Annotated in this window: 263 protein-coding genes, 13 tRNA genes and 2 pseudogenes; 113 read left to right on the top strand and 165 right to left on the bottom strand. The window is 64.6% G+C overall.

Features of this window, described 5'->3' with window-relative positions; genetic code table 11:
* The 3 genes and pseudogenes from BM125_RS19620 to BM125_RS20080 form a co-directional block, all read right to left on the bottom strand.
* A pseudogene (locus BM125_RS19620) lies at positions 1 to 225 on the bottom strand (IS110 family transposase); the annotation flags it as partial.
* A gap of 355 nt (positions 226 to 580) precedes the next feature.
* A complete protein-coding gene (locus BM125_RS00005; RefSeq protein WP_175497766.1) occupies positions 581 to 1,216 on the bottom strand; it encodes an outer membrane protein in 636 nt (211 codons plus the stop codon).
* A 344-nt stretch (positions 1,217 to 1,560) separates the two neighbouring features.
* Positions 1,561 to 2,043 carry a TerB family tellurite resistance protein gene (locus BM125_RS20080; protein ID WP_175497767.1) on the bottom strand — a complete coding sequence of 161 codons (483 nt, stop codon included), beginning with the start codon at positions 2,041 to 2,043 and terminating at the stop codon, positions 1,561 to 1,563.
* A 265-nt stretch (positions 2,044 to 2,308) separates the two neighbouring features.
* Here BM125_RS20080 and BM125_RS00015 point away from each other — a divergent pair, with 265 nt between their 5' ends.
* On the top strand, positions 2,309 to 3,148 hold the full coding sequence (locus tag BM125_RS00015; protein ID WP_092403846.1) for a hypothetical protein: 840 nt from the start codon (positions 2,309 to 2,311) through the stop codon (positions 3,146 to 3,148).
* A 227-nt stretch (positions 3,149 to 3,375) separates the two neighbouring features.
* Here the strand turns inward: BM125_RS00015 and BM125_RS00020 are convergent, their stop codons facing one another.
* The 4 genes from BM125_RS00020 to BM125_RS20390 all read right to left on the bottom strand — a co-directional run bounded on the left by BM125_RS00020 (position 3,376) and on the right by BM125_RS20390 (position 9,308).
* On the bottom strand, positions 3,376 to 4,149 hold the full coding sequence (locus tag BM125_RS00020; RefSeq protein ID WP_092403847.1) for a hypothetical protein: 774 nt from the start codon (positions 4,147 to 4,149) through the stop codon (positions 3,376 to 3,378).
* Positions 4,150 to 4,446: 297 nt separating this feature from the next.
* Entirely contained in the window at positions 4,447 to 5,022 is a 576-nt protein-coding gene (locus tag BM125_RS20930) for an META domain-containing protein (protein WP_092403848.1), read from the bottom strand.
* 578 nt (positions 5,023 to 5,600) lie between these two features.
* On the bottom strand, positions 5,601 to 8,564 hold the full coding sequence (locus BM125_RS00030) for a carboxypeptidase-like regulatory domain-containing protein (protein WP_175497769.1): 2,964 nt from the start codon (positions 8,562 to 8,564) through the stop codon (positions 5,601 to 5,603).
* Positions 8,565 to 9,065: 501 nt separating this feature from the next.
* Positions 9,066 to 9,308, bottom strand: coding sequence for a hypothetical protein (locus tag BM125_RS20390; RefSeq protein WP_217647775.1), 243 nt, complete (start codon positions 9,306 to 9,308; stop codon positions 9,066 to 9,068).
* Between the two features lie 1,371 nt (positions 9,309 to 10,679).
* Between BM125_RS20390 and BM125_RS00040 the strand changes: the two genes are divergently transcribed.
* Positions 10,680 to 12,593, top strand: coding sequence for a M61 family metallopeptidase (locus BM125_RS00040; protein WP_092403851.1), 1,914 nt, complete (start codon positions 10,680 to 10,682; stop codon positions 12,591 to 12,593).
* Between the two features lie 502 nt (positions 12,594 to 13,095).
* Here the strand turns inward: BM125_RS00040 and BM125_RS00045 are convergent.
* Positions 13,096 to 13,812 (bottom strand): transposase, encoded by a 717-nt coding sequence (locus BM125_RS00045; RefSeq protein WP_139224784.1) that lies wholly within the window; start codon positions 13,810 to 13,812, stop codon positions 13,096 to 13,098.
* A 166-nt stretch (positions 13,813 to 13,978) separates the two neighbouring features.
* On the opposite strand from BM125_RS00045, the gene BM125_RS19625 reads away from it, so the two are divergent.
* Positions 13,979 to 14,629, top strand: coding sequence for a hypothetical protein (locus tag BM125_RS19625; RefSeq protein WP_139224785.1), 651 nt, complete (start codon positions 13,979 to 13,981; stop codon positions 14,627 to 14,629).
* Between the two features lie 95 nt (positions 14,630 to 14,724).
* Here the strand turns inward: BM125_RS19625 and BM125_RS00050 are convergent, their stop codons facing one another.
* A complete protein-coding gene (locus BM125_RS00050) occupies positions 14,725 to 16,218 on the bottom strand; it encodes a choice-of-anchor Q domain-containing protein (protein WP_175497771.1) in 1,494 nt (497 codons plus the stop codon).
* A gap of 362 nt (positions 16,219 to 16,580) precedes the next feature.
* Between BM125_RS00050 and BM125_RS00055 the strand changes: the two genes are divergently transcribed.
* Genes BM125_RS00055 through BM125_RS00065 form a run of 3 tightly spaced genes read left to right on the top strand, consistent with a single transcriptional unit; the run spans position 16,581 to position 19,701 of the window.
* The gene (locus BM125_RS00055) at positions 16,581 to 17,429 is read left to right on the top strand and encodes an N-formylglutamate amidohydrolase (RefSeq protein WP_175497773.1); all 849 of its coding nucleotides are present in this window, start codon (positions 16,581 to 16,583) and stop codon (positions 17,427 to 17,429) included.
* On the top strand, positions 17,426 to 18,610 hold the full coding sequence (locus tag BM125_RS00060) for a peptidase MATCAP family protein (protein ID WP_281243913.1): 1,185 nt from the start codon (positions 17,426 to 17,428) through the stop codon (positions 18,608 to 18,610). The genes BM125_RS00055 and BM125_RS00060 overlap by 4 nt, the downstream gene beginning before the upstream one ends.
* The gene (locus tag BM125_RS00065; protein WP_217647776.1) at positions 18,607 to 19,701 is read left to right on the top strand and encodes an ATP-grasp domain-containing protein; all 1,095 of its coding nucleotides are present in this window, start codon (positions 18,607 to 18,609) and stop codon (positions 19,699 to 19,701) included. The genes BM125_RS00060 and BM125_RS00065 overlap by 4 nt, the downstream gene beginning before the upstream one ends.
* Positions 19,702 to 20,021: 320 nt before the next feature.
* Here BM125_RS00065 and BM125_RS00070 read toward each other — a convergent pair whose 3' ends face one another.
* Both BM125_RS00070 and BM125_RS00075 read right to left on the bottom strand, forming a co-directional pair.
* On the bottom strand, positions 20,022 to 21,863 hold the full coding sequence (locus tag BM125_RS00070) for a chloride channel protein (RefSeq protein WP_092403856.1): 1,842 nt from the start codon (positions 21,861 to 21,863) through the stop codon (positions 20,022 to 20,024).
* 305 nt (positions 21,864 to 22,168) lie between these two features.
* Positions 22,169 to 22,570, bottom strand: a complete 402-nt coding sequence (locus BM125_RS00075) for a hypothetical protein (protein WP_092403857.1) — start codon at positions 22,568 to 22,570, stop codon at positions 22,169 to 22,171.
* 381 nt (positions 22,571 to 22,951) lie between these two features.
* On the opposite strand from BM125_RS00075, the gene BM125_RS00080 reads away from it, so the two are divergent.
* The 3 genes from BM125_RS00080 (at position 22,952) to imuA (ending at position 26,695) form a co-directional block, all read left to right on the top strand.
* Positions 22,952 to 25,285, top strand: coding sequence for a CSLREA domain-containing protein (locus BM125_RS00080; RefSeq protein ID WP_092403858.1), 2,334 nt, complete (start codon positions 22,952 to 22,954; stop codon positions 25,283 to 25,285).
* 126 nt (positions 25,286 to 25,411) lie between these two features.
* Positions 25,412 to 26,023: a transcriptional repressor LexA gene (lexA, locus tag BM125_RS00085; RefSeq protein ID WP_092403859.1), complete on the top strand. Its 612-nt coding sequence runs from the start codon at positions 25,412 to 25,414 to the stop codon at positions 26,021 to 26,023.
* Positions 26,024 to 26,026: 3 nt separating this feature from the next.
* The gene (gene imuA / locus BM125_RS00090; protein WP_139224787.1) at positions 26,027 to 26,695 is read left to right on the top strand and encodes a translesion DNA synthesis-associated protein ImuA; all 669 of its coding nucleotides are present in this window, start codon (positions 26,027 to 26,029) and stop codon (positions 26,693 to 26,695) included.
* 64 nt (positions 26,696 to 26,759) lie between these two features.
* Here imuA and BM125_RS00095 read toward each other — a convergent pair whose 3' ends face one another.
* From BM125_RS00095 to BM125_RS00110, 4 genes are all read right to left on the bottom strand, one after another.
* Complete coding sequence (locus tag BM125_RS00095) at positions 26,760 to 27,500, bottom strand: class I SAM-dependent methyltransferase (RefSeq protein ID WP_092403861.1); 741 nt, start codon at positions 27,498 to 27,500, stop codon at positions 26,760 to 26,762.
* Positions 27,501 to 27,509: 9 nt separating this feature from the next.
* On the bottom strand, positions 27,510 to 28,754 hold the full coding sequence (gene ispG, locus BM125_RS00100) for a flavodoxin-dependent (E)-4-hydroxy-3-methylbut-2-enyl-diphosphate synthase (RefSeq protein WP_092403862.1): 1,245 nt from the start codon (positions 28,752 to 28,754) through the stop codon (positions 27,510 to 27,512).
* Positions 28,755 to 28,812: 58 nt separating this feature from the next.
* On the bottom strand, positions 28,813 to 30,558 hold the full coding sequence (locus tag BM125_RS00105) for a hypothetical protein (RefSeq protein ID WP_092403863.1): 1,746 nt from the start codon (positions 30,556 to 30,558) through the stop codon (positions 28,813 to 28,815).
* A 118-nt stretch (positions 30,559 to 30,676) separates the two neighbouring features.
* A complete protein-coding gene (locus BM125_RS00110) occupies positions 30,677 to 32,851 on the bottom strand; it encodes an acetyl-CoA hydrolase/transferase C-terminal domain-containing protein (RefSeq protein WP_092404116.1) in 2,175 nt (724 codons plus the stop codon).
* Between the two features lie 115 nt (positions 32,852 to 32,966).
* On the opposite strand from BM125_RS00110, the gene BM125_RS00115 reads away from it, so the two are divergent.
* From BM125_RS00115 to BM125_RS00150, 8 genes are all read left to right on the top strand, one after another.
* Positions 32,967 to 35,375 (top strand): cyclic nucleotide-binding domain-containing protein, encoded by a 2,409-nt coding sequence (locus BM125_RS00115; RefSeq protein WP_092403864.1) that lies wholly within the window; start codon positions 32,967 to 32,969, stop codon positions 35,373 to 35,375.
* Between the two features lie 118 nt (positions 35,376 to 35,493).
* Positions 35,494 to 36,399, top strand: coding sequence for a hypothetical protein (locus tag BM125_RS00120; RefSeq protein ID WP_092403865.1), 906 nt, complete (start codon positions 35,494 to 35,496; stop codon positions 36,397 to 36,399).
* Between the two features lie 58 nt (positions 36,400 to 36,457).
* Entirely contained in the window at positions 36,458 to 38,137 is a 1,680-nt protein-coding gene (locus tag BM125_RS00125) for a hypothetical protein (protein WP_092403866.1), read from the top strand.
* Between the two features lie 81 nt (positions 38,138 to 38,218).
* A complete protein-coding gene (locus BM125_RS00130) occupies positions 38,219 to 40,246 on the top strand; it encodes a GlcG/HbpS family heme-binding protein (RefSeq protein ID WP_092403867.1) in 2,028 nt (675 codons plus the stop codon).
* A gap of 61 nt (positions 40,247 to 40,307) precedes the next feature.
* Complete coding sequence (locus BM125_RS00135) at positions 40,308 to 42,071, top strand: hypothetical protein (RefSeq protein WP_139224788.1); 1,764 nt, start codon at positions 40,308 to 40,310, stop codon at positions 42,069 to 42,071.
* A 16-nt stretch (positions 42,072 to 42,087) separates the two neighbouring features.
* Positions 42,088 to 45,879, top strand: a complete 3,792-nt coding sequence (locus BM125_RS00140; protein WP_092403869.1) for a multiheme c-type cytochrome — start codon at positions 42,088 to 42,090, stop codon at positions 45,877 to 45,879.
* 42 nt (positions 45,880 to 45,921) lie between these two features.
* A complete protein-coding gene (locus tag BM125_RS00145) occupies positions 45,922 to 46,407 on the top strand; it encodes a nuclear transport factor 2 family protein (RefSeq protein WP_092404118.1) in 486 nt (161 codons plus the stop codon).
* A 136-nt stretch (positions 46,408 to 46,543) separates the two neighbouring features.
* Complete coding sequence (locus tag BM125_RS00150) at positions 46,544 to 48,034, top strand: phospholipase D-like domain-containing protein (RefSeq protein WP_092403870.1); 1,491 nt, start codon at positions 46,544 to 46,546, stop codon at positions 48,032 to 48,034.
* A gap of 139 nt (positions 48,035 to 48,173) precedes the next feature.
* Here BM125_RS00150 and BM125_RS00155 read toward each other — a convergent pair whose 3' ends face one another.
* From BM125_RS00155 to BM125_RS00165, 3 genes are read right to left on the bottom strand one after another with little or no spacing between them, the layout of a single operon-like run.
* A complete protein-coding gene (locus BM125_RS00155; protein WP_092403871.1) occupies positions 48,174 to 48,629 on the bottom strand; it encodes a response regulator in 456 nt (151 codons plus the stop codon).
* Positions 48,626 to 51,352 (bottom strand): ATP-binding protein, encoded by a 2,727-nt coding sequence (locus BM125_RS00160; RefSeq protein ID WP_092403872.1) that lies wholly within the window; start codon positions 51,350 to 51,352, stop codon positions 48,626 to 48,628. Before BM125_RS00160 ends, BM125_RS00155 begins: the two co-directional genes overlap by 4 nt.
* Complete coding sequence (locus BM125_RS00165) at positions 51,353 to 53,518, bottom strand: putative bifunctional diguanylate cyclase/phosphodiesterase (protein ID WP_092403873.1); 2,166 nt, start codon at positions 53,516 to 53,518, stop codon at positions 51,353 to 51,355. It lies immediately after the preceding gene.
* 241 nt (positions 53,519 to 53,759) lie between these two features.
* Here BM125_RS00165 and xseA point away from each other — a divergent pair, with 241 nt between their 5' ends.
* The 3 genes from xseA (at position 53,760) to BM125_RS00180 (ending at position 58,448) form a co-directional block, all read left to right on the top strand.
* A complete protein-coding gene (gene xseA, locus BM125_RS00170) occupies positions 53,760 to 55,109 on the top strand; it encodes an exodeoxyribonuclease VII large subunit (RefSeq protein ID WP_092403874.1) in 1,350 nt (449 codons plus the stop codon).
* A gap of 196 nt (positions 55,110 to 55,305) precedes the next feature.
* Positions 55,306 to 56,946, top strand: coding sequence for an acetolactate synthase large subunit (locus tag BM125_RS00175; RefSeq protein ID WP_092404120.1), 1,641 nt, complete (start codon positions 55,306 to 55,308; stop codon positions 56,944 to 56,946).
* A gap of 65 nt (positions 56,947 to 57,011) precedes the next feature.
* Entirely contained in the window at positions 57,012 to 58,448 is a 1,437-nt protein-coding gene (locus tag BM125_RS00180; protein WP_092403875.1) for an aldehyde dehydrogenase family protein, read from the top strand.
* Positions 58,449 to 58,484: 36 nt separating this feature from the next.
* Here the strand turns inward: BM125_RS00180 and BM125_RS00185 are convergent, their stop codons facing one another.
* Positions 58,485 to 59,738, bottom strand: a complete 1,254-nt coding sequence (locus BM125_RS00185; RefSeq protein WP_092403876.1) for an NAD(P)/FAD-dependent oxidoreductase — start codon at positions 59,736 to 59,738, stop codon at positions 58,485 to 58,487.
* Between the two features lie 336 nt (positions 59,739 to 60,074).
* On the opposite strand from BM125_RS00185, the gene BM125_RS00190 reads away from it, so the two are divergent.
* Entirely contained in the window at positions 60,075 to 60,386 is a 312-nt protein-coding gene (locus BM125_RS00190; RefSeq protein WP_092403877.1) for a hypothetical protein, read from the top strand.
* Positions 60,387 to 60,478: 92 nt separating this feature from the next.
* On the top strand, positions 60,479 to 60,976 hold the full coding sequence (locus tag BM125_RS00195; RefSeq protein ID WP_092403878.1) for a C40 family peptidase: 498 nt from the start codon (positions 60,479 to 60,481) through the stop codon (positions 60,974 to 60,976).
* A 43-nt stretch (positions 60,977 to 61,019) separates the two neighbouring features.
* Here BM125_RS00195 and BM125_RS00200 read toward each other — a convergent pair whose 3' ends face one another.
* Positions 61,020 to 61,520: an FKBP-type peptidyl-prolyl cis-trans isomerase gene (locus BM125_RS00200; protein ID WP_092403879.1), complete on the bottom strand. Its 501-nt coding sequence runs from the start codon at positions 61,518 to 61,520 to the stop codon at positions 61,020 to 61,022.
* Between the two features lie 94 nt (positions 61,521 to 61,614).
* Positions 61,615 to 62,151 (bottom strand): YkvA family protein, encoded by a 537-nt coding sequence (locus tag BM125_RS00205; RefSeq protein ID WP_092403880.1) that lies wholly within the window; start codon positions 62,149 to 62,151, stop codon positions 61,615 to 61,617.
* Between the two features lie 311 nt (positions 62,152 to 62,462).
* On the opposite strand from BM125_RS00205, the gene BM125_RS00210 reads away from it, so the two are divergent.
* Positions 62,463 to 63,773 (top strand): DEAD/DEAH box helicase, encoded by a 1,311-nt coding sequence (locus BM125_RS00210; protein ID WP_092403881.1) that lies wholly within the window; start codon positions 62,463 to 62,465, stop codon positions 63,771 to 63,773.
* Between the two features lie 231 nt (positions 63,774 to 64,004).
* On the opposite strand, the gene BM125_RS20885 is transcribed toward BM125_RS00210, so the two are convergent.
* From BM125_RS20885 to ndk, 11 genes are all read right to left on the bottom strand, one after another.
* On the bottom strand, positions 64,005 to 66,137 hold the full coding sequence (locus tag BM125_RS20885) for a M4 family metallopeptidase (RefSeq protein WP_342741282.1): 2,133 nt from the start codon (positions 66,135 to 66,137) through the stop codon (positions 64,005 to 64,007).
* A gap of 611 nt (positions 66,138 to 66,748) precedes the next feature.
* Positions 66,749 to 67,897: a molybdopterin-synthase adenylyltransferase MoeB gene (gene moeB / locus BM125_RS00220; protein WP_092404122.1), complete on the bottom strand. Its 1,149-nt coding sequence runs from the start codon at positions 67,895 to 67,897 to the stop codon at positions 66,749 to 66,751.
* A 6-nt stretch (positions 67,898 to 67,903) separates the two neighbouring features.
* Positions 67,904 to 69,169 carry a molybdopterin molybdotransferase MoeA gene (locus BM125_RS00225; protein WP_092403883.1) on the bottom strand — a complete coding sequence of 422 codons (1,266 nt, stop codon included), beginning with the start codon at positions 69,167 to 69,169 and terminating at the stop codon, positions 67,904 to 67,906.
* Positions 69,166 to 69,771: an NTP transferase domain-containing protein gene (locus tag BM125_RS00230; RefSeq protein WP_092403884.1), complete on the bottom strand. Its 606-nt coding sequence runs from the start codon at positions 69,769 to 69,771 to the stop codon at positions 69,166 to 69,168. The genes BM125_RS00225 and BM125_RS00230 overlap by 4 nt, the downstream gene beginning before the upstream one ends.
* A 27-nt stretch (positions 69,772 to 69,798) precedes the next feature.
* Positions 69,799 to 71,199, bottom strand: coding sequence for a ribosome biogenesis GTPase Der (der, locus tag BM125_RS00235; RefSeq protein WP_092403885.1), 1,401 nt, complete (start codon positions 71,197 to 71,199; stop codon positions 69,799 to 69,801).
* A 115-nt stretch (positions 71,200 to 71,314) separates the two neighbouring features.
* Positions 71,315 to 72,472: an outer membrane protein assembly factor BamB gene (bamB, locus tag BM125_RS00240; RefSeq protein WP_092403886.1), complete on the bottom strand. Its 1,158-nt coding sequence runs from the start codon at positions 72,470 to 72,472 to the stop codon at positions 71,315 to 71,317.
* Entirely contained in the window at positions 72,469 to 73,128 is a 660-nt protein-coding gene (locus BM125_RS00245) for a YfgM family protein (protein ID WP_175497776.1), read from the bottom strand. Before BM125_RS00245 ends, bamB begins: the two co-directional genes overlap by 4 nt.
* Positions 73,129 to 73,255: 127 nt before the next feature.
* A complete protein-coding gene (locus BM125_RS00250; protein WP_175497778.1) occupies positions 73,256 to 74,293 on the bottom strand; it encodes a helix-turn-helix domain-containing protein in 1,038 nt (345 codons plus the stop codon).
* A gap of 118 nt (positions 74,294 to 74,411) precedes the next feature.
* Positions 74,412 to 75,194, bottom strand: a complete 783-nt coding sequence (gene pilW, locus BM125_RS00255; RefSeq protein WP_092403889.1) for a type IV pilus biogenesis/stability protein PilW — start codon at positions 75,192 to 75,194, stop codon at positions 74,412 to 74,414.
* On the bottom strand, positions 75,184 to 76,296 hold the full coding sequence (gene rlmN, locus BM125_RS00260; RefSeq protein WP_092404124.1) for a dual-specificity RNA methyltransferase RlmN: 1,113 nt from the start codon (positions 76,294 to 76,296) through the stop codon (positions 75,184 to 75,186). Before rlmN ends, pilW begins: the two co-directional genes overlap by 11 nt.
* A 12-nt stretch (positions 76,297 to 76,308) precedes the next feature.
* Positions 76,309 to 76,734 carry a nucleoside-diphosphate kinase gene (gene ndk / locus BM125_RS00265; protein ID WP_092403890.1) on the bottom strand — a complete coding sequence of 142 codons (426 nt, stop codon included), beginning with the start codon at positions 76,732 to 76,734 and terminating at the stop codon, positions 76,309 to 76,311.
* Positions 76,735 to 76,975: 241 nt separating this feature from the next.
* Here ndk and BM125_RS00270 point away from each other — a divergent pair, with 241 nt between their 5' ends.
* The 3 genes from BM125_RS00270 to BM125_RS00280 all read left to right on the top strand — a co-directional run bounded on the left by BM125_RS00270 (position 76,976) and on the right by BM125_RS00280 (position 81,355).
* Positions 76,976 to 77,596 carry a TetR/AcrR family transcriptional regulator gene (locus BM125_RS00270; protein WP_092403891.1) on the top strand — a complete coding sequence of 207 codons (621 nt, stop codon included), beginning with the start codon at positions 76,976 to 76,978 and terminating at the stop codon, positions 77,594 to 77,596.
* 78 nt (positions 77,597 to 77,674) lie between these two features.
* Entirely contained in the window at positions 77,675 to 80,047 is a 2,373-nt protein-coding gene (locus BM125_RS00275; RefSeq protein ID WP_092403892.1) for a 3-hydroxyacyl-CoA dehydrogenase/enoyl-CoA hydratase family protein, read from the top strand.
* Positions 80,048 to 80,158: 111 nt separating this feature from the next.
* Positions 80,159 to 81,355: an acetyl-CoA C-acyltransferase gene (locus BM125_RS00280; protein WP_092403893.1), complete on the top strand. Its 1,197-nt coding sequence runs from the start codon at positions 80,159 to 80,161 to the stop codon at positions 81,353 to 81,355.
* A 291-nt stretch (positions 81,356 to 81,646) separates the two neighbouring features.
* Here the strand turns inward: BM125_RS00280 and BM125_RS00285 are convergent, their stop codons facing one another.
* Both BM125_RS00285 and BM125_RS00290 read right to left on the bottom strand, forming a co-directional pair.
* Positions 81,647 to 81,985, bottom strand: a complete 339-nt coding sequence (locus BM125_RS00285; RefSeq protein WP_092404127.1) for a tRNA-binding protein — start codon at positions 81,983 to 81,985, stop codon at positions 81,647 to 81,649.
* A 20-nt stretch (positions 81,986 to 82,005) separates the two neighbouring features.
* Entirely contained in the window at positions 82,006 to 82,941 is a 936-nt protein-coding gene (locus BM125_RS00290; protein WP_092403894.1) for a hypothetical protein, read from the bottom strand.
* A 99-nt stretch (positions 82,942 to 83,040) separates the two neighbouring features.
* On the opposite strand from BM125_RS00290, the gene BM125_RS00295 reads away from it, so the two are divergent.
* A complete protein-coding gene (locus tag BM125_RS00295) occupies positions 83,041 to 83,463 on the top strand; it encodes a hypothetical protein (RefSeq protein ID WP_092403895.1) in 423 nt (140 codons plus the stop codon).
* Positions 83,464 to 83,475: 12 nt separating this feature from the next.
* Here the strand turns inward: BM125_RS00295 and dbpA are convergent, their stop codons facing one another.
* Complete coding sequence (gene dbpA / locus BM125_RS00300) at positions 83,476 to 84,849, bottom strand: ATP-dependent RNA helicase DbpA (protein WP_092403896.1); 1,374 nt, start codon at positions 84,847 to 84,849, stop codon at positions 83,476 to 83,478.
* A 144-nt stretch (positions 84,850 to 84,993) separates the two neighbouring features.
* On the opposite strand from dbpA, the gene BM125_RS00305 reads away from it, so the two are divergent.
* A complete protein-coding gene (locus BM125_RS00305; protein ID WP_092403897.1) occupies positions 84,994 to 85,506 on the top strand; it encodes a DUF1993 domain-containing protein in 513 nt (170 codons plus the stop codon).
* 67 nt (positions 85,507 to 85,573) lie between these two features.
* Here the strand turns inward: BM125_RS00305 and BM125_RS00310 are convergent, their stop codons facing one another.
* Positions 85,574 to 85,939, bottom strand: a complete 366-nt coding sequence (locus BM125_RS00310; protein WP_092403898.1) for a DUF6164 family protein — start codon at positions 85,937 to 85,939, stop codon at positions 85,574 to 85,576.
* Positions 85,940 to 85,959: 20 nt separating this feature from the next.
* Positions 85,960 to 86,436 (bottom strand): MgtC/SapB family protein, encoded by a 477-nt coding sequence (locus BM125_RS00315; RefSeq protein WP_092403899.1) that lies wholly within the window; start codon positions 86,434 to 86,436, stop codon positions 85,960 to 85,962.
* Positions 86,437 to 86,481: 45 nt separating this feature from the next.
* Between BM125_RS00315 and BM125_RS00320 the strand changes: the two genes are divergently transcribed.
* From BM125_RS00320 to efpL, 3 genes are all read left to right on the top strand, one after another.
* Positions 86,482 to 87,372, top strand: coding sequence for a pseudouridine synthase (locus tag BM125_RS00320; RefSeq protein ID WP_092403900.1), 891 nt, complete (start codon positions 86,482 to 86,484; stop codon positions 87,370 to 87,372).
* Between the two features lie 46 nt (positions 87,373 to 87,418).
* Positions 87,419 to 88,189, top strand: a complete 771-nt coding sequence (locus BM125_RS00325; protein WP_092403901.1) for an SDR family NAD(P)-dependent oxidoreductase — start codon at positions 87,419 to 87,421, stop codon at positions 88,187 to 88,189.
* Positions 88,190 to 88,496: 307 nt separating this feature from the next.
* Positions 88,497 to 89,060: an elongation factor P-like protein EfpL gene (gene efpL, locus BM125_RS00330; RefSeq protein ID WP_092403902.1), complete on the top strand. Its 564-nt coding sequence runs from the start codon at positions 88,497 to 88,499 to the stop codon at positions 89,058 to 89,060.
* Positions 89,061 to 89,143: 83 nt separating this feature from the next.
* Here efpL and BM125_RS00335 read toward each other — a convergent pair whose 3' ends face one another.
* Entirely contained in the window at positions 89,144 to 89,695 is a 552-nt protein-coding gene (locus BM125_RS00335; protein ID WP_092403903.1) for an NUDIX hydrolase, read from the bottom strand.
* Between the two features lie 215 nt (positions 89,696 to 89,910).
* Here BM125_RS00335 and BM125_RS00340 point away from each other — a divergent pair, with 215 nt between their 5' ends.
* The 3 genes from BM125_RS00340 to BM125_RS00350 all read left to right on the top strand — a co-directional run bounded on the left by BM125_RS00340 (position 89,911) and on the right by BM125_RS00350 (position 93,396).
* The gene (locus BM125_RS00340) at positions 89,911 to 91,380 is read left to right on the top strand and encodes an amino acid permease (RefSeq protein WP_092404128.1); all 1,470 of its coding nucleotides are present in this window, start codon (positions 89,911 to 89,913) and stop codon (positions 91,378 to 91,380) included.
* A gap of 103 nt (positions 91,381 to 91,483) precedes the next feature.
* Positions 91,484 to 92,932, top strand: coding sequence for an amino acid permease (locus BM125_RS00345; protein ID WP_092403904.1), 1,449 nt, complete (start codon positions 91,484 to 91,486; stop codon positions 92,930 to 92,932).
* 26 nt (positions 92,933 to 92,958) lie between these two features.
* Positions 92,959 to 93,396, top strand: a complete 438-nt coding sequence (locus BM125_RS00350; RefSeq protein ID WP_092403905.1) for a PH domain-containing protein — start codon at positions 92,959 to 92,961, stop codon at positions 93,394 to 93,396.
* A gap of 78 nt (positions 93,397 to 93,474) precedes the next feature.
* Here the strand turns inward: BM125_RS00350 and BM125_RS00355 are convergent, their stop codons facing one another.
* Together BM125_RS00355 and BM125_RS00360 are read right to left on the bottom strand one after the other, a co-directional pair.
* Positions 93,475 to 94,914, bottom strand: a complete 1,440-nt coding sequence (locus BM125_RS00355; protein WP_092403906.1) for a DNA recombination protein RmuC — start codon at positions 94,912 to 94,914, stop codon at positions 93,475 to 93,477.
* Positions 94,915 to 94,991: 77 nt separating this feature from the next.
* Complete coding sequence (locus tag BM125_RS00360; RefSeq protein ID WP_175497780.1) at positions 94,992 to 97,112, bottom strand: sensor domain-containing diguanylate cyclase; 2,121 nt, start codon at positions 97,110 to 97,112, stop codon at positions 94,992 to 94,994.
* A gap of 198 nt (positions 97,113 to 97,310) precedes the next feature.
* Between BM125_RS00360 and ccmA the strand changes: the two genes are divergently transcribed.
* The 13 genes from ccmA to BM125_RS00425 all read left to right on the top strand — a co-directional run bounded on the left by ccmA (position 97,311) and on the right by BM125_RS00425 (position 107,159).
* A complete protein-coding gene (gene ccmA / locus BM125_RS00365; protein ID WP_092403908.1) occupies positions 97,311 to 97,958 on the top strand; it encodes a heme ABC exporter ATP-binding protein CcmA in 648 nt (215 codons plus the stop codon).
* Positions 97,955 to 98,638, top strand: a complete 684-nt coding sequence (ccmB, locus tag BM125_RS00370; RefSeq protein WP_092403909.1) for a heme exporter protein CcmB — start codon at positions 97,955 to 97,957, stop codon at positions 98,636 to 98,638. Before ccmA ends, ccmB begins: the two co-directional genes overlap by 4 nt.
* Positions 98,638 to 99,396, top strand: coding sequence for a heme ABC transporter permease (locus BM125_RS00375; protein WP_425429585.1), 759 nt, complete (start codon positions 98,638 to 98,640; stop codon positions 99,394 to 99,396). The genes ccmB and BM125_RS00375 overlap by 1 nt, the downstream gene beginning before the upstream one ends.
* Entirely contained in the window at positions 99,393 to 99,569 is a 177-nt protein-coding gene (gene ccmD, locus BM125_RS00380) for a heme exporter protein CcmD (RefSeq protein WP_092403910.1), read from the top strand. Before BM125_RS00375 ends, ccmD begins: the two co-directional genes overlap by 4 nt.
* A complete protein-coding gene (gene ccmE / locus BM125_RS00385) occupies positions 99,566 to 100,027 on the top strand; it encodes a cytochrome c maturation protein CcmE (RefSeq protein WP_092403911.1) in 462 nt (153 codons plus the stop codon). The genes ccmD and ccmE overlap by 4 nt, the downstream gene beginning before the upstream one ends.
* Before the next feature lie 63 nt (positions 100,028 to 100,090).
* The gene (locus BM125_RS00390; RefSeq protein WP_092403912.1) at positions 100,091 to 102,079 is read left to right on the top strand and encodes a heme lyase CcmF/NrfE family subunit; all 1,989 of its coding nucleotides are present in this window, start codon (positions 100,091 to 100,093) and stop codon (positions 102,077 to 102,079) included.
* A complete protein-coding gene (locus BM125_RS00395) occupies positions 102,076 to 102,621 on the top strand; it encodes a DsbE family thiol:disulfide interchange protein (protein WP_092403913.1) in 546 nt (181 codons plus the stop codon). The genes BM125_RS00390 and BM125_RS00395 overlap by 4 nt, the downstream gene beginning before the upstream one ends.
* The gene (locus BM125_RS00400; RefSeq protein ID WP_092403914.1) at positions 102,618 to 103,079 is read left to right on the top strand and encodes a cytochrome c-type biogenesis protein; all 462 of its coding nucleotides are present in this window, start codon (positions 102,618 to 102,620) and stop codon (positions 103,077 to 103,079) included. Before BM125_RS00395 ends, BM125_RS00400 begins: the two co-directional genes overlap by 4 nt.
* Complete coding sequence (locus tag BM125_RS00405; RefSeq protein ID WP_092403915.1) at positions 103,079 to 104,335, top strand: c-type cytochrome biogenesis protein CcmI/CycH; 1,257 nt, start codon at positions 103,079 to 103,081, stop codon at positions 104,333 to 104,335. The genes BM125_RS00400 and BM125_RS00405 overlap by 1 nt, the downstream gene beginning before the upstream one ends.
* 48 nt (positions 104,336 to 104,383) lie before the next feature.
* The gene (gene metX / locus BM125_RS00410) at positions 104,384 to 105,508 is read left to right on the top strand and encodes a homoserine O-acetyltransferase MetX (RefSeq protein WP_092403916.1); all 1,125 of its coding nucleotides are present in this window, start codon (positions 104,384 to 104,386) and stop codon (positions 105,506 to 105,508) included.
* A 72-nt stretch (positions 105,509 to 105,580) separates the two neighbouring features.
* Positions 105,581 to 106,159: a cysteine dioxygenase family protein gene (locus BM125_RS00415; RefSeq protein ID WP_092403917.1), complete on the top strand. Its 579-nt coding sequence runs from the start codon at positions 105,581 to 105,583 to the stop codon at positions 106,157 to 106,159.
* 68 nt (positions 106,160 to 106,227) lie between these two features.
* A tRNA-Leu gene (locus BM125_RS00420) sits at positions 106,228 to 106,314 on the top strand.
* A gap of 140 nt (positions 106,315 to 106,454) precedes the next feature.
* Entirely contained in the window at positions 106,455 to 107,159 is a 705-nt protein-coding gene (locus tag BM125_RS00425) for a PP2C family protein-serine/threonine phosphatase (RefSeq protein WP_092403918.1), read from the top strand.
* Positions 107,160 to 107,246: 87 nt separating this feature from the next.
* Here BM125_RS00425 and BM125_RS00430 read toward each other — a convergent pair whose 3' ends face one another.
* From BM125_RS00430 to BM125_RS00445, 4 genes are all read right to left on the bottom strand, one after another.
* A complete protein-coding gene (locus BM125_RS00430) occupies positions 107,247 to 108,572 on the bottom strand; it encodes a cytochrome c family protein (RefSeq protein ID WP_092403919.1) in 1,326 nt (441 codons plus the stop codon).
* A 255-nt stretch (positions 108,573 to 108,827) separates the two neighbouring features.
* On the bottom strand, positions 108,828 to 109,538 hold the full coding sequence (dnaQ, locus tag BM125_RS00435; protein WP_092403920.1) for a DNA polymerase III subunit epsilon: 711 nt from the start codon (positions 109,536 to 109,538) through the stop codon (positions 108,828 to 108,830).
* On the bottom strand, positions 109,535 to 109,990 hold the full coding sequence (gene rnhA, locus BM125_RS00440) for a ribonuclease HI (protein WP_092403921.1): 456 nt from the start codon (positions 109,988 to 109,990) through the stop codon (positions 109,535 to 109,537). Before rnhA ends, dnaQ begins: the two co-directional genes overlap by 4 nt.
* Complete coding sequence (locus BM125_RS00445) at positions 109,987 to 110,871, bottom strand: class I SAM-dependent methyltransferase (protein ID WP_139224790.1); 885 nt, start codon at positions 110,869 to 110,871, stop codon at positions 109,987 to 109,989. The genes rnhA and BM125_RS00445 overlap by 4 nt, the downstream gene beginning before the upstream one ends.
* A 51-nt stretch (positions 110,872 to 110,922) precedes the next feature.
* Here BM125_RS00445 and gloB point away from each other — a divergent pair, with 51 nt between their 5' ends.
* The 3 genes from gloB (at position 110,923) to BM125_RS00460 (ending at position 114,067) form a co-directional block, all read left to right on the top strand.
* The gene (gloB, locus tag BM125_RS00450) at positions 110,923 to 111,690 is read left to right on the top strand and encodes a hydroxyacylglutathione hydrolase (protein ID WP_092404130.1); all 768 of its coding nucleotides are present in this window, start codon (positions 110,923 to 110,925) and stop codon (positions 111,688 to 111,690) included.
* Positions 111,687 to 113,036 carry a LysM peptidoglycan-binding domain-containing protein gene (locus BM125_RS00455; protein ID WP_092403923.1) on the top strand — a complete coding sequence of 450 codons (1,350 nt, stop codon included), beginning with the start codon at positions 111,687 to 111,689 and terminating at the stop codon, positions 113,034 to 113,036. Before gloB ends, BM125_RS00455 begins: the two co-directional genes overlap by 4 nt.
* A gap of 248 nt (positions 113,037 to 113,284) precedes the next feature.
* A complete protein-coding gene (locus BM125_RS00460) occupies positions 113,285 to 114,067 on the top strand; it encodes an enoyl-ACP reductase FabI (RefSeq protein WP_092403924.1) in 783 nt (260 codons plus the stop codon).
* A gap of 61 nt (positions 114,068 to 114,128) precedes the next feature.
* On the opposite strand, the gene BM125_RS00465 is transcribed toward BM125_RS00460, so the two are convergent.
* The 16 genes from BM125_RS00465 to BM125_RS00540 all read right to left on the bottom strand — a co-directional run bounded on the left by BM125_RS00465 (position 114,129) and on the right by BM125_RS00540 (position 135,021).
* Positions 114,129 to 116,036: a SurA N-terminal domain-containing protein gene (locus tag BM125_RS00465; RefSeq protein WP_092403925.1), complete on the bottom strand. Its 1,908-nt coding sequence runs from the start codon at positions 116,034 to 116,036 to the stop codon at positions 114,129 to 114,131.
* A gap of 213 nt (positions 116,037 to 116,249) precedes the next feature.
* A tRNA-Val gene (locus tag BM125_RS00470) sits at positions 116,250 to 116,324 on the bottom strand.
* An 8-nt stretch (positions 116,325 to 116,332) separates the two neighbouring features.
* Positions 116,333 to 116,605 carry an HU family DNA-binding protein gene (locus tag BM125_RS00475; protein ID WP_092403926.1) on the bottom strand — a complete coding sequence of 91 codons (273 nt, stop codon included), beginning with the start codon at positions 116,603 to 116,605 and terminating at the stop codon, positions 116,333 to 116,335.
* A gap of 306 nt (positions 116,606 to 116,911) precedes the next feature.
* Positions 116,912 to 119,422, bottom strand: a complete 2,511-nt coding sequence (gene lon, locus BM125_RS00480; RefSeq protein WP_092403927.1) for an endopeptidase La — start codon at positions 119,420 to 119,422, stop codon at positions 116,912 to 116,914.
* Between the two features lie 128 nt (positions 119,423 to 119,550).
* A complete protein-coding gene (gene clpX, locus BM125_RS00485) occupies positions 119,551 to 120,831 on the bottom strand; it encodes an ATP-dependent Clp protease ATP-binding subunit ClpX (protein WP_092403928.1) in 1,281 nt (426 codons plus the stop codon).
* 115 nt (positions 120,832 to 120,946) lie between these two features.
* Entirely contained in the window at positions 120,947 to 121,579 is a 633-nt protein-coding gene (gene clpP, locus BM125_RS00490) for an ATP-dependent Clp endopeptidase proteolytic subunit ClpP (protein WP_092403929.1), read from the bottom strand.
* Between the two features lie 25 nt (positions 121,580 to 121,604).
* A complete protein-coding gene (gene tig / locus BM125_RS00495; protein WP_092403930.1) occupies positions 121,605 to 122,888 on the bottom strand; it encodes a trigger factor in 1,284 nt (427 codons plus the stop codon).
* A 456-nt stretch (positions 122,889 to 123,344) separates the two neighbouring features.
* Positions 123,345 to 123,429 (bottom strand) — tRNA-Leu (locus BM125_RS00500).
* Positions 123,430 to 123,513: 84 nt separating this feature from the next.
* Positions 123,514 to 123,589 (bottom strand) — tRNA-Lys (locus BM125_RS00505).
* Between the two features lie 59 nt (positions 123,590 to 123,648).
* Positions 123,649 to 123,725: transfer RNA gene (locus BM125_RS00510), tRNA-His, on the bottom strand.
* Between the two features lie 132 nt (positions 123,726 to 123,857).
* Positions 123,858 to 123,934: transfer RNA gene (locus tag BM125_RS00515), tRNA-Arg, on the bottom strand.
* A 90-nt stretch (positions 123,935 to 124,024) separates the two neighbouring features.
* Positions 124,025 to 124,101, bottom strand: a tRNA-Pro gene (locus BM125_RS00520).
* A gap of 127 nt (positions 124,102 to 124,228) precedes the next feature.
* Entirely contained in the window at positions 124,229 to 125,920 is a 1,692-nt protein-coding gene (locus BM125_RS00525) for a protein kinase domain-containing protein (RefSeq protein WP_092403931.1), read from the bottom strand.
* A gap of 28 nt (positions 125,921 to 125,948) precedes the next feature.
* Positions 125,949 to 127,928, bottom strand: a complete 1,980-nt coding sequence (locus BM125_RS00530) for an autotransporter outer membrane beta-barrel domain-containing protein (protein WP_092403932.1) — start codon at positions 127,926 to 127,928, stop codon at positions 125,949 to 125,951.
* Positions 127,925 to 132,823: a DUF11 domain-containing protein gene (locus BM125_RS00535; protein WP_175497784.1), complete on the bottom strand. Its 4,899-nt coding sequence runs from the start codon at positions 132,821 to 132,823 to the stop codon at positions 127,925 to 127,927. The genes BM125_RS00530 and BM125_RS00535 overlap by 4 nt, the downstream gene beginning before the upstream one ends.
* A gap of 545 nt (positions 132,824 to 133,368) precedes the next feature.
* Complete coding sequence (locus BM125_RS00540) at positions 133,369 to 135,021, bottom strand: caspase family protein (protein WP_175497785.1); 1,653 nt, start codon at positions 135,019 to 135,021, stop codon at positions 133,369 to 133,371.
* 336 nt (positions 135,022 to 135,357) lie between these two features.
* On the opposite strand from BM125_RS00540, the gene BM125_RS00545 reads away from it, so the two are divergent.
* The gene (locus BM125_RS00545; protein WP_092403935.1) at positions 135,358 to 137,031 is read left to right on the top strand and encodes a pectin acetylesterase-family hydrolase; all 1,674 of its coding nucleotides are present in this window, start codon (positions 135,358 to 135,360) and stop codon (positions 137,029 to 137,031) included.
* 68 nt (positions 137,032 to 137,099) lie between these two features.
* Here BM125_RS00545 and folP read toward each other — a convergent pair whose 3' ends face one another.
* The 3 genes from folP to rlmE form a co-directional block, all read right to left on the bottom strand.
* Complete coding sequence (gene folP / locus BM125_RS00550; protein WP_092403936.1) at positions 137,100 to 137,990, bottom strand: dihydropteroate synthase; 891 nt, start codon at positions 137,988 to 137,990, stop codon at positions 137,100 to 137,102.
* A 67-nt stretch (positions 137,991 to 138,057) separates the two neighbouring features.
* Complete coding sequence (ftsH, locus tag BM125_RS00555; RefSeq protein ID WP_175497787.1) at positions 138,058 to 139,995, bottom strand: ATP-dependent zinc metalloprotease FtsH; 1,938 nt, start codon at positions 139,993 to 139,995, stop codon at positions 138,058 to 138,060.
* Between the two features lie 33 nt (positions 139,996 to 140,028).
* Complete coding sequence (gene rlmE / locus BM125_RS00560; protein WP_092403937.1) at positions 140,029 to 140,649, bottom strand: 23S rRNA (uridine(2552)-2'-O)-methyltransferase RlmE; 621 nt, start codon at positions 140,647 to 140,649, stop codon at positions 140,029 to 140,031.
* A 109-nt stretch (positions 140,650 to 140,758) separates the two neighbouring features.
* Here rlmE and yhbY point away from each other — a divergent pair, with 109 nt between their 5' ends.
* The gene (gene yhbY, locus BM125_RS00565; RefSeq protein ID WP_092403938.1) at positions 140,759 to 141,055 is read left to right on the top strand and encodes a ribosome assembly RNA-binding protein YhbY; all 297 of its coding nucleotides are present in this window, start codon (positions 140,759 to 140,761) and stop codon (positions 141,053 to 141,055) included.
* Between the two features lie 13 nt (positions 141,056 to 141,068).
* Entirely contained in the window at positions 141,069 to 141,461 is a 393-nt protein-coding gene (locus BM125_RS00570; RefSeq protein ID WP_092403939.1) for an Mth938-like domain-containing protein, read from the top strand.
* On the opposite strand, the gene BM125_RS00575 is transcribed toward BM125_RS00570, so the two are convergent.
* From BM125_RS00575 to surE, 5 genes are all read right to left on the bottom strand, one after another.
* A complete protein-coding gene (locus tag BM125_RS00575) occupies positions 141,446 to 142,351 on the bottom strand; it encodes a sigma-70 family RNA polymerase sigma factor (RefSeq protein WP_092403940.1) in 906 nt (301 codons plus the stop codon). The genes BM125_RS00570 and BM125_RS00575 overlap by 16 nt on opposite strands.
* Before the next feature lie 88 nt (positions 142,352 to 142,439).
* Positions 142,440 to 143,297: a peptidoglycan DD-metalloendopeptidase family protein gene (locus tag BM125_RS00580; protein ID WP_175497789.1), complete on the bottom strand. Its 858-nt coding sequence runs from the start codon at positions 143,295 to 143,297 to the stop codon at positions 142,440 to 142,442.
* Between the two features lie 54 nt (positions 143,298 to 143,351).
* The gene (locus BM125_RS00585; RefSeq protein ID WP_092403942.1) at positions 143,352 to 143,957 is read right to left on the bottom strand and encodes a YqaA family protein; all 606 of its coding nucleotides are present in this window, start codon (positions 143,955 to 143,957) and stop codon (positions 143,352 to 143,354) included.
* Between the two features lie 25 nt (positions 143,958 to 143,982).
* The gene (locus BM125_RS00590; RefSeq protein ID WP_092404132.1) at positions 143,983 to 144,615 is read right to left on the bottom strand and encodes a protein-L-isoaspartate(D-aspartate) O-methyltransferase; all 633 of its coding nucleotides are present in this window, start codon (positions 144,613 to 144,615) and stop codon (positions 143,983 to 143,985) included.
* An 82-nt stretch (positions 144,616 to 144,697) separates the two neighbouring features.
* Positions 144,698 to 145,471: a 5'/3'-nucleotidase SurE gene (gene surE / locus BM125_RS00595; RefSeq protein ID WP_092403943.1), complete on the bottom strand. Its 774-nt coding sequence runs from the start codon at positions 145,469 to 145,471 to the stop codon at positions 144,698 to 144,700.
* A 238-nt stretch (positions 145,472 to 145,709) separates the two neighbouring features.
* Between surE and BM125_RS00600 the strand changes: the two genes are divergently transcribed.
* On the top strand, positions 145,710 to 146,297 hold the full coding sequence (locus BM125_RS00600) for a Smr/MutS family protein (protein WP_245778734.1): 588 nt from the start codon (positions 145,710 to 145,712) through the stop codon (positions 146,295 to 146,297).
* Here BM125_RS00600 and BM125_RS00605 read toward each other — a convergent pair whose 3' ends face one another.
* The 8 genes and pseudogenes from BM125_RS00605 to BM125_RS00640 all read right to left on the bottom strand — a co-directional run bounded on the left by BM125_RS00605 (position 146,298) and on the right by BM125_RS00640 (position 153,213).
* A complete protein-coding gene (locus BM125_RS00605; RefSeq protein ID WP_139224791.1) occupies positions 146,298 to 146,516 on the bottom strand; it encodes a hypothetical protein in 219 nt (72 codons plus the stop codon).
* Between the two features lie 136 nt (positions 146,517 to 146,652).
* Entirely contained in the window at positions 146,653 to 147,687 is a 1,035-nt protein-coding gene (gene truD, locus BM125_RS00610) for a tRNA pseudouridine(13) synthase TruD (protein ID WP_092403946.1), read from the bottom strand.
* 80 nt (positions 147,688 to 147,767) lie between these two features.
* Positions 147,768 to 148,235: pseudogene (gene ispF, locus BM125_RS00615) on the bottom strand (2-C-methyl-D-erythritol 2,4-cyclodiphosphate synthase); the annotation flags it as partial.
* Positions 148,236 to 148,318: 83 nt separating this feature from the next.
* Entirely contained in the window at positions 148,319 to 149,023 is a 705-nt protein-coding gene (ispD, locus tag BM125_RS00620; RefSeq protein ID WP_092403948.1) for a 2-C-methyl-D-erythritol 4-phosphate cytidylyltransferase, read from the bottom strand.
* Positions 149,010 to 149,318 (bottom strand): cell division protein FtsB, encoded by a 309-nt coding sequence (gene ftsB / locus BM125_RS00625; RefSeq protein WP_092403949.1) that lies wholly within the window; start codon positions 149,316 to 149,318, stop codon positions 149,010 to 149,012. The genes ispD and ftsB overlap by 14 nt, the downstream gene beginning before the upstream one ends.
* Positions 149,319 to 149,345: 27 nt before the next feature.
* Positions 149,346 to 150,641 (bottom strand): phosphopyruvate hydratase, encoded by a 1,296-nt coding sequence (gene eno / locus BM125_RS00630; RefSeq protein ID WP_092403950.1) that lies wholly within the window; start codon positions 150,639 to 150,641, stop codon positions 149,346 to 149,348.
* 65 nt (positions 150,642 to 150,706) lie between these two features.
* Positions 150,707 to 151,537 carry a 3-deoxy-8-phosphooctulonate synthase gene (kdsA, locus tag BM125_RS00635; RefSeq protein WP_092403951.1) on the bottom strand — a complete coding sequence of 277 codons (831 nt, stop codon included), beginning with the start codon at positions 151,535 to 151,537 and terminating at the stop codon, positions 150,707 to 150,709.
* Positions 151,534 to 153,213, bottom strand: coding sequence for a CTP synthase (locus tag BM125_RS00640; protein ID WP_092403952.1), 1,680 nt, complete (start codon positions 153,211 to 153,213; stop codon positions 151,534 to 151,536). Before BM125_RS00640 ends, kdsA begins: the two co-directional genes overlap by 4 nt.
* 258 nt (positions 153,214 to 153,471) lie before the next feature.
* Here BM125_RS00640 and BM125_RS00645 point away from each other — a divergent pair, with 258 nt between their 5' ends.
* The 7 genes from BM125_RS00645 to BM125_RS00675 all read left to right on the top strand — a co-directional run bounded on the left by BM125_RS00645 (position 153,472) and on the right by BM125_RS00675 (position 162,417).
* Positions 153,472 to 154,152, top strand: coding sequence for a methylamine utilization protein (locus tag BM125_RS00645; protein ID WP_139224792.1), 681 nt, complete (start codon positions 153,472 to 153,474; stop codon positions 154,150 to 154,152).
* Positions 154,145 to 156,508: a putative bifunctional diguanylate cyclase/phosphodiesterase gene (locus tag BM125_RS00650; protein WP_092403954.1), complete on the top strand. Its 2,364-nt coding sequence runs from the start codon at positions 154,145 to 154,147 to the stop codon at positions 156,506 to 156,508. Before BM125_RS00645 ends, BM125_RS00650 begins: the two co-directional genes overlap by 8 nt.
* A gap of 83 nt (positions 156,509 to 156,591) precedes the next feature.
* Positions 156,592 to 157,392 (top strand): DUF3034 family protein, encoded by an 801-nt coding sequence (locus BM125_RS00655; RefSeq protein ID WP_092404133.1) that lies wholly within the window; start codon positions 156,592 to 156,594, stop codon positions 157,390 to 157,392.
* Positions 157,389 to 157,829: a group I truncated hemoglobin gene (locus BM125_RS00660; RefSeq protein WP_217647777.1), complete on the top strand. Its 441-nt coding sequence runs from the start codon at positions 157,389 to 157,391 to the stop codon at positions 157,827 to 157,829. The genes BM125_RS00655 and BM125_RS00660 overlap by 4 nt, the downstream gene beginning before the upstream one ends.
* Before the next feature lie 168 nt (positions 157,830 to 157,997).
* Positions 157,998 to 159,899 (top strand): DNA topoisomerase IV subunit B, encoded by a 1,902-nt coding sequence (gene parE / locus BM125_RS00665; RefSeq protein ID WP_092403955.1) that lies wholly within the window; start codon positions 157,998 to 158,000, stop codon positions 159,897 to 159,899.
* A gap of 416 nt (positions 159,900 to 160,315) precedes the next feature.
* On the top strand, positions 160,316 to 161,173 hold the full coding sequence (locus BM125_RS00670) for a hypothetical protein (RefSeq protein ID WP_092403956.1): 858 nt from the start codon (positions 160,316 to 160,318) through the stop codon (positions 161,171 to 161,173).
* An 11-nt stretch (positions 161,174 to 161,184) separates the two neighbouring features.
* Positions 161,185 to 162,417 (top strand): DUF4785 domain-containing protein, encoded by a 1,233-nt coding sequence (locus BM125_RS00675; protein WP_092403957.1) that lies wholly within the window; start codon positions 161,185 to 161,187, stop codon positions 162,415 to 162,417.
* An 82-nt stretch (positions 162,418 to 162,499) separates the two neighbouring features.
* Here BM125_RS00675 and BM125_RS00680 read toward each other — a convergent pair whose 3' ends face one another.
* From BM125_RS00680 to BM125_RS00695, 4 genes are all read right to left on the bottom strand, one after another.
* Complete coding sequence (locus BM125_RS00680; protein ID WP_092403958.1) at positions 162,500 to 163,738, bottom strand: cation:proton antiporter; 1,239 nt, start codon at positions 163,736 to 163,738, stop codon at positions 162,500 to 162,502.
* 107 nt (positions 163,739 to 163,845) lie between these two features.
* Entirely contained in the window at positions 163,846 to 164,646 is an 801-nt protein-coding gene (locus BM125_RS00685) for a hypothetical protein (protein ID WP_092403959.1), read from the bottom strand.
* A 146-nt stretch (positions 164,647 to 164,792) separates the two neighbouring features.
* On the bottom strand, positions 164,793 to 166,415 hold the full coding sequence (locus tag BM125_RS00690; protein WP_139224793.1) for a tetratricopeptide repeat-containing sulfotransferase family protein: 1,623 nt from the start codon (positions 166,413 to 166,415) through the stop codon (positions 164,793 to 164,795).
* Between the two features lie 220 nt (positions 166,416 to 166,635).
* Entirely contained in the window at positions 166,636 to 167,082 is a 447-nt protein-coding gene (locus BM125_RS00695) for a cupredoxin domain-containing protein (RefSeq protein WP_092403961.1), read from the bottom strand.
* A gap of 85 nt (positions 167,083 to 167,167) precedes the next feature.
* Here BM125_RS00695 and BM125_RS00700 point away from each other — a divergent pair, with 85 nt between their 5' ends.
* Positions 167,168 to 168,892 carry a DUF1800 domain-containing protein gene (locus BM125_RS00700; RefSeq protein WP_175497791.1) on the top strand — a complete coding sequence of 575 codons (1,725 nt, stop codon included), beginning with the start codon at positions 167,168 to 167,170 and terminating at the stop codon, positions 168,890 to 168,892.
* A gap of 4 nt (positions 168,893 to 168,896) precedes the next feature.
* Positions 168,897 to 170,273, top strand: a complete 1,377-nt coding sequence (locus tag BM125_RS00705) for a DUF1501 domain-containing protein (protein ID WP_092403963.1) — start codon at positions 168,897 to 168,899, stop codon at positions 170,271 to 170,273.
* Positions 170,274 to 170,326: 53 nt separating this feature from the next.
* Here BM125_RS00705 and BM125_RS00710 read toward each other — a convergent pair whose 3' ends face one another.
* The 6 genes from BM125_RS00710 to BM125_RS00735 form a co-directional block, all read right to left on the bottom strand.
* Entirely contained in the window at positions 170,327 to 171,136 is an 810-nt protein-coding gene (locus BM125_RS00710) for a metal ABC transporter permease (protein ID WP_092403964.1), read from the bottom strand.
* Positions 171,133 to 172,032, bottom strand: coding sequence for a metal ABC transporter substrate-binding protein (locus BM125_RS00715; protein ID WP_092403965.1), 900 nt, complete (start codon positions 172,030 to 172,032; stop codon positions 171,133 to 171,135). The genes BM125_RS00710 and BM125_RS00715 overlap by 4 nt, the downstream gene beginning before the upstream one ends.
* Before the next feature lie 11 nt (positions 172,033 to 172,043).
* The gene (locus BM125_RS00720; protein ID WP_092403966.1) at positions 172,044 to 173,387 is read right to left on the bottom strand and encodes a hypothetical protein; all 1,344 of its coding nucleotides are present in this window, start codon (positions 173,385 to 173,387) and stop codon (positions 172,044 to 172,046) included.
* Between the two features lie 254 nt (positions 173,388 to 173,641).
* The gene (locus BM125_RS00725) at positions 173,642 to 176,866 is read right to left on the bottom strand and encodes a WD40/YVTN/BNR-like repeat-containing protein (protein WP_139224794.1); all 3,225 of its coding nucleotides are present in this window, start codon (positions 176,864 to 176,866) and stop codon (positions 173,642 to 173,644) included.
* On the bottom strand, positions 176,863 to 177,615 hold the full coding sequence (locus BM125_RS00730) for a LolA-like protein (protein WP_139224795.1): 753 nt from the start codon (positions 177,613 to 177,615) through the stop codon (positions 176,863 to 176,865). Before BM125_RS00730 ends, BM125_RS00725 begins: the two co-directional genes overlap by 4 nt.
* Before the next feature lie 201 nt (positions 177,616 to 177,816).
* On the bottom strand, positions 177,817 to 178,926 hold the full coding sequence (locus tag BM125_RS00735) for an alkane 1-monooxygenase (RefSeq protein ID WP_217647778.1): 1,110 nt from the start codon (positions 178,924 to 178,926) through the stop codon (positions 177,817 to 177,819).
* A 119-nt stretch (positions 178,927 to 179,045) separates the two neighbouring features.
* On the opposite strand from BM125_RS00735, the gene BM125_RS00740 reads away from it, so the two are divergent.
* Complete coding sequence (locus BM125_RS00740) at positions 179,046 to 180,116, top strand: AraC family transcriptional regulator (RefSeq protein WP_175497793.1); 1,071 nt, start codon at positions 179,046 to 179,048, stop codon at positions 180,114 to 180,116.
* A gap of 68 nt (positions 180,117 to 180,184) precedes the next feature.
* Here BM125_RS00740 and mgtE read toward each other — a convergent pair whose 3' ends face one another.
* From mgtE to BM125_RS00755, 3 genes are all read right to left on the bottom strand, one after another.
* The gene (gene mgtE / locus BM125_RS00745; protein WP_245778736.1) at positions 180,185 to 181,633 is read right to left on the bottom strand and encodes a magnesium transporter; all 1,449 of its coding nucleotides are present in this window, start codon (positions 181,631 to 181,633) and stop codon (positions 180,185 to 180,187) included.
* 274 nt (positions 181,634 to 181,907) lie between these two features.
* On the bottom strand, positions 181,908 to 182,357 hold the full coding sequence (locus BM125_RS00750) for a hypothetical protein (protein WP_092403971.1): 450 nt from the start codon (positions 182,355 to 182,357) through the stop codon (positions 181,908 to 181,910).
* On the bottom strand, positions 182,354 to 182,941 hold the full coding sequence (locus BM125_RS00755) for an RNA polymerase sigma factor (RefSeq protein ID WP_092403972.1): 588 nt from the start codon (positions 182,939 to 182,941) through the stop codon (positions 182,354 to 182,356). Before BM125_RS00755 ends, BM125_RS00750 begins: the two co-directional genes overlap by 4 nt.
* A gap of 111 nt (positions 182,942 to 183,052) precedes the next feature.
* Between BM125_RS00755 and BM125_RS00760 the strand changes: the two genes are divergently transcribed.
* The 7 genes from BM125_RS00760 (at position 183,053) to BM125_RS19635 (ending at position 189,718) form a co-directional block, all read left to right on the top strand.
* Positions 183,053 to 183,385, top strand: coding sequence for a DUF6249 domain-containing protein (locus BM125_RS00760; RefSeq protein ID WP_245778737.1), 333 nt, complete (start codon positions 183,053 to 183,055; stop codon positions 183,383 to 183,385).
* A 426-nt stretch (positions 183,386 to 183,811) separates the two neighbouring features.
* Entirely contained in the window at positions 183,812 to 184,525 is a 714-nt protein-coding gene (locus BM125_RS00765; RefSeq protein ID WP_092403973.1) for a gamma-glutamyl-gamma-aminobutyrate hydrolase family protein, read from the top strand.
* A complete protein-coding gene (locus BM125_RS00770; protein WP_175497795.1) occupies positions 184,522 to 186,756 on the top strand; it encodes a PEP-utilizing enzyme in 2,235 nt (744 codons plus the stop codon). Before BM125_RS00765 ends, BM125_RS00770 begins: the two co-directional genes overlap by 4 nt.
* Entirely contained in the window at positions 186,757 to 187,536 is a 780-nt protein-coding gene (locus tag BM125_RS00775) for a class I SAM-dependent methyltransferase (protein WP_092403975.1), read from the top strand. It begins immediately after the preceding gene.
* 20 nt (positions 187,537 to 187,556) lie between these two features.
* Positions 187,557 to 188,273 carry an NTP transferase domain-containing protein gene (locus BM125_RS00780; protein WP_281243914.1) on the top strand — a complete coding sequence of 239 codons (717 nt, stop codon included), beginning with the start codon at positions 187,557 to 187,559 and terminating at the stop codon, positions 188,271 to 188,273.
* On the top strand, positions 188,254 to 188,787 hold the full coding sequence (locus BM125_RS00785; RefSeq protein WP_175497798.1) for an adenylyl-sulfate kinase: 534 nt from the start codon (positions 188,254 to 188,256) through the stop codon (positions 188,785 to 188,787). The genes BM125_RS00780 and BM125_RS00785 overlap by 20 nt, the downstream gene beginning before the upstream one ends.
* Positions 188,768 to 189,718 (top strand): sulfotransferase domain-containing protein, encoded by a 951-nt coding sequence (locus BM125_RS19635; protein WP_175497800.1) that lies wholly within the window; start codon positions 188,768 to 188,770, stop codon positions 189,716 to 189,718. The genes BM125_RS00785 and BM125_RS19635 overlap by 20 nt, the downstream gene beginning before the upstream one ends.
* A gap of 132 nt (positions 189,719 to 189,850) precedes the next feature.
* On the opposite strand, the gene ssb is transcribed toward BM125_RS19635, so the two are convergent.
* Complete coding sequence (ssb, locus tag BM125_RS00795; RefSeq protein ID WP_092403979.1) at positions 189,851 to 190,342, bottom strand: single-stranded DNA-binding protein; 492 nt, start codon at positions 190,340 to 190,342, stop codon at positions 189,851 to 189,853.
* Between the two features lie 428 nt (positions 190,343 to 190,770).
* Between ssb and BM125_RS00800 the strand changes: the two genes are divergently transcribed.
* The 8 genes from BM125_RS00800 to BM125_RS00840 all read left to right on the top strand — a co-directional run bounded on the left by BM125_RS00800 (position 190,771) and on the right by BM125_RS00840 (position 199,551).
* Positions 190,771 to 192,912 (top strand): FAD-dependent oxidoreductase, encoded by a 2,142-nt coding sequence (locus BM125_RS00800; protein WP_092403980.1) that lies wholly within the window; start codon positions 190,771 to 190,773, stop codon positions 192,910 to 192,912.
* 316 nt (positions 192,913 to 193,228) lie between these two features.
* Entirely contained in the window at positions 193,229 to 194,272 is a 1,044-nt protein-coding gene (locus BM125_RS00810; protein WP_092403982.1) for a methyltransferase domain-containing protein, read from the top strand.
* Between the two features lie 6 nt (positions 194,273 to 194,278).
* Positions 194,279 to 194,959 (top strand): glycosyltransferase, encoded by a 681-nt coding sequence (locus BM125_RS19640; RefSeq protein ID WP_139224798.1) that lies wholly within the window; start codon positions 194,279 to 194,281, stop codon positions 194,957 to 194,959.
* On the top strand, positions 194,956 to 195,645 hold the full coding sequence (locus BM125_RS00820; protein ID WP_175497802.1) for a TIGR04282 family arsenosugar biosynthesis glycosyltransferase: 690 nt from the start codon (positions 194,956 to 194,958) through the stop codon (positions 195,643 to 195,645). Before BM125_RS19640 ends, BM125_RS00820 begins: the two co-directional genes overlap by 4 nt.
* Positions 195,642 to 196,460, top strand: coding sequence for a sterol desaturase family protein (locus tag BM125_RS00825; RefSeq protein ID WP_217647779.1), 819 nt, complete (start codon positions 195,642 to 195,644; stop codon positions 196,458 to 196,460). The genes BM125_RS00820 and BM125_RS00825 overlap by 4 nt, the downstream gene beginning before the upstream one ends.
* A 12-nt stretch (positions 196,461 to 196,472) precedes the next feature.
* Positions 196,473 to 197,429, top strand: coding sequence for an arsenosugar biosynthesis radical SAM (seleno)protein ArsS (arsS, locus tag BM125_RS00830; protein ID WP_092403986.1), 957 nt, complete (start codon positions 196,473 to 196,475; stop codon positions 197,427 to 197,429).
* Positions 197,430 to 197,477: 48 nt separating this feature from the next.
* On the top strand, positions 197,478 to 198,506 hold the full coding sequence (locus BM125_RS00835) for an XdhC family protein (protein WP_245778738.1): 1,029 nt from the start codon (positions 197,478 to 197,480) through the stop codon (positions 198,504 to 198,506).
* A gap of 73 nt (positions 198,507 to 198,579) precedes the next feature.
* Complete coding sequence (locus tag BM125_RS00840) at positions 198,580 to 199,551, top strand: polyprenyl synthetase family protein (RefSeq protein ID WP_175497822.1); 972 nt, start codon at positions 198,580 to 198,582, stop codon at positions 199,549 to 199,551.
* 1,749 nt (positions 199,552 to 201,300) lie between these two features.
* Here the strand turns inward: BM125_RS00840 and rfbB are convergent.
* The 7 genes from rfbB to BM125_RS00880 all read right to left on the bottom strand — a co-directional run bounded on the left by rfbB (position 201,301) and on the right by BM125_RS00880 (position 208,639).
* The gene (gene rfbB, locus BM125_RS00850; RefSeq protein WP_092403989.1) at positions 201,301 to 202,356 is read right to left on the bottom strand and encodes a dTDP-glucose 4,6-dehydratase; all 1,056 of its coding nucleotides are present in this window, start codon (positions 202,354 to 202,356) and stop codon (positions 201,301 to 201,303) included.
* Positions 202,357 to 202,444: 88 nt separating this feature from the next.
* Positions 202,445 to 203,560 (bottom strand): tRNA guanosine(34) transglycosylase Tgt, encoded by a 1,116-nt coding sequence (gene tgt / locus BM125_RS00855; RefSeq protein WP_092403990.1) that lies wholly within the window; start codon positions 203,558 to 203,560, stop codon positions 202,445 to 202,447.
* A gap of 62 nt (positions 203,561 to 203,622) precedes the next feature.
* Positions 203,623 to 204,717 (bottom strand): tRNA preQ1(34) S-adenosylmethionine ribosyltransferase-isomerase QueA, encoded by a 1,095-nt coding sequence (queA, locus tag BM125_RS00860; protein ID WP_092404141.1) that lies wholly within the window; start codon positions 204,715 to 204,717, stop codon positions 203,623 to 203,625.
* A gap of 300 nt (positions 204,718 to 205,017) precedes the next feature.
* Positions 205,018 to 205,620 carry a response regulator transcription factor gene (locus tag BM125_RS00865; RefSeq protein WP_092403991.1) on the bottom strand — a complete coding sequence of 201 codons (603 nt, stop codon included), beginning with the start codon at positions 205,618 to 205,620 and terminating at the stop codon, positions 205,018 to 205,020.
* A gap of 68 nt (positions 205,621 to 205,688) precedes the next feature.
* A complete protein-coding gene (locus BM125_RS00870; protein WP_245778739.1) occupies positions 205,689 to 206,879 on the bottom strand; it encodes a sensor histidine kinase in 1,191 nt (396 codons plus the stop codon).
* Positions 206,880 to 206,957: 78 nt separating this feature from the next.
* Entirely contained in the window at positions 206,958 to 207,740 is a 783-nt protein-coding gene (locus tag BM125_RS00875) for an ABC transporter permease (RefSeq protein WP_245778740.1), read from the bottom strand.
* Positions 207,740 to 208,639 (bottom strand): ABC transporter ATP-binding protein, encoded by a 900-nt coding sequence (locus tag BM125_RS00880; RefSeq protein WP_092403993.1) that lies wholly within the window; start codon positions 208,637 to 208,639, stop codon positions 207,740 to 207,742. The genes BM125_RS00875 and BM125_RS00880 overlap by 1 nt, the downstream gene beginning before the upstream one ends.
* A gap of 293 nt (positions 208,640 to 208,932) precedes the next feature.
* On the opposite strand from BM125_RS00880, the gene BM125_RS00885 reads away from it, so the two are divergent.
* Positions 208,933 to 210,438, top strand: a complete 1,506-nt coding sequence (locus tag BM125_RS00885) for an aminotransferase class III-fold pyridoxal phosphate-dependent enzyme (protein ID WP_092404143.1) — start codon at positions 208,933 to 208,935, stop codon at positions 210,436 to 210,438.
* 118 nt (positions 210,439 to 210,556) lie between these two features.
* On the top strand, positions 210,557 to 210,865 hold the full coding sequence (locus tag BM125_RS00890; RefSeq protein WP_092403994.1) for a PsiF family protein: 309 nt from the start codon (positions 210,557 to 210,559) through the stop codon (positions 210,863 to 210,865).
* Positions 210,866 to 210,940: 75 nt separating this feature from the next.
* Here the strand turns inward: BM125_RS00890 and pip are convergent, their stop codons facing one another.
* From pip to uvrB, 12 genes are all read right to left on the bottom strand, one after another.
* A complete protein-coding gene (gene pip / locus BM125_RS00895) occupies positions 210,941 to 211,903 on the bottom strand; it encodes a prolyl aminopeptidase (protein WP_092403995.1) in 963 nt (320 codons plus the stop codon).
* Positions 211,904 to 211,990: 87 nt separating this feature from the next.
* Positions 211,991 to 212,067, bottom strand: a tRNA-Pro gene (locus tag BM125_RS00900).
* Between the two features lie 80 nt (positions 212,068 to 212,147).
* Positions 212,148 to 212,504, bottom strand: coding sequence for a MerR family transcriptional regulator (locus tag BM125_RS00905; RefSeq protein ID WP_092403996.1), 357 nt, complete (start codon positions 212,502 to 212,504; stop codon positions 212,148 to 212,150).
* Positions 212,482 to 212,784: an integration host factor subunit alpha gene (gene ihfA / locus BM125_RS00910; protein WP_092403997.1), complete on the bottom strand. Its 303-nt coding sequence runs from the start codon at positions 212,782 to 212,784 to the stop codon at positions 212,482 to 212,484. Before ihfA ends, BM125_RS00905 begins: the two co-directional genes overlap by 23 nt.
* A 1-nt stretch (position 212,785) precedes the next feature.
* Positions 212,786 to 215,164: a phenylalanine--tRNA ligase subunit beta gene (gene pheT / locus BM125_RS00915; RefSeq protein WP_092403998.1), complete on the bottom strand. Its 2,379-nt coding sequence runs from the start codon at positions 215,162 to 215,164 to the stop codon at positions 212,786 to 212,788.
* A gap of 146 nt (positions 215,165 to 215,310) precedes the next feature.
* Positions 215,311 to 216,306 (bottom strand): phenylalanine--tRNA ligase subunit alpha, encoded by a 996-nt coding sequence (gene pheS, locus BM125_RS00920; RefSeq protein WP_092403999.1) that lies wholly within the window; start codon positions 216,304 to 216,306, stop codon positions 215,311 to 215,313.
* Between the two features lie 112 nt (positions 216,307 to 216,418).
* Positions 216,419 to 216,778 (bottom strand): 50S ribosomal protein L20, encoded by a 360-nt coding sequence (rplT, locus tag BM125_RS00925; protein ID WP_092404000.1) that lies wholly within the window; start codon positions 216,776 to 216,778, stop codon positions 216,419 to 216,421.
* Between the two features lie 13 nt (positions 216,779 to 216,791).
* Positions 216,792 to 216,989, bottom strand: coding sequence for a 50S ribosomal protein L35 (rpmI, locus tag BM125_RS00930; RefSeq protein WP_092404001.1), 198 nt, complete (start codon positions 216,987 to 216,989; stop codon positions 216,792 to 216,794).
* Between the two features lie 143 nt (positions 216,990 to 217,132).
* Positions 217,133 to 217,654 (bottom strand): translation initiation factor IF-3, encoded by a 522-nt coding sequence (gene infC / locus BM125_RS00935; protein ID WP_092404002.1) that lies wholly within the window; start codon positions 217,652 to 217,654, stop codon positions 217,133 to 217,135.
* A 42-nt stretch (positions 217,655 to 217,696) separates the two neighbouring features.
* Positions 217,697 to 219,601 carry a threonine--tRNA ligase gene (gene thrS / locus BM125_RS00940; protein WP_092404003.1) on the bottom strand — a complete coding sequence of 635 codons (1,905 nt, stop codon included), beginning with the start codon at positions 219,599 to 219,601 and terminating at the stop codon, positions 217,697 to 217,699.
* Between the two features lie 418 nt (positions 219,602 to 220,019).
* A tRNA-Val gene (locus tag BM125_RS00945) sits at positions 220,020 to 220,094 on the bottom strand.
* Between the two features lie 227 nt (positions 220,095 to 220,321).
* A complete protein-coding gene (gene uvrB / locus BM125_RS00950) occupies positions 220,322 to 222,358 on the bottom strand; it encodes an excinuclease ABC subunit UvrB (protein ID WP_092404004.1) in 2,037 nt (678 codons plus the stop codon).
* A 231-nt stretch (positions 222,359 to 222,589) separates the two neighbouring features.
* Between uvrB and BM125_RS00955 the strand changes: the two genes are divergently transcribed.
* The 4 genes from BM125_RS00955 (at position 222,590) to BM125_RS00970 (ending at position 227,737) form a co-directional block, all read left to right on the top strand.
* The gene (locus BM125_RS00955) at positions 222,590 to 223,147 is read left to right on the top strand and encodes a GspH/FimT family pseudopilin (protein ID WP_092404144.1); all 558 of its coding nucleotides are present in this window, start codon (positions 222,590 to 222,592) and stop codon (positions 223,145 to 223,147) included.
* A gap of 53 nt (positions 223,148 to 223,200) precedes the next feature.
* A tRNA-Asn gene (locus tag BM125_RS00960) sits at positions 223,201 to 223,277 on the top strand.
* A 248-nt stretch (positions 223,278 to 223,525) separates the two neighbouring features.
* Entirely contained in the window at positions 223,526 to 226,630 is a 3,105-nt protein-coding gene (locus BM125_RS00965; protein WP_092404005.1) for an efflux RND transporter permease subunit, read from the top strand.
* A gap of 21 nt (positions 226,631 to 226,651) precedes the next feature.
* On the top strand, positions 226,652 to 227,737 hold the full coding sequence (locus tag BM125_RS00970) for an efflux RND transporter periplasmic adaptor subunit (RefSeq protein ID WP_092404006.1): 1,086 nt from the start codon (positions 226,652 to 226,654) through the stop codon (positions 227,735 to 227,737).
* Positions 227,738 to 227,772: 35 nt separating this feature from the next.
* Here BM125_RS00970 and ppnN read toward each other — a convergent pair whose 3' ends face one another.
* The 5 genes from ppnN to grxD form a co-directional block, all read right to left on the bottom strand.
* Positions 227,773 to 229,170, bottom strand: a complete 1,398-nt coding sequence (gene ppnN / locus BM125_RS00975) for a nucleotide 5'-monophosphate nucleosidase PpnN (RefSeq protein WP_092404007.1) — start codon at positions 229,168 to 229,170, stop codon at positions 227,773 to 227,775.
* Positions 229,171 to 229,364: 194 nt separating this feature from the next.
* Positions 229,365 to 232,556, bottom strand: coding sequence for a TonB-dependent receptor (locus BM125_RS00980; protein WP_245778741.1), 3,192 nt, complete (start codon positions 232,554 to 232,556; stop codon positions 229,365 to 229,367).
* Between the two features lie 372 nt (positions 232,557 to 232,928).
* The gene (locus tag BM125_RS00985; protein WP_092404146.1) at positions 232,929 to 233,522 is read right to left on the bottom strand and encodes a YhgN family NAAT transporter; all 594 of its coding nucleotides are present in this window, start codon (positions 233,520 to 233,522) and stop codon (positions 232,929 to 232,931) included.
* Between the two features lie 13 nt (positions 233,523 to 233,535).
* Complete coding sequence (locus BM125_RS00990) at positions 233,536 to 234,309, bottom strand: SDR family NAD(P)-dependent oxidoreductase (RefSeq protein ID WP_092404008.1); 774 nt, start codon at positions 234,307 to 234,309, stop codon at positions 233,536 to 233,538.
* Positions 234,306 to 234,623 carry a Grx4 family monothiol glutaredoxin gene (gene grxD, locus BM125_RS00995; protein ID WP_092404147.1) on the bottom strand — a complete coding sequence of 106 codons (318 nt, stop codon included), beginning with the start codon at positions 234,621 to 234,623 and terminating at the stop codon, positions 234,306 to 234,308. The genes BM125_RS00990 and grxD overlap by 4 nt, the downstream gene beginning before the upstream one ends.
* Positions 234,624 to 234,841: 218 nt before the next feature.
* On the opposite strand from grxD, the gene sodB reads away from it, so the two are divergent.
* Positions 234,842 to 235,420, top strand: coding sequence for a superoxide dismutase [Fe] (gene sodB / locus BM125_RS01000; protein WP_092404009.1), 579 nt, complete (start codon positions 234,842 to 234,844; stop codon positions 235,418 to 235,420).
* Positions 235,421 to 235,552: 132 nt separating this feature from the next.
* Here sodB and BM125_RS01005 read toward each other — a convergent pair whose 3' ends face one another.
* Both BM125_RS01005 and purE read right to left on the bottom strand, forming a co-directional pair.
* A complete protein-coding gene (locus tag BM125_RS01005) occupies positions 235,553 to 236,698 on the bottom strand; it encodes a 5-(carboxyamino)imidazole ribonucleotide synthase (protein ID WP_092404010.1) in 1,146 nt (381 codons plus the stop codon).
* Entirely contained in the window at positions 236,699 to 237,205 is a 507-nt protein-coding gene (gene purE, locus BM125_RS01010) for a 5-(carboxyamino)imidazole ribonucleotide mutase (RefSeq protein WP_092404011.1), read from the bottom strand.
* Between the two features lie 92 nt (positions 237,206 to 237,297).
* On the opposite strand from purE, the gene BM125_RS01015 reads away from it, so the two are divergent.
* The 3 genes from BM125_RS01015 (at position 237,298) to nadC (ending at position 241,158) form a co-directional block, all read left to right on the top strand.
* Positions 237,298 to 237,564: a Trm112 family protein gene (locus tag BM125_RS01015; protein WP_092404012.1), complete on the top strand. Its 267-nt coding sequence runs from the start codon at positions 237,298 to 237,300 to the stop codon at positions 237,562 to 237,564.
* Positions 237,565 to 237,677: 113 nt separating this feature from the next.
* Entirely contained in the window at positions 237,678 to 240,098 is a 2,421-nt protein-coding gene (locus tag BM125_RS01020) for a DUF1631 domain-containing protein (protein ID WP_092404013.1), read from the top strand.
* A gap of 208 nt (positions 240,099 to 240,306) precedes the next feature.
* On the top strand, positions 240,307 to 241,158 hold the full coding sequence (nadC, locus tag BM125_RS01025; protein ID WP_092404014.1) for a carboxylating nicotinate-nucleotide diphosphorylase: 852 nt from the start codon (positions 240,307 to 240,309) through the stop codon (positions 241,156 to 241,158).
* Between the two features lie 12 nt (positions 241,159 to 241,170).
* Here the strand turns inward: nadC and BM125_RS01030 are convergent, their stop codons facing one another.
* Both BM125_RS01030 and BM125_RS01035 read right to left on the bottom strand, forming a co-directional pair.
* Positions 241,171 to 241,971, bottom strand: coding sequence for an FHA domain-containing protein (locus BM125_RS01030; protein WP_092404015.1), 801 nt, complete (start codon positions 241,969 to 241,971; stop codon positions 241,171 to 241,173).
* 31 nt (positions 241,972 to 242,002) lie between these two features.
* Positions 242,003 to 244,438 (bottom strand): bifunctional serine/threonine-protein kinase/formylglycine-generating enzyme family protein, encoded by a 2,436-nt coding sequence (locus BM125_RS01035; protein ID WP_139224799.1) that lies wholly within the window; start codon positions 244,436 to 244,438, stop codon positions 242,003 to 242,005.
* A gap of 284 nt (positions 244,439 to 244,722) precedes the next feature.
* Here BM125_RS01035 and BM125_RS01040 point away from each other — a divergent pair, with 284 nt between their 5' ends.
* The gene (locus BM125_RS01040; protein ID WP_092404017.1) at positions 244,723 to 245,067 is read left to right on the top strand and encodes a DUF3301 domain-containing protein; all 345 of its coding nucleotides are present in this window, start codon (positions 244,723 to 244,725) and stop codon (positions 245,065 to 245,067) included.
* Here the strand turns inward: BM125_RS01040 and BM125_RS01045 are convergent.
* The 5 genes from BM125_RS01045 to petA form a co-directional block, all read right to left on the bottom strand.
* Positions 245,060 to 245,440 carry a ClpXP protease specificity-enhancing factor gene (locus BM125_RS01045; protein ID WP_092404018.1) on the bottom strand — a complete coding sequence of 127 codons (381 nt, stop codon included), beginning with the start codon at positions 245,438 to 245,440 and terminating at the stop codon, positions 245,060 to 245,062. The two genes, BM125_RS01040 and BM125_RS01045, sit on opposite strands and share 8 nt — an antisense overlap.
* Positions 245,441 to 245,464: 24 nt before the next feature.
* Complete coding sequence (locus tag BM125_RS01050; RefSeq protein ID WP_092404019.1) at positions 245,465 to 246,088, bottom strand: glutathione S-transferase N-terminal domain-containing protein; 624 nt, start codon at positions 246,086 to 246,088, stop codon at positions 245,465 to 245,467.
* A gap of 208 nt (positions 246,089 to 246,296) precedes the next feature.
* Positions 246,297 to 247,058: a cytochrome c1 gene (locus BM125_RS01055; RefSeq protein ID WP_245778743.1), complete on the bottom strand. Its 762-nt coding sequence runs from the start codon at positions 247,056 to 247,058 to the stop codon at positions 246,297 to 246,299.
* Complete coding sequence (locus BM125_RS01060) at positions 247,051 to 248,316, bottom strand: cytochrome b (RefSeq protein WP_092404020.1); 1,266 nt, start codon at positions 248,314 to 248,316, stop codon at positions 247,051 to 247,053. Before BM125_RS01060 ends, BM125_RS01055 begins: the two co-directional genes overlap by 8 nt.
* A complete protein-coding gene (petA, locus tag BM125_RS01065) occupies positions 248,316 to 248,912 on the bottom strand; it encodes a ubiquinol-cytochrome c reductase iron-sulfur subunit (protein ID WP_092404021.1) in 597 nt (198 codons plus the stop codon). Before petA ends, BM125_RS01060 begins: the two co-directional genes overlap by 1 nt.
* A gap of 149 nt (positions 248,913 to 249,061) precedes the next feature.
* Between petA and BM125_RS01070 the strand changes: the two genes are divergently transcribed.
* A complete protein-coding gene (locus BM125_RS01070; protein WP_342741283.1) occupies positions 249,062 to 250,279 on the top strand; it encodes a S1C family serine protease in 1,218 nt (405 codons plus the stop codon).
* 30 nt (positions 250,280 to 250,309) lie between these two features.
* Here BM125_RS01070 and BM125_RS01075 read toward each other — a convergent pair whose 3' ends face one another.
* Positions 250,310 to 251,233 carry a lytic transglycosylase domain-containing protein gene (locus BM125_RS01075; RefSeq protein WP_245778744.1) on the bottom strand — a complete coding sequence of 308 codons (924 nt, stop codon included), beginning with the start codon at positions 251,231 to 251,233 and terminating at the stop codon, positions 250,310 to 250,312.
* A gap of 169 nt (positions 251,234 to 251,402) precedes the next feature.
* Here BM125_RS01075 and miaB point away from each other — a divergent pair, with 169 nt between their 5' ends.
* Entirely contained in the window at positions 251,403 to 252,749 is a 1,347-nt protein-coding gene (gene miaB, locus BM125_RS01080) for a tRNA (N6-isopentenyl adenosine(37)-C2)-methylthiotransferase MiaB (RefSeq protein ID WP_092404024.1), read from the top strand.
* Between the two features lie 140 nt (positions 252,750 to 252,889).
* Here the strand turns inward: miaB and BM125_RS01085 are convergent, their stop codons facing one another.
* Positions 252,890 to 254,710, bottom strand: a complete 1,821-nt coding sequence (locus tag BM125_RS01085; protein WP_092404025.1) for a DUF885 domain-containing protein — start codon at positions 254,708 to 254,710, stop codon at positions 252,890 to 252,892.
* A gap of 240 nt (positions 254,711 to 254,950) precedes the next feature.
* On the opposite strand from BM125_RS01085, the gene BM125_RS01090 reads away from it, so the two are divergent.
* Entirely contained in the window at positions 254,951 to 255,796 is an 846-nt protein-coding gene (locus tag BM125_RS01090; protein ID WP_092404149.1) for a 23S rRNA (adenine(2030)-N(6))-methyltransferase RlmJ, read from the top strand.
* 58 nt (positions 255,797 to 255,854) lie between these two features.
* Positions 255,855 to 256,358, top strand: coding sequence for a Slp family lipoprotein (locus BM125_RS01095; RefSeq protein WP_092404026.1), 504 nt, complete (start codon positions 255,855 to 255,857; stop codon positions 256,356 to 256,358).
* On the opposite strand, the gene BM125_RS01100 is transcribed toward BM125_RS01095, so the two are convergent.
* The 4 genes from BM125_RS01100 to BM125_RS01115 form a co-directional block, all read right to left on the bottom strand.
* Positions 256,352 to 257,287, bottom strand: coding sequence for a cation diffusion facilitator family transporter (locus BM125_RS01100; RefSeq protein ID WP_092404027.1), 936 nt, complete (start codon positions 257,285 to 257,287; stop codon positions 256,352 to 256,354). The two genes, BM125_RS01095 and BM125_RS01100, sit on opposite strands and share 7 nt — an antisense overlap.
* A gap of 91 nt (positions 257,288 to 257,378) precedes the next feature.
* Entirely contained in the window at positions 257,379 to 257,756 is a 378-nt protein-coding gene (locus BM125_RS01105; RefSeq protein ID WP_245778745.1) for an MmcQ/YjbR family DNA-binding protein, read from the bottom strand.
* A 323-nt stretch (positions 257,757 to 258,079) separates the two neighbouring features.
* Positions 258,080 to 258,733, bottom strand: a complete 654-nt coding sequence (locus tag BM125_RS01110; RefSeq protein ID WP_245778746.1) for a L,D-transpeptidase family protein — start codon at positions 258,731 to 258,733, stop codon at positions 258,080 to 258,082.
* A gap of 103 nt (positions 258,734 to 258,836) precedes the next feature.
* Positions 258,837 to 259,229, bottom strand: coding sequence for a DUF6165 family protein (locus BM125_RS01115; protein ID WP_092404030.1), 393 nt, complete (start codon positions 259,227 to 259,229; stop codon positions 258,837 to 258,839).
* 156 nt (positions 259,230 to 259,385) lie between these two features.
* Between BM125_RS01115 and tsaA the strand changes: the two genes are divergently transcribed.
* The 3 genes from tsaA to BM125_RS01130 all read left to right on the top strand — a co-directional run bounded on the left by tsaA (position 259,386) and on the right by BM125_RS01130 (position 260,674).
* A complete protein-coding gene (gene tsaA, locus BM125_RS01120; RefSeq protein ID WP_245778747.1) occupies positions 259,386 to 259,883 on the top strand; it encodes a tRNA (N6-threonylcarbamoyladenosine(37)-N6)-methyltransferase TrmO in 498 nt (165 codons plus the stop codon).
* Positions 259,884 to 259,999: 116 nt separating this feature from the next.
* A complete protein-coding gene (locus tag BM125_RS01125) occupies positions 260,000 to 260,356 on the top strand; it encodes a high-potential iron-sulfur protein (RefSeq protein WP_175497806.1) in 357 nt (118 codons plus the stop codon).
* A gap of 227 nt (positions 260,357 to 260,583) precedes the next feature.
* Positions 260,584 to 260,674: transfer RNA gene (locus BM125_RS01130), tRNA-Ser, on the top strand.
* 397 nt (positions 260,675 to 261,071) lie between these two features.
* Here the strand turns inward: BM125_RS01130 and BM125_RS01135 are convergent.
* Both BM125_RS01135 and BM125_RS01140 read right to left on the bottom strand, forming a co-directional pair.
* A complete protein-coding gene (locus BM125_RS01135; RefSeq protein ID WP_092404046.1) occupies positions 261,072 to 261,971 on the bottom strand; it encodes a M48 family metallopeptidase in 900 nt (299 codons plus the stop codon).
* A gap of 84 nt (positions 261,972 to 262,055) precedes the next feature.
* Positions 262,056 to 263,969 (bottom strand): formylglycine-generating enzyme family protein, encoded by a 1,914-nt coding sequence (locus BM125_RS01140; RefSeq protein ID WP_092404047.1) that lies wholly within the window; start codon positions 263,967 to 263,969, stop codon positions 262,056 to 262,058.
* A gap of 118 nt (positions 263,970 to 264,087) precedes the next feature.
* Between BM125_RS01140 and BM125_RS01145 the strand changes: the two genes are divergently transcribed.
* A complete protein-coding gene (locus BM125_RS01145; protein ID WP_245778748.1) occupies positions 264,088 to 265,176 on the top strand; it encodes a ribonuclease D in 1,089 nt (362 codons plus the stop codon).
* Positions 265,177 to 265,279: 103 nt separating this feature from the next.
* Positions 265,280 to 265,355: transfer RNA gene (locus BM125_RS01150), tRNA-Ala, on the top strand.
* A 58-nt stretch (positions 265,356 to 265,413) separates the two neighbouring features.
* Here the strand turns inward: BM125_RS01150 and BM125_RS01155 are convergent.
* A complete protein-coding gene (locus tag BM125_RS01155; RefSeq protein ID WP_092404049.1) occupies positions 265,414 to 265,617 on the bottom strand; it encodes a PspC domain-containing protein in 204 nt (67 codons plus the stop codon).
* Between the two features lie 265 nt (positions 265,618 to 265,882).
* A complete protein-coding gene (locus BM125_RS01160) occupies positions 265,883 to 266,506 on the bottom strand; it encodes a hypothetical protein (RefSeq protein ID WP_092404051.1) in 624 nt (207 codons plus the stop codon).
* 196 nt (positions 266,507 to 266,702) lie between these two features.
* On the opposite strand from BM125_RS01160, the gene BM125_RS01165 reads away from it, so the two are divergent.
* A complete protein-coding gene (locus tag BM125_RS01165) occupies positions 266,703 to 267,767 on the top strand; it encodes a hypothetical protein (protein ID WP_092404053.1) in 1,065 nt (354 codons plus the stop codon).
* A 168-nt stretch (positions 267,768 to 267,935) separates the two neighbouring features.
* The gene (locus tag BM125_RS01170; protein WP_139224800.1) at positions 267,936 to 269,255 is read left to right on the top strand and encodes a right-handed parallel beta-helix repeat-containing protein; all 1,320 of its coding nucleotides are present in this window, start codon (positions 267,936 to 267,938) and stop codon (positions 269,253 to 269,255) included.
* Positions 269,256 to 269,348: 93 nt separating this feature from the next.
* Here BM125_RS01170 and katG read toward each other — a convergent pair whose 3' ends face one another.
* The gene (katG, locus tag BM125_RS01175) at positions 269,349 to 271,544 is read right to left on the bottom strand and encodes a catalase/peroxidase HPI (RefSeq protein WP_092404057.1); all 2,196 of its coding nucleotides are present in this window, start codon (positions 271,542 to 271,544) and stop codon (positions 269,349 to 269,351) included.
* Between the two features lie 225 nt (positions 271,545 to 271,769).
* Between katG and BM125_RS01180 the strand changes: the two genes are divergently transcribed.
* Positions 271,770 to 271,952: a hypothetical protein gene (locus tag BM125_RS01180; protein WP_139224801.1), complete on the top strand. Its 183-nt coding sequence runs from the start codon at positions 271,770 to 271,772 to the stop codon at positions 271,950 to 271,952.
* Positions 271,953 to 272,068: 116 nt separating this feature from the next.
* Here the strand turns inward: BM125_RS01180 and BM125_RS01185 are convergent, their stop codons facing one another.
* The 3 genes from BM125_RS01185 to BM125_RS01195 form a co-directional block, all read right to left on the bottom strand.
* A complete protein-coding gene (locus BM125_RS01185) occupies positions 272,069 to 272,776 on the bottom strand; it encodes a hypothetical protein (RefSeq protein WP_139224802.1) in 708 nt (235 codons plus the stop codon).
* A 50-nt stretch (positions 272,777 to 272,826) separates the two neighbouring features.
* Positions 272,827 to 273,534: a DUF3828 domain-containing protein gene (locus BM125_RS01190; protein ID WP_139224803.1), complete on the bottom strand. Its 708-nt coding sequence runs from the start codon at positions 273,532 to 273,534 to the stop codon at positions 272,827 to 272,829.
* 350 nt (positions 273,535 to 273,884) lie between these two features.
* Positions 273,885 to 275,633 (bottom strand): O-linked N-acetylglucosamine transferase, SPINDLY family protein, encoded by a 1,749-nt coding sequence (locus tag BM125_RS01195; RefSeq protein WP_092404065.1) that lies wholly within the window; start codon positions 275,631 to 275,633, stop codon positions 273,885 to 273,887.
* A 369-nt stretch (positions 275,634 to 276,002) separates the two neighbouring features.
* On the opposite strand from BM125_RS01195, the gene BM125_RS01200 reads away from it, so the two are divergent.
* Positions 276,003 to 279,899 (top strand): YCF48-related protein, encoded by a 3,897-nt coding sequence (locus BM125_RS01200; RefSeq protein WP_175497808.1) that lies wholly within the window; start codon positions 276,003 to 276,005, stop codon positions 279,897 to 279,899.
* Positions 279,900 to 280,206: 307 nt separating this feature from the next.
* Here the strand turns inward: BM125_RS01200 and BM125_RS01205 are convergent, their stop codons facing one another.
* From BM125_RS01205 to BM125_RS01225, 5 genes are all read right to left on the bottom strand, one after another.
* Positions 280,207 to 281,040: a universal stress protein gene (locus BM125_RS01205; protein ID WP_175497810.1), complete on the bottom strand. Its 834-nt coding sequence runs from the start codon at positions 281,038 to 281,040 to the stop codon at positions 280,207 to 280,209.
* Between the two features lie 191 nt (positions 281,041 to 281,231).
* A complete protein-coding gene (locus tag BM125_RS01210; RefSeq protein ID WP_092404153.1) occupies positions 281,232 to 282,365 on the bottom strand; it encodes a DUF1615 domain-containing protein in 1,134 nt (377 codons plus the stop codon).
* 492 nt (positions 282,366 to 282,857) lie between these two features.
* Complete coding sequence (locus tag BM125_RS01215) at positions 282,858 to 283,883, bottom strand: sensor histidine kinase (RefSeq protein WP_217647781.1); 1,026 nt, start codon at positions 283,881 to 283,883, stop codon at positions 282,858 to 282,860.
* Positions 283,884 to 283,890: 7 nt separating this feature from the next.
* Entirely contained in the window at positions 283,891 to 284,595 is a 705-nt protein-coding gene (locus BM125_RS01220) for a response regulator (protein WP_092404073.1), read from the bottom strand.
* Between the two features lie 41 nt (positions 284,596 to 284,636).
* Positions 284,637 to 285,116, bottom strand: coding sequence for a hypothetical protein (locus BM125_RS01225; protein ID WP_092404075.1), 480 nt, complete (start codon positions 285,114 to 285,116; stop codon positions 284,637 to 284,639).
* Positions 285,117 to 285,662: 546 nt separating this feature from the next.
* On the opposite strand from BM125_RS01225, the gene BM125_RS01230 reads away from it, so the two are divergent.
* Positions 285,663 to 286,478 carry a sel1 repeat family protein gene (locus BM125_RS01230; RefSeq protein WP_092404077.1) on the top strand — a complete coding sequence of 272 codons (816 nt, stop codon included), beginning with the start codon at positions 285,663 to 285,665 and terminating at the stop codon, positions 286,476 to 286,478.
* A 264-nt stretch (positions 286,479 to 286,742) separates the two neighbouring features.
* Here BM125_RS01230 and BM125_RS01235 read toward each other — a convergent pair whose 3' ends face one another.
* Positions 286,743 to 289,811: a choice-of-anchor Q domain-containing protein gene (locus BM125_RS01235; RefSeq protein WP_092404079.1), complete on the bottom strand. Its 3,069-nt coding sequence runs from the start codon at positions 289,809 to 289,811 to the stop codon at positions 286,743 to 286,745.
* Positions 289,812 to 290,318: 507 nt separating this feature from the next.
* On the opposite strand from BM125_RS01235, the gene BM125_RS01240 reads away from it, so the two are divergent.
* Positions 290,319 to 291,818, top strand: coding sequence for a CBM96 family carbohydrate-binding protein (locus BM125_RS01240; protein WP_175497812.1), 1,500 nt, complete (start codon positions 290,319 to 290,321; stop codon positions 291,816 to 291,818).
* On the opposite strand, the gene BM125_RS01245 is transcribed toward BM125_RS01240, so the two are convergent.
* The 6 genes from BM125_RS01245 to msrB all read right to left on the bottom strand — a co-directional run bounded on the left by BM125_RS01245 (position 291,815) and on the right by msrB (position 296,843).
* A complete protein-coding gene (locus BM125_RS01245; RefSeq protein ID WP_092404083.1) occupies positions 291,815 to 292,816 on the bottom strand; it encodes an NADP-dependent oxidoreductase in 1,002 nt (333 codons plus the stop codon). The two genes, BM125_RS01240 and BM125_RS01245, sit on opposite strands and share 4 nt — an antisense overlap.
* Positions 292,813 to 293,646, bottom strand: coding sequence for an oxidoreductase (locus tag BM125_RS01250; RefSeq protein WP_092404085.1), 834 nt, complete (start codon positions 293,644 to 293,646; stop codon positions 292,813 to 292,815). Before BM125_RS01250 ends, BM125_RS01245 begins: the two co-directional genes overlap by 4 nt.
* A 72-nt stretch (positions 293,647 to 293,718) precedes the next feature.
* Entirely contained in the window at positions 293,719 to 294,300 is a 582-nt protein-coding gene (locus BM125_RS01255; protein WP_092404086.1) for a TetR/AcrR family transcriptional regulator, read from the bottom strand.
* A 303-nt stretch (positions 294,301 to 294,603) separates the two neighbouring features.
* Complete coding sequence (locus BM125_RS01260) at positions 294,604 to 295,329, bottom strand: DUF1499 domain-containing protein (protein WP_092404087.1); 726 nt, start codon at positions 295,327 to 295,329, stop codon at positions 294,604 to 294,606.
* 330 nt (positions 295,330 to 295,659) lie between these two features.
* Positions 295,660 to 296,316, bottom strand: coding sequence for a peptide-methionine (S)-S-oxide reductase MsrA (msrA, locus tag BM125_RS01265; RefSeq protein WP_092404088.1), 657 nt, complete (start codon positions 296,314 to 296,316; stop codon positions 295,660 to 295,662).
* 2 nt (positions 296,317 to 296,318) lie between these two features.
* A complete protein-coding gene (msrB, locus tag BM125_RS01270) occupies positions 296,319 to 296,843 on the bottom strand; it encodes a peptide-methionine (R)-S-oxide reductase MsrB (RefSeq protein WP_092404089.1) in 525 nt (174 codons plus the stop codon).
* A 274-nt stretch (positions 296,844 to 297,117) separates the two neighbouring features.
* Here msrB and BM125_RS01275 point away from each other — a divergent pair, with 274 nt between their 5' ends.
* Positions 297,118 to 298,461: a M28 family metallopeptidase gene (locus BM125_RS01275; protein WP_175497814.1), complete on the top strand. Its 1,344-nt coding sequence runs from the start codon at positions 297,118 to 297,120 to the stop codon at positions 298,459 to 298,461.
* 178 nt (positions 298,462 to 298,639) lie between these two features.
* Here BM125_RS01275 and BM125_RS01280 read toward each other — a convergent pair whose 3' ends face one another.
* A complete protein-coding gene (locus BM125_RS01280) occupies positions 298,640 to 300,103 on the bottom strand; it encodes a WS/DGAT/MGAT family O-acyltransferase (RefSeq protein ID WP_092404091.1) in 1,464 nt (487 codons plus the stop codon).
* An 83-nt stretch (positions 300,104 to 300,186) separates the two neighbouring features.
* Positions 300,187 to 301,614, bottom strand: a complete 1,428-nt coding sequence (locus tag BM125_RS01285) for a cryptochrome/photolyase family protein (RefSeq protein WP_092404092.1) — start codon at positions 301,612 to 301,614, stop codon at positions 300,187 to 300,189.
* Between the two features lie 191 nt (positions 301,615 to 301,805).
* Here BM125_RS01285 and BM125_RS01290 point away from each other — a divergent pair, with 191 nt between their 5' ends.
* A complete protein-coding gene (locus BM125_RS01290; protein ID WP_175497816.1) occupies positions 301,806 to 302,669 on the top strand; it encodes a transglutaminase domain-containing protein in 864 nt (287 codons plus the stop codon).
* Here BM125_RS01290 and BM125_RS01295 read toward each other — a convergent pair.
* Positions 302,608 to 303,126: a hypothetical protein gene (locus BM125_RS01295; protein WP_092404096.1), complete on the bottom strand. Its 519-nt coding sequence runs from the start codon at positions 303,124 to 303,126 to the stop codon at positions 302,608 to 302,610. The genes BM125_RS01290 and BM125_RS01295 overlap by 62 nt on opposite strands.
* Before the next feature lie 148 nt (positions 303,127 to 303,274).
* Between BM125_RS01295 and BM125_RS01300 the strand changes: the two genes are divergently transcribed.
* The 3 genes from BM125_RS01300 (at position 303,275) to BM125_RS01310 (ending at position 311,269) form a co-directional block, all read left to right on the top strand.
* On the top strand, positions 303,275 to 308,263 hold the full coding sequence (locus BM125_RS01300) for an alpha-2-macroglobulin family protein (RefSeq protein ID WP_092404097.1): 4,989 nt from the start codon (positions 303,275 to 303,277) through the stop codon (positions 308,261 to 308,263).
* A 51-nt stretch (positions 308,264 to 308,314) separates the two neighbouring features.
* Complete coding sequence (gene pbpC, locus BM125_RS01305; RefSeq protein ID WP_092404098.1) at positions 308,315 to 310,693, top strand: penicillin-binding protein 1C; 2,379 nt, start codon at positions 308,315 to 308,317, stop codon at positions 310,691 to 310,693.
* Positions 310,694 to 310,786: 93 nt separating this feature from the next.
* Complete coding sequence (locus BM125_RS01310; protein WP_092404099.1) at positions 310,787 to 311,269, top strand: YajQ family cyclic di-GMP-binding protein; 483 nt, start codon at positions 310,787 to 310,789, stop codon at positions 311,267 to 311,269.
* Between the two features lie 259 nt (positions 311,270 to 311,528).
* On the opposite strand, the gene BM125_RS01315 is transcribed toward BM125_RS01310, so the two are convergent.
* The 3 genes from BM125_RS01315 to BM125_RS01325 form a co-directional block, all read right to left on the bottom strand.
* Positions 311,529 to 314,882, bottom strand: a complete 3,354-nt coding sequence (locus BM125_RS01315; RefSeq protein WP_092404100.1) for a hybrid sensor histidine kinase/response regulator — start codon at positions 314,880 to 314,882, stop codon at positions 311,529 to 311,531.
* Positions 314,883 to 315,171: 289 nt separating this feature from the next.
* Positions 315,172 to 316,176, bottom strand: a complete 1,005-nt coding sequence (locus BM125_RS01320) for an extracellular catalytic domain type 2 short-chain-length polyhydroxyalkanoate depolymerase (protein WP_245778749.1) — start codon at positions 316,174 to 316,176, stop codon at positions 315,172 to 315,174.
* A gap of 50 nt (positions 316,177 to 316,226) precedes the next feature.
* The gene (locus BM125_RS01325) at positions 316,227 to 318,446 is read right to left on the bottom strand and encodes a TonB-dependent receptor (RefSeq protein ID WP_092404102.1); all 2,220 of its coding nucleotides are present in this window, start codon (positions 318,444 to 318,446) and stop codon (positions 316,227 to 316,229) included.
* Between the two features lie 205 nt (positions 318,447 to 318,651).
* On the opposite strand from BM125_RS01325, the gene BM125_RS01330 reads away from it, so the two are divergent.
* A complete protein-coding gene (locus BM125_RS01330) occupies positions 318,652 to 320,049 on the top strand; it encodes a GntP family permease (protein WP_092404103.1) in 1,398 nt (465 codons plus the stop codon).
* Positions 320,050 to 320,334: 285 nt separating this feature from the next.
* Positions 320,335 to 321,774, top strand: a complete 1,440-nt coding sequence (locus tag BM125_RS01335) for a hypothetical protein (protein WP_139224807.1) — start codon at positions 320,335 to 320,337, stop codon at positions 321,772 to 321,774.
* Between the two features lie 23 nt (positions 321,775 to 321,797).
* On the opposite strand, the gene BM125_RS01340 is transcribed toward BM125_RS01335, so the two are convergent.
* Positions 321,798 to 323,198, bottom strand: coding sequence for a diguanylate cyclase domain-containing protein (locus tag BM125_RS01340; RefSeq protein WP_092404105.1), 1,401 nt, complete (start codon positions 323,196 to 323,198; stop codon positions 321,798 to 321,800).
* A complete protein-coding gene (locus BM125_RS01345; RefSeq protein ID WP_092404154.1) occupies positions 323,195 to 324,076 on the bottom strand; it encodes a phosphate/phosphite/phosphonate ABC transporter substrate-binding protein in 882 nt (293 codons plus the stop codon). Before BM125_RS01345 ends, BM125_RS01340 begins: the two co-directional genes overlap by 4 nt.
* 335 nt (positions 324,077 to 324,411) lie before the next feature.
* Between BM125_RS01345 and BM125_RS01350 the strand changes: the two genes are divergently transcribed.
* The gene (locus BM125_RS01350) at positions 324,412 to 325,335 is read left to right on the top strand and encodes a YqhG/Tai3 family protein (RefSeq protein ID WP_092404107.1); all 924 of its coding nucleotides are present in this window, start codon (positions 324,412 to 324,414) and stop codon (positions 325,333 to 325,335) included.
* Between the two features lie 84 nt (positions 325,336 to 325,419).
* On the opposite strand, the gene pnp is transcribed toward BM125_RS01350, so the two are convergent.
* The 8 genes from pnp to BM125_RS01390 form a co-directional block, all read right to left on the bottom strand.
* Positions 325,420 to 327,525 (bottom strand): polyribonucleotide nucleotidyltransferase, encoded by a 2,106-nt coding sequence (gene pnp, locus BM125_RS01355; RefSeq protein WP_092404108.1) that lies wholly within the window; start codon positions 327,523 to 327,525, stop codon positions 325,420 to 325,422.
* 178 nt (positions 327,526 to 327,703) lie between these two features.
* Positions 327,704 to 327,973, bottom strand: a complete 270-nt coding sequence (gene rpsO, locus BM125_RS01360) for a 30S ribosomal protein S15 (RefSeq protein ID WP_092404109.1) — start codon at positions 327,971 to 327,973, stop codon at positions 327,704 to 327,706.
* A gap of 167 nt (positions 327,974 to 328,140) precedes the next feature.
* A complete protein-coding gene (gene truB / locus BM125_RS01365; protein ID WP_092404155.1) occupies positions 328,141 to 329,055 on the bottom strand; it encodes a tRNA pseudouridine(55) synthase TruB in 915 nt (304 codons plus the stop codon).
* Positions 329,056 to 329,063: 8 nt separating this feature from the next.
* A complete protein-coding gene (rbfA, locus tag BM125_RS01370; RefSeq protein ID WP_092404110.1) occupies positions 329,064 to 329,414 on the bottom strand; it encodes a 30S ribosome-binding factor RbfA in 351 nt (116 codons plus the stop codon).
* Between the two features lie 107 nt (positions 329,415 to 329,521).
* Complete coding sequence (gene infB, locus BM125_RS01375; RefSeq protein ID WP_092404111.1) at positions 329,522 to 332,146, bottom strand: translation initiation factor IF-2; 2,625 nt, start codon at positions 332,144 to 332,146, stop codon at positions 329,522 to 329,524.
* 88 nt (positions 332,147 to 332,234) lie between these two features.
* Positions 332,235 to 333,719: a transcription termination factor NusA gene (gene nusA, locus BM125_RS01380; RefSeq protein WP_092404112.1), complete on the bottom strand. Its 1,485-nt coding sequence runs from the start codon at positions 333,717 to 333,719 to the stop codon at positions 332,235 to 332,237.
* 33 nt (positions 333,720 to 333,752) lie between these two features.
* On the bottom strand, positions 333,753 to 334,280 hold the full coding sequence (gene rimP / locus BM125_RS01385) for a ribosome maturation factor RimP (protein WP_245778751.1): 528 nt from the start codon (positions 334,278 to 334,280) through the stop codon (positions 333,753 to 333,755).
* A 156-nt stretch (positions 334,281 to 334,436) separates the two neighbouring features.
* Positions 334,437 to 334,513, bottom strand: a tRNA-Met gene (locus BM125_RS01390).
* Positions 334,514 to 335,533: the final 1,020 nt, after the last annotated feature.

Raw genomic sequence — 335,533 nt, forward strand, 5'->3', positions numbered from 1 at the left:
CGGAATCAGCAGTACGCGGTGCCCCAACGCCTGCAAACGGCGGCCCCAATAATTCGAACTGCCACAAGCCTCCATGGCAATCGAGGTGATCGGGAGCTGGTGGATGAACTGGGTGAATTTGCCTGCCGAAAACCGGCGGTTCGATTTCACTTGGCCTTCGGCATCCAAGACGCAGACCTGATAGCAATTCTTTGCAAGATCGATGGCAACGAGACTAGGATTCATGACGGACGCCTCCTCATCTGTGACTGGTCGGTAGTACTTCCAGTCTGGCGCAACGTGACGCCGTAGGTGAAGGAGGCGTCCATCTCAACACCCACTTTCTGCGTGGCCTGAACCTCTCAGACCACGCCGGGTCCTCCCCAAGGGGGTGACTTAGCCCGATTCGAGACATCCACTTTCTTCCTTGATCTGGGGGGCTGGAGTCCGCGCCTCCCGATCACATCTTCGCCGAAGGTTTCGGCCCCGTGATGCGGTGACCCGCGTCGTCTCGGCGCACAGTGAAGACGCCTTCGTCTGCACCCATACTGATTGCCTGAAATACGTCTGGCGCCGATTTCGGCGCCAGACGGGAACGCGTTCAGAAGCGGAATTCACCGCTCATCGAAACGACGTCGGGATCGACGCTGGCTCCGTGGTCCCGAATCCGATGGTAGTCGTAGTGGAGGCCGATGCTGACGGCATCGCTGACGTCGAACCCCACGCCTGCGCCGGCGTACCAGCCATCGGCATTCGAATTGAAGCGCTCCCGAATGACCGAGCCATCGAGGGCGGTGTAGCGGAGGCGCGTATCGATGCCTGCGTGAAGATATCCGGCACGGCCATCGACATACCAACGGGGAGCAAAGTTGAACCGCCCGGTCGCGCCCAGCGTCCACCCATCAACCTGGGTGTGCCCGCGTCCGGTTACGGTCACGGAGTCGCCCGGCGGCGTCCCCAAAGGGTCCAGGGTGACGAACGTCGCCGGAAACGAGTAGTTACCAAAGTCCACGTAGCCTGCTTCGACACCGAGCAGTCCGCCTGGCGAGATGGCCCAGCGATACCCGCCGTGAAGGCCATAGCTGGTTTCATGCTTGTCGCCCAGGCCACCATCGAGTGAAGCGCTGCCGACGTTGGCATTGACGAAGGTGCCGTCGACGGTTTGCGCGTGTACCCCTAGGGGCAAACCGAGCATCCCGCAGGCGGCCAGCGCTACCCGAACAAGTGAATGTTTCATCGTTTTGAACTCCGTATGGTGTGGGCGAACTGCAGGCACCTCATCTTCGATGAGTGCCGATCCAGTTCGACTCGCCCGGGCCGGATTCGTTCCCAACGCGATCCGGGACACCCACTTTGTGCGTGGCCTGATCGCCATTCGGGACGCCATTCGGGACAGCCACTAACCGATTGCGATTCGAGACACCCACTATTTGACCAGGGATCGCCTGATCGCAATACCTGGCGGCAATCTCGATGGATGACTGACCGACTGCGGCGCAGATCGGTCGAAATTCGGACTCACTAGCGCTTCAATAGACCTTATTCGACAAATGAATGGGCAATTTACTTGGGCCGCCCACTTCAACCGGCGGCTTCACCACGAATCATCGTGAGCCGAGCATCGATCACGCTGCGCGGCAAGCCGAACGCATCCGTCAGTGTCTCGAGCGCGACGCGCTCGTGCTTGAAGACGCGACCGTCGGCGGCGACGAGACGCAGCAGCGTATCGTAGAGGCGGCGGATCTCGGGGCTGCCTTTGGGATGCAACGCGAGAAAGCGTGTGACCTCGACCGCGACATCGATCTTGCGATGCTGGCCACGCAGGAAGGCAGCCTGTGCGATGGCCTTGCCTTTGGTTGGCAGGTTGAGCTCTTCGACGAGGCGGTTGGCAAACTCGGCCTCGTGGCTGGTGACAACGCCATCGGCCTTGGCGAGCCAGCCGATCAGGCCAAATGTCACCTCGAGCGTAACGATCCGCGTCTCATCCAATGTTCCGCCCGAGAACAGCCCGCCCATTGCCGAGCGCAGGTCGCGCAGCACACCTCCGAAACCGTCGTCGCCCATGATTCTTCTCCGTGCCCTTGCCCGCGCCCATGATGCGACGAACGGCCTTGCGGCGGAAGGGGGAATAGCGCGCACGCGCGGCCCAGGACGCGCGGTTCGGAACACCCACCATCCCTTAGAATTGCAGGTGTCCTGCGACATATGCAACCTCCCTGAAACTTCTCTGCCCTGCTGGTGTTCTGAAGCGTCTCCGCCCCATTTCGACTCACATTTCAAAAGCACCTTGAGGGTCCGCCGCTTGACGCTTCTACCTATCGCCGTCGGCATGAGCAAGACGCCGCGCGGAGTCGTCGACCCGGCTTTGGATCGGTTCGAGCGCGTGCGACGCTGGGCGGCCGCACTGCTGACGGCGCTGATTCATGGGCTGTTCGCACTCTTTTTGATGTCGCCGCCTGCACCCACCAGCATGACGACGCCGCAGGGCCAGGCGGACGGCCGCTCCATGGAAGTGACGCTGATCGACGAGTCGATCAGTCTGCCCCCGCCCGAGCCGGAACCCATGCACCGCAAGCCAGTGCGCCCCAAGAAGCCGAAGAGATCGCGCGCAATCGCACCCATCCCACCCACTCCGGTCGTGCAGTCCACCCTTCCGATGCCTGCCCCGATGGCAGACATTTCCGACACCCCGCCCGAACCGCCCACTCCCGAGCCCGAGCCGACCGACACGGCACGCGAGACCGAGGAGCGGCCTGTGATTCCGTTTGGCCGGCAACCGAGCGTGCGCCAGGATGACAACGCCCGGGCCAACGCGGCCTTGGCTGCCAAGCTCGGTAGCCGCCGCGGGCGCAGCAACAAAGCGGCCCCGGCCGGAACCAACATGGGCGTCGATGGCTTCCACGTCTACTACGACCTGGCCGACGAAGACCGTTTGCGTGCCTGGCGCAAGCAAGGCATGACCGAACTCTTTCTTCCGATGCCCGGCACCTTGCGGCTCATGGTCTGCCCGCTGGAAGTGGCGTTGCGGCGAGGCTCCAGTGAGTGCCGCATGGTCGAGATGGATTCACCGGAACTCAGGTTTATCGGCGACGCCCGCGAGGTCATCGATGTACAGCGGGTCTACCATCGGGGCGATGAAGTCTGGAGCGGACCGGGCGACTACCGCTAGTGTGGTGTCTCGCAAATAACGCGAAGAAATTCCGGATGGATTTCATGGCGAGACAAGGCGCGAGGAGGAGTCATAGTGGGCACTATGGCGACGACGAGCAACGCAGTATCGCCGTGAAAGACGCCGGAATTATTTGATGGTATTTGTGAGACACCACACTAGTGAGGGTCTCTCACAATCCCGGATTGCGATTCGAATGGATAAGTGCCCAGACCGACTCACGTGCCTCAATTAGTCCGGCCATAGACTTCATTGAGCAGAGTATCCAAGGCCTGGCGAACACCGGGGGCGCTGGAGGGCTCATTTCGCAGCGCCATCAGTTGCTGCTGTGGCAGCTGCGCGCTGCATTGCGCGTACCATTCTCCGGATCGCGCGCAACGCCGGCGTACCAGCATCAGATACTCCACACTGCCGCCACAATCGGCCACGGTGTCCGGGTACTCACTCAGAACCTGATGCACGTCGGCAGGCCCTGTCTGCCTGACATACAGATGAGCGAAATAGACGCTGCACGAACGCACTCCTGCTGGACGTGGAAACAACTGCCTGAGCAGGGTCTCGATGGTTTGCAGATCCGACGCGCCGACACGTTCCTTTCGATAGTCGGCGCCTCTGAACACGTCCAGCATCGTTTCACCGAGGCGCCGACGAATCGTGTCGCTGGTGCCGCTATGCACGATTTTCATTGCCGTGGCGAAGCGACCGTCCAGATCCGCCTGGCTCAGAATATTCTCGATCTCCTTGGTCTTGACCATGATCTCCCGCGTCGGCGATAGCTCAGCGTGAATCATCATGTACATACTGATGATCAGGGTCGCCGAACCAGCCAGCAACACACCGCCGGCAAGCATCCATGGCCTGGCCGCCTTGCCCTTTGATCGCCTGCGCCAATGAATGAGCAGGGCGACCATCGCGGCAATCAACATGACATACGCCACCGGCTGGAGCGACATCACGAAGGCTACTAGCAGCATCGCCAACAGAGCGGCGAAAACGAACATGAATTGGCTCCAGGGTGCGGGCATCGGTCCCGGAACGGGAACCCAATGTCGGGGCAGTTTCGAAGGTTGACTTTACGCGACGCGAGCAAGCGACCCTGCCACCACGCGATCCGGGACATCCATGATTTTGGCATTTGTGGGTATACCGGATCGCGCGTCAATGCGGCCCCGGCTGTACATGAGGCGTTTCCGTACCAATTTTTCTGGTTTCTCGGCTCGGGCACTCCTCTCCGTCGCCTGAATACTCCTGATGGGTGCCCGAGACTGCTTCATTCGTTTTCGCAATCTCCGGAACCTCTACGGATGTGCTCCGTTCGTTTCGACAGCCGTTGTTCCGAAAAAATCCAGAATATCACCCGCATCCGTCATCAGTCGCAATCGAGGCTGCGCGTTTCGCTGCAACTGAACGCAGGGCTGATCACTAAGTCGGTCGCGAATTTCCTCATCCAGGTTCGCAATTTTCGGCTCGTGACATGCGCTGAGCGTACTCGTCATGATTCCTATTGCGAGTCGGCCATTGAGGATCCTGTAGCTGCCGCCAATTCCGTTGCATGAGTTCAAGACTCCAAACCACCCCTTCTTGAAGGTCAACTCTAGGGGTCGTTTCGGGAAGACGAATAGTGCATCGATTCGCCGACCGGAGCGACTGACCGCACCCTGCAATTCCCATCGATAAGACGACAACAGCTCGTCGTCTGCCGACCACATTCCGGGAGGCCGCTCCAACTGCGAGTCATCAGATTGTGCGTAGTTGACGACTTGTCGCTCGCCGCACGCAGTCCCGGCAAATGCGTTTCCATCCGACCGAGCCGATCTCGCGCACCCCGCAAGTCCAAAGACCAGCATGAGAACCAAGAGCTCAAATTTGGACATGGCCGCTCACCCAATCCTGTAAGAACATCTGGTTGCGGATACCTAGAATCTCGACATCGGACCATCGCGATTCGGGACACCCATAATCTCATCTTTATAACCGACCGAGAAAGGATTCGTGGATGTCCCCGACTACTTTCACGAAATCCGGCACACTAACTGAGGTGGCCGAATCAGCCGTCTATCGGTACGCTGGCTGGATGTCCCCTGAGAGTAGTTCGATGACGACGCGGTTTGTTCATGCTGTTCGGGACACCCACATCGTATTTGGCGCAGACCTGTCAGCCCATATCGGGTCCTTGCCCATCGTTGAGCCTCTGATCGGCGTGGAGAAACAACGAGTCCGCCACTATCGCTACCCACCGATAAATGGCGACTCGGGACACCCACCTTCTACGCATCCAGGTCCTCTCAGGCATACGGGCGCTCTCACACGGGATGCCTGGAGACCCGCGGACCAACAATCGATGTCCTGGGTGTCCGGGTTCCGAGTTCGGCCTGCCTACCGGTCGGCCCTGATTCCCAAAGCCCTGGTTCGATCGTCCAGAAATGGGCACGAATCGGCGAACGGCCCTTCTTCAATGCGGACTGCCGGCTGGCCATGGCTGCATCGGCCCAGGCTTCCGCGTATCGGTGCCGCAGGCCATCGGTGCATTCGATTGTGGGCCCAGGGGGCGTCCGAATGGCAGTGCGGACTCCGGATCGAAGCCATTGGCAAAGATCGGCCTGCTCAGTCCAGCCAGCGCGGCCAGTTTTTCGAACGTGTTCTGGGTGGGAGCGGAACCGCAGTAGCAGCTCCCGGGAGAACCGGTACCGCATTGCGAATCGACATCGGCAAACGATTTCATCCCGCAGCCTTCCAGATAAGTCATGTGGTCGGGACAATAGAATTCGTGGTCGAGCCCCATGAGATGTCCGATTTCATGCGCGGATACGATACAGAGTTCCGCAATGTCCTCACCATACGTGCTGGCGAAGCCGAATGCGATCGCGTTTTCCAGGGGAACGCCACACGCCCACGGGGCCACGCCGCCAACGCTCGAGTCCTGGCCAATCACCGAGGGGAACGTGGTGAACATGTATTCGCGATGGATCACGTTGCCCGGATCCGCTGTCGTTACATTTATGGAGAACGGCGCAAAACTGTTCCGCACGCACTGCACGACCTGATCGAAAACGGCATCCGAAAACGGGAACGGCGGCAACACATGCGTCGAGTTGATGATCGATGAGCGGTTGGTGATGGCATTGTCGAGACCTGGGCTCACCACGCAGCCGTTCGGCTTGCAATTGTTGATATAGACGAGCCTGGGAGTTTGCGTCCCGGCATTTCCGCCATCCAGGTCGGCGTTGATACCCGTAGCGTTAATGGGGGGCACCAGGGCGATCGGCGTGGCAATGACTGGATCGCAGCTGGATGCCGTGCAGGGCAGGCTGTCGAACAGCTGCGAATCGAATCCAATGGCATCGAAACGCACCCGGTAGCTGCCACCCGCCAATGCACCGGTCGCGTACGTACCGTCGCTTGCGGTTCCCGCCAGCGCGACTTGCAGCCCGGATGCGTCGTAGACAGTCACCGTCGCATTGGCGATCGGCTGCAGGGTATTTGCCGACCTCACTTTTCCCGTGATTGCCGAACCAGGCGCAAGCAGAAAGTCGATCCCCGAGGTGGTCTCGCCGGGAATGGTTGCGAGCGGTTCGCCGATGATCGGTGAACATGCACCACCGGGGCACGGGATGTTGTCGTACAGCTCGTCGCGGAATCCGGCGGTCCGTGTGCGCGCAAAGTAAGGGCCGCTGCCCAGGCCTGTCGCCACATAGTTGCCGTTGCTGTCTGAACCTGCTCCGCCAACGACGACACTGTTCGCGTCGACGATCTCGACTCCACCGCCCGCGATGGCTGCGAGATTGCCCTCCTCGCGCAGTTGGCCGGCGATTTCGGCTCCCTTGCCGAGCGTCAGTTCGATGCCCGAAACCGACTCGCCCTTGGCCACATTCACCGCGCCGCCGATGGCCAGGTCGCACTGCAGATTGGGACATGGAACATCGGGGTACAGCTCGCCAAGGCAGTCCATCAGCGGAACCGGCCCGCAACCGCTGCCGTTGTTGCGGCCGGAGAAACGTACTTCACCGCCCGAGAGCACCGGAATCGCGAGTGTTGCTCCCGCATCGATGAAGAACTGCGAGCCTTGTGCAAATCCCGGCAGGAGCACGCGCAGTTCGGCGGGCAGCAGAGCGTTGCTGTCGGCGTCGCGCACGCCGATCGTGATCGATCCGGGTGGCGCAAGCGCGAAGTCGATGCCGGTTTGATCGACATCCCCACCCAGAGGAAGCAGTGTCGGCGACCCGGCACAAGCGAGCTTGAGGCATTGCGCGTTCGGAAAGAGCTCTTCGGCCAATGGTGGTGTCGGTACCGCGCGCATCGTGTAGACGCCAAACGGGACCTGCAGCGTGTACGACCCATCCGACAGGGTTGTCGTTTCGACCGTATCGCCACTGGATTCGCGTCGCGCCCGCACCGTTACTCCCTCGAGCGGGCCACCGCCTGCCAGTTCGGTAACGTGCCCCGATGCGGTTCCGGCCGAGCGCTGCAATGCGAAGTCGATGTTGGCGGTGGTCGCGCCGGCGATCACATCGACCGAGTCGCCGTTTTCCGGCGTGCACGCGTTGCCGTCAGGGCCTCCGCAAGGCCGGTTGTTCCAGAGCCTGGGCAGATAGGTCGCCTCGGGGCGCGCGACGATACGATAGCTGGCAGCGGGCAATGGTTCGACGGTCTCGTATTCGGGCGTGAATGTCTGGAAGGCAAAGAGGAAGCTTCCGTCCGGCTTGTAGAACTCGATTTCGGCGGCCGCGTCGAGCGGAGCGCCATCGCTCTGCCTGCGCAGCGTGCCGCTGACGATACCGCCGCGTTCAACGATGAAGTCGATTCCCGTCACATCGGCAGCGGCCATCGTCACAGGTGTTGCACCGCCAGAATCGCAGGTGAGGATGTTGCAAGGTACGCCGGCAAAGTACTGTCCCAGCACCCCGCTGCCGCTGCCAACGCGAACGCGATAACTGCCGTCGGCAACTCCGACGGCGTAGTGCCCCGTGCTGTCGGTCACTCCGATGGCCACATCCGAACCATCGGTCGCTTCCATTCGAATCGAAAGATCCGCGACAGGTTCGAGCGTGCCTGCGAGTTGTACGATGCCGCCGATCGTGTGCAACGAGACAAGTGCGAAGTCGATGCCGGTGCGATCCTCGTTGCCCGTGACCGTGATCAGTGTGGCCTGGCCGACATCGCACGGCGGACACGAAACATCGTCGTAGAGTTCGGTCCCGAACCCTGTGGCAGTCGCGGCGATGACGTAGGTCCCGGCTGGCACGGTCAGTACGAAGTGACCGTCCGACGCGGTGAATTGCTGGTTCTCGATACCGAGATCCGCGACGCGGAAGGCGAACACCTGCGCGCCCGCTATGGCCGTCGCGTCGCCGTCTCGCGTGACCTGTCCGCCGATGGTTGCGGCCGTTGCCGCGCCAGATGCGAGCAAAAGGGCCAAGAATCCAGTGTGCAATGTGCGCATCACACCCCCCGCACAACATTCCCCCGGAGCGTCCGGCGCATCGAAACAGCCATTCCGTACGCGAATTCGCGAAGTATATGCCTGCAGATGATGCGTCAGCCATCACTGGCTACATCGCATCAGGCGGATCCGGGAAGGCAGATCCCGGACACCCGCCCGGATCCCGGGAGACCCCGGAAACCCACATTTTGGGGGATCCCGGGCACCCACATGTTGCCTGGCCTGTACCCGACCCCGACCTTCGATACCGCGACTCGATATCGACAAGGAGACTTCGAGCCGTTGTCATGCCCACAGAGCGGCCAAAAGCCGCGGCACTGTCGGTAGGAAATGGCTGTCAATCGCCAGGGGACCGGAACGGTTTTGTGGATTTCCCGGGTTGTTCGTTGTCCGCGCTGCTCGCCGGCCCGGCACTGCCGGAAGCCGAGCGCGCACGCATCGAGGCAAATGCATGCTTCGGTCTTGCCGCGTCGGCGCTCAGTTGAGCGCCATGAAGCAGAACGCGTTCGGATAGCTGTTGTTGAGCAGCGGTGCACTCGGGCTTCCCATCTGGGCGGTGAAATTGCCGACCGCGCGCGAGATCACGACCGGCACGTTCGGGTAGCGGCCGCCGTCGGGAATGTAGATTTCCGGATTGAGGCTCGTGAGCGAGATCGTCGGGGTCGTCGCGAACGCGGTGCCGAAGTTCACCGTGTACGTCGTGTTGCTGCCCGTGACCACCGAACTGCAATTGCCCGCGCACGACGACGTCCAGCCTCCAGACCCTGCCGATAGCGTCGAACCATCGGAGGCAACGCAGCCGTGAACGATGCGCGAAACTCCATTGGCGACACCCGTGGCGCCGGTCGCACCGGTGGCGCCGGTCGCGCCAGTCGCACCCGTGGCGCCGGTCGCACCCGCCGGTCCGGCGGTGCCGACGGGGCCTTGCGCACCGGTCGGACCGATCGCACCCGTGGGTCCAATGGCTCCTGCTGGACCTTGTGCGCCCGTCGGTCCGATGGCGCCTGCCGGACCTTGCGCGCCAGTCGGCCCGGCGACACCCGCGGGCCCGGTCGCGCCTTGCGCGCCCGTTGCACCTGCCGGCCCGGCCGCACCCTGGGGCCCCGTCGGGCCGATCGCACCTGCGGGTCCCGTGGCACCAGCGACGCCCGCTGCTCCAGTGGCTCCAGTGGCACCCGTCGCACCCGTGGTTCCGGCCGCGCCCGCGGCGCCTGTGGCACCCGCGGGACCCGTTGCACCGATCGGACCCGCCACCCCGGTCGCACCTGTCGCCCCCGCCGGGCCGATTGGTCCCGTCGGCCCTGCGGGACCCGTCGCACCGGTTGGGCCGGTCGGTCCCGCGATCGAAGCACAGCGGATCAGCTGACCGTCGGCTGCATGGCACACGCCTTCGGTGCCGGTCGCGGTCGCCGGAAGGCCGGGCACGTAAACGCGCCCATCACTCTCGACGCGGAAGCGCTCGGTACCCGTGCCGTCCTCGCGAATCGAAACCGCGCCGCCCGCCGCGGGCGACAGTTCGATGTCCTGCGCGATTGCGCTCGCACCCGGAAGCAAAAGGAGCAGCGCGAACGGCAACGGTTTGCGACGCTGGAGAAAATTCGTCATTGGGGACCTCGCATGTGTTGGCGGTTACAGGCGGGACCGACTGACGTCCGACCACGTGACACCTTCGCATTGCTGTCGATGCCGTGCGTATCGGCGGCGAATGGCCGCTCCCCTTCGGGGAAGGGTAGTTCACAATGGGGAAGGTTGGCAATTGGGCGCTGCGCACTGCTAAGCGAAGCGTTCGATCCACCCGCATCGCCAATTCGATTCGAGTGTTCAGGACATCCATGCATCGCTCGACCCCAGGCTTCGATCCACTCCCACCGGTGCCCACAGGACCCCCTGCCATGAGTGTCCTCGCCAAAAAGCACGGCGCGCCGAACGTACCCGACCAGGGGCTCCAAATTTTCCTCCCGGCGTGTCGCCTGCCGGCGGATGCTCGGATCCAGAAGGCGCAGCAGAGATGTGAGATCTCGCGCACTCGTGAAGGTGGCCGAGTCAGGCGTCTATCGGTACGCTGACTGGAAGCCCCCGGAGAGCCGTTGGATGACGACGCGTTTTGACCGCCTTATCGTGATTGTGCTGGCTCATTTTCTTCAGGGTGGCGCAATAGGCGCGCAGACTGCGCCCGGGCCGGTCTATGTCAATCCGGTCGTCGCGATTCCAGCACCGGTCGATCGCCCTTTCGACGGAAAAATCGAACTCCATGTCGACGCCACGGACATTCAGCACCGCATATTCACCATCCGTCAGCGTATTCCGGTCGCCAAGATCGGTGCCGTCACCCTGCTCTATCCGCGATGGGAACCCGCCAGCCATGGGCCGAGTCTGACCGTCACCGACCTGGCGGGTCTGGTCGTGGAAGCCGGGGGCCGCTCGATTGCATGGCGACGAGATCGCTATGAGCCGCACGCCTTTCACCTCGACGTGCCGCCGGATACCCGCGTTATCGACGTGCGTTTCCAGATGGTCGCCGGGGGTGACGCCCTGACGCCCGATGTTGTGGCTGTGCCGTGGCAAAGACTCATCCTCTACCCCGCCGGTTGGTACGCCCGCGACATTCCTGTGGCCGCGGCGCTGACGCTGCCGGATGGATTGCACCCTTTCACCACGCTGGACGTCGAGCACACGGAAGGTTCGACCATCCGCTTCGGAACGACGACCCTGGAAACACTCCTTGACGCGCCGGTGCTGGCGGGCCGCCATGCGAAGCGGGTGCCACTGACCATAGCCGGCCGCGGAGCGGTCTCGCTCGACTTGATTGCGTTGCGGCCGGAAGATCTTGCCATCCCCGAAGCACGTCTCGCCGAGCTTCGGAAACTGATCGCGCAGATTCGGGCGGTCTTCGGCGCCACGCCTTTCGAACGTTACGAGATACTGGCGCGGCTGAGCGACGAGGGCTCCGCCGGCGGCACGGAGCATCGGGCGTCGAGCGAAAACGAATTGGCGTCGACGCACTTCCGCGACTGGCCCGGTCAAATCCTCTCCCGTGACCTGATCGCCCTCGAGATCATCCACGCCTGGAACGGTTTCTACCGCACTCCCGCCGATATGTGGGCGCCGACGCCGAACGTTCCCGTCTCGGGCAGTCTGCTGTGGATGTACGAGGGACAGACCGAGTTCTGGGGGCGCGTACTGGCAACGCGCGCGGGTCAGTTCACTCCGGAAGAGCTGCGCGACAGACTGGCCATCGAAGCGGCCGAAGTCGCCGCGCGGCCGGGCCGGGCCTGGCGCCCGCTCTCGGACGACGTCAACTATCCTTCCTTCATGCTGCGCCAACCGGTGCCATGGCGCGACTGGCAGCGGCGGCGCGACTACTACTCGGAAGGCGTCATGCTGTGGCTGGCGGTAGATGCCGAGCTGCGCGAGCGCAGCGGGGGGCATCGCAGCATCGACGATTTCGCACACCGTTTCTTCGGCGGTGCCGTGCCGGGCGCTGCGACCCGGACTTACACCTTCGACGACCTATGCGAGACGCTGAATGCTGTCGCGCCCGGTGACTGGAATGGGTTCCTCCAGAGCTGGCTTGATGGACATGACGAAATCGACACGTCCATGGGTTTGACCCGGCATGGCTGGAGACTGATCTTCACCGATATACCCACGGAGGCTTTCCGCGCCGGCGAGGACGAGTCCGGCGTTACCGACCTGACGTACTCGATCGGACTGACCGCGCGCGAGGATGGAACGGTGCGCTCAGTAGCGTGGAACGGTCCTTCCTTTCGCACCGGCATGCGGACGGGCGTGCGGATCCTGCGTGTCAATGGCGCAGCTTTCGGAAAAGATGCATTGCTGGCTGCCGTCCGCGATTCCGTGAACCATTCCATCGTCCTGACCATCGAACAGGATGGACGCAAATCGGACGTTCGCATCAACTACGCCGGGCCCTTGCGCTATCCGCGTCTGGAGCGGATTCCGGACAGAACCGATACCCTTGCCCGGTTGCTTGCTCCACGGTAAGGCGGGTTGGGGAGGTAGCGCGGTCGCAGGTGCATCCGCAATGCTTCGGCGCGATCCGCGTCGATCCGGGACATCCATTTTCCGCTCGGGCACGATTCGAGACACCCACATTCGTGGCGGCCGCACGAGCGAACGACCCGGCACAACCATTTTCTGCTTGCCTGTGCCGACTCAGTCCATTGCGGGCCATTCGCCAACATGGGCACCTGATGGACGTGGGACAACAGCGCATCCGCCGCTGTCGACACTCACTGACCCCATTTGCGACTTCGAATGCCTGTTCACGGACGGCGCGAAAACCGGCCACTGCCGATCCAGGTGACCTCTCGACAAATTCCGATTCAGGGATGCCGAAGCCTCATCAGCAAGCGGGCACCACTGACGCCCTTCATCCAGCGCTGTCCCATGGACAGCGCCTTCTCAACCAGGGACGGGGCACTGCCAATGGCGCGGAAGTACCGAGTCTCCGTGCCAAACGTCTGCGTGCTCCATTGCTGCTCGGTCAGTGCTTTCGCAGGACGGACGGTGCAGTCGCGGAGATTGGACTTCCCTTGCCGCCACGCGTCACTCGAGCGGTCCAGTCGATGACCTCGAGGCAATCGGCAACGCTGAGTGGAAGGCCCGTGCTTGATGGAATTGATTGAATGCCCGATAGCGGTCTCGATGCGGCGCATGCATCGTTCTCGATCGCCGCTATCCTTTGAAGAGCGCTCGTGTGGACTGAAGTTTGGAGATTCTCGGCGACTCCGGCCTGAATCGGATTCAGATCGACGTAGCTCATGCACGTGAGTACTGCGGCGTCATCGAGCAGCGCCTGGCACATGTAGCGACCTTCCCAGAAGCGTCCAGTGCAGGCATCTTCACGATTGGCCCGCCGCGCAATCGGTTCGTTGAGGCTGCGCATGAACCAGGCCAGGCTGCCGAGGCGCTGCCGGCAAATCTTGATACGATCGGCATTGCAAGGCAGGTTGTGCTTCTTGACCTCGCAGGCGGCGGTATCAATGTCCCCGTCGACCGTCGCCGGGAACAACCGGACCCAGCGTTGACCGACCTCCTCATCCGTCCACGGGTTCGCTGCATCCGGATCGATCCGCAGTACGACATGGCTTCTGCGTCGTCCGGACCTCAGCGACCATCCTTGACCTCCCCCTTCTGTCGGAATTGTGGGTGTCCCGGACTGGCCCAGACTGGCCTCCCGTCGGCGCGCCGCGATCTGCACGCAAGTAGGTGTCGTGAGGGGTTGCCACTTGCTCGGCCCCCTGGATCAAAGGTTACGTCCGAGCGGGAATCACCGGAATAATTTCGCCTGTATCGTGCGACGAATCTTGCCACACTGACGTCCTTCTCTTCGGAACACCGAATTGGACCCGGCTTGGAGAGTGTGAATGAAGATGCATCTGGTACGTGTTTCGATGACTCTGTTGTTCCTTTCACTCAGTTTTCCGGCTTCGGCGCATCTTGAAAACAACAATCCGCGAGCGTCGATTGCGTTCTTGGGACCGCATGTCATCACGGGTCCGGCCGGAGCCACGATGCCGGGGCTGTTCAAGGTGCGCGTGATCGACGCCCAGGGAATCCCTATGGCCGGGTTGAAGGTTTGGTTCTACAACAACCTGACAGTAGGGACTCCAGAAAACCCACCTCCACCGGCCAGTCCCGGCAGCTTTCAGGGTCTGGAGGATCCCCTCGGCGTAATTACGGATGCCGACGGAATCGCCACATCGCCGCCGTACCGAATTGGCGCCAGCAGCCACGATGTAGTGGCTGGCATCTACGGGATAGCAGGGCCCGAGAATTCAGTGGTCGGCTTTCCTCCACTGGTGGCGTACTTCCATCTCAACTACGCGCCACCGGAGCCACCTGCCTCACCACCACCCCCGCCGCCAGAAATCCCTCCTTTGCCCCAAGGTTCTGCAGCGGCGGTATCGCTAACGGCGGCATCCGCACCCACACTAGCAAGCTTCGTGCTCGCTCTGGCAATACTTGCTCTGTTCCATTTGCGCAAATACAGACTGACTGGAGATCACAGGCGCTGACGGCATTGCAGCACGGTTGAAAGTGCATTTGCGCGATCAGCGCGCGTGATCCGGACGCGATTCCCGAAAGGGCAGATGGGCGCGAGGCGATGGACTCATCCTTGCTCGAACCCATCGGCGAAGATCACATCGACGGCCACTTCGACCGCGCCAATATCGCACTGCGGACCCTGCGGTCGCTCGATGCCGCGCTGATCGGTCGCAGGGCAACCCGTATTGGTTCCGGCATCGACGGCCGCGCTGCCCGCCGCGGGCAGCATCGTCGGCGTCGCCCCTCCGTTGTCGGTGAGCGGGCCGAGCAGCGGATCGACGTCGAGGTTGCCGGTGCCCGAGCTGAAAGCGGTGTCGGTACCGCCGCCAAAACGAGCACTGCCCGCATCGCCACCTTCGACGACGCTGTAGAGCATCGTCGATTCGGAGCTGCCGCCGCCTGCTTCGCGGTAATAGATCTCTGGGCCGTTGCCTGAAGACGCGCTGTCGCCCCAGAGAATCACGTTCCGGTATGTCGGATGGACCACTCCGGCGTCGGCCGTGTTGTAGATCGCTCCTCCATAGCCAGCCTGGTTGCCGTGGAAGGTCACGTTGACCAGCACCGGGCTGCTATTACCGCCCTGGGACGTTCCATTGCAGATCGCACCACCCAGACCCGTCGAGCTGTTGTTGCTGAAAGTGACATTGGTCAGCAAGGGGTGACTTACGCCGCTGGCACCCGTGCTTGAGTTGAGCATGGCGCCGCCGAGGTTCTGCGTGCTGTTTCCGCTGAACGTGACGCCGCTGAGGATGGGACTGCTATTGCCATTGGCGTTGCCCTGGTTATACATCGCGCCGGCGCGTTGGTTCGACCGGTTGTCGCTGAACACGACGTCCGTCAGCACCGGGCTGGCAACGCCACCGTCCCCATAATTGTAGATGGCACCACCGAAGCTGCTCGCGAAGTTGCCGGCGAAAGTCACGTGGTCGATCAGCGGACTGCTGGTTCCTTCGACGCCATCATTGAACAACGCAGCGCCCAGGGCCGCGCGATTGGCCATGAACGCGAGCTGGCGCAAAGTCGGGCTGCATTCATTTCCGTTGCCGGAGCCGTTGCAGTAGAGGCCCGCCCCTCTTCCCAACTGGACATCCAGGTAGTCTCCTGCAGTAATGGTGAAGCCGTCGAGCACCGTGCTTGCGGTGATCGACCCGGCCGACGTGGTTCCGTCCATCAGGACAAGGCGGCGACTGTTCGTCCCCTGGATGTCGGCCACGCTTTCGGCGATCTGATTGTTGTCGACGTCGATGTCGTTCCCGTCGATGTCGCCGGAAAGTACCGTCACGTTTGCCGCGGGATCGCGCGCATCGCGCGTGATCTCCGTGCCATTGAAGCCCCCATAGACGGCCACGCCCGGAGCCACGTGGAAACTGATGGTCGGATCCATGTCGGCCGTTGGCACGTAGACACCGGCCCTGACCCAGACTTCCGTGCAGGCCGACCGTGCCAACGCGGTTTGCAAGGTAAGCGCCTGCACACCCCAATCGCTGCCGTCACCGACCGTGGAGCCGAGGTCGGTGACGCGACAGATGTCCGCCTGGGCGTACGTAGTCCACGCCAAGGTGGCGAGTGCTACCGCGCCGATCAAGCGCTTCGAGTGGACAGGGATCACATGGATTCGGCCTGTGGATATCGCCACGGCATTCGAAGTATCGGAACGGCAAGTCATCGCGACGGCTCCCTGGCATTGAGTAGAGACACGCACCGAACAGGCCATGCCGCAACGAAGTTCGATTGCGGCGCGCGCATGAGGGTGCAGTCAACGATACGAACGCTTTTGTGAACCGCCACAATCTACGGGGTCAGGGTCTGACAGACCTTGAGATGATCCCCGGCGTTTCGATGCGCGAAACGCACGACCGTTCAGCTTCTGCTGCCTTCCGCTCACCGGGCGGTCATGTCCGGAGTGGAAGAATTCGACGAATGATTTATCGAGCCGACTACTCATCATTCTCAGCGCCGGAAGATTCCTTCGATTCCGTTTCGGGAACAGTGGGGGACTGGGAGTTGATCGCGGGAGATGGGCCCGTCATCGCTACCGCCATCCATGACGGCCACCACATCCGAGATTCGCTACTCCCGTTCCTTGCCATCGGCGACGCGGATCGGCGTCGTGAGGAAGACCCGCTAACCGCAATGTTGTTGAGTGCTGGCGACACCAAGCTGCGCATGCTCAGTTCGCGCTTCGAATTCGATGTGAACCGGGCTCGCGAGCATGCCATTTCCGACGATCCCGCCGACACCTGGGACCTCAGGATATGGAACACGTTGCCGGCGCCGGAGGTCGGGCGCTCCCTTTCTCGGTACGATGAGTTTTACCGGATGATCGAGAGCGTGTTGCGCGCGCATCTGGACCAATGGGGTTGTGCGCTGCTCCTGGATATCCACAGCTATAACCATCGTCGCGAGGGGCCGGCAGCGGCTCCTGCCGCGCAGCAGTCCAACCCCGACATCGACCTCGGCGTGACAACCCTCGACATGACGCGATGGGGCGATTCGGTCAGGAGGTTCGAAGCTGTCCTTTCCGGCACTGCCGTAGGGGGACGCTTGCCGGACGTACGTCGCAACGTGCGGTATGCCGGTGGCGGCCACTTTCCGGAATGGGTGTACGCACGATTTGGCACGGATGTCTGCACGATATCGCTCGAGTACAAGAAGATCTTCATGGACGAATGGAGCGGCACGGCCGATATCGCCGCCATCGAGGATCTGCGTGCAGGGCTGGAACGCGCGGTTTCCGCGGTGCGTGGCGACTTCGTCGCTTGTCGATGAATCGCACGACCCGCCCATTGCCTCCGATCGCTGCGCACGTCGATGCGGAGCTGGCTCGGCTGGATAGGGAAATCAACTGGCTGCTTGCGCTCTCCCCGATCCACAACGACAGCCTATGGTCGGACTTCAAGGATAGCGGCTATCGAACCATTGGCGAATTCGTGTATGCGCCCGTGCATCTGGACCTCGACGCGGCGCGCGAATCCCTGTTCGCGCTTCCCATGGAAGAGATCGAGTCGCCTCTGCTTGCGCCGCTCCTCGTGGAAAAGCAACGCGAGCTGGACCGGCAAATCGAGCTCATTCGATTTCGCGAGACAGACCGGTTTCTGCAGACCAGTCTCGACCTGTTCGGAGGTGTGGAACCGGGATTGCTGGAACTGGCACAGAGGATACTTGCCAGGGTTCGCCCAAGTTCCCCGCTCGAAGCAGATGCAGGAATCGATGCTGTGCTCGAGGCGGTGGAGGACGATGTGGCGTGGTACCGAAGCAGGGTTGCCGACTTCTCCATGCAGGTCGAGATCGACAGCGATCTCAACTCGATGATGATGGTCTCGCACGGCACGTTCTACGTCGACGACGGAATCTGCATTCCGTACGCGCGTGTCCAGCCTCTGGTCCAGCACGAAATAGGCACGCATGTATTGACGCGGCACAACGGTCGCAATCAGCCCTTGACCCAGCTGGAGGTCGGATTGGCGCACTACGACCCCCTGCAGGAAGGCCTCGGCGTGCTCGCCGAATACCTTGCCGGGTACCTTCCCGGCGAACGCCTGCGCATGCTCGCCGCACGGGTCGTTGCCGTCGACATGGTGATCCAGGGGGAGGACGTCCCTGCGATCTTCGAGCTCCTGCATGGCACCCACGATTTTCCAAGCGACGAGGCCTTCGATGTCGCAGTCCGCGCTCGGCGCGGCGGAGGCCTGACCAAGGATGCCGTTTATCTTGGCGGTCTCCGCGACCTCGTCGATTACCTCAACGACGGCGGAGCGTTCGAGCCTCTGTTCGTCGGCAAGTTCGCACTACCGCATCGGCCGGTACTCGACCAATTGATCGAAGAAGGCTGGGTAGCCCCGCCCGAGTTGCTGCCGCGCTATCTGTCCCACCCACGCGCAAGCGAGCGCCTACAGGCGTGTCGTGAGCTTTGCGTCGAAGACCTATTCCACGAGGAGCCGTGCCGATGAGCCGCGCTGTCCGCAAGAAACCGAACGCCAAACCCCGTGCCTCGATCAAACTCGGGTTCGTCATCAATGACATGGCTACCGAGAAAGACAACTACACGACCATCCGACTTGCCCGCAAGGCCATCAACCGCGGACACGAGGTCGTCCTGATTGGCCTCGGCGATTTTCTTTACGCCGCGGATGGGACTGTCCAGGCACGAGCCCATCGTCCCTCCTTGAAGAGGTACAAGGACGACAAGGCCTTGCTCGATGACCTCCAGGGTCCCAAGGCCCGGATCGAGAAGGTAATGGTGGAAGAACTCGATGTGTTGATGCTGCGCAGCGATCCGGCAGAAGAAATCGAAAAGCGCCCCTGGGCGCCGAACAGTGGCCTGTTGTTTGCACAATTGGCGGTGTTGAAGCATGTGATCGTGTTGAACGATCCGGTCCACCTTACCGACGCGTCGAACAAGACCTATTTCCAGCATTTCCCCGAAGTCGTGAGGCCAGTCACATGCATCACGATGGATGCGGCAGAGATACGCACCTTCATCAAGGATCGCGGCGGCAACGGCGTGATCAAGCCCTTGCAGGGTTCCGGGGGTCAAAGCGTCTTCGTGGTCACTCCCGAGAGCAAGGGCAACCTCAATCAGATGATCGAGGCCGTGACCCGCGATGGTTATGCCATCGTGCAGGAGTACCTGCCGAAAGCCGCCAAGGGCGATCTTCGACTGCTCATGTTGAATGGTCGCCCGCTGCGCGTGGACGGCACCTACGCCTGCGTGCGCCGGTTCAACGACAGCGGCGATGCACGAAACAACATCAGCGCGGGCGGAAAATACGAAATCGCCGTGCCCGACGAGGCGGTGTTGCGCCTGGCCGAGATCGTCGGGCCCAAGCTCATGCGCGACGGCATGTACCTGGCAGGTCTCGATATCGCCGGCGACAAGATGATGGAGATCAATGTCGATACGCCCGGTGGCATCACCATGGCCGACGATCTGACCGGGATCGATTTCAGCGGCGTAATCATCGACGATCTGGAGCGCAAGGTGCGCCTGCGCGACCAGTACAGCGGCACTTTGCCGAATACCGAACTGGCGATGATGTGACCTGGGGTCGATCGCGGCGCGCGGATACCTTTCGATTGTCGCGATTCGTCGCAGCGCGGCCGTGTGAACGGGGTATCCGGGTTCTCGGCGTCCCGGACCCGAACCGGATCGAGATCAACATGGCTCATGCGGGTTGGCACGGCGGCGGGCTGCAGTAGCGCCCCGTACCCGTCACGGCCTTCGATGCCCGCTCGATGCCCGCTCGATGCCTTCCCCAGCTTGCATCCAAGGTGGACGCCTGCCCCAGGGCAGCCGTCGGGATGGAATCCACACACGAAGGCTGCCCGGCCGATGGGCGCAGCCGGATGATGGACCTGGCTCTATCGGGACGGCGACATATGACGCTTGCGCTCGTGCGCTTCACGCAGTCGCTGGCCGTGCGCCTTGAGCAGATCGCCGCGGGTCAGAATGCCGACCATGCGCGTCGACTGGCCTGCGCCAAAGACGATGAGCCGTCCGACATCCGCAGCGACCATGTGATCAGCAGCCTCGCGGAGACTGTGATCCTCACGGACCGCCAATGGAGGTCGCGTGATCAGACTGCCAATGGAGGCGCCGTCAGGCACCGACGCGTCAAACAGGTTGCGCCGAGTCAGCACGCCGATCGCGCGGCCGTCATCATCGAGCACCGGAAAGCCCTGGTGACGTGAAGCATCCTCGCCCTCGGCCAGCCAAGCACGCAGCTTGCTCATGGAATCGTTGGCGCGCAGCGAGATGACATCCCGCGTGCAGGCCTCACTGACTGCAATACGGTCCAATGGATCGGCACTGTAGTCCGAGGGCACGCGGACACCGCGACGCGCGATCTTTTCCGTCATGATGGTATTGCGCATCATCAGGCCGGAAACCAGGTAGGCGGCTGCACAACCTCCGAGCAAGGGCAGCAGCCCATGGGGTTGCAGCGTGGTCTCGAACGCAAAGACTACCGACGTGAGGAACGCACGGGAAGCACCGGAAAAGATCGCGGCCATGCATACCAATGCAGCCATGCGGGGATCGACGTGCAGCGTCGGCAGAGCGTTCGCGATGAGTAGGCCAAGGGCGCCGCCAAGGGTGCTGCCGATGGTGAACAGAGGAGCGAGCGTGCCGCCGGACGTGCCGCTTCCGAGCGCGATCGACCACGAGGCGAGCTTGGCCAGGCACAACATCAGCAAGGCTGAAAGCCCCAGGGTTCCGCTGATCGCGGCGGTAATGTTGGTGTAGCCGACACCGAGCGTCAGGGGTTGCAGATAGCCGATCAGGCCGACAGCGATACCGCCGATCGCCGGCCACCACATCCAGTGCACCGGAATCTTCTCGAAGGCGTCCTCGATCGCATAGCAGAGTTTGGTGATTCCCACGCTGAACGCCCCAATGAGCGCGCCCAGCAGCACGTATATCACCAGTGCACCTGGTGCCGCGGCAGCGACCTCGGGCATCGGAAACATCGGCTCGCTGCCTTCAAGGAGGAATCGAACGCCGGTGCCGACGAACGCCGCCATGGCGACCGGAATCAGCGATCGGGCCTTGCGCTCGAACAGCAACAATTCGATGGAAAGCAGTACCGCCGAAACCGGTGCGGCAAACACGGCCGCCATTCCAGCCGCCGCGCCGGCCGCCAGCAGCGTCTTGCGCTCATCGGCCGTGACGTGGGCGAGCTGGCCCACCAACGAGCCAAGCGCCCCTCCGGTCGCGATGATGGGACCCTCGGCCCCAAAAGGTCCTCCCGTGCCGATGGCCACGGCGGATGAAACCGGCTTGAGCCAGGTCATGCGCGGCGGAATTCGACTCTCGTTGACGAGGATCTGTTCCATGGCCTCGGGGATGCCATGACCTCGAATGGCACGGGATCCCCACCGCGCCATGCCTCCCACGATCAATCCGCCCAGTACCGGCACTACGATCACCCAGGCGCCAAGGTGATGGCCAGCCGGACTTGCGAGCGACGTGTCCCATCGGCCATGGAATGCCAGGTTGGTGACCAGGCCGATCAGTGCCGTAAGCCATGCGGCCACCCCAGCTACGACGGCGCCAAGCACCATCGCCGCGGCCGAGACTCCGACGACCCGTGCGTCGAGAGGCCGAAAGCGTCGAGGCAGGTGCTCTTCGGCGAGCGTTGGGTCCAACGATGGCGCAAGCGGAATGGCCGCACGTGAGTGCGGTTGCGGAGGCGGGTTGGCCATGAGGACTCTGCAACAGCGAAAGGCGGGTGAAAGGCTACACGGATATCGGCGCTGCAGCTGGCTGGAAGATGAACGGGCGTCGCGGTCCGCGGGAATCGAACTTCAGATACCGAATCCGCTGTGATGGTTTGTGTGGAAGCGGTTCCTGCAGGAACTGCGGAGCGGGTCTGTGATTCGGGAGCGCCTGTCGCGCGATCCGGAGAACACGCGCCCCTCCTTCGGGAGCGACACCTACGACTGGGCCGGCGCCCGCTGCGTGAGGCGCGGCATCCTCGACAAAGTGTCACGACATGCACGGCGAAGGATCACGGCTGAAGTCCCAGCTCCTTCAGCGTCTCGATGTTCTTCAGGAACATGTCCCGGGATTCCGGCGTGAGAGCCGCATGCGAGAGCAACGCGTCGTAGCAGCGGATGCTTTCGTCATACAGGCCCAGTTTGGAGTAGTACGCAGCCCGGCTCTGCGCGATGAAATAGGAATCGGTCTCCCGTTCCATGTCGACGGCCCGCGCGTAGTTCTCCAGCGCCTTCGCCGAATCGCCCATCTGGTCGTTCACGACGGCGATGTTCATGCACATGATCGCCCGATCGAACACCGGCAGATCGCTGTGCACGAGTTCCTCGAGGATGCGGATCGCCTCGTCGCGCTTGCCGGCGACCACCAGATCGGAGGCGCGGCTGGCCAGGTTTTCATAGAGTTGCTTGTCCACTTGATCGTTGACTCCTGCAGGTCCCCTAATTGAATCATGCCGTCGCCGGGCGCTGCCTGCGTTAACGGAAGATGCCGGATCGAGGGGCCAGCCGCGAACCCTTTTTTCAATCCTGCGAAGGCAGGAACGCAGTGACCTTTACGCTTCCGGATTCGCCACAGTCGCCGGACCCCCACCCTTGCGGAGGCTCGGGTCCGTGCCCTCCGGGGCAGACGGCCCCGTATGCCACGCGCGAGCCAGATAAATTCCGGTAGCACGAAGTTCCGCTGCTTGTCCTGGCCCCGCGCAGCTCACTCCAGTCGGCGGCTTCAGATGTGCTGGCCCTTGCCGGCGCCCCTTTGCGTGGATGCGCTCAGGAACCACGGAATGCGGAGAGTGACCATGAACCTGCGAAGCCTCGGCCCTGGCCTGGCCATGCTGGTCGCGAGCGCGCAAATCGGCGCCACGACGATTGAAGTTTCCACGCCATTCGACCAGTTCGGCGAGGACGCGACCAAGTGCTCGCTGCGCGAGGCCGTGCAGGCCGCCAACACGAACGCGACATTCGGCGGATGCCCGGCCGGCAGCAGCGCCGACATCATCACCTTCCAGGGTTTCTCCAACCACTTCACGCTGAGCCGGCCCGGTCGCGACGAGGATGCCAATGCCACAGGCGACCTCGACGTCGACGGCAGCGGCGCGATCGTGTTCGTCGGCAACGGCAGCGGCAAGACCATCATCGACGGTGATGGCGTCGATCGCGTTTTCGACCTCGATTGCCGCTCGGACATGAACGTGCAGTTCAATTCGCTGACGATCGTCAGCGGCGATGCCGGCAACAGCAACGGCGGCGGCATCTACGATTGCGCCGGGGCGCTGAGCCTCTATCAGGTGCACATGAGCGAAAACAGCGCCAACCAGGGCGGTGCCCTCACGATCGCCTCTTCCCCCATTGCCGGCAACGTTACCGTTACGCGCAGCGCATTCACGCGCAATCACGCCCTGACCGGTCCCGGATCGGCGATTCGCCATGGCGGCAATGACCTGCTCAAGCTGACGAATACGACACTCAGCGAGAATGACGCGACCGGCAGCGGCGCGCTCTACGCCGAAGGCGACGTCGCCCTCAAGAACGTGACCGTCGCCTACAACACCGGCGCCAGCACCGGCGGCGTCTACATTGCCGGCGGAACGGCCCGCTTCGACAATTCGATCTTCAGCGATAACGTCAACCGCAACACCTCCTCGTCGACGGCGGTCGACCTGCGCTGTGTCCCGACCGCGCTGAGTGACGGCTACAACCTCTGGAAGAATGGCGTGTGCACCTTCGCGGTCAATCGTGCGACCGATCTTGCCGGCACCGATCCCCTGCTCGGCACGCTCGCCGACGCCGGCCGTTCGCGCCCCGTACATGTGCTGCTGCCGGGTAGCCCGGCGCTCAACTCGGGCGCGCCGACCCCGAACGACGGCAGCACCGGCCACTGCGATGCCTACGACCAGCGCGGCATCCAGCGCCAGCAATGCGATCGTGGCGCCTTCGAGGGGCGTGTCGACTACGCGGTCAATTCGACGGCCGATTCACCGGACAGCAATCCCGGCAATGGCGTCTGCCAGAGCGCGATCGGCGGCTGTACGCTGCGCGCCGCGTTGATGGAAGCCGGCGCCCAGGATGTGCCGATCGTCATCACGATTCCGGAGGGCATCTACAACGTCAACATCCCGGGCGAGGACGAGGACCTCGGCGTCACCGGCGACCTTGACATCATCGCGCTCGAGGGCGAGGGCCGGATCCTTATCGGCCAGGGCCCGGACCGCACCGTGATCCGCGGCAGCGGCGTCGAGCGCGTGTTCGACCTCGACGGCAGCAGCCTTTATCGATCCGCGGTCGGGCTGTTCGGTATGCGCATCGAGGGCGGCGACACGGTTCACACCGGCGATGACGGCAGTGCCTGGAACGGCGGCGGCGCCCGCTTTTCGTTCCCGCGCATGCTGACGATCGACCAGGTCTGGTTCGACCGCAACGCAAGCGGGTCGTCGGGCGGTGGCTTGCACGTGCTGCAGGGATCGGGCCCCGTGCGCATCACGCGAAGCGCATTCACGCGCAACTACGCCGTGCGCGACGGGGGTGGCATGAGCCTGGGACAGGGCAAGGACATGGCCGTCAGCAACAGCCTGTTCGCCGACAACCTGGCCGATTACTACGGTGGAGGCCTCGATGTCTACAACACTGGAACCGGAAGGGTCGATCTGTCCTGGATAACCGTGACCGGCAACTACGCGGGTCGACAGGGTGGTGGCGTATCGTTCGGCGGCGGCGAAACCCTGGGCGCTGCCCTGATCACCGGCAACAACGACGGATTGTCCTTCCATGCCCCGGACTGCCTGACGCGCTCGGAGGGCGTGGCCTCGTCGGGCTATATCCTGATTGGCGCCGTCAGTGATGCCGATTGCGTGCTGACCGGCGATCCGACCGGAAACCAGATCGGCGTAGCCATCAATCTCTCGCAGGTCAGCATGGCCGGTTCCGACATCCCGTACGCCGCACCGAAGCCGGGCAGCATCGCGGTCGGTGCTGTTTCCGCCACTCGATGCAGGGACGGATCGGGACGCTACCTCAACGCCGACCAGCTTGACCTGGCGCGTCCGGTCAACAATGCCTGCACGATCGGTGCGATCGAGGGCACGAGCGACCTGATCTTCGCCAACGGTATCGACGACAGCTATGCCGGCGAGTGAGGCGCGCAAGATCGGACCTCGGCGGGACCGGGTTTTCGCGCTGACGGCGCGTCCGGTCTGCCGAACCGCAAACAAAGTTTCGGAAGGGGCTTGCGCGATACGCGCGATATACGTACATTAGTACGTATGGACGAATTCGAGCTGACCGACAACCAACGCCGCGTGCTGGACTATATCCGTCAGCACACGGCCGAGCGCGGCCGGGCACCGACCTTGCGTGAAATCGCCGATGCACTGGGCTTTGCCCGGCACAGCTCGGCCCAGGACTACGTCAAGGCACTCGAACGCAAGGGCGCGCTCGAACGCATTCCGCATCGCGGCCTGCGCCTGAACCATCGCTCACGGACGCCGGCGGCGATGCTGCTGCCCCTCGTCGGTCGCGTCGCCGCCGGCAGTCCGATCCTCGCCACCGAAAACATCGAAGGGGAATTCGGCATCGACGCCAGCCTGTTTCGCCCGCGACCGGATTACTTCCTGCGCGTGGTCGGACTGAGCATGCGCGATGCCGGCATCCTCGACGGCGACCTGGCCGCGATCCACCGCACCGATACGGCCGACAACGGCCGCATCGTGGTGGCCCGGGTCGACGATGAAGTCACCCTCAAGACCCTCGAATGCAAGCGCGGACGGATTCGCCTGCTCCCGTCCAATCCCGACTTCGCCCCGATCGAGATCGACCCGGAACGCGAATCCTTCGCCATCGAAGGACTCTATGTCGGCATGATCCGGAGAACCTGATCGATGTCTGCCGTGCTGGCCTCCCCTCTTCCCGCTCAATTCCCTCCGGCCCGAACCTCTGCGCTCGGCGAGGTGCTGCGGCATCCGGGCATCTGGCGCGGCGGTGCCGAACCGGCGTCCTCGATCCGCACCCTGGCCAGCGGCAATGCCTCACTTGATGCGTTGTTGCCGGGCGGCGGCTGGCCGGTCGGTGCGTTGACCGAAATCCTCGTCGAGAACGATGGCCTTGGCGAGCTCGAACTGGTCATGCCGGCCCTCGCGGCGTTGACCCGGGCGAGCCGTCGGGTCGCGATCATCGCGCCGCCCTACCTGCCCTACCCGCCGGCCCTGGCGGCGGCGGGGGTCGACCTCGCCCATCTCGTGCAGATCGATGCCGGTGTCGCCGATTCGCACTGGAGTGCCGAGCAATGCCTGCGCGCCGGCTGCTGTGCGGCGGTCCTGCACTGGCTCCCGGATGCCGACTACCGGCAGTTGCGCCGCCTGCAACTGGCCGCCGAGACCGGCAATGCACTGGCCTTCCTGTTTCGCCCCCTGCGGGCCTCGGCCGTGACCAGCCCTGCCGCCCTTCGCCTCAAGATTTCCCATTCTGAAACAGGGTCTTGTATCGAAGTCTTGAAGTGCAAAGGCATCATGGACACCCGTCGCGACCCACGCATCCCGCTGCGCGCCTGAGCAGATCGGGGAAATCGCACGGAACGGACACGACGCCGGCCAAGGCGGCGTCGCTGCGGCAATCCTACTTGCGCAGGACCACCATGCCGCCCCGACGGTACTTGGCGAACAGCATCAGCCAACCCATGCCGAACCAGCGCACGAGATCGGAGAGCCACGCCGGCAAGCGTGCCAGCGCGGGCATCTCGTACTGGATCATCGCGAGCATTTTCGGGGTCGGGTAGACCCGCGCACCGCGAAAGCCGGCGGCACGCGCAAGCTTGAGGATCCTGCGCGGCGGCATGTCCTGTTCGGTAACCCCGAACGAATCGACGGCGGCACGGGAGTGTTCGGCCTCGGCATGGCCGTCACCCGGTTCGATCGTGATCAGCATTCCACCGGGTTTGAGTGCGCGACACACGTTGGCCAGGGCCCCGCCGGGGTCGTCGGCATGATGCAGGGCGTCATAGAACAGGGCCGCATCGAACTCGGCTTCGAAACCCAGCGATTCGTAGTCGCAGACGCGAAAATCAAGGCCCTCCAGCCCGGCCTCGCGACGATTGGCCTCGGCCAGGGCGATCATGTCCGGCGCGATGTCCTGACCGGTGACCTGATAGCCGCGCCGGGCCAGGAATACACTCGTCCAGCCGCTGCCGCAGCCGAGATCGAGCAGGCGCGCCGGAGCCGGCGGCAGGACCATGAACACGCCGGCCATGTCGGCCAGCATGCGTCCGCAATCGGGATCCGAAAACGGCTTGCCGCGCGCGTGCGCTGCGCCCGCGTCGCCTATGCGGGCGAGATATTCGATTTCATCCTGCTTGGCCACCGCAGCCGGTCAGGCCGGTCCACGCGAACGATAGGTGCGTGCCACGTAGTCTTCGACCACGGCGATGAAGTCGACGGCAATCGTCTCGCCGCGCAGGGTCATCGCCTTCTGGCCGTCGATGAAAACCGGGGCCGCGGGCGATTCACCGGTACCCGGCAGGGAAATGCCGATATCCGCGTGCTTGGATTCGCCCGGGCCATTGACGATGCACCCCATCACGGCCAACGTCATGTTTTCGACGCCGTCGTACTTGATCCGCCACTCCGGCATCTTTTCGCGGACATGCGCCTGGACCGACTGGGCGAGTTCCTGGAACAGCGTGCTCGTGGTCCGGCCGCAGCCCGGACAGGCGGTCACCATCGGCGTGAACGCGCGCAGACCCATGGTCTGCAGCAGTTCCTGGGCAACGATGACTTCGCGCGTGCGCGACTCGCCCGGCTCGGGTGTCAGCGAAATACGGATGGTGTCGCCGATGCCTTCCTGCAGCAGCACGCCGAGCGCCGCGGCCGAGGCGACGATGCCCTTGGAACCCATGCCGGCCTCGGTCAGGCCGAGGTGCAGCGCGTAGTCGCAGCGTGCGGCGAGATCGCGATAGACGGCGATCAGTTCCTGCACGCCGGATACCTTGCATGAAAGAATGATCTGGTCGCGCGACATGCCGAGTTCCTCGGCGCGCGCGGCCGAGTCGAGTGCGGAGCGGATCAGCGCTTCGCGCGCAACGCGCGCGGCATCCCATGGATTTTCGCGCGCATGGTTCTCGTCCATCAGGGTCGCCACCATGTTCTGGTCGAGCGAGCCCCAGTTCGCACCGATGCGCACCGGCTTGCGGTTGCGCAGCGCCGTCTCGATGATCGACGAAAATTGCGTGTCCTTCTTGCGCCCGAAGCCGACATTGCCGGGGTTGATCCGGTACTTGGCCAGCGCCTCTGCCGCCGCGGGCTCGTCGGCCAGCAACTGATGGCCGTTGTAGTGGAAGTCGCCGATCAGCGGCACCTGCACGCCCATCATGGCCAGGCGGTCGACGATGCGCGGCACGGCCGCGGCGGATTCGGCGTTATTGACGGTCAGGCGCACGAACTCCGAGCCGCTGCGCGCCAGTTCGGCGACCTGGCGGGCGGTAGCCACGATGTCGGCGGTGTCGGTATTGGTCATCGACTGCACGACCACCGGGGCACCATTGCCGACCACGGTCTGGCCAACACGAACGCCAATGCTGGCGCGGCGCTGATGGGCGCTGTCAGGGAGATTTGTCATTGCGTGGGGTACGGCGGCGACGCGCCTGGAAGCATCGGGGTCAGAGTATGCAGGATACTCAACCGGAGTGGATCGCCGCCAGCGCTTCCGCCCCGGCTTCCTCGACCCCTTCGTCCGGAAGGTCCAGCGGTGGCAGTGCGAAGCGCAGATAGGCGCCGGCCGACTCCATGATCCCGGCGCCATTGACCTTCAGGGCGCAGGCCGAAGAAGGCCAGCGATGCGGATCCACCGGCAGGGTCAACTGGATCGACGCCGGCTCGCGCTCGAACAGGCCCGGCGTCAGCAGCGAGCTGTAGATCGCCGCCTCCTGCGAGCGCATCGGCGAGAGCAGGATTCCGCGTCGGTCGTTCATCGGATTTCCGGCGTCGTCGAGCGCGCTGACGCCGATCGCGAGGGACCGCCGTGCCAGCAATCCGATGCCGGCGTCGATACGGCCCTCGTCGTCGATCCGCATCCAGCGGATGACGCCGACCATCCAGTCCGGCGTCGCGCTACCGCTGTCGGCTACCGACAAACCGACCAGTTCACCGACCTTGGCGCGCACCACCTCGCCATGGGCACCCTTTTCCCACAGCACCCGATAGCCGCCGAAACTCTGGTCGACGATACGGACCATGAGCGGCTGGGTGCGCATCTGCTCGCTCGAGGTGATGGCCCAGGAAGCCGCCGGGTCCTGTTCGGAGAGCTGGATCGAGGTACCCCTGACCCGGCGCAGGAAGCTCTCGAAATCCTCGTTGCCGGCGAGCACGAAATGCAAGTCATGCAGCCCGATGACGCTTTGCAGGGTGTAGCCGGCGGGCAGGCGCAACTGGTCGCGCGCACCATCGGAGGTCCAGCTGTCGACCAGGCGCTGCACGAGGTCGATGTCGACCTGGACCGCAGGCCCACCACGCAGGCGGAACGTGGCCAGCCGAATTCCTGATGGCAGTCGGGAAACCTGCGATTCGATGTATTCGAGCAGGGCCGAGAGCCGGAGCGAGAGCACGCCGTCGCCGGCGGATATGCGCTCTTCGGGCAGGTAGCCGGGTCCGTGATCGCTTTCGACGTCGACCGCATGCGCGCCATCGCGGGCCTCGGAGGCCTTTCCCAGTTCGCAATACGGCGCCAGGGTGCTGGTCAGCGCGATGACTTCGAGCAGTTCGCGCTGCGTGTACCGATAGGGATTGGCCAGGGCCAGCAACAGGGCATGTGCATAGGCCGTGCGCGCGCTGATCGCGGCGCCGCTGGCGACATCCTCGACCGCCTTCGCATCGAGGCCGAGTGCGGCGGCAAAGCGGAAGACATCGTGCATGCCCTGCCAGGCGCCCTTCGGCGGCGTTCGATAGAGCAGATACGCCTTGTGCAGGCGCGCGCCACCGTGAGTCAGGGCACGCACGGCCGCCAGCGCCACCTGCTTGCCCCTCAGCATCGGAACGCTGCCGCTGGGTGCGCAGAAGTCGTACAGGGCGGTTCGATAGCCGAGCGCCATCTCGCTCTGGAACTCCTGCGCGAGGATGCCGAGTTCTGTCCGCTGCGGCGGCAATGGAAAACTGGCTCCGATGATCTGCCGATCGACCAGGCCGGCGAGCTGATTGACCGGGCCGCGAAGGAGCTCCAATGCCTCGAGCCTCTCGGCCGCCGCGATGCGCAGCCGGTTCATCGAGCGCAGGGCCTCCACGAGCAGGCGCGCCGTGGCCGAGAAATTGGCCAGGGGCAAGGCGGCGACCCAGGCCCTTACCGCCCGCGCTTCGCTGTTGAAGTCCCCGGCCTTGGGCGGGTGCCGATCGGGGAGATTTCGGAGTAGTCGGCGATGCAGCTCGGTCATGATTCTGGTCCGGCCTGCGACGATGACGCGGCCCGGCCTAAGTTAACAAATATCGGCGCGCTCGGTTCGATTCGTGGCGACGCATGTGCCGCAGCGTGCGGTTGGCGTGGTCGCCGGATCAACCGTGGCGCTCGCGCGTGCGGGTCAGGGCACCGGCGACGAGTCGCGCCATCAGGCGCTCGCGCAGTGAGCGTGGATCCGCCAGTTGCATGCGCTGCATGGCGGCCGGGTCGCGCTGACCGGGCCGGAACAGCGCAGCGATCATGGCAGTCCATCCGCGCGGGCGTTCCAGGCCGGACTTGAGCCACGACAGGGCCGCGAGCAGGCGGATCTCCACGGCGTCGAAATCGCTGCCGAATGGATAGTCGGGCAGCAGCCCTGAAGTGCGCGCGGCGCGCATGCGCCTGGCCAGATTCTCCGCGGTATTACCCGACCACGCTTCGGGAAGAGTGAAATCGGGCGACAACTTGCGGGCCGCAATGGCGTCGCGCACCAGTCCCGCCTGGAAGTGGGCATCGCAGATCGCCAGCATTGCCTTGACACAGTCCTCGTCGGTCTTGCCGCGTAGATCCGCGATGCCGTATTCGGTCACGTAGACGTCGCGCAGATGCCGGGGGATCGTCGTATGCCCGTAGGTCCAGTGGATGTTCGAAGTCAGACGTCCCTTCACGCGCCGGGTGGCCCGCAACATCAGGACCGATCGTGCGTCGTCCAGTCCATGCGCCAATGCGACGAAGTTGTACTGGCCACCGACCCCGCTGACCACGCGTCCGTCCTCGAGTGCGTCGGAGGCCGCGGCACCGAGCGCGGTGGCGACCATGCAGGTGTTGAAGAAGCGGGCGTCGCGGCGCTCCTCGGCCGCCAGCGTCTCGATTCCCCGTTGCAGCAGGTTGACTTCGGAAATGCGGCACATCTCGAGACCGGCATGGTCATGGCCTTGCAGGTTCGCCAGCCAGCGGTAGAGTTCAGCCGAGCCGAGACAGAACCCCCCTTGCAGGTAGCGTCCCCCGATGATCGAGCGTCCGGCGATGTGGCGGTCGATCACCTCCAATGCGTCGCCGGCGTCGAGATCGTTGGCCACGATGGCGCCATCGGGCAGTTGCAGCCCTCCGTCCACCAGGCGGCATCCGGCAGGAACGATGCCGAAGCGGACCAGGCGCGCCAGTCCCGCGCTGTCGAGATGCCGGGGCAGCACCCCCTTGCTGCGCAGTACGGCAGCATCGCCCGACTTCAAGCGCAGGCCGATGGCGCCGGAATCGAGTGCGCGCTGCAGGGCGAGGTCGTCGTGCACCTGGCGCACGAGTATCCCGGCCCGACGCAGGTGCATGAAGCCATCCATGACCATTTCGCTGGACCCATAGATGCCCGTGACGAACGGATCGTGCCCGCCCCAGCGTTCCACCAGCGGGCCGCCAAACCGCTTGCCCTGAAGCGCGGTGAGAGCTCCTCGATATTCGCCGTTGCGCTGTTGCCGAAGCATCAGGGCATGCACGAGCGCATCCGACAACGCTCCGATTCCAATCTGCAGGGTTCCACCATCGCGCACGAGCGTGCTCGCATGCAGGCCGATCGCGTATTCGACGTCGTCGACCGCATTGCGCGGCAGGGCAAACAGCTTCTGCGTTTCGGCGGGCGCGTCCAGAACGATGTCGAACAGGCCTTCGGCACTGCCGACATCGGCATCTCCGGAAAGGAAGGGCATCGCCTCGTGCACGACCGCGACCACCAGCGGTTTCGGCGCACCCGCCTCGCGCATGCGGTCGAGCAGGTCCAGCGTCACGTCCGGATTGCAGCCGAGGCTGTAGCACCATCCGTCTTCCCGGGCGCGGCGAGCGACCAGCTGCACGAGGACATTGACGCCCTGGGTCGCGAGGTCGCCGGCGACCTCGGTGTAATTGAGGCTGACGTAATCGCGCTGGGCGACCGGGGATGACAGCATCGCGCCCGACTGGAAGTAGAACTCGTGGACGCGGACGTTGGCCGGAAGCTGTCCGGCGCGCATCGCGGCGGCGTATTCGAGTCGTGGATAGTCGCTGCCGAAGTGACGATCGAGAAACGGCTGCGCGAATCGTCGCTCGAGGTCGCTGCCGGGCCTCGGCACTTCCAGCGAGAGCGCGGTGTGAATGGTCAGGCGGCAACTCGGTTCGGCCACCACCCGGCGATAGATCGCGTTGATCAAACGGTTGGGTTTGCCGAGGCCGAGCGGCGCCGCCAGCACGATGTTGCCGGCGCAGTGCTGAAGGATCCGCTCGGCGCAGTCCTCGAGGTCAACCAACTGCCTAATACCCTGCATGCCTGTCTCGACGGAATCCCATTGAGGCATCCTACTGCGCGGGCGGGGAAATTGCGCATCGATGCCCACGACGGCGCCCAGCTTGGGTATGATCGGGTCCGGGCGGAGGAACATCATGGGTGAGCGCTTCAAGATCGCGATCGTCGGATCCGGGCCGGGGGGGCTGTCGGCGGCGGCACGCGCTGCCGAACGCAACGAGTCCCACGTCCTGCTCGAAGCCGAACCGCATCTGTCGAACACCATTTATCTTTACCAGAAGGGCAAGTACGTCATGGACGAGCCCGGCATCCTGCCGCTGCGCTCTCCCATCCCGTTTGCCGCCGGCCTGCGTGAAACCATCCTCGAAGGCTGGGACGAGGCGGCGGCCCGCCTCAAGATCAACGTGCGGCATCAGCACGAAGTCTCCGCGATCAAGCGCCGGGACGACGGCATCTTCGAGATCAAGTGCAAGAACGGAAACTCCTTCGAAGCCGAGGCCGTGGTCCTCGGGATCGGCTTGCAGGGCAACCTGCGCAAGCTCGGCGTTCCGGGTGAGGACCTACCGTTCGTGCAGTACCAGCTCGACGATCCCGATGCCTACGAAGGCGAGACCATCGTCGTGGTCGGCGCCGGCGACGCGGCCATTGAGAATGCGGTGGCCCTGGCCAGGCAGAACAATGTCGTCATCATCAATCGCAAGGATGAATTCGGGCGCGCCAAGAAGGGCAACGAGCAGGCCATCCTGAAAGCCATCGACGACGGCCTCATCGAGTGCTACTACAACTCGGCGCCGGAGAAGGTCGAGGCGCTCAGCGCTGGGCGCAAGCCCGGCCGCATGATCCTCAACACGGCCAATGGCCGTGCCCAGATCCTGCTCGACCGTGTCATCGCCCGACTCGGCGCGACCGCCCCGCGCGGTTTCGTCGAAGCCTGTGGCGTGGTCTTCCCGAACAAGGACCCGGCCTCGGTCCCGGCCATCAGCGCCCAGTACGAATCCAACGTCAAACGTCTCTACATCGTCGGCGCACTGGGTGGCTACCCGCTGATCAAGCAGGCCATGAACCAGGGCTACGAGGTCATCGAATACATCACCGGCAATGCGGTCGAGCCGGCCGACGCACCGCTGCTGAAAGCCAAGTTCGCCAACCTCAAGGGAATCGGCAGCGTCGACCAGGCCCTCGCCCAGATCCAGAAGAACGTGCCGGTGCTCTCGCACATCACGCCGTTGCAGATGCGCGAGTTCATGCTCGACTCCGATATCCGCACCCCGGCCGCCGGCGAAGTGATCTTTACGCGTAACGACTATACGAACAGCTTCTATTCGATCGTCGAGGGCGAGGTCCGCATCGAGGTCGAGGGCAAACCCCAGCCCGTGGTCCTGAGGCGCGGAGAATTCTTCGGAGAGATGAGCCTGATCTCGGGGCGCCGGCGCTCGGCCACGGTCACCGCAGGCCCGAACTGCATCCTCGTCGAGACGCCGCGTCGTTCGATGAACCGGTTGATCAACTCGGTCGAGGCGGTCAAGGCCGACATCGATCGCGTCTTCATCATGCGCGCGATCCAGTCGCGTTTCGCCTCCGAGGCCAGCACCGAGCAGCTCGCGGAAATGGCCGCAAACGCCACGTTGCAGCGCTTCAAGGCCGGCGACTACGTGTTCCAGGAAGGCGACGAGGGCGACTGCCTGCACCTGGTACGCATCGGTTCCCTGACCATCTCCCGCAACATCGGCGGCAAGGACATCGTGCTGACCTATGTCGCTGCCGGCAACTATGTCGGCGAGATGGCCCTGATGGGCGAGTCGAAGCGCTCGGCCAGCGCCCGCGCGGCGATCGCGACCGAAACGATCCGCCTCGATGGCGCGGTCTTCAAGAAACTGATCAGCCGCATTCCCGCCCTGAGGTTGCGCCTGCAGAAGGAATTCAAGGAGCGCACCGCCGCCAATCTCGCCATGCAGTCCCTGCCCGGCGGCGGCGACATCATCTCCTTCCTGATGGCGCAGGGTGCCGGCGAAGCCACCGACATCCTGCTCATCGACGAGTCGCTGTGCGTGCGCTGCGACAATTGCGAGAAGGCCTGCGCGGAAACCCACAGCGGCACCTCGCGGCTCGACCGCGAAGCCGGGCCGACCTTCGCCAACGTGCATGTTCCGACCTCGTGCCGGCATTGCGAACACCCGCATTGCATGAAGGACTGCCCGCCCGATGCCTTGCGGCGCGCGCCGAACGGCGAGGTCTTCATCGCCGACAACTGCATCGGATGCGGCAACTGCGAGCGCAACTGCCCGTATGGGGTGATCCACATGGCCAGCAAGCCGCCGAAGAAGCCCGGACTGCTGCAATGGCTGCTGCTCGGGCGTGGCCCCGGTCCCGGCGAGGCGCCCTACGATCCCAACGTCAAGAAGGATCCGACGGCAAAGAAGGCGGTCAAGTGCGACATGTGCAAGGACCAGGCTGGCGGTGCTGCCTGCGTGCGCGCCTGCCCGACCGGCGCGGCCATCCGCATCAGCCCCGAGGAGTTTCCTGCCTATGCCCAGTCGAGGCGTTGACGCGGTGTTCGCGAGCACCGCGTCCAGACCTGCCCTGACCCGCGAAGCCTCGACCGGTCGGGGCTGGCGCCTGCCCGGCGCCGCTACCCGCCGCGCCGGGCAGGCCTAGGAGCGCCACGTGCACGACTCCATCCTTACCCACGCCAAATCGCGCTATCTCTGGGTCTCGATCGGCCTGAGCGTGGTTTCGATTGCACTGTACGTCTGGCACGATCCGGGGGTCGCGCCGAACGGAGGCACCTGGCTCGGCTACACACTTGGCACCATCGCCGCCCTGATCATCGTCCTGCTGCTGCTGTTCGGCATCCGCAAGCGCAGCTACTCGACGAACCTGGGCAGCACGCGCGGCTGGTTGTCCGCGCACATCTACCTGGGCACCACACTGATCCTGCTGGTCCTGCTGCATTGCGGATTCCAGTTTGGCTGGAACCTGCATACCTTTGCCCTGGTCCTGATGCTGATCGTCATCTTCAGCGGATTCTTCGGCGTCTACGCCTACCTGCGCTATCCGACCCTGATGACGCGCAACCGGGAAAGCGCGACACGTGACGCGATGCTCGAGGAGATCCAGGAGATCGACCAGAACGCCCTCGCCCTGGCCGACGGCATCGCCCCCGAGATCCACGCGGTCGTCCTGCGCTCGATCGAGAACACCAGGCTCGGCGGCGGGGTGTGGACGCAATTGCGCGCCCGCGACGGCTCCGACATCGCGATCGCACGCATCCGCGACGCGATCGAGAAACGCGAAACCCAGCTTGGCGTGGCACCGTCACCGATGCAGGCCGGACAAACCATCATCGCCATGGTCGACTTTCTCGCCGGTCGCGCCGACGACAAGCAGTCCGAGGCCCTGCGCAAGTTGATCGACATACTCTCGCGCAAGCGCAGCCTGGCGACCCGCGTGGCGCGCGACATCCAGTACCAGGCGATCATGGAAATCTGGCTTTACTTTCACGTGCCGCTTTCGATCGCGCTGCTGGCGGCGCTGATCGGCCACATCATTTCCGTTTTCTTCTACTGGTAGGTATCGGCTCGACCATGCCCTCTTGCGTACCTGACATGCGATCCGGGAGGCCTATCCGATGCGCTGGCTGATCCGTCGTGTCCTGAAGAAGGGCAAATCCTCGATTTCCTACGAGGACGATACCCACTACGGCGAAATCCTGACCATCGGGCGCGCCTCGGACCAGGCGATCTTCCTGCCCGACCTGCGCGCCGCGTTGAACCATGCCAGCGTCACCGCGATCGGCAACGGTCAGTACCGGGTCGAATCGCTGATCATCGCAGGCATTCGCGTCAACGGTGAGATCACCTATTCGATCACGGTCGGCGCGGGCGCCGTCATCGAACTCGGCTCGACCCGGCTGACCCTGCTCGACGCCCGCGGCGACTACGACGCCGCGGTCGAAGTGTCCTCGATCGACAAGAGCGAGCAGGCTGCGATTCTCTCGAAACGCAAGAAGCCGACGAGTCTTTCGGAAACCTGGATCAGCAAGCGCTGGCCCTCGTGGCTCGGATTCATCGTCGTCCTTGTCCTCGGTCTGTTGCTGCCGGCAGCCACCCACGTGGTGCCGGGCCTCAATACCGTGCTGCGCTACTCGCCGTTGCCGAGCACGCAGTTCTGGAATCCGGGCGAGATCGATGCCGCGCACCAGTTTTTTGCAACCGATTGCACGCGATGCCACCAGCACGCATTCCTCATGGTGCGCGATACCGCGTGCACGTCGTGTCATGTCAAGACCAAGGCCCATGCGGATCCGGCGAAGTTCAACATACCGGCGCTGGGCGACGCGCGCTGCGGAACCTGCCACCAGGACCACAACGGCCAGCGCGGCATGATCAGCAAGGACCAGCGCCTGTGTGCGGACTGCCATGCCGACCTGAAGGACCGCACCAGGGGCGCGAGCCAGATCGCCGACATCGCCGATTTCGGCGATGCCCATCCGCAGTTCCATGTCAACCTCCCGGGCTGGACCGCAGCCGGCGAGTTCATGCCGAAATCGATGCCATGGGCCAGCGGGCTGAAGGAAAATTCGGGGCTCAAGTTCAACCATGAGAAGCACCTGAAGACCGATGGCCTCAACACGCCAAACGGTCGCAAGGTGCTGACCTGTGAAAACTGCCATCAGACCGACGCCGCCGGCGCCGCGATGAAGCCGATCGCGTTCGAAACCATGTGCCATGAATGCCACCAGTTGGGATTCGACACCCTGGCACCCGACCGCGAAGTGCCGCACGCCAATGTCGAGGCGGTTACCTACACCCTGGATGAGTTCTACGCCCGTCGCGGTCTCGAGGGCGGCTACGCCGATGCGCGTGCGCCGACCATCGTGCAGGAGCGGCGGCGCCCCGGATCGCCCCCGCTGTCACGACAGGAACAGGTCGAAGCGCTGGCCTGGGCCCGCGATCGTGCCCGCGAAGCGGCGCGCACGCTGTTCACCGGCAAGGCCTGCGTCACCTGTCATTCGATCAGTCCGCCGACGGCCGGCGAAAGCACCTGGCGGGTCGCACCGGTTCGCGTGTCGGGCATCTGGTATGTCGACGCCAATTTCGTGCATTCCAAGCACGAGACCAAGGCATGCGTGGATTGCCATGCGGGCGCATCGACCTCACAGGCGTCCAACGACCTGCTGATACCAGGCATCGAGAACTGTCGCGAGTGCCACGGCGGCGCGCATGCAAGCGGAAAGGTCGCCAGCACCTGCATCGCCTGCCATGCCTATCACCGTTCGCCCCTGTTGACGCTGGACAAGCAGCCATAGCCATAGGCGCAATTCACTCGTCTGAGCTATGATCCGCCCAGGGTTCCGCATGCAGGCTCGCAGCAGGCAACGGGAGGAGGAATGGGGATCATCAGATTCAGCGCGCTGCTCATCGGCGTATCGATGCTGTTTGCCTGTGGCGGCGGCAGCAATACCGGCAGCAGCGAGGGTTCAAACCCGGGTACACCGGCCGGCAACGGCGATTCCGGTTGCGCCGGCTCGTGCGCCAATGCCAGTTCGTTCCTCACGGTCGAAGACATCCAGAAGATCATCGCCCAGGCGGTCAACGAGGCGCAGGCCCAGGGTACGCCGGCGACGATCACGGTCATCGATCGCGTAGGCAACGTGCTGGCCGCCTATCGCATGACCGGTGCTCCGCGCACCCAGCGGGTCGACTCCGGACGCGGCGTCGTCGGCGGGCTCGAGGGGCTCTCGATTCCCAGCGAATTGACCGCGATCGCCAAGGCCATCACCTCGGTCTACTTCTCCTCGGAAGGCAACGCCTTCGCCTCGCGCACGGCCGGCCAGCTGGCTCAGGAACACTTCGCGCCGGGCGATATCACCGCCCCTTCCGGTCCGCTGTTCGGCGTGCAGTTCTCGCAGTTGCCCTGCTCCGATATCAGCCGTCGCTTCAATGGCATCGGCCCCGATGCGGGGCCGCATCGTTCGCCGATCGGGATTGCCGCCGATCCCGGCGGTCTGCCGTTGTACAAGGCCGGCGTGCCGGTCGGCGCGATCGGTGTATCCGCCGATGGCATCTACGGAGTCGATACCAACTCCGGTGATATCGACCGCAATTTCGACGAAATCGTCGCCGTTGCAGGCACCTTTGGATTTGCCGCTCCGCAGGATCGCCGCGCCGATCGCATTTCGGCCGGCGGCCTGACCCTGCGTTATGCAGACATCGAATTCAACCAGCTGGCCCGCGATCCGGCCGCCGCACCGGCATTCAGCACGCTCGATGCCGGTGCCGGCGAAGTCTTCGCGATCCCGGGGTTCTTCAGCGGCACGATCGCGCGGGGGCTTGCCTTCGGCCAGGTCGAATCGGGCATCCGTCCCGACCCGGTCAACTTCCCGGGGCTCGACGCGTTCGTTGTCGATGACGGCACAGGCACCAACCGCTTTCCGCCCATCGACGGAACCGATGGTCAAAATGCGCTGACTTCTGGCGAGGTCCTGACCCTGCTGCAGGAAGGACTCAAGGTCGCCAATCGCACGCGCGCACAGGTGCGCCGTCCGTTCGGATCGCCGGCCGGCGAGACCGTCGTGGTCGTCGATACCAATGGCGTCGTATTGGGTATCGTGCGGTCGCGCGACGCCCTGCTCGATGCGGTGGACGTGACCACGCAGAAGGCCCGCACGGCCGCGTTCTTTTCCGGTGCCTACGCCGCCGCGGATATCGCCTCGGTTGCGCAACAGCCTCTTGGCTTCCTCTCGAACACGGTCGACCTCGCCAACGGCCGTGTCGAGTTCGCGACCACCGGCGCGATCGATCCGACTCGCTACGTGCCTGCCCTGCAAGCCTTCCTGCCGCAGCCCAGCGCGCTGACCGACGGCTCGATCGCGTTCTCGAATCGCGCCATCTCGAATCTATCCCGTCCGTACTACCCGGATGGCGTCCCGGGTCGTCCGCCCGGCCCTCTGAGCCTGCCGATCAACGATTGGAGCGTCTTCAACACGGGTCTCGAGCTCGATCTGGACTACTCGCAGACGGCCCTGTTCGTCGCCTCCTACCTGCAGGCCATCGGCCTTACAGTCAGCCTCGACGGCACCGATCTTCCGCCGATCGGCGAAGCGCCGACCAATTGCACCGGCATTTCGCGCATTCCGAACGGGATCACCCTGTTCGGCGGCAGCGTTCCGATCTACCGCGGCTCCACCCTGGTCGGGGCGATCGGCTCGTCGGGAGACGGCACCGACCAGAGCGACCTGGTCGCCTTCCTCGCCCTGCACAATGCGGGCGTCGCCCTGGGCGGAGCGATCGGCAATGCCCCACCATCGATGCGCGCCGACAATTTCGTGCCGCAAGGCGCGCGTCTGTTGTACGTGCAGTGCCCGCAGGCGCCATTCCTGGACTCCACCGAACAATACGTATGCGAGGGCAAGTGACATGCGTATCGGAAATCTCCGCCGTACTGTCCTGACTGTCGCCTTGACCGCGGCGTCGACGATGGGCACGACCGCCGCGCAGGCCCAGGGCACCAGCCTGCCGACCAGTTGGCTGCAACTGATCGGCCTGCTGCCGGCGCCGACCTACGATCCCTATGCTTCGCAGATTCCGCGCCGCCGCCCAGGCCACCCGCCGGAACCGCTGCCGATGTTCGTCGAGCAGAACCCGGACGCGCTCAGTCCCGCGCCGGTCGACCAGGCCGGCAGCTTCGTTCCGGTCCCGGATCGCTGGCGCATCATGGAGTCACTGGGACTCAACACGCCGTGGTACGACCCGTACAACCAGAACGTCCTCAAGGGCGACAAGCCGATCATCGGCGAGGAATGGTTCTTCTCGTTCACCGGTATCTCCGACACCCTGCTCGAGCCACGCGGCATCCCGACCCCGGTCGGCCCGCAGTCCGGTCCCGAACCGGGTTCCAACGACGTGCTCGGCGACACCAACCAGATCATCCTTGCGCAGACCGCGATCACGAGCTTCCTGCTCTACAAGGGCGACACGGCATTCAAGCCACCCGATTACGAGTTCCGCGCCACCCTGGCATTCAACTACAACCGTGTGCGCACGCAGGAAGTGCGCGCCCTGAATGTCGATCCGACCTTCGGCACCTCGCGTGACGACGGCTTCATCGGCGTGCAGGAACTCTTCGTCACCAAGGACTACCGCACGGCGTCGGCCCGCTATGACGTGGATGAGGTGCGCGTCGGCATCCAGCCGTTCTCTTCGGATTTCCGTGGCTTCCTGTTCCAGGACAACCAGCCCGGCGTGCGCTTCTTCGGCAACCGCGACAACAACCGCTGGCAATACAACATTGCCTGGTTCCGGCGCCTCGAGAAGGACATCAACTCCGGTCTCAACGACCTCACCAAGGGGCCGCGCAAGGACGACATCTTCCTGGCCAGCCTGTATCGGCAGGACTTCCCGTTCACCGGTTTCGTGTCGCAGGCGATCTTTGCCTACAACCGCAATCGCGAGGATTCCAGCTTCTACGATTCGAACGGCTTCATCCAGCGCCCGGCCGCGATCGGGCGCGAGTTTCCTCGCACCTACGATGTGGGTTATCTGGGCTACAACGGCGATGGCCATATCGGCCGCCTGAATCTCACGGTCGCCGCCTATGCCGCGGTCGGCAAGCAGAAGCCCGGCGTTTTCGTCGCACAAGACACCGACATCCGGGCCGGCTTCCTCGCCGCGGAAGCGTCGATGGATTTCGATTGGCTTCGCGTACGCGGCTCCCTGGCCTATGCCAGCGGCGACAAGGATCCTTACGATGACCGCTCGACCGGCTACGACGCGATTTTCGAGAATCCGATTTTCGCCGGCGCCGACACCAGTTACTGGATCCGCCAGAACCTGCCGCTGATCGGTGGCGGTGGCGTCGCCCTGGCCGGACGCAACGGCCTGCTCGCCAACCTGCAGTCCTCGAAGGAGCAGGGCCAGTCGAATTTCGACAACCCGGGCATCCAGCTGATCGGTATCGGCGCGGATATGGACCTGACCCCGCAATCGCGGGTCTCGGCCAACATCAACCACCTCTGGTTTTCCGAGACCGAGGTACTCAAGGTCGCGCGAGCCACCGCGGATGTCGGCCGCAATATCGGCACGGACGTCTCGGTGTCGTGGATCTGGCGTCCCTACTTCACGCAGAACGTCATTTTGCGCCTGTCCGCGGCCACGCTGCTGCCGGGCCAGGGCCTGAAAGACCTTTACGGCGAAGATACCAAGTACTACTCGGTACTTGGCAATTTCATTCTCACATTCTGAGGGGGCGCGCAGGACAATGAAGCGATCCATCGCTGCCATCTGTATTGCCATCGTCCTGCCTTTCGCAGGATCCGTTCTGGCCTCCGGCGGAGGCGCCGAACGCGTCGAACGCGAATACGTCACCGCGCCGAACGCCCCGGCTTTCCAGACCTGGGAGCAGGCCGACGAAAAATCGCGTGGTTGCGTCAGCTGCCATACCGCCAGCGATCGCAAGACCATGCACGCCAGCCCGGCCGTCGTGCTCGGCTGCACCGATTGCCATGGAGGTGACGCCAGCGTCAGCGTGGCGTCCGACCAGCATGAAGGCGTCGAGTACCATGATGCCGCGGAGAGGGCGCACGTCCTGCCACGTTACCCGTCGCGCTGGGAGCACAGCGCCAATCCGGAACGCAGCTATACCTGGCTGCTGCAGGAGTCTCCGGAGTTCGTACGCTTCATCAATCCGGGCGACCTGCGCGTGGCCCGCGAAGCCTGCGGTGCCTGCCACCTGCCGCTGATCCAGGCCAACGAAAAGAGCCTGATGGCGAACGCCGCCATGTTCTGGGGCGCAGCCGCCTACAACAACGGCATCCTGCCCTTCAAGCACTCGATCCTCGGCGAGTCCTACGGCCGCGACGGCGAAGCGGTGTCGGTCGACAACGGCATCCCGAACGACGAAACCATGGACCAGCATGGCGTCCTGCCGAAGATCAACCCGATGCCGGCCTGGGAAACGGTGCCGCCGGGCGACGTGTTCCGCATCTTCGAGCGCGGTGGTCGCAACATCAACAATATCTTCGCCGAGCTCGGCCTGCCGAACGAGTTCGGCCAGATCCAGAAGCTCGAGGAACCCGGGAGACCGGATATCCGGCAGTCGTTCCGCGGTCCCGGCACCGGCCTGCGCGTGTCGATCCCGGTCCTCAACATCCACAAGACCCGACTCAACGATCCGTTCATCTGGATGCTCGGCACCAATGACAATCCTGGCGATTTCCGTTCCTCGGGATGCAGCGCCTGCCACGTGATCTATGCCAACGACCGTGATCCGCGGCATTCGGCGATCTACGCTAAGTTCGGCAACATGGGCACGAGCCAGCAGGCCGACCCGACCATTCCGAAGGACGTGCCGGGACACCCGCTCAAGCACGAGTTCACCCGCCAGATCCCGACCAGCCAGTGCATGATCTGCCACATGCACCAGCCGAACATGTTCATCAACACGATGCTCGGCTACACGATGTGGGACTACGAATCGGACGCGCCTTTCATGTGGCCGGAGAAGCAGCAATACCCGGACGCGGAGAAGATGCGCAAGATCCTCGACCGCAATCCCGAGGAAGCGTCGATCCGCGGCAAATGGGGCGATCTCGACTTCCTCAAGGACGTGTCCCTGCTCAACCCGCAACTCAAGGACACCCAGTTCGCCGACTACCACGGCCATGGCTGGAATTTCCGCGCGATCTACAAGCGCGACCGCAAGGGCAACCTGCTCGACAAGGTCGGCACGAAGATCGCCGACGACGATCCGGACAAGTGGAAGAAGGGCGTCCATCTTTCCTCGATCCATGTCGACGTGGGCATGCAGTGCGTCGATTGCCATTTCGCACAGGACGCCCACGGCAACGGCTATCTGAAGGCCGAGGTCATGGGCGCGGTCGAGATCCAGTGCCAGGACTGCCACGGCACGGCCGATGCCCTGCCCACCCTGAAGACCTCGGGTCCGGCCGCGTCCAAGTACGGCAAGGACCTGCTGCTGATCCGCAATCCGGATGGCAAGAAGCGCTTCGAATGGGTCGGTGACGAACTGATCCAGCGCTCGGCGGTGACGCCGGACCTCGAGTGGAAGATGACCCTGGTCAAGAACACCGCGGATCCGCTCTCGGGCGCGTACAACCCGAAGGCGACGCGAGCGCACACCATGGCCATGGGCACCGACGAGCTCAAGTGGGGCACCGACGTGCCGGCCGACCAGCGTGCCCACAGCGAAGACAAGATGCTCTGCTACGCCTGCCACACCTCGTGGACGACCAGCTGCGGCGGCTGCCACCTGCCGATCCAGGCCAACTGGAAGACAGAAAAGCACAAGTACGAGGGCGGCTTCACGCGCAATTTCGCCACCTACAATCCACAGGTCGCTCGCGACCAGATGTTCTTCCTCGGCAAGCACGGCAGCATCAAGGGTGGCAAGATCGCGCCGGTGCGCTCGTCCTCGGCCCTGGTCCTTTCATCGACCAACATCAACCGAGAAAAGATCTACGTGCAGCAGCCGCCGGTGTCGGCGTCGGGCTACAGTTCGCAGGCCTTCGCGCCGCATTACCCGCACACCGAGCGCAAGACCGAAACCAAGGATTGCGAGGATTGCCATCTCTCGAGCAAGAACGACAACAACGCAATCATGGCGCAGCTGCTGCTGCTCGGCACCAAGTTCGTCGATTTCATCGGTTACCACGCCTGGGTCGGTGGCGACGGCGAGGTCGCGGCGGTCCAGGTCACCGAGTGGGACGAGCCCCAGGCCGTGATCGGCAGCTACCTGCATCGTTACGCCTATCCCGACTGGTACGCCGACCACCAGAAGAACAAGCAGGAGTTGCAGAAGGGCTACGAGCATTCCGCCGGCGTCGCCAACTGCCTGCAGTTGCGCGGCGAGTACCTGTACGTGGCCGAAGGCCCGAAGGGTACCCAGGTCTATGACGTCGCCAGCATCGGCAACAAGGGCTTCTCGCAGAAGTTCGTGACCGCTCCGGCCTCGCCGCTCGGCCAGGACACGGCGATCAAGTCCAAGGATGCCACCTGCATCGCCCTCGCCACGACCCAGCCGGTCGCGCCGGAACGCAATACCGGCGACCTGATGCGCAAGGACAACCAGGAACAGCCGATGCATCCGGTCTACAAGTACGCCTTCATCACGGATGCCGAGGAAGGCCTGATCGCGACCGACATCGAGACCCTGGCCGACCGCGAGCCGCGCAACAACTTCCTGACCCGGGCCATGACCTGGAACGAGAACGGCGTGCTCAACGGGGCGCATCACCTGTACATTGCAGGAACCACGTTCTACGTGGCCACCGATGCCGGTATCGTCGTGCTCGACATGGACGATCCGTTGCAGCCGCGCTACCTGACCACCGTGCCGATCGCCGGCGCGCGCGCCAGCCAGGTGCAGTTCCGCTACCTCTTCGTCACCGCGGCGGACGGCCTGCATGTGGTCGATGTGACCCTGCCCGAGAAAGCGCACGAGGTCGCCGGCGCGATGCTGCCGCTGAACGACGCGCACAAGCTGCATATCGCGCGCACCTATGCCTATATCGCCAACGGCGCCGAAGGCCTGGCCATCGTCGACGTGACCAATCCCGAGCGTCCGAGTCTCTATCGCATGTTCAACGCGGATGGGGCGATCAACGATGCCCGTGACGTCGTCGTCGCCACGACGAACGCGTCCCTTTTCGCCTACGTCGCGGATGGCCGGAACGGACTCAAGGTGGTGCAGCTGACCTCGCCCGAACTTCAGCCGAAGTTCTACGGGTTCACGCCGGACCCGAATCCGCAGCTGATTTCGTGGTATCCGACCAGGAAGCCGGCGCTCTCGCTCTCGCGCGGCCTCGAGCGCGACCGCGCGGTCGACGAAACCGGACATCAGATTGCCGTGTTCGGCCGCATCGGCTCGCGTCCATTCAACCTCGAGGAGATGCGCCGCCTGTTCCTGCGCGCCGATGGCACGCCGTGGTATGTCAGCAATGATCCGGACGACCACAGCACCAAGGCGGCCGATACGACGAGCGCAGCAAACACCAACTCCGGCGCGACGACGTCCCCGGCGTCGCTGCACTGATCGATGCGCGGCGCCGTCGGGCGACGGTCGCCGCGCAACTTCATGGACGCAGACGCAAACCAGGCCCTTCTCGATCGCTACTACGCGGCTTTCGCGGCGCGCGACGGCGCGGCCATGGGTCGTTGTTATTCCGCGGACGCGACATTTCGTGATCCTGTCTTCGATCTGCAGGGATCCGACGTTGCCGCCATGTGGCGCATGCTCTGTTCGCGCGGCACCGACCTGCGAATCTCCTCCTCCAACCGGGTCGCCGACGCGCAGGGCGGAAGCGCAGACTGGGAAGCCCGGTATGCTTTTTCCGTCACCGGCCGCCCCGTGCACAACATCGTGCATTCGCAATTCCGCTTCCGCGATGGGCGGATAGTCGCGCAGGTCGATCGTTTCGATATCTGGCGCTGGGCGCGCCAGGCACTGGGTCTGCCGGGTCTGCTGCTGGGCTGGACGCCGATGCTGCGCCGGAAGGTGCGCGCCAATGCCGAAAAGGCGTTGCGACAGTTCCTCGAAGCGGAGCGCCGGCATTCGGCGTAGGGTTGCTCAAGTCCGCATTGCGGGAGGCCGTCACGATCCGGACGGTCCGTAGCCGCCAGTATCACCCCCGCCTGGCTCTGATCCGCGTATCGGAGGCATCCCCCTCGTTCACGTTGCGCGGTCTAGAATTGCGGGCATGTCCGCGACACCCTACGCCCAGTCGACTTCCCCAGGCATGGCCCCGCTTCGCCTCCTGGCCGCACAGGCGCTCAGTCGAACGGCCGGGGCTCCCCTCATCGCCGGCAACAGCGTCGAACTGCTGATCGATGCCGAGAGGAACTTTGCGGAATGGCGCAAGGCCATTCTCGAGGCACGATCGAGCATCCTGTTCGAGAACTACATCTTCCGCGACGACGAGGTGGCGCGGGGGTTGCGCGATGCCCTGGTGGAGCGGGCTGCGGATGGCGTGGCCGTCTACGTCGTACGCGACTGGCTGGGTTGCCTGGGCCAATCTTCACCGTCCTTCTGGAAGCCGCTGCTCGACGCAGGTGGCGAAGTGCGCACCTATAACGTGCCGCGCTTCGGAAGCCCCCTGGGCTGGCTATCCCGCGACCACAGGAAGCTGCTTGTCGTCGATGCCGCCGTCGCCTTCCTTGGCGGCATCTGCGTCAGCTCCAAGTGGCTGGGCGATCCGCAGCGCAATGTTCCGCCCTGGCGTGATACCGGAGTCGCTGTGCGTGGTCCCGCCCTGCGCGACCTGTGCGCTTCGTTTGCGGCGACCTGGTCCAGCCTCGGGTCGCCGTTGCCAGAGACGCAATTGGCCGGCACCGAGGACATCGGGCCCGCCGGAAACATCGATCTCCGGGTTGTGGCCACCGTGCCCAATGCCGCCGGACTCTATCGGCTGGACCAGATGATCGCGGCCATGGCGGAGTGCCGCCTGTGGCTGACGGACGCCTATTTCGTCGGCGTAACCACCTACCTGCAGGCGCTCTCCTCGGCCGCCCGTGACGGCGTCGATGTCCGCTTGCTGGTGCCGGGAACCAGCGACATCCCGGCAATAGGAGGTCTGTCACGGGCCGGTTATCGCCCTTTGCTCGAGGCCGGCGTGCGCGTGTTTGAATGGAACGGGTCGATGCTGCACGCAAAGACCGCCGTTGCCGATGGGCGCTGGGCCCGGGTTGGATCGAGCAATCTCAACCTCGCCAGCTGGATTGGCAACCGGGAGCTCGATATCGCAGTCGAGAACGAGGAATTCGCCGGCACCCTGGAGCGCCAGTATGAGCTGGACCTCGAGAATGCCACCGAAATCGTTCTTGCCCCGCGTTCCCGGGTTTGCCGCGAGAAACCGCATGCGGACGGCAGGCGTCGTCGCAATGGCGGCAGTACCGGTCGTGCGGCAGCCGGCGCGCTCCGGTTCGCCAACACCATGGGTGCGGCGATCACAAATCGTCGCACGCTCGGCCCGGCCGAGACGGCGACACTTGGCACGGGCGCCCTGGTCCTCGCGACCTGCGGGCTGCTGGTCCTGGTATGGCCTCGACTGATTGCCTGGCCCCTGGGCGCCCTCGCCCTCTGGTTCGCCGTGGTGATGTTCCGGCGCTATTGGACAACCCGGTCAAGGAACGCCTCGGGCCGATCGGAAGACCCGTCTACGGAAGGCCACGAAAGCGACGGTCGGCCCTGAGATGGGTCAGATCACGCCTGGAGCAAAGCCGTTACCACGCCTGACCGATTGCTCGGATGGTGGAAAGGTGCCGTCCAGAATGTTCCCGATTGAATCCGTCTGCCTGGCAACGCCTGCGCCACCGGACCCCGGGGTCTGCCTATTCCCTTGGCGGCAGGATGACAATGGTCAGCCAGAAGCTCTCGATGCTGCGGACCACTTCCATGAAGTCCTCGAATCCGACCGGCTTGGTGATGAAGCAGTTCGCATGCTGGTCGTAGGCGCTGAGCAGGTCTTTTTCGGCCCGGGAACTGGTCAATACGACGACCGGGATCTGCTTCAGCGAAGGGTCGTTCTTGATTTCCGCAAGTACCTCACGCCCGTCGAGGCGCGGTAGATTGAGGTCCAGCAGTATCAGGTCGGGGCGCGGAACATCCGCATGCTCGGCCTGCTTGCGCAGGAATCGCAAGGCCCCCTCGCCGTCGTTGACCACATGCAGGCGGTTCCTGATCCGCCCTTCCTTGAGCGCCTCGCGAGTCAGGCGCACATCACCTGCATTGTCCTCGACCAGCAGTATTTCCACGAGTTGACCACCCTGCCCCATCGCTATGCTCATGCCTGGCTCCCGGATTGCGGAAGAACGAAATGAAAGATGCTGCCCTTGCCGGGGGTCGACTCCACCCAGATGCGACCGCCGAAACTGTCGATGATGCGACGACAGATCGCCAGGCCGATACCGGTACCCGAATATTCGCTGCGGGTGTGCAGGCGCTGGAAGATGGCGAAAACGCGCTCGCAGTGCCTGGATTCGATTCCGATGCCGTTGTCGGCGACCCGGACATGCCAGTCAGGCCCTTCGCGCCGCGCGTCGATGGTCACATGCGGAGCGTCCGCACCCCGGAATTTCAAGGCGTTCGCGATCAGGTTCTGGAAAACCTGGGTCAATTGCCCCGGCACGGCCATCACTCCGCCATCGAGGTCGATCCGGATCACCGCAGCGGTTTCCGAGATCGATTCCTGCAACTGCGCCACAGCCGCTTCCGCGCTTGCCCTGAGTGGTGTCGCCACCGGCTTCATGCCCGAGCGCCCGACCCGGGCATAGGCTAGCAGGTCCTCGATCAGGTTCTGCATGCGCGTGGCCCCATCGACGGCAAAACCGATGAACTCGTCGGCATCGGAGTCGAGTTTGCCGCGATAGCGCCTGGCCAGCAGCTGGACGTAGCTGGCGACCATTCGCAGCGGTTCCTGCAGGTCGTGCGAGGCCACGTAGGCGAACTGCTCGAGGTCGGCATTGGAGCGCTCCAGCTCCTGGGCACGCCGGGTCAGTTCGAGCTGTGCCGCGTGCCGGTCCGTAATGTCGGTCAGGAACGCGGTGAAATAGATCTGGTTCTCGCTGGTCCATGCCGAGAGTAGTATTTCGAGCGGAAATTCGCTGCCATCGGCACGCAGTCCCGCCATCTCGAGGGCCGTACCGAGTGCTCGGGCTTCGCCTCCCGAGGCAACACGCTCGATCCCGTCCTTGTGCGCTTGCCGAAAGCGCTCGGGCATCAGGCATTCCAGCGACTGGCCCGCCATTTCCTGCGCGTCCACGCCGAACTGGCCTGCCGCCGATGGATTCATGTAGAGAATGTTCCCGGCCATATCCGCGGTGATGATGCCGGCCTTGGCCGTATCGGTCACCGCTTGCTGGGCCCGCTGGGCGCGCACCAGCTCGCGGTTGCTGCGACGGGCAAGATGCAGCGCCCTGGCGCGGTGTCCGGTCAGCACCCAGGTCACCGCGAACAGGACCAGGGCGGCAAAAAACCCCCCGACCAGGACGACGGAGGGGTTCCTCGAGCCGATAACGTGGTGCTTGTCGGGCATGAACTGGGCAGAGATCGTCCACGTCCGTCCGCCGAACGTCCGGGTCATTGACTGAAAGGGCGTCGCGTAATCGAACTCCGTCGACTCGAACAAGGCGCTTCCGGCCGGACCGGGCGAGTCGTCGACGATGCGCAGGGCAAGGCCGGCTGCCGATTCGCGCTGCGCCTCCGCGACCATCTGCCGGATATCGAGCGCGCAATAGGCAAAACCGCTGACGCCGATCTGGTCGGCGGATGTGCGAGCGGTCGGTTCGCCATGACCGCCCAGGGCGAGCGCGACGATGACGCCGGTACGCGACTCCGGATCCCGGTAGCGGGCAAATTCCGCCCGTCCGGAGACGACCGGACCCATCGTCGTTTCGGCCCTGGAAATCGCTTCGGCAAAGACCGGGATCGATTGCAGGTTCAGGCCGATCGCCCATCGACCCGCACTGCCGTCCGGCACGGCATACACGGTCGGAAGCATGCGCCCGCTCGCGTCGAGCGGCCAGGCATCGATCGAACGCGCTGCGAGCGGCGCCTGCCCATGGCTGCCCGTGGCCGAGGGCGGGTTTTCGAGCGGGGCCGCATAACCCACCAGAAAGATGCCCTGGTCGCCCCTGAACAGCGAAAGTTGCCTGAAATATTGCAGCCACTCGTCCGGATCCACGTGCTGCGACGCGGCAAACAGTCCACGGACTCCATCCAGCAAGGTGGCGGCATTCGCCAGATCGACCGCCAGCGCGCTGGCGAGGCGCCGCATCGAATCGTCCAGCGCCAGGGTGAGTTGCCGGGTGTTCTGCTCCTGCACCTGACGCCAGACCAGCAGGGTGGCGCCCATCGTGACCAGGAGCACGGCCAGCGCCGCTGCCAGACCGGAGCGGTCCCGCAGTTCTTCGCTGGCGAAGAAGGGTTCGTTGCCGTCCGGAAACGGATCGCTGCGCAGTCGTGCTCCGATCAGCAGTCCGAGGCCGGCGACCAGCAGGATCGCCGAGCCGGGCAGACGCATGCCTCCGAGCAGGGATTCGTCGAGATCGAGCGAGAGGCCGCCGATGACCGCGAAGATCCCGGCGGCACCAATCATTGCAGCCACGGATCCGAGCAATCCGAACAACAGGTGTCGACCCCACTGCGCCGGAAACAGTGCGTCCAGGACCAGGGCCCCGCCAACGCAGAACATTCCGGAGGCGAAACTCTGGGTAACGGCAAACGATAGCTGCTGGGCCGATTCCGCTCCGCGCACGACGGTCCAGGCCAGCTGCAACCCGCAGGCCAGAACGATCGCGATTCCGGATGCCATCGATACCCAGCGTCCCACGGGCCGGGCTCGCAGGAACAGGCCCAGCGCAGCGACGAGCGACAAAACGAGCGCACCGCGACGATAGTCGAGCCAATCCACATCGACGAACCAGCCCAGCGCGAAGGCACCGAGCGAAACCGCCGTGAGCAGCCCGACCATGGCCAGATAGAGCGGGTCGGTTTTCGGCGCCGGCGACACTCAGCAGCGCTCGCCGCTTTCGTTGGCAGGCGACCCGAGGCAGAAAGCGGTCGCGAACTCATCGGCGTCAACCGGGCGCGCCAGCAGATAGCCCTGCGCCTCGTCGCAACCCAGATCGCTCAGGAATTCGAGCTGGGCCATGGTTTCCACACCTTCGGCGACGACGATCAATCCGAGGTTTCGCGCCATCGCGATGATCGTTCGCACAATCGCGCCGTCACGATCATCCTGTGGAACTCCCGAAAGGAAGCTGCGATCGATCTTCAGGATGTCGACGGGAAACTTGCGCAGGTAGGCCAGCGAGGAAAATCCGGTACCGAAATCGTCGATCGCGACCTTGATGCCGCGCGAACGCAGGGCGATGAGATTGTCCCGGGCCTGGGCACTTTGCATCATGCTCTCGGTCATTTCGATGACGAGTTCCGCCGGATCGATGCCACTGGCGGCAAGGGCCCGATCGACGACCTCGACAATGCCGTCGCCAGCGAGTTGCTGCGCCGACACGTTGACCGCAATCTGCAGCGACCGCCCGCTTGCCCGCGTCCAACGACGCCCCATGCGACAGGCTTCATTGATGGCCCAGGCGCCGATGGCCGACATCAGGCCGCGTTGCTCGGCAACCTCGAGGAACTGGTCGGGCAACAGCAGGCCCCGGGTCGGATGCTGCCATCGCAGCAACGCTTCGCTGCCGCACAGGGCATGGCTGGCGACATCGAATATGGGCTGGTAGGCAAGCCTGAATTCGCCATGTTCGAGTGCGGTCCGCAAGTCGTGCTCGATGGCCAGGCGCTCCATTACGGTCGCATTGAGCTGGGCGGAATAGAACCGAAAAGTATTCGGGCCAACTGCCTTCGACTGGTAAAGCGCGGTTTCCGCGCATTTGAGCAGGGCCGATGCGTCCTCGGAATCGATCGAGAACAGACTCATGCCGACGTTTGCTCCCAGATAATAGGTCTGCTCGCCGATCTTCCCCGGAACGCTGGCCGTAGCGATGATCTGTTCGGCCAATTGCGGGGTATCCATGATGGATTGCGTGTCGCTGAGAAGAATCGACAGTTCGGCACTGCCTGTGCACGCCAGCTTGGCATCCGCAGGCAGGATCTGCCTGAGGCGGGTGACCAGCGCATCGATGGCCAGATCCCCGAAGTCGTGTCCGTGCAGGTGGTTGACCTGACCGAGGCCGTTGATCGACACCATCAGCAGCGCCGCATCGCTGGCCCGTCGATGGCACTGCTCGATGGCGGCGACGAGATCCTCGAAGAACACTTGCCGATTCGGCAAGCCGGTCACGCCATCGTGGGTAGCCAGATAGTCCAGCCGCTCCTGCACGAGCTTGCGCTCCACGGCGTAGCGCAGGCTGCGAATCAGCGAGCCGGCATCCAGGGTGCCCTTGGTCACGTAATCCTGCGCGCCGAGCTTGATCGCGTTGAGGGCCAGGGACTGGTCGTCGCGGCCACTGAAAACGATGAGCGGCATCAGCGGTGCCGCGCGCAGGATCGCACTGACCGTGTCGATCCCTTGCGAATCGGGCAGACCAGGGTCGACCAGGGCAATGGTGAATGGCTGCCGGGCTATTTCTCCGAGCGCGTCCTCGAGCCGGGAGACGCTGACGATTTCGGTTTCGAATTCCTCGAGCATCTCCTCGACCAGGCGTGCATCGCCCGGATTGTCTTCGACCAGCAGCAGGCGCCAGGTATCGTCCTTGCCCTTCTCGGCATGCTCCGGCAGGCTGACGACAGACAACCAGAAGTGGCCGATTCCATTGACAATCGCCAGCAGGCGGTCGATGTCCACGGGCTTGCGCACGTAGCAGTTGGCATGTGCGGCATAGGCCCTGGCCACGTCTTCCTGGGCATCCGAACCGGTCATGATGACGACCGGAATTCGCGAAAGCCGCGGATCCGATTTCAGAACGGCCAGCAGTTCCTGTCCGGAAAGTCCGGGCAGATTCAGATCGAGAAGGATCAGATCGGGACTGCCGCGATGCGCGTGTGTGCCTTCGCGGCGCAGCATCGCCAGCGCCTTGGCGCCGTTGTCTGCCACGCTGAGTCGGTGCAGCAATTTTCCATGGCGCAGGGCTTCCACGACGAGCCGCACATCGCCCGGATTGTCCTCGACCAGGAGAATCTCCAGGGGCCTGGCACTGGCGCCTGCGCCGAGCTTCAAACGGGGACCTCGATCAGCATATGTGCTCCGGACACTCGCGTCGGGGGTTGGTCACCTGATACAAGGTACACGATGCTGCCAATGTTCTGTCACCCCCTCGCGGGTATTGGTCGAACCCGAGCAGGATCGAAGCCGAAATCTGCAGTTTTTCCGGTTGCGGGCTGGCGCGGGACGGCGGTTGCGGGCAAACTTCCGGTTTGAATGCGGCCGCCTGGTGTACCGGTCGGCATTGGGCACATCCATGACCGCAGAATCCACTCCCGACCGGACCATACTGACCCCCTCCTCGCTGAACCGCATGGTTCGCGACCTGCTCGAAGACGCCCTGCCTTCGATATGGATCGAAGGCGAACTCTCCAATGTGTCACGGCCGGCGTCCGGGCACCTCTATTTTACCCTCAAGGACGCGAACGCCCAGGTCCGTTGCGCAATGTTCAAGCCGCGCAGTGGCTGGCTGCCGTTCAAGCCCGCCGACGGTGTGCAGGTGCTGGCCAGGGCGCGGGTCGGCCTGTATGAGGCGCGCGGCGAGTTCCAGCTTGTGGTCGAGCACCTGGAAATCGCCGGCGAAGGAGCCTTGCGCAGGCAATTCGAGGAACTGAAGAATCGCCTCTCTGCCGAGGGTCTTTTCGACCTCACCCGCAAGCTTCCGTTGCCATCGATGCCGCGCCGGATCGGCATCGTGACTTCGCCGACCGGAGCCGCCGTTCGCGATGTGCTCAATGTGCTCGGCCGCCGGTTTCCCCTCGTCGATGTCGAGATCCTGCCGGTACCGGTCCAGGGCAAGGAAGCAGCGCCGGCCATGGTGGCGATGATCGACGCGGCCTCACGCGCCGGTCGCCATGATGTGCTGCTGCTGACCCGCGGCGGCGGCCCTCTCGAGGATCTCTGGGCCTTCAACGACGAGTCGCTGGCCCGGGCGATTTCGCGCTGTTCCATTCCTCTGGTCTCCGCGGTCGGGCATGAGATCGACTTTTCGATTTCCGACTTCGTGGCCGACCTGCGGGCGCCGACACCCTCCGCCGCTGCCGAGCTGCTGGTGCCCGACAGCGGCGAGTTGCTCCGCGAGCTCAGGCAAAGGCAAGAGCGCATGCGCCTGCGCATGCGCAGACGCATCGAGAGTTCCAGCCAACGCAGCGATCATCTGCTGGCTCGACTCAACCTGCAGCGACCTGGCGCACGATTGCTCCGAGGCAACGAACGACTGCAACAGCTTTCGGCGCGCATGAACCGGATAGCGGAGCGCACGCTGGAACGGCGCAGGTCCCGGCTCGCGCATGCCCGGACCGGTCTCGCGGTCCACGATCCGGGCAGGAAGCTTCAGGCTGCCGGCGAGCGCGCAACGGCATACCAGGCGCGCCTGCTCGGCACCACCAGGCACCTGCTGGAGCGCCGCACCTCGCGCGTCGAAGAACTGGGGCGCGCGCTGCACGCGTTCAGTCCCCTGGCGACGCTCGCCCGAGGCTATGCGATCCTGGTTGAATCGCGATCGGGGCAGGTTGTCCGCAGAACCGGCCAGGTCGGACCCGGCGCCAGACTGCGCGCGATTCTCGCGGACGGCGAATTGCCGTTGCGCGTCGAAACCGAAGATTGACCCGCAGCGACAGCGGCGGCCACAATCGGCGCGTTGCCATGCAACTCGGGGAGCTTCCTTGCCGCGCCGGCAGGGAATTTCGCAATGAAGCCCGTGGGCCCGTGCATAGTCCCCGACCGGCATGAGTCGCGATCGGCGGAATCAGGGATCGCGAGGCCCGCTTTCCAGACCCAATCCATAGAATGGAGTGCTGCGCATGAAAGCTTCGGACCTGTTCATCAAGGCACTCGAGAACGAGGGTGTCGAGTACGTCTTCGGTATCCCGGGTGAGGAGAACCTCGATCTGCTGGAATCACTGCGCACCTCGAGCATCAAGCTGATCCTGACCCGGCATGAGCAGGCCGCGGGCTTCATGGCCGCAACCTATGGTCGGCTGACCGGCAAGGCCGGAGTCTGCCTGGCCACGCTGGGGCCAGGCGCGACCAATTTCGTGACCTCGGCCGCCTATGCGCAACTGGGTGGCATGCCGATGTTCATGATCACGGGCCAGAAGCCGGTCAAGGTCTCCAAGCAAGGGCATTTCCAGATCGTCGACGTGGTCGACATGATGAAGCCACTGACCAAGTTCACCCGGCAGATCGTCTCGGCCGACAACATCCCGGCGCGCGTGCGCGAATCGTTCCGCCGTGCCGAGGAGGAGCGCCCCGGCGCCACCCATCTCGAGCTGCCCGAGGACATCGCCAAGGACGAGACCGATGCGATCGTGCTGGCCGAGAGCCACCACCGCCGCCCGATCGCCGACGACAAGGCGATCGCGTGGGCGGTCGATGCGATTCGCGAATCGGAACGACCGATCCTGATGGTCGGTGCCGGCGCCAATCGCAAGACCAGCAGCAAGATGCTGCGCGCCTTCGTCGAGAAGCTCGGCATTCCGTTCTTCACCACGCAGATGGGCAAGGGCGTGCTCGACGAGACCCACCCGCTCTGGCTCGGCAACGCGGCCCTGTCCGACGGCGACTTCGTGCACCGCGCCATCGAGCACGCCGATTGCATCATCAATGTCGGCCACGACGTCATCGAGAAGCCGCCGTTCTTCATGCGCCGCGGCAAGCGCACCGTCATCCACATCAACTACCTGACCGCCGAGGTCGACACGGTCTACTTTCCGCAGATCGAAGTCGTCGGCGACATCGCCAATGCGATCTGGCGCATCAGCCAGCAACTCGAGAAGCAGGCCCACTGGGATTTCTCCTACGACGACAGCGTGCGCGAACACCTCGTCTCCCACCTGGCCAAGGGGGCCGACGATGCGCGCTTCCCGATCTATCCGGTGCGCATGGTCGCCGACGTGCGCAAGGCGATGCCCGACGATGGCATCCTCTGCCTCGACAACGGCATGTACAAGCTCTGGTTCGCACGCTACTACCGCTGTACCCGACCGAACACGATCCTGCTCGACAACGCACTGGCGACCATGGGTGCCGGCCTGCCCTCGGCGATCGCGGCCAAGATCGTGCATGCCGACCGCAAGGTCGTCGCCGTCGCCGGCGATGGCGGCTTCATGATGAACTCCCAGGAAATCGAAACCGCAGTGCGGCTCAAACTCGACCTGGTCGTGCTGCTGCTGCGCGACGACGCCTACGGCATGATCAAGTGGAAACAGGCCAACATGCATTTCGCGAATTTCGGCATGGACATGGGCAATCCCGATTTCGTCCGTTATGCCGAAAGCTATGGTGCGCACGGCCATCGGCCGAAGTCCGCGGACGAATTCGGTCCCCTGCTCTCGAAGTGCCTCGATACGCCCGGCGTGCACCTGATCGACCTGCCGATCGACTACTCGGACAACGACCGCGTGCTCAATCGCGAAATCCGCGAGCTCAGTGCCGAACTGTAGAAATCGACTCGAACCAGAAGCGATCTCGCCGATTCGACCCGCAGTCCGCTACAAGGAGCGAACCCATGCTCAAGTCCAGCTACCCCTATTACCTCGCAAACGTCGCAAAGCAACCGAACACCGACCTGGAAGTCACCGACAAATATTCCGGCAAGGTCGCGACACGCGTTGCGCTGGCGGATTCGAAGGCCATTGACGCGGGCATCGCGGCCGCCGTCGCCGCGGCCGAGCCGATGCGCGAATTCGCGCCCTACCAGCGGCAGGCGGTGCTCGAACACTGTGTCAGGCGTTTTCGCGAGCGCTACGACGAACTGGCCATGGCCTTGTGCATCGAAGCCGGCAAGCCGATCAAGGATGCGCGGGGCGAAGTCACCCGCCTGATCGACACCTTCAAGGTCGCTGCGGAAGAAGCGGTCCGTATCAACGGCGAAGTGCTCAATCTCGAGATCTCGGCCCGGGCCAAAGGCTATCGCGGGTTCACGCGGCGCGTTCCGATCGGCCCGTGTTCCTTCATTTCGCCGTTCAACTTCCCGCTCAACCTGGCCGCGCACAAGGTCGCGCCGGGCATCGCCGCCGGCTGCCCGTTCGTCCTCAAGCCGGCCAGCCGTACTCCGATCGGAGCCTTGATCATCGGCGAGATCCTGGCCGAGACCGACCTGCCCAAGGGCGCCTTTTCGATCCTGCCCGCGCATCGCGACGGCGCCGACCTGTTCACCACCGACGAGCGCCTGAAACTGCTGTCGTTCACGGGCTCTCCGGCCGTGGGCTGGGATCTCAAGGCCAAGGCCGGCAAGAAGAAGGTCGTCCTCGAACTCGGCGGGAATGCCGCCTGCGTGGTTGAAGCCGACCAGCGCGATCGCCTCGACGCGGTCATCGAGCGCATCATCTTCGGCGCCTTCTACCAGTCCGGACAGAGCTGCATCGGAGTACAGCGCATCCTCGTGCATGCCGATATCTACGACGAGTTCCGCAAGCGCTTCGTCGCCGCCACCGGAAAGCTGGTCGCCGGCGATCCCAAGGACGAAAAGACCTTCATCGGACCGATGATCGACGAGAAGGAAGCGAAGCGTCTCGACGACTGGATCCAGGAGGCCGTCAAGGCCGGTGCGAAGCTCCTTTGCGGCGGCAAGCGCGATGGCGCGATGCTCGATGCAACCGTGCTCGAGCAGGTCGGTCCGGACCAGAAGGTCAATTGCATGGAAGCCTTCGGCCCGGTCGCGACCCTGCAACCGTACACGGAGTTCGACCAGGCCCTGAAGATCGTCGACGACAGCGAATTCGGCCTGCAGGCCGGCATCTTCTGCGATGACATCAACAAGGCCATGCGCGCCTGGGACCGGCTCGACGTCGGTGGCGTGGTCATCGGCGATGTACCGAGTTTCCGCGTCGACAACATGCCCTACGGCGGGGTCAAGGATTCGGGTCTCGGTCGCGAGGGCATCCGTTACGCCATCGAGGACATGACCGAACTGCGCCTGCTGGTCGTGCGCGACCACGCCTAGCGGAAAGGCGCGCCGACGGAGACGTTCGAGCCTCGATCAGCCGAATCGTCGGATGCTGAACGGTGTCGTATCGATCGATGTCGCTCCGTCTCCAAGGAGTTCGCTGACCAGCACGCCGGTCAACGCCGACATCGTGACGCCGAGCATGCCATGGCCGCTGGCGAGGCACAGGTTGTCGATGCCCGGCACGCTTCCGATGATCGGAAGATCGTCGGGTGTCATCGGTCGCCAGCCATACCACTCCTCCCTGACCTCAGCACCCTCCGGGTCATGCAGGTATTCCGTGGCGGCCCGTCGCAACGCATCGAGGCGCTTGCGGTTGAGGCTGCTGTCGTATCCGGCGAACTCCATCGTGCTGCCAAGGCGATAGCCGGAATTCCAGGCCGTCACGCACACACTGGCCTCCTTGAGTACCAGCGGCACCTGTGGGCATGTCCGCGGCCGCGAATAGGTGATCGAATAGCCCTTGCCGGGCTGGATCGGCAGACGCAGGCCGAGTTGCCGGGCGACGCGCGGAGCCCACGCGCCGAGTGCAAAAACGACATCCCGTGCCGAGTAGTTGCCGTTCGTCGTGCGAACGCGCGAGATGCGGCTGCCCTGCTGCTCGATCGACTCGATCCGGGTTTGCTCGCGAAGGTCGCCACCGCGCGCCCTGACCGCGCGCGCCAACTCGGCCACAAAGCGATCGGGGCGCAACTGTGCGTCACCGGGATTGAAATAGCCGCCGGCGATGCCTGGCCTCAAGGCCGGCTCGCGTTGCTCGACCTGGGTACCGTCGAGGATCTCGATGTCGATGCCGACCTCTTCCAGGGCGCGGGGAAGCCAACCCGAGTTGCCGAATGCCTCCGCATCCCGATAGGCGTACAGCGTTCCACGACGCTCGAACTCGCAATCCATTCTTTCGCGCTCGACGAGTTCGGCGATGAGCTCGCAGGAGCGAACCAGGAAGGGCGCCTTGATCGCGCTGGTCGAGGAAAAGTCGGACCAGTTGCAGCGTCTTGCGAAGGCCATCAGCCAGCGCAACAGATCCGGATCGAGACTCGGTTTGATGCGCAGTGGCGCGTCGGCACGCAAGAGCCATTTCAGGGCGGTTCCGATCACGCCCGGCATCGCCAGGGGCATGGCGTGGCTCGGCGTCAGGGTTCCGCAATTGCCATGCGAACTGCCACCTCCAAGCTGGCCCTGGTCGATCAGCGTAACGCTGCGACCGGATCCGAGAAGGTAGTAGGCGCAGGCCAGGCCGATCACCCCGCCGCCGAGGACAAGCACATCCGTCTCTTGAGGATTCATGGGCCGTGATTCTACGGGAGTCCGTACCGGCTGCCGCCCCCGGGTTGTCCCGATCGCGCGATCCGGGCGCGCCACGAAGTGGAATTTGTCCGAGGGCAGACTGCAGCGCGGATTGTCAGCAAGTGACGAAACCTGAACGGGCCATCCTTGCCGCCCCGCCCGGTGTCATCCCCGCACAATCAGGCGCGGCCTCGTGCAATTGGCCACGGAGCAGGCCTGGCCGGCTCCGGCGCGCCCCGCATCGCGAAGGCAGGACAGTGGCCGCCGGGCCGCTCCCCGATACTGGCATAGTCCATGCATTCACTTCATCGAGATCCAAACATGCCGGGGAATCTGATGAACGTATCGACCAACGAACTGCTGCTGGCCCTGCGGGCTCCGACTTCGGGTTGGCTGGCTGCCGTGATCTGCGCGCTCGATGAAGCCTTGCTGGATCCCGACTTCAGCGCCCAGCATCGCGAAATGCTGCGCAGCCTGCTCGACGCCGGACAGGTTCCGGGCAACGTCGCCAGCGCCGCACAGGAGCGTCTGGTTCGCTTCGAAGAAGCCGTGCAGACCCTGCATGAAGCACTCGTCGGCGATGACGAAGCCCCGGCCGAGGTTGCAGTAGCACGCCCACGCCTGAGCCTTTGCGCCTCCGCCGCCTGATTTTCCAGAGGCGCCGACCGTTTCCGAATCCGCGGCCGGCCCTCCTTTTCTTTTCGATTGACACATCGCCCGGCCTGTCACAAGGTCGGGCGATGTGCTTTTCGCGTCTCGCCATTCTGCTGACCGTGTTGCTGTGCGCCTGCGGCCGGAACGAGGTGCGCCAACCGTTCCCGCTGCAGGGCGCCTCGCCGGATCAGGCATCAGACATCACCAGTGTCGCCAATGCAGTGCTGTTCCGGGCCTTGGCCCTGGTCGGCACGCGCTATCGGTACGGCGGCAACACGCCCGAGTCGGGGTTCGATTGCAGCGGCCTGGTCGGCTACGTATTCCGCGATGCCGCCGGGATCGGCTTGCCGCGCACCTCGGCCGAACTGGGCACTCTGGACCAGCCGGAAGTATCCAGGGAAAGGCTGCGCGGCGGAGACCTGGTCCTGTTTGCTTCGGGTCGACGGGTCAGCCATGTCGGCATCTACGTCGGCAACGGCCGCTTCGTCCACGCACCAAACAGCGGCGGAACGGTCAGGCTGGACAGTCTGGATGCACCGGGCTGGCGGGAACTGTTCCGATCCGGCAAACGCGTCATCCGCTGAGCCGCTGGCCCGACGCAACCGTAGCCAACGGCCGGGGCCAGGCTCAGTGCGCCTCGCCGTGGTCGACGCCTTCTGGCCCGTGCACGTGGCCATGGGCGATTTCGTCCTTGCTGGCCTCGCGAACCGCAACGATCTCGATGTCGAAATGCAGATGCTTGCCGGCCAGGGGGTGATTGAGGTCGACATCGATGACGCTCGAACCGACCTTGCCAACGGTCACCACGCGCTGGCCGCCCTCCTTGAGCGCCAGCATGGTGGTCATGCCCGGCCGCAGACGTGCGGCATCCCGAAAGTACTTCTTCGGCACCCGCTGGATATTGCCTTCCATCCGCGGACCATAGGCGTCGGCTGGTTCGACATCGACCTCCAGGGTATCGCCAACGGAGTGGCCGAGCAGCGCCTTTTCCAGGCCCGGGATGATTCCGCCATGGCCGATCAGGGCCACCACCGGCTGGCCGGATCCGCGCGAGCTCTCGATTTCACCGCCGTCATCGCCCCGCAGCGAGTAGTGGAACGAAACGACGACGTTGTTGGTTACCTGCATGCCTGGCTCCGGTGCGGTTGCGTGTGATCTGGACAGCTGCCCAGTTTAACCCCGATCGCGCGAGATTCGAGTGTTCGGCGCCGCCATCACGCAGCTACGGATCGACATGCGCGTCGACGCGCTCGCGCCTCGATGCCAGTTCCTCCATCAGGGTCGTACGATGCACGGCAAGCAGTCGCGCCCGCGCCGTTCTGGCGTCCATGGCGTCGGCCGTCGCGGGCATGGCACTGCGCACCGAGCAGAACTTGCGGTAGGCGCCAAGGACGTGGCGCATGCGGCGGGCCAGCAGTTCAAGCATGATGGCATCGTCGATCAGGCCGATGACCTCGATGTGGTCTGGAATCAGGTCATCCGGATCGCCGAAATAGGCGAGCGCAGCGAGCGCATCGATGCGCTCCGGCCCGCGCAGGTTCCAATCGTCGTCCTCGAGCATCAGGATCAGTCGCTGCACATGGACGAGCCGCTTGCGCACGTAACCGGGAATCGTAGCGATGCAGAGACTGTCGAGCGCCTGCTTGGCGGCGTCGACGATATCGACTTCATCGGCGTCGCAGGCCAGCCGCCGGGCACGATCGAAGGCACCCTGGAAGTGTTCGATGTCGGCCGATTCAAGTTCGAAGGTGATTCGCATGGGCGTCGAATAGTACCGTTCAGGTAGCCGGCGTCAAAAGGAATCGACCATCGTACGGCGTGTGCAGACTCAAGTTTCGCTGGATGCGCCCCCCAGCTTGCTGTAAGCTTCACGCGTTTCGTCGCGTTGACCCCCGATTTCCCTTCCGGTCATTCGGCTGCATTCCTGTTGATCGGCATGCATCGAACCTCACCGCTCGCGGTCCCGACGCCCAGAACCGGAATGCCCGCCACGTAGGCCGGCGTCCGCAAAATCAAGACCTGCAGCGCGGTTCATCAGGGACGCTCCGGGTTATCTACCAGGAGTTTTCCATGAGTTTCGACACCCTCGGGCTGTCGCCAGCACTGCTGCGCGCGCTCGAAGAACAAGGCTATACCCAACCCACACCGGTCCAGTCCGAGGCGATTCCGGTCGTCCTGGCCGGCCATGACCTGATGGCTGGCGCCCAGACCGGCACCGGCAAGACGGCCGCGTTCGCCCTGCCCGTGCTCGAGCGCCTCTACCCGGATGGCAAGCGCATGCCCCTGGCACGCAGGCCGCGTGCCCTGATCCTGACGCCGACACGCGAACTGGCGGCCCAGGTGCAGGAGAGTGTCCGCACCTACAGCAAGCACATCGGCGTCAAGTCGGCGACGGTTTTCGGTGGCGTTGGCATGGGTCCGCAGATCGACGCCCTGCGTCGCGGCGTCGACATCGTCGTGGCTACGCCGGGGCGCCTGCTCGATCACATGCAACGGCGAACGGTCGACCTGGCCGGGATTGAAATCCTCATTCTCGACGAAGCGGACCGCATGCTCGACATGGGCTTCCTGCCAGCCATGAAGCGCGTGCTCGGGGCCCTGCCGACGGCACGCCAGACCTTGCTCTTCTCGGCCACGTTCTCGACCGAAATCAAGGGTCTGGCCGCCCAGTTCATGCGCTCGCCGCAGGAGATCCAGATTGCCAAGCCGAACAGCGTGGCATCGACGGTCACCCACCGCGTGCACCCGGTCAACATGGAAGCCAAGCGCGACCTGCTGCTGCACCTGCTCAGTCTCGACGGCAGCCAGACCCTGGTCTTCTGCCGGACCAAGCATGGCTCGGACAAGCTGACCCGCCAACTGGAGAAGTCGGGCCTGCGTGCCGCGGCCATCCACGGCAACAAGAGCCAGAACCAGCGCACCCGCGCCCTGGCCGACTTCAAGAGCGGCCGGATCAATGTCCTCGTCGCCACCGACATCGCCGCGCGCGGTCTCGACATCGACCAGTTGCCGATGGTCATCAACTTCGATCTGCCCATGGTCGCCGAAGACTATGTGCACCGGATCGGCCGGACCGGCCGCGCCGGTTCGGAAGGCCTGGCGATCTCGCTGGTCAGCCGCGCCGAAGAAGGCCTGCTGCGGGATATCCGCAAGCTGCTCAAGCAGGACATCGCCATCGTCGATGTGCCCGGCTTCGAGCCCTCACAGCCGCTTCGACTGGACGGCCCAGGCGCAAGCGGCCGCCCGCAGCCATCGCGCTCACAACACGCGCGACGGCCGCACGCCCAGCAGCCACGCGGCAAAGGCGACAACGAGCATGCGGCGGCCAACAAGCAGCGTCGCCAGTGGCGGGGCAAGCCCAAGGCCACGCTGCAGTCCTGAGTGGCAGGGGTCGGTCGCCTGGCGAGCGGCCCCGTTTCCCGCCCTGCACCGACAGCCCCGCGCACGTCAGCGTCCGCCTGACCGGCGCGCGCCAACCTGGACTGCTGGCAGAACCGGCCCGGCTGTCGTTGGGCGAACGGGCACGGCGGAAGAAACTCCGTTGCGGTGGCCAAAAAAGAGACCCCGGCCGAAGCCGGGGTCTGCGAAGCAATCAGACCTGTCGGCCAGATCCTAGAACGTTACGCTCCAGCTGTTGATGTAGCCGGTGTCGCCATTGGCGTTGTCATTGACCCGCAGTTTCCAGGTGCCGTTGAGGGCCTCGCTGGAGAGGTTGAAGGTCACGGTCTTGTTGATGTCGTCGGTACCAGCGCCGGTCCTGTTGTGGATGTTGTAGAGCGAACCATCGGGCGCCACCAGGTCGACCTTGAGGTCGCCCTGGTAGGTATGCACGATGGCCACGGTGACCGAAGCACTGCTCGGCGCATTGCCCGAGCGGCCTGAAACCGTGATCGGGCTGTCGACCGTGGAATTGTCCAGAATCGAATAGTCGGTGGTGTTGCTGTAGGTCTGTGCGCCGCCACCGCCGCCGCCACCGGTCGTGTAGCTGCCCGTCAGCGAAACACCGGAAAACGTGGAGTAAGCCTTCAGGCGCACGTAGTAGGTTCCGGCCTGGGCGGTTGCGATCGTGCAGGTTTCAGCATTGCCGGACTTGTACGGACGACAGTCGTAGGACGTGTCGGTCGGTGCGCTGCCGAACTTGACATACATGTCGGCATCGCCGCTGCCTCCCGACATGACGAAGCTCAACCCGGAAGCCCCGGACGGAACGACCAGGGTGTAGTTCACCGAGTTGCCCGTGGACGCGCCGATACCGGTGACGGCGACGCCATTTGTCAGCGCCCCGCCGGTACCGCCACCGCCGCCACCGCCGCCGCCCGGGCAAGCCACGCCAACCGAAGTGAAGGCCGCCGTCACCGCAGCCGCACTCAGACCGAGGTCAGTCGCTGCGGTCCCGACGCCGCAGGCGCCACTGTTGAACGTGCTGCTCGGCGTCCAGTACAGCGCATTCGCGCGGGCGAACACCTTGAACGCGCTCGGCGTGTTCCAGCCCGAGGTCGTGGCCAGCTTGTAGAACGCCTTGTTGTAGACGCCCGAGGAGTAGTGCACGTCCAGCGAGCTGGTGTAGTCCGCGGCATTGTCGATCGAGCCGCCGTCCTGCGGCGGATTGGCCATGTAGCGCAGCGCGCCCGAGCCCTTGAAGATCTCCGGACCGACCAGGAAGTCGTTGCTGCCCTTCCAGTAGTATTCGGTGGCTTCGCCGCCCATGTCGGAGTAGGCCTCGTTCATGCCGCCGGACTGGCCCGAATAGGTCAGGTTCGAGTGCTGCTCGGTGTAGCCGTGCGAGACCTCGTGGCCGGCCACGTCGACGCTGACCAGCGGATAGAAGGTCGTCTTGCCGTCGCCGAAACTCATCGTCGATCCGTCCCAGAACGCATTCTCGTACTGGCTGCCATAGTGCACGCGCATGATCAGCTGGAAGGTCAGCGCCTTGCCGCCGGTATACGCGCTGTACATGTCCTGGATCACGCCACCGAAATAATGCGCGTCATTGATCGGCGAGTAGGCGCCGTTGATGGCCTTGTAGGTGTTGTTAGGGCAGGTATAGGAATAGGCCGTCGTGCTGCCGCCGGTGCTGCCGTTGAGGTTGACCGACTTCACGTCGGTGTTGTTCATCGTGCAGGTGCTGCCGCTCTGGCTGACATCGAGGTAGCCGTAGCGCCCACCCGAACCCCACTGGTACTGACCGGTCTTGGCGTTGCCGCCGGGGCCGGTGCCGATCTCGGCCGTGGTCAGGCCTTCCCACTGCTTGAGCACGAGGCCGGTCTGCGCATCGACGATGACGAACGGACGCGTCGGCTCACTGATGCCGAGCTTGCTGCCTGACGTCCGGTAATCGGCGAAGAAGGAGACGACATACGCCAGGTGCGCCCTGTCGTTGTCGTCCACATAGATCATTTGCCGGGCTGACTGGTTCTCGATCTGCATCGCAGATGCGCGGCTGCCAAGCGCGGCCTGCCTTGCAGCGGCCAGCGCATTGTTGGCGCCCACGACCGGCGCGCGCATGGGAATCTCCATGGCCAGACCGCCGACCGAGCGACCGAACAGCGACTTCAGGTTGCCACGGCCATCCTCGGCGACCACGACATGCTCGCCCCAGACCGGAATGCCGCGGAAGTACTGCTGATAGCGATAATGGCGGGTGCCATCGGCGTCGACCGAAGCTCTGATCTCGCGCAATGTCGACTCGCTGTCGAGGCCGAGCATTTCCGCGTGGCGTTCGTTGCTGACGGACGAGGCACCCATGCCTGCCGTCGCGCTCGCATAATTCGCGCTCAGGCTTGCGGCATCCTGCTGGTGGAGGTCCACCCGGGTCGCGGCCTGGGCCGACCCAGCGATGATGCCTATCGCCAAAGGCAATAATGCAATTTTAAGATTCCCACTGATATTGGTTTTGATCACGGATTGATTCCCAAGATAGGTAATTGGTTGCCGCCGAAGCGACCGTGAGTAACACACCAATTCCGGGTGGACGACACGCACCATCCTCTGGAGCCGTTCAGCGGCTCCACCTTCCACGCATACCGTTGCGATATTCCCCGGAGCGCGCCATTGACCCCCACGGTCGATGGCACGCCGGCGACGCTAACAAGTTGCACGTGAAATGTAATGACGCAATGCAATGAAACCGGAAAATTCCTGGCTTCGGGCGCCACATGACGAACTAGAGTATTCAGGCGAAAGTGGACGATCGAAACGATCGCGACGGCCCTTTACCCGTGCATCGCCACTACCAGGAACCCTGCCCTGCGCCCTCGCGGACAGTCCGTGAATCATCGCGATCCAGCGCGAATCCAGCACTTGCACAATTCATGCAAAGGATAACTTGACCCCAGGTATATTGATGGAGCCAGATCTCACCCGGCGCACACTCGCGCGATCTCCTCGTACCCGGTGAACGACGCGGATGACGAACAGCCGGGACAGGCCGGATCGCGCGCCAGCGCGAGTTCCTGGAAACGGGTTGCCAGTGCATCGAAGCACAGCAAACGGCCGACCAGCGGCGCGCCCTGCTGCAGGATGAGCTTGATGACTTCGGTAGCCTGCAACAGACCGATGATGCCGGGGAGCACGCCGAGGACACCCGCCTCGCTGCAATTCGGCGCCTCCGCAGCCGAAGGAGGTTCCGCGAACAGGCAGCGATAGCAGGGCGAATCACCACGGCGCGGATCGAAAACGCTGATCTGGCCGCTGAAGCGATGCACGGCACCGTACACCCAAGGGATTCGCAAGCGTCGGCAGGCTGCATCGAGCAGGTATCGGGTGGGGAAATTGTCCGCGCCGTCGACGACCATGTCATGGCCGGAAAGCAGGGCTTCGACATTGCCTGCGCCGATGCGCTGTTCACGGGTTTCGATGCGGATGGCGGGATTCAGCGCGCAAAGCGCGATTCGCGCGGACTCGGTCTTTGCCATGCCGACGCGCGCGTCGACATGGACGACCTGGCGTTGCAGATTCGAACGTTCGACCCGGTCGTCATCGATCAGGGTCAGCGTGCCGACGCCGGCCGCAGCGAGATAGAGGGCCGCCGGGGAACCGAGGCCTCCGGCGCCTACCAGGGCCACCCGCGCCGCTGCCAGGCGCCCCTGCCCGGCAATCCCGACTTCGGGCAGCACCAGATGCCTGGCGTAGCGCTCCGCGGAATCCGCGTCCAGCGCGCCGTACTCGACCGCAAGGCCCTCGCTGCGCCAGCGCTGGAATCCGCCACGAACCGACGCGACGTTGCGGTATCCGAGGTCGCGCAGTAAATCGAGGGCCTGCAGGGATCGACGGCCGCTGGCGCAAATAGTGATCAGCGCACGGCTCGGTGCGGCGCCAATCGCTACCAGATCCTCGGCAAAGCGCTCGGGCGCCATACCGATCGAGAAACGCGCAGCACCCGCGGCGCGCTCATTCGCATCGCGGACATCCAGAAGCAGCGCGCCCGTTTCCATGAATTCGAGCGCCTGTGCGGGATCAATCTCGCCATGGGCGGGTAGCGCGCGGGCTGGATGGCGGGCTTGCATCGACACTCAGGAGCATTCCGGCAGGGGCATGACCGTGACCATTTCACCGGATTCAAGGTCGTGTGTCGATTCGGGGATGACGATAAGGCCATTGGCCTGGACCACGCCGCGGAGCATGGCCGAGCCCTGCCCTGCGAGCGGCCATGCCCGGCAAGTGCCCTCGTCGTCGACTTCAATCCGTGCGCGAAGAAACTCGGTCCGATCGTGCGACTTGCGGATCGCCGTTGCAAGTTTCGCCGCATGCATGCGCGGCAGGACATCCCGGCACCCTTGCATTGCGGCCAGGCCCGGACCGACCAGGGCAAGAAAGGTCGCCATGGTCGAAACCGGATTGCCCGGCAGGCAGAAAACCAGGGCGTTGCCGATCTCGCCGAACAGGAATGGCATGCCGGGGCGCATGCGCACCTTCCAGAAGTGTATGCGCCCGAGCTCTCCGACCAGGCGTGGCAGGTAGTCGGCTTCGCCAGCCGAGACGCCACCCGAAGTGATGACGACATCGCCGTGGGCAGCCGCGGCAGACAAGGCTACGCGAATCCGCTCGACATCGTCGCCGAGGTGGCCGAATCCTGCCCCGGTGTCGGCGCCGCCCGCAGCGATTTGCTGGACTCCTGATATCGCGAGCATGGCCGACAGGCTGTAGCCGTTGCTGTTGTAGATCTGGGCCGGCGAACAGGCGTGGCCCGGCATCACGAGCTCGTCGCCGGTGGTCAGTATGGTGACCCGCGGTCGGCGCGAAACCTCGATCGTGGCCAGCCCGAGCGAGGCGATCGCCGCGATGCGCGCGAACGTGATCCGCTCGCCAGCATGGACAACCACCTCGCCGGCGCGAAAGTCTTCGCCGGCCGGACGCACATGGGCACCGGAAATTTCACAGGCCTGGACGATTGCGGTTTCGCCATCGACCCGCACGCGCTCCTTGATCACGACCGTATCGGCGCCGGCTGGCAGCAGCGCACCGGTCGTGATGCGCAGGCACTCACCGGGCCCTATGGACAACTCGCTGGCGCTTCCGGCCAGTCGAGTGCCAACGATGCGCAGTCGACGCGTTCCGTCGCTCGGCAGGTCCGTGCCGCGCAGCGCAAAGCCGTCCATCGCCGAATTCGCGAACGGAGGCAGGTCGCGCGGCGCCACGATGTCCCTGCCGGCAACGCGAAGGCGGGCCTCCTCCAGGGCGACCTGTTCCATTGGCGTGCGGCGATCGAGGCAGATCTCGAGGATGCGTCGACGCGCTTCGTCGACCGGCAGTGCCGTGACCGCCTGCTTCATGCTCATGCCCGCTTGTCCGCGAATGCCTCGAAGTCTGAGGCCGTGTTGAGGTTGACCCAGGATTCCGGGCCTGCGGAGACGACGATTTCGCGTGCCCCGATCGCATCCTGCCAGGCACTTGCGCCGAGACCCGATCGTAGCGCCAGCGCAGCGGAGTCCGACAGCGAACTGCGATAGAGGGCAAACAGCGGCTGACGCCGGACTCCGTCATGCGCGACCAGCGACGGGTAGCCATGCAGGCAGGCCTGACGCCAGAAGCCATCGAGCAATCCTTGCGGTGGCGTCGGACAATCGACCGGCAGGGTGAACAACCAGGGCGAACGGGTCGCCGCGAGCGCTGCGGCGATTCCGGCGAGGGGTCCGGGATAGTCGGGCTCAGTATCGGCAATGACCTTTCCATAGCGCGCATAGATCGCCGCGTTTCGATTGGCCACGATCAAGCGTTCCCCTCCCTTCGGCCGGCCCAGGCTGTCGACGACCCATTCGATCAGCGGCCGACCCAGCAGCGGTTGCAGCCCCTTGTCGACGCCGCCGAGCCGGCGCGAGGCGCCGCCGGCCAGAATGGCCGTTGCAATCTCTTGCCGGGCCAGTCCGATGCTGCTCGTCATCACGTTCTCTTTTGGCTTATCGCGATTCTATTTCTTGCCGCGCGGGGCTTTGCCAGGTGCGCGCGGGCGGCGCCTCTGCTGGCCATCGGCCTGCACGTTCTTCCGGGTCGCATACGGATTCTCGCCCTCGCGAAAGTCGATGCGGATCGGTGTTCCCTCGAGCTTGTAGCGCTTGCGAAAGAAGTTCTCGAGATAGCGCCGGTAGGATTCGGCCAGGTGCTTGGTGCGCGAGCCGTGTATGACGATGGTCGGCGGGTTGGTCCCACCCGGATGCGCATAGCGCAGCTTCGGCGCATGTCCGCGGACCAGGGGCGGTTGGAAGGCGGCGTAGGCCGTTTCCAGCGCGCGGGTCAGGTCGGACGCCGTCAGTTTGGCGTTCGCCGCGGCATGCACGCGATTGACACGCTTCATCAGCTCGCCGATACCGGTGCCGTGCAGGGCCGAGATCGTCAATCGCGGAGCCCACTCGACGAATGTCAGCTTGCGCTCGAGCGAGCGCTTGCACTGGTCGCGATCGTAGGTCTTGAGACCGTCCCACTTGTTGATTGCGATGACCAGGGCGCGTCCGGCCTCGAGGGCGTGCCCGATCAGGCCGGCGTCCTGGTCGGTAACGCCTTCGTTGGCATCGAGCAGCATGACCACGACATTTGCTGCATCGATCGATTGCAGGGTCTTGATCACGCTGAATTTCTCGACCGCATCGTCGATGCGGGCCCGACGTCGTACGCCGGCCGTGTCGATCAGCGTGTATTTTCGTCCGTCGCGTTCGAGCGGGATCCTTATCGAATCCCGGGTCGTGCCGGCGACATTGGAGACGATGACGCGGTCCTCACCGAGCAGGCGGTTGACCAGGGTCGACTTGCCGACGTTGGGACGCCCGACGATGGCCACACGGACTCCGCCCTCGTCCGCTCCCGACGGCGTTTCGGGCTCGCCGGCAGGCAGCAAGGTCTCGATCGCCTTGACCAGTTGCAGGGTGCCGTGACCGTGCGACGCGGCAAGTGGCATCGGATTGGCCACGCCGAGGCGGGCGAAATCGGCCAGTGCCACCGATTCGTCGAGACCGTCGAGTTTGTTGACGGCAAGCAGCATCGGCTTGGACGTACGCCGCAGGCGTTCGAGGATGGCCTGGTCGGTCGGCAGCAATCCGTCTCGCGCATCGACGACGAATACGACGACATCGGCTTCGGCAATCGCCAGTTCGACCTGGCGCGCTGTCAGTCCGGCCAGACCTTCATCGCTATCGGCCAGGCCACCGGTGTCGACGAGCACGAAATGGCGTTCGCCGAGACGGCAGAACCCGTAGTGGCGATCCCGGGTCACCCCGGGCATGTCCGCGACCAGCGCATCCCGTGTGCGGGTCAGGACGTTGAAAAGGGTGGACTTGCCGACGTTCGGGCGTCCGACCAGGGCGACGACGGGTAGCATCGCGGGCGCTCCGTTGATGTGGCATCGGACGCATCGTCGATGCAGATCCGATGGATCCATCCGGCGGCGACGCCTGGCTCCCGGGGAGGAAGACAGGCGGCGTCGCTCGAATCAGTTATTGAGTGCGAAATGCGGCGATCCGGCCGCCGGCATCTTCGATATAGAGGGTATCGCCACTGACCACCGGCGCACTCTCGATCGGCTTCTTGCCGATTCGCTCGCGCGCGGAGAAGGAGCCGTCCTCGAGGCTGAGCCAGTGGACATAGCCTTCGAGGTCGCCAACCACGGCGTAGTTGCCGACGATCGCGGGCGGACTGAGCCAGCGATGCAACAGGCCCTCCTGCTTCCACAGATTGGCGCCGCTTTGGCGATCGAACGCCCATACGTTGCCGTCGGCATCGCTGACGACAACCGCAGTTGCACCGACTGCGAGGCCGGCGAAGCTCGACAGTTCGCGGGCCCAGGCGGGACGACCGCTGTCGGCATAGAACGAGGCGATCTGGCCATGGTAGCTGGTGGCGAAGAGCTGGCCGTTGTCGAGCACAAGCTGGCCGTCGGCATCTGCCAGGCGCTCGACCTCGGTGCGTCCCTCCCCGGCCGACAGAACCTGGCTCCAGGCCGGCGCACCGTCGGTCTGACGCACCGCGACGATGCGTCCGCTGTCGTAGCCGTCGAAGACGAATCCGCCACCGATCAGTGGCGAGGCGCTACCACGCAGGCTTAGGACCGGAACTGTCTGCTCGTAGACCCAGCGTTGGGTGCCATCGGCCGGATCCAGCCCGAACAGGCGACCGTCCTGGGAGCGCACCGCGACCACGCCGTCGGCGATCGCCGGCGCGCAGATGATCTCGGAGCTGAGCTGGGTCTGCCAGCGCTCGCTTCCGTCCGCGGCAGAGAAACCGCGCACCTGGCCATTCAGGGAACCCACCACGACGAGATCGTCGCTGGCCGCCGGGCCGCCGGCCCAGCGCAACTTCTTGTCGCGGCTGGACCATAGCGTGCGTCCGTTCGCTGCATCCAGGGCCTGCACGGCGCCGTCGACGCTGGCCACATAGAGGCGATCGCCAACCACGGCCGGATGCATGCGCGCACCCGACTTGCCCGCACCCTTGCCGATCGAGGCCGACCACAGCGTCTCGACACTGACGCTGGGTGCGAATTCGACCAGCGCGGTCGGTGGCTCGACGTTGTCCTTCTTGCCGAGCCCCTTGATCCAGTTGCAGCCACCCAGGGCCGCTGAAACGATGACAACCGCCAGCAGCGCTCGCTTCATGATTTCTGCTTCTCCGGCGTCGCGGCCGACTTCAGGTCACCCAGCTTCATTTCGACGAAACTGCGGCTGGGAGACTGCAGGTCCATGTGCGCCAGGGCTTCCGTATAGGCTGCCCGCGCATCCTCGGTGCGCCCCAGTTTGGCCAGGACATCGCCGCGCAACTCGCCGGCAAGATCCGGGAAATCGGTCTTGGCGATTCGATCGAGGTGGCCGAGCGCGGCCTCGGCCTCACCGAGGGCAAGGCTGACCCGAGCCTGACGCAAGGCAATGAGGGACTTCATCGAGGCGTCGCTGGCCAGTTGGCCCGCGCTGTCCAGACTCGCTGCCGCCGCCTTGAGATCGCCCTTGCCCGCTTCGGTCTCGGCCTGGCTCAGGGTCGCAAACACGGCGTAGGGGCTGTCCGGGAAGTCCTTGCGCAGTGCTTCGGCGATACGCGTGGCGTCATCGATGCGCTTGGCGTCGACCGCTTCGGAAAACGCCGCGTACTGCATGGCCGCCTCGGCTCGCGTGTGTGCGACGCGCGCCTTCCATTGCTGATATCCAAAAATGAGCAAAAGGCCGATGACAATGCCAATGAGAATGGACATTGCGTTGGCGCGCAACCACTTGCGCACCAGTTCACCTTGTTCGTGCTCGTCGAGAACTTCAAAAGCCATACGCATCACCGAGTGAGGCGCCGCAAATCAGGAAGTGCCGGGAACCGGCGGGGGCGGCGCGGGGGGCGCTAGGGTAACAGGATTTCGCCGCACACCTGTAAAAAAGGCGTGGCCCTGCCGGCCTGATTCAGGAGTCGATCCGGCTGGCCAGCTTGCCCTCGGCAAAGACCCGCAGGTGGGCGACATTGGCTCGCTGGTAAGGGGCCAGCTCGACACGTTCGCCATCGGCCGTGATTTCGGCGCCACCGGCATTGCCGATACGCACCGAGACGGGCTGATCGGTCGAATAGGTCCGCTCGATGCCCGCCTCGAGGAGTCCGTATTCCAGCTTCTCGCCGTCCGCCGAAGTGATTTCGATCCAGCTCGGCTGGGCTAGCTTCAGGGTCAGCGAGTGCGCTGCGGCAGAAACGGGAGCGTCTTCGGTAGCGGCGCTGGCGGGAGCGGGAACTGCCGAGGTGGCGAACGGCGCCATCGAGGCGACGATAGGAGACGCCTCGTCGTCAGCGGACGTCGAGGGAGCCTGCAGGGCGGCATCCCGATCGGGCCCGTTCACGGCACCGACCCCGCTGGCATCCGCCCCGACGCCCTTCGGCTGCGCGCCGGTCACGCCAGGCGAAGCCACTTCGAGGGTGGCCACCGGCCCATCCAGCATGACGGTACGCGCCAGATTCTGTTCGAGTCCGCCATGCGTGGCCAGCCACACCGCGGGGCCGATAACAAGTCCGGTCAGGATCAGATAGGTGGCACTCACCGAGTAACGATCAAGAAGATAGCGGGAACGCGAAACCCTTCCGGTCGAAACCAACGGTGCAGGCTGCTGACTGACCTCGGCGACCGCGCGCTCGGCAAGTACGAGCGGCAAGCCGAGCAGACGCGCATAGCTGGTCAGGTAGCCGCGCAGGTAAACGGCATGGGAAATATCCGAGTAGTCATCCTGTTCGATGAGGCGAATCAGGCGAGCCTGCAGCTTGAGACGAGAACCGACTTCCTCGCAACTCCAGCCCCGCTTTTCGCGCTCGGCGCGCAGGCGCGAACCGATGCGGGACTCGGAACTGTCGACAGCGTCCAGCGCAGGCAGCCTGATGTCGTTCGACGCGGACGCCTCGATCGGCTGCTCCGCGGACACGCCCTGCGATTCCTGCTGTTCGACGCCTTCTGTGCTCACTGGTTGGTTCTCCGCGATTGCCAGTAGTTCCAGTTGATGGTAGCGGTCCGGTGTCATCGCACCGCACCTGCATTCGAGGCACGCCATTTGCGTTCCAGCTGGGGCCCCATCCGGCACCTCATGGCGAACCCGGCGTATCGAGAGAACGCGCCTGCTCGGAGTCGGGAAACCTTTCACGCAGGCGCCGCGTGTAATCCTGCGCAGTCTTGCCATTGCCCAGACGCAATTCGATGTTACGACCCAGCATCAGCGCATCGGCGCCTTGCTGCCCCACCGCTTCGTAACGCTGGATGAACGCACGGGCCCTGAAAAAATCTTCCTTGCGATACAACGTCGTCGCCATCTGGAACAGGGCTTCGGAATTGTCCGGATCACGCTCCAGTGCCGCGCGCAGGTCCCGTTCTGCAACGTCCAGCTTGCCTGCCTTGATCGCACAAGTGCCGGAGTTGGTCAAGGCCACAACGGGTGTTTGATAAAACGGATCTGCGACGGCGCGCACAAAATAGGTCAGCGATTCATCGTAGCGGCCCAGTTTGCACAGAAACGCACCGTAATTGTTGTTCTCGTTGCCCGACTTCGGCATCAACTGCGCGGCACGCCGATAGTGTTCCTCGGCCTTCGCATTGTCGCCGATGCGCTCATAGAGCAGCGCGATCACGGTATGCGCATCGGCGTGGTTGACGTCCGCGGCCAGCGCCTTGTTGAGGTTCTCGAGGGCCACTTCGAGTTTGCCCTGGGCGAGATACTTCTGGCCCAGATCCGTGTACAGCGCGGCGGCCTTGGCCTTCGGACTCTCCGGATCTGCCTGGGCGACCGGTCGGCCACCCGAGCCGGCGCCGGTCGCGCAGGCGGCCAGCATCAGGGCCAGGAAAACGGCGATAAATCTGCCTTCATGCCGCATCGGCTACACCCTTTTCGATCTTCTTGCGGAACTCGGCCTGGCGTCGCGTGCGATCGGCGACCTGACCCTTGAGCTGACCACAGGCCGCGTCGATGTCGTCGCCTCGCGTGCGTCTCACCATGGTCAGGGCGCCGGCATCGAGCAGAATCTTCTGGAATTCGCGGATTGCCGATTCGTCGGACCGTTCGAATCGCGTACCGGCGAATGGATTGAACGGGATCAGGTTGATCTTGCTCGGCACCTTGCGTACGAGCCTGGCCAACTGCCGGGCGAGCTCGGGGCTGTCATTCACGCCCTTCATCATCGTGTATTCGAAGGTGACCGTGGTGCGCGGACGCTTCTGCGTGTAGCGCAGGCAGGCGTCCATCAATTCGGCTATCGGGTACTTCCTGTTCAGCGGCACCAGCTCGGTGCGCAATGCATCGTTCGGTGCGTGCAGGGAAACCGCGAGCGAGACGTCGCTCTCCTCGGAAAGCCGGTCGATCATCGGCACGAGTCCGGCGGTCGACAGGGTGACCCGCTTGTTGGCCAGGCCAAAGCCGAGATCGTCGCGCATGATGTTCATGGCACGCACGACGTTCTCGAAATTGAGCAACGGTTCGCCCATGCCCATCATGACCACATTGGTCAGCTTGCGCTGATGATGCGGCACGTTGCCGAGGTGGCGGGCCGCGACCCAGACCTGGCCGATGATCTCGGCAGTCGACAGGTTGCGATTGAAGCCCTGGGTTGCGGTCGAGCAGAACTGGCAGTTGAGGCCGCAGCCGACCTGCGAGGACACGCAAAGCGTGCCACGCGAGCTTTCCGGGATGAAGACGGCCTCGATGGCATTGCGGGCATCCATGCCGAGCAGCCATTTGTGCGTCCCGTCGGTCGACTGCTTTTCGAACAGGATGTTCGGCGGCACGATTTCGGCGACCGCCTCGAGCTTGCTGCGCAAGGCCTTGCCGACATCGGTCATCTGCGCGAAATCGGTGACATGGCGGTGGTACATCCACTTCATGACCTGATCCGCCCGATACGGCTTTTCGCCGGCCTGCGCAAACCAGTCGCGCAGGCCCTGGCGATCGAGGCCGAAGAGGTTGGTCCGGGTCTGCGCCATGTCCATCGACGATCAGCGCGCCGTGATTTCGGAGCTGGCGAAGAAGTAGGCGATTTCGACTTGCGCGGTTTCCGGGGCGTCGGACCCATGCACGGCGTTGGCGTCGATCGAGTCGGCGAAATCCGCACGGATCGTTCCGGGCGCGGCCTTCTTCGGATCGGTGGCGCCCATCAGGTCGCGGTGCACGGCGATCGCATTCTCGCCCTGCAGGGCCTGGATCATGACGGGTCCCGAGATCATGAAATCGACCAGGGCCTTGAAGAACGGGCGCTCACGATGGACCGCATAGAAACCTTCGGCCTCGGCACGCGAAAGCTGCTTCATGCGCGCGGCGATGATCTTGAGGCCGGCCTTCTCGAAACGGGAATAGATTTCGCCGATCACGTTCTTGGCAACCGCATCGGGCTTGATGATGGAAAGGGTGCGCTCCAGCGCCATTGTTGTTCGACCTTTGGATGGGGGGAGGTATTCGGATGAGCCTGACGTCGACCGCAGGGGCAAACCCACGGCAATCCGGATAGTTAGCGCACTATCCGACCTCGCATTCTAGCTAGTTCCGCCATGGAATTGCACCCCGGCATGGTGACCGCATGCGCATTTCGGACATTGCTCCCGCAGTCCGGCCGGCTTACAATTCAAACGCCCGTTTGGTTCCTTCGCCCCAACTGGACTCGCCTGCTTGAATTCGCCCCACTTTTCGACCAAGGAACGCATCCTCGGCGCCGCCGAGGAACTGTTTGCGCGCAACGGTTTCGCTGGCGCCTCGCTGCGCGAGCTGACCTCCACGGCCAAGGTCAACCTGGCGGCGGTCAATTACCATTTCGGCTCCAAGGACAACCTCGTCAACGAAGTCTTCCGGCGCCGCCTCGACGAACTCAGCGCGCAGCGCCTGGAGGCCTTGCAGCAGGTCCTGTCGCGGCCAGCGCACACGCTGGAGGACATCCTTGCCGCCTTCATCCACCCTGCCTTGCTGTTGTCTCTCGACAAGTCCGGTGGATCGACCTTCGTGCGCGTCCTGGCCCGCGCCTATGCCGAGCACAATGAGCGCCTGCGCAAGTTCCTCTCGGAGAACTATGGTCACGTGCTCAAGGAATTCGCCAATGCCTTCGGCGCCCGCTTGCCCCACCTCGACAAGGAGGAGTTGTACTGGCGCATCGACATCATTGCCGGCGCGCTGACTTACGCCATGGCCGATTTCGGCGTCATCAAGCGACGCGCTTCAATGTCCGAAAAGATCCACCGCGAGCGTGCCGCGGAACACCTGATCCGCTTCGCCGCGGCCGGCCTGCGCGCCGAATAGACCGCGACCCTCATTTCCACGATCCCGTTGCAGCCGCACGCGGCTGGATCCTTCACCGCCTGTCCCGCGAGGTAATGCATGAACACATCGTCCCTCCGCATCCGCAAGGTTGCCGTGCTCGGCGCCGGCGTCATGGGAGCGCAGATTGCCGCGCACCTGACCAATGCCGATGTCGAAACCGTCCTTTTCGACCTGCCCGCAAAAGAGGGGCCGAAAAGCGGCATCGCGATCAAGGCGATCGCCAATCTCGGCAAGCTCTCGCCGGCGCCGCTGGCCGAAGCCACGCGCGCAGGATCGATTACACCAGCCAATTACGACGAGCACCTGGACTGGCTGAAGGACTGCGATCTGATCATCGAGGCGATCGCGGAGCGGCTGGACTGGAAGCTCGATCTTTACAAGAAGATTGCTCCGTATGTCTCTGATTCTGCATTCATTGCGAGCAATACCTCGGGTCTTTCGATCAATGCCCTCGCGGAGGCCTTGCCGGCTGCCATGCGGCCGCGCTTCTCCGGCATCCATTTCTTCAACCCGCCGCGCTACATGCACCTGGTCGAGCTGATCCCGGACCGGCAGACCGACCCGGCCCTGCTCGCCGGGCTCGAAGCCTTCCTGACCACGACCCTCGGCAAGGGCGTGGTCATGGCCAAGGACACACCGAACTTCATCGGCAACCGCATCGGCGTATTCTCGATCCTCGCCACGATGCACCACACCGAACAATTCAAGCTCGGTTTCGATGCCGTCGATGCGATCACCGGGCCCGCCATCGGTCGGCCGAAGAGCGCGACCTACCGGACCTCGGACGTGGTCGGCCTCGACACCATGGCGCACGTCATCAAGACCATGGATGACACCCTGCCCGACGACCCCTGGCACAGGTACTACAAGGCTCCGGCCTGGCTGACCGCATTGATCGACAAGGGTGCGCTCGGACAGAAGTCCGGCGCCGGCTTCTTCCGCAAGGTCGGCAAGGACATCCAGGTGCTCGACCTCGGCAAGCAGGACTATCGGCCGGCCAGCGAAGGCGCCAGCGACGAAGTCGGCAAGATTCTCGCGATCAGGAACCCGGCCGAAAAATTCGCCGCGCTGCGCGCCTCGACCGACCCCCAGGCCCAGTTCCTCTGGGCCATGTTCCGCGACCTGTTCCATTACACCGCGTTCCATCTGGCCGATATTGCCGACAGTGCGCGCCATGTCGACCTCGCGATCCGCTGGGGCTACGGCTGGAAGCTCGGCCCGTTCGAGACCTGGCAGGCGGCCGGCTGGAAGCAGGTTGCCGGCTGGATCGCCGAGGACATCGCCGCCGGCAAGGCCATGAGCGACGCCCCCCTGCCGGCCTGGGTCAGCGATGGCCGCGATGGCGTGCACGGCAACGACGGCTCCTGGTCGCCGGCCCAGGGCAAGAACATTCCGCGTCCGGATGCCCCGGTCTATCGGCGCCAGCTTTTCCCCGATCCGCTGCTCGGCGAGACCTTCGATACCGGCACGACGGTCTGGGAAAACGATGGCGTCCGCCTCTGGCACCAGGGCGACGACATCGGCATCGTCTCGTTCAAGACCAAGATGCACACGGTCAACGACGCCGTCCTCGACGGATTGCAGCGCTGCGTCGAGGAGAGCGAAAAGCGATTCCGCGCCATGGTCATCTGGCAGACGGGCGAGCCGTTCTCGGCTGGCGCCGACCTCAAGGGCGCGCTCGGTTTGATCAAGGACGGCAAGATCGAGGCCTTCGAAGCGATGGTCGCCAACTTCCAGGCGACCAGCCAGCGCATCAAGTATTCGCTGGTGCCGGTCGTAGCGGCCGTGCGTGGCATGGCCTTCGGCGGCGGCTGCGAGTTCCAGATGCATTCGGCGCGCACCGTGGCCGCGCTGGAAAGCTACATCGGCCTGGTCGAGACCGGGGTTGGCCTGCTGCCGGCCGGGGGCGGCCTCAAGGAATTCGCCCTGCGCGCGTCGCGCAACAGCGTCGACGGCGATCCGTTCAACGCGATCAAGAAGGCGTTCGAGGCCGCGGCCATGGCCAAGGTCTCGACCAGCGCGCTCGAGGCGAAGCAGCTCGGCCTGCTGCGGCCCGACGACGTCATCGTCTTCAACAGCTTCGAACTCCTGTACGTGGCGAAGAACGTCGCCGCATCGCTGGCCGAGACCGGCTGGCGTCCGCCCCTGCCCGCGCGCGACATCGTTGCCGCCGGCGACGTCGGCACCGCCTCGCTGAAGATGATGCTGGTCAACATGCTCGAAGGCCGCTTCATCTCCCCGCACGACTACGAGATCGGCAGCCGCATCGCCGACACCCTCTGCGGCGGTGCCATCGAACGCGGTTCCCTGGTCGACGAAACCTGGCTGCTCGATCTCGAGCGCAAGCATTTCGTCGAACTCGCGCAGATGGCCAAGACCCAGGAGCGCATTGCGCACACGCTGACGACGGGCAAGCCGCTCAGGAACTGAGATTCGGGATTGGGGATTCGGGATTCGAAAAAGCCCGGTCCCCCACCTCGCCGAATCCGCCGTTCCGAATCCCGAATCCCCAATCCCGAATCCCGCTTTCGGAGAAAGCCAATGACCAGACAGATCCAGGACGCCTACATCGTCTCCGCCGTGCGCACACCGGTCGGCAAGGCGCCGCGCGGTGTGTTCCGCAACACCCGACCCGACGACCTGCTTGCCCACGTGGTCCGGGCGGCGGTGGCCGGCGCGCCGGGCATCGATCCTGCGCGCATCGACGACGCGGTGATTGGCTGCGCGATGCCCGAGGCCGAGCAAGGCATGAACGTCGCACGCATCGGCGTGCTGCTCGCCGGCCTGCCGAACTCGGTGCCGGCGCAGACCATCAACCGCTTCTGCTCGTCCGGCGTGCAGGCCATCGCACTCGCGGCCGACCGCATCCGCACCGGCGATGCCGACCTGATGCTGGCCGGAGGCACCGAGAGCATGAGCATGGTGCCGATGATGGGCCACAAGATCGCCATGAATCCGGCCGCGTTCCAGGATGAGAACGTCGCCATCGCCTACGGCATGGGCATCACTGCCGAGAACGTCGCCAGCGAATGGAAGGTCAGCCGCGAAGACCAGGACGCCTTCGCCCTCGCCTCGCACCAGAAGGCGCTGGCCGCGATCGCCGCGGGAGAATTCAGGGACGAGATCGTGCCGTTCCGGCTCGACGACCACTATCCCGACCTCGTTGGCCGCTCGATCCAGACCGACAGCCGCCTGATCGATACCGATGAAGGTCCGCGCCCCGATACCAGCGCCGCCGGCCTGGCCAAGCTGCGTACGGTGTTCAAGGCCGGCGGCAGCGTCACCGCGGGCAACTCCTCGCAGATGTCCGACGGCGCCGGCGCGCTGATGCTGGCCAGCGAAAAGGCGATCAAGGAATACAACCTGACCCCGATCGCCCGATTCGTCTCGTTCGCGGTCGCCGGCGTGCGCCCCGAGGTCATGGGCATCGGCCCGATCGCGGCGATCCCGAAGGCGCTCAAACTGGCCGGCCTGGGCAAGGAGCAGATGGACTGGATCGAGCTCAACGAAGCCTTCGCCGCGCAGGCCCTGGCCGTGATCCGCGACCTCGGCCTCGATGCGACCAGGGTCAACCCGCTGGGCGGCGCGATCGCGCTCGGCCATCCGCTCGGTGCGACCGGCGCGGTGCGGGCGGCGACCCTGATCCATGGTCTGCGCCGTCGCCAGCAGAAGTACGGCATGGTGACGATGTGCATTGGCACCGGCATGGGCGCCGCCGGCATCTTCGAGGCGCTTTGATCGGTTCGATCGAAGCCTATGAATGGCTGCGAGGCATGGAAGCGGAGTGCCGCGAACCTGCGCCAACCCGACGCGCCTGGCCGGGTCGGGCCCGGCATCTCCGCTGCCGTTGATCGGCCGCCAGGCGCCTGGCCCGGATTATTCGTGAATTCGCGCGATGATCGCGCAGGACCTTGGATTCAGGCGGTTTTTCGCGATTGAGGGGATGGCGGGTCCTATCGCCGAATGAGCGAAAAGCCGCGTGGATTCAAGGGACAAGCGAGGGCGCGTGAAACTCATGAATAATCCGGGCTAGGCCAGGCGGGTACCATTCGGCACGGCGCGTTCGATCGCCGTGACGACAACGCCCGCTTCGGTCGGAAATCCGGTCAGCAGGAACTGTGAACGGAACGGACCTATCTGTTTCTCGGGAAAGTTGATCACGCCGACGATCTGGCGCCCGATCAGGTCCTGCGGCGAATACAGCGCGGCAATCTGCGCGCTGGTCTTGCGTTCGCCATACGGTCCGAAATCGACCCAGACCTTGTAGGCCGGCTTGCGCGCCTCGGGGAACGCCTCGACGCGGAGGACCGTGCCGGCGACCATGAGGACGCGCTCGAAATCGCTCCAGCTGATCGTCGGTTCGTCCATGCGGCTATCCGGCTCCGAAATCATCGCGCCGTTGCGCTCGACTCGGCTTCCAGGCCGACCTGGACCCAGCCGAGGTTGATGCCGATCCGGGTCGCCTCGGGGTTCGCCCAGGCATAGACAACGCTGCGCCCGCTCGCATCCTCGATGACCGACAGCTTGAGCACCGGCACGCTGCCATCGCGATAGGTCATGCGCTCGAGCAGGAGCGTGTATCCGGACGCCTTTCCATCGCGCCAGGTCAACGGCGCGCGGCCGCCTTCGTTGTCGATGCGGATGCCGCGGTTCATGTGCCAGTCGTTGCTCTCGATCCTCGCGTTCGCGCCCGCTCCATTGACCGCAGCCCAGCCCGTGAACCAGCGCAGGCGTCGTGCCTCGATGCGGGCATCGGGACCCCGCGCCTGGTCGGCGTAGAAGCGCACGCGCAGCCACTCGCCGTCGTGTTCGATTTCCAGTGGAAGCAGGGCGGCGTTGGCGCCGATACCCGGAATCAGGATCATGCAGGTCGCGAGATCCGCCTTGACCTTCAATCCAGCCGCCGTAGCCGCACCGTTCAAGGCGCAGGCATCCAGCGCGACCCACTGGGCGGGGTCGAAGTCCGCGCCGAGCTTCGGCGTTTCGACCAGGGCGCGATAAGGCGTCAACTGGATGTTGCCGTTGACCGACTTGACCGAGCGCATGGCCCAGGTCGCCGAGAACTCGGCATCGGCGGACATGGCCACCGTCCACGAATACCAGCCCGGCCTCGACAGCGGGGTAATGGCGATACGCGTGTGCGGCAGCACCGCCGGTGCGGCGAGGACGACCTGCTCGTGATTGTCGTATTCGCCGTCGAACCACGCTCGCGGGCCGCCATTGTCGGCGGACGGAGGAACCGGCCGTGACGGCGAGTTCTGGCAGGCGCAGGCCAGGAAGGCAAGGAAGATCGGGAGCAGGCAACGCAGGATGGGCTGGGTCATGGCCCCAAGGATAGACCGACGCAGCGATTCGGCGATATACGGCAGCACGTTTCGACGACAAGCCCGCTATTCTCGCGCTCGGTTCAGCGGAGAGCATGTGTGAGTGAAGACATCCTGCGTGCCGACAAGCGACTGCGCGCGCTGACCCTGATTGTCCTGGTGGTTGCCGCGGTTCTGGCCCTGCTTGGCATGGCCTGGTTCCGGCACTGGCTTCAGGTCATCGGCAACCTGCCCGGCACCGACCTGTTGATCGTCCGCCTGCGCCGCATGATCGCGCTGGCACTGACCGGCAGCGGCGTCTGCCTGGCCTTGCTGGCCTGGTACTCGGCCCACATCGGTTCGCGTGCGATCCGCTCGCAGCAATGGCCGCTGCCGGGGGCGCGGGTGATCCGCGATACGCCCTATCGCCGTGGCCCCGCCGCGATCCGCCTGGGCCGCCAGTTGCAGATCGGGTCGATCGTCCTGCTGGTGCTGGCCGTGGCCATAGGAGTAGTCAGCTGGCACATGCTGGCCCAGACCTGAGCCTGCGCGTGCTCAGTCGACGGCGCGGACGCGAAAGCTGCGGCCCTTGATCTTGCCCGAGCGCAGCCGCTTCAAGGCCGTCGCCGCCTGGTCGCGACGGATGGCCACATAGGCGCGCGTGGCGAAGATGCCGATCTTGCCGACCGCGTCGGCGGCGATTCCGGCATCGCCGGTCAGCGCACCGAGCACGTCGCCGGGACGCAGCTTGTCCTGCCGACCCGCATCGATGCACAGGGTACTCATGCTCGCCGTCAGCGGCGCCGTCGACGTGCCGGCAGGCGGCAGCGACGACCAGCGCAGTGGACCCCCGACGCGCGCCTCGATGGCCGCCATGCGCGGCATTTCGGCGGCAGCGACCAGGGTCCAGGCGAGACCCTTGCGCCCGGCCCGGCCGGTGCGACCGATCCGGTGCAGATGCACATCGGGATCGGTCGAGGCTTCCCAGTTCACCACCGCCGGCAGATCGTCGATATCGAGCCCGCGGGCGGCGACATCGGTGGCCACGAGGATCGCGCAACTGCGGTTGGCGAAGCGCATCAGCACTTCATCGCGATCGCGCTGCTCGAGATCCCCGTGCAGGGCCTGCGCCGAGAAACCGCGCTGGACCAGGCCGTCGGCCAGGTCGCGCGCGTCGCGGCGGGTGTTGCAGAACACCAGGGTGGATTCCGGTCGAAAACAGGTCAGCAGGCGAACCAGGGCGTCGAATCTGCGGGCCGCCTCGACCTCGAAGAACTGCTGCTCGATCTCCGGCGACCCGACGTCGGCATCGGTCGCCAGTTCGACCGGATCGCGCTGCAGGCTGCGGCTGATCGCGCGGATCGCGTCCGGAATCGTCGCCGAGAACAACAGGGTCTGGCGTGACTTCGGCGACTGCCTGAGCAGGCTCGTGATCGCATCCTGGAAGCCCATGTCGAGCATGCGATCGACCTCGTCGAGGACCAGGACACGCACGTCGGCCAGCGACAGGGCGCCCTGGTCGATCAGTTCCTGGATGCGCCCGGGCGTGCCGACCACGACATGCGGTGGATGTCCCAGTGAAGCCAGTTGCGGGCGCAACGGGATGCCGCCGCACAGGGTCAGCAATTTCACGTTGGGCACGAAGCGCGCGAGCCTGCGAATCTCCTTGCTGACCTGGTCGGCCAGTTCGCGGGTCGGACACAGGACCAGGGCCTGCACGGCGATTCTTGCCGGATCGAGGCGGGCCAGCAGACCGAGACCGAAAGCGGCGGTCTTACCGCTGCCGGTCGGCGCCTGGGCCATCACATCGCGATTTTCGAGGATCGGCGGCAGGCTGAGCGCCTGCACCGGTGTCATTTCCACGTAGTCGAGCGCGTCGAGTGCGCTGAGCAGTTCAGCCGCCAAGGGCAGTGTCGAGAAGGCATTCATGCGCCATGATCGCATGGCCCCGGGCTGTTTCGACCCGCCCTTGCGAGTTGCCGGTTCGTCTCCACTGTCTGTGCCGGTGCGGCAGCACCGCCGGGGCCGCTATCGCCGCGCCCGGTCCTTTCCTTTTGCAACAGGGAGTTGTGCATGACGATTTCGATGTATCAGGCTTCGGTTCCGGTTTTCGTCCGGTCCCTCGGCAACCTCTCCGCCATCCTTGCCAAGGCGGCCGCACATGCCGAGGCCAACAAGATCGACCCGGCCGTACTGCTGGCAACCCGGCTCTACCCGGACATGTTTCCGCTGTCGCGCCAGATCCAGATCGCGACCGACATGGCCAAGGGCGCGGCCGCGCGCCTGGCCGGCGTCGAACGCCCGGTCCACGAGGACAACGAGGCGACCTTCGCGGACATGCAGGCGCGCATCGAAAAGACCCTCGATTTCATTCGCTCGATCAAGCCGGAACAGATCGACGGCAGCGAGGAAAAGGCGATCACGCTGACCCTGCGTGGCAACGACGTGCAGTTCGCCGGCCAGCCCTATCTGCTGCATTTCGTCCTGCCGAACCTGTTTTTCCACACGGCCACGGCCTACGCCATCCTTCGCCACTGCGGCGTCGCGCTCGGCAAACCCGACTTCATCGGCGGCATCCCGGGCTGATCCACCGCACCGCGCTGCAGCCTCGGGGACACCGCTGTCCCCGAGGCTGCGGCGCTGGTCGCTGCGTTCACCAGGCGGCGAGCAACAGAGGCCAGAGGCTCAGTGCCGCGCAAAGGATGATGCCGATCAGGATCAGCAATACCCGCAGGGGCGAGTGGCGCAACTGCGCCCAGAAGGTCCTGGCAGTTCCTTCCCGACGCGCGGCTGCCCAGGCCTGGCGCGCAGCCGCGCCGCGTTGCGCCTGGTATTCATCCATCAGCGCGCGGGCGCGCTCGAATTGGCCATCTTCGCGAATCCAGATGGCGCCGGCGGAAATGCCCCAGCGATTCGGCTCGGTTTCGTACCAGGCGATTGCGTTGCCCTCGAGCAGCGCGCGAACCTCGTCGGCCTCGTCTTCGGGCACGTGGCGCAGGTTCAGCAGCAATTGGCTCATCGGGTGTCTCCTTTCGCGGCTCAGTGGTTGCCGGCCAGTCGCATGAGCCTTGGGATCAGGGCAAGGACGAGCAAGGCGAACACGGCGCACAGGATGGCCGATCCCGCCCGCCCCAGCCCGGCGGTCATGCCGATCGCCGAGGTCATCCAGATTCCGGCCGCCGTGGTCAGTCCCTTTACATTGTCCTCGTTCCTGCCTTTCAGGATCGTGCCGGCGCCGAGAAAGCCGACACCGGTCACCATGCCCTGGATGACGCGGGTCAAGGCATCCGCGCCGACACCGATCTGCAGCGGAACGATCATGAAGATCGCCGATCCGAGCGCGACCAGCATGTGGGTCTTGATACCGGCCGCCTTGCCCTTGGTTTCGCGTTCGAAGCCGAGCATGGCGCCGAGGATCGCCGCGAGAACGAGGCGCGTGCACAGTCGGGTCAGCTCGGCGATATCGGGGATATCTGAGAACTCGGCGGCAAGTGTCGATCCGATCTGCTGCCACATGACTCATCAACTCCGCTTGCATCGGGGTGGCGGCATAATAGCGTGATGTCCCTGCCTGCCTCGCCGACAGCACCGCCAGACTCGCGGCCCAGCGTGCTGCAGCTTCCGTGCGGCCCATGGCGTACGGTCCTCGACTGCCTTTGCGCGCACTTTGCGACGATATCGAGGGACGAATGGATCGGACGCTTCGAACGCGCCCGCGTGCTCGATGCCGATCGCGGCCCGCTCGATCTTCAAAGCCGCTACCGACCGGGAATGACGGTCCTCTATTACCGCGAAGTGGCCGGCGAGATGCCGATTCCCGGCATCGAACGGATCCTCCACGTCGACGAACATCTCGTCGTCGTCGACAAGCCGCATTTCCTGCCGGTGGTTCCAGCTGGCCGGTTTGTGCGCGAAACCCTGCTCCATCGACTGACCCAGAGCCTGGGTCGCGACGACCTCGTCCCGCTGCACCGTCTCGATCGCGGCACGGCCGGGTTGGTCATGTTCTCGGCCAATCGGGCTTCGCGCGCCGCCTACCACCGACTGTTCAGCGAACGCCGGATCGCCAAGCGCTATGAAGCGCTGGCCCCGGCACTGCCCGAACAGGCGTTTCCGCTGACCCGACGCTCGCGCATCGGCGCCGGCGATCCGTTCTTCAGGATGTGCGAACTGGACGGACCGGCCAACAGCGAGACCCGCATCGAGGTCATCGAGTGCGGCAACTCGTTCTGGCGCTACGGCCTCGATCCGACGACCGGCCGCAAGCACCAGCTGCGCGTGCACATGGCGGCGCTCGGCGCCGCCATCGTCAACGACGGTTTCTACCCGACCCTCGCCGACAGGTCCGACGACGATTTCAGCCGACCGCTGAAGCTGCTGGCCCGGTCATTGCGCTTCGTCGATCCGCTGAGCGGTTGCGAACGTCATTTCGAAAGTCAGCGCACGTTGTAGAATGCGCGCCTTTGCGCGACGCCCGGCTGGTCGCCCTGGAGGATCCATGCAACTCGAACACGTGAAAGCCATCATCACCGGCGGCGTCTCCGGACTCGGCCTCGGCGTTGCCGAACATTTCGTCGCCCAAGGCGGCAAGGTTGCCCTGTTCGACGTCAACGACGAAAAGGGCGCGGAAGCAGTGCGCCGGCTCGGTGTCGACAAGGCGTGCTTCCTGCGCACCGACGTCACCGATGAAGACGGCGTACGTGCCAATGTCGCCAGCGCCAGCGAATTCCTCGGCGGGCTCAATGTCGCGGTCAATTGCGCCGGCATCCTCGGCGCCGGGCGCATGCTCGGGCGCGAGGGTGCGATGCCGCTGAAGACCTTTGCCGGCACGATCATGGTCAACCTGGTCGGCTCGTTCAACGTCGCCAAGGCCGCCGCCGAACGGATGCAGAACAATGCGCCGGGCGCGGACGGCGAGCGCGGCGTGATCGTCAACACCGCCTCGGTCGCCGCGTTTGACGGACAGATCGGCCAGGCCGCCTACTCCGCGTCCAAGGGCGGCGTGGTCGGCATGACCCTGCCGATGGCGCGCGAACTGGCCCGCTTCGGCATCCGCGTCATGACCATCGCCCCGGGCATCTTCTGGACGCCGATGGTCGATGGCATGCCGGCGGCAATCCAGGAATCGCTGAGCGCCTCGATTCCATTCCCGTCGCGACTCGGCACCTCGCCCGAGTTCGCCGCCCTGGTCGCCCACATCCTCGGCAACCGCTACCTCAACGGCGAGACGATCCGTCTCGACGGCGCGGTGCGGTTGGCACCGAAGTAGCCGGGAATGGAGAATGGGGAATAGGGAATGGGTGGTGCAGCACTCAGCGAGCGCGCGCGCTGAGTCTCGTATGTGGCGCTGCCTCGATCCTGTTTCCTGAATTCCCGTTTTAGACTATCCCGCTACCCTCGAGCTCTCCAATTCGCGTCCGCGACCGCTTCTGCTTCGATCCATTCCCCATTCCCCATTCCCCATTCCCCATTCCCCATTCCCCATTCCCCATTCCCCATTCCCCATTCCCCATTCCCCATTCCCCATTCCCCATTCCCCATTCCCGAATCCCGAATCCCCAATCCCGGCCCCCACCATGAAAGCATCCGAAGTCAAGCGCGGCAACGTCGTCGAACACGAAGGCAAGGTCTACCAGGTCCGCGATATCGAGCGCAGCTCGGCGCAGGGCCGCAGCGGCAATGTCACCTTCCGTTTCATCATGTACAGCGTGCCGGGCGGGGTGAAGGCCGATCTTTCACTGCGCTCCGAAGACGAGATCAAGGAGACCGAGGTGACCCGGCGTGCGGTCAGCTTCTCGTACAAGGACGGCGATGCCTTCGTCTTCATGGACAGTGAGGACTACACCCAGTACACGCTCGATGCGGACGTGGTCGGCGATGCCGCCGGCTACATCGTCGACGGCATCGAGGGCTGCTACGTGCAGATCATCGACGAGCAGCCGGTAGCGGTGCAGTTGCCCCCCTCGGTCATCCTCGAAGTCATCGACACGGCACCCGAAATGAAGGGCGCGACCGCGACCAAGCGACCGAAGCCCGCAAGGCTCTCGACCGGCATCGAGATCCAGGTGCCCGAGTACGTACGCACCGGCGAGAAGATCCACGTCAGCACGGTGACTGGCGAATTCGGGGGGCGGGCCTGAAGGCCCGCCGGGAATAGAGAATGGGGAATCGGGAATAGGACGAGCCAAGCCCAGGACGTCGTCCCTTCGCTGTCAACGATTCCCTACTCCCCATTCCCCATTCCCGAACGCTGGCTCATGAGCCAGCGTTTTGCCATCCGCCGCAGCGATTCGTCGGCCTGCGGATCCTGCGCGATGGTGGTGATGTCGCGCCAGGCGAGTTCGTGCGATTCCTCATTCGCGAGATGGCGTTCCGTGCTCGTCGCGCGAACCACGAAGCGGACATCGTAGTGCCAGTGCCCGGGGGCGTCGTTGCGGGCCGGGATCCAGTGCCGATCGAGGTCGAAGATGTCTGGCTCGACGACCAGTCCGTCGAGACCGGATTCCTCGCCGGCCTCGCGCAGGGCTACCCGGCGCAGGTCGGCATCGCCATCGGCATGACCGCCGAGCTGCAACCAGCGATCGAGCTTTCGATGATGGGTCAGCAACACCCGCTGGCCATCGATACTGACCAGCCAGGCCGATCCGGTGAAGTGCGCATCGAGATTGCTGCGCACGAAGCAGCCAGGCGTGTCGAGAAACGACCGAAACAGGGCAAGGACCGCATCCTGGTCGCCAACCACAGCCGCATGGCGACCGAGTAATTCGAGCAACATGGGGCAAGGATCCTGATCGGCGCGACAGGATACCGGAATGCCCGGCCATGCAAATCAAGCTGCACTGCACAAGTTTTTCCGGGTTCCATGCCGTGCGCGCGTCGCGCTTGTGCTCACCTTCCACGTTTGGCATCGTACGGGGCCGCTGTCGCCGGCAGTTGGCGCACAAGAACACGGCCACCAAGCCGTTCCGTTATCGATTCGGGGAGAACACGATGTCCATGGGTCTTTTTGCCACGAAGCCGGTCGAGCCGGCGCCGCATGTCGACGCCGGCGAACCGGTCGAGGGTTCGCTGGGCGGCGAGGCCACGCTGAAGCGCACGCTGACTGCCACCCAGCTCGTCCTGCTCGGTGTCGGCGCGGTGATCGGCGCGGGTATCTTCGTCCTGACCGGCCACGCCGCAGCTGCGCATGCCGGCCCGGCCATCATCCTGAGCTTCGTCTTCGCCGGCATTGCCTGTGCCTTCGCCGGCCTGTGCTACGCCGAGTTTGCTGCGTTGCTGCCGGTTTCAGGCAGCGCCTACTCCTACTCCTACGCGACCCTCGGTGAGGCAGTGGCCTGGTTCATCGGCTGGAACCTCGTCCTCGAATATCTGTTCGCCGCATCGACTGTCGCGGTCGGCTGGTCGAGTTATTTCAACAGTTTCCTCGCCACCTTCGGGGTCGCCTTGCCGGCAGCGCTCTCGACCGCGCCGCTGAACGTAGTCGACGGCAAGCTCATCTACACGGGCGGCCTGTTCAACCTGCCGGCGGTCGCCATCGTCGCGGCGGTCGCAACGATCGGCTATTACGGCATCCGCCAGTCGGCCTTCGCCAACGCGATCATCGTCACGATCAAGGTCGTCGTGATCCTGCTGTTCGTCGCCTTCAGCCTGCAGTACGTCAATGCCGACAACTGGGTCCCGTTCATTCCCGAGAACCAGGGCCAGGGCAAGTTCGGATGGGACGGCATCTTCCGCGGCGCTTCGGTGGTGTTCTTCGCCTATATCGGTTTCGATGCTGTTTCCACCGCGGCCGGCGAAGCAAAGAACCCGCAGCGCGACATGCCGATCGGCATCCTCGGCTCGCTCGTCATCTGCACGGTCATCTACATCATCGTTTCGGCCGTGCTGACCGGCATGATGCCGTACAACCTGCTCGGCACGCCGAAGCCGGTGGCGACCGCGCTCGAGGCCTACCCGGCCCTGTCCTGGCTCAAGGTGCTGGTCGAGATCGGCGCGATCGCGGGCCTCAGCTCGGTCATCCTGGTCATGCTGATGGGCCAGCCGCGCATCTTCTTCTCGATGGCGCAGGATGGCCTGATTCCGAAGATATTCGGCAAGGTCCATCCGAAGCACCAGACCCCGCACGTGGGGACGATCTTCGTCGGCGTGGTCGCGGCAGCGCTGGCCGGTTTCCTGCCGATCTCGTTCCTCGGCGACCTCGTTTCGATGGGAACCCTGCTCGCGTTCGCGACGGTTTCGGCCGGTGTCCTGGTCCTGCGCTATACCCAGCCGAATCTCAATCGCCCGTTCCGCGTACCGGCCGCGATCATTATCTGTCCGCTCGGCGCACTGACCTGCCTCTACCTGTTCTGGCAGGCCTTCCAGGAAAACTGGGAGGTCATGCTGGGATGGACCTTGATCGGCGTGGTCATCTACGCCGTCTACGGTTACGGCCACAGCAAGTTGCGTCGCGCATCCTGAGCAAGCCCTGGGCCGGCGCCACGACGCCGGCCCATTTCGTTTTGCCGCGCCCGCCATCTTCTTCCGGACCCCACGTCCGCTCCAGGCACCTGGAAACCCGATCATGTCCAAGCAGCTATTCGCGACCAAACACCCGCACGCGGCCCACGCCGATGCCGAGGGGCTCAGCCTCGAGCGTACGCTCGGCCCCTGGGGCCTGACCGCGCTCGGCATCGGTGCAGTCATCGGCGGCGGCATCTTCGTCATCACCGGCGTAGCGGCTGCCGAGCACGCTGGTCCGGCCATCGTGCTGTCCTTCATCTTCGCAGCCATCTGCTGCACGTTCTGCGCGCTCTGCTACGCCGAGTTCGCGGCCATGGTGCCCGTTTCGGGCAGCGCCTATTCCTATACCTACGCCACCCTCGGCGAGCTTGCCGCCTGGTTCATCGGCTGGATGCTCGTGCTCGAGTACGGCGTGTCGGCATCGGCGGTCGCGGTCAGCTGGACCGGTTATTTCCTCAGCCTGCTCGACCAGTTCAACATCCATCTGCCCCAGGCCCTGGTCAGTGCACCACTGGACGACAAGCTCAACCCTACCGGTTCGATCGCGAACATCCCGGCCGCCGTTCTCGTCCTGCTCCTGACCTGGCTCTGTTATGTCGGCATCCGCAAGTCGGCCGGGGTCAACATGGCCATGGTCATCCTCAAGGTAGCCCTGATCGTGCTGGTCATCGGTGCCGGCATCAGCTATGTCGATACCGCCAACTGGCACCCCTTCATTCCGGAAAACGTCGCCCCCGGCAAGTACGGCTGGGAGGGCGTGCTGCGTGGCGCATCGATGGTGTTTTTCGCCTATATCGGATTCGAAGCGGTTTCGGTCGCGGCCCAGGAATCGCACAACCCGGCGCGCAACATGCCGATCGGCATGCTCGCCTCGCTGGCGATCTGCACCGTGCTCTACATCGGCATGGCCCTGGTCATGACGGGCCTGACCCCGTTCAGCATGCTCGGCACGGCCGAGCCTGTCGTGACGGCTGTCGCCAGCCATCCGGAATTGAGCTGGTTGCGCTGGATCGTCGAGATCGGCGCCATGATCGGACTGGCCTCGGTCGTCCTGGTCATGGTCATCGGCCAGCCGCGCATCTTCATGATCATGGGACGCGATGGCCTGCTGCCGCCGGTGTTCACGCGCATCCATCCGAAATACCGCACGCCGCATGTCAATACAGTCATTACCGGCATCGGCATCGCGATCCTGGCCGCGGTGTTCCCGCTCGACATTCTCGGCGACCTGACCTCGATGGGCACCTTGATCGCTTTCGGCGCGGTCTGCGCCGGCGTGCTGATCCTGCGCCGCACCCAGCCCGATCTGCCGCGCCCGTTCCGCATCCCGTTTGCGCCGCTGATCTGCCTCGCCGGTGTCGGCAGCTGCCTGGTCCTGCTGTCGACGATGACCTTGCACAACTGGTTGCTGATGCTGGGCTGGACCCTGTTCGGCTTCGCCATCTATTTCTTCTACGGGTATCGCCACAGCAAGCTGGCCGGCGCTGCGCGTGGCGCGGGCGGCGGCTGAGCCGACTCCGCGCGGAGTCCGGATCATTGGCCAGCGTCCATCGGTCGAAGATCGACGCGTGGCTGGTCGCCATGCTGGCCGGGGCCATGGCCCTGGCGCTGCTGGTCGTTGCCGTGACCCTTGGTGAAGCCCGAGCTCCGCTGGTGTGGTGGTCCCTGGTCCCGGGCGCCAGCGTCGGACTCGGCCTGCCGGCCTGGATCCTGCTTTCGACCCGCTACACGATCGATCCTCCGGAACTGCGGATCCGCTGCGGTCCATTTCGATGGCAAATTCAAATCGCTGAGATCACTGCCTTGGCGCCGACCCGAAATCCGCTGTCGAGTCCGGCCCTGTCCCTCGACCGCATCCGCATCAGCTATTCAAAGGGTCGTGCGTTGATGGTTTCGCCGCAGCACGCCGATCGTTTCGTGCATGAACTCGAATCGGCAAGACGCGCTCTGAGGCACGGCGCCGATACGCACTGAGCGGCCCGGGATCGCCACCGTGCGTCGTCCCGCGCGGCATTTCCCCAAGTCTCGCCAGGCTACCGCGACCGCCCCACGTCAGTCCTGCGGCGCTTCGTCTGCTTGCGCCGGGTCAGCGGGATCGCCGTCCTCGTCGACCTCGGCGCCGGCCGTTTCGACCAGGTCCCGCGGCAACACCTTCTTTGCCGGCGCACCCATGTCGGCGAGACTCTTGACCTGCAGGATCACGCTGCCCTTGCCGCCCTCGGTCAGGCGGCGCACGACGTTGGCGTGGGCTCCCTGGGCCTTGTGCAATTGCGAACCGAGAACCTCCAGTTCGTTCACCAGCAGGACGAAGTTGTCGTGCAGGTTGGCTGCGCGGCGCGCGATTTCGAGTGCATTGTTGTTGCGGCTGTCGATGCGCCAGAGATAGGCCACGGTGCGCAACGTGGCCAGCAGGGTGCTTGGGCTGACCAACGAGATCTTGCGTTCCAGGGCGTAGGCGTAAAGCCCGCCATCGGCGCGCACGGCCTCGATGAAGGCGGCCTCTACCGGCACGAACATGAGCACGAAGTCGAGCGAGCGCACGCCCGGTATGTCGCTGTAGTTGCGCCCGGCCAGGCCGTCGATATGCCGACGCAGCGAAACCAGATGGTCGCGCAGGGCGGCCTGGCGCTCGCCTTCGTCGTGCAGCGACACCGAGCGCTCCCAGGCCAGCAGGGAGACCTTGGCGTCGATGATGACGTCCTTGCTTTCGGGCAGGCGCACGATCACGTCGGGGCGCTGACGCGTGCCGTCGGCACCCTCGAAACTACCCTGGGTATCGTACTCGCGTCCGACCTGCAGACCGGATGCCTCGAGCACGCGCTCGAGGACCATCTCGCCCCAGGCGCCCTGGGCCCGCGAATCGCCCTTCAGCGCCCTGGTCAGGTTGACCGCATCCTCGCTGATGCGCTGGTTGAGGTCCTTGAGCGAGCGGATTTCCTGCACCAGCATGCCGCGTTCGCGCTGCTCGTTGGCATGGGTCTGGGTCACCGCTTCGCGGAATTCCTTGAGTTGCAGCTTGAGTGGATCGAGCAGGCCGCCGAGATGTTCGGCGCTTTGTTCCTTGAACCGCTCGGCTCGGGCTTCGAGGATCTGGTTGGCCAGGTTCTGGAACGATTCGCGCAGGCGTTGCTCGGCGTGTTCGAGGAGCCGGAGCTTTTCCGCTGCCGATTCGGCCTGCTCGCGCGCCCCGGCTTTCAGTGCGGCATGGTCAGCCGTCAATGCCAACAAGGAGCGTTGGTCCGTGTCCTGGCGCGCCTGCAACGCGTCGACCTGTCGACGCAACTGCATGGCCTCGGTCTGGTGCATGGCTGCGGCGCGCTGCGCCTCCTGCAAGGCGTTCTCGAGCGCCGCATGCTGGCGCCCCTGCTCGGCCAGCTGTCGCGCGATTTCGGTCGCCTCGCGGCGGCGCGCCAGCCAGGCCAGCGCGAGTCCGCCGACCAGCAGGCCGGTGATGACGGCGATCAACAGATAGAACAGGGAAGTCTCGGTCACGTCTGAGTGGTCGAATGGGTGCTGTCGGCCATGATCGCAGACCGGCCACCGTAGATGCGAGCGGGCAAAGCCCGCGCCTATCCGCGATCGCGGCTGCGCTGTGCGTAGAGCGCGTCGTCGGCGACGGCGATGGTCGCCTCCAGGGTCGCGCCGCGACGCCGCACCGCGGTGCCGAGGGTGAACGCTATCGGCGCCTGCGCGCGGTCGTCGCGCAATGCCTCGACGACGCGCTGCACACCGGTTTCGTCGACATCGCGGAGCAGGACGAGGAATTCATCGCCGCCGGCGCGTACGACATGATCGCGCGGACGCACGTGACGGGACAGGAACTGCCCCATGCCGATCAGCACCTCGTCGCCGCGCTGGTGACCGTGGGTATCGTTGACGAGCTTGAACCGGTCCAGATCGACGGCGATGCAGGCCCAGCGATCGCCCGGGCGCAGTTCCTTTTCGATCTCATGGAGCAGGCGCCGGTTGAAGCATCCGGTGAGCGGGTCGCGGATCGTCAGCTCCCTGAGCGTCTTTTCGTGCTGCTCGCGTTCGGTGATGTCCTGAGCATGGCCGAGCACATAGGGATGCTCGTCCTCGTCATCGAGAACGTTGTGGTATTGCCAGGTATGCAGGCTGCCATCTCGGGCTTTGAGCCGGATCACCCCGGAGTCGGTCTTGGCAATGACGATACGCTGCATGTACTTCTCGAACTCCTGTCGCAACTCATCCGGCATGAGCTCGCTGAAATTCCTGCCGACCAGCTCGGACACCGAATAGCCGAGCTGATTTGCTGCAGCGGGGTTGACCGAGATCAGGTTGCCCTCGAGGTCATGCGTGCAGATCAGGCCGAGGCTGTGCTGGAACAGCTTGCGGAAGCGCCGCTCGCTGACTTCGAGCGCCCGAATCGCACGCCGCCGCAGGGTGATTTCCTGCAAGGCTCCGATCAGCCAGCGCGGCTGGCCCTCGGCGTACTCGACCTCGCCGACCACGCGGACCCAGACGTGGTTTCCGCGCGCCGTTACGAAAGGCAATTCGAGATCCCAGCCGCGGCCGTCGCCGACGGCCTTGCGCACCGCGGCCTCGAGCGTCGCGCGCGCTTCGACCGGATAGAACCCGAGTGCCTCATCGAGATCCGGTCGAAAGCCTGCAGGAACCTCGTGGATCCGGCAGACCTGGTCCGAGAACGTGAATTCCATGGTCTGCAGGTCAAGTTCCCAGCCGCCGACCCTGGCCAGGCGCCCGGTCCGGTCGAGGAAGGCTTCGCTGGCCTGCAGGCGAGCCTCGGTCTCCTTGGCCCTGGAGATGTCGGCCAGCGCCCCGCACATGCGCAGGGGCGCACCGACCTCATTGCGCTGCATGACACGACCACGGCAACGGACCCAGACATACGACCCGTCCCTGTGCAGCATGCGCAACTCGCAATCGATTTCCTCGGTGCTGCCTTGCAGATGGCTTTCGATCGCACGCTGAAGCTGGGTCCAGTCGTTTTCCTGGCAGCATCGTTGCCAGGTTTCGATCGAAGCCGGCTCGAGCTCGTCGGGTGTGCGCCCGATGATGGCCGCCCAGCGCGAATTGAGCCGCAACGCACCGCTGCCGATACTCCATTCCCAGGTTCCCACGCGCATGGATTCGATGATGTTGGACAGGCGGAGCCTGTCCTCGGCAAGCAAGGCTTCGGCCTGGCGTTGCCGGGCCAGCGCACGTGAACGATCCATCGCATGCCGGCGCTGCTCGAGAGCCATCGCCGCGGCCCGTCCCAGCTCGGCGAGGATCGCGCGCTGCTGCCCGGACAATGAGCGCGGTTGGCGGTCGATCACGCACACGCTGCCGATGCGCGAACCATCGCACAGGATGATCGGCGCGCCCGCATAGAAGCGGATCCTGGGCCCGTCCGTCACCAGGGGATTGTCGGCAAAGCGGGCATCGGCTTGAGCGTCGGCCACTTCGAGCACGCCCTCGCCAAGAATCGTGTGCGCACAGAACGCCGCATCACGCGAGGTCTGCGTGGTTTCGCCCATTCCATGGTTGGACTTGAACCACTGGCGATCGGCATCGACGAGACTGACCAGGGCAATGGGCGTCCCGGCCGCCAGTGCCGCGGCCCGGGTCATGGCATCGAAAAGCGGCTCGCTCTCGCTGTCGAGCACCTCGAGGGCCCGCAGGCTGCGCAGACGTGTGCTCTCGTCGGTGGGTAGCGGTGCGCGCATGGAACTCGGCATCCGTTCGACGTCATCAGCCGCAGTCTACTGCAAGGAATCCGTGCAAATAGTGAACACATCGTGATCAGGCATCCCGGGCATCGAATGTCGCATGATCCGCAGGGCTCAGCGATGTCCATTACACTTGTCCGGTTGTCGCGCCCTGGCCGCGGCGCATCCCCGCATGCTCGAGATATCCGCAAGCTGATGATTGCCGGCGAATCCAACGATCCGATGCCCTTGCTCGAGGCAAGGGACCTCTCCTATTCGCGCAACGACGAGCCCGTATTCGGGCCCCTCGATTTCCGCCTGCATGCCGGCGAAGTCGTGCTTATCGAGGGCGACAACGGCTCCGGCAAGACGACCCTGCTGCGGGTGCTGTCCGGCCTGCTTGCGCCTGGTGGCGGATCGGTCCGTCTGAACGGGGAAAACCTGACCGTGGCGAGGCTCTCGCACCAGGTCGCCCTGCTCGGCCATCAACCGGGCTTAAAGGCCGATCTGACGCCGCTGGAGAACCTCAATTTCGCAATCGGCGTGTTCGGCCTGCGTGCCGGTATCACGCCGCATCTGGCTCTCTCCAGCGTCGGCCTGGAAGGCTATGAGGATGTCCCCACCCGACAACTTTCCGCCGGACAGAAAAAGCGCGTTTCACTGGCCCGCCTGTTGCTGGTGCCGGCGGCCCTGTGGCTGCTCGACGAGCCCTATGCCAACCTCGACCGGGAAGGCATCGACCTGGTCAATCGCCTGCTCGATGCGCAAGCGCGACGCGGCGGCGCCGCCCTCGTCACCTCGCACGGTGCCTACGCGTTCACCTCCGGTAGTCCGCGCCGGCTGCCGTTGAGGGCGACGGCATGAGATACGGCACCAATGCCAGTGCCTGCGCGGCCCTGGTCCGTCGCGACCTGCTGCTGACCTGGCGCCGTCGTGGCGATGCGCTGAATCCCGTCCTTTTCGCCGTCATTGTGGTCGTCCTTTTCCCGCTGGCGCTGGGCCCCGAACCGAACCAGCTGGCACGCATCTCGGCCGGCATCGTCTTCGTCGCCATCCTGCTGGCCGGACTGCTGGCGCTCGATACCCTGTTCCGCGGCGATCACGAGGATGGCAGTCTCGAGCAGCTGGTCCTTTCGCCGCATCCGCTGCCGTTGCTGCTCGGCAGCAAGATTGCCGTGCACTGGCTGACCACGGGTTTGCCTCTGATCGTAGTGGCCCCGGTACTGGCCGAGATGCTGCATCTTCCGCGCAGCGTCCTGCCGGTTCTGCTCGCGGCGCTGGCCCTGGCGACGCCGCTGCTGAGCCTGTTCGGTGCGGTTTGCGTGGCCCTGACCGTCGGCATGCGGCGCTCTGGTATGCTCTTGGCCTTGCTGGTCTTGCCCCTGTATGTACCGGTCCTGATCTTTGCCGCCGGAGCGTGCAATGCGGCGCAGTCGGGTCTGGCGTACCTGGCTCCCCTGCTCTGGCTCGGAGCAGCCCTGGCGCTGGCCCTGGTGCTGGCTCCGTTGGCCTGTGCGGCTGCCCTGCGGATCTCGATATCCTGATGAACACGCTGACACTCTGGTTCCACAAATTCGGGTCGCCCCCGGTTTTTCACCGGATCGCCGTGCGACTGGCGCCGTGGCTGTTCGGCTTCGCCGTGATCTGCGGGCTGGCGGCCCTGTACGGCGGTCTCGTGGTGGCCCCGGCCGACTACCAGCAGAGCGACGCCTATCGCATCATCTTCATCCACGTGCCGTGCGCCTGGATGAGCCTGTTCGCCTATTTCTTCATGGCCGCGAACGCCTTCATCGCACTGGTCTGGCGGATCAAGATTTCCGAGATCCTGGCCATGGCCAGCGCCCCGGTCGGCGCGGTCTTCACGGCGATAACGCTGATCACGGGCTCGATCTGGGGCAAGCCGATGTGGGGCACCTGGTGGACCTGGGATGCCCGCCTGACTTCCGAACTGGTCCTGCTGTTCCTCTATCTTGGCGTGATCGGGCTCTACAACGCCATCGAAGACCGCAGGCAGGCCGCACGTGCGGCTGCGTTTCTCGCCCTGGTCGGCATCGTCAACGTGCCGATCGTGCATTTCTCGGTGAACTGGTGGAACACCCTGCACCAGGGCTCGACAGTACGCCTGCTGGGTCCGTCGCGAATCGACGAGAGCATGCTCTGGCCGCTGTTGCTGATGGCCCTGGCGACGCATGTCTGGTTTTTCGCCAGCGTGCTCGTGCGGGCGCGGGTCAGCCTGGTGGAACTCGAGGGTGGCAAGGAATGGGCTCGTGAAATCGCCCTCGGCAAGGGAGAGCCGGCATGAGCGAATTCCTCGCCATGGGGGGCTACGGAGCCTATGTCTGGTCGTCCTACGCCATCTTCATGCTCTTTCTGTTGTTCGACTTCATTGCCCCCAGACTCCGCAACAGGCGCGTCATCGCCGAACTGCGCGGTCGCCTCAAGCGCGATCGCAAGCGCCAGGAGAAAAGCCCATGACACCCACCCGCAAGCGAAGACTGATGCTGGTCGGACTGATCCTGCTCGCAGTCGGTACGGCCACGGCACTGACCGTGCTCGCGCTGCAGCAGAACATGACCTACCTGTACACCCCGAGCGAGATCATCGCCGGCAAGGTGCCGGCCGGCGCGCGGTTCCGCATCGGCGGCATGGTCAAGGAACATTCGGTGGAGCGCGGTCAGTCGCTGACGGTCGGCTTCGTCGTGACCGACGGAGATGGCGACATGCGTGTTGAATATGAAGGCATATTGCCGGACTTGTTCCGCGAGAAGCAGTCGGTCATCGCCACCGGCGAAATGCACGATGGACACTTCGTCGCCACCGAAGTGCTCGCCAAGCATGATGAGAACTATGTCCCCCGCGACGTCGCCGAGGCGATGCAGAAAGCCCACCGCAAGCACAGTGTCCCCGAGACCGCAGACCAGCAGGCGCAATGAATCCGCCCTATCCGGACCGGACCGGTTTCGGCTCCAACTCCATCTGACCAGGCAGGCCACCCCATGCTCCCAGAACTCGGTCAATTCGCGCTGATACTCGCCCTGATGCTGAGCGCAGTGCAGTTCGTCGTGCCGCTGATCGGTGCGCAGACCGGCAACCGCGCCCTGATCGCCGTCGCCCGGCCGGCCGCAGCCGGCCAGTTCGTATTCGTCGTCTGCGCGTTCACGATCCTGACCTGGGCATTCCTGAGCCAGGATTTCTCGGTCGCCTACGTGGCCCAGAACTCGAACCGGCTGCTGCCGTGGTACTACCGCTTTTCGGCAGTATGGGGCGCACACGAAGGGTCGCTGCTGCTCTGGATCCTGATCCTCAACATCTGGACGATCGCAGTGGCCGCGACGAGCCGCCGTCTCCCCGACGACTTCATCGCGCGCGTGCTCGGCGTGCTCGGCTTCGTCAGCCTCGGCTTCCTGCTGTTCACCGTGCTGACCTCGAACCCCTTCGCGCGCCATGTGCCGGCCTTGGCCGACGGCAACGACCTCAACCCGGTCCTGCAGGACTTCGGCCTGATCGTGCACCCACCAATGCTGTACATGGGCTATGTCGGCTTCTCGGTCGCCTTCGCGTTCGCGATCGCGGCCCTGCTCGGCGGCCGTCTCGACCAGCAATGGGTGCGCTGGTCGCGACCCTGGACGAACGCGGCCTGGGGCGTGCTGACGCTCGGCATCGCGCTCGGCAGTTGGTGGGCCTACTACGAACTCGGCTGGGGCGGCTGGTGGTTCTGGGATCCGGTCGAGAACGCTTCGTTCATGCCCTGGCTGGTCGGCACCGCACTGATCCACTCGCAAGCCGTCACCGAGAAGCGCGGCAGCTTCCGCGCCTGGACCCTGCTGCTCGCGATCTTCGCGTTCTCGCTGTCCCTGCTCGGCACCTTCCTCGTGCGCTCGGGGGTGCTGACCTCGGTGCATTCGTTCGCGAGCGATCCCGAGCGCGGCCTGTTCATCCTTGCTTTTCTCTCGATCACGGTGGGCGGCTCGCTGCTCGTGTACGCGTTGCGCGCGCCGAAGGTCGCCGGCGGTGAACCGTTCGCCGGTGCTTCGCGCGAGACCTTGCTGCTGATCAACAACCTGCTGTTCACGTGCGCGGCGGCGATGGTGTTCCTCGGCACGCTGTATCCGCTTTTCGCCGAAGCGTTCAATCTAGGTCGCATTTCGGTCGGTCCGCCGTATTTCGGTTTCCTGTTCGTGTTGCTGATGGCACCGGTGGTCATGCTGATCCCGTTTGGACCCATGTTGCGCTGGCGCGAGGGCAGCTTCGCCTCGGCCCTGCGCGCGTTGCGGATCCCCCTCGTACTCGCAGTCCTTGCCAGCGGCCTCGCCTGGCTCGTCACGAGCGGCATGGGCTGGAAGGCATTCGCCGGCATCGCCGCCTCGATATGGGTCGGGCTCGGCATCCTCGCCTATGCGCTCATGCGCTGGCGCACCGCCCCGGCCGGGCGCCGCTTCACGCCGGAGATGCTCGGCATGATCCTCGCCCATCTCGGCTTCGCCGTATTCCTCGCGGGCGTGCTCGGGACCGAAGGGACGAGCGTCGAAAAGGACGTCCGTCTCGGCAATGGCGAGACGGTTGCGCTTGGAGCCTACACATTCCGCTTCGACGGTGTCCGCCATATGACCGGCCCGAACTACCAGGCCGATGAAGGCACGATCACGGTCCTGCGCGGCGATTCCGCAGTAGCCGTCCTGCACCCGCAGAAGCGCCAGTACACGCGAAGTGCGCAGATCCAGACCGAGTCGGATATCGACCCGGGCCTGACGCGCGATCTGTATGTCGCTCTGGGCGAGCCGCTCGGTGATGGCGGGGCATGGTCGGTACGCGTCTACCTCAAGCCGTTGATACGCTGGATCTGGCTCGGCGCCTTGCTCATGATGATCGGTGGCTTTGTCGCCGCGAGCGATCGCCGCTTCCGCAGGATCACGGCTACCGCGCCGCAGCCGGGGCCGGCTGCGGCCCCGAACCCGGCTACGATCGGCGGCGAGGCCACGGCATGAATGCGCGCCTGATTCCCCTGCTCGGCTTCGCGCTGGTCGCGGCCCTGCTAGGCTTCGGCATCCACTACATGCGCAACAATTCGCTCAACGAAGTGCCCTCGCCCCTGATCGGCAAGCCGGCACCGGTCTTCGACCTGCCCGTGCTCGGCAACGACGAAAAGCGTATCAGCAATGCCGACCTGCGCGGCCAGCCGTACCTGCTGAACGTCTTCGCAAGCTGGTGCTTTGCCTGTCGCGACGAGCACCCGATCCTGATGGCCGAGGGCAAGTCGCTCGGCATCCCGATCATCGGTTTCAACTACAAAGACGATCCGGCCGACGCCACGCGCTGGCTGGCCCAGTTCGGCGATCCTTACTCGGTCGTGATCGCCGACCGCGAGGGTCGCGTCGCGATCGATTTCGGCGTCTACGGTGCACCCGAGAGTTTCCTCGTCGACGGCGACGGCATCATCCGCTACAAGCGAATCGGTGCGATCACACCCGAGATCGTCGCATTCGAACTCAAGCCGCGCCTGAAAGCCATGCAAGGAGCCGGCAAATGAAGCCACGATCGCTGAACCGGCTGGGCGGACCGCGCGCGTTGCTGCTCTGCGTTGCGCTGATGTTGCCGCTGGCGGCAGCTGCCATCGACGCACTGCCTTTCAAGGATCGCGCCGAGGAACAGCGCTTCCAGAACCTGACCCGCCAGCTGCGTTGCCTGGTCTGCCAGAACGAGAGCCTCGCCGATTCGAGCGCCGATCTCGCCAAGGACCTGCGCGAGGAAGTCTTCGAGCAAATGCGCCAGGGCAAGTCCGATGACGAAATCAAGCACTACCTGACCGCCCGCTACAGCGATTTCGTGCTCTACAACCCGCCCCTGCGCGGCGGCACGTTCCTGCTCTGGTTCGGTCCGCTGCTGGTCCTGCTGATCGGCAGCATGGTCGTGGCCAGGATCGTGCGCCGTCGTGGCGCGACGAAATCCTCCGCGCCCCCCGCATCCACCACCGAGGAAGACTGGTAATGACGATGTTCGTGGTACTGGTCTGCGCCATGCTGGCCCTGGCCCTGGCCTTCCCTCTGGTTCCGTTGCTCAGGCAGCGCCGGATGTCCGCCACTACCCGCGATGCGGATCCACGGAAACTCAAGGCATTGAACGATGCGCTGTCCGCAGGCGTCATCGACGACAGCGAATACCGGGCCAAGCTGGCCACGCTGGCGCCGGCCGCCGCGGTTTCGGCCGGCTCCGGCAGCGCACGCGGTACCTTGCTCGTGTCGGTGTTGGTCGCCTTGCTGGTACCGGCTGGCGCCATCGTCCTGTACAGCCTCAATGGCGATCCGCGCGCACTCGACCCGACCCGGCTCGTCGCATCGGCCGATCAGGACCCGACCGCCGGCGAGGCCGCCGGCCAAACGGTCGACATGGACCAGGCCATCGCGGGCCTGGTGGCCAAGCTCGAGGCCAACCCGGACAATGCGAACGGCTGGGCCCTGCTCGGCCGGGCCTACCAGGCCACCGGCAAGTTTGCCGAATCGCGCGATGCGCTCAAACGCGCCTACGACCTCGAACCCGACAACCATGACCTGACCGTCGAATACGCGCAGGCCCTGGCCTTGTCCGGGGAGGGCCGCCGTATTTCCGGCAAATCCCGAGAGCTGATCGAGGGCGTGCTGAAGGCCGACCCTGGACACCAACGCGCACTTTGGCTGATCGGCATCAGCGACTACCAGGCCGGCGACTATAACGCGGCGATCACGGCCTGGAACCAGTTGTTGCCCGGTTTGCCGCCCGACAGCGATATCGCAAAAAGCGTGCGCGAACAGATCGCCGATGCGCAGCGCCTGGGCGGCACCGTGGCCATCGCCGAGGTGGCCGCGGCGCCGACCGCACCGGCTCAGGCAACCGGCAAGGAATCGGCCAGCCCGGTGGCGGGCGCCGCACTGACCGTGAATGTCAGCCTCGACCCGAGCCTGCGCGATCGCCTCGATCCCACGGCCACGCTGTTCGTGTTCGCCCGCGCCGAAAATGGTCCGCCGATGCCGCTGGCGATTCAGCGCCTGTCGGCCGCGACACTGCCCGTGACGGTGACGCTCGACGATTCGATGGGTATGCTGCCATCGATGAAGCTGTCGATGTTTCCGAAGGTGGTCGTCGGCGCGCGTGTTTCGCGAAGTGGCAATGCCCTGGCCCAGTCTGGCGATCTTCAAGTGCTGGCCAACGGCATCGACATCGCCCGCAAGCAGCCACTCGACCTGGTCATCGACAGTGTCGTGCCCTGACGCCTGGCGAGCGGGCGAAGCGCCGCCAGTACAAAGGGAGCGCTGTTGATGGCGAGCCCTGGCCAGCGCACTCCTGGCGACGCACGACGCTACTTCGAGCTCTCGCCGCAATTCCCCATGAAGCGCGGCGGCGTCCTGCATGGCGCACGCGTCGCCTACGAAACCTGGGGTGAACTCTCGGCCAGCCGCGACAATGCGATCCTGATCCTGACCGGACTCTCGCCGAATGCGCATGCGGCGGCGAACGAGGACGATCCCACGCCGGGCTGGTGGCAGGACATGCTGGGACCGGGCAAGCCGATCGACACCAGCCGTTGGTTCGTTATCTGCGTGAACACCCTGGGCAGTTGCAAGGGCTCGACCGGCCCGGCATCGATCAACCCGGATACCGGACGACTGTACCGACTGGACTTTCCCGAGCTCAGCCTCGAGGACGCCGCGAACGCCGCGCATGAGCTGGTGAGCGGGCTCGGCGTCGCCAGGTTGGCCTGTCTGATCGGCAATTCGATGGGCGGCATGACGGCCCTGGCCTATCTCTCCATGCACCCCGGCAGCGCGAGGGCGCATATCAGCATCTCCACGGCGCCACAGGCCCAACCTTTTTCGATCGCGATCCGCTCACTGCAGCGCGAAGCAATCCGGCTCGATCCTGACTGGCAGCTTGGCCAGTATGACGATGAACACTATCCGGATGCCGGCATGAGCATCGCGCGCAAACTCGGCGTCATCACCTATCGTTCGGCGATGGAGTGGGTCGGCCGCTTCGCGCGCATCCGGCTCGATTCCGAAAAACGCGACGACGAACCCTTCGCCGCCGAGTTCCAGGTCGAGTCGTATCTGGCCGGACATGCGAAACGCTTCGTGCGCAACTTCGATCCGAACTGCTATCTCTACCTTTCGCGTGCCAGCGACTGGTTCGACATCGCCGAGCATGGCGGCGGCGATGCCTCGGCGGGGCTCGCCCGTATCCACCTCGAACGCGCCCTGGTCATCGGCGTCAGCACGGACATCCTGTTTCCCCTCTCGCAGCAGGAGGAGATCGCGGCCGGTCTGCGCCAGGGCGGTGCCGATGTGGATTTCGTGGCGCTGGACAGTCCACAGGGACACGATGCCTTCCTCGTCGATATCGACGGCTTTGGCGGGGCAATCGCGCCGTTTCTGGGCTCGCTGTAGAATTGGTCCGCCAGCCCCGGGGCGCAGCCATGCGCAATCCCCGGCTTTCCGATCCACACAGGCCAGTACGACATGCTTGCACTCGATTTTCCCGGTTCGCGCAGACTCGTCGAATCCCTCGACGACGCAGTGCGCAAGGACTGCACCACGGCCATCACCGATGCCCTGCGCCAGACCCTGTGCCGTCTCATGCACGACCAGGATGTGAGCCTGCCGAAGTGTGTCTACGAGCCTGCCAGCGACCACTACGCGCGTCGCGAAATCTATCGCAGCGACGATCTCGGTTATTGCGTGATCGCGATGACCTGGGGGCCCGGCCAGGGTACCGCCATCCATGACCATGCCGGAATGTGGTGCGTCGAAGGCGTCTGGCATGGACAGATCGAGGTCACCCCCTACGAACTGGTCGAGCAGGACCAGGGGCTCTACCGTTTCGAATCACGCGGCACGATGCTGGCCGGCCCGGGCTCGGCCGGAAGCCTTATTCCGCCGCACGAATACCACACCATCCGCAATCCGAGCGACGATGCCATTGCCGTTTCCCTGCACATCTATCGCGGCTCGATGACCTCGTGCGCGGTATTCCGCAAGATCAGGGACAACTGGTACGGCCGCGACCAGTGCCAACTTTCGCTGGACCGCACGCATTGAACGCGAGGATGTCGCGGAATCGGGGCTTGAATCGGGCACCACGTTCTGGCGTATACTCCGCGCCCCGCGCCGAAGTGGCGGAACTGGTAGACGCGCCGGACTCAAAATCCGGTTCTGGCGACAGAGTGCGAGTTCGATTCTCGCCTTCGGCACCAATTCGATCGACCCCCGGCCGCACGCTTGCGCCCGGCCGTGCAGGCGCGGCATCATGCCGTATCGCCGGACAGCCTCCACAGGGGCAGGCTGCCGGAGCGGTATCCCATCGGGATTTCCCCTTCAGGCTAGTCGACTGCGCATGATCGAATTCGGCCACAGCTCGCACGTCGGTTTGCGCCGCGAGCACAACGAAGACACCTATTATGCCGACGCCGACATGGGCGTCTGGCTGGTCGCCGATGGCATGGGCGGCCACGAACACGGCGAAGTCGCCAGCGCCATCGCCCGCGACACCCTGATTGCCGAGATCGACAAGGGCACTCCGCTGGTGCGGGCGGTGCAATTGGCCGACGAGGAAATCATCCGACATTCGAACCGGCGCAGCGAAGCCCTGCCGATGGGCACGACAATCGCCGCGATGCGCCTGGTCGGCGCCAACGAGTTCGAGATCGCCTGGGTCGGCGACAGCCGCATCTACCTCTGGAACGGGGCGCTCAAGCAGATCTCGCAGGACCACTCCTACGTCCAGGAACTGATCGACCAGGGCGCCATCACCAGTGAACAGGCCCGCCATCACCCGCATCGCAACGTGGTGACCCAGGCACTGGGCGTCACCGATCCGCAGTCGCTGCGGGTCGAACTGGTGCGCGGCGAATTCGGCGCCGGGATGCAGATCCTGCTATGCAGCGACGGCCTGACCGAGGAGGTCAGCGACGCCGAGATTGCGGCCCTGCTGGCCCGCCCGGAGCTGTCGGCACAGGAATGCGTTGACCAGCTGATTCTCGCCGCGCTCGATGGCGGTGGTTCGGACAACGTCACGGTCATCCTCGTCCGCAATCGCTGAGCGATCGCGGCCAACCACCCGAACCAATCCGATCCTCGCCGCTCTGGATCCCGTGACGCCCCCTCGCGGAGGCGTCAACGGAAGGCCTCAGGGTGCGGCAGCGCGCAATGCAGCCAGTGCATTGTTGAAATTCTGTACGGACCAGGAATTCTCGTCCTTGATCGTGGCGTACAGCGCATCGAGCCGGCTGCGCAGCATGGTCGCCTTGTCGCCATCGACCTTGCCGTCGTTTTCGAATGCGACGACGACCGATTGCGCGGCCATGGCCACCTGCTCGGCAGACGCGTAGTCACGATATTCGCCACGTTTGGCATCGGCTTCGATGCTGGCAAGGATGGCGTCGAGACTGTCCGGCCCATAGTTGAAGGCGGCCACGGTGGGCAGCAATTCCTCGATTGTCGCCCGCAGGCGTCGCGCCGCGGCGAAGGTTGCATCCCGGCTCTGGGTCGTCGCCTTGTGCAGGGCGCGTGTCTGCTCAAGCAGGCGTGCCGCCGCAGCCTTGTCGACCGGCGCCAGTACATGACGGAACATGACCAGGTTGGCATCGTTCAGGCGCACGACGCCCGGCCCGAGGCCGGTACCCTGGCGCGGGCCCCACTTCCGGCCCGACATCAGGCGATGGCAGGCGTGGCAGTCGAACAGGACCAGTTCGGGGAATATTCCTTTCCAGCCGGCCTTCTCGTCGACAACCAGGTCAAGCAGGTTCTCGGCGGCGACGCCCTGGCCGACGGCCCAGTCGCGAACGCCGTTCCACTCGCCCTTGCGCTTGGTCCAGGCTTCACCGATCTTGTAGTGCGGGTGCAGCCAGGTGAATGTATCCAGTTCGAAGGACAGTCGCGGATGGCCGGCACCCATGATGCGATGCGTGATCATCCGATCGGACGTTCCCATGTGGCAGGAAAGGCACAAACGCGCCCGTGCCACGGGCTGGTCAGTCGGATAAAGGCCGTTCTTGACGTTTTCGTCGTGACTGACCGAACGATCGGCATGCGCATTGAGCCAGAGCTCGGAACCGCCGTGGCAGGATTCGCAACCGACGCCATCGGAAACCTGGAAACGATCACCGCGCTTGTCGGCGGCAATCGAATCGGCATGGCAATCGAGGCAGACCTTGGCCGCAGTCGGGTCACCGATGCCGAGATTGCGGGCAATCGACTTCGAGGCGTCGCTTTGCAGGCTCTGCCAGGCCTTGGCATGCGGATCGAATTCCTGCCAGATGGCGAATTCGTTCTGCTGCACATTCGAGTCACGAAATGGTTGCGAAGCGCCATGGCAGACGCTGTTGCTGCAACTGGCCACGCCAAGATGCTTGTGGGATTCAATGGTGCTGACCGCCGAAGGCGCGGCCGTCGCGACGATTGGACTTGATGCCAGCAGCAGCATGACGAGCAATGCAGAACCGCAACGCTTCATAGATCTTCTCCCCGTGGCTATCCGCCTGGACTCACGTTCGGGCCATCTTCCCCGGGCCGATTATGCACCACATCGACCACATTTCTCACGCCCTGGCCGAGCGAAACGGTCCGATGCCTGCAATTCCGGGCTGGTCCGCGCAGGGGGCAACGCGGCAATCGACGCCCCCGTCCGCATCGACGTGGAAACGGGCCGCACCTGGATGGTCGATTCCGCCACACGCTGGTTCTCCACCCTGGTGGCGCCAGGCAAATGTCAGCTGGCCGCGGGCGCTTTCCATACGCAGGCGCCCCCACTGGATCGTTCGATCGATTCGAGGCGACGCAGGTGCGCGGCCAGTTCCTCGGCGGTCGCGCGAACGATTCGCAAGGCCGCACCCGAAACCGGACCCGTCGCGATCGCCGCCCGTGGCTGATCGGATGCCTCCACGGCCAGTCCCAGATCGCCCTGGCCGGCTGTCATCGCCAGATAGACATCGGCCAGCAGGTAGGCATCGACGAGCGCGCCATGCAGTTCGCGGTGGCGATTGTCGATGCCGAGCCGCTTGCACAACGCATTGAGGTTGTTCTGCTGGCCCGGGAATTTTTCCCTGGCCATCTGCAGGGTATCGAGAATCTGACTGCGATCGCCGAGTCGCCCCAGCTCCGGTTGGACACGGGCAAGCTCGGCGTCGAGAAAGCCGACGTCAAAGCTGGCGTTGTGTGCGATCAGCTCGGCGCCTTCGACGAAGGCGAGGAAATCCGCGGCCACCTCGGCGAAACGCGGCTTGTCGAGCAGAAAGTCGTCACCGATGCCGTGCACGGCGCGGGCGCCCTCGTCCACGCTGCGCTCGGGGTTCAGATAGACATGAAAGGTCCGCCCGCTCGGACGCCGTTCGAGCAGTTCGATGCAACCGATCTCGATGATCCGATGGCCCTTGCCTACTTCGAGACCGGTCGTCTCCGTATCCAGCACGACTTGCCTCACGTCGCCGCCTCCTGGCTGTCGCGCATGGCTTCGGCAGCCCGCCGCGCAAGGACATCCGCGCGCTCGTTTTCGGGATGACCGTCATGGCCACGGACCCAGTGCCATTCAACCGCATGCGGGCCAAGGGCCAGCGCAAGGCGCTCCCACAGGTCCCTGTTCTTGACCGGATCGCCACCCGCCGTTCGCCAGCCCTTGGCGATCCAGCGCGGCATCCATTCGGTGACCCCGCGCATGACATATTGCGAATCGGTGGTCAGTGCGATCGAGCACGGCTTGCGCAAGGCTTCGAGTCCACTGATCACTGCGAGCAGTTCCATGCGGTTGTTGGTGGTGTGCGCCTCGCCTCCCGACAGTTCGCGCTCATGCGAACCGCGACGCAGCAAGGCTCCCCAGCCGCCGGGTCCCGGATTGCCAAGACAGGCTCCGTCAGTGAACATTTCGACGGAACTCATGGGCTCACGCGCCGGCTCGGCGACTGCGCAAGGGCGCTGTTGACGGGCACCCGCCTGCGACCCGCTCGCAGCGGTATCGGACGCATGCCGACACGTTGCTTGCGCGCCGCGAGCAGCCATGCGCCTTCCCAGATCGCGCCAGCAGGACCAGAATCCGTCAGCGATGCGTCGCGCGAGTTCCCCGGCCAGGCGCCGCCGAGAAACTCCCGGCGCACGATTGAGAGCTTGCAACCGACCAGCGCGCTGCGCACGCGTCCTGACGAGGAGTAGTCCGGAAGAAGCAAGCCATGCCGGACCTGACGCGACAGCCAGAACCGCCAGGGACTCAGTGGATTCAGACCGAACAGGAACAGCATCCCGCCCGGCGCCAGGATGCGGGCGAGTTCCGCCTCGATCCCGCTGCCGGGGCCCAGCACGTCGACGATATGGCGGGCCACGATCAACTGCATGCTGTCATTCTCGAACGGCAGGCTGTCCGGAAGGCAGCGCAGGTCCCCGGCCAGGCCGTTGCCATGCCGGTGCAGGCGGGTCCATTCCGGATGGCTCGATATCGCGCGGGCCTGGCCTACCGCCAACGGGTCGATCGACAACCCCGGCCCAGACGCCACGAGCGCCGCACGCGCGCGCGCCAGGTTCCACTCGCCGGCCAGCAGATGCTGCAATTCGACAAGCTCGAAGATACTGCGAGGCACAAGATGCACGGCCCGTAATTTCCCTGTTGGCTGGACTGGTGAGATCCATCGACCTGCGAGTTTAACCCGCTCGATTCGCGAGGTCTTCGCCCACCCGGGAAAAGTTGTGCGGCCGCGGGAGATGCCGGAAGCGGCAGCGGCAGCGGCAGCGGCAGCCAGATCATCAGGCTCGGCGACCTTGCGCGCCATGCTCCGGCCCGACATTCCGCCGCTGGCGCTATAGTGTCCTCCATGGAATCCATGCGACTTTGGCCGATTCCGGCCCTGAACGACAACTACATCTGGCTGCTCGCCGACGGCGAAGGCAACGCCTTGGCGGTGGATCCCGGCGAGGCCGCACCCCTGCAGGCAGTGCTGGACGATCGGAACCTTCGCCTGCGCTCGATCCTGCTGACCCACCACCATCCCGATCACATCGGCGGCGTTGCCGGACTCTGTGCGCGCGAACCGATCGAGGTCTACGCGCCGCGCGACGAACGCATCGGAATCGCCACGCACCGCGTCGACGACGGTGACCGGATCGAGATTGCATTTCCGGCCTGCCGGTTCGAGGTCATCGCCGTGCCCGGCCACACCCGCAGTCACGTTGCCTACCACGGTCAAGACCTGCTTTTCTGCGGAGATACGCTGTTCAGCATCGGCTGTGGCCGCCTGTTCGAGGGAACCCCGGCGCAAATGCTCGAATCCCTGGAACGGCTGGCCGCGCTGCCTGGTCATACCCGCATCTGCTGCGGCCATGAGTACACGATGGCCAATTGCGCTTTCGCATTGACGGTCGAGCCGCACAATAGGGCATTGGAGGCACGCTTCGAACACGTCCGTAAGGCACGTTCGGCGAACCAGCCCACCGTACCCTCCCTGCTGTCGGAGGAATTGGCCTGCAATCCGTTCCTGCGCGCCGACGCGCCAGGCATCATCGAGTCCCTCAATGCCCTGCAGATCGAAGCTTGTAGCCGGGTTGACCGATTCGCCGCATTGCGTCGCCTGAAGGACTCATTCCGCGCATGATCGACAGCAGGCCTCGCTCGTGGGCCTGGCCCGTGGCGCTCACCCTGTCACTTGCCCTGGCAGCCTGTTCCGTACCGGTCTCACAGACCCGACCGCCCGTCGACCGCGCTGCCGAGCCGCATGGCCAGCCTTACTCCGCTGCAACCGAACCTGCGCCGCTATCCCCGGATGCCGGCGTGCCGAGGGTTCCAGCGAGCCCCTGGCAACGATTGCGCGAAGGCTTCGTCATGCCCGGATGCGACTACGAGCCGGCGATTCTGCGGGAGGCTAGTCGCTTCACGCGATCTGCCGACCGGTTTGCCTCGAACTGGCGCGATGCGATGCCATTCCTGTTGCTCGTCCTCGATGACATCGAACGCCGCAAGCTGCCGACCGAATTCGCCCTGCTGCCCTACGTTGAGAGCCGCTATCGTCCGCTCGTCCCCGCCACCAGCCGGAGCCCGGCCGGCGTCTGGCAACTGATGCCGGGCACGGCGACTTCCCGTGGGCTCGTGGTGGATCGGACGCTCGACGAGCGCCTCGATATCGTGGCATCGACCCGCGTCGCCCTGGACCTGCTCGAACGCTACGATCGTGAGTTTGGCGATTGGCGCCTGGCGACCATGGCCTACAACGCCGGTGAATACCGGATCAAGGCGCAGCTCGCCGCCACGCCAGGCCGATTGCTCTCCGCGGACGCGCTCGCCAGGCTGAAACTGAGTCCGATCACGCACCAGCACCTGGCGCGCTTGCTCGCGCTTGCCTGCATCATCAGGGAGCCGGATCGTTTCCGGGTGAGCTTGCCGACGGTAGAGGCGGATGATGTTCTCGACGAATTGGCGTTGTCGGCACCAATCGACCTCAGACTCGCGGCGGCACTTTCCGGACTGTCGCCCGAGCGGTTGCGCCGACTCAACGCCGCTCGCGATCCGGCATCGCCCAGCGCCGTATTGAGGGATCGGATCCTGCTGCCGAAGACACGCCTGGCCGGATTCGAGACAGGTCTGCAGGAAATCCCCGTAACACAGCGCGCCTACTGGAAATCCCTGCGCGTGGAGCATCCGATCGCGCTCATGGACCTCGCCAGCCGCATGCACGTCCCGACTACCGCCCTGGTCGCTGCCAACCGACTGTCCGACGCCGCCGATCTGCGTCCAGGTCAGGTTGTTCTGGTGCCCGCGGAGCGGTCCGAGACTGCGGCCGGGGGTGTCCCGGAGTTTCATCTGATACGGTCTGGCGACACCCTGTCCACAATCGCCCTCCGCTACGGCCTTCGCCTCGGTCAATTGCTGCGCTGGAATGCGATCGGCCGCGATTCGACCTTGCGCATCGGCACGCGGCTGCGCATCCGTGCGCCCGGGTATTGAAACCCGCCGTCAATCGTTCGGGCGACTCGGTTACACTGCGCGCGCTGCTGTCGGGCTGGACGATCCGGAATCGAATATCCGGCAGCGACCACGGGCTCTCGTTCCAGCCGGGTCGTTACCTGGCATGGGCTACGCGCTGGTGACTTGAACCCGGCCTCGCGGCTCGCAGGGAACCAATGCACCATCGGCAGGCTGCCCTGCACCAACGGATACGCGAACGAAGCCCATCGACAGGCAACGGAGGACACATGGGATTTCTACAAGGCAAACGCGCCCTGATCGTCGGCATCGCAAGTACGCGCTCGATCGCCTGGGGCATTGCCAGCGCGATGCATCGGGAGGGCGCCGAGCTCGCATTTACCTACCAGAGCGACAAGCTCAAGAGCCGCGTTGAAGATGCCGCTGCGGAATTCGGGTCCAACATCGTCCTGCCGCTGGATGTAGCCGACGATGCGCAGATCGACGCGGTATTCGATGAACTGGGACGGCAATGGGACGGCCTGGATATCCTTGTCCATTCGGTTGGCTTCGCCCCGCGCGAGGCGCTGCAGGGTGGCTTCCTGGACAACCTGACACGCGAGAGTTTCGCCATCGCCCACGACATCTCGAGCTACAGTCTGGCCGCGTTGGCCAAGGCGGCCAGGCCCATGATGCGGGGCCGCAACGGCTCCATTCTCACCCTCAGCTATCTCGGTGCCGAGCGCGCGCTGTCGAACTACAACGTGATGGGTCTCGCCAAGGCCAGCCTCGAGGCGAACGTCCGCTATCTGGCCTTCAACCTGGGTCCGGAAGGCACGCGGGTCAACGCGATCTCGGCCGGCCCGATCAAGACCCTGGCCGCCTCCGGCGTCGGCAACCTGCGCAAGATGCTCGACCATGTCGAGGCCAATGCACCATTGCGGCGCAACGTAACACCCGAGGAAGTCGGCAATGTCGGCGCCTTCCTGTGTTCGGATCTCGCCTCGGGTGTCACCGGCGAAATCACCTATGTCGACTGCGGGTACAGCACCGTCGGCATGACCGGCATCTGATCCAGCCGAACTCCGGCCCATCAACCCTGACAAAAAGGGCCGCGACGCGGCCCTTTTTTCGTTACATGCGATCTTCCGCGATCTTGATGTCCATGCCGGCCCGCAGTGAAGCGATGAAGTCGCGCGCGGCCGAACTGGCAATCGCCTGTTGCAGGGTATTCTTTGCCGACTCGCGGGTAGTTGCATCGACCGCCGTTGGATCGGCATCGGCCACGTTGTCGAGTCGCAGCAGGGCGAACTCGTCGTTGGCCAGCTCGACCATCTTGTAGGCCGGCGTTCCCTCCTGCGGACGCGGCAGCTCAAATGCCGCATTGACCAGGGCTCCATCCACGTTCACCGCGTTTCGACCGATACCGCGCTCTTCCTTGACCGCAAGCTCGAGCTCGGCGGCGATCTTGTCGAGCCCCTCGCCGCCCTCGAGTCGTGCGAACAACGCATCGGCACGCGTCCTGGCCTGCTTGCTGACGCGTTCTTCAATGATGCGCTTCTGGATATCGGCGCGAACCTCCTCAAGCGGTTTCGGCGTCGCCGGCTTGTGCTCGGTGACGCGCACGATCGCGATATGGTTGGGACCCAGTTCGATCTTGTCGGAATTGTTTCCCTGGACCAGGACCGGATCGGAGAATGCAGCCTCGATGACCGCAGGGTTGGAAGCAATCCCGGCACCACCCTGGCGCGAGAACAAGCCGGTCTTCTGAACCGTCAGGCCAAGCTCGGTGGCAGCAGGATCCAGGGAGGTCGAGTCCGCGTAGGTCAGGTCGATGAGCCGGCCGGACTTGTCGTTATAGACGCGCTCGCGCTCGGACTCCTGGTATTCCTTGGCCAACTCGTCGCGAACCTCCTCGAAGCTGCGGGTCTTGCCCGGCCTGAGATCGCGAAGCTCGATTACATGGTAGCCCTCCGAGGAAAGAACCGGATCCGAGATCTGGCCCTTGTCGAGCTTGTAGAGGGCATCCTCGAATGCGGGATCGGTCATGCCCTTGTCCAGCCAGCCGAGATCGCCGCCGAGTGCCCGGGATCCGAGGTCATCGGACGATGTCTTGGCCAATTCGGCGAAGTCCTTGCCGCTTCTGGCGGCTTCGGCAACCTTTTCCGCTTTCTCCAGCGCCTTCTTCTGTTCGTCCGGACCGCCGTCGCCAGCCACCTTGATCAACACATGCGAGGCCAGGCGCTGTTCCGAAGTCACATACCGCGCCTTGTCCTTTTCGTAGCGCTCCTTGAGCGTGGCGTCATCCGGGTTGAGCTGTACGTCGAGCGCTTTGGCATCCATCTCGAGGTAGTCCAGCGCAACCTCTTCCGGATTCATGTAGTCCTGTTGATGTGCCTTGTAGTAGGCCTCGAGTTCCTCGTCGCCGATCTTGGTGTCAGCAGGCTGTGGCTTCGCCAGGGTGACAAAGCGGAAATCGCGGAGCTGGCCGCGCAGGCGCAGCAAATCATCGACCTCTCGATCGGTCACGAATGCGGTCGTGGCAACGGCCACCGGGATCTCGCGCGTGGACATTTCGCGAGCTACTTCATCGGCAAAACCCACTGGGGTCTTGCGCACCGCGGCCAATCTCGCCCGGTACAGATCCTGGTCGAACTGGCCGTCCTTCTGGAACGCCGGAATCCGCGAAATCTCCTTGCGCAGGCGATCGGCCGGAATCACGGCGCCGAGCTTTTCGTTTGCGGCAAGCAGGACCTGCTCGTCGACAAGCTGATCGAGAAACTGGCGCTTGATCGCCGGCTGTTCGAACAGGCGCGCGTCGATCTGGCCGCCGGTTTCCTGCAGCTTCTGCTGCCGGTACTCGTCGAATCGCGAACGGAATTCCTGCTGCGAGATTTCCCTGTCGCCGACCTTCGCCACGAACGAATCGGTCCTGCTGATGAAATAGGATTCGATTCCGAAGAACGAGAAAGCAATGATGATCGCGCCGAGCACGATCTTCGCGATCAATCCGGAAGTTTTTGCGCGTAGTGCCTGAAGCATGCAACCGCCTAATGGTTTGAGTGTTCAGCCTTCGGCGGGCAGCCCGGGCCGTCGACCGTGGATCGCGGAACCTGACGCCCGGCCTCCGCATGAAAAAGCAAGGGCGCCACTCGGGCGCCCTGCTTGGGAAGTAGCGACTTGGAGACGATCCTATCCGCTACCCCCGGCGTGACAGTCCGACATTGTAACCGACTGGACGCCCGTAGCGCGGGGTGGTGGGTGCTGAGGGTTTCGAACCCCCGACCCTCGCCTTGTAAGGGCGACGCTCTACCGCTGAGCTAAGCACCCCTGACCGCTCAGTTGATCGCGTCCTTGAGGCCCTTGCCGGCCTTGAAAGCAGGAACCTTGGACGCCTTGATCTTGATCGTGTCGCCGGTGCGGGGATTGCGACCGGTCCGTGCAGCGCGCTTGCGCACGCTGAAAGTGCCGAAGCCGACCAGCGAAATGCTGTCTCCGGACTTGAGGGCTTTCTTGACGACCTTGAATACCGCTTCTACCGCGCGCTCGGCGTCTGCTTTCGTCATATCGGCAGCGTCGGACACGGCGCCAACAAATTCAGCTTTGTTCATTATCAACTCCCTTTCGAGCAGCAACCCAGATTTGATTGGAATGAACATGCCACGCGTTGCAAGCGAGGTGGGCTGACCTCCGGCGTGGGCATCGTTCCTCCGCGATCCTGCCGCATTCGATTGCGCCGGCGGATCGTGGCGTGACCTTTATACCAGTGCCCCAGATACCGCGCAACACAAGGATTGGCGCGACTTTCAGCGATCCGGAACCGAATCTCCGCCGATCAAGAAACGGTGCTTTCGTCAATGACCGAGGGCGCACTTCCGGCAATTCCACGCGCCTCCCGGATGAGCCGGTCCACCCGCTCAGTGCGGCCTCACCGGAGCATCCTCGACCGCACCCTTGTGCTTTGTCTCCACCGTCGCGGTCACTGCTTGATCCGGGCGACTGCCCGGTGTCAGCGGGTGCTCGAGCGCGATATCGAGGACTTCGTCGATCCACTTCACCGGGCGAATCTGCAGCGATTCGGTAACGTTGGCGGGTATGTCCGCGAGATCCTTGCGGTTTTCCTCCGGGATGATGACGGTACCGACGCCACCCCTATGCGCCGCAAGCAGCTTTTCCTTGAGTCCGCCGATCGGCAGGACACGACCACGCAGGGTGATCTCGCCGGTCATGGCCACATCGGAGCGGACCGGGATGCGCGTCAGCGCCGAGACCAGGGCCGTGCACATGGCGACACCGGCACTGGGGCCATCCTTCGGCGTGGCGCCTTCGGGAACGTGAATATGGACATCGAGCTTCTGGTAGAACTCCGGATCGACACCAAGCCTGTCGACGCGCGCCCTGACCACGCTGAGCGCGGCCTGGATCGACTCCTGCATGACGTCGCCGAGTTGTCCGGTGTGCTGCAACTTGCCCTTGCCGGGAACGGTGGTCGCCTCGATGCTGAGCAGGTCGCCACCGACCTCGGTCCAGGCCAGGCCAGTCACGAGCCCGACCTCGTTCTGCAATTCGGCACGTCCGAAACTGAACTTCTGCACGCCCAGGTAATCGTCGAGATTTTCCTCGCTCACGCTGATCGCACTGCGCTTCCTCGCCGGCGACGGCTTGGCGGTTGCCTTCTTCGATACCGCCTTGGCCGCTTTGCCGGCTTTCGGCGCCGTCGCAAGACTCAGTTCCTTGACCACCTTGCGGCAGATCTTGGAAATCTCGCGCTCCAGATTGCGTACGCCTGATTCGCGCGTGTAGTAGCGGATCACACCGCGGATGGCGCTCTCGGCAATGCTCAGCTCGGCTGCCTTCAACCCGTTCGCCTTGAGCTGCTTGGGCACCAGGTAACGTTGCGCGATATTGACCTTTTCATCCTCCGTGTAGCCCGGGATCCGGATCACTTCCATGCGATCGAGCAGCGGGCCGGGAATGTTCAGGGAGTTGGCGGTCGCGATCCACATGACTTCGCTGAGATCGAAATCGACCTCGAGATAGTGATCGCTGAAGGCGTTGTTCTGCTCGGGATCGAGCACTTCGAGCAGGGCCGAGGCCGGATCGCCACGAAAATCCATCGACATCTTGTCGATCTCGTCGAGCACGAACAACGGATTGCGCGTACCGGCCTTGGACATGTTCTGGATGATCCGCCCCGGCATCGATCCGATGTAGGTGCGCCGGTGACCGCGAATTTCCGCTTCGTCGCGCACGCCACCGAGCGACATGCGCACGAACTTGCGGTTGGTCGCCTTGGCGATCGACTGACCGAGCGAGGTCTTGCCGACCCCGGGGGGGCCGACCAGGCAAAGGATCGGTCCTTTCATCTTGTGCACGCGTTGCTGCACGGCGAGGTATTCGAGGATACGATCCTTGACCTTTTCCAGTCCGAAGTGGTCGGCATCGAGCACTTCCTGGGCCATACGCAGGTCCCTGCGAACCTTGGTCTTCTTCTTCCACGGCGCGCCGACCAGCCAGTCGATGTAATTGCGCACGACCGTCGCTTCGGCCGACATCGGCGACATCTGCTTGAGCTTGCCGAGTTCGGCGCGGGCCTTGGCCAGGGTCGCCTTCGGCATGCCCGCAGCCTCGATCTTGCGCGCCAGTTCCTCGAGTTCGCTCGGCGCGTCCTCGGAATCACCGAGCTCCTTCTGGATCGCCTTCATCTGCTCGTTGAGGTAGTACTCGCGCTGGCTTTTCTCCATCTGCGACTTGACCCGGCCGCGAATGCGCTTCTCGATCTGCTGCACGTCGATTTCGCCATCGACGAGGGCAATCAGCCGTTCGAGACGATCGGCGACGTCGGGAGTCTCGAGTACCTGCTGCTTGTCCTGCAGCCGGACCGAAAGATGCGCGGCGATGGTGTCGGCCAGGCGCGAGGGATCCTCGAGTCCGGCCAGCGTGGCCATCAGCTCGGGGGGAATCTTGCGCGACAACTTGACCAGTTGCTCGAACAGGGAGACCAGCGAACGCGATATGACCTCGATTTCGCGGTCGTTGCGCGTATTGACCGGATCGAGCGCGCGCACGCGCGCGGTCAGCAGCGAGTTGCGTTCGGAGAATCCGGTGATTTCGGCGCGCGAAGTGCCTTCGACCAGCACCTTGATCGTGCCATCCGGCAACTTGAGCAGCTGCAGCACCGAGGCGATCGTGCCGATCGAGTAGAGGTCTCCCGCCTCGGGTTCGTCGACATCCGGACTGCGCTGGGCGACAAGCAGGATCTGTTTGTCGGCTTCCATGGCGGCGTCAAGGGCACTGACCGACTTTTCGCGACCGACGAAAAGCGGAATGACCATGTGCGGATAGACCACGACATCACGCAACGGCAGGATCGGCAATTCGATCACGTCATCCGTTTCGCTCGGCGGCGTCTTGCTGGTTTTGTCCATCTCTTGAATCCTGGTGCTTTCGGCGGCGATCAAGGTCAAACGGCAGCGTGAATGCACGCTGCCGTCTGGTCAAGTGCGGGCATCGCGCCCGCATTGCAAGGGAATGGTCGCAGCCGGCAAGCCGGGATCTACTCGGCCGCAGCAGCGCGCGCCTGCATGTTGCCTTGGTAGATCAGGTACGGCTCCGCCTGGCCGTTGATCACGGCCTCATCGATGACCACCTTGCTGACATGCTCCAGCGAAGGCAGGTCGAACATCGTATCGAGCAGGACCTGTTCAAGAATGGTGCGCAAGCCACGGGCGCCGGTCTTGCGCTCGAGCGCCTTGCGCGCGACAGCGAGCAGCGCATCGGGACGGAACTCCAGTTCGACGCCTTCCATGTCGAACAGACGCCTGAACTGCTTGGTGATCGCATTCTTCGGCTCGGTCAATATCTTGACCAGCGCCTCCTCATCGAGTTCCTCGAGGGTTGCGACGACCGGCAGGCGACCAACGAATTCCGGAATGAGGCCGAACTTGATCAGGTCGCCCGGCTGGACCTGGCCCAGCAGCTTGCCGGTATCAGCCTTGCTGCCGGTGCTGCGGATTTCGGCACTGAAGCCGATGCCGGTGGTCTCCGAGCGCTGCTGGATGATCTTCTCCAGCCCCGAGAACGCCCCACCGACGATGAACAGGACATTCTTGGTGTCGACCTGCAGGAATTCCTGCTGGGGATGCTTGCGGCCGCCCTGCGGCGGTACCGAGGCAACCGTGCCCTCGATCAGCTTGAGCAGGGCCTGCTGCACGCCCTCACCGGAGACATCCCGGGTGATCGACGGGTTTTCGCTCTTGCGCGAGATCTTGTCGATCTCGTCGATATAGACGATGCCGCTCTGGGCCTTTTCGACGTCGTAATCGCACTTCTGCAGGAGTTTCTGGATGATGTTTTCGACATCCTCGCCGACATAACCGGCCTCGGTCAGGGTCGTCGCATCGGCAATTGTGAACGGCACGTTGAGCAACCGCGCCAGCGTCTCCGCCAGCAGGGTCTTGCCCGATCCGGTCGGACCGACCAGCAGGATGTTCGATTTGGCCAGCTCGACCTCGTCGTTTCGGCTACGCGATTCGAGCCGCTTGTAATGGTTGTAGACCGCGACCGCAAGCACCTTCTTGGCCCGAGACTGCCCGATCACATACTGATCGAGCACGTCGAGGATTTCCCTGGGCTTGGGCAGGTGGCTTCGCGCCGAGGCGGCCTTTTCCTCCAGTTCCTCGCGGATGATGTCGTTGCAAAGTTCAACGCATTCATCGCAGATGAACACGGAAGGACCCGCGATAAGCTTGCGGACCTCGTGCTGGCTCTTGCCGCAGAAAGAGCAATAGAGGATTTTTCCGCCGTCGCCCGATCGGCTTTGTCGATCTTCTGTCATGCCACGCCTCGGGTGGTTACTCTGGCCGCGGGCCGAGCATAGCACAGCATTTCGCCGTTCCTGGCCGGTTTGGCCCGGATCGGGAGCTCTGGCCCATGCGCCCGCGAATGGGGGATCAAACCGGGTGCACGCTCTCGACCGGACGTCGGTCGAGGACCGAGTCGATCAGGCCGTAGGCCTGGGCATCGGCTGCGTTGAAGAACAGGTCGCGCTCGACGTCACGCTCGATCCGCTCGATCGGCTGCCCCGTATTCGCGGCCAGTTCCTCGTTCAGGCGCCGACGCAGGTACAGGATTTCCTTGGCCTGGATCTCGATGTCGGTGGCCTGCCCCTGGGCGCCGCCCGAAGGCTGGTGGATCATGACCCGGGAATTCGGCAAGGCATAGCGCTTGCCCTTGGTCCCGGCCGCGAGCAGGAACGAGCCCATGCTGGCCGCCTGCCCGATCACCATCGTGCTGACGTCCGGCTTGAGGAAGCGCATCGTGTCGTAGATGGCCAGGCCGGCCGTGACGACGCCACCCGGGCTGTTGATGTACAGATTGATGTCCTTGTCCGGGTTCTCCGATTCGAGGAACAGCAACTGGGCAACCACGACATTGGCCACGTAATCGTCGATCGGCCCGACCAGGAAGATCACGCGCTCCTTGAGCAGCCTCGAATAGATGTCGTAGGCCCGCTCGCCGCGCGAGGTCTGCTCGACGACCATGGGCACGAGGTTGAGGGCCTGACTCGGGATATGACTGGACATTGCGGATCTCCGTGACTGCGGTGCCTCAGGCGCCGGGGCGCATGACCTCGGCGAAGCTGAGCTTGCGCTCGCTGACCTTGGCGTTCTGGGCGATCCAGTCGATGACCTGATCCTCGAGGACACGGCTCTGAAGCCCGCTCATCAATTGGGGATCCTTCGAATAGAGTTCAATGACCTGCTGCGGCTCTTCGTAGGTCGAGGCAATCGCGTTGAGCGCCTCGGAGACCCGGCGTGTATCGATCCGGATCTGGTTCTGGCGGGCAATCTCGGCCAGCAGCATGCCACCAGCCACGCGGCGGCGCGCGGAAGCGAGGAATGGCTCGTGCGAGCCGACCTCCTTGTTTTCTCCCGCCGACTGGCGGGCCAGCTGACGGGCCTCGTTTTCGACCAGACCCTGCGGCAGCTCGAGGTCGGCATGCGCATCGATCAACTTTTCGACCGCCGACGCCTTCAGTCGCGAGGCCAATGCGGCCGCCAATTCGCGCTCGAGGTTGGCGCGCACATCCTCGCGGAATCGCTCGAGCCCGCCCTCGTCGACGCCGAACATAGCCAGGAACGCGTCATCGAGATCCGGCATCTTCGGCTCCTGCACGCGCACGATCCTGAAGCTCGCGCGGGCCGATTTTCCGGCCAGTCCTGCAATGCGGAAGTCGGCCGGGAAATCAAGATCAGCCTCGAATGCGTCATCGACGACATGACCGAGCAACTGGTCTTCCAAATCCTTGAACAGGGCATCGGAACCCACGATCGTGCCAACCCGGTCGGTGTCGGTTTCCGGATAGCGGAAATCGGCAGCCTGGGCCGAGAACTCGAACAGGACCATGTCGCCGTTCTGCGCGACGCGATCGACCGGGTTCCAGGTGCGACGCTGCTGGCGCAGGGTTTCGATCATCGCATCGACATCGGCGTTTTCGACACTGGAGGTCTGCCTTACGATCTCCAGTCCGCTGACATCGAGGGGACCGATTTCCGGCATCACCTCGAAGGTCGCCGTGTATTCGATCTCGCCGTTGTCCGGCTTGCCGCTGGTCGAAATCGACGGCTGCATGGCCGGGCGCAACTTTTCCGTGTTGACCGCTTCCTGGAATGTCGATCCGATCAGCTCCGACAGGGCTTCACCCCGGATCTGCGCACCGAAGCGCTGCTCGATCACCTTGGTTGGGACCTTGCCTGGGCGAAAGCCCTTGAGGCGGGCGCTACGGCCCATTTCCTGGACACGATTGCGGACCGTGTCCTCGAGACGCGCGGCAGGAATGCGCACAGTCAGCTTGCGTCCAAGATTGCCGACGTTCTCAACCGAAACTTGCATGGATGCTCCTTGAAACTACGAAGCCCGACCTTGGGCCGGGCGTGGCTAGCCGGTAATCATAAAGCATTGTGCAGCGGTTTCGCACTGGCTGGCGCGCGATTCGCCCTGCCCGGCGGCGACCTCGCCGCAGCCGCCTCTGCGAGGTCCGAGGCCTGCCCCTGGCCGGGGAGAGCCATGGTGCAAGCGGACTTGCGGCGGAAACGGCGGGCTACCGGGCCGCGCCAGGGGCTGTCGACGATCACCAAGTGCGCGAGGCTTGCCCCGACCCAATCCGAGCCGAGCGGCGCCAGAGGGTTGCCTGCCGTGACCGCGCCGGCGCCAGAGACACCAGCCGCCCTGTTTTCCGGCGTTGCGGCCAAGGGACGAGGCCCGGGGTTCCCGACGACCAGAACAGGGCAAGTGCGGATCCGCTTTTCTGCGTTGCCGCTGAAGAATGAGCGTTAAGCTCTTTCGATTTGGTGCGAAAGGAGAGACTCGAACTCTCACGGGTTGCCCCACTGGAACCTAAATCCAGCGCGTCTACCAATTCCGCCACATTCGCAACGTCGGGTGCCCGGGAAACCGTCCGGCGCAGTCGCCGGAAGCGCAAGAGTTGCGGCTCGCTGCCGCAGCGAAGAGGTCTGTTTGGTGGGTCGTGAAGGATTCGAACCTTCGACCTATTGATTAAGAGTCAACTGCTCTACCAACTGAGCTAACGACCCGAACAGACATTCAATTCTAGCAAACCGCGATCCGTCCGAAAACAGGGGACCGCTGAAAATGGGGTGAGCGAGGGGACTCGAACCCCCGACATCCGGAATCACAATCCGGGACTCTAACCAACTGAGCTACGCCCACCATTGTCTCGATCGACACACACGCATCGTACCGCCTGTCCGATCCCAGTGCAGGCAACCCGGTGCGCCTTGAAACCTGAATCCCTTTCCGGACGCCCGAAGGCAACTCCCGGCCATACAATTCCGATCCGCGTGGCGCGCCCGACAGGAATCGAACCTGCAACCGTCGGCTTAGAAGGCCGATGCTCTATCCAATTGAGCTACGGGCGCATCGTCAGTCGAATTGTCGCAGCAAATCAACCAGGCCGTACGGTGCAATCGCGAAACCGTGCCATTCGACCGCGTGGCCGGGAACCGGATTGGTCGGGGTAGAGGGATTCGAACCCCCGACATCCTGCTCCCAAAGCAGGCGCGCTACCAGACTGCGCTATACCCCGCCGACATCGATCCTTCAGTCCAGCCCGAAACGGTAGCGACTACCGGAAAGGCGCGGAATGGTAATGTCGCCGTCGGTTCGCGTCAATGCGAACCTGCGCGCGCCCTGGCCCGCAAGGGGCCCGGCAGCTACTTGAGGCGGGCCAGTTCGGAACCGACGAGGTCCTTCAGCCATTGCGGATTGCGCTCTTCGCCGAGTTGCGACTCGAGATACTTCCGATAGTCCGCTGACGACATCTTCTGCCGCATCGTCGACAGGGCCGACTTCGCCCCGCTGCGCCCGGCCGCATTGTGCGAATCGAGCGAAAGCGCTTCGGCGAACGCATAGACCGCATCCTCGGCATAACCCCCGGCCAGATACTCCGAACCATCCTTGAGGCTGCGCTCGAGCGAGGCTGCCTGATCGGCGTCGAGTCCTGAAACCGTCCTCCAGCTCTGGATGGGGTCAGCGGCAAACCAGGCCACGACCAGCAGCAAGGACAGCACAGCCGCGGCAATCCCGCCGATCTTCCGCCAATCCGGCGCCTCGAAGGCGCGCTGGAATTCGGCAGCGTCGGCGAATCGCTGCTCGCGCGTGAACGCCAGTGCCTTTTTCAGAGCCTGCCATTGCACACGCGTGAGCGAGGTCGGGCGTTCCGGACGCATGTTGTCGCTGCGCGCGATGTCGGCTCGCACATGATTGAACGGGTGTGCGCCGGCATGCATGGAGTAGATGATGCAGCCCAGCGCGTAGACGTCGTCGGCAGGCGTCGGACGCTGCCGATTGAGCATCTCGGGACTCGCGTAATCGATGGTCAGCGCGAACAGGTCGTCGGCGTCGAACACCGTGTCGTATTCGCGACGCCGGGCGATACCGAAGTCGAGAATCTTCAGATCGCCGTTGCGGTCGATCATCATGTTCGACGGCTTGAGGTCGGCATGCGAGAGATCGCGCAAGTGCGCGTAACTCATGCCGGCCAGCATGCCGTGGGTCAGGTGCTTGCGTTCCTCCGCAGTCATCGGATTGGTCGCTGCCGCGCGCATGCGCGTATGCAGCGGCACGCCCTCGACGACCTCCATGGTCAGATAGACCAGCGCACCATCGCGGTCGAAGTCGAACACCTTGACGATGTTCGGGTGGTTCAGCGATTGCGCGTTCTTGGCCTCGCGCTGGAGCGCAACGAAAGCCCGTTCGAAGCCGATCAGGCTGCCCGATATGAACTTGATCGCGACGAACGGATCCGGGTCCAGCGCCTCCATCTTGCGGATGTCGCGGGCCCGGAACACGGCACCCATGCCACCTCGGCCGAGTTCCTCGACCAGTTCGAATCGCTCCTTGATGAAATCACCCGTCTTGGGCAGCTCGTCGCGATTAGCGGCGCTGCCCGCCGTTCGCGCCGACGACGGTGTCGCCGACTGGCCCGTGCGGGGACCCGGAACCTGCATGATCGGTGCCGCCGGCACCGACACGGAAGTCGCCGGCGGCGCCGCAGGCAGGCTGCCATGAGGAACCGAGACGTTGGTCGCCGGTGACTTCGATTCGCCACCAGCGGCATCGCTGCCCGGTCCGGGTTTGAGCATGCGCGTGGCGGCCGCTGCACTTTCGTCGGCCTTGCCGCGATGGAGCACGACCGTCTCCGGCTCCTTGCGCTCGAGGATTCGCGTGGCGTCCTCGGCAGGGCTGGTCGAGCCCTCCCCGGACTTGGCATCTCGACCCGGCATCAGTAGTGTCGGCGCGTCGCTGCTGTCGCCCTTGCCTTCGGCCGCAGCGGAGGACGCCGGAGATCCTCCGCTGATGACGGTTTTCTCACCGTCGTCCAGGCCCGGCTTTTCGCCGCTCATGGATGCCTGCCCGCGACGTAATGGGCTTTCACAACGGGAACCTCACGTCGAACCGGAGCGCCCAGCGGTCCAGGTCCTGGAAACTGAAGGTCTGCATGTAACCGAAATTGAAATCGACCGTGCGCGTTCCGATCGGGCGGCTGAAGCCGAGCCCGAGTTCGGCCGTCCCGTAGCGTCGATCGGGCTCCTGCATGTCGATCGACAAGGGCACCTGGCTGCCATCCGACCCGGCCAGCACGAATTGCGTGATCTGGTCCGGGGAAGATCCTCCGTCGGCAAAGTAGAACGCACGCAGATAGGGCCTGAAGGCCCCCACCGAGGTGGCGAAGCTGCGATCGAAGTAACCACCGACCGAGAACGAGCGGCTGTTGTTGCGACGCTCGTCGTAGCGAAGATTGAATTCCGACGGGCCGCGTTCCTGGAACGCCTCATACGTGGTCCGCAGCAGGGATATCTGCGCCTGCGGGGCAATCGTCCAGGTATTGCGCATGATCGTGTAGGTGATGCCGAAATTCGCCCCGACCTGATTGACCGTGGGGTCGCCCCTGGCGATATCGCGGCCCATCGACTGGTAACCGGTCCCCGAGGCATCGAGCTCGAGCAGTTCGACGACACGCTTCTGGCTGTAGTCGCTGCGCATGTAGCTCACCGAGCCGTCGAAGCTGAGGCCGTTCGGGGTCGAATACCCCGAATACACGAACAGCGATTTCGCGTTCGCGTCCAGGGAGCCCTGGTCGCCGGCAAAATCCGCACTCATGCTCGAGTAGCCCAGCGCCGCGCCGGCGAAGAAGCGGTCGGTGAAGCGGTAGTCGAGGCCGCTGGTCAGGCTCCAGGTATCGGACTTGAATCCGGAGTTGGAACGGCGCCGATCGCTGTCGCTCGAGCCGAGCGTCCCGTTGATCCAGAGTCCGAGCCGGGTGCCGCCGAGCAAGGTCCGCTTTTCCTCGTTGCGCGCCGACTCGTCGTCGTCCACGTTCAACAACGAGGCCAGGCTGCCGAACGAAACCGGAATGCCGTGGCTGAGGAAGGTCAAGCCGCCGGCGCTGACGGTACCGCCCTGGTTGCCACTGCGCAGCTCGGCCAGGCGTCCACCGAGATTGTTCGTCTGCGCGGTCGCCATGGCCGGCGCCATGAACGCGATGGCCGTGGTCTCATCCGGCGCCACCGCAAGCAGGTTGTTCTCGAGGACGATGCTCGCCGCCTCACGCACATCGCTGGGCGTGGCGGGATCGGCGACGAGATCGGCAGCCGCCTGCGTGACGGAACAGCCGATCGTGCCGAAGCCGCCGCCGCCGACGGCGCAAAACTGGGTGGTCGCCGTGCTGATCTGATCCGCCGCCGGATCGATACCGGGAACGACACCGGCACCCTGCTCAATCGTGGCCTGACCCAGGATCGCGACGGCCACGATCGGCGTGCTGCTGCCGGGAATGCTGCCGACGACCGGATTGCCGTCGGCGAACGTGCCCTGGAATGAGCCTTCGGTCCGCACGATCGACAGCGTCTGGGTCCCGGTCTGGCCATTCTCGACCAGTTGCAGGCCCACCGTGGCCGAAACCGGCGGCGACGATCCGCCGCCTGCCTGACCACCGTCGAGGTTCAGCAAGGCGACCCCGGGAGTCGACAGGAAGTCGGCTCCACTCGTGGCCGACCCACCCAATGCATTGAACGGCACGAGCGCCGTGCCCTGGAGGCTCGAACAGGTCAGCGTGACATCGATGACAATGTCGCGCGACACGTCCGTGCCCCGTTGCAGCTGGATGCTTGCAATGCCGTCGTGCGGCTCGACCGTGAAGGCGAAGGCAACGCTTTCGTCGAGGCAGGCGGCGCTGGCGCCGGCCACCTTGGACTGGCTGGCATAGCTCGACGTCTGCCCGGTCTTGCGCACGACAACGAGTTCCTGAGCGGCCCAGGCCGGGACCGGCAAGGCGAGCACGAGCGGCAGCAGGACCGAGAGCGTTCGGGATACCCGCTGCGCCGGTGTCCTGCCAATGCAACGGATGTTCATGGCGTACCCCCGATCGGCAGGACAATGGTGTTGTCGGTCGGATCGGCATCACCCGGGACGACCGCCGTGATGGTCGCGGTGGCTCCCGTGTTCAGCGCGACGAACAGAGTGGCCGCGGAGTTCGAGGGCAGGCTGGCCAGTGTGCATGCGCTTCCGGAGCAGGCAATTCCTTGCGCACTCGGTGGATTCGGGCAACTGACCGAGATGCTGCCGCCGGCGCCGGCAGTCGCCGTGCAGCCCCCCGCATAGGCCGCGAACAGCCGCAGCGCGGATCCCGGCGAAACGGTCACTGTGGTGGCAGCGGCTCCGACCGAGGACATGTTGGCAATATCGATCAGGGCGCCGGGAATGCCCGCAGCCGAGAACGGTCGCGCATTGGCGATCGCGACGTCGACAGCCTGGGCCACCGGATTGCTCACCGTGCACGAGGTGCAGGCCGGATTGTCGGAGCCGCTGGCGTCGACCGTATTGACTACAGCTCCACTCGCGTTGGCGGCAACCGTTGCGGAAATCTGCACACCCCGCTGGCCGACGAAGCCTGCCGCTACCGTGCAGGTCAAGGTGCTTCCCGGCATCGGCGCCAGCGTATTGCAGGCCACCCCGTTGTCGGGCTGCACCGAAATCGCGGCGACAGACGAAGGCAGGGTGTCGGTCAGGACTAGCGCAGCTCGGGTCGGACCACCGCTGTTGCTGGCCAGCACGGTCCACGCGATCGGCTGCCCCGCCCCGACCGGCGTTCCCGAAGCCGGGTTTGCGGTCTTGCTGACGGCGAGAACGGGCGCCTGCCCGACCGGAAGCGCGGAAACGGCCTGGCAGCTGCTCGGCGCACAGGTGATGTTGCTGCCCACCAGCTGAGCCCGGTTGTTTACCGTTCCCGAAGCTGTTGCCGAAACCGTCGCGTCGACCGTGTAGGTCAGCGAGGAATCGATCGGCAGGAAGCTGATGGTCTGGTTGATCGAACCCGTGCCTGAGTTCTGCGGGCAAGAAATGTCCCCGGTCGAACTGCAGGTCCAGGCGAACGACGACAACCCGTTCGGGATGGCGTCGGAGAACTGCACCGCCGTGGCCTCTTCAGTACCCGAATTGGCGATGTTGATCGTGTAGCGGACATTTCCGCCAGGATCCAGGGTGCTGCGGTCGGCCGTCTTGCTGATGTTCAGCCTTGCAGGCGGAGGCGCGACGCTGGGCAGCGAGAGGGTGACCAGACAACTGGCCGGTACACAGCCAAGCACGCCATCGGGCGCGGAGGGCTGCCTGGGCTGCCCGCCGAACTCGGCACCGCCCTGGAAATCGACCGAAGGCGGCAGCGTGGAAGCGGCTACCGCGTCTATCGTGTAGGTGATGGTCGAGCCTCTCGGGATGAAGCTGATCAGATCGAGAATCGGCCCACTCCCGGACGGCGAGCAGAAAGCCTTTCCTGTAGCTACGCAGGTCCAGCTCGAAAAGATGAATTCGGGAGGTTCGACCGTGAACAGATTGATGCCAAACTGGTCGCCACCGCCCGTGTTCTCGACGCGATACGTGTACTGGACCGAACCGCCAGGGACGATCTGGCTCACGTCCGCATCGAGGGTCAGGGTCAGTTGGTCTTCGCCCGGAATCGACAGCGGGACAGTGCAACTGACGGGGACGCACAGGATCGGCGAAGTGACGTTGACACCGACCAGGTAATCCACCGACGGCTGAACGTTGCTGCCGGTCTGCGCTGCGACCGAAAACGTCACCGTCGACCCATCGGGCATCCCGGTGAGCAATTCGTTGATGGGTCCGGAGCCGCTTGGCGAATTGCATGTCGCGCCGCCGGAGGCGACGCAGGTCCAGGTCGACGAGGCGATTTCCGGCGGCTCCACGCTGAAGGCGGGCACGTCAATCACGCCGAGACCGCTGCTGGCGGAGATCGTGAAGGTGTAGTTGATCGTGCTGTTCGGTACCGCCGTGAACGTATCCGCCTGCAGATCGAGGGTTACTTCGGCGCCGCCGAGCAACTCGGTCGGCAGTGCCGAGACGGCCTCGCAACTGACCGGCGCACACGTATCACCGGGGGCTGGCGTGAGATCGGCGGTCAGCCTTGCCTCGGCACCGGGATGGCTGTCGACGTGACCGACCACCGTGAAGACCAGGCGGCCCGCCGCGACCGGACGATCCCCGCTGTCCGGATCGTAGACGGCCAGGGACTTGACGCTCTGGCTGATCGGGCCGACGCCCTCGGCCGCCGGGCATTCGATGCCTGCGCAGGTCCAGCTCACGATCGAAAGACCATCGCCCGGAAGCGGATTGGCGATCTGGAAATCGTTGGCAACCTCCGCGCCGAGATTGCGCACGTCGATGGTCCAGACGGGGTCCGAATTCGCCGGCGCCCAGGCCCGGGCCGACTTCAACTGCACGTCCAGGTGAGCAGCCGGCACGGTAGCCACGGGCAGTTCGGTCGTGGCCGCACAGTCGTCGGCGCAATGACCGCCGGCCGGTGGCGTGGCGGTCGCCACCGCGCTGATGCTGGCTGGCGCATTCTCACCGAGCACCGCTCTTATCGAATAACTCACGGAGCTGTCCGAAGGCATGGCTGCGATCGCCTCATCGATCGCACCGCTGGCCGAGGTCCTCGGGCAGACAGCCCCGGCAAATCCCGTGCAGGTCCAGTCGAATCGCTCGACACCGTCGGGCAGTGGCACGTTGAGCAGTGCGCCATTGGCGGGGCTGCCAAGATTCTTCAGCTCGAGCAGGTAGTGGGCGACCCCACCGGCCAGCAACTGATGCTCGGCGGCGGATTGGCTCAGAGCGAGAAAGGGCTGCAGGCCCGTCTCGACACGGTCGACACACGGGGTTGCACTGAGTGGGTCGCTGGCGCTGCGATGGCAGCGACCGCCTGCCGAAGGCAATGCCATCAGCACCGTGGAGATGCTTGGTGGCGGATCCTCGGCAACGCGCCCAGTGATGCGGTACTGAAGGCCCGAGCCCGCGGGCATCGACCCAAGCACGCTCGTGACCTTGCCATGGCCACTGGATGCGGGACATCCGATACCGAGACCGGTACATACCCAGCTGGCCGAGGAGAATCCGGTCGGAACACCGTTGTCGATGCGGACATCGGACGCATCCGCGCCGAAGTTGAACACTTCAAGCGTGTAATCGGCACTCCCACCCGAACTGAGGTTGCCCTCCAGTCGCGACTGTTCGAGTGCAAGCACGGGCACACTGGAAAGCTCCACCGTCGCCACGCATGGACCCGTCGAACCCGACTGGCTCCGGCAGCCGAGGCTGGATTCGGCCGGGGTTTCAAGCCGGGCCTGGCTAATGATGATGGACGGCGGGGACGGACCGACCGTGGCCGCCAGCGAATAGACCAGTCGTGCCGAAGGGGCCAGTTCCGGTATCAGTTGATGCAAAGGTCCGCTGCCCGATGCGGTTGGGCAGTGGCCGGGGCTGTCACCCGCATCACAGGACCAGGACGCAAACGATTCGATTCCTGCAGGCAACGGCATGTCGAGCACGACATCGCGGGCCGACGCACCGGCCGAATCGTTGCCGACGACGATCGTGAAGTTCACTTCGTCCCCGGCGCGGGCGCCGAGCCGATCCACGACCTGGGAAATGCTCAGGAACCCGTTTTCGATGATCGGGGCCGCGAGATCATCGCACGGCGGCTGGAGCTCGGAGATGCCGCAGACACCCCCGGAAGGCGGCGTCACCGCCATGCGCAGGCCACTGCTGCCGGGCAGCGGCATGGACCGACGGGCGAGCACATCGAACTGGAGCCGACCCGAAGCAGGCCAGTTCGCTATCGTCTGGTGGATCGGACCATTGCCACTGTCTTGCGCGCAGGTCGCGCCATGGCCCGTGCAAGTCCAGCTCAGGCTGGCCACGCCATCGGGCAGTTCCAGGGCAACGTGGCTGCCGCCAGCGCTGCTGCCGCGATTTTCCAGTACGAAGCGATTGGCAACGGCGAAGCCGTCGGCACTGTAATCAGGTGTCCTGCTGACAAGGATCCACGGTCGCGTGGCGAGAGCGAGCCTGGCCGTGCATGGCGAAGACGCCACGGCCGCACCCTGCCGGCCCATCGAACAGCTGCCCCCGTAGGGCGGAACAGCGACGACGGACTGCACGACCTTGCCAGGCGGACTGGCGGCCACTTTCGAAGTGACCACGAACGTGACTTCCCCGCCCGAAAAATCGCCCAGCACCTGGTTGATGTCACCGGTTCCCGAAGCGGCCGCACAGGCTCCTCTGCCGGACTGGCAGGTCCACGTGCTCTCGACCAGCCCCCTGGGAACCGGGCTGCGCAGGACGGTACCGCTGGTACTCGTGCGCGAATCGGCGGCATCGACCCGAATCGTGTAGGCGACCCTCTGGCCGGGCGCGAGCGCCGTTGCCGAAGACTGCACGTCCAGGTCCAGGTTCGCCCCGGTCGGCAGCAACAACGTGGAACGACAGGGCGGGGTTTCTGCCGCGGCGCAGGCGGACCCCGCCGGCAGACTTGCCAGGGCCAGAAGACGAACGAATGCCGGCGGTGCCGCGCCGACATCGGCGTCGATGGAGAATTCGAGCCTGCCCCCGGCGACAAGGCCTTGCAGCGCCTCGTCCAGGTCACCGTTGCCGGTTGCATGGGCGCAGGATGCGCCACGACTCGCAACGCACCGCCAGGACCGATTGCTGAGGCCCTGCGGGCTGGAAACCAGCAACCTCGCCCCCTGCGGACTACCACCCGAATTCTCGACGACAACGGTGTACCGGCCCAAGGAAGCCGGCTCGAGACGGCCCGCCGGTGCGCTGATCGCCAGCGCGATTCTTGGAGCCGCTGGCGGCGCTGGCATCTCGGCGCCGGCGCCCGTGGCGAACAGGACTGCGCTCCACCCGAACATCTGGACCAGCATCGATCTGGCACTTCGGCTCTTCGCCATGCATCTGGATTCGTCAGCCATGAATGTCTCTCCCCCGGCTTTTCATGATTCGATTGCAGCAGGCTTGATCGAACTGCCCCTGCCCGTCGCCCGAGCGACGGATAACCTTGTCCCGCCCCATCGCCGGCTGCCGCAGATTGGCGGGCATCAGGCGGGATTTTCGGACACGCTGGAAACCGCCCTGGCAATGGACGCAATTGCGCCGGCTGCAGCCGGCGCAATCGCCCTACTCCCCTCCGCAGCCAGAGGATATACCCCTAGGCCGGCTCTGAATAAGTGGCGCAAACGTCATGGCGTTCAGAACGCTCGCCACAGGTGCTGCGTGGCGACGTGAAGGCTGGTTGCCTTGACGCGCTGCGCGGTGCCTGTGACGGGCCTTCTGGACGCCACCCTTGTTGCATTGAATCAATCGCTTGGGCGACGCCTGCCTGCGCACAGCTCCTTGTTGCGCCGCCCTGAACGACGGCCGGTCTGTCTGCGTCGTCGCGCCGCGATCTGCACGCAGGCAGGCGTCGTGACGGTTGTGCCACTTGTTCAGAGCCTCCCTAACCCTTTTCCGGCATGCTTCGCGGAACCAGGAAGAATGCCCCACCCGCATCGCCGGCTTCACGGACCTTTTTCAGGTCCGGAGACTGGACGATTCCGATCTTCTGTGAACTGACGCGGACGGGCTCTACCAGCGCACGCTCGAGTCCGGTCTGGGTCAGGATCCGGTCGTTTTCGCGCAACACCTTGAGCAGCGCCGAGGCGAACACGGAATGACCGTCGCCGGCCTGGTCCAGGACCGGGCTCAGGCCTCCCGATGACAGGACGTAGCGGGCCCGGCGGCTGAGATAGCCGCTCGGGATGCCATCCACGTATTCCGCGGGCCCGCCGGTATAGCTGCTGACCGACCCCGACAGGGCGCTGCCGAAGCAGGAGTCGGCGATGACCAGCACGCTGCGCGCCTTGAACATGGCGAGGAATTCGGCCAGCGTTTCGGTCGGCAGGGCCGGACTGCGCTCGCTCTGACGGGCGTCCAGGGGCAACCAGAAACCGCGCTGGGCCGCATTCAGGACGCCGTGCCCGGCAAAGTAGATCAGCACGTTGTCGTCGGGGCCGATCTTGGTCGACAACTGCACGATGCCGCCGACGATCGAGGAAAAATCCGCATCCAGCAACGTGGTCGTCTCGAAGCCGTAACGCTTCTCGAGTACGTCGGCGATCGCCCTGGCATCGCTGATCGGCGTCTTCAGCGGATCGTAGCTGATGTAGTTCTGCACGCCGATGATCAAGGCGTGGTACTTGCCGAACTTTACGCCTTTGGCCGCAACCGGTGCGGCCGTGCCCGCGGAAACGAGCGGGGCCGGAACGCTGCGCGTCTGGGCCAGGCCGCCGCTCTGGTCTCCTGGCGGTTTGTCGGAAGCCTCGGCGAGCTTCCTGTCGGCCTCGGCACGCTGGGTCATGGCGTCCTTGAGCGATCGCTCGAGCGCGGCCATCTTCTTCTGGTCGCGCTGCTGGCTGGCGTTGGCCGACTGCAATGCCGCCACCTCGCCCTGCAGGCGCTTGACCTGGGAATCCGCTTCGGCGCGTTGCATGGCCAGCTCGCTGCGCAGCTGGGCATTGCGACGTTCGACCTCGGCCACTCGCGAGTTGGCCTCGTCAGCGCTGATCAGATCGTCGCCGGTAATGCCCATCGCTTCGCGATAGAGGTTGACCGCCGCCGTGGTATCGACCGGCATGCCGCGTCCGCTCTCCATCATCGCGGCCAGCGAGAGCTTGGCCTCGTTGGAACCGGACCCGGCAGCCTTGCGGTACCACTTGGCCGCCTCTTCGTAGTCGGGCGCCGTATCCATGCCCTTTTCATAGATCTGGCCGACATAGAACTGGGCCGTCGCATCACCGCCCTTGGCCTTGTCCATCCACACGGCCAGGCTCGACGTCATGCTGGCGCGATCGTATTCGGTGTATTCGCCGCCGCGCATCGCGCACAGCTGCGCGGTGGTCTTCACCGGCAGGCGCGGTCCCATGTAGGACATTGCGCCGGACCGGCGCATCTGTCCGGGCAAGAGGCAGTCGACCACCATCATGGCATCGATCGGTTGCACGCCGGCCATGGCGCCGTTGCTGGTCACGTAGGGCTTCCAGCTTTCGGCGGCCTTGGAAGGGGATCCGGCCACCACCAGCGCGGCTGCCAGGCAGGAATGGATGATTTTCATGGGCCGGTCCTCTTGATGCATGGGACGTTGCGCCTGTCCGGTCGACAGGTTCAGGACACATTAAAACGCAAACTGGCTTCGAGTGCTCGTCATTCCGACCTTGGTCGCGACAATCGCCTGAATTCACGGAAGCCTCATCGTCATGATGGCGGCAGCGGAATCGTTTGCATCGCGCGCAAGCCGTTGGCATGCAGGCCGGCGACCTCCCCGCAGGCCGACCGGAACAGCACGGGCGCCGGGTTTCCTGCTCGCACGAGTTCGCGCAAATGCTTGCCTCGACCCCTCATGACCTACTAATTTCTGGACCCGGTGGGAATCCAGGGGACGGGAGGCGAGATGTTATTGCGATGGATCGTGAATGCGCTCGCGATGGCGCCGCTGATCGCGTTCGGCCAGGTGAACAACTGCAGCGACCCCTACTGGTCCGACTCGCTGCGTTGCCGGCTGTTGAATCCGGCCGAACCGCAACCGGATCCCGCGCCACCGGCGACCGTCGCCCAACTCCGCGACTACACGCGAGTCGCCCTGCCCCTGGACCCCGAAGTCCGCTGCCTCGATGGCACCCGGCCGGTGATCTACGTCGACCCGGCCGTCGGACCGCCGTCGAACAAGTGGCTGATCAGTTTTACCGGCGGCCCCTGGTGCTCGGCGAAGGACCTCGACCACGACGGCACGTTCGAGAATGGACAGGAATGCCTGGACTACTATGTCGACAACCTCGGCGCGTTGATGGGTACGGCGACGACCGACGCGATGAGCAATCTCCAGTCGGACGACGGTTCGGGCATCCTCGATCCGGATCCGCTCGTCAATCCGGTCCTCGCCGGCTACAACCGTGTGCGCATCTACAAGTGCGGCTTCGACCGCCACAGCGGCCGCTCCACGCATGCCGTGAGCGCCATCGCGCCGGTGCTCGGCAACATCGGCTTCACCCTCTTCAACCACGGACAGAAGATCGCGCTGGCGACGCTCGACCTGCTCGAGGGCGGCGGAGCCGGGCAGCCTGGCCTGACCTATTCGACCTGGGTCGATCAGGGCGGCAACGTCGCGACGGGCCAGGAGACCCTGCCGTCGATCGCCGACGCCGAACAGGTCGTCTTCATCGGCCATTCCGCCTCCGGTCACGGGCTCTACCAGAACGCCGACCGCTACGCGGCCCACCTGCGCGCCATGCCGGGCTTCAGTGGCGACGTGCGCGCGATCCATGACGCGCATTTCATCCACGCGCCGGAAAACGAAGCCGCGTTCGACCCGGCCCAGAATCCGAATCCCGCCCTGGACAATACATTGTTCGACGCCCGCTACACCGGCACCACATCGGCGGTCGGAACCTACGACGCCCAGCCCTACTTCGACGGTGGGGTGGAAATCTTCGCCAGCGACTATGCCGCCTGGCTCGAGACTTCGATGAGTCCGATGTCGACGCTGGTCGACGAATCCTGCTTCGCCGCGCACCAGGCTTCGTCCGACGCTTGGAAGTGCCTCGACCGCTTCCATGTCCGTTTCCATCACGAAACGACGCCCGCGCTGATACGCGAGGACTTCCTCGACCCGAACACCGAGCACGGCAATCCACCGATCGGATTCGTCGTGCAATGGGGACCGCTCGCGGCGCGTCCGGAGTGCGCGGATCTGGGCTTCAGTCCGTGCCCGCCCGTGCTGAGTCCGACCCAGTATGCTGCGCGCCTGCTCGTGCAGGCCGGACACTTCCTCGATGGCATCTTCACGCAATCGGAACTCGCGCTCGGCACCGACACCAGTGGTCCGATCGGCAGCGTCTACCTGTGGATGCCGGCCTGCGGATCCCATGAAGGCGCCTACAGCGACAGCCAGTACCTTGTCACGACGATGCGCAAGAACGGCGTCGACGTGACCTACCGCGGATTCATCGAGGATTTCCTGTCGGCGCCGGCGACCGGCGCGCTCGAGTCGTATGTGACCGGCCTCGAAGGGGCGCGCAGCCTGTGCGAGGGCGTGCTGTTCGCGAACGGGTTCGATCCGGTTCCCTGAGGCGCGGCATCCGCAAGGTCGGCGGCGCGACGTCGACGCCTGATTCGCGCGCGAACGTCCGGGATACCTCAGTCATCGTCCCAATTGATGCCGGCAGGCATGGATCGCGCCGGCTTCGACGCATCGCCGCGCACGCAGGCCCGCGATACGGCGAGCACGTCGCGCGTCGCCGCGACGTCGTGGACCCGGATCAGCAGGGCACCGCGCTGGGCAGCGATCATCGCTGCAGCCAGTGAACCGTACAGCCGTTCGCCGACCTCGTCGCGACCGGTCAACCTGCCGATCATCGACTTGCGCGACAGGCCGGCCATGACCGGTGCGATCTCGGTGAAGCGCTCGAGTGCATTTAACAGGGCCACGTTGTTCTCGAGCGACTTGCCAAAACCGAAACCTGGATCGACGACGATGCGCTTCTTGTCGATGCCGGCAAGCTGGCAGGCAAAGACGCGATCCGACAGGAAGCGATGCACGTCACCGACGACGTCGTCGTAGTGCGGATCGTCCTGCATCGTGCGCGGCTCGCCCTGCATGTGCATCAGGCAGACCACCGCACCGAGATCGGCCGCGGCCTCGAGTGCACCGTCGGCGCGCAACGCCCGCACATCGTTGATGAAACCGGCGCCGGCGGCGACCGCGGCACGCATGACCTCGGGCTCCGACGTGTCGATGGAAAGCGGCACGTCGGTCGAGGCGGACACGGCCTCGATGACCGGAATGACCCGGGCGATCTGCTCGGCGGCGGAAACCGCGCTGGCGCCGGGGCGGGTCGATTCGGCGCCGAAATCCAGCATGTCCGCGCCCTCCTCGACAAGCCGCAGCGCATGGCTGACGGCCGCGGCCGGATCCAGGAACCTGCCGCCATCCGAAAAGGAATCGGGCGTCACGTTGACGATGCCGCAGATGCGCGCCTGATCGAGCACGAGTTCACGGCCCTTGCAATCCAGCACAGGAGAAAACATGACTTGCGCTCCAAAAAAAGGCCGCCTTGCGGCGGCCCGTTTTAACAGATTTACGCGCCGGCATTCACTACCCGGCAGTACTGCGAGATTGTACGGCAGGGCCGCCGATCGGGCTTTCGCCGCGCGGTTTGGCGCCACCCGTACCCGACCCCGGGCCCTTGCCCGAATCATCGGTCCAGCCCTTCGGCGGGCTGACGTCCTGCCCATTCATGATTTCCTCGATCTGCCTGGCGTCGATCGTTTCGTACTGCAGCAGGGCTTCCGCCATGACATGCAGCTTGGACATATTCTCGGTCAGCAGTTCGGTGCTGCGCGCATAGGCGCGATCGAGGATCTCGCGCACTTCCTCATCGATGCGGCGTGCCGTCTCGTCGGACACGTTCTTGTGCTGGGTCACCGAGCGACCGAGGAAGACTTCGTCCTCTTCCTCGCCGTAGGCAATCGGCCCGAGCTTGTCGGACAGGCCCCACTTGGTGACCATGTTGCGCGCCATCTTGGTCGCGCGCTCGATGTCGTTCGAAGCGCCCGTGGTGACCTTGTCCGGACCGAAGATCAGTTCTTCGGCGACCCGGCCGCCATACAGCGAGCACAGGCGGCTGATGATGTTTTCCTTGTTGTAGCTGTAGCGGTCGTTCTCGGGCAGGTACATGGTGACGCCGAGGGCGCGGCCGCGCGGAATGATCGTGACCTTGTAGACCGGATCATGATCCGGCACGAGCCGGCCGATGATCGCGTGCCCCGCCTCGTGATAGGCGGTCAGCTTCTTCTCGTCGTCGCTCATGATCATCGAGCGGCGCTCGGCGCCCATCATGATCTTGTCCTTGGCGCGCTCGAAATCGTTCATGCTGACATCGCGCGAATTGCCGCGCGCGGCGAACAGGGCCGCCTCGTTGACCAGGTTGGCCAGGTCGGCGCCCGAGAACCCGGGCGTGCCGCGGGCGATGGTCAGCGGCTCGACGTCGGAGCCCAGCGGCACCTTGCGCATGTGTACCTTGAGTATCTGCTCGCGGCCCTTCAGGTCGGGCAGCGGCACGACGACCTGGCGATCGAAGCGTCCCGGGCGCAGCAGGGCCGGATCGAGCACGTCAGGACGGTTGGTCGCGGCGATCACGATGACGCCTTCACTGCCTTCGAACCCGTCCATCTCGACCAGCAACTGGTTCAGGGTCTGCTCGCGCTCGTCATGCCCGCCACCGAGACCGGCGCCACGATGGCGGCCGACCGCGTCGATTTCGTCGATGAAGATGATGCAGGGAGCCTGCTTCTTGGCCTGCTCGAACATGTCGCGCACGCGCGCCGCACCGACGCCGACGAACATCTCGACGAAGTCCGAGCCGGAAATCGAGAAGAACGGCACCTTGGCCTCGCCGGCAATGGCCTTGGCCAGCAGGGTCTTGCCGGTGCCGGGCGAGCCGACCATCAGCACGCCACGCGGGATCTTGCCGCCCAGCTTGGTGAACTTGGAAGGGTCGCGCAGGAATTCGACCAGTTCGGAGACTTCTTCCTTGGCCTCGTCGCAGCCGGCGACGTCGGCGAAGGTGACCTTGACCTGGTCTTCGCCCTGCAGCTTGGCCCGCGAGCGGCCGAACGACATCGCTCCGCGCCCGCCGGCGCCGGCCTGCATCTGGCGCATGAAGTAGAACAGGATGCCGATGAAGATGATGATCGGCAGCCAGTCGAACAGCAGGCGCAGGATCAGCGGCATGCCGGGATCGGTCGGTTCGACCTTGACCTTTGCCACGTCCTTCTCGATTTCCGAAAGCGACTGCTCGGTCGGCAGGACGGTGGTGCGGATGCTGGTGCCATCCTGCAGCTTCGCCTCGACCGTGCGGTTGTCATTGTGGACCAGCACTTCGTCGACCCGCTTGTCGCGCACGGCCTGCATGAATTCCGAATACGGAATGTCCTTGGTCGCCGCCCCGCGAGGATTGAAGCTCTGAAACACGGTCAGCAGCACGACTGCGATAACCACCCAGAGCAGCAGAGTCTTTGCCATATCGTTCATCTTTTTCCAGATTCCTCCAGCATTGGCCAGGGCTCAGAGATGCTTGCCGGTCGCCAATGCGTAGACTTCGTTGCTGCGCGCCCTGGATGCCTTGGGCTTGCGGATGCTGACGTGCGCAAACTGGCTGCGCAAGCGCCGGATGTATTCGTCGAATCCCTGGCCCTGGAACAGCTTGACCAGGAACGCCCCGCCCTTGGCGAGGTGGGCCTCGGCAAATTCGGCGGCCAGTTCGGCCAGGGCCATCGAACGATCCTGGTCGACGGCCCCGACACCGCTCATGTTGGGGGCCATGTCGGAAAGCACAAGATCGGGCCTGTTTCCGCCAAGCAGCTCCTCGAGACGCCTGAGCACGGCATCCTCGCGAAAATCACCCAGGATGAAGTCGACCCCGCCGATACCCTGCATCGGCAGGATGTCGAGTGCGACAATGCGTCCGCTGTCGCCGAGCCGCTCCCGCACCATCTGCGACCAGCCACCGGGTGCCGCGCCGAGATCGACCACGAACATGCCCGGCCTGAGCAGATGGTCGCGCTCGATCAACTCATCGAGCTTGAACACCGCGCGGGAACGCCAGCCTTCCACCTGGGCACGCTTCACGAACGGGTCGCTGAAGTGCTCCTGGAGCCAGCGGGAACTGGATTTGCTTCGCGCCACGTCGTGTCCAAGCCGCGCCAGGCGCGTTTCCCAGCCATGATAATGCCCGCATAATACCCCGAAAGTCGCGCATTCCTGCCGGCCACCCATCCGCATTCGGACACCGTTCATGTCACTTACCTCGTTCCAGAAGCGCTACCTGCGCGGGCTTGCACATTCCCTCAACCCGGTCGTGATGCTCGGCCAGAAGGGCGTGACGCCCAGCCTGGTCAATGAATTGAGCCTGGCCCTGAACCATCACGAGCTGATAAAGGTGCGCCTGTCGGGGGGCGATCGCGAAGAGCGCGCCGCGCAAATCGACGCGCTGACCACCGATACGGGAGCCGAAGTCGTGCAGGTCGTCGGGCATACCGCGACGCTATGGAAGCGCAACGACAAGGAACCCCGACTGCCGTTGCCCAAGTAGGCGCGTCGGGCCCATGCAACTGTCCCATGATCGAGCGGAAGGCTACTTCTTCGTTCGCGCGACGCGCGAGCGCTCCATCGTCGTTGTAGACCGCGAGCTGCACCGCAGTTTCCTGATGGCTCCGGACCAGGTCGTCGAGGACTGGCCGGTTGCAGCCGTCGCCGATCTCGATCCGGCGAGCATGCGCAGAATTCTCGATCTCGAGCCGGAAGTGGTGGTGCTCGGTACCGGTCTGCGCCAGCGGTTTCCCGCACAGGCTGCGCTCATTCCCCTGCTGACTCTCGGCATCGGCGTCGAAGCCATGGACAATGCCGCAGCCGCCCGCACCTACAACCTGCTGGCCGGCGAAGGTCGACGCGTCGTCGCCGCCTTCATCCTGCCTGGCCGGCCTCAGCCGCCGACCTGATCCTGCTGGGACAGGCAACGCAAGCGTTTGAGTGCCTCTTCCTGTATCTGGCGCACACGCTCGCGCGATACGCCGAGGTCGGTCGCGATCTCGGCCAGGGAATGGACCGGCTCACCGTTGAGGCCGAACCGGCGCTCGAGAACCAGGCGCTGGCGTGGCTTGAGCGCCGACAGCCAGTCCTCGAGTTGGCCGCCGCCGGCGTGCTCGGGGCGCCCCTGGGTTCCGGTTTCCTCTTCGCCGATCAGATGTTCGATCATGGCTCGGTCGTCGCTGTCCGACATCGGCGCATCGAGCGAGCTGATGTGTTCGTTGACCCGGAACAACTCGGCTACATCCTGGGTGCTCTTGTCGACGGCCCTGGCGAGTTCCTCGAGGGTCGGGGCGCGGCCGAGCTGAGCCGTGATCTCGCGATTGGCGCGAAGCACCTGGGCCAGCTCGCGCAGGACGTGCACGGGAATGCGCACGGTCCGCCCCTGATTTGAAAGGGCCTGCTGGACGCCGTGCCGGATCCACCACATCGCGTAGGTCGAAAAGCGCAGACGTCGCTGTGGCTCGAATTTCTCGACCGCGCGAATAAGGCCGATGTTGCCTTCCTCGATCAGGTCCATCAGCGGCACGCCGCGGCCCACGTAGCCCCTGGCCACGGTCACCACGAGACGCAGATTGGCCTCGATCATGCCGCGTCGTGCCTCACTGTCGCCGGCCTGCACGCGCTCGGCGAGCGCCCACTCCTGTTCCGCGGCAAGCAGGGGAATCAGGCCGATTTCGTTGAGATAGGCGCCGGTGGAACTGCGGACTTCCTCGTCCGCAGGCTCGATGGCGTCGAGCAGTTCGAGCACTTCCTCGACCTCGGGCTCGGAGACGGGCCCCGACGACGGAGCGGCGCTCATCGGCAAAGCCTGGACCGCGCGGGATTGCAATGAAACAGCAAGCACCGTTCGCCCGAAGATGAAGACAACCGCCGGCTGCTTCGGGCAGTCATCGCGATGGCAGGTAGGCCAGCGGATCGACGGGCTTGCCGTTCCTGCGGATTTCGAAATGCAACATGTCCCTGCTCGCGCTCGACGAACCCATTTCGGCGATCTGCTGGCCAACCTTGATGCGATCGCCCTCCTGGACCAGGCGGCGCCGGTTGTGGCCGTATGCGGACAGCATCGTGCTGTTGTGCTTGATGATGATGAGTTCGCCGTAGCCGATCAGGCCGTTGCCGCTGTACACGACCACGCCGTCGGCGGCCGCCCGTACCGGATCCCCCGACTTGCCGGTGATGTTGATGCCCTGTCGGGTCGGGTCGCCGGGAACGAAGCCGCCATCGCGTGGACCGTCGGCAGGCCAGCGCCAGACCATGCCGGCGCTCGGCACCGCATTGACGGCCTCGCTTGCCGGTGGCGGCACCGATGGCGCGGGCCGCGAGGAAACACTGGCAGACTCGGTCGCAACCGCTGTCGCCGGCACGGTCGCTGACCCGCCGCCCGATCGCAGCGGCGGCGTGGACGACCTGGTTGCGGATTGCGCCCGGGATTCCCGCGCTGGCTTGCTGACTGACGCTACGGCAGGTTTGCGGCCAGCTCGCGCTCGCCGGTCCAGCCGGATGACCTGATCGACATAGATCGTATAGGGCGGGTCGATGCCGTTGGCGCTGGCCAAGTCGCGATAGTCGAGCCCGTTGCGGAAGGCGATGCTGTAGAGCGTGTCACCACGCCGCACCCGGTAGCTACCGGCCGCCAGCCGCGACGCGCTGGGGCCCGTGACGTGGCCGCGGCGCGAGTGGCCGCCGATGCTGCGATCCTCGACCGGAGCGGGCGGCGTCGAGGCGCAGCCTGCAAGGATCAGCACGGAGCCCGCAAAACACACCCGGACAATTGTCTTTATTCTTATGATATCAATCACTTAGCGTACAAATTTGAAATACAGTATGGCTATGGCCAACACCGCGAGCAGGCCCCAGCCGATCCATTCGATCCAGCGATGCAGCGCAGCCTCCGCGCGCGGCCCGGCCAGGCGAATGACCCCGGCCAGCAAGTAGACGCGCTTGCCGCGACCGACAATCATGCTCGCCACGAAGGGTAGCAGCGGCACGCCGACGATGCCTGAGGCCCAGGTGAATATCTTCAGTGGAATCGGCAGGAAACCGGCGGCGACGAGAATCCAGAATGCGGCCCACGGACTGTGCGCGGCGATCTCGCTCAACTCGGCGACCTGACGGTCGATGCGTTCCATCCAGCCGAGCGACTCGAACAGGGGCCTCGCCCAGGCAAATGCGTAGTGCCCGAGCGCATAGCCGACGAGGGCGCCGATCACCGAAAAGACGAGGCTGATCGAGGCCAGCCGGGCCCATCGTCGCGGACGCGCCAGCACCATCGGACCGAGCATCACTTCCGGCATGACCGGAAAGATGATCGCCTCGACGAAACTCAGGCCTGCCAGCAGGGGCTCGGCGCGCGGATGCACCGACCATTGCAGGGCCTTTTCGTAGAGTGGCTTGAACAGCTTCATTCGCGGGCCACCGCGATTTCGGGGTTCAAGCGACACCGCCGAGCAAGGGAACGAAGCTCACCGGCGCCAGCGTCTCGCGTTGCCACCCTTCGGCTCCAGCCCGTACCCGCAAAAGCTCCTGGCGACCCGGCGGACCGACCGGCGCGACCAGGACGCCCGCGGGCGCGAGTTGGCCGAGCAGCGCGTCTTCGAGCTCGGCACCCGCGGCGGTGACCATGATCGCATCGAACGGCGCCTCGTCCGGCCAGCCGAGCCGACCATCGTCGTGTCGCGAGCGGATGTTGCCCAGGCCGAGCTTGCGGAATCGCCGGCGCGCATTGCGCAGAAGCTCATCGATGCGTTCGACCGTATAGACCTGCTCGACCAGCGAGGCCAGCACGGCGCACTGGTAACCGGACCCGGTACCGACTTCGAGGACGCGTCGCGGCAGTGCATGTTCGATCAGCACTTCGGTCATGCGCGCAACGACGTAGGGCTGCGAAATGGTCTGCCCCTGTCCGATCGGCAGCGCAGTGTCTTCGTAGGCGCGCGTGGCCAGCGCCTCGTCGATGAACAGGTGCCGCGGCAACTGGCGAAGAACGTCGAGCACGCGACGGTCGCGAATGCCCTCGGCGACGAGTCGCTCGATCAGTCGGTCGCGCGCGCGTTGCGAAGTCATGCCGAGACCGCGTGCCTCGGGCAATTGGCGGGCAAAGCGGCTCAAGCGAAGCTCTCCGGGAAGGGGGGGATGGACAGTCGATTCATGCGGCGTGGCTTTCCATGCTCAACGAACCCACCCAGCCGCCGACTTTTTCGAGGGCCTGGTAACGGGTCAGGTCGACGTGGATCGGGGTGATCGATACATAGCCTTCGCGGACGGCGAGAAAGTCCGTGCCGGGGCCATCGTCCTCGGCCTCGCCCGGTGGACCGATCCAGTACATCGGCCGCCCGCGCGGGTCATCCTGCTTGATGCAGCCGGCCGCGCGATGGCGGCGGCCGAGCCGTGCCACCGAGAATCCGCGGATCTCGGACCAGGGCAGGTCCGGCACATTGACGTTGAGGATCGTGTCCGCGGGTAACGGGTCGACCAGCAGCTTGCGCATGAGCTGCATGACGGCCATGGCCGCCGAATCGTAGTGCACGCCCTTGTGGTCGACCGTCACCAGCGAGACCGCAATCGCGGGCAATCCGAGGAAACGCCCCTCCATGGCTGCCGACACGGTGCCCGAATAGATCACGTCGTCGCCGAGGTTGGCCGCCGAGTTGATGCCGGAAACAACGATATGGGGTTCATGTTCTAGCAGGCCGGATAGCGCCAGGTGCACGCAATCCGTCGGCGTTCCGGCCACCTGGTAACGATTCTCCCCGAGCCGCTTGACGCGAATCGGCTGATCGAGGGTCAACGAGTTGCTGGCCCCGGACCGGTCGCGGTCGGGAGCCACCACGACGACCTCGCCGACGGCGGCCAGATGCCTGGCCAGTACCAGTATGCCCGGTGCGTCGACGCCATCGTCGTTGCTGACCAGAACGCGCATGAGCTGCTTCCTGCGAAAGGACTGTGCAGGCGCCCCGGAACGCGTAGCACGCAGAGAGGGGAGCCCGGGGCGAATGAGAATGCCAGAGCATACCGGATTCGCCCCCGAGGCTGAACGAGCGAAGGCCTGCATTCGGGGTACGACGCTGCGCCACCAGGCGCCAAAAACCCGGCCCCCCGGCCGCGTGGTTGCCTCGAACTTGCACTCATGCAATCGTTCGCGCATGAGGATTCGCCAGTTGCGAGACGCCACCAGGCAGCGGCAGAAATCGGCAAAGCGAGCCACGCCGGATTCGGCCGGCGCAGACGAGGCCGGCACACTTTTTCGTCAGGCCATCGGCGAGGTGCGCCCGCTGGCGCGCAACGAGGAAACGGCGACGGAAGCGCGCAAGCCGGTCCCGCAGGCACGCCAGTTCGAGATCGACGAAGCGGCCGTGCGCGAGGAATTGCTGAGCGGCCCGTTCGATCCCGGCTCAATCGAAATGGGCGACGAAATCCTCTACCTCAAGCCCGGCCATCCGGCACGCCTGCTCAAGCAGCTCAGGCGCGGACACTTCAGCATCCAGGCCGAGATTGATCTGCACCAGATGTCGGTCGCGGTGGCCCGAGCGGCGGTCGCCGGATTCATCGACGAAGCGATTCGCCATCGCGAATATTGCGTGAGGATCGTGCACGGAAAAGGCCTGCGCTCGGCCGCACGAGGCCCCGTGGTCAAGCGTATGACCGAACAGCTCCTGCGCCGACGCAACGACGTCGTCGCCTTTGCCTCGGCGCTTCCCGCGCAGGGCGGGACCGGTGCGGTCCTCGTCCTGCTCCAGCGTGACTGATCAGTCGTCGATGCCGCTGTCGGCCGGGACCCGCTTGGTCGGCGGATTGACCCAGGTCACCCTCACACCGGTCTGCCGGCTGACGTGATTGACCGCGTCGACATATTCCGTGTCGACGACGAACTTTTCCTCTTTGACGAACCGGCTGCCGCCATTGCTGGCGCATCCGGCGAGGACGAGAATGAAAACTGCTGTGGCGGGAACCATCAATCGTTTCATGCCTCTCTCCAGTGGCTGACCGGAACCGGCCACGCGGCCGATCCCCAGACTGGCCCCTTGCTCCGGATGCTGACGGCACCCGCGCTTCAAGGCCCTTACCGTAGACGCGACAGGGCGACGATCCGTCGCAACCCCCTCATCCGGACGAACCGGAAGCAACGCTGGCGTAGGCGCAGAGTTCGCGTACCACCGAGGTCGCGAAGGCCCCTGACGGCAAGGTGAACTCGAGCAACAGGGAACGGTCCTCCGCCCAGGAATGGCGCAGACCCTCCGCGCGAAGGCGCAATGAGCGCCGCTCCTGGCGCAGGCCCTCGCCCGCAAGGCCTTGCGCCAGCGTCGGATCCGAGGCGGCGACGGCCTCTTCCAGTTCGGCGACTTGCGCTGCGCTGCGCAGTTCGCCGCGTCCCCACAGCGGCCCGGTCGGATCGATGTCGAATTCCAGAAGGCGCTGCAGCAGTATGTCATCGAGGGGCTGCGGTCCGAATATCGAATGGCTGCCGGCGAGCATCCAGACCTCACCGTCGAGGGCGCGGTTCCACGAGCCTGCGCTGACGCGCTGGTCGAGCGCCCGGTTGAACAGATGGGATCGAGCCGCCGAGAGGGCGAATGCACGCTGGCTGCGATGCATCCGCGCACCCGAGAACAGGGCCCGCGCCGCGCGCAGATTTTCACCGCCGCGACCGAAACGCTGTTCGCCGAAATAGTTCGGCACGCCGTGCGCCGCGATCGCGCCGAGGCGACGGTCGGTTTCCGCGCGCGAGCCCTGCACCTCGTGCAGCCGAATCCGGAAACGGTTGCCGGCATGTACGCCGCGTTTGAGCTTGCGCGAATGCCGGCGTGCTTCGAGCACGCGAACATCTTGGACCTGCAGCGCGCTCCAATCCGGATCGGCACGGCCCGGCAACTGCACGGAAAACGCCTGGCGGGTCAACGCATGCCGGTCCTTGAGACCGGAAAAGCCGACCGCGAGCGGGGCCACGCCAGCGAAGGCGGCCAGCTGACGAGCCACCCATTCGGTGTTCGCCTCGCGCTTCTCGATCCAGAGCAGTGCATGCTCGCCATGGCCGTCCGCCTCGAATCCGAGGATCTCCTCGACTTCGAAATCCTCGGGGCTGACGCGCAGCCGGCCGCTCAGCGGCGGCCCGCCGTGGGCGAAGGCCAGTTCCGTCATTTCAGCGGGTCCAGATCCAGCTCGGCCATCAGGGTGCGCAGTTCGGGATTCTCCGGAATCACCGCAGCAGACTTGCCGCGCCGCTGCAGGAGCACCACGGCCTGGGCCGCGATACCCTCGCCGCGGCCGGTGAAGCCGAGCTTTTCGGTGGTGGTCGCCTTGATGTTGACCTCCTGCCGGCCGCAGCCGAGGTCGGCACAGAGATTGGTGCGCATCGCTTCGGCATGCGGACCGATGCGCGGCGTCTCGCAGATCACCGTCAGGTCGGCATTGGCCAGTTGGTAGCCGTTCTCGATCATCAGGCCTGCGCAGTGCAGCAGGAAGTGGCGGCTGCTGACATTTCGCCAGCGTTCGTCGCTCGGCGGGAAATGCCGGCCGATGTCGCCGAGCGCAAGGGCGCCGAGGATCGCGTCGCAAAGCGCGTGGATGACCACATCTCCATCGGAGTGGGCAAGCAGTCCCTGCGTATGCGGAATGCTGACGCCGCCGAGCACGACATGGGTGCCGGGCCCGAAGGCGTGGACGTCGAATCCCTGGCCGATGCGCATGCTGTCCTGTCCGGATCGATGAAGCCGGCAGAATACGACGACTGGGCCGCACAGGCACGCACGGTCGCCGCTTCCAGGCGGCCTCAGTCGACCCCGCGCAACAGCAGGAACTCGATCTGCGCCCGATCCGCCTGCGTGGTCAGCTTGAGGTTGTCGTCACGGCCCTCGACCAGCAAGGGCCTGAACCCGGCCCGCTCCATGGCCATGGCCTCGTCGCTGACCACGATACCCGCGATCGCAGCCGATTCCAGCGCCGAATCGAGCTCAGCGCGGCGGAACATCTGCGGCGTGAACGCGCGCCAGCGCGACTCGCGCGACTCGGTGGCGGCGACCCGGCCCGATGCGTCGGCGCGCTTGAGCGTGTCGCGCACCGGCGCAGCCAGCAGTCCGCCACCGGCCGGCGAGGCCCGTTCGATCAGCGCATCGATGTCGGCGTGCCGGACGCAGGGCCTCGCGGCATCGTGGACGAGCACGAAATCTTCCGCGGCGACGCTGTCCGGCAGGGCCCGCAATCCGGCCAGGACTGAATCGGAGCGCTGCCCCCCGCCCATCGCGGTCAGAACGGTCTTGCTGGCAAAGGGGCCCAGGCCGGGCCAAAAGTCGTCATCGCCGGCAAGCACGACCAGGACACCCGCGATGCGCGGGTGCGCGAGCAGCCGTTCGATAGTCCATTGCAGGACCGGTTTGCCGGCGATCAGCGTGTACTGCTTGGGTCGGTCTGCGCCGAACCGACTACCGCTTCCGGCGGCCGGAACCACGCACCACAAGCCATGCTCAACGGTCGCCATCTGGCTTCCGGACCGGGTCTGGCGGCTCCACGACCTGGTAGAACTGCTCGCCGGGCTTGACCAGGCCGAGTTCGGAACGGGCGCGCTCCTCGATCGCCTCGTCGCCATCCTTGAGATTGGCCACTTCGGCGGCCAGGGCGTCGTTGCGTGCCTTGAGCGCCTCGTTTTCGTGCTTCTGGTCGGCGACGCTCTTTTCCAGTCGCCAGACCTCGGCCATGCCGCCCTGCCCGACCCAGAGCTTCACCTCCAGAGCGATCAGCAGGATCAGGAGCAACAAGGCCACATAGCGCAGCATGGCGGGGTTTCTAGCCTGCCGTCACGATCAGGACCCGAAACCCGGAAGATTCGGGAATGCCTTGCGACCGGCATAGCAGGCGCCGGCGCCAAGCGCTTCCTCGATACGCAGCAACTGGTTGTACTTGGCAACCCGGTCGGAGCGGCACAGCGAACCGGTCTTGATCTGGGTTGCCGCCGTGGCCACCGAAAGATCGGCGATCGTGGTGTCCTCGGTCTCGCCCGAACGATGCGAGATGATCGACGCGTAGTTCGCCGCCTCGGCCATGCCGATCGCATCGAGCGTCTCGGTCAGGGTGCCGATCTGATTGACCTTGATCAGGATCGCATTGGCGATGTGCTTGTCGATGCCCTCGCGGAAGATTGCCGTATTGGTCACGAACAGGTCGTCGCCGACCAGCTGCACGGACTTGCCGAGCTTCTCGGTCAGCTTCTTCCAGCCATCCCAGTCACCTTCGGCCATGCCGTCCTCGATCGTGAGGATCGGGTACTTCGCGCACCAGCCGGCATAGAACTCGATCAGTTGTTCCGGGCTCAGTACCTTGCCTTCGCCATCGAGATGGTAGGCGCCGTCGCGGAAGAACTCGGAACTGGCCACGTCGAGACCGAGCCAGATCTCCTTGCCGATCGCATAGCCGGCCTTGTGCACGGCTTCGAGGATGGTCTCGATCGCTTCCTCGTTGGATTTCAGGTTCGGCGCGAAACCGCCCTCATCGCCCACCGCCGTCGACAGGCCGCGCCCCTTCAGCACCGACTTCAGTGCATGGAAGATCTCGGTACCGGCGCGCAAGGATTCGGCGAAGTTCGGCAGGCCGACCGGCAGGACCATGAACTCCTGCATGTCGACGTTGTTGTCGGCGTGCGCGCCGCCATTGACGATGTTCATCATTGGCACCGGCAGCTGCGGTGTACGATCACCTGCGAGGTGCTTCCACAACGGAAGCTTGCGCGAGGCGGCCACCGCATGCGCATTGGCCATCGACACGCCGAGCAGCGCGTTGGCGCCGAGCCGGCCCTTGTTCGGCGAGCCATCGAGCGCGATCAACTTCTCGTCGAGGCCGCGCTGGTCGAGCGCGTCGAAACCCTTCAGGGCATCGGCGATCGTCGTATTGACGTTGGCGACGGCCTTGCGCACACCCTTGCCGAGATAACGCGCCTTGTCGCCATCGCGCAATTCGACCGCCTCGCGTGAACCGGTCGAGGCGCCGGACGGGACCATGGCGCGTCCGAACGATCCATCCGCCAGGGTAACCTCGGCTTCGAGGGTCGGGTTGCCGCGGGAATCGAGGATCTCGCGGGCATGGATACTGGAAATCGTGCTCATGTCAGTCGAACAACTCCGTCAATCTTGAAAATGGCGAACCTCGGTTGCGCCTGATCCCGCGGGACTCAGGTCGCTGCCGGACCCGGAAATTGCTTGGCGACGCGATCGAGCTGCAGCAGCGTCTCGAGAAGTTCAGCCATCCTGCCGAGCGGCCACGCATTCGGCCCGTCGCTGAGCGCCTTGTCGGGATCGGGATGGGTTTCCATGAAGATGCCGGCGATGCCGACCGCGACCGCCGCGCGCGCGAGCACCGGCACGAATTCACGCTGGCCGCCGGACTTGCCGCCGGCGCCGCCCGGAAGCTGGACCGAATGGGTGGCATCGAAGACGACCGGACAGCCGGTATCGCGCATGACGGCGAGCGAGCGCATGTCGGAGACGAGGTTGTTGTAGCCGAAGCTGGCGCCGCGTTCGCAGACCATGAGCTGCGTATTGCCCGTCGTCTTCGCCTTGTCGGTGACGTGCTTCATCTCCCACGGCGAGAGGAACTGGCCCTTCTTGATGTTGACCGGGCGGCCGACGCTGCAGGCCTTGAGGATGAAATCGGTCTGCCGGCACAAAAAGGCCGGCGTCTGCAATACATCGACGACCTCGGCGACTTCCTCCATCGGCGTGTATTCGTGCACGTCGGTCAGCACCGGCACGCCGATCTGGCGCTTGACCTCGGCGAGGATGCGCAGGCCTTCCTCGATGCCCGGACCGCGATGGCCGCTGATCGAGGTGCGGTTGGCCTTGTCGAAGCTCGACTTGTAGATGAACGGGATGCCGAGCCGCGCGGTCATTTCCTTGAGCTGGCCAGCCGTATCGAGGGCGAGCTGTTCGGATTCGATGACGCAGGGACCGGCAATCAGGAAAAGGGGTTGGTCGAGACCGACTTCAAAATCGCAAAGATTCACGCGGTAGCTCCGATCCTGGCCGCGACGGGGGTGTCGGCGGCTGGCGCCTCGCGCACGGCCCTGAATTCACGCGCGGCACGAATGAAGCCGACGAACAACGGGTGGCCGTCGCGCGGCGTCGAGGTGAACTCGGGATGGGCCTGGCAAGCCAGGAACCACGGATGGTTGGCCAGCTCGACCATTTCCACGAGCAGGTCGTCCATCGACTTGCCGGAAATGACGAGGCCGAGATCCTCGAGCTTCTGCCGGTAGCGATTGTTGAACTCGTAACGATGGCGGTGGCGTTCGCGGACCACGTCCTGCCCGTACAGCTCGCGGGCCAGGGTTCCCGCCTTGAGTCGGCATTCCTGCGCACCGAGGCGCATGGTGCCGCCGAGGTCGGAGCTCTCGTCGCGCTTTTCGACGTCACCGCTGCTGGTCGTCCACTCGGTGATCAGGGCGATCACCGGATCCTTGCAGGCGCGATCGTTCTCGCTCGAATTGGCGCTTTCCAGGCCGGCCACGTTGCGCGCGAACTCGACCACCGCCGCATGCATGCCGTAACAAATGCCGAAGTACGGCACGCGGTTCTCGCGGGCGTAGCGCGCCGCGGCGATCTTGCCTTCGAAGCCGCGCTTGCCGAAGCCGCCCGGCACGAGGATGCCATCGACATCCTTCAGCGCATCGCCGCCGCGGCGCTCGACTTCCTCGGACTCGACCCAGCGCAGGTTGACCCGCGTGTGCTGCTTGAGGCCGCCATGGCGCAGCGCCTCGCCGAGCGACTTGTAGGCGTCCTTGTGCTCGACGTATTTGCCGACGATGGCGATGCTGACCTCGTCCTTGGGATGCTCGATCGCTTCGACAGCCGCCTTCCACTCGGAAAGATCGGCCGGCTTGGCCTTGAAGTTGAGGCGATCGAGGACGATGTCGTCGAGGCCCTGCTGGTGCAGCCACAGTGGCAGGCGGTAAATGATGTCGACATCGATCGCGCTGATCACGGCGCGTTCCGGTACGTTGGTGAACAGGGCGATCTTGCGCCGGTCCGACTGCGGCAGCGGCTGTTCGCAGCGGCATAGCAGGACGTCGGCCTGGATGCCGATCGAGCGCAGCTCCTTGACCGAATGCTGGGTCGGCTTGGTCTTGATTTCGCCGGCGGCCTTGATGAACGGGACCAGGGTCAGGTGCATGAACATCGACATTTCCGGCCCGTGCTCGATGCGGATCTGGCGGATCGCCTCGAGGAAGGGCAGCGACTCGATGTCGCCGACCGTGCCGCCGATCTCGACCAGGGCTACATCGAAACCACTGGTCGCCTCATAGATGCGGTGTTTCATCTCGTCGGTGATGTGCGGGATCACCTGCACCGTAGCGCCGAGGTAGTCGCCGCGGCGCTCCTTGGCGATCACGCTCTCGTATATCTTGCCGGTGGTGATCGAGTTCTTGCCGGTCAGGCGGGTGCGCATGAAGCGCTCGTAGTGGCCGAGATCGAGGTCGGTCTCGGCGCCGTCGTCGGTCACATAGACTTCGCCGTGTTGGAACGGGCTCATCGTGCCCGGATCGACGTTGATGTACGGATCGAGCTTCATCATCGTCACGCGCAGGCCGCGCGCTTCGAGGATGGCCGCCAGCGACGCGGCGGCGATGCCCTTGCCAAGCGAGGACACCACGCCTCCGGTCACGAAAATCAGGGGGGTCATGGAGAGCAATCCGCAGGAAAACCGTATTCTACCGGCTTACGCCGACTGCCGCGAGGGTCCGTTGGGTCGACCCTGGCGGCAGCGCGTGGATGTCCAGGTCGGCTCCGCGACGGCAGGAAACCCCGCATCGGCCGGCCTGGCCGGAATCCTGCATCCCATGATCGGTCTGCACCGTATACGCCAAGGCAGAGCTCGCCACGGCCCGTGGTGTGCCCATCGCTTGCCGCACTTGCAAACGCAACGGGAGATTCCGGCTGCATGAACACAATCCGTCTGATGCTGGTCCTGCCGCTTGTTCTCGTGGCCATCGCGGCCCGGGCCGGATCCTTCGAGGCTGCGGTCGTCGACGGCGACGGCGCCGCCCTGGCGGATGCCGTGGTCTGGCTGGTCCCGACCCGGGCCATGCCGGCAGCGACGGGCAAGGCGACCAGCGCCAGCATGGACCAGCGCGGTCTGCAGTTCGTGCCGCATGTGCTGGTCGTCCAGCGCGGCAGCGCGGTCTCGTTTCCCAACAGCGACCAGGTGCGGCATCATGTCTATTCGTTTTCCCCGGCGAGGAAATTCGAACTGCGCCTGTACAAGTCCATCCCGGCCGAACCGGTGGTATTCGACAAGACCGGGATCGCCACCCTGGGCTGCAATATCCATGACTGGATGCTTGGCTATGTCGTGGTCGTCGACACGCCCCTGTTTGCAAAGACGGACGAAACCGGACACCTCAAGATCAGCGACGTACCGGCCGGCGAGTACCGGCTCGAACTGTGGCACCCTCGCGATCTGGATGCCGGCACCGACCGCAGCGAAATGATCCGGATCGACGGACCCGCGCCAACGCGGACGTTCATGATCAGGACCCGCCCGCCATCGCCGACCACGGCGCCGACCGAGCTCGAGCAGAAGTTCCGCGCCTACCGCAAGACGCCGCCCGGCGATGCGTAGCTTCCGCACCCGCCTGATCCTGCTCCTGCTGGCCCTGGTCGGCGTCATCCAGTTTCCGACATTCGTCGCGGTCTATTTCGCGACCCGCGGCAATGCGCTCGACCAGGCCGACCAGCGCCTCGACGTCGGCGCGCGCGTTTTCCAGCGCCTGCTGGCCAGTCGCGAGGCCCAGTTGCGCGATGCCGTTCGCGTCATCGCCGCCGATTTCGGCTTTCGCGAAGCGGTCGCCACCGGGGACGAGGCGACCGTGCAGTCGGTCCTGTTCAACCATGGCGCCCGCATCAATGCCGGATTCGCGGTGACCCTGGACCTGAAGGGGCAGATCAACACCAGCACGATCGATCTGCACGCGATGCCCGGGCAATCCCCGTTTTCCAGCCTGTTTGCCCGAGCCGACCGCGAGGGCGTGGTCAGCACGGTCGACCGCAGCGGCGCCGAGCCCTACCAGATCGTGCTCGCTCCGGTGCGGGCGCCGCAGCGCATCGGCTGGGTAGGCATGGGCTTCGGAATGGACCAGGCCCTGGCCGCGGAATTCAAGGCATTGACCGGGCTCGAGGTTACCTTTGCCACCACCGATGCGACCGATCGCGTGCATCTTTATTCAACCCTGGCCAGCCCGTTGCAGGAGGCCCTCGCCTCGACGCTCGGGCCGGTCGGGTCCGCCAGCGCGCGCTCCACGACCCTGCACCTGCTCGGCGACGACTACCTGACCCATGTCGTTCCGCTCGGCGACTCGACCGGCGTCGAGGCCATCCTGCAGACGCCAGAGGCCGAGGTGCTCAAGCCCTATGCCATCCTCAACCGGCAGTTGCTGGTCATTTCGACCCTCTCCTTCCTGGCCTCCCTGGTCGGTGCCTGGCTGCTGGCCCGCGGCGTGACGCGCCCTGTCCAGGAACTCGCCGATGCCGCCAACCGGGTCGAGCGCGGCGATTACCTCGGAACCTTGGCGAACACCCGCAGGGATGAATTCGGCCAGCTTGCGAGGGCCTTCGACGGCATGCAGCGCGGCATTGCCGAGCGCGAGCAACGCATCTCGCATCTTGCCTATCACGATGCCCTGACCGGCCTGCCGAACCGAATCAGCATCGATCGGCTGCTGGCGCAATTGCTGGCCGACCCGTCGGCGCGGAATGTTCCCTTCGCGGTCCTGATGATCGACATCAACCGCTTCAAGGAAATCAACGACACCCTCGGACATCCGATCGGCGACCGCCTGCTGGTCAATATCGGCCAGCGCATGCGCGCCATGGTTCGCGACCAGGATGTCGTCGCCCGCCTTGGCGGCGACGAGTTTCTCGTCCTCCTGCCGGATGCCGACAAGTCACTGGCGGGCGAACTGGCGGGCGCCATCGTTGCCGCGGTCACCGAGCCGGTCCAGCTCGATTCGATGAAGCTGTATCCGGAAATAAGCCTGGGCATCGCGCTCTATCCGACCCACGCCGACACGGCGGAAGACCTGCTGCGACGCGCCGACATCGCCATGTACGATTCCAAGCAGGCCCAGGTCGCCATCTCGTTCTACAGCAGCGGCCGCGATGCCCTGCATCTGCGTCGGCTCTCGCTGATCAATGATCTACGCCGGGCCACCGAGAACAACCAGTTGTCGGTCTGTTACCAACCGAAGATGACCCTGGACGACGAACGCATCGCGCACGTCGAGGCGCTCGTGCGCTGGCAGCATCCGGTCGAAGGGCCGATTTCCCCGGACGAATTCATACCGCTCGCCGAGCATGCTGGCAGCATCCGCCAGATCACGCGCTGGATGTTGCGCACGGTCATTCGCCAATGCCGGGCCTGGCGGGACCTGGGGCACGACATCGGCGTGTCGATCAACATCTCGGCCATGGATCTTGCCTCCGGCGACCTGCCTGCGAACGTGCGCGCCCTGCTCGACGAGTTCGCCATCGCGGCCGATCGCGTGGTCCTCGAAGTCACCGAAAGCGCCGTCATGCGCGACTCGGCGATTGCCCTCGACATGCTCGGGCGCCTCAAGGAGTGCGGGGTGAGGCTGGCGATCGATGACTTCGGAACAGGATATTCGTCGCTGTCCCATCTCAAGCGCATGCCGGTCGACGAACTGAAGATCGACAAGTCGTTCGTCATCGGCATGGCCGACGACAGCAACGATGCGACGATCGTCCGCGCCACGATCGAACTCGGCCACAGCATGGGACTCTTGGTGGTTGCCGAGGGCGTCGAGAACTCGCGATCCTTGCGCATGCTCGCGGACTATCGCTGCGACATGGCCCAGGGATATCTGATCAGTCGACCGTTGCCGGCGGCGGAATTGACCGCGATGCTTGTTTCTCACAATGCCATGCTGGCGTTCCGACCACGTACCCCGGTGGCGCCTTGAATCGCCACAGCAGGCGTCGACGGCGCAGGATCCTGCCAATCGCGTTGCTGGCGCTGGCCGCTGCCTTGCCCGGCCCCGACGGCATGGCGGCGGATGGCCGACTCCTTGCCAGCGGCGGCGCCACCCAACTCGAGGGCAGCGCGGGCGGCGGCATCGTGCCCTGGGCCGTTCTTGCCGGTTATGCGACCCGCGACGAGATCGGCGCAACGAGCTACCTGACCCGGGTTGAGGTCAGCGACTACGCGCTCGACAGCTGGGGCGCTGCACTGAACATCCGCAATCGGCTCGAGCTTTCACTGTCCCGACAGCGCTTTCATCTCGGCACACTCGGTGACCTGCTCGGCATGCCGGGCGCCTCGATCCGCCAGAATGCGCTGGGCATCAAGCTGCGCGTCAGCGGCGATGTCATCTATTCGACGTGGCCACAGATTGCCGTCGGCGCGCAGCTCAAGAAGAACCTCGATTTTTCCATTCCTTCAGCAGCTGGCGCGCGCAGGGACAGCGGCACCGATCTCTATGTGGCCGCCACCAAGGTCTTTCTCGGGGCCGCAGGCGGATACCATCTGCTGGTCAACACGACCCTGCGCTCGAGTTCGGCCAACCAGCTCGGCATTCTCGGCTTTGGCGGCGACCGCGGCGGCCGCCGACTGCTGGGCGAATTCTCCGCCGCCGTGCTGCCTGATCCGACCCTGGCCATCGGCTTCGAGTATCGCCAGAAGCCCGACAACCTCGGGTTTGCCCGCGAGGACGCCTTCAGCGACCTGTTCGTCGCCTGGTTCCCGAACAAGCGCTTCTCGGCGGTGGCGGCCTATGCCGATCTCGGCTCGGTGGCGAGCTTCGGCAACCAGCGCGGCTGGTACCTGTCCGTGCAGGCAAACCTGTGACCGCCCACCTGCGCGCGCCGGCCTGGATCGGGCTGGGCATGGCCCTGCTGCTCGGCGCCTGCGCGTCCACGCCACGTGCCACCGGATCGCTTTACGCCCAGTTTGGCGAAACCGCCGGCCTCAGCGCGCTGGTCGACAGCCTGCTCGAGCGCTTCGCCGATGATCCCCGGATCGCGCCGAAATTCGCCAACACCAACATCCCGCGCTTTCGCAGGCTGTTCGTCGAACACCTTTGCGTGATCCTCGACGGGCCATGTACCTATACGGGCGACGACATGCGCGAGGTGCATACCGGGCTCGACATCAGCGAGGCGCAGTTCAATGCGGTCGTCGAGCACCTGATCGATGCCATGCAGGCCCAGGACATCCCGCAGACCGCGCAGAACCGACTCATTGCAAGACTTGCTCCGATGCGCAAGGACATCATCTATCACTGAGTACTGCGCGCGCCGACCGCGCCGCGAGTGCAATGTCCATGTCTTTCGGGGAAGGATCGACCTGTTCCCGGGTTACCGGTATTCCGTTCCGCGCCCCGACAGGCCGCTTGCCAGTTTTGACCGATCCGGCCACCATGCGCGGTCTTTGGCTCCTTTCCGCAGCACGCAATGAGCAGTCGCTACAACGCAGCAGACATCGAGGTCCTATCGGGTCTCGATCCGGTCAAGCGCCGTCCCGGCATGTACACCGACACGACGCGGCCGAACCATCTGGTCCAGGAGGTCGTCGACAATTCGGTCGACGAGGCCCTTGCCGGCCATGCCCGGTCGATCGAGGTCATCGTCCATGCCGATGGCTCGGTTTCGGTCAGCGACGATGGCCGCGGCATGCCGGTCGACATCCATCCCGAGGAGGGCATCCCCGGGGTCGAGCTGATCCTGACCCGGTTGCACGCCGGCGGCAAGTTCTCGAACAAGAACTACCAGTTTTCCGGCGGCCTGCACGGCGTCGGCGTCTCGGTCGTCAACGCGCTCTCAACCCGGGTCGAGGTGTCGATTCGCCGTGATGGCCAGATCCACCGCATGGAATTCAGGGACGGCGACCGCACCAGCCCCCTGAGCGTGGTCGGCAGCGTTCCCAAAAAACAGACCGGTACGACGGTACGCTTCTGGCCCGACCCGAAATACTTCGACTCGCCGAAGATCCTGCTCGGCAAGCTCAAGCACGTTCTGCGCGCCAAGGCCGTACTCTGCGCCGGACTCAATGTCAGGCTGACCGACGAAGCCAGCGCCGAGGACATCGCCTGGCACTACGAAGACGGTCTGCGCGACTACCTGCGCTCGATGCTCGGCGACAATGAACGCCTGCCGGTCGATCCCTACATCGGTTCGCAGCAGCGCGAAAAGAGTGCCGTCGATTTCGCCATCACCTGGTTGCCGGAAGGCGAGCTGACCCAGGAAAGCTACGTCAACCTGATCCCGACCGCGCAGGGCGGCACCCACGTCAACGGCCTGCGCACGGGCCTGACCGAAGCGCTGCGCGAATTCTGCGATTTCCGCAACCTGCTGCCGCGCGGGGTCAAGCTCGCGCCCGAGGATGTCTGGGACCGGCTCTGCTTCGTGCTCTCGCTGCGCATGCAGGAACCCCAGTTCTCCGGCCAGACCAAGGAGCGTCTGTCCTCGCGCGATGCGGCCGGCCTCGTCCAGGGTGCGGCGCACGACGGCTTCTCGTTGTACCTCAACCAGCATGTCGAGATCGGCGAGAAGATCGCCCAGCTCGCGATCGAACGCGCGGCCCTGCGCCTGAAGGCCGAAAAGCAGATCGTGCGCAAGAAGATCACCCAGGGCCCCGCCCTGCCCGGCAAGCTCGCCGACTGCGCATCGAGCGACCTTTCGCGCACCGAACTGTTCCTCGTCGAAGGCGATTCCGCCGGTGGCTCGGCACGCCAGGCACGCGACAAGGATTTCCAGGCGATCCTGCCGCTGCGCGGCAAGATCCTGAATACCTGGGAAGTCGAATCGGGCAGCGTGCTGGCCTCGCAGGAAGTCCACGACCTCGCTGTAGCCATCGGCTGCGACCCGGGCAAGAACGACATCGGCGGGTTGCGCTACGGCAAGATCTGCATCCTCGCCGACGCGGATTCCGACGGCCTGCATATCGCCACCCTGCTGTCGGCATTGTTCATCAAGCACTTCCCGGCCCTGGTTCGGGAAGGACACGTCTTCGTCGCCATGCCGCCGTTGTTTCGCGTCGATGTCGGCAAGCAGATGTTCTATTGCCTCGACGAGTCCGAGCGCGACGCCGTGCTCGAGCGCATCGAGCGGGAAAAGATCCGCGGCAGCGTCAGCGTGACCCGCTTCAAGGGCCTCGGCGAGATGAACCCGAGCCAGTTGCGTGAGTCGACGATCAACCCCGATACGCGACGCCTCGTCCAGCTCACGGTCGGCGCCCCCGAAGACGGTGACGATGGCACAAGCCGGATCATGGACATGCTGCTGTCGAAGAAGCGCGCCGCCGACCGCAAGAGCTGGCTCGAGGAAAAGGGCGACCTCGCCTCGCTCGAGGTCTGACCCCACCAAGCGCGCACGTCGCCCGGCACTGCTGTAGCACTGGCGCAGTCCCCGCATTGAGCTGCATTTGCTGCGCGGCACCAGCGTGCCGCGCCAGGCCTGCGGCCCGGCCACTCTTCTCCACTGGCAATTTCCCACCCGAACCGTTGTCCGACGACACGATCAGTTTGTGCGTGCGCAGCAAATCCTCACTTGGTATCGAACATCGTTTTGAATCAAACGCATGTTTGACGCCCGCCCATTTGTGGACTATGTTCGCAGCGCGTCGGGTCGCTCCGGGAGGGGATGCGTTCAGGACGCAAGCTGACGTATCCGCTCCGCCGTGCCCAGTGCCGGCAAGGACGCCGTACCCGCTGGTGCATGCCGGGGTCCAACCGCAGTCCGCCACCTGAGCGGCCTGCCTCGGGAGGATTCACATGATCCGTTCTGTACTTGTGTTCATGCTCGCACTGTGCGGCGCATCCGCGTTCGCCGCCGGTGCCGGAACCGGCGTGGCCTTCGTCCACGGCACCGGAAGCCAGTCCGACGCCTACAACGACTACTGGCAGGCGCCGATGGTCAACAGCGTTCGCCAGGGGCTCGTCGACCCGGCCAACTACACCGTCATCAATTGCGACTTCGAGCAATACATGTGGGACAGCCGCGCGGCGGGCTGCCTGGCCACGCAGCTGACCAGCTTCATCAACAGCAGGAACATCACCGACCTCGTCGTCATCACCCATTCCAATGGCGGCAACGTGATGCGCTGGATCCTGTCGAACCCGACCTGGGACAGCCGCTACCCCAACATCATCAGCAAGATCCGCTGGGTCAATGCACTGGCGCCTTCCAGCGCAGGCACGCCACTCGCCGACGCGGTCATCAGCGGCAATGTATTCGAGTCGGTACTCGGCTGGCTGCTAGGCTACAAGAGTGACGCCGTGCGCATGCAGCAGGTCAGCTGGATGGCCTACTACAACCAGAACTACCTGCTCGGCACGAGTGGCCGACCGTCCCTGCCGAAGGGCTTCTGGAACGTGGTCGGCACCGACGTCAGCTCCGGCATCTTCAGCTCGAACGCCTACTGCGGCGGCTACGCCCAGCAGGTCGGTCTCGAGATCACGCAGAACTGGCTCGCCAGCTGCTCCGATGGATTCCTCGACTGCACGAGCCAGCAGGCGGCGGGCACCTTGTGGTTCAAGGACATCAGCGCTCTCGGCGGCAAGGTGCTTTCGCACAACCAGAGCCGGCGCGCCTGCTTCGGACTCGAGACCATCCTTCGCAACGATCTCTGAGGAGCACTTCGATGAAACTTCACCTGACTTCACTGATCGTTGCGATGCTGCTGGCCACGTCGGCGGCGCAGGCAGCCTCCGCTCCCATGGCCCTGTTGCCGGCCCTCGCCACTGACCAGGTTCCGACTCGCCTGCAGACGACCGCGCCGGCCCGGATGTCGACGACCACGCTCGAGCACGCGCCGGCGACGATGTCCTGGGCGGTCGACCCGGCGACCCCGCTGGATGCCCGGCCGACACCGTTCGTACAGTCGAGCCGCGAATACTGGATCGACGCCAGCGCCGAACAACTGCAACGCGGACTCGAGCTCACGACCAGCGCCAATGGCGCCGTGCTCCGGCTCAGCCCGCATGCCGGCAATCGCGGCACGATCGATCCGTCGACGCTGAGCTTCCGCATCGACGGCAAGCTCGTGACCAGCACCGAAGCGATTCGCTCGGCGGCGGACGAGGACGCCTTGCGCGCCGCCGGCATGGACGTTCCCCAAGGCAGCGTCGTGTTCAAGATGGCCGACGGCGTCGGGCATGGGACGATAGAACTGATCGCACCGCGTGCCAGCGGCGCCTACCTCGTCCATGTGTTCGAACCAGCGAGCTCGATCGTGCTGACCTTGCACGCCGATCGAGACACGGTCATTGCCGGCGAAGCCTTCGTGGTCCGCGCCATGATCGCGGGTGGAGCCCGACTCGACCGGCTCAGCGGCCTGCTCAGCGCACCGGATGGCCACGTCCAGGACGTTCGCTTCGAACGCCAGGCCGACGGCGCTTTCGAGGCGCGCGTGCGGCCGGACCCGGCCCATGCGGGAGGATTCGGCCTGTGGGAGATCCATGCCTTCGGCAACGCGAAATCGGGCCAGCTCGGCATCGCGCGTGACGCCCGCGACGCATTCGCGGTCAGCGTCGCGACTGCGCGCCTCGACGGCGCGATCGAGCGCGTTCCGGGTTCAGGCAAGGATGCCGACGTGCAATTGCGAATCGGCATTGAAAGCGCCGTGGCCAGTCGCTACCAGCTTGCCGGCGTGCTCTACGGCACGCGAGCCGATGGCCGTCTGGCGCCCGTCGCCATTGCCCATGCGGCAAGCTGGATCGCCGCCGGCAACGGCACGATCGACCTGCACTTCGACGCCGGCGCCGTGCAGCAGGCCGGGGTCGGCGCACCGTTCGAGCTGCGTGATCTGCGCCTGATCAACCAGGCCGACATGAGCCTGGTGGAGCGACGCGAGCGGGCGGCCGTGTTGCGCTGAGGCCAAGCCACCCTGATGCTGAAACGACGGGCCCGGCATTACGCCGGGCCCGTCGCTGCCGGCGCGGGTATTCGACGCCGGGTCAGTCGGCTGCGCGCACCGCCCGGCGCGCCACCTTGCCGATGCTCAGGCCCTGACCGAGGATAGAGAACACGACCACGGCATAGGTCAACGCGAGCACGATATTGCGTTCCTCGCCCAGCGGCAGCGACAGGGCCAGCGCGACCGAAATGCCGCCACGCAAGCCGCCCCAGGTCAGCACCTGCCAAGAACCCCTGGGCAATCTGAAGCGGCTATTGAACAGCGCGACCGGCGTACCGACCGCGAGCAGGCGAGCGAGCAGCGTGATCAGGACGGTGCCGATCGCGGCAACGGCGATGTTCGGGGAATACGGAATGACCAGGGCTTCCATGCCGATCAATACGAACAGCACCGAGTTGAGAATCTCGTCCAGCAATTCCCAGAACATGTCCAGGTGGGCACGGGTCTTGTCGGACATCGCCAGCGCGCGGCCATGGTTGCCGATAACCAGACCAGCGACGACCATCGCCAGTGGCCCCGAAACGTGCAGATGAGTGGCCAGCAGGTAACCGCCGAGCACGGCAGCCAGGGTCAGCAGGACTTCTTCCTTGTAGCTGTCGATGCTCTTGAGCAGGCGATAGGTGACGTAGCCAAGGACGAGGCCGTAGGCGATGCCTCCGCCGGCCTCCTGCAACAGCAGCAGCCCTGTCTGCCCGGCCGTGGGCGCCTCACCCAGGGCGATTGTGCCGAGCAGCAGCGAGAACAGGACCACACCGACGCCATCGTTGAACAGCGATTCGCCGGAGATGACCAGTTCAAGATTCTTCGGCGCCTTCGCCGATTTCAGGATTCCCATGACCGCGATCGGATCGGTCGGCGATATCAGCGCACCGAACACCAGGCAATGGAGAAATCCCAATTCAACGCCGACCAGGGGCAGGAAAATCCACAGCGAGCATGCGACGATCACGGTCGAAGCGACCGTACCGAGAACGGCGAGCAGTCCGACCTGCCAGCGGTAGGCGCGCAGTTCGCTCAGGTCGACGTGCATGGCCCCGGCGAACAGCAGCACCGAAAGCATGCCCTGCATCAGCACATCGGAAAAATCGATCGATTCGAGCAGGGATACTTCGTAGTCATGCAGGCTGCTGAATCCGATCCGGTCCAGGCCAATCAGGGACAACGAAAGCACCAGGGCAATCGCCATCACGCCGATCGTGGTCGGCAAGCGGACGAAACGATGGTTGAGGTAGGCCAGCAGGGCCGTGACGACGAGAAAGATGACGGCAATATTGAACATGCTATGACCTCGGCGCGCTGGATTCGGCACGCTTCAGCGCAAGAATCAGGCATAAAAAAACCGGGAGCCAAGGCTCCCGGTTTCAATCTTACGCTTTCAGGTTCGAATCAGCGGCGTGCGCGGCGACGCAGGCCGAACATGCCGAGCAGCGCCAGACCGCCTGCGGCGAGCAGGGCACTCCACTGGCTCAGGGTCGGCAGCTCTCGTGCCGGCTCGGCCGGGACGCCGCCACCGCCAGCGGTTCCGACGATCTGGAACAGGAAGTCCGGATTGGTACCGCCACCGACACCGCAGGTGGTCATGGCGGTGAACGTCGTGCAACCGGAGGCGAAACCGTCACCCGGATTGCGCCAGACGGCCGGGCTGTTGCTCTGGATCGTGCGGTTCGACCAGAACAACTGGCCGTTGCTGGCGAAATCAACGTCGACGGTCGCTGCGACCCAGTAGGTGCCGGCGCCGAGGGCACAGGACGTCGGCAGAGTAATGGTCGTTCCGCCGGCCGTGACATCGGCTGCGGCGCTCGGGTACGAACAGGTCGCGGTGCCGCCCGGCACGCCGCCGGCATCCGGATAGATGTTGACCGCCGCGGTGGTAGTCAGCGGCGTTGTGATTGTGGTCACGAGATTGACCTGGGTGACCGTCCAGCCGCTGGCCGGAACGACGAAGTCATCGGCGCCCTCGGAGTCGTAGGCGTCATAGGAGGCTTCGAAATTCTGTGCCGGCGCGCCGTTTCCGGAAGCCGAATCCGTCTGATCGTAAAGCACGATCGCGGCGCCGTTCGGAGCGGGAAAATTCGGCTGCACCGCGACACCGGCATGGCTGGCCTGCGGCACTGCCGCGCCGGCGGTGGACATGGCGAAAACGGCCGCAGCGATGCTGCCGGCGAGCAAACTCTTGCTATATGACATGAATTACCCCAATCAGAAAGGAATGGACCGCGGTACCGGTTTGCGGCGCGCACTCGATGGATGCTCGCACAGCAGCGCTGGAAGTTAGCAAAGTGTGACGCATGAGGCAATACGGCCTTGATCCGGGTCCGGGTCCGGGCCGGGTGTCAGCGCACACCCAGCGCCACTTTCAGCGTATCCAGCGCCGGTCCGTAATGCGCCGCGCGGGCCGTGTCGCGGCGCAGCGGCTCGCGAACCTGCGCGGCGCTCGCGGTGCGAACCGCCCGGGTCGCCTCGTGGAAGCGCAGGCAGGACGATTCGAATTCCAGACCGCAGAATTCGAGCAGACGCGAGGTGGTTGCCTCGGGCCGTTCGAGCAACGCCTCGTAGACCATGTCGGCCACCCGACCCGGATCGATCCGGGTCCAGTGCGTGCAAAGGCGGTCGAAATCGCGCCAGTAGGCAGCCAGCTCGGCGAGCGTGTAGCTGTATTCCTGGCCCTGGGCGAAAAGCTGGTGAAAGCACGACAGGCAGGTTTCGACCGGATCGCGCCGGCACACCACGACCCTGGCCGCTGGCAGCATGGCGAGCGCCGCACCGACGTACTGCCAATTCGACAGACCCTTGTCGGTAAAACGCGGACGATCCGCCGTCCAGCGGCCTGTGCGCTCGAGGTATTCCTCACCCAGGCGCGCCCAGTCCCCATCCGTGGCCGTTCCGACCCAACCGGGAAAGGCGACCCCGCGGCGCCTCGATTCGCCCTCGATCACGGCGGGAAGGTCGGGCAGTTCGCTGGCGCCCTCCACCTGCGAATGCGCGGCGAGGATCTGCTCGGTCAGCGTGGAACCCGAACGCGGCAGGCTGACGACGAAGATGACCTCCCGGCCCCGCGTCGATCCGGCCGGCACGCACGATGCCTGCGGGAAGGCCGCGAGGATCGCGTCGACCTGCCGCGAGAATGTGGGCGCATCCCAGTGCACGAGCCGGCGCTTGCGCGCGTTCGCATCGACCAGCGCTGCAAAGGCCTGTTCGTACTTGCCGATGTCGTCCAGCGCCTTGACCCGGGCGAAGCCGATGGAAATGCGATCTTCCTCGGCGAGGTCCGGTGATGCGGCCAGATTCGCCAGTCGCGCCGCATCGGTCGCGTCGAATCGAAGGGTCTTCAGATTGGCGAGCGAGAACCAGGCCTGACCGGCGCGCGGATTCAGGCGCAGCGCTTCGCGATAGGACTCCGCCGCGGCCTGCGTTTCGCCCAGCGCCTTGAGGGTATCGCCGAGCACGATGCGGGCGCGCACATGGCCAGGCGAGCAACGAATGGCCTGCTCGAGCGCACGGCGTGCCTCTTCCGTGCGGGCACGAACCTTCAATGTCTTGCCGAGGTTGAACCACGCTCCCGCCAGTTGCGGGGCGAGGCGCGTGGCCTCCTCGAACGCCGCGAGGGCGCCATCGAAGTCGCCACTGGCTCGCAGCGAGCTGCCCAGATTGTTGAGGATCAGCGCATCCCCTGGCCGCAGATCGAGGGCGTCGCGCAGGGTCGCCACCGATTCGTCGAACCGGCCCTCCAGGTGGCACAGCACGCCGAGGAGGCGGAGCACCTCCGGGTGCCTTGGCGCCAGCGCGAGCGCACCGGCCAGGCTTCGCCGCGCTTCCACGGTGCGGCGGCGCTCGATCGCCGTCGATGCGGCCTCGACCATGCCGATCGCGGCCGGGGTGAGTCCCGCGAATCGGCGCTGCCATTCGGCCTGGTCGAGGCCCGAGTGTTCCGCATGGCGCTTCTTGTTTGCTTTCAATGGATCCTCGATCCCATGGTTTCCGCCGCGCCGGTCGAGCCGTCTGATGAGCGACCGCGAGAATCGGGCGCATTCGCCGGACCGGGATGCGATGATCTTCGCACGCACTCCGGTCCCGAATATCCGACCCGCTCGGGGATGCAACGATAGCACCGACGACCGCGGTCCCGGTGCAGGTCGCGGTCCGAAAAGCCCGCGAACGACGGGACGCGAACAGCCTTCAGTCGAAGCCGTCGGCGAACAGCTGCGGGACGACCCGGATCGAGCCGATCATGCCCGAACCGAAGTGCACATCGCAGAAGTACGGAAATTCACCGGAATCGAAAATCTGCCGCTCTGCCGTCGTGCCGCTCGACGCGGATCCGATCGGGCTTTCCGGATCGATGGTGGCCTGGCCCGCGACGACCACGCCGCCGAACAGCGGGTGCATGCCGAAATTCGGCACCGCCCGGAACATGATGCGCGTGCCTTCGCTGACCGTGACGCAGCGAGGCCGGTAGCGGAACGGATTGGTCGGGTCGTCATTGGCGATCTGGATGTCGGCCAGACCACGCTGGTCGACGAAGTCGCCCTCGAGACAGTTGTTCAGTGCCGCCGCGAGGGTGGGCACGAGCAATGCAAGAAGCGCAAACAACCCGCGCGGCAGGGGCCGGCGCACCGCGTTCATGCTGTGACCGTCCTCACATCGGCGTTCATGCGTTGCCGATATCGTCTGGCGCTGGTCAGCCGATGGTCGAATGGAAGGGGCTCGCATGAAGACTCCACGATGGTGCGGTGTGCTGATGGTGACCCTACTGGGAGCCGTGTCCCAAGTGTGGGCTGGCGATCACGTCTTCGACGCGGGGTTCGATCATCGCGCCGAAGGACCCTATTCCGACGCCGAGGCGGCTCGATTCCTGACCCAGGCGACGTTTGGTCCAAGTCTGGCCGAGATCGCACGTTTGCGCAGCATCGGCTACAACGCGTGGCTGGCCGACCAGGCGACCTTGCCGGCCTCGCACCATCGGCCCTACCTGGAGGCGCAGGCGGCGGCCGGCCTCGAGGTCTACCAGAATGCGCGCCAGGAGGCTTGGTGGACCAACGCCATCACCGGCCCCGACCAGTTGCGTCAGCGCGTCGCCTTCGCCTTGAGCGAACTGCTGGTGGTCTCCGACCAGAGTGGCGCGATCGAGGGTTATCCGATCGCGATGGCCAACTACTACGACCTGCTCGTGGATGGCGCCTTCGGAAATTACCGCAACCTGCTCGAAAACGTGACCCTGAGCCCGGTCATGGGTCACTACCTGTCGATGTTCAAGAACCGCAAGCCCGACCTGGACGCCAACATCCGGCCGGACGAGAACTACGCCCGCGAAATCATGCAGTTGTTTTCGGTCGGACTGGTCAGGCTCAATGCGAACGGTACCGTGCAGACTTCCGGCGGCCAGCCGATTCCGACATATGACCAGGACACGATCCGCGGCTTCGCCCACGTGTTCACAGGCTGGAACTGGGCCAATTGTCCACGCGACCAGGGCGGCCAGTGGTGGGAGTGGGAATACTGTCCGTCCGGCCCGGTCGACTGGCCCGATCCGGGCTGGGATGCCTGGTGGCTGGTGCCGATGCAGGCATGGGAGAGCTACCATGCCAGCGCAGAGGACAAGCAGCTTCTGGTGTACCCGGGAGTCGCCCTGCCGAACGGCATCCTGGTCGGTGGCGGCACCGCAGCGAGCGACCTGCAGGCGGCCCTCGACAACATCTTCAATCACCCGAATGTCGCCCCGTTCATCGCCCGCCACCTGATCAAGCGCCTGGTCACGAGCAACCCGTCGCCGGCTTATGTGGGCCGTGTGGCGGCAACCTTCGTCAACAACGGCCTCGGCGTTCGCGGCGATCTCGCGGCCACCGTACGCGCGGTGTTGATGGACAGCGAAGCGCGCACCGTGCCGAGCCTGGCCAGCAACGCCGGAAAGATGCGCGAGCCCCTGCTCAAGCTGAGCCACCTGTGGCGGGCGCTCGACGGGCGCGCCGATGACGGGCGCTACCGCGAGTGGTACACAGACTATTACCTGTCGCAGGCGCCGCTGCGCTCACCGACGGTGTTCAATTTTTTCCTGCCCGACTATCGCCCGCCGGGCGAGATGGCCACGCTCGGCCTCGACGGTCCCGAATTCCAGATCACTACCGACACCTCGGTCGCCAGCGTCGCCAACGGACTCGGCGCCAAGGTGTTCTACGACTGGCGCGGAAACGGCAACCAGCAACCCGAGGATATCGTCGTCGATCTCGGCCCGGAGGTCGCGGTCGCGTCGGATCCGGTCAGACTGGTCGACCGCTACGACCTGCTGTTCATGAACCGGACCATGTCCGACTTCATGTTCACCACCCTGGTCACTTATCTGCAGAGCCTGCCGAACACCAATTCGGGCAGGCGCCAGCGCGTGCAGAATGCGGTCTGGCTGATCCAGAGTTCTCCCGAATACGCTATCGAACGGTGACGCCATGAAACGACGCGACTTCATCCGGCGCGCCCTCTGCGCGACCGCTTCCTCGGCACTCTTCACGAGTTTCGCGGGCAAACTCTCCCTCGCCCACGCCTCGGCCCTGTCCGGTCGTCGCCTGCTCGGCAATGACTACCGCGCCCTGGTCTGCGTCTATCTGTACGGCGGCAACGACGGTTTCAACATGATGGTGCCGACCAGCAGCGCGCAGTACGCCCAGTACCAGGCGTCGCGCGGCGACCTTGCCCTTCCGCTGGCCGACTTGCTGTCGCTGAATCCGAGCGTCGCACCGACCGGCGGCGGGAGCTTTGGCATGAACCCCGCGATGCCACTGTTGCGCAACCTGTTCAACCAGGCCCAGTCGCCCCTGGCGATCACGGCCAATGTCGGACCACTGCTCTACCCGATCACCAAGGCCGAATACCAGGCCGGCTCGGCACCGGTGCCTGCGCAGCTCTTTTCGCACAGCGACCAGACCCTGACCTGGCAACAGCCGAATGCCGATGCGATCGACCGGCGTGGCTGGGGCGGACGCCTGGCCGACATGTTCTACCAGACCAACGTCAACCAGCAGCTGTCGATGAACATTTCAATCGACGGCGAAAACGTGTTCCAGGCCGGCAATGAAGTCATCCCTTATTTCGTCGGCCAGGATGGCGCCCAGAGCGTCGACTTCGTGCAGACCTGGAACCCCGAACGACGCGCCGTCTTCCTCGCCCTTCGCGACGCGGCCCACGGCAATGCCCTGCAGCGCCAGTACGCTTCGGTCATGCGTCGATCGATGGACAACGAGGTCATGATCAACGAGGCGCTCGATGGCGAGACCGCGCTGAGCACCGCGTTTCCGGATACCCACCTCGGTCGCCAGCTGCGCATGGTCGCGCGCCTGATCAACGTACGCTCACCATTGCAGATGCAGCGCCAGGTCTTCTTCGTCGGACTCGGCGGCTTCGATACCCACGACAACCAGCTCAGTGACCAGGCGGAGCAGCTTGCCGAGCTCGATGGCGCGCTGGCCGCGTTCCACGCGGCCACCGTGGAAATGGGCGTGGACGACGGCGTCACGACGTTCACCGCATCGGAATTCGGACGTACGACCAGCGTCAATGGCGATGGCACCGACCATGGCTGGGGCAGCCACCACTTCGTCATGGGTGGTTCGGTGAACGGCCGGCGCATCTACGGCACGCCTCCCGACCTCAGTGCCGGCGGCCCGGACGATGCCGACTGGGGACAGATCATCCCGACCACGTCGGTCGATCAGTACGCCGCCACGATCGCCCGCTGGTATGGCGTCCCGGCGGGCGACCTCGATACCGTGTTCCCGAATATCGGGCGCTTCGCGACTTCGGACCTCGGGTTCATGGCGCCGGCCTGAGTGCACTCGCGGGCCGACGCTCCACCGGTCCGCCGGTCGCGACTTGAGCGCAGCTACTTGCGATGGGTCGGATCGACGCCGGCGTCGGTTGCGTGCGCGGGATGCGAGCGACGCACCGCAGGCACGACTTGCGCAAGCAGACCGCAGGCGGCCAGGGTCCAGACGATCATCGCGCCGCTCGGCAGATCGAGCACCGCCGAGACGATCAGTCCGCAGACATAGCCGGCCACGCCAATGGCGTAGGCCGCGACCAGACGCGAGCGTCCCTGCATGCCGGCCGTGGCCAGGGCCGGCACGATCAGGCTGGTGAATACGAGATAGACGCCGATCAGTTGCACGGAAACGGTGATGGCCAGCGCGAACACGGCGTAGAAGGACAGGCCACCGAGACGACCGCGGCGCCAGGCAATGACCGCCAGCAAGGCCGCCGATGCAATCGCCGCGGTCCAGAGCTGGTCCGGCGTGACCCACAGGATCTGCCCGACCAGAAGATCCTTGAGGTGCTCACCACCGTGCGGGTTGTTGGCCAGCAGCAGGATGCCGCCGGTTGCGGCTAGCACGAACAGAGTGCCGATCAATGGCTCCTGGAACTCGGGCCAGCGCTTGTCCGTGTAGCTCAGGAGCGCCGCACCGAGCAGGGCCGCGACGGCCGCCGCGACCTGCACGCCGAAGCCGTGTTCGTCCATGCCGAAGTACTGGGCGAGGATGACACCGAGCGCCGCCACCTGGGCGATGGCGAGGTCGATGAAGATGATGCCGCGGGCCAGCACCCGAGTACCGAGTGGCACGTGCGTGGAGAGTACGACAAGGCCGGCCAGGCAGGCCGGCCCGAGGATGCTCAGGTCCAGTCCGTCCCAGTTCACTTGAGCACTCCGAGCAGCTTGTCGAGGGTCGAGTCGTACAGGCTGAACAGATCTTTCGACCGCTCGTCGCCGCCGACCGTGAACGGTAGTACCAGGGCCGGCACGCCGGTGCGTTCGGACAGCCACGCGCCGGGCTTGGTGTCCTGGTAGGCGGCGCTGATGATCGCAATCGCCCCACCGCTCCGGGTCACATCGATGAGACTTGAAAGGTGCGCGCTGGTCGGGGGCACACCGGGTTTGGGCTCGAGCGAGCCGATCTCATGCATGCCGAGCCACTGCAACAGGTAGACCCAACTGGAGTGATGGACGACGACGGCCCTGCCCTTGAGCGGCGCCGCCCTGGTTTCCCAGCCCTTGATCGCTGCCTGCCAGCGCGTTTCGAAATCGGTCAGTCGCTGCTGGTAGAGCGTCGCATTGGCCGGATCGATTTCGGCAAGCCGCGTACTCAGGGCCTTGGCCACGGCCAGCACCCGATACGGATCGAGCTGGATATGCGGATTGCCATCGGGATGGACATCGCCCGCGGAACGGTCGACGCTGGCCGGCTTCTCGAGGGTCGTCACCTGGCTGGCCGCCATGAAGTTGCCGGGGCCCGAGCTGACCTTGGGATTGCCGGCCTGCTTGAGCAGTTGCGGCAGCCAGCCGATCTCCAGCTGCGCACCCGAGCAGACCAGCAGGTCAGCCTGGCGCATCTTTGCAATCAGGCTCGGCCGGGCTTCGACGACATGGACGTCCTGCAGGGCGCTGGTCGCCACGTCAACGCCGACCGCGTCACCGGCCAGTTCGGCGAGCAGCGAGCCCCATTCCGGCTCGCAGGCGAAGACGCGCAACTTCGCCTGCGCCGGGGCACTCAGCACGACACTGGCAACGATCAACCAGAACATCAACTTGCGCATTTCACGATTCCTCAGAATTTGTGGGCGCCGTGGGCGCCGAGACTGACCTGGTATTGCAGGGTGAGCACGTTGTCGATGAAGTGCGGCTGCGGCTCGTCATGCGCCAGTTGCAGGCGCATGAGGCTGAACTCGCTGTTGTGCCAGGTCAGCATGGCGCTGTGCCGCTGCGGATCGAAATCGCTCGCGTAGGGCCCGCTCGATGCCGCCCAGAGCCTGTCATAGCGATAACCCGCGTCCCAGGTCCGGCTGAAGCGGTACAGTCCTTCGATATAGGCACCACGGCGCTTGCCATTCCATGCCTCGGCGAGCGCATCGGGATCTTCGGCATCGCGGACCAGGCCGTCGCGATCGTCGACGAAGTATTCGCTGCGCACAACGATGCCGGCGTCCTTGAATGCACCGCGCGGCGCCCATTTCCAGGTGAAATCGAGAAGGAACAGGTTGCTTCGGCCGCTGAAGTCATCCTCGCCATCAACGCTGTCGGCATGCAGCAGCGAGGCGCCGGCTAACCACGAGTTTTCGATGCCGACATCGCCGCCGGCATGCATGAAGAAGCTCTTCGCGCCTACGCCGCCATGGGCCGAACCGTCGGCCGGATAGCCGCTGCCTCGAAACGCTTCACTACCGAATTCGAGGTAGGTTTCGGTGGGCGCGACCCAGCGCAACTGCACGCCGTCGTCACCGTACTGGTTGCCGAGGAAAGCCTGGTAGGCCAGCGGCCGGTCGCTGAAATAGTCGGTATGCGTGTGGTGGCTGTTGAGATATCCGATGTTCGAATAGAAGCGTCCGGCACGGGCAGTGAATCCTTCCGGCAATGCGGTCGTCTCGATATAGGCCTCCTCGATGCCGGTGTGGGTTTCACCGTCTTCGTTCTCCATGGTCACGGTCAGCTGACCGTAGAACTTGTCATCGATGTTGGCCGCGAACGAGAGTTCGCTTTCGCCGAGCCGCAAGCCTTTTTCGCCCGGCCGTCCTTCGCCGACCAGCGGAAAGCCCGCTCGCCGGTAGTCAACAGGATCCTGCGTATGGTTCTCATAGAGGCCGTTGAGAATCACCGCGATGGCCGGGTTGAAGGCATTCGCCGAAGCCCCGGTCGCGCCGGTCGGGCTGTCCGCGGCGACGGCCGCAACGGCGGCTTCCTGCTGGGCGGATTTCATCTGCTGCAGCTCGGCCTGGGCTGCCTGGGCCGCGGCCAGCGCGTCGGCTGCCTGCTTCTGCAGGGTCTGGGCATTGGCTTCAAGGGCGCGGATCCGTTCGGCCAGGGCGGCGATTTGTGGATCTGCGGAGGTTTCGGCGGCGTCGACCGAAGCGGTCAACGCCAAGGAAAGGGCAATCGCAATCGGGAGGGAGCGCATTGGGGTTCCGTAGCCGGGGAGAGGTGAGGTCGGCGCCGGCGCAGGTAACACCCGCACGCACACCGTAACGTTATACCATCACATTGCTCGTCGCGGTTCAAGCCCCGTTCGATCTGCCAGCAGGAGAAATATCGTCGTCGGCGTGGCCATGGCCGCAGCAGCGGCCATGGCGATTCCCGAAACCTCTGTTGCACCGCTGCGGCACCGGATCCGCGACCACCGAGGTGGCCCGCAGCCGGTGCCGCCCGTGTCAGTCAGCCGCGCAGCTGGATTGCACGCAATTGTTCGGTCGTGGCCGGACCGCCGCTGCCACCCGAGACCGCAGCATTGGAGAGATCGATCTCGCCCATGCCGGCCTTCTTCAATGCCGCATTCGCCCTCGCCAGGTCAGCAGCCTGCAACTCGGCAAACTCCTCTTCGATGTCGCCGAGCTCGCGCTTCAGCGCCTCGATCCGGGCCAACTGGTAGTCGGTGGGCTTGCCGTCATAGGACATGATTGCGCCATACAGCGTATCGGCATGCTCGCGCAGGCGCTCCTCGCCGGTGATCGCCCCGCCTTCCTTGGTCGCGACGATCTTCTTGCGAATCGCATCGGCCTTGTTGTCCAGCGCTGCGATCTGTCCGCGCAGGGCGCTGCCATGGTCGAGCTTGGCCGAAGTGGCCGCTGCCTGGGCACGCAGCGTGTTGATCCGGTCCACCAGCGAACTCATGTCGGTAAAGATCGCGCGCACGCGCAGTGCGGCATCGTACTGGGCCTGGCGATCGGCCGCGCTGAAGCTGACGCGCCGGTCGAGGCCGACCTTGATCGTCGTTTCGAAGACGTCCTTGTCCTTGGTCATGCGCACGGTGTAGTCGCCGGGCGGCACGCGCGGACCCTGGGTCGAGTTGAATGCGATCTGCGCCGCCTTCGGCACCCGCGGAGGTGCCGCACGCATCGACCAGTAGACGTGGTTGATGCCGCGCCTGACGCTGGCCGGCAAGGTATCGAGGACTTTGCCCTCGGCATCGAGCACCTCGATCCTGAGCTTGCCGAACAAGTGACGGGACTTCTGGAAATAGGAAATGTCGGCGCCGCCGGGGGCGTTCGGACCGGTGAAGCTGGCATCGCCTTCGGGCCAGCCGCCCTGGGCGCTGATGCGCTGCTGGATCATGCGCGTCGGCAGGAACGCAACATTGCTGTCGAGCAGCTTCGCATCGAGTGCCCGCAGCGGCGTAATGTCGTCGATGATCCAGATACCCCGGCCATGCGTGGCCAGCACCAGCGAAGCATCGCGGTTCTGCAGGGCGATGTCGCGCACTGCCACGGCAGGAAATTCGTTGCCCTTGAACTGGGCCCAGTGGGCGCCGCCATCGATCGACATCCAGAGGCCGAACTCGGTACCGGCATAGAGCAGGTCGGGCTTCAGCGAGTCTTCGCGGACGACGTGAACGTAGCCACGCAGGCTCTTGCTGTCGGCCGGCGACACGAGCGCTTTCCAGGTCTTGCCGAAATCGCTGGTCTTGTAGATGTAGGGCCGCATGTCGCCGAACGTGTGGCGATCGATCGCCACGTAGGCGGTGGCCGCATCGAAGGCGCTGGCCTGGACCCAGTTGATCCACGAATTCGCCGGCACGCCCTTGATGTTGCCGACCACGTTGGTCCAGCTCTTGCCATCATCGCGGGTGACCTGCACGTTGCCGTCGTCGGTGCCGACCCAGATCACGCCCTTCTGCCTCGGTGACTCGCTGATCGAGAAGATCGTGGTGTAGGCCTCGGCCGCGGAATTGTCGACGGTGATGCCGCCGGATTCCTCCTGTTTCTGGTGCTGCGGGTTGTTCGTGGTCAGATCCGGGGAGATGCGGTCCCAGGTCTGCCCATGATCGCTCGTGCGGAACAGGAACTGCGCCCCGATGTAGATCGTGCCCTTCTCATTCGGACTCAGCGCGATCGGCGTGTTCCAGTTCCAGCGCAGCTTTTCGCCGTAGTTCGGCATCGGCTGGATGTTGCGGATTTCATGGGTATGCCGGTTGACCCGACCAATCGTTCCGCCTTGGGCCTCGGCATAGAGGTAGTCCGGATCGGCCGGATCCGAGAACATCCAGAAGCCATCGCCGCCGTACATGTTTTCCCATTGGGAATTGGCGATACCGCCCGGGTAATCGCTCTGCCCGACCCAGGAACTATTGTCCTGCAGGCCGCCATAGACCTGGAACGGATCCTTGTCGTCGACACTGACGTGATAGAACTGCGAAACCGGCAGATTGTTCTGCTTCCACCACTTGTTGCCGCCGTCGTAGGATTGCCAGAGACCACCATCGTCACCGGAGATGACGTGCTGGGTGTTGCTCGGGTCGATCCAGACCACGTGCACATCGCCATGCGTGCCGCCGCCGACATTGGCGAAGCTCTTGCCGCCATCGAGGCTCATGATCAGATTCAGGTTCGGCTTGAACACGCGCTCGGGGTTGAGCGGGTCAACGATCAGGTTGGCGAAATAGAACGGACGCCAGACCATCATCTGGCTCTTGTCGCGCTGGTCCCATGTCTTGCCACCGTCGTCGGAGCGATAAAGCGCTGAATCGGTCGACTCGACGAAGCTGTAGACGATCTGCGGATTCGACGGCGCCACGGTCACCGCGATGCGGCCGAACGGCTTGGTCGGGAACCCCTTGTTGGCGGCTGCATTGATCTCGGTCCAGGTCTTGCCGCCATCGGCCGAACGGTAGAGCCCGCTGCCGGACTTGGCGCTTGCCGACTCGCCGCCCGAGCGGAACGTCCAGCCCTTGCGCCGATAGTCCCAGAGACTGGCGAACAGCACCTTGCTGTCCTGCGGATCCATGCTGATCGATGCGCAGCCGGTCGACAGGTTGCCGCCTTTCAGGACCAGCGCCCAATTCTTGCCGCCGTCGGTGGTCTTGTACAGGCCGCGATCGGCCGAATCGCTCCACATCTTGCCGGGAGCGCATGCATAGACCGTGTCGCTGGCGCTCGGATCGACGATGATCTTGACGATGCGTTCGCTTTCCGGGAGGCCGAGATAGGTCCAGGAATCACCCCCGTCGATGGACTTGTAGATGCCGTTGCCGATCGAAATGGTGTTGCGCGTCCACGATTCGCCGGTTCCGACCCAGACTGTCTTCGGATTGCCCGGATCGATCGTGATCGCGCCGATCGACTGCACAGGCTGCTTGTCGAAGACCGGCTTGAAGGTCGTGCCGCCGTCGGTCGACTTCCAGACGCCGCCGGAGGCCGCGCCCACGTAGATCAGAGTCTTGCCGTCCTTGCCGGCACGCGCGTCAAGGGCCGCGATGCGACCGCTCATCGTCGCCGAGCCGATGTTGCGGATGCCGAGGCCGGATATGGCGCCGGCATCGAAACGGCCCATGCCTGCCCCATCAGCGGCCGAGGCGATCTGCACGGACCCGGCGAGGCCGGCCAGGGTCACGCCGAAAACAAGGTTGCAGAGCGAAATGTTCATCGGGTTCGTCCTCGTCTTCATGGCGCGCCTCCGGTGCTGGTCGGGAAGGCGAACAGGGCATCGTCGACGTCGACGTTGGCCTCGGCCTTTTCGATGGTGATCTGCTGCTGACCACCACCGCCCTTGCTGTAGGAGAGGATCGAGAACGGGAAATACACACCGGCGACCTTTTCGTAGTCGCCGAAGTCGGTCACGTCCTCGGTTTCGGTGCCGCGCACCTTGCGCTGACCGACGATGCGGATCTCGATGAAGTGGTCGGGATCGAGATAGACCGTCTCGATGTCGCCGTTCTTGAGGGTGACCTTGAGCTTGTGCGCCTCGGTGCCGTCGACATCCTCGGTGCCGAGGTATTCGACCTGGCTGCCCTTGGCCTTGTAGTTGATCAGTGCGCCGCTGATGCTCGCATCGTCGGCCAGGCCGCGCGCGTCGTCCTCGGTCATGCGCTCGGGATCCTTGCGCCCCTGGAACGGAGATATCTGCCAGCCCTCCGTGCCGTCCCAGGCCTGGATCTGGGTGAGCCCCTGCACGGAAACCTCGGAGCGCACCATTTCGGGCGCCTTCTTGACCTGCATCATGGTCAGGTCGATCGAGCCGAAACCGCCGGTGAAGCGCAGCGATCCCTCGAAGCGGATCGACTTGATCGCCTCGATCCGATCAAGGCCGCCACGGGCCTCCGCGTTGCGGGCGACCAGTTCGTCGACCGTCAGGGCGTGGGCGCTCACGGAAGCAAGCGCAAACAACAGCAAACTGCATTTCAAGGGAATGGACATGCGAGGCTCCCATCTGGAATGGGCCCTGCCGCAGGTGCTTGCCTGCACAGCCGGGCAAACGTGATGCAGCGGCAAGACTAGCCGAATTGCGTCGTTCCGGCGATGGGTTGGAAGTCATGCTGGAGACCGAGCCTGACGCGCCGTGCGACGGAAGGCTGCGGCCAGCCGCCGATACCCGGCCACGCCCAATAGCCCGCGCTCTCAGTGCGTCGTCGGCTGCAGGTTGGCGCGCCCCAGGTCGCCCCGGTAATGGGCGCGGACGCGCGGGTTCATCAAGGCAAACCACAACGGCGGAAAATACACGAGTGGAATAAGCGCGCCGTACCCGGCCGGCAGCTGCGGGCTGTCGCCGAAGTGCCGCAGCGTCTGGTAGGAGCGTCGCGGATTCGCATGATGGTCGGAATGGCGCTGCAACTGGTAGAGCATCAGGTTGCTGACGATCTGATTGGCGTTCCAGGAATGCTCGGGCCCGCAACGTTCAAGCCGTCCGCCGCAGTCGCGATGCCGCAGCAGGCCGTAGTGCTCGATGTAGTTGACCGCCTCGAGCAGGCTCGCACCATAGGCTGCCTGTGCGATCAGGAATGGCAGCGCCATCCAGCCAAAGGCCGCAACGAGCGCGGCATACAGCACGAGGGTCATGGCCCAGCCTTGCAGGTTGTCGTTGTGCAGGCTCCAGACGGACCGGCCCTGAGCGGCCAGACGCTCGCTCTCGATCCTCCATGCCGAGCCGATCCCGCCGAGGATGGTGCGCGGCAGGAAGGCCCAGAACGATTCGCCCAGTCGCGCACTGGCCGGATCACCCGGTGTCGCCACATTCCTGTGATGACCGCGATTGTGCTCGACGTAGAAGTGGCCGTAGGCGGCCGGAGCGAGGCTCAATTTCGCCAACCAGTGGGCGTGGCCGGCGCGCTTGTGCCCCCATTCGTGCGCGGTGTTGATACCGGCGCCGCTGACGATGCCGACGGTGATCGCGAGACCGATCCACTGCAACGGGTTGAGATCGGTCGAAGTCGCTGCCCAGACGCCGACCACGGTACCGGCCAGTTGCAGCGGCAGGGTCGCCAGCAGGATCCAGCGATAGTAGGGGTCGGTTTCCAGCGCCTCGATCGCCGACTCGGGCGGATTGTGCGTATCGACGCCGACCCATGAATCGAGCAGAGGCACCAGTCCGTAGATGACGACGGCGCCAGTCCACCAGAACCAGGCCGAGCCGGTCGCCACGACCAGACCAAAGGCAATCAGGGCGAGCGAGGGCACGACCAGACTGGCCGGCCACCAGTGGCGCCTTCGATCGATCCATGAGGCTGGCAAGGCGTTTCCCGACATGATCCGACCACTGGCTGGTTGCGATGACCGGCATGCTGACCGAACGGGACTCGCCTTACTTGTCATTTTGGGCCATTCTATTGTCATTTGAAGACAGGCTGGCCATGCCCGTGTCGTCCCGCCTTGCGCGCTCCGAGTCAGCGAGATTGCCGGCTCGCTACTACGCCTTGCTGCTCGAGATGATCGGCAACGCGGGAAACTCGTTGCCGCGGCCGCTGTCGACGATCGGATTCGATGCGCTCTCGTTGCAGCGCCCGGGCGCGACCCTGGCCCTGGAGCAGGTTGACACCCTGATCGCTGCGGCTGTCGAAGCGACCGCGCGCGAGGATCTGGGTTTCCACCTGGGCCGGCTGATCAAGCCGAGCAGCCACGAATTCCTCGGCTATGCGTTGATGACTTCGGCCACCCTCGACGATGCCTTGCGCCTCGCCGCACGCTACTGGCGCCTGATCACGCCGACCTTCAGCCTGCGCCATCATCGCGACGACCAGGACGTCTGCATCGACCTCGAACCCGCGCTGCCGATGCGGCCGTTGACCCTGCGCTTTCACCTCGAGGCCCTGGCCGCGGCGTTCCATGAAGAAATCGGGTTCCTGCTGGCCGGAAGGATTCCGGCCTACGACCTCTTCCTCCCCGAATCCCTCGCCGGTGCGGCGAGCCGCTATCGGCAGCTGGCGCCAGCACGGGTCCATTTTGCTGCCCATGGCCACGCCGGCATCCGCATCGTGCTTTCCGGTGAGGCGATCGCCCGCCCCCTCGCCCTGGCCGACCGCCATGCGCTCAAGTTGGCCCGGCTGCGCTGCGACGAAGCGCTCTCACGCCTGACCGTCGAAGGCTCGATGGCCGCCTGGATCACCCTGATGCTGGAAGAATCCAACGATCATCAGCCGCGCCAGCAGGAACTCGCTCGAATGCTCAACCTGTCGACGCGCACGATGAATCGCCGCCTCGCCGCCGAAGGACAAGGTTTTCGCAATCTTGGAAACCTCGCGCGCCAGCAGCGCGCCTGCCGGCTGCTGGCCGGGACCCGCCTGGCGATCACGCGCATCGCCTACCAGCTCGGTTATCGGGATGCGGCGAATTTCTCGCGCGCGTTCCGCCGTCATCACGGCATGTCCCCGCTCGACTACCGCACGCGGATGTCCGGCCCGGTCGATCCTGGGCAGCGCGATTGAGGCGATTGCCGGTCAACGGCGAAGCGATGCGGCCTCGATTGCATTCCGGCCGGAGATCCCGGCGCCAATCAAATGAGGAACAGGGTCGCCAGCCCGAGAAAGATGAAGAACCCGCCGCTGTCGGTCAGGGCCGTGATCATGACGCTGGCGCCCATGGCCGGATCGCGATCGAAGCGGATCAGGGTCATCGGAATCAGCACGCCCATCAGCGCCGCCAGCAACAGGTTGAGGGTCATCGCGGCCGTCATGACCGCACCGAGCGCGGCACTGCCGTAGAGCAGCCAGGCGACCAGGCCGATCACGCCACCCCAGATCAGCCCGTTAAGTACGGCGACGCCGACCTCCTTGCGCAGCAGGCGCTTGGCGCTGGACGGGCTGACCTGCCCTAGCGCGAGGGCACGCACGATCATGGTGATGGTCTGGTTGCCGGAATTGCCGCCGATGCCGGCGACGATCGGCATCAGTGCGGCCAGCGCGACCAGCTTCTCGATCGAGCCTTCGAAAAGCCCGATCACGCGCGAGGCGATGAACGCCGTAACCAGGTTGATGGCCAGCCAGGTCCAGCGGTTGCGCAATGATTTCCAGACCGAGGCGAAGATGTCTTCGTCCTCGCGCAGACCGCCGCGACTCAGCGTCTCGGCATCGCTTTCCTCGCGGATGACGTCGACCATCGCCTCGATGGTCAGGCGGCCGATCAGCCGTCCGTCGACATCGACGACCGGCGCCGAAATCAGGTCGTAGCGTTCGAAGGCCTGGGCGGTCTCGACGACATCCTCGTCGGGGTGGAAGGTGTTCGCATCGACCGCCATCACCTCGCTGACCATGCGCGCCGGATCGTTGACCAGCAGCCACTTCAACGGCAGCACGCCGGTCAGGACGTTTTCGCTGTTGACCACGAACAGCTTGTCGGTCTGCTCGGGTATCTCCTTCATGAAACGCAGGTAGCGCAGCACGACTTCGAGGGTCACGTCCTCGCGGATCGTGATCATCTCGAAATCCATGATCGCGCCGACCTGGTCTTCCTCGTAGGACATCGCCGAGCGCAGTTGTTCGCGCTCCGGCGCATCGAGGCGCTGCATCAGCTCGTGGACGACGTCGTCCGGCAGGTCCTCGGCCAGATCGGCCAGTTCGTCGGCATCGAGTTGCTCGGCCGCAGCCAGGATTTCCGGCGCGTCCATGTCGGCAAGCAGGCTCTCGCGGACCGAATCGGAGACTTCGAGCAGGATCTCGCCGTCGCGATCGGCCTTGACCAGGTGCCAGACGCTCAGTCGGTCCTCGGGCGGCAGCGCATCGAGGATGTGGGCGACGTCGGCCGGATGCAGCTTGTCGATCTCGCGCTGCAGTTCGGCCAGGTTCTGCCGGTGCACGAGACTGTCGACGACATCCTGGTGCTGGTGCGCCTCGTCGTGGGCGAGCTTCTCGACCAGTCGATGCCTGGCCAGCATCTCGCTGACGCGGGCCAGATGGCCCTGCAGTGGCGTCGTCGAACGGCTGCTGGTCTCGATTTCAGTCATCATGCGCTCGCATTCCGCCATGCGTGCACATGGCAGGGATCAGGTCGGAATGTCGGTGGGCCGTATTCGCGGCATTGCGGTCGACAGGGTCGGTTGGCAGAACATGCCCCGGCATGCGGACCGTGCCCGTCGGGCAATGTCGTCCGCGGCCAGGACGCGTGCGCGGATGATACGCCGCATGATGGATTCTGTCGCCTGGAGGGCGCGGTGCCCGGGCAACAGGACAGCCGTAGGATTGCGCCAGGACGCGATCCGACCTGGGCGAGCGGCGGCCGACTCAGGCCAGGTGGCGGTTTTCGCTCTCGCCGCGGTTGCGCAGACGCTGGGCGAACCACGACAGTGACAGGCACGCGGCAATGGCCAGCGGCCAGGTCAGCGGAGGCCGGCCGACACGGCGCAGCGAATCGGTCAATGGCGCCACCCAATCGCCGCTGCCATAGACCAGCAGGGCAACCAGTGCCGCAATACCCATGACGACGGCCAGTGCGACCAGCATGGCTTGCTCGAAGCGCGATTCGACCTCGACCGGCTGCGCGCGGCTGGCCACCAGGGCGGCCATGCGTTCGGCGAAATCGGGGGGAAGTGCGTCATCCAGCGGTTGACGCAGGGCCCGCGCGATAACCAGATAGCGGGCGCTCAAGGCATCGGCCCCGGTCATGTCGAGTCCGTCGCGTTCGATCTGCATGGCCCGTTCCTGGGCTTGCCATTCGCGGTCTTCGGGATTCATGCGGCGACTCCTATGCGGTCGTTCAGCGCATCGCGCAATTGCTTGCGGCTGCGGAACAGGTGACTCTTGATGGTGCCTTCGGCGAGTCCGGTAATGACCGCGATCTCGGCGATAGGCATATCGTCCAGATGGTAGAGCGTGAGGATGGTGCGCTGCAGCGGCGGCAGGCATTCGATGGCCTCGTGGAGATGTCCGGCAGACTGCTGCTCGATGCAGGCGTGCTCGAGGTCGAAATCGTCCCTGACCCGGTCCAGTGGCGATTCGCCATCCGGATCTGCAGCGGGATCGGCAATCGGGATGCGTTTGCGCTCCAGATGCCGCTTGGCCACCGAATAAGCGACCTGGGCAATCCACGACTTCAGCGCGCTCTCGCTGCGATATTGATGCAGATACTGGTGTACGCGCAGGAACGCTTCCTGGCACAGATCCTGGGCATCCTCGGCTTGCCGGACCATGCGATAGACCACATGCCAGACCAGGTTCTGGTATTGGCGCACGAGGCGCTCGAACGCCCCCGCCTCGCCGTCGAGGACGGCGGCGACCAGGGCCTGGTCTTCCGGATGTTGGATCGGGGAATCGCTCACGGGACATGGGATACGCCAGGGCGCCCCACGGTTGCAAGCCTTCGATATGCAACCGTCCCGATTCGGGCCGTATCTCCTGTTGCGCCCCCCAACGAGACCCAGGCGCCGCCAATGAACCACTTTGAATTCATGATCCCGATCACCCTCTTCATCTGCATCACGTATGCCATCAAGGCCGTGGTCGATGCCCGCGTGCGCAAGCAGCTGGTGGCTTCCAATGTGTCCCAGGAACTGATCCAGTCGATCGTCGAAGCCGACGAACTGCGTCGCCGCCACGCGACCCTGCGCTGGGGCGCGATCTATATCGCCCTGGCCTTCGGCTTCGGCCTGATGGAGGCACTCAACCTGCGCGACTTCACCCCCGGCGTACTGGCCATCCTGCTCGGCGCCACCGGCATCGGCAACCTCGTCGCCTATGCGCTGTCGCGCAAGCTGCCGGGCTGATTGGCACCTGCCCCGTGGAACGGGCCGGCCTCGAACGTGGCTGGCTCGACTCCTGCTTCCCCCGCAATGAATGCCGCCGCAATAACGCGGGACGGTGCAATTGAATTCCTGACGCTTTTTTTTGAACGCGCAACGTCGCGAAAATGTCCTCTTTGTCCCGGAATGGAACGTCCGCATACATCCGGCAAATGGCGGGTTCCGGCCTCGTGGCCGCCCTGCCGATGCCGGAGATACACACACAAGGCCTGATCCTGGCGGATACTTCTGCGCAATCGATTCAAGCTGCTAGTATCCGACCAGGCCCTGATGAGGCTGGCGTTCCGAAGTCGATGAACGCAAGCGCCGAACAGACGGCCGCACAATCAGGGACTCAATCTCACGGCAGTAGCAGCCAGCGGGCAGAGTTCGGACTGCAGGAAGCGCGATATGCAGATTATTGGAGTTTCGACCCGCCTCGTTCGCGGAGATCCCCAGGCGCGCGGTGCACGCCGCAAGGACCAATGGGCCATCGAACAGGCGCTGGCTGACTGGCTGATCGCCCATGGTGCCCTGGTCGCTGCAATCCCTCCGGCGCCGCGTCACTCCGCGATGCAGATCGCCAGTTCCTGGATTGGACGGATCAATGCGCTCGTGCTTCAGGGAGGCGAAGACATCACGGTGACAGGCGCTGGCGCCGACAATCGTCGTGACGACTTCGAACTCAAGTTGCTCGGTCTGGCATTGGAACGCGGAATACCTGTTCTCGGAATTTGCCGCGGGATGCAGCTGATCAATGTTGCACTGGGTGGCACGTTGCGGCGAGTCGACTGTGCACCTGATGGAGCGAAACCTGTTCACAGCGACGCCGAACGCTACGAGCGGCACACGCACCCGGTGCAATTGTCACGAGGATGTTGTCTGGCGCAAATTCTCCATAGCACCGAGGGAGATGTCTGCTCGATGCATGGCCACGCAATCGACACCATAGGGTCGGGGCTCGAGGTGGAAGCCTGGTGCCCTCAGGACGACACCATTGAGGCGATTCGGGTAAAGGACGCGCCCTGGATACGCGGTGTTCAATGGCATCCAGAGCATCATCACGGAGGCTGCCTGCCTTCAGAACCGCTGTTGAGTGCGCTGATGGAAGCTGCCGACCGATGACTCCGGCAATCAGTCCTCACACAGGGAAATCCTCTGTTCTTGACACGCTGGGCCCACTTTTGCGCAATGCCCGAATCCCGCAGGGAGCAACGGTTTCCCACAAGGAGTGGATATCCTCGCCGGAGAACTTCCTGGAACGGATATTCGCGCTCGGCATTGAAGGTTCGCTTGCGGTTCGAAGCGACCGCAGCGACGAAGACGAACATCCGACCAATGCCGGCCGCTATTTGACCTTGCTCGATGTGTTCCCTGCCGCTACTCCTCTTCTCGCCGCCATTGAGCGCGTATTTGCTTCCTACGATTCGGTCAGGCCCGAAGATCGGGTATTTGTCCAGGCTCAGGTCTCGGCAATCCGGCACGCAATGGTCGCAAGCACGACGGGCGCGTTCGGAAGCGAATACGACAGCGTCAGCATTGCCGCCGGCGCCGCCCCAGATTCCATCACGCGAGGCGATGCGCCAGCCGATACCTGGCACTTCAGTGCTGAGGCCGAATCAGTCCGCCTTCCCCGTCCGATCGCTCGCGTCGCCAGCCTGTTGCGAGAGCTGAGGACACTGGTCGTTGACGGCCCGTTCGAAATCGAGATTGTCGACGACGGCAGCGAGTTGTGGCTTTTACAACTGCGTCCACTTCCCGGCAGGGTATGCGTGCCAGTACGCAAGGTTGCATTCGACAGGGCCGTCGCCCAGGTCGAGCAAGCAAGAAACCAAGGCGCGGTCCTTTTTGGCATGATGCCCGACTGGAACACCGCTGAACTCCTCGGCGCCCATCCGCGGCCGATGGCCTTGTCCTTGTTCGAGAGTCTCATTGGCGACTCTGTCTGGTGGCGAGGTCGGGCCGATTTGGGCTATGCGCCTCCCTATTGCAACCAGCTGGTCAGGCCAGTGGCTGGTCGACCCTATGTCGATGTGCGAGCGAGCTTCGAATCACTTTGTCCAGCCGACGCTACGAAGCGGCAACGCGCCTTCCTCGTTCAGGCATGGCTCGAACACCTGCAATCGCATCCCCACCTGCACGATCGCGTGGAGTTCGATGTCGTGCAGGCCGGTTTTGAGTTCGACATGGATGCGCGGATGAAGGCGGTGGGATGTAGCAAGATCTCGAATTCGCTGATTTCATCTCTCGGCAAGATCACGATCCGCTCCCTGGCCAGGGAGCAAATGGAGTCCGAGGTCAAAGCCCTATGCACGCAGATTTCGATGCCAAGGTGCAAAAGCCTGCCGCTCCTCGACCGATGGAACCTGTTGCGTGAATGCGTGGCGATTCCATTTTCGCGAATGGCACGCCGCGACTTCCTCGCCCGCAGCCTGTGGGAATCGCTGGTCCGGATCGGAGTGATTGAACCAGGACGCTATCTGCACATGCTTTCCGATGCTCCGGAACGCCCGGGTTTGCTCGAATCAAATGCATCGCGCGCTGCTCGGCCTGGCCAATTTGATATTCGATCCAGCGGACTCGAGCGCTTTTCGGCGCTGCCTGCTGACACTCCCTGCCGAAACCCGTTCGTGCTTAGTCCAGGCGAGTCCTCGGATCTCAGTCGACTCCTGAGGGAACATCGGCTCCCTTGGAGTCCGCAACAATTGGTGGCTCTCAGCCGAATGGCTGCGCGCGGGCGCGAGTTTGGAAAGTGGGTACTCGCATCGATACTGGGTGACTTGCTGGCCGAGATTCGTGCTCTGGGCGCTGCCCGGCATCTGGATGCCGAACTTCTCTCGTGGCTCCGGTGGCCAGCCGTAGTCGATGGTCTCGAGGGGGACCCCAATCGTCTTCGCGAAGCGAGCGTGCTTGCACGGCAAGAATACCAGCGAGACTCGAAACTCAAGATGCCGTTGCTGTTTGCTCACCCGGCAGAGTTGGAATTCGTGCGCATTCCGTCCACCAACGGCCACTATCTCGGCCGCGGAAAAGCAGCAGGCCCACTGGTCTGTCTAACGGCGGAAAGCCACAAAGGCGCACTGCCATCGAACGCCATTGTTGCCATTCGCAGCGCCGATCCCGGATACGAGTGGATCTTCGAACACCAACCTGCGGCCCTCATCACCGCGTTCGGTGGGCCCCATTCCCATATGGCGCTTCGCTGCGCCGACGCCGGCTGTGGGGCAATTCTTGGCATTGGACCCGAACGGTTCGAGCGCCTCGTCCATGGAATTTGGGTTTCCATTGATTTTGAAGAAGCGCGGCTGGACTCACGATCTGCGGGAGTCAGGCGCGGTGACAGAAGGGTGGCCTGATTGCAGAACGAATACAGTTCCGGGCCCTTGCCCGAGTGGGATTATTCAAGGCTCGCCGTTCACTATGAGCGCAGGGCGCCATACCATCCCTCATTCGTGGCATTGGCTGCGGAGGGTCTCGGTTTGCAGCCCGGCCAGCGCGTGGCGGATATCGGATCGGGCACCGGAAGGGTTGCGCTTGCGTTCGCCAGCGCCGGATACGTTGTCGATGCCGTGGAACCCTGCGTTGAGATGGCGAGAATAGGGTTGCGGGCAACGCAGGGTGCCAACGTGAGCTGGCACGGGGGATGCGCCGAGGAAACGGGCCTATCCGAAAGCGTTTTCGATGTCGTCAGCTTCGGCTCGAGTCTCAACGTCGTCGATGCGGCGCGCGCAGTTCCAGAAGCGGCGCGCGTGCTCAAGAGCCATGGTGCTCTGGTCATCGTCTACAACTACCGCGACAAGACTGAGGCGCTTCAGCGCGAGATCGAGCGGGCAATCCGGACGCTTCTGCCAGACTTCGATCCCGGCGCCCGTAGCCAGGATCCGACGGCCATCATCGAATCCGGAAAACTCTTCCGAGTGCGGCAAAAGTTGCAGTTGCCCCTCGTGCATTCGATTTCTCCCGGCGAATTCGTCGATGGATTCCGGGCCCATGCAACGCTTGTCCGCCAGGCAGGCAACCGGCTGCAAAAGATCCTCGATGAGCTGGGCCGTCTGAGCGATGCCTGGCGCGGGGCCGACGGAAAGATCAGGATTCCATTTTCCACGCACATGTGGCTCGCCGAGGCCCGGCATTGAGCGCTCTTCCCAGAGTTGTCGTGCTCGCGGCGGGCTCGGGATCGAGAATGGGCATGCGTTCAACGAGCACGCCGAAGTGCCTGACGCTTCTAGCAGGACACGCGCTGATCACCTGGCAACGGCGAGCGTTCGTGGAATCTGGAATGTCCGACCGGCTGCTCGTCGTCCTGGAGGACTCGCCCCTGACTGCGGCCGCTGATGAGGAGATCCAGCGAGTTTCCGGGACCCGTGGACCCATGGATTCCCTGTTTTCGATTGATGCCGAACGAATTTCGCACGGTGCCGTGGTTTGCTACGCGGATATCGTGTTTCACGCCTCTGTTCTGCAAACCTTGCTCGCATCCGCTGGAGACATATGCATTGTTGCTGACCGGGCCTGGCTCAAGCTATGGGAATGCCGGTTCGATTCAATTCTCGACGACGCGGAGACGTTTCGTGCGCGCGGCACTTCGATCCTGGAGATTGGGGATCGTGCCCAGGAAGTCAACGAAATCGAGGCGCAGTTCATCGGCATGATGAAGCTTTCGCCGCAAGGGTTTGCGACCTTGCGCGCACTGCACGAACCCGGTGACGACAGCACTCGCCTGCTTTCCCGCGCCGTCCGGGCCGGTGTTCCGGTGCAGGCCTGTTTCATCGAAGGTCGATGGTGCGAAGTCGATTCGCCGAGCGATGTCGCCGCCTACGAGCAGGCACTGGGCGGTCCGGAAATATGGTCACATGACTGGCGCACGTGCTGATATGCGTGTCGGCGGCGTCATCTGGATCACTGGCCTCGCCGGCTCAGGAAAGACCCGTCTTGCGACGCGTGTCATTGACCTTCTGAGATCGAGATCCGCGGCGGCCGTCCATCTCGATGGCGATGTCCTTCGCCGCGCCATGGACGATCATCGCTACGATCGCGACTCCCGCGAACGGCTTGCATTTTGCTATTCACGGCTGGCCTGGTCGTTTGCCAGCCAAGGTCATGCGTGCGTCGTATCGACGGTTTCGCTCTTTCATTCCGTCCACGCCTTCAACCGCGAGCAAGGGGGGTGCTATCTGGAGGTCTTGCTTGACATCCAGCAAGGCATCCGGTCGCCCAAGGAAACGAATCATTTCGATGGGCCGCGCGTGGGCATGGAAATACCGGCTGAATTTCCTTGCGCTCCGCACCTGGTCTTCAAGAACGACATGCGCCCCGAAACCCTCGGCGAGATCTCTCTTCGCATCGCTGACGCATACGAGGCAGTCCATGCCCCCCTTTATCGCTGATCCATGCGCACAGCATGTTCCCGGCCGTGACGACTATCCGGCCTACGACGCAATGATCGCCTCGCCGGAGCTCCCATGCGGCGCGGCGTGGCTGGGCAGTTGCCTGCTGGAAGTTGGTATTCCCCTGTGGAAACCATGGGGAATTGACGACTCAACCCACTGGATGCATCTCGGTGGACGCCGATGGCAATATCAATTCCCAGGAAGCGCATGGTCGCGCCTCGTTCCGGGGCTCGTCCATGGCCGCACGTTCAATCTTCGCGGCAGACCGGTACCACAATTCACGCACGCATGGCCCGGACAACTTCCGATGCCAGAACGGCTGGTACTGTTCATCCGCGACCCGCGCGACGCACTCCATTCCGATTGGCGCCGAAGACTCCGACTCGGACACAACGAATCTCCTCATCTCCACGATTACCTCACCAGGCCCAGCCCAGGCATAGGCCTGCCTCCGCCGGAATGGCTTGCGCGCTTCATGTCAGCCTGGCACGTCGCTTCAAAATCGGTGCCGACGCTGGTCATCAGGTTCGAGGATGCAAAGGAACGGCCTCGCGAGACGCTGAATGCCACCCTGCACTTTCTGGGACTTCGCGTACCCGCCCGAGCGCTTGCAAATGCCGTGCGCGCATCGAGTCATTCGCGCATAGTAGAAGCCGAGCGGCAACTGCTGGCCGATGGAATCGTGCCCTTTGCATTGATCGGACCAGGTCGACCGCATGCCCATCGTTCGCTGCCCGGGGATGAACAGGTGCCGCTGGACCGCCACCTCGCAGAGGCAGCCGCGAACTATGCCTATCCCGCACCGCCAGTTGAAGCCGAGGCAAGGTGCACCCCGGGAGCTACCAACATCCTGCTTGCCAAACTTCTCCCTGGCAGCGCGCGACCAGACATTCTTGAACATTGTCTGCGGTCGCAAGAACCGGGATAGCCAGTCCGTCCGATGCCATGAGGTGACGCTGGACTGCGCCAAAGCACACTCCGCAATTTCATCAGGCGATGGCCGATCAGGCGCTCGATCCCGCTGCCGGCGTCACCCAGCACCGTCGCGTCCCTGCAGGAATCAGAACGGGATGTCGTCGTCCTCGAAACTGTCGTTGCGTGCCGGCGCCGCGGCCTGGCGCTGCGGTCCCGGCTGCGGGCCGCGCGGCGCACTGCGCTCGCTGCCGCGATCGCGGCTGTAATTGCCGCCACCTCCGCCGCCACCGGCTCCCTCGGCGCCGCCGCCGAGCATCTGCATTTCGTTGCCGATGATGTCGGTGCTGTATCGCTGCACACCTTCCTTGTCGGTGTACTTGTCGGTGCGGATCGAGCCCTCGATGTAGACCTGGCGGCCCTTCTTGAGGTATTCGCCGGCAATTTCGGCAAGGCGTCCGAACAACTTGACGCGGTGCCATTCCGTGCGCTCCTGCTGCTCGCCGGACTGCTTGTCCTTCCAGGATTCGGACGTCGCCACGCTGAGCGTGCATATCGCCGTGCCACCCGCGGTGTACTTGACCTCCGGGTCCGCACCGAGATTGCCCACCAGGATCACCTTGTTGACGCCCCTTGCCATTAGTCTTGCTCCTCTAGATCGATTTCTGCGGCCGAACCCCGCCAGCGTCCGTCGAACCAGTCTCAACGACCGCGACGGCGCCAGGCGCGCTGGTCGCCGCATGATACATGTCGAAGCGGGCGGAATCCCTTGGCGAAGGGTCGTAGCAGTGGCCGCTGCGGACATGGCCGGGTTACCGTGGCCATTGGTGGCTTTGCCGCCAGCGGCATCAAGCGGGTCGCCCCGACCGACGGATCAGGGCACGATCGGCGCCTGCATGGACCGGAGCATGGTGCACCGCGGCTGGCGTAACCGAGGCCACTTGCGGGCGCCAGGCGCGTTATTGTGGGCAAGGACAAGCTGGCGTCTGAATGGAAATCCGCGATAACCCGTTCTAATGCGCCAAACCCGCGACGTCCGCGAAGGCGTCGACCACCCGAGGAAAAGCCGTGTCGCGAACCTGGATTCGCTGGATCATCGTCGCTGTGCTCGTAGTGGCGGCTTTTGCCGTGTGGCGCAGCGGGCTCCTGGCCGAACTGAACCTGCAAGGCCTCAAGGCTCGCCAGGAATCACTGGCGACATGGGTTTCCGCAAACCACTGGATCGCGCTCGGCAGCTTCTTCGCGGTCTATGTGGCCGTGACCGGCCTGTCCCTGCCGGGCGCAGCGATCCTGACCCTCGCCGGCGGCGCCCTCTTCGGCCTCGTCGAGGGCACCGTGCTGATCTCCTTCGCCAGTTCGATCGGCGCGACCCTGGCCTTCCTGGTCTCGCGATTCGTCCTGCGCGACAGCCTGCGCAGCAAGTATGGCCAGCGCCTGAAATCCTTCGACGCGGGCATCGAACGTGATGGCGCCTACTACCTGTTTACCCTGCGCCTGGTGCCTGCGGTGCCATTCTTCCTGGTCAATCTGCTGGCCGGGCTGACGGCGCTGAAGACGCGGGTGTTCTATCTGGTCAGCCAGGCCGGCATGCTGCCCGGCACGATCGCCTACGTGTACGCCGGCACCCAACTGGCCCGGATCGACAGCCTCTCCGACATCCTCTCGCCCGGCCTGATCGGCGCCTTCGTGCTGCTCGGCATCCTGCCGCTGTTGATGCGCTGGCTGACGCGCTGGCTTGGTGCGCGCCGGGTCTATGCCGGTTTCCAGCGACCCAGGCGCTTCGATTTCAACCTGATCGTGATCGGCGCCGGCTCGGCCGGCCTGGTCTCCGCCTACATCGCCGCCGCGGTCAAGGCCAAGGTCGCCCTGATCGAGCGCCATCGCATGGGCGGTGACTGCCTGAATACCGGCTGCGTGCCGTCCAAGGCCCTGCTGCGCAGTGCCCGCCTGCTCGCCGATGCGCGCAACTCGGAGCGCTACGGCATCGCGAAAATGAGTGCCGAGGTCGATTTCGCCGAGGTCATGCAGCGCGTGCACGAAGTCATCGCCAAGGTCGCCCCGCACGACTCCGTGGAGCGCTATACCGGACTCGGCGTCGAGGTGATCCGCGGCAATGCACGCATCGTGTCGCCGTGGGAAGTCGAAGTCGACGGCCAGCGCCTGAGCGCGCGCAGCCTGATCATCGCGACCGGTGCGCAGGCCCGCGTGCCGGAGATCGAAGGACTCGACAGCGTGGACTACCGGACCTCCGACACGCTGTGGGAAATCCGCGAGTTGCCGAAGCGGCTGGTCGTGGTTGGTGGCGGTCCGATCGGCTGCGAACTGTCGCAGGCCTTCGCGCGCCTCGGCAGCCAGGTGATCCAGGTGCAGCGCGGGCCGCGCCTGCTGCCGCGCGAGGATGCCGATGCGGCCACGCTGGTCGAGGAACGCTTTGCCGAGGAAGGCATCCGCGTCGAAACCGACTGCGAGGCGGTGCGCGTCGAGCGCACCGCGGAGGGCGGACGCCTGCTGTGCCGCCAGCACGGCGAGGACGTCACCTTCGAATTCGATCGCCTGCTGCTCGCGCTCGGGCGCAAGCCCAATGTCGCCGGCTTCGGCCTCGAGGAGCTCGGCGTCGTCATCGAGAAACAGGGCACCGTGCAGGCCGATGCCCTGATGCGGACCAACTACCCGAACATCCTGGTCGCCGGTGACGTCGCCGGCCCTTACCAGTTCACCCACGTCGCCGCGCACCAGGCCTGGTATGCCTCGGTGAATGCCCTGCTCGCCCCGTTCTGGAGCTTCAAGGCCAATTACCGCGTGATCCCGTGGTCGACCTTCACCGACCCCGAAGTGGCGCGGGTCGGCCTCTCCGAAGACGAGGCGAAGGAAAAGGGCATCGAAGTCGAGGTGACGAAGTACGGCCTCGACGACCTCGATCGCGCAATCGCCGATTCCGCCGACCACGGCTTCGTCAAGGTGCTCACCGCTCCCGGCAAGGACGCCATCCTCGGCGCGACGATCGTCGGCGAGCACGCCGGCGATCTGCTCGCCGAGTTCGTGCTGGCGATGAAGCACGGTATCGGCCTGAACAAGCTGCTCGGCACGATCCACATCTACCCGACCATGAGCGAGGCGAACAAGTACGCGGCCGGGGCATGGAAGCGGGCCCATGCGCCAGAGGCAGCACTGCGCCTGGCCCGCCGCTTCTTCGCCTGGCGGCGGGGCTGAGCCAGTGCTGCGCATGTTCGTCCCCGCGTTGCCGTTGCATGGCCTGGCAACGGCGCCGGCCAGTGCGGCAACATTCGAACCATCGCATGCGGCCGGGATGGGCGACTTCCTTGTCGTGCGCGCCGCTGCACTGGGGTTGGATGCCACGCAGGTCCGCCGACTGCGCGATGGCGAGATGCCGATCGTGTTTGGCGAGTACGATTGGAGACTGAATCGGACCTCTTCGCTACGCCGACCCTGAAACCCCGTCACGGTGCACCACGCGGCATTCCGCAGTCCTCCCCGGCGCACACGAACCCTGCTGATCGGAACAACCATGACTGAAGCCACCACCCACGAGGACGTCCGCCACTACTACGGCGACGTGCTGCGATCGACCCGGGACCTGAAGACCGGCGCATGCTGTCCGACCGAATCGATGCCGGCCTGGTTGCGTCCCCTGCTGGCCGACATCCATCCCGAGATCACCGACCGTTTCTATGGCTGCGGGTCACCCTTGCCTCCGGCGGTCGAGGGCATGACTGTGCTCGACCTCGGCTGCGGAACGGGACGCGACGTCTACCTGCTCTCGCGCCTGGTCGGCGCCGAAGGCCAGGTCATCGGCGTCGACATGACGCCCGAGCAGCTCGCCGTGGCCGAGCGCCACCGTGACTGGCATGCGCAACGCTACGGCTATGCGGAATCCAATGTGCGCCTGGTCGAAGGCCAGATCGAACGTCTCGATGCCTGCGGAATCGCCGATGCCAGCGTCGACGTGGTCGTTTCCAACTGCGTGCTCAACCTCTCACCGCAGAAGGACAAGGTCTTCGCCGAGATCCTCCGCGTACTCAAGCCGGGCGGCGAACTGTATTTCTCGGACGTGTTTGCCGATCGCCGAATACCGGCTGCGCTGCGTGCCGATCCGGTCCTGCTTGGCGAATGCCTGTCGGGCGCCCTCTATATCGAGGACTTCCGGCGCATGCTCGGGCAACTCGGCTGCGCCGATGCGCGTTGCGTCAGCCAGGCACCGATTCCGTTGCTCGACCCGGCGATCGAGGCGCGCATCGGCATGGTCGGGTTCCGGTCCATGACGATGCGCGCGTTCAGGCTCGATCTCGAGGACCGCTGCGAGGACTACGGCCAGATAGCGACCTACCGAGGCAGCGCACCCACGCTGCCCCATGCCTTCCTGCTCGACGATCACCATCGCTTCGAAACCGGCAGGCCCATGCGGGTCTGCGGCAATACATTCGATATGCTGGCGAGCTCGCGTTTTGCCCGGCATTTCGACCTGCACGGCGACAAGCGCAACCACTTCGGTCTGTTCGATTGCGCGTCCGCCGCCGCGGGCACAGATGTCACCAACGGCAGTTGCTGCTGAATCCCGATGCCGAGCGATGTCGCCATCGTCATTCCGAGCGGACCCGGCGAACGCGCCTGGCTCTCGCTATTGCCCTCGCTCCAACCCGCTTCGGCTTGCGCGATCCGCCTGGTCCTGGCCGACGGTGATGTCTGCGCGGTCGAACGCCCGCCGGCGAATCTGCAGGTAATGCACGCTCGCGCCGGACGGGCGCGCCAGCAGAACGCCGGCGCCGCGGCTTCGAATGCCCGCTGGCTCTGGTTCCTGCATTCCGATTCGCAGGTGACTGCGGCGACCCTCGACGCGATGCAGCGCTTCGTCGACGCCGATGAGGAAGCGATTGGATACTTCCGCCTGCGTTTCCTCGACGATGGTCCGCGCTGGACCGTCATCAATGCCTGGGGCGCACGCTTCCGTAGCGATGTGCTGGGCCTGCCGTTCGGCGACCAGGGCCTGCTCATGCCGCGACGCATCTTCGACGCGCTCGGCGGTTTCGACGAACGCGTCGAGGCCGGCGAGGACCACGACCTGGTCTGGGCGGCTCGCGCCCGCGGCATTGCGCTGCGTTCGCTGGCGGCACCGATCTTCACGAGCGCCCGCAAGTACGCGAACCAGGGCTGGTGGCGGACGACATTCCGCCACCTGACCATGACCCGCGATCAGGCCAACCGGTTCTCGCGTCGGCATCGTTCGGTCGAATCGACTTGAGCTGCGCCGTCGCCATCTTCGTCAAGACCCCGAGCCATTCCCCGGTCAAGAGCCGGCTCTGGCCCGCAATCGGTCGCGCCCATGCCGAACGACTGCATCGGGCCTGTGCCGCGGCCGTGGCCTCGGTGGTCGTACGCGCAAGTGGCGACGAAGCGATCGTTGGCTACTGGGCTACCGCCGAAGCCGTTGCCCAGGTCGCCGCGGACTGGCCCGGTCTCGCCCATGTCGACCAGGGCGAAGGCGGTCTCGGCCTGCGCATGGCGACGGTCTATCGCACCCTGCAGGCACGCCACGGCGCCGCGATCCTGATCGGCGCGGACGCGCCGCAAATCGAATCGATGCTGCTGGGTCGCGCCGCCGATTGGCTGCGCTCGTCCGAAGCCCGGCTCGTGATCGGACCCGCGGAGGACGGCGGGTTCTGGGTGTTTGGCGGCAACCGCCGGTTGCCGGAATCGGCCTGGACCAGCGTCGACTACAGCACGCCGTCCACGGCCAGGGGCTTCGTCGCCGCCATGCATGGGCATGGCGACTGGCGCACGCTCGACACGCTGCGTGATATCGACACGGCGGCGGACCTCATTCCGGTCAGGCGGCGGCTGGCGACGCTCGCTGAGCCGACGGCGGAACAGGCGGCGCTGATCCCGCTGCTCGGCGAACTGGCCGCGGGTGCGGAGATCTGCGCATGAGCGGATGGTTGCTCGGGCACGCAGCCATGATCCGTTTCATCCTGGTGGGCGGCGTGCTGGTCGCCCTGCTGCTCGCCCAACGCCTGTGGCCCCGTCGCGGCGAGGTGTCCACGCGATGGCGCCGTGCGCGAAACATCAGCATGAGCCTGATTGCGGCGGGCGTGATCTACCTGGTACTGCCGCTGACCGCGGTGAGCTTTGCCGCGGCCGTCGAAGAGCGCCAGATCGGTTTGTTCAATTTCGTTCGCTGGCCTTACCCGGTGGAACTCGTGGCCGGTATCGTCGCACTCGACCTGGCCATCTACTGGCAGCACCGCTGGATGCACCGCGTGCCGTGGCTGTGGCGCTTACACCGCGTGCATCACAGCGACATCCAGTTCGAGGTCACGCTTGGACTGCGCTTCCACCCGCTCGAGATCATCCTTTCCCTGCTCTACAAGTTCCTCGTCATCGCCCTGCTCGGTGCCGCACCGCTCACGGTGCTGGCCTATGAAGTCCTGCTCGCCGTGTTCTCGTTGTTCTCTCACGCCGACATCGCGCTACCGGGCGGCTGGGACCGGCGCCTGCGGCTGCTCGTCATTACCCCCGACTGGCATCGCGTCCATCACTCTGTGCACCGCGAGGAAACCGACAGCAACTACGGCAATTTTCTCAGCCTCTGGGACCGCTGCTTCGGCTCGCGCATCGAGCAACCACGCGACGGACACCGGCCGATGCTGATCGGCCTCGATTCGTTTCGCGACGAGGCATTGCAGACCCTGCCCGCCCTGCTCATGAATCCAGTCGCGAGAGAACGCGACCCCACCGTACGATGAAGATCCGCACCCATGCGCAATACCTGGCCAAGACTCGAACACAGTGACTTCCCGGCGATCGAACGAGCTCGGGTCACGACCCTGCAGCTCAACCTCGGTTACCGCTGCAATCTCAGCTGCATCCATTGCCACGTCAATGCCGGGCCGCGGCGCACCGAAACGATGGATCGCGAAACGATGCAACTGGCCCTCGAGGTCGGCCGCAAACTCGGTGTGAAAACGCTCGACATGACCGGTGGCTCGCCCGAAATGAACCCCGATTTCCGCTGGCTGGTCGAACAGGCCAGGGCCACCGGCCTGCATGTCATGGACCGGCTCAATCCGACCATCATGGAAGAACCCGGCTACGAATGGGTCGGCGAATTCCTCGCCGAACACCGCGTCGAGGCGGTCGCTTCCCTGCCCTGCTACAGCCAGGAGAACGTCGACGAGCAGCGCGGTGATGGCGTCTTTGAAAGTTCCATACGCGCGCTCAGGCGCCTGAACGATCTCGGCTATGCCCAGCCCGGCAGCGAGCTCGTGCTCAACCTCGTCTACAACCCGAACGGCGCCTTCCTTCCACCGGCCCAGGCAAAGCTCGAAACCGACTATCGACGCCTGCTCGGCGACAATTTCGGCATCACGTTCAATCATTTGTACGCGCTGGCCAACATGCCGATCCAGCGCTTCGGTTCGTGGCTGCTGTCTAAGGGCCAGTTCGAACCCTACATGCAGACCCTTCGCAACGCGCATCAGGACAGCAACCTCGATTCGGTCATGTGCCGTTCGACCCTCAGCGTCGGCTACGACGGCTCGCTGTTCGACTGCGATTTCAACCAGATGCTCAAGCTGCCGCTGGCCGGTCGCAAATCACACACGCATCTGCGCGACCTGCTCCAGCACGACCTGCCGAGCCGGATCGGTGTCGCCGGCCATTGTTTTGGCTGCACGGCGGGCCAGGGGTCCAGTTGTGGCGGCGCGCTGACCTGATCCGGCGTGGTCGACGTCCGGCGGTCGCAAGGCTACATTGTCCGTTGCATGAGCGCCGATTCGATGCCGACCACCGGGAACACGACCGCGTCCAGCGCCGTTGCGACGGCGGGAGGCCAGCGCGCGGTGATCGAAGCCGCCATGCGCGCGATCGACGGCGGCACGGCCGCCACCCTGGCCCTGGTGCTCGAAACCTCGGGGTCGACCTACGTGTGCGCCGGCGCCATCGCCCTGTTCGATCGGCACCGGCAAACGGGCTGGCTCAGCGGCGGCTGCCTCGAACCCGAAATCGCCCGCCGCGCGGCGCACGCTGCGGCCGAACGCACGATCGCATGGTTGGAGGTCGATACGCGCGACGATGAAGCACTGTTCGGCGGTTCGGCCATGGGCTGTCGCGGCCGTCTTCGTCTGGCCCTGCTGCCCCTCGATTCGTTGCCGGGCTGGGACACCCTGGCTCGCCTCTGGCTCGACTGCCGCGGGGCCATACAACTGGATCTGACGTCCGCTGGCGCTATTGCCTGCCGCGTCGGCGAGGTTGAGGAATCCTGGCAGCTCAGCGCCGGTTTGCCGGAATGGAGCGCCGGGCCCGATCAGTGCGGGCACTGGCAGGTGAGTATCGAGGCACCGGCAACGGTGGTCATGTTCGGCGCCGGGCCCGAAGCGCCGATACTGCTGCCGCTGCTGCGATCCATGGGCTGGCTGACAGCGACCGTTGAATGCCGGCAACGCTGGCTCGATGCAGCCAGGCTCGCCGACGTGCTGCACCAGGATGCCCCGGCGCGCATCGTCGATTCAGGCCGATTCCGCGAGCCCTTCGCAGCACTGATCATGCACCACAATTTCGAACTCGACCTCGAAACGCTGCTGGCCCTGAGCGCGAGGCCGCCGCCGTTCATCGGCCTGCTCGGACCAAACCGGCGTCGCGATGATCTGTTCAAGCTGCTTCCCGACGCCGCGCGCGAACGCCTGCGGCCGCACCTGCACTCACCCGTCGGCATCGATCTCGGCGGCCGCGGCCCCGAAGCGATCGCCATCAGCATCGCCGCCCAGTTGCAGTCGAAGTGGCACCGGCGCTAGCCCGGCTATACTTGCATCCTACGCATTCGGAAATCCGCACTTGAGTTCAGTATCCAACCCAGCCAGGCCTGGCATGCACAGCCTTGCCGATGTGCAGGCCCTCGCTGCCCCCGGCATGGCCGCCGTCAATGCCCTGATCCGCTCGCGCCTGGCATCGGATGTCGTCCTCATCAACCAGATTTCCGAACACATCATCAGCAGCGGCGGCAAGCGTCTGCGTCCGATGCTGCATCTGCTCGCCGCCCGTGCCGCCGGCTACCGGGGTGATGACCACGTGCCGCTGGCCGCACTGATCGAGTTCATCCACACCTCGACCCTGCTGCACGACGACGTCGTCGACGAATCCGACCTGCGCCGCGGCCGCAAGACCGCCAACGCCCTGTGGGGCAACGCGGCCAGCGTGCTGGTCGGCGATTTCCTCTATTCGCGCTCGTTCCAGATGATGGTCGAGCTCGACAGCATGCGCATCATGCGCATCCTCGCCGACACGACCAACCGCATCGCCGAAGGCGAAGTGCTTCAGCTGCTCAACATCGGCAATGCCGATACGAGCGAGCAGGCCTACCTCGACGTCATCGAACGCAAGACCGCCGTGCTGTTTTCCGCGGCCACCCGGCTCGGCGCGGTCCTCGCCGGCCTGCCATCCGACCAGGAAGAAGCCCTGGCCCGCTACGGCCTCGACCTCGGCTACGCCTTCCAGATTGCCGATGACGTGCTCGATTACGTTTCCGACGCCGAAACCCTTGGCAAGAACATCGGCGACGACCTCGCCGAGGGCAAGCCGACCCTGCCGGTCATCCACGCGATCGCCTACGGAACCCCCGAGCAAGCCGCCAGCCTGCGTCGCGCGATCGAATCGGGCGGACTCGACTCGCTCGACAACATCGTCGCGGCAATCCGCGACACCGGCGCCCTCGAACACGCACGCGCCCGTGCCGAACAGTATGCGCGATCGGCACAGTCGGCCTTGTCGGTGTTGCCCGCCTCGAACGCACGCGATGCACTGGCGGTGCTGGCCGATTACTCGGTGAATCGGGCTTCCTGATCCGGGTTTTCCGCGCCCGACTCGGCTAGCGTGAGGCGTTCGTCGCCGCCGCTGACTCAATAGCGACTTGCGATCGCGACTGGTGGCACGATCAGGATCGGTCGCGCCGATGCGCGGCGCCATTCTCTCAAGTAGCACTTGATGGGCCAGACTCTCTCCTCGACGACGATCCAGACTTTTTCAATTTTCTTCTTTCATCGCTTCGTGGCGCATTTCTGGCGCGAGAGCAGAGTTTTCACTCGCCCGCGGCGAGCAAGTCACTTCGCTTGCACTGCAGGAGCGCCTTCAGGCGCGATGCTCCTTCCGCCCGATTCGAACTTGTTCGCCGTCGTCTCTGCCCTTAGACAGGTTCAGGACTGGCCGGACTTCGTCCGGGCGGCGGCCCAGTGACTGTGCTTTTCGCTCTGTTCGACATCGCTTCGCGGCGCATTCGTGGAGTTAAGAGCAAAGCTTTCACTCGCCTTCGGCGAGCGAGTCACTTTTCTTTGCGTGCTCAAAGAAAAGTAACCAAAAGAAAGAGCACCCCAATGCAGCGGTCTCCGGGCATCCTGCCCTCCGACTTCGCGCAGCGGCTCCGGGGTTGGCTGACAGTCCATCCCTGGACTGGCAGCCAACTGGCTCGCCTCCCTGCGAGCCACCCTTCGGGCCTTCTCTCCGCCGCTGCGCCACTGCATAGGGGCCCCATTCACTGCGCCTCCTGCGCAGCCAAGACGAAGCAGATTCCCGCGAGCCTGCGGATGCGGCTTCGTCTCTGCGCTTGAACTTCCTTCTCCCGCCGTGCGAGAGACCAAACGGCAGGACTGCCGTTTTGCGCAGCGAATGCTGCCCGCAGGGCGAGCGCCATGGATGGTGCGAGTTCAGGTGCCGAGGGCGGATGAGGGGCTCTGGCTATTGGCTCTGGCTCTGGCTCTGGCTCTGGCTATTGGCTCTGGCTATTGGCTCTGGCTATTGGCTCTGGCTATTGGCTCTGGCTATTGGCTCTGGCTCTGGCTCTGGCTGTTGCTTCTGCTTGGGCGCGCAGGATGCGCGCTACCCGGGCCCCGTAAGCGGTGGCGGCCGGGCGAAGGAAAGGCCCGCAGGGTGGGCGCGAGGGATTGCGCCCAGTTCGCTGCCAGCACACGGAGGTGCTGTCAGCGAACCCCCGTAGCCCGGCCGCGAAGTCGCAGGGCAGGATGCCCGGAGACCACCGCTTTGGGGTGGCCTTCTCTTTGGTTACTTTCTCTTGGCCACGCAAGAGAAAGTGACTCGCTCGCCGCAGGCGAGTGAAAGCTTTGCTTTGAATCCAGGATTGCGCCGCGAAGCGATGCCCAACAGCGCGGACAGCAAAGTCACTGGATTCCTGCCGGCATAGGGACAACGGCGTGGATGTTCGAATCGTGCGGAAAGGCATCGCGCCTAAAGACGCTCCTACAGTGGAAACGGGGTGACTCGCTCGCCGCGGGCGAGTGAAAGCTCTGCATTGGATTCAGGCATGCACCGCGAAGTGATCTCAAACATCCCGAAGAGCCAAGTTGCTGGGTCCCTGCCTGCGCAGGGACGACGGTTCGATGCCGGTCGAAAGCATCGCGCCTGAAGGCACTCCTACGGTGGAAACGGAGCGACTGGAAGCGAAGTAACTCGCTCGCCGCGGGCGAGTGAAAACCATCGATCGCATGCACGCCCCGCGATGCGAGAGACATGAAAGCAAAGGGCCAGGAATGCAGTCACCGCCCTCACCGCAGCAACCGTCAAGACCCGACTCGCGCGAACTCAGCCGTCACCCAGACGCTCCATCCGATAAGTCCCGTCCAGCACCCGCCCGACCCAATCCTGCCGCGCCAGATACCAGTCCACCGTCCGCGCCAGCCCCGACTCGAAGGTCTCGGTCGGCCGCCAGCCGAGTTCCCGCCGGATCTTCGAGGCATCGATCGCATAGCGGCGATCATGGCCCGGACGGTCCTTGACGTAGTTGATCAGCGACTCGCGCCTGCGTCCGTGAGCCAGCGGCTGGCGCTCGTCGAGCAGGGCGCAGACGGTCTTCACGACATGGATGTTCTCGCGCTCGGCATCGCCGCCGACGTTGTAGACCTCGCCGACCCGGCCGATCTCGAGGACGCGCAGGATCGCGGCGCAATGATCCCTGACATAGAGCCAGTCGCGCACGTTGCGGCCATCCCCGTAGACCGGCAGAGGTTCGCCGGCGAGCGCCTTCTGGATCATCAACGGGATGAGCTTTTCGGGAAACTGGAACGGGCCGTAGTTGTTCGAGCAGTTGGTGGTCAGTACCGGCAGGCCATAGGTGTGGTGGAAGGCGCGCACCAGATGGTCGGACGACGCCTTGGATGCCGAGTACGGCGAGTTTGGCTGGTACGGCGACTCCTCGGTGAATCGGCCGACCGGGCCGAGCGATCCGTAGACCTCGTCGGTCGACACGTGCAGGAAGCGGAACGCATCCTGGCGATCGAGCGGCAGGGAGCGCCAGTAGGCCAGCGCGCACTCGAGCAGATTGAGCGTACCGACGACATTGGTCTGCACGAACGCCGCCGGTCCGTCGATCGAACGATCGACATGCGACTCGGCGGCGAAATTGACGATCCCGGTCGGCTTGTATTCCCCGAGCAGGGCCTGCACCCGCTCTCGATCCCCGATATCGCCCTGCTCAAACGCATAGTCCGCGTGATGGGCTACATCGGCCAGCGTGTCAGGGTTTCCGGCATAAGTCAGCGCATCGAGGTTGACGACGCGGTAGCCGCCGAGGGCCAGCAGATCGAGCACGAAATTGCCGCCAATGAATCCGGCGCCGCCGGTGACGAGAAGGGTCTTCATGGGATCCTGGGGTCCTTGCGAGGTGGATTTGCCGGTCAATTGCCGCCATGCCGCGCCATGCTAGCGTGCGCCGATTTCAGGCGCGAGCCTACTCGCCCTCGCCCGTGCGCAGCGCGTAGAACTCGGCGACGAACGCATCGAGGCGCGAAGCGGCGATCGCTGCACGCAAGCCGGCCATCAACTGCTGGTAGTGATGCAGGTTGTGGATCGTCGCAAGCTGGCTGCCGAGGATTTCGCCGCAGCGGTCCAGATGACGCAGATAGGCACGACTGAAGCCGCTGCGGCATGCATAGCACGCGCAGCCTTCCTCGATCACCCGCGTATCGCGGGCGAACTTCGCGTTGCGGATACGCAATGTACCATGCCGCGTGAACAGGAAGCCGTTGCGCGCATTGCGCGTCGGCATCACGCAGTCGAACATGTCGACGCCGCGACGCACCGCCTCGACGATGTCCTCGGGCCGACCGACCCCCATCAGGTAGCGCGGACGATCCTTCGGCAGAAACGGCTCGACGAGTTCGAGCGTTGCGTTGCGCTCATCCTCCGGCTCGCCGACGGCGAGACCACCGATGGCGTAGCCGTCGAAACCGATTTCGATCAGGCCTTGCGCCGAACGCTTGCGCAAATCCGGGTAGACCGAGCCCTGGACGATGCCGAACAGCGCGTTCGGATTGCCGAGCGCATCGAAATGCTGGCGCGAGCGCAGGGCCCAGCGCAGGCTCAGTTCCATTGACGTGCGAGCCACGGGCTCGGTGGCCGGATACGGCGTGCACTCATCGAAAATCATGGCGATGTCGGAATCGAGCACGCGCTGGATGCGCATCGATTCTTCGGGGCTCAGGAACACCTTCGAGCCGTCTACCGGTGACGCGAAAGTCACGCCCTCCTCCGTGATCTTGCGCTTGTGTGCGAGCGAGAACACCTGGAAACCGCCGGAGTCGGTCAGGATCGGCCTGTTCCATCCGATGAACCGGTGCAGGCCGCCAAAGTCGCCGATGACATCGAGCCCCGGACGCAGGAAAAGATGAAAGGTGTTGCCGAGGATGATTTCGGCGCCGATCTCCTCGACGTCGCGCGGTGTCATCGCCTTGACCGTGCCATAGGTGCCAACCGGCATGAAAGCCGGGGTCTCGATCGTGCCGCGCGCGAAGGTCAGGCGGCCGCGGCGGGCGTTGGCATCGGTGGCGAGGAGTTCGAAGTGCATGGATCGGGAATGGGGAATAGAGAGTAGGGAATGGTCAAAAAAAAGCGCAGCCTGTGTGCCTTCTAGGAATTGGAACTGGCTGAGGGCGGTCTGCGCTTGACCGATTCCCCATTCTCCATTCCCGATTCCCGGCAGTCAGGCCAGATCAACATCGCGTCACCATAGGAAAAGAACCGGTAGCGCTGTTCGACCGCGTGCCGGTAGGCATCGAGGATCAACTCGCGGCCGGCCAGCGCGGAGACCAGCATCAGCAGGGTCGATTCAGGCAGGTGGAAATTGGTCAGCAGGCCATCGATGCTGGTGAACCGATAGCCGGGGAAGATGAAGATCTGCGTTTCTCCCGCGAACGGCTCGAGCACGCCGTTGCGACTCGCACTTTCGAGGGCCCGGACCACGGTCGTGCCGACCGCGATGACCCGGCCACCGCGGGCCCGGGTCCGATGGATCCTGTCGACCAGTTCGGCGCCAACGTTGAGCCACTCGCGGTGCATGACGTGGTCTTCGACACGCTCGGCCCGCATCGGCTGGAAGGTGCCCGCGCCGACGTGCAGGGTGACGTGTCCGGACTCGATTCCGCGCTCGGCCAGCGTGGCGAGCAGGGACTGGTCGAAATGCAGCCCTGCGGTCGGTGCCGCCACGGCGCCTGGTTCGCGTGCGAAGACGGTCTGGTAGCGCTCGCCGTCGACGGCATCGGCCTCGCGATCGATGTACGGTGGCAGCGGCATGCGCCCGAGCCGCAGCAGGAGCTTTTCGAGCGGCTCCGCCGCCTCGAAGCGCAGGCGGAAGAATTCGCCGTCGCGGCCGAGTACGCGTACCAGCGAGCCGTCGGCCAGTTCGATCGCACTGCCCTCCTTGGGCTTCTTGCTGACGCCGAGCTGCGCGGTCGCCTCGTGGCGGCCGGTCACGCGCTCGATCAGGATTTCCACTGCTCCGCCGGAGGACTTGCGTCCGAACAGGCGCGCCGGCAGGACGCGGGTATCGTTGAAGACGAGCAGGTCGCCGGCGCGCAGCAGGTCTGGCAATTCCCTGAACTGGCGATCCAACAGGGACTTTCGGTCGACATCGAGAACCAGCAGGCGGCTGGACGAGCGCTCGGCCAGCGGCGCTTGCGCGATCAGTTCGGGCGGCAGGTCAAAATGGAAATCGGACTTCTTCAATGGAACGATCATGTGCCAAATCGGTCGCGCATTGTAGGCGGACCCGGGCCATTTCTCACGAATGCGGAGTCGAAGGACTCGGCGTCGCTGTCACTTGGCCGTTTCTAGGGAGGGTCTGATCAAGTAGCAAAGTCGTCATGGCGTTCAGAAGGTTTTTCACATGTACCGCGTGGCGAAGTGAAGGCTGGTTGCCTTGACGAGGCGCGCGGTACATGTGGGGAGCCTTCTGGACGCCACCTTTTCAGTATCCAGTCAGTCAGTTAGGCGACGTGACGACTTTGCTACTTGATCAGACCCTCCCTAGAGCCAGCCTTTCTGCCGTGCCATTCGATACGCTTCGATGCGATTGCTGACACCGAGCTTGCCGATCGCCTCGGACAGGTAATTGCGCACGGTACCGTGCGACAGGTTGAGTTTCGCGGCGATGTCTCCCGCCGCCATACCCTCGCCGGCGAAGCGCAGGACCTGGCGCTCACGCTCGTTCAGCGGGTCCGCCTCGGACCAGGCATCGACGGCCAATTGCGGATCGATGGAACGTCCGCCGCGGTGGATCTTGCGCAGGGCCTCGGCGAGGTTCTCCGCGGGCGCATCCTTGAGCAGGTAGCCGACCACGCCGGCATCGAGCGCGCGACGCAGGAAGCCCGGTCGGGCGAAGGTGGTCACGATGACAACCCGGGTCGGCAATTCGTGTCGCTGTATGCGCTGGGCCAGTTCGAGCCCGGTCAGCCCGGGCATCTCGATATCGGTGACCAGCACATCCGGCTTGAGCCGTTGCAGTTCGCGCCAGGCACTCTCGCCATCGGCGGCTGCGCCGACTACCTCGATGTCGGACTCCAGTCCGAGCAGGGCCGAGAGCGCTCCTCGCACCATGGCCTGGTCTTCGGCGAGCAGCACGCGAATCATGGCAGGGCGGGTTCCGCGATCAAGGTCTGGTCACGCTAGCATTCCTTTCCGGTCATGCCCATGGTGCTTCATGGCCGGCCCATGGATTGCGGCGCATCCGCCCCCTTCTCGCCCACCCTGGCAAGGTCGAGGGGCAAGTCGATGGCGATGCGGGTGCCGCGGCCGAGTTCGGATTCAATACCCAGCCTGCCGCCGATTGCCTCGACCCGCTCGCGCATGCCGCGCAGGCCGTTGCCGACGACGATCGCGTTGCCGTTGCCGTCATCCCTGATGCTGAGGCGCGCGCAGCCATTCTTCGCTTCAAGGGCGGCGTTCGCATGGCGCGCCCGCGCGTGTCGTTGGATGTTGGTGGCCGCCTCGCGCAAGACCAGGGCCAACACAGTCTCCTGTTCGGTCTGCAAATCGACCTCGCCGACCGCGTAGCTGAACTGGACACCGTCGGACTCCAGCATCTGGCGAGCGGACGCCAGCTCGGCGGCGAGTCCGGCGGCACGAATGCCAGTGACCGCGCGACGTACCTGCGACAAGGCTTCCCGGGCAACCCGGGTCACTTCGTCGATTTCCCGATGCGCCGCCACGGTATCGCGCTTGAGCAGCTTGCCCGCCAGTTCGGACTTGAGCGCTATCAGGGACAATGTGTGCCCCAGCAGATCGTGCAGATCCCGGCCGATGCGCTCGCGTTCGGCCAGCGCCGCGAGGCGCCCGATTTCGTCGTGCGAGAGCTTCAGGGCTACGCGCTTGCGCGAGTTCTCAAGCTGGAAGTGATTGGCGAAGAAGACGGCTATTGCGATCAGGGACGTCAGGACGAAGATGAACAGCGGGATCCGGAGTACGAGGATTTCGACCAGGAAAGCGGACAGCATCGCGATGACCCAGGTCAGGCGACGCCACAGGTCCATATCCAGGAAAGCCGCGAACGCGATGGCGTAGATCAGATAGGTATTCGCGAACGCATTGGTCGGCAGCAGGATCAGGCAGAGTGAGGCGATCGCCAGCATGCACAGGACTGCGCGAATACCGCGACTGCGGTAGCTGAGGAAGTACAGCGGCAGGAAAACCGCGATCGACACGAGCGTCGGACCGAGCAGACCATACGGCACGTCCCGATAGCCCTGGCCGATGACGTTCGGAAACAGGCTCGGAAAGAACAGGAACGCCAGATAACCGAGAAACAGAAACGGCATCCAGCCCAGTTCGAGTTCCTCGGGCACCAGGCGACCACGCCAATGCAGCAATGTTTTCCGGATGAAGTGCTTCATCGTAGTTGCTCCGTTCCCGCCCTTTTCCCACATCGATCCCAGCCCCGCGCGGTGCGCCCTGGATCGGCCTTCCCGCATTCACCCAGGGCCGACCTGCTCGGCATTGGCCAGTTGCCTGCGTGCGAGCAGGAAGCAGCCCAGTGTAGTCGCGAGCAACACGGCGACGTGCCCTGGAACACCGCCGCTGTCCTCCTGGCCGAGCACGGCGAGCGAAATCCTGCCCAGGTGATAGGACGGCCAGACCGGGGCGAAACGGCCAATGGCGTCGGGCAGGACCGACAACGGCATCCACAGGCCCGAAAGGAAGGACATCGGCAGGTAGACCAGATTGACGATCGCCGGTGCGGCCTGCCCACTGACCAGCGTTCCGATGCAAAGCCCGATCGCGGCGAACGGGACAACGCCAAGGACATTGACGGCAAAGAGCAGCAACCATTGCGCTGGATCGAGAAGGACCCCGGCAAGGGTTGCGGCGAGGGTCGCCAGGATCAGCGAGATGATCGTGGCGAAGATCATGGCCATGGCCAGCTTGGCGAACAGCAATGCTCCCGGGGGCATCGGCAAGGCGCGCTTGAGGGTCAGGAAGCCGCGTTCGCGTTCGATTGCGATGGTCACGCCGAAACCGAACAAGGCAACGCCCATGACGCCGAAGATGCCATAGGTGGCGAGCAGATAGGCTTGCAGTTCTCCACCGCCACGCCGGGCGCCGAGAACGACGCCGAACAGCAGGTAGAACATCGCCGGAAAGAGCAGGCTCGGCAAGACGAAAGAGTGCGTGCGCAGCAGGCGCAGGAATTCGTACTTCCCTTCCAGAGCGTAGCAACGAAGCAAACGCGCCGTGGGAAACTTGCCGGTACTCATCATGCAGCCTCGCGGGTCAGCTCGATGAATGCCTCGGCCAGTCCGGCGCGCTGGACTTCGAGTTCACCGAGCTCGGCGTCCTCGGCCAGCAGGCGGCGTACCACGCCTTCGGCGCTGTCCACCACGATCTGCAATCGTCCGCTTTCGAGGCTGGCATGACGCACCTCCGGCCAGGCGGCAACGTGCTCAGCTGAAAGGTGCGAGATGCATCGGATACGTCGCTGCGCAACATGCGCGCGGATCTCGCCGACGCTGCCGAAAGCGACTACTCGCCCCCGATTGAGCACGACCACGCGGTCGGCCAGGGCTTCGGCTTCCTCGAGGTAATGGGTGGTCAGCATGACCGCGCACCCCTGCTCGACCCGCGTGCGGATCGCTCGCCACAGACCTTGCCTGGACTCGATGTCGAGCCCCGTGGTCGGCTCGTCGAGGAACAGGACCCGTGGCCGACCGCAGATGGCGAGGGCAAACTGGACGCGGCGTTGCTGGCCGCCGGAGAGTCTGCCGTAGCGACGATCAAGCAAGCCTTCAAGACCGGCCGTGGATGCACATTCGGCCATGCTGCAAGGATCGGCGTAGTAGCTTCGGGTCACCTCGAGCAGTTCGCCGACCTTGCTCGCATCCGGGATGCCTGCTGACTGCAGCATGACACCGCTGCGGCGGCGCGAGGAAAGCGCGTGCGGCGACCGACCGAACAGCGTCGCGACTCCGCTGTCGGCCTGAAGCAAGCCCAGCAACAGGCCGACGGCCGTTGATTTCCCGGCGCCATTGGGACCCAGCAGCGCGGTCAGTTCACCAGCACGCAGGACCAGGTCCACCCCGTCCAGCGCGGTCTGCCGACCGTAGCGCTTGCCGACCCCGCGAAGCTCCGCGGTGACCGCGGCGTGGCTGATGTTCATGGCAGTTCTCCTGAAGGATGGGCGCCAGGCCAGGGTGCCGCTTCGGCAGCAAAACCGGCAGTCGCAAGCATCAACCGGCTGCCGTGACACGCGTCATGCCGAGAACTTCCAATCAGTGAAACAGACCTGACCCGGTGCGCCCTGTGCTGCGCCCCGGTCCGCCGTCACGGGGTACCGGGTGCACGCCTGGCGTGATAGACTATGCGGACCCATTTTTCTTAGTTAATCAATAGCTAAGCTGCAATGCCCGCGACGTTTCCCGGCGCGGGCTTTGTGCTTTGCAGGAGACCGAAATGAATGCGTTCTTGGTGAAATTGCACGAAATGCGCGCCGCCGGTGGAGCGGCGCGGACTACGGGCCTCAGCGACGCGGCGCTCGAGGGTCTGGTCGGCAGCTATCCCGAACTGGCCGAAGCGATCGATGCCGCCTACGCGGCCTTCCTGGCCTTGCGTTCGAGCAGCGCGGACCTGCTCAAGCTCGACGAGGATGCCCAGATCCATGCGATCCAGGCCGATTACGTCAATTTCTATCCGGAAGACGGCGTCAATCCCTACGTCGCCCTGACCGCTCGCGGCCCGTGGATCATCACCCTGAAGGGCGCCGTGATCCACGACTCGGGCGGCTACGGCATGCTCGGATTCGGCCATGCGCCCAAGGCCGTGCTCGAAGTGCTGTCGCGGGCCCAGGTCATGGCCAACGTGATGACCCCCAACCTGGCCCAACTGCACATGGCCAAGGCGCTCAAGCGCGAGATCGGGCACAGCCGCGGCGGTTCGCCCTACGCCCGCTTTCTTTGCCTGAACTCCGGTTCCGAATCGGTCTCGCTGGCCGGTCGCATCGCCGACGTCAACGCCAAGCTGCTGACCGATGCCGGTGCGCGCCATGCAGGTCGCGAAATCAAGCGGCTCGCGGTCAAGGGCGCGTTCCATGGGCGTACCGATCGCCCCGCCCTGTATTCGGATTCCTCGCGCAAGGTCTACCAGCAGAACCTGGCCAGCTACCGCAATGAGCGCAGTGTGCTGACCGTCGAAGCCTACGACGTCGCCCAGCTGCGCAAGACCTTTGCCGACGCCGATGCGAATGGATGGTTCATTGAAGCCATGTTCCTCGAGCCGGTCATGGGCGAGGGCGACCCGGGACGCGCGGTCACGGTCGAGTTCTACAAGGCCGCTCGAGAGCTGACCAGGGCACACGGCAGCCTGCTCCTGGTCGATTCGATCCAGGCCGGACTGCGCGCCCACGGCGTGCTCTCAATCGTCGACTACCCGGGCTTCGAGGACGTCGAGGCGCCGGACATGGAGACCTATTCGAAGGCTCTCAACGCCGGTCAGTTCCCGTTGTCGGTGCTCGCCGTCAGCGAACGTGCCGCCGATCTTTACAAGCGCGGCATCTACGGCAACACGATGACCAGCAATCCGCGCGCGCTCGAGGTCGCCTGTGTCGTACTCGACATGCTGACCCCGGAAATCCGCGAGAACATCCGCATCCGCGGACGCCAGTTCATCGAAAAGCTCGAGGCGCTCAAGTCCGAACTGCCGGGCTACATCACCAAGGTCCAGGGCACCGGACTGCTGTTCTCGTGCGAACTCGCGCCGGAGTTCAAGTGCTATGGCGCCGGCAGTACCGAGGAGTGGATGCGCGAGCACGGTTTCGGCGTCATCCATGGCGGCACCAATTCGCTGCGCTTCACGCCGCATTTCGCGACTACCGAGGCTGAGGTCGACCTGCTCGTCAGCGGCGTCCGCCAGGCCCTGCTCGAGGGACCGCGCCGCAAGGGCGCAGAAGCCCAGGCCGCCTAGCCGCCCCGCCGATGATTGGACCTCCGCGCCCCTGACCCGACCTTGAAGGGATCAGGGGCGTAGACTGGCCCTGGCCGGCGCGAATCCGTGCCGGCGGGCAACGGAGGAGGACATCGACATGCAAATCCGGACGACCCTACTCGCGACCGTGGCAATGGCGCTGCTGTTCGGCGCTTCGGCCGCAGGCGCCGGCGGCAAGGCTTCGGTCAATTCGCAGAAGGCAGCGGACTGCAATTCGCAGGCGGCCGGCATGACCGGCAGCGAACGCGAGGCCTTCATGCAGGCCTGTCTCGGCGGCACTGCGCCCTCGAAGGCGGCTGCCCCGAATGCGCAGGCCAGCTGCCGGGACCAAGCGAATGCGCAGGGGCTGCGGGGCGAGGAGCGCCGCGCCTTCATGGACCGGTGCAGGAATTCTGGCGGCAACTGAATCAACCGCTGCCGGAATCGAACGTGCAGAGGCCCGCTTCGGCGGGCCTTATGCGTGATCGGGGCCGATGCGCAATCAGCGAAAACGATCGGTGGCCTCAATGAGCTCGTGCGCGATACCCGGCTCGAACGCCGAGTGACCGGCATCCGCAACGACGCGCAGATCCGCTTCGGGCCAGGCGCGGTGCAGGTCCCACGCGCTGCGCATTGGACATACGACGTCGTAGCGCCCCTGCACGATCACGGCCGGAATACCCTTGAGTCGGTGCGCGTTGGCGAGCAACTGGTCGTCGCGTTCGAAGAATCCGCCGTTGACGAAGTAGTGGCACTCGATACGGGCAAAGGCGAGCGCAAATTCGTCCTCTGCGCTTCCCTCGATATGCCGGGGATCCTGTAGCAGGTAACTGGTCGACCCTTCCCAGACCGACCACGCCTTGGCCGCGGCGAGTCGAACGGAGGCGTCGTCGCTGGTCAGGCGTCGATAATAGGCGCTCATCAGGTCGCCATGTTCGCGGACCGGGATGGCAGCCAGGTAGGCTTCCCAGGCATCCGGGAAAAGTGCATCACAGCCCTTCTGGTAGAACCATTCGAGTTCCCACCGACGCAACATGAAAATGCCGCGCAGGACCAGTTCGGTGACCCGCTCGGGATGTGTCTCGGCATAGGCCAGCGCCAGCGTCGACCCCCAGGAACCGCCGAATACCTGCCAGCGGTCGACGGCCAGATGTTCGCGCAGGCGCTCGATGTCGGCGACGAGGTCCCAGGTGGTGTTGGCGGTGAGTTCCGCATGCGGCGTCGAGCGTCCGCACCCGCGCTGGTCGAACAGGATGATCCGGTAGCGCGCCGGATCGAAGAAGCGGCGTGCATTCGGGCTGCTGCCAGCCCCGGGACCGCCATGCAGGAAGACGACCGGCTTGCCGTCGACTCGTCCGCTCTGCTCGTAATGGATCCGATGCAGCGGCGAAACCTGGAGGAAGCCGCTGTCGAACGGCTCGATTTCGGGGTAGAGGGCGCGGCGCGCGGCGTGGGTATCGTTCATGCCCGCTAGTCTAACGGGGATCGCCCGTATTGGCCGAGCATTCGACCGCCAAAGTCCGGAAAAGCGCCTCGTACCAGAATTCCGTGATGGTCGGGGCGGCGGGATTCGAACCCACGACCCCCTGCCCCCCAGGCAGGTGCGCTACCAGGCTGCGCTACGCCCCGACGAATACGGACTGGATGATGCTTTGGTGGTGCGAGGGGCGCGGATTGTAGCAGGCTTGCGCCAAACGATCCCGCAAATTTCAACGACGCAGGATCTGCAGGACTTCCTCGAGTTCCATGCGCACCTGGCGCACGATCTGGCCGGACATGCTCACTTCCATCCGCGCCTGCGGCCCGTCCAGGCGCTGGCGCGCCCCGGTAATGGTGAAGCCCTGGTCATACAGCAACGAGCGAATCTGGCGGATCATGAGGACGTCATGACGCTGGTAATAGCGCCTGTTGCCACGGCGCTTCACCGGCTTGAGATTGGGAAATTCCTGTTCCCAGTAGCGAAGAACATGCGGCTTCACACCACAAAGTTCGCTGACTTCGCCAATCGCGAAATAGCGCTTTGCGGGTATCGCCGGTAGTTCGCTATTGCTCCCCTGATCCAGCATAGGCTTCTACTCGGACCTTCAGCTTTTGCCCCGGCCGGAACGTGACCACGCGGCGGGCGGAAATCGGAATCTCCTCGCCCGTCTTCGGGTTACGCCCGGGACGTTCATTCTTCAAGCGCAGGTCGAAGTTGCCGAAACCGGACAGCTTGACCTGTTCTCCCCTTTCCAGGGCATCGCGGACGCTCTCGAAGAACGCATCCACGAATTCCTTGGCCTCACGTTTGTTCAGACCAACGTCCACAAACAGACGTTCCGCCATTTCAGCCTTCGTCAGCGCCATCCTACCCCCGCAACTTCGCATTGTAACCAGTCGCCAGAGCGGAGACCGCCAGATCGACGCACTGATCCGCGTCCTGATCCGTTAGGGTGCGTGAACGGTCCTGCAAAATCAAGCCCATAGCGAGACTTCTGACACCATTTCCGAGATTCGGCCCGGCGTATCGATCGAACAGCATGAGGTCGACGAGGCGCTCGCCCACGGCTGCCTGGATCGCTGCCGCGATCTCCGCAAATGGGATGTCGTCGGCGAGAACCACGGCGATGTCACGCCGCAGCGAAGGGAATCGTGAGACCGGCCGGGCTGTCGGCACGCTGCGCCGGGTCGTGGCTTCCAGCTCGAGTTCGAAGACGTAGACGTCCTCGTCGAGGTCGAGCGTCTTTTGCAGTCGCGGATCGAGCTGGCCCACCCAGCCGACCCGGCTGTCGCCGCGCCAGACGGTCGCCGCCCGCCCCGGATGCAGCCAGCCGGGGCCACCCAGATCGAATCGGAATTCCCGGGCATCGGCACCGGTCAGCTCGAGCATCGAGACCAGATCGCCCTTGATATCGAAGAAGTCGATCTTGCGGCGCGGCTCGGCCCATTGCTCGGCGGATGCATCGCCGCTCGCGACGCCGGCAATCCGTTCGATTTCGGCCGGGACGCCGTCGCGCATCTGATAGCTGCGACCAAGCTCGAACAGACGCACGCGCTGCTGCTGGCGCTTGCGGTTGTTGTCCAGTGCGGCAACCAGGCCCGGCAGCAAACTGGTCCGCATGACCGCCATCTCGGCCGACAGCGGATTGGCCAGTGCGATCGGCGCCTCATCCAGGCCCCAGCTGCGCAGCAATTCGGCCTCTACAAACGCGTAGCAGATCGCTTCGGCGTAGCCACGGCTGGCGAGTTGCTCGCGGATCCGGTTGGCGGCGACCCGGCTTTCGGGAATGGCGGCGGGCGTGATTTCGCCACGCGGCGCCTGCACGGGCACCCTGGCGTAACCGTGGATGCGCGCCACTTCCTCGATCAGGTCCTCCTCGATGGCGATATCGAAGCGGGCCGAAGACGGTATCGCCTTCCAGCCCTGTGCCGCCTCCGCAACCTGCATGCCGAGGGAATCGAGGATGCATGCGACCTCGGCATCGGCCACGTCGTGGCCGAGAATCCGGCGCAGGCGGTCGCGACGCAGAGTGACCTCGACCCGCTTCGGCAAATGCTCCCGGGCAACCGTTTCGGTCAGCGGACCGGCATCACCACCGGCGATGTCGATCAGCAGCGCGGTGGCCCGCTCGATCGCCTGGCGCGGCAGCTCGGCATCAACGCCCCGCTCGAAGCGGTGCGAGGCGTCCGTATGCAGACCCAGACGGCGCGCCCGGCCGCTGATGCAGGCGGGGGAAAAATGGGCCGCCTCGAGGAAGACATCGACCGTCGCATCGGTGACACGGGTTTCATGACCGCCCATGATGCCGGCCAGCGCGACCGCCTTGTCGCGGTCGGCGATGACCAGGAAGTCCTCGTCGAGCGCGACCGTGCGCTCGTCGAGCAGCTTGAGCGATTCGCCACGGCTCGCCCGCCGCACGACCAGCGGGGCCGCCAGGGTCTGCGCGTCGAACGCATGCATCGGCTGCCCGGTCTCGATCATCACGTAGTTGGCGATGTCGACCAGCACGCTGATCGGGCGAATGCCGGAGCGGCGCAGACGATCCTTGAGCCACTGCGGCGTGGCAGCCATGGCATCGAGACCACGCACGAGACGACCGCAATAGCGCGGGCAGTCAGCCGGCGCGGCCAGCTCGACCGGAAGCGTGTCGGCAAGCGAGGGCGCTACGGCAGGAATCTGCGCAATCCTGGGTTTCGATCCGAATTCCGCCGCCACTTCCCGAGCCAGGCCGTACATGCCGAGGCAGTCGGGTCGATTGGGCGTGAGCCCAAGCTCGATCGCTGCATCGGGGAAACCCATGCACTCGGCCAGCGATCGGCCGACGACCGCGTCCGCCGCCAGCTCGAACAGGCCGTCCGCATCCGCATCGAAACCGAGCTCGCGACCCGAACACAGCATGCCGTTCGATTCGATCCCGCGCAGCTTGGCCGCCTTGATCGTGATCTCGCCGACGCGCGTGCCGACCGTAGCCAGCGGAGCCTTGAGGCCAACCCGCGCATTCGGCGCACCGCAGACGATCTGCAGCGGATCGCCGCTACCGATGTCGACGCGGCAAACCTTGAGCTTGTCGGCATCCGGATGCCGATCGGCGGCGATGATTTCGCCGACGACCACGCCATCCAGGGCAGCGCCGAGAACCTCGACGCCCTCGACCTCGAGCCCGCTCATGGTCAGGCGCTCGACGAGTTCGTCCCGCCCTGCCGGGATATCGACCAGTTCGCGTAGCCAGTTTTCGCTGAATTTCATGGTTGAAGAGCCGGGATTCGGGATTCGGGATTCGGGATTGGTTACAGCAAGGGATTCGGGATTGGAGATTCGGGATTCGTAAGGGCAGCACGAGCGCGCAATGTCGCTTTTTCGAATCCCCAATCCCGAATCCCCAATCCCGGCTCCTAGGCAAACTGCCGCAAGAACCGCAGGTCGTTCTCGAAGAAGGCGCGCAGGTCCTCGACGCCGTAGCGGAGCATGGCGAAGCGGTCGACGCCGAGACCGAAGGCGAAACCGGAGTAGCGCTCGGGATCGATGCCGCAATTGCGCAGCACGTTGGGATGGACCATGCCGCAACCGAGCACCTCGAGCCAGCGCGTGCTGCCATCCTCGGCGCTCCAGCCGATGTCCATCTCGGCCGAGGGCTCGGTGAACGGAAAGAAGCTCGGACGCAGGCGCATCTCGAAATCGCGTTCGAAGAAGGCGCGAATGAACGCGGCCAGGGTGCCTTTCAGGTCGGCGAAACTCGAGGTCTCGTCGATCAGCAGGCCTTCGACCTGGTGGAACATCGGCGAATGGGTCTGGTCGGAATCGCTGCGATAGACCTTGCCCGGCGCGATGATGCGGATCGGCGGCGTGCGTCCGGACATGCTGCGGATCTGCACCGGCGAGGTATGCGTGCGCAGCAAGCGACCGTCCGGGAACCAGAAGGTGTCGTGCATGGTTCGCGCGGGATGGTCCGGGGCGAAATTCAGCGCCTCGAAATTGTGCCAGTCGTCCTCGATCTCGGGACCATCGACGCGGTCGTAGCCGAGTCGGGCGAAGATTTCGCAGATGCGCTCCATGGCCCGCGTGACCGGGTGCAGGTTGGCGCGTTCGGCACGTCGACCCGGCAGGGTCACATCGACCCGGTCGTTCGCCAGGCGGGCCTCGAAGGCCGCCTCGTCGAGCGCATTGCGGCGTGCGGCAATGGCCTCGAGCACGGTGTTCTTGGCGACATTGATGCGTTCGCCCGCAGCCTTGCGTTCTTCCGCAGGCAGGCGTCCGAGCTGCTTGAGCTGCTCGGTCACGAAACCGCTCTTGCCGACCGCAGCGACGCGCTCGGCATCGAGCGCCTCCAGCGTCGCGGCCGTCGCGATCGCCTCCAGTGCCGCATCGATCCGGCTGCTCAACGGGTCCATCATGGGCAAACCTCGGTGTCTGTCGCAGAAATGAAATGGGGAGCGAGGCACCGGCCTGCTCCCCACGTTCATCGAACATCAGTGGCGACGCAGATCCTGCGTCGACAGCGGATCACGCAGCCAGAGCGGCCTTCGCCTTGTCCGCGAGAGCGCCAAACGCCGCGATGTCATGGATGGCGAGGTCGGCAAGCACCTTGCGATCGACATTGATGTTGGCCTTCTTGAGGCCATTCATCAGGCGGCTGTAGCTCAGCCCGTACATGCGCGCGCCGGCGTTGATGCGGACGATCCACAATGAACGGAACTGGCGCTTGCGCTGCTTGCGACCGATATAGGCGTACTGCAGGGCCTTGATGACGGCCTGCTTGGCGACGCGATAGACCTTGCGGCGAGCGTTGTAATAGCCCTTCGCGCGGGAAAGCAGCTTCTTGTGCCTGCGGTGGGCGGTGACGCCACGTTTTACTCGTGCCATGGGTCAGTCCTCCTTACAGGTACGGCAGCATGCGGGTGACTCGGCCAGCATCTTCCGCTCGCACATGGTTCGTGCCGCGGAGGTTGCGCTTACGCTTGGTCGACTTCTTGGTCAGGATATGGCTCTTGAATGCGTGGCCGCATTTGAACTTGCCTGACGCGGTCTTGCGGAACCGCTTGGCAGCGGCCCGGTTGGTTTTCATCTTGGGCATGGGCCCAACTCCTTTTGTGGTTTTCGTTACTGGCCCGAGCGACGGCGATCGCCGTTCTTTCCATCCTGCTCGATCCGGTGTGTATGACCCGGATTCCCGGGCCTCTCCTCATTCGCCGCCGGATCGCTCCGCCGGCAAAAATCCTACTTGTTCTTCTTCGGCGCGATCATCATGACCATCAAGCGGCCTTCCATGCGCGGGTATTGCTCGATCACCGCCTCTTCGGCGATATCCGCCGCGATCTTCTTGACCATGGCGTCGCCGAGTTCCTGGTGCGCCATTTCGCGACCGCGGAAGCGGATGGTGATCTTGACCTTGTCGCCCTCGTCGAGGAAGCGGCGCAGATTGCGCAGCTTGATCGCGTAGTCGCCAACGTCGGTGGTCGGACGGAACTTCAGTTCCTTGATCTCGACCTGCTTCTGTTTTTTCTTTGCCGCATGCGCCTTTTTCTGCGCATCGAACTTGAACTTGCCGAAATCCATGATCCGGCAAACCGGCGGATCGGCCGTAGGCTGGATCTCGACCAGGTCCAGCCCGAGCTCTCCGGCCATCTCCAGGGCCTCGTCGCGCGAAAGAACGCCTACCTGTTCTCCGTCTGCGCCGATGACTCGTACCCGCGGGACGCGAATTTCGGTATTCCTGCGGTTTGCTTTTTCGGTTGCGATACTGCGTTCTCCTGGCGATTTCTACGATCGGGGCGCCGACGTTCAGGCGACGGCAGCCTCGGACTTCAGGCGCTCGGCAAAGTCACTGATCGAGAACGATCCGAGGTCTTCCCCTGAACGCGCACGCACGGCAACGGCCCCCGCCTCCTTTTCGCGGTCACCAACGACCAGCAGATAGGGAACCTTGTTAAGCGTGTGTTCGCGGATTTTATATCCGATCTTCTCGTTTCGCAAATCGGCCTCTACCCTGAACCCTTGCGCGACAAGGGTTTGCATGGCTTCAGCGGCGAAATCGGCCTGCGCGTCGGTAATATTGAGGATTACAGCCTGAACCGGGGCCAGCCAGGTCGGGAACTGGCCGGCATGGTGCTCGATCAGGATACCGATGAAGCGCTCCATCGAGCCGACAATGGCCCGGTGCAGCATGACCGGGACGTGCCGGGCCGAATCCTCGCCGACGTATTCGGCGCCGAGACGCCCCGGCATCGAGAAATCGACCTGCATCGTGCCGACCTGCCAGGCGCGGCCCAGCGAATCGCGCATGTGGTACTCGATCTTCGGGCCGTAGAAGGCGCCCTCGCCCGGCAGTTCCTGCCATTCGACCCCCGAACTGCGCAGGGCCGTGCGCAGGGTTTCCTCGGATTTGTCCCAGATCTCGTCGGAGCCGATCCGCTTGTCCGGGCGCAAGGCGATCTTCAGGGCGATCTCGCTGAAGCCGAAATGCGCGTAGACCTTCATGGCCTGGCGGTGGAAGGCGACCACTTCGCTCTCGATCTGCTCTTCGGTGCAAAAGATATGGCCATCATCCTGGACGAAGCCGCGCACGCGCATGAGGCCGTGCAGGGCGCCAGATGGCTCATTGCGCGTGCACGAGCCGAATTCGCCATAGCGGATCGGCAAGTCGCGGTAGCTGCGCAAGCCGTGGTTGTAGACCATGACATGACCCGGGCAATTCATCGGCTTGAGCGCGTAGGTGCGCTTCTCCGACTCGGTGAAGAACATGTTGTCCTTGTAATTGTCCCAGTGGCCGGTCTTTTCCCACAGGCTCTTGTCGAGGATCTGCGGGCACTTGACCTCGTGATACCCCGATTCCCGGTAGACCTGGCGCATGGTCTGCTCGACGACCTGCCAGATCTGCCAGCCCTTCGGGTGCCAGAACACCAGGCCCGGCGCCTCTTCCTGCATGTGGAACAGGTCGAGCTGCTTGCCGAGCTTGCGATGGTCGCGCTTTTCGGCTTCCTCGATGCGCAGGATGTAGGCAGCGAGCTGCTTCTTGTCAGCCCAGGCCGTCCCGTAGATGCGCTGCAGCTGCTCGTTCTTGGCATCGCCACGCCAGTAGGCGCCGGAAATGCGGGTCAGCTTGAAGGCCTTGAGGAATCGCGTGTTCGGCACGTGCGGGCCGCGGCACATGTCGACGTATTCCTGATGATAGTAGAGGCCCATCGCCTTCTCGTCGGGCATGTCCTCGATCAGGCGCAACTTGTAGTCCTCGCCGCGGGCCATGAACTCCGCGATCACCTCGTCACGCGGCTTGACCCGCTTGATCACGTCGTATTCGGTTTCGATCAGCTCGACCATGCGCTTTTCGATGGCGGCGAGGTCCTCCGGCGTGAACGGGCGCTGGTACCAGATGTCGTAGTAGAAGCCTTCCTCGATGACCGGACCGATGACCATCTTGGCATCGGGAAACAGCTGCTTGACCGCATGCCCAACCAGATGCGCGCAGGAATGGCGGATGATCTCGACGCCCTCCTCGTCCTTCGGCGTGATGATCTGCAACTTCGCGTCATGCTCGATGCGATCGCTGGCGTCGACCAGCCGGCCGTCGACCTTGCCGGCCACCGTGGCCTTGGCCAGGCCGGCGCCGATCGAGGCCGCGACGTCGGCGATACTGACCGCGCCTTCGAACTGGCGGACGCTGCCGTCGGGGAGAGTGATGTTGATCATGGGATTCGGGACTCCGGAAAAACAAAAGGGCGCCGAAGCGCCCTTTGTCTTGTGCGTGCTTCGCGTCGATTCGGTTCAGTGGGCGGAAGTTCGCGTCATGGTGATCGTGTTCTTTGGAACTACGGCTCCGTCTGAGTGCCACTGATGCAACTGGATTGCGCGATGCGGGTGTCCATTGGAACACGCGACGAGCGCGAAAACGCTTCATCGCTTCGCCGGGCGGTCCTTCGTTACCGGCCTGGAGCGGAAAAGCCAACAGGCTTCTTTGCCACTCCCGCCTTTCCTTCCTTACCTGCCAGAAGCGAAAAGCCGACATGCCATTTCGCTTCGCCGGGCGTTCCTTCGTTACCGGCCTGAAGGCCAAGAGCCGACATGCTTCTTTCGCTTCGCCAAGCGTTCCTTCGTTACCGGCGATTGTTGGTGGGCGCGACAGGGATCGAACCTGTGACCCCTACCATGTCAAGGTAGTGCTCTACCGCTGAGCTACGCGCCCCTGAATACGGGGCCGCGGAGATTAACCGAGTCTGCGGCGGGGCACAAGCCGGGGGCGCCACTTCAGCGTGAAATTGGACGCGACCGGAAGAAACTTCGCCGGTCACCGGACTCCGGCTTCGACCCCGGCCGGGATTCGGGATTCGGGATTGGGGATTCGGAGAAGCCGGAGCAATGCGAATTGCCGCTCTTGCGAATCCCTAATCCCCAATCCCGAATCCCGGCTTCTCAACCCATCAACCCCAGCTCCCTGAGCCGGTGGATCTCGTCGCGGGCGCGCGCGGCCTCCTCGAACTCGAGGTCCTGGGCGTGCTTGTACATCTGGGTTTCGAGGCTCCTGATCCGCGCGGCGATCTGCTGGGGCGACAGGCTGCGATAGTCGGCTGCCTCCTCCGCTGCGCGGCGCGCCTCTGCCGAAACCTTGCCCCAGCGGTCGCGCTTGCCGCCGCGGGCCGATTCGGCGCGTGCCCCTTCCATGATGTCGGTGATCTTCTTGCTCACGCCCTTCGGCGTGATGCCGTGCGCGAGGTTGTACTCGACCTGCTTGGCCCGGCGCCGGTCGGTCTCGTCGATGGCCGCCTGCATCGAACGCGTGATCGTGTCGGCGTAGAGGATGGCCTTGCCGCGCAGGTTGCGTGCGGCGCGACCGATGGTCTGGATCAGCGATCCGGTCGAGCGCAGGAAGCCTTCCTTGTCGGCATCGAGGATCGCCACCAGCGAGACCTCGGGCATGTCGAGCCCCTCGCGCAGCAGGTTGATGCCAACCAGGACATCGAACTCGCCGAGGCGCAGGTCACGCAGGATCTCGACCCGCTCCACCGTCTCGATGTCCGAGTGCAGGTAGCGCACGCGCACGCCATGCTCGCCGAGGTACTCGGTCAGGTTCTCGGCCATGCGCTTGGTCAGGGTGGTGACCAGCACACGATCACCCATGGCAATGCGTGCATTGGCCTCGGAAAGCAGATCGTCGACCTGGGTGCGCACCGGCCGGATCTCGACCTCCGGGTCGATCAGTCCGGTCGGCCTCACCACCAGTTCGACGATGCTGCCGGCCGTCTTTTCGCGCTCGTATGGCCCCGGAGTCGCCGATACGTAGATGCTGCGCGGTGCGCGCGCTTCCCATTCCTCGAAGCGCAGCGGCCGGTTGTCGAGCGCGGACGGCAGACGGAACCCGTACTCGACGAGGTTTTCCTTGCGCGAACGGTCACCCTTGTACATGCCGCCGAGCTGCGGAATGGTCACGTGCGACTCGTCGACCACGAGCAGGGCGTCGGCCGGCAGGTAGTCGAACAGGGTCGGCGGTGGCTCGCCGGGGGCGGCCCCGGTCAGGTGCCGCGAGTAGTTCTCGATGCCCTGGCAGTAGCCGATCTCGGCCATCATCTCGATGTCGAACTGGGTCCGCTGTTGCAGGCGCTGGGCCTCGACCAGCTTGTTCGCCGCGTACAGCTGCTCGAGGCGTTCCTTAAGCTCGACCTTGATCGTCTCGACCGCGTTGAGCGTGGCCGCGCGTGTGGTCGCATAGTGGGTCTTCGGGTAGACCGTATAGCGCGGCACCTTGCGCAGGATCTCACCGGTCAGCGGATCGAAGATCGCGAGATTCTCGATGTCGCCGTCGAACAACTCGATGCGCAGGGCCTCGGTTTCCGACTCGGCCGGGAACACGTCGATCACCTCTCCGCGCACCCGGTAGCTGCCGCGGCGCAGCTCCATGTCGTTGCGCGTGTACTGCAGTTCGGTCAGATGGCGGATCAGCTTGCGCTGGTCGGTGTGTTCACCGCGGGCGAGGATCAGGCGCATCTGCAGGTAGTCCTCGGGCTTGCCGAGGCCGTAGATGGCCGACACCGTGGCCACGATCAGCGCATCGGAGCGCGACAGCAGGGTCTTGGTCGCCGACAGGCGCATCTGCTCGATGTGCTCGTTGATCGAGGCGTCCTTCTCGATGTAGGTGTCCGACGAGGCGACGTAGGCCTCGGGCTGGTAGTAATCGTAGTAGCTGACGAAGTACTCGACCGCATTGTGCGGGAAGAACTCCTTGAACTCGCCGTACAACTGCGCGGCCAGGGTCTTGTTCGGCGCCATGACCAGGGTCGGTCGCTGGACCCGCTGGATGACGTTGGCGATCGTGTAGGTCTTGCCCGAGCCGGTCACGCCGAGCAGGGTCTGGCTGGCGACTCCGGCTTCGAAGCCGGCGACCAGCTTCTCGATCGCTTGCGGCTGGTCGCCGGACGGCTGGAACGGCGATTCGAGCTTGAACGTGTCGGTCATGAAGTCTCCAGGGATGGCAGCGGATTCTACGCGGCCTGTCACCGCAACCAGGAATGACGCCGGCGGAACGTCCAATCTCGTAGCCGGCGTCCGCGCTTTCAAGCCGTGCGCAGGAATCGAACTACAGGAACAATCGACAATTTCCTACAAGAGCACGCAACGTTCTCCCATCGCCGCGGCCGGTGGCGATTCCTAGCATGAGTCCCGACCCGCCGCTTCCGGATCCCGACCATGCCCACGCCTCGCCGCCGCTGCACCGGTGTCACCCTGATCGAGCTGCTGATCGTCGTCTCGATCATCGCCGTCCTCGCAACGATAGCCACGCCCACGCTGGGCAACCTCCGGCAGGCCGGCGCCTCGCGTTCGGCGCGCAGCGCGTTGGCGGTCGCCATCAACCAGGCCCGCATCAGTGCCGCCACGCACAGGAAGACCGTCGTCGTCTGCCCCTCGTCGGATCAGTCCAGTTGCGAGCACAGCACGCGCTGGCAAGGCGGCTGGCTGGTCTATTTCGATGACAACCGCGACAACCAGCATGACGACAACGAAACCGTGATCGCGGCAAGCCAGGCCCAGCCCCGTGGCCTGGGCATGCTCAGCAGCAGCGGACGCTACCGCATCCGCTACCAGGCCGACGGCACCTCCGACGGCAGCAATCTGACCATTACCGTTTGCGATCGACGCGGACCGGCCGAGGCGCGGGCCCTGGTCATCAACAATTCGGGCCGCCTGCGCAGCGGCACGCCGACGGCCGCCCAGGCAAGCGCCGCCTGCGCCGCGATCGATACCTGAACGAATTGCGGGGCTTGACGATCCGGTTCCATCCCGCGAAAATGCGCGGCTCCGCCCGAATAGCTCAGCTGGTTAGAGCACTTGACTGTTAATCAGGGGGTCGTTGGTTCGAGTCCAACTTCGGGCGCCAGACTTCAAAAAGGCCGCGAGCAATCGCGGCCTTTTTTGTTGTGTCCTCCACCAGTCTCTCCGTCGCGAAAGCGCATTCCATCTCGCCCGGTCGCCGGGTCCCGCCCCCAGCGTTCGTCTTGCGGCATCCCCTGTGCAGCTCCACGGGGAAGCAGGGAGCGGGCATGTCGGAAGTAACCCTCGTGACCTTTGCCGCATCCAGGTAGGAAGACCACCGGCGCATGCTGGTGATACCTCGGAGGACCCGCCATGCGGCTGATCGATGCATCGATTCGAAATCCGATCGCCGTTGGCGTCGTCGTCCTGCTGATCTGCCTGTTCGGGGCCATGAGCCTCGGCCGGCTGCCGCTGCAGCTGTTCCCCGACATCGAACGACCCAATATCTCTATCTTTACCGGCTGGCGCGCGGCCTCGCCCGAGGAAACCGAGGCGGAATTGCTCGAGCCGCAGGAGCAGGTCCTGCAGGGTCTGCCGGGCGTCGAGGAGATCGAGGGCAACGCCAATACCGGTGGCAGTTTCATCAACCTTACCTTCGCCATCGGCACCGACATGCGCTCGGCCCTGGTCGACGTGATCGGACGCATGAACCGCGTGCGGTCGCAGCCAGCCGATGCCGACCGACCGATCATCCAGCTCGGCGGCGGCCAGAACGACTCCAACGACTCGTTGTCGTGGTTTTTCGTGCAACTGCTGCCGGGGACCGAGGGTCCGATCGAGAACCACCGTAGTTACATCGAGGATGTGATCCGTCCGCGCATCGAATCGGTGCCGGGGGTAGCCTCGGTCAACGTCAACTCCGGGCCACCCGACGACCTGCGCATCACAGTGGATCTCGCCAAGGCCGCGGCCTTCGGCATCGGCATCCCGGAAATCGCCCAGCGCGCGACCCGGGCGAGCGACGTCTCGGCGGGGCAGATCGGACTCGGCCGCCAGCAATACACCCTTCGATTCACCGGGCGCTACAAGGCCGACGACCTCGGTGACCTGGTCCTGGCCTGGCGCGACGGACGCCCGATCAAGCTCGGCGACGTCGCCACGATCGAGAAGCGACCGCCTGACCAGCAGTTCTTCGTCTACCAGAATGGCAACCCGGCGATCGGCCTGCAGGTACTGCGCTCGCCGGGCGCCAACGTGCTCGGCACGCTCGAACAGGTCAAGAAGGTCGTAGCCGAGCTTCGCGATGGTGAACTGAAGTCGCACGGACTCGGCATCGAGCAGAGCTACGACTCCTCGCTGTTCATCCACCGCGCGGTCAACCTGCTGACCGAGAACCTGATCATCGGCGCCCTGCTCGCCCTCGCCTGCGTCTGGTGGTTCATGCGCGACTGGCGCGCCACCCTGCTGATCGCCGTGGCGATACCGGTTTGCCTGCTGGCTACGTTCGGCGCGCTTGACCTCGGTGGTCGCACGCTCAACGTGATTTCACTGGCCGGCCTGGCCTTCGCGGTCGGCATGGTCGTCGAAGGCGCGATCGTCGTATCCGGCAACATCATCCGGCTCAAGGAAGGCGGCATGACCCCGATCGAGGCCGCCCGGACCGGCACCCGCGAAGTGGTGCCGGCGCTGATCGCCTCGACCGTGACGACCATTGCGGTCTTCCTGCCCGTACTCTTCCTGCGCGATGTCGAAGGACAGATCTTTGCCGATCTTGCGCTGACCATCTCGATCGCCGTTGCGCTTTCGATCGTGGTCGCGATCACGGTCCTGCCGGCCGCGGCCGGTGGCTGGCTCAAGGCCAAGAAGCTCAAGTCCGGCTATGGTGATGGCTGGCCGGCGCTGACCGACCGCATCCTGCGCTGGACCGACAACCGACCCAAGCAGCTCGGCTGGATCATGGCCCTGCTGGTGATGCCGCTGGTGGCCTGCTGGATTTTCCTGCCCAAGCTCGATTACCTGCCGCCGGTCAAGCGCGCGGCCATCGATGCGTTCTTCAGCTTTCCACCGGGCATGAGCCCCGAAGTCGTCAACCGGGAAATCGGCGACAAGCTGATCGAGCGGCTGCAACCCTACATGAAGGGTGAAAAGCAGCCGGCGCTGAAGAACTACTACATCTGGTTGTGGCCTGGCGGTGGCACCATCGGCGCCCGCGTCGTCGACGAGTCGCGCATCGGCGAACTCGAAACGATCATGCGCGACGAGATCACCCAGGGCTTCCCCGATACGCGCGCCTTCGCCACCGAAGGCGAACTGTTCGGCGGTGTCGGCGGATCAGCCCGGTCGGTCGCGATCCATCTGCAAAGCGACGACACCAAGGCGCTCAATCGTGTCGCCGAGGAAGGCCGTCGGCTGCTCGAGCAGAAGTTCCCCGGGGCCAATGTGCAAGCCAATCCGAATACCGACCAGACCTCGCTCGAGTTGCGCGCGATCCCGGACGATCGGCGTATCGCGGAAGCCGGTTGGGACCGAGCCGCGGTCGGTACCATCGTGCGCACGCTGGGCGACGGCGCCTGGCTCGGTGAATATTTCGACGGACAGAACCGGCTGCCGATCATCCTGCGCGCCGACAGGCGCGAGACGGCCGAAGCCCTGGCCGAAGCGCCGCTGGTCACGCCGGATGGCCGGATCGTGCCGCTGGGCGACGTGATCCGCCTCGAAACCGCCATGGGCCCCGGCCAGATCCGCCGGCTCGACCATCGCCGCACGGTCACCCTGACCATGGATCCGCCGCAGACCCTTTCGCTCGAGGATGCCCTCGCGACCCTGCAGAACGAAGTGCTTCCCGTGCTCGAAGCGAAACTGCCCGCAGGCGCGAATATCCGCATGGCCGGCAGCGCCGATCGCCTGCAGACGATCACCGCAACCATGGCGAAGAATTTCGGCCTGGCCCTGCTCGTCCTGTTCCTGCTGATGGCCGCGATGTTCCGCTCCGTGCGCGATTCGCTGGTCGTCGTGCTGACCGTGCCGGTGTCGCTGGTTGGCGGCATCATCGGCCTGCGCGTGCTCGGCCTGATCGCCTTCCAGCCGCTGGACCTGCTGACCATGATCGGCTTCATCATGATGGTCGGCATCATCGTCAATCACTCGATCCTGCTCGTCGACCGCACACGCATCGCCCAGAATCAAGGCTTCAGCCTCGAGGAATCGATCGGCCAGGCCATGAACCAGCGCCTGCGGGCGATCCTGGCCAGTACCCTCACCGGCGCTCTCGGTGCCCTGCCGATGGCGGTCAATCCGGGTCCCGGCAGCGTCATCTACCGGGGACTGGCGGCAGTCATCGTCGGTGGCGTCGTGGTGTCGATGATCTTCTCCCTGCTGCTGCTGCCGAGCCTGATGCGGCTGATGTCCGGGTGGCGACGCGAACCATCCGGTGGCGCGGCCGCAACCAGCACCGACGCGGTTCCTCGCGCCGCCTGAAATCGAATTCCTGGAGTCACCATGTCAATCAAACCGCTGCATCTGATCCTCGCTTCCCTGATCCTGGCGTCGGTGAGCCTGCCGCTGCACGCCCAGGGACCCGCGGCCATGGTCGAAGTCGCCACGGCCGATCTCGTACCGATCGCCCCACAGCGCTGGGTTCCGGGCAGCGTCGTCAGCCGCGATGACGCACGCTTGGCGACCAGTGCTTCAGGTCGCCTCGAGTTCGTCGCCGAAGTCGGCACCCGGCTCAAGGCTGGCGAACTCGTGGCACGACTCGAGGATCGCGCTGCCCGCCTGCATCTCGAGGACGCCCGCAGCGAAGTCGCGCGCATCAAGGCCCAGCGCGACCTCGCCCAGCGCCAGTGCGACCGGTTGCAGGCGCTGGCCGACAGCAACAGCATCGCCGCCAACCAGCTCGACGAAGCCCGGGCCCAGCTCGGCCAGCTTGCGGCCCAGCAGCGTCAGGCCGAAGTCCGCGTCCACACCGCCGAATACGAGCTCTCGCAGACGCGGATCGAGGCACCCTTTCCCGGCGTGGTCACCGAGCGCCTGGCCCAGCGTGGTGAATACGCCGCGACCGGCTCCGCCATCGTGCATCTGGTCGATGTGACGAATCTGGAGGCGCGCGTGCAGGCGCCGCTGGCACTGGCCGGCATGGTCCGCCCGGGCATGCCGTTGGCGGTGCGCGCCGGCGATCGACTGCTCAACGAAAAGGTTCGTTCGGTGGTTGCTGTCGGCGACGAACGCTCGCGTCAGTTCGAGCTGCGCATCGCCCTGCCCGGCAGTGTTCTCCTGGTCGGCAACGCGGTCGAGGTCGCCCTGCCCGAACGCGAGGCCGAAAAGACCATGGCGGTGCCGCGCGATGCGCTGGTAGAGCGCGCGGATGGCAGCTACGTGGTGCGGATTTCAGGTGATGGCAGCAGCGAACGCGTCAGCGTTCGCGTCGGCGCCAGTGATGGCGAATTCACGGCCGTGGAAGGCGCGATCAAGCCCGGCGACCAGGTCGTCGTCCGCGGCGCCGAGCGGCTCGCGGCGGGACAGAAAGTGCAGATCGCCACCGGCAGCGTATCCGGCGGTGGCAAACCGACTGCCTCGATGCGCTGAGCGCAAGCGGGCCTGGCACGGCCAATCCCCGCTGATCAGCCGGCAAGGATCCGATAGCACGGTTCGTAGGCGGCACCGCCCGGCAACTTCATGCGCTGCTGGCTGACGAAACTGGCCAGCAGCGCATCGAGTGCCTGCATGATTTCGGCATCGCCGCGGATCAGGAATGGGCCGTGCTTTTCGATCGCGCGCATGCCTTCGATCTTGACATTGCCGGCAACGATTCCCGAGAACGCCCGGCGCAGATCGGCGGCGAATTCGTGCTGGGGCTGGTCGCGATGCAGGTTCAGCGCGGCCATGGCTTCGTGGGTCGGCCGGAATGGCTGCTGCAGGGCCATGTCGATGTTCATGGCCCAGTTGAAGAAGAATGCATCCTTGTTGTCGAGCCGGTACTTGCGCACGCGCTCCACGCCCTTGACCACCTGATGGGCGACGTGTTGCGGATCATCGATGATGATCTGGTAATGCCTGGCGACGTCGTCGCCGAGCGCCATGCGCAGGAAGCGGTCGATCTGCTCGAAGTAGGCCGCCGAGGCGCGCGGTCCGGTGAAGATCAGCGGACACGGAATGTCCGCATTGGCCGGGTGCAGGAGGATGCCGAGCAGGTAGAGGATTTCCTCGGCCGTGCCGACGCCTCCCGGAAACACGATCAGGGCATGGGCGGCGCGCACAAAGGCTTCGAGGCGCTTCTCGATATCCGGCATGATGACCAGGTTGTTGACGATCGGATTCGGCGACTCGGCCGCGATAATGCCGGGCTCGGTGATGCCGACGTAGCGGTTCTTGCGCAATCGCTGCTTGGCATGGGCGATCGTGGCGCCCTTCATCGGCCCCTTCATCGCGCCTGGACCGCAGCCGGTGCAGATATCGAGACCGCGCAGGCCGAGCTGGTAACCGACCAGCTTGGTGTAGTCGTATTCGACGCGCGATATCGAATGGCCGCCCCAGCAGACGACCAGGTTCGGATCGACATTCGGGCGCAGTACGCGCGCATTGCGCAGGATGTCGAACACCGCGTGGGTGATGCCCTCGGAACTGGCCAGGTCGAAGCTGCCGCCCTCCAGTTGGGTGGATACGTAGACGATGTCGCGGACCACGGCGAACAGCAGCTCGTTGATGCCGCGGATGATCTTGCCGTCGACGAAGGCATGCGCCGGCGCATGGGTCAGCTCGAGGCGGACACCTCGGTCCTGCTGCAGCACTTCGATCTCGAAATCGGAGTAAAGCTCGCTGACCGCGCGCGGATCGTCGGTCACATGGCCCTGGGTCAGCACCGCCAGCGCGCAACGTCGCAGCAACTGATGCAGTCCGCCCGCACTGGCGTCGCGCAGGCGCGCCACTTCCTGGCGGGAGAGGACGTCGAGGCCTGCTGCCGGCGCGATGCGCGCACTGACCTTGCCGGGATGGGGATGGTGGGAGCTGGAATCCGTCATTTTTTTCTAATTCTCGTAAGTTGCCGCAAGTCGAGGTAACTGAGCGACTTGGCATCGCCATGCCATGGCGGTCGACTAGCATCCTCGAAGCGGGCGGACCAGGTCAATATGCGTGACTGCAGCGACTGCGGCGCACAAAAAAGCCGGCGCCCTCGCGGGCGCCGGCCATACATGCACTTCGACAACGGTGGCGCTTAGAACTTGTAGCGGAAAGTCGCCTGCACCGACCAGCGCGAAACGCCGGTGTTGATGCCGTCGCCATTGACTTCCTGGATGCTCGAGCTGTCTGCTCCGGTGAAGCGGTAGACGTACTTGCCGGTGGCCGGATCGATACCGGCGAAATTGCCGATTCGACGGGTCGAGAAGAAGCCGTAGTCGTCGATCTGTCCCCAGTCCTTGTTGATCAGATTGCCGATATTCATGATGTCGAGCGTGACTTCGGCCTTGTGGCCGCTCATGAAGCCCGGGAATTCCTGGGTCAGGCGCACATCGAAATTGTGCAGGAACTTGGCCGTCAGCGAGTTGGCCGGAGCGACCCGGCCGCGGTACTTGTTGATCTCCGGATGCGCATCGAGGTAGGCGAAGAACGCCTCTTCCTCGCCGGCAACCGGGAAGATCACGTCACCGGGACCGCTCGGCACGTAGAACAGGTCGTTGGCGCTGCGGCTGTCGCCGTTGGCGTCATTGAAATAGACCAGGCTGTACGGACGACCGGTGCGACCCTCATAGACGACGGAAGCGGTGGTCTTGTTGTCGCCGAAGAACTTCCATTCCTTGGTCAGGATGCCCGAGAAGCGGTGCTTGAAGGCATAACGCGAGTCGTAGGCGACTTCCTCGTTCGCCTGGTAGATCGGGTTGTAGTTCCAGTTCGAGGTGTTCTGCGAACTCGTACCGGAGTTCACTTCCTTCGCTTCCGTGTGCGTGTAGCCGACCAGCCAGGACCAACCGTCATCCGACATCGGCTTGGCCAGGCTCAGGGTGATCTGGTTGCCGCCACCCTTCTTGGTGTTGCGGACGAGGATCACGTCGCCGATATCGTTCGGACGATTGGCGCGCTGCACGCCACCCGACGGGAAGTTCAGGCAGCTCGAGCTCGTTCCGGAACACCAGCTGGACGGATTAAGGCCGGCCTGGTTCCAGAAGATCGTCCGCCCGTCGGGACCTACCGCGGTCGGGTCGCCGAGATCGAGGCGGTTGAAGTAGATGCCGTCCTGGTTCCAGAACGAGAGCACTTCGACGGAGGCAACGATGCCGGCCCACGGCAGTTCGTGATCGAGGGCGACATTGGCCTTCCACACCGAAGGCATCTTGAAGCCCGGCTCGACGATGTCGACGTTCTGGCGGCCGCCGACGCTGCCCGTGGTCGGCTGGTTGTTTGGATCCGGATTGAAGATCTCGCCGATGCCGCCGCTCGCACGCGCGCTGTATTCGACGTAGTTACGGCCGGTGTTCTGGTACACGCCCGACAGCCACACGTTGGGCGGCGAGCCCATGAACAGGCCGAATCCGCCGCGCACCTGGGTGGGACGCGCCGTCTCGATGTTGTAATTGAAGCCGAAGCGCGGCTGCACCACCGAGCTGTTCGGCCGGTTGGTGTTGTCGAGGCCGTACAGTTCCTGGATACGGTCGTTCTTCAGCGGCGTGTCCGGGAAATCCGGGGTATCGACGCGCACGCCCAGGGTCAGGTTCAGATTGTAGGTGGCAGCCCAGCTGTCCTGCACGAACAGACCGGTGTTGTTGATCGTGAACTGCGCGGGGATGTCGGCATAGCTGCCGCCCGGTGCCGGTGCACGATAGTCGAATTCGCGCGGATTGCCGGCCGCGAATTCGTCGATGCCGGCAAACCGGTAGGTGCCGTTCTGGTTGCGACCGTAGTAGTTGAAGATGTCGTTGTTCGAGTAGTCGACGCCGAACTTGACGGTGTGATCGCCGAGGAACAGGTTGCCTGCGGCGAACAGGCTCTTTTCCTTGGTGTTGATCACGTTGACGTGACGATTCTGTTCGGTACCGAGGTAGAGAGAATCGCTGCCGAAATCGATGCGGATCTGCGGCAGGAACGAGGTCGGCTGGGCGACCGCATCGTACTTGCGGTAGGACATCTTCAGCTCGGTTGAGAACATGTCGTTCCAGTCGCTGAAGAGCTCGCCGACGTAGCTTTCGAAGGTCTTGTTCTGGTTGTACCAGTGCGTGCTCAGCGAGACGCGGCTGCTGTCGAAGTTCGGGATCTTGGCGACATCCTGCGAGAGCTTGCTGTAGCGGAAGCTGGCGCGATGGTTCTCGTTGATGTTCCAGTCGATCTTGGCCGCATATTCCTCGATGTCGGTGCCGAGGTTGCTTGCACCATCCGCGGTACCGGCGTCGAAGCCCCAGACGTTCTGGGCGATGCTCTGGACCTGGGCGATGTCATCGGCCGTGATGCCACCGTCGCCGAGCGGCGAGTTCGAGACATCGGCGCCCGGTGCCGACCGCTTGAACTTCTCGTAGTTGATGAAGAAGAACAGGGTGTCCTTGATCAGCGGGCCACCGAAGGTCAGGCCGTAGGTCTTCTCGTCCTTGAAGCCCTTGAAATCGTTGCCGCTCGGGTCTTCGCCAACCATGCTGTCGTCGCGATAGACACCGTAGACGCTGCCGTGGAAATCATTGGTGCCGGACTTGGTTACGGCATTGACGACCGCGCCTGAACCACCCGAGGTGGTCACGTCGTAGTTGGCCAGACCGATGTTGATTTCCTCGATCGCGTCCATCGACACCGGCTGGCGCTCGGTCGGGAAGTTGTTCGACTCGAGGCCGAACGGATCGTTGGTCGAGACGCCATCGATGCGGATCGCATTGAAGCGCGTGTTCTGGCCGCCGGCGGAGATCGAGCCATCGGCCTTGCTGACCTGGGCGATACGCGGATCGAGACGGATGTAGTCCTGGATGTTGCGGCCGATCGACGGAAGGGCCTGGATCTCGGCGTTCGAGACGTTCGTGCCCGTGCCCATGCGCTCGGAGCTGAACAGCAGGTTGGCATTGCCGGTGACGACGATCGTATTAAGGCTCTCGGCTGGAATCAGACTCGCGCTGACCGTATTGGCCTCACCGATCTGCAGGTAGACGTTGTTGCGGGTTTCGGTCTGCCCGTCCTTGGTGATGGTGATCGTGTAAGGGCCACCAACGCGGAGACCGCGTGCGGAGTAGCGGCCGGCAGCATCCGTCGTGGCGCGGCTGACCGTGCCCGAATTGCTGTGCGTGATGACGACTTCGGCACCGGTTGCCGGTTGTCCCTGCGCATCGGTGATGGTACCGCCAAGGGTAGCTGACGTGCTCTGCGCGTAGGCGCCGGACACGGCAAAAAGCGAAGAAAGCATCAGCGGCAGCAACCGCATCGTCAATCGCTTGTTCATTACTGACTTCCTCTAGATTGATTCGAACTTGAAGTACGGCACGCATGGGCCGGCTCGCCGTGGCGAGATGGCTGTCGACTCGAGAACCCCCTGGGGCACCCACTGAGTTGAATCGTTTCGCTTCGATCAGTCGGCTTTGCCATGGCAAGGCTTCTGCGAAGCTGTGCGATTAACCGGAGTTTAACCTGAGTTTATGACGAATTTCTAACAGAGTTTTGGCCGCGACATCGGGCCGCACGCGCCCAAATTGGCGGCTGCCGGGCCGGCAGTCGCGCCCAGAGCGCGGCCAGGCCCTGGACGCTCGCAGCGAGTGAAGGACAATTCCTCGGCTAATCATGCAACTGCCGCAATTTCCTGAACCCTTGCATCAAGTCAGGAGGACAGGCGCACATAGGCCACGACGCCGTCCAGGAACATTTGCACCGACAGGGCGACGAGCAGCATGCCCATGAGCCGCTCAAGGGCGACCAGGACACTGTGGCCCAGCCACCGGTACAGGTAGGTCGACGAGATGAGCAGCACCGAGGTCGCCAGCCAGGCCAGGAACAGGGCGATGCTCCAATCCACGGTGCGTCCGGGGTTGCTGTTGGCAAGCAGCATGACCGCGGCCATGGTCGAAGGGCCTGCAACCGCCGGGATCGCCATCGGCACGATGAAGGGCTCGCTGTCGACATCCCCGCCGAAGATGCCGTCCTTGGGCGGGAAGATCATGCGGATGCCGATCAGGAAAAGGACGATGCCGCCGGCGATGCTGACCGACTCCGCCTTGAGCTGGAGCGCGCTGAGCAGGTACTTGCCGCTGAACAGGAATATGAACAGCACGGCCAGTGCGATCAGCAGTTCACGGATCAGGACCAGGCGACGTCGCGCCGGATCCACGTTGCGCAGGAGGCTCAGGAACAGCGGGATGTTGCCGAGCGGATCCATGATCAGGAACAGCAGGATCCCGGCAGACAACGTGCTCATCATGGTGTCGTGCTCACGTACCGGGGCGAAGATCGAGCGTGCGGCCGCGCAAGGCCGACGCTGCGGGACTGGTCAGGAATGCGGCGGCCGCGCCGGCCCGGTCCGGCAGCTCGCGTTGCAGCGCGTCCTCGCCAAAATAGGCCATGCGCCGCAGGGCGGTACGCATCGGCGACGGCAACAGCGCATGCACGCGCACCGTCCCGGTCTCGGTTTCCTCGTGAAGGATCGAGGCGAACGCGGCGAGACCAGCCTTGGCCGTGCCGTATCCGCCCCAATACGCCTTGCCGAATCGCTCGGCATCGTCGAGGACGAACACGACTGCCGAATCCGTGCGCTCGCGCAACAGCGGCAGGCAGGCCTGTGTCAACAGGAACGGCGCATTCAGCCCGACCTGCTGGATCCGCAGCCAGTCAGCTGGCTTGACCTGTTCAACCGGGCGCAGACCGTCGAACAGGACCGCCGCGTGCACGATCGCGTCGAGCCGACCGCACTGGATGCGAACGGCGTCGGCGAGGCTGGCGTAGTCGTCGGGCGTGGCCCCTTCCAGGTTTATCGGATAGATCGCCGGCGTCGGCGCGCCGAGCGCCTCGATCTCGTCGTAGAGCACTTCCAGCGGACGAACCTTGCGCCCCGCCAGTACCACCGTGGCTCCCGTGCGGGCGCAAGCGAGCGCGCAGGCCCGACCGAGGCCACCACTGGCACCCGTAATGAGGACGACGCGCCCACGCAGCGAATCGACATCCGGCTGCGGGTGCTCGACCCGGGCCAGCGGCAGCGGCGCGTTCACGCCTTGTGCACTTCGCGGACCATACGCTCGAGCTCGCCGCTTTCGAACAGTTCGAGCGTGATGTCGCAACCACCGATCAGCTCGCCGGCGATGAAGAGTTGCGGGAAGGTCGGCCAATTCGAATAACGCGGAAGGTTCGCGCGCACTTCGGGGTCTTCCAATACGTTGACCGATACAAACGGTGCGCCCAGCGTATTGAGCGCCTTGACCGTCCGGCTTGAAAACCCGCACATCGGAAACTGCGGCGTGCCCTTCATGAAGAGGACGATGGGTGCCGACTGGACGGTGGACCTGATGCGTTCGATGATATCCATGGTATTCCCGGCAATGACGGATCGCGACCAGCCAAGGCGGGTCGCACCAATCCGCCATTTTACCAGTCCGGCGTCGACGTGGTTGATTTGCATCACGCCAGCTTCATATGCTGAGGGACTGGCCCGACTGGACAGCGCCCGGTCGGGAAATTGAATTCACGGTACCCAAACCATTGCCGATATCCGGCACCCACCCACCAACCGGCAAGGAGATTCCCATGGCCATCGAACTACCCCCGCTTCCGTGGGCCCGAGACGCGCTCGCACCGCACATCTCGGCCGAGACCATCGACTACCACTACGGCAAGCATCACCAGACCTATGTCACCAACCTGAACAACCAGATTGCCGGCACCGAATTCGAAAAGCTGAGCCTCGAAGAGATCATCCGCAAATCCAGCGGTGGCATGTTCAACAATGCCGCGCAGATCTGGAACCACACCTTCTACTGGAACTGTCTCGCGCCGAATGCCGGGGGCGAGCCGACCGGCAAGCTCGCCGACGCTATCAACAAGGCATTCGGCAGCTTCACCAAGTTCAAGGAAGAGTTCACCAAGACCTCGGTCGGAACCTTCGGCTCGGGCTGGGGCTGGCTGGTGCAACGCCCCGATGGCGGTCTCGCCCTGGCCAGCACCTCGAACGCAGCTACTCCGCTGACCGGCAGCGATCGCGCCCTGCTGACCTGCGACGTCTGGGAACACGCCTACTATATCGACTACCGGAATGCGCGCCCGAAATACCTCGAGGCGTTCTGGAATCTGGTCAACTGGAAGTTCGTCGAAAGCCAGATGGCTTAGGGCCGGGATTCGAGATTCGAGATTTGGGATTCGGTAAAACGAAACCCCGGAAGACGGACCCAATTCGTACGGCCGGGTCCGAGACCCACATGCAACTTCGCGTGCAACACGGGGCGGGTCCGCGACCCGCCCCTACGCCGTGCCGTTCGCGGCCAAGGCCGCGATGACCGGGGCGACGTGGACTTCGCGGTCGAGGGCGCGTCCGACGCGCTGCAGGCGCTCGACCAGTTCTTCGGCGCTGTCGGCGCAAAGAGTCGCGTGGCCAACCTTGCGACCGGGCCGCGGCGACTTGCCGTAGTCATGCCAATGCGCACGCGCCTCGGCCAACACGGGTGTCGCGTCGGGAAGCTCGCCAATCCAGTTCAGCATCGCGCTGCAGCCCCTTGCATCGGTATCACCGAGTGGCAGGCCGAGGACCGCGCGAATGTGGTTCTCGAACTGGCTGCAGGCCGTGCCTTCGATGGTCCAGTGCCCCGAATTGTGCACGCGCGGCGCCATTTCATTGCCGAGAAGGCGATCCCCACAGGCGAACAGCTCGAGGGCAAAAACACCAACGTAGTCGAGCCGCTCTGCGAGCGCACGGGCCCGCGCGACGGCGCGCCGCTGCAGTTCTGCCTCGACCGCGACAGGCGCCAGACTGGCCGAGAGAATGCCGTTGCTGTGCCAGTTGCGGGTCAGCGGATAATGCCGGAACTCGCCGCTGCGCGAGCGCACGGCGATCACCGACATCTCGCTCTCGAAGGCGACGAAGGCTTCGAGGATCAGCGGTACACCACCGAGCGCATCCCACGCCGACTCGATGTCCGAATGCTGGCGCAGGATGGCCTGGCCCTTGCCGTCGTAGCCGAGCCGGCGCGTCTTGAGTACGGCCGGGAGACCGGTCTTTTCGACCGCACGGTGGAGGTCGGCAAGACTGTCCACCGCTGCGAAGGTCGGCGTGTCCAGCCCGATCTCACCGAACAGCGACTTCTCGACCAGCCGATCCTGGGCCACGGCAAGCGCGGCCGGATTCGGGAACACGCGCGTATGCGCGGTCAGCCACTCGGCGGTTTCGGCAGGCACATTTTCGAAGTCGAAGGTCGCCACGTCGATTTTCGAGGCGAATGCCTCGAGGGCGGCGAAATCGCGCCAGTCGGCCCGCAGCACCGGCGCCACCTGGGCCGCGCACGCGTCTTCGGCACTGTCGACGACGAGAAAGCGGTGTCCAAGCGGTGCGCCGGCAAGGGCCAGCATTCGCGCAAGTTGCCCGCCACCAAGGATGCCAATGGTCGCCACAATTCAGTCCTTGCGTGGGTCTGGCCTCGACAGGACCGATTCGGCCTGCTCGCGGCGGTAGGTTGCAAGACGCCCGGCCAGGGCCTGATCACTGGTGGCCAGCATCGCCGCAGCGCAGAGCGCCGCATTGACCGCACCGGCGCGTCCGATCGCAAACGTGGCGACCGGGATTCCCGCCGGCATCTGCACGATCGAGAGCAGCGAATCCATGCCGTTCAGCGCCTGCGACTGCACCGGGACACCGAGTACCGGCAACAGGGTTTTCGCAGCCAGCATGCCCGGCAGGTGCGCGGAACCGCCAGCACCGGCGATGATGGCGCGGATGCCGCGGCCGGCGGCCGCTTCGGCATACTCGAACATGAGATCGGGCGTACGGTGTGCGGAAACCACGCGAACCTCATGGGCGATACCCAGGCTCTCGAGCGTTTCCACGGCATGACGCATGGTTTCCCAGTCGGAGCGGGATCCCATCACGACGCCTAATCGCGGAGTTTGGGCTTGGTCGGTCATGGTCGTGGCGGAGGAAAATCGCTATTGTACGCATATTGCGAAGCCTGTTCGGCGCGCCATCCCGGCAAACCGCGCGCGCCGGAGTCGACACCATGGACAAACACCTCCTCGACATACTCTGCTGTCCACTGACGAAGACGCCGGTGCGCCCTGCACGTCGAGACGAACTCGAGATCGTCAACCGCAACGTCGATGCGGGCATCGTGCAGACTGTCGCCGGAACCCCTGTCAGCCTGCCGTTGTCTGAGGCCCTGATCACGCGCGACGGCAAGACCATCTACCGGATCGAGGACGATATCCCGGTGATGCTCGCGGATGAGGCGATCAGCACCTTGCAGTTGGCCGACTTTCCACGCTAGGTTGTGACCCAGGTCACATTCGCGGGACGCTCGGCACATGAAGCTTTGCCTATCCTGAGGCAAGCTATGTGCCTTACACAGGCTCGAGCGGTTTTCGAGCGGATCGAGGCCCCATGTCCACCCCTGAAGACAAGCCCAACCGAGTCGTCGAACTGAAACAGCGCCAGGGTGCCCTGTCCGGTTCCGGGGACCGGCTGGGCGAGCTGCTGAAGCTCGTTCGCGGAATTGCGCTCAAGCGCGTCAATGGCCTGGTCAGCACGCTCTTCGAGAATGTCGACGACGCCCTGTTCCATCTCGCCGAACGCGCCGAGAGCAACGCCGTGCAAGTGCAGTTCTTTGATGGCATGCGCGAAGTCCGCAAGAAGCGCCAGCTCGTTGAGCGCGTCTTCCAGGAGCAGCTCTCGAAGATCTTCAGCGACTTTGCCGAAGGCAACCTCAAACCGGTACGGCCGGAAGTGGCCAACCCGACGAGCGGTGGACTTTCCCTGGTCGATGATCAGGAACTCGAGGATTCACTGGCCATATCGAGCATGGTTTCCAAGGCGGAAAACCGCCTGTCGCGCACGCTGCATCTGGTCAACCAGCGACTCGGCGTGATCGTCGGCGGCAACACGGTCGAGGACGCCAGCAATCCGATCGGTCCTGCCCCGCTTTGCCAGGCGTTTCGCAATGCGGTGCGCGAATTCGAACTGAACGTACAGGTCAAGTTGATCATCTACAAACTGTTCGACCGCTACGTGATGTCGGGCCTCGAACCGCTCTACGATGAAGTCAATGCCGAGTTGATCCGGGCCGGCGTGCTGCCGCAGATCCGCCATCAATTGCCGCAGTCCGCACGCGGTCGCGGCACCCTGCCACCAGGTGCGCCACAGGCCGGCCAATCCGCACCCCCTGCGGGCGAAGGTCAACCGGGCGTCGAAGGCGGCGCCTATCCGGGTGCCAGCTATGATCCTGTCGCCGCCGAGCTGCAGGCGGAACTCTACGGCACCTTGCGCAACCTGTTGGCCAGCCGCCATCCGCGCGGCGAACACGGCGGTGGTGAGGCCGGCAGCTATGGCGGTGGCGGTGGCGGTGGCGGCATGGTGCCCAACCTCAGTCCGACCGACCTGCTCAGCGCGCTGTCGATCCTGCAGAGCCAGACCAATGCGAACCTGTCGCATGCCGAGTCGGTCGCCGATGCGGCCAAGGCCGTGCAGCAGATCAAGCAGGAACTGCTCGAGCAGGCGCATCGACTCGGTGGCAACGCGACCAGCGGTTACAGTGTGTCTTCGGCCGACGAGGACACGATCGATCTGGTCGGCATGCTGTTCGAGTTCATCCTGCAGGATCGCAATCTGCCACCGCAGATCCAGGCCATGGTCGGCCGATTGCAGATCCCGTACCTGAAGATCGCCATCCTCGACAAGCATCTGTTTGCGCAGAAGTCGCATCCGGCGCGGCGCCTCCTCGATGCGATCGCCGAAGCCGGCAAGAGCTGGTCGGCGGAGTCGGATGTCGACAACAAGCTCTACGACCGCATCAAGTCGGTGGTCGAAACGGTTCTGACCGACTTCGACGACGACCTGGCGATCATCGAACATGAGCTCGCGGGCTTCGAGCAGTTCGTGCACCAGCACAAGCGACGTTCCGAACTCGCCGAGCAGCGCGCCGCGGAAGTCACCCGTGGTCGTGAAAAGCTGCATACGGCACGCCGCGAGGCGGCTCGGGAAATCCTCACCCGCATTGGCAACCGGGAGTTGGCTCCCGTCATCCACAACGTGCTGTCGCGTCCCTGGGCGAACTATCTCGTGCTCACCGACCTGCGCCATGGCCACGATTCCGATGAATGGAAGAACGCCCTGCGCTTCGCCGATGAATTCGTCTGGAGTTCGCTGCCGAAGACCACGGAAGCCGACAAGACCCGGCTGCGCACCTTGCTGCCCCAGCTCGAGAAAGCACTCAAGCACGGTCTCGGAACCGTTGCCTACCATGAAGGCGACGTTCGCGCCCTGATGCAGGAACTATCGCAGTTCTACCAGCGCCTGCTCAATGGAGAGACGTTCGAGCTGAAGACCGCCGAAGAGGTGATCGCCGACAATGCGGCGGCGGAACCGACCGCCGACAATCCCGTCGCGGGTCGCGCGGAAGGTGCACCGGCCACGCAGAGTCCGGTCGAGGAAATCGTGCTTTCCTCCGGAAAGGCGGAGATCCAGGAGCCGGAGGAAGTCGACGAAAACGATGAGTCTGCGATGGCCGCACGCCAGATGAAGGTCGGCAACTGGATCGAATTCGTAGACGAGAACGGGAACCGCGAGCGTGCGAAGCTGTCCTGGATAAGCCCGATCAGCTCGCGCTACCTGTTCGTCAACCGGCGCGGCCTGAAGGTATGCGACAAGTCGGTAGCGGCATTGGCCGTCGAGCTTCGCCGGGGTACGGCCATTCTGCTCGAGGAAGTGCCCTTGTTCGATCGCGCCCTCGATGCGATCGTCGAACGCCTGAGACAGACCCATTCCGCAAGCGATGAAGCACCGCCTGCCCAGGGCACCCCGGCCTGAGACAACCCGGCCCACCTGCAGTACCCTATCCGGCCCGCTTTTCCGAGGCCGGCATGCGCTGGCGATTCGCGCTGATGGATAAATGCAGCAAGTCCCGCAACCACCCCGGCTCCACGCCGTCCTGCAACCTCGAAACCAGCCACGAGGTCCCGGCCGGGCCCTGCGTGATTTCCCGCAACACTGCGCAACGCCCTGACCGGTTTCCCGCATGAATCGCCCAGACCCCGAAATCGTCCGCGACGATGTCCGTCGCGCCCTCGCCGAAGATATCGGCAGCGGCGATGTTACCGCCGACCTGCTGCCGGCATCGGAATGGGCCAGGGCCAAGGTCATCACGCGCGAGACGGCCATCCTTTGCGGACAGGACTGGTTCGCGGCCAGCTTTGCCGAGCTGGATCCTTCCGTCGAGATCGACTGGATGGCTCACGAGGGTGGGCGCGTGCTGCCGGGCCAGGTCCTCTGCAACGTACAAGGCCCCGTTCGCGCCCTGGTCAGCGCCGAGCGATGCGCGCTCAACTTCCTGCAGACCCTTTCGGCGACGGCGACAGCGACGGCGACCCATGTCGAGGCCATCCGTGGCACCCGCACGACGATCCTGGATACCCGCAAGACCCTGCCCGGCCTGCGCTACGCGCAGAAGTACGCGGTGCGCACGGCGGGAGGCATGAACCATCGGATGGGCCTCTTCGACGCCATCCTGATCAAGGAAAACCATATTGCCGCGGCCGGCTCGCTGAGTGCAGCGGTGACCCGCGCGCGCAGCCTGCACCCGTCGATCATGGTCGAGGTCGAAGTCGAAAACTTCAGCGAACTCCGCGAAGCGCTCGCTGCCGGCGCCGACCGCATCATGCTGGACGAGTTCGAACTCGACGAACTCGTCCAGGCGGTGGTCGAAGTCGACGGTCGCGTACCGCTCGAGGTATCGGGCGGAGTCGGCATCGATCGTGTACGCGCCATCGCGGAGACCGGCGTGGACTACATCTCGATCGGCGCGCTGACCAAGCATGTCCGCGCGATCGACCTGTCCATGCGCATCGAACTGGTCAGGGAAAGGGCCTGAGATCGTCCGATTTCAGATCTTGCCGAGAAACTTGAGGACTCCTGCCGCGATCGCGCCAAGAATCACCACGGCGCCGATCACCCAGATGGCCACGGGAGTCGAGGTCTTCTCCGGCTCCGGGACGGTTTCCGCGGGGCCGGGTGTCGCCGCCGGCGCCTGACCGCCCGGCGAAAGCAGGAGGAAGCGCACGGTATCGAGACGCAACTCGTCTCCGGGAACGAGCATGCCCGTGTGCACGCGCTTGTCGTTGATCCACGTTCCATTGGCCGAACCGAGGTCCTCGACCATGACACCTTCCGCGGTGACCTGCAGACGGGCATGGTGGCGGGAAATCTCCTCGGCCTGGATCGGAATCCCGCAATCGCTCTGCCTGCCGATGGTCATTGTCCCGACCAGGGCGAAATTGCGTCCGAATGTAGCGCCGGAAACGCCGCGCAGCATGAACTTCGGCAAAGCCATGCGCACGCGTGTACGGCCGTCGGAGTCGTCCGCGGCAGGAACCGACTTCGGCGCCGCAACTGCCGGGGTCGCTTCGGACGCGACCACGCGACAACCGATACGGCCGAACAGAAGCAGATCGCCGGGCTTGAGCGGGCTTTCCTTGGCAATCTGCCGGCCATTGAGCACGGTCGCCACGCTCTGGTCGCGAATCCGGACCACGGCCTGGCGACCGTTGATCTCAACGTCGCAATGATTGACCGCGACGCCCGGCGCAACGAGCACAACCTGGCAATCGCTGCCGGAACCGATCTGGGTGATCCCCTCGCCCAGTTCGACCGCGGCATGCTCACCATTCGGGAATATCAATTTCATCGCGTCTCCCTCCGAGCGCTTTCGCGACGGGTTATTTTTCGATCACTCGAACCAGGCGGAACCCGAGGCTGTTAAGGGCCGTGTCCTCGGAATAGTTGTCACTCTGCAGCAGTGCATCCTTGTCGGCGGGCGACAGCCAACCGCGTCCGCGAATCCCGTGGTCGCGGCAGCCGTCCGTCAACGGCGCGCTCTTGCCGCAGGCTGCTACCCACTCGCGTACGTTTCCATCGATATCGAAGACCCCGGCAACCGCTGGAAAAATTCCAACCGGAGCGGTGCCCGCGTGACCATCGCTGCAATCGGCACCACCACGGGAATCGAACGCTTTCCTGTAGGCGTCGTCGGCGAGGTTTGCCGTGGAGCAGTTTCCCGGCGGGGCCTTGCGCGCAACCTGCTCCCACTCGGCAGGAGTGGGCAGGCGGTAGCGCTTGCCGGTTTCCTTGCCGAGCCAGTCCGCATAGGCCTGGGCTTCGGCAAAGCTCACGCAGACCACCGGGTGCGTATCGTCCTGGGTGATATCGGGATTCTTCCAGTCGCGTTTTCGCGATGAACGGAAGATCGATTCCCGATCGCGGCACGAGGGTTCCTTGCCCGCAAACTGGCGTTGTCCGCCGGCTTTCCACCAGGCAGCGAACTCGCCCCGGGTCGTCTCGTGGCGGGCAAAGGCGAGGGTGTCCGACACAATGACCATGTCGGGTCCCTTGCGGGCACCGATCGAATCACGGAACACGTAGCCGGCCTTGCCGATCCGATCGACGCCGCGCAGCCCGTCGAGGGCGGCCTTGTTGCCTGGATCGAGAACCGTAACCTTCTCAAACGCGGCCCGGGCAGCTGCCCCATCCATCGCATCGACGGCGGCGCTGGCTTCGGCCAGGTACTTGTCGGATTCGCGCTTGCGCCGGGCTTTCGCTTCGGCCACCGTTTCCGCGCCTTCCTTCAGCGAACCCGCCACTTCCTCGGCCTTGTCGAGAAAGCCGGCAAATTCGCCCGGGTTGCCGTCGGCAAGGGCCTTGTCGGCCAGATCGAGGTAGGCTCGCGCGGTATCGATGACGCCCTGGATGGCGGCGCTGTTGGTCGGGTCGATGCGCAGGGCGAGACTGAAGCGCTCGTAGGCATTGGTGCGTGGAGGATTGGTCAGGCGCAGCCCGGCCAGATCGGCACGAGCCAGGCGAACAAGATTGAGCACCGGATCGATCACGGTCGGCACCAGGGCCAGGTCGAGTTCGTCAGACGGCAGCAGGGCATCACCCATGCCGGCCCCAGCAGCATTGTCGCCGGAAGCATCGATCCCTGCGTCCGCGGCGACCGGGGGTCGAACGGCACGTTTGGCCTGGTCACCGGACACCGCAGGAACCGGCGGCGACTTTGTCGCTTCGATCACGCGATTGGCCTGGGCTTCGGGCTCGTTGCCCTGCCCGGCAATCAGGGCGTAACCCACGGAACCGATCAGGAGCAGGCCGGCCCCCGCCAACGCCCATGGCAGCCAGGGCCGCGCCGTACTGGCCGTCTTCGCTGCCAGTGCCGGGTCGCCGCCGAGTGACTCCTCCATGGTCGGCAGTACACCGATGCGTGTCGGCGCCTCGTTCGCGCGCAGCGCCGCGGCGACCGATTCGCGCTGGATGATCCGGGTCGGCGCTTCCTGGGGCGCGCCGGTCTCGGCGGCGCTGCGCGGTTCGATCGTACCGAGCGCAGCGATGAACTCTTCCGCATTCTGGTAGCGGTCGGCCGGATCCTTCGCCAGCGCCTTGTCGATCAACGGTTGCCAGTGCTGCTGGGCCGGTGGCAGGCGAGGTATCGGCTCGAATACATGGGCATAGGAAACCGCGAACCCATCGGCACCTTCATAGGGCGGCTTGCCGGTCAAACCGAACCAGGTCAGGACACCGAGACCGTAGAGGTCCGAACGCGCATCGACATCGCTGCCGCGCGCCTGCTCGGGACTCATGTAATGGCTGGTGCCGACCGAGAACCCGGCGCTGGTGATGCGAGCAGCCTGGCTGAACGCGCGGGCGATTCCAAAGTCGGTCAGCAACGGCGTGTCGTTCACGTCGAAAAGGATGTTGCCGGGCGCCACGTCCCGATGCACATAGCCACGGTGATGGGCGTAGCCGAGCGCATTGGCGATGCCCTCGAGCACGCGGAGCAGATCCTTCTCGCTGAGTCCCAGACGCACGCGCTGGGCGAAATCGCCCCCCGACAGGTACTGCATCGAAAAATAGTTGAGCTGGGCCTGGGTGACGCCCACGTCGTAGACCTGAACGATATTCGGGTGGGCCAGGGAGGCGAGCATTCGCGCCTCCTGCAGGAAGCGCTTGGAAAATGTCGGATCGGCCGCCAGCGCAGGCGCCATGACCTTGAGCGCGACCTCACGATCGAGCGAAGTCTGCAGGGCCAGATAGACACTGGCCATGCCGCCGACTCCGACCTCGCGCCGGATCACGTACCCAGGAATGTCAATCGCAGTCACGGCAGCTCCCCTACCCTTCGCGGCCAATTGTAACGAATCGCGAACGACTGTCTGTGTTTCAGCGCACCGCCGCCCGCGCGATCCCGGCGACGTCGAACGTTCCGACTCGTGCCGGCCACAGTTCGCACACCGGCCCGTCGGGCAGACTCTGCCTTCAATGGGACAAACCGTCCAGCGCGACGCCAAGGCGGACGAAACCTCCGGGCAGACCGGGTTTCGGCGTTCCGCACCAGGCAGGAGCGAACCTGCTTGCCTGGCGGAAATACGGGCCGCACACTGCCGGCATGGATGGATCGCTGATCGGCTTGCTGCTTGCGGGAATTGCGGTTGCGCTCTGGCTCGACGCCCTCGCCGCGCGCGAACTGGCCGGGATGCACAGCCGCCGGCTGTGTGCGGGTTCGGGCCTGCAATGGCTCGACCAGAGCATTGCCCTGCAGCGCATGCAGGTGGTTCGCGCGGGAGGCAGGCTGGTCCTGCGCCGCCAGTACCGCTTCGAGGTCAGCCTGAACGGAAGCGATCGCCACCGGGCCAGCATCAGCCTGCATGGACGCCGTATGGCCAGCTACATGCTGCCCGCCCGCGAGATGCCGGAAGCGGAACCTGCAGGGCGTCCTTCGACGTCTACTTGACCACATGCAGCCGCGGTCGCCTGGGCGGCTCTTCCGGCGCGGGCGGCTCGGGGGGCGGAGTGGATTCTTCAGCCGGAAACATCATGCCTTGGCCGTTTTCCTGGGCATAGATGGCGAGAACCGCGGAAACGGGGAGCTCGATCGAATGGCTGACCCCGCCGAAGCGGGCCAGGAAGCTGACGGTCTCCATGCCGATGTCCAGGCGCGCCACGGCACGCGAGGCGACGCTGAGCACGATCCGGCCATCCTTGATCGCCGAGGCTGGAACACGCACACCGGGCGCGCCTGCCTCGACCAGCAGATACGGGGTCAATCCGTTGTCGTTGATCCATTCGTGAATGGCCCGCAGGAGGTAGGGCCGATTCGAAGTCATTGTCATTTCGGGCACGCGATGTCCTCATGCACGCAATGCGCGCTCCTCGGCCGTCATGCTGCGCAGAAATGCCTGGCTGTGGAATATCCGCTCGCCATAGTCGACGATCGACTGCGCCTCGCGCGGCAGGGTGATGCCAAGCGACTGAAAACGCCAGACCAGCGGCGCGAAGGCACAGTCGGCCAGGCTGATTTCGGGACTCAGGAAGAATTTCGACGCCTTGAAGGCAGGCGCATTGCTGATCAACTCGTCGCGCAGCGCCTTGCGCGCCGCCTCGACACCCTTGCCCCCCTCTTCGATCTGGTCGACCAGGGTCAGCCAGTCGTTTTCGAGCCGCACCATGGCCAACCGGAGCCGGGCCCGCGACAGCGGATCAACGGGCATCAAGGGTGGGTGCGGATAGCGTTCGTCCAGGTATTCGCAGATCACGCTGGTATCGTAGAGGACCAGGTCGCGGTCGACGAGGGTTGGCACCGAATTGTAGGGATTGAGCTCGATCAAGTCTTCGGGCGGGTTTTCCAGGTCGACGATGACATGGTCGTAGCTGACGCCCTTGGCCGATAGCACCAGCCGAACCCGATGGCAATGGACGCAGTCTCGCGCGGAAAATAGAGTGAGCACTGCCCGTGATCGCTGACTCAAGGCCATGACGGCACACCTCCCCTGGCGGGCTAGTGACCCGCATGACCACACAAACCGGGGCTGGCCCGGCCTCTCCCGTTCGTCCTCACTCTACTACGCCATGGCGAAAGCGCATAGATGAGCCGGACCGGGCCGCCGAATAGGCGACCCAAGTCACTGAAGCAAAACGAAATATGGTCAGATCATGCGGGCTTTTGCGGGCCGCGCCGGGCGCTCAGTGGACGTCCTTCCAGTATTCCTGCTTGAGGAAATAGGCCAACAGGGTGAAGGTGGCGAGGAACAACAGAACCCAGATGCCGATGGATTTGCGCTGCATCGCCGCGGGCTCGGCCGCGTATTGAAGGAAATTCGCGATATCGCGCGCAACCTTGTCGAATTCCTCGGGTTTCAAGGTTCCGGCCCGATGCACCTCGAAGCCCTCGAACTGCGCCGGCTCGGATCCCTCAGCGGCCTTGAACTTCGCCGTCTGCACGCCCTGGAGCTCCCACAGCGGATTTGGCATCGAGGCATTCGGGAAGACGGTGTTGTTCCAGCCCACAGGACGGCTGGCATCCAGGTAGAAGGACTTCAGATAATTGAAGACGTAATCCACACCCTTGGCCCGGGCCATCAGCGAGAGATCCGGCGGCGCCGCGCCGAACCAGGTCTTGCCGTCCACCGAGTTCATCGAAGGCGGGATCCGCTCACCGAAATTGACCCCGGTGAAGTTGAGGTTGTTCATGACCTGGTCTTCGCTGAGGTCGAGATCCTCGGCAATGCGCGAATAGCGCATCAGCTGGAGTGAGTGGCAGCCCGAGCAGTAGTTCATGAACAGCTTGGCGCCATTCTGCAGCGAGCCGGTGTCCGCCAGGTTGGCGTTGGACGGCGCCAGACCGCCCTCTTCGGCAGCCGCGGCGGGCAGCGCGAAGCCGAGGCTCAGGGCCAGGAGGAAGCCGGCGATCCAGGGATGGGACTTGTGCATGGTGGTCTCAGTCATGGCCGTTCACCCGCTCCGGGACGGCCTTGGTCTTCTCGAAGCCGAACGCGGTATAGACCCAGAGGAAAATGAAGAAGCCGAAGTAGGCCGCGGTCAGGAAACGGCCAATGATGGTCTCCACCGGATCGGTGCCGGGGCCGGAGCCGATCTTGCCGAGCCAGACGAAGCAGATGCCGAGCACGAACAGGGCGACCCGGAAGCCGGTACCGCGATAGCGCCATGACTTGACCTTGCCGCGATCGAGCCAGGGCAGGAAGAACAGCACGAGGATCGCACTGAACATCGTCAGCACACCGGCCAGCTTGTTCGGCACTACGCGCAACATCGCGTAGAACGGCGTGTAGTACCAGGTCGGCTTGATATGCACGGGCGTGACCAGGCGATTGGCCTCGATGAAATTGTCATGTTCGAGGAACAGACCGCCGAAAGTCGGCTGGAAGAAGATGATGAAGGCGCAGATCAGAAGGAAGCAGCCCGTATAGAAGGTGTCCTTGACCGTGAAATAGGGATGGAACGGGATGCCGTCGGCCGGCGCGCTGGAGGACCAGCGATTGCCCTTCGGACCCTTCTTGATCTCGACGCCGTCGGGATTGTTCGAGCCGACCTCGTGCAGGGCGAAGATATGCAGCACGACGAGGAGCAGGAGCACCAGCGGCAGGGCGATCACGTGCAGTGCGAAGAAGCGGTTGAGCGTGGCATCCGAGGGCAGGTAGTCGCCCATGATCCACTCGGTCAGCGCGGTGCCCACGTAGGGTATCGCCCCGAACAGCGAAATGATCACCTTGGCGCCCCAGAACGACATCTGGCCCCATGGCAGCACGTAGCCCATGAACGCCTCGGCCATCAGCACGAGGTAGATCAGCATGCCGAGCAGCCACACGAGCTCGCGCGGCTTCTTGTAGGAGCCGTACATGACCCCGCGGAACATGTGGATGTAGACGACGACGAAGAAGGCCGAGGCGCCGGTCGAATGCATGTAGCGGATCAGCCAACCCCACTCGACGTCGCGCATGATGTACTCGACCGAGGCGAAGGCTTCCGCCGCGCTCGGCTTGAAGAACATCGTCAGGAAGATGCCGGTGACGATCTGGTTGATCAGGACCACCATCGACAGCACGCCGAAGATGTACCAGATGTTGAAGTTCTTCGGCGCATAGTACGAAGTCATGTGCTTCGCATAGAACGGGCCGAAGGACGGTGCGCGGTCGTTGAACCACTCCTGCATGCCGGTAACGGCCTGGGTCAGTCGATTGGCCATCACGCTGCTCCCTCGGCTGCGCCGATCATGATGTGCGTATCGTCGATGAAGTAGTACGGCGGCACGACCAGGTTGGTCGGAGCCGGGACACCATCATAGACGCGGCCGGCCATGTCGAAGCGCGACTTGTGGCAGGGACAGAAGAAGCCACCCTTCCAGTCCGGATCGAACGGCTCCGGCACGAGCTCGCCATGGAACTTCGGCGAGCAGCCCAGGTGCGTGCAAAGCCCGACCAGCACGAGCAGCTCGGGCTTGCGCGAGCGGTGTTCGTTCTGGGCGAATTTCGGCTGCTGGTCCTCGACCGACGAATTAGGATCCTTGAGCCGGGAATCCTGGCTCGGCAGCGCATCGAGCTGGGCCTGGGTGCGGTGGATGATCCAGATTGGCTGACCGCGCCACTCATAGGTGACCATCTGCCCGACTTCGAGCTTGCTGATGTCCGCTTCGACCGGTGCGCCGGCAGTCTTTGCCCGGGCGCTCGGTTGCCACGATTTGATGAAGGGTACGGCCGCCATTGCGATTCCCGCACCGCCAACGACAGCAGTCGTTGCGGTCAGAAACCTGCGGCGGCCCTTGTCGACGCCGTCATTTGCCATCCGGCACTCCACGAGGTGCTTGCTGAAAAACGAGAATGGAACAGGGAAACGCGGGGATGCCGCAGAATCATGCTAGTTTAACGAAGCACTCCGCACCGCACAATCGAGCGCGACGCGGCAAGATGTCCTTGCATCCTGTGCCTTCTTCCATGCAACCCGATCCCATGCGCCGCGCCAGCACTCTCGCCTTCATTCTCCGCTATGTCATCCTTGGTCTGGCGATCGCGTTTGTCGCGAGCCTTTTTGCACCGGGCCTGGTGGATCGCCTGCGCGGCAACACCCCCGGCCCGACCACCGCGCGGCCTGTGGAAGCGGGGTCGAGTTCGCGCGAACGCGGGCCGGTTTCCTATGCCGAGGCGGTCACCCGTGCCGCACCCGCCGTGGTCAACATCTACGCCAACAAGATGACCACGGTGCGCCAGTACCGGATCGTGCCCGACCCGGTCACGCGCCGACTGTTCGGCGCCATCGCGGCCGGCCCATCCTACAAGAAGCAGGAGCAGAGCCTCGGTTCCGGCGTGGTCTTCAGCGCCGACGGCTATGTGCTGACCAACAACCACGTGATCAATGGCGCTGACGATATCCAGGTGCTCCTGTTCGACGGCCGGGTCGCCCAGGCGCGGGTGATTGGGGCCGATGCCGATACCGACCTGGCCGTGCTCAAGATCGACGCCGCGGACCTGCCGACGATCGCCGTCGCCGATCGCGGCGACGTCAACGTCGGTGACGTCGTCCTCGCCATAGGAAACCCGTTCGGTGTCGGCAAGACCGTGACCATGGGCATCGTCAGCGCCACCGGCCGCCAGCTCAGGCTGTCCGCCTACGAGGACTTCATCCAGACCGATGCCGCGATCAACTTCGGCAACTCCGGTGGTGCCCTGGTCAATGCACTGGGTGAACTCGTTGGCATCAATACCGCGGTCTACCGCAATGCCGGCGGCGACGGCCGCCAGGGCGCGGGCCAGCAGAATGCCGAGGGCATCGGTTTCGCCATCCCGGTGACGACGGCCAAGGCCGTACTCGACCAGATCATCAGCCACGGCATGGTCATTCGCGGCTGGTTCGGCGCCGAATACGCCGATCCATCGGCACTGAATCCGGTGCGGCCACCCGGCACCCCGATCCAGCGTGGCGTGGTCGTGCTCGAGGTCCTGCCCGGTGGCCCTGCGGACCGGGCCGGACTGCGTAGCGGCGACATCCTGCTCAAGCTCGATGGCGAGGACATCGTCGACCAGGCCGACCTGCGCAGTCACGAGGCGGCGCTGGCGCCGGGCCAGGTCGCGCGTCTCCACGGCATTCGCAACGGCGTGCCGTTTTCGGTGGCCCTGACCCTGATGCAGCGCCCCTCGAACTACGCAGGAACCTGATCGCGGCGCTACCGGCGCGCGCGCCCTGGCTCAGAGGGCCTTGCGGTAGCGATCACGAAGCGTGGCCACGCGTTCGACGTAGACCTGTGTTTCGGCGTACGGTGGCACGTCCGCGTATTTCTGCACCGCGGCCGGTCCGGCGTTGTACGCGGCCGTGGCCAGCCGCTCGTCACCGTTGAAGTTCTTCAGCATCCGCGCCAGATATTGCGCACCGCCGCGAATATTCTGCGCAGCGTCGAACGCATCGTCGACGCCAAGGTCGGTCGCCGTCCCCGGCATCAGCTGCATCAGGCCCTGCGCCCCCTTGCTCGAGAGCGCCATCGGATTGAACGCCGACTCGGCGTGGATGACCGCCCGCAGCAACGACTCGTCGACGCCGGACTCGGCCGCAGCCACGGCGACTTCGTCCCGGTAGGCATCGAGATTGAGGGCGGTACGGGCAAAATTGATGGTCGAATGCAGGTCGCAGGCGACACAGGTCGAGATGTAGGTGAAGAGCACCGCGAAGCGACCATCGCGCGGCCGTACGTTGGTGTATTCGGTGACCCCGCTGCTCCGCTCGACCCGGTATACCGCGCCACGCAGCACCCTCGGTGCCAGGCTGGCCGTGGTTGCGCTGGTCATGACCTTGTTGTCTGCCGGGGCTGGGCCGTTGGCCGGCGGTTCGATCCGGGGCACCCGCGCCGGAGCCGGCGCGATAGCGGCAGTCGAGGCGACGCCCGAACTGGCCGCACGAACATCCGGTCGCTCCTGATAGTCGACCTTGCGGCGGGCCTGGGCGCTGGTCGGCGCAGGCTTGCCGGCCTGATAACGGCCGATTGCCTTGCAGGCGGTGAACGAAGCACTCTTGTTCGTGTAGGCCACGCTGCCGCCTGGCCCCTCGCACTTGTACAAGGTGTCCGCGGCGGCATTGGTCGCGACCAGCATGAGCAGGGCCGCGAGCAAACCAAACACTGAATTTTCAGGTACTTGCAGCATATTCGTCATTAAACCATGGAACTACATGCCGCCGCCGCGACGGGCGTCCCGGAGCAGGCAACCTGCCCGGCCTGGCCAGCTTTCGCTGGCGGGCCTCAAGTCCAGTGCGTAAACTACTGGGTTTGCTGACAATTCTCCAGTTCCCATGGCCGGAAAGCTGTACATCAAGACCCACGGTTGCCAGATGAACGAGTACGACTCGGCGAAGATGGCCGACGTCCTCGGTGCGGCCCATGGCCTGGTCGTGACCGATGATGCCGCCGAGGCGGACGTCATCCTGATCAACACCTGCTCGATCCGCGAGAAGGCCCAGGAGAAGGTGTTCAGCCAGCTCGGTCGCTGGAAGGAGATCAAGCAGCACAAGCCCTCGGTGGTCATCGGCGTCGGTGGCTGTGTTGCCAGCCAGGAAGGCGATGCCATCGTCAGGCGCGCGCCATTCGTCGACCTGGTGTTCGGGCCGCAGACCTTGCACCGGCTGCCCGAGATGATCGAGGCCCGCCGACAGAGCGGCAAGCCGCAGGTCGATATCAGCTTCCCCGAGATCGAGAAATTCGACCGCCTGCCCGAACCGCGGGCCGAAGGCGCTTCGGCCTTCATCTCGATCATGGAGGGTTGCTCGAAATACTGCAGTTTCTGCGTGGTTCCGTACACGCGCGGCGAGGAAATCAGCCGGCCCTTCGACGACGTCCTTGCCGAAATCGCCCAGCTCGCCGAGCAGGGCGTGCGCGAGGTCAACCTGCTCGGCCAGAACGTCAACGCCTATCGCGGGCCGATGCACGATGGAGGCATCGCCGATCTCGGCCTGCTCATCCATGCCGTGGCCCAGATCGACGGTATCGGTCGCATCCGCTTCACGACCTCGCATCCGATGGAGTTCAGCGATTCCCTGGTCGAGGCCTATGCCAACGTGCCGGAGCTGGCCAATTTCCTGCACCTGCCCGTGCAGTCGGGCTCAGACCGCATCCTCTCGGCGATGAAGCGCGGCTATACGGCGCTCGAATACAAGCAGCGCATCCGCAAGCTGCGCGCGGTGCGGCCGGACATCTGCATCTCCTCGGATTTCATCGTCGGATTTCCCGGCGAGACCGAGGCCGATTTCGAGAAGACCATGAAGCTGATCGACGAAGTCGGCTTCGACCAGAGCTTCAGCTTCGTCTTTTCGGCACGACCCGGAACACCCGCCGCCAATCTCGCCGACGATACTCCGGCCGAGGTCAAGCACGCCCGCCTGTTGCGTCTGCAGGGCGTGCTCAACGACAACGCGCGCGCCATCAACGAGGCCATGCTCGGCACCACCCAGCGCATCCTCGTCGAGGGTCCAAGCCGCCGTGATCCGAATGAGATGACCGGGCGCACCGAAAACATGCGCAAGGTCAACTTCGCCGGCCATCCGCGCATGGCCGGCCAGTTCATCGACGTCCTCATTACCGAGGTGATGGCCAACTCGCTGCGCGGTCGCGTGGCGTTGGCCGGCAACGAGCAGGCCGCCTGAGCCGAGGTTCCGGATTGCCGCCACTCCGGAACCCGGACCGCAACCGGCCAGCACCAGCGCACTGAAGGGCCCGGCGGGAAGATGCCCGACTGGCGGCGCGGCGCGCCGCCATTGTCGTCAGCTAGCGCCCATGACCCTGATCATCCGGCCTTGGTCTTGGCGATCCAGTCGTCGATGACGCGCTCGAGCAGGGACAGCGGCAGCGCACCATGGCTCAGCACCTGGTCGTGGAATGCACCAAGCGAGAAGCGGTCGCCCAGTTCCTTTCGCGCCTTTTCGCGCAGGGCCAGGATCTTCAGCATGCCGGCCTTGTAGGCCAGGGCCTGTCCAGGGTTGACGAAGTAGCGCTCGATTTCGGCGGTCACGTCGCCTTCGCCCATGCCGGTGTTGTCGAGCATGTAGGTGATCGCCTGCTCGCGGGTCCAGCGCTTGTAGTGGATGCCACTGTCGACGACCAGGCGCACGGCCCGCATCATCTCGTCACGCAGACGACCGAGATTGTCGAGGGGATCCTGCTCGAAACCCATTTCCCAGGCCAGGCGTTCGGCGTACAAGGCCCAGCCTTCGGAATAGGCCGTGAACGGAAGCACGCGACGGAAGAACGGCACGCCCTGCAGCTCCTGCGCAATCGTGATCTGGAAGTGATGACCGGGAATGCCCTCGTGATAGGCCAGGGTGCGCATCGCGAATTTCGGCGTCTCGCCGGGATCGCGCAGGTTGGCATAGAACACGCCCGGCCTTGAACCGTCGAACGAGCCGCTCTGGTAGTAGGCACCCGGGGCGGTCTTCTCCGAGAAGGCCGGAACCGGCTTGACCTCGACACCGAGCTTCGGCCGCCGGTTGAAGGCATCGCCGAGCTTGGCATTGACGTCATCGAGGATGGCCTGGTACCGGGCGATCATCGCCGTCTTGCCTTCCGGCGTGTTCGGATACATCTGCTCGGGCTGGCGCGCCAGCTGCTGCACCCGCGCGCCGACACTGCCCTCGGTGAGGCCCTGCCCGCGCAGGATCTCATCCATCTCCGCGGAGATCCGCGCGACTTCGGCCAGGCCGAGTTCGTGGACCTGCTCGGGGGTCATGTCGGTCGTGGTATGGCTGCGCACGCACCAGGCGTAATAGGCATCGCCATCAGGCAGGCTCCAGGCCCCCTGGTTTTGCGTGGCCTTGGCCTGCAGGGTCGTGAAGTAGGCGATCAGCTCGCGGAACGCGGGATAGACGCTGGCCTCGATCGAGGTCTTGACCCGCGCCTTCAGGTCTTCGCGCGTCGCCGTGTCCATCGCATCGGCGGCAATCCTGTCGAGCTTCTCGCCGAAGCTCGTGTACAGCATGTTCTGCTCTGCCGGAACGCCGATGAAGCCGTTCATCTGTTCGAGCACCTTGTCGACGGTGAACTTCGGCGGAATGACGCCCTTGCCCTCGCGCAACTTCAGACCATCGATCACCTGCGAGAAATTGAGCGGGAACCGGTCGAGGCGGCTGATGTAGTTTTCGGCGTCCCCCGCATTGTTGACCTGGTGGGTCTGGGCCATGAAATTCGGCTGGCCCGACTGCACACCGAACATCTGGTTGACCGGGAAGTCGTGAAAGCGGAAGCGATCGCCTTCGACCTGATCGGCAAGGAAGAACTCCAGGGCATCATAGGAAAGCTTGCCTTCCTCATCGAGAGCGTCGCGGTCGTAGCGGTGCAGCATGTCGAGGTCGTCCTTGACCATGGCCGCCATGCGGTCGGCGTGGGCCGGGGATGCATCGTCCAGCTTGCCGCTGTAGAAATCGGCCCACGGCGGCAGGATGCGCATGCTGCTGAGCATTTGCGGGCTTTGCAGCGCGAACTGCCCGAACACGCGGGCGTAGAACCAGTCGATCTTGTACGGCTTGAAGTACCAGACATGGACGAAAGCGATACCGGCAAAGACGACCAGGACCAGGATCAGTCGAATCAACCACTTCAGCAGCTTCCTCACGCGGTGTCCCCTCTCTGCAGTTCAAACGCAAGCCTACCAGTCGAAGCGCCCGCTGATGCATGGCCATTGGTCACGCGTATCCGGTCGCATGGATGCGCGGCGAGTCGGGCCTCCGGCAGCCACGCCAGCCGCCCGCCAACGGGTTGATTTTTATACCCTTGCCGGACGCCCCTCGCACCCGGTATGTTGGCCGTGCAGACCGGCTGCCAATGCCGCTGGCGCACCGGAATTTCGACAGCCATGAATTATCGCCATGCCTTCCATGCCGGCAATTTCGCCGATGTGTTCAAGCACACGATCCTGATCGGGCTGATCGAGGCGCTCAAGGCCAAACAGACGCCGTTTTGCTTCATGGATACGCATGCCGGCCGCGGCCGCTACTCGCTGGACGGCTCGGAGGCCATGCGCACCGGCGAGGCCACCGACGGCATCAAGCGTCTGCTTGCAGCAACCCGGGTACCGACCCTGATGCACGTCTATGTCAATCTCGTGCGTTCGCTGAATGCCGGGCACGAGGAGCTGGTCGACTACCCCGGTTCCCCACTGATTGCCAGCCTGGTCATGCGCGAATCCGATCGTGGCATCCTCTGCGAATTGCAGCCTGACGAGTGCACGGCGCTGAAGGCGCTGTTTCGCGGGGACGCGAGGTTTTCCGTGCACGAGCGCGACGGCTACGGCGCCATGAACGCGCTGCTCCCACCCAGGGAGCGTCGCGGGCTGGTCCTGATCGATCCGCCATTCGAGGCGCAGGACGACGAATTCCGCATCATCGAGAAGGCGCTGGGCGACGCGCGCAAACGCTGGCCCACCGGCATGTATGCGATCTGGTACCCGATCAAGCTGCGCCAGCAGGTGCAACCCTTCCACCGCTGGTTGAGCCGGAGCGGATTCGCCAAGGTCCTCGCCGCGGAACTGCTCCTCCATCCCGACAACTCGGCGCTGCGCCTGAATGGCTGCGGCATGGTCGTCATCAACCCGCCCTGGAAGTTCGAGCGCCAGCTCGAGGAACTGTTGCCGGCGCTGAACGCCCTGCTCGCCCAGGGGCGCTACGGGCAGCACCGCATCGAATGGCTGGCGCGCGAGTGACGTGGGCCCGGACCGGGTGGACAATGTCGGCCGGACATCCAGCGGTAGAACGATAGCCATGGACAAGCGACGCGCGCCGATCATTGCGATTCCCGCGCTGGTGTCGTGCGCCCTGCTCTGCGCATGCGCCACACCGGTTTTCCGGGACGTCGACCACGCCGTCGAGGTCACCGCCAGCGACATCCAGCAGAACTCCGACGCCTACCGGGGCGCGGAGGTCGTCTGGGGCGGTCGCATCGTCGCTATCGAAAACCGCACCGAAACGACCGAAGTGGAAGTGGTGGCCTATCCGCTCGATCGCGACCAGCAACCGATGCCCGAGGCGCCAAGCCAGGGTCGCTTCATGCTGGTATTGCCCGGATTCGTCGAACCACTCGATTACGCAGCGGGGCGTCACCTGACCGTTCACGGCGTGCTTGCCGGAACCCGGGTCGGCCACGTGCAGGAGCGTGCTTATCTCTATCCGATGGTGCGCGCCATGGACGTCAAAGTCTGGCCCTGGGGTTTCATCTTCGACAAGAAGCCACGGATCAGCCTAGGTATCGGCGCCCGCATTCACTGATCCGGACCTTCGCCCGGGTCCCCGTCATCGATATCCGGCTCGAAGAAGCTGAAGCGCACTTGCGGAAACCGGCGTTTCAGTTCGCGCTCGACCGCGTTGATCTGGGCGATCATGCCCAGCGCGGACTCCTCGCCGCGCATCTTCGCCTTGATCGAGACCATGACATCGTTGCCGAGTTGCAAGGTCAGCAGGTTGTACACGCACTCGATCTCGGGCCGCTGGTCGAGGAAGTCGCACATCTGCCGGCGCGTTTCCGGATCCACGCTCTGGCCGATCAGCATGGCCTTGACCTCTACCGAGATGAAAATGGCGACGACGATCAGCAGGACACCGATCGCCAGCGTGCCGACCGCATCCCAGAACGGATTGCCGGTGATCATGGCTACCGAGACGGCCGCAAGAGCGAACGCGAGACCGAGCAGGGCGGCCAGATCCTCACCGAAGATCACGACGAGTTCGACCTGGCGCGTACTGCGGAACCATTGCCACAGGGTCCGGGTGCCGCGCGCCTTGTTGACTTCGACCAGGCAGGCACGCATCGAGATGCCCTCGACGATGATGCTGAACACGAGCACGCCAACCGCAATCCACGGCGATTGCAGCGGCTCGTCGCTGTGCAGTTTGTGCAGGCCTTCGTAGAGCGAGAACATGCCGCCGACACTGAACAGCATCAGGGCGACCAGGAACGACCAGAAGTAGACGGCCTTGCCATAGCCCAATGGATAGTCAGGAGATGGCGGCTTCTTCGCCTGGCGCATGCCGAACAGCAGCAGGATCTGGTTGCCGCAATCGGCCAGCGAGTGCACCGCTTCGGCGAGCATGGCACCGGAGCCCGTCAGTAGCGCCGCCACGAGCTTGGCCAGAAAAATCGCGAAATTGGCGCCGAGAGCAAAGAAGATCGCGCGCAGCGAATCACCCTGACCAGCCATGCCTACCTCGGGATACAGTGAAATTGCGCACTAGTCTAGACGAGGGTCCGGCGCCCGACGAGGGCCTCGGCTCGCCCGTGGTCGTTGCCTATCAAGGCAGGGTGACGCCGAGGATGCGCTGGGTCTTCTTCGGCAGTCCTGCGCGCACCAGTTCATAGGACTGGCGCACGTGGTTGGCGAGTTCGGCTTCGCTGAAGTGTTGGGTTTCGTTGATGCTGACCCAGTAGGCGCGCGCCATGTAGGGGGCACTCGAGATACCCGGCTGGTCGGTCAGTTCGAGGAATCGTTCCGGGCCGACCTTGAAGCTCAGGCGACCCCGTTCGGGCCCGATCGTGCAGAGAATGACGAACATCTTTCCCGAAACACTCCAGACCAGATCGACGTCCCACTTGATGGCGCGCGTGGCACCCGGCCAGTTCGCGCACAAGTCATCGAGTTGCTCGATGCTCATCCCCATCGACTCGGACATCAAGGATCCTCCACTCGGTTTCCGGCATGGTCATTCTTCGCCCATCCCGGGAGTGTAGCGTAGCCAACTGGAGTCGACGCGCATCGATCCGACCACGCCCGCCCGCATTCGTTCAGGCAGGAAAGCACCAGGCCAGCAAAATCCACAGGACGACCGCGATGAGCAACGCCGAGATCATTAGCCACGAGAGCACGTCGGCAATACGTCGACGTGCCCCCCTTTGTGCCCACTCCTCTCGCGTCCGCTTGCGGAACTTGGGAGAAACGAGCCAGATCACGGCTCGGCCACCTGTGCAGGCAGGGCCACGATTTCGAATGGCGTGATCAGCGTGTATCGATCAGATAGTGTCCGCCAACGACGCGGATACGTGGAACCCGTCGATCCTGCTCGAAGCGGGCGTACGCCGGTTCGAGTTCGTTCCAGAATGCATACCAAGGGGAATCCCGCTGCGCCTCGAGATCCGCGGGCTCGAGCCGGAACGGAAACGCATGGACGTCGAATGCGCTTTGGCCGCCGCGCAGTGCGGCCGCCGCCAATGTGTAGATCTCCTCGATGCCATCATCGCCCATTGCGTAACAGCCAATCGAGACGCACGAGCCATGCACCATCAGGAAATCACCGGTTCGTCCATGGGCGAGATCATAGGCGTTCGGATAGCCGAGGTTGAAAGCGAGATGGAAGCGGCTATTCGGATTGAGCTGGCGTGATGAGATCCGATAGAAGCCCTCCGGCGCCTGGTTGTCGCCCTCGCGCAACTTGGGACCGAGATCGCCGGAATAGGCGCAGACCGGATAGCTGCGAAACAGGACGAAGCGACCGTCCGTGTCCTCCACCCAGAGCTCGAGCAGCTTCTCGCGTTTGAAGATGCGCATGTAAACGGCCGCACCGAAACGCAGACCCAGCTTACCGAGGTCACTTTCCAGGTCCGGTCGCACACGCAACTCGGCAGCCCGGGCCCGGTCCTGCGCGACTGGCATCGTTCGCTCCATTGCAGTTCGTCCGGAAACCGCCCAGAACGCGGATATCAGGATCAGGCAGGCAACCGCGAGTAGCGCCGAAAGCGTGCGGCAGGCCCGCCCGTCAGCGATAGTTCTCGTAGGATTTTTCCTCGACCAGGGTCGAGCCGAGCTTCTCGTTGATCTCGCGCTTGTACGCGGCCCGGTCGTCGTTGCGGAAGTAAACCGCGCGCGCCAGCTCGACGAACTCCGAATCGAAGGCCTTGGCCTTTTCCTTGACCCGGATGTGGTCCTCGATATCCCAGAGCGCCTCGTTCACCGCCTTCAACTTTGCCCGCTCGGCGGCGATGTCGATCGCCGAGTGTGCATCGGCCGACCATGTTCTGGTCAGCAGGTCGAGTTCGGTGCGGACGTTGGCGAGCTTCTCGGGATTACCGATACGCTCGGCCTTGATTTCCAGGATCGTGATCTTGTCGATCAGTTCTCCATAGGAAACGGGTACGGCAATCTGGCTCATCGATGCCCAGCCTTGTTGGGGAAAACGCAATGGTAGGACGGAATGGCGGCCATGCGAACCATTTCACGACGGATTTTCAACGCGCTCACGATGCCGGTGCGGTCCCCGTGACAGACACGCTACCCTTGACGTTCCATCGCATCGAACACCCACATCGTGAAACCCATCGCCTTCGTGCGCTCGCCCTATGCCCGTCGCATCGACGCTCCGCACCAGCCAACTGTGGTCGAAGGCACCGAAACCGGCACCACCTCCGAAGCGCGCATCGAATTCGAAGCCGACATGCCCGTAGAGGCCTTTCGTGACCTGCAGGGCTTCCAGCGCATCTGGCTGATCTTCCGGTTCCACCGCAGCGAGGGCTGGAAAGCCGAAGTGCGCCCACCGCGCGGTGGCGGGAAGCGCAGCGTCCTCGCAACCCGCTCACCACACCGGCCCAATCCCATCGGTCTGTCGGCGGTCGAACTGCTCGGCATCGAGGACCGCGCACTGCGCGTCAGGGGTATCGACCTGCTCGATGGCACGCCGGTGCTCGACATCAAGCCCTACGTGCCCTATGCCGATTCATTTCCCGGCTCCGTGGCCGGCTGGATCGATGAAATCGATGCCGAGCAGGGAAGCCGTTCAGCGCCGGGACCACGCAGGCCACGCGGATAGGAATCAATCGCAGTTTCGATTCGCCTCGATCCTGTGTGTTCATGGATAATTGGGCGTCTACTGACCAAGCTCGAACGTCCGAGCGTCGAATGATCGACAACCTGCGAGGAAATGCCATGAGCAACCGGAAAACCGAAACCGCCGTGAATGATGGCCGCCGCCAGTTCCTGCAACTGACCGGCCTGGGCATTGGCGCGGTCGCGCTGGCCGCGGTGACATCGAAGACCGCGCGCGCCGAAGACCTTCCGCACCTGTCCCCCGATGACGCCACGGCCAAGGCCCTGGGCTACGTCGAGGACACGACCAAGGCCGACGCCGCCAAGTTCCCGAATCACAAGCCCAGCCAGGAGTGCCTGAACTGCAACTTCTACCAGGGCGCCGCCGGTTCGGCATTCGGACCCTGCACGCTGTTCCCGGGCAAGGCCGTCCACAGCAAGGGCTGGTGTTCGGCCTATGTGGCCAAACCCGCCTGACAACGACCGTACCTAACCTTGCAACAGAAAAGAGCCCCGCACGGGGCTCTTTTCATTTCCACGCCCTGAACATGCCAGTCCGGTCACCAGCCAGTCTGTGGCAACCGGGGCAAATCCAGCATGGAAATTCCACCCAGTCCCCGCACCATGGCGACGAACCAACGGACGCGGGTCTGTCACGGCTTGTCAGGCAGCACTGCTGCCCGTATCATTCGCGGCCCACTTCAGGAGAGGTGGCAGAGTGGTCGAATGTACCTGACTCGAAATCAGGCGTACGTTTATAGCGTACCGTGGGTTCGAATCCCACCCTCTCCGCCAGAATCAAAAAGAGCCCCGAATGGGGCTTTTTTTGATTCTGATGGTGTGGGGTGTGTGGACGAACCCACCGGTCGAAAAATTCGTCAGGAACGAATTTTGACAGCCGAAGGCTGGCCCGGAGCGCGCAGCGCGGAGGGTGAGGCTCAGGGATGAGCCGAACATATCCCACCCTCTCCGCCAGAATCAAAAAGAGCCGCGAAAGGGGCTTTTTTTGATTCTGCTGGTGTGGGGTGCGTGGACGAACCCACTGTTGACTCCGGGCGTCCCGCCCTGCGCCCTTCGGACCATCGCTGGCGCGATGTTCGCTTCGGCATCCTGCCTTCGTAGTGAAAAATTCGTCAGGAACGAATTTTGACAGCCAAAGGCTGGCCCGCTGCGTGCAGCGGCCCGAAGGCTCCTATTGCAGCGTGGGCGTGGTTCCGCAGAATTGCTGGCGCACTTTCATCGCTTCGCTCATCCAGCCGTTGAGCTGGCTGATCCGGGTGCCTTCGGCGGGGTGGGTCGACATGAATTCCGGCGGTTTCTGGCGACCGAGAGCGGCCATGCGTTCCCAGAGTCGCGGTGCTTCCTGCGGATCGAAACAGGCCGCGGCCGACAGCAGCAGACCGACGTGGTCGGCCTCCGATTCGTGGCTGCGTGAAAACGGCAGCAGGACACCATACTGCGTGCCGGCGCCGATCGCGGCCATGACCATCTGGCGCTGCCCGGGATCCATGTCGCCAGTCGACATGCTCGCGGCGATCGAGCCGATCTGGACCAGCTTTTGCTGAGCCATGCGTTCGCCACCATGACGGAGCAAGGCGTGCGCGATTTCGTGGCCCATGACGGCAGCGAGGCCATCTGAATTCTTCGCCACCGGAACGATGCCGGTGTAGACCGCGATCTTGCCCCCAGGCAGGCAGAAGGCATTGACCTGGTCGGACTCGATCACGCTGACCTGCCACTCGTAGGCGCCCCAGTCGGTGGATGCCGGAACGCCGTTGGTTTCGGCGAGATAGGCCTCGACCTTGGGTGCGGCCTCGACCAGGCGCTGGGCGATGCCATGGATCTGCTGCGGCAGGGGCCCGCTGCGAACCACCTGCGATTGCTGAAGGATTTCCTGGTAGGACTGCAGCCCCAGCGCCGCCTCTTCCTGCGCCGTGGTATCCAGCAACTGCTTGCGCCCGGTGAACGAGGCCTCGTTGCTGTGACTCAGGTAGTAGTAACCGAAATAGAGCCCGAACAGCAGGATCGGCCAAAGCTTGAGGCCGCGCCGGCTGGATTGCTGACCCGCAGATCGATTTCCGAACGGCCCCATGTCGAGATCCTCCTGCTTTCCGGCTGCGAGCTTAACGTGTGGATTCTGAACGCGCAGCCATCATCACGATAGTTTTCAATCGCTTTACAACTCGCGGGCAACCCGGAAACCGAGACGGGCACTTCGGGAATCGGCCGAAATGGCCAATCGATAGGCCGATCGCACCTGCTCCGGCGCGCTACCCCAGGAACCGCCCCGAATCACCCGGCGCGCGCAGCCCGGATTGATCCAGGCCGTACTGTCGCGGGGCGCGCGGGTATAGTTGTCGTGCCAGCAATCATCGACCCATTCGGACAGGTTGCCGTCGATGTCGAACAGGCCGAAAGGATTGGGCGAGTAGGCCTTCACCGGCGCGGGTCCCCAGTAGCCGTCGCTGTACCGATCGAATGCCTTGCCCCAGCTGCGCTTCGTCGGCGAGCGGTCACCGGCCCCGGTGACATTGGTCAGCACCTTCGGCGGATCGCCATCGCCCCACCAGTAGCGCGTCTGCGACCCCGCCCTCAATGCGTACTCGAACTCGGCTTCGCTCGGCAGCCGATAGCGCTTGCCGGTGCGCTGCGACAGCCAGGCGACATACTCGGCGGCATCGTTCCAGGAGACATTCAGAACCGGCAGCTTGTCGGAGGCGCGATTGCCCTCGTAGTCGCGTTGCCAGTCGATGCCGCGGCGGTCGTTCATGCGCCCCGTGCTCTCGTCGTAGACGCTGCCGGTACCCGCTCGTTCGGCGTCGGTCTTGTATCCGATCGCCTTGACGAATTCGCGGAACTGACCCACGGTCACCTCGGTTTGGCCCAGGGCGAAGCCGGTCGTGATCCTGACCGTGCGCTGCGGCTCCTCGTCATCTCGATGTCCGTTTTCGTCGGCCGGCGAACCCATCACGAACTGACCGGCAGGAATCACCACGACCGCAGGAGCGACTCCGCTGGTATCAAGGAAGCGGTCGCTGAAGACCTGGCCAGGCTTGAAACTGGCATACAGCCGCCGATTGCGCAGACGTTCGGCAAATTCGTCGAGGCCAGCCAGGTCAGGGCTGATCGACTGCGCACTCCGGGCCAGCTTGTCGGCCAGCTCGGCATTGCCGGCATCCAGCGCCGAGCGCGCCTGGGCCAATACCGTCTCGCCGCGCTGGCGACGCAGCCCCTCGATCTGCGAGCGGGTGTCGAGCAGGGTCTGCGAGCCCGGCCGGATCGATGAGGCGTCGGCGAGAATCCGGTCGGCGCTGGCATAATCGTCCTGGGCGGCCGCGGCCAACGCCCGGTCGAGGTAACCCCTCTCGATGCGCCCCAGGCCCTCGTCGGCGATCCGGTTGCCCGGATCGATGCCGAGCACTTTGCGGTACATGGCAAGGGCATTGTCGTCACCCTCGCCGATCAGACGTCCCTGCTTGAGCAATTCGGCCGCGGCTGCGAGCATCGGCATCACTTCGCGCATGGTCCTCAATCGGTTGCGCAAGTTGTTCAGTTCATTCTCGGAATGCGGCAGCTCGGCGAACAGCCCCGCATAGCGCTGCGCCTCGGCCTCGTCGCCGCGCTCGAGGGCCGCCAGCGACCAGTCGCGGACGGCTCCGCCGATTCGGGCCAGGGCGTTCAGGGCAGCGGGATTGTTGGGATCCTTGTCGAGTACTTGCCGATACAGGCCCACTGCGTTGTTGGCCGGCGGATCGAACAGCTTGCCTTCGTCCTCCAACTTGCGTGCATTCTTGAGCAAGCCGGCGATTTCCTTGGTGACGGGGGCCGGCGGCCCCATCGCAATGGCCTCGGCCAGCGTGGTGCCGACGATCGGCTGCTCGCCGTTGTCGCGCACGATCAGGGACGCGGTCTGGTCGGCAACCCAGGGCTTGCGGGTCAGCGGCGCAGTCGTGCTGGTCTGCACCTGGGTCTGCGGTTCGACGTGCAGGATTCCGGGGAAAAACCGGTAAGCCAGGGCGAACAACAGCACGACGATGCCCAGCGCTCCGCCGATGTTGCGTTGCTTGTTGACGTTCTCGGTACCGGGCATGCGGGCGAACTTGAGGGCTGACAGCAGCGTTTCCGCACCTTAGGCTATCGCAGGAGGCCACCGCAACAGCGTCGGCCCGCCCCATTCATCCCCCGCAACTGCAACAGGAAGGCGCACATTGGCAGCCTGGATCGACCGTACCGAAACCCTGCAGGAATTCAACCGGCGCCCCGGTCGACTCATCGGCCTGGATACCGAATTCATGCGCACCGACACTTTCGCGCCCCGCCTGGCCCTGGTCCAGATCGAGATCGACGGCCACGTGGCCCTGGTCGATCCGCTCGCGGCTCTCGACCTTGCGGACCTGTCGACGCGCCTGGGCGACCCTCAGACCGTCTCGATCATGCACAGCGCCAGTGAGGACCTCGATGCGCTGAGTCCGCTTCTGCCGGACAGCCTGGGCACCCTTTTCGATACCCAGATTGCCGCCGCCTTCTGTGGACTCGGTGCCGGGCTCGGCTACCAGAAGCTCGTCCTGGCCGTCTGCGGCGTCGACCTGCCCAAAGGCGAGACCCGCTCGGACTGGCTGCAGCGTCCGCTCAGTCCGCAACAGCTCGAATACGCGGCCCAGGACGTGATCCACCTGCCCGTCCTGCACGCCGATCTTGCGGCCAGGCTCGGTGTACGCGGGTTCGCCGAATGGCACGCCGAGGATTGCGCGCGCATGCTCGATCGCGCGCGCCGCCGAGAACCGGATCCGCAACCGCAAGCCGGCTATCGCGGTGCCGCCGACTGGCCCCGGCAACAGCAGGCCATGCTGCGCCGGCTTCTGCTGTGGCGCGACGCCACTGCGCGCCGCATCGACAAGCCGCGCCCGTGGATCCTCGACGACCCGCGACTGCTCGATTTCAGCTCGAACCCGCCACACGACAGCGCCGACCTGCTCGAGCGCAGCAGGGGCCTGCGCGCGCTGCGGGGGCCGGAGCGGACCGAACTGCTGGATCTGCTCAGGCGCCCGCTCGAGGACCATGAACTGGATTTCGACCCGATCCCGCCACAGGCCGACGCTGAGGAACGCCGGATGATCCGCTCACTCAAGGAATTCGTCGTCGAACAGGCCAGCCGACTCGATATCCCGGAAGGGCTGCTTTGTTCGCGCCGCCATCTCGAGACTCTCTACGTTTCCAGAAAATGGCCCGCGGCGCTCGAAGGCTGGCGCCGTTCCCTCCTGCACGACGCCCTGATGAACCGCCTCGAGCAGACCTGAATGCCAAACGCTTGCTTGGCGGCATCGGGTGCATTCGCTATGATCCGCGCTCGCAGCCGGATCGGTCCCGATCGTCACGATCCGGCCGGGCGAACAGTTTCAAGGGGCGGTAGCTCAGCTGGGAGAGCGTCGCGTTCGCAATGCGAAGGTCGTGGGTTCGATCCCCATCCGCTCCACCATCATGAAAGCCCGGCTTCGGCCGGGCTTTTTTGTTCCGGCTGCTCGAGGCCAGCCCGTTCAGCGGCCTTCTTCAGGAATCAGCAGCCACAGGATCAGGTAGACGAGGATGCCGGGAAACGCGGCCGAGATCACCGAAATGATCACGAACAGCACGCGGACAAGGGTCGAGTTCCAGCCAAAGCGGCGGGCGATGCCACCCATGACGCCGGCAAGCACGCGGTCGCTGCGGGAACGGGAAAGGGTTCGTGGGGTCGTGGACATGGGCTTGCGCTCGTTGCGGGGGGATCATCGGCCAGTCTGGTTCGCCGACTATGAAGGATAGCCCGCCAGCGCGGTCCGAATCGCGGTCGCCGCAGGCCCTCCGCTTTCGATGCCGTCGGATTCGCACGCACCGACTTCATGGCGGGTGTTGTCGCAACGTGGGGCTTCGGAAACATGCCATGGCACCCACCGGCCAGGATCGGCAGCGGTCGTCGTCCATGTCTCCGACCTGCGGCACGAGGACATCCGCCGGCTCGACCATTCTTCAGGACTTTGCGGAGGTTGCTCCCGCCGCGTCCCCTGTCTGTCCTTCACCCACGCTGGCGCGGATGCGCTCCAGGCCCTTCCGGTAGGCCTCGGCATCGCCAAATTCGAAAAAGCGCGGATAGCGCTCGTGCGTGGCGACGATACGGCGGGCGTGCTTGATCGGGCACCAGTACTGTTCGGTCCTGGCTGCCACTTCGCGCAGATAGGCGGCGACGCCATTGCCATACGAGCAATAGAAGCAGTTGAAGCGTTCGATCGCATTGAGATACGGAAGGTCACCACGATCGAAGGCCATGTAATCGGAACGACGGGCCCGCGGAATGCCGTAGATCGGAAAGCAGATCCGCTGGTAGACGGTGACGAACAGATCCATCAGCAGGAACGGAATGAAACCGGCGTAGATCAAGGGTGCGGTAAGGGCGACGCTGATCCGGCTGTGGCGCAGGAAGCGCCAGAGCCCGAGCCGCGCAAGCCGCTGCTTTTCGAGCACCTCGCGGGCAAAACGAACGCGCTTGTTCTCGACCAGGAATCCGAATTCCTCGCGCTTCTTCGCGAACTCGGCCTGCAGTTCCTCTTCCAGCGCTCGCATGCGAGCGAGGATTTCCTCGATGTTGGCATTCATTGGAACTCCGGTCGTTTCGAAGCAGCAATTGTCCGTTCGGGATTGCCAGGCAGCCGATTTGCAGCGGGCGATGAACCTGTCGATGACGCTACAACGGTCCGTACTGCCAGCATACGCCGGTTGCGCAAGCCGATTTGGACGGCAGCGGCTGTTGTACGCTTGCGGACATCGGAAGCAGTGGCAGGAAAGGTCCCCGATGGTCCGTTTTCGTTTGATTCTGATCGCGGCGATCTGCTCGGTACTGGTCGCCTGCCTGGGCGACAGGCCACCGTCGGATTTCAAGCCGGAAGCAGCCGGGCAGCCCGATCCATCCAACCCGCAATGCCCCGACCTCGACGGCAGCTATGACCTCGCCGGCAGCCCGCTCGCCAGGGCCATCACCGACCGGAGACCTCCCGCTTCGCATGGGCTGCCCATCGTACTGACCTTCAAGCGGGGCGTGACTTCCACCGAGGCCTGGTGGGTCGTACCGCGCGAACGATTGCAGAAGTGGGCAGCGGCCGAACGCGAGAACAATCCGGGCGATTACGCGCGCTGGCGGGAACTGGTGCTGCGCGGCAAGTTGGCCGGAGAACGTTCCTGGGACCACGACGGCTTTCTCGAGGCGGTCGCCGAACTCGGGCCACCGGCACCGGTGTTTGCCGGCGTCGTCCGCTACGCCTGCGAGCAGAACTGGATGCGCACGCGACCGCAGCCAACCAGCTACCGCGCGGATGCCGATGGCGGTAGTCACGAAACGGAGATCTGGCTGGCACGCGATCGCAGCGGTGACCTGCTGGTCAAGAATGTGGTCTACAACCTCAAGTCGTTCCACATCTGGGGTGAAGCCAACAACACCATTCGCACTTCCAGTCGGGCGAGCTGGAAGAGAATTCCGGCGCAGCCACATGCCCCTGCGGATCCACTGACCGAAGCCGACCTGCCTGCGGCGAACGCGGCCGGGCTCGCAGAGGCGAACGGCGGGCCGGCGTCGTGCAGCGTAATGCCCGCACGACTGGTCGATCTGTCGAGCTACATCCTCGGCAATTCGCCAGCCGGCGTCGCCCTGGCCTATTTTGCGCCGCTGGAAGAGGAGCCGATGACATCCCCGGAGCATTGTCGGGGCCAGATCCTCGAGCTGCATTTTTCCGGCAATTCGCCCGAGGCGCTCGCCTCGATCGACGGAATGCTGGCGCGCGCAGAACTGGTTCGCAGCGTCAGCGTGCTTGCCGGCGATGACGACAAGCCCAATCTGCGCAAATTGAGGGTTGTCCTCAAGTAGCGCGAAAGGTCGGGCCCGTTCGCCGAGTGCAATGCGACGGACGCCCCGGATTCGTGTCCACGGCCATGCCAGGCTGCCGCTGGCGAGTCCAGGCGAGGCCATGGGCGCTTCCGGTCCTGCATCAAATGCGGGCAATCCATCTTCCACAGACTCAAGCAGGGTCCCGACGTGTCTACCACGGAGAAAGGCCACACGTTTCCGGTACGTTCGGCTGACAAGCTCGATCGGTTCGCCCGGGCATTTCTGATGCTCTGTCTCGCCCATGGCGGGAGCGCCCTGGCCAACGACGTACCGGTCGCCGATACCAATGCGCTGATTGCGGCGATCAACTCCGCGATGCCCGGCGACCGCATCCTCGTCGCCGCCGGCACCTATCCGGTCAACGTCAACCTGAACTGCATGGCGGCCGGCACGGCGGCCCAGCCGATCGAGGTGCGTGCGGTTACGCCCCGCTCGGTCCTGATACGCTTCGCCAACGCCAGCGGCGCAACCGAGGGCTTCAAGGTCAGCGCACCGCACTGGCATTTCGAAGGACTCGATATCGAAGGCGCCTGCGTCGACGACTCGGATTGCGAACACGCCTTCCACCTCACCGGCAATGCCGACTTCACGATCCTGCGCAACAACCGGGTCCGCGACTTCAATGCGCAGCTGAAGAGCAACACGGCATCGCCCGGGAGCGGACTGTTTCCGGATGATGTGCTGATCGAGCGCAATGTCTTCTACGACACGCGCGGCCGCAACACCTCCAATCCGGTGACCAAGCTCGACGTGGTCGGCGGCCGACGCTGGATCGTGCGCGCGAACACGATCCACGACTACCAGAAGCTCGGTGGCGACACGGTCAGCTACGCGGCCTTCCTCAAGGGCAACTCGCGCGACGGTCTGTTCGAGCGCAACCTGGTCATCTGCCAGCGCGATTTCACCGGCGGCGTGCGTCTTGGGCTCAGCTTCGGCGGTGGCGGCAGTTCGCCGGGCGGCATCTGCGAAGACGGCACCTGCACCCCGGAACACCAGAACGGAGTCATGCGCAACAACCTGATCCTGCATTGTCCCGACGTCGGCATCTATCTGAACAGCGCAAGCGCAACACGCGTCGAACACAACACGCTGTTCGACACGAGCGGCATCGACGTGCGATTTGCCGCCACTACTGCGGATGTCCGCAACAACCTGCTTAGTGGCCAGATCCGCAATCGCGACGGCGGCAGCAGTACCCAGCAGGGCAATCTCTCGCAAGTGGCCCTGGCCAGTTTCAGCACGTGGTTTGTGGATCCCGCGCAGGCGGACTTCCGACTCGTCGACGGCACGGCCTTCGTCGACCAGGGCGTTGCCGCGCCCCAGGTACTGGACGATTTCTGCGGCAACGACCGCAATGATGGCGCGCGCGACATCGGCGCGCTCGAATATGACGCGGATTTCGCCTGCATCACGACCGCCGGTGGCGGCCTCGAGGAATCCATCTTTGCGGACGGATTCGACCCCTGATCCCCGCCCTGGCATATTCGACCCGGGCCGGATCGCTCCGGTCCCGGGTCGCAGTGGCATGGCCCGGGACGCGGCGGCCCCGTGCCCGAACGGTCAACGTAGATCGAAGCGATCGAGGTTCATGACCTTGTCCCAGACGCGCACGAAGTCGCGCACGAACACCGCCTCGACATCACTGCAGGCATAGACTTCGGCCAACGCGCGCAATTGCGAGTTCGAGCCGAACACGAGGTCGACCACGGTGCCTGTCCACTTGAGCTCGCCGGTCTTGCGGTCGCGGCCCTCGAGCACGCCGTCCGCCGTCGCCGACTTCATCCACTGGGTGCCCATGTCGAGCAGGTTGATGAAGAAGTCGTTGCTCAGCGTTTCAGGTCGATTCGTGAACACGCCATGCGCGGCCTGGCCGACGTTCGCATTCAGGGCACGCATGCCGCCGACCAGCACGGTCATTTCCGGCGCGGTCAGGGTCAGCAGGTTGGCGCGATCGACCAGGCGCTCGGCTTCGGACCCGGCAAGTCCCTTGCGCAGGTAATTGCGGAATCCGTCCGCGATCGGCTCGAGCGGAGCGAAGGCCTCCACGTCGGTCTGCTCCTGGCTGGCATCCATGCGGCCGGGAGAAAACGGAACGACCACGTCGTGGCCGGCTTTCTTCGCGGCCGCCTCGACCGCGGCGCAGCCGCCGAGCACGATTAGGTCGGCCAGCGAGATCTTCTTGCCACCCGACTGCGCGGCATTGAATTCCTTCTGGATCGATTCATAGGACTTCAGCACCTTGGCCAGTTCGACCGGCTCGTTGGCTTCCCAGTCCTTCTGCGGCGCGAGGCGGATGCGCGCGCCATTGGCGCCACCGCGCTTGTCGCTGTCGCGGTAGGTCGCCGCTGTTGCCCAGGCCGTGGCGACCAGGCGCGAAATCGAATGGCCCGAAGCGAGGATCTTCGCCTTCAGCGCGGCAATGTCCGTGTCGTCGACCAGGGCGTGATCGAGGGCAGGAACCGGATCCTGCCAGATCAGTTCTTCCTTCGGCACGAGTGGACCCAGGTAGCGCGAGACCGGACCCATGTCGCGATGGGTCAGCTTGTACCAGGCGCGCGCGAAGGCATCGGCAAACTCCTGCGGATTCGCGTGGAAATGGCGCGAAATCTTCTCGTAGGCCGGATCCATGCGCAGCGAAAGGTCGGTCGTTGCCATCATCGGCGCATGGCGCTTGTCCGGATCGTGCGCGTCCGGAACGGTGCCGGCGCCGGCCCCGCCCTTGGGCTTCCATTGCTGCGCACCAGCCGGGCTACGGGTCAGTTCCCATTCGAAGCCGAACAGGGTGTCGAAGTAGCTGTTGTCCCAGGTGATCGGCGTCGCCGTCCATGCGCCTTCGAGCCCCGAGGTGATCGTGTTCACGCCCTTGCCGTCGCCCAGGCTGTTCTTCCAGCCGAAACCCTGCTCCTCGATGCCGGCGCCCTCGGGCTCGCGGCCGACGTATTTGCCGGGATCACCCGCGCCGTGGGTCTTGCCGAAAGTGTGTCCACCGGCGATAAGGGCCACGGTCTCCTCGTCGTTCATGGCCATGCGCGCGAAGGTTTCGCGGATGTCACGCGCGGCCGCGATCGGATCCGGATTGCCGTTAGGGCCCTCGGGGTTCACATAGATCAGGCCCATCTGCACGGCGCCGAGCGGATTCTCGAGTTCGCGATCGCCGGTGTAGCGCCTGTCGCCGAGCCATTCGGTCTCGGCACCCCAGTAGATGTCTTCGGGTTCCCAGACATCCTCCCGGCCACCGGCGAAACCGAAGGTCTTGAAGCCCATCGAGTCGAGTGCGACATTGCCGGCCAGGATCATCAGGTCGGCCCAGGACAGCTTGCGCCCGTACTTCTGCTTGATCGGCCAGAGCAGGCGCCGCGCCTTGTCGAGGTTGCCGTTGTCCGGCCAGCTGTTGAGCGGCGCGAAGCGCTGCGTACCGGAACCGCCGCCGCCGCGGCCGTCGGCGATGCGATAGGTACCGGCGCTGTGCCACGCCATGCGGATGAAGAACGGGCCGTAGTGGCCATAGTCGGCCGGCCACCAGTCCTGCGAATCGGTCATCAGGGCGTGCAGGTCCTTGACCACGGCATGCAGATCGAGGGACTTGAACTCCTCGGCATAATCGAATGCCTCGCCCATCGGATCGGTCAGCGGCGAATTCTGGTTGAGACTCCTGAGGCTCAGCTGGTTCGGCCACCAGTCCGCGATCGACCGCGCTCCGGCGCTCACTGATTTGCGTGCATCGCCTGAAAACGGACATTTTGCTTCGTTTGACATGATCCTCTCCTGCGGGCGGATACCCGACGTGCACGGCCAGTGTGGCGCGTCACCTACGATAGATAAAATCGTTTGTAACGATGCATAGGATAGCCATTATCTATCATTGGCGCGCCGGTGCCGCGGCATCGGCCCGGGCCGGTTGGTCGGCGGTTGCGGGCGACGGTTCGCGCGGCCTCCGGGCCGATCCGCGTCGAAGCTGCCGGCTACCGTGCGATCCATTCCATGGAACGCATACTCGAGCGCCACGGCGAAGCCGCCGAGTACCGTATCCGCCTGGCCTCGGGGTCCGGCAATGCCGTCCTCGGGGTTGAGAGGACTCTCGCCCGCAGCCAAAAATCGACCATCAGTCGCATTCCGCGGATCAAGGATTCGAACCTCGAGGCCTGGCCCGGCAAGGCGATGTAGTTCGTGGCCTGATGCGCTTGCGATTGATCGGCATCAGCCTGCAGTGGCTCGGTGCGTTCCCATCGCAAGCCGTCCTCCCGTTGCTGCAGAACCAGGAGCTGGACCACACCACACACTCATCGTCTGGACGCGTGCAAGGGGCGCACTAGCTCGCGCATCAGGTCCGGACGCAGGTCGCCGAACAGGAACAGACCGGTCACCGCGATGACCAGCGCATACAGAGCCCAGTTTCCGAATTCGCCGGCATAACCCGACAGGATGAAGACCAATCCCCCCATCATCACCAGAACCAGCACATTCGGCTGGTCGCGCCGCTTGCGCTCCTCTTCGTCCAGTCCTGCGGCCAGATCCGCCTTGTATTGCCGAAATGAAGCAGGCGCCGCGGAGATCACCATGAGCAAGGCGGAACCGGCCAGGCCGAGGGAAAAGACCTTTCCTCCGCTGGAGGCGACCAGCACACCGATGACCCATCCGAACATCGCGGTCAACAGGATGCTTCCAGCCAGGGCAAGCAGGATCGCCGTCGCCCAGAGTGCAAGGGCATCGGCGGCACCCGGACTGGGGCCCGCCTCCTGGCGGGTAGAGACAAGTACGCCCACGACCCCGATGCAGACGATGCTGAAACAGACATTGAAGAGACTGAGCATGAGGAACTGGCCAGCGGACCAGTCGAGCACGAACACTCCGGCGGCAGGCACGAGGTGGCGCAGAATGATGCCCGCCGTCTGCAGCGGCGCAAGATTCCTGCGTGGCAAGGGCGCCCAGTAGGGTTCGATTTGTCGCCTCTTCGCGCTCATTAAGCCCCCCCCTTTGAATTCATGCACACGCGACCTGCAATGCTGGCGACGGCGTCATGTTCCGAACGCGTCGATGCTTAGTCCAGAAGATCGCGAAGCGTCTCGCCGGACGCCAGGCGCAGGTCATACAGTTGCCAGGCACCGCCCTCGCGCTTCATCACGTAGATTACCGGCCGCTCGCGAAAGGCATCGGAAAAGCGAACCGGCACCCCCGTCTTGCCGTCGGCCATGCGCGCCGAGCCGACGCTGAATCGCCGCGGATATTCCTGACTGTCGGTAAAGGGATCGCCGTCGATGGCCGGTACTTCGTCGGCCGGCGCGGGCCTGGCGAAATACCGCATCACGGCCTCGTCGAGCGCCCGGCTGAACCAGCGGCGTTGTCCCTTCAGATTGGCCGGCGTGAAACCCATGTCGCCGCCAAAGTGGGCTTCGAGCAGCCGCTGCACCCGACCCTCGGGGCTGTCGGCCGATGCCAGCGTCCCGGGCGAATGGCTCAGGGTCAGGACCTGGTTGTCCAGCGCAAGCAGCAGGGTTTCGGAATCGACCCGATGGAATTCGAAGATGCCGGTGTCGCAGCTCAGGCTCACACCCGCAACGGGCAAGTGGGGGATGCCGAGCGCTTGCGCGGCCTGGGGCGCGGGCGCCGGCAGATTCCCCTGGAACAGGCTCTCGGCGGAAAAGTTCGCGGTTTCGAGCACGGCATGGCCGCAGCGCAGGACGCCCGGACCTTCGACCGACCCGGCCTTGAAGATGACGACCTTGCCGACCCAGGCCTGCAATGGCATGCGGGGCGATTCGCCAGGCACCCATGGCGCGCTGATGACTCGCGTGATGCGCCATTCGGGAGGGAGCGCATCGGGGCCGCCTGCGATGGCGGCCACGGACGTCAGGCAAGCGACTGCGGCAAAGGTCGCGACACGGAAAAATCCAGGTCCTTTCATGGCGCTCCAGAGCTTGTGTTGGGTCGATACGATGTCGCGACGCGCGCTCGGCACGCAAAAGGCTTGTGCGGCTTGGGCGTGGCCTGGATTCTGCCACTAGTGCGGGCTGACGACGCCAGAGCGATCGCTGGTCCGCCCCGCCTCGCAGACCCGGGTTGTTGCCTTCCGCCGTGCAGGCACTCCTTCAGGAGCGATCAGGTCGTCTGCCGGACCAGCGACTGAAGCCGGGACTCGAGCGACGCGACGAACCCCGATTCATCGCGCAGCGGCGACGTTTCCATCCGGGCGCGAAGCCCCTCGCGAAAACCTAGCAGGCGTTGCGGATCGCGACACAAGGCGGTAGCAATGCGGACATAGGCTTCGCCGTCATTCCCGATCAATTCGGTGGCGCCGAGTCCCTCCAGCACGCTGGCAACCATGCGTCCGGCATGCGTATTCCCGCGCAGGGTGACCACCGGGACCCCCGACCACAGCGCACAGCAGGCAATCGTGTGGCCGCTCCAGGGAAAGACATCGAGCAGGATATCGATGTCGGAAAATATCCGGAAAAAGCTTTGCCCCGGATTGGACAGATGAACCAACTGCAACCGCTCGGCAGCGATACCCAGTTCGCCGAATGCGACTTCGAGACGCCGCTGGTGCCAGTGGTCAAGCTGATCCCTCGCCAGCAGCAGGCGACTGCCGGGATTTTCCCTGAGGATCCGCGCCCAGCTGGAAATGACGCGGGCATTCACCTTTTCCAGCTTGTGCAGGCTGCCAAAGGTGACGAAGCCATTGCGCGACAGCGGAGCGGGCTCGACGTCCGGTGCATGGGACGGCGGCCGAAAGCATGCGAAGCCATGCACGAGCCGCAGCAGGTGTTCGGTTCCCATGGGCATTTCGCCATCGGGCGCCGTGCAGCCGTCCACGATTCGATAGTCCATGGCAGAAAGGCCAGTCGTGTTCGGATAGCCGAGATAGCTGATCTGGCAACGTGCGGGCCGGGCGGCGAAAACGCCGAGGCGACCATGCTCGGTGTGGCCAGCGAGATCGACCAGGATATCGATCCGGTCCGAACGGATCAGCGATGCAACGGCTTCATCGGATTCTCCGCGCACGTCGCGCCATTTCGAGGCAAGACCCTGGAGCCGGGCCGTGACCCCGTCGGCGTGGGGCACATCGGAATAACAGAAAACCTCGAACCGATCGGTATCGTGGTGGGCCAGCAATGGTTCGAAAAAACAGTTCACCGCATGCGCGCGGAAATCGCCCGAAACATAGCCGATGCGAAGCCTCGCGCCCGGTTCGGGCCATGCCGTCGCTGCGCGAACCTGACCGAACAGTCCATTGGCGACGCAGCCGTGTTCTTCGGCAACGTCGGCTGGATCCAGATCCGGCAACAGGTTCAACACGTAGAGGAGGCTGTTGGCCGCGGCACGATAGGTGGGCCGAAGCGCGAGCGCGCTTCGAAACGACTGCACGGAGTCGGCAAGCCGCACCTGGTCGAGTTCGAGCATGCCGCGGTTGAACCAGGCCTCCGGCCACTCGGGATCGAGTCGTGTCGCTTCGCGGCTATGGACGATCGCCTTTTCGTGTTCGCCCGCTGCCGAAAGAACCACGCCCAGATTCATGTGCGCTCCGGCGTAATCGGCGCGCAGTTTCAGTGCCTGCTGCAATTGCTCGGCGGCTGCGGTCAGATCGCCGGCCTTGTGCAGGGCATCGCCGAGGTTATTGCGCAGGACAGGCTGTTCGGGCACCCGTTCGACCGCCTGCCGGATATAGGCGACGGCGGTGGCATGATCGCCCTGCTGATGGCAGGCCAGACCGAACAGGTGCAGGGCGTCGGGATTTCCCGGCTGCGATTTCAGGACTTCGCGGTAGAGCGCTTTCGCTTCTTCGAGATTGCCGGCCCGATGATGTTGCGTGGCCCGGCCCATCATTTGCTGCAGGGATGCGGCGCTCATGGACGGTCGAAGGAACCTCTGCAGGACTGGAATGCGAATCCGGACAGTTTAGCCGACTCCTGCCGCAGCGGTGGATGCGTCCTCGGCTCCTTTCACGGCACGGCCAACTGCAAAGGGGGCGCGGTGGGCGCATTGCAGGCGTCATCGCAGCTGGACGACGTCGCGCACGCACCCGGCCGCGCCCGCGAAAGGCGCGCGACGACCAGAGTCGCGGGGGAAAATCACCCAGCGTTGAATTCGCAAGGTGATTCCGCGGGACACTGCCTCCGAGTTCCGAGGTCCGGGTCGCCGACCCCATCGCCCCATTTCGATTTATCCACGGGTGCAACGCGATCCGGCTGTTGCTGGCAATCATCGAGGAATCCGGTCATGTCCCGCACCCATCGCGCCTTCCTCATCGCAGGCGGCCCGAATCGACGCAACGAACGTCGCATCGGCGCATTGACGCTCTCTGCGCTGCTGGCGTTCCTGCCGATTGAGTCGGCGTGGGCTCAATGGAGCACCGAGAGTCCGCTGCCGACCCACTTGGACATACACGGTGTAGCGGCACCCGCGCCGGATAGGATCTACCTTGCGACCGACGATGACTCGTTCGACGACGGCGGCGCCCTGTTCGAATCCATCGACGGCGGCGCCACATGGACCCAGCGCAACATCCCGGCCAGCCTCGGCGACAGCCTGTATGGAATCCACTTCCTCGACAGCCAGCGCGGCTGGACCTGGGGCAACAGCAACTACCGCACGATCGATGGCGGTGCGACCTGGGAACCGCTTCCACTTCTCGGCTCGACCTATTCGATGACTTTTTTCTCTCCCGACTTCGGGGTCGCGACCGGAAACTTCGGCAGCCAGACAAGCCGCGATGGCGGGTTGACCTGGGAAGCGTCTCCGCAAGACATCACGACCTACTCGTTCGTCGACGCACAGACCGGCCTCGGTGCGTCCGCGACCGGCCTCTACCGGACCACGGATGGTGGCGGGACATTCGCCCCTGTATTCACTGGCGCCGCGGATTCGGTCGCCTTCCTCTCACCGACGGTCGCCATTGCGGTGGTCGATGGAGCGTTCGTACGCTCGACCAATGCCGGCGTAACCTGGTCGGTCGGCGCCAATGCCGAGGGTCGCACGCAACTGTTCGTCGTCTCTGAAGACGTTGTGCTGGCCTCGGGCCGCAGCGGCACGTTTCCAGACTACGACGACCGCCTGTTTCGCTCGGCCGATGGCGGTCAGACCTGGACCGATCTCGGTGAAGCGATTCCTGCCGACGCATTCGCCGCTGCACCGGCATTCAGCATGGCAGGTGCCTCGGCTGTGATTGCGTCCAACGGCACCGGCGATCTCTATCGATCCAGCAACGCAGGCCTCGACTGGACCCGGGTGTATGCGACGCCCGGGCCGCGGCCGGGCTTCCTCGACAGCGGCGCGCCGGTGTTTGTCGATGCCCAGACCGGTTACTTCGGTTTCGGCGCCGGGTTCATCCTCAAGACGACCGATGCCGGCGCCAGCTGGATGCAGATTTCCAGCGGCACGGGCCACGGCATTCTCGCGCTCGATCGCTTCCCCAATGGCGACCTGATTGCAGTCTGCGAGGGCGGTCGCGTTCTGACCCGCGCTTCCGATGATGCGACCTGGCGCATTCGGACCACGCTCGGCACCGCCGATCTCGAAGATGTCCAGGTTGTCGGGCCACAAGCCGCCGTGGCCGTGGACCAGCAAGGCATCGTCTACCGCAGCACCGACGCCGGCGCCTCGTGGACGGCCGCTATTTCCGCGCCCGTCGATCTGACCGCAGCAGACCTCCATTTCGAGACGCCGACCCAGGGCTGGGTCGTCGGCCAGGGATTCGGCAGTGCGGCCCTTTTCCATACGCTCGACGGTGGTGACTTCTGGACGCCGGTCACCGACTTCCTGGGCACCTATGTCGCCGTCGACTTCGCCGGTGCGAACGGCTGGGCCGTGGCGAGCTACGGCATCCTCCAGCGCACGTCCGACGCCGGTGCGTCCTGGACGGAAGTGCAACTCCCCGGCTCCGGGTTCTCCATCCGGGATATTGATTTCTGGGATACCGACACCGGCTATGTAGTCGGTGGATCCGGCTACGCCGCGCGCAGCGACGATGGTGGTGCAACCTGGCATACGCTGCCGGTGCCGGAAAGCAGCGCCGACCTGACCCACATCGCGCTGGTCGGTGCGAACGAGCTCTGGGTCTCGACGGCCGACGGCAAGCTCCTGTACTCGGCAACCGGTGGCGCGAACTGGGCCGTCATGGACTCCGGCGGCATCAGCTTCGGCTCCTTCGGAAGTCTCGCCGCCAGCCCCGCAGGCGATGCCTGGATCGGTGGTTGGCGAGGCGTGATTCGTCACTTTTCCGGACCGCCCGGTCCACCGGTCAACCAGCCGCCGCAGGCGTCGTTCAATTACCTGACGACCGGTCTCTCGGTCGCCCTGACCGATACCAGCGTGGACAATGACGGCACCATCGCGAGCTGGCTGTGGGATTTCGGCGATGGCACAACGTCAGTCGAACAGAACCCGATGCACGCGTTCGCGTCCGCCGACTCCTACCTCGTGCGCCTCACCGTCACCGATGACGACGGCGCTACCGATTCGACGCTGCGCGTCATCGTCGTGCAACCGGGACCGGGCGGCATCTTCGGCGACTTCGTCGAAGTCACCCCGCTCGACCCGCTGTTCGTCACGCCGCAGGACGAGGACTTCTGGGTTACTTCGGCCGCGCCGGCCGACGTCGACGGCGACGGCGATCTCGACATCGTCGTACTCGGCTACTACGTGGTCTACAACGTGAGTGCGGTCGACCAGCTGGTCCTGTTGCGCAATGACGGACCTCTGAGCGAGACGCAGTGGAACTTCAGCTACGTCGAGCTGCCGCTGGGAACCCTGACTGCCGGCGCATCGGATCTCGCCTGGGGTGACGTCGACGGCGATGGCGATCCCGATCTCGTCGCCGGCAGCGATGGCCAGACCGTGCTGTACAGAAACGACGCCGGAACCCTCGTCCCGACGAATACGGCCCTACCCGGCTACTGGGAAGACAACGGTCAGTCCGACTTCGACCTCAATTCCATATCCTGGGCCGACTACGACAACGACGGCGACCTCGACCTGTTGCTGCCGTCGGTCTGGGACGAGACGACGTTCACATCGCATACCGCGCTGATGCGGAACGACGGCGCCAACGGCAGCGGCGGATGGACCTTCAGCGAAGTCGATGCGGGTCTCGGCGAATCCGACCACGTGCAGACGAGCTGGGCCGACTTCGACGGTGACCAGGACCTCGACCTGCTGGTCGTGCATCTCGCCCCGCTGAGCGGTCGTGGTTACATCCGGCGCTTCCGCAACGAAGGCAATGGCGTATTCGTCGGCGAGGACATCCTCGGCACGCTCAGTGTCGAGCACGGCGAGGCGCAATGGGGCGACTACGACAACGACGGCGATCTCGACATCCTCGTTGCCGGCAACGTCCGCGAAACCGACGGCACCTATGACACCGTCCTTCGCGTCTATCGAAACGAGGCGGAGACCTTCGTTCCGATCGAGATCATCGCCTGCGTCATGTGCGAGGGTTGGTTCGATCTGAGCGCGGCGACCTGGGCCGATTACGACTCGGATGGCGACATCGACATCCTGCTCGCCGGAACCTACAACTCGGGCACGCAAATCGAGGGGCGGGCCAAGGTCTATGACAACGTCAACGGCAACTTCGTCGACTCCGGCAACCAGTTGCCGGCACCGCGCGCCTCGGGATTCAGTGGCGGCTCTTTCAGCTGGCTGGACATCGATGGCGAAGGCGACCTCGACTATTTCATCGCCGGCTCCTACTTCGTACCGGGCGGCAATGGCCTGATCGAGACCCAGATGCATCTTTACGTCAACAGCGCGCCGGGACAGAACCTGCCGCCTTCGGCCGCCACCTCGCTGACCTCACAGGTCAATGCCGATGGCACCGTATCACTGACATGGGACGCCGCCAGCGACGACCTCACACCCGCCGGGGCGCTGACCTACGACCTGCGTCTCTACCGCAACGGTGCGCCAATCCAGGTCGCAAGGCGCATCCCCGAGTCCGGCAGCCTGCGCGGTGCCAGCGGCTGGACGCTGACCGGTCTGCCGGACGGTGGGTACCTCTGGACCATCGAGGCCATCGACAGCGCGTACAACGGTGGACCGCCCACACCGGCAACGTTCCGCGTCGGCCCGCCCTTGCCGGACAGGATCTTCACCGACAGCTTCGACCTGCCTCGATAGCGCAAGCACAGGACGCGGCTGCGCAATCCGCAGCCGCCTGCCGGCGCATGCCAGGCTCAAGCAGAAATCGGAACTGTGCGCTCTGCACCCTTGAACCGGATTTCAGGGAACCCGAGCGGACATCCGATGCTAGGGAGGCTCTGAACAAGTGGCGCAACCGTCACGACGCCTGCCTGCGTGCAGATCGCGGCGCGCCGACGCAGACAGACCGGCCGTTTTTCAAGGCGGCGCAACAAAGAGCTGCGCTCAGGCAGGCGTCGCCCAAGCAATTTGATTCAATGGACCAAGGGTGGCGTTCAGAGCCTCCCTAGTGGGAGAACAGCACCGGGAACGGCGACTGCCAGAACAGTCCGTGGGTGACGCCGCCGAAGACGTGTTCGCGCAAGCGCGAGTGGCTATAGCCGCCGGCGACCAGCAGGTCCGCACCGGATTCGCCGACGAAGCGCATGATCGCCTGCGCGGTCGTCGCGCCCATCGATGGAAGCGCGACCACATTGGCGTGTACACCGTGCCGGGCCAGATGGGTGGCGATATCCGCACCGGGCGCTTCGCCATGATGGGCGTCGTCGACCTTCGGATCGACCACGATCACGTCGACCCGCGCCGCCCGTTGCAGGATCGGCAGCGCATCGTGGACGGCGCGCGTCGCTTCGCGGGTCGGTTGCCAGGCCACCACGACCTGCCTGAACGACGATCGTGCTTCGTGCTTGGGCGGCAACACCAGAACCGGCCGGCCTGACCCGGTCAGCAGGTCGGCAAACGTCGCATTCGCGTAGTCGGCCCGATCGACCGCACCCGGGACGATCGTCAGATCGGCGTGCCGGGCATGCATGACGGCCACGTCGAACGTGGGCAACATCGGGGATTCGACGCATCGAACCTCCCAGCTGATGTCCATCGGACGGAGTCGTTCGCGCATCCGTTGCGCCAGCGCCTCGCCACGTGCCCGCTCCATCTCATGCAGTTGATTGTAGATTTCGGCCGGGAAACTCGTCATCTCGAAGCCGAAGGGTATCGACAGGGCGACGGTCACCAATGCGCTGAGATGCGCGTCATGCTCGCGTGCCAACGCGATGCCGTATGCAAGCGTGAGATCATCCGCGGCGGTGTTCGCCAGGGGAACCAGGATGTCCTTGTACATTCGATGATCCTCACGATTGCCATTGTCCCCCAGCATTGGAGCGCGAAACGGGGCCGTCCAGCTTGACCTGGGTCAAGCAATCCGGTCGTTGCCGCTGGCGGCGCACGGGCCGCCTGCGGGAGTGGTGCGCAGCGGGCAGCAACGACGGACCACGCATCGCGAATGCCCGGGTCGTGGGGAGAAGCATTGCCTCAGCGGCGGGCCTGCGATCGGCTCGCGGAAGACCGTTTTCCGGATCGGCCCTGTCCGGCCGCCCTGGCCATGCACGACTGGTAGTGCTGGTCGACACGCTCAGCGAACCATCGCGTCGTCAGTTTGCGCGTGATCTTCGGGCTTTCGAGGTGGATGCGCGGAACGAGCGCCCGCGCCAGGAAGCCTTTTTCCATTTGCTCCGCGAGCGCGAAGACCCTGCGGTATGTCCGCGAGTCGCCGAATTCGGGGCGGTCGCCCATTTCGAGGTCACGACGGATCTGCGCGTCGCTGAGTTCGAGATCATCCCCCAGCGCGCGCACGGCAAGTTCGGTAGCGCCCACCGGTGTGGACGAATTCTCGCGGCCGTGCCGGATCAGGTCGCCGTCCAGCGCAAGCGGGATGCCGGAAGCGCGACTGACTGCAGCCTGGAATGCGGCATTCCGGCTGGCATACCGGCCGGCATTGAAATCGGCGAATCGATACAGCGGCTGTTCGTAGCGGGCCGGATAGGCAAGCAGATGGGCAATGCCGAAATACAGTCCGCCGCGTCGCGTGAATACCTCATGCCGGATCGAGTCGTCGATCGGATACGGATAGGAGTGTTCGCCTGCGTACGCCTCGGAAAACGCCACGCTGACCTGCATCGGTCCGCCGGTACGGACCGGGTTGGCATCGCCGAACAGGCGCCTGCCAAGCGGCACGCTGCCGATCACGTCCTCGTAGATGCGGCTCAGTTCTCGTTCGCTGCGGACCGCAGCGATGCGTTCGTCATAGCGCCGGCCATCGGGCGACTTGAGGCGCAGTGCCGCGCTTACCGCGAACTTCGGGATGTGCAGGTCGCCGGCACGCCGATCGATCTCGGCACCCGCTATGGCCGCCAGGCCAGGCACGACTGGATCCGCGTGAAACGATGACTCCTGCGCGATCACGGCCAGGGCAGCGCAAAGGTTCGAGTCATCGGGAGCAAGGCGCAGCGCGGAAAACGCGGCGTAGATGTCGGTTGCCCAGCCCTGCGCGTCGCGCGTACCGAAAGGCAGCAGGCGCACGATCTGCGCGCGCACCTCCTCCGGGTGCCGCACATTTCGCTGCGGTCCGCTTGGCGTAGCGCAGCCGCCAAGCACGGCGAGCAGCATGGCCACGATGCCCAGTCGATGGTTGCGCTTCACGACATCGCGACGGTCCTGCCGGGTGTCCAGACTCATGCACCAGTCTCGTTACGATCAAGCCTGACAACATGGGGGCCGAATGCGCGTGCGCAATCCAGCAGTTGCTGTGTCGACCCGGATTGAGCCGAAAATCGACGCGGCAATCCGGAATGCGTCATCTCCCGACGGGTCGCAACAGGCCTGGTTCGGCGCCGTCAGCGAAATCATCGGCAATCAGGCCCTCGCGGGAACCGGCTGGCCCGAGCGAGGGCGCGACAGCCATACGCATGGCATGCCCACGTTCACGGTGTATTTGCGCCTACGTTCAACCCGGTCTGCAGCGGCTGCAATCAGGAGCGCCTGATCCAGGCCTGAGACCGATCTGTCCATCGGCGGAGGGCCGCCACGAAGCTGCGCCTGGAACCGGATGGCCTGGGCCGCCTGCTTCCGGCCGGGACAGGAATTCCCGGACTGCCAAGACTATTCGGACCGCAGGGCCGAGTCGTCCTCTCCATGCGATGCGCCGGGCAAGCTTCGGGGAAGCTGCACCACAAACTCACTTCCGCCCCCGGGACGCCCGCGGCAGTGGACGTCGCCGCCGTGGTGTCGGGCGATCTGCCTCACCAGGGACAAGCCGAGGCCGCTTCCGATGTTTTCCTCGGCCGTTCCGGCCCGGAAGAACGGTTCGAAGACGCGCTCGCGATCGGCCTCGTCGACGCCGGGGCCAGCATCAGTGATACGCAGTTGCAACGATTCCCCATCGACGCAGAGGTGAACTGAAATCGGTGGTGCGCCGTGCCTGTGCGCATTCTCGAGCAGGTTGCGCACGAGGCGACGCAACAAGCGCTGGTTGCCCTGCAACCACTGCGCATGCCTGCCCCCATCGCTGATGGGATAGTCGAGATCGACCTGCCCGAAGCGGGCGCACTCCTCGGCGACCAGCGCTAGCAGATCGAGTTCTTCGACGGCACCGTCGGTGGCCGGCAAGGCCTCCAGCCGGCTGGCCAGGAGGATTTCCTCGATCAGGTCGTCCAGTTCGCGCAGGTCGAGGGCGAGTCCGGACCGGCGCTGGTCGTCCGCGGAACCGAGCAGCTCGATGCCCATGCGAATCCGCGTCAGCGGTGTTCTCAGTTCGTGGCTGGCATTGGCCAGCAGGCGCTTGTGCGCGGCGACCAAGGTTTCGATGCGGTCGGCGGCGAGATTGAATCCCTCCGCGAGTTCGGCAATTTCGTCCCCGCCCTCGACGACGGCTCGCACGCCCAGCTCGCCCCGTCCGAATGCAGCGACGGACTGCTGCAGGCGTGACAGGCGACGGGTCAATCGGCGCACGAACGGATACGAACCGAGGCCGATGAACATCGCCATGAGCACGAACAGGAGTGCCCAAAGCGGCAAGGGCAGCGGCTCGGCCATCGTGTGACGCATGGTCACGCCGACGATGGCGAACAGGATCAGTGCAGCGACGAGGACCAGATAGAAGCGGCGGAAAAGCGGAAACCGGCGCATGGAAGGCTCAGTCCTGCGTTCTGGCAAAGACATAGCCGGCGCCGCGCAGGGTCAGGATCCGCCGCGGCCGTTTTGGATCGTCCTCGATGACTGCCCGAAGTTTGGAGACGTGCACGTCGATCGAGCGGTCGAAACCCTCCGCCCTTGAGCCGCTCAGCGCATCGAGCAGCCAGTCCCGGCTGAGCACCCGGCCGGCGTTCCGGGCGAGCAGCCTGAGCAGGGCGAACTGATGCGCGGTCAAGCTTCGGGTTTCGCCACCCAGCCGCACCTGGTAGGTATCGCAGTCGATCTCGAGACGGCCGAAGCGCAGTATCGCCTCCCCGCCTCCGACCTGCCCCCGTTCCGAACGCCGAAGGATTGCGCGCAGGCGGGCCAGCAATTCGCGCGGCTCGAACGGCTTTGGCAGATAGTCGTCGGCGCCCAGCTCCAGTCCGACGATGCGGTCGGCGGCATCGCCACGGGCCGTCAGCATGATGATCGGCAGGGCGCTGAGTCCGGACTGCATGCGGATCTCGCGACACAGGTCCAGCCCGTCGATATCCGGTAGGGTCAGGTCGAGCACCAGAGCCTCGATACCGCCAGATTTGAGCCGTTCCAGGGCGCGACGCCCGAGGGTCTCGCTGTGTACGGGAAAACCCGCCTGGCCGAGATATTCGGCAATCATCCCGGCCAGGCGCCGGTCATCCTCGAGCAGCAGAACTTGAACCGTCATTGCGGACCCAACTGACGCCTGCGGCAGGCGCGCACCCCAGCTTACTGCTCCGCGTGACCCTTGCGCGAGAACATCTGGCGCTGCTCGGGCGACAGGGCGGCGGCGGCATCGGCGAGAAACTGCATGTAGCGGATCGCACTCGCCTCGATCGCACTGGCCTGCCCGGCCTGGATGCGCGCAAAGCCGGCGCGATCGAAGTTGGCAGCCGTCAGACTGTCGTGCAACTGCTCCTGACCGTGCTGAAATGAAGCCGACATGGCATCCAGGTCGTTCGCCGCCTCGTCGCTGATTGCCGTTACCGGGCAATCGACCGTGGCATTGATCGTGGCGCAGACATGCTCCCCGAGCTCGCGCGCCCGTTGCGCCAGTTCCTCGGGGCTGCCAGTCGTGGAATGCCGGCCGTGCGCGCGCATGCCATGCCGGTCCATGTGGCCAGCATGCGCATAGAGTCCAGCTCCACCAACACCCATCAGCGCACCGACGAGCAGGCCCACGGAAAGCTTCTTGTCGACGAATTTCATGATCAACGACTCCACGAGTTGGGATGAATTGCGGAACCCACTGTGGACGCAGCCGATTAGCGCTTGATGTGGCTACTGTTAAGAACTGCGAAGCGCGGCGATCTGCCGATGGCTTCTGTCACCGGCCGGAAAACGTATCGTGGCGGAGGCCGAGGAAGATCCCTTGCAGTTCTTGTCTGCCGGGCAGCCGCCGGCCATGCGACATTTGTGATGGCGCCGTTGCCCGTTCCATCCACGAAGATCCAGCGCCTTGCATGGCCGTTGCGTGCCCTTGCAGCGCGCAGGCTAGCAGGTTCGGTCAAGGTAGTTTGACTTGACCCCGATGTTCGCCCCAGAGCGATAAACACGGGTGTCGACGTCCACTGGCTGTCAGAGAGCCCGTGGCACGGATGCCGTCTGCTTGGCCGCGTTGCCGGGAACACGTGTTTCGGCTGCGAGCGCGCGGAACCGCGCCATTCAGCAACCAAGATCCGACTGCCGCCGCGAATGTATTTGTCCACGAAAGGAGAAACTCCGATGAGCGCTCTATCAAGGCTTCATGCCGGAATGTTCACGATACTGCTCTACCCTGCCAGCCCGGTATTCGCGCAAACGGGCCCTGGGACGGAGGTACCGGCCAGCATGCCCGCCGCGGGCAACGCCGATTCATCCGGAGTCGTTCAGACAAATGACGGCAATGAAACGCCCGACAGCGCCCGTCCGGGACTCTACTTCTTCAACAAGGCAGCCAAGGCGTTCGAGAAGGGTCAGTACACTTTCGCGATCGAGATGTACCAGGTCGCTGCTTCCTACGCGTACAAACCCGCGCAGTTCAACCTCGCGGTCATGTATGCCCAGGGCCAGGGCGTCGCAGCCGACTTGCCCCGGGCCCTGGCTTGGGCGGCCTTGGCCGCCGAACGCAGCGACAAACACTATGTCGCGGCACGCAACGCCATTTCCGCGGCACTGACGCCAGAACAGGTCGACGAGGCCGAGCAGGTGCTCAAGGAACTGATGCCGATGTACGCGGATGAAAGCGCGATGAAACGCGCCAGATCGCGATGGAAGGAGGCCAAGCTTGGTGCAACCGGATCCCGCCTGGGATTCATCGGTGGGCTCAAGGTGGGAGATCCCGGGAATATTCGCGGCACATCGCAGAAGCACGAGATCACCGACCAGACGTCGGCCAGCGTCGGAACGACGGTCTCGGACGTGCTTGGAGGCAAACAGATCGACGGCTCGATCGTCTATCGCGAGCTGCGGGAAGCCGACTCCCCCTATGATCCAAAGCTCGAGGAACAGACTGGCGTCGTAAAGGTCGGCGACCTCGAGGCCAAGCCCGAAGCCACGCCGGTGTCGACTGCGGAACCCGCACAGCACTGAGCACCCGCCATTTCGGTATCCGAGCATCGGTATCGCCGGCCGAGGCATCGGGAATGCGCCAAATAACGGTTGATGGGAGGGTGTGCCAACTGGCGCTCCTGCCACCGGCCGCCAAGCCCATGAAGTCCTTCTTCCAAAAACAGGTATGGCGTTCCTGGCGAGCCGGACTGCAAGAGCGAACGGGTCGGGCATCCTCGCGCATCCCATTCCGACACGCGCGGTCTCGCTTGTACCCCGTTGGCTCCTACCCGCTCGAACGTCGCGCTACCAGCGCAGGATCACATCACCGGAACCCGCCACCTTCCACGCACCCTGCAACCACTCACCGTCGAGGTACCGGTTGAGCTGCAGTTCGATCGTGGCGCCATGCTGGCGTGCGTTGACCACGAGCAGCGCGTCGCTGCCGGGTGCCGCGGTCGTCTTGAGAATCTGCACGGGGTTGTTCTGACCCGCGCCCCTGAGACGCGACTCGATCTGCGCACGGCCCAGATGCGCGGCATGCTTCTCGAAAGCCACGACCATCACCGCCGATTCGAAGCCGTCGGCAAATATCAGGTCGCCAGAAGACTCGACCGCGCCGACATCGCAGGCTTGCGCAGGATTGCCATTGACCACGATACCGCGCGGGTTGCCGGTCTGGTCGATTCCGCTGCAACCATTGAAGCGATCGATCAGCGGCGAATCAGCGAATGGCAGGTGGGTCAGGGTCAGGCCACCGTTGTCCGCAAGCGGACCAAGGCGCGGATCGATCACACCGGCGCCGAGCGGATCACCGATCAAGTTGTTGTTGACGTCCGGGGTACCGATCGGCGCGCCGGCCAGACCCGAGCCTGTGTTGTCTCCAACGAGGCTGTTCACCAGGCCGAACGTGGGAACTTCGCTGCGGATATCTCGCGCAGGGCTGGCCGAGGAATCCGAATTGCGCGCAAGAACGGTCGCGGAGACATTCAGGCTACCGCTGCCGCTGGAGAACAATCCGCCACCCGCCGGCGCAGGGCTGGACGCGCCGGTGCCTGCAGCGTTATCGATGATGCTGCTGCCCTCGATGCTGACCACCGAAGTCGCATCCACGGAGACATGGACACCGCCGCCGAGACGCAAGCTGCTGTTCCCAGACACAGTTGAATCGAGCAATGAGAGCTCGGCATTGTTCGAACCCGCGAGATACAGTCCACCGCTGCTCTGCCTCGACGAGTTGCCCGAAACTGTCATGCGTGAGAGGGTGACCGTGGCCTGGTCGGCGCTGATGAAGGCGCCGCCGCCACGAGTATTCGCAGTCAGCCCGCCCGGATCGCCGGCGGCCTGATTACCCGAGAGGGTCAGTTCCGAGATTGAAGATGAACCCGAGGTCTGGGACAGATACAAGCCGCCTCCGCGGGCAGTGGAACTCGGTCCTGACGGCACATCTGCGCCAATGTTGTCCAGGATGCGCAGTCTGGAAAGATCGGTGACACCAGCACTGGCTTCGACGTACAGACCGGCTCCGCGACAATCGCTGCAGCGCAGGCTGTTTCCGGAAAATACCGAGTCATGAACATCCAGGCTGGTACCCTGAAGCAGTAGCGCAAGGCCGCCACCTCTCGAACTTCCGACATTGCCCTGAAATTCCGTATCGGCAATCTCGACGACGCTTCCGCTTCCGGCCTGGATCTCGGCACCGGCGGAGACATTCGCCTGATTTGAATTGAATGTGGCATTGCTCAAGGAAAAAGTAGAACTTCCCGGGGCTGCAGAGAAAAGCGCACCGCCGGTATTATTGGCCGAATTCGAACTGAAGGAGATCGAATCGATCACCAGGTTTTCCCGATTCCTGAGTGCTCCGCCCGATTCCGATCCACTGACCGATCCGCCGATCAAGCTCATGCCCGACAACGCAACATCGAGGAGGCTCGCGTCGATGCCATCGTCGATCAGAAAATGCCGCGATGCCGAGTGGGCATCCAGGATAAGCAACGACTGGCCGGGACCGATGATCGTTACCGGCGAGGCCACGAGGATCTGGCCCTTCGTCAATGTATTGGTTTGCGTGCTGGCAAAGACGCCCGCATCGAACGTGATCACCGATACATCCGGATCGCCGTTGGCGGCCATCACGGCGTCGCGCAAGGTACACTCGCCGACCGCCGCACCGCAGAAGCCGTCGCCAAGGTCGTCGTTGGCATTGACGACAAAGTCGGCACCCGCCTGCCCCGATTCCTGCACCTCGACCGCGCCGATATCACAAGCCGCACCGAAGGGACGCGATTCGCCGCGCTGATCCGTGCCACTGCACCCGGAGAAATGATCGATCGCCGGAGAACCGGGCAAGGGCAGGTGGGTCGGCGTCGACCCGCCGTGGTCACCGAGCGCACCGAGCCTGGGCCCGACCGACAACAAGGTGTTCGACACGGTATTGAGGGTGGCAGTGCCAGGATCCTCGATCAGCGAATCCGCAACAACGAAAGTGCCTTTCAGATCCGCGCCACTGCTGTTGGCAACGATTGTGCCCATCAGGCTACCCGAGTTCGCATCGACCCCGGAGACCAGGCTGGTATTACCAGTGATCGTGCTGTTGGCCAGCGCCAGCGAGCCGCCCTTCGAGAGAATGGCGCCCCCGCTGCCGCTGCCGGTGGTCACGCCATTGCCGCTGATCGTGCTGTTGATGACGGTCGCGGCATTGTCGCGCGTGTACAGGCCGCCTCCTTTGAACGCCGCCGTATTTCCGGACAACGTGCTGTCGATCAAGGTCACGTCGCGGAAGCGCGACCAGATTGCGCCGCCATCGGCCGCGGTCGTGTTGCCGACCAGATGGACCTGGTCCAGCGCGAGCTCGGCGACGCTGCGGATCGCTCCGCCGCGGCCGCCGGGATCAGGCGCGCTGCCGTCGCCATTGCCTCCGGTCAGGGTCAGGCCACTGATCGCGTTGACGCTGTCCAGTGCGGAGTTTGGCGACGCCAGATCGGCGAAGTGGAATATCCGCGATTGTCCACCGGCATCGATGGTCAGCTGGCTGGCGCCCGGTCCACTGATAGTCGTAGACGATTTCACCGCCAGCTCACCGTTACTCAGGGTAAGCGTGCCGGGCGTCGCGAACACGGTCGGATCGAACGTGATGACCGATGCGTCGGAATTGCTCTCGGCGGCAAGCACCGCATCGCGCAAGGTGCATTCACCGACTGCAACACCGCAGGATCCATTGCCGGCATCGTCCGCGGCATTGACCACGAAATCCGGACCGCCCTGCACGATCCCCGAATGTTGCGGAGCCGCGACACCGCCTGTGGTCGAGGCATGGGCGGCCTGTAGCATCAACAACTGGCTGATGGTCGCAGCAAGGAGGGGTTTGCGCGGCATTGGGTTCCCCGGATTCTGGTCCGCTTTCAAACGAACCGCAGGTTTACTTCTGGACCGATGCGCAATGCTACACCATGCCAGAGATCCGACCAAAGCATGCATTTACGAACAAGTTTTCTTGTGGACACAGGCAGCGGTTTTATGCCGCTTGCGCGATGCACGCGCCACCTCACCGATGGCCGAAGGGCCACGCCATTCGCCAGTGACCACGCAGATTCGCCCATGATTCCGACTGCGCACCCTTGGTACGGCAGCGGCGGCCGCTCGTCGCAGCTGCGGTTCCAGGCCCGTGCCGCTCGGGTCCGACTGGGCGCGCCGGTCGGCTATCGTGTGCCATCGGTCGGCCACCGGGCAGACAGGGTCGTTTGCGCATTGACCGTGCTCGTCGTGCCGCTCACGCTCGAATGCGCCAGCGAAGCAGACGGCACGCAACGACGGGAGCGCGGTCGCGGCCAGTCCCTCGCCTGCTGGCAGCGCGTTGCCTGCACCGCTGGAGGACAAAGTCCCATGTCAATGGACATATCGGCTCCTTGCACCGGATACGCGGCGAGCGCGCGCACGCTGGCAACAGCGATCCTCTGCTTGATTGCGAGCTGCGCTTCGGCGCAGACCTTGCCGCTGTCGGACCGCGATATCGACAACCCGACGCACTGGTATCTCGGCATTGGCGAACCTGGACTCTATCCAGGCGGTGCCAATCTGCCTGGTGGCGCTCATCTGGCATACGGCCTGAACCGGACGAATGCGATACGCCCGCTGGGGTCGGCGTTGCTGCCCTCATCGGCGCCGGCGATTGGTTTTGTTGCCGTCGGCATGTCGAATGCCAATCAGGAATGGGGACGCTTTGCCTGGCTCGCTGCGAATGGCGCCCGGCACAACGCCCGCGTGGTCCTGGTCGATGCGGCCCAGGGCGGCATCGATGCCACGGAAATGGATGAGCCCGGCGAGCCCTATTGGAACTTCTTCGATCAGCGCGTCGCCGCGGCAGGCCTGGGCCTCGACCAGGTCCAGGCGGTCTGGCTCAAGCAATCCATCCAGGGTGGCGCAGGTGTCTTTCCGACAGGCGCCGCTACTTTGCAGCAAAGTCTGGCTGGCATCGTCGATGTGCTGCAGGCGCACTGCCCGAATCTTCAGGTGATTCTGCTTTCCTCGAGGATCTGGGGCGCCGGCGAACCGTGGAATTTCGAGACCGCATTCGCGGTGAAGGACCTGATCAGGAGTCAGGTCGATGCGATCTCCGCGGGGACCGAATCCCGGCCGTGGCTGGCGTGGGGCCCCTATCTCTGGGCCGACGGACTGAGCCCGCGTTCGGACGGCCTGTTCTGGGATCCTGCCCTGCATCTCGAAGCTGACCTCACCCATCCCTCGGCCGGCGGCGAACAACAAGTCGCCGACCGGCTCGATGCCTACCTTGCCACCCAGTATGCGTTCGCCCGCTGGCTGTTTCCTGCAGGCGGCGCCGCACCGATCACACGGACTGCCAGCGCCGATGCGCATGTCGACAACACCCAACCGAACACAAATTTCGGTGCTGATCCGGCCCTTCGATGGGCGACTGGCACACGCATCTATCTGCGCTTCGATCTGAGCGGTCTCGCAGCGGGGCTTTTCGAGCGTGTCCGCCTGGTCTATCGCGTGGAGTCGACGCCAAACGGCGCTGGTGCGGGATTTGCCTATCTGGCCAGCCCGGGCGCCTGGAGCGAAGCGACACTGAACTGGGCCAACGCACCGGCACCTGGCACCTTGATCCGCAGCATTCCCTCAACCAGCCGCGGTGGCGTCGTCGATCTCGACGTCACGGCCGCAACGCAGGCAGCCTTGCTGGCGGGAAGCACCTCGATCAGCCTGGTCCTGGTACCTCCTGCAAAGGTGGGCTTCCCGGGCGCCGTGCTTTCTCGCGAATCGGGCGAGTCCCCAGTCCTTCTACTTTCGGGTCCGACGCTTTTCGTCGACGGGTTCGAGCAGGGGCTGGGCTCGATCCGATCATCCGGCCCGTCTGCGGACTAGTCCATCGCGATGACAACCTTGCCCCGGGCGCGCCCTGTCTCCAGGTAGTCCATCGCCTCATTAAGGGCGGCGAACGGGAAGACGCGATCCACTACGGGTCTGATCGCACCGGACTCGAGCAGGGCACTGATTTTCTTCAACTGCTTGCCATCGGCATGCATGAAGACGAAGGAATAGTCGATGCCTCGTCGCCGGGCCTTGCTGCGGATACCGCGGCTCAGCAGTCGCATGACCTGCCTGAGGAACCAGTGCGCGCCGATGGATTTCGCGAATGCGACATCGGGCGGCCCGGAGATGGAGAAGAGTCGGCCGCCGGGCTTGAGCACCTTCAGCGACTTTTCGAGTGTCGCCTGGTCGAGACTGTTGAACACCACGTCGTAGCCACTCAGAAGCTCCGAAAAGTCGGCCTTCGTGTAATCGATGACGACATCGGCGCCCAAGCTCTTGAGCATGTCGACATTGGCCGTGCTGGTCGTCGTCGCAACGCTGGCGCCGAGGTACTTCGCCAACTGGATGGCGAAGCTGCCTACGCCGCCAGACCCGGCATGGATCAGGACCTTTTGTCCCTGCTTGAGATTGGCACGCTCGACCAATACCTGCCATGCAGTCAAACCGACCAGGGGAATCGAAGCGGCCTCCTCCCAGCTCAGACTTCGGGGCTTCAAAGCCACGTCGGCCTCGTCCATGGCGATCAGCCCTGCAAACGCCCCGATTCGCCCATCGCGCGGACGCGCAAATACCTCGTCGCCCGGTTTGAACCCCTGCACCGAGGACCCAGTCCTGACCACCACGCCCGCAAGGTCATGGCCAAGGATGAGGGGGAACCGATTGGGCAGAATGAGCTTGAATTCGCCATCCCTGATCTTGGCATCGAGCGGATTCAGGGCTGCCGCGCGGATCGCGACCAGGACATCACGGTCACGAACTTTCGGTTCGGGCATTTCGCCAAGGCGCAAGACCGCCTTCTTCCTGTAGCCGTCGAGAATGAAGGCCTTCATGACCGCATCGCCCTGCTGGCATCGAGGCGCAGATCCTTTCGAATGCCTGCATCGACCAGGCCGGCCGGCGCGAACCGGCGCAGCAAGCGCAATCGATTCCCCAGTCCGCCGGCCGGGTAGCGCAATTTCGGCCGAGCGGCCCGGGCCGCCTGCAACACGACTTCCGCGACGACGCTCGGCTGGTCAGCACTGGCCATGACTTTCGCGAGCACCTCGTCCAGGCTCGTCCGAACCGCACGATACTCCTCGAGTTCGGCGTCTGGGGCGAGGAAGTTCGCATCGAATTTCGTCTTCGTGTACGCGGGCTCGATGACCGATACACGGATACCGCGCGTGCGCAGTTCGTGATCGAGCGACTCCGAATAGCCTTCGATCGCATGCTTGGTGGCGGCATACAGTGCCCCGTACGGCATCGGCAGGAAGCCAAGCACCGAGCCGATGTTGATGATGCGGCCCTGGCCCTGGCGACGCATGTGCGGCAACACGGCACGCGTCATGCGGATCAATCCGAAGAAGTTGGTCTCGAAAATCGCCTTCGCCTGTTCCATCGAACTCTCCTCGGCGCCAGCGGGTGCGACACCGAAGCCGGCATTGTTCACCAGCACGTCGATGCGGCCTTCCAGGCGCATCAGTTCGCTGGTGGCTGCTCCGACCGATTCATCGCTGGTCACGTCGAGCGGCAGCATTTCGAATTCGCGCCGGGGCAAGGAGGCACCGCGGCGACTCGTGCCATAAACCCGGTAGCCGGCCTGCGCGAGCCGCTGTGCGGTCGCCTCGCCGATACCCGAGGAAGCGCCGGTGACCAGCGCAATGGAGCCTTTGATCGTCATTGGAAACTCCTTTATATGATGTACATCATATTCGTCTGCGCAGCGAAAGACCCGTGCCACCACCGGCATGGATCAGGAATCGGTAGGGCTGAGGTGCTTCAACGCAGCTTCACGCAGCGCACTCGAGAGCCGCGAATCATCGACTGCACGCGCCAATGCAAGGCTGCCAACCATGGTCGCGATGGTGACCAGGGCGCGCTCATGGGCCTCGGGCTGCCCCCAGTCCGGAAACTGCCGCGATACCAGGTCAATCATTTCCTTGATACGCCGGGTGGCGACGCGCCTGACCTCAGGTGCCTGGCGGGGCATCTCGGAGCAAAGCGCAGCCGTTGCACAACCGGTCTCCACCGCCTCGAAATGCTCCTCGGACAGATAGGCCCGCATCATCGCCGCAAGCGCCTGATTCGGCGGCAACCTCGCCGCGATCTCCTGCATCATCGCCACGCTCTCGCCACCGGCACGGTCGGCCGCCTCGGCAAGCATCGCTTCGCGCGAGTCGAAATGCGCATAGAAGCCGCCGTGGGTCAGGCCGGCATCCTTCATGATCTCGGCGACCCCGGTGCCGTTGTAACCGCTACGCCGGATGGCGCGCGCAGCGGCGTCGACGATGCGATCGTGGGTGGCTTGCTTGGATCGGGAGGTGGAGCGCTTCATATGACGCCAATCATATTTTTCTTCGAGACGCAACGCAAGTAACTTCGTTCATGCTTGATGCGGGGTCTCGGGTAAAACGCCGTCGGGCGGGTGGCATGACTCAGAGCAAAACGGATTCACTGACACTCCAGAATCAATGGTGCGTGTCCCCCGGTTGTCTGGAGCTCAGACGGCTCCAGCGCCAGACAAACCTGATCGATCGTGGCCATGCTGCGATGCCCGGGCGTCCCTTGGGCTGCTCGTCCGCGACAACGCCGAGGCTCGCCACTCGACGGCCCACTGGAAAATAGACCAAAGTTCGGCTCAGCCGGCAGCAGGCTGGCTGCCGAGGGCCTTGATGAAGGCGCGGATGCGCTTGGCGTTCTTGCCGACGTCGCTCAAGCCGACGCGTGAAACCGAGCGCACGTCGATCCGGCTGCCGGCTGCTTCGGGTTCGACGCGAATGACGATGTCGTCCTTGAAGCCATACCAGAACGTGGTGTCGGTTGCTTCCAGGCGGCCCGCCGTGGCGTCGGCGGCGACGATCTCCCAGCCCATGTCGCGTGCGACCTGTTCAACCTTGTTGAAGGCATCGGTCGGGGCGGCGTCGAGATGCTGGGTGCGGATGTCGGGGTAGGCCTCGGCCTGCTTGGCGGCGATTTCGGGTCCGCCGTATTCGGCCGGATTGGCGGCGTTGGCGCGCAGCGGCAATACCGCGACGAACTCCGGTGGGCGCTGGGTGTCGGTGGTGATGTCGTGGATCATCGGCAGGGATTTCGCTTGCGACAGCCCATACAGGGGCATGGCCGATGCGGCGAGGCCGAGGATCAATCCAAAGGCCAATGTGCCGGCATTGCCGCGACGGGTTCGCGGAATGACCAGGAACAGCAGGGCCAGCACGCCGGCACCGAGGCCGAGATAGACGGCCCAGCGCATCATCGAAAAGCCGGTGCGGAATTCCCACCAGCCGAGGCGGCTGCCCGGCCCGGACGCGATCAGGAGCACCAGGGCAATGATCGCCAACAGAACGGGTATGCGTGACAGCTTCATTCGGATCGTCTCGGTTCGCCGGGCAGTGCCCAGTATCGCGCAATTTGATGGTTGGCGAGCGCATGGCCGACGAGCAAGCGCGCGGCGTTTACACGAGAAGCGCTGGGTGGCTCAGCAATCCACTGGCTGATGAGGCTGGCGAAAGGACGGCTTCGGCAGTGCCTGGGCTATACGCCTTCGGGAGATCAAGCAGTGCGTGGCGGTTGCGGAAAAGTCACTGGGTCCCGGCCTGCGCCGGGACGACGGTGAGGGGGAATGCGGCGGAGTGTCCGCTGCGCCGGGTTGGTGGTGCGCCGGGTCCCCGGCGCAGGTTCCGATCGTGGCGGCAGCTCAGTGGTCCGAGCTGCCCCAGATCTGTTCGAGTCGCGCATCGCGGCCGCAGTTGTAGCGGTAGAACTTGTAGCGCAGTGGATTCTTCTTGTAGTAGTCCTGGTGGTAGCCCTCGGCGGGATAAAACGTCGAAGCGGGCACGATCTGGGTGACGACCGGCTGGCTGAATTTTCCGGAGGCCTCGAGTTCGCGCTTGCTCTCTTCGGCCAGGCGCTGCTGTTCGGACGTGGTCGTGAAGATCGCGGTGCGGTACTGGTCGCCGTGGTCGCAGAACTGCTGGTCGATCGCGAACGGATCGACGTTGTGCCAGTACACGTCGAGCAGCTTTTTGTAGTCGACCCGGGTCGGATCGAATACCACCTTGACCGACTCGGCATGACCGGTGCCACCGGCGGACACCTGCTCATAGGTCGGATCGGGGGCCAGCCCGCCGGTGTAGCCCGAGGTCGTCGAGAGGACGCCGGGCACCTTGTCGAACGGCGGCTCCATGCACCAGAAGCAGCCGCCGGCGAAGATGGCCACTTCGGTCCGTCCGGCCGCAGGGGGGGCCGCGGACGGCTCGTCGGTCGGGCCCGCGCAGGCACCCATTGCCGCCATCAGCAACACCAGGCCAAGGCCGGTGAAGCGTGAAATCAATCGATTCTTCAGGGTGTTCATGATCAACTCCTCAGGGCTGGCAGGGCTTGTCCGTTCGGCACGAATTCCAGGGCCAGCCCGTTGTTGCACCAGCGCTCACCGCGCGGTCGCGGGCCGTCGTTGAAGACGTGGCCCTGATGGCCGCCGCAGCGGGCACAGTGATATTCGGTGCGAGGCCAGACCAGCTTGAAATCACGCCTGGTCTCGACATGGCCGGCGATCGGCTGGGTAAAGCTCGGCCAGCCGGTACCGCTGTCGAACTTGTTGGTGCTGTCGAAGAGCGGCAGTCGGCAGGCGGCGCAGACAAAGGTGCCCTCGCGCTTCTCGTCGTTGAGCGGACTGCTGAATGCGCGCTCGGTGTCTTCCTCGAACAATACGTCGTACGCAGCATCGCTGACCACACCGCGCCATTCCTCGTGCGGCTTGTTGAGCGGAACGACCTTGCCGGACGCAGGCGCCGTGCCGGAGTCGGCGGCATTCGAACAGGACGGCAGCAGCGGCAGGACCACCAGCGCACCGAGATTGCGCAACACGGAACGACGATTCATGCAGGGACCTCCAAAACGGAATGGGTTGCTGGCGACGCATCGGCGCGATAACCGCCGCCGCGATGACATCGCCTGCGTTGCAGGAAAAAGCGCCGGAATCGGTGCGGTTATGGGCGGGAGGGAGCCGCACCGTTCCGGCAACAGACGCAGCCAGTCGGCCACGTGGTCACAGACCTAGACCGGACGATCGGAACTTTCATTGCATCGATCCATGGCAGGGCTTGCGCATACAATCCTGGTTACTTCCGACCCCTCCCCGGCCACAGGAGTTCACATGCCCGTTATCGATGCACCGGTGCCGCCCGCGCAAATGCCCGCGCCGAGCGCGCTGGTCGTCGATATCGAATCGGCCGACCGTACTGAACTGGCAGCATGGAAACAGGCCCGGGGTGTTCGCTGGTGGCTCGAGATGGGCGACCGGCTCGTGGTGGTGGGAAATTCGGGGGAGCTGGGCACATTCGATGCGGATGGCGCGGTGCGTGGCCGTATCGACGCCTTCCACATCGAGCGCATGCGCCTGCACGCGCGCGGCTGCCAGCGCGATACGACGACACCCGGGCGCATGATCGCGCAAGGTGGACGCTGGGAACTGCGCGAGTTCGACAGCGCCGAGAGCGCCCGCGCCGCGGCGGCAGCCGGCGAACACGAGGGCGAATGGCAATCCGTGCAGCCGAACAGCGTGATCGCGCATCGGGTGCGGCCGCAACCCGATGGCGCCGCGGCCGATCCCCTGATCGTGCCGCTGGTCGATGCGATCAATCCGGCCCGCTGGTTCGCCGATCTCGACAGCCTGACCCAATGGGACCGTTCCAGCTACGGGCCCGAACTGGCACTTTCTCGGGCCTGGATCGAAGGGCGCTTCAGCACCATCGGACTCGAGGTCAGCGCGCCGGCCTTCAGCATGCCAGGCAGCGGAGGTGGGCAGATCAACGTCAACAATGTGATCGGTCGCTGGAACGGAACGCGGTTGCCCGACGAATGGATCATCGTTGGCGCCCATTACGATTCGCGCAATTCGAGCCTGTCCTCGACCACAAACACGCCGGGCGCGGAAGACAACGCCTCGGGGTGCGCAGGCGTCATCGAGCTGGCCCGGGTCCTGGTTGCAAACCGGCCGCAACGCAGCATCCTGTTCATGTGCTATGCCGGCGAGGAACAGGGCCTGTATGGAAGCAAGGCCCACGTGCAGGCGTTGCAGGCTTCCGGCGACCTGGCCAGGGTCCAGGCCGTGGTCACCATGGACATGATTGGGTACAGCGCCGACACGACGCTCGACGTGCTGTTCGAAAGTGGCGCGACCTGGAGTGCCTACCTGAACCAGTTTGCGGACGCGGCCGCGGCCTATGTACCCGAACTGCGCGTGACCCTGAGCACGAACCCTTTTGGCTCGGACCACGTACCGTATCTGAATGCAGGCAAGAAGACCCTGCTCGCGATCGAGAACGACTGGGACGTCTACCCGTACTACCACCGCAGCACCGACACCAGCGATCACGTCGGTGCGAATGCGCAGGCCATGGGCGGGGCCATTCTCAGGACCAGTGTCGCCGTGCTGGCCGAGTTGGCCGGGGCTTCGGACCGGATCTTCGGCGATGGCGTTGATCCGCTTGCACCATGATGTCCGAAGCGATGCGTGGGATATGAAGGCGCCGTCGTTGCGCGAGCAACTCGGCCACGATGCCATTTCGAAAGGTGAAGAAGGGCATCGCGCCTGAAGGCGCTCCTGCAGGGGTAGCGCAAGGTCGTTGAGCCTGAAGGCCCTGCTGCGGGCGCGGGCCAATCGACCTGGGTGGAATCTAGAGATTGTGCTGCAGGGTCGCTTCGGCATCGGCAGCGGCGATGTCCGACTCCCAGTCTTCCATCAGGGTGATCAGCAGCAGCTTCTCGAATTCCTCGGCGAAGCGCGCGGTCACGGCATCGGGATCGGAAACGCGCTTGGCGTCGCCGATCAGGCCGAAATGAACGCGGCCGTTGTAGCTGAGGATCGACAGGCCGACGCCGATCGAGCCCGATTGCGGAACCCAGAACATCAACTCGTTGACCTCGACGCCGGTCAGGTAGAGCGGTTGCTGCGGGCCGGGAACATTGGTCGCGACCGTGGTCGCCTTGCGGCTGAACAGCTCGAGCGCCGGTGCCTGCAGGGCTTGCGGACCCATGCCAAGGGCACCGAGCAGGCCGAGCGTGACGATCGCCTGGCGCGAGCTCTTCAGTTCGCGCATGCAGGCCGCGACCCGTTCGAGACGACGCAGGGGATTGGCTTCGCCGATCGGCAATTCGAGGAAGACCAGTCCGAAATGGTTGCCGAGCTTCTTGGCGTGTTCGAGCGGGCGCAGGTTGACCGGCACGGTCGCGCGGATGGTCATGCCGTCGACGTCTTCACCACGATCGCGCAGATAGCCGCGGAGCGCGCCACTGGCGCAGGCGAGCAGGACGTCGTTGACCGTGCAGCCGAGCGCGCGTCCGAGCGTCTTCACTTCCTCGAGCGGCATCGGTTCGGCCCAGGCGACACGCTTGATGACGCCGAGCGGGCCCTTGAGTGAGGTCTGCGGGTCGTCGGACAGCAGCAGCGCGTTGGCCAGCTCGCGGGTGATCTCGCCGCCCTCGCGGGCGACGTCGGCGGCGATGCTCGGGTCGTTGATCATCGCGGTCATCTTTTCGTAGACCTTGGTGCCGACCTTGAGCGCCTTGCCGAGCCCGGCCTGGGCCGGCTCGAGCATGCGTTGCCAGACATTGCCGCCATCGTGCTTGAGCCAGGTCTTGACCAGCTCCGCCTCCTTTTCGGGATGCGGCGCGGTATCGGTCAGCGAGAGCATGACCTGGACCAGGGCCAGGCCATCGGCATAGCAATGGTGGATGCGCGCGACCAGCACGCTGCCGCCGCGATAGTTCTCGATGACGTGGAACTGCCACAGCGGCTTGGAGTGATCGAGCGGCGAGGAGGCGAGTTCACCGACGAAATTCTCGAGTTCGATCTTGTCGGCCTTGCCGGGCAAGGCGGCCACGCGGACATGCCAGTCGAGATCGAAATCGACATCGGTTTCCCAGTGGGCACCGGAGGGCGTGTTGACCGCCTTCTGGCGAAACCGCGGATAGGCCAGGAAACGTTCGCCAAGCAGCTGCTTGATGGCGGCCGGCACCAGCGGCCCGGAGAACATCATGACCCCGGTGATCATCATCAGGTTGGTTGGCCGCTCCATGCGCAACCAGGCCGTGTCGACCTTCGACATGGCTTCGCGCCTGCCGGCGTCTGCTTCGAACATGCTGCCCTCCTCCCGATTGCGCCACCGTGGCGCTGGCGCCGGGCTAGCATCCGGGTCCGGCCCGGAAAACGCAACGACCGGCCTCAGTCGCCGGCCTTCGGCAGGTCCTGATAGGCGGCCAGCGCGCCCTGCCGCGATTCGGCCAGGTCGACCATGGGTGGCGGGTAGCCGGTCGCCTCGAGGCAGTCGGGCTCGGTCCACGGGTGATGGATCAGGGAGGCCGGCAGGTCGGCCAGCTCCGGCACCCAGCGACGCACGTAGACACCATCCGGGTCGAACTTCTCGCCCTGGGTGACCGGATTGAATATGCGGAAATACGGCGCGGCATCGACGCCGCAACCGGCGGTCCACTGCCAGCCCTGCGAGTTGTTGGCGAGGTCGGCATCGACCAGGGTGTCCCAGAACCAGGCCGCGCCGTGCCGCCAGTGCTGGCGCAGGTTCTTGGTCAGGAACGAGGCGACCAGCATGCGCACGCGGTTGTGCATGATGCCGGTCGCCCAGAGTTCACGCATGCCGGCGTCGATCATCGGTATGCCGGTGCGGCCCTGCTTCCAGCGCAGAATCGCCTCGGGGTCGTCCTCGCCCCAGCGGAATTCGTCGAATCGCGCGTTGAGGTTCTTCTCGGGCATGTCGGGAAAGTGGAACAGCAGGTGCACCGAGAACTCGCGCCAGCCGATTTCGCTCAGGAACTTTTCTGCGCCGGTGGAGCGAGCTGCCTGGCCCTCCGGCCGCGCGCGTTCGTCGAGTTCCCAGGCGATCTGCATCGGCGAGATTTCACCAAAGTGCAGGTGCGGTGACAGTCGCGAGGTGCTCTCGCGATCGGGGCGATCGCGCTCCTTCGCGTAATCGGTGACCGCGGACTCGAGGAAGCGGTCGAAGGCGTCGAGCGCGCCGGACTCACCGGGCACCCAGGCCTCGTAGAAGCCCGCGTCCCAGTCCAGCCGGGGCAGCAGGTCGAGATCGTCGACAGCTAGCGAACCGTCGAGCGCGACGGTCGGTACGGAGTCCGGCACCGGCAACGGCGGGCGCACCTGCAAGTCGGCCCGCGCCTTGCGCCAGAACGGCGTGAACACGCGATAGGGCTGGTCCTGGCCGGTCTGCACTTCCCAGGGTTCGAACAGGACCGTGGCCTTGAAGCTGCGCGCGTCGACGCCGTCATCCAGCAAGGCCTGCTTGATCGTGCGATCGCGCGCGGTGATCGCCGGCTCGTACAGGCGATTCCAGTAGATCGCCGAGGCCCTCGTGGCCTCGAGTATCTCGCGCAAGGCCTGCAGGCTCGGCCCTTTCGCGATGTGCAGGCCCGAACCGCGCCTGCGCAGGTCGGCATGCAATGCCACCAACGAATGATGCAGCCACCAGCGGCTGGCCGCACCGGGCTGCCATGGCGCCTCCTCGTCCGGCGCATGCACATAGATCGGAATCACCTGTTCATGGGCATCGCGCGCGGCGGCCAGGGCCGGGTTGTCGGCCAGGCGCAGATCGCGGCGGAACCAGACCAAGGCTGTAGACATGGATGACCTTTCTCCGACGGGAGCGCCTACCTTAGCGTGGATCGGCATGCCTGATCCAAGCTGCGGTGACCCGGCATGTCCAGGCGCCACGGTCGCCGCTACCCTATGTGCAGGAGCAAGGGCAGAGCCCAATGAACGGCAAGAGAGCAACTCGTCAAGATCGAACTCGTGGCTGGCTGGTTCCGGCTGCCATGGCCCTGCTGGCCGTGATGCCCGTGCATGCGCACGACAAGCCGCAGTTGACCCATGAACAGGCGATCGAGCTGATTCACCGCTCGCAGGTGGCTTCGCCATACCGCCTTTCGGAAAAGGCGCGGGCCGGTCGTATCCGCTACACCATTGCGCTGGACAAGGGCGTCGAATGGCAGTGGCCAGAAACCTCCGAGCAACATGTCGCCCGCAGCGGCGACGGCGTAATCATCACGATCTGTTCCAGCTGCGGCACGGAACCGGCACCCGATGCACAGTCGCTGCGCCAGTACCTGGCTCCGAATCCCTGGGTCGACAGCGATTCGCGCGAGGTGCTGGCGTTCGCCCGCTCACACGCGGTCGGCATTACCGTGAAGGGCAAGCGCGTTGCGCGCCAGATGCATCTGCTCGAAAACGCCGTCAAGGCACACATGACCGGCGCCATCGATTTTCGCCGTTACGATGCAGCCAGCACTGCCCTGAAGTCCCACAACGGCGACTGCACCGAATTTGCCGTTCTGCTCGCGGCCGCCGCGCGGGCCCGCGGGATTCCGACGCGACTGGCCTACGGAATTGCCTATGCAAGCCGGTTCACCGGCGCATCCCATGTCTTCAGTCCACATGTCTGGGTGCAGGCCTGGGATGGTCAGCGCTGGACCAGCTATGACGCCGGCATGGGCCAATTCGACTCCGCACATATCGCACTGGCCATCGGCGACGGCCGTCCGGCCAATTTCGGGAACGTCGTTCGCGCGCTGGCCGGCCTGCGCATCGTCGATGCAGTCGGTATCGTGATCGGATTGCCTAACGGCGCTTACGGTGCCGCTGTGCCGAGTTCGAATCCGCCGCATCCGCGGCCGCAATAGATTGCCCATCCTCGGTTTCGCTGATCATCGGCAAATCCGGCAGGCTGCCGTCGTCGATCCACTGAGCGTCTTCGGCCGAGCTGATGCCCCCTACAATGATGGTGTCGTAGGGAACGTCGTTGGTCTGGTCCTGCAGATGTATCAACGGTTCCTGCGCAGCCGGTTGCACCGACTGCAGGGCCGGCGCGGCCTCGTCGCAATCCTGCCCGGCGGCGGCCGTGCCCACCGAAATCATCGCGGCCATCGCCACTGCCATGGCCGGGTTGCGATAGGCCGGTACCCGATAGGAAACGCACAGCGGTCCGCGCGCGGCGGCGAACAGGGCCCGGCGCTGGCGCTCATCGAGGCTATCGAGTGCATGCACGTGCTTGTTGCAGCGACCGCAGTGGCCGTCGATACGCAGTTGCTGGGCGCGGCTGAGCGGACAGGGGCTATCGATACGGGGCACACGGGCCATGGCGACTCTCCTTGTGGACAACGCGACTCTACGCCGCGCCGCGTGGCTGTCAACAGGATCGAGCGTCCCTGCATATCCACGAATTGCCCGAGAGCAGCCACAATTGCGCGGCTATACTGAACCCACAAACCTGGCCGGGGAATCGAAGATGTCAACGTTGCGGATCGTTTCGAGGTGGCAGTCACTTGGCGGCGCCGTTCTGTTGCTCGCGATCCTGGCTATCGCCGCCTGCGGCAAGCAACCGGCCAGCGTGCCCGAGGTGCAGGGCGAGAAGCCGGTCCAGGCCGAGCCGGCCAAGGCCATCACCGGCAAGTTCGAGGTGACTTCGGCGCGCGCCGAAATGTACCAGGGTCAACTCGCCCTGAGCCTGGAATTCCCGCAGCAACTGACCGGCGCGCAGGACTTCGACAGCCTGCTGTCGGTGACCGGGGCCAACGGCGAGGCGGTCAGCGGGAGCTGGGCGCTCGACGAAGACGGCAAGACCCTGCGCTTCCCGTTCGTCACGGCGAATGCCACCTATACCGCGCACATTAAGGGTGAACTTTCCGCTGTCGACGGCCAGACCCTCGGCAGCGAAGTCAGCAAGGACATCTTCACCGGCCCGCTCGAACCGGCGGTGGGTTTCGCCGCGCAGGGCAGCGTGCTGCCGGCGCGCGAAACGCGCGGCCTGCCGGTGGTTTCGGTCAACGTCGACGAGGTCGACGTCGAATTCCTGCGCGTGCACGACGACGAACTGGCGAATTTCTTCGCGGCCTACCAGAAGAACGCGCGCCGCGGTTCCTGGGACCTCGATCCGCAGTACGGCTGGTACGGACGCGAGGGCAAGCCGGTCGCGCAGATCGCCGATTCGGTCTACGCCAACCGCTTCGTCCTGCCCGGCAATGAAAACGAGCGCACCCTCAATTACCTGCCGATCCAGAACATCACGGAACTGGCCAAGCCCGGCCTCTACTTCGCCGTGCTCAAGCAACCGGGCCACTTCCGCGACGAACTGGAAACGAGTTTCTATTTCGTCAGCGACATCGGTATCCATACCCGTGCCTACAAGGACAAGATGTTCGTCCACGCCGCTTCGCTGAAGACCGGCGATCCGATCAGCGGCGTGGAGATCAGGATCATCGACGGCTCCGGCAATCCGGTCGTCACCGGCGTGGCCGACGAGAGCGGCAACGCGATGCTCGCGTATACGCTGAACGCCGCGCATGTTCTGGTCGCCCGCGCTGGCCGCGACGTGTCGATGGTGCCGTTCAACCAGCCGGCGCTGGATCTTTCCGATTTCGCCGTCGCCGGGCGCCGCGATGCCTGGTTCGACGTATTCGCCTGGAGCGGACGCGACCTCTATCGCCCCGGCGAGACGGTGCGCCTCTCGGCCCTGTTGCGCGACAACGATGGCAAGTCGATCAAGCCGCAGCCGCTGTTCGCGACGCTCAAGCAGCCGGATGGCCGCCTCTATGCCGAAGCCCGCCTCGAACCGAAGGACCTCGGCTATTTCGAATGGTCGCGCGAGATTCCTGCCGATGCGCCGACCGGTCGCTGGCAGGTCGAGTTCCGCCTCGACCCGGCGAGCAAGGAGGCGACCCAGAGCCTGACCCTGCGCATCGAGGAATTCCTGCCCGAACGCATGAAGCTCGACCTGGCCACGGACCAAGCGCAGCTCAAGCCCGGCGAGCCGCTCAGGCTCGAGGTCCAGGGTGACTATCTGTATGGCGCACCGGCCGTCGGCAACCGCTTCAGCGCGCGCCTGACGCTCAGCGCGGACGTGCATCCGGTCGAGGCACACAAGGACTTCTACTTCGGCGATCCGCTGATCGAGCTGCCCAAGGAAGCGAAGGATGTCGTCGACACGGCGCTCGACGAAAAGGGTCACCTGAGCGAGGAAATCAATCCGCTCGAGGAAGCGAAGCCGGCGCCGGTCGCTGCCGTGCTTTCGGGCAGCCTCTACGAAACGGGTGGACGCACGGTCACCCGCACGCTCAAGCGGACGGTCTGGCCCGCCGAGGTACTGGTCGGCGTGCGCCCGCTGTTCGACGTCAAGGATGGCGCCGGCGCGAACGCCAGTGCCGGCTTCGAACTGATCCGGACCAATGCCGCCGGTGACCTGCTGGCCGGCGACAACCTCAAGCTGACCCTGGTTCGCGAACGCCGCGACTACCACTGGATCTGGGATCGCGAGAGTGGCTGGCATTTCAACTACAGCGAGCGCTTCGAGAATGCCGAAGCGCGCGAACTCAAGGTCGAAGCCGGCAAGGCCACGCGCTTCGACGTGCCCGTGGAATGGGGCGGCTACCGCATCGAGGTGCTCGATCCGGCCACCGGACTGACCCTGCGTTTTCCGTTCACAGCGGGCTGGAGCTGGAACGACGACAACCGCGGCGGCGAAGCGCGTCCGGACAAGGTCAAGCTCGCCCTCGACAAGCAGAGCTACCGCGCCGGCGACACCCTCAAGGTCACCTTGACCCCGCCGCACTCGGGTCCGGGTGTGCTGATCGTCGAGTCCGACGGCATGCTGTACACACGCAACATCGAGGCCAGGGCCGGCAGCACGTTCGAGATACCGGTGACCGAAGCCTGGGAACGCCACGATGTCTACCTGACCGCGCTCGTGTTCCGCGGCGGATCGGCGGCCGAACGCATCACCCCCGCGCGCGCGGTCGGCGAGGCGTTCATTCCGATGGACCGCAGCGAGCGCAAAGTTGCGGTCGAAATCGACTCGGCCAAATTGATGAAGCCCGAAAGCGATCTCGCGGTGACCGTGAAGGTACCCGCCCTGGCCGGCAAGAAGGCCCAGGTGACGATCTCGGCGGTCGATGTCGGCATCCTCAACATCACGCGCTTCGGCGTGCCCGATGCGAACGACTGGTTCTTCGCCCAGCGCCGCCTCGGCGTCGACGCCTACGACCTCTATGGCCGGGTCATCGAAAGCTTCAACGGCGGCAATGCCCGGCTCCGCTACGGCGGCGACATCGGCCTCGACGCCCTGCCCCAGGCGCGCCGGCCGACGGCCAAGGTGCAGACGGTCGACCTGTTCGCCGGACCGGTCGACCTCGACGCCGAGGGCAATGCGACGGTGCAGATGAAGGTGCCGGACTTCAACGGCACCTTACGCGTCAGCGCATTGGTCTTCAGCGAGGACCACTACGGCAGCGGCGATACCGAAACCATCGTGCGCGCCGACCTCGTCGCCGAAATCAGCACGCCGCGGGTCATGGCCCCGGGCGACAAGGCGATGGTTTCGCTCGACCTGCAGAACTTCTCCGGCGCCGAGCGCGAGTTCCGCGTCCGCGTCGAGGCCGACAAGCCGCTCGCCGTCGGCAACCCGGAGCGCAAGCTGAGCCTCGCCGACAATGCCAAGAGCACGCTCGACTTCCCGCTCGACGCGCTGGAAGGCTACGGCGTCGGCAAGATCCGCGTGTCCGCGGAATCCACCGACAAGGCGGGCGATTCGATCCGCGTTGCTCGCGAGTTCGAGATGGTCGTGCGCGCGGCCTGGCCCAGCGTGCTGCGCTCGACGCCGCAATCGCTTGACTCGCTGGCCCCCGTCAGCCTCGGCAGCGCGGCCATGGACGGCCTGCTCGCCGATTCGGTCAATGCGCGACTGACCCTTTCCAGCCTGCCGCCGCTGCCATTCTCGGCGGCGCTGGCCGATCTGCTCAGGTACCCGTACGGCTGCGTCGAGCAGACCACGAGCAAGGGCTTTGCGGCGCTGCTGCTCGACCAGGCCACCGCCGACAAGCTGCATGTCGAAGGCCTCGACGACGGCGCACGCAAATCCCGCGTCGAGGGTGCGATCGGCCGCATCGCTTCGATGCAGGCGGGCTCCGGACACTTCTCGATGTGGGGCGGCGACAGTGGCGTCAACACCTTCATCACGCCGTATGTCACCGAGTTCCTGCTCGATGCCCGGGAAGAAGGCTTCGTCGTGCCCGAGGGCATGCTGCAGAAAGCGCTGCAGCGCCTGTCCGACGATCTGCTTTCAGGCGGCCATCCCTACTATGCCTACGACAACGCCGATCACCTGCGTTTCGCCGATGAGGCCTGGTCGGCCTATGTGCTGGCGCGCGTCAATCGCGCCCCGCTCGGCACCCTGCGCGTGCTGTTCGACAACGAACGCCAGAAATCGCTGACGGCCCTGCCGCTGGTCCATCTCGGCATCGCCCTCAAGCTGATGGGCGACCAGCCGCGCGCCGAAAAGGCGGTCGAGGAAGCGTTCGCGAAGACCGTACAGCGGCCGCGCTGGCTCGGCGACTACGGCTCCAACCTGCGCGACACGGCCCTGATGGTCGCCCTCGTCGAAAGGAACGGCATGGGCAAGCCCGAATATGCCGCGCGCGTGTTCGAGCTGGCGCGCTCGCTGAAGACCGAGCAACGCGAAGCCGAGCAGAACCAGTCGCGCTGGGGCGGCAGTGGGCGCATCTATCTGAGCACCCAGGAGCAGGTCGCGATCGGCCGTCTGGGCAAGCAACTGATCAATGACGGCGACGTGCTCGTTTCCGGCTCGTTCGCGATCGGCGACACGACCTCGGAATTCCAGCCCGATCGCATCTGGAGCCGCAGCTTCACGGCGGCCGACCTGCGCGCCGGCGTGCGCCTGACCCCGCGGGGCACGCCGCCGCTGTACCTGTCGACCGATATCGCCGGGGTTCCGCGCACGCCACCCGAAGTGGACGACAGCAAGGTCGCCATCCAGCGCACGTTCTACACGCTCGATGGCAAGCCGTGGGTCGCCGCACCGCTCAGGGAAGGCGATGCGCTGATCGTCGGACTCAAGCTCGAAGCGCGCGAGACGATGCCAGATGCGATCCTGGTCGACCTGCTGCCGGGCGGCCTCGAGATCGAGAACTTCAACCTGACCGACTCCAAGCAGTGGGCCGACGTCGTCGTCAACGGCATCACCCTGAGCGATCGCAGCAATGCGGCCGAAGTCCAGCATGAGGAATTCCGCGACGATCGATATGTCGCGGCACTGAAGCTCAACCAGGGCCAGGAGGCGCATGTGTTCTACCTGGTGCGCGCGGTATCGCCGGGCACCTACCTGGTGCCGCCGCCTTTGGTCGAGGACATGTACCGGCCCGAGATCCGCGGCATCGGCCGCAGCTCGGTCAAGTCCATCAAGGTGGTGCAGCCGCACGGACCATAACTGCGCAACGCTTCATTGCACCCCTGTAGGAATCTTCCGGTCAATATTCCAATGCCATCAGCCAAACAGACCAACGACTTGCTTCGTCCGGCGCGGCGCTGGATATGGCTGAAGCGATCGGCGCTCACGCTCCTGATGCTGCTCCTCATCGCCCTGATCCTCGATCGCCTGTTTCCGCTGCCGCTGCCCGACCCGGATCGCGGCAGCACGGTGGTGGTGGCGCGTGACGGCTCGCCATTGCGCGCGTTCGCCGATACGGAAGGGATTTGGCGGTATCCGGTTTCGATGGAGGATGTTTCGCCGCTTTACCTTGAGGCACTCATTGGTTACGAGGACCGCTGGTTCTGGCGGCATCCGGGCATCAACCCGGTCGCCGCCCTGCGCGCGCTCGGCCAGATGATCGTGAACCGCCGCATCGTCTCTGGCGGCTCGACCCTGACCATGCAGGTGGCGCGCATCCTCGAACCGCACTCGCGCAGTTTCGCCGGCAAGCTGCGCCAGAGCCTGCGCGCGCTGCAACTCGAAGCGCATCTGTCCAAGCGTGAGATCCTCGAACTCTATCTCGAGAATGCCCCGTTCGGCGGCACCCTGCAGGGTGTGGAGGCGGCGTCCTGGGCCTATCTCGGCCATTCCTCGCGGCGTCTCTCGCATGCCGAAGCGGCCCTGCTTGTCGTGCTGCCGCAGGCGCCGAGCCGGCTGCGCCCGGACCGCGAAGCCGCTGCGGCACGCGACGCGCGCGACAAGGTCCTCGATCGCATGGCGACGCTTGGCGTCTGGAGCAGCGCCGAGGTGCACGATGCGCGCGTCGAGTCGGTCGTCGCACGCACGCTGCAGCCGCCGTTGAGCGCAGCCCTGCTCGCGCGACGCCTGCACCAGGCGCATCCACGCGAGCGCCGCATCGAGACCAGCATCGATATCGAACTGCAGCGCAGCGTCGAGGCCCGCGTGCGCGACTACCTGGTGCGTCTGCCGGAGCGCACGTCGGCCGCCCTGCTCGTGGTCGACAACCGCGATCTGTCGACCCTGGCCTATGTCGGTTCGGCGACCTTCGGCGACGAGGCCCGGCTCGGCCATGTCGACATGGTGCGCGCCTGGCGTTCGCCGGGCTCGACCCTCAAACCGTTCCTGTACGGGCTCGCCCTCGACGACGGCCTGATCCATTCGGAAAGCCTGCTGGTCGATGCGCCGCAGTCGTTCGGCAGCTACCGGCCCGGCAATTTCGACATGGCGTTCAATGGTCCGGTCGGTGCCGCCGAGGCGCTGCGCCTCTCGCTCAACGTGCCGGCCGTCGATCTGCTCGACCGCGTGGGTGCGACGCGCTTCACCGCGCGCCTGGCCAACACCGGACTGCACCTGCGCCTGCCGCATGGCGTCGCCCCGAATCTCTCGATCATTCTCGGCGGCGTCGGCGCGCGCATGGAGGATCTCGCCGGCGCCTACGCCGCGCTCAATCGCAAGGGAGTCGGCGGCATCGTGCGCTATACGGCGGACGAGCCGCTGATCGAGCGTCGCGTGCTGTCCGAGGGCGCTGCGTGGATCGTGCGCGAAATACTCGAGGCCAATCCGCGCCCCGGCTATCGGCCCGGCACCTTCGATACCGGTTCGCGTCCGCGGGTTGCCTGGAAGACCGGCACGAGCTACGGCTTTCGCGACGCATGGGCGATCGGCGGCACCCGCGAATACACGGTTGCGGTCTGGATCGGCCGACCCGACGGCACGCCCCTGCCCGGCCAGTATGGCGCGGTCACTGCGCTGCCGCTCATGTTCCAGGTCGTCGACAGCCTACCTCGCACGTCCCTGTCGCGGGTGCCCGACGCACCGCCGGCGAGCGTCAGCGAGGTCGAGATCTGCTGGCCGCTGGGCCTCGCCTACGACGCGGCGAATGCCGATCTCTGCCAGCAGAAGCATGAAGCCTGGGTGCTCGATGGCGTCGTTCCGCCGACCCTGCCCGAACGCGATGCGCGCAGTTGGAGCGCCGGTCTGCTGCATGTCCTGGTCGATGCGGCGACCGGCCTGCGGCTCGGCCCAGGCTGCAGCGCTGAGGCCACGCGCGAACTCGATATCGCGCGCTGGCCCTCGCTGGCCTATCCATGGCTGTCGCGCGACCTGCACCGTCGCTCGTCGCTGCCCGCGCTCTCCCCGCGCTGCGCCAGCGACGGTCTCGCCGGCAGCGCGCAATTGCGCATCGACGGCATCGCCGATCGTGCCACGGTCGCGCGCGCGCCGAACAGCGACAAGCCGGCCGTGGTCCGCCTGCGCGCGCTCGGGGCCAGCGGCGAAGTCATGTGGCTGGTCAACGGCCGCCTCGAGACGACCACCACCGGGACCCAGTCCTTCGAGCACAGTTTTGCCGAAACCGGCGACCAGTCGATCACGGCCATGAGCGACGAAGGCAGCTGGGCCCGCATCGACGTCCACGTGTTGCGCTGAGCCGATCGGGCATCGCCGGCGCGGCGACGGCCCCCGGCACTGCGGACAGGTCCGCTCGTGCGTAGAATTGCGGCTTTGCCATGGAGTTCAGACATGCCCTCTTTCGATATCGTTTCCAAGCTCGATTCGCACGAACTGACCAACGCGGTCGACCAGGCCAATCGCGAACTCGAGAAGCGCTTCGATTTCAAGGGCAGCGGGGCGAGCTTCGAACTGTCAGACGGCGTCGTCGTGCTCAAGGCCGACGCCGAGTTCCGGCTCAAGCAGATGCAGGACATCCTGCTCCAGCGCCTGACCGCGCGCGGCATCGACGTGCGCTGCGTCGACATCGCCGAGCCCGAGGTCAACCTTGCCACGGCGCGCCAGAACGTCACCCTCAAGCAGGGCATCGAGCAGCCGCTGGCGAAGAAGATCATCAAGCTGATCAAGGATTCCGGCAGCAAGGTGCAGGCGCAGATCCAGGGCGACCAGTTGCGCGTCACCGGCAAGAAGCGCGACGAACTGCAGACGACCATCGCCCTGCTGCGCAAGAGCGAAATCGAGATGCCACTGCAGTTCGAGAATTTCCGCGACTGACGGCGCGACGGCATTCGGTGTTGGCGCGTCTTCAATCGCGATAACTCTTGCGGAACGATGACGAAAGGCATCGCGCCTGAAGGCGCTCCTACGAGGAACAGCGCACCGGGGCGCGGATTTCGCTGGCCCTTGTTTGCGCTTTGTCGCAGGAGCGGGAAATATCGGGCTTGGGGTCTAGTCCCCTGACAGTGGCGATGCGAATGGCCCCCGGCATCGCCGCCATCAGTGCGACCGTTGCTCGGGCGATTTTCAACGCGGATCAGCGGGAATTTTCGCCGCCGGTGTCGCGCGCGATCAGCTGCGCGAGCAGCGAGCGCAGGGCCAGCGGCTTGAGCGGCTTGTGCAGCAGTTGGCAACCCGCGGCGAGCACGGCGTCGCTGACCGTCTTGCCATGATCGGCGGTGATGATCACGCACGGAATGCCCTGGGCCGCCGGACCCAGTGACTCGCGCAGCTGCAGCCCGCTGACATGGTCGTCGAGGTGGTAGTCGAGCAGCAGCACGTCCGCGCCATGCTCGGCAAACAGCAGCCGCGCCTGCGCCGGGGTCTGCGCCGCGCTGACCTCGGACTGCCAACCGGCCAGCAGGGCCTGCATGGCCTTGAGCACCGCCGGATCGTTGTCGACCACGAGCAGGCGCCGGCGCGGCAGTGCCTGCGCCTGCGGCGGCGCCACTGTCAGCGGCGGTTGCAGTGTGGCTGTCGTCGGCACCTCGATCGAGAACACCGTGCCGCGCCCTGGGCGTGAGCGCAGCGAAATGCGGTGACCGAGCAGGCGCGCGATACGGTCGGCAATGGCCAGGCCGAGACCGAGGCCCTCGCCGGAATGGCCGAGCCGGCGAAACTCCTCGAAGATCAGCTCCTGGTCAGCCAGCGCGATGCCGGGCCCGGTATCCCAGACTTCGATCGACACGTGCGAGCGGCGACGCCGGCAGCCGAGCAGGATCCGCCCGCTGCGCGTGTGCCGGACCGCGTTGGCCAGGAAGTTCTGCACGATCCGGCGCAGCAACTGCGGATCGCTGCGAATCCATGCGCTGCATGGCACGGCATCGAGGCGCAGGCCGCGTTCGTCGGCCAGCACGCTGAATTCTGCAGCGAGGCCGCCGAGCCACTCGCGCAACGGAAACGCCTCCGCGCGGGCCCGGGTCTGTCCGCCATCGAGGCGCGAAATATCGAGCAGCCCGCTGAGCAGGTCTTCGGCCGAAGTCAATGCGCCACTGATGTTGTCGACCGCCTCGCGGTACTCGGCATGGCCGAGGCGCTGGGCCAGCGCATGGGTGAACAGATGTGCCGCATTCAACGGCTGGGCGAGATCGTGGCTGACCGCGGCAAGGAAACGCGACTTGGCGCGGTTCGCCTTTTCCGCCTCGCGCCGGGCCATGTCGAGTTCGGCGGTGCGTTCTTCGACGCGAAGTTCCAGCGTTTCCGCCACCTGCATCAGTTCGGCCTCGTTGCGGCGGAACTCGGTGACGTCGGTGAAGGTGGCGACGAAGCCGCCACCGGGCATCGGGTTGCCACGGATCTCGACGACGCGTTCGCCATCGTCGGTCTCGAAAGTGCGCTCTGCAACATACGGCGTTCCGGCGCGCATGTGGCGGATGCGCTTGTGGACTTCCTCGTCGGCCGAATGGGCAACGCTCAATCGATGGGTCAGGTTCCAGCGCAGCAGGTCGGCGATCGGGACGCCGACCCGCAACAGCTCGGGCGGGTAGCCGAACAGGCGTGCATAGGGCTGGTTCCACGCGACCAGTCCGAGATCGCGATCGACCACGCTGATGCCCTGGCTCATGTTTTCCAGCGCGGCCTCGAGCACGCGCTGGTTGAAGCGCAGATCCTGCGAGGTCTCGCCGACGATCGCCGCGACCGCTTCGAGTTCGACACTGCGCTCGCGCCGCGCCACGGTCAGCAACAGGCGTGCCGAGGAGGCGCCGATGACAGCGGCGAGTTCGTGCTCGATCGCCGCGACCAGGGTTTCCGATGCCGGCGAGTCGCCCTCGTTCGCGCCGAACAGGGCCTCAACCTGTTCATCCGCGAGGAATCGTGAAGCCAGTGCGCGCAGGTCGCCAACGTCGACGAGGCCGCGATGTCCGGACTTCGCGCCGTGCGCAAAACGCGAGCTTGCGACCAGTCCGATCACGGCCACGTTGGCGGCCAGGCTCAGGACGACCGCGCGCGCGAGCCGGCTCCAGTCGTCGAAGCCGAGCAGACGATCCGGGGCCAGCCATTCGATGCCGAACGGTCCCTGCTCGACCCAGGCCAGGGAACCGCCGGCAAGCACCGGCAACATCAACGCGTACAGCCAGACCAGGCTGCCCGCGACGAGGCCGGCACCGACAGCACGCGCGCCGAGTTGCGGACGGTAGACGGCCACGAGTACGCCCGGCGCGATCGCCGAGAGCGCCGAAAACGAGACGGCGCCGATGTCGGCCAGCGCATCGCTGGCGACCAGCACGCGGCTGTAGGCCCAGGCCAGCAAGACCACGACAAGGATGATCAGGCGGCGCTGCAACAACACTTCGCCACGCAGGTCGCCGACCGCGGCCCGCCCCCAGCCGGCACGCACGCGCAATGGCGCGATCCAGTGATTGCCGATCATCAGGCTCAGGGCCAGGGTCGCCACGACGACCATGCTGGTGGCCGCGCTGAGTCCGCCGAGAAACGCAATCAGCGCGAGCGTGCCATGGCCGTTGGCCAGCGGCAGGGCCAGCACGTAGAGGTCAGACGGTACGCCGAGCGGCGCGAGCAGGGCATCGCCGGCCCGGGCCAGCGGCAGGATCGGCAATGCGATCAGGAGCATGTACAAGGGAAACAGCCAGCGCGCCGTGCGCACATGCTCGGGATCGCGACACTCGACCACCCCGGCATGGAACTGGTGCGGCAGGGTGAAGACCGCAAACGCGCCGAGCATGATCAGGGTCGTGAATCCGGCGCTGCCACCTGGCGGTGGCAACGATGGCGATGCATCGGCCGGCAGGCTGATGCCGAACCAGACCAGCACGCCGAGCGCGAGCATGGCAATCAGCTTGAACAGCGACTCGAAGGCCATGGCCAGGACCAGTCCGCGGTTATGCGCGGTCGCGCTGGCCCGGCGCGCACCGAACAGCATGGCGAAAAGGGCCATGGCCAGGGCGACCCACAGGGCGCTGTCCTGCCAGGCCGGCGCCATCAGATCCTGGCGACGCGCGAGCATGCCGTAGCTCATCGCCACCGACTTCAGCTGCAGGGCGATGTAGGGAACGATACCGATGACGGCCACCGCAGTGACCAGTGCGGCAATGGCCGGACTGCGACCGAGCCGGATCGCCACGAGGTCGGCCAGTGAACTGCTGTTGTGCGCGCGGGCGATCGACACCAGGCGCATGAGCAGACCGAAACCGAACAGATAGATCAGGATGGTGCCGACAAAGGTCGGCGGCAGCCACCAGCCCGAGCGCGAGGCCTGGGTCACCGTGCCATAGAATGTCCACGACGTGCAGTAGACCGCGAGCGACAGCGAGTAGATCAGCGCCCAGTGTCGGGCGAAGAACTTCGGGCGTCGGTCGCCGAGCACGGCTGCGCCGAACAGCAGGCCGAGCCAGAGCAGGCCGGCGCCGAGGATTTTCAGGTCGGGCAGCATCGATGCGTTCCGTTGAGACGCCCGTCTGCGCGGCGTCTGCCGCTCGCGAACCGCTGCGGCGATCTCGTGTCCGAAGCCGCCTCCAGCGGGGCATGTGGGTCCGGGGCAGGAGCCACGGTGGGTTCCGCGAGTGGGGAGTCGACGGAACCGATCCGAAACCATTGGCCACGATCGTCTTGGGTCGACGGGCCGGCGGTTCCCCGGGCAGGTTTGCGCCCGGCGCTGGAAGCGGCTTCAGCCGCCATGTCGATCAGACGAACCGCGGCTGCGATTCGTCGCAGTCGCGGAATTATTCCAATGGCGCACCCAGCGCCGCGGCCGCATTGGCGAGCCAGCGCAGTTGCACGCCCTGGCGTGTGTCGTAGTCGGTACCCGAATAGCCCCACCAGTCCCAGCATGCCTTTGGATTCAACGGCGCATAGCTTGCGCGGGACTGAGGATATAGCACGACCAGACGGCGGGCATCGGCCCAGCGGTTGTAGCCGGCATCGCGCACGAATGCCTCGCCGACCGCATCGGCATTCTGCTGGCAGCCGTGCAGGGCGATGTGCAGCCCGCAGGTCTCGCCGGCAGCACAGGCCTTGGGCACGTAGACATAGCCGGTGTCGGCGAGCATCGCGTCCTTGCCCTCGGGCAGGTAGGCCTTCTGGTCGAAGCGGCGCAGTTCGCCGGTGGCCGCCTCGGCCGCCGCTGCATCGCCCGGATACAGCGCTTGCAGGATTGCGCCGGCAGCATCGAACCCACATTGGCCGAGGTATGGCGACTCGCTCGTCTTGCACGCGCCACCCGCGGCGAGGGTCGGAAAGGTGTGGGCCATTTCGCGCTCGAAATCCTCTTCGACAACGGCACCGCCGAGCGCGCGATACAGGGACGCGCCGGCAGCGCTGACGGCGGCACCGACGGTCGTGTCGAGGCTGCCGTGCATGACCAGCACGCGATCACCGGCGAGTCCGCTGAGCGGTGCAATCGCGCCGCTTGCGGCCTTTCGCCGTGCGCTTTCAGCCAGGCCGTCGACGTCTGGCAGCGTGTCGGCGGCTGGATTCATGCAGCGCGACAAGGCCACTTCGAGGCTGCCCTGGGCGCAGCCATAAGGTCCACCCGCGAGCAGGGCGACCCCGGCGATATGGTCGGAGAATGCCATATGCGCCTGGGTCGCCATGTACGCCCCGGACGACAGTCCCGATACCGTGGTCCGTGACGGGTCAAGCTTCAGCCCGGGAAGCGCGGCTGCGGATTGCGGCGAGGAGCAGCCCATCGTCGCGAGCAGGCTGGCGACGATGGCACTAGTGGCCACCGGGATGAATCGGCTTGCAGGAAACGATTTCATCGGCAGACCCGCATCGATCAGAACGAGTAGCGGGCGGTCAGCGTGTACTGCCTCGGTGCCCCGTAGAAGCCGGTGAACACACCCAGTGCCGAATTGATGTTGTAGCCGGTGGTGCGGTACTCCTTGTCGGTCAGGTTGGTGCCCTGCAGCGAGAACATCCAGTCCTTGCCTGTTCGCCAGATCACGCCGGCGTTGAGCAATCCGTAACCGCCCTGCGTGATCGGGTCCGCCGTACGCGTCACCTCGGTCGTCGCCACCACGTGGCTCTGGTAGGTGAAGCCGACACGGAAGGCCAGGTTGCCGCCATCGCCGATGCCGGTGTTGTATTCGACGTTGACCGAGCCCGATTTTTCCGGCGCGTTGGTGAACTCCTGTTCGTTGGCGATGTTCAGGCCCTGGAAGATGTACTTGTCATAGCGGGTCTTCAGGTAGGCCAGGTTGCCGCTGACCAGCCAGCCCTCCGCGGGCAGCCATTGGTACTCCAACTCGAGACCCTTGGCCGTGCCCTTGCCGGCATTCGTGAAGTCGCCGAAGAATGCATCGTCGGTGCCGTCGCCGTCGCTGTCGTAGGCCGTGAACACCGAGAGCTGGATGTCCTGGTAATCGTTGTAGAACGCAGCGACGTTGAGGAACAGGCTCTCATCGAGCAGGGACATCTTGCTGCCGACCTCGAAGCTGTCGACCTGCTCGTCCTTGAACGGCTCGGCCGAACGCGGCACCGCGGTGGCCTGGGCGCGGATGTTGTAGCCACCGGACTTGAAGCCGCGCGAGAACGAGCCGTACATCATCACTTCCGGCGTGGCCTGGTAGTCGAGCGAGATCTTCGGCGAGGTGTTCTTGAAATTGATCGTCTTGTCGAAGTCCGCGGCCACCGAGATCGGCGTGGTGTAGGTGCCATCCGAGTAGCCGCGGTTGAGCACGACTGCATGCTTGTCCTCGTCGGTGTAGCGAATGCCGGCGTCGAGCTTGAGCGTGTCGGTCAGGTCGAAGGTCCAGTCGCCATAGACCGCGATGCTGTCGGTGTAGACGGTACCCTGGGTGTCGCCGAACAGCAGGTTGAAGAAGTTGTTGAGAACCTGGCCACCGGCATCGCCGCTGAAGCTGTAGAGGCCGATCACGCCACGCGAGCGCCCGCCGGCGTCATAGTTGACCTGCAGTTCGTTGGTCGTCTGGCTGTCGCTGTAGAACGCCTTGACGTCGGCGATCGGTGCCTGGGTCGTGTCGAAATCGATATTGGTTTCGGTATCCGAGGAACGATGGGCGAGGATGTACTTCAGCGTCCAGGCATCGTTCATGACCCAGGTCGCGGTTGCCGACGCGCCATCCATGCTCGTGTCGTTGACGTTGGGCATGCCGTTGCGCACGTCGTAACGCGAATCGAGCGGCGGCGCGGTCGGCACGAAGCGGTTAGGCTGCAGCATCTTCGCGCCGCGCACGCCGGACTGATCGTCCATCCAGTCGTAATTGAAGATGATGTCGAAGGTTTCGCTGGCGAAAATACCGAAACTGACCCGGGCCGCATTGATTTCCTTGTCACTGACCTCCTGGTCGGTGACGATATTCCTGCCGAAGCCGTCACGATTGAGGCTGGCCACGGCAACCCGGGCGCGGAACTTGCCGCCCTCGTCAAGCGCGCCGCCGACCGCCGCCTTGGCGTCGAGCTGGCTGTAGTTGCCGACCGTGATCTGGCCATAGCCGCCGAACTTGGGACTCAGCTGTCGCGACACATACTTGATCGCGCCGCCGATCGTGTTCTTGCCGTACAAGGTGCCCTGCGGACCACGCAGGACCTCGACGCGCTCGACGTCGAAGACGTCGAGCAGGGCGCCTTGCGGGCGTGCGATGTAGACGTCATCGAGGTAGATGCCGACACCGGGGTCGACACCCCAGAGCGGATCGGACTGGCCGACGCCGCGGATATAGGCCGTGACCGTGCTGCTCGATCCGCGCGCGGCATAGATGGTCAGGTTCGGCACCTGTCCGCCGAGATCGCCGAGGTCCTCGATGTTCAGCGTGTCGACGCGCTCGGGCGTGAACGCGGTCACCGCAACCGGCACGTCCATCAGGGTTTCCTTGCGCTTGCGCGCCGTGACCGTGATGCCCTCGAGCTTGGTGACGGCAGCCGACTGATCCTCGTCGGGCGCCCCCGCGCTGTCCGTGTCCTGGGCGTGGACGCTGGTGTAGCAGGCCAGGCCGAGGACCACGCTGATGGCCAGACTGATCTTGGTGCGCTTCATGATTCCCCTCGCTGTTCGGCTTATTGATTTCGGCAATCGTCGACTCCGCGCACGCTCGACGGCGTGTCGCGGAACCAGGCTTTGCGCAGTCTGAGGTGCCGCGTGCAGGCCGACACTTGTACCTTGGTACAGTGGGCCGATCCGGACGACTCTGCCGATACTGCCCGGACGAAGCGCGCTGCGCGCCCCTGTCCGGAGTTCATGGATGTCCCTGTTGATCGTGCTGGCCGCGCTCGCATTCCTCATGTTGGTGGCCTACCGCGGCTACAGCGTCATCCTGTTCGCGCCGATCGCCGCGCTCGGCGCGGTCCTGCTGACCGATCCGGCGCTCGTGGCGCCGATGTTCACCGGCCTGTTCATGGAAAAGATGGTCGGCTTCCTCAAGCTGTACTTTCCGGTCTTCCTGCTGGGGGCGGTATTCGGCAAGCTGATCGAGATTTCCGGCTTCTCGAAATCGATCGTCGCGGCGACCATCCGCGTGGTCGGCGCGCAGCGCGCGATCTTCTCGATCGTGCTGGTCTGTGCGGTGCTGACCTACGGCGGCGTGTCGCTGTTCGTGGTCGTCTTCGCGGTCTATCCGTTCGCCGCCGAGCTGTTCCGCCAGAGCGACATCCCGAAGCGCCTGATTCCCGGCACGATCGCCCTCGGCGCGTTCACGTTCACGATGGATGCCCTGCCCGGCACGCCACAGATCCAGAACATCATTCCGAGCTCGTTCTTCGCCACGAGCGGCTGGGCGGCCCCGGTGCTCGGGATCCTTGGCGGCATCTTCATCCTGATCGTCGGCATGACCTATCTCGAATCACGTCGGCGCAAGGCGGCCCGGGCCGGCGAAGGGTACGGTGACAATCTCCTGAACGAACCGGCGCCGTTTGCCGGCGAACGGCTGGCCCACCCGTTGCTGGCGATCCTGCCGCTGATCCTGGTCGGGGTAGCCAATTTCCTCTTCACGCGCTGGATCCCCGAGCTCTACGGCGAGACCCAGTCCTTCGTGCCTTCGGTGATAGGGTCGGCTGAACCGATCGTGCAGAACGTCTCGCGGCTGGCCGCGATCTGGGCCGTGCTCGGCGCCCTGCTGGTCGGCATCCTCAGCGTGATCGCTTTGGCCTGGCGCCCGGTCATCGCCAGTTTCGCCGAGGGCACGAAGAACGCGATCGGCGGCGCCCTGCTCGCATCGATGAATACCGCCTCCGAATACGGCTTTGGCGCCGTGATCGCGGCCCTGCCGGGCTTTCTCGCCGTCGCGACGGCACTGCAGGCGATCCCGAACCCGCTCGTCAACGAGGCGATCTCGGTGACCGCCCTGGCCGGGATCACCGGCTCGGCCTCCGGCGGCATGAGCATCGCGCTGGCTGCCATGGCCGACAGCTTCATTGCCAACGCAAACGCTGCCGGCATTCCGATGGAAGTCCTGCACCGGGTCGCCGCGATGGCGTCCGGCGGCATGGACACGCTGCCGCACAACGGCGCCGTGATCACCCTGCTTGCGGTCACCGGGCTCAGCCACCGGCAAAGCTATCGCGACATCTTCGCGATCACGATCATCAAGACACTCTCTGTATTCGTCGTGATCTCGCTGTTCTACCTGACCGGCTGGGTCTGAAGCGAGCGTCATGCGGGACGGGCGACGCCGGGGCCCGCTTCGAATGTGAGCGGTTTGGCAGTTCGGGGCGGCACTGTGCACCATGCGTATTTCGCTCGCATGCCGATACTGACCCGGCGGATCGATCATGGCCGGGCCTGGCCAGCAGGCACGATCGGGGGGCGGCCTTCCCCGGAGGGATTCCAACCGATCGCCAGGCCTCGGTTCCATGCACATGCATCCGCATTCGCAGCGGCGTTGCCGCTTTCGCGCCATCCGGCTCCATCCCAGCAGAGGGACAACTTCATGCGAACCCTGACTCCAGCCATCATGGCCCTTATTGCGTTTGCTTCGAGCGCCCAGGCAGCCAGTTTCACGGTAACCACGACCGCCAGCAGCGGCCCGGGCTCATTCCGACAGGCCATCCTCGATTCGAATTCCCCGGTGGGCGGAATCCACACCATCGAATTCGGCGCAGGTTTTCCCGATCAGGGCGTGATTTCCCTCGATGCCGATCTTCCGCAGATCGCTTCCCAGGACCTGACCATCCTCGGCGGCACGAAGCAACCCGTGATCGACGGCCAATCGCTCCATCAGATGGTACGCGTCGGCAATGACACGACCACGCTGGCCCTGAGTGACCTGACCCTGGCCCGCGGCTTCGCCGCCGAGAAGGGTGGCTGCATCAATGCCGGCAGCGGCAACACGATCGGCGCGCTGCAACTGATGCGCGTCACCTTGAGCGAATGCCAGGCCAGCGGTCCCAGCCTGATCAGCGGCGGTGCCATCGCCTGGCAGCGCAGCGCCGGCACGATCTCCCTGATCGACAGCCGCCTGGTCGGCAACACGGTCACCGCCACCGCCGGCAACGGCGAGTCTTCGGGCGGCGCCATCTACACGACCGCGAGCCTCAGCGCTCTGCGCACGCTCTTCGAAAGCAATGCAGCCTTGTCGACCACAGGCGGTAGCGTTGGAGGTGCAATCCTGCTGCAAGGCAGCGGGCGCTCGAACTCGATCACCGAATCGACGTTTCGCTTCAATGCCGCCTCACCCGGAAGCAGTCTGCTGGGATACGGCGGCGCGGTCGCGCTTTCCTGTGACAACTGCACGGCACAGATCGTGCGCAGCTATCTTCGCGGCAATGCCGCCAATTTCGGCGGCGCCGTCTATGCGAGAAAGTCCAGTGCGGGCGCCACGGATGTCTACATCTCTTTGGCCAACTCGACCTTCTACAACAGCAGCGTCGTCGATCAGGGCGGCGCCGTCTGGATCAACGCCAGGGCCAGCCTGAGCGCATCCAACAACACGTTCTACAACGGCGATGCGACCAGCGGCGCGCATTTCGGATTCGCTCCGGACGCCGAGGTCAACTACTTCCGGGCAAATCTGCTCGCTCCGACCCTGCTGGGCAGCGCCTGCAGCGGCTCTCCGACGGTAACCAACACCACGTTTGTCGGCTTCAACCTGTTCTCCGACACGGGCTGTGCCGCACTGGAGGCGGGTGCATTGGCCAATGCACCTCTCGGCACGATCCTCGTCGACGAATCGCCGGGCATGGTCGGAGTGCTTCGCTTCGGCGGCAGCGCCGTTATCGACAGCATCGCCAACGGCACCATCTGTGAGCCGCGCGACGCCCGGTTCCAGGTTCGCCCGATCGACGGCGACGGAGACGGGATCGCACTCTGCGATGTCGGTGCCTATGAGGACCCGCGCGACGTGATCTTCGTCGACGACTTCGAAGCCTGAGGCCATTCAACCGGAGCGCGCGCTCACCCGGGTTCATCGGCGCCGCCCCCCCAAGGACGCACCTGCCCGTCTTCCCGGCCAGGTGCGTCGTGGCGGAAGCAGTAGCGATTCTTGCCAGCCCTCTTCGCGGCGTACATGGCGATATCGGCGGCCTTCATGAGCTGGGCTGCCGTTGTGCCGTCGGAGGGATAGAGGGCCAGGCCGAATGACGCACTGGAGACGATCTCTCGTCCGTCGATCGTGGTCGGCGCGCTGAATTCCTCCACCAGGCTGTCGGCCAGTCTGCGGACGATTTCAGTCAGCGGCCGGCCAGCACCCGGGACCGCCCGCGCGATCAGGATGAACTCGTCACCACCGAGCCTTGCCGGCTTGGTTTCGATCATTTCGTTCGCATTGACGACCTTGCGGAAGCGCTCGGCGAAACGCATCAGGATCTTGTCACCCGCATCGTGCCCAAACGAGTCGTTGACCGGCTTGAAGTCGTCCAGGTCTGCGAGGATCAGCGCGAACTCACCGATTTCCCGATCATTGACGTAGGCATCGAGCGCTTCCCGGAATGACCGCCGGTTGGCCAGTCCGGTCAGCGAGTCGGTATTGGCGATTCGGCGGATGTCGCGGTCCCGCCTGGAAACTACCTCGGTCATGCGGGCGAATGCCTGCACCAGTTCGCCGATTTCATCGCGCCTGTCGTGTCCAGGCAGACTGAGCTTCAGGTTACCTGCCTCGATCTCGCGCGCCGCATGGGCAAGGCGTCGTATCGGCCGGATCAGCACACGCTGCATGATCAGGCTGATGCCGATGCCGAGAACCAACGCCAGGGCCAGCAAGGCACCGACGCCGAGGACGTATCTTCGGCTGATCTCGCCAAGCCGCGCGCTCAATTCGCTCGATGCGTCTGCTTCGTAGCGCTGGACCGAGGCCAGCGTGTAGCCGATGCGCACGCCGCCAAGTTTCTCCCCGCCCAGCAGGATCGGCGAGGATACGTCGAGCATGTCGCCATTCTGCTGTATAAGCAGGTCGCCTGAGCGGATGATCGCGCCAGCGAGCCGATCGGACATCACCTGTCCATAGCTGGCGATGGCATCGGTACCATCATGGATGACCGCGCCTTCCGGGTCGTAGACCGTCACGTACTCGACATCCGGCTGCGCGCGCACGTCATCCACGATACGGCCGATGATTTCGAGATCGAAGTTGTACAGAGGGTTGACGAGGGCCTCGGCCGTGTTCGCGCCGACCGCGCGCGCCTGCTCGCGCAAACGTCCCACCACCAGTCGCTGGATCGACTCGCGGCTGAGCGAAAGGACTTCGTCCCGCATCGCCCATTGGCGCTGCAGCAGGGCGCCCAGGGCAAGCACCGCGATCAGCAGCGCGACCACGACAAGGGTCAGGAATCTTGCCTGCAAACCGAACCGGTAGGTCATTCGATTTCAACCCCGATCGTGGCAATGCCCTTGCGCAGGCGCTTCAGGTCGCGGCGATCCCGTTCGTCGAGATCGTAAAAGCGCATGGACAGGTGAAACCGGTCGAGCAGGCCTACCGCGGCCGGATCGTCCTTCATCGCCAGCAGCACCTCACGCAATCGCGCGCGCACCACCGGATCGAGGTCCTTGCGCACCACTTCGACCCCGCGCGGTACTTCTGCGCTTTCGCGAAGAACGACGAAATCGCTCTTGAAGAACTCGGGAACATGGGTTGGGTTGGTCCAGTCGAGATTGCTGACCGCACCGACATCGACCAGTCCCTTGTGCACCCAGGTCGCGATGTTGCGCTCGGTCCGCGCGAACACGTAGCCGACCGAGTTGGAAACCGGCGGATCGAACGGAGAGCCGAGGATCTCCATGGGCATGCCGCGATCGAGAATTTCCATCGAAGGGATGAAGTAGGCACTGGTCGACGTACGATTCTGGAACGCGATCCGATGGCCCCTCAGATCGTCGATCGATTTCACATCGCCGTCACGTCGCGCGAAATATACGGTGTGATAGCGGCGAACGCCGTTTCGATCGGAGATCAGGAACGGTTCGGCGCCCGCCCGTCGCTGCAGGAGCATGGCACCCCCGGCCGTTTCCGCAACCCAGTCGACGCGGCCTCGCCGGAGGTAGCTGGCCATCTGCAGGGCGTCACGCGCCATCAGGATCCGGCCTTCGCGAATGCCGACGTTGCCCATGCGGGCGACCACATAGTCGAGCAACGCCTTGGTTGGTTCGTACTGTGCCTTGGGGTCGTCACTGACACGGCCAAGGACCAGCGCCTTCGATGAATCCTCGGCACGCGCAAGCTTCAGCGGCGTGAGAGCCATTGCCAGCCCGACGACCAGGAGCAACAGGCAGCACGACGATCGAAACACGTGGATTCCTTGTCGTAACCGATGACAGCGTAGCCGAATCCAGGCTCCCGCGACACCGCCGCAAGCGGCCGCGTCCATTGGCTTTTCTCCTCGCCGGGCACCGCCGGGTGCCGTTCCGGTCCCATGGCTCTCTAGACAGCAATTTCCAAGCCAGGATCGGCTCTTGTAAATGACGCTCTGCCCCATCGCCAATCGGAGACTTCCGGGAATCCCTGCCTGCCACGCGTTCGCTTTCGCCTCACCCGGGCATTCCAGCCAGTACAACCCCGGCCAAGGAATCGAGAACAATGCGCAAGACACGGTGGTTTCCAGTCCTGATCCTCGCAGCGACGGCGCTCCCCTGCCTCGCCAACGACAGCGGAAAAGCCGCGGGCGAGGGTGTGATGAGCGGCGACATCGAACAGACGGCGGCTTCCGACAGGTTCAAGCCCACCCATTCCTATGCGTGGAAGGAAAGCCGGGGAGCAAAGCAGAACACGCTCATCTATCTGTTCGATCGGGACGTTCCAGCCGACCAGTGGGCCGATGCGGAAGACCGCAAGTCCGCGATTTCAGGATGGATGCTGGCCAACAAGGCGACCGTGGTCAGCTGGACTATCGACGAGGACGGCAAGGCCGACAGCGTGCAGTCCTGCGGATCCGACGGCAGCTGCCGGGCATCCGGCAACAGTGTCATGAATGGCATCGCAAGCCTCGTCGCCGATATCAAGGACGATGGCAAGGGTGGACTCAGCGGAACGCTGTCCCAGGGCAGTCCAGGCTGCGGCGACCAATGGTGTGAGGTTACCTCACGCTATTCGATCGATACGACACTGGCTCCACCGACCCTGCGCAATCGCCTCGCCAGTTCCGGAAAAACCGATTCGGCAGATGCGGCAACGGTACGCACGGCAGTGACGGCTTACTGGAAGGCCGCGGGCAGCGCAAAACGAAGTGACGATCTGACACCTTACTTCAGCGCCGAGCGAATCACGGAAAACCAGCGCCAGACTGCGCGCAACGGAAAGATGCTGGAGAGCATGTTCACGCAGGTATTCGTACCCGCGCATGGCGGACAACTCGAAATCACCGAGGTGCGCATTCTCGATGCTTCGGCGCTGGCCAGGGTCAAGACCCGGGTCGGCAGCGGGGACCAGGCGTACGACATGCAGTGCGGTCTGCTCCTGCGCAAGGAAGGCGGCAGTTGGAAGATCGGCGCGGAAGACTGCTGACCTGCCAGGTCGATCGGGGAGCGAGTCCCAAAGAAAAAGCGGGCCGAGGCCCGCTTTTTCATGTTCGACCCAGCGAGGTGCGAATCAGGCGCTGACGCCTTCGCCTTCCTCGACGGCCTTCATCGACAGGCGAATGCGGCCCTGCTTGTCGACCTCGAGTACCTTGACCTTGACGATATCGCCTTCCTTGAGCTTGTCGGAAACCTTCTCGACGCGCTCGTTGGAGATCTGCGATACGTGGACCAGGCCATCCTTGCCCGGCAGGATCGTCACGAACGCACCGAAGTCCATCAGCTTGGCCACCTTGCCTTCGTAGATGCGTCCCGGCTCGACGTCGGAAACGATCATCTCGATGCGCTTCTTGGCCTCGTCGGCCGCAGCGCGGTTGACCGAGGCGATGATGATGGTGCCGTCATCGGTGATGTCGATCGTGGTGCCGGTCTCCTCGGTGATCGAGCGGATCACTGAACCGCCCTTGCCGATCACTTCGCGGATCTTGTCCGGATGGATGCGCATGGTCAGCAGACGCGGGGCAAATTCGCTCATTTCCGTGCGTGCGGCACCGAGTGCCTTGTTCATCTCGCCGAGGATGTGCAGGCGACCCTGCTTGGCCTGGGCCAGCGCCACCTTCATGATTTCCTCGGTGATGCCGTCGATCTTGATGTCCATCTGCAGGGCGCTGATGCCGTCGGCACTGCCGGCGACCTTGAAATCCATGTCGCCGAGGTGGTCCTCGTCGCCGAGGATGTCGGAGAGCACGACGAAGTCATTGCCTTCCTTGACCAGGCCCATGGCGATGCCGGCCACTGGAGCCTTGAGTGGCACGCCGGCATCCATCATCGCCAGCGAGGAGCCGCAGACCGAGGCCATCGACGAGGAACCGTTCGACTCGGTGATCTCGGAAACCACGCGCAGGACATAGGGGAACTCTTCCATCGACGGCTTGACCGCAAGCACACCGCGCTTGGCCAGTCGGCCGTGGCCGATTTCGCGGCGCTTCGGACCCATCATGCGGCCCGCTTCGCCGACCGAATACGGAGGAAAGTTGTAGTGGAACAGGAACGGATCCTTCGACTCGCCTTCGACGGCGTCGATGATCTGGGCGTCGCGACCGGTGCCGAGGGTGACCGTGACCAGGGCCTGCGTCTCGCCGCGGGTGAACAGCGCCGAGCCGTGCGTGCGTGGCAGCACGCCCGTGCGGATCGTGATCGGGCGGACCGTGTCGAGCGCGCGTCCGTCGATGCGCTTCTTGGTGGCGAGCACCGAGGCGCGCAGCGTCGTGTACTCGAGCTCGGCAAATTCCTTGGCCAGGTCGCCGGCTGCCCAGCCATTGGCTTCGGCGTCGGCCTTGAGCCCGGCGATCACGTCCTTCTTGAGCGCGCCGATGGCATCGCGGCGTTCGATCTTGTCGACCACGGCATAGGCGGCCGTGAGGCGATCGCCGACCGCGTTCTTGATGGCGGCCGTAATGGCGGGGTCGCGCTCCGGCGCGGTCCAGGAGAACGACTTCTGCCCGACTTCGGCGACGAATTCGTTGATCGCCTGGATGGCCTGCTTGGCCGCATTGTGGCCGAACACGACCGCACCGAGCATGACGTCTTCACTGAGCAGCTTGGCTTCGGATTCGACCATCAACACCGCATTGGCGGTGCCGGCGACGACGAGTTCGAGCTCCGAGGTCTTCAGTTCGGTCGCGGTCGGCATCAGGATGTAGTTGCCGTTCGCGTAGCCGACCTTGGCGGCGCCGATCGGGCCGTTGAACGGCAAACCGGAGAGCGCGAGGGCGGCGGAGGCACCGAGCAGGGCCGGGATGTCGCCGTCGATTTCCGGGTTCATCGACATCACGGTGGCGATGATCTGCACTTCGTTGCGGAAGAACTCCGGGAACAGCGGGCGGATCGGACGGTCGATCAGGCGCGAGGTGAGGGTTTCCTTTTCGGTCTGGCGACCTTCGCGCTTGAAGAAGCCGCCCGGAATACGTCCACCTGCATAGAATTTTTCCTGGTAGTCGACCGTGAGCGGGAAGAAATCCTGCCCTTCGCGCGCCGACTTGGCGCCGACCGCGGTGACCAGCACGACGGTATCGCCGATCCTGACGAGGACGGCACCGCTGGCCTGGCGAGCGATTTCGCCCGTCTCCAGCGTGACCTGATGATTGCCGTACTGGAATGTCTTGGTTACTTTCGCCACGTTATTGGTGTCCTGTGAATTCTGCGCACGGCGGTGCCAACGAAGGCTCGCTCGCTCGTGCATCATATGAAAAGTGCGGCCACGGATGGCTGCTCTGGACTTCATCCAGACGCGAAGCGTTGATGCATGCACCAACGACTGTACTAGCCGCGTTCATGGACGAACGCACAAACACAGATTACCTACGCAGACCGAGGCGCTCGATCAGCGTCTTGTAGCGCTCGTTGTCCTTGCTCTTGAGGTAGTTGAGCAGGCGACGGCGCTGGTTGACCATTTTCAGGAGGCCACGACGCGAGTGGTGATCCTTGTCGTGATCCGAGAAATGCTTGGAAAGGTGCTCGATGCGGGCAGAGAGCAGCGCAACCTGGACTTCCGGAGAACCGGTGTCATTGGCGACGCGACCGTAATCGGCGATGATCTTGCTGGTGGTTTCTACGTTGAGCGACATGTTGATAAACCCTTATGGAACGAGGGCGAGGCTTGGGAACGGCCACCAGCCGGTGACGGTTTCCAAGCCCCGCAATGAAGTATTTGCCGGGAAAGCTGCCCATTTTAGCTGGCAAAGGTGCATCGCAACAAGTTCTATGCTGCCCTTGCCGCGGAAAAACCCGGCCATCAGCCCAGATTGAACCCGCGCAGCGTCCGCAACGTGCTGTCCGACCGAGCTTCTGCGATGGCCAGCAATTGCCCCGCGGCGGACTTCGCGACCCATGTTCCGGGCTCGAGCCGACGCTGGACCGGCTGGCCCTGACGCAGGCGCTGGCTTTCGGATTCATCCAGGACGACCACCGGATAGGCCTGCAAACCGGCCTCGACGGGGAGCAATCGCCGATCAAGGGCCGCCTCGCCTTCGCCTGCCAGCTGTTCGAGTTCGGTCAATGTCGTCATTTCCGGCGAATAAAATGGTTCGACCCAGAGGCGACGCAATTCGGTCACGTGCGCGCCGCATCCCAGTGCCTCGCCGAGATCCCTCACCAGACTGCGCACATAGGTACCGGATCCGCACTCGACATGCAGGCGAAGCCGGTCTGCCTCGCGTGAAATCAGTTCGAAACGGTGAACCTCGACCGGCCGCGGCTCGACCACCACGGTTTCGCCGCGTCGGGCCAACCGGTACAGCGGCTCGCCATCGCGTTTGAGCGCCGAATAGACCGGCGGTACCTGCAGGACGCGGCCGCGAAGCGCCGACAACGCCTGTTCGATCCGCGCGTCGTCGAGTTCGGGAACGGCGCGGGTCTCGACCACGGCGCCGTGGGCGTCGGCGCTGTCAGTGACGATGCCGAGCCGGCACACCGTTTCGTAGGCCTTGCGCGAGCCGAGCAGGAGGCCGGCGATCTTGGTGGCCTCGCCGAAACAAAGCGGCAACAGCCCGGTTGCCAACGGGTCGAGGCTACCGGTGTGACCGCCCTTGGCCGCTGCATAGAGATGGCGAACCTTCTGCAAGGCCTGGTTCGAACTGAGCCCTTCCGGCTTGTCGAGCAGGAGCAGGCCGTGGACGTCCCGCCAGCGTTTCTTCGCCGGTCTGGTCACGCGCGGCCTCAATCGTCCTTCGGCGGGTTCTCGCGCAGCAGCGATTCGATGCGTTCGCCACGATCGACCGAATCGTCGTAGTAGAAACGGATCTCCGGCACGCGGCGCATCTTCAACGTGCGCGAGAGCTCGCGGCGGAACTCGAAGGCCATCTCGTTGAGGGCCTTGACCGCGACCGTCGATTGCTCGGAAAGCAGCGTGGTCACGAAAACCTTGGCCACATCGAGATCCTTGGTCACCTCGACATCGGAAACGCTGACCGAGGGCAATGCATGGTCGCGCACCGCCTGGTGCACGAGCACGGCGATCTCCTTGCGCAACTGCACGGCGACACGATCGGAACGGGTGAAATCGGCCATGGCTTGCCTCCGGGATTCGGGATTGGAGATTCGGGATTCGGAAAGCGGGGTCGCGGCGGGATTCAGCACCTTCGAATCCCGAATCCCGAATCCCTAATCCCGGCTTCTCACAACGTCCGCTGCACTTCGATGCGCTCGAAGCACTCGATCTGGTCGCCGGCCTTGACGTCGTTGTACTGCTTGACGGCGATGCCGCACTCGGTGCCGTTGCGCACCTCGTCGACCAATTCCTTGAAGCGGCGCAGCGACTCGAGTTCGCCTTCGAAGATCACCGTGCTGTCGCGCAGGACGCGGATCGGCTTGTTGCGCTTGACCGTACCCTCGACCACCATGCAGCCGGCGACGGCGCCGAACTTCGACGAACGGAATACGTCGCGGACCTCGGCGATGCCGATGATTTCCTCGCGGATCTCGACACCGAGCAGGCCGGTGGCGACCTGCTTCACCTGATCGATCACGTCGTAGATGATCGAGAAATAGCGCAGGTCTAGTCCGCTCGATTCGACGACGCGACGGGCCGCTGCGTCCGCACGCACGTTGAAGCCGATGATCGTGGCCTTCGACGAGGCCGCACGGGTCGCGTCGGATTCGGTGATGCCACCGACGCCGGACGAGATCACGTTGATCTTGATCATGTCGTTGCTCAGCGCGGTCAGGGACTGCACCAGCGCTTCGGTGGAACCCTGCACGTCGGCCTTGATGACGAGGTTCAGCGAAAGCTGGCCCTCGCCGCCCTGGCCCATCTGCGCCAGCACGTCTTCCATGCGGTTGCCGGCGGCCTGGACCAGGCGCGTCTCGCGGCGCTTGGCATCACGCTGGCTGGCGACATCCTTGGCCAGGCGGTCGTCCGCGACGACGACAAAATCGTCGCCGGCTTCGGGCACGCCGGAGAGTCCGAGCAGCTGCACCGGAATGGACGGACCGGCTTCATCGATCTGCTTGCCGTTCTCGTCGAACAGGGCGCGCACGCGACCGTATTCGACGCCGCAGACGACGAAGTCGCCCTTCTTCAGCGTGCCCTGCTGGACCAGCACCGTGGCGACCGGACCGCGGCCCTTGTCGAGGCTCGATTCGATCACGGCGCCGGAAGCGCGGCCCTCGCGAACGGCCTTGAGTTCCATCAGTTCGGCCTGCAGCGAGATCGCTTCGAGCAGGGCGTCGACACCGGCGCCGGTCTTGGCCGACAGCGGCACAAACTGCACGTCGCCACCCCAGTCCTCGGGAACGACCTCGTGCTGGATCAGGCCCTGCTTGACGTTTTCCGGGTTCGCTTCCGGCTTGTCCATCTTGTTGACCGCGACGATCAGCGGCACCTTGGCGGCGCGCGCATGCTTGATCGCTTCGACCGTCTGCGGCTTGACGCCGTCATCGGCGGCGACGACAAGAATGACGATGTCCGTTGCCTGGGCACCACGCTGGCGCATCGAGGTGAACGCGGCATGGCCCGGGGTATCGAGGAAGGTAATCACGCCTTTCGGGGTTTCCACGTGATAGGCGCCGATGTGCTGGGTGATGCCACCTGCTTCGCCGGCTGCGATCTTGGTGCGTCGGATCGTGTCGAGCAGCGAGGTCTTGCCATGGTCGACATGGCCCATGATCGTCACGACTGGCGGGCGCGCAACGGCCTCGCCCGTGACTTCAGCGTGCGCCAGCAGGCTGACTTCGGCATCCGTTTCCGCGGCCTTCACCGCCGTGTGGCCCATCTCCTCGACGACCAGTTGCGCGGTGTCGTGATCGATGACCTGGTTGATCGTGGCCATGACACCCATCTTGAACAGGGTCTTGACCACTTCGGCGCCCTTGACCGCCATGCGCTGGGCAAGATCGGCGACGCTGATCGTCTCGCCGATCTGGACCTCGCGAACGACTGGCGCCGACGGCCGGGAAAAGCCATGCGCACCCGACGAGCGCGATTGCTCGAGCGGACGGGCGCGCGGCTTCTTGCGGCCGGTGCGGCGTGCGCTGCCCTCCTGGGACAGGTGCAATTCATTGCCGAAGTACTTCTTGGACGGCGTCGCGCCTTCACCATCGCGGCCACGATGACTACCGGCATGCTTGGGCTTGCTGTGCCGGCCAGCGCTCTCGCCCGCGCGATCTTCGCTGCGTCGCGGCCGTTCGACCGGGACCTCGGCGACCGGCGCCACGGCTTCGGAGGCAAGCACGGCCGGATCGATCACCTCGTCCTGCTGCCTGGTCCTGGCTTCGGCGGCGGCAGCGGCTGCTCGCGCCTCTTCCTCGGCCTTCAGGCGAGCTTCTTCTGCAGCCTTCTGGCGTGCTTCCTCTTCCTGGCGGCGGCGCTCGGTTTCCTGGCGCGCCTGCTCCTCGGCATCACGCTTGGCCTGCGATTCCTCGAGCTTGCGCAGGGCGTCCTCGCGCTCGGGATCGAGCACCTTGCCCTGGTCCTCGACGACGCTGCGTTTCACATACGTGCGCTTCTGCCGAACCTCGACATTGACCGTCTTGGTCGCGGCGCCGCGCTGTCCCGGATTGACGGTCAGTTCGCTGACAGTGCGACGCTTCAGGGTCACCTGCTTGGGCGCGCTGTCCTCGCCTGCGGTCTCGCGCTTGCCATGATTGCGGCGCAGGAAGCCGAGCAGCTTGACCTTCTCCTTGCTGCTGATCGACTGCTCCGGGTCGGAGAACTTCATCCCGGCTTCCTCGAGCTGCGCGAGCAGCTTGTCGACCGGGGTGGCCAGCACCGTGGCCAACTGCTTGATTGTTACGTCCGACATACCTTTGTACTCCTGACCTACCCGCGATTGCCTCACCTTTGTCACTGCTCCGCGGCAGGCCAGCCTGCCGCGGTCGGTAGCGACGAGATCAGGTCTCGCGTGCTGCCATAATCAATTCCGCCGCGCGATCCTCGTCGACACCCTCGATGGCCAGCTCGACCAGTTCGTCGGTGGCCAGATCGGCGAGGTTTTCGCGAGTCACGATGCCGTGCTGGGCCAACTCGTAGGCGAGCGCCTCGTCCATGGTTTCCAACTCGAGCAGATCCTCCGCCGGCTTGTGTTCCTCGATCTCTTCCTCGACGGCCAGTGCATCGGTCAGCAAGGCATCGCGGGCACGGGCGCGCAGTTCCTCGACGATATCCTCGTCGAAGCCGTCGATCGCGAGCAGTTCCGCGGTCGGCACGTAGGCGATTTCCTCGACCGTCGAAAAACCTTCCTGGACGAGGATCTGGGCGATCTCGTTGTCGACCTCGAGCTTCTCGACGAACAGCGTGCGTGCCGCTTCCTGCTCGCTCTCGCTCTTCTCGCGAACCTGGTCGGCGGTCATCACGTTGAGCTGCCAGCCAGAAAGCTTGCTGGCAAGGCGCACGTTCTGGCCGCCGCGACCGATCGCCTGGGACAGCTTGTCCTCGGCGACGGCGATGTCCATCGAGTGCTTTTCCTCGTCGACGATGATCGACTGCACCTCGGCCGGCGCCATTGCGTTGATGACGAACTGGGCATTGTTCTCGTTCCAGAGCACGATGTCGATGCGCTCGCCGTTGAGCTCGTTCGAAACCGCCTGCACGCGCGAACCGCGCATGCCGATGCAGGCACCGATCGGATCGGTGCGATGGTCGTGGGCGAGCACGGCGATCTTGGCGCGGTCGCCCGGATCGCGGGCACAGGCCTTGATCTCGACCAGCCCCTGGCCGACTTCGGGAACCTCGAGCTTGAACAGCTCGATCATGAATTCGGGGGCGGTGCGCGAAATGAAGAGCTGCGGGCCACGCGGCTCGGAACGCACTTCGTAGAGATAGCCGCGGACCCGGTCGCCGGCGCGAACCGCTTCGCGTGGAATCGCCTTGTCGCGCGGGATGAACGCCTCGGCATTGCCACCGAGATCGATGTAGAGGTTGCCGCGCTCGACGCGCTTGACGATACCGGTGATCAGTTCGCCGACCCGATCGGCATAGGCATCGACGATCTGGGCCCGCTCGGCCTCGCGCACGCGCTGCACGATGACCTGCTTGGCGGCTTGCGCCGCGATGCGGCCGAACTCGGGATTCTCGATCTGCTCCTCGATGAACTCGCCGACCTCGCAGCCGGGCTTTTCGTCGAGCGCGTCCATCAGGCGGATCTGCCAATCGGGCGATTCCATGACGACGTCGTCGGCGACGATTTCCCAGCGCCGGAAGGTCTCGTACTCGCCCGAGTGCTTGTCGATCGAGACACGCGCGAGGATATCCTCGTTCGGATAGCGCTTCTTCGCCGCGGAGGCGAGCGCCGCTTCCATCGCCTCGAAAATGACGTCCTTGGGAACGCCCTTTTCGTTCGCGACCGCATCGACCACCAGCAACAATTCTTTGCTCATCTACTCAGCTCCCGAGAAACCGCCAGGGCGGCCTCACCTGTGTTTCGAACCGCGCTTGCGCGATCCGCTGTCCTGATTCCTGGCACCTTTCGCGCCGATTCCAAGCGCCGCATAGTCCGGCACGAGCTTGGCCTTGACCACGTTGGCATGCGCAATCACCACGTCCTTGCCATCCTGGTCGAGATGGATGCGATCACCTTCCACGGCCTTGATCACGCCCTGGAAGCGATGTCGGCCCTCGATTGGCAGGGCCACATTGACCTTCGCCTCGCTACCGACGAATCGCGTGAAATGCTCAAGCGTGAACAACGGTCGATCGATGCCGGGCGAGGACACCTCGAGGGTGTAGCGCCCCTCGATCGGATCGTTGACGTCGAGCAGCGCGGAGATTTCCCGACTGACGCGCTCGCAATCCTCGATCGCCACCGGCCGGCCCGGCGCATCGATGATGACGCGCAACAGGCTGCTGCCCCGGCTCGGACTGAATTCGATACCGACGAATTCCAGGCCAAGATCGGTCACCAGCGGCTTCAGGAGTTCATTGAGTTTCTCGTTCGTCACTGCGACCGACCGCTCCGCTGCAAATCCCGCCAAAAAAAAAATGGGCGCAAGGCCCATTCCATAGTTCACCGTTGTCTTGCTTCCCAGGCATCGGTGCTCGCGCTTCCTGCGCTTTCCTTGCAGAAGGGCCACCGAAGTGGCCCTTCGCAGGAAACCTGGTAGCGGGGGCAGGATTTGAACCTGCGACCTTCGGGTTATGAGCCCGACGAGCTGCCAGACTGCTCCACCCCGCATCAGAGCCGCGCATTGTATCGACGTGGCATGAATCGCGCAAGGCGATTGTCGTGAGGACCATGCTTTTGCCGGTTTGCCGGCATCCGGCTGCGTTTCCGCTGGGTCGGCGAGTGCGCAAATCATGAATCGGAGATGACCGCGCATCCAGGACGATCGCTGCCAGCGCGGTATCAATTGGGGGTCCTGGCCATGCCATTCAAGCCGGTCGACCCGTTCTGCAACGGCGGCATTTCTTTCAGCCCGGTGATTGGCGCTCGAATCCAAGCCGATAGCTGTTCCTGGATGCCCGGTAGCCGCGGACAATCAGCCTGCCGGCGTTCCGGAGAACGGGATTTGTCGCTGGTTTGTTTCGGCAGCGCCTCCTTTTCGTCGAGGTCCGAACTGGTTTTTACCGGTCCGGCCTTCAGCCGCAGCGCTTTGCCGACAAGTTCAAATTCCCGAACCGTCGTCCCTGCCCTTCGACCGGCTCAAGGCAGGCCGGACTTCGTCCGGGGCGGGACCCAGTGACTCTAGCTTTGCGCACGGTTGGACATCGCTGCGCGGCGCATTCTTGGACTTGAAGCAAAGTTTTCACTCGCCTGCGGCGAGCGACCCACTCCTCTGCCACTGTAGGAGCGCCTTCAGGCGCGATGCTTTCCTGCACGCTTCGAACTTCTACATCGTCGTCCCTGCGCAGGCAGGAATCTTTTGACTCGGCTTCTGCGCATGTTCGTGCATCGCTACGTGGCGCGAGATGTGTCGATCCAGTGCCAAGCTTTCACTCGCCTGCGGCGAGCGAGTTACTTTCTCTTGCGTGGCCAAGAGAAAGTAACCAAAGAGAAGGCCACCCCAAAACGGTGGTCTCCGGGCATCCTGCCCTGCGACTTCGCGGCCAGGCTGCGGGGGTTCGCTGACAGCACCTCCATGTGCTGGCAGCGAACTGGGCGCAATCCATTGCGCCCACCCTGCGGGCCTTTCCTTCGCCCAGTCGCCACCGCTTACGGGGCCCGGTTAGCGCGCATCCTGCGCGCCAGAGCGAA

Source organism: Dokdonella immobilis, assembly GCF_900115085.1.
GTDB classification, from domain to species: domain Bacteria; phylum Pseudomonadota; class Gammaproteobacteria; order Xanthomonadales; family Rhodanobacteraceae; genus Dokdonella; species Dokdonella immobilis.

What these genes read in the sequence shown, in the direction of transcription:
- ccmD (WP_092403910.1), top strand. Translation starts at nt 99,393, where the DNA reads ATGAGCGAATTCCTCGCCATGGGGGGCTACGGAGCCTATGTCTGGTCG.
- BM125_RS00570 (WP_092403939.1), top strand. Translation starts at nt 141,069, where the DNA reads ATGCAACTGTCCCATGATCGAGCGGAAGGCTACTTCTTCGTTCGCGCG.
- uvrB (WP_092404004.1), bottom strand. Translation starts at nt 222,358, where the DNA reads ATGACCGACACGTTCAAGCTCGAATCGCCGTTCCAGCCGTCCGGCGAC.
- rfbB (WP_092403989.1), bottom strand. Translation starts at nt 202,356, where the DNA reads ATGAAGACCCTTCTCGTCACCGGCGGCGCCGGATTCATTGGCGGCAAT.
- BM125_RS01050 (WP_092404019.1), bottom strand. Translation starts at nt 246,088, where the DNA reads ATGGCCTTGAGTCAGCGATCACGGGCAGTGCTCACTCTATTTTCCGCG.
- BM125_RS01240 (WP_175497812.1), top strand. Translation starts at nt 290,319, where the DNA reads ATGTCAATGGACATATCGGCTCCTTGCACCGGATACGCGGCGAGCGCG.
- sodB (WP_092404009.1), top strand. Translation starts at nt 234,842, where the DNA reads ATGGCCATCGAACTACCCCCGCTTCCGTGGGCCCGAGACGCGCTCGCA.
- BM125_RS00070 (WP_092403856.1), bottom strand. Translation starts at nt 21,863, where the DNA reads ATGGCCAACCCGCCTCCGCAACCGCACTCACGTGCGGCCATTCCGCTT.
- BM125_RS00525 (WP_092403931.1), bottom strand. Translation starts at nt 125,920, where the DNA reads ATGAGCGGCGAAAAGCCGGGCCTGGACGACGGTGAGAAAACCGTCATC.
- BM125_RS00880 (WP_092403993.1), bottom strand. Translation starts at nt 208,639, where the DNA reads ATGAACATCAGCCACGCCGCGGTCACCGCGGAGCTTCGCGGGGTCGGC.
- katG (WP_092404057.1), bottom strand. Translation starts at nt 271,544, where the DNA reads ATGTCAAACGAAGCAAAATGTCCGTTTTCAGGCGATGCACGCAAATCA.
- BM125_RS01115 (WP_092404030.1), bottom strand. Translation starts at nt 259,229, where the DNA reads ATGAGCCAGATTGCCGTACCCGTTTCCTATGGAGAACTGATCGACAAG.
- BM125_RS01160 (WP_092404051.1), bottom strand. Translation starts at nt 266,506, where the DNA reads ATGAATGCCAACATCGAGGAAATCCTCGCTCGCATGCGAGCGCTGGAA.
- BM125_RS00005 (WP_175497766.1), bottom strand. Translation starts at nt 1,216, where the DNA reads ATGAAACATTCACTTGTTCGGGTAGCGCTGGCCGCCTGCGGGATGCTC.
- msrA (WP_092404088.1), bottom strand. Translation starts at nt 296,316, where the DNA reads ATGAACACCCTGAAGAATCGATTGATTTCACGCTTCACCGGCCTTGGC.
- yhbY (WP_092403938.1), top strand. Translation starts at nt 140,759, where the DNA reads ATGTCACTTACCTCGTTCCAGAAGCGCTACCTGCGCGGGCTTGCACAT.
- BM125_RS01070 (WP_342741283.1), top strand. Translation starts at nt 249,062, where the DNA reads ATGCAACCCGATCCCATGCGCCGCGCCAGCACTCTCGCCTTCATTCTC.
- BM125_RS00810 (WP_092403982.1), top strand. Translation starts at nt 193,229, where the DNA reads ATGACTGAAGCCACCACCCACGAGGACGTCCGCCACTACTACGGCGAC.
- BM125_RS00985 (WP_092404146.1), bottom strand. Translation starts at nt 233,522, where the DNA reads ATGAGCACGTTGTCTGCCGGGATCCTGCTGTTCCTGATCATGGATCCG.
- lon (WP_092403927.1), bottom strand. Translation starts at nt 119,422, where the DNA reads ATGGACAAAACCAGCAAGACGCCGCCGAGCGAAACGGATGACGTGATC.
- ftsH (WP_175497787.1), bottom strand. Translation starts at nt 139,995, where the DNA reads ATGAACGATATGGCAAAGACTCTGCTGCTCTGGGTGGTTATCGCAGTC.
- xseA (WP_092403874.1), top strand. Translation starts at nt 53,760, where the DNA reads ATGACCGCAGAATCCACTCCCGACCGGACCATACTGACCCCCTCCTCG.
- pilW (WP_092403889.1), bottom strand. Translation starts at nt 75,194, where the DNA reads ATGCGGCATGAAGGCAGATTTATCGCCGTTTTCCTGGCCCTGATGCTG.
- moeB (WP_092404122.1), bottom strand. Translation starts at nt 67,897, where the DNA reads ATGCAAGCCCGCCATCCAGCCCGCGCGCTACCCGCCCATGGCGAGATT.
- BM125_RS19625 (WP_139224785.1), top strand. Translation starts at nt 13,979, where the DNA reads ATGAAGATGCATCTGGTACGTGTTTCGATGACTCTGTTGTTCCTTTCA.
- purE (WP_092404011.1), bottom strand. Translation starts at nt 237,205, where the DNA reads ATGACCGACCAAGCCCAAACTCCGCGATTAGGCGTCGTGATGGGATCC.
- BM125_RS00825 (WP_217647779.1), top strand. Translation starts at nt 195,642, where the DNA reads ATGAGCGGATGGTTGCTCGGGCACGCAGCCATGATCCGTTTCATCCTG.
- rbfA (WP_092404110.1), bottom strand. Translation starts at nt 329,414, where the DNA reads ATGGCCGATTTCACCCGTTCCGATCGTGTCGCCGTGCAGTTGCGCAAG.
- BM125_RS00870 (WP_245778739.1), bottom strand. Translation starts at nt 206,879, where the DNA reads ATGAAGCACTTCATCCGGAAAACATTGCTGCATTGGCGTGGTCGCCTG.
- rpmI (WP_092404001.1), bottom strand. Translation starts at nt 216,989, where the DNA reads ATGCCCAAGATGAAAACCAACCGGGCCGCTGCCAAGCGGTTCCGCAAG.
- BM125_RS00190 (WP_092403877.1), top strand. Translation starts at nt 60,075, where the DNA reads ATGAACGTATCGACCAACGAACTGCTGCTGGCCCTGCGGGCTCCGACT.
- BM125_RS00180 (WP_092403875.1), top strand. Translation starts at nt 57,012, where the DNA reads ATGCTCAAGTCCAGCTACCCCTATTACCTCGCAAACGTCGCAAAGCAA.
- BM125_RS00175 (WP_092404120.1), top strand. Translation starts at nt 55,306, where the DNA reads ATGAAAGCTTCGGACCTGTTCATCAAGGCACTCGAGAACGAGGGTGTC.
- BM125_RS01255 (WP_092404086.1), bottom strand. Translation starts at nt 294,300, where the DNA reads ATGAAGCGCTCCACCTCCCGATCCAAGCAAGCCACCCACGATCGCATC.
- BM125_RS00675 (WP_092403957.1), top strand. Translation starts at nt 161,185, where the DNA reads ATGAAACTTCACCTGACTTCACTGATCGTTGCGATGCTGCTGGCCACG.
- BM125_RS00080 (WP_092403858.1), top strand. Translation starts at nt 22,952, where the DNA reads ATGAACCTGCGAAGCCTCGGCCCTGGCCTGGCCATGCTGGTCGCGAGC.
- BM125_RS01290 (WP_175497816.1), top strand. Translation starts at nt 301,806, where the DNA reads ATGGCCCTGCTGGCCGTGATGCCCGTGCATGCGCACGACAAGCCGCAG.
- BM125_RS00905 (WP_092403996.1), bottom strand. Translation starts at nt 212,504, where the DNA reads ATGCTGGATCAGGGGAGCAATAGCGAACTACCGGCGATACCCGCAAAG.
- mgtE (WP_245778736.1), bottom strand. Translation starts at nt 181,633, where the DNA reads ATGATGACTGAAATCGAGACCAGCAGCCGTTCGACGACGCCACTGCAG.
- BM125_RS01040 (WP_092404017.1), top strand. Translation starts at nt 244,723, where the DNA reads ATGGATGGATCGCTGATCGGCTTGCTGCTTGCGGGAATTGCGGTTGCG.
- infB (WP_092404111.1), bottom strand. Translation starts at nt 332,146, where the DNA reads ATGTCGGACGTAACAATCAAGCAGTTGGCCACGGTGCTGGCCACCCCG.
- ccmB (WP_092403909.1), top strand. Translation starts at nt 97,955, where the DNA reads ATGAGATACGGCACCAATGCCAGTGCCTGCGCGGCCCTGGTCCGTCGC.
- BM125_RS01300 (WP_092404097.1), top strand. Translation starts at nt 303,275, where the DNA reads ATGTCAACGTTGCGGATCGTTTCGAGGTGGCAGTCACTTGGCGGCGCC.
- BM125_RS00065 (WP_217647776.1), top strand. Translation starts at nt 18,607, where the DNA reads ATGAGCCGCGCTGTCCGCAAGAAACCGAACGCCAAACCCCGTGCCTCG.
- BM125_RS01155 (WP_092404049.1), bottom strand. Translation starts at nt 265,617, where the DNA reads ATGTCCACGACCCCACGAACCCTTTCCCGTTCCCGCAGCGACCGCGTG.
- BM125_RS01140 (WP_092404047.1), bottom strand. Translation starts at nt 263,969, where the DNA reads ATGCCCGGTACCGAGAACGTCAACAAGCAACGCAACATCGGCGGAGCG.
- BM125_RS01100 (WP_092404027.1), bottom strand. Translation starts at nt 257,287, where the DNA reads ATGGCTGGTCAGGGTGATTCGCTGCGCGCGATCTTCTTTGCTCTCGGC.
- BM125_RS01350 (WP_092404107.1), top strand. Translation starts at nt 324,412, where the DNA reads ATGCGCAAGACACGGTGGTTTCCAGTCCTGATCCTCGCAGCGACGGCG.
- pheS (WP_092403999.1), bottom strand. Translation starts at nt 216,306, where the DNA reads ATGGACCCGTTGAGCAGCCGGATCGATGCGGCACTGGAGGCGATCGCG.
- BM125_RS00700 (WP_175497791.1), top strand. Translation starts at nt 167,168, where the DNA reads ATGAAGACTCCACGATGGTGCGGTGTGCTGATGGTGACCCTACTGGGA.
- BM125_RS00020 (WP_092403847.1), bottom strand. Translation starts at nt 4,149, where the DNA reads ATGTTCGTTTTCGCCGCTCTGTTGGCGATGCTGCTAGTAGCCTTCGTG.
- BM125_RS01325 (WP_092404102.1), bottom strand. Translation starts at nt 318,446, where the DNA reads ATGAAGCGCACCAAGATCAGTCTGGCCATCAGCGTGGTCCTCGGCCTG.
- BM125_RS01330 (WP_092404103.1), top strand. Translation starts at nt 318,652, where the DNA reads ATGTCCCTGTTGATCGTGCTGGCCGCGCTCGCATTCCTCATGTTGGTG.
- ssb (WP_092403979.1), bottom strand. Translation starts at nt 190,342, where the DNA reads ATGGCAAGGGGCGTCAACAAGGTGATCCTGGTGGGCAATCTCGGTGCG.
- nusA (WP_092404112.1), bottom strand. Translation starts at nt 333,719, where the DNA reads ATGAGCAAAGAATTGTTGCTGGTGGTCGATGCGGTCGCGAACGAAAAG.
- BM125_RS01220 (WP_092404073.1), bottom strand. Translation starts at nt 284,595, where the DNA reads ATGACGGTTCAAGTTCTGCTGCTCGAGGATGACCGGCGCCTGGCCGGG.
- BM125_RS00695 (WP_092403961.1), bottom strand. Translation starts at nt 167,082, where the DNA reads ATGAACGCGGTGCGCCGGCCCCTGCCGCGCGGGTTGTTTGCGCTTCTT.
- BM125_RS00405 (WP_092403915.1), top strand. Translation starts at nt 103,079, where the DNA reads ATGACGATGTTCGTGGTACTGGTCTGCGCCATGCTGGCCCTGGCCCTG.
- BM125_RS00185 (WP_092403876.1), bottom strand. Translation starts at nt 59,738, where the DNA reads ATGAATCCTCAAGAGACGGATGTGCTTGTCCTCGGCGGCGGGGTGATC.
- BM125_RS00740 (WP_175497793.1), top strand. Translation starts at nt 179,046, where the DNA reads ATGCCCGTGTCGTCCCGCCTTGCGCGCTCCGAGTCAGCGAGATTGCCG.
- BM125_RS00670 (WP_092403956.1), top strand. Translation starts at nt 160,316, where the DNA reads ATGATCCGTTCTGTACTTGTGTTCATGCTCGCACTGTGCGGCGCATCC.
- imuA (WP_139224787.1), top strand. Translation starts at nt 26,027, where the DNA reads ATGTCTGCCGTGCTGGCCTCCCCTCTTCCCGCTCAATTCCCTCCGGCC.
- BM125_RS00060 (WP_281243913.1), top strand. Translation starts at nt 17,426, where the DNA reads ATGAATCGCACGACCCGCCCATTGCCTCCGATCGCTGCGCACGTCGAT.
- efpL (WP_092403902.1), top strand. Translation starts at nt 88,497, where the DNA reads ATGAAAGCATCCGAAGTCAAGCGCGGCAACGTCGTCGAACACGAAGGC.
- BM125_RS00415 (WP_092403917.1), top strand. Translation starts at nt 105,581, where the DNA reads ATGCTTGCACTCGATTTTCCCGGTTCGCGCAGACTCGTCGAATCCCTC.
- BM125_RS00460 (WP_092403924.1), top strand. Translation starts at nt 113,285, where the DNA reads ATGGGATTTCTACAAGGCAAACGCGCCCTGATCGTCGGCATCGCAAGT.
- BM125_RS00890 (WP_092403994.1), top strand. Translation starts at nt 210,557, where the DNA reads ATGCAAATCCGGACGACCCTACTCGCGACCGTGGCAATGGCGCTGCTG.
- BM125_RS00135 (WP_139224788.1), top strand. Translation starts at nt 40,308, where the DNA reads ATGGGCACGACCGCCGCGCAGGCCCAGGGCACCAGCCTGCCGACCAGT.
- BM125_RS00390 (WP_092403912.1), top strand. Translation starts at nt 100,091, where the DNA reads ATGCTCCCAGAACTCGGTCAATTCGCGCTGATACTCGCCCTGATGCTG.
- BM125_RS01020 (WP_092404013.1), top strand. Translation starts at nt 237,678, where the DNA reads ATGTCCACCCCTGAAGACAAGCCCAACCGAGTCGTCGAACTGAAACAG.
- BM125_RS00055 (WP_175497773.1), top strand. Translation starts at nt 16,581, where the DNA reads ATGATTTATCGAGCCGACTACTCATCATTCTCAGCGCCGGAAGATTCC.
- BM125_RS01165 (WP_092404053.1), top strand. Translation starts at nt 266,703, where the DNA reads ATGGTCCGTTTTCGTTTGATTCTGATCGCGGCGATCTGCTCGGTACTG.
- metX (WP_092403916.1), top strand. Translation starts at nt 104,384, where the DNA reads ATGGCGAGCCCTGGCCAGCGCACTCCTGGCGACGCACGACGCTACTTC.
- BM125_RS00245 (WP_175497776.1), bottom strand. Translation starts at nt 73,128, where the DNA reads ATGGCTTTTGAAGTTCTCGACGAGCACGAACAAGGTGAACTGGTGCGC.
- BM125_RS00105 (WP_092403863.1), bottom strand. Translation starts at nt 30,558, where the DNA reads ATGACCGAGCTGCATCGCCGACTACTCCGAAATCTCCCCGATCGGCAC.
- BM125_RS00645 (WP_139224792.1), top strand. Translation starts at nt 153,472, where the DNA reads ATGAACACAATCCGTCTGATGCTGGTCCTGCCGCTTGTTCTCGTGGCC.
- BM125_RS01180 (WP_139224801.1), top strand. Translation starts at nt 271,770, where the DNA reads ATGGAACGCATACTCGAGCGCCACGGCGAAGCCGCCGAGTACCGTATC.
- BM125_RS01125 (WP_175497806.1), top strand. Translation starts at nt 260,000, where the DNA reads ATGAGCAACCGGAAAACCGAAACCGCCGTGAATGATGGCCGCCGCCAG.
- BM125_RS01340 (WP_092404105.1), bottom strand. Translation starts at nt 323,198, where the DNA reads ATGACCTACCGGTTCGGTTTGCAGGCAAGATTCCTGACCCTTGTCGTG.
- BM125_RS00705 (WP_092403963.1), top strand. Translation starts at nt 168,897, where the DNA reads ATGAAACGACGCGACTTCATCCGGCGCGCCCTCTGCGCGACCGCTTCC.
- der (WP_092403885.1), bottom strand. Translation starts at nt 71,199, where the DNA reads ATGCTACCCGTCGTCGCCCTGGTCGGACGCCCGAACGTCGGCAAGTCC.
- BM125_RS00835 (WP_245778738.1), top strand. Translation starts at nt 197,478, where the DNA reads ATGAGCGCCGATTCGATGCCGACCACCGGGAACACGACCGCGTCCAGC.
- BM125_RS00475 (WP_092403926.1), bottom strand. Translation starts at nt 116,605, where the DNA reads ATGAACAAAGCTGAATTTGTTGGCGCCGTGTCCGACGCTGCCGATATG.
- ihfA (WP_092403997.1), bottom strand. Translation starts at nt 212,784, where the DNA reads ATGGCGCTGACGAAGGCTGAAATGGCGGAACGTCTGTTTGTGGACGTT.
- gloB (WP_092404130.1), top strand. Translation starts at nt 110,923, where the DNA reads ATGCGACTTTGGCCGATTCCGGCCCTGAACGACAACTACATCTGGCTG.
- BM125_RS01200 (WP_175497808.1), top strand. Translation starts at nt 276,003, where the DNA reads ATGTCCCGCACCCATCGCGCCTTCCTCATCGCAGGCGGCCCGAATCGA.
- ftsB (WP_092403949.1), bottom strand. Translation starts at nt 149,318, where the DNA reads ATGCTGCGCTATGTGGCCTTGTTGCTCCTGATCCTGCTGATCGCTCTG.
- BM125_RS00765 (WP_092403973.1), top strand. Translation starts at nt 183,812, where the DNA reads ATGCAGATTATTGGAGTTTCGACCCGCCTCGTTCGCGGAGATCCCCAG.
- BM125_RS00015 (WP_092403846.1), top strand. Translation starts at nt 2,309, where the DNA reads ATGAGCAAGACGCCGCGCGGAGTCGTCGACCCGGCTTTGGATCGGTTC.
- BM125_RS00145 (WP_092404118.1), top strand. Translation starts at nt 45,922, where the DNA reads ATGGACGCAGACGCAAACCAGGCCCTTCTCGATCGCTACTACGCGGCT.
- ndk (WP_092403890.1), bottom strand. Translation starts at nt 76,734, where the DNA reads ATGGCGCTGGAGCGCACCCTTTCCATCATCAAGCCCGATGCGGTTGCC.
- nadC (WP_092404014.1), top strand. Translation starts at nt 240,307, where the DNA reads ATGAATCGCCCAGACCCCGAAATCGTCCGCGACGATGTCCGTCGCGCC.
- BM125_RS01045 (WP_092404018.1), bottom strand. Translation starts at nt 245,440, where the DNA reads ATGACTTCGAATCGGCCCTACCTCCTGCGGGCCATTCACGAATGGATC.
- BM125_RS00285 (WP_092404127.1), bottom strand. Translation starts at nt 81,985, where the DNA reads ATGGACGAACCGACGATCAGCTGGAGCGATTTCGAGCGCGTCCTCATG.
- lexA (WP_092403859.1), top strand. Translation starts at nt 25,412, where the DNA reads ATGGACGAATTCGAGCTGACCGACAACCAACGCCGCGTGCTGGACTAT.
- BM125_RS00455 (WP_092403923.1), top strand. Translation starts at nt 111,687, where the DNA reads ATGATCGACAGCAGGCCTCGCTCGTGGGCCTGGCCCGTGGCGCTCACC.
- ppnN (WP_092404007.1), bottom strand. Translation starts at nt 229,170, where the DNA reads ATGACGGATTCCAGCTCCCACCATCCCCATCCCGGCAAGGTCAGTGCG.
- surE (WP_092403943.1), bottom strand. Translation starts at nt 145,471, where the DNA reads ATGCGCGTTCTGGTCAGCAACGACGATGGCGTCGACGCACCGGGCATA.
- BM125_RS01095 (WP_092404026.1), top strand. Translation starts at nt 255,855, where the DNA reads ATGGACAAGCGACGCGCGCCGATCATTGCGATTCCCGCGCTGGTGTCG.
- BM125_RS01225 (WP_092404075.1), bottom strand. Translation starts at nt 285,116, where the DNA reads ATGAAATTCGTCGACAAGAAGCTTTCCGTGGGCCTGCTCGTCGGTGCG.
- BM125_RS00315 (WP_092403899.1), bottom strand. Translation starts at nt 86,436, where the DNA reads ATGTGGCAGCAGATCGGATCGACACTTGCCGCCGAGTTCTCAGATATC.
- tig (WP_092403930.1), bottom strand. Translation starts at nt 122,888, where the DNA reads ATGCAAGTTTCGGTTGAGAACGTCGGCAATCTTGGACGCAAGCTGACT.
- rnhA (WP_092403921.1), bottom strand. Translation starts at nt 109,990, where the DNA reads ATGAGTTCCGTCGAAATGTTCACTGACGGAGCCTGTCTTGGCAATCCG.
- grxD (WP_092404147.1), bottom strand. Translation starts at nt 234,623, where the DNA reads ATGGATATCATCGAACGCATCAGGTCCACCGTCCAGTCGGCACCCATC.
- BM125_RS00590 (WP_092404132.1), bottom strand. Translation starts at nt 144,615, where the DNA reads ATGACTTCGCAACGCGCGCGCGACCGACTGATCGAGCGACTCGTCGCC.
- BM125_RS20080 (WP_175497767.1), bottom strand. Translation starts at nt 2,043, where the DNA reads ATGGGCGACGACGGTTTCGGAGGTGTGCTGCGCGACCTGCGCTCGGCA.
- BM125_RS00360 (WP_175497780.1), bottom strand. Translation starts at nt 97,112, where the DNA reads ATGCGCGCACCGCTACCCACCGACGAGAGCACACGTCTGCGCAGCCTG.
- BM125_RS00445 (WP_139224790.1), bottom strand. Translation starts at nt 110,871, where the DNA reads ATGGCGCGCAAGGTCGCCGAGCCTGATGATCTGGCTGCCGCTGCCGCT.
- BM125_RS01335 (WP_139224807.1), top strand. Translation starts at nt 320,335, where the DNA reads ATGCGAACCCTGACTCCAGCCATCATGGCCCTTATTGCGTTTGCTTCG.
- BM125_RS01015 (WP_092404012.1), top strand. Translation starts at nt 237,298, where the DNA reads ATGGACAAACACCTCCTCGACATACTCTGCTGTCCACTGACGAAGACG.
- tgt (WP_092403990.1), bottom strand. Translation starts at nt 203,560, where the DNA reads ATGCACTTCGAACTCCTCGCCACCGATGCCAACGCCCGCCGCGGCCGC.
- BM125_RS00110 (WP_092404116.1), bottom strand. Translation starts at nt 32,851, where the DNA reads ATGCAGGGTATTAGGCAGTTGGTTGACCTCGAGGACTGCGCCGAGCGG.
- BM125_RS01090 (WP_092404149.1), top strand. Translation starts at nt 254,951, where the DNA reads ATGAATTATCGCCATGCCTTCCATGCCGGCAATTTCGCCGATGTGTTC.
- BM125_RS00340 (WP_092404128.1), top strand. Translation starts at nt 89,911, where the DNA reads ATGTCCATGGGTCTTTTTGCCACGAAGCCGGTCGAGCCGGCGCCGCAT.
- BM125_RS01060 (WP_092404020.1), bottom strand. Translation starts at nt 248,316, where the DNA reads ATGGCCAATCGACTGACCCAGGCCGTTACCGGCATGCAGGAGTGGTTC.
- BM125_RS00885 (WP_092404143.1), top strand. Translation starts at nt 208,933, where the DNA reads ATGAATGCGTTCTTGGTGAAATTGCACGAAATGCGCGCCGCCGGTGGA.
- truD (WP_092403946.1), bottom strand. Translation starts at nt 147,687, where the DNA reads ATGACGGAACTGGCCTTCGCCCACGGCGGGCCGCCGCTGAGCGGCCGG.
- BM125_RS00280 (WP_092403893.1), top strand. Translation starts at nt 80,159, where the DNA reads ATGACCAGACAGATCCAGGACGCCTACATCGTCTCCGCCGTGCGCACA.
- BM125_RS00150 (WP_092403870.1), top strand. Translation starts at nt 46,544, where the DNA reads ATGTCCGCGACACCCTACGCCCAGTCGACTTCCCCAGGCATGGCCCCG.
- rlmN (WP_092404124.1), bottom strand. Translation starts at nt 76,296, where the DNA reads ATGGCGCAGACCCGGACCAACCTCTTCGGCCTCGATCGCCAGGGCCTG.
- BM125_RS00395 (WP_092403913.1), top strand. Translation starts at nt 102,076, where the DNA reads ATGAATGCGCGCCTGATTCCCCTGCTCGGCTTCGCGCTGGTCGCGGCC.
- BM125_RS01135 (WP_092404046.1), bottom strand. Translation starts at nt 261,971, where the DNA reads ATGGGGCCGTTCGGAAATCGATCTGCGGGTCAGCAATCCAGCCGGCGC.
- msrB (WP_092404089.1), bottom strand. Translation starts at nt 296,843, where the DNA reads ATGAATCGTCGTTCCGTGTTGCGCAATCTCGGTGCGCTGGTGGTCCTG.
- BM125_RS00275 (WP_092403892.1), top strand. Translation starts at nt 77,675, where the DNA reads ATGAACACATCGTCCCTCCGCATCCGCAAGGTTGCCGTGCTCGGCGCC.
- BM125_RS00685 (WP_092403959.1), bottom strand. Translation starts at nt 164,646, where the DNA reads ATGTCATATAGCAAGAGTTTGCTCGCCGGCAGCATCGCTGCGGCCGTT.
- BM125_RS00655 (WP_092404133.1), top strand. Translation starts at nt 156,592, where the DNA reads ATGGCGGCGGATGGCCGACTCCTTGCCAGCGGCGGCGCCACCCAACTC.
- ispD (WP_092403948.1), bottom strand. Translation starts at nt 149,023, where the DNA reads ATGGCGACCGTTGAGCATGGCTTGTGGTGCGTGGTTCCGGCCGCCGGA.
- BM125_RS00130 (WP_092403867.1), top strand. Translation starts at nt 38,219, where the DNA reads ATGGGGATCATCAGATTCAGCGCGCTGCTCATCGGCGTATCGATGCTG.
- ccmA (WP_092403908.1), top strand. Translation starts at nt 97,311, where the DNA reads ATGATTGCCGGCGAATCCAACGATCCGATGCCCTTGCTCGAGGCAAGG.
- BM125_RS00230 (WP_092403884.1), bottom strand. Translation starts at nt 69,771, where the DNA reads ATGACGAGCAGCATCGGACTGGCCCGGCAAGAGATTGCAACGGCCATT.
- BM125_RS00725 (WP_139224794.1), bottom strand. Translation starts at nt 176,866, where the DNA reads ATGAAGACGAGGACGAACCCGATGAACATTTCGCTCTGCAACCTTGTT.
- BM125_RS19640 (WP_139224798.1), top strand. Translation starts at nt 194,279, where the DNA reads ATGCCGAGCGATGTCGCCATCGTCATTCCGAGCGGACCCGGCGAACGC.
- BM125_RS00320 (WP_092403900.1), top strand. Translation starts at nt 86,482, where the DNA reads ATGTCCCTGCCTGCCTCGCCGACAGCACCGCCAGACTCGCGGCCCAGC.
- BM125_RS00115 (WP_092403864.1), top strand. Translation starts at nt 32,967, where the DNA reads ATGGGTGAGCGCTTCAAGATCGCGATCGTCGGATCCGGGCCGGGGGGG.
- BM125_RS00345 (WP_092403904.1), top strand. Translation starts at nt 91,484, where the DNA reads ATGTCCAAGCAGCTATTCGCGACCAAACACCCGCACGCGGCCCACGCC.
- BM125_RS00400 (WP_092403914.1), top strand. Translation starts at nt 102,618, where the DNA reads ATGAAGCCACGATCGCTGAACCGGCTGGGCGGACCGCGCGCGTTGCTG.
- BM125_RS20885 (WP_342741282.1), bottom strand. Translation starts at nt 66,137, where the DNA reads ATGGGTGCCTCGTCCGTCAGCAACGAACGCCACGCGGAAATGCTCGGC.
- BM125_RS00605 (WP_139224791.1), bottom strand. Translation starts at nt 146,516, where the DNA reads ATGAAACGATTGATGGTTCCCGCCACAGCAGTTTTCATTCTCGTCCTC.
- BM125_RS00325 (WP_092403901.1), top strand. Translation starts at nt 87,419, where the DNA reads ATGCAACTCGAACACGTGAAAGCCATCATCACCGGCGGCGTCTCCGGA.
- BM125_RS00125 (WP_092403866.1), top strand. Translation starts at nt 36,458, where the DNA reads ATGCGCTGGCTGATCCGTCGTGTCCTGAAGAAGGGCAAATCCTCGATT.
- ccmE (WP_092403911.1), top strand. Translation starts at nt 99,566, where the DNA reads ATGACACCCACCCGCAAGCGAAGACTGATGCTGGTCGGACTGATCCTG.
- BM125_RS01110 (WP_245778746.1), bottom strand. Translation starts at nt 258,733, where the DNA reads ATGCCAGTCGCGCAGGACCGGGCCCGGGCTGCCGAGTTGCGTGTGCGA.
- eno (WP_092403950.1), bottom strand. Translation starts at nt 150,641, where the DNA reads ATGAGCACGATTTCCAGTATCCATGCCCGCGAGATCCTCGATTCCCGC.
- BM125_RS00865 (WP_092403991.1), bottom strand. Translation starts at nt 205,620, where the DNA reads ATGATTCGCGTGCTGCTCGCCGAAGACCAGGCCATGGTGCGAGGAGCG.
- BM125_RS00715 (WP_092403965.1), bottom strand. Translation starts at nt 172,032, where the DNA reads ATGCGCAAGTTGATGTTCTGGTTGATCGTTGCCAGTGTCGTGCTGAGT.
- BM125_RS01310 (WP_092404099.1), top strand. Translation starts at nt 310,787, where the DNA reads ATGCCCTCTTTCGATATCGTTTCCAAGCTCGATTCGCACGAACTGACC.
- BM125_RS00980 (WP_245778741.1), bottom strand. Translation starts at nt 232,556, where the DNA reads ATGAACAAGCGATTGACGATGCGGTTGCTGCCGCTGATGCTTTCTTCG.
- BM125_RS00680 (WP_092403958.1), bottom strand. Translation starts at nt 163,738, where the DNA reads ATGTTCAATATTGCCGTCATCTTTCTCGTCGTCACGGCCCTGCTGGCC.
- BM125_RS00140 (WP_092403869.1), top strand. Translation starts at nt 42,088, where the DNA reads ATGAAGCGATCCATCGCTGCCATCTGTATTGCCATCGTCCTGCCTTTC.
- BM125_RS00335 (WP_092403903.1), bottom strand. Translation starts at nt 89,695, where the DNA reads ATGTTGCTCGAATTACTCGGTCGCCATGCGGCTGTGGTTGGCGACCAG.
- BM125_RS20930 (WP_092403848.1), bottom strand. Translation starts at nt 5,022, where the DNA reads ATGTCCAAATTTGAGCTCTTGGTTCTCATGCTGGTCTTTGGACTTGCG.
- BM125_RS00530 (WP_092403932.1), bottom strand. Translation starts at nt 127,928, where the DNA reads ATGAACATCCGTTGCATTGGCAGGACACCGGCGCAGCGGGTATCCCGA.
- arsS (WP_092403986.1), top strand. Translation starts at nt 196,473, where the DNA reads ATGCGCAATACCTGGCCAAGACTCGAACACAGTGACTTCCCGGCGATC.
- BM125_RS01210 (WP_092404153.1), bottom strand. Translation starts at nt 282,365, where the DNA reads ATGCTGCTCGCCGTGCTTGGCGGCTGCGCTACGCCAAGCGGACCGCAG.
- BM125_RS01275 (WP_175497814.1), top strand. Translation starts at nt 297,118, where the DNA reads ATGCCCGTTATCGATGCACCGGTGCCGCCCGCGCAAATGCCCGCGCCG.
- BM125_RS00310 (WP_092403898.1), bottom strand. Translation starts at nt 85,939, where the DNA reads ATGAGCCAATTGCTGCTGAACCTGCGCCACGTGCCCGAAGACGAGGCC.
- pbpC (WP_092404098.1), top strand. Translation starts at nt 308,315, where the DNA reads ATGCCATCAGCCAAACAGACCAACGACTTGCTTCGTCCGGCGCGGCGC.
- clpP (WP_092403929.1), bottom strand. Translation starts at nt 121,579, where the DNA reads ATGTCCAGTCATATCCCGAGTCAGGCCCTCAACCTCGTGCCCATGGTC.
- BM125_RS00155 (WP_092403871.1), bottom strand. Translation starts at nt 48,629, where the DNA reads ATGAGCATAGCGATGGGGCAGGGTGGTCAACTCGTGGAAATACTGCTG.
- pip (WP_092403995.1), bottom strand. Translation starts at nt 211,903, where the DNA reads ATGAACGATACCCACGCCGCGCGCCGCGCCCTCTACCCCGAAATCGAG.
- BM125_RS00650 (WP_092403954.1), top strand. Translation starts at nt 154,145, where the DNA reads ATGCGTAGCTTCCGCACCCGCCTGATCCTGCTCCTGCTGGCCCTGGTC.
- BM125_RS00770 (WP_175497795.1), top strand. Translation starts at nt 184,522, where the DNA reads ATGACTCCGGCAATCAGTCCTCACACAGGGAAATCCTCTGTTCTTGAC.
- BM125_RS01280 (WP_092404091.1), bottom strand. Translation starts at nt 300,103, where the DNA reads ATGTTCGAAGCAGACGCCGGCAGGCGCGAAGCCATGTCGAAGGTCGAC.
- BM125_RS00210 (WP_092403881.1), top strand. Translation starts at nt 62,463, where the DNA reads ATGAGTTTCGACACCCTCGGGCTGTCGCCAGCACTGCTGCGCGCGCTC.
- rplT (WP_092404000.1), bottom strand. Translation starts at nt 216,778, where the DNA reads ATGGCACGAGTAAAACGTGGCGTCACCGCCCACCGCAGGCACAAGAAG.
- BM125_RS01030 (WP_092404015.1), bottom strand. Translation starts at nt 241,971, where the DNA reads ATGAAATTGATATTCCCGAATGGTGAGCATGCCGCGGTCGAACTGGGC.
- BM125_RS00970 (WP_092404006.1), top strand. Translation starts at nt 226,652, where the DNA reads ATGTCAATCAAACCGCTGCATCTGATCCTCGCTTCCCTGATCCTGGCG.
- miaB (WP_092404024.1), top strand. Translation starts at nt 251,403, where the DNA reads ATGGCCGGAAAGCTGTACATCAAGACCCACGGTTGCCAGATGAACGAG.
- BM125_RS00195 (WP_092403878.1), top strand. Translation starts at nt 60,479, where the DNA reads ATGTGCTTTTCGCGTCTCGCCATTCTGCTGACCGTGTTGCTGTGCGCC.
- BM125_RS01295 (WP_092404096.1), bottom strand. Translation starts at nt 303,126, where the DNA reads ATGGCCCGTGTGCCCCGTATCGATAGCCCCTGTCCGCTCAGCCGCGCC.
- BM125_RS01105 (WP_245778745.1), bottom strand. Translation starts at nt 257,756, where the DNA reads ATGTCCGAGTCGATGGGGATGAGCATCGAGCAACTCGATGACTTGTGC.
- BM125_RS00540 (WP_175497785.1), bottom strand. Translation starts at nt 135,021, where the DNA reads ATGAAAATCATCCATTCCTGCCTGGCAGCCGCGCTGGTGGTGGCCGGA.
- dbpA (WP_092403896.1), bottom strand. Translation starts at nt 84,849, where the DNA reads ATGAATGCCTTCTCGACACTGCCCTTGGCGGCTGAACTGCTCAGCGCA.
- BM125_RS00875 (WP_245778740.1), bottom strand. Translation starts at nt 207,740, where the DNA reads ATGAGTACCGGCAAGTTTCCCACGGCGCGTTTGCTTCGTTGCTACGCT.
- thrS (WP_092404003.1), bottom strand. Translation starts at nt 219,601, where the DNA reads ATGATCAACATCACTCTCCCCGACGGCAGCGTCCGCCAGTTCGAAGGC.
- BM125_RS01195 (WP_092404065.1), bottom strand. Translation starts at nt 275,633, where the DNA reads ATGAGCGCCGCATCCCTGCAGCAAATGATGGGCCGGGCCACGCAACAT.
- BM125_RS00205 (WP_092403880.1), bottom strand. Translation starts at nt 62,151, where the DNA reads ATGCGAATCACCTTCGAACTTGAATCGGCCGACATCGAACACTTCCAG.
- BM125_RS01215 (WP_217647781.1), bottom strand. Translation starts at nt 283,883, where the DNA reads ATGCGCCGGTTTCCGCTTTTCCGCCGCTTCTATCTGGTCCTCGTCGCT.
- BM125_RS00750 (WP_092403971.1), bottom strand. Translation starts at nt 182,357, where the DNA reads ATGAATCCCGAAGACCGCGAATGGCAAGCCCAGGAACGGGCCATGCAG.
- BM125_RS00785 (WP_175497798.1), top strand. Translation starts at nt 188,254, where the DNA reads ATGACTGGCGCACGTGCTGATATGCGTGTCGGCGGCGTCATCTGGATC.
- BM125_RS01245 (WP_092404083.1), bottom strand. Translation starts at nt 292,816, where the DNA reads ATGAAGGCCTTCATTCTCGACGGCTACAGGAAGAAGGCGGTCTTGCGC.
- BM125_RS00840 (WP_175497822.1), top strand. Translation starts at nt 198,580, where the DNA reads ATGCACAGCCTTGCCGATGTGCAGGCCCTCGCTGCCCCCGGCATGGCC.
- rpsO (WP_092404109.1), bottom strand. Translation starts at nt 327,973, where the DNA reads ATGTCGCTCAACGTAGAAACCACCAGCAAGATCATCGCCGATTACGGT.
- BM125_RS00425 (WP_092403918.1), top strand. Translation starts at nt 106,455, where the DNA reads ATGATCGAATTCGGCCACAGCTCGCACGTCGGTTTGCGCCGCGAGCAC.
- parE (WP_092403955.1), top strand. Translation starts at nt 157,998, where the DNA reads ATGAGCAGTCGCTACAACGCAGCAGACATCGAGGTCCTATCGGGTCTC.
- BM125_RS01230 (WP_092404077.1), top strand. Translation starts at nt 285,663, where the DNA reads ATGTTCACGATACTGCTCTACCCTGCCAGCCCGGTATTCGCGCAAACG.
- BM125_RS00640 (WP_092403952.1), bottom strand. Translation starts at nt 153,213, where the DNA reads ATGACCCCCCTGATTTTCGTGACCGGAGGCGTGGTGTCCTCGCTTGGC.
- BM125_RS01285 (WP_092404092.1), bottom strand. Translation starts at nt 301,614, where the DNA reads ATGTCTACAGCCTTGGTCTGGTTCCGCCGCGATCTGCGCCTGGCCGAC.
- BM125_RS00040 (WP_092403851.1), top strand. Translation starts at nt 10,680, where the DNA reads ATGACGACGCGTTTTGACCGCCTTATCGTGATTGTGCTGGCTCATTTT.
- BM125_RS01260 (WP_092404087.1), bottom strand. Translation starts at nt 295,329, where the DNA reads ATGAAGCTGTCACGCATACCCGTTCTGTTGGCGATCATTGCCCTGGTG.
- BM125_RS00535 (WP_175497784.1), bottom strand. Translation starts at nt 132,823, where the DNA reads ATGGCGAAGAGCCGAAGTGCCAGATCGATGCTGGTCCAGATGTTCGGG.
- ispG (WP_092403862.1), bottom strand. Translation starts at nt 28,754, where the DNA reads ATGACAAATCTCCCTGACAGCGCCCATCAGCGCCGCGCCAGCATTGGC.
- BM125_RS00720 (WP_092403966.1), bottom strand. Translation starts at nt 173,387, where the DNA reads ATGCGCTCCCTCCCGATTGCGATTGCCCTTTCCTTGGCGTTGACCGCT.
- BM125_RS00375 (WP_425429585.1), top strand. Translation starts at nt 98,638, where the DNA reads ATGAACACGCTGACACTCTGGTTCCACAAATTCGGGTCGCCCCCGGTT.
- BM125_RS01315 (WP_092404100.1), bottom strand. Translation starts at nt 314,882, where the DNA reads ATGCTGCCCGACCTGAAAATCCTCGGCGCCGGCCTGCTCTGGCTCGGC.
- bamB (WP_092403886.1), bottom strand. Translation starts at nt 72,472, where the DNA reads ATGAAGCGAGCGCTGCTGGCGGTTGTCATCGTTTCAGCGGCCCTGGGT.
- BM125_RS00965 (WP_092404005.1), top strand. Translation starts at nt 223,526, where the DNA reads ATGCGGCTGATCGATGCATCGATTCGAAATCCGATCGCCGTTGGCGTC.
- BM125_RS00760 (WP_245778737.1), top strand. Translation starts at nt 183,053, where the DNA reads ATGAACCACTTTGAATTCATGATCCCGATCACCCTCTTCATCTGCATC.
- BM125_RS00730 (WP_139224795.1), bottom strand. Translation starts at nt 177,615, where the DNA reads ATGTCCATTCCCTTGAAATGCAGTTTGCTGTTGTTTGCGCTTGCTTCC.
- BM125_RS01205 (WP_175497810.1), bottom strand. Translation starts at nt 281,040, where the DNA reads ATGTACAAGGACATCCTGGTTCCCCTGGCGAACACCGCCGCGGATGAT.
- BM125_RS01235 (WP_092404079.1), bottom strand. Translation starts at nt 289,811, where the DNA reads ATGCCGCGCAAACCCCTCCTTGCTGCGACCATCAGCCAGTTGTTGATG.
- BM125_RS00430 (WP_092403919.1), bottom strand. Translation starts at nt 108,572, where the DNA reads ATGAAGCGTTGCGGTTCTGCATTGCTCGTCATGCTGCTGCTGGCATCA.
- BM125_RS01055 (WP_245778743.1), bottom strand. Translation starts at nt 247,058, where the DNA reads ATGACTGAGACCACCATGCACAAGTCCCATCCCTGGATCGCCGGCTTC.
- BM125_RS00200 (WP_092403879.1), bottom strand. Translation starts at nt 61,520, where the DNA reads ATGCAGGTAACCAACAACGTCGTCGTTTCGTTCCACTACTCGCTGCGG.
- BM125_RS01345 (WP_092404154.1), bottom strand. Translation starts at nt 324,076, where the DNA reads ATGGCTCTCACGCCGCTGAAGCTTGCGCGTGCCGAGGATTCATCGAAG.
- BM125_RS00545 (WP_092403935.1), top strand. Translation starts at nt 135,358, where the DNA reads ATGTTATTGCGATGGATCGTGAATGCGCTCGCGATGGCGCCGCTGATC.
- BM125_RS00575 (WP_092403940.1), bottom strand. Translation starts at nt 142,351, where the DNA reads ATGAGCGCCGCTCCGTCGTCGGGGCCCGTCTCCGAGCCCGAGGTCGAG.
- petA (WP_092404021.1), bottom strand. Translation starts at nt 248,912, where the DNA reads ATGGCAAATGACGGCGTCGACAAGGGCCGCCGCAGGTTTCTGACCGCA.
- BM125_RS00290 (WP_092403894.1), bottom strand. Translation starts at nt 82,941, where the DNA reads ATGACCCAGCCCATCCTGCGTTGCCTGCTCCCGATCTTCCTTGCCTTC.
- clpX (WP_092403928.1), bottom strand. Translation starts at nt 120,831, where the DNA reads ATGACAGAAGATCGACAAAGCCGATCGGGCGACGGCGGAAAAATCCTC.
- pheT (WP_092403998.1), bottom strand. Translation starts at nt 215,164, where the DNA reads ATGAAATTCAGCGAAAACTGGCTACGCGAACTGGTCGATATCCCGGCA.
- BM125_RS00225 (WP_092403883.1), bottom strand. Translation starts at nt 69,169, where the DNA reads ATGAGCATGAAGCAGGCGGTCACGGCACTGCCGGTCGACGAAGCGCGT.
- BM125_RS19635 (WP_175497800.1), top strand. Translation starts at nt 188,768, where the DNA reads ATGCCCCCCTTTATCGCTGATCCATGCGCACAGCATGTTCCCGGCCGT.
- BM125_RS00465 (WP_092403925.1), bottom strand. Translation starts at nt 116,036, where the DNA reads ATGCTTCAGGCACTACGCGCAAAAACTTCCGGATTGATCGCGAAGATC.
- BM125_RS00955 (WP_092404144.1), top strand. Translation starts at nt 222,590, where the DNA reads ATGCCCACGCCTCGCCGCCGCTGCACCGGTGTCACCCTGATCGAGCTG.
- folP (WP_092403936.1), bottom strand. Translation starts at nt 137,990, where the DNA reads ATGTTTTCTCCTGTGCTGGATTGCAAGGGCCGTGAACTCGTGCTCGAT.
- BM125_RS01190 (WP_139224803.1), bottom strand. Translation starts at nt 273,534, where the DNA reads ATGCCATTGCAGGCCTGGGTCGGCAAGGTCGTCATCTTCAAGGCCGGG.
- BM125_RS01250 (WP_092404085.1), bottom strand. Translation starts at nt 293,646, where the DNA reads ATGACGATCAAAGGCTCCATTGCGCTGGTCACCGGCGCTTCCTCGGGT.
- BM125_RS00585 (WP_092403942.1), bottom strand. Translation starts at nt 143,957, where the DNA reads ATGAAGCTGTTCAAGCCACTCTACGAAAAGGCCCTGCAATGGTCGGTG.
- BM125_RS00305 (WP_092403897.1), top strand. Translation starts at nt 84,994, where the DNA reads ATGACGATTTCGATGTATCAGGCTTCGGTTCCGGTTTTCGTCCGGTCC.